General features: G+C 61.1%; 399 protein-coding genes, 7 tRNA genes and 1 pseudogene. 217 read left to right on the top strand and 190 right to left on the bottom strand.

Translation table 11 applies throughout. The features are described 5' to 3' along the window. Nucleotides 1-354 precede the first annotated feature (354 nt). Nucleotides 355-1,188 carry a 3-oxoadipate:acetyl-CoA acetyltransferase gene (locus tag KX928_RS14255; protein ID WP_219503788.1) on the top strand — a complete coding sequence of 278 codons (834 nt, stop codon included), beginning with the start codon at nucleotides 355-357 and terminating at the stop codon, nucleotides 1,186-1,188. 5 nt (nucleotides 1,189-1,193) lie between these two features. Here KX928_RS14255 and phoB read toward each other — a convergent pair whose 3' ends face one another. The 11 genes from phoB to KX928_RS14200 all read right to left on the bottom strand — a co-directional run bounded on the left by phoB (nucleotide 1,194) and on the right by KX928_RS14200 (nucleotide 11,924). Further along, nucleotides 1,194-1,883: a phosphate regulon transcriptional regulator PhoB gene (gene phoB, locus KX928_RS14250; RefSeq protein ID WP_219503786.1), complete on the bottom strand. Its 690-nt coding sequence runs from the start codon at nucleotides 1,881-1,883 to the stop codon at nucleotides 1,194-1,196. Between the two features lie 5 nt (nucleotides 1,884-1,888). Then, the gene (gene phoU, locus KX928_RS14245; protein ID WP_219503783.1) at nucleotides 1,889-2,596 is read right to left on the bottom strand and encodes a phosphate signaling complex protein PhoU; all 708 of its coding nucleotides are present in this window, start codon (nucleotides 2,594-2,596) and stop codon (nucleotides 1,889-1,891) included. A gap of 4 nt (nucleotides 2,597-2,600) precedes the next feature. Continuing rightward, complete coding sequence (gene pstB / locus KX928_RS14240) at nucleotides 2,601-3,398, bottom strand: phosphate ABC transporter ATP-binding protein PstB (protein ID WP_219503780.1); 798 nt, start codon at nucleotides 3,396-3,398, stop codon at nucleotides 2,601-2,603. 13 nt (nucleotides 3,399-3,411) lie between these two features. Continuing rightward, the gene (gene pstA / locus KX928_RS14235) at nucleotides 3,412-4,776 is read right to left on the bottom strand and encodes a phosphate ABC transporter permease PstA (protein ID WP_219503777.1); all 1,365 of its coding nucleotides are present in this window, start codon (nucleotides 4,774-4,776) and stop codon (nucleotides 3,412-3,414) included. Further along, nucleotides 4,773-6,260, bottom strand: coding sequence for a phosphate ABC transporter permease subunit PstC (pstC, locus tag KX928_RS14230; protein ID WP_219503774.1), 1,488 nt, complete (start codon nucleotides 6,258-6,260; stop codon nucleotides 4,773-4,775). Before pstC ends, pstA begins: the two co-directional genes overlap by 4 nt. Before the next feature lie 78 nt (nucleotides 6,261-6,338). Then, nucleotides 6,339-7,379, bottom strand: coding sequence for a substrate-binding domain-containing protein (locus KX928_RS14225; protein WP_219503772.1), 1,041 nt, complete (start codon nucleotides 7,377-7,379; stop codon nucleotides 6,339-6,341). Between the two features lie 216 nt (nucleotides 7,380-7,595). After that, nucleotides 7,596-8,657, bottom strand: coding sequence for an ATP-binding protein (locus KX928_RS14220; RefSeq protein WP_219503769.1), 1,062 nt, complete (start codon nucleotides 8,655-8,657; stop codon nucleotides 7,596-7,598). Between the two features lie 15 nt (nucleotides 8,658-8,672). Then, nucleotides 8,673-9,860 (bottom strand): trans-sulfuration enzyme family protein, encoded by a 1,188-nt coding sequence (locus KX928_RS14215; protein WP_219503766.1) that lies wholly within the window; start codon nucleotides 9,858-9,860, stop codon nucleotides 8,673-8,675. Between the two features lies 1 nt (nucleotide 9,861). After that, on the bottom strand, nucleotides 9,862-10,389 hold the full coding sequence (locus KX928_RS14210; RefSeq protein WP_219503764.1) for a gamma carbonic anhydrase family protein: 528 nt from the start codon (nucleotides 10,387-10,389) through the stop codon (nucleotides 9,862-9,864). Further along, entirely contained in the window at nucleotides 10,386-11,030 is a 645-nt protein-coding gene (gmk, locus tag KX928_RS14205; protein ID WP_219503761.1) for a guanylate kinase, read from the bottom strand. The genes KX928_RS14210 and gmk overlap by 4 nt, the downstream gene beginning before the upstream one ends. A gap of 3 nt (nucleotides 11,031-11,033) precedes the next feature. After that, on the bottom strand, nucleotides 11,034-11,924 hold the full coding sequence (locus KX928_RS14200; protein WP_219503871.1) for a YicC/YloC family endoribonuclease: 891 nt from the start codon (nucleotides 11,922-11,924) through the stop codon (nucleotides 11,034-11,036). 304 nt (nucleotides 11,925-12,228) lie between these two features. Here KX928_RS14200 and KX928_RS14195 point away from each other — a divergent pair, with 304 nt between their 5' ends. Then, nucleotides 12,229-12,924 carry a PAS domain-containing protein gene (locus tag KX928_RS14195; protein ID WP_257883766.1) on the top strand — a complete coding sequence of 232 codons (696 nt, stop codon included), beginning with the start codon at nucleotides 12,229-12,231 and terminating at the stop codon, nucleotides 12,922-12,924. A 118-nt stretch (nucleotides 12,925-13,042) separates the two neighbouring features. Here KX928_RS14195 and KX928_RS14190 read toward each other — a convergent pair whose 3' ends face one another. After that, nucleotides 13,043-14,413, bottom strand: a complete 1,371-nt coding sequence (locus tag KX928_RS14190; protein WP_219503755.1) for a class II 3-deoxy-7-phosphoheptulonate synthase — start codon at nucleotides 14,411-14,413, stop codon at nucleotides 13,043-13,045. 192 nt (nucleotides 14,414-14,605) lie between these two features. Between KX928_RS14190 and KX928_RS14185 the strand changes: the two genes are divergently transcribed. Continuing rightward, entirely contained in the window at nucleotides 14,606-15,610 is a 1,005-nt protein-coding gene (locus KX928_RS14185; protein ID WP_219503753.1) for a GlxA family transcriptional regulator, read from the top strand. Between the two features lie 12 nt (nucleotides 15,611-15,622). On the opposite strand, the gene KX928_RS14180 is transcribed toward KX928_RS14185, so the two are convergent. After that, nucleotides 15,623-16,708: a PQQ-dependent sugar dehydrogenase gene (locus KX928_RS14180; protein ID WP_219503751.1), complete on the bottom strand. Its 1,086-nt coding sequence runs from the start codon at nucleotides 16,706-16,708 to the stop codon at nucleotides 15,623-15,625. Nucleotides 16,709-16,875: 167 nt separating this feature from the next. Between KX928_RS14180 and KX928_RS14175 the strand changes: the two genes are divergently transcribed. From KX928_RS14175 to KX928_RS14155, 5 genes are all read left to right on the top strand, one after another. Further along, nucleotides 16,876-18,066 (top strand): ABC transporter substrate-binding protein, encoded by a 1,191-nt coding sequence (locus tag KX928_RS14175; RefSeq protein WP_219503748.1) that lies wholly within the window; start codon nucleotides 16,876-16,878, stop codon nucleotides 18,064-18,066. A 97-nt stretch (nucleotides 18,067-18,163) separates the two neighbouring features. Next, the gene (locus KX928_RS14170) at nucleotides 18,164-18,946 is read left to right on the top strand and encodes an ABC transporter ATP-binding protein (protein ID WP_219503746.1); all 783 of its coding nucleotides are present in this window, start codon (nucleotides 18,164-18,166) and stop codon (nucleotides 18,944-18,946) included. Then, nucleotides 18,943-19,767, top strand: a complete 825-nt coding sequence (locus KX928_RS14165; protein WP_219503743.1) for an ABC transporter ATP-binding protein — start codon at nucleotides 18,943-18,945, stop codon at nucleotides 19,765-19,767. Before KX928_RS14170 ends, KX928_RS14165 begins: the two co-directional genes overlap by 4 nt. Before the next feature lie 501 nt (nucleotides 19,768-20,268). Then, a complete protein-coding gene (locus KX928_RS14160; RefSeq protein WP_219503740.1) occupies nucleotides 20,269-21,279 on the top strand; it encodes a branched-chain amino acid ABC transporter permease in 1,011 nt (336 codons plus the stop codon). Continuing rightward, a complete protein-coding gene (locus tag KX928_RS14155; RefSeq protein ID WP_219503737.1) occupies nucleotides 21,276-22,580 on the top strand; it encodes a branched-chain amino acid ABC transporter permease in 1,305 nt (434 codons plus the stop codon). Before KX928_RS14160 ends, KX928_RS14155 begins: the two co-directional genes overlap by 4 nt. Nucleotides 22,581-22,637: 57 nt before the next feature. Here the strand turns inward: KX928_RS14155 and KX928_RS14150 are convergent, their stop codons facing one another. Beyond that, nucleotides 22,638-24,185: a helicase HerA-like domain-containing protein gene (locus KX928_RS14150; RefSeq protein WP_219503734.1), complete on the bottom strand. Its 1,548-nt coding sequence runs from the start codon at nucleotides 24,183-24,185 to the stop codon at nucleotides 22,638-22,640. Between the two features lie 426 nt (nucleotides 24,186-24,611). Here KX928_RS14150 and KX928_RS14145 point away from each other — a divergent pair, with 426 nt between their 5' ends. Continuing rightward, the gene (locus tag KX928_RS14145) at nucleotides 24,612-25,235 is read left to right on the top strand and encodes an invasion associated locus B family protein (RefSeq protein ID WP_257883765.1); all 624 of its coding nucleotides are present in this window, start codon (nucleotides 24,612-24,614) and stop codon (nucleotides 25,233-25,235) included. Between the two features lie 54 nt (nucleotides 25,236-25,289). On the opposite strand, the gene KX928_RS14140 is transcribed toward KX928_RS14145, so the two are convergent. The 4 genes from KX928_RS14140 to KX928_RS14125 are packed head-to-tail and all read right to left on the bottom strand — an operon-like array spanning nucleotide 25,290 to nucleotide 29,546. Next, entirely contained in the window at nucleotides 25,290-26,498 is a 1,209-nt protein-coding gene (locus KX928_RS14140) for a beta-ketoacyl-[acyl-carrier-protein] synthase family protein (RefSeq protein WP_219503729.1), read from the bottom strand. Between the two features lie 6 nt (nucleotides 26,499-26,504). Beyond that, a complete protein-coding gene (locus tag KX928_RS14135; RefSeq protein ID WP_444518280.1) occupies nucleotides 26,505-26,795 on the bottom strand; it encodes an acyl carrier protein in 291 nt (96 codons plus the stop codon). Further along, on the bottom strand, nucleotides 26,796-27,899 hold the full coding sequence (lpxD, locus tag KX928_RS14130; RefSeq protein ID WP_219503723.1) for a UDP-3-O-(3-hydroxymyristoyl)glucosamine N-acyltransferase: 1,104 nt from the start codon (nucleotides 27,897-27,899) through the stop codon (nucleotides 26,796-26,798). A gap of 33 nt (nucleotides 27,900-27,932) precedes the next feature. Then, nucleotides 27,933-29,546, bottom strand: a complete 1,614-nt coding sequence (locus KX928_RS14125; protein ID WP_219503721.1) for a L,D-transpeptidase family protein — start codon at nucleotides 29,544-29,546, stop codon at nucleotides 27,933-27,935. Between the two features lie 313 nt (nucleotides 29,547-29,859). Here KX928_RS14125 and mepK point away from each other — a divergent pair, with 313 nt between their 5' ends. Beyond that, the gene (gene mepK, locus KX928_RS14120) at nucleotides 29,860-30,429 is read left to right on the top strand and encodes a peptidoglycan L,D-endopeptidase MepK (RefSeq protein ID WP_219503718.1); all 570 of its coding nucleotides are present in this window, start codon (nucleotides 29,860-29,862) and stop codon (nucleotides 30,427-30,429) included. 222 nt (nucleotides 30,430-30,651) lie between these two features. Here mepK and KX928_RS14115 read toward each other — a convergent pair whose 3' ends face one another. From KX928_RS14115 to KX928_RS14095, 5 genes are all read right to left on the bottom strand, one after another. Then, entirely contained in the window at nucleotides 30,652-31,086 is a 435-nt protein-coding gene (locus tag KX928_RS14115) for a hypothetical protein (protein WP_219503716.1), read from the bottom strand. A 2-nt stretch (nucleotides 31,087-31,088) separates the two neighbouring features. Continuing rightward, nucleotides 31,089-33,146: a glycosyltransferase gene (locus tag KX928_RS14110; protein WP_219503714.1), complete on the bottom strand. Its 2,058-nt coding sequence runs from the start codon at nucleotides 33,144-33,146 to the stop codon at nucleotides 31,089-31,091. After that, on the bottom strand, nucleotides 33,143-34,198 hold the full coding sequence (locus KX928_RS14105) for a hypothetical protein (protein WP_219503712.1): 1,056 nt from the start codon (nucleotides 34,196-34,198) through the stop codon (nucleotides 33,143-33,145). The genes KX928_RS14110 and KX928_RS14105 overlap by 4 nt, the downstream gene beginning before the upstream one ends. A gap of 19 nt (nucleotides 34,199-34,217) precedes the next feature. Then, a complete protein-coding gene (locus tag KX928_RS14100) occupies nucleotides 34,218-34,520 on the bottom strand; it encodes a hypothetical protein (protein ID WP_219503710.1) in 303 nt (100 codons plus the stop codon). Between the two features lie 109 nt (nucleotides 34,521-34,629). Continuing rightward, complete coding sequence (locus KX928_RS14095) at nucleotides 34,630-36,312, bottom strand: hypothetical protein (protein WP_219503708.1); 1,683 nt, start codon at nucleotides 36,310-36,312, stop codon at nucleotides 34,630-34,632. A 178-nt stretch (nucleotides 36,313-36,490) separates the two neighbouring features. On the opposite strand from KX928_RS14095, the gene KX928_RS14090 reads away from it, so the two are divergent. Next, on the top strand, nucleotides 36,491-37,528 hold the full coding sequence (locus KX928_RS14090) for a radical SAM protein (protein ID WP_219503706.1): 1,038 nt from the start codon (nucleotides 36,491-36,493) through the stop codon (nucleotides 37,526-37,528). Nucleotides 37,529-37,565: 37 nt separating this feature from the next. Here KX928_RS14090 and KX928_RS14085 read toward each other — a convergent pair whose 3' ends face one another. Continuing rightward, complete coding sequence (locus tag KX928_RS14085) at nucleotides 37,566-38,537, bottom strand: UDP-glucuronic acid decarboxylase family protein (RefSeq protein ID WP_219503703.1); 972 nt, start codon at nucleotides 38,535-38,537, stop codon at nucleotides 37,566-37,568. Between the two features lie 577 nt (nucleotides 38,538-39,114). Here KX928_RS14085 and KX928_RS14080 point away from each other — a divergent pair. Next, nucleotides 39,115-40,548, top strand: a complete 1,434-nt coding sequence (locus KX928_RS14080) for a lipopolysaccharide biosynthesis protein (RefSeq protein ID WP_219503699.1) — start codon at nucleotides 39,115-39,117, stop codon at nucleotides 40,546-40,548. A gap of 51 nt (nucleotides 40,549-40,599) precedes the next feature. Here the strand turns inward: KX928_RS14080 and KX928_RS14075 are convergent, their stop codons facing one another. Continuing rightward, nucleotides 40,600-41,568: a hypothetical protein gene (locus KX928_RS14075; RefSeq protein WP_219503697.1), complete on the bottom strand. Its 969-nt coding sequence runs from the start codon at nucleotides 41,566-41,568 to the stop codon at nucleotides 40,600-40,602. 116 nt (nucleotides 41,569-41,684) lie between these two features. Here KX928_RS14075 and KX928_RS14070 point away from each other — a divergent pair, with 116 nt between their 5' ends. Next, nucleotides 41,685-42,554: a glycosyltransferase gene (locus tag KX928_RS14070; protein ID WP_219503695.1), complete on the top strand. Its 870-nt coding sequence runs from the start codon at nucleotides 41,685-41,687 to the stop codon at nucleotides 42,552-42,554. 8 nt (nucleotides 42,555-42,562) lie between these two features. On the opposite strand, the gene KX928_RS14065 is transcribed toward KX928_RS14070, so the two are convergent. Beyond that, nucleotides 42,563-43,525 carry a glycosyltransferase family 2 protein gene (locus KX928_RS14065; RefSeq protein WP_219503679.1) on the bottom strand — a complete coding sequence of 321 codons (963 nt, stop codon included), beginning with the start codon at nucleotides 43,523-43,525 and terminating at the stop codon, nucleotides 42,563-42,565. Nucleotides 43,526-43,847: 322 nt separating this feature from the next. On the opposite strand from KX928_RS14065, the gene KX928_RS14060 reads away from it, so the two are divergent. The 4 genes from KX928_RS14060 (at nucleotide 43,848) to KX928_RS14045 (ending at nucleotide 49,478) form a co-directional block, all read left to right on the top strand. Continuing rightward, entirely contained in the window at nucleotides 43,848-45,287 is a 1,440-nt protein-coding gene (locus tag KX928_RS14060) for an NAD(P)/FAD-dependent oxidoreductase (protein WP_219503676.1), read from the top strand. A gap of 30 nt (nucleotides 45,288-45,317) precedes the next feature. Beyond that, the gene (locus KX928_RS14055) at nucleotides 45,318-46,742 is read left to right on the top strand and encodes a hypothetical protein (RefSeq protein WP_219503672.1); all 1,425 of its coding nucleotides are present in this window, start codon (nucleotides 45,318-45,320) and stop codon (nucleotides 46,740-46,742) included. A gap of 96 nt (nucleotides 46,743-46,838) precedes the next feature. Next, nucleotides 46,839-48,401: an FAD-dependent oxidoreductase gene (locus KX928_RS14050; protein ID WP_219503669.1), complete on the top strand. Its 1,563-nt coding sequence runs from the start codon at nucleotides 46,839-46,841 to the stop codon at nucleotides 48,399-48,401. 66 nt (nucleotides 48,402-48,467) lie between these two features. Next, the gene (locus tag KX928_RS14045) at nucleotides 48,468-49,478 is read left to right on the top strand and encodes a hypothetical protein (protein ID WP_219503666.1); all 1,011 of its coding nucleotides are present in this window, start codon (nucleotides 48,468-48,470) and stop codon (nucleotides 49,476-49,478) included. Between the two features lie 24 nt (nucleotides 49,479-49,502). Here KX928_RS14045 and KX928_RS14040 read toward each other — a convergent pair whose 3' ends face one another. Further along, nucleotides 49,503-50,711: a hypothetical protein gene (locus tag KX928_RS14040; RefSeq protein WP_219503663.1), complete on the bottom strand. Its 1,209-nt coding sequence runs from the start codon at nucleotides 50,709-50,711 to the stop codon at nucleotides 49,503-49,505. A 56-nt stretch (nucleotides 50,712-50,767) separates the two neighbouring features. On the opposite strand from KX928_RS14040, the gene KX928_RS14035 reads away from it, so the two are divergent. Continuing rightward, entirely contained in the window at nucleotides 50,768-51,751 is a 984-nt protein-coding gene (locus KX928_RS14035) for a hypothetical protein (protein ID WP_219503661.1), read from the top strand. Here the strand turns inward: KX928_RS14035 and KX928_RS14030 are convergent. The 15 genes from KX928_RS14030 to iscR all read right to left on the bottom strand — a co-directional run bounded on the left by KX928_RS14030 (nucleotide 51,748) and on the right by iscR (nucleotide 63,295). Continuing rightward, nucleotides 51,748-52,512 carry a class I SAM-dependent methyltransferase gene (locus tag KX928_RS14030; RefSeq protein ID WP_219503659.1) on the bottom strand — a complete coding sequence of 255 codons (765 nt, stop codon included), beginning with the start codon at nucleotides 52,510-52,512 and terminating at the stop codon, nucleotides 51,748-51,750. The two genes, KX928_RS14035 and KX928_RS14030, sit on opposite strands and share 4 nt — an antisense overlap. A 181-nt stretch (nucleotides 52,513-52,693) precedes the next feature. Next, nucleotides 52,694-53,458: a formyl transferase gene (locus tag KX928_RS14025; RefSeq protein ID WP_219503656.1), complete on the bottom strand. Its 765-nt coding sequence runs from the start codon at nucleotides 53,456-53,458 to the stop codon at nucleotides 52,694-52,696. 138 nt (nucleotides 53,459-53,596) lie between these two features. Then, nucleotides 53,597-53,673 (bottom strand) — tRNA-Arg (locus KX928_RS14020). 59 nt (nucleotides 53,674-53,732) lie between these two features. Next, entirely contained in the window at nucleotides 53,733-54,212 is a 480-nt protein-coding gene (locus KX928_RS14015; protein WP_219503654.1) for a hypothetical protein, read from the bottom strand. A gap of 27 nt (nucleotides 54,213-54,239) precedes the next feature. Continuing rightward, nucleotides 54,240-55,460: a cysteine desulfurase gene (locus tag KX928_RS14010; RefSeq protein ID WP_219503651.1), complete on the bottom strand. Its 1,221-nt coding sequence runs from the start codon at nucleotides 55,458-55,460 to the stop codon at nucleotides 54,240-54,242. After that, complete coding sequence (locus KX928_RS14005) at nucleotides 55,453-56,046, bottom strand: YIP1 family protein (protein ID WP_219503649.1); 594 nt, start codon at nucleotides 56,044-56,046, stop codon at nucleotides 55,453-55,455. The genes KX928_RS14010 and KX928_RS14005 overlap by 8 nt, the downstream gene beginning before the upstream one ends. Further along, nucleotides 56,043-56,528, bottom strand: coding sequence for a YIP1 family protein (locus KX928_RS14000; protein WP_219503646.1), 486 nt, complete (start codon nucleotides 56,526-56,528; stop codon nucleotides 56,043-56,045). Before KX928_RS14000 ends, KX928_RS14005 begins: the two co-directional genes overlap by 4 nt. Further along, nucleotides 56,528-57,808: a Fe-S cluster assembly protein SufD gene (sufD, locus tag KX928_RS13995; protein WP_219503643.1), complete on the bottom strand. Its 1,281-nt coding sequence runs from the start codon at nucleotides 57,806-57,808 to the stop codon at nucleotides 56,528-56,530. The genes KX928_RS14000 and sufD overlap by 1 nt, the downstream gene beginning before the upstream one ends. Further along, nucleotides 57,808-58,563, bottom strand: coding sequence for a Fe-S cluster assembly ATPase SufC (gene sufC, locus KX928_RS13990; RefSeq protein ID WP_219503641.1), 756 nt, complete (start codon nucleotides 58,561-58,563; stop codon nucleotides 57,808-57,810). The genes sufD and sufC overlap by 1 nt, the downstream gene beginning before the upstream one ends. A gap of 68 nt (nucleotides 58,564-58,631) precedes the next feature. Then, nucleotides 58,632-58,946: a heavy metal-binding domain-containing protein gene (locus KX928_RS13985; RefSeq protein WP_219503638.1), complete on the bottom strand. Its 315-nt coding sequence runs from the start codon at nucleotides 58,944-58,946 to the stop codon at nucleotides 58,632-58,634. Then, the gene (locus tag KX928_RS13980) at nucleotides 58,943-59,785 is read right to left on the bottom strand and encodes an FkbM family methyltransferase (RefSeq protein ID WP_219503635.1); all 843 of its coding nucleotides are present in this window, start codon (nucleotides 59,783-59,785) and stop codon (nucleotides 58,943-58,945) included. The genes KX928_RS13985 and KX928_RS13980 overlap by 4 nt, the downstream gene beginning before the upstream one ends. A gap of 113 nt (nucleotides 59,786-59,898) precedes the next feature. After that, nucleotides 59,899-60,123 carry a hypothetical protein gene (locus KX928_RS13975; protein ID WP_219503632.1) on the bottom strand — a complete coding sequence of 75 codons (225 nt, stop codon included), beginning with the start codon at nucleotides 60,121-60,123 and terminating at the stop codon, nucleotides 59,899-59,901. Between the two features lie 36 nt (nucleotides 60,124-60,159). After that, a complete protein-coding gene (sufB, locus tag KX928_RS13970) occupies nucleotides 60,160-61,698 on the bottom strand; it encodes a Fe-S cluster assembly protein SufB (RefSeq protein WP_219503629.1) in 1,539 nt (512 codons plus the stop codon). Between the two features lie 15 nt (nucleotides 61,699-61,713). After that, nucleotides 61,714-62,781 carry a cysteine desulfurase family protein gene (locus KX928_RS13965; protein ID WP_219503626.1) on the bottom strand — a complete coding sequence of 356 codons (1,068 nt, stop codon included), beginning with the start codon at nucleotides 62,779-62,781 and terminating at the stop codon, nucleotides 61,714-61,716. A gap of 40 nt (nucleotides 62,782-62,821) precedes the next feature. After that, nucleotides 62,822-63,295 carry a Fe-S cluster assembly transcriptional regulator IscR gene (iscR, locus tag KX928_RS13960; RefSeq protein WP_219503624.1) on the bottom strand — a complete coding sequence of 158 codons (474 nt, stop codon included), beginning with the start codon at nucleotides 63,293-63,295 and terminating at the stop codon, nucleotides 62,822-62,824. Nucleotides 63,296-63,474: 179 nt separating this feature from the next. Between iscR and KX928_RS13955 the strand changes: the two genes are divergently transcribed. The 4 genes from KX928_RS13955 (at nucleotide 63,475) to KX928_RS13940 (ending at nucleotide 66,284) form a co-directional block, all read left to right on the top strand. Continuing rightward, entirely contained in the window at nucleotides 63,475-64,128 is a 654-nt protein-coding gene (locus KX928_RS13955) for an alpha/beta hydrolase (protein ID WP_219503621.1), read from the top strand. A gap of 4 nt (nucleotides 64,129-64,132) precedes the next feature. Then, entirely contained in the window at nucleotides 64,133-64,372 is a 240-nt protein-coding gene (locus KX928_RS13950; RefSeq protein WP_219503618.1) for a hypothetical protein, read from the top strand. After that, a complete protein-coding gene (locus tag KX928_RS13945; protein WP_219503615.1) occupies nucleotides 64,369-64,944 on the top strand; it encodes an HD domain-containing protein in 576 nt (191 codons plus the stop codon). The genes KX928_RS13950 and KX928_RS13945 overlap by 4 nt, the downstream gene beginning before the upstream one ends. 125 nt (nucleotides 64,945-65,069) lie before the next feature. Next, on the top strand, nucleotides 65,070-66,284 hold the full coding sequence (locus KX928_RS13940; RefSeq protein ID WP_219503599.1) for an NADP-dependent isocitrate dehydrogenase: 1,215 nt from the start codon (nucleotides 65,070-65,072) through the stop codon (nucleotides 66,282-66,284). 53 nt (nucleotides 66,285-66,337) lie between these two features. On the opposite strand, the gene KX928_RS13935 is transcribed toward KX928_RS13940, so the two are convergent. Both KX928_RS13935 and KX928_RS13930 read right to left on the bottom strand, forming a co-directional pair. Beyond that, nucleotides 66,338-67,135, bottom strand: a complete 798-nt coding sequence (locus tag KX928_RS13935) for a class II glutamine amidotransferase (protein ID WP_219503866.1) — start codon at nucleotides 67,133-67,135, stop codon at nucleotides 66,338-66,340. Next, a complete protein-coding gene (locus KX928_RS13930; protein ID WP_219503597.1) occupies nucleotides 67,135-67,341 on the bottom strand; it encodes a DUF6356 family protein in 207 nt (68 codons plus the stop codon). Before KX928_RS13930 ends, KX928_RS13935 begins: the two co-directional genes overlap by 1 nt. A gap of 112 nt (nucleotides 67,342-67,453) precedes the next feature. On the opposite strand from KX928_RS13930, the gene KX928_RS13925 reads away from it, so the two are divergent. The 3 genes from KX928_RS13925 (at nucleotide 67,454) to typA (ending at nucleotide 70,185) form a co-directional block, all read left to right on the top strand. Continuing rightward, a complete protein-coding gene (locus tag KX928_RS13925; protein WP_219503594.1) occupies nucleotides 67,454-67,912 on the top strand; it encodes an Lrp/AsnC family transcriptional regulator in 459 nt (152 codons plus the stop codon). A 15-nt stretch (nucleotides 67,913-67,927) separates the two neighbouring features. After that, nucleotides 67,928-68,263, top strand: coding sequence for a DMT family transporter (locus tag KX928_RS13920; RefSeq protein ID WP_308342329.1), 336 nt, complete (start codon nucleotides 67,928-67,930; stop codon nucleotides 68,261-68,263). A 104-nt stretch (nucleotides 68,264-68,367) separates the two neighbouring features. Beyond that, the gene (typA, locus tag KX928_RS13915) at nucleotides 68,368-70,185 is read left to right on the top strand and encodes a translational GTPase TypA (RefSeq protein ID WP_219503592.1); all 1,818 of its coding nucleotides are present in this window, start codon (nucleotides 68,368-68,370) and stop codon (nucleotides 70,183-70,185) included. 51 nt (nucleotides 70,186-70,236) lie between these two features. Here typA and KX928_RS13910 read toward each other — a convergent pair whose 3' ends face one another. The 6 genes from KX928_RS13910 to guaB form a co-directional block, all read right to left on the bottom strand. After that, nucleotides 70,237-70,524, bottom strand: a complete 288-nt coding sequence (locus KX928_RS13910; RefSeq protein WP_219503588.1) for a DUF1330 domain-containing protein — start codon at nucleotides 70,522-70,524, stop codon at nucleotides 70,237-70,239. Between the two features lie 5 nt (nucleotides 70,525-70,529). Next, entirely contained in the window at nucleotides 70,530-73,220 is a 2,691-nt protein-coding gene (alaS, locus tag KX928_RS13905; protein ID WP_219503584.1) for an alanine--tRNA ligase, read from the bottom strand. 143 nt (nucleotides 73,221-73,363) lie between these two features. Continuing rightward, a complete protein-coding gene (recA, locus tag KX928_RS13900) occupies nucleotides 73,364-74,443 on the bottom strand; it encodes a recombinase RecA (protein ID WP_219503582.1) in 1,080 nt (359 codons plus the stop codon). Nucleotides 74,444-74,803: 360 nt separating this feature from the next. Next, nucleotides 74,804-77,137, bottom strand: a complete 2,334-nt coding sequence (locus KX928_RS13895) for an ATP-binding protein (protein ID WP_219503580.1) — start codon at nucleotides 77,135-77,137, stop codon at nucleotides 74,804-74,806. Between the two features lie 72 nt (nucleotides 77,138-77,209). Beyond that, a complete protein-coding gene (locus KX928_RS13890; RefSeq protein ID WP_219503577.1) occupies nucleotides 77,210-78,367 on the bottom strand; it encodes an RsmB/NOP family class I SAM-dependent RNA methyltransferase in 1,158 nt (385 codons plus the stop codon). Nucleotides 78,368-78,416: 49 nt separating this feature from the next. Further along, a complete protein-coding gene (gene guaB, locus KX928_RS13885) occupies nucleotides 78,417-79,865 on the bottom strand; it encodes an IMP dehydrogenase (protein WP_219503575.1) in 1,449 nt (482 codons plus the stop codon). 159 nt (nucleotides 79,866-80,024) lie between these two features. Here guaB and speB point away from each other — a divergent pair, with 159 nt between their 5' ends. The 4 genes from speB (at nucleotide 80,025) to KX928_RS13865 (ending at nucleotide 84,129) form a co-directional block, all read left to right on the top strand. Then, complete coding sequence (speB, locus tag KX928_RS13880) at nucleotides 80,025-80,996, top strand: agmatinase (protein ID WP_219503860.1); 972 nt, start codon at nucleotides 80,025-80,027, stop codon at nucleotides 80,994-80,996. 113 nt (nucleotides 80,997-81,109) lie between these two features. Further along, nucleotides 81,110-83,161, top strand: coding sequence for an ASKHA domain-containing protein (locus KX928_RS13875; protein ID WP_219503573.1), 2,052 nt, complete (start codon nucleotides 81,110-81,112; stop codon nucleotides 83,159-83,161). Then, on the top strand, nucleotides 83,158-84,009 hold the full coding sequence (locus tag KX928_RS13870; RefSeq protein ID WP_219503571.1) for a class I SAM-dependent methyltransferase: 852 nt from the start codon (nucleotides 83,158-83,160) through the stop codon (nucleotides 84,007-84,009). Before KX928_RS13875 ends, KX928_RS13870 begins: the two co-directional genes overlap by 4 nt. A 46-nt stretch (nucleotides 84,010-84,055) precedes the next feature. Next, a tRNA-Gly gene (locus KX928_RS13865) sits at nucleotides 84,056-84,129 on the top strand. Nucleotides 84,130-84,158: 29 nt separating this feature from the next. On the opposite strand, the gene KX928_RS13860 is transcribed toward KX928_RS13865, so the two are convergent. Together KX928_RS13860 and KX928_RS13855 are read right to left on the bottom strand one after the other, a co-directional pair. Continuing rightward, nucleotides 84,159-84,602, bottom strand: a complete 444-nt coding sequence (locus tag KX928_RS13860; protein ID WP_219503569.1) for a hypothetical protein — start codon at nucleotides 84,600-84,602, stop codon at nucleotides 84,159-84,161. Nucleotides 84,603-84,720: 118 nt separating this feature from the next. Then, nucleotides 84,721-86,340 (bottom strand): long-chain-fatty-acid--CoA ligase, encoded by a 1,620-nt coding sequence (locus KX928_RS13855; protein WP_219503567.1) that lies wholly within the window; start codon nucleotides 86,338-86,340, stop codon nucleotides 84,721-84,723. Between the two features lie 124 nt (nucleotides 86,341-86,464). Between KX928_RS13855 and KX928_RS13850 the strand changes: the two genes are divergently transcribed. Then, the gene (locus tag KX928_RS13850) at nucleotides 86,465-86,947 is read left to right on the top strand and encodes an acyl-CoA thioesterase (RefSeq protein ID WP_219503563.1); all 483 of its coding nucleotides are present in this window, start codon (nucleotides 86,465-86,467) and stop codon (nucleotides 86,945-86,947) included. A gap of 67 nt (nucleotides 86,948-87,014) precedes the next feature. On the opposite strand, the gene pgi is transcribed toward KX928_RS13850, so the two are convergent. Genes pgi through zwf form a run of 3 tightly spaced genes read right to left on the bottom strand, consistent with a single transcriptional unit; the run spans nucleotide 87,015 to nucleotide 90,741 of the window. After that, nucleotides 87,015-88,607 (bottom strand): glucose-6-phosphate isomerase, encoded by a 1,593-nt coding sequence (pgi, locus tag KX928_RS13845; protein ID WP_219503561.1) that lies wholly within the window; start codon nucleotides 88,605-88,607, stop codon nucleotides 87,015-87,017. Further along, complete coding sequence (gene pgl / locus KX928_RS13840) at nucleotides 88,604-89,275, bottom strand: 6-phosphogluconolactonase (protein WP_219503559.1); 672 nt, start codon at nucleotides 89,273-89,275, stop codon at nucleotides 88,604-88,606. Before pgl ends, pgi begins: the two co-directional genes overlap by 4 nt. Next, nucleotides 89,272-90,741 (bottom strand): glucose-6-phosphate dehydrogenase, encoded by a 1,470-nt coding sequence (gene zwf / locus KX928_RS13835; RefSeq protein ID WP_219503557.1) that lies wholly within the window; start codon nucleotides 90,739-90,741, stop codon nucleotides 89,272-89,274. Before zwf ends, pgl begins: the two co-directional genes overlap by 4 nt. A gap of 174 nt (nucleotides 90,742-90,915) precedes the next feature. Here zwf and KX928_RS13830 point away from each other — a divergent pair, with 174 nt between their 5' ends. Continuing rightward, nucleotides 90,916-91,863 (top strand): radical SAM protein, encoded by a 948-nt coding sequence (locus KX928_RS13830; protein ID WP_219503555.1) that lies wholly within the window; start codon nucleotides 90,916-90,918, stop codon nucleotides 91,861-91,863. 11 nt (nucleotides 91,864-91,874) lie between these two features. On the opposite strand, the gene KX928_RS13825 is transcribed toward KX928_RS13830, so the two are convergent. Then, complete coding sequence (locus tag KX928_RS13825) at nucleotides 91,875-92,144, bottom strand: usg protein (protein ID WP_219503554.1); 270 nt, start codon at nucleotides 92,142-92,144, stop codon at nucleotides 91,875-91,877. Between the two features lie 190 nt (nucleotides 92,145-92,334). On the opposite strand from KX928_RS13825, the gene gyrA reads away from it, so the two are divergent. The 4 genes from gyrA (at nucleotide 92,335) to KX928_RS13805 (ending at nucleotide 96,930) form a co-directional block, all read left to right on the top strand. Next, the gene (gene gyrA, locus KX928_RS13820) at nucleotides 92,335-95,082 is read left to right on the top strand and encodes a DNA gyrase subunit A (RefSeq protein ID WP_219503553.1); all 2,748 of its coding nucleotides are present in this window, start codon (nucleotides 92,335-92,337) and stop codon (nucleotides 95,080-95,082) included. Between the two features lie 378 nt (nucleotides 95,083-95,460). Next, the gene (locus KX928_RS13815) at nucleotides 95,461-95,841 is read left to right on the top strand and encodes a nuclear transport factor 2 family protein (RefSeq protein ID WP_219503551.1); all 381 of its coding nucleotides are present in this window, start codon (nucleotides 95,461-95,463) and stop codon (nucleotides 95,839-95,841) included. A 120-nt stretch (nucleotides 95,842-95,961) separates the two neighbouring features. Then, nucleotides 95,962-96,120 carry a hypothetical protein gene (locus KX928_RS13810; RefSeq protein ID WP_219503549.1) on the top strand — a complete coding sequence of 53 codons (159 nt, stop codon included), beginning with the start codon at nucleotides 95,962-95,964 and terminating at the stop codon, nucleotides 96,118-96,120. Between the two features lie 255 nt (nucleotides 96,121-96,375). After that, nucleotides 96,376-96,930 carry a phytoene desaturase family protein gene (locus KX928_RS13805; protein WP_219503548.1) on the top strand — a complete coding sequence of 185 codons (555 nt, stop codon included), beginning with the start codon at nucleotides 96,376-96,378 and terminating at the stop codon, nucleotides 96,928-96,930. 262 nt (nucleotides 96,931-97,192) lie between these two features. Here the strand turns inward: KX928_RS13805 and KX928_RS13800 are convergent, their stop codons facing one another. The 6 genes from KX928_RS13800 to KX928_RS13775 form a co-directional block, all read right to left on the bottom strand. Then, a complete protein-coding gene (locus tag KX928_RS13800) occupies nucleotides 97,193-98,404 on the bottom strand; it encodes an ABC transporter permease (protein ID WP_219503546.1) in 1,212 nt (403 codons plus the stop codon). A 1-nt stretch (nucleotide 98,405) separates the two neighbouring features. Next, complete coding sequence (locus tag KX928_RS13795; protein ID WP_219503541.1) at nucleotides 98,406-99,125, bottom strand: ABC transporter ATP-binding protein; 720 nt, start codon at nucleotides 99,123-99,125, stop codon at nucleotides 98,406-98,408. Continuing rightward, on the bottom strand, nucleotides 99,118-100,359 hold the full coding sequence (locus tag KX928_RS13790) for an efflux RND transporter periplasmic adaptor subunit (protein WP_219503539.1): 1,242 nt from the start codon (nucleotides 100,357-100,359) through the stop codon (nucleotides 99,118-99,120). The genes KX928_RS13795 and KX928_RS13790 overlap by 8 nt, the downstream gene beginning before the upstream one ends. A 207-nt stretch (nucleotides 100,360-100,566) precedes the next feature. Beyond that, on the bottom strand, nucleotides 100,567-102,042 hold the full coding sequence (locus KX928_RS13785) for a carboxypeptidase M32 (RefSeq protein WP_219503536.1): 1,476 nt from the start codon (nucleotides 102,040-102,042) through the stop codon (nucleotides 100,567-100,569). Then, on the bottom strand, nucleotides 102,039-103,193 hold the full coding sequence (gene ctaA / locus KX928_RS13780) for a heme A synthase (protein WP_219503533.1): 1,155 nt from the start codon (nucleotides 103,191-103,193) through the stop codon (nucleotides 102,039-102,041). Before ctaA ends, KX928_RS13785 begins: the two co-directional genes overlap by 4 nt. Before the next feature lie 65 nt (nucleotides 103,194-103,258). Beyond that, nucleotides 103,259-104,014 carry an RNA methyltransferase gene (locus tag KX928_RS13775; RefSeq protein ID WP_219503529.1) on the bottom strand — a complete coding sequence of 252 codons (756 nt, stop codon included), beginning with the start codon at nucleotides 104,012-104,014 and terminating at the stop codon, nucleotides 103,259-103,261. A 142-nt stretch (nucleotides 104,015-104,156) separates the two neighbouring features. Here KX928_RS13775 and KX928_RS13770 point away from each other — a divergent pair, with 142 nt between their 5' ends. Next, on the top strand, nucleotides 104,157-104,777 hold the full coding sequence (locus KX928_RS13770; protein ID WP_219503527.1) for a thiamine phosphate synthase: 621 nt from the start codon (nucleotides 104,157-104,159) through the stop codon (nucleotides 104,775-104,777). Nucleotides 104,778-104,781: 4 nt separating this feature from the next. Here the strand turns inward: KX928_RS13770 and KX928_RS13765 are convergent, their stop codons facing one another. Then, nucleotides 104,782-105,915, bottom strand: a complete 1,134-nt coding sequence (locus KX928_RS13765) for a HupE/UreJ family protein (protein WP_219503525.1) — start codon at nucleotides 105,913-105,915, stop codon at nucleotides 104,782-104,784. Between the two features lie 13 nt (nucleotides 105,916-105,928). Here KX928_RS13765 and KX928_RS13760 point away from each other — a divergent pair, with 13 nt between their 5' ends. The 4 genes from KX928_RS13760 (at nucleotide 105,929) to KX928_RS13745 (ending at nucleotide 109,407) form a co-directional block, all read left to right on the top strand. Beyond that, the gene (locus KX928_RS13760; protein WP_219503522.1) at nucleotides 105,929-106,735 is read left to right on the top strand and encodes a DUF4198 domain-containing protein; all 807 of its coding nucleotides are present in this window, start codon (nucleotides 105,929-105,931) and stop codon (nucleotides 106,733-106,735) included. 51 nt (nucleotides 106,736-106,786) lie between these two features. Continuing rightward, nucleotides 106,787-107,680, top strand: coding sequence for a PfkB family carbohydrate kinase (locus tag KX928_RS13755; protein WP_219503518.1), 894 nt, complete (start codon nucleotides 106,787-106,789; stop codon nucleotides 107,678-107,680). Continuing rightward, nucleotides 107,677-108,603: a pseudouridine-5'-phosphate glycosidase gene (locus KX928_RS13750; RefSeq protein ID WP_219503514.1), complete on the top strand. Its 927-nt coding sequence runs from the start codon at nucleotides 107,677-107,679 to the stop codon at nucleotides 108,601-108,603. Before KX928_RS13755 ends, KX928_RS13750 begins: the two co-directional genes overlap by 4 nt. 81 nt (nucleotides 108,604-108,684) lie before the next feature. Further along, the gene (locus KX928_RS13745) at nucleotides 108,685-109,407 is read left to right on the top strand and encodes a DUF502 domain-containing protein (RefSeq protein ID WP_219503512.1); all 723 of its coding nucleotides are present in this window, start codon (nucleotides 108,685-108,687) and stop codon (nucleotides 109,405-109,407) included. Between the two features lie 2 nt (nucleotides 109,408-109,409). On the opposite strand, the gene KX928_RS13740 is transcribed toward KX928_RS13745, so the two are convergent. Further along, the gene (locus KX928_RS13740; protein ID WP_219503509.1) at nucleotides 109,410-110,447 is read right to left on the bottom strand and encodes a patatin-like phospholipase family protein; all 1,038 of its coding nucleotides are present in this window, start codon (nucleotides 110,445-110,447) and stop codon (nucleotides 109,410-109,412) included. A gap of 64 nt (nucleotides 110,448-110,511) precedes the next feature. Beyond that, complete coding sequence (locus KX928_RS13735; protein WP_219503857.1) at nucleotides 110,512-111,285, bottom strand: 3-hydroxybutyrate dehydrogenase; 774 nt, start codon at nucleotides 111,283-111,285, stop codon at nucleotides 110,512-110,514. 350 nt (nucleotides 111,286-111,635) lie between these two features. Here KX928_RS13735 and KX928_RS13730 point away from each other — a divergent pair, with 350 nt between their 5' ends. Both KX928_RS13730 and KX928_RS13725 read left to right on the top strand, forming a co-directional pair. Then, nucleotides 111,636-113,453: an extracellular solute-binding protein gene (locus KX928_RS13730; protein WP_219503504.1), complete on the top strand. Its 1,818-nt coding sequence runs from the start codon at nucleotides 111,636-111,638 to the stop codon at nucleotides 113,451-113,453. Nucleotides 113,454-113,504: 51 nt separating this feature from the next. Next, nucleotides 113,505-114,158, top strand: coding sequence for an aquaporin (locus KX928_RS13725; RefSeq protein WP_219503501.1), 654 nt, complete (start codon nucleotides 113,505-113,507; stop codon nucleotides 114,156-114,158). Here KX928_RS13725 and KX928_RS13720 read toward each other — a convergent pair. After that, nucleotides 114,155-114,775, bottom strand: a complete 621-nt coding sequence (locus tag KX928_RS13720) for a helix-turn-helix domain-containing protein (RefSeq protein ID WP_219503498.1) — start codon at nucleotides 114,773-114,775, stop codon at nucleotides 114,155-114,157. The two genes, KX928_RS13725 and KX928_RS13720, sit on opposite strands and share 4 nt — an antisense overlap. Nucleotides 114,776-114,839: 64 nt before the next feature. Here KX928_RS13720 and KX928_RS13715 point away from each other — a divergent pair, with 64 nt between their 5' ends. The 3 genes from KX928_RS13715 (at nucleotide 114,840) to KX928_RS13705 (ending at nucleotide 118,342) form a co-directional block, all read left to right on the top strand. After that, nucleotides 114,840-116,354 carry a class I adenylate-forming enzyme family protein gene (locus KX928_RS13715; protein ID WP_219503494.1) on the top strand — a complete coding sequence of 505 codons (1,515 nt, stop codon included), beginning with the start codon at nucleotides 114,840-114,842 and terminating at the stop codon, nucleotides 116,352-116,354. Then, nucleotides 116,351-116,992, top strand: a complete 642-nt coding sequence (locus KX928_RS13710; RefSeq protein ID WP_219503491.1) for a DsbA family oxidoreductase — start codon at nucleotides 116,351-116,353, stop codon at nucleotides 116,990-116,992. The genes KX928_RS13715 and KX928_RS13710 overlap by 4 nt, the downstream gene beginning before the upstream one ends. A gap of 156 nt (nucleotides 116,993-117,148) precedes the next feature. After that, nucleotides 117,149-118,342, top strand: a complete 1,194-nt coding sequence (locus KX928_RS13705) for a multidrug effflux MFS transporter (RefSeq protein WP_219503854.1) — start codon at nucleotides 117,149-117,151, stop codon at nucleotides 118,340-118,342. On the opposite strand, the gene mfd is transcribed toward KX928_RS13705, so the two are convergent. Together mfd and KX928_RS13695 are read right to left on the bottom strand one after the other, a co-directional pair. Next, a complete protein-coding gene (gene mfd, locus KX928_RS13700; protein ID WP_219503489.1) occupies nucleotides 118,343-121,807 on the bottom strand; it encodes a transcription-repair coupling factor in 3,465 nt (1,154 codons plus the stop codon). It lies immediately after the preceding gene. A gap of 33 nt (nucleotides 121,808-121,840) precedes the next feature. Next, nucleotides 121,841-122,332 (bottom strand): component of SufBCD complex, encoded by a 492-nt coding sequence (locus KX928_RS13695; protein WP_373274802.1) that lies wholly within the window; start codon nucleotides 122,330-122,332, stop codon nucleotides 121,841-121,843. 157 nt (nucleotides 122,333-122,489) lie between these two features. Here KX928_RS13695 and hemB point away from each other — a divergent pair, with 157 nt between their 5' ends. Further along, nucleotides 122,490-123,494, top strand: a complete 1,005-nt coding sequence (gene hemB / locus KX928_RS13690) for a porphobilinogen synthase (protein ID WP_219503485.1) — start codon at nucleotides 122,490-122,492, stop codon at nucleotides 123,492-123,494. Nucleotides 123,495-123,600: 106 nt separating this feature from the next. After that, on the top strand, nucleotides 123,601-124,167 hold the full coding sequence (locus KX928_RS13685; RefSeq protein WP_219503483.1) for a lipid-binding SYLF domain-containing protein: 567 nt from the start codon (nucleotides 123,601-123,603) through the stop codon (nucleotides 124,165-124,167). Between the two features lie 51 nt (nucleotides 124,168-124,218). Here the strand turns inward: KX928_RS13685 and KX928_RS13680 are convergent, their stop codons facing one another. Then, nucleotides 124,219-125,091: an NAD(P)-dependent oxidoreductase gene (locus KX928_RS13680; protein ID WP_219503481.1), complete on the bottom strand. Its 873-nt coding sequence runs from the start codon at nucleotides 125,089-125,091 to the stop codon at nucleotides 124,219-124,221. A 101-nt stretch (nucleotides 125,092-125,192) separates the two neighbouring features. Between KX928_RS13680 and KX928_RS13675 the strand changes: the two genes are divergently transcribed. Further along, on the top strand, nucleotides 125,193-127,658 hold the full coding sequence (locus tag KX928_RS13675; RefSeq protein WP_219503479.1) for a penicillin acylase family protein: 2,466 nt from the start codon (nucleotides 125,193-125,195) through the stop codon (nucleotides 127,656-127,658). Between the two features lie 7 nt (nucleotides 127,659-127,665). Next, nucleotides 127,666-128,229 (top strand): pseudouridine synthase, encoded by a 564-nt coding sequence (locus KX928_RS13670; protein WP_219503477.1) that lies wholly within the window; start codon nucleotides 127,666-127,668, stop codon nucleotides 128,227-128,229. Here KX928_RS13670 and hflX read toward each other — a convergent pair whose 3' ends face one another. The 4 genes from hflX to trkA form a co-directional block, all read right to left on the bottom strand. Then, entirely contained in the window at nucleotides 128,230-129,528 is a 1,299-nt protein-coding gene (hflX, locus tag KX928_RS13665; RefSeq protein WP_257883762.1) for a GTPase HflX, read from the bottom strand. After that, nucleotides 129,525-129,764 (bottom strand): RNA chaperone Hfq, encoded by a 240-nt coding sequence (hfq, locus tag KX928_RS13660; protein ID WP_007119530.1) that lies wholly within the window; start codon nucleotides 129,762-129,764, stop codon nucleotides 129,525-129,527. Before hfq ends, hflX begins: the two co-directional genes overlap by 4 nt. A 129-nt stretch (nucleotides 129,765-129,893) precedes the next feature. After that, nucleotides 129,894-131,447 (bottom strand): TrkH family potassium uptake protein, encoded by a 1,554-nt coding sequence (locus KX928_RS13655; protein WP_219503473.1) that lies wholly within the window; start codon nucleotides 131,445-131,447, stop codon nucleotides 129,894-129,896. Nucleotides 131,448-131,451: 4 nt separating this feature from the next. Continuing rightward, nucleotides 131,452-132,828 carry a Trk system potassium transporter TrkA gene (gene trkA, locus KX928_RS13650; RefSeq protein ID WP_219503470.1) on the bottom strand — a complete coding sequence of 459 codons (1,377 nt, stop codon included), beginning with the start codon at nucleotides 132,826-132,828 and terminating at the stop codon, nucleotides 131,452-131,454. A gap of 103 nt (nucleotides 132,829-132,931) precedes the next feature. On the opposite strand from trkA, the gene KX928_RS13645 reads away from it, so the two are divergent. Next, a complete protein-coding gene (locus KX928_RS13645) occupies nucleotides 132,932-133,414 on the top strand; it encodes a hypothetical protein (protein ID WP_257883761.1) in 483 nt (160 codons plus the stop codon). A gap of 53 nt (nucleotides 133,415-133,467) precedes the next feature. Further along, entirely contained in the window at nucleotides 133,468-134,493 is a 1,026-nt protein-coding gene (locus tag KX928_RS13640) for a nuclear transport factor 2 family protein (RefSeq protein WP_219503464.1), read from the top strand. A 16-nt stretch (nucleotides 134,494-134,509) separates the two neighbouring features. Here the strand turns inward: KX928_RS13640 and ntrX are convergent, their stop codons facing one another. The 5 genes from ntrX to dusB form a co-directional block, all read right to left on the bottom strand. Then, entirely contained in the window at nucleotides 134,510-135,922 is a 1,413-nt protein-coding gene (gene ntrX / locus KX928_RS13635; RefSeq protein ID WP_219503461.1) for a nitrogen assimilation response regulator NtrX, read from the bottom strand. A gap of 3 nt (nucleotides 135,923-135,925) precedes the next feature. Next, on the bottom strand, nucleotides 135,926-138,172 hold the full coding sequence (locus KX928_RS13630) for a sensor histidine kinase NtrY-like (protein ID WP_219503458.1): 2,247 nt from the start codon (nucleotides 138,170-138,172) through the stop codon (nucleotides 135,926-135,928). 100 nt (nucleotides 138,173-138,272) lie between these two features. Next, nucleotides 138,273-139,637, bottom strand: coding sequence for a response regulator (locus tag KX928_RS13625; protein WP_219503455.1), 1,365 nt, complete (start codon nucleotides 139,635-139,637; stop codon nucleotides 138,273-138,275). A 12-nt stretch (nucleotides 139,638-139,649) separates the two neighbouring features. Next, nucleotides 139,650-140,729 (bottom strand): two-component system sensor histidine kinase NtrB, encoded by a 1,080-nt coding sequence (locus tag KX928_RS13620; protein ID WP_219503452.1) that lies wholly within the window; start codon nucleotides 140,727-140,729, stop codon nucleotides 139,650-139,652. Further along, the gene (gene dusB, locus KX928_RS13615) at nucleotides 140,726-141,655 is read right to left on the bottom strand and encodes a tRNA dihydrouridine synthase DusB (protein WP_257883798.1); all 930 of its coding nucleotides are present in this window, start codon (nucleotides 141,653-141,655) and stop codon (nucleotides 140,726-140,728) included. Before dusB ends, KX928_RS13620 begins: the two co-directional genes overlap by 4 nt. Before the next feature lie 234 nt (nucleotides 141,656-141,889). Here dusB and ispD point away from each other — a divergent pair, with 234 nt between their 5' ends. Genes ispD through KX928_RS13595 form a run of 4 tightly spaced genes read left to right on the top strand, consistent with a single transcriptional unit; the run spans nucleotide 141,890 to nucleotide 143,979 of the window. Then, nucleotides 141,890-142,564: a 2-C-methyl-D-erythritol 4-phosphate cytidylyltransferase gene (gene ispD, locus KX928_RS13610; RefSeq protein WP_219503446.1), complete on the top strand. Its 675-nt coding sequence runs from the start codon at nucleotides 141,890-141,892 to the stop codon at nucleotides 142,562-142,564. Continuing rightward, on the top strand, nucleotides 142,545-143,024 hold the full coding sequence (gene ispF, locus KX928_RS13605; protein ID WP_219503444.1) for a 2-C-methyl-D-erythritol 2,4-cyclodiphosphate synthase: 480 nt from the start codon (nucleotides 142,545-142,547) through the stop codon (nucleotides 143,022-143,024). The genes ispD and ispF overlap by 20 nt, the downstream gene beginning before the upstream one ends. Further along, entirely contained in the window at nucleotides 143,021-143,518 is a 498-nt protein-coding gene (locus KX928_RS13600) for a phosphatidylglycerophosphatase A family protein (protein ID WP_219503442.1), read from the top strand. Before ispF ends, KX928_RS13600 begins: the two co-directional genes overlap by 4 nt. After that, nucleotides 143,515-143,979 carry a CinA family protein gene (locus KX928_RS13595; protein WP_219503439.1) on the top strand — a complete coding sequence of 155 codons (465 nt, stop codon included), beginning with the start codon at nucleotides 143,515-143,517 and terminating at the stop codon, nucleotides 143,977-143,979. The genes KX928_RS13600 and KX928_RS13595 overlap by 4 nt, the downstream gene beginning before the upstream one ends. Here KX928_RS13595 and KX928_RS13590 read toward each other — a convergent pair. Both KX928_RS13590 and KX928_RS13585 read right to left on the bottom strand, forming a co-directional pair. Further along, a complete protein-coding gene (locus KX928_RS13590) occupies nucleotides 143,974-145,260 on the bottom strand; it encodes an MmgE/PrpD family protein (protein WP_219503436.1) in 1,287 nt (428 codons plus the stop codon). The genes KX928_RS13595 and KX928_RS13590 overlap by 6 nt on opposite strands. 32 nt (nucleotides 145,261-145,292) lie before the next feature. Beyond that, nucleotides 145,293-145,748, bottom strand: coding sequence for a type II toxin-antitoxin system RatA family toxin (locus KX928_RS13585; protein ID WP_219503434.1), 456 nt, complete (start codon nucleotides 145,746-145,748; stop codon nucleotides 145,293-145,295). 69 nt (nucleotides 145,749-145,817) lie between these two features. Here KX928_RS13585 and hpt point away from each other — a divergent pair, with 69 nt between their 5' ends. The 3 genes from hpt (at nucleotide 145,818) to KX928_RS13570 (ending at nucleotide 147,896) form a co-directional block, all read left to right on the top strand. Then, entirely contained in the window at nucleotides 145,818-146,360 is a 543-nt protein-coding gene (gene hpt / locus KX928_RS13580; RefSeq protein ID WP_219503430.1) for a hypoxanthine phosphoribosyltransferase, read from the top strand. Between the two features lie 150 nt (nucleotides 146,361-146,510). Then, nucleotides 146,511-146,993 (top strand): c-type cytochrome, encoded by a 483-nt coding sequence (locus KX928_RS13575; RefSeq protein ID WP_219503428.1) that lies wholly within the window; start codon nucleotides 146,511-146,513, stop codon nucleotides 146,991-146,993. 12 nt (nucleotides 146,994-147,005) lie between these two features. Continuing rightward, the gene (locus tag KX928_RS13570) at nucleotides 147,006-147,896 is read left to right on the top strand and encodes a c-type cytochrome (protein WP_219503847.1); all 891 of its coding nucleotides are present in this window, start codon (nucleotides 147,006-147,008) and stop codon (nucleotides 147,894-147,896) included. 14 nt (nucleotides 147,897-147,910) lie between these two features. Here KX928_RS13570 and KX928_RS13565 read toward each other — a convergent pair whose 3' ends face one another. The 3 genes from KX928_RS13565 to KX928_RS13555 all read right to left on the bottom strand — a co-directional run bounded on the left by KX928_RS13565 (nucleotide 147,911) and on the right by KX928_RS13555 (nucleotide 150,525). Further along, the gene (locus KX928_RS13565) at nucleotides 147,911-148,096 is read right to left on the bottom strand and encodes a hypothetical protein (protein ID WP_219503426.1); all 186 of its coding nucleotides are present in this window, start codon (nucleotides 148,094-148,096) and stop codon (nucleotides 147,911-147,913) included. Nucleotides 148,097-148,206: 110 nt separating this feature from the next. Next, nucleotides 148,207-149,166 carry a lipoyl synthase gene (lipA, locus tag KX928_RS13560; protein ID WP_219503411.1) on the bottom strand — a complete coding sequence of 320 codons (960 nt, stop codon included), beginning with the start codon at nucleotides 149,164-149,166 and terminating at the stop codon, nucleotides 148,207-148,209. Nucleotides 149,167-149,364: 198 nt separating this feature from the next. Beyond that, nucleotides 149,365-150,525, bottom strand: coding sequence for a DUF6456 domain-containing protein (locus KX928_RS13555; protein WP_257883759.1), 1,161 nt, complete (start codon nucleotides 150,523-150,525; stop codon nucleotides 149,365-149,367). 369 nt (nucleotides 150,526-150,894) lie between these two features. On the opposite strand from KX928_RS13555, the gene KX928_RS13550 reads away from it, so the two are divergent. Beyond that, complete coding sequence (locus KX928_RS13550; protein WP_219503406.1) at nucleotides 150,895-151,185, top strand: DUF6477 family protein; 291 nt, start codon at nucleotides 150,895-150,897, stop codon at nucleotides 151,183-151,185. A 3-nt stretch (nucleotides 151,186-151,188) separates the two neighbouring features. Here the strand turns inward: KX928_RS13550 and KX928_RS13545 are convergent, their stop codons facing one another. Beyond that, nucleotides 151,189-152,730 (bottom strand): trimethylamine methyltransferase family protein, encoded by a 1,542-nt coding sequence (locus tag KX928_RS13545; protein ID WP_219503403.1) that lies wholly within the window; start codon nucleotides 152,728-152,730, stop codon nucleotides 151,189-151,191. A 196-nt stretch (nucleotides 152,731-152,926) separates the two neighbouring features. On the opposite strand from KX928_RS13545, the gene guaA reads away from it, so the two are divergent. The 9 genes from guaA to KX928_RS13500 all read left to right on the top strand — a co-directional run bounded on the left by guaA (nucleotide 152,927) and on the right by KX928_RS13500 (nucleotide 162,089). Then, nucleotides 152,927-154,489 carry a glutamine-hydrolyzing GMP synthase gene (gene guaA, locus KX928_RS13540; protein ID WP_219503399.1) on the top strand — a complete coding sequence of 521 codons (1,563 nt, stop codon included), beginning with the start codon at nucleotides 152,927-152,929 and terminating at the stop codon, nucleotides 154,487-154,489. 41 nt (nucleotides 154,490-154,530) lie between these two features. Continuing rightward, the gene (locus KX928_RS13535) at nucleotides 154,531-155,394 is read left to right on the top strand and encodes a DMT family transporter (RefSeq protein WP_219503396.1); all 864 of its coding nucleotides are present in this window, start codon (nucleotides 154,531-154,533) and stop codon (nucleotides 155,392-155,394) included. 134 nt (nucleotides 155,395-155,528) lie between these two features. Continuing rightward, nucleotides 155,529-156,635 (top strand): outer membrane protein transport protein, encoded by a 1,107-nt coding sequence (locus KX928_RS13530; protein ID WP_219503393.1) that lies wholly within the window; start codon nucleotides 155,529-155,531, stop codon nucleotides 156,633-156,635. Between the two features lie 108 nt (nucleotides 156,636-156,743). Next, entirely contained in the window at nucleotides 156,744-157,670 is a 927-nt protein-coding gene (locus tag KX928_RS13525; protein ID WP_219503381.1) for a DMT family transporter, read from the top strand. Nucleotides 157,671-157,732: 62 nt separating this feature from the next. Continuing rightward, a complete protein-coding gene (locus KX928_RS13520) occupies nucleotides 157,733-158,581 on the top strand; it encodes an ATPase (protein ID WP_219503379.1) in 849 nt (282 codons plus the stop codon). Between the two features lie 93 nt (nucleotides 158,582-158,674). Continuing rightward, the gene (gene metA / locus KX928_RS13515; protein ID WP_219503373.1) at nucleotides 158,675-159,592 is read left to right on the top strand and encodes a homoserine O-acetyltransferase MetA; all 918 of its coding nucleotides are present in this window, start codon (nucleotides 158,675-158,677) and stop codon (nucleotides 159,590-159,592) included. 1 nt (nucleotide 159,593) lies between these two features. Then, complete coding sequence (locus KX928_RS13510) at nucleotides 159,594-160,559, top strand: alpha/beta fold hydrolase (RefSeq protein WP_219503369.1); 966 nt, start codon at nucleotides 159,594-159,596, stop codon at nucleotides 160,557-160,559. 50 nt (nucleotides 160,560-160,609) lie between these two features. Further along, nucleotides 160,610-161,479, top strand: coding sequence for a polyphosphate kinase 2 (gene ppk2 / locus KX928_RS13505; RefSeq protein WP_219503366.1), 870 nt, complete (start codon nucleotides 160,610-160,612; stop codon nucleotides 161,477-161,479). After that, on the top strand, nucleotides 161,472-162,089 hold the full coding sequence (locus KX928_RS13500; RefSeq protein ID WP_219503364.1) for a TetR/AcrR family transcriptional regulator: 618 nt from the start codon (nucleotides 161,472-161,474) through the stop codon (nucleotides 162,087-162,089). Before ppk2 ends, KX928_RS13500 begins: the two co-directional genes overlap by 8 nt. A gap of 6 nt (nucleotides 162,090-162,095) precedes the next feature. Here KX928_RS13500 and KX928_RS13495 read toward each other — a convergent pair whose 3' ends face one another. From KX928_RS13495 to rplM, 3 genes are all read right to left on the bottom strand, one after another. Continuing rightward, a complete protein-coding gene (locus KX928_RS13495; protein WP_219503361.1) occupies nucleotides 162,096-163,127 on the bottom strand; it encodes a Hint domain-containing protein in 1,032 nt (343 codons plus the stop codon). 228 nt (nucleotides 163,128-163,355) lie between these two features. After that, nucleotides 163,356-163,844: a 30S ribosomal protein S9 gene (gene rpsI / locus KX928_RS13490; RefSeq protein WP_219503360.1), complete on the bottom strand. Its 489-nt coding sequence runs from the start codon at nucleotides 163,842-163,844 to the stop codon at nucleotides 163,356-163,358. A gap of 2 nt (nucleotides 163,845-163,846) precedes the next feature. Then, nucleotides 163,847-164,308 (bottom strand): 50S ribosomal protein L13, encoded by a 462-nt coding sequence (gene rplM, locus KX928_RS13485; RefSeq protein ID WP_219503357.1) that lies wholly within the window; start codon nucleotides 164,306-164,308, stop codon nucleotides 163,847-163,849. A gap of 208 nt (nucleotides 164,309-164,516) precedes the next feature. Here rplM and KX928_RS13480 point away from each other — a divergent pair, with 208 nt between their 5' ends. Next, a complete protein-coding gene (locus KX928_RS13480; protein WP_219503355.1) occupies nucleotides 164,517-164,882 on the top strand; it encodes a hypothetical protein in 366 nt (121 codons plus the stop codon). Then, nucleotides 164,879-165,925: a hypothetical protein gene (locus KX928_RS13475; protein ID WP_219503351.1), complete on the top strand. Its 1,047-nt coding sequence runs from the start codon at nucleotides 164,879-164,881 to the stop codon at nucleotides 165,923-165,925. The genes KX928_RS13480 and KX928_RS13475 overlap by 4 nt, the downstream gene beginning before the upstream one ends. A gap of 7 nt (nucleotides 165,926-165,932) precedes the next feature. On the opposite strand, the gene KX928_RS13470 is transcribed toward KX928_RS13475, so the two are convergent. Beyond that, entirely contained in the window at nucleotides 165,933-167,348 is a 1,416-nt protein-coding gene (locus KX928_RS13470; RefSeq protein WP_219503348.1) for an aminotransferase-like domain-containing protein, read from the bottom strand. A gap of 93 nt (nucleotides 167,349-167,441) precedes the next feature. Between KX928_RS13470 and KX928_RS13465 the strand changes: the two genes are divergently transcribed. Both KX928_RS13465 and KX928_RS13460 read left to right on the top strand, forming a co-directional pair. Further along, nucleotides 167,442-167,675, top strand: coding sequence for a YjiS-like domain-containing protein (locus tag KX928_RS13465; protein WP_219503345.1), 234 nt, complete (start codon nucleotides 167,442-167,444; stop codon nucleotides 167,673-167,675). Nucleotides 167,676-167,869: 194 nt separating this feature from the next. Continuing rightward, the gene (locus KX928_RS13460) at nucleotides 167,870-168,430 is read left to right on the top strand and encodes a putative glycolipid-binding domain-containing protein (RefSeq protein WP_219503342.1); all 561 of its coding nucleotides are present in this window, start codon (nucleotides 167,870-167,872) and stop codon (nucleotides 168,428-168,430) included. A 63-nt stretch (nucleotides 168,431-168,493) separates the two neighbouring features. Here the strand turns inward: KX928_RS13460 and KX928_RS13455 are convergent, their stop codons facing one another. Continuing rightward, nucleotides 168,494-168,916 carry a PaaI family thioesterase gene (locus KX928_RS13455; protein WP_219503339.1) on the bottom strand — a complete coding sequence of 141 codons (423 nt, stop codon included), beginning with the start codon at nucleotides 168,914-168,916 and terminating at the stop codon, nucleotides 168,494-168,496. 367 nt (nucleotides 168,917-169,283) lie between these two features. Between KX928_RS13455 and trmFO the strand changes: the two genes are divergently transcribed. Genes trmFO through gluQRS form a run of 3 tightly spaced genes read left to right on the top strand, consistent with a single transcriptional unit; the run spans nucleotide 169,284 to nucleotide 172,175 of the window. Then, nucleotides 169,284-170,639 carry a methylenetetrahydrofolate--tRNA-(uracil(54)-C(5))-methyltransferase (FADH(2)-oxidizing) TrmFO gene (gene trmFO / locus KX928_RS13450; protein ID WP_219503337.1) on the top strand — a complete coding sequence of 452 codons (1,356 nt, stop codon included), beginning with the start codon at nucleotides 169,284-169,286 and terminating at the stop codon, nucleotides 170,637-170,639. A 22-nt stretch (nucleotides 170,640-170,661) separates the two neighbouring features. Continuing rightward, the gene (locus KX928_RS13445) at nucleotides 170,662-171,276 is read left to right on the top strand and encodes a class I SAM-dependent DNA methyltransferase (protein ID WP_219503334.1); all 615 of its coding nucleotides are present in this window, start codon (nucleotides 170,662-170,664) and stop codon (nucleotides 171,274-171,276) included. Further along, nucleotides 171,273-172,175: a tRNA glutamyl-Q(34) synthetase GluQRS gene (gene gluQRS, locus KX928_RS13440; RefSeq protein ID WP_219503329.1), complete on the top strand. Its 903-nt coding sequence runs from the start codon at nucleotides 171,273-171,275 to the stop codon at nucleotides 172,173-172,175. The genes KX928_RS13445 and gluQRS overlap by 4 nt, the downstream gene beginning before the upstream one ends. Nucleotides 172,176-172,180: 5 nt before the next feature. Here the strand turns inward: gluQRS and hisI are convergent, their stop codons facing one another. Further along, a complete protein-coding gene (gene hisI, locus KX928_RS13435; protein WP_219503327.1) occupies nucleotides 172,181-172,552 on the bottom strand; it encodes a phosphoribosyl-AMP cyclohydrolase in 372 nt (123 codons plus the stop codon). Nucleotides 172,553-172,630: 78 nt separating this feature from the next. Here hisI and KX928_RS13430 point away from each other — a divergent pair, with 78 nt between their 5' ends. Both KX928_RS13430 and KX928_RS13425 read left to right on the top strand, forming a co-directional pair. After that, a complete protein-coding gene (locus tag KX928_RS13430) occupies nucleotides 172,631-173,083 on the top strand; it encodes an iron-sulfur cluster assembly scaffold protein (protein ID WP_219503324.1) in 453 nt (150 codons plus the stop codon). A 70-nt stretch (nucleotides 173,084-173,153) separates the two neighbouring features. Continuing rightward, nucleotides 173,154-174,548 carry a methyl-accepting chemotaxis protein gene (locus KX928_RS13425; protein WP_219503321.1) on the top strand — a complete coding sequence of 465 codons (1,395 nt, stop codon included), beginning with the start codon at nucleotides 173,154-173,156 and terminating at the stop codon, nucleotides 174,546-174,548. 202 nt (nucleotides 174,549-174,750) lie between these two features. Here the strand turns inward: KX928_RS13425 and KX928_RS24075 are convergent, their stop codons facing one another. The 5 genes from KX928_RS24075 to sciP all read right to left on the bottom strand — a co-directional run bounded on the left by KX928_RS24075 (nucleotide 174,751) and on the right by sciP (nucleotide 180,405). Then, nucleotides 174,751-174,879 carry a hypothetical protein gene (locus KX928_RS24075; RefSeq protein WP_257883755.1) on the bottom strand — a complete coding sequence of 43 codons (129 nt, stop codon included), beginning with the start codon at nucleotides 174,877-174,879 and terminating at the stop codon, nucleotides 174,751-174,753. 97 nt (nucleotides 174,880-174,976) lie between these two features. After that, nucleotides 174,977-177,067 (bottom strand): ATP-dependent DNA helicase RecG, encoded by a 2,091-nt coding sequence (recG, locus tag KX928_RS13420; protein WP_219503318.1) that lies wholly within the window; start codon nucleotides 177,065-177,067, stop codon nucleotides 174,977-174,979. Then, nucleotides 177,064-179,184: an NAD-dependent DNA ligase LigA gene (ligA, locus tag KX928_RS13415; protein ID WP_219503316.1), complete on the bottom strand. Its 2,121-nt coding sequence runs from the start codon at nucleotides 179,182-179,184 to the stop codon at nucleotides 177,064-177,066. The genes recG and ligA overlap by 4 nt, the downstream gene beginning before the upstream one ends. 124 nt (nucleotides 179,185-179,308) lie before the next feature. Then, complete coding sequence (gene ctrA / locus KX928_RS13410) at nucleotides 179,309-180,028, bottom strand: response regulator transcription factor CtrA (protein WP_219503313.1); 720 nt, start codon at nucleotides 180,026-180,028, stop codon at nucleotides 179,309-179,311. A gap of 98 nt (nucleotides 180,029-180,126) precedes the next feature. Beyond that, nucleotides 180,127-180,405 carry a CtrA inhibitor SciP gene (sciP, locus tag KX928_RS13405; RefSeq protein WP_219503310.1) on the bottom strand — a complete coding sequence of 93 codons (279 nt, stop codon included), beginning with the start codon at nucleotides 180,403-180,405 and terminating at the stop codon, nucleotides 180,127-180,129. Nucleotides 180,406-180,529: 124 nt separating this feature from the next. Between sciP and mnmA the strand changes: the two genes are divergently transcribed. After that, on the top strand, nucleotides 180,530-181,672 hold the full coding sequence (gene mnmA, locus KX928_RS13400) for a tRNA 2-thiouridine(34) synthase MnmA (RefSeq protein WP_219503307.1): 1,143 nt from the start codon (nucleotides 180,530-180,532) through the stop codon (nucleotides 181,670-181,672). A gap of 76 nt (nucleotides 181,673-181,748) precedes the next feature. Here mnmA and lpxB read toward each other — a convergent pair whose 3' ends face one another. From lpxB to pyrH, 13 genes are all read right to left on the bottom strand, one after another. Further along, nucleotides 181,749-182,900: a lipid-A-disaccharide synthase gene (gene lpxB, locus KX928_RS13395; RefSeq protein WP_219503302.1), complete on the bottom strand. Its 1,152-nt coding sequence runs from the start codon at nucleotides 182,898-182,900 to the stop codon at nucleotides 181,749-181,751. Beyond that, nucleotides 182,900-183,691: an LpxI family protein gene (locus KX928_RS13390; RefSeq protein ID WP_219503299.1), complete on the bottom strand. Its 792-nt coding sequence runs from the start codon at nucleotides 183,689-183,691 to the stop codon at nucleotides 182,900-182,902. The genes lpxB and KX928_RS13390 overlap by 1 nt, the downstream gene beginning before the upstream one ends. After that, nucleotides 183,691-184,473, bottom strand: coding sequence for an acyl-ACP--UDP-N-acetylglucosamine O-acyltransferase (gene lpxA, locus KX928_RS13385; RefSeq protein ID WP_219503296.1), 783 nt, complete (start codon nucleotides 184,471-184,473; stop codon nucleotides 183,691-183,693). Before lpxA ends, KX928_RS13390 begins: the two co-directional genes overlap by 1 nt. A 6-nt stretch (nucleotides 184,474-184,479) precedes the next feature. Beyond that, nucleotides 184,480-184,938, bottom strand: a complete 459-nt coding sequence (gene fabZ / locus KX928_RS13380; protein ID WP_219503291.1) for a 3-hydroxyacyl-ACP dehydratase FabZ — start codon at nucleotides 184,936-184,938, stop codon at nucleotides 184,480-184,482. 78 nt (nucleotides 184,939-185,016) lie between these two features. Further along, the gene (locus KX928_RS13375; RefSeq protein WP_308342322.1) at nucleotides 185,017-185,577 is read right to left on the bottom strand and encodes an OmpH/Skp family outer membrane protein; all 561 of its coding nucleotides are present in this window, start codon (nucleotides 185,575-185,577) and stop codon (nucleotides 185,017-185,019) included. Nucleotides 185,578-185,581: 4 nt separating this feature from the next. Then, nucleotides 185,582-187,831 carry an outer membrane protein assembly factor BamA gene (gene bamA / locus KX928_RS13370; protein ID WP_257883754.1) on the bottom strand — a complete coding sequence of 750 codons (2,250 nt, stop codon included), beginning with the start codon at nucleotides 187,829-187,831 and terminating at the stop codon, nucleotides 185,582-185,584. Between the two features lie 273 nt (nucleotides 187,832-188,104). After that, a complete protein-coding gene (locus tag KX928_RS24070) occupies nucleotides 188,105-188,236 on the bottom strand; it encodes a hypothetical protein (RefSeq protein ID WP_257883753.1) in 132 nt (43 codons plus the stop codon). 109 nt (nucleotides 188,237-188,345) lie between these two features. After that, a complete protein-coding gene (gene rseP / locus KX928_RS13365; RefSeq protein WP_219503285.1) occupies nucleotides 188,346-189,698 on the bottom strand; it encodes an RIP metalloprotease RseP in 1,353 nt (450 codons plus the stop codon). A 3-nt stretch (nucleotides 189,699-189,701) separates the two neighbouring features. Beyond that, a complete protein-coding gene (dxr, locus tag KX928_RS13360; RefSeq protein WP_219503283.1) occupies nucleotides 189,702-190,874 on the bottom strand; it encodes a 1-deoxy-D-xylulose-5-phosphate reductoisomerase in 1,173 nt (390 codons plus the stop codon). Between the two features lie 3 nt (nucleotides 190,875-190,877). Next, nucleotides 190,878-191,672 carry a phosphatidate cytidylyltransferase gene (locus KX928_RS13355; RefSeq protein WP_219503280.1) on the bottom strand — a complete coding sequence of 265 codons (795 nt, stop codon included), beginning with the start codon at nucleotides 191,670-191,672 and terminating at the stop codon, nucleotides 190,878-190,880. Between the two features lie 7 nt (nucleotides 191,673-191,679). After that, entirely contained in the window at nucleotides 191,680-192,420 is a 741-nt protein-coding gene (gene uppS, locus KX928_RS13350; RefSeq protein ID WP_219503278.1) for a polyprenyl diphosphate synthase, read from the bottom strand. A 167-nt stretch (nucleotides 192,421-192,587) separates the two neighbouring features. Continuing rightward, nucleotides 192,588-193,151 (bottom strand): ribosome recycling factor, encoded by a 564-nt coding sequence (frr, locus tag KX928_RS13345; protein WP_219503275.1) that lies wholly within the window; start codon nucleotides 193,149-193,151, stop codon nucleotides 192,588-192,590. A gap of 122 nt (nucleotides 193,152-193,273) precedes the next feature. Beyond that, nucleotides 193,274-194,002 (bottom strand): UMP kinase, encoded by a 729-nt coding sequence (gene pyrH / locus KX928_RS13340; RefSeq protein ID WP_219503273.1) that lies wholly within the window; start codon nucleotides 194,000-194,002, stop codon nucleotides 193,274-193,276. A 94-nt stretch (nucleotides 194,003-194,096) separates the two neighbouring features. Here pyrH and miaA point away from each other — a divergent pair, with 94 nt between their 5' ends. The 5 genes from miaA (at nucleotide 194,097) to KX928_RS13315 (ending at nucleotide 200,562) form a co-directional block, all read left to right on the top strand. Continuing rightward, nucleotides 194,097-194,996: a tRNA (adenosine(37)-N6)-dimethylallyltransferase MiaA gene (miaA, locus tag KX928_RS13335; RefSeq protein ID WP_219503270.1), complete on the top strand. Its 900-nt coding sequence runs from the start codon at nucleotides 194,097-194,099 to the stop codon at nucleotides 194,994-194,996. Between the two features lie 89 nt (nucleotides 194,997-195,085). Next, nucleotides 195,086-195,892 (top strand): helix-turn-helix domain-containing protein, encoded by an 807-nt coding sequence (locus KX928_RS13330; RefSeq protein WP_219503267.1) that lies wholly within the window; start codon nucleotides 195,086-195,088, stop codon nucleotides 195,890-195,892. 205 nt (nucleotides 195,893-196,097) lie between these two features. After that, nucleotides 196,098-197,141: an ABC transporter permease gene (locus tag KX928_RS13325; protein WP_219503264.1), complete on the top strand. Its 1,044-nt coding sequence runs from the start codon at nucleotides 196,098-196,100 to the stop codon at nucleotides 197,139-197,141. A gap of 13 nt (nucleotides 197,142-197,154) precedes the next feature. Beyond that, complete coding sequence (locus KX928_RS13320; protein WP_219503260.1) at nucleotides 197,155-198,372, top strand: ABC transporter permease; 1,218 nt, start codon at nucleotides 197,155-197,157, stop codon at nucleotides 198,370-198,372. Nucleotides 198,373-198,471: 99 nt separating this feature from the next. Further along, on the top strand, nucleotides 198,472-200,562 hold the full coding sequence (locus KX928_RS13315; RefSeq protein ID WP_219503257.1) for a dipeptide ABC transporter ATP-binding protein: 2,091 nt from the start codon (nucleotides 198,472-198,474) through the stop codon (nucleotides 200,560-200,562). 92 nt (nucleotides 200,563-200,654) lie between these two features. Here KX928_RS13315 and KX928_RS13310 read toward each other — a convergent pair whose 3' ends face one another. The 3 genes from KX928_RS13310 to KX928_RS13300 all read right to left on the bottom strand — a co-directional run bounded on the left by KX928_RS13310 (nucleotide 200,655) and on the right by KX928_RS13300 (nucleotide 202,569). Continuing rightward, nucleotides 200,655-201,149 (bottom strand): hypothetical protein, encoded by a 495-nt coding sequence (locus KX928_RS13310; RefSeq protein ID WP_219503254.1) that lies wholly within the window; start codon nucleotides 201,147-201,149, stop codon nucleotides 200,655-200,657. A gap of 256 nt (nucleotides 201,150-201,405) precedes the next feature. After that, a complete protein-coding gene (locus KX928_RS13305) occupies nucleotides 201,406-201,819 on the bottom strand; it encodes a hypothetical protein (RefSeq protein WP_219503251.1) in 414 nt (137 codons plus the stop codon). Nucleotides 201,820-201,969: 150 nt separating this feature from the next. After that, nucleotides 201,970-202,569, bottom strand: a complete 600-nt coding sequence (locus KX928_RS13300) for a lytic transglycosylase domain-containing protein (protein ID WP_219503247.1) — start codon at nucleotides 202,567-202,569, stop codon at nucleotides 201,970-201,972. 201 nt (nucleotides 202,570-202,770) lie between these two features. Here KX928_RS13300 and ssb point away from each other — a divergent pair, with 201 nt between their 5' ends. Then, nucleotides 202,771-203,259, top strand: a complete 489-nt coding sequence (ssb, locus tag KX928_RS13295) for a single-stranded DNA-binding protein (protein WP_219503242.1) — start codon at nucleotides 202,771-202,773, stop codon at nucleotides 203,257-203,259. Further along, on the top strand, nucleotides 203,243-203,698 hold the full coding sequence (locus KX928_RS13290; RefSeq protein ID WP_219503238.1) for a GNAT family N-acetyltransferase: 456 nt from the start codon (nucleotides 203,243-203,245) through the stop codon (nucleotides 203,696-203,698). The genes ssb and KX928_RS13290 overlap by 17 nt, the downstream gene beginning before the upstream one ends. Here the strand turns inward: KX928_RS13290 and aroB are convergent. Further along, nucleotides 203,695-204,810 (bottom strand): 3-dehydroquinate synthase, encoded by a 1,116-nt coding sequence (aroB, locus tag KX928_RS13285; protein ID WP_219503235.1) that lies wholly within the window; start codon nucleotides 204,808-204,810, stop codon nucleotides 203,695-203,697. The two genes, KX928_RS13290 and aroB, sit on opposite strands and share 4 nt — an antisense overlap. Continuing rightward, on the bottom strand, nucleotides 204,803-205,396 hold the full coding sequence (locus tag KX928_RS13280) for a shikimate kinase (RefSeq protein WP_219503232.1): 594 nt from the start codon (nucleotides 205,394-205,396) through the stop codon (nucleotides 204,803-204,805). The genes aroB and KX928_RS13280 overlap by 8 nt, the downstream gene beginning before the upstream one ends. Before the next feature lie 82 nt (nucleotides 205,397-205,478). Here KX928_RS13280 and KX928_RS13275 point away from each other — a divergent pair, with 82 nt between their 5' ends. From KX928_RS13275 to KX928_RS13265, 3 genes are all read left to right on the top strand, one after another. Then, complete coding sequence (locus KX928_RS13275; RefSeq protein ID WP_219503229.1) at nucleotides 205,479-205,628, top strand: hypothetical protein; 150 nt, start codon at nucleotides 205,479-205,481, stop codon at nucleotides 205,626-205,628. Between the two features lie 79 nt (nucleotides 205,629-205,707). Then, complete coding sequence (locus KX928_RS13270; protein WP_308342320.1) at nucleotides 205,708-207,162, top strand: hypothetical protein; 1,455 nt, start codon at nucleotides 205,708-205,710, stop codon at nucleotides 207,160-207,162. Continuing rightward, nucleotides 207,162-208,130: a site-specific tyrosine recombinase XerD gene (locus tag KX928_RS13265; protein WP_219503222.1), complete on the top strand. Its 969-nt coding sequence runs from the start codon at nucleotides 207,162-207,164 to the stop codon at nucleotides 208,128-208,130. The genes KX928_RS13270 and KX928_RS13265 overlap by 1 nt, the downstream gene beginning before the upstream one ends. Here KX928_RS13265 and KX928_RS13260 read toward each other — a convergent pair. Continuing rightward, nucleotides 208,067-208,882 (bottom strand): metallophosphoesterase family protein, encoded by an 816-nt coding sequence (locus KX928_RS13260; RefSeq protein WP_219503220.1) that lies wholly within the window; start codon nucleotides 208,880-208,882, stop codon nucleotides 208,067-208,069. The two genes, KX928_RS13265 and KX928_RS13260, sit on opposite strands and share 64 nt — an antisense overlap. A 74-nt stretch (nucleotides 208,883-208,956) precedes the next feature. Here KX928_RS13260 and KX928_RS13255 point away from each other — a divergent pair, with 74 nt between their 5' ends. Continuing rightward, a complete protein-coding gene (locus KX928_RS13255; protein ID WP_219503218.1) occupies nucleotides 208,957-210,264 on the top strand; it encodes an HlyC/CorC family transporter in 1,308 nt (435 codons plus the stop codon). Between the two features lie 106 nt (nucleotides 210,265-210,370). On the opposite strand, the gene KX928_RS13250 is transcribed toward KX928_RS13255, so the two are convergent. Together KX928_RS13250 and KX928_RS13245 are read right to left on the bottom strand one after the other, a co-directional pair. Further along, complete coding sequence (locus KX928_RS13250; protein ID WP_219503216.1) at nucleotides 210,371-211,201, bottom strand: GNAT family N-acetyltransferase; 831 nt, start codon at nucleotides 211,199-211,201, stop codon at nucleotides 210,371-210,373. Then, nucleotides 211,198-211,896, bottom strand: a complete 699-nt coding sequence (locus tag KX928_RS13245; RefSeq protein ID WP_219503211.1) for a GntR family transcriptional regulator — start codon at nucleotides 211,894-211,896, stop codon at nucleotides 211,198-211,200. Before KX928_RS13245 ends, KX928_RS13250 begins: the two co-directional genes overlap by 4 nt. Before the next feature lie 232 nt (nucleotides 211,897-212,128). On the opposite strand from KX928_RS13245, the gene KX928_RS13240 reads away from it, so the two are divergent. From KX928_RS13240 to KX928_RS13220, 5 genes are all read left to right on the top strand, one after another. Then, nucleotides 212,129-213,115: an ABC transporter ATP-binding protein gene (locus KX928_RS13240; RefSeq protein WP_219503210.1), complete on the top strand. Its 987-nt coding sequence runs from the start codon at nucleotides 212,129-212,131 to the stop codon at nucleotides 213,113-213,115. Between the two features lie 25 nt (nucleotides 213,116-213,140). Continuing rightward, nucleotides 213,141-214,400 carry an ABC transporter substrate-binding protein gene (locus KX928_RS13235; protein WP_219503206.1) on the top strand — a complete coding sequence of 420 codons (1,260 nt, stop codon included), beginning with the start codon at nucleotides 213,141-213,143 and terminating at the stop codon, nucleotides 214,398-214,400. Between the two features lie 90 nt (nucleotides 214,401-214,490). After that, nucleotides 214,491-215,312, top strand: a complete 822-nt coding sequence (locus tag KX928_RS13230) for an ABC transporter permease (RefSeq protein ID WP_257883793.1) — start codon at nucleotides 214,491-214,493, stop codon at nucleotides 215,310-215,312. Further along, nucleotides 215,313-216,152, top strand: coding sequence for an ABC transporter permease (locus KX928_RS13225; RefSeq protein WP_219503199.1), 840 nt, complete (start codon nucleotides 215,313-215,315; stop codon nucleotides 216,150-216,152). Beyond that, nucleotides 216,149-216,784 (top strand): aspartate/glutamate racemase family protein, encoded by a 636-nt coding sequence (locus KX928_RS13220; protein WP_219503196.1) that lies wholly within the window; start codon nucleotides 216,149-216,151, stop codon nucleotides 216,782-216,784. Before KX928_RS13225 ends, KX928_RS13220 begins: the two co-directional genes overlap by 4 nt. A 277-nt stretch (nucleotides 216,785-217,061) precedes the next feature. On the opposite strand, the gene KX928_RS13215 is transcribed toward KX928_RS13220, so the two are convergent. Further along, nucleotides 217,062-217,535, bottom strand: a complete 474-nt coding sequence (locus KX928_RS13215) for a GNAT family N-acetyltransferase (protein ID WP_219503194.1) — start codon at nucleotides 217,533-217,535, stop codon at nucleotides 217,062-217,064. A gap of 414 nt (nucleotides 217,536-217,949) precedes the next feature. On the opposite strand from KX928_RS13215, the gene KX928_RS13210 reads away from it, so the two are divergent. Continuing rightward, the gene (locus tag KX928_RS13210) at nucleotides 217,950-218,225 is read left to right on the top strand and encodes a hypothetical protein (RefSeq protein ID WP_219503190.1); all 276 of its coding nucleotides are present in this window, start codon (nucleotides 217,950-217,952) and stop codon (nucleotides 218,223-218,225) included. 905 nt (nucleotides 218,226-219,130) lie between these two features. On the opposite strand, the gene KX928_RS13205 is transcribed toward KX928_RS13210, so the two are convergent. Next, on the bottom strand, nucleotides 219,131-221,551 hold the full coding sequence (locus KX928_RS13205) for a GcvT family protein (RefSeq protein ID WP_219503187.1): 2,421 nt from the start codon (nucleotides 221,549-221,551) through the stop codon (nucleotides 219,131-219,133). Nucleotides 221,552-221,807: 256 nt separating this feature from the next. Between KX928_RS13205 and KX928_RS13200 the strand changes: the two genes are divergently transcribed. From KX928_RS13200 to KX928_RS13185, 4 genes are all read left to right on the top strand, one after another. Next, nucleotides 221,808-222,326 carry an RrF2 family transcriptional regulator gene (locus tag KX928_RS13200; protein ID WP_219503184.1) on the top strand — a complete coding sequence of 173 codons (519 nt, stop codon included), beginning with the start codon at nucleotides 221,808-221,810 and terminating at the stop codon, nucleotides 222,324-222,326. A gap of 13 nt (nucleotides 222,327-222,339) precedes the next feature. After that, nucleotides 222,340-222,795: a carboxymuconolactone decarboxylase family protein gene (locus tag KX928_RS13195; RefSeq protein WP_219503182.1), complete on the top strand. Its 456-nt coding sequence runs from the start codon at nucleotides 222,340-222,342 to the stop codon at nucleotides 222,793-222,795. 179 nt (nucleotides 222,796-222,974) lie between these two features. Further along, nucleotides 222,975-225,392, top strand: a complete 2,418-nt coding sequence (locus KX928_RS13190; RefSeq protein WP_219503167.1) for a GcvT family protein — start codon at nucleotides 222,975-222,977, stop codon at nucleotides 225,390-225,392. A gap of 41 nt (nucleotides 225,393-225,433) precedes the next feature. Next, nucleotides 225,434-226,054 (top strand): nucleotidyltransferase family protein, encoded by a 621-nt coding sequence (locus KX928_RS13185; RefSeq protein WP_219503164.1) that lies wholly within the window; start codon nucleotides 225,434-225,436, stop codon nucleotides 226,052-226,054. A gap of 85 nt (nucleotides 226,055-226,139) precedes the next feature. Here the strand turns inward: KX928_RS13185 and KX928_RS13180 are convergent, their stop codons facing one another. Further along, complete coding sequence (locus KX928_RS13180) at nucleotides 226,140-228,674, bottom strand: Hint domain-containing protein (RefSeq protein ID WP_219503160.1); 2,535 nt, start codon at nucleotides 228,672-228,674, stop codon at nucleotides 226,140-226,142. 630 nt (nucleotides 228,675-229,304) lie between these two features. Beyond that, nucleotides 229,305-229,388 (bottom strand) — tRNA-Leu (locus tag KX928_RS13175). 129 nt (nucleotides 229,389-229,517) lie between these two features. Between KX928_RS13175 and KX928_RS13170 the strand changes: the two genes are divergently transcribed. Together KX928_RS13170 and KX928_RS13165 are read left to right on the top strand one after the other, a co-directional pair. Continuing rightward, entirely contained in the window at nucleotides 229,518-230,096 is a 579-nt protein-coding gene (locus KX928_RS13170) for a YqaA family protein (RefSeq protein WP_219503158.1), read from the top strand. Next, a complete protein-coding gene (locus KX928_RS13165) occupies nucleotides 230,093-230,551 on the top strand; it encodes a disulfide bond formation protein B (protein ID WP_219503155.1) in 459 nt (152 codons plus the stop codon). The genes KX928_RS13170 and KX928_RS13165 overlap by 4 nt, the downstream gene beginning before the upstream one ends. Here KX928_RS13165 and KX928_RS13160 read toward each other — a convergent pair. Further along, complete coding sequence (locus KX928_RS13160; RefSeq protein ID WP_219503152.1) at nucleotides 230,548-230,973, bottom strand: Lrp/AsnC family transcriptional regulator; 426 nt, start codon at nucleotides 230,971-230,973, stop codon at nucleotides 230,548-230,550. The genes KX928_RS13165 and KX928_RS13160 overlap by 4 nt on opposite strands. Before the next feature lie 109 nt (nucleotides 230,974-231,082). Here KX928_RS13160 and rocF point away from each other — a divergent pair, with 109 nt between their 5' ends. From rocF to ocd, 3 genes are read left to right on the top strand one after another with little or no spacing between them, the layout of a single operon-like run. Continuing rightward, a complete protein-coding gene (gene rocF / locus KX928_RS13155) occupies nucleotides 231,083-232,003 on the top strand; it encodes an arginase (protein WP_219503150.1) in 921 nt (306 codons plus the stop codon). Next, nucleotides 232,003-232,926: a citrulline utilization hydrolase CtlX gene (ctlX, locus tag KX928_RS13150; RefSeq protein ID WP_219503843.1), complete on the top strand. Its 924-nt coding sequence runs from the start codon at nucleotides 232,003-232,005 to the stop codon at nucleotides 232,924-232,926. The genes rocF and ctlX overlap by 1 nt, the downstream gene beginning before the upstream one ends. A 1-nt stretch (nucleotide 232,927) precedes the next feature. Continuing rightward, the gene (gene ocd / locus KX928_RS13145) at nucleotides 232,928-233,983 is read left to right on the top strand and encodes an ornithine cyclodeaminase (protein WP_219503148.1); all 1,056 of its coding nucleotides are present in this window, start codon (nucleotides 232,928-232,930) and stop codon (nucleotides 233,981-233,983) included. Nucleotides 233,984-234,058: 75 nt separating this feature from the next. Here the strand turns inward: ocd and KX928_RS13140 are convergent, their stop codons facing one another. Together KX928_RS13140 and dksA are read right to left on the bottom strand one after the other, a co-directional pair. After that, on the bottom strand, nucleotides 234,059-235,216 hold the full coding sequence (locus KX928_RS13140; protein WP_219503145.1) for an FAD-dependent monooxygenase: 1,158 nt from the start codon (nucleotides 235,214-235,216) through the stop codon (nucleotides 234,059-234,061). A 76-nt stretch (nucleotides 235,217-235,292) separates the two neighbouring features. Continuing rightward, the gene (dksA, locus tag KX928_RS13135) at nucleotides 235,293-235,748 is read right to left on the bottom strand and encodes an RNA polymerase-binding protein DksA (RefSeq protein ID WP_219503143.1); all 456 of its coding nucleotides are present in this window, start codon (nucleotides 235,746-235,748) and stop codon (nucleotides 235,293-235,295) included. Between the two features lie 135 nt (nucleotides 235,749-235,883). On the opposite strand from dksA, the gene KX928_RS13130 reads away from it, so the two are divergent. The 6 genes from KX928_RS13130 (at nucleotide 235,884) to KX928_RS13105 (ending at nucleotide 240,845) form a co-directional block, all read left to right on the top strand. Beyond that, complete coding sequence (locus tag KX928_RS13130; RefSeq protein WP_219503140.1) at nucleotides 235,884-236,723, top strand: AAA family ATPase; 840 nt, start codon at nucleotides 235,884-235,886, stop codon at nucleotides 236,721-236,723. Between the two features lie 110 nt (nucleotides 236,724-236,833). Continuing rightward, complete coding sequence (locus tag KX928_RS13125) at nucleotides 236,834-237,289, top strand: GNAT family N-acetyltransferase (protein WP_219503138.1); 456 nt, start codon at nucleotides 236,834-236,836, stop codon at nucleotides 237,287-237,289. After that, nucleotides 237,286-238,650: a DUF2927 domain-containing protein gene (locus KX928_RS13120; protein WP_219503135.1), complete on the top strand. Its 1,365-nt coding sequence runs from the start codon at nucleotides 237,286-237,288 to the stop codon at nucleotides 238,648-238,650. Before KX928_RS13125 ends, KX928_RS13120 begins: the two co-directional genes overlap by 4 nt. Before the next feature lie 52 nt (nucleotides 238,651-238,702). Next, complete coding sequence (locus KX928_RS13115; RefSeq protein WP_219503134.1) at nucleotides 238,703-238,870, top strand: apolipoprotein acyltransferase; 168 nt, start codon at nucleotides 238,703-238,705, stop codon at nucleotides 238,868-238,870. A gap of 9 nt (nucleotides 238,871-238,879) precedes the next feature. Next, a complete protein-coding gene (locus KX928_RS13110; RefSeq protein WP_219503131.1) occupies nucleotides 238,880-240,067 on the top strand; it encodes a vWA domain-containing protein in 1,188 nt (395 codons plus the stop codon). A gap of 88 nt (nucleotides 240,068-240,155) precedes the next feature. Then, the gene (locus KX928_RS13105; RefSeq protein ID WP_219503128.1) at nucleotides 240,156-240,845 is read left to right on the top strand and encodes a M48 family metallopeptidase; all 690 of its coding nucleotides are present in this window, start codon (nucleotides 240,156-240,158) and stop codon (nucleotides 240,843-240,845) included. Between the two features lie 15 nt (nucleotides 240,846-240,860). Here the strand turns inward: KX928_RS13105 and KX928_RS13100 are convergent, their stop codons facing one another. From KX928_RS13100 to glnE, 5 genes are all read right to left on the bottom strand, one after another. Then, on the bottom strand, nucleotides 240,861-241,400 hold the full coding sequence (locus tag KX928_RS13100; RefSeq protein WP_219503125.1) for an RSP_2648 family PIN domain-containing protein: 540 nt from the start codon (nucleotides 241,398-241,400) through the stop codon (nucleotides 240,861-240,863). Between the two features lie 3 nt (nucleotides 241,401-241,403). After that, nucleotides 241,404-242,627 carry an RSP_2647 family RNA methyltransferase gene (locus KX928_RS13095; RefSeq protein ID WP_219503121.1) on the bottom strand — a complete coding sequence of 408 codons (1,224 nt, stop codon included), beginning with the start codon at nucleotides 242,625-242,627 and terminating at the stop codon, nucleotides 241,404-241,406. A gap of 39 nt (nucleotides 242,628-242,666) precedes the next feature. Then, a complete protein-coding gene (locus tag KX928_RS13090) occupies nucleotides 242,667-243,341 on the bottom strand; it encodes a DUF6778 family protein (protein ID WP_219503118.1) in 675 nt (224 codons plus the stop codon). 125 nt (nucleotides 243,342-243,466) lie between these two features. After that, on the bottom strand, nucleotides 243,467-243,736 hold the full coding sequence (locus KX928_RS13085) for a hypothetical protein (RefSeq protein WP_219503116.1): 270 nt from the start codon (nucleotides 243,734-243,736) through the stop codon (nucleotides 243,467-243,469). Then, complete coding sequence (gene glnE / locus KX928_RS13080; protein ID WP_219503112.1) at nucleotides 243,733-246,522, bottom strand: bifunctional [glutamate--ammonia ligase]-adenylyl-L-tyrosine phosphorylase/[glutamate--ammonia-ligase] adenylyltransferase; 2,790 nt, start codon at nucleotides 246,520-246,522, stop codon at nucleotides 243,733-243,735. Before glnE ends, KX928_RS13085 begins: the two co-directional genes overlap by 4 nt. A gap of 276 nt (nucleotides 246,523-246,798) precedes the next feature. On the opposite strand from glnE, the gene KX928_RS13075 reads away from it, so the two are divergent. The 3 genes from KX928_RS13075 (at nucleotide 246,799) to KX928_RS13065 (ending at nucleotide 248,604) form a co-directional block, all read left to right on the top strand. After that, complete coding sequence (locus KX928_RS13075) at nucleotides 246,799-247,215, top strand: DUF2852 domain-containing protein (RefSeq protein ID WP_219503109.1); 417 nt, start codon at nucleotides 246,799-246,801, stop codon at nucleotides 247,213-247,215. A 58-nt stretch (nucleotides 247,216-247,273) separates the two neighbouring features. Continuing rightward, entirely contained in the window at nucleotides 247,274-247,714 is a 441-nt protein-coding gene (locus tag KX928_RS13070; protein ID WP_219503106.1) for an RDD family protein, read from the top strand. A gap of 71 nt (nucleotides 247,715-247,785) precedes the next feature. After that, the gene (locus KX928_RS13065) at nucleotides 247,786-248,604 is read left to right on the top strand and encodes an arginyltransferase (RefSeq protein ID WP_219503103.1); all 819 of its coding nucleotides are present in this window, start codon (nucleotides 247,786-247,788) and stop codon (nucleotides 248,602-248,604) included. Between the two features lie 871 nt (nucleotides 248,605-249,475). Here the strand turns inward: KX928_RS13065 and KX928_RS13060 are convergent. From KX928_RS13060 to KX928_RS13050, 3 genes are all read right to left on the bottom strand, one after another. Beyond that, nucleotides 249,476-251,830: a TRAP transporter large permease gene (locus KX928_RS13060; RefSeq protein ID WP_219503100.1), complete on the bottom strand. Its 2,355-nt coding sequence runs from the start codon at nucleotides 251,828-251,830 to the stop codon at nucleotides 249,476-249,478. 42 nt (nucleotides 251,831-251,872) lie between these two features. After that, nucleotides 251,873-252,805 carry a TRAP transporter small permease subunit gene (locus KX928_RS13055; protein WP_219503097.1) on the bottom strand — a complete coding sequence of 311 codons (933 nt, stop codon included), beginning with the start codon at nucleotides 252,803-252,805 and terminating at the stop codon, nucleotides 251,873-251,875. Between the two features lie 127 nt (nucleotides 252,806-252,932). Beyond that, nucleotides 252,933-254,021, bottom strand: coding sequence for a TRAP transporter substrate-binding protein (locus tag KX928_RS13050; protein ID WP_219503094.1), 1,089 nt, complete (start codon nucleotides 254,019-254,021; stop codon nucleotides 252,933-252,935). Between the two features lie 250 nt (nucleotides 254,022-254,271). On the opposite strand from KX928_RS13050, the gene KX928_RS13045 reads away from it, so the two are divergent. The 5 genes from KX928_RS13045 to ilvN all read left to right on the top strand — a co-directional run bounded on the left by KX928_RS13045 (nucleotide 254,272) and on the right by ilvN (nucleotide 259,879). Then, nucleotides 254,272-255,699 carry a cache domain-containing protein gene (locus tag KX928_RS13045; protein ID WP_219503091.1) on the top strand — a complete coding sequence of 476 codons (1,428 nt, stop codon included), beginning with the start codon at nucleotides 254,272-254,274 and terminating at the stop codon, nucleotides 255,697-255,699. Then, nucleotides 255,696-256,343, top strand: a complete 648-nt coding sequence (locus KX928_RS13040) for a response regulator transcription factor (protein WP_219503088.1) — start codon at nucleotides 255,696-255,698, stop codon at nucleotides 256,341-256,343. The genes KX928_RS13045 and KX928_RS13040 overlap by 4 nt, the downstream gene beginning before the upstream one ends. Before the next feature lie 108 nt (nucleotides 256,344-256,451). Continuing rightward, the gene (locus tag KX928_RS24065; protein WP_257883750.1) at nucleotides 256,452-257,174 is read left to right on the top strand and encodes a methyl-accepting chemotaxis protein; all 723 of its coding nucleotides are present in this window, start codon (nucleotides 256,452-256,454) and stop codon (nucleotides 257,172-257,174) included. A gap of 325 nt (nucleotides 257,175-257,499) precedes the next feature. Further along, nucleotides 257,500-259,251 (top strand): acetolactate synthase 3 large subunit, encoded by a 1,752-nt coding sequence (locus tag KX928_RS13030; protein WP_219503085.1) that lies wholly within the window; start codon nucleotides 257,500-257,502, stop codon nucleotides 259,249-259,251. A 67-nt stretch (nucleotides 259,252-259,318) separates the two neighbouring features. After that, nucleotides 259,319-259,879 (top strand): acetolactate synthase small subunit, encoded by a 561-nt coding sequence (gene ilvN, locus KX928_RS13025; RefSeq protein WP_219503082.1) that lies wholly within the window; start codon nucleotides 259,319-259,321, stop codon nucleotides 259,877-259,879. A 5-nt stretch (nucleotides 259,880-259,884) separates the two neighbouring features. On the opposite strand, the gene KX928_RS13020 is transcribed toward ilvN, so the two are convergent. Beyond that, nucleotides 259,885-260,229: a hypothetical protein gene (locus KX928_RS13020; RefSeq protein ID WP_219503072.1), complete on the bottom strand. Its 345-nt coding sequence runs from the start codon at nucleotides 260,227-260,229 to the stop codon at nucleotides 259,885-259,887. Between the two features lie 276 nt (nucleotides 260,230-260,505). On the opposite strand from KX928_RS13020, the gene KX928_RS13015 reads away from it, so the two are divergent. The 3 genes from KX928_RS13015 (at nucleotide 260,506) to KX928_RS13005 (ending at nucleotide 262,748) form a co-directional block, all read left to right on the top strand. Beyond that, nucleotides 260,506-261,264 carry a helix-turn-helix domain-containing protein gene (locus KX928_RS13015; protein ID WP_257883749.1) on the top strand — a complete coding sequence of 253 codons (759 nt, stop codon included), beginning with the start codon at nucleotides 260,506-260,508 and terminating at the stop codon, nucleotides 261,262-261,264. Between the two features lie 108 nt (nucleotides 261,265-261,372). Next, nucleotides 261,373-262,533, top strand: a complete 1,161-nt coding sequence (locus KX928_RS13010) for an aromatic ring-hydroxylating oxygenase subunit alpha (RefSeq protein ID WP_219503068.1) — start codon at nucleotides 261,373-261,375, stop codon at nucleotides 262,531-262,533. Then, nucleotides 262,530-262,748: a hypothetical protein gene (locus KX928_RS13005; RefSeq protein WP_219503066.1), complete on the top strand. Its 219-nt coding sequence runs from the start codon at nucleotides 262,530-262,532 to the stop codon at nucleotides 262,746-262,748. Before KX928_RS13010 ends, KX928_RS13005 begins: the two co-directional genes overlap by 4 nt. Here KX928_RS13005 and KX928_RS13000 read toward each other — a convergent pair. The 6 genes from KX928_RS13000 to KX928_RS12975 form a co-directional block, all read right to left on the bottom strand. Further along, on the bottom strand, nucleotides 262,745-263,530 hold the full coding sequence (locus tag KX928_RS13000) for a DUF2189 domain-containing protein (RefSeq protein ID WP_257883748.1): 786 nt from the start codon (nucleotides 263,528-263,530) through the stop codon (nucleotides 262,745-262,747). The two genes, KX928_RS13005 and KX928_RS13000, sit on opposite strands and share 4 nt — an antisense overlap. Nucleotides 263,531-263,558: 28 nt before the next feature. Further along, nucleotides 263,559-264,968: an amidase gene (locus KX928_RS12995; RefSeq protein WP_308342313.1), complete on the bottom strand. Its 1,410-nt coding sequence runs from the start codon at nucleotides 264,966-264,968 to the stop codon at nucleotides 263,559-263,561. A gap of 92 nt (nucleotides 264,969-265,060) precedes the next feature. After that, nucleotides 265,061-266,185 carry a peptide chain release factor 2 gene (prfB, locus tag KX928_RS12990; protein WP_219503063.1) on the bottom strand — a complete coding sequence of 375 codons (1,125 nt, stop codon included), beginning with the start codon at nucleotides 266,183-266,185 and terminating at the stop codon, nucleotides 265,061-265,063. 83 nt (nucleotides 266,186-266,268) lie between these two features. After that, nucleotides 266,269-268,824 (bottom strand): penicillin-binding protein 1A, encoded by a 2,556-nt coding sequence (locus tag KX928_RS12985; RefSeq protein ID WP_219503060.1) that lies wholly within the window; start codon nucleotides 268,822-268,824, stop codon nucleotides 266,269-266,271. Between the two features lie 118 nt (nucleotides 268,825-268,942). Then, nucleotides 268,943-270,160 (bottom strand): N-acetylmuramoyl-L-alanine amidase, encoded by a 1,218-nt coding sequence (locus KX928_RS12980; protein ID WP_219503058.1) that lies wholly within the window; start codon nucleotides 270,158-270,160, stop codon nucleotides 268,943-268,945. Between the two features lie 65 nt (nucleotides 270,161-270,225). Then, the gene (locus KX928_RS12975; RefSeq protein WP_219503056.1) at nucleotides 270,226-271,368 is read right to left on the bottom strand and encodes a pyridoxal phosphate-dependent aminotransferase; all 1,143 of its coding nucleotides are present in this window, start codon (nucleotides 271,366-271,368) and stop codon (nucleotides 270,226-270,228) included. A 23-nt stretch (nucleotides 271,369-271,391) separates the two neighbouring features. Between KX928_RS12975 and KX928_RS12970 the strand changes: the two genes are divergently transcribed. Together KX928_RS12970 and KX928_RS12965 are read left to right on the top strand one after the other, a co-directional pair. Continuing rightward, nucleotides 271,392-272,723 carry a M48 family metalloprotease gene (locus tag KX928_RS12970; protein ID WP_219503053.1) on the top strand — a complete coding sequence of 444 codons (1,332 nt, stop codon included), beginning with the start codon at nucleotides 271,392-271,394 and terminating at the stop codon, nucleotides 272,721-272,723. A gap of 4 nt (nucleotides 272,724-272,727) precedes the next feature. Then, nucleotides 272,728-273,480 (top strand): DsbA family protein, encoded by a 753-nt coding sequence (locus tag KX928_RS12965; RefSeq protein WP_219503050.1) that lies wholly within the window; start codon nucleotides 272,728-272,730, stop codon nucleotides 273,478-273,480. 35 nt (nucleotides 273,481-273,515) lie between these two features. Here KX928_RS12965 and ispG read toward each other — a convergent pair whose 3' ends face one another. The 3 genes from ispG to hemA form a co-directional block, all read right to left on the bottom strand. Continuing rightward, nucleotides 273,516-274,646, bottom strand: coding sequence for a flavodoxin-dependent (E)-4-hydroxy-3-methylbut-2-enyl-diphosphate synthase (ispG, locus tag KX928_RS12960; RefSeq protein ID WP_219503048.1), 1,131 nt, complete (start codon nucleotides 274,644-274,646; stop codon nucleotides 273,516-273,518). 88 nt (nucleotides 274,647-274,734) lie between these two features. Continuing rightward, nucleotides 274,735-275,967 (bottom strand): helix-turn-helix domain-containing protein, encoded by a 1,233-nt coding sequence (locus KX928_RS12955; protein WP_219503046.1) that lies wholly within the window; start codon nucleotides 275,965-275,967, stop codon nucleotides 274,735-274,737. Nucleotides 275,968-276,100: 133 nt separating this feature from the next. After that, nucleotides 276,101-277,324, bottom strand: coding sequence for a 5-aminolevulinate synthase (hemA, locus tag KX928_RS12950; protein ID WP_308342312.1), 1,224 nt, complete (start codon nucleotides 277,322-277,324; stop codon nucleotides 276,101-276,103). A 242-nt stretch (nucleotides 277,325-277,566) separates the two neighbouring features. Here hemA and KX928_RS12945 point away from each other — a divergent pair, with 242 nt between their 5' ends. Continuing rightward, nucleotides 277,567-278,937: a M20/M25/M40 family metallo-hydrolase gene (locus tag KX928_RS12945; RefSeq protein WP_219503042.1), complete on the top strand. Its 1,371-nt coding sequence runs from the start codon at nucleotides 277,567-277,569 to the stop codon at nucleotides 278,935-278,937. Between the two features lie 24 nt (nucleotides 278,938-278,961). Beyond that, nucleotides 278,962-279,861, top strand: coding sequence for an alpha/beta fold hydrolase (locus KX928_RS12940; protein ID WP_219503028.1), 900 nt, complete (start codon nucleotides 278,962-278,964; stop codon nucleotides 279,859-279,861). Here the strand turns inward: KX928_RS12940 and KX928_RS12935 are convergent. Next, on the bottom strand, nucleotides 279,847-280,728 hold the full coding sequence (locus KX928_RS12935; RefSeq protein WP_219503025.1) for a glycosyltransferase family protein: 882 nt from the start codon (nucleotides 280,726-280,728) through the stop codon (nucleotides 279,847-279,849). The two genes, KX928_RS12940 and KX928_RS12935, sit on opposite strands and share 15 nt — an antisense overlap. A 127-nt stretch (nucleotides 280,729-280,855) precedes the next feature. Next, nucleotides 280,856-280,932, bottom strand: a tRNA-Asp gene (locus tag KX928_RS12930). A 175-nt stretch (nucleotides 280,933-281,107) separates the two neighbouring features. Here KX928_RS12930 and KX928_RS12925 point away from each other — a divergent pair. Then, nucleotides 281,108-281,395 (top strand): hypothetical protein, encoded by a 288-nt coding sequence (locus KX928_RS12925; RefSeq protein ID WP_219503023.1) that lies wholly within the window; start codon nucleotides 281,108-281,110, stop codon nucleotides 281,393-281,395. Between the two features lie 51 nt (nucleotides 281,396-281,446). On the opposite strand, the gene KX928_RS12920 is transcribed toward KX928_RS12925, so the two are convergent. The 7 genes from KX928_RS12920 to KX928_RS12890 form a co-directional block, all read right to left on the bottom strand. Continuing rightward, a tRNA-Asp gene (locus tag KX928_RS12920) sits at nucleotides 281,447-281,523 on the bottom strand. A 142-nt stretch (nucleotides 281,524-281,665) separates the two neighbouring features. After that, nucleotides 281,666-282,370, bottom strand: coding sequence for an SGNH/GDSL hydrolase family protein (locus KX928_RS12915; protein ID WP_219503021.1), 705 nt, complete (start codon nucleotides 282,368-282,370; stop codon nucleotides 281,666-281,668). Between the two features lie 34 nt (nucleotides 282,371-282,404). After that, nucleotides 282,405-283,343 (bottom strand): pirin family protein, encoded by a 939-nt coding sequence (locus tag KX928_RS12910; protein WP_219503019.1) that lies wholly within the window; start codon nucleotides 283,341-283,343, stop codon nucleotides 282,405-282,407. A 67-nt stretch (nucleotides 283,344-283,410) separates the two neighbouring features. Further along, the gene (locus tag KX928_RS12905; protein ID WP_219503017.1) at nucleotides 283,411-283,686 is read right to left on the bottom strand and encodes a hypothetical protein; all 276 of its coding nucleotides are present in this window, start codon (nucleotides 283,684-283,686) and stop codon (nucleotides 283,411-283,413) included. 282 nt (nucleotides 283,687-283,968) lie between these two features. Further along, nucleotides 283,969-284,244, bottom strand: a complete 276-nt coding sequence (locus KX928_RS12900; protein WP_219503015.1) for a hypothetical protein — start codon at nucleotides 284,242-284,244, stop codon at nucleotides 283,969-283,971. Between the two features lie 202 nt (nucleotides 284,245-284,446). Further along, a tRNA-Val gene (locus KX928_RS12895) sits at nucleotides 284,447-284,522 on the bottom strand. Nucleotides 284,523-284,557: 35 nt separating this feature from the next. Then, entirely contained in the window at nucleotides 284,558-285,136 is a 579-nt protein-coding gene (locus KX928_RS12890) for a histidine phosphatase family protein (protein ID WP_219503013.1), read from the bottom strand. 222 nt (nucleotides 285,137-285,358) lie between these two features. Here KX928_RS12890 and KX928_RS12885 point away from each other — a divergent pair, with 222 nt between their 5' ends. The 4 genes from KX928_RS12885 (at nucleotide 285,359) to KX928_RS12870 (ending at nucleotide 291,851) form a co-directional block, all read left to right on the top strand. Continuing rightward, nucleotides 285,359-285,820, top strand: coding sequence for a (2Fe-2S)-binding protein (locus tag KX928_RS12885; RefSeq protein WP_219503011.1), 462 nt, complete (start codon nucleotides 285,359-285,361; stop codon nucleotides 285,818-285,820). A gap of 3 nt (nucleotides 285,821-285,823) precedes the next feature. Next, a complete protein-coding gene (locus tag KX928_RS12880; protein WP_219503009.1) occupies nucleotides 285,824-288,001 on the top strand; it encodes a xanthine dehydrogenase family protein molybdopterin-binding subunit in 2,178 nt (725 codons plus the stop codon). A 559-nt stretch (nucleotides 288,002-288,560) separates the two neighbouring features. Continuing rightward, nucleotides 288,561-290,534 (top strand): ATP-binding protein, encoded by a 1,974-nt coding sequence (locus KX928_RS12875; RefSeq protein WP_219503007.1) that lies wholly within the window; start codon nucleotides 288,561-288,563, stop codon nucleotides 290,532-290,534. Between the two features lie 936 nt (nucleotides 290,535-291,470). Then, the gene (locus tag KX928_RS12870) at nucleotides 291,471-291,851 is read left to right on the top strand and encodes a hypothetical protein (RefSeq protein WP_219503004.1); all 381 of its coding nucleotides are present in this window, start codon (nucleotides 291,471-291,473) and stop codon (nucleotides 291,849-291,851) included. 315 nt (nucleotides 291,852-292,166) lie between these two features. Here the strand turns inward: KX928_RS12870 and KX928_RS12865 are convergent, their stop codons facing one another. From KX928_RS12865 to tgt, 7 genes are all read right to left on the bottom strand, one after another. Beyond that, nucleotides 292,167-292,802, bottom strand: coding sequence for a recombinase family protein (locus KX928_RS12865; protein WP_219503000.1), 636 nt, complete (start codon nucleotides 292,800-292,802; stop codon nucleotides 292,167-292,169). Nucleotides 292,803-293,318: 516 nt separating this feature from the next. Then, nucleotides 293,319-294,101 (bottom strand): ParB N-terminal domain-containing protein, encoded by a 783-nt coding sequence (locus tag KX928_RS12860; protein WP_219502997.1) that lies wholly within the window; start codon nucleotides 294,099-294,101, stop codon nucleotides 293,319-293,321. 324 nt (nucleotides 294,102-294,425) lie between these two features. Continuing rightward, on the bottom strand, nucleotides 294,426-296,018 hold the full coding sequence (locus tag KX928_RS12855) for a site-specific integrase (RefSeq protein ID WP_219502993.1): 1,593 nt from the start codon (nucleotides 296,016-296,018) through the stop codon (nucleotides 294,426-294,428). A 92-nt stretch (nucleotides 296,019-296,110) separates the two neighbouring features. Then, nucleotides 296,111-296,185: transfer RNA gene (locus tag KX928_RS12850), tRNA-Val, on the bottom strand. Nucleotides 296,186-296,237: 52 nt separating this feature from the next. Beyond that, nucleotides 296,238-296,684 (bottom strand): HU family DNA-binding protein, encoded by a 447-nt coding sequence (locus KX928_RS24060; protein WP_257883747.1) that lies wholly within the window; start codon nucleotides 296,682-296,684, stop codon nucleotides 296,238-296,240. Between the two features lie 280 nt (nucleotides 296,685-296,964). Continuing rightward, nucleotides 296,965-299,373, bottom strand: a complete 2,409-nt coding sequence (gene lon, locus KX928_RS12840) for an endopeptidase La (protein ID WP_219502990.1) — start codon at nucleotides 299,371-299,373, stop codon at nucleotides 296,965-296,967. 527 nt (nucleotides 299,374-299,900) lie between these two features. Further along, entirely contained in the window at nucleotides 299,901-301,028 is a 1,128-nt protein-coding gene (gene tgt / locus KX928_RS12835) for a tRNA guanosine(34) transglycosylase Tgt (protein WP_219502987.1), read from the bottom strand. A gap of 111 nt (nucleotides 301,029-301,139) precedes the next feature. Between tgt and KX928_RS12830 the strand changes: the two genes are divergently transcribed. The 3 genes from KX928_RS12830 to rimK all read left to right on the top strand — a co-directional run bounded on the left by KX928_RS12830 (nucleotide 301,140) and on the right by rimK (nucleotide 303,789). Continuing rightward, nucleotides 301,140-302,036, top strand: coding sequence for an SPFH domain-containing protein (locus tag KX928_RS12830; RefSeq protein ID WP_219502985.1), 897 nt, complete (start codon nucleotides 301,140-301,142; stop codon nucleotides 302,034-302,036). Further along, a complete protein-coding gene (locus KX928_RS12825; RefSeq protein ID WP_219502983.1) occupies nucleotides 302,033-302,308 on the top strand; it encodes an NfeD family protein in 276 nt (91 codons plus the stop codon). The genes KX928_RS12830 and KX928_RS12825 overlap by 4 nt, the downstream gene beginning before the upstream one ends. 101 nt (nucleotides 302,309-302,409) lie before the next feature. Then, nucleotides 302,410-303,789 (top strand): 30S ribosomal protein S6--L-glutamate ligase, encoded by a 1,380-nt coding sequence (gene rimK, locus KX928_RS12820; RefSeq protein WP_219502980.1) that lies wholly within the window; start codon nucleotides 302,410-302,412, stop codon nucleotides 303,787-303,789. Nucleotides 303,790-304,375: 586 nt separating this feature from the next. Here the strand turns inward: rimK and KX928_RS12815 are convergent. Beyond that, nucleotides 304,376-304,630 (bottom strand): hypothetical protein, encoded by a 255-nt coding sequence (locus KX928_RS12815; RefSeq protein WP_219502977.1) that lies wholly within the window; start codon nucleotides 304,628-304,630, stop codon nucleotides 304,376-304,378. 22 nt (nucleotides 304,631-304,652) lie between these two features. After that, the gene (locus KX928_RS12810) at nucleotides 304,653-305,765 is read right to left on the bottom strand and encodes a S24 family peptidase (RefSeq protein WP_219502974.1); all 1,113 of its coding nucleotides are present in this window, start codon (nucleotides 305,763-305,765) and stop codon (nucleotides 304,653-304,655) included. A gap of 361 nt (nucleotides 305,766-306,126) precedes the next feature. Here KX928_RS12810 and KX928_RS12805 point away from each other — a divergent pair, with 361 nt between their 5' ends. The 27 genes from KX928_RS12805 to KX928_RS12675 all read left to right on the top strand — a co-directional run bounded on the left by KX928_RS12805 (nucleotide 306,127) and on the right by KX928_RS12675 (nucleotide 319,367). Next, nucleotides 306,127-306,411, top strand: coding sequence for a hypothetical protein (locus KX928_RS12805; RefSeq protein WP_219502972.1), 285 nt, complete (start codon nucleotides 306,127-306,129; stop codon nucleotides 306,409-306,411). Beyond that, entirely contained in the window at nucleotides 306,408-306,719 is a 312-nt protein-coding gene (locus tag KX928_RS12800) for a hypothetical protein (protein ID WP_219502970.1), read from the top strand. The genes KX928_RS12805 and KX928_RS12800 overlap by 4 nt, the downstream gene beginning before the upstream one ends. Then, entirely contained in the window at nucleotides 306,719-306,952 is a 234-nt protein-coding gene (locus KX928_RS12795) for a hypothetical protein (RefSeq protein ID WP_219502968.1), read from the top strand. Before KX928_RS12800 ends, KX928_RS12795 begins: the two co-directional genes overlap by 1 nt. After that, nucleotides 306,952-307,203, top strand: coding sequence for a hypothetical protein (locus KX928_RS12790; RefSeq protein WP_219502966.1), 252 nt, complete (start codon nucleotides 306,952-306,954; stop codon nucleotides 307,201-307,203). The genes KX928_RS12795 and KX928_RS12790 overlap by 1 nt, the downstream gene beginning before the upstream one ends. Next, a complete protein-coding gene (locus tag KX928_RS12785) occupies nucleotides 307,203-308,084 on the top strand; it encodes a ParB/RepB/Spo0J family partition protein (protein WP_219502964.1) in 882 nt (293 codons plus the stop codon). The genes KX928_RS12790 and KX928_RS12785 overlap by 1 nt, the downstream gene beginning before the upstream one ends. 3 nt (nucleotides 308,085-308,087) lie before the next feature. Further along, nucleotides 308,088-310,220: a transposase domain-containing protein gene (locus KX928_RS12780; protein ID WP_219502963.1), complete on the top strand. Its 2,133-nt coding sequence runs from the start codon at nucleotides 308,088-308,090 to the stop codon at nucleotides 310,218-310,220. Between the two features lie 27 nt (nucleotides 310,221-310,247). Further along, nucleotides 310,248-311,024: an AAA family ATPase gene (locus KX928_RS12775; RefSeq protein ID WP_219502960.1), complete on the top strand. Its 777-nt coding sequence runs from the start codon at nucleotides 310,248-310,250 to the stop codon at nucleotides 311,022-311,024. Then, the gene (locus tag KX928_RS12770) at nucleotides 311,024-311,578 is read left to right on the top strand and encodes a hypothetical protein (RefSeq protein WP_219502956.1); all 555 of its coding nucleotides are present in this window, start codon (nucleotides 311,024-311,026) and stop codon (nucleotides 311,576-311,578) included. Before KX928_RS12775 ends, KX928_RS12770 begins: the two co-directional genes overlap by 1 nt. Then, nucleotides 311,575-311,961 carry a hypothetical protein gene (locus KX928_RS12765; RefSeq protein ID WP_219502953.1) on the top strand — a complete coding sequence of 129 codons (387 nt, stop codon included), beginning with the start codon at nucleotides 311,575-311,577 and terminating at the stop codon, nucleotides 311,959-311,961. The genes KX928_RS12770 and KX928_RS12765 overlap by 4 nt, the downstream gene beginning before the upstream one ends. A 4-nt stretch (nucleotides 311,962-311,965) precedes the next feature. Continuing rightward, complete coding sequence (locus KX928_RS12760) at nucleotides 311,966-312,169, top strand: hypothetical protein (protein WP_219503879.1); 204 nt, start codon at nucleotides 311,966-311,968, stop codon at nucleotides 312,167-312,169. Further along, nucleotides 312,166-312,372 carry a hypothetical protein gene (locus KX928_RS12755; protein ID WP_219502951.1) on the top strand — a complete coding sequence of 69 codons (207 nt, stop codon included), beginning with the start codon at nucleotides 312,166-312,168 and terminating at the stop codon, nucleotides 312,370-312,372. The genes KX928_RS12760 and KX928_RS12755 overlap by 4 nt, the downstream gene beginning before the upstream one ends. A 4-nt stretch (nucleotides 312,373-312,376) precedes the next feature. Further along, the gene (locus KX928_RS12750) at nucleotides 312,377-312,556 is read left to right on the top strand and encodes a hypothetical protein (protein WP_219502949.1); all 180 of its coding nucleotides are present in this window, start codon (nucleotides 312,377-312,379) and stop codon (nucleotides 312,554-312,556) included. Continuing rightward, on the top strand, nucleotides 312,549-313,400 hold the full coding sequence (locus tag KX928_RS12745) for a DUF3164 family protein (RefSeq protein ID WP_257883745.1): 852 nt from the start codon (nucleotides 312,549-312,551) through the stop codon (nucleotides 313,398-313,400). Before KX928_RS12750 ends, KX928_RS12745 begins: the two co-directional genes overlap by 8 nt. Then, on the top strand, nucleotides 313,364-313,651 hold the full coding sequence (locus tag KX928_RS12740) for a hypothetical protein (RefSeq protein ID WP_219503876.1): 288 nt from the start codon (nucleotides 313,364-313,366) through the stop codon (nucleotides 313,649-313,651). Before KX928_RS12745 ends, KX928_RS12740 begins: the two co-directional genes overlap by 37 nt. After that, nucleotides 313,645-314,070: a hypothetical protein gene (locus KX928_RS12735; protein WP_219502947.1), complete on the top strand. Its 426-nt coding sequence runs from the start codon at nucleotides 313,645-313,647 to the stop codon at nucleotides 314,068-314,070. Before KX928_RS12740 ends, KX928_RS12735 begins: the two co-directional genes overlap by 7 nt. Next, on the top strand, nucleotides 314,067-314,453 hold the full coding sequence (locus tag KX928_RS12730; protein WP_219502944.1) for a helix-turn-helix domain-containing protein: 387 nt from the start codon (nucleotides 314,067-314,069) through the stop codon (nucleotides 314,451-314,453). The genes KX928_RS12735 and KX928_RS12730 overlap by 4 nt, the downstream gene beginning before the upstream one ends. Beyond that, nucleotides 314,450-314,911, top strand: a complete 462-nt coding sequence (locus KX928_RS12725) for a regulatory protein GemA (protein ID WP_308342309.1) — start codon at nucleotides 314,450-314,452, stop codon at nucleotides 314,909-314,911. The genes KX928_RS12730 and KX928_RS12725 overlap by 4 nt, the downstream gene beginning before the upstream one ends. Continuing rightward, nucleotides 314,908-315,162 carry a hypothetical protein gene (locus tag KX928_RS12720; RefSeq protein WP_219502941.1) on the top strand — a complete coding sequence of 85 codons (255 nt, stop codon included), beginning with the start codon at nucleotides 314,908-314,910 and terminating at the stop codon, nucleotides 315,160-315,162. Before KX928_RS12725 ends, KX928_RS12720 begins: the two co-directional genes overlap by 4 nt. After that, complete coding sequence (locus KX928_RS24250; RefSeq protein WP_219502938.1) at nucleotides 315,159-315,536, top strand: ArsR family transcriptional regulator; 378 nt, start codon at nucleotides 315,159-315,161, stop codon at nucleotides 315,534-315,536. Before KX928_RS12720 ends, KX928_RS24250 begins: the two co-directional genes overlap by 4 nt. A gap of 102 nt (nucleotides 315,537-315,638) precedes the next feature. Continuing rightward, nucleotides 315,639-316,547, top strand: a complete 909-nt coding sequence (locus tag KX928_RS12710; RefSeq protein ID WP_219502936.1) for a glycoside hydrolase family protein — start codon at nucleotides 315,639-315,641, stop codon at nucleotides 316,545-316,547. Nucleotides 316,548-316,550: 3 nt separating this feature from the next. Next, a complete protein-coding gene (locus KX928_RS12705; protein ID WP_219502934.1) occupies nucleotides 316,551-316,871 on the top strand; it encodes a hypothetical protein in 321 nt (106 codons plus the stop codon). 1 nt (nucleotide 316,872) lies between these two features. Beyond that, on the top strand, nucleotides 316,873-317,385 hold the full coding sequence (locus KX928_RS12700) for a hypothetical protein (RefSeq protein ID WP_219502924.1): 513 nt from the start codon (nucleotides 316,873-316,875) through the stop codon (nucleotides 317,383-317,385). Further along, complete coding sequence (locus tag KX928_RS12695; protein ID WP_219502921.1) at nucleotides 317,385-317,789, top strand: hypothetical protein; 405 nt, start codon at nucleotides 317,385-317,387, stop codon at nucleotides 317,787-317,789. The genes KX928_RS12700 and KX928_RS12695 overlap by 1 nt, the downstream gene beginning before the upstream one ends. 1 nt (nucleotide 317,790) lies before the next feature. Then, complete coding sequence (locus KX928_RS12690) at nucleotides 317,791-318,216, top strand: hypothetical protein (RefSeq protein ID WP_219502917.1); 426 nt, start codon at nucleotides 317,791-317,793, stop codon at nucleotides 318,214-318,216. Continuing rightward, complete coding sequence (locus tag KX928_RS12685; RefSeq protein WP_219502914.1) at nucleotides 318,213-318,527, top strand: hypothetical protein; 315 nt, start codon at nucleotides 318,213-318,215, stop codon at nucleotides 318,525-318,527. The genes KX928_RS12690 and KX928_RS12685 overlap by 4 nt, the downstream gene beginning before the upstream one ends. Before the next feature lies 1 nt (nucleotide 318,528). After that, a complete protein-coding gene (locus tag KX928_RS12680) occupies nucleotides 318,529-319,083 on the top strand; it encodes a phage protein Gp27 family protein (protein ID WP_219502911.1) in 555 nt (184 codons plus the stop codon). Continuing rightward, nucleotides 319,080-319,367, top strand: a complete 288-nt coding sequence (locus KX928_RS12675; protein ID WP_219502908.1) for a ubiquitination-like system serine protease family protein — start codon at nucleotides 319,080-319,082, stop codon at nucleotides 319,365-319,367. Before KX928_RS12680 ends, KX928_RS12675 begins: the two co-directional genes overlap by 4 nt. A gap of 8 nt (nucleotides 319,368-319,375) precedes the next feature. Here KX928_RS12675 and KX928_RS12670 read toward each other — a convergent pair whose 3' ends face one another. Beyond that, nucleotides 319,376-319,867 (bottom strand): coiled-coil domain-containing protein, encoded by a 492-nt coding sequence (locus KX928_RS12670; RefSeq protein WP_219502905.1) that lies wholly within the window; start codon nucleotides 319,865-319,867, stop codon nucleotides 319,376-319,378. Nucleotides 319,868-319,947: 80 nt separating this feature from the next. Here KX928_RS12670 and KX928_RS12665 point away from each other — a divergent pair, with 80 nt between their 5' ends. The 3 genes from KX928_RS12665 (at nucleotide 319,948) to KX928_RS12655 (ending at nucleotide 323,440) form a co-directional block, all read left to right on the top strand. Continuing rightward, entirely contained in the window at nucleotides 319,948-321,660 is a 1,713-nt protein-coding gene (locus KX928_RS12665) for a terminase large subunit domain-containing protein (protein ID WP_219502902.1), read from the top strand. Further along, entirely contained in the window at nucleotides 321,660-322,544 is an 885-nt protein-coding gene (locus KX928_RS12660) for a ParB N-terminal domain-containing protein (RefSeq protein ID WP_219502900.1), read from the top strand. Before KX928_RS12665 ends, KX928_RS12660 begins: the two co-directional genes overlap by 1 nt. A 65-nt stretch (nucleotides 322,545-322,609) precedes the next feature. Next, entirely contained in the window at nucleotides 322,610-323,440 is an 831-nt protein-coding gene (locus tag KX928_RS12655; protein WP_219503823.1) for a DNA adenine methylase, read from the top strand. 28 nt (nucleotides 323,441-323,468) lie between these two features. On the opposite strand, the gene KX928_RS12650 is transcribed toward KX928_RS12655, so the two are convergent. Further along, on the bottom strand, nucleotides 323,469-323,645 hold the full coding sequence (locus KX928_RS12650; protein WP_219502897.1) for a hypothetical protein: 177 nt from the start codon (nucleotides 323,643-323,645) through the stop codon (nucleotides 323,469-323,471). Nucleotides 323,646-323,771: 126 nt separating this feature from the next. Here KX928_RS12650 and KX928_RS12645 point away from each other — a divergent pair, with 126 nt between their 5' ends. From KX928_RS12645 to tpiA, 28 genes are all read left to right on the top strand, one after another. Beyond that, nucleotides 323,772-324,029, top strand: a complete 258-nt coding sequence (locus KX928_RS12645) for an Acb2/Tad1 domain-containing protein (RefSeq protein ID WP_219502894.1) — start codon at nucleotides 323,772-323,774, stop codon at nucleotides 324,027-324,029. Between the two features lie 296 nt (nucleotides 324,030-324,325). Further along, nucleotides 324,326-325,951 carry a DUF935 domain-containing protein gene (locus KX928_RS12640; RefSeq protein WP_219502890.1) on the top strand — a complete coding sequence of 542 codons (1,626 nt, stop codon included), beginning with the start codon at nucleotides 324,326-324,328 and terminating at the stop codon, nucleotides 325,949-325,951. Continuing rightward, the gene (locus KX928_RS12635) at nucleotides 325,944-327,098 is read left to right on the top strand and encodes a phage head morphogenesis protein (protein WP_219502886.1); all 1,155 of its coding nucleotides are present in this window, start codon (nucleotides 325,944-325,946) and stop codon (nucleotides 327,096-327,098) included. The genes KX928_RS12640 and KX928_RS12635 overlap by 8 nt, the downstream gene beginning before the upstream one ends. A gap of 124 nt (nucleotides 327,099-327,222) precedes the next feature. After that, on the top strand, nucleotides 327,223-327,723 hold the full coding sequence (locus KX928_RS12630; RefSeq protein ID WP_219502883.1) for a phage virion morphogenesis protein: 501 nt from the start codon (nucleotides 327,223-327,225) through the stop codon (nucleotides 327,721-327,723). A gap of 104 nt (nucleotides 327,724-327,827) precedes the next feature. Beyond that, a complete protein-coding gene (locus tag KX928_RS12625) occupies nucleotides 327,828-328,928 on the top strand; it encodes a phage protease (protein WP_219502880.1) in 1,101 nt (366 codons plus the stop codon). Then, entirely contained in the window at nucleotides 328,929-329,366 is a 438-nt protein-coding gene (locus tag KX928_RS12620) for a hypothetical protein (protein ID WP_219502877.1), read from the top strand. A gap of 11 nt (nucleotides 329,367-329,377) precedes the next feature. Next, on the top strand, nucleotides 329,378-330,268 hold the full coding sequence (locus KX928_RS12615) for a Mu-like prophage major head subunit gpT family protein (RefSeq protein WP_219502874.1): 891 nt from the start codon (nucleotides 329,378-329,380) through the stop codon (nucleotides 330,266-330,268). A 109-nt stretch (nucleotides 330,269-330,377) separates the two neighbouring features. Beyond that, nucleotides 330,378-331,046, top strand: a complete 669-nt coding sequence (locus KX928_RS12610) for an HI1506-related protein (protein WP_219502872.1) — start codon at nucleotides 330,378-330,380, stop codon at nucleotides 331,044-331,046. Between the two features lie 57 nt (nucleotides 331,047-331,103). Further along, nucleotides 331,104-331,532: a gp436 family protein gene (locus KX928_RS12605; protein ID WP_219502869.1), complete on the top strand. Its 429-nt coding sequence runs from the start codon at nucleotides 331,104-331,106 to the stop codon at nucleotides 331,530-331,532. Continuing rightward, nucleotides 331,532-331,960: a phage tail terminator protein gene (locus tag KX928_RS12600; protein WP_219502866.1), complete on the top strand. Its 429-nt coding sequence runs from the start codon at nucleotides 331,532-331,534 to the stop codon at nucleotides 331,958-331,960. The genes KX928_RS12605 and KX928_RS12600 overlap by 1 nt, the downstream gene beginning before the upstream one ends. Next, nucleotides 331,960-332,085, top strand: coding sequence for a hypothetical protein (locus tag KX928_RS24050; RefSeq protein WP_257883744.1), 126 nt, complete (start codon nucleotides 331,960-331,962; stop codon nucleotides 332,083-332,085). Before KX928_RS12600 ends, KX928_RS24050 begins: the two co-directional genes overlap by 1 nt. Nucleotides 332,086-332,088: 3 nt before the next feature. Then, nucleotides 332,089-333,015 (top strand): phage tail tube protein, encoded by a 927-nt coding sequence (locus KX928_RS12595; RefSeq protein WP_219502863.1) that lies wholly within the window; start codon nucleotides 332,089-332,091, stop codon nucleotides 333,013-333,015. Between the two features lie 15 nt (nucleotides 333,016-333,030). Next, complete coding sequence (locus KX928_RS12590) at nucleotides 333,031-333,363, top strand: hypothetical protein (protein WP_219502860.1); 333 nt, start codon at nucleotides 333,031-333,033, stop codon at nucleotides 333,361-333,363. Between the two features lie 113 nt (nucleotides 333,364-333,476). Next, nucleotides 333,477-333,722, top strand: a complete 246-nt coding sequence (locus KX928_RS12585; protein WP_219502840.1) for a DUF1799 domain-containing protein — start codon at nucleotides 333,477-333,479, stop codon at nucleotides 333,720-333,722. Beyond that, nucleotides 333,723-335,753 (top strand): phage tail length tape measure family protein, encoded by a 2,031-nt coding sequence (locus KX928_RS12580; RefSeq protein WP_308342307.1) that lies wholly within the window; start codon nucleotides 333,723-333,725, stop codon nucleotides 335,751-335,753. It abuts the gene before it with no gap. Continuing rightward, nucleotides 335,753-336,415, top strand: coding sequence for a hypothetical protein (locus KX928_RS12575; RefSeq protein ID WP_219502839.1), 663 nt, complete (start codon nucleotides 335,753-335,755; stop codon nucleotides 336,413-336,415). The genes KX928_RS12580 and KX928_RS12575 overlap by 1 nt, the downstream gene beginning before the upstream one ends. A gap of 3 nt (nucleotides 336,416-336,418) precedes the next feature. Then, nucleotides 336,419-337,111 (top strand): DUF2163 domain-containing protein, encoded by a 693-nt coding sequence (locus KX928_RS12570; protein ID WP_219502834.1) that lies wholly within the window; start codon nucleotides 336,419-336,421, stop codon nucleotides 337,109-337,111. Beyond that, a complete protein-coding gene (locus KX928_RS12565) occupies nucleotides 337,111-337,527 on the top strand; it encodes a DUF6950 family protein (protein WP_219502831.1) in 417 nt (138 codons plus the stop codon). The genes KX928_RS12570 and KX928_RS12565 overlap by 1 nt, the downstream gene beginning before the upstream one ends. A 1-nt stretch (nucleotide 337,528) precedes the next feature. Continuing rightward, on the top strand, nucleotides 337,529-340,021 hold the full coding sequence (locus KX928_RS12560; protein WP_219502828.1) for a phage tail protein: 2,493 nt from the start codon (nucleotides 337,529-337,531) through the stop codon (nucleotides 340,019-340,021). Further along, nucleotides 340,018-340,404 (top strand): hypothetical protein, encoded by a 387-nt coding sequence (locus KX928_RS12555; protein ID WP_219502825.1) that lies wholly within the window; start codon nucleotides 340,018-340,020, stop codon nucleotides 340,402-340,404. The genes KX928_RS12560 and KX928_RS12555 overlap by 4 nt, the downstream gene beginning before the upstream one ends. Beyond that, nucleotides 340,401-340,826 carry a hypothetical protein gene (locus KX928_RS12550; RefSeq protein ID WP_219502823.1) on the top strand — a complete coding sequence of 142 codons (426 nt, stop codon included), beginning with the start codon at nucleotides 340,401-340,403 and terminating at the stop codon, nucleotides 340,824-340,826. The genes KX928_RS12555 and KX928_RS12550 overlap by 4 nt, the downstream gene beginning before the upstream one ends. Continuing rightward, the gene (locus tag KX928_RS12545) at nucleotides 340,823-341,194 is read left to right on the top strand and encodes a hypothetical protein (protein WP_219502806.1); all 372 of its coding nucleotides are present in this window, start codon (nucleotides 340,823-340,825) and stop codon (nucleotides 341,192-341,194) included. Before KX928_RS12550 ends, KX928_RS12545 begins: the two co-directional genes overlap by 4 nt. Before the next feature lie 5 nt (nucleotides 341,195-341,199). Beyond that, nucleotides 341,200-341,451, top strand: coding sequence for a hypothetical protein (locus KX928_RS12540; protein ID WP_219502805.1), 252 nt, complete (start codon nucleotides 341,200-341,202; stop codon nucleotides 341,449-341,451). Next, nucleotides 341,451-343,475: a hypothetical protein gene (locus KX928_RS12535; RefSeq protein WP_219502803.1), complete on the top strand. Its 2,025-nt coding sequence runs from the start codon at nucleotides 341,451-341,453 to the stop codon at nucleotides 343,473-343,475. The genes KX928_RS12540 and KX928_RS12535 overlap by 1 nt, the downstream gene beginning before the upstream one ends. Then, nucleotides 343,475-346,378: a hypothetical protein gene (locus KX928_RS12530; protein WP_219502799.1), complete on the top strand. Its 2,904-nt coding sequence runs from the start codon at nucleotides 343,475-343,477 to the stop codon at nucleotides 346,376-346,378. Before KX928_RS12535 ends, KX928_RS12530 begins: the two co-directional genes overlap by 1 nt. A 212-nt stretch (nucleotides 346,379-346,590) precedes the next feature. After that, nucleotides 346,591-346,953: an SUF system Fe-S cluster assembly protein gene (locus KX928_RS12525; RefSeq protein WP_219502797.1), complete on the top strand. Its 363-nt coding sequence runs from the start codon at nucleotides 346,591-346,593 to the stop codon at nucleotides 346,951-346,953. 125 nt (nucleotides 346,954-347,078) lie between these two features. Continuing rightward, nucleotides 347,079-347,423 carry a HesB/IscA family protein gene (locus KX928_RS12520; protein WP_219502794.1) on the top strand — a complete coding sequence of 115 codons (345 nt, stop codon included), beginning with the start codon at nucleotides 347,079-347,081 and terminating at the stop codon, nucleotides 347,421-347,423. 161 nt (nucleotides 347,424-347,584) lie between these two features. Next, the gene (gene tpiA / locus KX928_RS12515) at nucleotides 347,585-348,331 is read left to right on the top strand and encodes a triose-phosphate isomerase (protein WP_219502791.1); all 747 of its coding nucleotides are present in this window, start codon (nucleotides 347,585-347,587) and stop codon (nucleotides 348,329-348,331) included. Nucleotides 348,332-348,422: 91 nt separating this feature from the next. On the opposite strand, the gene KX928_RS12510 is transcribed toward tpiA, so the two are convergent. The 5 genes from KX928_RS12510 to KX928_RS12490 form a co-directional block, all read right to left on the bottom strand. After that, nucleotides 348,423-349,802, bottom strand: coding sequence for a TRAP transporter large permease (locus tag KX928_RS12510; RefSeq protein ID WP_219502788.1), 1,380 nt, complete (start codon nucleotides 349,800-349,802; stop codon nucleotides 348,423-348,425). Between the two features lie 3 nt (nucleotides 349,803-349,805). Then, on the bottom strand, nucleotides 349,806-350,486 hold the full coding sequence (locus tag KX928_RS12505) for a TRAP transporter small permease (RefSeq protein WP_219502785.1): 681 nt from the start codon (nucleotides 350,484-350,486) through the stop codon (nucleotides 349,806-349,808). Nucleotides 350,487-350,552: 66 nt separating this feature from the next. Next, complete coding sequence (locus KX928_RS12500; RefSeq protein WP_219502782.1) at nucleotides 350,553-351,554, bottom strand: DctP family TRAP transporter solute-binding subunit; 1,002 nt, start codon at nucleotides 351,552-351,554, stop codon at nucleotides 350,553-350,555. A 248-nt stretch (nucleotides 351,555-351,802) separates the two neighbouring features. After that, on the bottom strand, nucleotides 351,803-353,035 hold the full coding sequence (locus KX928_RS12495) for a sigma-54-dependent transcriptional regulator (protein WP_219502780.1): 1,233 nt from the start codon (nucleotides 353,033-353,035) through the stop codon (nucleotides 351,803-351,805). Beyond that, nucleotides 353,032-354,765: a sensor histidine kinase gene (locus KX928_RS12490; RefSeq protein WP_219502778.1), complete on the bottom strand. Its 1,734-nt coding sequence runs from the start codon at nucleotides 354,763-354,765 to the stop codon at nucleotides 353,032-353,034. Before KX928_RS12490 ends, KX928_RS12495 begins: the two co-directional genes overlap by 4 nt. A 74-nt stretch (nucleotides 354,766-354,839) precedes the next feature. Here KX928_RS12490 and KX928_RS12485 point away from each other — a divergent pair, with 74 nt between their 5' ends. Continuing rightward, on the top strand, nucleotides 354,840-356,021 hold the full coding sequence (locus KX928_RS12485) for a cytochrome P450 (RefSeq protein WP_219502775.1): 1,182 nt from the start codon (nucleotides 354,840-354,842) through the stop codon (nucleotides 356,019-356,021). Between the two features lie 88 nt (nucleotides 356,022-356,109). Here KX928_RS12485 and KX928_RS12480 read toward each other — a convergent pair whose 3' ends face one another. After that, nucleotides 356,110-356,577: an Lrp/AsnC family transcriptional regulator gene (locus KX928_RS12480; RefSeq protein WP_219502772.1), complete on the bottom strand. Its 468-nt coding sequence runs from the start codon at nucleotides 356,575-356,577 to the stop codon at nucleotides 356,110-356,112. 141 nt (nucleotides 356,578-356,718) lie between these two features. On the opposite strand from KX928_RS12480, the gene cysG reads away from it, so the two are divergent. The 6 genes from cysG to KX928_RS12450 all read left to right on the top strand — a co-directional run bounded on the left by cysG (nucleotide 356,719) and on the right by KX928_RS12450 (nucleotide 362,169). Further along, nucleotides 356,719-358,149: a siroheme synthase CysG gene (gene cysG, locus KX928_RS12475; RefSeq protein WP_219502769.1), complete on the top strand. Its 1,431-nt coding sequence runs from the start codon at nucleotides 356,719-356,721 to the stop codon at nucleotides 358,147-358,149. Further along, nucleotides 358,149-358,454, top strand: a complete 306-nt coding sequence (locus KX928_RS12470; protein WP_219502766.1) for a DUF2849 domain-containing protein — start codon at nucleotides 358,149-358,151, stop codon at nucleotides 358,452-358,454. Before cysG ends, KX928_RS12470 begins: the two co-directional genes overlap by 1 nt. Next, nucleotides 358,447-360,111: a nitrite/sulfite reductase gene (locus tag KX928_RS12465; protein WP_219502763.1), complete on the top strand. Its 1,665-nt coding sequence runs from the start codon at nucleotides 358,447-358,449 to the stop codon at nucleotides 360,109-360,111. The genes KX928_RS12470 and KX928_RS12465 overlap by 8 nt, the downstream gene beginning before the upstream one ends. After that, nucleotides 360,101-360,850 carry a phosphoadenylyl-sulfate reductase gene (locus tag KX928_RS12460; RefSeq protein ID WP_219502760.1) on the top strand — a complete coding sequence of 250 codons (750 nt, stop codon included), beginning with the start codon at nucleotides 360,101-360,103 and terminating at the stop codon, nucleotides 360,848-360,850. The genes KX928_RS12465 and KX928_RS12460 overlap by 11 nt, the downstream gene beginning before the upstream one ends. After that, a complete protein-coding gene (locus KX928_RS12455; RefSeq protein WP_219502757.1) occupies nucleotides 360,847-361,248 on the top strand; it encodes a DUF934 domain-containing protein in 402 nt (133 codons plus the stop codon). The genes KX928_RS12460 and KX928_RS12455 overlap by 4 nt, the downstream gene beginning before the upstream one ends. A 72-nt stretch (nucleotides 361,249-361,320) precedes the next feature. Next, on the top strand, nucleotides 361,321-362,169 hold the full coding sequence (locus KX928_RS12450; protein WP_219502754.1) for a ferredoxin--NADP reductase: 849 nt from the start codon (nucleotides 361,321-361,323) through the stop codon (nucleotides 362,167-362,169). A 58-nt stretch (nucleotides 362,170-362,227) separates the two neighbouring features. Here the strand turns inward: KX928_RS12450 and KX928_RS12445 are convergent, their stop codons facing one another. Next, entirely contained in the window at nucleotides 362,228-363,136 is a 909-nt protein-coding gene (locus KX928_RS12445) for a translation initiation factor 3 (protein WP_219502735.1), read from the bottom strand. 202 nt (nucleotides 363,137-363,338) lie between these two features. Here KX928_RS12445 and infC point away from each other — a divergent pair, with 202 nt between their 5' ends. The 3 genes from infC to KX928_RS24040 all read left to right on the top strand — a co-directional run bounded on the left by infC (nucleotide 363,339) and on the right by KX928_RS24040 (nucleotide 364,719). Then, nucleotides 363,339-363,887, top strand: coding sequence for a translation initiation factor IF-3 (gene infC / locus KX928_RS12440; protein WP_308342335.1), 549 nt, complete (start codon nucleotides 363,339-363,341; stop codon nucleotides 363,885-363,887). A 201-nt stretch (nucleotides 363,888-364,088) separates the two neighbouring features. Then, entirely contained in the window at nucleotides 364,089-364,367 is a 279-nt protein-coding gene (locus KX928_RS24045; protein WP_257883742.1) for a LysE family translocator, read from the top strand. Nucleotides 364,368-364,473: 106 nt separating this feature from the next. Then, nucleotides 364,474-364,719, top strand: coding sequence for a hypothetical protein (locus tag KX928_RS24040; protein ID WP_257883741.1), 246 nt, complete (start codon nucleotides 364,474-364,476; stop codon nucleotides 364,717-364,719). Between the two features lie 490 nt (nucleotides 364,720-365,209). Here the strand turns inward: KX928_RS24040 and KX928_RS12430 are convergent, their stop codons facing one another. The 5 genes from KX928_RS12430 to KX928_RS12410 form a co-directional block, all read right to left on the bottom strand. Beyond that, entirely contained in the window at nucleotides 365,210-366,001 is a 792-nt protein-coding gene (locus KX928_RS12430) for an FAD binding domain-containing protein (RefSeq protein ID WP_219502732.1), read from the bottom strand. A gap of 98 nt (nucleotides 366,002-366,099) precedes the next feature. Further along, the gene (locus tag KX928_RS12425) at nucleotides 366,100-368,460 is read right to left on the bottom strand and encodes a xanthine dehydrogenase family protein molybdopterin-binding subunit (RefSeq protein ID WP_219502729.1); all 2,361 of its coding nucleotides are present in this window, start codon (nucleotides 368,458-368,460) and stop codon (nucleotides 366,100-366,102) included. Between the two features lie 93 nt (nucleotides 368,461-368,553). Beyond that, nucleotides 368,554-369,039 (bottom strand): (2Fe-2S)-binding protein, encoded by a 486-nt coding sequence (locus KX928_RS12420; RefSeq protein WP_219502727.1) that lies wholly within the window; start codon nucleotides 369,037-369,039, stop codon nucleotides 368,554-368,556. Nucleotides 369,040-369,154: 115 nt separating this feature from the next. Beyond that, on the bottom strand, nucleotides 369,155-370,159 hold the full coding sequence (locus KX928_RS12415; RefSeq protein WP_219502725.1) for a molybdopterin-binding protein: 1,005 nt from the start codon (nucleotides 370,157-370,159) through the stop codon (nucleotides 369,155-369,157). Then, nucleotides 370,156-371,124 carry an XdhC family protein gene (locus tag KX928_RS12410; RefSeq protein WP_219502707.1) on the bottom strand — a complete coding sequence of 323 codons (969 nt, stop codon included), beginning with the start codon at nucleotides 371,122-371,124 and terminating at the stop codon, nucleotides 370,156-370,158. Before KX928_RS12410 ends, KX928_RS12415 begins: the two co-directional genes overlap by 4 nt. A 164-nt stretch (nucleotides 371,125-371,288) precedes the next feature. Between KX928_RS12410 and KX928_RS12405 the strand changes: the two genes are divergently transcribed. Beyond that, the gene (locus tag KX928_RS12405; RefSeq protein WP_219502704.1) at nucleotides 371,289-371,525 is read left to right on the top strand and encodes a BolA/IbaG family iron-sulfur metabolism protein; all 237 of its coding nucleotides are present in this window, start codon (nucleotides 371,289-371,291) and stop codon (nucleotides 371,523-371,525) included. 61 nt (nucleotides 371,526-371,586) lie between these two features. Continuing rightward, nucleotides 371,587-371,949 (top strand): Grx4 family monothiol glutaredoxin, encoded by a 363-nt coding sequence (gene grxD, locus KX928_RS12400; protein WP_219502701.1) that lies wholly within the window; start codon nucleotides 371,587-371,589, stop codon nucleotides 371,947-371,949. A gap of 341 nt (nucleotides 371,950-372,290) precedes the next feature. Here grxD and KX928_RS12395 read toward each other — a convergent pair whose 3' ends face one another. Next, entirely contained in the window at nucleotides 372,291-372,683 is a 393-nt protein-coding gene (locus KX928_RS12395; RefSeq protein ID WP_219502698.1) for a cell division protein ZapA, read from the bottom strand. Further along, nucleotides 372,683-373,168, bottom strand: coding sequence for a coiled-coil domain-containing protein (locus KX928_RS12390; protein ID WP_219502694.1), 486 nt, complete (start codon nucleotides 373,166-373,168; stop codon nucleotides 372,683-372,685). The genes KX928_RS12395 and KX928_RS12390 overlap by 1 nt, the downstream gene beginning before the upstream one ends. Before the next feature lie 279 nt (nucleotides 373,169-373,447). On the opposite strand from KX928_RS12390, the gene tkt reads away from it, so the two are divergent. After that, nucleotides 373,448-375,466: a transketolase gene (gene tkt / locus KX928_RS12385; RefSeq protein WP_219502691.1), complete on the top strand. Its 2,019-nt coding sequence runs from the start codon at nucleotides 373,448-373,450 to the stop codon at nucleotides 375,464-375,466. A gap of 295 nt (nucleotides 375,467-375,761) precedes the next feature. Next, nucleotides 375,762-375,926, top strand: coding sequence for a hypothetical protein (locus KX928_RS12380; RefSeq protein WP_219502688.1), 165 nt, complete (start codon nucleotides 375,762-375,764; stop codon nucleotides 375,924-375,926). Between the two features lie 50 nt (nucleotides 375,927-375,976). Here KX928_RS12380 and KX928_RS12375 read toward each other — a convergent pair whose 3' ends face one another. Next, complete coding sequence (locus KX928_RS12375) at nucleotides 375,977-376,954, bottom strand: DUF808 domain-containing protein (RefSeq protein ID WP_219502685.1); 978 nt, start codon at nucleotides 376,952-376,954, stop codon at nucleotides 375,977-375,979. Between the two features lie 215 nt (nucleotides 376,955-377,169). Here KX928_RS12375 and gap (KX928_RS12370) point away from each other — a divergent pair, with 215 nt between their 5' ends. The 3 genes from gap (KX928_RS12370) to gap (KX928_RS12360) all read left to right on the top strand — a co-directional run bounded on the left by gap (KX928_RS12370) (nucleotide 377,170) and on the right by gap (KX928_RS12360) (nucleotide 379,461). After that, nucleotides 377,170-378,171 carry a type I glyceraldehyde-3-phosphate dehydrogenase gene (gene gap / locus KX928_RS12370; protein ID WP_219502682.1) on the top strand — a complete coding sequence of 334 codons (1,002 nt, stop codon included), beginning with the start codon at nucleotides 377,170-377,172 and terminating at the stop codon, nucleotides 378,169-378,171. Between the two features lie 101 nt (nucleotides 378,172-378,272). Then, entirely contained in the window at nucleotides 378,273-378,416 is a 144-nt protein-coding gene (locus KX928_RS12365; RefSeq protein ID WP_219502678.1) for a hypothetical protein, read from the top strand. A 43-nt stretch (nucleotides 378,417-378,459) separates the two neighbouring features. Then, on the top strand, nucleotides 378,460-379,461 hold the full coding sequence (gene gap / locus KX928_RS12360) for a type I glyceraldehyde-3-phosphate dehydrogenase (RefSeq protein ID WP_219502675.1): 1,002 nt from the start codon (nucleotides 378,460-378,462) through the stop codon (nucleotides 379,459-379,461). A 3-nt stretch (nucleotides 379,462-379,464) separates the two neighbouring features. On the opposite strand, the gene coaD is transcribed toward gap (KX928_RS12360), so the two are convergent. The 3 genes from coaD to KX928_RS12345 form a co-directional block, all read right to left on the bottom strand. After that, on the bottom strand, nucleotides 379,465-379,962 hold the full coding sequence (gene coaD / locus KX928_RS12355; protein ID WP_219502672.1) for a pantetheine-phosphate adenylyltransferase: 498 nt from the start codon (nucleotides 379,960-379,962) through the stop codon (nucleotides 379,465-379,467). Nucleotides 379,963-380,061: 99 nt separating this feature from the next. Continuing rightward, a complete protein-coding gene (locus KX928_RS12350; RefSeq protein ID WP_219502669.1) occupies nucleotides 380,062-380,496 on the bottom strand; it encodes a CBS domain-containing protein in 435 nt (144 codons plus the stop codon). Nucleotides 380,497-380,556: 60 nt separating this feature from the next. Further along, the gene (locus tag KX928_RS12345; protein ID WP_219502667.1) at nucleotides 380,557-381,453 is read right to left on the bottom strand and encodes a LysR family transcriptional regulator; all 897 of its coding nucleotides are present in this window, start codon (nucleotides 381,451-381,453) and stop codon (nucleotides 380,557-380,559) included. A 187-nt stretch (nucleotides 381,454-381,640) separates the two neighbouring features. Here KX928_RS12345 and KX928_RS12340 point away from each other — a divergent pair, with 187 nt between their 5' ends. Then, entirely contained in the window at nucleotides 381,641-383,140 is a 1,500-nt protein-coding gene (locus tag KX928_RS12340; RefSeq protein WP_219502664.1) for a CoA-acylating methylmalonate-semialdehyde dehydrogenase, read from the top strand. A gap of 87 nt (nucleotides 383,141-383,227) precedes the next feature. On the opposite strand, the gene KX928_RS24035 is transcribed toward KX928_RS12340, so the two are convergent. After that, on the bottom strand, nucleotides 383,228-383,935 hold the full coding sequence (locus tag KX928_RS24035) for a VPLPA-CTERM sorting domain-containing protein (protein WP_257883739.1): 708 nt from the start codon (nucleotides 383,933-383,935) through the stop codon (nucleotides 383,228-383,230). Between the two features lie 387 nt (nucleotides 383,936-384,322). Here KX928_RS24035 and KX928_RS24245 point away from each other — a divergent pair. From KX928_RS24245 to KX928_RS12320, 4 genes and pseudogenes are all read left to right on the top strand, one after another. After that, a pseudogene (locus KX928_RS24245) lies at nucleotides 384,323-385,336 on the top strand (enoyl-CoA hydratase/isomerase family protein); the annotation flags it as partial. 27 nt (nucleotides 385,337-385,363) lie between these two features. Continuing rightward, a complete protein-coding gene (gene mmsB / locus KX928_RS24240) occupies nucleotides 385,364-386,248 on the top strand; it encodes a 3-hydroxyisobutyrate dehydrogenase (RefSeq protein ID WP_308342334.1) in 885 nt (294 codons plus the stop codon). Nucleotides 386,249-386,314: 66 nt separating this feature from the next. Then, nucleotides 386,315-387,670 (top strand): MmgE/PrpD family protein, encoded by a 1,356-nt coding sequence (locus KX928_RS12325; protein WP_219502657.1) that lies wholly within the window; start codon nucleotides 386,315-386,317, stop codon nucleotides 387,668-387,670. 63 nt (nucleotides 387,671-387,733) lie between these two features. Then, entirely contained in the window at nucleotides 387,734-388,075 is a 342-nt protein-coding gene (locus KX928_RS12320) for an excinuclease ABC subunit A (RefSeq protein ID WP_219502654.1), read from the top strand. Nucleotides 388,076-388,084: 9 nt separating this feature from the next. On the opposite strand, the gene uvrA is transcribed toward KX928_RS12320, so the two are convergent. The 7 genes from uvrA to KX928_RS12285 form a co-directional block, all read right to left on the bottom strand. Then, nucleotides 388,085-390,946 (bottom strand): excinuclease ABC subunit UvrA, encoded by a 2,862-nt coding sequence (gene uvrA / locus KX928_RS12315; RefSeq protein ID WP_219502651.1) that lies wholly within the window; start codon nucleotides 390,944-390,946, stop codon nucleotides 388,085-388,087. An 80-nt stretch (nucleotides 390,947-391,026) separates the two neighbouring features. Beyond that, entirely contained in the window at nucleotides 391,027-392,205 is a 1,179-nt protein-coding gene (locus tag KX928_RS12310; RefSeq protein ID WP_219502648.1) for an MFS transporter, read from the bottom strand. Between the two features lie 33 nt (nucleotides 392,206-392,238). Further along, nucleotides 392,239-393,633 (bottom strand): dihydrolipoyl dehydrogenase, encoded by a 1,395-nt coding sequence (lpdA, locus tag KX928_RS12305; RefSeq protein ID WP_219502645.1) that lies wholly within the window; start codon nucleotides 393,631-393,633, stop codon nucleotides 392,239-392,241. Nucleotides 393,634-393,757: 124 nt separating this feature from the next. Continuing rightward, nucleotides 393,758-394,342: a DUF924 family protein gene (locus tag KX928_RS12300; RefSeq protein WP_219502643.1), complete on the bottom strand. Its 585-nt coding sequence runs from the start codon at nucleotides 394,340-394,342 to the stop codon at nucleotides 393,758-393,760. A gap of 85 nt (nucleotides 394,343-394,427) precedes the next feature. After that, the gene (locus tag KX928_RS12295; RefSeq protein WP_219502640.1) at nucleotides 394,428-395,699 is read right to left on the bottom strand and encodes an MFS transporter; all 1,272 of its coding nucleotides are present in this window, start codon (nucleotides 395,697-395,699) and stop codon (nucleotides 394,428-394,430) included. A gap of 109 nt (nucleotides 395,700-395,808) precedes the next feature. Further along, nucleotides 395,809-396,858, bottom strand: a complete 1,050-nt coding sequence (queA, locus tag KX928_RS12290; protein WP_219502638.1) for a tRNA preQ1(34) S-adenosylmethionine ribosyltransferase-isomerase QueA — start codon at nucleotides 396,856-396,858, stop codon at nucleotides 395,809-395,811. 10 nt (nucleotides 396,859-396,868) lie between these two features. Continuing rightward, nucleotides 396,869-400,150 carry a YhdP family protein gene (locus KX928_RS12285; RefSeq protein ID WP_308342303.1) on the bottom strand — a complete coding sequence of 1,094 codons (3,282 nt, stop codon included), beginning with the start codon at nucleotides 400,148-400,150 and terminating at the stop codon, nucleotides 396,869-396,871. A gap of 194 nt (nucleotides 400,151-400,344) precedes the next feature. Here KX928_RS12285 and KX928_RS12280 point away from each other — a divergent pair, with 194 nt between their 5' ends. From KX928_RS12280 to KX928_RS12265, 4 genes are all read left to right on the top strand, one after another. Continuing rightward, on the top strand, nucleotides 400,345-400,806 hold the full coding sequence (locus KX928_RS12280; RefSeq protein ID WP_219502633.1) for a peroxiredoxin: 462 nt from the start codon (nucleotides 400,345-400,347) through the stop codon (nucleotides 400,804-400,806). Next, on the top strand, nucleotides 400,803-401,612 hold the full coding sequence (locus KX928_RS12275; RefSeq protein WP_219502630.1) for a ferritin-like domain-containing protein: 810 nt from the start codon (nucleotides 400,803-400,805) through the stop codon (nucleotides 401,610-401,612). The genes KX928_RS12280 and KX928_RS12275 overlap by 4 nt, the downstream gene beginning before the upstream one ends. A gap of 185 nt (nucleotides 401,613-401,797) precedes the next feature. Beyond that, nucleotides 401,798-403,129: a DUF5930 domain-containing protein gene (locus KX928_RS12270; RefSeq protein WP_219502628.1), complete on the top strand. Its 1,332-nt coding sequence runs from the start codon at nucleotides 401,798-401,800 to the stop codon at nucleotides 403,127-403,129. After that, on the top strand, nucleotides 403,119-403,616 hold the full coding sequence (locus KX928_RS12265; protein ID WP_219502625.1) for a bactofilin family protein: 498 nt from the start codon (nucleotides 403,119-403,121) through the stop codon (nucleotides 403,614-403,616). Before KX928_RS12270 ends, KX928_RS12265 begins: the two co-directional genes overlap by 11 nt. Nucleotides 403,617-403,772: 156 nt before the next feature. Here KX928_RS12265 and KX928_RS12260 read toward each other — a convergent pair whose 3' ends face one another. The 3 genes from KX928_RS12260 to KX928_RS12250 all read right to left on the bottom strand — a co-directional run bounded on the left by KX928_RS12260 (nucleotide 403,773) and on the right by KX928_RS12250 (nucleotide 406,370). Continuing rightward, nucleotides 403,773-404,528 carry an SDR family oxidoreductase gene (locus KX928_RS12260; protein ID WP_219502623.1) on the bottom strand — a complete coding sequence of 252 codons (756 nt, stop codon included), beginning with the start codon at nucleotides 404,526-404,528 and terminating at the stop codon, nucleotides 403,773-403,775. Between the two features lie 300 nt (nucleotides 404,529-404,828). Continuing rightward, on the bottom strand, nucleotides 404,829-406,034 hold the full coding sequence (locus KX928_RS12255; protein ID WP_219502621.1) for an oxidoreductase: 1,206 nt from the start codon (nucleotides 406,032-406,034) through the stop codon (nucleotides 404,829-404,831). Between the two features lie 81 nt (nucleotides 406,035-406,115). Then, entirely contained in the window at nucleotides 406,116-406,370 is a 255-nt protein-coding gene (locus KX928_RS12250) for an ArsR/SmtB family transcription factor (RefSeq protein WP_373274800.1), read from the bottom strand. Nucleotides 406,371-406,508: the final 138 nt, after the last annotated feature.

Below are 406,508 nucleotides of genomic sequence, written 5' to 3'. Positions count from 1 at the left end.
CTCCATGCAACTCTCTGTATTCGTAAAGAATTTGCACTTCGTTTGTGAATCCATCCGGCTACATTATTAAATTGTATAATCAGTATTATGTATTATTTAGGCATGGCCTATATCAAGCTGGTTTTACTTGGTATTCTCACCTTTCGGACTTGGAACCAGGATTGACTGCCCTCAGAACAAATCCCTGCGCCGGATTGGATCACTCTTCTTAAGGCATTCGGTTGAATTTGAGACGCTGTGCCGGTAGCAAGTCTTGTGAATGGCACGATGCGATCAAAAGTCTGACCCGTCCACATGGCCAACAAGACGTGTCAGGTTCACTTTCCTGCTTTGGCCGCATGAAACGGTTTACTCATGACTGATCCTTGTATTCTTTGCGTGGCAATCACCGGAAGCGTTCCGACAAAGGCTGCGAACCCGGCGGTTCCGATCAGCGTCTCGGAACAGATCGAGAGCACGCATGAGGCGTTCGAGGCTGGCGCGTCGATCTGTCATGCCCATGTCCGTAACGCGGATGAAACACCATCCTCGGATCCGGATAAATTTGCAGCCCTCAAGGAAGGGTTGGAGAAACATTGCCCCGGCATGATCATTCAGTTTTCGACCGGTGGCCGGTCCGGGGCTGGTACGGCACGGGGTGGCATGTTGCCCCTGCGGCCGGATATGGCATCGCTATCGGTGGGGTCAAACAACTTTCCGACGCGGGTGTATGAGAATCCCCCCGATTTGGTCGAGTGGTTGTCCGGCGAGATGCGCACCTATGAGGTGACACCGGAAATCGAGGCCTTCGATCTGTCCCACATTCTGCACGCGATCAAGATGCATGCGGCAGGAAAACTGCATGGACGGCTCTACGTGCAATTCGTCATGGGGGTCAAAAACGCAATGCCTGCTGACAAGGAAGTTTTTGATTTTTATGTAGAAACAATGAAATCCCGGGCGCCTGACGCCGCATGGTGTGCTGCTGGGATCGGCCCGGCCCAGATTGAGGTTAACGAATGGGCCATCGCCGCCGGCGGACATACGCGTGCCGGTCTCGAAGATAATGTGCGTCTTGACCGCGACACCCTGGCGCCATCGAATGCGGCGCTGATCCGGCGTGCCGCCGAGCTTTGTGAGAAATACGAGCGGCCCGTGGCAACTTGGCAGCAGGCGCGGGAAATCCTGAAGCTGCGACCCGCGGCCTGAGGCCCCTACCCCAGCGCGTATCCCGCACCCCGGACCGTGCGCAATGGATCGGACCCGCCGTGCTGTGTCAGGGCCTTGCGCAGACGCCCGATGTGCACGTCAACCGTGCGGGTATCCACATAGATATCGCGTCCCCAGACCCGGTCCAGAAGCTGCTCGCGCGAGAACACGCGCCCCGGCTTCTCCATGAAAGTCGACAGAAGCCTGAATTCGGTCGGGCCAAGTTTCAGTTCGCTGTCACCGCGGTTGACCCGGTGACTGGTCGCATCAAGCACGATGTCCTCATACTCCAGTCGCTCGCCTGACGCCGCAGGACGCACACGCCGCAATTGGCTGCGCACCCGTGCCATCAGTTCGATGACGGAATAGGGCTTGATCACATAGTCATCCGCGCCGGTTTCAAGGCCGCGCACCCGGTCGACCTCCTCGGACCGGGCCGACAGCATGATAATCGGGATGCTGCGCGTCTCTGACCTGATCTTGAGACGCCGACAGACCTCGATGCCGGAGAGGTTGGGCATCATCCAGTCCAGCACGATGACATCGGGGGCCGTTTCGTCGACAAGCATCAGCGCCTCTTCGCCGTTTTCGGCCCGGCTGACGGCAAAGCCTTCGGCTTCGAGATTATAGGCCAGAACCTCCCGTTGAGCAGGTTCATCTTCGACGACCAGAACACGCGGTTGATCGGCAGACATGCGACTTACCCTTCAGCTACCAATGATGTTTTGTCGGCCTTCGGACGGTCGTCTTCAGGATGCTCGCCGGTCACCAGATACACAACCTGTTCAGCGATGGAGGTGACATGATCGCCCATGCGCTCGATATTTTTTGCGATGAAATGCAGGTGCATACAGGCGGTAATGTTGCGCGGATCCTCCATCATGAAGGTCAGAAACTCGCGGAAGAGCGCATTGTACATCTGATCAACATCTCGGTCATGGTTGATGACATCCATCGCCAGTTCCGCGTCCCGCTGGACATAAGCATCCAGCGCGTCTTTCAGCATTCTCTCTACCTCACGCGCCATGCGGCGCAGCGCTCCGGTGCCGTCGTCCACCGGGGCCATATGCGACAGAACCCCCGTCCGCTTGGCCATGTTTTTTGCATAATCGCCAATACGTTCGAGGTTGGCGCTAATCTTGATGACGCTCAGGATCAGGCGCAGGTCGCGTGCTGTCGGTGCCCGCAACGCAATTACCCGCGCGGCCTCCTCGTTGATCATCTCTTCAAGCTCGTCAATGGCGCGGTCACCCTTGCGGACTTTTTCCGCCAGTTCCTCGTCGCGCGTATCGAGAGACAATGCGCCATCCCGGATAGAGGCTTCGACCAACCCCCCCATTTTCATGATCTGTGCCTGAATGGCTTCGAGGTCGCGGTCAAATGCCGAAGCAATGTGTTGATCTTGCATGATGTTATCCAATCCGACCAGTGATGTAGCTTTCCGTGCGCGGGTCCTCGGGGTTGGTGAAGATCTGCCCGGTTTCTCCGTATTCGACAAGGTTGCCGAGGTGGAAGAAGGCTGTCTTCTGGCTGACCCGGGCCGCTTGCTGCATGGAGTGCGTTACAATGACAACAGAATAGTTCTGACGCAACTCGTCGATGAGTTCTTCGACCTGCGCGGTTGCGATCGGATCCAGCGCGGAACAAGGTTCATCCATCAGCAGGACCTCGGGCTCGGTGGCGACTGCCCGGGCAATGCACAACCGTTGCTGCTGGCCACCTGACAGGCCGGTTCCAGGAGCCGCAAGGCGATCCTTGACCTCGTTCCAGATCGCCGCGCGACGCAAGGCGCGTTCCACGATGTCATCGAGGTCGGACTTGTTTTTGGCCAAGCCATGAATGCGCGGACCGTAGGCGACGTTATCAAAAATGGATTTTGGAAACGGGTTCGGCTTTTGAAACACCATGCCGACCTTGGCGCGCAATTGCACCGGGTCAACCGCCTTGTCGTAGATGTCTTCACCATCAATACGAATGTCACCTTCCACGCGGGCGACATCAATTGTATCGTTCATCCTGTTGAGACAGCGTAAAAAAGTGGACTTGCCACACCCTGACGGTCCAATGAAGGCGGTGACGGTTTTATCCTGGATATCGACATCCACATCCTTGATGGCGTGCGTGTCTCCGTAATAGACCTGAACCCCTTTCGCGGCGATTTTGATGGCGTTGGCGTCCACGTCTCTCTCCAGTATTCTCATGTCGTTCATTTGTTGTCTCCCCCTACCAGCGGCGCTCGAAACGTCGACGCAGGATCACGGCGATGGTGTTCATGGTGATCAGGAAGACCAGCAGGATGATGATGCCCCCCCAGGCCCTTTCGTAGAAGGCCGGATCCGCCCGCTTCGCCCATTCATAGATTTGCGCAGGCATGGCGGAATTCGGGTCCAGCAGACCACTGGCAATGCTGTCGGGCGGATTCGAGGCTATGAAGCCGACCATCCCGATCAACAGCAGCGGCGCCGTTTCGCCCAGAGCCTGCGCCAGACCGATGATCGTGCCGGTCAGGATGCCGGGCGCGGCCAGCGGCAGCACGTGGTGGAAAACGGATTGCATCTTCGAGGCGCCGACACCCAGCGCGGCATCGCGGATGGAAGGCGGCACGGCTTTCAGCGATGCCCGCGTTGAAATAATGATTGTCGGCAGGGTCATCAGGGTCAGCACCAGCCCCCCTACCAGCGGCGCAGAGGTCGGCAGGTGCATGTAGTTGATGAACACCGCGAGGCCAAGAATGCCGAACACGATGGACGGCACCGCCGCAAGGTTTGAGATATTGACCTCGATAATATCTGTCAGCCAGTTCTTCGGCGCGAACTCCTCCAGGTAGATCGACGCGGCCACACCGATGGGCAACGCCAGTGCCAGAACAACCAGCATCATGAAGAAGGATCCAATCATCGAAACCCCCATGCCAGCCGCCTCTGGTCGGGCATCCGAACTGTCCGCGCCAATGATGAAGGCAAGGTTGAAACGTTTTTCGATGGATCCGCCTTCGATCAGCTTATCAACAAAATCAAGTTGTTCTGCGCTGATGTTCTTGTCGTTTGCAATGCTGTCGCGGCTCACCCGCCCCTTGAGGTAGCCGTCAACGCGGCTGGAGGCGAGAAACTCAAACTGCTGCGTGGTGCCGATCATCGAAGGGTCCGCCAGTACGAAATCGCGAAGCTGTGCAGGCGCACCGGCGGACAGGATGCCGGCCATCGCCTTGGGCGAAAGCTCTGTTTCAATGCCGTTCTGCGCAATCTTGTCTTCGAATGCTGTCCGCAGGAGTGGCGCATATCCAAAGGTCGAGACTTTGCGCAGATCATTCGGATCGCGGTTGCCCTTCTTGTCGAGTTTTTCGGCCAGCAGCGGCACCTCCAGCGTAACGAAGGTCTGCTGGAAGGCGCCGGTGCCGCGGGAGATGATGTTGAAGACCAGGATGATCAGCATCAGCATGCCAATGGAAATGGCGACCACACCATAGGCTTTGAACCGTTTTTCGGCCGCATTGCGTTTGCGGGTGCGGGCGTCCTGCACCAGCAACGAGCCCTTGCCTGACAACGGTGTCATGGCAGGAACGGACGAGGGGGTGGTTGCGTCGGTCATTCGTATTGCTCCCGGTACTTGCGCACGATGTAAAGGGCGAGGACGTTCAGGCCCAGTGTCAGGACAAACAGCGTGAGGCCCAGTGCAAAGGCTACCAGCGTTTCGGGGCTGGCAAAATCGGTATCCCCGGTCAGCTGGCTCACGATGCGCGTTGTGATGGTGGTCATCGCTTCCAGCGGGTTCAGCGAGAATTTGGCGATCGCCCCGGCCCCCAGCACGACAATCATGGTTTCACCAATCGCGCGGGACGCGGCCAGCAAGACCGCCCCCACGATCCCCGGCAGGGCCGCGGGCAGGACAACCTGGCGGATGGTCTCGGATTGCGTGGCCCCGAGGCCGAAGGAACCGTCCCGCATCGCCTGTGGCACCGCGTTGATGATATCGTCGCTCAGCGATGACACGAAGGGGATCAGCATGATACCCATGACAAGCCCGGCTGTCAGAACGGCCGTGGCGCCGCTCATCCACTCAACGCCAAGCAGGCCCTGATCTCCACGTCCGAATATGCTGACCAGTGCCGGGCCCACCGTAAGCAGGGCGAACAATCCATAGACGATGGTCGGGATCCCGGCGAGGATTTCCAGCAGCGGTTTGGCGGCAGAGCGGACTTTGGGCCCGGCATATTCGGACAGGTAGATCGCCGCGAAGAGCCCGATCGGAACGGCGACGAGCAGAGCGATCACCGAAATGTACAATGTGCCCCAGAGCAGCGGCAGGATCGACAAGTCACTGTCACCGCGAAAGTTGGGTGCCCAGCTGCCGCCGAAGAAGAAATCGGTCCAGGAATGCAGGCGGAAGAAGTTTATACTCTCAAACAGCATCGACAGGACGATGCCGACAGTGGTCATAATGGCCAGCGATGCGGCAAGGATTAACAACGCCAAAGCGCCCCGTTCCACCGTGTTACGCGCTCTGAAATCGGCCTTCGACACGACAATCGACACTGCCGCGCCGATAAATGCGACGCCCAGTACAACAACAGCCATCCAGAAGGCGCCGACACTGGAAAGCGTGCGATATTCCTGCGCTGCAAAAAGAACTTCCGGTTCGACATCCGACCCGAGCGCGACGCCCACCTCTCCCAACAAGGCGCGGATATCCCGGGCTTCAGATCGTATGTTATCTGCTTCGGTGTCGGTGATCGCACCCTGCGCCACGGCGATGTCCAACCCTTCGGCCACGCGGCGCACATCGCTCATCACCAGCCCGCGCGAAGACCCTTCTTCGACGATGCGCTCGGGGATGAGTTTGAAAACTGAATTTTCGATCATCATCGGCTGTGCCAGCAGCCAGATAAGCATGATCCCCAGGGCTGGCACCGCGGTGAACATCGCGGCATTGTACCCGTAGTAGTTTGGCAGGGAGTGCAGCAGCCTGACATCGCCGTTGGCAGTTGATTTGGCCTTGCTTTTCGCTGCAAAAAACGCGGCGATGGTCAGTACCAGAACGGCAAGGACGACATATCCGGTCAAACTAAGTGCCATACGGCCCACCCCAGTTTTGTGGTCTCAGTAAAGTGTCGGGGGCAGCGAGAACTGCCCCCGGGGGCGTTTGGCACCGGCTCAGGAGTTGCCGCCCAGAACCGCTTCTTCGGAAACAAGGGATTGCGTTTCTTCGAGCTTGGGGTCTGCAACGAGACCGTATTCGGACAGCGGGCCATCCGGGCCGGCGATCTCGTCCGCCACGAAGAACTCAGCGTATTCCTTGAGGCCGGGGATGACGCCGATGTGGGCTTTCTTGATGTAGAAGAACAGCGGGCGCGACACCGGGTATTCGCCGGTTGCGATGCTCTCGGTCGAGGGCGTGATACCACCCATCGTTGCCACTTGTAGCTTGTCGGTGTTGTTTTCGTAGAACGCCAGACCAAAGACGCCGATGCCGTCCTTGTTGCTTTCGATGCGCGCCAGCGTTTCGGTATAGTCACCGTCGATATCGACCGATTTACCGTCTGTACGCAGCGCAATGCAGGCTTTCTCGGCGGCTTTCTTGTCGTCGCCGTTAGCCGCTTTCAGCACGTCAAACGCACCGGTTTCTTCGCAACCTGCAAGGATCACCTTGTCTTCGAAAACTTCGCGTGTGCCGTGCTTGGTGCCGGGCACGAACGCCTGGATCGGCTGATCGGGGAATGCGGTGTTCACCTGGTTCCAGTTTGTGTTCGGGTTGGGCACCATTTCACCGTCGACCAGGATGGTGTCGGACAGAGCAAGGAACCAGTCCGAAGGTGTGAATTCAAAAGAATTGCCCGCGATGTCCGAGGCGAAGACGATCCCGTCATAGCCGATGCGGACTTCGATGATGTCGGTTACGCCGTTTTCGGCGCAGGCTGCAACTTCTTTTTCTTTGATTCTGCGCGAGGCGTTGGCCACGTCGATGGTGTTTTCGCCGACGCCTTCGCAGAAACGTTTCAGGCCAGCGGACGAACCACCGGATTCAACAACCGGTGTTGGAAATTCAAAGTTTTCGCCAAAAGCTTCGGCGACGATCGACGCATAGGGCAGCACGGTAGAAGAGCCGGCAACTTGGACCTGATCACGCGCGGCAGCGGTGGTTGCGGACAACGCCGCAATGGCCAGCGCGGATGTTGTAAGTTTTACGAACGACATGAGATCTCCTGTCACTTTCATTTCGAATCTGATCACCTCCGTGGCGATCTTGACCGTGTGGTACGGGCCGCACACTATGCTTTTGTGACAGATTGGTAACAGTTTTATGACAGTGAGCGCGGTGATTTTACATCGTGTTCAAAGTGTTGATTAACAAGGATTAAATGACCCGCTGTCAGATGGCAGAAAACGGATGAGGTGGTTGCGACGGCAAGTCTATGACTCGGTGGTTGGAACTGCCGGACCGCTTTGTATCGGTAATACTACCGTGAATTGAGACCCCTGCCCCAACTCGCTTTCCACCCGCAGCCGACCGCGGTGGCGGTTGATGATGTGTTTGACGATCGCGAGGCCCAATCCGGTACCCCCCAGCGCCCGGCTGCGATGGCTGTCCGCGCGGTAGAAGCGTTCGGTGAGCCGGGGCAGGTGAATCGCATCAATGCCCGGACCGTAGTCGATGATCTGCACCCGGACACCCGGGGCGCGCAGTGCCGGATCGCGATCTGTTTGCGTGATGCGCACACTCAGACGTTTGCCCGAGGCCGCGTATTTGATCGCGTTTTCCACGAGGTTGGTGAAGACCTGCATCAGCTGATCGGCATCCCCGATCAGCTCAACCGGAGCGGGGCCGAATTCGGGTTCGAAGGTCATTCCGGCCTCATCTGCCAGCGGCTTCAGCGTGCGCAGGACCGACGACAGGATGTCGGTCAGGTTGACCAGATCGCGTGGGCGGACACGTTCGTCCCCCTCGACACGGCTGAGCGACAGCAGGTCACCGACAAGGCGGTTCATCCGTCCCGCTTCACCTTCCATGATGGTCAGGAACCGGTCGCGCGCCGCGGGGTCTTCGCGCGCCGGGCCGCGGAGCGTTTCGATAAACCCCATCAGCGCGGTCAGAGGCGTGCGCAGTTCATGGCTGACATTGGCCACGAAGTCGCGGCGCATTTGGCCTGCCTGTTCCAGATGGGTCACATCGATAAAGCACAAAAGGATCGCGCGCAGATCTGGCACCACCCGGGCGGTGACCTGAAAGGTGGTGTCCTGAACCCCGTCATTGGCAAGATATTGCGACACTCTCGGACGGCTGTCGCGGAGCACCGCCTCAATTGTGTCGAGCAGGGCTGGCTGCCGCAGCATCGTGACGTAGTTGCGCCCGGTGATGCCCTGCCCGATCAGGGTGCAGGCTTCGGCGTTCGCCGCAATAATCCGCTCCGCCCCGTCGATGACCAGCGCCGGAAGCGGCATGGCGGTCAGCAGATCGTCGAGCGTATTGTCCATACCGCTCTGCCCTGATCAATTGCCGGTGGCCGTGGTGACGGCCTGCTCGAACACAGTGCAGAGCGTGCCGGGATCCTCCAGTCCGACGGATACCCTGAAGAAACCTTCGGACATCCCCAGTGCCGTTCTTTTTTCAGCTGTGAGCGCCCGATGTGACGAAGAGGCGGGATGAGAAAGTGTGGTGCCGACATCGCCGAGCGTGGGCGCAAAGCTCAGCCCGTCCGCGGCGCGCGTGAAGGCATTGGCCACGGCGCGGTCGCCGTCCAGTTCAAAGCTGACCATGTTGCAGAACTGGCCCGAGAGCAGTGCGTCGGCCCGCACATGATCGGGATGGTCGGCGCGCCCGGGGTAGATGACCCGCTTCACGCCCTTAAGGGAGGCCAGATGGTCGGCCAGCCGCGCCGCGGTGGATTGCGCACGATCGAACCGCAGATCAAAGGAGAGCATGCCGCGCTCGGCCAGCCAGCAGTCAAAGGGGCTTGGGTTCATCCCCGCGGTGACCGTGAATACCCGCAATCTGTCATTGAGGGCACGGTCGCGTGCCGCCACGTATCCCAACATGACATCGGAATGGCCCGCAAGCAGTTTTGTAAGCGAGTGGATTACGACGTCCGCGCCCCATTCAAACGGTCTGAAGGCGCGGGGTGTGGTGAATGTATTGTCCACGACAAGCAATAGGCCTGCCTCCTTCGCCAAGGCGGACAGCCCCGCGACATCAGCCACCTGCAAGGTCGGGTTGGAGACTGCTTCGATCAGGATCATCCGCGTCTCGGGGCGGATCGCGGCGCGCATCGCCGCGATATCGCCTGGATCAACCATCGACGTGGTGATCCCCAGACGCGGCAAATCCTCGGTCATCATGCGCAGGGAGCGGCCATAAAGCTGGTTGCCGCCGATCACGTGATCGCCGGTCTGCGTCACCCCCAGCAATACAGCCGATACCGCGGCCATGCCCGAGGACGTGACAACGCCGGGGTTGGGTGACGCTTCCATCCGGTCGATGCGCCTGCCCACCACATCCGCATTGGGGTGGCCTTCGCGCGCGTAGGTGTACCCATGAAGGTCGCCCTGATACTGCTGGTCGAGCATATCAGGCGTCTCGGACGCGTAGACGACGGAAGCGCTCAACGGGGTAACCACCGGGCGACTGGCACTCTCAGGGAGCGCGTCGGGGCGCACCAAAGATCCTGTTTCGTTTTTCATATCAGCCTTTTACGAGTCGAAGTTCATTTCGGAAAAAGCGCATGTTATCGCGGTAATGCGCAGCAGAGGCAGCCAGTCCGGCAATGGCCTTCTCGTCCAGTTCGCGCACGACCTTGCCCGGAACACCCATGACAAGACTGCCGTCGGGGATTTCCTTGCCCTCGGTGATCAGCGCGCCTGCCCCCACCAGACAATTGTTACCGATCTTCGCACCATTGAGCACAGTGGCCCCCATGCCGATCAGGCTGTTGTTACCGATGGTGCAGCCGTGCAGCATAACCTTATGCCCGATCGTGCAATCCTGCCCGATGGTCAGCGGATAGCCTGCATCAATGTGAAACACGCAGTTTTCCTGCACGTTGGACCCGCGCCCGACCCGGATTTCCTCGTGATCGGCGCGGATTGTCGTGCCGAACCAGACAGACGCACCCTCCTCCAGCACGACTTTTCCGATCAGGTTGGCACCCGGTGCGACCCAGGTGTCGGCATGCAGTTCAGGTGTGCTGTCTCCCAAAGCATAGAGTGTCATGACAATTCCTCGAATTCGGATTGCAGATGCCGTACGTGCTCGGTCAGGCCGGGCATCTGGCTGCGGCGCAGTCGCGTTGCGGCTATGATGGTCTTCAGTTGTGCTTCGGTAGCATCAAGATCATCGTTCACCAGCACGAAATCATAAGCGCCCCAGTGACTGATCTCGTCCCAGCTTTTTTCCATCCGGCGCGCGATGGTTGCAGCATCATCCTGCCCGCGACTCTCAAGACGGTTGCGCAATTCCCGGATCGAGGGCGGCAGCAGGAAAATCGACAGCGTGTGCGCGCCGAGGGCGGAATTGGTGATTTGCTGAGATCCCTGCCAGTCGATGTCGAAGAGCACGTCGCGCCCCTGCGAGATGGCGGTCTGAACGGGCGCGCGGGGCGAGCCGTAGAAGTTCCCGAAGACATGGGCGTGCTCCAGCATACCTTCATCCGCGACCTGTGATTTGAAATCAGCCTCGCTGACAAAGTAGTACTCCCGGCCATGCTCCTCACCGGGGCGCGCCGGGCGTGTGGTGGCGGAAATGGAAAACTCGATCTCCGGATCCCAGTCGCGCAGCCGGCGGGCCAGAGTCGATTTGCCGGCGCCCGAGGGGGAACTGAGAATGATCAAAAGGCCACGGCGTGTCGCGGTCATTGCTTACTCCACATTCTGGACTTGTTCACGCATCTGGTCGATCACAGCCTTCAAGGCCAGTCCGCAGCGTGTCAATTCAGTGCTTTGGGCCTTGGCGCAGAGCGTATTGGCCTCCCGGTTGAACTCCTGCATCAGGAAATCAAGCTTGCGCCCGACCGGGCCGCCCTGCCCGATCAGATCACGCGCGGCATCCACATGGGCGCTCAGGCGGTCGATCTCTTCGGTGACGTCACTCTTGACGGCAATCAGGGCAAGCTCCTGTGCAACCCTGTCCGCGTCGGCCCCCTCGGCGTTCTCCATCACCCGTGACAGGTTGCGTTTCAGGGTCTCGGCCATTTGCGCACTTCTGGCATCCGCCAGACCGGCCGCCTGTGCCGTCAGCGCGGCCACTTCCTCCAGTTGAGAGCCCAGGACCCCTTGCAGCGCCGCGCCTTCGCTGTCGCGCATCGCATTGAAGTTCTGGATCAGTTCCCCGGCCTCGGCCAGCAGAGCCCGTGCGAGCGGGCCTGCATCATCTTCGTTGGTGCTTTGCTCCAAAACGCCGCGCAAGGCGACAATATCCGCGGATGTCGATGGCGCCAGCGACACGCCAGCATCCATAGCGCGGGCCTCGATGGTGGCCATCGCAGTCAGCACGGAGGCCAGTTGCGCCTCGTTGATCTGGGTGCCTCCCGCGTGCTCGTCGCGGGCGAGACGCAACGACAGGGTCACGTTCCCGCGCGCCACGGCAGCCGACAGCATGCGGCGCAATCCCGCTTCGAGGCCGTCGATCCAGTCCGGCACCCGCAGGCGCAGGTCCAGCCCCTTGCCGTTCACACCACGCAATTCCCAAGCCCAGGAATGCGGCGGTGCACTGCCGGTACCAGAGGCAAAGCCGGTCATGGATCGGATCATCGGCAAGGTCCCTTCAGCCATCCTGTCCTCATCAGCCTTATGGCGTTTTGACACGGCAGGGCAACCCCTCGGCAGTGAACCGCCCGAACGTGGTGGTGCGGCGCGCCGATTAACCAAATGTAAAGATATGACACCGTTTGTAGAAAATTGTTGGTATTAAAGTTTCAGTAACCAGTCTGGCACTGTTCCGAAACGACAAGTTCAGTGTCTGTGTGAAAGAGTTTATAGAGCGCGCGAGCGCGGCAAAGAGGAAAGAGGGCGGACAATGGACAACGGCGGGCAAAACACGCACAATGTATATTCAATGACGCAGCATGTTTCACATAACGGGTTCGCCCCCCTGGCGCAGGTTGAAGCCTACTGGGAAGCGCTGCGCGGCAGCCGTCTGATGCCCAACCGTGCCGAGATCGACCCGCGCGGCATTGAGCAGGCGCTGGAGTATTCCTTCATCGTGGAAAGAATCGCGCCGGGTATTGCGCGGCTGCGTATAGCCGGCAGTCATTTGAGCGACCTTATGGGCATGGAAGTACGTGGCATGCCGCTCACTTCCTTCATCACGCCCGGGTCGCGCCGCCAGCTCAGCGATATTCTGGAGGAAGTCTTCGAGACGCCCGCCACTTGTACATTGCAATTGCACTCTGAAAAGGGGGCTGGCATGCCGCCGCTTGAGGCTCGGATGATCCTGATGCCGCTGAAAAGCGATCTGGGCGATGTGAGCCGTATTCTGGGCGCGCTGATCTCGGTCGGGGACATGGGCCGCAGCCCGCGTCGTTTCGACGTCACGCAGTCCGCTTTGCGCCCGATTGTCAGCGGAAGCAGCAATACGGCCGTCATCAAGCAGGACGCCCCTGCCCCGGTTGCACAGCCAGCGGTCAAGCCCGCGCCTGCAACCAAGTCGCATCAGCTTCACGCCGGTTTCAACGAGCCGAAGGTGCCCTTCCAGAGCGAGACGCCCCGCAAGGACGCGCCCTATCTGCGCCTCGTAAAGTCCGACGACTAAAATTTTAGTATTAATTTCCTTTGATCAGGAATGCCGCCCGCACAGAACGTGCGGGCGGTTTTGTTCTTGGGTCACGGATCTGACCCCGGCGTTTTACCTCGGGTTTTTATGCCTGGGGTCAGCCAGCGGCGATGTCGCGGTGTGTGGCGCGCCGGTTGGACAATTCGTCGGCCACAAGGAAGGCCAGCTCCAGCGATTGGCTGGCATTGAGCCGCGGGTCGCAGGCGGTGTGGTAGCGATCTGACAGGTCTTCGTCGCTGACGGCCCGTACACCACCGGTGCACTCGGTCACGTCCTGCCCGGTCATCTCGAAATGCACGCCCCCCGGTACGGTCCCTTCGGCGGCGTGCACGGCAAAGAATTCCCGCACTTCCCGCAGCACGGAATCGAAAGGTCGTGTCTTGTAGCCCGATGACGACTTGATGGTGTTGCCATGCATCGCATCGCAAACCCAGGTCACGTTGGCACCTTCTTCGCGCACGGTCTTGATCAGGCGTGGCAGATGCTCGCCCACCGCGCCGGCCCCAAAACGTGCGATCAGGGTCAGACGTCCCTCTGCGTTTTCCGGGTTCAGCTTGGCCATCAGCTGTTTCAAGTCATCCGAAGTCATCGACGGACCGGCTTTGAGGCCAATCGGGTTCTGCACGCCGCGGGCAAATTCCACATGCGCGCCATCGGGCTGCCGGGTCCGGTCGCCGATCCAGATCATGTGCCCGGATCCCGCCAGCCATTTGCCGGTCGTGCTGTCCACGCGGGTCAGCGCCTCTTCATATTCCAGCAGCAGGGATTCGTGGCTGGTGTAGAATTCGACTGATTTCAGCGTATGGGCCGTATCGCCGTTCACACCCGCCGCCGTCATGAAGTCGAGCGTATCGGAAATGCGGTTGGCGATCTCGCGGTAGCGGTCGACCTTCTCGCTCTCGGTGAAGCCCAGCGTCCAGGCATGTACCTGATGCACGTCGGCATAGCCGCCTGTCGAGAAGGCGCGAATGAGGTTCAGCGTGGCCGCGGCCTGCGTGTAGGCGCGCAGCATCTTCTCCGGGTCCGGAATGCGGGCCTTTGACGTGAAGTCGAGCTCGTTGATGATGTCGCCGCGGTAGCTTGGCAGTTCCACGCCATCCACCGTCTCGGTCGGGGCAGATCGTGGCTTGGCGAATTGACCGGCCATCCGGCCCACCTTGATCACCGGCACCTTGGCGCCATGGGTCAGCACAATGGCCATCTGCAACATGACCTTGAAGGTGTCGCGGATCGCATCCGAGCTGAACTGGTCAAAGCTTTCCGCGCAATCGCCGCCCTGCAACAGGAACGCCTCGCCCCGTCCCGCCGCGGCAAGATGTTTCGTCAGGCGGCGCGCCTCACCGGCAAAAACCAAAAGCGGGAACCGGGCAAGCTGGGCTTCTACGGCTTCCAAAGCGGCCTGATCCGGATAGTCCGGCATCTGGATCCGCGGTTTGGCGCGCCAGCTTGATTTTGTCCATTCGCTCATCTTTTCAACTCCGGGTTGGGCTCGCATTCCTGCGAGCGCTCACATCACAGCGCTCTCTATACAAAAGCCTGTGCGGAGTGACCATATCACAAATTCGTCCTCTTGACGTCGCAATCGGGTCATGACCAAGTGACTTCACCCGCGTCACGCCAAGACCGCTAGCGCACAGAACGATAAGATCAAGAGTCGGCAATGCCCCAAATGCAATCAGCCACGCGGAATGACCCGCCAGCAGACAAACCCAAGCGCTTTGTCTTTGTTCTGCTCGACAACTTCACGCTGCTTTGTTTTGCGGCAGCTGTCGAAAGTCTGCGCATCGCGAACCGGATGGCAAACAAGACCCTTTACGAATGGCGGATCGTGGGTGAAGGCGGCGACATCGTTTACTGTTCGGCGGGCAGCGGTTTCAAGCTGGACGCCGATCTCGAAGATCTGAACCGCGACGACACGGTGATGATTTGTGGCGGCATTGACGTGCAGGCGGCCACCAGCAAGAAAATTCTGGGCTGGCTGCGCCGTGAAGCCCGCAAGGGATTGCTGGTCGGTGGTCTGTGTACCGCGGCGCATACCCTCGCCAAGGCGGGTCTGCTCGAAGGCAAGCGCGCCACGATCCATTGGGAAAATCAGGACAGTTTTTCAGAAGAGTTCCCCGAGGTCGACCTGACCAAATCGGTGTTCGTCGTGGATGGCAACCGCATGACAACCGCGGGGGGCACCTCCTCGATTGACCTGATGCTGAAACTGATCGCGGACCAGCAGGGCGAGGAGCTGGCGAATATGGTCGCCGACCAGCTCATCTATGCGTCCATCCGCACCGATCAGGACACGCAGCGCCTTTCGGTGCCGACACGGATCGGCGTGCGGCACCCCAAACTCAGCAAGGTCATCCAGATGATGGAGGGCAATATCGAAGAACCGATCAGCCCCTCCATTCTGGCCAAGAACGTGGGCATGAGCACCCGGCAGCTGGAGCGGCTGTTCCGGCGTTACCTCAATCGGTCACCGAAACGCTATTATATGGAACTGCGGCTGCAAAAGGCGCGCAACCTGCTGATGCAGACCGATATGAGCGTGATCAACGTGGCACTGGCCTGCGGATTTGCGTCACCAAGCCATTTTTCCAAGTGCTACCGGTCGCATTATGACACCACGCCCTACCGCGAGCGTGGCAGCCACGCGGCGCGGCTGTCGATCTGACGTAGGGCCGTTTTACGGGCGGAATATTTTATACACTGCCCCGTTGCCGACGGAGATGAACCAGATACTGCCGTCCGGCCCTTCGATGATGTCGCGCACCCGGTCCGTTTCGGATGTTTTGATCTGTGCGACTTCCTGCGCGCCCGTGCCACGCAGTTCCAGCCGCGAGATATAGTCGAACTTCAGTGAGCCCACGAACATGTCACCGCGCCATTCGGGAAACATCTCGCCGCGATAGATCAGCAACCCGGAGGGGGCAATGGAGGGGTCCCAGTAATACGCCGGCTGTTCCATACCCGCCTTGGCGGTGCCTTCACCAATCTTTGCGCCGGAGTAGTGGCGACCATAGGAGATGACGGGCCAGCCGAAGTTTGCGCCCTTGCGAATGCGGTTCACCTCGTCGCCGCCGCGCGCACCGTGTTCCGCGGTCCACAGGGTGCCCTCTTCATCCAGCCCCGCGCCCTGCGGATTGCGATGCCCGTAGGACCAGATTTCCGCCCGGACGTTCGACTGGCCGACAAAGGGGTTGCTTGCGGGGATGGACCCATCGCGGTTGATCCGCACGATGGTCCCGTTATGGGTTGATCGGTCCTGTGCTGCCGGGCGATCGCCACGGTCCCCGATGGTCAGGAACAGGGTGCCGTCCCTTGCCTCGACGATCCTGCTGCCGAAATGCCTGCCGCCCGATGATCCCGGTGCCATGACAAAGATATCCCGCAACCCTTCAAGGCGGGTGCCGTCATCGGACAGCCTGGCAGAGGCGAGGGCCGTGCCCGCGCCGCGCGACTGGCGTTTCGAGTAGCTCAGGAAAACCTTGCGGCTGGTGTTGAAGTCGCGCGGCAGCGTGATGTCCAGCAACCCGCCCTGCCCGCCGTCATCCACATCCGGCGCACCCGCAATCTCTCGTAGCGTGCCGTCTTTGAAATGCAGCAACTGACCGGCTTTTTCGGTGATCAGAAGGGACCCGTCCGGCAAGTGGGCAATGCCCCATGGCTGGTCCAAACCATTGACCACCGGCGCGATCTGCACCTGCGCTGAGGCAATTGGCGCCGCCAGAAAGGTCATGGCCAGAAAAAGAAATGTTAACGCTAAACGCATAAGTCCACCCAATTTTTTCCTGAATCTAGAGCAGCTGCCCGGGTTTTCACCATCATTTTTATGTGACCGCCAGCCGGTCGGTTGCCGATTGGGCAAAAGGGCTTTTCATTTATGACCCTGCCGCATAATCTGCCCGCGAACGTCAAGTTCCAATATGGGAGAAAACAATGAAAAAGATGCTTTTGGCCACAACCGCCGCGGCTCTTGTGGCGACCTCTGCTCTGGCGGGTGGTCACGCGAAGGAAGTTAAACTGGGTATTCTCATCGGCTTCACCGGCCCCATCGAATCGCTGACGGGTCCGATGGCGGCGGGCGCCGAACTGGCAATGTCCGAAGTCACCGAAAGCGGCAAGCTGCTGGATGCGGCCAAGGTCACCCCGATCCGGGCAGATACCGGATGCATCGACAACGGCTTGTCCACGTCGAACGGCGAGCGGCTGATTGCGGAAGGTGTGAATGGTCTGATCGGCGGCGACTGCTCCGGCGTGACCGGCGCGATCCTGCAAAACGTCGCGATCCCGAACGGCATGGTGATGATTTCGCCCTCCGCGACATCCCCGGGCCTTTCCACGGTTGAAGATAACGACCTGTTTTTCCGCACAGCGCCTTCGGACGCACGGGAAGGTCAGGTCATGGCGGAAATCCTGCAGGAGCGCGGCGTAAAATCCATCGCGCTGACCTATACCAACAACGACTATGGTAAGGGTCTAGCCGACGCGATCGAGAGCAACTTCAAGGCCGTGGGCGGCGAAGTGACGATCGTCGCGGCGCATGAGGACGGCAAGGCCGACTATTCGGCGGAAATGGGCGCGCTGGCCTCTGCCGGCGGTGATCTGCTTGTGGTTGCGGGCTACCTGGACCAGGGCGGTCTGGGCATCATCAACGCAGCCCTCGACACCGGCGCGTTTGAGACTTTCGGCCTGCCCGGCGGCATGATCGGTGACAGCCTGCCGGCCAATGTCGGCGATGCGCTCAACGGCTCTTACGGCCAGATCGCGGGATCGGGTGGTGAAGGTATCGAAAAGCTGACGGCAATGGCCGGTGATGCGTTTGATGCAACGTCCCCCTATACACCGGAAAGCTATGATGCGGCTGCGCTGTTCATGCTGGCGATGCAGGCGGCGAACAGCACCGATCCTGCAGATTACGGCTCCAAGATCCTTGAGGTCGCCAACGCACCGGGCGAGAAGATCTATCCCGGCGAGCTGGGCAAAGCGCTCGACATTCTTCGGGATGGTGGCGACGTGGACTATGTGGGCGCCTCCGCGGTTGAGCTGATCGGCCCCGGTGAATCTGCGGGCACCTACCGCATGATCGAAGTGAAAGACGGCAAGAACGAGACCATTGGGTTCAAGTAATCTGGCCTGACAAAAACCGAACAGCCCGGAGCTTCACGTTCCGGGCTGTTCCAATTATACGAGAGCGCCGGAAAGCTGCGCTGACGGGGAACAACATATGATCGTCGTGGACGACATTCATAAGCACTTCGGCGGATTCCACGCCGTAGATGGTGCCACGCTGGAGATCGACCAGGGGTCGATCACCGGCCTGATTGGCCCAAATGGCGCCGGAAAAACAACTCTTTTCAACGTGATCGCAGGCGTTCTTCAACCAACGTCCGGGCGGGTTTCGATGGCGGGTGAGGATATCACGGGCCTGCCCCCGCACGAGTTGTTTCACAAGGGGCTTCTGCGCACCTTCCAGATCGCTCATGAGTTCTCGTCGATGACCTGCCGCGAGAACCTGATGATGGTGCCAGGCGCGCAGTCGGGCGAGACGCTGTGGAACACGTGGTTCGGCCGCAAACGCATCGCTGACGAGGAACGCGCCCTCAGAGCCAAGGCGGACGAGGTGCTGGAGTTCCTCACGGTCGAGCATCTGGCAAATCACAAGGCCGGTCAGATTTCCGGCGGGCAGAAAAAGCTGCTGGAGCTTGGCCGCACGATGATGGTGGATGCCCGCATCGTGTTTCTGGACGAGGTCGGCGCTGGTGTGAACCGCACGTTGCTCAACACCATCGGGGATGCGATCATCCGGCTCAACAAGGAGCGCGGATATACCTTTGTGGTGATCGAGCACGACATGGATTTCATTGGCCGTCTGTGTGACCCGGTGATCTGCATGGCCGAGGGCAAAGTGCTGGCGCAGGGTACGCTCGACGAGATCAAGGCCAATGAACACGTGATCGAGGCCTATCTGGGCACCGGGCTGAAAAATAAAGAGAAAGTCGGGGCATGAGCAGCGATCCCTACAGCGACCGCGGCAACAAGGATCTGTCCCTGGGCAATCCCAAGGGCATGGGCACGGCGACACCGGTCAAACAGGGGGGCAAATCCTATCCCTCTGCGGGCGGGCCCTTCCTGATCGGTGAAAACATGACAGGGGGGTACGGCGCGGGGCCGGATATCCTGCACGATTGCACCATTGCGGTGGATCGCGGCGAGATCGCGGTGATTGTCGGGCCGAACGGCGCGGGCAAATCCACCGGCATGAAAGCCGTTTTCGGGATGCTGAACCTGCGCGAGGGGCATGTGAAGCTGGATGGCGAGGACATCACGCAACTTTCTCCGCAGGACCGGGTGGCCAAGGGCATGGGGTTCGTGCCGCAGACCTCGAACATCTTCACCTCGATGACCGTTGAGGAAAACCTCGAGATGGGGGCGTTTATTCGCACCGACGACATCTCAGGCACCATGGCACAGATTTACGACCTGTTCCCGATTTTGAAGGAAAAGCGGTTGCAGGCGGCGGGTGAGTTGTCCGGCGGGCAACGCCAGCAGGTCGCCGTGGGTCGGGCGCTGATGACGCAGCCCAAGGTGCTGATGTTGGACGAGCCGACCGCCGGGGTCAGCCCCATCGTGATGGATGAGCTTTTTGACCGGATCATCGAGGTGGCGCGCACGGGCATCCCGATCCTGATGGTGGAACAGAACGCACGGCAGGCGCTGGAGATCGCCGACAAGGGCTATGTGCTGGTGCAGGGGCGGAATGCCTATACGGGAACGGGCAAGGAATTGCTGGCTGACCCCGAAGTGCGCAAGTCATTTTTGGGAGGATAGGTATGTTGGGACTATTTAGGGGCGTCGGATGCATTGCGCTTATCATGGGGGTGGCCTCTTGTGCAGCCACCGGCGACCAAAGCGATGTAACCGCAGGATCTGCGCAGGGTGGCATCATCACGCATGAAACCGAACGGTGCGAACTTGGCGACGGTATCGTCGCATCCGGTGGTCGCCCCCAAACAACAGTTGATTTGGACAACGTCTCTCCCTTTATACTGACACGAATGTCGCGGCCTAACGAGCCCAATCGGTTCGGCTACGCGGTACAGGGCGGCAGCACAGTGGGAATCGGCGCAAGACAGGCTGACAAGCGTTGGGTGGTCAGTTCCTGGGCCCCGGATCCCAGGCGCGGGGGACCAAACGTGAGCCTTATGACCAAGTTTCCAGACGGGCACATTCTGGTGTCTTTTTGGACGGGTGCAGGTTCACATGTGACTTATGAGGGTTCGTGCAACGCTGTATAGCCCGGACGAACTTATCTATGATAAGGACTTTGAATTGGACCTCCTAAACGCCATCGTGGCGCTCTCGAATTTCGTGATCATCCCGGCGATGTCCTATGGCGCGCAGCTGGCGCTCGGCGCGTTGGGGGTGACGCTGATCTACGGCATCTTAAGGTTTTCCAACTTTGCCCATGGGGATACCATGGCCTTTGGCGCCATGGTCACGGTTCTGGTGACCTGGCTTTTCCAAAGCTGGGGCATTTCGCTGGGGCCCCTGCCGACTGCCCTGCTGGCCCTGCCCTTTGGCATCCTGGGCTGCATGGCGCTGCTGCTGGCCACGGACCGCGTTGTCTACCGGTTCTATCGGGCGCAGAAGGCCAAGCCGGTCATCTTCGTGATCGTGTCACTAGGGGTGACGTTCATTCTCAACGGGCTGGTGCGCTTCATCATCGGGCCGGATGACCAGCGGTTTCTGGACGGGGAACGCTTCATCATATCCGCCCGCACCTTCAAGGAGATAACGGGCCTGCGCGAAGGTCTGGCCTTCAAGACCACGCAGGGCATCACGATCCTGACAGCGGTGATCGTGGTCGCGCTGCTCTTCTGGTTCCTCAACCGCACGCGCACGGGCAAGAGCATGCGGGCCTATTCCGATAACGAGGATCTTGCGCTCTTGTCGGGGATCAACCCCGAGCGCGTGGTGAGGGTCACCTGGCTGATCGTGGCGGGGCTGGCAACCATCGCTGGCGTGCTCTACGGGCTCGACAAGAGCTTTAAGCCGTTCACCTATTTCCAGCTTCTGCTGCCGATCTTTGCCAGCGCCATCGTCGGCGGCCTGGGCAACCCGCTGGGGGCGATTGCCGGTGGCTTTGTCATCGCCTTTTCCGAGGTCACGGTGACCTATGCGTGGAAGAAGGTGGTGACCTATGTTGTGCCGGAAGATATGGCGCCCGACACATTGGTTCAGCTGCTCTCCACCGATTACAAACTGGCGGTCAGCTTCGTGATCCTGCTGATCGTGCTGCTGGTGAAACCCACCGGCCTGTTTGCGGGGAAAGCGGTATGAACTCGGCCATGAAAAACACTCTCCTGTTCGCAGCGGTCTTCGCGATGATCCCTGTGATCGCCTATTACCAGGGCTGGAACGCAGCGCTCTTCGTGCTGAACATGGGGCTGATTTCGGCCATCATGGCGCTGGGGGTCAACCTGCAATGGGGGTTCGCCGGGCTCTTCAACGTCGGCATCATGGGGTTTGTGGCTCTGGGCGGTCTGGCAGCGGTGCTGGTGGGCATGCCTGCGACGCCCGGTGCCTGGCAGGCGGGTGGGTTTGGCATTCTTGGCGCGTTGCTGATGGGGGCCGCGACCATCGTGGTGGCGATTACAACCGCCCGTCACATGCGGCGCGGCTGGCTGCGCAGTCTCGCCGTGCTGGCCATTCTGATCATCGGTTTCCTGCTCTATCGCGGTGTCTTCGATCCGTCTGTAGAGGCTGTTGAGGCCATTGAACCGGCCCTGACCGGCTATCTTGGCGGGTTGGGTCTGCCGGTCATCCTGGCCTGGCCCGTGGGCGGGCTTTTTGCTGCCGGGGCGGCGTGGATCATCGGCAAGACGGCGCTTGGGTTGCGGTCGGATTACCTGGCGATTGCGACGCTTGGCATTGCCGAGATCATCATCGCCATTCTCAAGAATGAAGACTGGCTGTCGCGTGGCGTCAAGAATGTGGTCGGCGTGCCGCGCCCGGTGCCCTACGAGATCGACCTTCAAAACAATGCCGGGTTCGTCGACCGCGCCGCAGGTTTTGGCATCGACGCCGTCACCGCCTCCACGATCTACGTGAAGCTGCTCTATTGCGGGCTCTTTGCCTTCGTACTGGTGCTGCTGTTGTGGATGGCGCAGCAGGCGCTCAACAGCCCCTGGGGCCGGATGATGCGTGCCATTCGCGACAATGAGGTCGCGGCGGAGGCCATGGGCAAGGATGTGACTGCGCGCCACCTTCAGGTGTTCATTCTGGGCTCAGCCATCTGCGGGATCGCAGGGGCGATGCTGACAACGCTGGATGGGCAGCTCACCCCCGGCACCTATCAGCCGCTGCGCTTTACCTTCCTGATCTGGGTGATGGTGATCGTCGGTGGGTCGGGCAACAACCTCGGAGCCGTGCTGGGCGGAATGCTGATCTACCTGATGTGGGACAAGGGCGAATCCATCGGGCTGGAGGTGATGGAATGGATCACCGTCGGCATGCCCGATGGCTCGGCGCTCAAGGCGCATCTGATCGAATCTGCGGCACATATGCGCCTGCTCACCATCGGCGTGCTGTTGCTGCTGGTGCTGCGGTTCAGTCCGCGCGGGCTGATCCCCGAGAAGTAGCGGCCACGGGGGGGGCACCCCGCCGGCCCGCCCGGCCCCTCGGGATCGCGGCGCGGCCTAGCGACCTTTGAACAGCCCGCCCAGAATGCCGCGCACGATGCGGCGCCCGGTTGTGCCTTGCAGTTCTTTAATGACCGCCGTGGCAACCGCCCCGCCCAGGCTCTGGTTCTGGCGTGTGCCGGTACGACGCGACGTGGACCGCGCAACGCGCCCGCCGGAATACCGGCGTGCGGCGTTGAATTCGCGGAGTTGGGCAGATCCTTCTTCCGCCGCCTCTTCGGATCTTGCGGCTTCCTCAGCGGCCGTCTGCGCCCGTTGCTTGAGGATTTCGAAGGCTGACGACCGGTCCACGGCCTTGTCGTATTTGCCTGCCATCTCGGATGCGGCCATCAACGCCGTACGTTCCTGAGTGGAAATGGGGCCCAGTTGCGAGGACGGGGGCCGGATCAGGGTCCGCTGCACGATGCCCGGCACCCCCTTGCGCTGCAGCATCGACGTGACGGCCTCGCCCACGCCTACCTCGCGGATGGCCTGTTCGGTGTCGAAGTCGGGGTTCTCCCGGTAGGTCTCGGCCGCCATGCGCAATTCCTTGCGGTCCTTGGCGGTGAAGGCCCGCAGGGCATGTTGAATCCGGTTGCCAAGCTGCCCGAGGATATCGTCGGGCACATCGGCCGGGTTCTGCGTGATAAAGTAAACCCCCACACCCTTCGACCGGATCAGGCGGGCAACCTGTTCGACCTTGTCCACCAGTGCCTTGGGGGCGTCGTCAAACAACAGATGTGCCTCGTCAAAGAAGAAAACCAGCTTGGGTTTTTCGGGGTCGCCGACCTCGGGCAATTCCTCGAAAAGCTCGGACAGGAGCCAAAGCAGGAATGTGGCATAGAGTCCCGGGGATGCCATGAGCTTGTCCGCCGCCAGAATGTTGATCGCGCCGCGCCCATCCGCTTCCGTACGCATCAGGTCCGACAGGGCCAGCGCCGGTTCGCCGAACAGCCCCGCCCCGCCCTGATTTTCCAGCACCAGCAACCGCCGCTGGATGGCGCCGATCGAGGCGGCGGAGACATTGCCGTAGCGCAGCGACAGTTCCTTTGCATGCTCGCCGATCCAAACCAGCAATGCCTGCAGGTCCTTGAGGTCCAGCAGTGGCAGGCCCTCCTCGTCGGCCAGTCGGAACGCGATGTTAAGAATGCCTTCCTGTGCCTCGGTCAGATCAAGCAAGCGCGACAGCAGCAGCGGGCCCATTTCGGACACCGTTGTGCGCACCGGATGACCCTGCTCGCCCAGAAGGTCCCAGAAGGTGACGGGGAAAGCCTCGTAGGCATAGTCGGCAAAGCCGATCTTGTCGGCCCGTTCGGTGAAAGGCCCGTGAAGCTTGTGGGTCTGCGCCCCTGCTTTCGCCAACCCGGAGAGATCGCCCTTCACGTCCGACAGGAAGACCGGCACGCCCGCTTTGGAGAAGCCTTCTGCCAGAATTTGCAGGGTGACCGTCTTGCCGGTACCGGTAGCGCCGGCCACAAGACCGTGCCGGTTGGCGTAGCCGAGGCTGAGGTGTTGCTGTGTTCCGTAATCCGGCCCGCCGCCGCCGATGAAAATATCCGTTGTCACGCTACTGCTTCCTTCATGCACAAAAACTCCGCCTGACCATACGATGTTAACCTTTGCGCGCCATAGTCAAATCGCTCGTTGGCCGGATGTGTTCTTTCCGGTCCGGGCATCCTCCCTGTCAGACTGGCCGTGCCGATTATCGGTGCGGCCTTTTTTCGGGACGCCCTTACATAAATGTGATGGCGGCGCGGTAAAACTTCGGTGTTTTTAGTTGACGCCAAGTGCGACGTTTCGTAGCTTCCCTGCAATAAGTCGGCCAGTCCGACGGGGAGAAGACAAATTGGGAAGGGGATGCTCAGCGCATCCCTTTTTCTTTTCCCGGATGGTCAAAAAAAGTCGTGCGCAGCGGGCGATTTGATCTTCTCGGGACTGACACTCCCATGTCGGCATGATACACCGCCCAAAAGCCATGAAAACGGAGCAATCATGCCCAAGCTTACTTTATCATTGATGCGCAATCTGGTGTTGGCGCTGCCTTTCGCTTTTGTGTCCGCCACCGCGTTTGCCCAGACGGATACAACCGAGGAAGAGACCCCCGAAAAGCCCGCGATCGAAAGCGAACTGAGCCTTGGCGAAGTCGAACCGGAGGGACCCAAGGTCGGCGAAACCTACGTGAGCGAGGAATTCGGCGACTGGAGCCTGCGATGCATCAAGACCGAAGATGGGGATGACCCCTGCCAGATGTATCAGCTGCTCGCCGATGGCGAAGGCACGCCGATTTCGGAATTCACCCTGTTCCGCCTGCCGGAAGGTGGCCAGGCAAAGGCCGGGGCCACGATCATCGTGCCGCTGGAGACATCGCTGGGCGAGCAGCTCTCGGTCAAGATCGATGACAAACAGTCAAAGCGATACCCTTTCGCCTTTTGCAACTCCATTGGATGTTATGCCCGGATCGGGCTGACCGAGGCGGATGTCGACAGTTTCAAGAAGGGTGTGACGGCGACTCTGACGATCGTGCCGATCCTGGCACCGGATCAGAAAGTGGATGTGACCCTGTCGCTCAAGGGGTTCACGGCCGGATATGAAAAGGTTTCCGTCATTCGCCAATGACGGAATGATCGGCTCCAGAAAACAGGCCGCGCCATCCGGGGCGGCCCTTTTTTGTCAGATGGCGCGCAGGGCGAGGACGGCGTTCATGCCACCGAAGGCAAAGGCATTTGAAATCGCCACTGTGACCTTCGCTTGCCGCGCCTCGTTTGGCACCACGTCCAGCGCACACTCCGGATCCGGTTCCTCGTATCCGATGGTCGGGGCAATGACGCCCTCACGCAATGCCATGATGCAGGCGAGCAGTTCCACAGCCCCCGTGCCGCCAATGAGATGCCCATGCATGGATTTGGTCGAACTGATCATCAGCCTGTCCGCATGCGGGCCAAAGACATCCGCTACCGCAGCACATTCGGTTTTGTCATTGGCCGCGGTCCCGGTACCGTGCGCATTGATATAGCCGACGTCTTCGCGGTTGATCCGCGCGTCGCTGAGCGCCCCGGCCATCGCGCGCGCCGCGCCGCTTTTCGACGGCATCACGATGTCGCTGGCGTCCGACGACATGGCGAACCCCGACACCTCGCACAGGATATCCGCGCCGCGCGCCTTTGCATGGGCGTATTCTTCGAAGACAAACACGCCCGCGCCTTCCCCCTGCACCATGCCATTGCGATTGGCGGAGAACGGTCTGCAGGCGTCGCGGCTCATCACGCGCAACCCTTCCCAGGCTTTCACGCCCCCAAAGCACAGCATGCTTTCTGACCCGCCGGTCACCATCGCGGGCGCCATGCCCGAGCGGACCATGCTGAAGGCCTGTGCCATCGCGTGGTTGGAGGAGGCGCAGGCGGTGGATACCGTGAAGGAAGGCCCCTTCAGGTTGTATTCCATGCTCACATGCGAGGCCGCCGCATTGTTCATCAGCTTGGGGACGACAAAGGGATGCACGCGGTTTTTTCCGTCCTCGTACACCGAGCGGTAGTTGTCATCCCAGGTGCTGACCCCGCCGCCCGCGGTGCCCAGAACGACACCTGATTTCGCCGCCAGCTCGCCGCTGAAAATGAGGCCGGATTGGTCTATGGCCTCTTTTGCGGCGGCCAGGGTGAACTGGGTGAAGCGATCATAGAGCGACATCTGCTGACGGTTGTAGCGTCCTTCGGCCTCGAAGCCGCGTACCTGACCGCCGATCTGAATGGACAGCCTCTCGACGTCACGCAAATCCAATGCGCCGATACCGCAGGTGCCCTCCGCCATGGCTGACAAGGTCGATGCCACGTCATGCCCCAGCGCGTTGATCGTGCCGGCGCCAGTGATGACCACGCGTTTCATGGGGGTCTAGCTCTGCTCTTTTTTCAACTGCTCGATACCGGCGATGATGGACGATACGCTGGAGATGTCAAAGTCCGATGCCTGTGGATCATTCGCGTTGAACGGCACGTTGATGTCGAATTCTTCCTCAATGGCAAAAATGCTTTCCACCAGCCCCAGACTGTCGATCCCAAGATCTTCGAGCGTGCTGTCCATACGGACATCGGAAGGTTCCAGCACAGCTTGATCCGCAATGATCGCGATGACCTTATCCTTGATGCTCACGCGTCTGTTCCTTTCACGCTGCCTGCTTGGGATTTAGTCGTTCGCGTCCGATTTGAAAACCGCTTTCTGCAAGGCAGCAATGTCGCGGACCAGCCGCGGCAGGCGACGCAGTATCTTGTAGGTCTCGACATGCGTGTCCATTTTGATGGCCGGGTAGCCGAGGATGGAACGCCCCGCCGGAACATTCGACAGGATCTTGCTGCCGCCGCCCGCGATCACGCCGTCACCGATAAAGAGATTGTCGCTGACACCAACCTGACCGCCCAGGATGACGAAATTGCCCACATCGACGGAGCCTGCGACCCCAACACAGCCGCATAACAGGCAATCAGTGCCGATGACGCAATTGTGGCCAATGTGCACAAGGTTGTCGATTTTTGTCCGGTCACCCACAACCGTGTCGCGGATCGTGCCGCAATCAATGACCGAGTTCATGCCGATCTCGATGTCATCGCCCAACGTGACGGCGCCCAGCGAGTGAATACGCGTCCAGGATTGCCCGGTGGTGTCCTGCGTTTCGCCGAGCGTGCTGCGGGTTTTCTCCACGGCGGATGTATCAGGGGTCACGAAGGAGAAGCCATCGCCGCCGATCCGTGCCCCTGGCTGTGCAATGAAGCGCGCCCCGATGCGCACCCGCGCGCCGATCCCGACACCTTCGCGCAGAAACGCGTCTTCGCCGATGCGAGCATTCCAGCCGATGAAGCATTGCGGGCCGATAACTGACCGTGCGCCGATCCGCGCGCCCGCGCCGATCACTGTGAAAGGCCCGACGCTCACGTCATCGCCCAGGTCGGCGGTAGGATCGATCACCGCCGTCGGATGGATGCCGGGCTCAAATCCCTGACCGGGGTCCATCAGCCTGGTGATGCCGGACATCGCATAGCGTGGACGTTTCGGAATGATCGCTGCCTTGAGCCCGAAGGCTTCCCAATCCGCACCCTGCCACAGCATTGCGACCCGCGCGTCGCCCTCTGCCAAAGTGTCGGCGTAGGACTTGCTCGTCGCCATGGCGATGTCGTCGGGGCCGGCATTTTTGGGTTCTGCCGCGCGCAGAACGCGCAGAGAGGTATCCCCGAAAGCATCGGCCTCAAGTGCCGTGGCAATTTCCTTGACGCTGAAGCCAGCCGGTGAAGTCATGATGCACGCCCCCTGAATGATCAGGGGGCTGATTTAACCCTGAACGGCGCGCATTGCTACCCCTGCCTTGGCCAGTGCCTTCCAGATCTTCGCGTCGCGGCCATAGATGTCACGGCGGAACTGGGTGCGGCCTTTGCCATCCACAAACGCGGTGCGGTAGATGATATGGACAGGAACCGGTTGCTTGAGGTTGACCTGCTGTTCCGTGCCGGTTGCCAGTTTGGCCTGAAACAGGCCTTTCGGGTCATTGGTCTGTTTGGACAGCAGCGCATAGGCAAAATCGAAGGGGTCGGCCAGACGGATGCAGCCGTGGCTGTAGGCACGAATTTCTCGCCCAAAAAGATTCTTGGCCGGCGTGTCGTGCAGATAGATGTTATGCGGGTTGGGGAACATGAACTTCACCAGACCCAGCGCGTTGCCCCGGCTCGGCGGCTGCCGCATTGCAAAAGGGAACGTGCGTTCGGTGAATTGCGTGAAATCCACCACCGAACGGTCAACCCGCCGCCCCTGACTGTCGGTGATTTCGATGTGGTTCACTGCATTGGGGTCTTTCTGCAATTCGGGCAGATATTCCTTGGTGACGATGGAGCGCGGCACGTACCAGCTGGGGTTGATCACCATGAATTCCATCACGTCCGAAAACTCCGGCGACTGGCGGTCCCGCTCCCGGTGACCGATGACCGAGCGCGTCTCGAAGGTCACCTTGCCGTTGTCGATAATCTTGGCGGTGAAATCGGCGAGGTTCACTTCCACGTGGCGGCGCCCGCGGTCCTGGTTCAACCAGCGCTCGCGCTCCATCGCCACGATCACTGACTGGAGGCGGGTCTGCACCGAGGTATTGATCTCTGTCATCGTGCCGGGGCCCGCGACGCCATCCTGTGCCAGCCCGTGCGCGCGCTGGAACTGCTGAACGGCCTTGGTCATATTCGCATCATAGGTCTTGCCCGCGTTGCGCTTGAGGTATCCCATGCGCACCAGACGGTCCCGCAGGGCCACGACGGCAGCGCCCGAGGCACCCGGTTTGAGCGTCTTTGACGGCACTGTCTGCCCCCATCCGCCCTGGGCAAGGAGCTTCTCCAGGCGCAGCTTTTCCTTCATCAGCGCGGTGTATTCGGTGGTCCTGGGGGCAAGGGCGCGAAAGAATCCCTTGGGCGAGGATTTCTCGAAATTCGTCAGGTAGGAGGTACGGTCCCGATACGGGACCTTGCGCACAATCGCCCGGTCGACACGGCCCGGGATCAGAACGCCGGTCTGGATGTCACGCGCATATTGCAGAAACACCCGGCTGATCTCCACCTCAAGCAGGCCCAGATCACGCTGTGTCCGGGCCGCTTTCATCTTGGCCTGCAACCCGTCGACGTCGTATCGCGCGGATGGCAGCCCGTGATTTCCGGCCGCCTTCAGCGCCTGGACCAGGGCTGCGCGACGGTTCCTGTCACGCCCCTTGCCTGTCCAGATGCCTTCGTACCCATTGGCCTGGTAAAAGGCCGCGATGTCCTTGTCGCGCGCAGCCGCTTCGGCGACGGCCTGTTTGAACGCCGTGCCCTGCGCGAGCGCGGGCGCGGGGATCAGAAAGGTCGAAACAACGAAAACAAAGCTCGCCAGAACGGCGAAAAAGCTGCGATTGCGCAATACCAAGGATGACATAGGTTTCCCCACACAGATTATAAAACCAAAAAGCTCTACTTTTCTGACGATCCCCCTGCCGCTTGTCCAATAACAATTCGGAAAGCGGTCAAGGAAAAATGAACGTGATGCAAGCGCGCATCGGCCCGGGGGAAGTTTAAACAGGTTGCACAGTATTGGCGGGATTTTGCCTAAAATTGCGCAAAAACAGTCGGTCTGACTTTCAGGACTTGGTTAACAATCGGGGCTATGACATACCAATGTTGCATCTGGGGAAGAGATGACACCCTCGTGTAACATCACGGGTAAAGGCAGAATACGGGGCAATGACCACATGACGATCGACAGCTCAACGGGTATGACCCGGCGTGCGCTACTTGGCGCATTTGCAGCGACGACACTCACAGCAGCACCAACTTTCGCCAAAGCCGCAGGATTTCTGCGCGGCGGTGGCGATATCCGACGCATCCGAATGTATTCCGGTCGCACCGGCGAACGCATCGACATGATCTATTGGGTCGAAGGCAAGTACATCAAGGAATCAGTCAAGGAAATCAACCACTTCATGCGCGACTGGCGCACTGATGGGGTCACGTCCATGGATCTGCGCACCATCGACATCATGTCGGCGGCGCACAACCTGCTGGATGTGAACGAACCCTATATGCTGCTGTCGGGCTATCGCAGCCCCCAGACCAACGCGATGTTGCGTTCCCGCAGCCGCGCGGTGGCAAAGAATTCGCTACATATGAAAGGTCAGGCAGCCGACCTGCGCCTGTCTGCCCGCTCGGTCGGTCAGATTGCGCGTGCGGCACAAGCCTGCAAGGGCGGCGGAGTTGGTAAATACTCGCGCTCGAACTTCGTCCACATGGATTGTGGCGTCGTGCGGACCTGGGGTCGCTGATACCGGCGCGACAAGCGATTTTTTGCAGGATGCGGCCCCCTGGGTCGCATTTTTTGTGTCCGAGTGCGTAAATTTTTAGGCACTTTGGCCACTCATCCTGCAACCGATTCCGGATTTCTGGCGGCAAATGACCCGCGCCGCCAGCGCCCCGCGGGCCACCAGCCCGAATGGGAGGCCGGGTTACAAGCGACCGGCCTTCCGCCGTAAGGATGACAGGGACCCTTATCCCAGTTTTTCAATGTCGGCGGCGTCGATGATCATCGCCATGTTCCAGAAACGCCTGAGCTGATCCTCGCAGGCTGCGCGTTCTGCATCAGTCGTCCCGGACATCTGTTCCACCCGGAACCCGAACCTTTGCATGCCACTGACCCCGATATGGCTCAGGAAAACCGGGATGATCTGCCGCTCCACCGCGATGGCTGCCAGTCTTGCGGCCAGAAAGCTTGGATTTTCCAGCCGGCGGGTGAGGCGCAACCCGATGTGGGAGGCACCATCCTCCGAGGTTTTCCACAGGGCGGTTGACGGTGGCAAGGCCGGTGCCTTGAAATCGGATGCCGGGGCGCGCTGCGGAACATCAAAGATCAGGGGATCAAGATCCAGCGGATCTTGCGTTGCGAGATCGGCCAGAAGAGACAGGTATTTCGGGTCTGATGACATGGTTATCCCCCCTGCTCTATCAGCCTGGCCGCCGCCACGTTGCCGGTGTCTGGCAAGCATTCAGCCGCGAGTGCCTTGCGTATCTCATCGGCCTTTGCGCCGTCCAGAAAGGCCGAAACCTCGCGCTCAAGTGCGAGTAACTCGGTCTCCAGCACCAGCGCCGCCAGATTGCGCTCTGCCGCGGCGCGCGCCCGTCTTTCCTGATCGTCCAGAAACGGTGCGGATTGTGGGATCAGAATGGACGGTACCTGCGCGTATAGAATTTCATGGAAAGAGTTATATCCGACCGCGGATACCGTCAGGTCGGCGGCCTGACACAGGGCGAGTGTGCGGGTCGTATAAACGACGTGACTGTTTCGCCATCCCGCCAACCCCGGCGCCACGACCGCGTTGGGCCATGCCACAATCAGATGAAGGCAATTTGTCCGTTGCTCAAGCAGCGAACACAGCATCTGCGTCTGCGCCGTGCGCTCGGAGGCGACACCGCCGCCCAGCATCGTGACGACCAGCGTGTCGATTTCCTGATCGAACTGAATACTCAGGCGGTCCCGCAGGCTTTGCACCTCTTTGGCGGACAGTTTCCCCTGTCGCACGATGGGGCCGACCTTGTCGATGTGATGTCCGGTCGAATAGTCGCTGTTCAACTCGGCAAAGGCTTCCTGTGGAACGATCACTTGTGAAAATGCCCGCTCTCTCTCCAGCGCTGTCGGGTTGATCTGACCGGGCCGCCACAATCCGCGCCTGATCCATGTGGCCGACAGCTTGAGAGCGGACACCGTGCGGTAGATGGAATCGAACACATAGCCGCCGTCGAACACCACCCGGTCCCCGGGTCTGAGCAACTGGCGCAGCCGGATGTAGTTCACAAGATCCGCCGCGAATGCATCGCCATGATCATCTGACCGCGGCACCATCGGCACGCACCCGAAGCCGCGGTTTTCCAACATGTCGATGCAACTGGGGAATGCCGCGAACCGCCGCGGTGTTTCGTCCTGCATCGCATCGGCGATCAATGCGCATCTTTGCGCGTGTCCCAGCCCATTGCCATTCGTGGGAAAGAAGACAGTTTGCGGCACCGGGTCCGGCTGCACCCGCGGGAGGTGCGTCAGCTGTACCTCCCGTTCCAGCGCCGCCGCGTCAAACTGTTTCAACCAACTGCTTTGCAGCGAACGCCGGCCGATTTCGACACGGCTGTGCATGACGACATCGTGCAGGTATCCGGATAAGGCCTCAATCCGGTCCGGGCCCCGGACCACCGGAGCGCCCGTTTCGGCAAAGCCTGCAGTCGTGGTGCAATCGATGACCACCTTCCCGCTTCCCATGGCCAGCAATGCCAGCGCGGCCATGCGCTCGCCGGGGATGTTCGAGCCGAAGAAAGCTGCAACATCAAAGTAATTCAGGAGGTTATCGGGTGGCAGCTCACCATAGCCGAAGACCGACAGGGCCGCATGTTTTGACCGTCGGATCAGGTCCTTGCCCTTGGCATTGGTCAGCACGTGTAATTCGACATTGGGGCTATAGTTGGTGATCGCCAGACCTGTCAGCGCATCGTCTTCTTCCAGCATCTCAAAGGGCATGTAGACCAGAAGCTTGCACCCTTTGCCGTCGCTCTGCTCAGGGTGGGGGGCAATACGTGTCGCAAGCGGGGCGACCAGACCTTCCAGAAGAAGTGGTTTGCTGGCCTTGCTGAGGTTCAACAGTTCAGGCTCGCGACCCATGGCAAAGGCAATCTTGTTGCGGGCGTTGATCTCATCCTGATGTGTGGCGTAATGCCCGATGGCCCAGACCGGAACATCGGCCCGAGCGTTGACGCCGCGAAGCAGGATCTGAGCGTCATCCGACATCGCCTCCGCACCGATAACGAGGATGGTCTCCGCGTTGATGTCCCCCGCGTCGGCAAGGAAAGGCGCCATCTCGTATTTCTGCTGCTTGATGGTCTCCTCGGGCATGAACCGGGCGTCTATGGCGACGGAATGACCACCACTCTCCAGTTGCGCGGCAAAAAGGAGCAGCGCATCAAAGTGCCTTGAGGAGATCTGGCCGCTGCACAGCAAGATCATCTGGGGCCTCCGGGCATCTGGCCCAGGAGTGTGTTGAATGTCGCTTCGAAGGCCGTCGAAGAGAATTTTCCCAGCTTGCCTTGTCCGGACACAACGTCCCTTTGATAGCGGACCGGGTCGGAGATATAGCGGCGCACGATGTCATTCACCTCGGAGGGGGCGGCACCGATGACCGCACCATCGAATGTCTGCGCCGTTTGTGGATCGCTGATCGCGATTTTGCCCGCCGCAATGGCTTCGGCGAGAACACGCCCGAAACTCTCGCGCCAGGTTGGGGCCGTGTAGTAGACACAGAAATCAATCTGCTCGAAATACTGCGAGACGGATAGGCCGCCAAAAGGATACAGGGTCCAATGCGCGGGGGCCGAGCCATCGCGCAGGTAACTGTCTGCGCCAAGGATCACATTTTGCTCGGCTGCTTCCGGGAAACACAGATCCATCACGTCCTGTTGCGGAAATTTTTCGAAACCCGGCCGGGAATGTCGGCCACGCCGGTCCGCAGGATGGGGCGTGGGGGCTTGCATCTCGAAGGAACAGATGTTGAACCAATCCCACGGCTGCACGGCCCAGTCATGTTTCGGAGACTGCGTTGATACCCAGCTGTCGACGGTTTGGCGGTTCCATGGTGAAATGGGGGCAATTGCGCGTTGCAGAACGGTGGAGCTGTCGCCGATGAGTTCAAGGCATTTTGCGACGTCAAATCCCTCGGCACCCCCGGGACGCAGGAAATTTTCATGGGTGACGACAATGAGTTTGTTGGCAACTATTCTGGTGGCGAGCGTGTCCTGAAACTTCAGACACGACGGGTTGTGAAAAATCACGATATCGGCCGCAATTTCGCGCGCATCCCAGATCAGCGGCAGGGTCAGCCGCGCCAAAGCGTCACCAAGTTGCGGGGCGACGGACCGACCGGAAAACATGGCGGTCGACAGCGCGTGCACCTCGACCCGGGCGAGACCGCTGACCAGATCCAGTTCAGCCGCCACGGCTGATGAGGTCCCGCCGCGAAACCGCGGGTCAAGAACATATGCGACGGTCGGGTACATGCTCACGGGGGGTATCCCTGTTGTCTCAGTAAATGACAGGATCAGGGACAGAACGCGGCGCGGTCTGGCCGGGCGCAGCATTGAAGGTAGTCAGGGCACCGCGTTTCGCATCGTCGACAAAAGTTCGAAGTTCAACTGCCAGCGGGTCATTCCCGGCCGTCAGCTTGGGGTTGGCCTGAACATAGCTGTACAATCCCCGCCAATCCTTGCCGTCGATCAGGCTTTCGATGGCCCGCAACTCATCGATTGTGACATTGTCCTGTGCATTGCCGGTTGAGCCCACCAGAATGAGCACCGTCACGATCGCGATTAGCTTGTTACCCGCCACAATTATTTCCGACCCAAAACAGAAAAACAATAAATTGTCGTGTCATGAAAACCGCTCCCCCTGCGGCATAGCGATAGTAGCATAAACGGCCACCGCAGATCAAACGAGACTACGGCTGGGCCGATCCGAGGTGCTCGCCCCGCCGCAAGCTGTTGATCAATCGGTTTTTCAGCTCCGCTTTCAGATTGGCGCGGCGCTGAGAAACAGATTGTGACGTGCGTTTCTGCTTGGCGACACCTGTGCGCGTTCCGGCCAGCCAGATTTCGATACGTCCCGAAGGAGACGAAATTCTTTCGCGGGTAAAATCCCGCGCCTTGCCGCCGACTTCGGCAGCGACTGCACGTGCGACGGTTTCATCCGCGCGGGTGTAGTACCGGACATGGGTCTTCGACACCTTGAAATTCACACGATTGGTCGAGGCGAGTGGAAATCCGGTGGTTTCCAGCACCTTGAGGCGTTCTGCCAGTTCGGTGTTCGTGACGCTGCTGGGGGCATAGGTGACAAGCGCGATGCTCTTGGCTTTGTCTCCTGAGAAGCCCAGCTTGCTCGCCAGATCGGGGACACGCAGCACTGGCCCGCTTATCGCTGGCAACGGGTTTGCCGTGGCCGGGCGCGCCAGCAGCGATACAGGCGGGAGGGCGTCGGGCGACGGTTCGATCGCTGCGAGGCGTAGCGCGGTCGATGGTGCGCTGACATCAACCGCGGCCCAGCCCTCGATCACTGCCGAGAACAACGGCACGATCACCGGGTCGTTTTCTACCTCAGACGGACGGTGTCCCGCCGCGCTTCTGAAAAGCGCCGGTATCGTCATCCGGGTGGGCTGACCGTCGGTGGCGGAGACTGCGGTCACTCTCGATTTGTCGGGGTCCGGGGAGGTCAGATCGCCCAGCGAACTGAGCAGATGAACCGGGCTGAGCTCAAAGATCACCGGCAGAGAATCCAGATCATCGCTCTGACTCACGCTCAGCATCGGCGTGATCAGGCCGCGCGTGGGGTTTTCAAATGACACCGTGATCGGCGCAATGGAGGCATCCGGTTGAAGGGCCGCCGTCACCGCCTTGCCGATCGTGTTGAGCCGCGGGCCGGGTGACAGCACCGCGCCTGGCGCCGTGTCCGGCACCGGCGCAGCGGCCAGCAAGGGCAGCGCAGGAGGCGTCGGGAGTGTCTGCCTATGCGCCAGTTGCGCCATCGACAGGGCTGCAGTGGCGGGCAGCGCCGCTGCCAACGTCAGGTCGATCTGATCAGCCACATCGGGCGCCTGCTGCGACAGAAGGCGTTGCCCGGGGTTGCCGATACGGTCGGCCACATCCGACAGCGTCACCCAACCCAGCCCCATGACCGCGCCAAGGCTCAGCACCATGCCGAATCCCAATCCGAAAAAACAGGCAAAGCCAATCGCAGCAACCCGCGACAGTGAAAGCCCCGATTTCTGGGGAACCGCTGTTCTGGCCTGAGACCCGTTGCCCTGAGGTGCGAGCAAGGCAAAGCGGGCGGATTTACGTGCCCCGGCGACATCCGGTGTGACGCTCTCGGGCGGCTGCTGCGGCGTGCCTGCCCCCTTCTGATAGACGGGCGCACCAAATCCGTCTTCGCCATCCATAAACCGGGGGCGTTTCACGATTGGTTTCTTGTCTGACTTGCCTTTTGCGGCCAATACTTTTTCGCGTTCGATCCGCGCGGCGGCAAGCCTTTCCTCCAAGTCCGATTGCAAAGTGGCCCGCTCTGCCGCTGTGGGGGCACCTTGTCTGTTCTTCGGTTCTTCGGTTTTGTCTTGCTCGGTCAATTCCGACATTCCCACAGCCCTTCCGGGTTGCTTTCCAAACTGGTGATCAAACGAATCTTTCGAAATTTAGGTTAGTTTTATATAAAATCGTCGGTTTTGCAAAGCCGGATCGGGCGTTTGTCAGCGCACGCTGCGGGCAGATTCCGATAGGGCTTGGCCGGCTTGTCGCGCCCATGTAGGCTGTCGCATGACGCGGAGGTTCCGGGTGGTATTCCCGGTGGCGCGCGGCTTTTATGATCGGAAAATCACGATGGACGGCGTCCAGCACACCACGGAACCCTATACGCGGATTGATCACAGCAACCCGCAGCATGCGCGTACCGTTCTGGTGGACTGGATGCTTGGGAATGCATGCAGCTACGCTTGCAGCTACTGTCCAAAGGCCCTGCACGACGGCACAATTCGCTGGCAGAAGACGGAAGATGTGCTCACCCTCTACCACCAGATGAAAAGCCATTACGCGCAGGAGCGGAACAAGCTGGTGTGGCTTCAGTTTACCGGCGGTGAACCCACCATGCATCCGCGGATCATCGACCTGCTCAAAGAGGCATCGGCGCTGGGGTTCCGGGTCAGCCTGATCAGCAATGCCTCTCGGACTGTTCGTTTCTGGCATAAAATCAGGGACTATCTCGATAGTGTCATCCTGACCTATCACAATGAATTCGCGACGCTGGATCATTTCATCGACGTGGGACAATTGCTGGTCGAGCAGATGAATGTCCACATTAACGTAACAATGCACCCGGAGCGGTTCGAGCGTACCTACGACGAAGCCAGGGCGTTGCGCGCGGCCTTGCCCAAGGCGACGATTACCTTGAAACCGCTGCGGGTCGGGTTTGAATCCGAGCTTTACGACTATTCGGACGCGCAACTGCGCATCCTGGGGAAAGGGGTTCCTTCCTCGGTCCGGTCCGATGGCATCACGCCCCGCTCGACGATGCAGGCGACCACCGCAACCGGGGCATGCGATACGTTACGCGCGAACGACTTCATCCTGCAGGACATCAACCGCTGGCAAGGCTACCAATGTAACATTGGGCTGGAATCCCTGCGCATCAAAGGCTCAGGCGAAGTGTTGCGCGCGGTTTGCGGCGTTGGCGGGCGGATTGGCCAGCTTGGGGGTGAAATTGCCCTGCCGACGCAGGCCATCCAGTGCACCAAACCGTCTTGCGCCTGCGTGGCCGATATTCTGACAACGAAGGCCAAGCCCGTGACCGCGGCCTGAAACACCGACGAAGGCGCATCCCGCCGACATTCCGGCGTCAGATCGCATGTTGCTCCGCAAGCTCTTTCTGGAAGTAGGCCACGGTCCGGCGCAATCCGGCATCCAGCTTGATTTTGGGCGACCAGCCCAACAGGTCCTTGGCTTTCGAGATATCAGGTTTTCGCTGCATCGGGTCGTCCTCGGGCGTTGGCTTGAACACGATCTCTGACTGGCTGCCGGTCAGTCTGAGAACCTCCTCTGCCAGTTCGCGGATCGAAAATTCGCCGGGATTGCCAAGATTGACCGGCCCGGTGATGTCGGAATCGCTCTCCATCAGCCGAATAAACCCATCTACCAGATCGTCGACATAACAGAAGGATCGGGTCTGCTGGCCCTCGCCGAAAATCGTGATCGGTGTGCCTTTGAGCGCCTGCACGATAAAGTTGGACACCACGCGCCCGTCAGACAGGTGCATCCTGGGGCCATAGGTGTTGAAGATCCGCGCGATCTTGATTTCCAGCTGATGCTGGCGGAAGTAATCCATGAACAGGGTTTCTGCCGCGCGTTTGCCTTCGTCATAGCAGGAGCGGATGCCGATGGGATTCACATTGCCCCAGTACCCTTCGACCTGAGGGTGCACAATCGGGTCGCCGTAGACCTCGCTGGTTGACGCCTGAAAGATGCGACATTTCAACCGCTTGGCGAGGCCCAGCATGTTGATCGCACCGACAACGCTCGTCTTGATCGTCTGCACCGGGTCGTGCTGATAATGGATCGGCGATGCCGGGCAGGCGAGGTTGTAAATCTCATCGACCTCGACGTAGAGCGGAAAGGTTACATCATGGCGCATGAACTCAAACCGGGGGTGACCGTTCAGGTGATCGATATTGGCCTTGGTGCCGGTGAACAGATTGTCGACACACAGGATTTCATGCCCCTGCTCGATCAGCCGGTCGATCAGATGAGAGCCCAGAAAGCCTGCGCCGCCGGTTACAAGTATTTTTTTCCGGCTGCCGTATAGTCGTGCCATTTGGATGTCCTGCTGTTTATCAGTCTAATGAAATTGGAATCTGGAAAGGTCTATTCGATTGAAATTAGCCGCATTTTGATCATCTTGAACAGGTTGATACAGAAAATACATACCACCCGGCGACATTTGTTCGACATCGATTGGGCATTTTTTTGCCGCTGGCAATCGCATACGATGGATGTTGAGGGTCTGTTGCGCTGACGACAGGATGCGTAAGGCGCCATGACGTCCAGGGCGCTGAACCCGTGACAATTGTACTTTGAAGATGACTTGGACCAGATCCTAACGTCCACCAAACAGTGAAGGCTTTTCAGGATGCTCCCTTTTCACCGCCGCAGGCGCACAGGCACCGGAAGCGCGCGCCCTCGGGTGCCGGGGTATGGGGTGCCTCACACGCGCCACATGACGTTAAGAGCAATGCCATTTCTTCCAATGCGTTGCATGCGCTCAATGGGTTTCCTCCAAACATGCACAAGCGGATGACGCTTTTTCGGTTCCCGTGGCCCCCTGCCCGCCCCGTCCGGCACCGGCGCGCCACGTCCCCACGCCTGAGCGCTGATCGGCGAGGCCGTGCTGCATGAGCCGTCAGGGGAAAAGGGACACGCTGGGACGGGGCACCATTTTTGGAACGCTGGCAGAGGCGCTGGCGCTGCCGGCAGGTCTGATCAGCGCGGCATTCCTGACCCGAAACCTCGGATTGGAGCTTTACGGCTTGATCGGGGTCGTCATGGCAGCCGTCGGACCGGTGTCCTTCATCGCGGCCAGCGTCTTTGGTATGCGGGCCGGTGTCAAAATCATGGCGGACGCGGATGATCCGAAGGCGGCGGCAAGCGCCATTTTGCGTGCAAGCCTCGTTATCGGCTTCGTCGGCATGGTGGGGTTTATCCTGGCCGCCCCGCTGATCGCAGGCATCCTCAAGCAGCCGGATATCGTGACGGGGCTGCGGATCGGGTCCGCGGAAATCCTGTTGTTAACCGTTGCGCGCACCCATAGGGACGCGCTGATCGCAACCGGTACCTTTACCTGGTCCGGCCTTGCGGCAGGCGTTTTCCACATATGCCGGATGATCCTTATCATCCTTCTCGTCGAGCTTGGGTTTGGCATTGAAACCGTGATGTGGGCGATTGCCGGCGCGCGTCTTGCAGAGATCGCCTGGTGCAGGCTGACATTGCCCATTCCCTTGCGGCAACCCTATGATCTGCTCACCCGGCACAATCGCAGCATCGTTGGACCCACGTTTCTCAACGGGCTGTGCCGCAGGATCATGAGTGGGATCGACCTGCTGATGCTGACCGCTCTGGGCGCGACCAATCCGATGATCAGCCTGTATTCGGCGGCCAAAATGCTGGCGTTGATGCCGATGGCGGCGGCACCGGTCTTTAACCCGGGCATCCTGTCCGCGCTGGCGCACGCCCATAAGGACGCGAACGGGGCGCAGGAAAGTGACCTTGTCGAAGGGGCGTGGCGCTTGATATCGGTTCTTTGTGGCTGCAGCCTTCTGGCGATGGGATGCACGAATGCCTTCATGACCGTGGTTTTCGGGGCGGCATTTGGCGACGGGGCGATCCTGCTGAGCCTGTTGTTGCTGGGCGCGGTGGGCGCTTTGTCGATTGATCTGATCTCGGCTGAAATGATCGCAAAGAACAACACCATGCGCCCGCTTTATGTTTCCGCGGGAATGCTTATGATCTCGATACCCGCCTTTTTCGTCGCAGTGCCCCGGTTCGGCGCCGTGGGTGCGGCCGCGGTAAACAGCCTCATTCTGTTCAGCATCGGCATGGGATGGGTGATCATATCAAAGAATGGATTTCTGCTGCGCGGCCAATGGCTGCTGCGCGGCATTCTGAGCGGCGCCGCCGGGGGCCTTGCGGCCTATCTGCTGCGCGATGCGGCCTTCCTGATCGTGCATCTTGTCGTCGGGACACTGGTCATGGTGATCATGTTTTTTGCAACGAAACTGATCGACAAGCCCATACTGATCCGCACGTTACAGCATCTTCGCCCCAGATGAGCCAGATGAGGAGGAGATGGTCATGAGATCTTCCGAGGTGTCGCGGGGCAGCTAGCGGGCGTAGGTTCTTTCGTCGTCCACAAGGTTGGTCCATCTGCGGTATTCCAGTAACGCGTATTTGTTGCGCTGGTCGCAATCGCCCAAGGCATACCCCAGCGCCTCGCCGACGCCGCTGCACAGGAACAGAAAAGCGGTTACGGGCAAACACGCCAGCCGACGCCGGGAAGACAACTGCGAATGCTTCATGATCGGCCATGTTCGCACGATCCGCAAAAAGACAATGGCGGGCCACGCGAGACAGAAGAACGCCCGCCTGGAGGCGGGCCATCCCGCGGACCGGCTGGCGGCAAACATCCATCCGCCGAAGAACTGCAATCTTATCGATGAACTTAGTCTGGAGAAGTTCAGATGTCGGGCGCGAACCCCGTCGGCCAGAAGAAACCGGTGTCCCTTTGCGCGCATGTCGGCCTGCATCACCCATTCGACCTCCAGCATTGCGGCCAGACCGTCGCCGTACTCCATCAGCGATGCACGTTTGTATGAAGAGTTATGTCCGGGCAGGTTCTCCTTTTCGCCGGGTGTCGCGTGGCTGAGCCACGGCCCGTATTCGACGAACAGGTTTGCCCAGCTTGTCAGCGTGTCGGGGTTGGCATTCTCCATGATCGGCCCCACGGCGGTGAAGGGGCCGTCGTGCGCCGCGATAATCCGCTCCGCCCATTGATCGCCGACGGGAAAACAGTGATCTTCGGCAAAAACAACAAGCGGCGTGGTCGCCGCCCGGATCGCATCCGTGCGGGCGCGCGCTGAGGTGCTGAAATCCGCTGGTACCACATGATAGGCGCCAAACGGGTGATCGGGAAAATCCTGCAAGTCTTCGACATATTGCGCCTGAGCGGACACGAGAACCTCCAACCGGTCCGCTGCTTTTTGTGACATCAGATGGGTAAACAGGTGGGCAACGCTCTCCCGACCCTCCGAAGCCACAATAATGACGCTAATTTCAGTTTTTGTTTCAGTCATGACAGGAAAAAGTTTCTCAAAAACTCAGAAGTCTGGCAGATACAGATTGCCCGCGCCACCGATAGCTCAATCACGGTAAGCATGACAGTGTATGTAACGATCGCCAGAGAAAAAACATGATCGCAGCCTCGATAATTGTGCCCAGCTACAACCGGCCTGAGCAATTGCGCGGGTGTCTGGAGGCCCTGGTAGGGCAGATCGGCCCGGCGTATGAAATCATAGTTGTCGATGACGGCTCCGCACAACCCCTCGCGCCGGTCTGTGATCTTTTCGGCGAAAAGCTCCGCTGCATTCGGCAAGAAAACGCCGGGCCTGCCGCAGCGCGCAATACCGGCGCTGCCGCCGCCAGGGGTCGTTTTCTGGCCTTTACAGACGACGATTGCCGCCCGCGCCCGGACTGGCTGCAAAAACTGCATCATGCGCATGGCGGCGATGCGAGTTGCCTTGTCGGCGGTCGGGTGGAAAACGGCCTGCCCGGCGATATCTACGCGTCTGTGAGCCAGGAGCTGTGCGACTATCTCTATGAGTACTTCGGCGCTGCCGAGGGCTCCATGCCGTTTTTCACATCGAACAACCTTGGATGCGACAAGGCGGAGTTCGAAAGACTGGGAGGGTTCGATCAGACTTTTCCGCTGGCGGCGGGCGAAGACCGCGATTTTGGCATGCGGTGGGGCGATACCACGGGGGCGCTCAAATACGCTCCGGATGCCGTTATCGACCATTACCACTCCATGAATTTTGGCAAGTTCTGGCGTCAGCACAGCAACTACGGCGCCGGGGCGCAGCATCTGCACAAGCTGCTTGACCGGCGTGGCATCCTGCGACCGAAACGAGAGCCGCTGAGCTTTTATCTGGGGCTGGTGCTGTGGCCCCTGCGTCAGCACGGGCTGAAGGGACTGGCCTACTCGGTGCTGATGGGGCTGACACAGGTGGCGATGATCAATGGCTACTACAGATCCTCCAGACAGGGGACCCACCCGGTCTGAGCACAGGCTCACCCGCGGTTCGGAAAAAACCTTGCGTAGGCGTACCCACATAGGGCTGCCACGTAATGCGCCGCGTGGTAGGGAATCGCACCAAACGCGAGCCTCGCGCCGCCAATCCTGTGCAATTCCGACAAAAACCTGCGATTTACCGCCAGGAAAGAAACAATCGAGGCGCCGGCGACGATCAGGGCCGACGGCCAGATAACTGCCGCCAAAATGGACACCGCGAAGACCGCGACACTGATGGCGGAGATTTTATGTGCGACAGATGTGTTAAGCTGATTGGCCGGCATGCGGCCTGCGCGAATAAGCTGGGTCCAGGGAACGGCCCGCCCCCAGAGATCGGTCCTGAACATGGAATGCATCGTCCATTCCTTCAAATGCGTGCCCTGGATGGTCGGGTCCAGCAGGATGTGACCGCCCTTCGCCTTCAGCCGCAATCCGAATTCCACGTCCTCGATGTTCTCCCAATCGGAATCAAAGCCCCCCGCCTCCAGAAAAGCCTCTTTGCGCACGGCACCGATCCCGGTCCAGAAGGTCTCCGCGTTCCGGTCAGCCTTCTGATGTACGAAGAAATGCAACAGGTTACGGTATCTGCTGACAATCGAGACATCGGGGGGCGCATCATCGTATGAGCCGATGACTGCCGTCACCGAGGGGTCAGAGAAATGCGCTGCCATCTTGTCCAGCACATCCGGTTTGACAACAACGTCCGCATCCACAAAGAAAACGACGTCAGCCTCCGTGTGTTTTACACCTTCGTTGCGTGCGCGCGCAGGCCGCAGAGCGGTCGGGTTCCGCACGATGTTCACTCCGGCTTGTGACGCAAGGGCACCCGTTTCGTCCGTTGATCCGTCATCCACGACAAGCACCTGGTCGGCCGTGACACCGGTGGACAGCACAGCGGCAAGGCACCGCGGCAGGGTTGATGCGGCCTGATGCGCCGGAATAACGAACGAAACGGAAGGCAAGAGCAAAAAAACCTTATTAACCTTTGGATGTGTGCGGTATTACTAACAGAGCACGTCAAAAATACATCAGCGAATTATCACATGATCGAACCGGAATGGACCCTATGTCAAAACGGAAACCAAATGTGACCACATGAATTGCGTTCATTCGACATCGGTGAGATTGTACGATAGGTCAGCACGCAAAATTATTGACAAACCATCTGGCTCACCATCTGTTTGCCCTATTTGACGCTTAAGTATCTGTGGCGCGGACGTATTTGACAAAGACAGCTTCCCTGCCCCTGCGCGTAGGAAAGATAATTAGTAAGAGGTTTTACACGTGGAACACGTAGTCGTTATTGGTGGTGGTCCGGCGGGACTGACAACTGCCTATGAACTGAAAAAGCTGAACAAGGACATCGAGGTTTCGGTGTTCGAAGCCGACAAGATGGTCGGGGGTATCTCGCGTACCGAGAGCTATAACGGGTTCCGCATCGATATCGGCGGTCACCGCTTTTTCACCAAGGTCGGCGAAGTCGAAGAAATGTGGCGCGACGTCTTGAGCACGGATTTTATCCGGGTGCCAAGAATGAGCCGCATCTATTACAAAAACCGGTTCTTCGACTACCCGCTGCGGATATTCAACGCCTTGTCGAACATCGGCGCTTACGAATCCGTGCGCATCCTGCTCAGCTATCTCAAGTGGCAGGCACGGCCGCACCCGCGCGAGGAGAACTTTGAACAATGGGTGATGAACCGCTTTGGCGGACGGCTCTACATGCATTTCTTTCGCAGCTACACCGAAAAGGTCTGGGGCATTCCCCCCAACCAGATCCGCGCGGACTGGGCCGCCCAGCGAATTAAGAACCTGTCCCTGTCCAAGGCGGTGTGGAACGCGATTTCGGGCGCCAATGACACCGCCAGCCTGATCGAGGAGTTCGACTATCCGCGTCTGGGCCCGGGCATGATGTGGGAACGTACGGCCGAGCTGATTGAAAAAGACGGCGGCAAGGTCACCCTGAATGCGCGTGTGGAAAAGCTGGAGCGTTCCGGCACACGCATCACCGCTGTCGAGGTATCGGGCAGCGATGGCACACATCGGGTCGAAGCGGACCAGTTCGTCAACAGCATGGGGCTGCGTGAATTGATCCAACGCATTGATCCGCCGCCCCCGCAACATGTGCTGGACGCGGCGGCTGACCTTGCCTACCGCGATTTCCTGATTGTCGCGCTGGTCCTGAACTCACCTGATCCCTTCCCGGACAACTGGATTTACGTGCACTCCGGCGACGTGAAGGTCGGTCGCATTCAAAACTTCCGCGCGTGGTCGGCGGAAATGGTGCCAAATGACACGCAAGCGTCGATCGGCATGGAATATTTCTGTCAGCAAGGCGACGAGTTCTGGGACATGAAGGACGAGGATCTGATCGCCCAGGCCTCGCTGGAACTGGAACGCATTGGATTGGCCAAGGCCGATATGGTCGTGGACGCCCACATCATCCGACAGCCCAAGGCCTATCCGGTCTACGACACCAAGTACAAGGATGCCGTAGACGTGATCTCGGAGTGGATCAACAGCCTTGAGAACCTGCAGACCGTTGGCCGCAACGGGTTGCACCGGTACAATAATCAGGACCATTCCATGCTGACGGGGATGTTGGCGGCGCGGAATATTCTGGGTGAAGACAATGATCTTTGGTCCGTGAATGTCGAGCGGTCCTACCACGAAGAATTCCAGCATGAGGAAAAGGAAGAGTTCGAAGCGTCAAAGGCGTCCTGATCTGGTGTGTCCGGTGAACGGGAAACAACCATGAAGACAAAAACGGACGCAGCGCCGCTGTTCTCGTTGGGTGGGGTTTTTGTGGCGTTCTGCGTGGCGGTGCTGTTGTGCTGGCCGAATTTTGTCACCGGCGGCATCTTCACCTTTTCCGATACCAGCAGCTATATCCGCGGTGGCGAACGGATCTGGGGTGTCCTGACGGATGCCCTTATGCCCGCTGAGAAAACCGTGGTGTCCGGTGGACAGACGCCGCAAGCCGCACCCTCGTCGCTGTCGGTCGATGCCAAGGGAGGCAGCACGGTCGGCCGGTCGTTCGTCTACTCGCTCTTCAGCTACGTGTTGCTCAAACTCTCGGGGCCGACCGGCATCGCCCTGGCGCAGGGAACGATCATTGTGGTGACCTTCTTGGCTCTGGTGGACCGTGCAGCGTTACAATCGCGCCGCATCATGCTGGCAGGTGCCGGTGTCGTTGTCGTTTTGACGACTTTGCCGTGGCATGCCGTCTACCTGATGCCGGATGTCTTTGGCAGCGTGATCATCATCTTCGGGGCAATTCTGGTTTCCACGTTCAACGATTTGTCGACGTTGCAGAAAACCGGGCTGACCGTGCTTGCCGCCGCAGCGACCGCCACGCATTACGGCAACGTGCCCCTGATGGCCGGTGTCGGCTTCAGCGGGTTGTTCTGGTTGCTCCTGACGCGGCGGTTGCGGCTTTCGGCGGTGATTGCGGTGGTCTGCGCCGTGTCCTTCTCTCCGGTGGTGAATGTTGCAGCCAGCAGCATGTTTTTGAAAACACCAAGTGCCGCCCCGATGCGCCTGCCGATCCTTCTTGCCCGGTCGCTGGCCGATGGTCCGGCCAACTGGTATCTGGAGGCGGAGTGCGAGACCTCCCATTTCGCGATGTGCGAGGCTTTTGGCGACAATGTGCCGGATTCCATCCGCGATCTTCTTTGGGCAAAGGATGGGGTGCAATCGCTGTCGCCTGAGCTTGTCAGTCGCATTCGGGCTGAAGAATTCGAACTGCTGCAGCAGGTTTTCCTGCGCTATCCGGTCGAGCAGACGGCGTCGCTGTCCAGAAACACGCTGAAACAGCTCGTGACTTTCGGGACAGGGTTGGTCTTCAGCTCTGACGGGCTTGATGCGCGCTTCCGCCCGATCAAACCATCCGACCCGTTCGGCAATGACCTGCGCCGCGCTGCCGAGCCGGTGGTGATCTTCGTTGCGGGCACGTCGTTTCTGGCGTTGCTGGCGCTGGCGCTGACCGGCAAACTGACCCGGTCGCAGCGCCGGATGTTTGTAGCGATTTGCTATGGGTTGTTCTTCAACGCGGCAGTTTTCGGAGGGCTGTCGGCCCCGGTTGATCGATACCAGGCGCGGATCATGTGGATTGTCCCCGCATTTCTGGTCGTGGTGATCGCTCATCTCAATACCGCGCGGCGGGATCAGTCTGCATGATCGAGGTTTTGGCAGTTGCGCTGGTATGTCCGGCCAGCTTCGAGACCCGCGCGCATGCGGTGGTTTTCCTGTCCACGGAACGAGCCGGTGCCCCTCATGCTGGTTGATGCACGAACTCTTTCGGAAGGTGACATCCCTTTTGCGGATGTATGCATTGTGGGCGCAGGCGCGGCTGGCCTCAGCCTTGCCACGCAACTTGCCGCCAAAAAGAGGACGGTGGTGCTGATCGAAAGTGGCGGTCTGACGCCGTCACAGGAGGCCGATACGCTCAATCAGGGCACCTCCAATCATGCCGCCTACCCTTTCACCGACTCGCGCGCCCGGATCTTTGGCGGCACCACCACGAAATGGACAGGCGCATGCGTGCCGCTGGAGCCGGAGGATTTTGAAAAACGAGCCTGGCTTCCCCACAGTGGCTGGCCCATCGGTGCTGACGAGCTGAAAGATTACTATCCGCAAGCCGCGCATCTTTTTGGCTATTCCGAAGACCTAAGCATTGGCGCGGAAGTTGACGCCTCACCCTATAACCAACCGCCGTTTCAGGCATTGCCGGTGTATTACAGCAACCCGCTGTCATTCGGGGAGATGTTCAAAAGGGACGTGGAGAAGGCTGACAACCTTCACGCGATACTAAATGCCACCGTCACCGAAATTCACCTGAAGAAAGACGCGCAATGCATTGATAAAATATCTGTTATGTTACGACCGGGCTCTGTCATCGACGTCAGGGCGCGGCATTTTGTGCTGGCTTCCGGCGGGTTGGAAAACGCGCGGCTGATGCTGGCGTCAAGTCGGCTTCCCGGCCAATCTGCGCTGAACAAATCGGACACCGTGGGGCGCTTTCACATGGAGCACCCGATGAGGACAGTGGGTGTGCTGGACTTTTCCGGCAGACCGCCTCCCTCGCGCATTTTCACCAATCCACAGCGTACGGGCTCGACAACCGCGCAGGGAACCTTTGGCCTCTCCGCCACGTGCCGTGAGCACAACAGGCTTTTGAACCTGCATATTCGTACGTACCGATATCACCCTCTGGAAGATGAGCCGACGATCATCGACGGCAAGTCACTGGTCCATTCGCGTGGCGGGCGCCTGTCCCCGTTCCTTGATTTCGCGCGCAAACACAGGATGCGGATCGGATCGCAAGCGGTGCCCTATCTCGTCTGGCATGGAATGAACAAGACCGTTCCCGCCGTCCCGATCAAAAGCCTGCGGTTCACGGCCTTTCTGGAGCAGGAACCCGACCGCGAAAATCGCCTTACCCTGTCAAACCAGAAAGACGCATTGGGTCAGGCCCTGCCCCACCTGCACTTTACCGAAAGCGCGTTCCTGCGGGACAGCGTGATGCGGTCCATGTCCTTGATGGCCAAGGCATTTTCGACCGCCGGTATCGGCAAGTTGCGCTACAGAGCGGAAGAGATCGCACATCTGGCGCATTACGACGGGTACGGATTGCATCACATGGGATCCACGCGCATGTCCGATGATACGCGCACAGGCGTCGTTGACCGGAACTCTACGGTGCACGGCATCCCGAACTTGCACATCGCGGGCAGTTCGGTGTTTCCAACCGGTGGTGCGGCGAACCCGACGCTTACGATCGTTGCCCTTTCATTGCGCCTGGGAGATCACTTGTGTAGCCTTCTGACCAGGAAATAATGATAGCGGCACCGTCTTTCGGTCTCGCTAAAAGCCCTTTTTTGACGATTAGATTGGACCACCCGTATGACCAAGTCCTGCAAAATCACCTTCGTAATGATTACCGATACCACCTACGAGGTATGCCGCCGCAGCCTGAGTTACTTGCTTGCTCAATCCGCGCTTAAGGATATTGAAGTCATCATCGCCGGGCCATCGTTGGACACGATCAACGCCGATCACGGCGAGCTGGCGCAATTCGGCGCCTATCAGGTGATAGAAGTTGGTGACTTGCGGTCAACGGGCCATGGGTTATCGGAAGCCGTCAAAGCCGCGACAACACCGCTTGTCGCCTACATCGAAGAACACGGGTTTTCGCAATCCAACCTTGCGGAAGTGCTGATCAAGGAGTTTTACACCCACAAGCGGAGGGTCATCGGATGGGGTATGAAGCCTGCCAATCCCGGGTTGGTCGCCTGGGCGCACATTTATCTGCAGTTCGGACAGGTGGTCGCACCGATGCAGGCAGGTCCCACGAAACGCATTGGTGGTCATCATGCCGCCTATGAGCGAGAGCTGCTGTTGAGCTACGGCGATGATCTGGAGGCCGCGCTGGCGGACGAATCCGCGCTCCATGGCCATTTGGTGAGCCGTGGTATTGAGATTTTCATGACCGGTGAAACGGTTTCAGGTCACGGGCAGGTTTCGGATCTGCGCAGCCTGGTTGTGCTGGAATTCTTGGGTCAAAGATCCTACGCGACAACACGCGTCAGGCTCATGGAATGGTCCATGGCCAACCGCATTGTCTACACTCTTGGCGCGCCGATCATCCCGTTCCTGCGCTGCATACGCAGTGTGCACCACATTCGCAGATCGGGACGCGGCAGGCAGCTTTTGCCGCAAGTCATCGTGCCGATGCTGATTGCCGCCTGCGCCGGGGCTTGCGGGGAGGCGGTCGGATACATCCTTGGTGCCGGTAAGGACACGCTGACGCGGCGACTGGATATCGAGCTTGATCGCTTTTCATATGTAAACCAGAAGGACCGTGACTTGGGATACGCGCAGCAAACCGCACATTCCGATCCGGAAAAATCGTAACCCGGACTTGCTACGCCGGGATGCCTAAAACGCGGTGGCACCGGATGCTTTGCCTGACGGGTCAAGCTGGTGCAGGCGCTTCTTCCGCAGCCACGCCAGAACTGCCCAGACCGCCCGACGCCACGGGTGTAAATGTGCAGTGAACACAACCTCGTACTGCGCGTGGATCGCGGCGCCGCGCAGTTTTTTGAATTCCATCGCGCCGCCACCCCAGTCCAGCAGAAGGCCCGTTTCCTCTGCAACCGCAAGATCGGTGGCGGCAACGCGCTCATACAGGCTGTGATCCGGGTGATCGGCATCGGCATCCGGTTCTTCGGCGCCGAAAGTTGACCAGTGAATGAACTTGTCATCCAGCCGCTGGAGATTAAACGCTGCAATCTGGTCTGTCGTCTCTTGTGGCCATGCTTGCCAGCGAAATTCCCCGCAGTCGAATGTCAGATCAAAGAAGGCCGGAGTATAGACGGGGTTGAGCCCGGAATGTCGTTCGATATTGCTGTGCCGGTAGAGCTGGCAAATGCGCTCAACTTGCGCGCGGGTTTCTGCGTGGGACATCAACTGCCCTGCCGTGTCGATGTAGTGGCGTCGCGCGACATTGCGGGCATAGCGCTTCTTTTTGTTCTTCGCACCCGACAGCTTATCCTGTGGGTCGATGATGTTTACCAGGCGTGTGGGTACGAAGACACCGCCCGCCGCTTTCAGCGCCGTGGCACGTTCCGCCTCGAGGCTTGGTTTGATGTCCTGCAGCACAATTGCATGGGTCGGGTAGCGTTGGCCCAGACAGGCGATCACTTCGGGCCACAAAGACGGGGGAACGTCCGGCTCGGGGGAACCGCTCATTAGCCAGTGGTTGAGCAAAACAACCCGATCCAGCTTTCCCGCTTTTAAAAACAGGCTGAGCGGCGACAGCAAGATCCGCAGCAAAAGCCCGCTAAGGTAGGCCGAGTTGCGTGAAATCTCGTCGATGGGATAGCGGATGTGGTGGGCGAAAGGAGACAGGATGGAGGCCTTGCCAGCGCCGCCGTCTGACACGAGCACAGGCAGCACCGTCTGGCCGACACGCAGGATTTCGGCGGCCACGCCTTGTGCGTTCTCAACAAAGTGGGGCGGCCCTGCTCGCGCAACTTCGGACAGGTAGCGCCTGATCCCTGCGGGAGTGTTGTCGGGCCATTGATCGGGCTGCACGGGGTCAATAACCTTGACGGGATCGGTGGTGCTGTCATTTAGATGCCCCATGCTGTCCTCCCGTCCCGTTACTGAACAAAACACCAATGAAACGCAGGGAAAAGTCAATGGCGCAACAGACTGAGCGTTCGGCTGAGCACATTTTGCCACTTTTGGCAAAGGGTGATTTCGGCCTGATCCTGACCGAGCCGGTGCATGCTCTTCTGGCGCGCATGGTGACCAGCGACGCGAATAATCGGCTGATCGCGCGGCTGGCCCGTCTGGCCACACGTCTGCGACCGGGCAAGCAGGCGGCATTGGCGCGGCTTTACGCGGCCCTTCTCGGAGGACGTGCCGCCAACATGCCTGATCCCGCGGAATACGCCACAGATCTGATCGAGGCACAGTTGCTTCAGCGGATGTTCTATGCGCGCCTCGCCAAGGATGCCACTTGGCGGCCGGAGTTCACGGTCAGGGGTGCGGAGCACGTCGCACAGGCGCGGCGCGATAACAGAGGCATCGTTTTCTGGACAATTCCACAGGAGATCACGGCGCTTTTACTGAGGATGACGTGTCACGACAGGCAATGGGATCTGCACCACCTGTCGCACCGGATGCATGGCCAATCCGTCAGCCGTTTGGGGATGGCCGTGTTCAACCGGCGCGACTGCCGGATCGAGGATCATCTTTCCAAACGGATCTGGATGACTGAAGAAACCACAAAACTGGCGCTCACACAGGCGTCCGCGGTTGTGACATCGGGCGGCTGCGTGGGCTTCAGGGGGATCGGATGGTCAAAACGGCCCATGTATTTCCCGTTTTTCGAAGGGCACATTCACCTCGCCTTTGGTGCACCGGTGCTGGCGCGACGGACGGGAGCAACGCTTTTGACAGTTGCCGCGAACAAGACCGACACTGGATTCGAGCTGATGTTCGAGCCCCTTGCTGTCGACAAGTCGCGATCCCTGAACGACGTGGGACAGGACTTCGTAGGCCGACTGGAGAAAGCTGTGGTGCAGTCGCCCGGCCTTTGGCCCGCCAAGTCGCGACAGTGGGCGGCGGGCGCACCCCCGGTACCCTTCGGAGAGCGGACAGTCCCTGCCCGTCCCTAGCTGGCTTTGGCAAGAAGTGCGGTGAAATGCCCGGTCCACCAGCGTGTCGGCAATCGGTCAAGGTGTTCGAAACCGCGCAATACCCGCAACAGCCCGCTCTCCAGCGTCGGCGAGGAGAGTTTTTCGACCATTGCGGCAACCTTGACGGCAAGCACGCGGGGACAGTGCAGGAAAGCCCTGGACGCAACCACCTCGAACCCCGCCGCTTCAACCGCCGCCGTCATTGGCGCGCGCGCCAGCGTGACCCCGCAGTGATAGGGGACAAGTCCGGCTTTCATCAGGAAGGATTCGGGCAGCGCCGCGCGCATCGCAATTTTGGGATTCTGCGGGTTATCCAGCGTGATCAGCAGGCGCCCGCCGAGGGCTGTCACCCTGCGCAACTCCTTCAGCGCGCGGTGGATATCGGCCACATCCTCGAAGTGATCGAGCGTCGATGTGGAGACGACGACGTCGAATGCGCCGTCCTCAAAAGGCATATCCCTGACGTCACAGAGGTGGGACTTCAGCGCGGGGTATTTTTTGCGTGCACCGTCTACCGTGTCCGCGGCGACATCAATGGCGTGAACGTCCGTCGAAAGTGTTTGCAGCTTCGGGTACAGCCCGTCACTGACAGCTTCGTCGAAGAGGTCGGTCTTCAATAGCGCCGTATTGCCCGCCGGTATCCAGTCTTCGATGAGCGCGCGGGTCATCAGATCGCTGTGGTGCCGCCATATCCGGTCGCGCGACTGCTCAATCCAATCCGCGCCGACATCGCTCCACATCTGCGCGTCCCGGCGGTCGGCGGATGAGGCCCCGGGTAAAGACTCGTGCGGTGATTGCGACTGATTGTTCACAGTCCCGTGCCCTTGTTAAAATAATTTGGTTAAAATCTTATCCGGGAGCATACAGGAAATCGGAGGCTGTTGTTAACCTTTTCGAAGGCGGACCCGCAGTCGCGGAATATCACCAGATCCCGCGCAGAATCCCGGCTGTGAGATACCGCCACAAGGTCGGTTCGTGACAGATTGGTGCCGGACGCCCCGCATCGGTTGTGTCGGGTGGTGCGCCTTCAAGATATTGCACGAGCGTTTGGAAAAGCATCGGCAATCCGGCCACGGTCAGAAGCGCGTTGTAGGTGGCAATATTGTCCTCTTCTGCCGGCGCGGTCTTGACCTGCGCAATGATCGGTCCGGTGTCGAGCCCGGCGTCGATCAGGTGGACGGTGGTGCCAAAACCATGCTTTCGCTCGGACAGCAACGCCCAGTAGCCCGTGTGCAGCCCGCGATACCGGGGTGTGAGGCCCGGGTGCAGGTTCACGAAGGGCGCATCTGTGACTGACAGGGTTGTCCGCGAAATCTTGCTGACGCTGAAAACAAAAACCACGTCCGGATCTTGGGCGCGCAGAATGGCTTGCGTGGCGGGGCTGTTCACATCCGGCACATATCGGATCTGGTCTTTGTCCACGGGCGTCAGTGGCAGGCCGGACTGCGTCCATATCTGATCGATGCGCCGTTGATGACGTCTTGTGAGAGAGGACAGCAACGCTCTGAAAGTGACCTGTCCGAAGGCTTTGAGAAGGCCATGACGCCGGATACGGTTGCGCAGGATCACCGAGCGCGCGGCCTTCTGCGGGATGATGAAGGTCGCGGACGGGAAGGCGGTTCTGGTCGCCCGGGCGACCTGGTTGGCCAGGTCTCCCATGCCTATGATGACAACTATTCCAGACACGCGCCCCTGCCCCTCTCACTGCTCCGGTGTAATGGCATATGTGGCGGGCAATTCCAAAGAGCGGATGTTCTGCGCGCCTCAAAGCAACCCGTGACCGCGTACGCGATGAAACGCATTTCAGCAGACAGGCAGCGGAAATGGCGGACCCTAGAGGATTCGAACCTCTGGCCTCTGCCTTCGGAGGGCAGCGCTCTATCCAGCTGAGCTAAGGGTCCACGTCATCGCGGTATAGCGGGACTGAACTACCCTCGCAACGGCAAAACTGCTTGCAGGATCAAGGACCGGTTCGTTTGTGGTAAACGTTGCTGCGGACCACACAGGTTGTCGTGGCCATGCCCATCGTCTGCGCGATGTTTTGTGGCAGATCGACTGTCAGGTCAGCTATCTGGTTAATCTCATCCGGTGCCAGTACGATGATGATGGATTTCGACACCACAGTCAGCGTGCCTACACCGGTCTGCTGGATGTCCTTGTAGATCCCTTCCCAGATATTGGTGGAGATCTTGCTCCAGGCAAAGTTGGGATCGTTGCCGCGCAACGCGACCGGATCAAAGGGTTCGGGAAAGTCGATCTTCTGATCGGCATATCCCGGTCGGGCCTGTTTCATCTGGTCGGCGACCTGCGGCGGGCAGCCGGTCTGCCCGTCATAGATAACCTGCCCCGCCCATATCCCCGACTGCGGTTGAATATCCGCGCATGCGGCATAGGCCGACCCGATCAGCGCGGCACTGAAGATGAAGATTCGATCAAACATACCGAAAGGTTAATGCCAGTATCTCGGTTAGGCAAAGAGATCATGAGCCAATTCCAGCGCATCCACCAGCACGTCAACTTCGGCCTTGGTGTTATAGAGCCCGAAGGATGCGCGGCAGCTTGCCGGTATCCCCATGTGCTCCATCAGGGGGCCGACGCAATGCTGTCCGGCCCGCACCGCGACGCCCTTCTTGTCGAGGATGGTGGAGATATCATGCGCATGTCCGGCCCCGTCCATTGTAAAGCTGAAGATGGCCGCCTTATCCGGCGTGGTGCCCTGCACCTGCAGCCAGTTCAACCCGCCCAGCCGTTGCACCGTGTAGTCGCGCAGGATGTCTTCATGCGCGGCGATGTTCTTCATCCCCAGCGACATCATGTAGTCCAGCGCAACACCCATCCCGATGGTCTGGACGATGCCGGGTGTTCCTGCTTCGAACTTCATCGGGGGATCGTTGTAGGTGACAGTTTCCTTGCTGACCTCCCGGATCATGTCGCCACCACCAATGAAGGGGCGCATTTCCGCCATACGTTCGGATTTGACATAAATCGCACCCGACCCGGATGGTCCGTAGAGTTTATGACCTGTGATGGCATAGAAATCGCAGTCGATGTCGGTGACGTCGACCGGCTGGTGCACGGCGGCCTGCGAGCCGTCGACCAGAACGGGCACACCTTGCGCATGGGCTTGCGCCGTGATGGTTTTCACGTCAACGCGCGTTCCTAACACGTTGGAAAGATGCGATATTGCGACCAGCTTGGTCTTTGGGCCAATTGCATCGATAACCGCCTGCGGGTCGAGATAGCCAGTGCTGTCGACATCGACCCACTTGAGAACAACGTCCTGCCGTTCACGCAGAAAATGCCAGGGCACGATATTGGCATGGTGCTCCATCACGCTCAGAACAATCTCGTCACCGGCTGACATGCGTGGCATGGCCCAGCCGTAAGCCACCATGTTGATGCCCTCGGTCGTCCCTGAATTCAGAACGATCTCGTCTTCGGATCCGGCGTTGAGGAAGGTCGCAACCGTGCCCCGGACGCTTTCATACTTGTCGGTGGCCAGATTAGACAGGAAATGCAGACCTCGGTGCACGTTGGCATATTCGTTGCTGTAGGCATTGGTGATGGCATCGATCACCACCTGCGGCTTTTGCGCGGACGCGCCATTGTCCAGATACACCAGAGGCTTGCCATTCACCTCCCGTTTGAGAATGGGGAAATCGCCGCGGATTTTTTCGACATCATACATTTGCAGGCACTCCGATCGCACTGACGCCGATCATTGATAGAAGCAGAGATACGCCGAGAGACAGCGCCAATGCGGCGGCGAAAACCACGAGAACCGCCTTCAGAAGTGAGTTGAGCTGCAGACCGACGCTGAGGAAGTTCAGAAAGACCCAGATTGTTGCGATGCCCACCAAAAGCACAAGAAAGCCGGTCAGGAAGGGCGTGACCAGAACGCAGATCAGGATCAGGAGCTGGGCCGTTGCGCGCAGCGCCTGCATCCACACAAGCAGCGCAAGCAGATCATTCAGGTCGCCGCTGCCACCTATCGCGCGACCCGTCCAGAAGAGCACGTTCACGGTCAGGACAAAACCGCCCGCCATCGCCAGAAACAGCATGATCGGGTTGGGAAACAGGTCGGTAAAAGGTTCCGGCAACGGCATCACGAAGTTGGTAAGCGTGGACATGATGGTACCGGCAATCGCTACGACAATGGCCGCCATCCAGAGCGCATCGCGCGGCAGCTGCCAGCTCATGATTTCTGCCGCCGCCGCCTTGGGGTCACGCAACGTGAGCAAGGTCAATTGCGGCCAGTCTACTGTTGTCGTCATGTCCGAGGTCTTTCCGCTGCCACCAACCCGCCGATCCAGAACCAGCCAAAGACCACAAACCACACAAGTCCGACAATTTGCAACTCCAGCCCCGGGCCGATGAACCCCGCGACCAATCCGTTCAGCAGCATCAGCGGCGACGATGCCAGCAGCGCCCAGAACAAGGCCAGCCGCGCGCCGTAGTGACTGCCCTGTCCGCGAAAAAGCTTGGCGATCACGTGGGAGGCCGCGGCAAGGCAATAGAGCATCAGAGGCGCGATAAAGACCCAGGCCATCAGCGACGCCCCGAGCAGCATGTTCAGTTCCTGCCCTTCCAGATGCGCCTGACGCGCCAGCTTGGGCATTTGCGCGATGAAGACGATCACGCAACCGGCCATCAGATAGGCCAGGGCACGGTCTTCACGTGGCCCCATGGCGAGAAGGCTGCGCAAAACCCGGCCCGGATTGCGGTAAGTTGCCGAAATGTTGCGCGTGACCGCCATTACCCGCGGTGCCGTTCCAGCCAGGCGGCGAGGCGCTCGTTGATTTCTTCCCGAAGGGTTTCATTTTCAATTTCGTCCACGGCCTCAGCAAGAAACGCCAGCGTCAGCAAGTCCGTTGCCGACGCTTCCGGCACGCCACGAGACCGCAGGTAGAACAGGGCATCCTCGTCGATCGCACCCGAGGTCGACCCGTGAGAGCATGCGACGTCATCGGCGTAGATCTCCAGCTCGGGCTTGGCGAGAAACTGGCTGTCATCATCCAGAAGAAGTGATTGGCTGATCTGGTAACCATCTGTTTTCTGGGCGTCTTTCTTGACGAGAATCTTCCCCTGAAACACGCCGGTCGCACCATTACGCAACACTTTCTTGAACACCTGACGGCTTTCGCATCCCACCGCGTCATGGGTGATGAAAACTGTATCATCATGGTGAAAATCACCGTCCCCGACGCAGGCACCGGCGACATGTGCGATTGCATCGTTGCCGGTCAGTTCGATGACGCATTCATTGCGCGTCATCACACCGTTTGCCGTAAGCGTGAAGGATTTAAAGGTGCTTTCCGTACCGAGGCGCGCAAAGATGTGCGTTGCGGCACGGCGCTCGTGGTCGCGTCCCTGCGCGCGGACATGGTGAAAGACGGCCCCATCGGCCACGTCGACTTCCATCACCTTGTTAAAGCGCGCCGCTGCCGGGCCGTTCTCCAACACGGTCAACTCCGCCCCTTCATCCAGGCGGATAACGTGGTGCAGCATCGCATCGGATGTCTCCGAGCGGTGGTGGTACTGTAGGCTGACGGGTTTCGACACCTTGCCGGTCACATGGATCAGCACCCCGTCCGGTGCAAACGCTGTATTCAGGGCGGCGAGCGGTCGTGCGACCGGCGACTGGCCGCTGGCCTCAAGCTTGCCATACAAGTCCCGCGCCCAGTGAATATCGGCCTGCGTTTCAGCGAGCCGTTCGATGATCAGACCTTCTCCCACCAGATCGTCAGAGGCATCGGCGTCAAAAACGCCATCCACGAATACGATCTGGATGCGCGCCATGTCTCCGAAGATCGGGCCTTCGTCATTGTCAAACAGCGCTGCCGGGACCGGATCGGCCTGGGTCAGCGTATCGGGGCGCGTGTATTTCCAGTACTCGTCCCTGCGGTCGGGCAAGCCGGTGGCGCGCAGCCGGCTCAGCGCATCTGCCCGCGCCGCGTCGGACCAGCCTCCGGTGGGTCGTTCAAGGCGGCTGAGCCGCCCGTCAAGCACGGAGATGTTCGCAGCAGGCTCCGCCATTACGCCACCTCTGCCAGAATATCGCCGTAGCCATTGTTTTCGACCTCGAGCGCCAGTTCAGGCCCCCCCGTTTTCACAATGCGGCCATCCGCCATGATATGCACCACGTCGGGTTTGATATGATCCAGCAGGCGCTGGTAGTGGGTGATCACCAAAAAACCCCGCCCTTCCGAGCGCAGGGCATTGACCCCCTCGGCCACCAGCTTCATGGCATCCACGTCAAGACCTGAATCGGTTTCATCCAGAATGCACATCTTGGGTTCCAGCATCGCCATCTGCATGATTTCATTTCGCTTTTTCTCACCGCCGGAAAATCCAACGTTGACCGGGCGTTTCAGCATCTCGGCGTCGATCTTCAATTCCTTCGCACGTGCCCGGACCGCCTTGAGAAAGTCAGAGGCCGACATCTCCGCTTCGCCACGGGCCTTGCGCTGCGCGTTCACCGCGGTGCGCAGGAAAGTCATGTTGCCCACGCCGGGAATTTCGACCGGGTACTGGAATGCGAGGAACAGGCCGGCCGCGGCGCGCTCTTCCGGCTCCATTTCCAACAGATCCGCACCTTCGAGCGCCGCCTCGCCCTGCGTCACCTCATAACCATCCTTGCCGGACAACACATAAGACAGCGTTGACTTGCCGGAGCCGTTTGGCCCCATGATCGCATGAACCTCTCCGGCGTTGATCTGCAGGTCAACACCCTTGAGGATTTGCTTGTCTTCTTCTTCCAGTTTCACGTGCAGGTTCTTGATGCTCAGCATGTCTTTGTCCTTTTTTCCTTCGGGTCCGCCTTGGCGGAAATCATGTCTCGTTCAGTTTTCGCGTTTTCTCAGGCAAGGGTTACCGCCGTGCCGGACACCGACACCATCAGCATCGAATCGCCAACCACCTCGTAATCCAGGTCGATCCCCACCACGGCGTTGGCTCCCAGCGCCGCTGCGCGTTCCTCGACCTCGCGCATGGCCTCGTCACGGGCGTCCTTGAGCTTGGATTCGTAAGCGCCCGAACGGCCGCCCACGATATCGGTCACCTGCGCAAAGAAATCCCTGACGATATTAGCGCCCATGATGGCCTCGCCCACCACGATGCCTCGATATTCCTTGATTGTCCGTCCCTCGACGGAATTGGTTGTTGTCAGGATCATTTCGCAACCACTTTCCTTGATGTCGCAGCCTTCGCTTTGGTGGTGGGAGGTTTGGGTGCGGCACCGGGTGCCACGAATTTCTTTTTCAGCGCCGCCAGCTTGGGCTTATCGACGATCAGGTGATTTTTGTTGCTCTTGTAGCGTTGATGAACATTCAGGCTGGCGTAGCCATTTTCCGCCACCCAGTCGTTGAATGCCGCCTCGTTCTCATTATCGACCTCGATCATCAGGATGGGACGGCAGCGTGCCAGCACGCCGGAAAGCCCTGCCAGCGCCTGCATCTCCATACCTTCCACGTCGATCTTGATGAAATCGGGCGTGTCATCCGCCAGCAACTCATCCGCACGGAACACGTGCAGATCGCCCTTACCCGGAAGCATCTTGGCACCGCCCAGGTTGCGCTCGCGTTTTTCCATCGCAAATCCACCGGAACTGGCGTCAGAAACGCCTACACCCAACTTGGTAAGGTCCACGACCTCGCGCAGCCCGTTCACGACCACGTTGTTGACGAGCAGGTTGTAGGCCTTGCGGTTAGGTTCGACCGGGATCACCCGTTTGGCGCCCAGAAAGATCGCGGCAAAGAGGCTGTGATTGCCCACATTCGCGCCGATGTCGGCAAAGGTTCCACCCTTGGGAAAGATCGGTATCAGCGCGCGCAGCTCATTGAGCTCATAGAATGTGCCACGACGATGGTTGCGTTGAACCGGGTCACGCTCCATGTCCACGCAGAAGGTGACGGGTGTGTCCATCACCTGCGTGTGCACAAGGGTCAGCGGGCCACTTTCCAGCACGCGGCCGAGTTTCAGTTTTTTGTAGTGACGGGTCAGTTCCGGTTGCATTTAGTAACCCGATGCTCGTGGAAGGGACAAATCGCCCATGATCGCCTCTCTCACGACGATGTCCTTGCAGGCTGTGATCGGGCGGCCTTCGACGGTTTTGATGGTCGTGGGGATCATTCGCTCTTCTCGTTCTTCGCTTCTTTGCCAACACTGTCGCGCAGCATGATCAAGGCGACCCGGATCGCAGCGAATAGCATCGCGCCGCCAATCACACCTGCCGGAACAAAGGTCGCATTTACTAACGATGCGGTCACCGCGCCGACCAGCCCTCCGACAATGGCGGTGAATGTAAGTGCAAAGGCAACGCTCCACGGTTTCCTTCGATCACTGACAATCATCTCTGCAACGTCCTTGGGCCAAATATTTCGCATGGCCTAGCCAACCGACCCCTCCAGCGAAATCGCCACCAATTGCTGCGCTTCCATCGCGAATTCCATCGGCAGGGCTTGCAGAACGTCCTTGCAGAAGCCGTTTACCACCAGTGCTACAGCCTCTTCCTCGTCCATGCCCCTTGAACGGCAGTAGAACAGCTGATCGTCATCCACCTTGGAGGTTGTGGCCTCGTGCTCCACGCGGCTGGAGTTGTTCTTCACCTCGATATACGGCACCGTATGGGCACCGCAATCGCCGCCGATCAGCAGGCTGTCGCACTGGGTGTAGTTGCGCGACTCCTTCGCCTTGGGGTGCATCGACACCAGTCCACGATAGGTGTTCTGAGCCTTGCCCGCACTGATCCCCTTGGAGACAATCCGCGATTTCGTGCGCTTGCCCAGATGCACCATCTTGGTGCCCGTATCGGCCTGCTGCATGTTGTTGGCAATCGCAATCGAGTAGAATTCCCCCTGCGTGTCGTCCCCGCGCAGAATGCAGCTTGGGTATTTCCACGTCACGGCGGAGCCGGTCTCGACCTGCGTCCACATCACCTTGGCGCGGTCGCCGCGGCAGTCGGCGCGCTTGGTCACGAAGTTGTAGATGCCGCCCTTGCCGTTCTCATCGCCCGGATACCAGTTCTGCACGGTGGAGTATTTCACCTCCGCGTCTTCCTCGACGATGATCTCGACCACCGCCGCGTGCAGCTGCGCGATATCACGTTGCGGCGCGGTGCAGCCCTCAAGGTAGGACACATAAGAGCCCTTGTCGGCGATGATCAGCGTGCGTTCAAACTGCCCGGTATTCTCCGCATTTATGCGGAAGTAGGTCGACAGCTCCATCGGGCAGCGCACGCCCGGTGGCACATAGACAAAGGAGCCATCCGAGAAGACAGCGGAATTAAGCGTCGCGTAATAATTGTCCGAAACGGGCACGACGGTGCCCAGGTATTTCTTCACCAGCTCCGGGTGTTCCTTGATGGCTTCGGAGATGGAGCAGAAGATCACGCCCGCTTTTTTCAGTTCGTCCTGAAAGGTGGTGCCCACGGAAACGCTGTCGAAAACTGCGTCCACGGCCACTTTGCGCGGCTCATCGCCCAGCTCCTCGGCACCTTCGACGCCTGCAAGGATCATCTGCTCCTTTAGAGGAATACCGAGTTTCTTGTAGGTCTCCAGCAGCTTTGGGTCGACCTCATCCAGCGACTTGGGCTTGACCTCCATCGACTTCGGCCGCGCATAATAATACTGGTCCTGAAAGTCGATCTCCGGATAATCGACCATTGCCCATTTGGGCTCTTTCTTCTGCAGCCAGCGCTCGTAAGCCGCCAGCCGCCATTCGGTCATCCATTCCGGCTCTTCGTTTTTCTCAGAGATCAGGCGCACGATGTCGGGGCTGAGACCCTTGGGCGCGTATTCCATCTCGATGTCGGTGGACCAGCCGTATTTGTACTTGCCGCCAACTTCACGGACAGCATCCACGGTTTCCTGATCGACACCTTCCTTGACTTGCACGTCGTCCGCTCTGGTCTGATCCAGTGCCACCATCTTAACCTCCAGCTCTCACGCCATGCGGGCGCGGAAATTGCGTTCTTTCGCCAGCCATGTCTCAGCAAATCGCTGCACATCCTCGGCGGTTGTCTCAAGCCCCAGCGACACGCGGATAGCGCTGCTGGCGGTCTCTTCATCGTATCCCATCGCCCGGAGCACATGGCTTTCGCGCACCTTGCCGCTGGAACAGGCCGATCCTGCACTTATGGCAAAGCCGGCAAGGTCCATCTGGATCACCTGGCTCTCGCCCTTCCAGCCTGGCATTGCAAAACAAGAAGTGTTCGGCAAACGATCAGAGTCTTTCCCGACAAAAATAGTTGTCTTTGCGCTGGCTGCAAGAGTGTTTTCTAGAATCTTTCTAAGTTCTTTCACTTCTTCCCACCGGCCGGACGCAATATCTCGTGCCGCTGCCGCGGCGGCGGCCCCAAATCCGGCGATACCGATGATGTTCTCGGTACCCGACCGCCGGCCCATTTCCTGACCCCCGCCGGGTGCCAGCGCCGTAATGTCCAGCCCCTGTCGCACCACAAGCGCGCCGACGCCCTTGGGGCCGCCGAGTTTATGCGCGGAGAGGATCGCGAAATCGGCCTTCGAGGCGGCAAAATCAACAGGGATTCGCCCGGCTGCCTGCGTGATATCCAACAGCAGCCAGTCCGCGCGCTGCGCGCCGGAACACCATTTGCCCTCCGCGCGCTGCGGCATCGCGCTGATCACCCCGGTTTCCGAATTCGCAAGGCCCATTGCGAGGGTTGCCGTAGTGGCCCCGGCCCCGACACCCCCGGCATGCGCAAGAAGCGCATCATGGGCGGTTGGGTCGACGTAAACGTGATGTTCGGGCACAGGCACTTGCAGCACCCGCGCGGCCTCGGTCGCACCGCTGGTAAAGACCACCTCCGCCGGTTCGCATCCCACCGTCTGAGCAACCTGCGCGCGCGCCTGTTCCACGATCGCTTTTGCCGCGCGGCCCTCGGCGTGAACCGACGACGGGTTCCCCACCTGATCCATTGCCGCGACCATGGCCGCGCGCGCCTCGCGGCGCAGCGGTGTCGTGGCGTTATGATCCAGGTAGACGCGTTTCATCAGGGTATCGGCACTTCGGAACTCGGGGTAAACGGTTGATCTACGAAACAGGGCTCGGGTCGTCGACCACATCGAAAAGGCTCGGCACGGCGGGACATGGCGCCAGTTCGTTTGCAACCACATCCGATAGTCGCGTCTGGTGCAGGAAAACGTAGACATGGGCGCTGAGCCCTTCCCACAGACGGTTGGTCAGCGATTGCGCGCGGCTTCCGGAGGCGCCGCCAGAAGCGCCCGCCCCCTTGTGCATCGCATTCACGGTTTCATCCACAGCCGCAAGAACATCGACAACCCGGATGTCGGAGGCGCTCTGAGCGAGGCGATACCCGCCGCCGGGACCGCGCACCGACGCGACCAGTTCCGCACGGCGCAGCTTTACGAACAATTGCTCCAGATACGGCAGCGAAATGGACTGGCGTTCGGCGATGTCGCCGAGCGAGACAAGTTGCCCGGCGGGTTGCAGCGCGATGTCAGCAAGCGCCACCATGGCATATCGGCCTTTGGTTGATAGCTTCACTTGATGCTCCTGTGATCTGCGTCAGAGCCCGCAATTGATTGACGCGGGGCGTTTAAATGCCTAAGTCGGGTTTTCGCACTCCATATGAAGATGTGCAAGTAAATTAGAACCGTTCTAAGGTGTCATGTCACGGGGTAACCCGATCATCATGCACCTGCCGACATTGTAAAAGGACGCGCATGCCTGAGGTCATTTTTCCCGGACCCGAGGGTCGCCTGGAAGGTCGCTATCACCCGCAAAAAGAGCGTGATGCCCCGATCGCAATCATCCTGCACCCGCACCCGCAGTTCGGCGGCACAATGAACCATGTGATCGTGCACCGCATGCATTACGCCTTCTACAACATGGGTTTTACGGTTCTGCGATTCAATTTCCGCGGCGTTGGTCGCAGCCAGGGTGAGTACGATCAGGGGATCGGCGAGCTGTCGGATGCCGCCTCGGCGCTGGACTACCTGCAATCGATGAACAACAATTCCAAGCATTGCTGGGTCGCAGGCTTCTCTTTCGGTGCCTGGATTGGCATGCAGCTCTTGATGCGCCGGCCTGAAATCACCGGGTTTATCTCTGTTGCACCACCGGCGAACATGTATGATTTCTCCTTCCTGGCGCCCTGCCCCGCCTCCGGTCTCATCATCAACGGGACGGCAGACCGCGTGGCTCCGCCGAGCGACACGGAGAACCTCGTGGCAAAGCTGCACGAGCAGAAGGGCATCACCATCACACATGAGCAGGTCGAGGGGGCCGGGCACTTCTTCGAAGAGCCGCATCTCGACACGCTGATTGATACCACCACGGCGTATGTGAAACGGCGCCTTACGGAAACATCACGGTAAGCTTATGGGAATCGTCGAAGACGTTGCAGACGAACTGGCGCTCGAAAGCCTGAAAATCATCAACGCCACGGGCGACGATGCGTTTGTTCAGCGTGTTGCGGACACTATCGGCGGCTCGTCCCAGACGATGGAAGAAGCCTACCTGACCGCTGTTCGCGTCCGACGCGCCGAGCAGCGGGCGCGGGAATTGCTGAAAACGCTGAAAGACGACATGGCCAAGACGCTGGCGCCGCCCGAAGAATGAGCGACCGGCTGACACGTCAGATCACGTTTCTGAGCGAAGCCGACAAACTGAAATCGGTAATGCGCGCGTCGCGTCTTCACGATGCGAGCAGGTTCGAAAACTCGGCCGAGCATTCCTGGCATGTCATGTTGTATGCCTTCGTGCTGGCAGATCAGGCTGGCCCCGAGGTGCAGATCGACCGGGTGATCAAGATGCTGCTGCTGCATGACATGGTGGAAATCGACGCGGGCGACAATCCGATCCACGGGCAGGTCGATGCGGACGCCATGGCGGCAGAGGAACAAGCGGCGGCGGATCGCATCTTTGGTCTTTTGCCAGCTGATCAGGCGCAGCATTTCAGGGCACTGTGGGATGAGTTCGAGGCTGCGGAAACACCGGATGCCATCTTTGCGAAATCCATTGACCGCGTTCAGACGCCGATCGGTAACCTTGCCAACGGGGGCGGGTCATGGACGGAGTACAACGTGACGTTCGACCAGCTCGAAGCCCGGGTCGGTACACCCGTGAAACGCGGTGCACCGGGTCTGTGGACCTGGCTTTTGCCGCAGCTGCGCCGGTTTTTTACCCTCTGACACGGCGCCTTTCAGATCATATCGCGGATGAATTCAGTATACATTCGTATACCGGCTTCCCTGCGACGGGAAACTACGCTACACCGCGCGCAATCTGACTCGAATTTCTTTAACAGGAGCGCTCCATGACCAAGATCAAGGTGGATAATCCCATCGTCGAACTCGATGGCGATGAAATGACCCGCATTATTTGGGACTTCATCAAGAAAAAACTCATTCTGCCTTACCTGGACGTGGATCTGAAATACTACGATCTTGGCATCGAAGCCCGGGACGAAACGGACGACCAGATCACTGTCGATGCAGCCCACGCCATCAAGGAACATGGCGTCGGGGTGAAATGCGCCACCATCACGCCCGACGAGGCCCGGGTCGAGGAGTTTGGCCTGAAACAGATGTGGCGCTCGCCCAACGGCACCATCCGAAACATCCTTGGCGGCGTGATCTTCCGCCAGCCGATCATCTGCAAGAACGTGCCGCGCCTTGTGCCCGGCTGGACCAAGCCCATCGTCGTGGGCCGCCACGCTTTCGGCGATCAGTACCGCGCGACCGACTTCAAATTCCCCGGCAAGGGCAAGCTGACCATCAAGTTCGTCGGCGAAGACGGCACCGAGATCGAAAAGGAAGTTTTCGACGCGCCCGGCGCCGGTGTGACGATGGCGATGTACAACCTCGACCAGTCGATCATCGACTTCGCGCGTGCGTCCATGAACTATGGCCTGTCGCTTGGCTGGCCGGTGTATCTGTCGACGAAAAACACAATCCTCAAGCAATATGACGGGCGCTTCCTGGAGCTGTTCCAGCACATCTACGAGACGGAGTTCGAAGACAAGTTCAAGGCTGCTGGTATCACCTACGAACACCGCCTGATCGACGATATGGTCGCCTGCGCGATGAAGTGGAACGGTGGCTATGTCTGGGCCTGCAAAAACTATGACGGTGACGTGCAGTCCGACACCGTGGCGCAGGGCTTTGGCTCGCTGGGCCTGATGACGTCGGTGCTGATGACACCCGATGGCCAGACCGTCGAGGCCGAAGCCGCCCACGGCACCGTCACGCGTCACTACCGCCAGCACCAGAAAGGTGAGGAGACCTCCACCAACTCCATCGCGTCGATCTACGCCTGGACCGGCGGCCTCAAGCACCGCGCGAAACTGGACGACAATGCGCCGCTGATGAACTTTGCCGAAACACTGGAAAAGGTCATCGTCGACACGGTGGAAAGCGGGTTCATGACGAAGGATCTCGCCCTGCTGGTCGGACCGGACCAAAAGTGGCTCACGACGATGGGCTTCCTGGAAAAAGTCGACGAAAACCTCAACAAGGCGCTTGCCGGCTGAGGCTTTCGCCTCCCACAGATGCAAAAGGGCCGCGGAGACGCGGCCCTTTTTTGTCATGCGGCCTGTGCCGAACCCGTTGGCGCAAAATCCGAAATCTCAACCGCGTCCTCGGTGAAGCGGCAGAAACTCCCCGCAGGGACCGCGTGCCATTCTTGCGTATCCTCTTCGTAGGGTTCGGAGACCACAGCCCAACCGCGCCGGGTTTCATGCCACTGATAGTAGAGCGATGGCGCAAGGTGATCCGAGGCGTAGCGGATTGCGTAAAGTGTCTCGCCATCCGACAGCGCCGCCGTGCAGCGGATCAGCGGCCCCTGAAAACCGTTACGCGCCGCCATCGACTGCAACTGACCGACGGCGGCTTCCAGCGCGCGACGCGGGTTCTTGTCCAGTCCGAGGCCGCAGGCGATCAGGAACAGCGCCTCGCTGTCCGTGGCGCCGCGGCGATCGGGGTAATGGGCGTCATCGATCAGCATGTCCGCGGATTTGCGGAACCGATCGAATCCGCCCACCTGCCCGTTGTGCATGAAAGACCAGCGCCCCTGTACGAACGGATGGCAGTTGTTGCGGCTGGTTGCGGTACCGGTCGAGGCGCGCACATGCGCCAGAAACAGCGGCGATTGCACCTGATCGGCCAATGCGGCAAGGTTAGGGTCCGACCAGGCCGGGTAGACATCGCGGTAAAGGCCCGGTTCAGGCCGCTTGTCGTACCATGCCAGCCCAAACCCGTCAGCATTGATCGCTGTCTTGCATTCGGTGGCCGCGCGCGATTGCTTGATCAGCGAATGGGCGGGCGCCGTCAGGATGTCAGACAGAAAGATCGGCGCCCCGAGGTAAGCAGCCCACCGGCAGATCAGTGGCCCCGGTTGTGGATGCGCGTGTAAAGCCGGGTGATGATCCGGCTCGCGGTCTTTTCAAACAGGCAGGGCACGAAGGCATGCACAAGCGCCGCACCCGCCGCGGCGATCAACGACAGCGCAAAGCCCAATGCAAAGAACATATGCTGGATGAATGTCTCATCGACGGTTGCCGGATGGGCGAGGAAAATACGCTGGAACATGAGAGCCTCCTTCTGGTTTCAATCTTTCTACCCGAACCGTCGAGGGAGGTTGTCCCAAAGTGCTACGTCAAATCGATTGACGATGAGATATCTTCCACCATAACATCAAAATATGCATACGATTGATGAAACAGATCGCCGAATCCTCTCCCATTTGCAACACGACGCTTCGATTTCGCTCGACGCCCTGGGCGAAGCTGTGCACCTGAGCCGGAATGCATGCTGGCGCCGGATCAAAGCGCTTGAGAGCGCGGGCGTGATATCCTCCCGTGTGACCCTACTGGATCCCGATAGCCTTGGCCTGGGCCTTATGGTCTTTATGATGATCCGCACCAGCGCGCATGCCCCGGACTGGCTGGAGATGTTCAAGAAGGCCACCCGCGCCATGCCCGAGGTTCTGGGGGTCTACCGCATGACAGGCGATCTTGACTACCTGATCCGCGCCCGGGTTGCCGATATGGCCGATTACGACCGCCTGTATCAGGCGCTGATCCGCCGTGTCCCGCTCTCGGATGTGTCGGCGAGTTTCGTGATGGAACAGATCAAAGACACCCACGAATTGCCGCTCTGAACAGAGGATCGCGACATGCCCATGCACTACATCTACCTTGTATTTGCGATCATCACCGAAACCATCGGGACAACTGCCTTGCAGGCAAGCGCGCAATTCAGCCGTTTCTGGCCATCGGTGCTGGTCGTGGTGGCCTACGGCATCTCCTTTTACCTTCTCGCGCTGGCGCTTCGCTTAATGCCGGTGGGTATTGTCTATGCCATCTGGTCGGGCCTTGGCATCGTTCTGATCGCCGTCATCGGCTTTGTCGTTTTTGGTCAGCGGCTGGATACACCGGCCCTGCTTGGGCTCGCGCTGATCATCCTCGGCATCGTGATCATTCACCTGTTTTCCAGCAGCGCCACACACTGACCGCCGCGTCTTTTCAGATTTCCCCTAGCTTTCCGTCAGGAGGCACGGTATGCGCCCCCAACAAATGCGCCATCGCGCGGTATCTCCCATTAAAGGCTCTCGTCATGGACCTGCGAAACATCGCAATCATCGCCCACGTTGATCACGGAAAAACCACGCTTGTGGATGAGTTGCTCAAGCAATCGGGCACGTTCCGGGAAAATCAGGCCACGGCTGAACGTGCCATGGACAGCAATGACCTGGAGCGCGAGCGCGGCATCACCATCCTCGCCAAGGCCACGTCGGTGGAATGGAAGGGCACGCGCATCAACATCGTGGACACGCCCGGCCACGCCGATTTCGGTGGTGAAGTCGAACGTATCCTGAGCATGGTCGATGGGGTTGTTCTGCTGGTGGATGCGGCCGAAGGCCCGATGCCGCAAACCAAATTCGTGACCTCAAAGGCATTGGCCCTCGGGTTGCGCCCCATCGTTGTGCTGAACAAGGTAGACAAGCCCGATGCGGAGCCTGATCGCGCGCTGGACGAATGTTTCGACCTCTTTGCCAATCTCGGCGCAGACGACGACCAGCTTGATTTCCCCGCCATGTATGCATCGGGCCGCAGCGGTTGGGCAGATATGGAACTTGACGGACCACGGGCGGATCTTTCCGCGCTGTTCGACCTGATCGTCGATCACGTGCCCGGCCCGGCACAGGTGGCGCAACGCGATGCGCCTTTCCGGATGCTGGCGACAACGCTGGGCGCCGATCCGTTCATTGGCCGTATTCTGACGGGCCGGGTTGAATCCGGCACGCTGAAGGCGGGTGAAACCGTCAAGGCTCTGTCCCGCGATGGCAGCCTCGTTGAGAACTTCCGCATCACCAAGATCCTCGCGTTTCGCGGGCTGACGCAGCAGCCGATCGATCTGGCCGAAGCGGGGGATATCGTGACCCTTGCGGGCATGTCCAAGGCGACCGTTGCCGACAGTATCGTGGCACCCCAGGTGACAGAGGCCCTGCCCGCCCAGCCCATCGATCCGCCCACCATCACGGTCACCTTCGGCATCAACGACAGCCCGCTGGCCGGTCGTGATGGCAAGAAGGTTCAGTCACGGGTGATCCGCGAACGGCTGATGAAGGAAGCGGAGAGCAACGTCGCGATCAAGATCAGCGACACCCCGGGCGGTGAGGCTTTCGAGGTCGCTGGCCGCGGCGAGTTGCAGATGGGGGTGCTGATCGAGAACATGCGCCGCGAAGGGTTCGAGCTGAGCATTTCGCGTCCGCAGGTGCTGTTTCGGGACATTGACGGGGTTCGTCATGAACCCATCGAGGAAGCCACCATCGACGTGGATGACGAATACTCCGGCGCCGTGATCGAGAAGATCACCGGTGTGCGCCGCGGTGAACTGGTCGAGATGAAGCCCGCAGGGGCCGGCAAAACCCGGATCGTGGCCCATGTGCCGTCACGCGGGCTGATCGGGTATCACGGTGAATTCCTGACCGATACGCGCGGTACGGGCGTGCTGAACCGGGTTTTCCATAACTGGGCGCCGCACAAGGGCGCGATCCCGGGGCGTCGCGCGGGCGTCCTGATTTCGATGGAAAACGGAACGTCGGTGGCCTACGCGCTGTGGAACCTTGAAGAACGCGGCAGGATGCTGATCGGTGCGCAGGCAGATGTCTACACCGGCATGATCATTGGTGAACACAGTCGTGAAAACGATCTGGAAGTGAACCCGCTCAAAGGCAAAAAACTGACCAATGTGCGGGCGTCCGGGACCGATGAGGCGGTTCGCCTGACAACCCCCATCACGTTGTCGCTCGAAGAAGCCATCGCCTATATCGACGACGATGAACTGGTCGAAGTGACGCCAAATGCGATCCGGCTGCGCAAGCGCTACCTCGATCCGCATGAGCGCAAACGCATGGCGCGCGCCAGCTAACGGATTTTAAAGAGCTGTGTGAAAGGGCCGCCCTGACAGTGCGGCGCTTGGCTATTCGGTGGTCTCGATGATCATCAACTCGCGTTCACTGGCGTCGCGCGCGTGGTTCAATGCCCGCTGGTAGGTCTCTGAACGATAGCATTTTTCAGCTGTTTCGACATCGGGAAACCGCGCCACCACGTTGCGGGGACGCGCCTGCCCCTCCAGTTGGACGAAGCGGCCACCACGGGCAATGAAAACACCGCCGTGATCGGCAATCGCCTCGGTCGCCAGCGCCGCGTATTTGCCATAAGCCTCCTCATCGGTGACGGTGACATGTGCGATCCAAAGTGCTCCCATGGGTCCTATCCTCTCAATATGCCTTCGGCGGCGGCAATCGCAGCCGCCGCGTTCTGCGCGTCCCTGGCACCGCCCTGCGCCATATCGGGACGTCCGCCCCCGCCCTTGCCGCCAAGCTCGGCGACCGCAGCCTTGACGATATCGACGGCCGAGATTTTCTCGACAAGGTCTTTCGTGACCCCGGCGGCCACCGCTGCCTTGCCATTCGCATCCGCGATCAGCAATACAGCGCCGCTGCCCATTTTCTCTTTGAACTGATCGACAAGCGCGGGCAGATCCCGCCCCGTGACACCGGAAAGAACCTGCGCCGTGAAGGCGACACCTCCCACGTCCCGGCTCTCGGGAGCAGCCGTTCCGCTGCCGCCGGACATCGCCAGTTCGCGGCGCAACTGCGCCACTTCGTTGCTCAGGCTGCGGCGTTCCTCGATCAGGCTCCGCACCCTTTCGGGCACATCCGCAGGCTGTGCTTTCAGATCCTGCGCAACTTCGGCCAGCCGCTGCTCCTGAGCACGCAGATAAGACACGGCGGCAGCCCCTGTCAGCGCTTCGATCCGGCGCACGCCGGCACTGCTTGCGCTGTCGCCCAAGGTCACGAATGCGCCGATATCGCCGGTCTGGCGCACATGCGTACCGCCACATAGCTCCAGCGAATAGGTATCGCCCTCCGGCCCCTTGCCGGAACCGCGTTTGCGGCCCATGGAGACAACACGCACTTCATCGCCGTACTTCTCACCAAAAAGCGCCTGTGCGCCCATCGCGCGCGCGTCATCGGGCGTCATGATCCGGGTCTCAACCGGTGCATTCTGACGGATGTAGTCGTTCACATCCGCCTCGATTTTGATCAGCTGCTCCGGGGTGAGCGCGTCGGTATGGCTGAAATCAAACCGGAGGCGGTCGCTGGCATTCAGTGACCCGCGCTGCGCAACATGATCGCCCAGGGCCTCGCGGAGCGCCTCGTGCAGCAAATGCGTGGCCGAGTGATTGGCGCGAATTGCCGTGCGCCGCGCGTGATCGACCTCAAGCTGCACGGCATCCCCCACGTTCAGACGGCCGGTCTCAACCGTCAGGTAGTGGGCAAAAAGGCCGCCGCCGCGCTTCTGGACGTCACTCACATGGCCGGAAAAACGCATGTGCTCTGCCTGATGTGTCCCTTCACGAATGCGAATGTACCCCTGGTCGCCAACCTGCCCGCCGGATTCGGCATAAAACGGGGTCTGGTTGAAAACCACCCAGGCCGCGCCGCCCTCTGTATCCAGAGCAGGGATTTCCCCGCCATCCGCGATGATCGCCAGCACCACGCCTTCGGCCGTTTCGGCATCGTAGCCCAGAAAATCCGTCGCCCCGTGCTGATCGGCCACGTCGAACCAGATCGTGGCGTCCGCCGCTTCGCCGGATCCGGACCACGCGGCGCGGGCCTTGGCCTTCTGTTCTGCCATGGCGGCATCAAAGCCATCGGTGTCCACGCCCCGGCCCTTTTCGCGCAGCGCATCCTGCGTAAGATCGAGGGGAAATCCGTAGGTGTCGTAAAGCTTGAACGCCGCATTGCCTGGCAGGTCTGCGCCTTCCGGCAGGCTGGCCAGTTCGTCGTCGAGCAGTTTGAGACCACGATCCAGCGTCTGGCGGAACCGCGTTTCCTCCTGAAGCAGGGTCTGCTCGATCATGGACTGGGCTTGACCCAGCTCCGGATAGGCACCGCCCATCTGTTGCACAAGGGCCGGTACCAGCCGGTGCATCACCGGGTCCTTGGCGCCCAGCAGATGCGCATGACGCATCGCGCGGCGCATGATGCGCCGCAAAACATAACCGCGCCCATCGTTCGAGGGCATAACCCCGTCTGCCATCAGGAAGGATGTGGAGCGCAGATGGTCGGCGATCACGCGGTGGTGCACGTTCTGAGCACCGTAAGGATCGACGCCGGTCGCATGGGCGGAGGCCTCGATCAGCGACTTGAACAAATCGGTGTCGTAGTTGTCATGACTGCCCTGCAGCAGCGCGCCAATACGTTCCAGGCCCATGCCGGTATCAATCGACTGCATGTCCAGATCGATCATCGAGCCATCTTCGAACTGTTCGTTCTGCATGAAAACGATGTTCCAGATCTCGATGAACCGGTCCCCGTCTTCTTCCGGGCTGCCGGGGGGCCCTCCCCAGATATGATCGCCGTGGTCGTAGAAGATCTCGGTGCAGGGCCCGCACGGACCGGTTGGGCCCATCTGCCAGAAATTGTCTGAAGTGGCGATGCGGATGATCCGCTCTTCCGGCACGCCGACTTTCTTCCAGATATCAAAGGCTTCGTCATCGGTGTGATAAACCGTGACATACAGCCTGTCCCTGGGGATGCCGAATTCACCGGTGATCAGGTTCCAGGCAAAGGGGATGGCGTCTTCCTTGAAGTAATCCCCAAAGCTGAAATTCCCCAGCATTTCAAAGAACGTATGATGCCGCGCGGTATAGCCCACGTTGTCCAGATCGTTGTGTTTGCCGCCGGCGCGTACGCATTTCTGAGCGGTTGTCGCGCGCTTGTAGTCGCGTGTTTCCACTCCCGTGAACAGGTTCTTGAACTGCACCATGCCCGAGTTCACGAACATCAGGGTCGGATCGTTGCGCGGTACCAGTGGGCTCGACGGCACAACCGCATGGCCCTGCTTGTCAAAATAGGACAGGAACGTGGAGCGGATATCGTTCAGCGTTTGCATGGGGCCGGGCCTTTGAGCGTGAAGTTCATGGTTGAGACCAAATAGCCCCCAAGCTTCCGGCTGTCCACGTCTCAAAGGGGTTTAAAATGCAATGAGGGCGCACCGTTGCGGCACGCCCTTCAAAATCGTCCAGGATGAAGCGCTTACGCTTCGAGGATGTCGTCGTCTTCCTTGCGCTCATGTTCTGGCATATCGAAGTCCAGCCCATGTGCGGCGCGGATTTTATCTTCGATCTCCAGAGCCATCTGGACATTCTCACGCAGGAAACCCTTGGCGTTTTCACGCCCCTGCCCGATCCGTTCATCGCCATAGCTGAACCAGGATCCGGATTTGTCGACAACACCGGCCGCAACGCCGAGGTCGAGGAGCTCACCCATTTTTGAGATGCCCTCACCATACATGATATCGAACTCAACCTGCTTGAAGGGCGCGGCCACCTTGTTCTTGACGACTTTCACACGCGTGTGGTTGCCCACGACCTCGTCACGGTCCTTCAGCGCGCCGATGCGGCGGATGTCGAGGCGAACGGAGGAGTAGAATTTCAGCGCGTTGCCCCCGGTGGTCGTTTCCGGAGAGCCGAACATCACGCCGATTTTCATACGGATCTGGTTGATGAAGATCACCATGCAATTGCTGCGGCTGATCGACCCGGTCAGCTTGCGCATCGCCTGGCTCATCAGGCGGGCCTGCACGCCGACCGAACTGTCGCCCATATCCCCTTCGAGTTCGGATTTGGGGGTCAGGGCGGCCACGGAATCCACGATCACCATATTCACGGCCCCGGAGCGCACCAGCGTATCGGTGATCTCCAGCGCCTGCTCACCCGTGTCAGGCTGGCTGATCAGCAATTCGTCGAGATCGACGCCGAGCTTCTTGGCATAGGTCGGGTCCAGCGCGTGTTCTGCATCCACGAAGGCACAGACGCCGCCCGCCTTTTGCTGTTCGGCAACACAGTGCAGCGTCAGCGTGGTTTTACCGGAGCTTTCCGGGCCGTAAATCTCGACAATCCGCCCCATCGGCAGACCGCCGATGCCCAGGGCAATGTCCAGACCTAGAGAGCCCGTCGAACTGGCTTTGATGTCCTGCACAGCCCCTTCCTGACCCAGCTTCATGATCGAACCCTTGCCGAACTGACGTTCAATCTGCGCCAGCGCGGAATCCAACGCTTTCTGTTTGTCTGCTGTCTTCTTGCTATCCATGCTCAATAAATCTGCCGTTGCCATTTATGTTTCCCCTTAGTGTCATACTTCGCGAAACTCGGCAATGAGTGCCGGTGTTTCGGACCTAAAATGTTCTCATTACGTTCCTTATGAGATCAAAAGGAGAACATTTCAATCAAAATTTCGCTAATTCATCATTTTACGAATCTGGTTAAGGAGTGGTTTAAATCGGCTGAGTTGTTTTCGTGACCGGGGCGGATATCAGCTATCCTGACGGTCCCGCTGCGTTTTTTTCTGATCCGCCTAAGGGAAACTGCTCGGAAGGTTATGTCCCGGTGACCCGTATCCGAGCGCCATCGGGACGGACCGGTTTCCGGCCGTGCAAAGCATTGAAAACGGGCGCGTTTTATGCGCCACCAAGGATCAGTGAAGCTGTTGGTGCACCGTGTCTGTCAGGTCGCTCAGGGAGAACGGTTTGGGCAGGAAAACCGAATTCGGTATCTTGATCTGCGTCTCGCCAAAGCTGTCTTCGGCATAGCCGGAAACGAAAACAACCCGGACGCCGGGCCGCTCTTTCAGTGCTTCGCGCACCCAGCTCGGTCCGTCCATGCCGGGCATGACGACGTCGGTCACGAATACATCGACGTTGAGCGTTGAGTCTTCGAGGGTTTTGAGGGCGGCTTCGGCGGAATCCGCTTCCAGAACGGTGTAGCCCCGCAACCGCAGCGCCCGGCTGGCAAAAGCCCGCACCGGGGCCTCGTCTTCGACAAGCAGGATCACGCCATCCCCGTGTTTGCCGGTGGGTTTAGCAGTCACCTGACGCTCTACCGGCGCAGCTGTCTCCGAGGGCTCCAGAACGGGGAAATACAGGGTGAAGCAGGTGCCCGACCCCACCGTGCTGTCAACGAAGATATATCCGCCGGTTTGCTTGATGATGCCGTAGGCGGTGGACAGGCCCAGACCGGTCCCCTCGCCCGTCCTCTTTGTTGTAAAAAAGGGCTCGAACACCTTTTGCAGCTTGTCCGACGGGATGCCGACGCCTTCATCGGAAACCTGGACGGTTACGTACCGGCCCGGTGGCACGCTGACGCGGTCACGTTCCAGCGGTTTTTCCAGATCGGTGCATTCCGTCACGATGCGAATCTGCCCACCCTGGGGCATCGCATCGCGCGCGTTCACGACCAGATTCATCAGAACCTGTTCCAGCTGGCGTTTGTCCGCCCGAATGGGTTCCAGCACCGGGTCATGGCTGAGGGTGAGCGTGATTTTCTCGCCGACAAGGCGGTTCAGCAGATGGGTCAGATCGGACAACGTGTCCCGCATGTCCAGCGTTTCGGGTCGCAATGTCTGTTTGCGCGAGAAGGCCAGCAACTGGCCGACAAGTGCTGCGGCGCGGTTCGCGTTCTGATTGATCTGGACCAGATCGCTGAAATCCGGATCTCCCTGGTCATGGCGCAGCAGCAGCAGGTCGCAGTGCCCTGAAATCGCGGTGAGCAGATTGTTGAAGTCATGCGCAACACCACCCGCCAGCTGCCCGATCGCCTGCATCTTCTGGCTCTGCACAAACTGCGCTTCGAGAGACTTGAGCTCGGTTGCGTCATTCAGCACCGCGATCAGCGCCGGTTTTCCCTCTTCCGTCACGCGATTGAGGGTCACCTGCACGAAGACTTCCTTATCCGTGCGCTTGAGCCGCAGAAACTCCGATTGCTGTGTCGCGCGGCCCGCCAGCGTCTCGGTCAGCCAATCTGTGATGGAGCGCCCCAACCCTTCCATCAGGTCGGAAAGATGCACTTCGTCTTTCAGGGAAACGCCGATCAGCCCCGCCGCCAGACGGTTGTAGGACTGGATACGCCCGTCCGGACAGACCTTGAGCAGCGGCACCGGCAGATCCTGAAACACGTTCCAGCCGTCCTTGGCCATCGTCTCTGTGCCGGGCGGCAGCAGGTAGAGCGCCCGTCGGCCCGCCCCGCCATCCACCTCACTGACCAAGGCGCGCGTTGGTCCTTCGACGCCGGTGATATCGCAGACGGTCCCGGGAATGATCGGTAGCTGCTTAAACAACCGGTCCAGGGTCTTGATGCGTCCGCCCGCCAGTTTTCGCGCAGGTTCGTTCATATACAAAACAGCGTCCGTACGGCCAATCAGGATCATCGGCAGTGTTGGGCCTTCGTTTTGTTGCGCGGCAACCGGCACGTCTTCGAGCCGCCACAAAAAGCTCTCTTCACCCGTCTGGTGGACGACCAGCCGGATATGGCCCTTCCGCGTTACCATGTCTTCGCGCGCTGCACCTTCCAGCTCTGCACGTGTTTGCAGTCGGAATATGATCCCGCTGGGGTTGGCCAGCGTATTTTTCAAAGTACCACTGATCGTGTCTTCGATGTCCTTGGCAAAACGTTTGCGCGCGGCAACATTCGATGACAGGATTTCACCTTCCTTGTCGGTGAGAAAACTGGGCGAGGAGTCCTTGCTGATGAAGTCGGACAGGAGCGAAATGGTTGCCGCGTTTTTCTTCTTGTGGCGCTGCGCCAGCGACATCAGTATGCAGCTGAGCACGATGAGGGACAGCGAAGCTGCGAACAACGCCCGGCGAGCCAGCAAGTCCGGTGAGGCCAGGGCCAGGACCCCCATCAGAACGCCCATCAAAACAAGAGTGCCCATGCGTCTTTGTGAGTTCACGGCAAAGCGGGTCAGTTTTGAGGGGGACAATGCGTTACGCGGCAAAATCAGGCTCCCAGAAGTTTCGAATCGCTTCCGCATTAACGCGCCTGATGTATTAATCTTGGCTTAACCACGTCAGGTAATGCTCGTGCAGGTTGAGTATGCCGAGCATTAAGCGCGCGTCAAGTGTGCTGTAAAGAAACCATCCCCGTTATCCGTCACGTTGAAACGGCGTTGGAAGGTGCAAATCCAGTCATCATGCCGGTCCAGAAAGGCCGCGATGCGGTCTTCGTTTTCCGATGTGAGCAGGGAGCATGTGGCGTAAACAAGCCAGCCCTTCGGCGTCACCAAGCCGATCGCCTGATCCAGAATATCGTCCTGAAGCCGGATCAGGTGCTCCAGCCTCTCAGGTGTCAAAAGCCATTTCGCCTGTGGGGCGCGCCGCCATGACCCGCTGCCCGAGCAGGGCGCATCACACAGCACAACATCGAAGGGCGCGGTGGCCTCCAAAGACGCCGTGTCGATCTGGTCGATGGTGGCCTGCGCCCGGCGCGCGCGGGCGGGTAAATCCTGCATGCGGCGGGGGTCAATATCATGCGCCGCGACCTGACGCCCCGCGGCGGCCATCGCAAGCGCCTTGCCGCCGCCGCCCGCACAATAGTCCAGACACCTGCCACCTTCGGGCAACAGCGCCACGATTTCCTGCGACGCCGCGTCCTGAAGTTCGATCAGACCGTCCTGAAAAAGACGCGAAGCCCGCACGCGGCGCGCACCATCTGCAACGGTGACGGCGGTTTTCGACAGCGGGTTCGGGTCCGCGTGGATGCCTTCGTTCGCCAACGCGGTGATTACGGCGTCCCGTGTCATCCGCCGCGTGTTGACGCGCAAGCTCACCGGCGCCCGGGACTGGAGGCTCCGTGCCGCGTCTGATGCATCCGGTCCGAGGCTGATCTCGAACGCAGGCACCAGCCACTCCGGCAGGTTCCACAGATCGGCCTTTTCAAGGGGCGGCGTACCGTGCTCCCGTTCCGCTTCGTCCAACGGTGCGGGGGCATGACCCTGGCCAGAGAAGAGGGCCGCAAGATCCGCGCCCTGCTGACGCAACAGGCCGATCATAATCGCGCGGCCGGTTTCCGCCCCCCCGAGGGCCGCGGCAGAGCGCTTGCAGCGCAGCGCGTCAAAGACGTGATCGCGTATTGCCGCACGGTCTTTCGATCCTGCAAAGCGGTTGCCCCGCGCCCATCGTGTGAGCGCCTGTTCGGCGGCGGCGCCCGCAAGAATTACGTCGAGCACGTCGATGGCGGCCGCTACCCGCGCGCCCGGCGTCATGGGTCGCGCCGCACGGCACGCAGGAGGTGGACCGGGTCAGATCGCATCTTCAGCCTGCCCGGTAATTTGGGCTCTCGCGGGTGATCTGAACGTCATGCACATGGCTTTCCTTGAGACCGGCCCCGGTGATTTTGACGAAATGGCAGTTGGTACGCATCTCATCGATGGTTGCGCAACCGGTGTATCCCATGGCCGCCCGCAAACCGCCGACCAGCTGGTGCAGGACCGCCCCGGCACTGCCTTTGTAGGCCACCTGCCCTTCGATGCCTTCGGGAACCAGCTTGTCGCTCGCGGCATCTTTCTGGAAATACCGGTCCGCAGAGCCGCTGGCCATCGCACCCAGGCTGCCCATGCCGCGATAGCTTTTGAAACTCCGGCCCTGGTAAAGGATCACCTCGCCGGGGCTTTCGTCGGTGCCTGCGATCATGCTGCCAACCATCGCGCAGGACGCACCCGCCGCAATCGCCTTGGCGAAATCGCCGGAGAATTTGATGCCGCCATCCGCGATCACCGGTATCTCCCCGGCGGCAGCCGCACAATCCATGATCGCGGTCAGTTGCGGCACGCCGACACCCGCAACCATGCGGGTCGTGCAGATCGAACCCGGCCCGATGCCGACCTTGATCGCGTCCGCGCCGGCGTCGATCAGGGCGCGTGTGGCCTCGCCGGTGGCCACGTTGCCAGCGACGATCTGCACCTCGTTGGACAGCGCCTTGGCGCGGCGCACAGCTGCCGCGACCCCTTCGGAGTGGCCATGTGCCGTGTCGATGACGATCATATCCGCGCCCGCATCCACCAGCGCCTCGGACCGTTCAAACCCGGCGTCGCCCACGGTGGTCGCCGCCGCCACCCGCAACCGACCCAGCGCATCCTTGCAGGCGGTCGGGTTCAACACGGCCTGTTCGGTGTCTTTCAGTGTCAGCAACCCGGTAAGCTTGCCAGCCTTGTCGGTGATCAGCAGTTTTTCGATCCGGCGCGCCTTCATCAGGCTGATGGCCTCTTCGCGGTCTGCAGGCTCCTGCAGGATCGCCAGGTTCTCCGAGCTCATCATCACCGAAACGGGTGTTTTGTCATCGCTGGCAAACCGCATGTCGCGATTGGTCACGATGCCGACCACACGTCCCGCATCGTCCACAACCGGGAAACCGGTCACGCGGTACCGTTCCTGAAGGGCCTTGGCATCGGCCAGAGTCTGATCGGCGCGCAGCGTGATCGGGTTGTACACGATCCCGCTCTCGAACCGCTTCACCCGGCGGACTTCACGGGCCTGCTCTTCGATGCTGAGGTTGCGGTGCACCACGCCGATGCCGCCTGCCTGCGCCATGGCAATCGCCATGCGTCCCTCGGTCACCGTATCCATGGCAGAACTGAGCAGCGGGATGTTCATCGATATCGCGCGGGTCACGCGTGTGCGGGTATCGGCCGTGGACGGCAGGACCGAGGACGCCCCCGGCACCAGCAGCACATCATCAAAGGTAAGGGCCTCACGAATCTCCATAGCAACCTCGCTTTGGGAGTGTCTCATTTGGCAGTTTCCTATTTCACGCCGGGCCAAAAATGGAAAGGGGCAAAATCAGGGCGAATCCGGGCCAAGCCCATTGCCAAGCCCGATTGCAGGTCTCAAGCTGTTGCAGCGCAGAACAACGAGGAGTTTCCGGTGAGTGGGCATGGCTATGACGCGGGCAGGCTCGATCTGCCGTTTGTGGGCATTACGACCTTTGGCAAACGTCCGTTTGTCGAGGACTGGCAGGCCATAGACGCCGATGTGGCGGTGCTGGGCGCGCCCTTCGATGCCGGCACGCAGTGGCGCGCGGGTGCGCGGTTTGGCCCGCGTGGCGTGCGCGATGCCTCGACGCTCTTCAGTTTTGGCCACGCCGGTGCCTACGATCATGAGGACGATGCAACTTACCTGCCCGCCGAGGTGCGCATCGTTGATATCGGAGACGCCGATATCGTGCATACGGATACCGAAAGAAGCCACGCCAATATCGAGCTCGGCGTGCGGGCGATCCTTGCAGCCGATGCCTTGCCCGTCGTGATCGGGGGGGATCATTCGATCAACATTCCCTGCATCCGGGCCTTCGGCGGGCCGGAACATGGCGGGGGCGATTTTCACGTCTTGCAGATCGATGCGCATCTGGACTTTGTCGATGAACGCCACGGCGTCCGCCATGGTCACGGCAACCCGATGCGCCGGGCGGCCGAGCAAGGATATGTTACCGGGCTGACCCAGGTTGGCATTCGCAACGTCAGCTCCACTGCCCGCGAAGGCTACGAAGATGCCCGCGCCATGGGGTCGCAGATCATTTCTGTCCGGCAAGCGCGCCAGATGTGTACCGCGGGCGTGCTGAGCACCCTGCCCCGCGGCGCCGACGTCTACATCACCATCGATATCGATGCTTTCTGCCCTTCCATCGCGCCGGGCACCGGCACACCCAGCCATGGTGGTTTTCTCTATTACGAGGTGCTGGAACTGCTGCAGGGCGTCGCGAAGTCTCACAAGGTTGTCGGCATCGATCTGGTCGAAGTGGCCCCCGACTATGATCCGACCGGCTCGACCTCCATTCTGGCGGCGCAACTCCTGCTGAACACTCTCGGTTTCATCCACCATGCGGGACGGCGCGACTGACACCGGGGCGCATGGATGCCGCCCGCGCTGCATTATGTGACGCGGATTGGCTTTCCCTTGGCCCCGTGACTGATATGCTGACCGCAACGCATTGATACAGGTACCTCAACTCTATGACGACTGATCCTCTCGTGGTGTTCACCCCGTCCGGAAAGCGCGGCCGTTTCGCCGTGGGCACGCCCATTCTGACAGCGGCCCGGCAACTGGGCGTGGACCTCGATTCAGTCTGCGGCGGACGCGGGATCTGCTCGAAATGTCAGATCACGCCGAGCTACGGCGAATTCTCCAAGCACGGGGTGACCGTCAAGGAAGACGCCCTGTCGGACTGGAACAAGGTCGAGCAGCGCTACAAGGACAAACGTGGTCTGAAAGAGGGGCGCCGTCTGGGCTGTCAGGCGACGGTTCAGGCGGATGTCGTCATCGACGTGCCGCCTGAAAGCCAGGTGCACAAGCAGGTCGTGCGCAAACGCGCCGAGGCGCGCGAGATCATCCTCGACCCGTCTACGAAGCTTTACTACATCGAAGTCGCCGAACCCGATATGCACGATCCGTCGGGGGATCTGGAGCGACTGCGCGATGCGCTGCACGCGCAATGGGACCTGGCCGAGATCACGGCGGACCTGCACATCCTGCAGATGATGCAGCCGATCCTGCGCAAGGGCGAATGGAAAGTGACCGTTGCCGTGCATCTGGGCGATGCCGAAAACAAACCCCGGATCATGAACATCTGGCCGGGCTATTACGACGGCACGGTTTACGGCCTTGCGGTTGATCTGGGCTCCACCACAATTGCTGCTCACCTGTGCGATCTGCAGACCGGTGAAGTGCTCGCCTCCTCCGGTGTGATGAACCCGCAAATCCGTTTTGGCGAAGACCTGATGAGCCGGGTGTCCTATTCCATGATGAACGCGAGGGGTGCGGAGGAGATGACCAGCGCCGTGCGGGAAGGCATGAACGCCCTCTTCACCCAGATCGCAACCGAGGCGCAGATCGACAAATCGCTGATCGTGGATGCGGTATTTGTCTGCAACCCGGTCATGCACCACCTGCTCTTGGGGATTGACCCCTTCGAATTGGGACAGGCGCCTTTCGCTCTGGCGACGAACAATGCGCTGCGGTTGCGGGCCGATGATCTGGGCCTGAACATTCATCCCTCCGCGCGTATCTACATGCTGCCGTGTATCGCCGGTCATGTCGGGGCCGATGCCGCCGCCGTCGCCCTGTCAGAAGCGCCGGATAAATCCGACGATCTGGTGCTGGTTGTCGATGTCGGTACAAATGCCGAGATTTTGCTGGGCAACAAGGACAAGGTGCTTGCCTGTTCATCGCCCACCGGTCCCGCCTTCGAAGGGGCGCAGATCAGTTCGGGACAGCGCGCTGCGCCGGGGGCCATTGAACGGGTCGAGATCGACCCGGCGACCAAGGCACCGCGGTTCAAGGTAATCGGCTCAGACATGTGGTCCGACGAAGACGGGTTCAACGAGATGATCGCCGCCACCGGGGTGACCGGCATCTGCGGGTCGGGCATCATCGAAATGGTGGCGGAGATGCGGCTCAACGGCATTGTCGATGCCCCCGGCCTGATCGGTTCGGCAGAACAGACCGGCTCGGACCGCTGTTTTCAGGATGGGCGCACCAATTCCTACCTTGTCTACGATGGGACGGCGTCGGGGGGCCCCCTGATCACCATCACCAACCGGGACATCCGTGAAATCCAGATGGCCAAGGCGGCGCTCTATTCCGGCGCGCGGCTGCTGATGGACAAGTTTGGCGTCGACAAGGTTGACCGCGTCGTGCTGGCCGGTGCTTTCGGGGCGCATATCTCGCCGAAACACGCGATGGTGCTGGGCATGATACCGGATGCGCCGCTGGACAAGGTCACTTCCGCCGGCAATGCGGCGGGTACAGGCGCGCGTATCGCCTTGCTGAACACCGCCTCGCGCGCCGAGATCGAAGCCACCGTGCGCGCGATCCACAAGGTCGAGACCGCAATCGAGCCCCGCTTTCAGGAACATTTCGTCAATGCCTCCGCCATTCCGAACGCGGTGGAGCCCTTCCCGATTCTGAACTCCATCGTGACGCTGCCAAACCAGACCTTCAACACGGGCGGTGGCGGCGCGGATGATGGCTCGGGTGGCGGGCGCAGAAGGAGACGCCGCGCATGACGTCGTCCAATGCAGACCAGGCCGAATTCTGGACCCGCGACGCCGGTCACAAATGGGTAGAGCAGCAGGAGATGCTGGATGCCTTCATGCAGCCGGTGTTGTCGGGCCTGCTGGCGCGGGCGGATTTGCAACCGGGAGAGCGGGTTCTCGACATCGGGTGCGGCACCGGCGCCAGCAGCCTGCAAGCGGCGGATGCGGTGGGCGCGTCAGGCTTCGTTCTGGGCGCTGATATTTCTCCGACCATGCTGGCGCAGGCGCACAAGCGGGCCGCTGGCATCGCACAGCTCACCTTCGCCTTGGCCGATGCCGCCGAGCACCCTTTTGACACCGCCACTTTCGATCACATGATTTCCAGGTTTGGCGTCATGTTCTTTTCGGATCCCGTTGCCGCATTCTCAAATATCGCCTCATCTTTAAAGCCCGGTGCCAGGGTGACTTTCGCCTCCTGGGGGCAGATCCCCAACAACCCCTGGTTCACCATTGCCGCGCAGGCCGCGAAAGCCCAGCTGGGTGCGCCACCGGCCGTGGACCCGGACGAACCTGGTCCCTTTGCGTTCCGCGATGTGGATCGGGTTTTGGCAATCCTGACGGAGGCTGGCTTTGCGGCAATCGACGCCGATGTCGTTGCGCTCCACCTCACACCCCCCGGCCCGCCGAGTCAGGTTTCTCAAATGGCCACGCGCGTCGGCCCCGCGGCACGCACGGTTGCGCATTTTGAAGCGTCGGACGAAGACGCCCGGGCCATTGCCGCGCGGGTTCAGGACGCCTTCCGGAGTTTTGAGACACCGCAGGGCGTGCGGATCCCGGCAGAGATCAATTTCTTTCAGGCGCGCGCCAAAGCCGGCTGACGGACCTTGACGCTTCCTGGGGAAGCCAATATCTCACCGGCAGAGCGCGGGTATGGTGAAAAGGTATCACGCGAGCTTCCCAAGCTTAAGTTACGAGTTCGATTCTCGTTACCCGCTCCAGAAAGTGCACCGCTCGGGCGGGGACACGGCTAGTTCAGCTCGAACGTCAGGCCAAAGGTAATCACCGCATCAACGGAATCCGCGTTTGTCGGGATCAGCTGCGTGAAAAAGTTTCTGTACCGCGCCTGAAAACCCGCCAGGGGAACGACGTCGCCGATCGCATGGCTGAACCGGTCGCCCTCGCCCGGATAGAGTGCCAGACCAGCAAAAACACCAACCTCGAATTCCGGGGCAACCTCAACATCGTAGCCGATTGAGGCCAGTACCGAAACATCTTCATAGCTGTTGTAGAAAGCGCCCACGCTGTAGTCGAAGGTTTCCTGTTCCCAGGTCAGAAAGACGCCCGGGTTGAATTCCTGAAAATCTTCGGTTGCATTGACATGCTCCGACCCGAGCAAAATCGACAGGCGATCAGGACCGGCAAGTGCCGTGGTGGGAAGAAGGGCAGCGAGGATCATCGCAGACAGTTTCATGGCGGAACTCCGACAAGGGTTTGAGGCTCTGCACGCAACAAGAGCACCGAAGGGCACGTTTGCCCCTCTGGTTGCATACTTTCCCGTCCAAGTCTGCGAGATAAGAGTTAACAGAGGTTTATTGCATCAAGATGTTCTGAAACGTGTCCCGCAAGTCACGTTTGAGGACCTTTCCGGTCGCGTTGCGCGGCAGCGCTTCGGTAAAGACAACAGTGTCGGGGATCTGCCACTTGGCGATTTTGCCGTCATAGATTTCCAATACCTTCCCGATGGACGGGGGGATGGTGCCTGCCGACACGGCAACCAGGACCGGACGCTCATCCCACTTGGGATGCTGCACCCCGATCACCGCTGCATCCGCAAGATCAGGGTGCGCGATGGCGATGTTTTCCAGCTCCACCGAACTGATCCACTCCCCGCCTGACTTGATGATATCCTTGGACCGGTCGCGAATGGTCAGATAGCCGTCGGCGTCCAGCGTGGCGACGTCGCCGGTGTTGAACCAGCCGTCCTGCAGGGTCTCTTCGCGGGTTGACCGGAAATAGGCGTCCAGAATGAAATGGCCGCGCACCAGCAGCTCCCCTTGCGTTTTGCCGTCGTGCGGCAAGAACCGGCCCTGATCATCGGCGACAGCCAGTTCAACACCCCAGGGGGGCCGCCCCTGATTTTCGCGCAGTCTGTGCAGGGCATCCAGTTCCAGGTCCAGATGTTTGGCCAGCGGCTGGTTGACGGTGCCGATGGGCGACATCTCGGTCATGCCCCATGCGTGAATGGTTTCCACGCCGTGGCGCTCCCGGAAGGCTTCGATCATCGAGGGTGGGCAGGCGGAACCACCCACCACCGTTTTTTCGAGACTTGGCAGCGTACTGCCTGCCTTGACGGCCTCGCCGAGCAGACCCAGCCAGATGGTGGGCACGCCGAGGGCGATGGTCACCTGATGACGGTCGATCAGCTCCACCAGCGACGGACCGTCCAGGCCCGGCCCGGGCAGGACGAGTCGTGCCCCGACCATCGCGCAGGCATAGGGCGACCCCCATGCATTGACGTGAAACATCGGCACGACAGGCAGAACGACATCCATTGCGGAAAATCCGATGCTGTCGGCAAGGTTGCACGCGAAACTGTGCAGCACCGTGGAGCGGTGCGAAAACAGAACGCCCTTCGGGTTGCCCGTCGTACCGGAGGTGTAACACAGGCTGGAGGCCGTCAGCTCATCAAACTGGGGCCATGCGTATTCCGGATCACCCTGTCCGATCAGATCGTCGTAGGCGATGACCTCCGGCAGCGTCTCTTGCGCGGCCCGCGCGTCCGTTTCGAGCAGCACAATGTGTTTGAGAGTAACCAGCTGATCCCGGATCGACGCGACCAGCGGAACGAATGTACTGTCGATGAACAGCACCTCGTCCCTTGCGTGGTTGATGATATAGACCAGCTGTTCGGGAAACAGGCGCGGATTGATCGTATGGCAGACATAGCCGCCGCCCGACACCCCGAAGTAGATTTCCAGATGCCGGCGGTTGTTCCACGCAATCGTGCCGCAGCGGGTTTGGGGCTCAAGTCCAAGCGCCGCAAGGGCGGAGGCCAGCCGTTTGGCGTTCCGGGACACACTGCGCCAGCTCACAGTCTCTTCGCCGCCGCCCGTGTTTACCGAATGGATGTGCGTGTCGCCATGGTACCTTGCCGCATGATCGATGAGCGAGGAAATCAACAGGGGCGCGGTCATCATCTGGCCTAGCATCGGCATCTCCAACAGGTCTTGCGATCTCGATACGCGTCAGGCGCCACCGCAGGTGCTACCGTGCCTGCTGTGGCACTTTCTGGCAAGCCTTGGCAAAAAAGCCCGCAGCGCGTAGTGCATCCGCATGACCTTGCTTTATCACACCCCGCTTTCGGCTGAGGCACAATCCGATCTGGGCATCACACCCCCTGCACCGCTCGCCATGGCCGACCGGGTGCGGTTTTCCGAACTTGACGTCCTCAACCATGTGAACAACGCCGTTTACATGCATTGGTTCGAGCGGTTGCGTATCCGGTACACACAGGACTGGGGGCTGTCGCGCTACATGGGCAGCGGCGGTGACCCCCGCATCGTTATCCGTTCGGGCGAGATTCATTACCGGCAGGAGATGGTGATGGATGAGGATTACGTCGTGACCTGTGGCTGCACGGCATTTCGGAACACATCCTTCACACTGGCCCAGACGCTCTGGTCCGGGGGCACGTTGCGCGCCACCTTTCACTGCGTGCTGGTGCTGCTGACCCATGACGGAGCGGCCCGTTTTCCGATCCCCGATCCGGTCAAGAGCCGGTTTCTCGCCGTGGACGGGGCACGGCCCGACGCCTGACGGCGGTTCACATCGTCAGGCATCTCCCGATGACGGCGCAAAGCGCGGAATCGCCCGCAACCATCACTCACGCCTGATGACGGTGAATGAAGTCGACCAGCGCCTTGGTCGATCCGTCCTTGCCGGAAGCGTCCTGCTCCCCTTCCACGATCGGTTGCAGCGATGTCGCCAGTTCCTTGCCCAGCTCAACGCCCCACTGGTCAAAGGAATTGATGCCCAGAATAACGCCTTCCACAAACACCCGGTGCTCATAGAGCGCGATGATCTGCCCGAGGGTAAAGGGATCAAGTGTCGGATAGGCCAGCGTTACCGATGGGCGGTTCCCGGCGAACACCCGGTGGCGCGCCTGTCTTTCCAACTCCTCCCCGGTAAAACCCGCCGCCTCCATTTTCGCGCGGGCCTCGTCCAGAGACCGCCCGCGCATCAGCGCTTCGGATTGCGCCAGACAGTTGGCAACCAGCAATTGGTGGTGATGCATCAGGTCCGGCTCGTGCCCGTCCGCGGCGATCATGAATTCGCAGGGCACCACCCGCGTTCCCTGATGGATCAGCTGGTAGAAGGCGTGCTGCCCGTTGGTGCCCGCCGCGCCCCAGACAATCGGCCCGCTGTCGACGTCGACCACCGCGCCCGACATCTGCACGCCCTTGCCGTTCGATTCCATTTCCAGTTGCTGAAAATAGTCCGGCAAGCGCGACAATCGTTGATCATAGGGCAGGACGGCCCGGCTGGCATAGCCACACACCTGCGCATGCCAGATGCCGACCAACGACAGCAGCATCGGCAGGTTTTCGGACACATCAGCCTGCCGGAAATGGGTATCCATCGCCTGCCCGCCCCGCAGGAACGCGTCGAAGGCAGCGGGGCCGATGGCAATCATCAGCGAGAGGCCAATCGGCCCCCACATTGAATAGCGCCCGCCGACCCAATCCTCGAAACCAAAGACGCGTTCTGCCGGAATGCCGAAGTCCCGGGTCTTGTCTTCGGCCGTGCTGAGCGCGGCAAACTGAGACGCCGCGTCTCCGCCGTGCTCCTGCATCCATGCCTTTGCCGTGCGCGCATTTGTCATGGTCTCGATTGTCGTGAAGGTTTTCGAGGCGACAATCACCAGCGTCGTCTTCGCATCCAATCCGCGCAGGGTATCGGCGATATGGGCCCCGTCGACATTGGACACAAAATGGCACCTTGGTCCGTCGTGATAGGGAGAAAGAGCTGCCACCGCCATCGCGGGACCCAGATCCGACCCGCCGATGCCGATGTTGACGACATCCGTGATCGGGCCGCTGCGGACGAGATCGGCATAAGACCGCATGCGCGCCAGGGTATCGCGCACGCCGGGCATGACATCCTGCCCGTCGACAAGGACCGGCCCGCCATCGAGATTGCGCAAGGCGGTGTGCAGTACCGCGCGCCCCTCGGTGTCATTGATCGGGGCACCGGAAAACATCGCGTCGCGCTTTGCCGCGACTTCTGCGGCCTCCACCAGTGTAAAGAGCGCTTTGCGCGTGTCAGCGTCGATATTGGTTTTGGAATAGTCAAAGAGCATATCGCCGGCCTGGGCGTTGAAGGATGTCGCCCGCCCCGGCTGATCGAAAAGCGACAGGATGGACCGGTCTTGCGTCGCCTCAAAACGCGCCCGCAGCCTGTCCCAATGTGGCGTCATGCTGCCCAATGCACCGTTCCTCCCTTGATCACCGCGCCGATGGGAGCATCAAGCGCGGGCAAGGTCATCGCGCGCTCCAGTGCAGCCCGTTTGTCATCTCCGAAAATCACCAGATGCTTGTCCATCGCACCGTCCAGTGCCTGTGCACTGAGAGAGACACGCTCTTCCGGCTGGTCCGGCGGCGAGACAGCACAGAGCAGCGGGGCATCACGCGCCATCGCTTCTTTCAAGCCCGGTGCCCGCGGGAAGAGAGAGGCGGTATGCATATCGGCTCCCATCCCCAACAACAGCACCGATATCGGCATCTCCCCGGCCAAGGCCGCCGAGACATCGGGTGCTGCCGCCTGCGCGGTCATCCCGTCGCGGTAAAAGGAGATGAAGCGGGCGTTTGCGGCATGCCCTGTCAGCAAACGGGATTTCACCAGCCCGGCGTTGGATCGCGCATGGTCTTCGGGAACCCACCGTTCATCTGTCAGCATCACGTGCACGCGCGACCAGTCGATTTCGACCGAACTCATCGCGTCGAAAACCGGGCCCGGCGTGGTGCCGCCCGGCACGGCAAAACTCGCGAACTCGTGCCGCAACAGGCACTTGCGCAAATCGCTCGTCAGCGCATGCGCCACATTCATGATCGCCATGTCGCGATCTGCGTTTTCGATGAAATTCATGGTGTGATCTCCCGCCATTCCCGGTCATCACGCCGCATCAGCTGAGTGGAGGTATCCGGCCCTGCGCCGTGGCTGTCGTAAGGCTTGGGCACATCGCCGCGCTTTGTCCAGCCTTCGATGATCGGATCGGTCCAGGCCCAGGCGGCCTCAACCTCGTCACCGCGCATGAACAGGGTCTGGTTGCCCCGGATCACATCCATGATCAGACGCTCGTAGGCATCGACATGTTCTGCACCGTCCGGCCCGAGCGCATCGGCAAAACTCATGTCCAGCGGCACGTCGATCAGACGCATCCCCCCCGGCCCCGGTTCCTTGATGGTCACGCCCAGCGTGATGCCTTCGTTGGGTTGCAAACGGATGGAGAGCACATTGCGGTGCCTCCCTGCCTCTTCGCCAAAGATCGAATGCGGCGTGTCCTTGAACACGATCGAGATTTCCGACGACCGGGCGCACAGCCGCTTGCCGGTGCGCAGATAGAACGGGGTGCCGGCCCACCGCCAGTTTGCAATATGGGTCTTCAGCGCCAGAAAGCTTTCTGTCTTGGATCTCGGGTTGTCGACCGCGGTGCGGTAGTCCGGCATGGCGTCGGGATCATCCGGGTCCGCGTCGTACTGGCCGCGGACGATGTGATGCGGTTCTACCGGATCCAGCGCACGGATGACTTTCAGTTTCTCGTCGCGCACCGCATCGGGAGAGAACCGTGCAGGCGGTTCCATCGCAATCAGGCACAAAAGCTGCATCAGGTGATTTTGCACCATGTCGCGCATCGCGCCGGACTTGTCGTAGTATTCCCCACGTCCGCCAACCCCGACGGTTTCCGCCACGGTGATCTGGATGTGGTCGACAAACTGGCTGTTCCACAGCGGCTCGAACAACATATTGCCGAACCGCACGGCCATCAGATTCTGAACCGTCTCCTTACCGAGGTAGTGGTCGATCCGGTAGATCTGTTTCTCGTCGAAATACTTTGCCAGGGTGGCGTTCAGGGCCTGCGCTGATGCGAGATCGCGCCCGAAGGGTTTTTCGACAACGATACGGGCCTTTGAGTCCGCCATGCCATGACTTTGCAACCGTTCGGCCAGGTCGCCAAAGAGCGAGGGTGCCACCGAGAAATAAAAGGCTTCGATCCGATCTTTGCCAGCCACGCGCGCCTGCAATTCGCTCCATCCCCTGTCGCCGCGCGCGTCGATGGTGACGTAGTCGAGGCACGTCAGGAACTTTTCCAGCGTTCCGTCTTCGCAGGCTTTGCCGCCGCCGAATTCCTGGATCGCCTCTGCCGCCAGGGCAGCATAATCATGGGCCTCCATATCGCTGCGTGCCGCCCCGATGATGCGCGCGTTCTCGGGCATCTGGCCGGAGCAGTAACGCCGAAACAGTCCCGGCAGGATTTTGCGGCGGGCCAGGTCGCCCGTGCCGCCGAAAATCACTAGATCGAAGGGGTCGACCGGAATAACGCGCGAAACCATGTGAGTTCATCCTGAGTTGCGATGTTTAAGCGTCGTGCGGACCTGTTAGCGCAAACAAAAACAAAATAAAAGCCGTTCACAAGAGCGTGCAAGTAGAACAAAAGATGTTTTCTTGCCTTTACCTATCCCCTAGCACACATTCACCTAAATTCGGAACAAAGGACGTCCTCGCCCATGAAAGACCTCGCACAGGCCAACGCAGGAAAGTTTCTGGACCCTGCCGTCACTGCCAAGGGCGATGCGCGGGCGACGGTAAGCCTTTCTTCCCCCAAGACCCTGTGGTTCAACACGGGCACACTGTGCAACATCGCCTGCCTCAACTGTTACATCGAAAGCAGTCCGACCAATGACCGGCTGGTGTATATCAGCGCGGATGAGGTGACGGATTATCTCAACCAGATCGACGACCGAAACTGGCCGATCTCGGAAATTGCCTTTACCGGTGGGGAGCCTTTCATGAACCCCGAGATGATTGAAATGGCGGAGCGGTCGCTGGCGCGGGGCTATGAGGTGCTGATCCTGACCAATGCCATGCGACCGATGATGCGGAGCGAGATGCAGAAAGGGTTGGTGGCGCTGAACGAAACCTACCCGGGCAAGCTGACCTTGCGGGTATCGGTTGATCATCACGACCCCCTTTTGCATGACGCGGAGCGTGGCGAAGGCGCTTTTGAGAAGACTTTGACCGGCATGAAGTGGTTGCGCGACCATGGTATCCGGATGGCCGTTGCCGGACGGTCGATCATGGCCGAAAACGACCGGGAAAGTCGGCAGGGCTACGCCGCTTTTTTCGCCAGGCACGGCTTTGACATCGATGCGCAAGATCCCGGAATGACAGTTCTTTTTCCGGAAATGGACGAGACTGTCGAGGTGCCAGAGATCACCACCGGCTGTTGGGGAATACTGAACAAATCGCCCGACGCGCTGATGTGTGCATCGTCGCGCATGGTGGTGAAACGCAAGGGCGATATCTCCCCGGTCGTGCTGGCCTGCACGCTCTTGCCCTACACACCTGAGTTCGAACTGGGCGCCACGCTTGAGCAGGCCGAAAAGGACGTCTCGCTCAACCATCCGCATTGCGCGAAGTTCTGCGTTCTGGGCGGCGCGAGCTGTTCTGCCTGACCGTTTCGCAGTCAGTGCAGGGCGAATTCGCCCCGCACGTTGCGCCATTCCCCGGGGCCAATCAGCTTGCGGTGCGTGAACCGCACGGAGTGCAGGGGCCCTTCGATTTCCGACTGCCAGAATTCAACGAATTCAAAGAGCTTGGGATGATCGGGCGCAATATCGTACTCCTGCCAGACGAAGGTGTTCAGAACATGGGTATAGTCCGGCATGTGGTAAAAGAATTCCGCTGTCGTCAGGCCGTAACCTTTCAGCATCAATTCCGTTTCTGAGTTGGGCATTTTGAACCTCTTGACTGCTTCTCACCACCAGAATGCCACGTCGAAATTACTTTTCAATGAAAACAACATACTATCACTTGAATTTGCTGGCTGCCAAATGTGTTAACTGTGAGGGATTGCACCTTATATGCACCCTCTGATATGGTCATTCCACAATATATAGACCCTGCGGCAAAAACGGGCAGACCACGTGAGCGACACACCACAACCCCCTGATAACGATGATGAAATAACACCGGAACGTCCGGAATACGACGGCCCGTCAGTCACCATCGAACACGAGATGCGCACGTCGTATCTCGATTACGCGATGTCCGTCATCGTCAGCCGCGCGATCCCGGATCTGCGTGATGGTCTGAAGCCCGTGCACCGCCGCATCCTTTTTGCGATGCATGAAACCGGCAACACCCACGACAAGGCGTATCGCAAATCCGCCCGTCCGGTGGGTGATGTGATGGGCCAGTATCACCCGCACGGAGATTCCGCGATTTACGACGCATTGGTGCGGATGGCGCAGGATTTCTCGATGTCACTGCCGCTGCTGGATGGTCAGGGCAATTTCGGCTCGATGGACGGTGATAACCCCGCCGCGATGCGCTATACCGAGGTGCGGATGGATAAGCCCGCCGCCTATCTGCTGGCGGATATCGACAAGGACACGGTCGATTTTCAGGACAATTACGATGGCAAGCAGCAGGAGCCGACCGTGCTCCCCGCCCGCTTCCCCAACATGCTGGTCAATGGCGCGGGTGGTATCGCCGTCGGGATGGCCACGAATATTCCACCACATAACCTTGGCGAAGTGGTTAACGCGACGCTCGCCCTGATCGACGAGCCGGATCTGACGTCCGAGCAGCTGATCGACTATGTCCCCGGCCCGGACTTTCCCACCGGTGGCATCATGCTGGGCCGTACCGGCGCGCGCAAAGCCTATCTGGAGGGCCGCGGCAGCGTCATCATCCGTGCGAAAACCCGTGTGGAGGAAATCCGCAAGGATCGTTGGGCCATCATCGTCGACGAGATCCCCTATCAGGTGAACAAGGCCACGATGATCGAGAAGATCGCGGAGCAGGTGCGCGAGAAGAAGATCGAAGGCATCGCCCATGTTCAGGACGAATCCGACCGCAACGGCGTGCGCGTTGTGGTCGAACTGAAACGCGATGCAACGGCAGAGGTGGTGATGAACCAGCTTTACCGGTTCACCCCGATGCAGACGTACTTCGGCTGCAACATGCTGGCGCTGAACGGTGGTCGGCCGGAACAGCTTACGCTGCGCAAATTCCTCACGTATTTCATAGACTTCCGCGAAGATGTGGTGGCGCGGCGCACGGCCTATCTGCTGCGCAAGGCGCGTGAACGCAGCCATGTGTTGTGCGGTCTGGCCGTGGCGGTTACGAATATCGACGAAATTGTCGCCAGCATTCGTGCATCGGCGGATGCGGCGGAAGCGCGCGAGAAGCTGATGACCCGCCGCTGGCCCGCGCAGGACATCCTGCCCTACATCGCGCTGATCGACGACCCCACCCACACTGCCAATGACGATGGCACCTACAACCTGAGCGAGACGCAAGCCCGTGCCATTCTGGAACTGCGCCTCCAGCGGCTCACCCAGATCGGGGTGAAGGAAGTCACTGACGAGCTCGAAGAACTGGCCGGTAAGATCAAGGAATACCTTGAAATTCTCGGCTCGCGTGAGCGGATCATGGGGATCATCGCGGATGAGTTGCGCGAGGTGCGCGATCTCTTCGCCGTGCCGCGCCGCACCGAGATTGTCGACTGGTCAGGCGACATGGAGGATGAAGACCTCATCGCGCGCGAAGACATGGTTGTGACGGTGACAAGCGGCGGCTACATCAAGCGCACGCCTCTGGCCGATTTCCGCAGCCAGCGCCGCGGTGGCAAGGGGCTGGCAGGCATGCAGACGAAAGAAGAGGACGTGGTCACGACCCTCTTTGTCGCCAACACGCATACGCAGCTGTTGTTCTTCACCACGGACGGCATGGCCTACAAGCTCAAGACATGGCGTCTGCCGCAGGGTGGGCGCACCTCCAAGGGCAAGGCGATCGTCAACATCCTGCCGATCCCCACGGGCGTCTCCATCGCGGCGATCCTGCCGATTGACCGGGACGAGAAAGACTGGTCGGAACTGCAGATCGTCTTTGCCACCTCTGCCGGAACTGTGCGCCGTAACGCCTTGAGCGACTTCACAAATGTGAAATCCAACGGCAAGATTGCGATGAAGTTCGAGGATGAACATGCACAGACCACACTGATCAACGCACGGATTGCCTCTCCCGATGATGACGTGATGCTGGTGACGGCGTCCGGTCGTGCGATCCGCTTCCCCTCGACCGATGTGCGGGTGTTCAATTCACGCAGTTCCGTAGGGGTGCGGGGCGTCCGGCTGACCGGCGAAGATAAGGTCGTGTCGATGTCGGTCATCCGCCATTTCGATGCCAGCCCGGACGAACGGGCGGCCTACCTCAAGATGCGCCGCGCGATGGCCGGTCTGGCGGATGACGCGGAGGCGGTCGAAGAAGAAGGCACCGACGCCAATGCCACCATCAGCCAACAGCGTTATGCCGAGATGTCGGCGGCGGAAAACCTGATCCTGACGCTGACGTCCAGCGGTTCCGGCAAGCTCAGCTCAAGCCACGATTACCCGGTGCGGGGACGCGGCGGCATGGGGGTTCAGGCGATGGACAAGGCGATGCGCGGCGGCGCGCTCGTCGCCTCCTTCCCTGTGGAAATGGATGATCAGATCATGCTGGCCACGTCCAAGGGCCAGTCGATCCGGGTGCCGGTCGAAGGCATTTCCTTCCGGTCCCGGTCTGCGGGCGGGGTGAAAGTCTTTGACACCGGCAAGGGCGAAGAGGTCGTGAGCGTGGCCTGGATCGCGGATCAGGGCGACGCGGAGGTGGACGCCGCCGAGACCTGAGCCGCGATATCTGGCAACGCGCGGTGGCAGCGTGGGAGCGATCCGGGCGAATCGCAGGTTAACGCCTTAAAATCAGTGCAAATCACGCGGCACCGCCCGTGCACAGCCTGTACACCACCTGTGCACCGATCCGGCACCGCGTGCCGGGTTAACGCAACGGACGGTCGGGTTTGCCAGGAACGGGTTAACGCCGGCAGGGCGATCCGAAACGCCAATCTGCCGACATGTGTCGGAGGCCAGCGCTCAGGAGATGCCAGCCGGACCCTGACCTGCGACGGCCCTCTTGCAAGTCGTTGACCCAAATCAAGGAGAGCGGCAGGCAACAGCCCTATCATCGCGTCACCATGCCTTTGATGGCGGGATCGACAAAGGGCCAAGATGACGCAAGACCACCCAAACCTCACCTTGCTGTCAAAGCTCGATGTGCGCGACGTGAGCGCCTCGGCACACCTGTTTTCGGATGATTTTGTCTGGCACTATTTCAACCCTAAACTGCCGGATGTTGCGGGAGACTACGCCGGCGTTGACGGGCTCAGAAACTTCTTCGGGATCATTGCCGCAAAAACCGGCGGCACGTTCAGGGTAGCGCCGATTTCCGCGACGCCTTTTGGTGATGAACTGGTGGTGGTTCACGCCCGCGACACCCTGACGTTCGACGGGGCGCCGATTGCCCTTGATGTCGCGGTTGTCTGGCGCATCGTCGCAGGGAAAATCACCGAAGGCTGGGACATTCCGTCAGCCTTCACAACGGCAGCCTGATGTCCTGCCGGTGAGGGGCCTCCCCGGGCCGGTCACATCCTCCGTCATCGTGGCGCGGAAAGCATCCTTTCCCGGCGGCCCGCCGGGCATGTCGGAACGCACACCGGGGAGGAGCGCGCCATGAAGGAAGGGAAATCGCGGACATGGGATGCCCTTGTCATCGGCCCCCGCATGGGGGCTGTCTATGACACCCTGCATCTCGCGGACGCGCTGCCGCTTGCGCCGTCGCGCCCCTATGAGGCGCAGGCACGCGATCTGACGGGATCGCTTTGCCGATGAGGCCGACGCGGTCAAGGCATGGGTGGCCGCACTGCGTGAGAGGCGGGACACGATGTAACGGCTGTTTCCGACCCGTGCCGCGCCTGACCTTGTCGGCCATATGATCGACTGGGGGAACCACCGCGCCATCGACAAATGGTGCGCCCGCACCACGCAGGAAGTGGTCGACGGCATCACCCGGAACCCGGAGCTTGCCGCGGCCCCTACCGCGCAATGGGGGGATCATGGCGGCCGCCCCTTAAGGCCAGCTTTGCGATGCACGCGCTGATCTGCGGCTCTTGTCTGGAAAGTGGCGCGTGGTATCGGTTGGGCGGCGGCAGGGCTTTTGCCGACCATCTGGTTCCGACGATCACGCAGGCCGGTGGCGCGGCCCGCGCCGGCGTGCGGGTTGAGCGGCTTCTGCCCAGGAACGGCAAGGTCACCGGGGTGCGCACATCGGACGGCGAAGACTTCCGGTCGGACGTCGTGACATCCAGTATCGGTGCACGCGGGACGCTCGACACCCTGTTGCCCGCGGGCTGCGCAGACTGGTTCAGGGAGATACAGGCGCTGCCTGCCTCCATTGCCCGTTTCAGCCTGTTTTTGGGGTTCGAAGGCGACGTGGAAGCCGCCGGAGGCACCCGGTCAAACCACTGGTTCTATCCGACAGGAGAGATCGACGCGATCTGGAGCGAAGCACCCGGGGTCACGCCGCCGGGCTTTTTCATCTCGTTCAGATCGCTGAAGGACCCGGCCCACGATTTGGGCCGCAAACAGAAACAGGCGGGCGAAATGGTCGTCTGGACCGATTGGAGCAGCGTCGCCCCATGAGCGGATCGACCGCCCGCGGCGCGCGGCGCGGACTACATGGCCTTCCAGCAGCAGGTGGAGGACAAGATGTTCGCCCTGTTCAGGGTGTGCTATGGGCCGGGATCCTGGCGGCGGCGCGCGTCGATCCGCGGGTTTTCAAGCAGCTCCGGGGGTAAGGTTGTTGGTGTCGAGGGCGGGGTCGGCAGCCGGGGCAGCATCTGTCGGACCGGGCGCGCGGAGTGAGCGGGCCCGTTTCCGATGCCGGTCCGGGGGGCAGGCTCATCTATTCGTGGCGCAGCGCGTCGATGGGGTTCATGCGGGCGGCGCGGCGGGCCGGGAAATAGCCGAAGATCACGCCAACCGCCGCGGAAAAGGCGAAGGCGATCAGGACCACCCCGGCGTCGGGCCGGAACGGGATCGCAAGCAGGCTGGCACCAAGATATCCCAGGCTCAGCCCCGCGGCGATTCCGATCAGCCCGCCAAACAGCGACAGGATGATCGCCTCTACGAGAAACTGCATCAGCACCTGCCGCGCCTGCGCCCCGATCGCCAGCCTGATGCCGATTTCGCGTGTGCGCTCGGTCACCGATACCAGCATGATGTTCATGATCCCGATCCCGCCCACCAACAGGCTCACGGCGGCCACGGCGGAGAGCAGACCGGTCAGCACGCCGGTGATCCCCGACAGCATCGAGGCGATCTGTTTCATGTCCATCACGGTGAAATCGTCATCCTCGCCGCGACCGATCCGCCGCAGGTCACGCAGCACGACCTCGACCTCGCGCACGGCGCGTTCGGTGGGCACGCCGTCACGCACGGCGGCGAACATCAGGTTGACGTCCGTGTTGCCCGATACGCGCCGCTGAAAGGTGCGTAACGGCATGATCACGAAATCGTCCTGATCGTTGCCGAAGGTCGACGCGCCCTTGGATTTCAGCAGACCGATCACCTCGCAGGACAGTTTGCGGATGCGGATCACCTCGCCCAGCGGATCGGCGGTGCCGAAAAGATCCTTGCGCACGGTTTCCCCGATAACGCAGACAGGTTTGCCGGATTTCAGCTCCGCCGTATCGAAGAGCCGGCCACGCGCGATCTCCCAGCCGGCGGCCGTGAAATAGCGGTTGTCGGTGCCGACGATATCCGTCCGCCGGTTTTCGTTGCCAAAGACAACACGGCCGCGCGACATGCTCATCGGGGCGGAGACGTCGATTAGTGCCAGCTGTTCTTGCAGCAAATCGTTTATGCGCAGGTCGAACATCGGTGTCGCCGTGCCGGCGGGGCCGCCCTCCATCGCGTCCTCGCCGGGCAGGATCATCAGAAGGTTGCTGCCCAGCTTTTCCACATCGGCGGTCACCTGTTCCGTCGACCCCTGCCCGACCGTCACCATGGCAATCACGGCACCCACGCCGATGACGATGCCCAGCACCGTCAGAAAGGACCGCAGCGCATTGCGAAAGATGGCCTGTATCGCCAGCCTGATGGTTTCCCACAGCATGTCAGGCCGCCTCCTCTGTCGGCGTATCGCGCTCGATCCGCCCGTCGACCATCCAGATCAGGCGCCGGGCATAGCGGGCCATCTCGGCCTCGTGGGTGACCATGACGATGGTCAGCCCGTCGGTTTCATTCAGATCCCTGAGCACCTCCATGATCTCGCGCGACAGCTTGGTGTCGAGGTTGCCGGTCGGCTCATCGGCCAGCACCACCTGCGGGTTGCCCGCCAGAGCGCGGGCGATGGCGACACGCTGCTGCTGACCGCCCGACAGCTCGGAGGGGTCATGATGCGCGCGGTGTTCCAGCCCCACCTTGGCCAGCGCCTCGATCGCGGCGGCGTGGCGTTCGGCGCGGCCCATTCCCTTGTAAATCAGCGGCAGTTCCACGTTATGCAACGCCGTGGTGCGGGCAAGCAGGTTGTAGCCCTGAAAAACGAAGCCGAGATAATGCCTCCGCAGGAGCGCCCGCAGATCCCGGCTCAGCCCTGCCACCTCAACCCCGTTGAACCGGTACTGTCCGGCGGTCGGCGCATCAAGACAGCCGATGACGTTCATCGCTGTCGATTTGCCGGACCCGCTGGGCCCCATGATCGCGACGAAATCGCCCTCGTCAATGTCCAGATCAATGCCGTCAAGCGCGCGCACCTCCGCCTCGCCGTGGCCATAGACACGCGAAATGCCGCGCAGGTGGATGAGCGGGAGGCGCCGGGTCGCCGCGTCAGTCATCGATGCGCTCCGTGATGACCAGATCACCGGGTGCGAGGTCTCCGTCGAGGATCTGCGTCCGGCGCCCGTCGGTGGCCCCGGGGCGTACCGCGATCTCGGTCGGCGCGCCATCGCGCAGCACCCAGAGCGTTCGGTTGTCGGCGCGTGCGGCCTCCTCGAAATCCTGCGGGATGAGCATGCCCAGCAGGCCGCTTCGGTCGTCCTCTTCCGCCTCCGGCTCACGCGGCGGGACATACCGCAGGGCGGCATTGGGGACGGTCAGCGCATCGGCGATCTCGGCAACGGTAATGTCGGCGGTCGCGGTCATGCCCGGGCGCAGGGCCAGGTCCGCGTTGTCGATGGTCAGGAGCGCCTTGTAGGTTACCACGCCGTCCACTGTCCTGGGCGCAAACCTGATCTCGGAAATCTCGGCGGGAAAGACCCGCTCGTCGTAAGCCTCTACCGTGAAATCAGCGCGGTTACCCACCGCCGTGCGTCCGATGTCGGCCTCGTCGATGTCGACCTGAAGCTCCATCTTGCTGAGGTCTTCGGCCACGGTGAACAGCACCGGTGCCTGCAGCGTTGCCGCCACGATCTGCCCCTCGTCGATGGCGCGGTCCAGCACGATGCCGTCGATGGGCGAACAGATGCAGGCCTTGTCGAGCTCCGTCTGATACAGATCGAGTTCTGCCTCGGCGAGGCTCTGATCCGCGAGCGCCGATTGCAGTTCGGCGGTTGCGCGGGTGAAATTCGCCTGCTGGGTCACCAGGGTCTGATGTGCGGTCACGCCCCGGGCCTCAAGTTGCTGGGCATTTTCGAATTTCTCGCGGGCGTCCTCAAGGGTGGCGCGGGCCATCGCGACCCGGGCGATGCGGCTGTCGAGGGCAGCCTTGCTGACCGCGACCTGCGCGTTGAGCTTGGCGGTATCGAGTTCCGCCAGGATGCTGCCCCTCGACACCTTGTCGTTGAAATCCACGTGCACCTTGCCCATCGTGCCCGAGAGTTCGCTTGATATCTCGACCAGGTTCGTGGGCTCTATTGTCCCGGTGGCGGTGACCGTGACGCGCAGGTCGGCGGTTGTCGCCCTGGCGGTGACGTATTGCACCGCGCCGTCTTTTCCCCCCAGCGTGGCCCATGCCAGAAGGCCACCCGCGAGCACCAGCAGGGCCGCACCGTATTTGACCCAGGCCGGCACGCGCGGACCGGCCGGTCCGAGCCCCAGGGTCTTTGCCACGTCGTCCGATGCCTCTGCCATGCCGCCGTCCACTCCGTTGCGTTTCGCAGCACAGCGTAGCGTCCTGGCGCCTTGGTGTGTTTGACCCATATCAAGGGAAGAGGTGCCAATTGGCCAGCAATGCGGCGACGCCTCGGACGATCAACACACTGCATCCGTGCTTGCGACCGGGGCCTGGGCGTGGGAGGGTCGCCTGACCGGGATTGCCGCAGGCTCGGGCAGCGGCGGTCAGAGCCCGTAGATGCCGGTGAATTTTTCCTTCAGATAGGCCAGCAGCGGGGCTTCGGAGGGTTCCGCGCCGCGGGCGCGCGCGATGACCTCGCGTGGCTCATAAAGGCCGCCGTGGGATTGCACGTTGTCGCGCAGCCAGCCGGTGGCCGCCGAAGTGTCGCCCCGGGCCAGCTGACTGTCGAGTTCCGGCAGGGCGCTGCGCATGGCTTCGTGCAGGCAGCCCGCGTAGACATTGCCAAGGCTGTAGGTCGGGAAATACCCGAACAATCCGACGGACCAGTGCACGTCCTGCAGCACGCCGTTGGACGGCTTGTCCACCGGGTAGCCGAAATCCGCCTCGAAGCGGTCGTTCCACGCGGCTTCCAGATCGGCGACCTGCAAGTCATCCGCCATGAGCGCGCGTTCCAGATCGAAGCGCAGCAGGACATGCAGGTTATACTGCAGCTCGTCGGCCTCGGTGCGGATATAGCCGTCGGAGACCCGGTTCACGCAGGCGTAGAAGGAGTCTTCATCCGCGATCCCGAAATCGCCGAAGGTGTCTTTCATCTGCCCGAAAAGCCACCCGGTGAAGGCGCGGCTGCGCCCGATCTGGTTTTCGTAGATCCGGCTCTGGCTTTCATGCACGCCCATGGACACCCCCTCACCCAGCGGGGTGAGCAGATAGTCGCGGCTGATGTTCTGTTCATAGGCAGCGTGGCCGACCTCGTGGATCGTCGAATAGAAGCAGTTGAAGGGATCATCGGGGTTGGTGCGGGTGGTGATCCGCACGTCGAGCCCGGACCCGGAGCTGAAAGGATGCACGGCCTTGTCCACGCGGCCATGGGTCATGTCGTACCCGAAGGCCCGGGCCAGCTTGCGCGTCAGTTTCATCTGCGCGGCCTCATCGAAGGTGCCTTTGAGGGTTGGCGGCGCCTTGGCGTCGCGCACGGCGGCCCTGAGCGCGGAGAGTTCGGGACGCAACGCACCGAACATCGCTTCCAGTTCGGCGCCGGTGGTGCCGGGTTCATAATCCGACAGCATGGCGTCATAGACGTCCCCGCCATTGGCCAATGCCTGCCCTTCCTCGCGTTTCAGCGCGATCACCTCTTCCAGCGTCGGGGCAAAGGCGGAAAAGTCGTCGCTGCCGCGGGCGTCGGCCCAGGTGCCCTGCGCTTGCGAGGTCACGCGGGCGATCCGGGCGGCCAGCGCGGCGGGCACCTTGCTGGCGCGCGTATGGCTGCGGCGGATGTGACGCAATTGCGCGGCGGCCGGGGCATCGAGATCGGTGCCCTCCAGCTCCGCCAGCCAGTCGGCCACGCGGGCATCGACACGACGGGCGTGCAGCACCGCCTCCATCGCCGCCATTTCCTCGCCGCGCTGGGGGGCGGCCCCGCGGGGCATCATGGTTTCCTGATCCCAGCCCAGCCGCCCGGCCACCTGCGCCAGTGCTTGTGTTTCGCGGGCATGGGCCATGAGGGCGTCGAAGGCGTTCATGCAGAATTTCCTCTTAATGATGTGGCGATGGGGTAGCCGCTCAGGAACCGGGCGCGCAGGATCAGCACCCAGAGAACAACGGCCAGAAGCTGGTGCAGCAAGGCGATATGCACCGGCGCGCCGTAGAGCACGGTGACAACGCCGATGGCGATTTGCAGGGCCGTGGCGGCGATCACGGCGTTGAAGGCGAAGCGGGTGGTCTGATGCGCGGATGTGCGACCGCGCAGCCAGACGATCACCGCGAAGCCCGCCAGGAGATAGCCGCTGACCCGGTGAATGAACTGCACCAGACCCGGGCTCTCGAAGAAATTACGCCAGGCCGGCTCCAGCACGAAGGCGCTGGCGGGAAAGACCTGACCGCCCATCAGGGGCCAGTCGGTGTAACTGCGCCCGGCATCGATGCCGGCCACCAGCGCGCCCAGAAGGATTTGCAGGAAGGTAAAGTGCAGCAGCCCCGTCGACAGGCGCCAGTGCCGGGCTTCCCTTGTGCGGCGTGCCTGCATCAGGTCGCGCGCCGTGCGCCCCAGTTCCAGGATGTACCAGGTGATGACACCGAGGATGACAAAAGCCAGCCCGAGATGGGTCGCCAGCCGGTAACTGGCCACATCCGTGATGGCCTCGCCCTGCGTCACGCCGGAAGCGACCATCCACCAGCCAATCGCCCCCTGGGCACCACCGAGAGCGCCCAGCAGAAGCAGCTTCGGCGTCCAGCCCGAGGGGATCTGACGGCGCACCGCGAACCAGACAAAGCCAAGCGCCCATACCAGCCCGACGACCCGGCCCAGTTGACGATGGCCCCACTCCCACCAGTAGATGACCTTGAAGTCATCCAACTGCATCCACTGGTTCTGTATACTAAACTCATCAATCGCCTGATACTTGGCGAATTCCATCTCCCACGCGGCCGCATTCAGCGGCGGCAGGGCGCCGGTGATCGGGCGCCATTCGGTGATGCTTAGGCCGCTGTCGGTCAGCCGCGTCAGCCCGCCGACGGCGATCATCAGGACCACCAGTGCGAACAGAGCCATGAGCCAGCGCCGGATCGCGCCGCGCGCCCCGCCATGGCCCTGATCGATCCCCCCCGGCCGGGCGGCGGGGCGCGTGGTCTCCGCGCTACCGACCTCTTCGAAGAGCTTGCGCTTGCCGCTCATCCCGTTGTCCTTGTCTTGCTTCGCGATGCATACCTATGCCGCCTGCGCCTGCAGGTCCAGCGCGTCTAGTCGTCGCGTGTTTTCCAGCGGACGATCTGGCGCATCACCCCGTGCAGCATCTGCACATCCGCCCGGGTCAGGGGCATGCGGCTCCACATGTTGCGCAGGTTGATACGCATCGAGTGCGCCTTGTGATCGGGAAAGAAGAAGCCCGCCTCCTCCAGCCGGTCCTGGTAGTGATTGGCCAGATGTTCAACCTCGACCGCCTCGGCCCAGTCGGTCCCGGCCATCTCGGTGGTCGCAGGCGTCACCGCGCCGACCGCCCGCCTCCATTCATAGCCCACCAGCAGCACGCATTGCGCAAGGTTGAGGGAGGCAAAAGCCGGGTTGACCGGTACCGAGATGATCGCATTGGCGCGCGCGATATCGTCATTCTCCAACCCCGCCCTTTCCGGCCCGAAAAGCACCGCGACGCGCTGGCCCTCTGCAATCCTGCCGGCGGCCATCCGCATCGCGGCTTCGGGGCTGACCACGGGCTTGGTCAGATCGCGCGCCCGCGCCGTGGTCGCAAAGACATAAGTGCAGTCACGAATGGCATCCGGCAGATCGGGGCTGAGGCGCGCCGCGTCCAGCAAACGCCCAGCCCCGCTGGCCATCGCGGTGGCATTCGGGTTCGGCCAGCCATCGCGCGGCGCCACAAGCCGCATCCGGTCGAGGCCGAAATTCCACATCGCGCGGGCCGCAGCCCCGATGTTCTCTCCCATCTGGGGACGCACCAGAACGAAAGCGGGGGTGCCGGGCTGTTCAACGGGGTCTGTCATACCCGCCTCTTACGTCGCGACCGGCGCCGCCGCAACACACCGCGTTTCTTCGGTTCATAAATATCCTCGCCGAAGGCATAAAAGTTTCCATTCACCGGCGCTTGCGCTACTGGTCGGGGCACTATCTTCGAAGGACCACACCATGGACACGCCAGAACAACCGCAACTCTACCTGATCACCCCGCCGGAGTTCGAGTTGAGCAGTTTCCCCGATCTTCTGGCCTCGGTTCTGGACGCCCACGCGGTGGCCTGCGTCCGGCTCAGCCTCGCCACGCGGGACGAGGACCGGCTGGCGCGCGCCGCGGATGCGCTGCGCGAGGTCACACATGCCCGCGATGTTGCCCTCGTCCTGAGCGATCACACGCTGCTGTCGGACCGGCTGGGGCTCGACGGGGTCCATCTGACGGACGCGGCCCGTTCGGTGCGCGACACCCGCAAGGCGCTGGGAGACGACGCGATCGTCGGCAGCTTCTGTGGCGCCTCGCGCCACGACGGCATGAGCGCGGGCGAAGCGGGTGCGGATTACGTCAGCTTCGGGCCCGTGCAGCCCTCCGGCCTCGGCGATGGCAGCTTTGCCGGGCTGGACCTGTTCCAGTGGTGGTCCGAAGTGATCGAGGTTCCGGTTGTCGCCGAGGGCGCGCTGGACGCCGCGATGGTTGCCACGCTCGCCCCGCATACCGATTTTTTCGGCATCGGCGAGGAGATATGGGCCACCGAGGCCCCCGGCGACGCGCTGGCCGATCTGATCGCGGCCATGGGTTAGACGGCTAGAGAAAGACCCGTTCGACGAACCAATAGGCCCCTACGGCCGCGATCGCGCAGGAAGCGGGGATCGCGATCCGGGCGCGGTACCACTGCTGGCGCGCAAACCACCCCACCAGCGCAAAGGCGATGGCGATCACTGTCAGCTGCCCCAGTTCCACCCCGATGTTGAAGCCGATCAGCGCGGGAATGAATTGCCCCTCGGGCAAGCCAAACTCCCCCAGCACGGACGCAAACCCGAGCCCGTGCAGCAGGCCGAAGAGAAAGATCACCACGGGCCGCCACGGGTTGAGGCCGGAGGTGAAGATATTTTCCACCGCGACAAAGACGATCGAGGCGGCAATCAGCGGCTCCACGATCGCCGGATTGATGCTCACCAGCCCCAGAGCGCCCAGGGCCAGCGTCACCGTGTGCGCGAGGGTGAACGCGCTGATCTGCCAGACCAGCGGGCGCAGCCGCGTGCTGAGAAAGAAAAGCCCCAGGACAAACAGGATATGATCGAGCCCCTTGGGCAGGATATGATCGAAGCCAACCGGGATATAACCGAGAAACGCCTCTGTCGCCGTCTGGGCCCCGCCCCCGCCAAGGGCAATCGGCGGGCTGGTGTCGCCCCCTGCGAGATACCCGGTGAAGGGTTCTGGCACGCCCTGCTGCCGCAACACCAGCGCGCCGGCCCCGTCCGGCCAGGTGACCGTGATCGCCGCTGCATCCTGCGGCAGTGGCGCGGAGAGCGTCAGGAGCGAAATGCGCGGCAGTTCAATGTCGATGCCGTCGGGGATGTCGACCTGTACGATGCTGAATTCCAGCGGCACCCCGGCCCCTGCAAGCGGGACCCTGTTCCATGCCGCAAGCAGCTCGGGCACCCGGGCCTGCAGGGCGTCCGCGGACAGATCACGCAAAACTGAATAGGCAACACCGGCCGCGTCATCGTCGGTGTTATCAACCGCATCGAGGTCGACGCCGGCCAGAAACGCCTCCAGATTAATGCGAAAATCCAGCGTGACGGTTGCGCCGTCCTCCACGAAGAGGTCCGCGATGGTCGGCACCAGTTCATGGGCGCGGGCGGACGGGACGGCCTGAAGGATGGAAGCGGTTGACAATGCCGCCAAAAGTAACAGCTTGGAAAGAAAGGTCGTCATCTGTGGTATCATCATGTTCTCGCGTTTTCTGATCGCTGTTCTATTGTTGTCCGGTCAGCCGGGCTTTGGCCATGAGTTCTGGATTGAACCTGAGAGCTATCAGGTGGAACCGGGGGCATCAATGACCGCCACCTTGCGGAATGGGCAGAATTTCGAAGGTATTTCTCTTGCATGGTTTGACAATCGCTTCACTCGGTTTGAATTGGCCACGGGAGAGACGCTGACGCCCGTGGAAGGTCGGATGGGCGACACACCCGCACTGCAGGCCATCGCGCCCGGCGACGGGCTGTTGATCGTGCTGCACGAGACCACCCCTTCCAACCTTACGTACAAGGAGTGGGAAAAGTTTCTGGCCTTTGCCGAGCATAAGGATTTTCCCACTGCCGCGGCCGCGCACACCGCCGCCGGTTGGCCAAAGGAAGGCTTCCGCGAAAGCTACACCCGGCATGCCAAGGCCCTGATGGCTGTCGGGGATGGGTCGGGACAAGACCGGGCGTTTGGCCTGGCGACGGAGTTTGTGGCGCTGACCAACCCCTATGATCCGCAGTTCGACGGAAACATGCGGGTGCGGGTGACTTACCAGGGCCTGCCCAGGCGGGACGCGCAGGTCGAGGTCTTTGACAAGGGTGCCGACGGGACTGTCGCGGTGTCGCTGACCCGCACGGACCAGGATGGGGTGGCGGTGGTGCCCGTGACACCCGGGCATAGCTACCTTTTTGACGCCGTTGTGTTGCGCGCAAGCCCTCAGGCAGGCAGCTCCGAGAAAGCGCCTGTCTGGGAAACGCTCTGGGCGGCGCTGACCTTTGCGGTGCCGGAATAATCCGCCGCCGGGCCTCTTGAACCCCCAGCCGTTCCCGGTCACAAGGCTGTCATGACGGCGACACCGGATATTTTATGCATTGGGTCTGTCCTCTGGGACGTGATCGGGCGCTCGGCCAGCGCGATGCGTCAGGGGTCTGACGTGCCGGGGCGGATCACGCGCCTGCCCGGCGGCGTGGCGATGAACATCGCCATGACCCTTGCGCGATTTGACCTGACGCCCGCGCTGCTGACGGCGATAGGCCGGGATGCCGAAGGTGACGAACTGATCGCGGCCTGCGCCGCGCGCGGCATGATCACCGACACAATCTACCGGTCCGATGATCTGCCGACCGACATTTACATGGCCGTTGAAGGTGCAAACGGCCTGATTGCCGCGATCGCCGATGCGCATTCGCTCGAAGCTGCCGGGTCCAAGATACTGGCGGCCCTGTCCGACGGTCGCCTTGCGACCGCCGAGGCGCCCTACAGGGGGCTGGTGGCACTGGATGGCAACCTGACACTCAACCTGCTCGGCGATATCGCGCGCAGCCCGCTGCTGGCGCAGGCCGACCTGCGCGTGGCCCCCGCCTCGCCCGGAAAGGCCGAGCGTCTGGCCCCCTTTCTGCAGGCCGGGCGCGGAACCCTCTATGTCAACCTCGAAGAGGCGGGCCTGCTGTGCCAGACGCGCTTTGACAGCTCGCGCGCCGCAGCCGAAGGTTTGCTGAAACGCGGGGCGGCGCGGGTGCTGGTCACCGATGGCGGCGCGGATGCCACCGAAGGCCGCCCAGATGGCCTGATGACCCTGACGCCCCCGCAGGTGCTGGTGACGCGGGTGACCGGTGCCGGTGATACCTTTATGGCAGCGCATATCGCCGCCGACGCCGGCGGTGCCCCCGCCGGAGAAGCCCTGAGCCGCGCCCTGCAGGCCGCCGCAACCTACGTGTCCGGAGAAACCGCCCTATGACCGCCCTGCCCCTGATCCTATCCACCGAAGTGGCCGCCGCCAAATCCTCCGGCCGGCCCGTTGTGGCGCTTGAATCCACCATCATCACCCATGGCATGCCCTATCCGCAAAACCTCGACGTCGCCCGCGAGGTCGAAAACGAACTGCGCGCGCTGGGTGTGACACCTGCCACCATCGCAGTGATCGCGGGCAGCCTGCACATCGGGCTGGAGGACGGCCAGCTTGAAAAACTTGCGCAGGCCAAATCGGTCGCCAAACTGTCGCGCGCGGATCTTGCGGCGTGCATGGCCACCGGCGGGACCGGGGCGACAACCGTCGCCGCCACCATGATCGCGGCCCATGCGGCGGGCATCCGGGTCTTTGCCACGGGCGGTATCGGCGGGGTGCACCGGGGCGCGGAGGACAGTTTCGACATTTCCGCCGACCTGATGGAGCTGGCGCAAACCCCGGTGACTGTCGTGGCTGCTGGTGCCAAGGCGATACTGGATGTCGACAAGACGCTGGAAGTGCTCGAAACACAGGGTGTGCCGGTGATCGCGGTGGGGCAGGACAGTTTCCCGGCGTTCTGGAGCGCCGCATCCCCCCTGAAGGCGCCGCTGCGGATGGACAGCGCGGGCAGCATTGCCCGGGCGCATCACATGCGCGGCCTGCTGGGCCTGCCCGGCGGCCAGCTGGTGGCCAACCCCATTCCGCAGGAAGACGAGATATCGGCAGAGACGCTTGCCCCGATCATTGCGCAGGCCCAGTCGGATGCAGATGCGCATGGTATCCGGGGAAAGGCGGTGACACCCTACTTGCTGCAACGGATCTTTGAGCTGACCGAAGGACGGTCGCTGACGGCCAATATCGCGCTGGTGCGCAACAATGCCCGGCTGGCCGCCGCGATTGCCTCTGAATTGAACGGTATGTCACGCCTTGCGTGAAGTTGAGCCCTTTGGCATCGGACGCCCATTGTGAAGCTCTCCCAAAGCGCCTAACTACAGCTAACCAGTCTGAGAAATGTTATGAATACGCCGTTTGATCCCGAGCCACCGCTCACCCGCCGAAGCCTTTTTGCCCGTTTGCGCGCGTCCTTTCTGACCGGGCTTGTCGTGATCGCGCCCGTCGGGCTGACGATCTGGCTGATCTGGTCCGTCGTCGGATGGATCGACGGGTTCGTCCTGCCGCTGGTGCCGGGCTCGTACCAGCCCGACCGGGTGCTGCAGGACTGGTTGGGCCTTGATCCGGAGATCCAGATCAACATCCGCGGCATCGGCGTGGTGATCTTCCTGGTCTTCACCGTGATCGTCGGGTGGATGGCCAAGGGCATCATCGGACGGTCCCTGATCCGCTACGGCGAAAGCCTTGTCGAGCGTACCCCCGTCGTGCGCACGATCTACTCCGGGATCAAGCAGATCTCGGAGACGGTATTTGCCCAGTCCGAGCGGTCGTTCGAGAAAGCCTGCCTGATCGAGTACCCGCGCCGCGGCATCTGGGCGATCGGCTTCATCTCGACCGGCACCAAGGGCGAAATCGCCGCCCGCGCGAACAACGCCGATCCGATGGTCAGTATCTTTGTGCCCACCACGCCAAACCCGACATCCGGATTCCTGCTGTTTTTCCCCGCGGATGACATCATCGAACTGGAGATGACGGTGGAAGACGCGGCCAAACTGGTGATCTCGGCGGGTCTTGTCTATCCCAACGGCAAGGATCCGACGCGGCCGCCAAAGGAAAATGCCGCCTGACGCTACTGGAACATCTCCACCAGATCGACCGAACTGCGGGTGTTGAGGTCTGATTTATGGTGCGTGATAAAGGCATCCGCCGCTTTCTGGCCCGCCTCCTTCAGCCGTGACAGCGTGAAGGGCGTCGGTACCAGTTTTGTGGCGACCGACAGCTCGTTCATCAACGCATCATCCGCGATCATATGCACCAGAACGCGGCTCTTCTGCTCGGTCGACAGCGCGCCCTTTGCCAGCAGCCGCTGCACGAATTCGATGGCGCGCAATTCACGCAGCAGCGAGGAATTGAAGCTGATCTCGTTGATCCGGTTCTGGATGGCCTGCGCGGTGCGCGGGATCCCGGTGCGTTCCAGCGGGTTGATGTTGATGATCAGGATGTCATCGGGCAGCGCGGGGTTGAACAGCGGAAAGAGCGCCGGATTACCGGTATAGCCGCCGTCCCAAAATGCCTCTTTCAGACCGGTCTCCGCATCCTCGACCTCGACGGCCTGAAAGATCGTCGGCAGACAGGCGGAGGCGAGAATGGCATTCGTGCTGATCTCGCTGTCCTTGAACACCCGCACCTTGCCGTTGCGCACGCGGGTGGCGCAAATGAACAGACAGGGGCCCTTGCCGCCCTCCTCATGCACGGCATCAAGATCGAACTGCTCGACGATTTCGCGCAGCGGGTTGCGATAAAACGGCCCGTAGCTATAGGGCGACACCGCGCGCGACCACGCGTCCGCGGCGATGACCGGCCATGAATACTCAAGCGCCTGGCTGAAGTCGGACAGCGAGAACGGCACCATCCATTCCGGCAGGCGCATCTCGGGCCGCGCGCCAACCTCGCGCCACAGCCAGTCCAGCCGGTCGCGCGCGCCCTGCCGTCCGCCATCGATCATGCCGGATTTGAGCGCGGCCCCGTTCAGCGTGCCGGCAGAGGTGCCGGAGATGGCGGCGATGTGGATGTCTTCTTCGCACAACAGCCGGTCCAGCACCCCCCATGTGAAGGCACCATGCGCGCCGCCGCCCTGCAGGGCCAGGTTGATCCGCTTGACCGCCATGTGATGTCCTTCCACTCACGATTTCTCTGGTTTGGAAATATCCCCGCCGGAGGCAAAGAAGTTCTTATAGCGCAGTCCAGCCGCCATCGACGCTGATGGTGGTACCGGTGATCTGGGCCGCGGCATCCGAGCACAGGAAAGTCGCGGTGCCGCCCATCTGCTCCACGGTGGCGAACTCCTTCGAGGGCTGCCGGGTCAGCATGACCTTCTCGATCACCTCTTCCCGCGACATGTCGTATTCCTTCATCGTGTCGGGGATCTGCTTTTCGACGATCGTGGTCAGCACGTATCCCGGGCAGATCGCGTTGGCGGTGATCGGCTCCTGCGCGGTTTCCAGCGCGGTTGTCTTGGTCAGCCCGACAACCCCGTGTTTGGCCGCGATATACGCCGCCTTGTAGGGCGAGGCCGTCAACCCGTGCGCGGAGGCGATGTTGATCACCCGCCCCCAGCCGGCAGCCCGCATCTTTGGCAGGGCCGCGGCTGTGGTGTGAAAGGCCGAGCTCATGTTGATGGCGATGATCGCGTCCCATTTTTCCGCCGGAAAGTCGGGGATCGGCGCCACGTGCTGGATACCGGCATTGTTCACCAGGATATCGCAGGATCCGGCGTCCTCGATGAGGCGGCGGCACTGATCGCCCCTGGACATATCGGCCTGGATGTACCTTGCGGTCACGCCCGTCTCCGCAGCCAGCTTGGCCGCCAGCGCATGATCCTCCTCACTGTCGGTGAAAGAGTTCAGCACGACATCCGCACCCGCCCGCGCCAGCTCATATGCGATGCCCAGCCCGATGCCCGAGTTCGATCCGGTGATGACGGCCGTTTTGCCTGCCAGTGAAATTTCGAATGCCATGTCGCGTCCCTTTCCCGTTGTCGCAATGCTGCGTTGCACACATAATGCCCTGCTGCGTCTGCAAAGGAAACGCCCATTTCACTCAAGGTTGTGTGTCCCGGGGGCGTACTCCACCCCACGCAGAACAGTTTGCCAAACGGACAGGCACAAAAAAAACGCCTGCACAAGGCAGGCGTTAAGTTATTGAGGCAGGTTTCATACAGGCAAGAAACCTATCGAGCAGTGACCTTGTTATAAGCAATCTCGCGCCACAGGCCAAGCTAAAAGTTTGATAAGACGTAAATACCTCGGTAGTCTCAGCCTCAAGAAAACAAGGGCAGCAGGGGATTGTCTCCAATATGGGTACTGTTTATTTCCGTGCGTCCAAGCGGATTTTTGCCATGTGGCTGGCGATTCTCTGGGCATCCACGGCCCAGGCGGAACCGTCTCACGGGATATCTATGTATGGCACGCCTGCCCTGCCACCTGATTTTGTGTCACTGCCTTACGTACGCCCCGATGCCCCCAGGGGTGGCAGTATCACCCTTGGCAATACCGGCGGGTTCAACAGTCTGAACCCCTTCGTGCGCAAGGGCACGGTTCCGTGGCAGCTGCGCTTTCTCACCCATGAAAGCCTCATGGGGCGCTCCTGGGATGAACCCTTTACGCTTTACGGGCTTCTGGCCGAATCAATCGAGGTGCCGGACGACCGGTCATGGGTGGCCTTTACCCTGCGCGAAAACGCCCGGTTCTCGGACGGCTCCCCTGTGACGGTCGAGGATGTCATCTTTTCATATGAGCTGCTCGGCACCGAGGGGCACCCGCGCTATCACGGACTGGCCCAGCAGATTGACAGCATTGAGAAAACCGGCCCGCGTTCGCTGCGCATCGCGTTCAACACGGACAACCGCGAACTGGCCCTGCTGGCCGGGATGCGCCCGATCCTCAGCCGGGCGCAGTGGGAGGGCCGCGATTTTGCCAATGCGCCGCTGGATGCTGTCCCGCTGGGCACCGGCCCTTACGTTGTGGCCGGGTACGAGGCCGGTCGCTTTGTGCAACTGACCCGCAATACCGACTACTGGGGGGCCGATGTGCCTTTCCGGCGCGGCACGCATAACTTCGACAGCATCAAGCTTGATTTTTACGGCGACGCCGCCGTTTTCTTCGAAGCCTTCAAGGGCGGCGACGTGTCGGCCCTGCGCGAGTTCAACGCGGAGAAATGGGCCACCCAGTATGATTTCCCGGCGATCACGCGTGGCGATGTCATCAAGTCGGAAATACCGCATGAAAAACCCTCCGGCATGACCGGTTTCGTGATGAACACCCGCACGGCGCCGTTTGACGACTGGCGCGTGCGCGAAGCGCTGATACAGGCGTTCAATTTCGAATTCATCAACGATACGCTGACCGGTGGCGTGCAGCCGCGGATCACCTCGTATTTTTCCAATTCCGGCCTTGCGATGCGCCCCGGTCCGGCCTCCGGCCCGGTGGCTGACCTGCTTGCGCCGTTTGCGGCGGATCATCCGCCCGGCGCGCTCGATGGTTACGCGCTGCCGGTCAGCGACGGTTCTGCGCGCAATCGCAAAGGCATCCGCAAGGCGATGGCACTGCTGGAAGAGGCCGGCTGGACCGCAGAGGGCGGCGAGATGCGCAACAGCGCCGGGGAGCCGCTGGCCTTCACCATTCTGCTTGCCCAGGACAGCAGCGAAAACCTCGCCATCGCCGATCTTTACGTGACCGGGCTGAAACGCCTGGGCATTGATGTCACAATCGAAACGACCGACAGCGCGCAATACACCGAGCGCACCAATGCCTTCGATTTCGACATGACCTATTTCCGTCGCGCATTGTCCCTGTCGCCGGGCAATGAACAGCGCTTTTACTGGGGGTCCGACGCGGCGGAGCAACCGGGCTCGCGCAACTGGATGGGGGTATCCTCGCCCGCCGTGGACAGCATGATCGACACGATGCTGACCGCCCGGGACGAGGATGAATTTGTTGCCGCCGTCCGCGCGCTGGACCGCCTGTTGACCGCCGGGCGCTACGTGATCCCGTTCTGGCAGTATACGCAGACGCAGATCGCCCATATCCGGGAAATGCGGTACCCCGAGCGCGTGCCCGTCTATGGCGACGGGCCGAATTTCATGCCGGAAGTCTGGTGGTACGATCCGTCGTGACGCGCCGGACCGGCCCGGCCCCGGGGATGACCAGACCGTGAAAGATATTCCATGATCCGAAAACTTGCTGCCGAGGCCCTGGGGACCGCCTTGTTGATCATCTCGGTGCTGGGCAGCGGCATCATGGCGGCCGATCTTGGCGCCGGGAATGTCGCCGTGATGTTGCTGGCCAATGCCATCGCCACGGGCTGCATGCTGTATTGCATCATCACGGTGCTGGGCCCGGTTTCGGGCGCGCATTTCAATCCGGCGGTGACACTGGCCTTTTTGTTGCGCAGAAAACTCCCGCCGCGACAGGCGACGCTTTATGTCGCCGCACAGATCGCGGGCGGGCTGGCGGGGGTGTGGATCACCCATGGGATGTTCGATCTGGACCTGCTGCAAACCGCCTCGACGATGCACCGCACCGGCGGGGCGCAGTGGTTCTCCGAAGTCTGTGCCACCTTCGGCTTGCTGTTCGTGATCTTCGGCGGGCTGAAGGCGCGGCCCGAGGCGGTGCCGGCGCTTGTGGCGCTCTATATTACCGGTGCCTACTGGTTCACCGCCTCAACCAGCTTTGCCAATCCGGCGGTGACCATCGCGCGCGGCTTTTCCGATACCTTCGCGGGTATCTACCCCGGCCATATTCCCGGTTTCATCATCGCGCAGGTTGTCGGTGTGGGCCTTGCGCACCTGATCCTGCCGAAACTGGTCGGGCGGCATTAGACGAGCGAAGTGACCCAGAGGATATTGGCGTCCTCTTCGCTGACCGAGACAACATTGTGCCCCATCGTGGCGTCATAATAGGCGCTGTCGCCGCGGCGCATTTCAATGGGCTCGTAGAACTCGGTATAAAGACGGATGACCCCGGTGAGCACGTAGAGGAACTCTTCACCATCGTGGCGCACCCAGCCGTCGAATTCCTCCATCCGCCGCGCGCGGACACGGGCGCGATAGGGCAGCATCTGTTTCTTGGTCAGCGTTTCCGCGAGCAGTTCATGTTCATAGGTCACCGTGGCCTGCGCGGTGCCCTGCCCGGTCTTGGTCACCGCCAGGCGCCCGTTCACCTGCCCGGCCCGGGGCGGGGTAAACAATTGCGGGATCGAAATATCCAGCCCGACCGCAAGCTTTTTGAGCGCGTCATAGGTGGGAGACATCTGACCGTTTTCGATTTTGCTGAGCGTGGAGCGCGCCAGCCCCGCCTGACCTGCCGCCTGTTCCAGCGTCCAGTCGCGGGCCTTGCGCAATTCGCGCACGCGGCGACCGAGATCAACCGGCGCGCCGTTTTCCTCGTGACCGCCCTGGCGGGCGATCTGGATCAGGGTTTTGGGGTCAGCACTCATAGAGTAGCTATAGGGCGAAGCCGCCGCGCTTGCAACGCGGGCGGCGTCGAGCTAGCACGCGCCCATGGTATCGCTTTTCGATGAGGGGGCACCCCCACCCTGCCCCGCGCCGTTCAACATGGCGGCTTACGTGCTCGCACAGGCCGACCGGCTGCCCGACAAGGAGGCCCTGCTGATCGTCGGTGCGCAGAGCGTGGAGAGGTGGACGTACAGGGAATTGCTGGACTGCGTTTTGGCCACCGGTTCGGGTCTGTTGCAGAACGGTCTGGTGCCGGGTGATCGGGTGCTGATGCGGCTGGGCAACACGGTTGATTTCCCCGTTGCCTATCTGGCCGCCCTCGCGGTCGGCCTCGTGCCCATTCCGACCTCCGCCGCGCTGACGGAGGCCGAAACAGCGGCGATTATCGCGGATATGCACCCGGCGGCGGTGTTGCACGATGCGACCGTCGCCTGCCCGACGCATCCAAACCGCATCGATCTGCCAACCCTGCGGCGGTTCCGGATGCTGCCCCCGGCGGCCTTTCTGCCCGGGGCGCCCGACCGGCCGGGATACATCATCTATACTTCCGGCACCTCGGGCATGCCGCGCGCCGTGGCGCATGCGCACCGGGCGATCTGGGCGCGGCGCATGATGTTCGACGGCTGGTATGGGCTGACGGCAGGTGACCGGGTGATGCACGCCGGGGCGTTCAACTGGACCTACACGCTGGGCACCGGGCTGATGGATCCCTGGACCGTGGGTGCGACAGCGCTGATACCGGCTTCCGACACGGCGCCCCGGGCGCTTCCGCGCCTGCTTTGCCAGCATGAGGCGACGATTTTCGCAGCAGCACCCGGCATTTACCGGCAACTGCTGAAAGATGCAGACCCGATGGATTGCCCCAGCCTCAGACACGGGTTGAGCGCGGGGGAAAAGCTGTCGCCACGTATTGCCGAGATGTGGCAGGCGGCCTCGGGCACCCCTGTTTTCGAGGCCTATGGCATGTCGGAATGTTCCACCTTCATCTCGGGTGCCCCCGGGGCACCGGCGGATCCCGGCGCGCTGGGGCGTCCGCAACCGGGCCGCCGCGTGGCGCTGCTGGATGCCGACGGCCCGGTGCCGGTCGGGCAGGAAGGCACGATCGCGGTGCACCGGGATGATCCCGGCCTGATGCTGGGCTACCTCAACGCCCCGGAAGAGACCGCCGCCAGATTTCAGGGAGACTGGTTTCTGACCGGCGATCAGGGGGTCATGTCGGAGACCGGGCAGATCACCTACCTGGGACGCAATGACGACATGATGAACGCAGGCGGATACCGGGTGTCACCCATCGAGGTGGAGAGCGTGCTGACCGCCCTGCCCGGTATTTCCGCCGTGGCGGTCACGGATGTGGAGGTAAAAGCCGATGCGCGGGTGATCGCCGCCTTCTACACCGGGCCGGAGGCTCTGGACGATCAGCTGTTGCGCACCTATGTGTCTGACAAGCTGGCGCGCTACAAACAGCCGCGTCTCTATTTTCACATGCCGGAACTGCCCCTGGGCGCGAACGGCAAAATCCTACGGCGTGCGCTGCGTGCCGCAGCCGAGGCACCTTCATGACCAACCCCATCAAGCTCGATATCATGTCAGACCCGATTTGCCCGTGGTGTTACATCGGTAAAACCCACCTGGACAAGGCGCTGGCCGAACACCCCGGTCATCCCTTCCGGATCGAGTGGCACCCCTTCCAGCTGAACCCCGACATGCCGCGCGAGGGGATGGATCGTCGCGATTATCTGGAGGGTAAATTCGGCGGCAAGGAGGGCGCGGTGCGCGCCTATGCCCCCGTGGTCGAACATGCGAAGGCCGCGGGTCTGCAGATTGACTTCGAGGGGATGAAACGCACGCCCAATACGCTGGACGCACACCGGCTGATCCACTGGGCCGGGATCGAAGGCCGCCAGACCGCCGCTGTCGCGGCGCTGTTTGACGCGTACTTCGTACAGGCGCGTGACATCGGGGATCACGACGTTCTGGCCGATATCGCCGATGGCATCGAGATGGACGCCGCCGTGGTGCGCAAACTGCTTCAGTCGGATGCCGACGAGAAAGACATCCGTGACCGCGATGCGCACAGCCGCGCGATGGGGGTGAATTCGGTGCCGACCTTCGTTGTCGCCAACAAACATGCCGTTCCGGGCGCGCAACCGCCAGAACTCTGGGCCAAGGTTATCGCGGAGCTGACAGCCGCCGCCTGAGGGCATATGCGCCCTGCGCGGATGCAGGCGGAATTGTGTGAAAATGTGACGTTGTCTGGACTACAACTCTGAGTTACACCCGTTCAGACCGGGGTCGCATATTTCGCGATTTCCGTCGGGAGTCGAATTGTGTCGCAGCCAGTATCACAGCCCGCAATGGGGCGGGTTGAATTTATCGCCTTGATGGCCATGATGTTTGCCACCATTGCGTTTTCAATTGATGCGATGCTGCCCGCGCTGCCCAACATCGCGCAGGAACTGACGCCACAGGACCCGACCCGCGCACCCCTGATCATGACCTCCTTCGTGATGGGTATGGGAATCGGCACGTTCTTTACCGGCCCCCTGTCGGATGCCTATGGACGCAAGACCGTGATGGTCAGCGGGGCGGCGCTGTATGTCATCGCCTCCGCCATTGCCTGGGCCAGTTCGACCTTCGAGGTTGTGCTGGCCGCCCGAATTCTTCAGGGCGTGGGGGCTGCCGGGCCGCGTGTCGTGTCGATCGCGGTGATCCGCGATCTGTTTTCCGGGCGTGAAATGGCCCGGATCGTCTCCATCGTGATGATGATCTTTACGCTTGTGCCCGGGGTTGCACCGACGCTGGGCTACGTCATTATCTCGACAAGCGGGTGGCGCGGCATCTTCATGGCGTTCATCGTGTTTTCCGTCATCTCCGTGCTGTGGCTTGGCTTTCGGCTGCCAGAGACGCTGCCGCGCGAAAACCGCAGGCCGCTGAAGATAAAGCTGCTGACGGGGGCTGTCCGTGAAATGTTCGCCCATCCCGTCGTGCGCCTGTCGATTGTCGTGCAGACCCTGTGCATGTCGATGCTTTTCACCGTGCTGATGCTGATCCAGCCGGTGTACGAACATATCTACAACAAGCAGGACAGCTTTCATTTCTGGTTCGGCGGCATCGCCCTGGTGTCTGCCATCGCCAGTTTCCTCAATGCCTTGCTTGTCGTTCGTCTCGGGATGCGGCGGCTTATCACGATGGCGCTGGCGGTGCAGGTGGTGTTGTCGGCAACGGTGCTGATCCACAATGAAACCTTCGGTGTCAGCTCCTTCGCCATCTTCGCGCTGTGGCAGGCCTACGTGTTCTTTCAGGCGGGTCTGACAATCGGCAACCTGAACGCCATCGCGATGGAACCCATGGGGCATATCGCAGGCATGGCCGCCAGCGTGATCGGAGCCGTTTCCACCGTGCTGGCCGCCCTTATCGCATCGCCCATCGGGTTGCTTTTCGACGGGACGATCCGGCCGCTTATCGGCGCTGTTTTCGCCATGGCGCTGCTGGCTTTTGCCCTGATGCGCTACATGGGCACTGTCGAAGAACGGCTGCCGGCAGAGTAATCAGCTGGCCCTGGCCCTTTTGGCCTTCTTCTCCGCCACGACCTTTTCAGCCAGATCGCGGGCAATCGCAAAAGCCCCCTTGATCTTATCGGCATCCACCTTCCAGTCGCGGCGCACGACAATCCTGTTGTCCCTGACCTTGGCCATGCCGCGCTGGTCCTGAATGAACTCGACAAGGCCCTTGGGCGAGGCGAATTTATCATTGTGGAACTGGATCGTCGCGCCCTTCGGCCCGCCATCCAGCTTCGCGATTCCGGCGCGCTTGCACATCGCCTTGATGCGGACCACCAGCATCAGTGTGTTGACCTCGCGTGGCAGCTTGCCGAACCGGTCAATCAACTCGGCGGCAAAGCCCTCCAACTCAACCTTGGTACTCAGAGAACTGAGCCTGCGATAGAGACCCAGCCGCACATCCAGATCGGGCACGTAGTCTTCGGGGATCAGCACCGGCACGCCGAGGTTGATCTGCGGGGCCCATTGATCGTCGGCCTCGCTGAGACCCTCCATCTCGCCGGCTCGGATCTTGGCAATCGCCTCTTCCAGCATGGACTGATAGAGTTCAAACCCCACGTCACGCATCTGGCCCGATTGCTCCTCGCCCAAGAGGTTGCCCGCACCGCGAATGTCCAGATCCTGGCTGGCGAGGGTGAACCCGGCCCCCAGCGTATCCAGACTGGAAAGCACGCGCAGGCGTTTTTCTGCCGTGGCGGTGAGCCGCGCCCGCGGTTTCGTCGTCAGATAGGCGTAGGCCCGCGTTTTCGACCGTCCGACGCGACCACGGATCTGATAAAGCTGCGCCAGTCCGAACATGTCCGCCCGGTGCACGACCATCGTGTTGGCCGTCGGGATATCCAGACCGGATTCAACAATTGTGGTGGCCAGCAGGACGTCGAATTTGCCGTCGTAAAAGGCGTTCATCCGGTCATCCAGCTCACCCGCCGCCATCTGCCCGTGCGCCACCACATAGGTCAGCTCGGGCAGTTGCGATTTCAGGAAATCCTCGATCTCCGGCAGGTCGGAAATACGCGGCACAACGTAAAACGACTGGCCGCCGCGATAGTGCTCGCGCAGCAGCGCCTCCCGCAGGGTCACGGTGTCGAATTCGCTGACATAGGTGCGGATCGCCAGGCGATCCACCGGCGGCGTGCCGATGATACTGAGATCGCGCACCCCGGTGAGGCTGAGCTGAAGGGTGCGCGGGATCGGCGTCGCCGTCAGGGTCAGCACGTGGATGTCGGTGCGCAGCTGCTTGAGGCGCTCCTTATGCGTGACGCCGAAATGCTGTTCCTCGTCGATAACGAGCAGCCCGAGGTTCTGGAAGCGGATGCCCTTGGCCAGCAGCGCATGGGTGCCGATCACGATGTCCACGGTGCCACGCGCCATGCCGTCACGCGTGGCATTGGCCTCCTTTGCGCTGACAAAGCGGCTGAGCTGGCGGACGTTGATCGGGAACCCCCGGAACCTGTCTGCAAAGCTCTTGTAATGCTGGCGCGCGAGCAAGGTCGTGGGGGCAATCACCGCCACCTGTACGCCCGACATGGCGGCCACGAAGGCCGCGCGCATCGCCACTTCGGTCTTGCCGAAGCCCACGTCGCCACAGACCAGCCGGTCCATCGGGGTGCCGGAGGTCAGATCGTCGATCACGTCGCCGATGGCGCGCAGCTGATCGTCGGTCTCCTGATACGGAAAGCGGGCGGAAAACGCGTCCCACATCCCCTCTGGCGGTTCCAGCACCGGGGCCTTTCGCAAAGCGCGCTCCGCCGCCACGCGGATAAGTTTGTCCGCCATCTCGCGTATGCGCTCTTTCAGCCGCGCCTTCTTGGCCTGCCACGCGCCGCCCCCCAAGCGGTCAAGCAGCCCCTCCTCGTGCCCGTATTTAGAGAGCAGTTCGATGTTCTCGACCGGCAGGTACAGCTTTGACCCTTCGGCATATTCCAGCAGGATACACTCATGCGCCGCACCTGCGGCGGTGACCACCTCCAGCCCCTTGTAGCGACCGATGCCGTGATCGACATGCACGATCAGGTCACCGGGGCTGAGCGATTGTGTCTCGGTCAGGAAATTTTCCGCCCGCCGCTTCTTCGCGGGTCGCCGGATCAGCCGGTCGCCCAGCACGTCCTGTTCGGAAATGACCGTCAGCCCGGGTGCTTCGAAGCCATGTTCCAGCGCCCAGACGGCCAGATGCAGCCCGCGTTTTCCGATGCGGCTGGCGTCTGGCACGGGGATCGCTTCGGCCAGCCCTTCGTCTTCGATCAGCCCCGTCAGACGTTCGCGCGCGCCTTCCGAATAGCTTGCGATCAGCACCGGGACATCCTGCATCTTTACCTTAACATGTGCTGCTAATGCACCGAAAAGGCTTAAGGATTCCTGTTGGCGCTCCGGGGCGAAGTTGCGTCCGATACGCGCGCCGGCGTCGGTAACACCGGGGCCGGTGGGTTGAGGCAGTGCCGCAAGTTGCAGAACGCGACGGTCTTTCGTCTCTGCCTGCCACGCCGCGTCATCGAGGTAGAGCGCGGCGGGTGGGCCGGGCTTGTAGACGCTGTCCATCCTGGACCGGTTGGCCATGGCCAGCCGGCGCGTCTCGTATTGATCGGCGATGCTGTCCCAGCGGGCCAGACGGCTTGGCGTGACCTGATCATCGAGGGTGATCGCCGCATCCGGCAGATAGTCAAACAGGCTTTCGAGCGTTTCGTGAAAAAACGGCAGCCAATGCTCCGCACCCTGGTGCTTGCGCCCGGCGCTGATCGCCTCGTACAGCGGGTCATCTGTCCCCGCGGCGCCGAATTCGATGCGGTAGTTCTGCCGGAACCGGGTAATCGCGCTCTCATCGAGGATGATTTCGGAGACGGGGGCCAGTTCCACCACGTCGAGCTTTTCGGTTGTGCGCTGCGTGGCCGCATCGAAGCGCCGCGCCCCGTCCAGCACATCGCCAAAAAAGTCCAGCCGGACCGGGCCCATGTCACCGGGCGGAAAGATATCGATGATGCCGCCACGGATGGCGTAATCACCCGGCTCCGTCACGGTAGGGCTTTGCACGAATCCCATCCTGACGAGGAAGGTGCGCAGGGCCGCTTCATCCACCCGGTCGCCGACGCGGGCGCTGAAGGCGGCGTCCTTCAGGGTCGCTCGTGCCGGGATGCGCTGCGTGGCGGCGTTAAGGGTCGTCAGCAGGATGAACTTATCCGGCATGCCGTGCACGAGCGCCGCAAGCGTCGCCATGCGCTGAGCCGAGATATCGGCATTGGGCGAGACGCGGTCATAGGGCAGACAATCCCACCCGGGAAACACCATGACCGGCATATCGGGGGCAAAAAACCGCAGCGCCGCCCGCAGCGCCGCAAGCCGCTTGTCATCCCGCGCCACGTGCAGCACCGGCCCGTCGTGCCGCTGCAATTCGGACAACAGGAACCGGGCGTCGAACCCCTCGGGGACGCCGGAGACGGTGATATGGGAGCGCTCAGCCATGGGCTGCTTCAATTGGGCTTCGGGCGCGCCGAGTCAACCGCCCAAAGGACCAATGTTCATGTTTTGATACATGCCCCAGAGCGCGGTCACGAAGATCGACAGCATGCCGGTGATCTGCACGTAGAGACGGTGCCGCGTCAGCCGGCGCCGCAATTGTTCGCCTTCCGCCTGCTCCTGATGGATGAGCCGCGCGGTGGACAGGGACAGCAGCCCGACGATCGACATCGGGAAGCCCAGCAGAAACAGGGCCTGGGCAATCTCGAGCTGGTAAGCAAAGCCCAGCACCGCAAGCGCCGTCAGCAAAAAGCACCCGAAGCCCAGCAGCCACAACCCGGAGACATTGGCGATGTAGAGCAATCTGTTGGTGTTGATGCGTGTCAGGTCTTCGAGGTCCTGCTCCGCCTGACCGCCATTCCTGCGCGCGCGCAGCACCATGTCATACGGCACACCAAGCACCCAGTGGCTGGCCGTTGACCACATGACGGCGAGTGCGATCCAGAACCACAGGTTCGAGAAGGACCGCATGTCGATCAGTTCGAAGACGCTTTGATAAAAACTCAAGGGATACGGCTTTTGCTACATGTTTTGATCCTCTTAGCCTTGCTGTGCGGCAATTCCTACCCTTGGCTTGCAGAAAAATCCGTGCCAAGCATGAAGTGTCTCCCAAACTGGACACCTGACCATGCGCCCCACCCAAGCTGCCTTTCCCGCCACCCGCCTGCGCCGCGCGCGTCAAAGTCCGGCCATTCGCGCGCTGACCCGGGAAAACAGCCTGAGCGCCGATGATTTCATCTGGCCGGTGTTCGTGCGGTCCGGCGATGGGATGGAGGAGCCCATTCCGTCGATGCCCGGCGTGTTCCGGCGGTCTGTCGACAGGATTGTCGAGGCTGCACGGGAGGCCGCCGATCTGGGTATTCCGGCCATTTGCATTTTTCCCTACACGGGGATCGAGGAACGTACCGAGGATTGCGCGGGCGCCTGGGACCCGGACAATCACGCCAACCGCGCGATCCGCGCCATCAAGAAGGCGGTGCCGGACATCGCGGTGATGACGGATGTGGCGCTGGACACCTACAACATCAACGGCCACGACGGCTTTGTCGAGAATGGGGAAATCGTCAATGACCGCACCATCGAGGCGCTGGTCAAGATGACGCTCGCGCAGGCCGACGCGGGCGCGGATATCATCGGGCCGTCCGACATGATGGACGGGCGTGTCGGGGCCATGCGCGCCGCTCTTGAGAACGCGGGCCATCAGAGGGTGATGATCCTGAGCTATGCCGCCAAATACGCCTCGGCCTTTTACGGGCCGTTCCGGGATGCGGTGGGCGCATCGGGCGCTTTGACGGGGGACAAGAAGACCTACCAGATGGATCCGGGCAATTCAGACGAAGCCCTGCGCCTCATCGAACGCGATCTGCGGGAAGGCGCGGACATGGTGATGGTGAAACCGGGCATGCCCTACCTCGACATCTGCCGCCGGGTGAAAGACACCTTCGGCGCGCCGACCTATGCCTACCAGGTCTCCGGCGAGTTCAGCATGATCCAGGCCGCGGCGGAACACGGCTGGATCGATGGGGAAAAGGCGATGCTGGAAAGCCTTATCGCCTTCAAACGAGCGGGCTGCGATGGCATTCTGACCTATTTCGCGCCCGCCGCCGCCCGCATCCTGAACGCCCAGCGATAAGCCGCGCAGTCACACAGCTTTTAAGTGACAGGGGCGGACAATCGGCGTATGTTCGCGCATAAGTCGGAGCAACCGGCAATCGAGCAACAAATTACAGGCGGATAGCATGAAAAATTCAGGACTCTCACGCAGAGTGTTCACTCTGGGCGCGTTGGCGGGCGTGTCCGTTACGGCAGCTTGTGGCAATGGCGTCGGATCGCGCGGGGCGGCGACCATCGACGCGCGTGTGGACGCCACCCTTGCGGAAATGTACCGCAGCTACCCCAACACCCGGAACCTTGCAGACAAGGCCAACGGAATGCTGGTGATGCCGCTGGTCACCGAGGCCGGATTCGGCCTGGGCGGCGCCTATGGGCGCGGCGCGTTGCGGGTCAATGACGTGACGGTGGATTACTATTCCACCACGCAGCTGTCCGGCGGCTTCCAGATCGGCGCACAGCAATACGCGCATGTTCTGTTCTTCATGACCGAAGAAGCCCTGACCAACTTCCGCCGCTCACCGGGCTGGGCCGTGGGCGGCGACGTCGAATACGTGATCTCTGATCAGGGCGACGGCGCGAAAGCGGAAACCACGACCGCCCTCGCACCGGTGCTGGCCGTGGTCTTCGGTCGCGCGGGGCTTCTGGTGGGGGCCACGCTGCAGGGCACCAAATATTCCCGCATCATTCCATGAAGCAGATCAGCGCCCCGGCTTTTGCCGGAGCGCACCGCACCGGGATAACCGTCAGCCGAGGGCCTGCAATCGCTTGAACAGGCTGGAGGTATCCCACCGACCGCCGCCCATTTTCTGCACGTCCTTGTAGAACTGATCGACCAGCGCCGTGACCGGCAGGCTTGCACCGGTCTCGTTGGCGGTGGACAGGCAGATGCCAAGGTCCTTGCGCATCCAGTCCGTGGCGAACCCGTGTTCGAACTGATCGTTGAGCATTGTCTCGTAGCGGTTGGTCATCTGCCAGCTGCCCGCAGCACCCTGGCTGATCACTTCGACCACCGCGCGGCCATCGAGCCCGGCCTTATCGGCGAAATGCAGTGCTTCGCTCAGCCCCTGAACGAGACCGGCAATGGCAATCTGGTTGCACATCTTGGTCATCTGGCCGGCACCGCTGTCGCCGATGCGGCGGCAGATCTTTGAGTAGATCTCCATCACCGGCAGGGCGCGGTCATAGGCGCCCGCATCGCCACCGCACATGATTGACAGGGCCGCATTCTCGGCCCCCGCCTGCCCGCCCGAGATCGGCGCGTCAATGAAACTGACCTGCCGGTCGTTGGCTGCGGCGTACAGCTCCCGCGTGACCGCCGCCGAAACGGTCGTGTGATCGACAAAAACCGTGCCGGAGGCCATGCCCGCAAAGGCCCCGTCCTCCCCCAGACAGACGGACCGCAAATCATCATCGTTGCCGACGCAGGCCATCACGAAGTCCGCCCCCGCCGCGGCCTCGCGCGGTGTTTTCGCCATCGCGCCGCCATAGGTCGTGACCCAGTCTTCCGCCTTCGTTGCGGTGCGGTTATAGACGGTTACATCGTTGCCTGCCTTCTGCAGATGCCCGGCCATGGGGCCTCCCATGACGCCCAGTCCCAAAAATGCCAGCTTGGCCATAGATTAACCTTCCCTATTACGTGTTGATTTACGCTTCTGTCCTACCTAACAGTCAAATCCCAAGGGTCAACCGAACGACCCAAATCAGACAAGGGGCGCAGATGGGTCAGGTCTTTACATGGCTGATGCGAATTGCGGGGGCATTGGTGGCGCTCGTCGTGTTGGGTGTGGGTATGGTGTATTACCTCGCGGCGCGGTCGCTGCCCGATTACGACAAGGTGCTGGAACTGCCTTACCTGACCGCGCCGGTCGAGATCGTGCGCGACAACGCCAATGTGCCGCATATCTTCGGCGAGGCCGATCTGGACGTGTTTTATGCACTGGGATACGCCCATGCGCAGGACCGTCTGTGGCAGATGACAATGCTGCGCCGCACCGCGCAGGGACGGCTGTCAGAGGTATTCGGCGCGGCCACGGTCAATATCGACAAGCTGTTGCGCCGGCTGGATATTTACGCGCGCGCGGTCGCGTCGGTTGACGTGCAGGATGAAGAAACCCTGCAAATTCTGCGCGCCTATGCGACCGGCGTGAATGCGCGGCTGGACGAGATCAACAGCTCCGCTCTGGGACGTGGTGCGCCTGAAATGTTCGTGTTCAACGCGCCGGTGTCGGCATGGCGCCCGGCAGATTCGCTGGCGATCATCAAGTTGATGGGTCTGCGACTGTCGAGCCATCTGGATGCAGAGGTGTTGCGCGCCCGGATGTCGCTGGCCCTGCCGAATGCCAACCGGCTGAAGGACATTCTGCCCGATGCGCCCGGCAGCGGCGTTGCTGCCTTGCCGGAATACGCACAACTCGTGCCCGGTGTGGCACGCTTCGCCGAAAGCCAGCCACATGAGGCGCATCGGCTGTCGCCTTTCCAGCGCAGGGCCTTTGCCGGGGCTTCCAACGTCTGGGCTGCGGCCCCGACGCGCTCGGCGTCGGGTGGCACTTTGCTGGCCAATGATCCGCATCTGGGCTTCACCGCCCCGGCGATCTGGTACCTCGCGCGTCTGGAACTGCAGTCCGGTGGCGTCATCGGGGCTACCATTCCCGGCATGCCGGTGGTGCTGAGCGGGCGCAGTGCCGATCTCGGGTGGGGTCTGACCTCCGCGGGCATGGACGATCAAGACCTCTATATCGAGGAGGTGAACCCGGAGAACCCCGAGGAATACCGCACACCCGATGGTTTCAAGGCCTTCGAGACACGCGGCTCCATCATCAACATCAAGGATGCGCCCCCCATCACGATCACCCTGCGGTGGACCGACAATGGCCCGGTGCTGCCCGGCACGCATTACAACCTGGCCAGCATCACGCCCAAGGGGCATGTCGCGTCGCTGGCCTGGACCGTCCTGAGCCCCAAGGACACCACGATGAGCGCCGCGCTGCGGCTCATGCGGTCGAACTCCGTGCGCGATGGTCTGGTGGCGATCGAAGGGTTTGTCGCCCCGGCCCAGAACCTGATGCTGGTGGATGCCAATGAGATCGCCATGAAGATGATCGGCGTGATGCCCCGCCGTGATGCGCGCCATCAGAGCCAGGGGCGCCTGCCAAGCCCGGGATGGATCGAGGCGAACCGCTGGCAGGGGCGCCTTCCCTTTGCGTCGAACCCGGAGTTCATTGCGCCCAATGGCGGGATACTGGGCAATACGAACAACAAGACGGTGGATCGACCTTTCCCCAACCACGTCTCCTTTGACTGGAGCGATACCCAGCGCATTCAGCGGTGGCAGCGGCTGATGCAGGCGCGCGAAGTCCATACCCGCGACAGTTTCATCGAGGCGCAACTCGACACCGTCAGCTTCACCGCGCGGTCACTGTTGCCGCTGATCGGGGCGGAGCTGTGGTTTACCGGCGAGGCGGCCCCCGAGGGCACCCCCCTGCGGCAGCGACAGCGCGCCTTGACGCTGCTGGCGGGATGGTCCGGAGAGATGAACGAGCATATGCCCGAGCCGCTGATCTACTCCGCATGGCTGCGCAGCCTTCAGGCCCGCATGGTGCAGGACGAACTGGGACCGCTGGCCAGCGAATTGACCCATGTCGAACCGCTGTTCATCGAACGCGCCTTTCGCAACATCGACGGGGCCGCCGTCTGGTGCGATGTCATCCAGTCAGCCCCTGTGGAGACATGCTCCGACATGGCGCGGCTGGCGCTGGACGACGCCCTGATCTGGATCGAGGAGACATGGGGCCCGGCGCTGGAATCGCTGCGCTGGGGCGATGCGCATCAGGCGACCCATGATCACCCCGTTCTGGGCGATGTCCCGATCCTGCGGTATTTCGTCAACATCCGGCAATCCACCAATGGCGGTGACAATACCCTGCAGCGCGGATTGACCGCGGGAACCGGCCCGGACCCGTTCCACAATGTGCATGGCGCGGCCTATCGCGGCGTCTATGATTTCGCCGATCCTGACAGTTCCGTCTTCATCACCTCCACCGGCCAGTCCGGGCATTTCCTGTCGCGTCACTACGACGACATGGCGCAGCTGTGGCGACGCGGCGAATACATCCCGATGTCGCTGGACGAAGATCTTGCGCGCGCGGCTTCCGTGGGTGTGACCGTGCTGAGACCGGTGCAATAGGGCCAAGATGTCGCGGGTGATCCTGTTCCACAAACCCTTTGGCGTGCTGTCACAGTTCACCGACAAGGGCACCCAGGGGTCACCGCGCCCGACGCTGTCCGGGTTCATCGACGCGCCGGGCTTCTACCCCGCCGGGCGGCTGGACAAAGACAGCGAGGGGCTGATGATGCTGACCGATGATGGCTGGTTGCAGGCGCGTATTACCGACCCCATACATAAGATGCCCAAGACCTATCTGGTTCAGGTCGAGGGGACCCCGGAGGCCTTTGCGCTGACGCAATTGCGGCGCGGGGTGACCTTGAAGGATGGGCCCACGAAGCCCGCAGAGATCGCGCAGATCGAAGCCCCCGATCCGCTGTGGCCGCGCGTCCCACCGGTGCGGTTTCGCAAGACAGTGCCCGATGCCTGGTTAAGGATCACCATACGGGAAGGTCGCAACCGTCAGGTGCGGCGCATGACGGCCCATGTGGGATTGCCCTGCCTGCGTTTGATCAGGGTGCAGGTCGGAGAGTGGAAACTCAATGATCTGGCACCGGGTGCCTGGCGTTTTGCCAGTGTGAAAGGGCCGTAGCTACAGGCGGGCGTATTGCGCTTCCTGCTGCGCGGTCCAGCGCACGGTGATCTCGAACCCGTCGTCGGTCTGGCGCTCCTGTTCGACCAGCTCGTGAGCAAAAAGCCACGCACGTTTCTTGCCGTCGGCAAACCCCAGCGACAGATCGACCAGTCTTTTACGCCCCTGAACCTTTTCCGTCACCGCCGCAAGCAGCGCCTCTATGCCTTCGCCGGTCAGGGCCGAGATGGCAAAGACATGATCGTCGCGATCTGCGCGCGCACGCGCCGCGTCGGCGGCGTCCCCCGGCATCAGGTCCAGCTTGTTCCAGACCTCGAAGCTCGGGCGGTCTTCCTCTACCCCCAGCGACGCCATAATCTCGCGCACATCCTGCGCCTGTTCCTCGGTCTCGGGATGCGAGATATCGCGCACATGGCAGATCACATCCGCCGCAAGCACTTCCTCCAGTGTGGCCCGGAAGGCCGCCACCAGTTCCGTCGGCAGATCGGAGATGAAACCAACGGTGTCCGAGAGGATGACCTCGGGGCCATCGGGCAGCTGCACGCGCCGCATCGTCGGGTCGAGCGTGGCAAAGAGCATGTCCTTGGCCATCACCTCGGCCCCGGTCAGACGGTTGAACAGCGTGGATTTTCCGGCGTTGGTGTAGCCGACAAGGGCGACAATCGGATACGGCACCTTGGCCCGGGCCGCCCGGTGCAACGCCCGGGTTTTCACAACCTTGTCGAGCTGGCGTCGCAGGCGTGTCAGCTGGTCGTCGATGGCGCGCCTGTCGGCCTCGATCTGGGTCTCCCCCGGACCGCCGACAAACCCCAGCCCGCCCCGTTGCCGCTCAAGGTGGGTCCAGGCCCGCACCAGCCGGGTGCGCTGATAGCTCAGCGCGGCCATCTCGACCTGCAACACGCCCTCCCGCGTGGCGGCGCGGTCGCTGAAGATTTCGAGGATCAGACCGGTGCGGTCCAGAAGCTTGACACCCCATGCCTTTTCCAGATTGCGCTGCTGCACCGGGGTGACCGGGCCATCTACCAGCACCAGTTCAATATGCTGATCCTCCAGCGCCTGCCCGATCTCGGCGATTTTGCCCGAGCCGAACAGCATGCCCGCCCGCACGGATTTGAGCGGCACAATCTCGCCGCCCACAAGCTCGAGCTCGGGCAAAGCCTGCGCAAGGGCCATGGCCTCGGCCAAGGCGTGATCCGCAAGGCGACGATCAGGGTCGGATTTGATGTCGGGATGCAGAACCCATGCGCGGGTCACCCGCGATGCGTTGTCATTCACAATCTGAAATGGCGCTTTGCTCAAGAAGCGTCTTCGCCCTCATAAAGGCTGATCGGCTGGCTGGGCATGATGGTCGAGATCGCATGTTTGTAGACAAGCTGGGACTGCCCGTCGCGGCGCAGCAGCACACAGAAGTTGTCAAACCATGTGATGACACCTTGCAGCTTCACCCCATTGATCAGGAAGATTGTCACAGGAACTTTTGTCTTGCGCACATGATTCAGGAACGCATCCTGAAGGTTCTGTCTGTCCGACGCCATTCTAGCACTCGCCTTTTTTCTTGCTGGAGCCCGCGGACCGAGCCCGCCCCTCGTGCCGATTATGAAGTGCACGGGCGTGAGATTCCACCCCAAAAAACAGTCCGTTACGGACCTAAAATATGCGACCCCCTAGGCCCGCCACAAATCCGGGGTCAAAAGCGCGATGATCGCGAGCGTTTCCAGCCGGCCCAGAACCATCGCCGCACAGAAAACCGCCTTTGCATAGGGGCCCAGTTGGACAAGTTCGATTGGCGTGTCGGCGGCGAATGAGATCAGCGGACCGGTCGTGGACAGCCCGGCGATGCTGAGCACCAGCGCGTCCTCGAAGGAGACCCCCAGCAAGGCCAGCGTGACCGTCACCAGCGCAAGGGTCAGTGCGAAAAGCATGAAGAATATCCACGCGATAAAGGCCCCGTTGCGTTGCAGGCGGCGGCTTTCAACACCGGCGCTGCTGACAGATGACGGGTGCACCAGCCGCTCCATCTCGCGCAGGCCGTTGAGGTAAAGTGCAAATACTCTCAAGAGCTTGACGCCCCCGGCTGTTGTGGCGACGCCGCCGCCGATCAGGGCCAGACCCATCAGGATCAGCCCCGGCGTCTCCAGCCCGGACCACGCCTGCGTCTGCGCCCAGTCGGAACTGGCGAAGCCGGTGGTGGTCAGGAAGGACATGACGGTGAACACGGAGCCCCACAGCGCGTGAGCCGCCTGCTGCAACTGGCTTTCCGCCGAGACATCCAGCGCCCCGAGCCAGTGGCGGGCAAACAGCACCAGCGGGACGCCAAGGACAAGCACTATGCCAAGCCGGAACTCCGGATCGGTGCGCAACCCGCCCTGGGTCGCGGTGACGGTATCAGAGGAAAATGTCAGCCGGGACAGGGCGAAAAACATGAAAAGCAGCATCAGGGCTTCCCCGGTAATGCCCGACCTGCTGTATTCCACACCGCCGACCGGCGAAATACCGGAGGTGGCCATGACCGACATCGCGTGGCTGAGCCCCACAAGCGAACTGTCGCCGCTGATCATCAGCAAGATCCACAGCAGCAGCGTCAGACCGATGTAAATCGGCACGAGCGTGGTTGCTACACGCAACAGCCTCTCGCGCGGGTCGGCGCGGTCGATCAGGCTGGACATGGCTTCGCGCTGACCCGGTTCCGCCTGCGCCGTGACCTCGAACCCACCCAGGTTGAGCGGCGCCAGAATGGCGGAGGCTGCGATCCACATGATCGCGCCCCCCATCCAGCCCACCTGCGCCCGCCACAGGTGCAGCGTACCATTAAGCCGCGAGGGATCATCAAAAAGCGTCGCGCCGGTGGTTGTGATGGCGCTGACCATTTCGACATAAGCATTCAGAAAGCTTGTCGTTTTGACCCCTTCGTAGAATGGAATGGCGAGAAAAGCGGGCAGGAAGACGAAGGTCGCGAACAATGACATCAACGACCCCAGCGCCCCGTAGCGCGACCGGCGGCCGGCCTGGGCAATGGCGACAAAGGCAAAGAGCGTGATGCCAAGCAGACCGCAATAGAAAAACAGGCGCGCGGTTTCAAGGTTGCGGGACGCGCCGCCATGCAGCGCCGGCACCAGCATGGACACCGACGCAACACCGAAGATCAGCAGGAACAGCGGTAAATCCAGCAACTGGCGAAAGGCACCGGACCCGTTGCGCTTATGAAGGGCGCGGGACATGGCGTTAGAAAAAGTCGATGGAGACCTGCATCAGCCGCTCCACCTCCGGCACATCCTCCGCCAGCGCGAAGATCGCGATCACATCGCCTTCGTCGATCCGGGTGCTGCCCATCGGGCGGATCACGTCGTCGCCCTTGCGGATGGCGCCCACGAGAACGCCCTCGGGGAAATCGACTTCCGACACCCGCTTGCCCGCCAGCGGCGAAGTCGAGAGCACCTCCGCCTCGATGACCTCGGCCTCCGCGTCGCCGATGGAATAGACCGCCCGCACCCGGCCATGCCGGATGTGACGCAGGATCGAGCTGACAGTTGTCGCGCGCGGGTTGATGTAGGCATCAATACCCAGGGGCGTCATCAGCGGCACCAGTGTCGGGTCGTTGATCAGCGCAATCGTATAGGGGCATCCTTCGGCCTTGGCGCGTACGCAGGCCAGCATGTTGGTCTTGTCGTCATCGGTGATGGCCAGCATCGCATCGGCGCGCGAAATGCCCGCCTCGGCCAGAAGTGCGGCATCCAGACCGTCACCGTTCAGCACGATGGTGCGCTCCAACGCTTCCGCGGCGCGTTCGGCGCATATGCGGTTTTTCTCGATCACCTTGGCGCGCACTCTCTTGGCCCGCGCCTCAAGGGTCTGCGCCACGGCCAGACCGACGTTGCCACCGCCCACCAGCACCACGCGGTCCTGCTTGGTGACTTTCTTGCCAAAGATCTCCAGCGTGCGCGGAATGTCGTCTGCATGCGTAAACACGTAGCATTCATCGCCGACAAATATCTGGTCCTTGGCTTCGGGCGCGAAAAGCGTGCCTTCCCGGCGTACCGCCACAACCGTGGCCCGCAGGGTTGAAAACAGGTCGGTCAGCTGCCGCAAGGGCGTGTTCACCACCGGGCATTCTTCCTCGATCGCGATGCCCATCAGATGGGCCTGGCCGTTCATGAAGACCTCTGTGTCAAAGGCAGCAGGTGCCGACAGCCGTTGCAAGGCGGCGGACGCCACTTCTTTCTCCGGGCTGATCACCACGTCGATCGGCATGTGATCGCGGCGATAGAGATCGGAATAGATGGCATTGAGGTAGGACTGGCTGCGCAACCGCGCGATCTTGCGGTTGATGCCAAAGACTGAATGCGCCACCTGGCAGGTGACCATGTTGACCTCGTCCGAATAAGTGGCGGCGATGATCATCTCCGCATCGCGGGCGCCGGCGCGGTCCAGCACATCGGGATAGCTCGCAAACCCGGCAATGCCCTGCACATCAAGCGTATCGGTCGCACGGCGTACCAGATCGGGATTGCTGTCGACAACGGTGACATCATTACGTTCGCCAGAAAGGTGGCGTGCAATTTGCCACCCCACCTGTCCTGCGCCACAGATAATGACTTTCATGCGGTATGCGTCCTTCGACCATTTCGCGATCTTCTGAATGGCAGATGGCCCAGAGGTGGTCAATTCAATTGTCCTTGGTGGGAAATCCGGGCAAATTAACCTTATGAGAGACCGCCACGTCGCTTTTACCCTGATCGCTGGCCTGCTGATCCTGGCAGGCTGTGCCCCCTTGACGATTTATCATCGGGAGGGGGTGGCGGTCACGCGGATGGAGACAGATGCTTTATCCTGCGAGATCAGCACTTTGCAGGCCGTTCCTGTCGCAAATCAACTGCGCCGCGATCCGCCGCGCTACATCCCGGCCCGGCGGTATTGTGACGCCAACGGACAGTGTTACACGCGCGGCGGATACTACATCCCCGGCGAGGTTTACACCGTGGATGTCAATGCCGATTTGCGCAGGCGCGCGGAAGTGCAATGCATGGCCGACAAGGGATATACCCGCGTCACAGTGCCGAATTGCCCGGCAAACATCTCCAGCAAGGTGCCTGTGGGCGCGACCGAGGTCCTGCCCCGGCTGTCACCGCGCAGCTGCGCCATCCGCAACCGGGACAAAACCTGGCAGATTGTGACCCGGGTGCGATAGTCGCGTCGCATTTGGGCTGGAAACCGGGGCGCGGGCTTTCTACTGCTGCGTTTATGAACATATCGAATCCCACCGCACCCGACCTGCAAACCGTCAAATCCACCGTTCAGGCGCATTATGCCGCCCTCTCCACCGCGACACCGGATACCGTGGGCAGGGTTCTGGGTCAAAGCCTGAGCGACGACTGTCATTGGTACGGGATGCACCCGTTTCACGAGCAGACCGGTGCAAGGGCCATCGCTGACGTTTTCTGGCGACCGTTTCTGCAGGCGTTCACGCGGGTGCAGCGGCGCGAAGACATCTTTTTTGCCGGGTTGAACGAGATTGACGGGTTCCACGGGCAATGGACCTGTTCTATGGGGCACCTCATGGGGCTTTTCGATGCACCTTTCCTCGGCATCCCGGCCACCCGGAAAATGGCGTTTCTGCGCTATGCGGAATTCAACAAGGTGGACAACGGCCGCATCACCCGGACGGCGCTCTTTGTTGATCTGCTGCACCTGATGCTTCAGGCGGGGCTGACCCCGTTGCGCGCGCCGCAGACCGGCGTGCATCTGGTGCAGCCCGGCCCGATGACGCATGACGGGCTGGTTATGACCGGTCAGGACACGGCGGAGAGCGCAAGGACGCTTGCCCTGATCAACCAGTTGATCGGGTCCATCGATCACGCCAACGCCGCCGAAAAGCCGCCAAGCCCACAGCAGGAACTGGCGAATGACTGGACAGACAACATGATCTGGTGGGGCCCTGCAGGCATTGGTGCGACATACACCATCGATCGATACATCGAACAACACCAGCAACCTTTTCGCACGGGGCTGTCCGGGCGCGCCTTCAACGGCCATTTGTGCCGGATGAGCGAGGGCACCTATGGCGGCTTCTTCGGCTGGCCCAACCTGACGCTGAGCAATGCCAACGGTTTCATGGGCGTGCCCGCCAACGATGTCCGCGCCGATATGCGGGTTGTCGATGTCTACCGCCGATCCGGCGATAAACTGGCGGAAAACTGGGTGTTCATCGATATGCTGCATTTCCTGAAAATGCAGGGGGTCGACGTGCTGGCCGAAATCGCCCGCTAGCCCCTCCGAGCGTCTTCTATTCGGCGGCGTCGGCTTCCTCGTCCACATGGGCCACGCGGGTGCCGGATTTGGCGGAGGTGACAACGCCCAGGGATTTCAGCTTGCGGTGCAGCGCAGACCGCTCCATCCCGACGAAATTGGCCGTGCGCGAGATATTGCCGCCAAAGCGGTTGATCTGGGTCAGCAGATATTCCCGCTCAAAGGCCTCCCGTGCCTCGCGCAGCGCAAGGGTCGCAAGGGCGCCGGAGAGCACGACGCGGCTCTCATCGTCACTGCCTTCCTCGACCCCCGGAAGCTCGCGCGCTTCGATCGGGCCGGTGCCATCCCCAAGGATCAGCACCCGCTCGATCAGGTTTTTCAACTGGCGCACATTGCCAGGCCAGATCATCGTCTGCATGAGCGCAATCGCATCATCGCTCAGCGCGCGCAGCGGCAGCCCCTGCACCGTGTTCATTTCCGAAATGAAGTGTTCCGCGAGGGCGGGAATATCCTCGCGCCGTTCTTCCAGCGATGGCACGGCAATCGGCACCACGTTCAGACGGTGATAGAGCTCTTCGCGGAACGTGCCCGCGGCAATCGCCTGCTCCAGATCCCGGTTGGTCGAAGAGATGACCCGCAGATCGACCCGCACCTTGTCATTGCCGCCCACGCGCTGGAACTGCTGGTCCACCAGCACCCGCAGGATCTTTGACTGCGTGCCGATTGGCATATCGGCCACCTCGTCGAAATAGATGACCCCGCCATGTGCCTCTTCCAGCAATCCCGGCTCGACCCCGCGTTCCGCCGTCTCGCGGCCAAAGAGCACTTCTTCCATGCGCTCCGGCGCGACGCCAGCGCAATTGACGGTGACGAAGGGTGCCGAGGCGCGGTTGGAGTTGGCATGGATGTAGCGCGCGGCCACTTCCTTGCCACAGCCTGCCGGTCCGGTCAGCATCACCCGGCCGTTGGATTTGGTGACCTTGTCGAGCTGGCTCACAACCCCCCGGAAGGCGGCTGACGCGCCGACCATTTCCGACGTCGTCACATCGCGGCGGCGCAGGCTCTGGTTCTCGCGGCGCAGGCGCGAGGTTTCCATCGCCCGCCGGATCACCACCAGCAACTGGTCTATGTTGAACGGCTTTTCGATGAAGTCATAGGCCCCCTGCTTGATCGCGGCGACGGCGATTTCGATGTTCCCATGCCCGGAGATGATCACCACAGGAACATCCGGATTGTCCTGTTTCACGGTTTTGAGGATGTCGATCCCATCCATCCGGCTGTCTTTCAGCCAGATATCCAGAATGATCAGCGCCGGTGCTTCCGCGTTGATCGCGGCCATCGCGTCGTCGGAGTTACCGGCCAGACGTGTGGCGAAACCTTCATCAATCAAGATATCAGAAATCAGTTCCCGGATATCTCGTTCATCATCAACAATGAGAATATCGCTCATCGATCAAGTTCCTTCCTGCAGGGGGGATGGGTCCGCGGCGCCGGGCGTAACCGGCAGTGAAATTACCGCCATGGCACCGGAATGGGTTTGGCCGTCGAATACCGGCGCGTCTTCGAGCACGAGGCTGCCGCCGTGCTCTTCAATAATCTTTTTCACGATCGGCAGGCCCAGCCCGGTGCCTTCGCTGCGCGTCGTCACATAGGGTTCAAACAGGCGGGCGCGGTCTTCGGGCAGACCGATGCCATTGTCGGCAATGGTGATGGTGGCGCGTTGGTTCGCACAGGACAACTGCACCCGGATGTGCGGCGCGTGGTCTTCCGGTGCGCCCTTTTCCTTCAGTGTATCAATGGCTTCACCTGCGTTCTTGATCAGGTTCGTCAAGGCCTGGCTGATCATTGTGCCATCCAGATCGGCCATCACAGAACCGTCCGGCAGCTCTGCCGTGATCTGGACGTCCGGTTGCCCCGCCTGCTGCAGGACAACCGCGTCGCGCACCAGTTCCGCCAGATCAAGAGAGGAGCGGTCGGGTTCCGGCATCCGCGCGAACTTGGAAAACTCGTCGACGATCCGGCGCAGATCACCGGTTTGCCGCACGATCACATCCGTCATCTGCTCAAGCGTTTCGCTGTCGTCACCAACCTTGGGTGAAAACTTGCGTTTGATGCGTTCGGCTGACAGCTGGATCGGGGTCAGCGGGTTCTTGATCTCATGGGCGATGCGGCGCGCCACGTCGCCCCAGGCGGCCATTCTCTGAGCGCTGACCAGATCGGTGACATCTTCAAAGGCGACAACGTAGCCTTCGAGGGTGCCATCCTGCGAGCGCCGCGTCGCCATACGCACCAGAAGGTTTTCCAGACGGCGCTGTCTGGAGACTTTGACCTCGCCCTGCACAACCTCATTGCGGGACTTGACGATCATATCGAAGAGCGGCCCGAACTCGGGCACGGCGACCTTGAGCGCCAGGGACTGTTGCCCGGTATGCCAGTCCAGCAGCCGTTCCGCCGACTTGTTGACAAAGGTGACCCTGCCCTGCGGGTCGAGACCTACGACGCCCGACGTCACCGAACTCAAGACGGAATCGAACAGCCTGCGGCGCCGTTCAATCTGCTGCGTGTTTTCCACCAGGGTGTCGCGCTGCGCCTTCAGCTGCCGGGTCATCTGGTTGAAGTACCGGCCCAGCATCGCAATTTCATCGTCGCCGATATCCTCGCGCACCTGAACGTCCAGATCACCGGCCCCGACCTGCTGCGCTGCCCCCGTCAGCCGACCCACCGGGCCGGACAGGCGCTCGGCAAACCACAGGCCGAGCCAGATGGCTGCAAGTATCAGAATCAGGGCAAAGGCCAGATACAGAAGGACGAAATCAAACAGCATCCGCCCGCGTTCATTTTCCAGCTGCTGGTAGAGCCGCACGGTTTCCTGCGTTTCGTCCAGCAGGGACAGGATCTCCCCGTCCACGTCCCGGCTGACAAAGAGGAAGCGGTCGACAAATGACGATAGTCGCACCAGCGCCCGGTATTCGTTGTTGCTCCAGTCCTCGATAATCACCACGTCCTGAGTGTCAGCATCGCGCATCTGCGCTTCGGTCGGCGGCTCATAATCAAACAGATATGACCGGTCGCCGCGCGCGCGGATTTCCCTTGTGCCATCGATCAGATAGGCTTCGCGCAAGCCACGTTGGATCTGACGCTGACCTTCGCTGACCAGTTCGCTGTCGGAGATCAGGACACCGGACCGGCGCGCCTCGTCGATACTCTCGGCCAGTGCTGCGGCATCTTCGGCGAGGTCCACCCGCTGCTCCGCCTCATAGGCCTGCGCCGCTGCCAGCGAACTGCCAACCACCTCGCGCACCCGGTCGGAAAACCATCCCTCAAGCCCGACATTGATGGTCAGACCGGCAAAGATCGCCACGGTGACCGTCGGAATGAGCGCCAGCAGGGCAAACACGCCGGTCAGCCGCAGGTGTAATCGGGATCCGGCGGATTTGGCGCGCCGCGCCGCGATCAGACGACCGACCTGTGCGAGCACCAGCGCGGCGACCACCAGAATGTAGACGATATCGGCCAGCAGGATCAGCCGCAAACCAAGCGTGTTGCCCGTCTGCCCGAAAGGCCCCAGAACGAGGTAGGTCGAGAGGGCAAGTACCGGCCCGAGAACGACCAACCCCAACGTCGCCGCATTGCGCACGCGCCTGATCCGGCGCAAACGCCCGAGCCGAAGCCATAGTGTCCTTTCTACACGGGGAGTCACCCGATGCCCTCACCAATGATGTGGCGCTATCGCGCCGAACCGCTTTATCTTGTGGTCCTGATCGGGGTGTCCCCCAATGGCCACGCTTTGTGTGGCGGTTTTACATCAATTTGCGGCGGCGTGTCACCTCAATATCGAGGTCAGTGATCTTCTTGCGCAGGGTATTTCGGTTAATTCCCAGCAAATCCGCGCATTTAGCCTGATTTCCACCGGTCGCTTCCAATGCAATTTCGATCAGAGGCGCTTCGACTTCCCGCAGAATCCGTGCGTAGAGACCCGCAGGCGGCAACATATTCCCGTGCAGGTCGAAATACCGGCGCAGGTGTCGTTCCACTGAGGTGCCCAGTTTTTCGGTATTGCCGGCCGCGCGCATCGGCTCCAGATCGGGTTGCGCGCCCAGAACCTGCTCCACCTCGCTTGCCGATATCTCCAGCGCACGGCTAGTCAGACCCAGACGGCGGATGGCGTTTTCCAACTGCCGGACATTGCCGGGCCAGCTGTAATTGCGGAAAATCTCGCCCGCCTGCGCGGAGAGCTGCCGATGCGCGCCGCCGGCGGCTTCGGCTTTCGCGAGGAAGTAATCCGCCAGCACGGGGATATCGTCCACCCGTTCGCGCAATGCCGGGACGGTCAGCGTTGCACCGCTCAGCCGGTAGTAAAGATCCTTGCGAACCTGTCCTGCTTCCATCGCATCGTTCAGGTCCGACTGGCTGGTTGCCAGAAACCGCGGCTGGTATTCACCGGGTGTGTCCATCATATGCACCAGCCGGGCCTGCAGCTCCGCGGGCAGATCGCCGATTTCCTCGATCAGAAGCGTGCCCCCCTTGACCCGTGCCAGCAGCCGGGCGGGCCCTTCGAGATCCTGCAGATCGGTCGATGCCGCCGTGATGAAAGGCAGGTTGCGCCGGTCGGAAAAGTCGTGGATTGCCCGTGCGATCAGCGATTTACCCGTGCCCGATTCTCCCCAGATCAACACCGGCAGATCGGTATTCATCACCCGGGCGACCACCCTGTAGAGCGATTGCATCACCGCCGTGCGCCCAACCAGCGGCAGCTCGTCCGGGCGTCCGTCCGATTCCATCACCGCGTTCCGCCCCTGGGGTCTGGTCTCCAGCGCGCGCGCCGTCCGTTTCATCAGGTCCGGCAGATCAAACGGTTTGGGCAGGTAGTCGTAGGCCTCGGCTTCCGCGGCCTGAATGGCCGTCATGATGGTGTTCTGCGCCGAGATGACGATCACCGGCAAACCCGGTCGATCTTCGGCGATCTTCGGCAGCATTTCCAGCCCGTTGCCATCCGGCATCATCACGTCAGAGATCACAACATCGCCTTTGCCCTCGCCGACCCAGCGCATCAGGGTCGTCAGGCTGGAGGTGGCATGAACCTTGCACCCCGCCCGTGTCAGGGCCTGGGTCAGAACCGTACGGATCGTTCTGTCGTCGTCAGCAACGAGTACTGTGCCATCCATGTCTGCGTTCTCCTAGGTGTCGTCTGCGCGTGCCCCTTCGGGCGCGCGTGACAATGAAATGCGAAAGACGGTTTTGCCGGGCACCGAGGTGACCGATATCCACCCGTCGTGATCGGAAATGATCTTGCTGACGAGCGCCAGCCCCAGACCGGTGCCGTTATCCTTGCCCGATACGAACGGGTCAAAGACATCGCCCTTGATGTTTTCGGGCAGGCCGGGGCCATCATCGATGATCTCGATCTGCAGGGGCAGCGATTTGCCCGATCCATCGGACCGGCGCAGGCGAAAGGAATGCTCGAAATAGCTGTGCAGACGAATGGTGCCCGCCGCCCCGCCCGAGGCTTCGGACGCGTTTTTCAGCAGGTTCAGGATGACCTGCAGCAACTGATCGGGATCGCCGAAGGCGAGCGGCAGGGAGGGGTCGTAGTCCTCCACGATCTTCATATGCGCACCGAATCCCAGCAGGGCCGAGCGGCGCGCGCGGTCCAGCACGTCGTGGATATTCACCGGCTTGAAGTCCGGCACCGACAGGTTGCCAAACTGTTCGACCTGCCCCAACAGCTTCACGATCCGGCGGCTTTCCTCGACGATCAGGTCGGTCAGTTCAAGATCATCCGCGCCCAGGTTCATGCTCAGCAACTGCGCGGCCCCGGTAATGCCGGCCAGCGGGTTCTTGATTTCGTGAGCCAGCATTTCAGCCATCCCGATCGCCGATTTCGCGGCCGATTTGACGGAGTGGTTCTGCGTCATGCGCCCCGCCAGTTCGCGCGGCGAGATCATCAGGATCATATGGCCGGGGTTGCCCACCAGCGGCGCAACCTGAAGGTCCGATTGCATGGGCGCTCTCTGGCCGCTGCCAACGTCGACATCGTTGACGAAAAGCGGCGTGTTGCTGGACCGCGCCCGCTCAAAGGCGGCTTCCAGCGGGTCATTGACGGCGATCTGGTCCCAGACCGGCGCGTCGCGCACGGATTTGGCAGAGACGTTGAGAAAGCCCTCGGCGGCTGAATTGATGTCGACAATCAGATTGTCCGGCCCGATGATCAGCGTCGGGATCGGCAGGCTGGCCCAGATCGCCTTGTCAGAGTTCATGCGGCCACCCGCGTGTCGACGTCGCAGGCCTCGCCCACCAGCGACAAGGTGGTCGTGATGTTGGGCGCGGTCAAAACCGCGCGCCGGACATCCGCGGGCGTACGGCAGGTATCCATGTACCAGCCGAGGTGTTTTCGCGCGACACGAAAGCCAAGTTCGGGGCCGTAAAACCGGATCATCGCCTCGTAATGCGCCTGCACCATTTCGGCCAGCTGCCTGCCCTGCGGGATGGTCGGCGCGTTGCGGTCAAACAGGGCGTGGGCGATCTGCGCCAGCAACCACGGCTTTCCCCGCGCGCCCCGCCCGACCATGACCCCATCGGCACCGGAGTGTTGCAAGGCACGGTGCGCGGTGGCGCTGTCAACGATATCACCATTGGCGATCACGGGGATGTTGACGGCCTCCTTGACTGCGGCAATCGCCATCCAGTCCGCCTGCCCCTTGTAAAACTGGCACCGCGTACGCCCGTGTATGGTGATCATCTGAGTGCCTGCCGCCTCGGCGCGTCGCGCAATCTCCGGTGCGTTGCGCATCTGATCATCCCAGCCCAACCGGGTTTTCAGGGTAACCGGGATATCCACGGCCTTCACCACGGCCTCGATCAACGTCAAAGCGTGGTCCGCCGTGCGCATCAGCGCAGAACCGGAGTAGCCCTGGGTCACCTTTTTTGCCGGGCATCCCATGTTGATGTCGATCACCTGCGCGCCCTGCCCCGCAACCATGCGCGCGGCTTCCGCCATCGGGGCAGCTTCGCGCCCCGCAAGCTGAACGGCGGTGCCAACGGCCCCCAGCCCCAGCTCTGCCTTTTCCCGGCTGCCGGGGCGGGCATTCAGCATATCGTGACTGGCCACCATTTCCGAAACCACAAGGCCCGCCCCAAAGCTTGCAACAAGCGTCCGGAACGGCAAATCGGTGATTCCTGCCATCGGCGCCAGCAACACGGGCGGCGTCAAATCAATTGGGAGGGCGACAGAGCTCACTTGCTTAATCCTTGTGCACTGGCTTTGGATGTACCAATTGCAGGGGATTACCTCAATATTGCAAGGCTATCGTAACGGGACCGCAGTTGTGTTTGCACAATAATTAGGCACATGTCCTGACCAATTGCCTCTGCGCCGCCAAAGCCATAGACACGTGATCATGACGGGGTGTGTGAACAGATGAAGATTGCCGCAGTGATCGTAGCAGCGGGCAGAGGGACGCGGGCGGGCGCCGGTGACCCCAAGCAGTGGCGTCCGCTGGCCGGGCGCAGCAGCGCGCAGCATGCGATGCAGGTTTTCGCAGATCATGCCCGGATCGACCGGCTTGTCCTCGTCTTGCATCCGGACGATCTTGCGGCCGGAAACTGGCCCGCGCAGCCTGCCGCCGACATCGTGTCGGGCGGCGCCACGCGGAGCGCCTCTGTGCTCGCGGGCCTGCGGGTGCTGGAAGGCGCTTGCGACCGCGTGCTGATCCATGATGCCGCCCGGCCCTGCGTGTCAGCGCAGGTTATTGACGGTGTTCTGGCCGGGTTGGAGCAGACGCCCGCCGCCGCACCCGGCGTGCCGGTGGTCGATGCGCTGTGGCGGGGCGAGAACGGTCAGGTCGCGGGCATGGTGGACCGCGACAACCTGTTTCGCGCGCAGACGCCTCAGGGGTTTCATTTCGACAGTATCCTTGCGGCGCACCGCGCCTTTCCCGACGGGGCCACCGACGACGTCGCGCTGGCACAACGCGCGAAATTGCCGGTGACCATCACGCCCGGCAGCGAGGACAACCTGAAAATTACCCTGCCCGAGGATTTTGCCCGGGCAGAAAGGATATTGAGGGAGCGCCATGGACATCAGGCTGGGTAACGGATTTGACGTGCATGCCTTCGGGCCCGGTGATCACGTCATCCTCTGTGGCGTGAAAATCCCTCATGATCAGGGGCTTGTCGGTCATTCTGATGCGGATGTGGCCTTGCACAGCGTGACCGATGCCCTTTATGGCGCGCTGGCCGAAGGCGATATCGGGCAGCATTTTCCACCCAGTGATCCACAGTGGAAGGGGGCCGCAAGCGACGTATTCCTGCGCCATGCCGTAACCCTTGCGGGCACCCGGGGGTTCAAGATATCCAACATCGATTGCACGCTGATCTGCGAATTTCCCAAGATCGGGCCGCATGCCCAGAAGATGCGCGCGGCCCTTGCCGCCATCGCGGGCCTTGCCGAGGATCGCGTATCGGTCAAGGCCACGACCTCGGAGCAGCTCGGCTTTACCGGCCGGGGTGAAGGGATTGCCTGCATTGCCACCGCCACACTGGTGACGCCATGAAACAGATCGCCACCTTGATCGGAACCGTGCTGGGCACCGGGTACATCCGCCCTGCGCCCGGGACGTGGGGGTCGCTCGTGGCCATGCCCTGGGCCTGGCTGCTGCATGTGCTGGGGGGATTTCCGCTGCTGCTTCTCGGGGCGATCGTGGCCTTTATCAAGGGCTGGTGGGCGACCGGCAAGATGACCAGAGACAGCGACAACCACGATCCGTCGGAAATTGTCGTGGACGAGTTGGTGGGTCAATGGATCGCCTTACTGCCCCTGTCCTATGCGGCGTGGTCGAAAGGGTTGAACATTCTGGAAATGTGGCCCGGCTGGATCGCCGCCTTCGTGCTCTTTCGTCTGTTCGACATTGTCAAACCCGGCCCTGTCGGATGGGCGGACCGGCGCGGTGATGCCTTGGGCGTGATGCTGGATGATGTGATCGCCGGTCTCTTCGCGGCCATCGGGGTTGTGCTGCTGGCAATCCTGTACCACGGCGTGTTGACATGAGCCTTGCCTTTCAAGTCATTGAAAAAGCAACCTCCCAGGGCAAGAGGATCGCTACCGCCGAAAGCTGTACCGGGGGGATGGTCGCTGCGGCATTGACGGATATCCCGGGCTCATCAGTGGTCGTGGATCGTGGTTTCATTACCTATTCCAACGCCGCCAAGATCGAGATGCTCGGCGTCGCCGGGCGCACGCTCGACAGCCATGGTGCCGTGTCCGAACCGGTCGCCGTTGAAATGGCCACAGGTTCGCTAGCAAGGTCGGGGGCCGATGTCGCGGTTTCCATCACCGGCATTGCAGGTCCGGGTGGATCGGAGCACAAGCCCGAAGGCCGTGTGTGTTTCGCCGTGGCCGATCAGGACGGCGTAACGGTCGAAACCATTGACTTTGGGCCCCGCGGGCGTGTGCAGGTGCGGGCTGCCGCGCGCGATCATGCGCTGAACTTGCTTCTGTCGGCGCTATGATCGCTCCAGTGCCGCGCTGAACTGCGCCAGATCTCCCTGCGCGACCGCGCTCCACAGTTGCTCGGCCGGGGCCGTGCCCAGCACCCCGGACGCCTTGTCGCGCAGTTTGCGCTCGCGGGTTGCCGGGGTAAGCGGCGCGGCAAGGTCGTGGAAGACTTCGATCGGGTGACCGCTCTGCCGCTCAAGCCGCACCCGCGCCTGCATTTCGGTCAACTCGGCGTCCTCTACTACGAAAACCCTCTGGCGCAGCGCGACCAGCCCCGGGTCAATCGCAACCTGATCGGTGAACATCTGGCTGTGGGCGGTGGAACATCCGCTCAGCGCCATGGCGGCGGTGTGCCGATAGCTGAATTTGGCCGCAAGCCCGGTGTCAGGGTCAGGCTTGTTGCAAACGCTCATCCACCGCGGATGGGTTTTGACCGTCACTCGGGAAATGTCATCGGGGGAGATATCTGCATCGCCCAAGGCTTCGAGCATCGCGTGCAACCCGTGACAGCACGCATGAAATTTATGGCTGATCGACATGATCCGCCACGGTCGCTGACCCAGGGTTTCCAGATGGTCGGTTGCGCCCGCGGCGTGATGCGTATCGCCGAACCCCAGCGATCCTGCGAGCCCATCCGCAGCCGCCGTCATCCCCGTATGCGCCCAGAGCGCGGCCTCCACCCCGCTGCGCGCAGCGAGCCCCGCGTTCAGGGGTTTTGCCGCGGTGCCGAACTGCGCCTTCACGCCGGAGGCCAGAGAGGCGCAGAGACCCAGCGCATGGCGCATTTGCAATGGCGTCAGATCGAGCAGCCGCGCGGCGGCCAGCGTCGCCCCGAACGCCCCGGCCGTTGCCGTCTGGTGAAAACCTATCTGATAATGGGCGCGGCCGAGCCAGAGGCCGACATGGATCGAGGCCTCGACACCGACCAGGGCGGCATCGAGCATTGCGTCAAAAGACAGCCCGTTCCTTTGCGACAGCGCAAGGGCTGCCGGGACTACCGCCACGGACGGGTGCCCGATATGGGCAAAATGCGTGTCGTCGAAATCCAGCGCATGGCTGAGTGTACCGTTCAGCAGGGCGGCGGATGGCGCGGGAAGCCGCCCGCCACCCAGAACCGAAGCCTCGGCCTGCCCGCCCTGCGCCAGCACGGACCGGCGGAAGGCGTCAAACCCGGGATCACCAGCCCCTCCCAGCCCGCAGACCGCCCAGTCGAACAGAGACAGGCGCATCATGTCACGCGCATCCCTGTCTGCCTCGACCGTGGCAAATGCAAGCAGCGCGTCGGTAATGGTCATCGCCACCCCTTTCTTACCGGGATGCGGGCAGATCAAGCATCGGCCGGGCCATAGAGTTCCCTCGCGCGCGTTTCGAAGGCCCGCACGATGCGGTGCATGGCTTCATTGAAAACCACCCCGATCAGCCGCTGCAGGATCATGTTCCGAAAGGCGAAATCGACAAAGAAGCTGACGTCGCATCCGCCGTCGACATCCCTGAACCCCCAGTTGGATTTCATGTAGCGGAACGGCCCGTCAAGATATTCGGTGTCGATGTTCATATCCTTGGGATGCAGAACAACGCGGCTGGTAAAGCGCTCGCGGAACACCTTGAAGCTGATCACGAGATCGGCTTCCATCACTTCGGTGTCTCCCTTCGTGGTGACGGATTTGACGCGGGCGGCAGAACACCATGGCAGGAACGCGGGGTAGCTGTCGACGTCGGCGACCAGATCGTACATTTGCTGTGCGGTATAGGGAAGTGTTCGTGTCTCGGAGTGGGTTGGCATTGATTTGTAGGCTCATGAAGGTTAGCCATCCATGTCCTATGTCCGCCCCCTAATATCAAGGTCTAACCCATGCCGACGCGTCCTTATGTCATAGACGAGATGATCTCAGCCAAGGCCATCGCGGCGCGGATCGAGGATTTATGCCGGGAAATCCAGAAAGAGTACGACGGGACGGACAAGCTGGTTGTCGTGGGTCTTCTGCGCGGCAGCTTCGTGTTCATTGCCGATCTCGTGCGCGAACTGGATTTGCCGATCGAAGTGGATTTTCTGGAAGCCTCCAGCTACGGCGATGTCATGGAGAGTTCAAGGGAAGTGCGCATTCTCAAGGACTTGCGGGGTGCTATTGAAGGCCGTGATGTTCTCGTGGTTGAGGATATCGTGGACACCGGCCACACCCTGAACCACGTCACGCACCTGTTGGAGAGCCGCCATCCCGCACGGCTCAAATCCATTGCCCTTCTCGATAAACCCAGCCGTCGCGAGGTTGATTTCAAGGCCAGTTGGACCGGCTTCGAAATCCCAGATGAATTTGTCGTGGGTTACGGGATCGATTATGCACAACGCAATCGCAACCTGCCCTATATCGGCAAAGTGCGCTTCCTCGAAGGCTGAGGGTTTTTCATACCGCCGCCGGAAATCTTATGGTTACCGATCACCTGTTCAGCCCGATAATCCCGGACAATACCACGGTATCGCATTCGTGATTCCCGACTGCGGCAGCTGCGTGCTAGCCTATCTGAAGCCACAACAGGAGAGCTGAAAATGAAGAAAATATTTGTCGTTCCGCTTGCTGCCAGTCTTGTTCTGACTGCGATTGCCGGTACTGCAATTGGCGATGGTCATGCGGACAAGGCCCTGCAAGCCGCCATTGCCGCACGTCAGGCGCAAATGAAGCTGGTCAGTTTCAACACGGCGATCCTTGGCGATATGGCAAAGGGTGTAACGCCTTATGACAGCGCCACTGCAAGCGCGGCAGCGGCGAACCTCGAAGCTGTCGCCAAGCTGGATCGCAGCATCCTGTGGCTGGAGGGTTCCGTGCAGGGCACGGTCGACGGGACCCGCGCAAAGGCGGAAATCTGGAGCGACGCCGCAGGCTTTGACAAGGCAGCAACGGCTCTCGAAACAGCTGCGGCTGCGATGGCGCAGGCTGCGGGAACCGATCAGGCCGCCTTGCAGGCCGCCATGGGCGATCTTGGCGGTACGTGCAGCACCTGCCACAAGGCCTATCGCGGCCCCAAGAACTAAGCGCCGCGGATGATGCGGTGGTTTTTGCTGTTGGGTGTGATCGGCGCTGCGCTGGCGACGTCGGCGGGGCTGATTGTCACCCGTCCTGACAGGTCAGACGTTGATTTCACGGGGACGTCCGAAGCTGATCCGGCGGCTGGCGCATTGGTTTTTGCGGCCGCCGGATGTGCCTCTTGTCACGCAGCACCGAATGCGGAGGGCGACGCACGGCTGATCCTGTCGGGTGGCCGCGCCTTTGCCAGTGATTTTGGAACGTTCTTTGCGCCCAATATCTCACCCGATCCGACGGCGGGCATTGGCGGGTGGTCCCGGCAGGAATTTACAGACGCGGTGACACGCGGCGTCTCCCCTGCGGGGCAGCATTATTACCCGGCATTCCCTTACACCGCCTATGCCAAGATGACCCCGCAGGATCTGGTGGACCTGTTTTCCTACATGCAAAGCCTGCCTGCAAGCGATGTCGCCAATCGTCCGCATGATGTGGGGCTGCCGTTTTCGATCAGGCGGGGCGTTGGCGTCTGGAAAGCGCTCTACTTCGACACCGGATACGAGGTGACCGGCCCCCTCACCCCGGCTGAAACCCGGGGCCGCTATCTTGCGGAAGGGCTTGCCCATTGCGCGGAATGCCACACGCCCAGAACCGCCCTGGGGGGTCTGGACAGGTCGCGCTGGCTTGGCGGTGCGCCGAATCCTTCGGGCAAAGGCAGGATACCCAACATCACGCCGTCCGCCCTCGCGTGGTCCGAGGAGGATATGATCGCCTATTTCACATCCGGGCTGACACCGGATTACGACAGCGCCGGGGGCGAAATGGTTGAGGTGATCGAGAACCTCGCGCAATTGCCGGAGGCCGATCGCGCGGCGCTTGCATCATACCTTAAGAAAGTCGCCCCGGTGCCCTGAAAGGGGACCGCGCTTCAGCGCTTGTTCGCATCCACCTGCCGCGTTTTCGTATCATGCAGCGGGGCGGTATCCTGAGCGTCGCGTGCAATGATCGCATAAATTGCGTCATTGATATGATAAGATGCAACGTCGTAGCGTTTCTGGTCGATGGCTTGGTTCAAATCTCTAAGGGCAAAAACAGCCCAATGGACATCCGTCATGGGAGGCAACTTTCTTTAGTGGAAATTGGGAGATGGCTACACCATCTGTTCTGCCAAATTCATGGGAATGGCAATAATGCTTTCCCCCGCTAACGTGACGTCACTGTCGCTCAGGCAATGCCCAGCTTGCGGTTGCGCGCCTCCCGAAGACGGGCAAAATCGTCGCCGGCATGGTAAGATGACCGGGTCAGAGGTGTGGCGGAGACCATCAGGAACCCCTTGCCGTAGGCGGCTTTTTCATAGGCGGCAAATTCATCGGGATGCACGAATCGATCCACGCGGTGATGTTTGGGGGTCGGCTGCAAATACTGGCCGATCGTCAGGAAATCGATATCCGCCGCCCGCATGTCTTCCATGACCTGAATAACGGATTGCCTGTCTTCGCCCAGGCCAACCATGATGCCGGACTTCGTGAACATTGCCGGATCAAGCTCCTTGACCCTTTGCAAAAGCCGCAGGGAGTGGAAATAGCGCGCGCCGGGGCGGACTTCCGGATAGAGGCCCGGCACGGTTTCAAGGTTGTGATTGAAAACATCGGGGCGCGCTTCGACCACAACTTCAAGCGCTTCGGGGCCGCATCTGATAAAATCCGGCGTCAGAATCTCGATCGTCGTGTCCGGGCTGCGGTGCCGGATCGCGCGAATCGTCTGGGCAAAGTGATCGGCGCCGCCATCCTCGACATCATCGCGGTCCACCGATGTGATCACCACGTGGTTCAGGCCCAGCTTTTCGACCGCATGCGCCACGCGACCCGGCTCGAACGCGTCCAGCGCTTCCGGGGGCTTGCCGGTGGCAATGTTGCAGAACGTGCACGCGCGGGTGCAGACTTCGCCCATGATCATCATGGTGGCATGGCCCTGCGACCAGCATTCTCCGACGTTCGGGCAGCCTGCTTCCTCGCACACCGTGACCAGATTGTTTTCACGCATGATCCGCGCGGTATCGGCATAGCCCTGCCCGCCCGGCGCTTTCACCCGAATCCATTCAGGTTTTTTCGGTTGAGGGTTATCCGGACGCCGCGCCTTTTCGGGGTGGCGCTGTTCAGGAATTTTCAGGTCGCGCGGGGCCATAGAGATTTTCCTCAACCACATGGCGCTGAACTGCGCCACACTCTCTCCATGTGTAAACGATCTGACGCGGGAGGTTCAACACCGCGCGGCGTCGCACCCTGCATAGCAGCCTTGCACGGCGCAAGGGGGCTGCGGTCACAAAAAAATCGGGAGCGCCCGATGAACGCTCCCGCAAAGACCCGATAGGATGCCGCCCTGTTATCCGATCAGCGGCCCGCCCGGCCCGATCGTTTCATCGTAATGCCTTTTGAGACGCATCAGCGCGATGCGCAGCACGATCTTGCCGGAGCGCGCTGACCAGCCGAGCTTTTTCTCGGCCGTTTCCAGCCCTTCCAGAAAACAGCAGCAGCGCAGCACAACGTCAGACAGACCCGGACCAAGATCAGCCAGCGCATCGGCGACGCGCTTGCGCGCATTGGACGGGCCATCGCCCACACCGCTGTCGGGCACGAAGCTGCCGCGCCCGCCGGCGGTCAGGAACCTGTCCCAGTTCTGCGCAACCCGCGGACCCATCTGCGCCAGTTCGAAATCTTCGCGCAGACGTTCGCCAACCGTGACAAGATCATCGCTCAGGAAGGGCTCACCGTTCTTATCGCGGCGGCGCGCGAGGGCGGTCAGCGGGCTTTCGGCCAGGTTGTAGCGCATGCGGCGCGGGCGGCCTGTATCGACATCCGGCAGGGATTTCTCACCCCATGTCCGGTGCTGTTCACCAAAATCCGCCTGAGCTTCTGCAAAACCATTGGTCGAGACACTGCCGGCACCGTCCAGCATGTCTTCCAGTGCAGCGCGGCCAGCGGGGGTAATCGCGTAACGCGTAATGCGCCCGTTGGCCTTGCCCGCAATCCATTCCTTGAGCGCCAGGGCTTCGGCGATCTTGCGTGGCACGACCCCGGTACGGGTTGCCTGCCCGCCTGCGGCGTCGCGCACGATCACCGCCTTTTCCATCTCCGCGGCAACGGCCAGAACGGCGCCCTTCTCGCACAAACGGCGCAGCACACGCGTGCTTTCGGCCATAAGTGTCGCCTCATTTGGTGTGGCATCGCCATCGTCTGACGGAGCCGATATTCGGTCTTGAAAACTCATGCGCGATAGGTCCTTTGCGTTCGATTTGGCAGCTTCGGAACGGGGAACAAAATGCGCAGCACCCAGTGTGCGCAGCGCAGCATCGACCAGCGGATCATCTCTTCGCGTTTCCACACGCCTGATCTGGCGCAGGATTGTCGAGGCGTGACAGCCCGCCGCCCGCGCAAGCGCACGAATTGGCAGACCGGCTTCGGTATGGGCCAAGTAAACCTGCGCCGCGGCGGGAACCCAATCGGGCAGCCCGGCTTCTAAGGGGTCGCAGGCACGTAGCGGCATCTCCAGCTCTTTCATAGGTCGGCACCGATGTCTAATGGTTGTGTTAAGGTTGTTCTAGCAGATGTGAACACAACCTAAAGACGAATTAGTTACCCGTTCGTTAACAGTTTCTGATTTGGCGAGTATTGTCGCTAAATTATAAACAGTATTTAAACCTCCGCGCGCCGCCGACTGCCCGGACGCAACAGAGGCGATGATCTAAGCCGGTTCCAGGTCGCGCAAAATACCTCCCGACATCAAAGTGTTAACAAGTCCCTAAACCCCATGCGCGCCGGACGCTGTGCCTGCGCAACACCGTCTGCGGATGTGTAATATCGCTATCGGCAGGGCCACGTGCCCTCTGGGGAAGACGGACAAAAGGAACGTTATATGCAAGATCTGCTTTCAATGCTGCACGCACTGCGCCGGCCACCACTGCTGATGCGCGCCGCGCGTATCGGTGCCGAAGACTACCGGCGCTCCGTGCACCTTCCACGCTTGTTGGGATATGGTGTGCTGCCGAAACACGGTGCCGCCCTGCTCCGGCTGATGGAGATCGAAGCAGAACTCAACGTCCAGCGCACCAGCGGCAATGCCAGCTACAGCCTTATTCGCCACGTGGACGTTTTGATTGCCATGCTGGGTGAAGCCCGCGTGTTGCGTGCCGCACAGGCGGCCTGAAACCTACATGAAACTGTCGGGGGCTTCCGCTTTCTTGCGGGCAATATACTCGGACAACGCCTGCGCAATGCCCGGGTCGAGTGCCGGTTGCTGGTAATCGTTCAGCATCTTCTCGACCCTGAGTGCGGCAAGGGCCTGTGTATCGCGTGCCCCCTCATCCTCCCAGGTCTCGAAAGGCTTGTAATCCAACAGGTCCGATTTCCAGAAGGCGGATTTGAAGTTCATCTGCGTATGGTCGCACCCGAGGTAATGCCCCCCGGGTCCAACCTCGCGGATGGCATCCATGGCTTGTGCATTTTCATCTATGGACACGCCTTTTGCCAGATGATGCAGCGTGCCAAGCTGATCGGCGTCCATCACGAATTTCTCGAAAGAGGAGACAAGGCCGCCTTCCAGCCAGCCGCAGGAATGCAGCATGAAATTCACCCCCGCCAGCAGGCCCATGTTTAAGCTGTTCGACGTCTCGTAAGCAGCCTGTGCATCCGGCAGTTTCGAGCCGCAGAACGATCCTGCCGAGCGGTAAGGCAGGCCCAGACGCCGCGCCAGTTGCCCCGCTCCATAGGTGATATGCGCCGCCTCCGGTGTGCCGAAGGTCGGCGCGCCTGAGTTCATGTCAATAGATGTGACAAACGCCCCCATGATCACCGGGGCACCGGGGCGGATCAGTTGGCTGTAGGCGATGCCGGCCAGAACCTCGGCCAGGACCTGTGTCAGCGTTCCGGCCACCGACACCGGTGCCATCGCGCCGCCCACGATGAAGGGAGAGATGATGCAGGCCTGATTGTTCTTCGCGTAGACTTCCAGCGCCCCCATCATCACGTCATCGAAGGTCATGGGCGAGTTGATGTTGATCAGCGAGGTCATCACCGTGTTTTCCTGAACGAAGTCCTTGCCGAACAGGATCTCGCACATCTCCACGGAATCCTGCGCGCGGCTTGGCTCCGTCACCGACCCCATGAAGGGTTTGTCGCTCAGCGTCATATGGGCATGCAGCATATCGAGGTGGCGCTTGTTGACGGCAATGTCGGTCGGCTCGCACACGGTCCCGCCCGAATGGTGCAGCCAGCGGGACATGTAGCCCAGTTTCACAAATTTGCGGAAATCTTCCATCGTCGCGTAACGCCGCCCGCCCAGGGTGTCGCGCACGAAAGGCGGGCCATAGACCGGCGCCAGCACGAGGTTCTTGCCACCGATCACAACCGTACGTTCCGGGTTGCGCGCGTGCTGGGTGTAGCTGGCGGGAGCCGTTTTGCACAGTTGACGTGCCAGGCCCCGCGGAATGCGGACACGCTCCCCGTCGATATCCGCGCCCGCCTCGCGCCATCTTTCCAGGGCGGCAGGATTCTCAACGAAATTGACGCCGATTTCTTCCAGTACCGTCTCGGCATTTGTTTCGATGATGTCGAGCGCCTCTTCGGTGAGGATTTCAAAGTTCGGAATGTTCCGTTCGATGTAACGCGCCGTTTCAAACGAGACCGCACTTCTTTCCGCACGTCTGGCCGCACCGCCGCCGCCACGTCCGCGTCTACGCTCTGCTACCGCCATCTCATGTCTCCCATGTCTCAGCTTGCGCTTGTGCTACATTACTAAATCAACCCGCCTCTGGCCCATAACGGCCTTGCAGGGAAAAAAGCGACATACGCCCCCAAGTCACCCGGTCTTTGCGGATTATTCAGCGTGCGGCGCGTCGCGCGTCAATCCCGCTCTTGCCACTTGCGGCTCCCGCGCCTAATCAGCGGTCATGAGCACACAAGACCATGACCGCCTTCTCATCATCGACTTTGGCAGCCAGGTAACGCAGCTGATTGCGCGCCGCCTGCGTGAATTGAACGTCTACTGCGAGATACACCCCTTCAACGCGGTAACGGATGCATTCCTAAAAGAGTTTGCCCCCAAGGCCGTCATCTTCTCCGGCGGCCCCTCGTCGGTGTTTGCCGATGGTGCCCCGATGCCGCCCAAGGGGGTTTTTGACCTTGGCGTGCCGATCCTTGGCATTTGTTACGGCCAGCAGGTGATGATGCACTGTCTTGGCGGCAAGGTGGAACGGGGCCATGGCACCGCCGAATTCGGGCGGGCCTACGTGACCCCCGAGGCCCGCAAACTTGCCTTGCTGGAAGGATGGTTCGAGGCGGACCGCGAGCAGGTCTGGATGAGCCATGGCGACCACGTGAGCGAAATCGCCCCGGGTTTTGAGGTGTACGGCACCTCACCCAATGCGCCATTTGCCATCACCGGTGACACCACGCGCGATTTTTATGCCGTGCAGTTCCACCCGGAGGTGCATCACACCCCCAACGGCGCCAAGCTTTACGAGAATTTCGTGCGTCTCGCCGGGTTCAGGGGGGACTGGACGATGGGTGCCTACCGCGAGGAAGCAATCCAGCGCATTCGCGATCAGGTTGGATCCGGTCGCGTCATCTGCGCCTTGTCCGGCGGCGTCGATTCCTCCGTTGCGGCAGTCCTGATTCACGAAGCGATCGGCGATCAGCTGACCTGCGTCTACGTGGATCACGGGCTGATGCGCAAAGGTGAGAGCGAGCAGGTCGTCGGCATGTTCCGCGAACATTATAACCTGCCGCTGATCCACGCGGACGAATCAGACCTGTTTCTGGGCAAGCTGGAAGGTGTCAGCGACCCTGAAACCAAGCGCAAGATCATCGGCGGCCTTTTCATCGAGGTGTTCGAGAAGCACGCAAAGGAAATCGGCGGGGCTGATTTTCTCGCGCAGGGTACGCTTTATCCCGATGTGATCGAATCGGTCAGTTTTTCCGGCGGCCCCTCGGTGACGATCAAATCGCACCACAACGTCGGTGGCTTGCCGGAACGGATGAACATGCAGCTGGTCGAGCCGCTGCGCGAGCTTTTCAAGGACGAGGTGCGGGCACTGGGGCGTGAGCTTGGCCTGCCCGACAGTTTCATCGGCCGTCACCCCTTCCCCGGTCCGGGTCTGGCCATCCGCTGCCCCGGCGAAATCACCCGCGAAAAGCTTGATATCCTGCGGGAAGCGGATGCGGTGTACATCGACCAGATTCGCAAGCACGGGCTTTACGACGAGATCTGGCAGGCGTTTGTCGCGATCCTGCCGGTGCGCACCGTGGGGGTCATGGGCGATGGCCGGACCTATGATTTTGCCTGTGCCTTGCGCGCCGTCACCTCGGTGGACGGCATGACGGCGGATTACTACCCCTTCAGCCATGATTTCCTAGGCGAAACCGCGACGCGTATCATCAACGAGGTGCCCGGCATCAACCGGGTGACCTACGACATCACGTCGAAACCGCCCGGAACAATCGAGTGGGAATAGACCTCCGGCAGCGCCGCATACCCGACAGAGAAGACCCCAAGATGAGCGCGACCTTCAAGGCGGCCTTATGGATGATCGGGTCCATCGCCTCTTTCTCGTCGATGGCGGTGGCGGGCCGCGAATTGGCCTCAGAGCTCGATACCTTCGAGATCATGATGTATCGCAGCCTTTTCGGCGTTCTGATCGTGGTCGCGCTGGCGGGCCTTTTCGGCACGTGGCGCGAAATCAATTCGCGTAACCTGCAGGTTCAGATGTTACGCAACCTTGCGCATTTCACCGGTCAGAACCTGTGGTTCTACGCGGTCACGGCGATTCCCCTTGCGCAGGTGTTTGCGCTGGAGTTCACAACGCCGCTTTGGGTGATCGTGCTGTCACCGCTGATTCTCGGCGAACGCCTGACCCCGATGCGCGCCTTTGCGGCCATCATGGGCTTTATCGGCATTCTGATCGTTGCCCGCCCGGACATGGCGGGGATCAACGCAGGCGTGATCACCGCCGCTTCCTGCGCCATATTTTTCGCCCTCACGATCATGCTGACCAAGCGACTGACCCGCACCCAATCCATCACCTGCATTCTGTTTTACCTGACGGTGACGCAGCTGGTGTTCGGTGTCATAGCGGCCGGGTATGATGGCGACATCGCCTGGCCCTCGGCCGAGGCGCTGCCACTGGTGATCCTGATCGGCGCGGCAGGGCTGATCGCGCATTACTGCCTGACAAATGCCCTGTCGATTGCGCCGGCCACCGTGGTGGTGCCCATTGATTTTGTCCGACTTCCCGCGATCGCCGTGATCGGCATGTTGCTCTATGACGAGCCGCTGGATGCCTGGGTATTTCTCGGCGCTCTGGTCATCTTTGCCGGCAACTATTTGAACATTTGGTCCGAGACCCGAACAAAAACTTGATTTTACGTCAGGTCACAACGCATTTTGCCCCTGCGTCATTAATTGACGCAGGGCATTTTCGTGATTAATTGCCCCAGCCTTTCAAAGCAAAATCGCTAAAACCAACACAGGGCAATGTTCCGGGGAGGAGCTTCATGAAATCGTATTTTACAAGTGTAACACTGTTATGTCTGGCGACAGGCGCAGCACATGCGGGCGCGTTGGACCGCACGGGACAGTCAGTCGATGTCCTGTTCGAGACCGGTCGCTATGCGGAATTCAGTTTCGCAACTGTATCACCTGACCTGTCCGGCAACACGGTATCCGCCTTGCCGAACGGGACCGGATCGGGAGACATCTCTCCTAGCTATTTCCAATTCTCCGCCGCCTATAAGGCCGACCTGAATGATACCTGGTCCTATGCCCTGATCCTGGACGAACCGTTCAAGGCGGATGTGAACTACAACCTCGGCACCGGCTATTTTGCGTCCGGGTCGCTTGCCGAATTCCAATCCTACGCGCTGACCGGACTGTTGCAATACAACATGCCCACGGGATTCAGTGTGTACGGCGGATTGCGCCTGCAATCGGTGGAAGCCTCCGCAACGATTCCCTTCGTGTCACTTTACAACGTCACGGCGGACCGCGACTATGGCGTAGGCTATGTTGCCGGGGTGGCATACGAGCGTCCCGACATCGCCTTGCGGGTCTCTCTGACCTACAACTCCGAGGTGTCACACAGCAACGATACAGTCGAGACATCGGCAGCACTGGGTGGGCCGAACAGTTCGGTCACCGAGTTTGAAACGCCGCAATCCGTCAACCTCGCCTTCCAGACCGGTATCGCCGCGGACACCCTGCTGTTCGGCGGTGTGCGCTGGGTTGACTGGTCGGATTTCGCTCTGACACCGGCAAACTATCAGGTGCTGACCTCTGGCGGTTCGCTGCTCAGCTATCAGGATGACGTCTACACCTACACACTTGGTGTGGGCCGTCGCCTGAACGATACGTGGTCCGTTGCCGCCACTCTGGGATATGAAGAAACCAACGGCAGCTTCTTTACCAATCTGGGCCCGTCCGATGGTCAGGAAAGCATCGGCCTCGCCGCCATCTACACCAAGGGCAAGATGAAGATCACCACGGGCATCCGCTATGTGCGCATCGGTGACACCGTCACACGGGTTGGCGCGATTGCCCCCGCAGCCCGCTTTGACGGCAACGATGCTGTCGCCATCGGCTTCAAGGTCGGCTACAACTTCTGATCCCCGGGATCAGACATCGGCAAACCCCCGCAAGCCATCGCGCGCGGGGGTTTTTCTTTGCGCAGGAAACGGGTGGCCCGCATCGGCCACTCCGCCTAGTTTGCAGCCATGACACCTCAAAAAACCCTCTCCGGCAAAGCGTGGAGCGCCCTGTTGCTTCTGGCGATGATCTGGGGCGCCTCATTTTTGTCGATCCGCATTGCATTGGACGAAATCGGGCCAGTGACATCGGTCGCCCATCGGACCTTCTGGGCGATGCTGGTGCTCTGGATCGTGGTCATTGCCCTGCGGCTGCCCGTGCCGAAAGAACCGCGGATCTGGATGGCCTTTCTGATCATGGGGCTGTTGAACAACGTTATTCCCTTCGGCCTGATGGCCTGGGGTCAACTGCATATCGAAACCGGGCTTACGTCGATCCTGAACGCCGCGACCGCCGTATTTGGTGTCCTGGTGGCAGCCCTCTTTTTTGCCGACGAGAAACTCACGGTCCGCAAGACGGTTGGCGTCGGATTGGGGTTCGCGGGTGTCGTCACCGCAATCGGCCTGGAGAACCTGCGCAGTTTCGATCTGAGGTCGATAGCCCAGCTGGCTGTGTTGGGCGGGACGGTTTCCTATGCCCTCGCCGGAGCATGGGCGCGCCAAACGCTCTCCGGGCTCGCGCCGCAAGTCGCCGCAGCGGGCATGTTGACCACTGCCTCCGTGATCACCGTGCCGCTGGCAATCATGCTCGAAGGCCCCATTCGCTTTGATCTTCAGCCCGTGACGATCATGGCCATCGTCTATTACGCGGTGATCGCCACTGCAGGTGCCTACCTGCTCTATTACTACGTGCTGGATCTGGCCGGCAGCGGCAACCTGTTGCTGGTGACCCTGCTGATTGCCCCTGTTGCCATCTTGCTCGGCGCGCTTGTTCGCAACGAGTCGCTCAATCCGAACGCTTATGCGGGCTTTGCCCTGCTGGCGCTCGGGCTGCTGGTGGTGGACGGGCGGGTGTGGCACATGCTCCGCAAGCGCAAAGCCATTGCCGGGGACTGATTGACCACCCCACGGTGCCTCGCTAGGACAGGGACACCCCCACAGGTCTCAGGACGCACCCCATGCTGTACACTTCCGCTGCCGACTGGCGCGCCGCGCCGCGTAAATCCGTTCTGGTCTATGGCATGTCCGGTCTTGGCAAGACCCATATGTCCAATCTGCTGCGGGCTTCGGGCAGCTGGTTCCACTATTCCATCGATTACCGGATCGGCACACGCTACATGGGCGAATTCATTGCAGACAATGCGAAGGCCGAAGCGATGAAGGTGCCCTTTCTGCGCGACCTGCTGATGAGCGACAGCATCTACATCGGCTCCAACATCACCTTCGACAATCTCGCGCCCGTCGCAACCTATCTCGGCAAACCGGGAGACCCTGAAAAGGGTGGCCTGCCCATGCAGGAATACGCGCGGCGACAAGTGCAGTTCCGGCAGGCTGAAATCTCGGCGCTCTATGACACGGCGCATTTCGCCGAACGCGCCGAGGCGCTATACGGGTATCCGCATTTCATCTGCGATTCCGGCGGGTCGATCTGCGAATGGGTGGACGCCACGGATGACAACGACGCGCTGATGTGCGATCTGGCCAAGCACTGTCTGCTGATATGGATCAAGGGAGATGACGCCCACACCCAGGAATTGATCCGCCGGTTTGATCGGGCGCCGAAACCAATGGCCTATCAGCCGGAGTTCCTTGCACGCGTGTGGCAGGAGTTTCTGAGTAAAAGCAAATACTCAGAAGATGATGTTGATCCGGATGAGTTCATTCGTTTCACCTACTCACGTGCCCTGGCGCACCGCCAGCCGCGCTACGAGGCCATGTCGCGCTGGGGCGTCACCGTGACCGCGGATCAGGTCGCCGGGCTAGGATCGCCGCAGGACTTCGAAGATCTCATCGCCAGCTGCCTCTGACCCTCTACACCGACCTGTGAAACCGCGCCCCTTGAGGCACCCTTGCCAAGAGGCTATCTCACTGCTCTGAACCCGTGTTCCGAAAGAAGACCAATGCCGATCAGAATTCCCGCCGACCTGCCTGCCTACGACGTGCTGACGCGCGAAGGGGTGATGGTGCTCGACGAAGATCACGCGGCCCGGCAGGATATTCGCCCCCTGCGGATTGGCCTTCTCAACCTGATGCCCAAGAAGATTCAGACCGAGAACCAGTTCGCGCGGCTTATCGGCGCGACACCGCTGCAGATCGAACTCAGCCTGCTGCGCATGTCCGAGCACCGGACCAAGAACACAGCCGCCGAGCACATGGAGAGCTTTTACCGCTCTTTCCAGGAGGTCAAACACGAGAAGTTTGACGGGCTGATCATCACCGGCGCGCCCATTGAGCACCTGCCTTTTCCGGATGTCACCTATTGGGATGAACTGCGCGAGGTAATGGATTGGACCCAGACAAACGTGCATTCCACGTTTGGCGTCTGCTGGGGCGGCATGGCGATGATCAACCATTTCCATGGCGTCAGGAAACACATGCTGAAGGCGAAGGCCTTTGGATGTTTCCGGCACCGTAACCTCGCGCCCTCTTCGCCCTATCTGCGCGGGTTCTCGGATGATTGCGTCATTCCCGTCTCGCGCTGGACCGAAATGCGCCAGGATGAAATCGATGCCACCGGCGGGCTGAAAACCCTTTTGGGCAGTGATCAGGTCGGGCCGTGTCTGGTGGAGGATGCCGCGCATCGCGCGCTCTATATCTTCAACCATTTCGAATATGACAGGGACACGCTCAAGCAGGAATACGATCGCGATGTTGCCGGTGGATCGCCGATCAACGTGCCGGTGAATTACTATCCCGGTGACGATCCGACCCAGGTGCCGCTCAACCGGTGGCGTAGCCATGCACACCTGCTTTACGGCAACTGGATCAACGAAATCTACCAGTCAACCCCCTTCGAGATGACGCGCATTGGAACGTAGGATGTCTGTACTGAGCCTTTTGATGGTCGTTGTGGTGATCGGGCTCGTGCAATGGCGGGCATCTGCCCGAGAGGCTTCGGCCGAGGCGCTTTATCCGCCATCGGGACAAATCATAGATGTGGACGGCACCGACATCCATGTACGCGTCGAAGGGTCCGGCCCGGATGTCGTCCTGATCCATGGTGCAAGCGGGTCCATGCGGGACTTTACCTTTGATCTGGTCGGGCGTCTGAGTGACCGCTACCGGGTGATTACACTGGACCGCCCCGGTCTGGGCTGGAGCAACAGACCGCGGCCCGGCTATGGCGGCGCTTGGAGCAACCGCGCCGAACCCCCGACCCTGCAGGCCCGTCTGATGCAGGCGGCCGCTGATGCCGTGGGCATCACCAACCCGGTTGTGGTCGGGCATTCATACGGTGGAGCCGTTGCCCTGGCCTGGGCCTTGGAGCGTCCGGAAGACACCGGGGCGCTGGTGCTGCTGGGCGCGGCCTCCAACCCCTGGCCCGGCGATCTGGGCCTGTTCTACCAGATCAATTCCTCGAAGGCGGGTGGTGCACTCGCGATCCCGCTGATCACGGCATTTGCGCCGTCTCAGGCCATTGAAAACACGGTCCGGGAGATATTCGCCCCGCAGAAAATTCCCGACGGGTATCTTGATCACATCGGTCCGGAGATGACCCTGCGCCGCACGACCCAACGCGCCAATGCGCAGCAGGTTAACAGCCTGCGGCCTTACGTTGTTGAAATGGCAAAGAAATATCCCACACTGACGACCCCTGTTGAAATTCTGCACGGAACGGCGGATACCATTGTACCGCTGCAGATTCACTCGGAACCACTGGCAAAACTGCTGCCCAATGCCAACCTGATCCGGTTGGAGGGGGTCGGGCATATGCCGCACCATGCCGAACCCGGGATGGTGTCGGATGCGATCGACCGCGCGGCCCGCAGAGCCGGTTTGCGTTAAGCCGGTTAACATCCCATATTGATACCAGATACACTCTCCAGGAGAGCCTTATGGACCTGCCCTTCGATGGCGCCATCAGCAGCTACTACAAAAACGACGTGCCCGAAGACATTCGCAATGCAATCGCCGCATCTGCAAAGAACGACATCCTGTCGGAGGACTATCCGCATGAGGCACGTATGGCGCGCAAACGCTACGAGAAGGCGCTGGCGGCCCTGCAGATCGAGCTGGTCAAACTGCAAGCCTGGGCAAAGGAAAGCGGTGCACGGATCGCGATTGTCTTCGAGGGGCGCGATGGTGCAGGAAAAGGTGGTACAATCAGCAGGTTCCGCACCAATCTTAATCCTCGGGGCGCGCGGATCGTCGCCCTGTCGAAACCCACGGAGACAGAAGCAACCCAGTGGTATTTCCAGCGCTACGTGGCGCATCTGCCCGCCGCCGGTGAAGTGGTGTTTTTCGACCGCAGTTGGTATAATCGCGGCGTCGTCGAAAAGGTTTTTGATTTCTGCACGGACGCACAACGCGAACAATTCTTCAGCCAGGTCACGCCATTTGAGGAAATGATTGCCGACGAAGGCATCCATCTGTTCAAGTTCTGGCTGAACGTCGGGCGGGCCGAGCAATTGCGGCGCCTGTTGAGCCGCGAAAGCGACCCGCTGAAACAGTGGAAGCTGAGCTGGATCGACGTGGAGGGCCTCAGACGCTGGGACGCGTACACGAATGCCATTGGCGAGACATTGGCCCGCACCCATTGCGAGACGGCCCCATGGACAATCGTGCGGTCCGACGACAAGAGACGCGCCCGCCTGAACGCCATTCGCAGCGTGCTGCACGGTCTCGATTATGCCCACAAAAACCCCGAGGCGCTGGGGCAGATCGACGTGTCGATCTGTGGTGGGCCGGACATCTGGAATGCCTAAACGCGGCTATCACCACGGCAACCTGCGTCAGGCCCTGATCGAGGCGGCCTTGCAGTTGATCGAAGCCAAGGGGCCCATGGGTTTTACCCTTTCGGAGGCCGCCAAGCAGGCCGGTGTGACCCCGGCCGCGGTTTACCGCCACTTTGAGGGCCGCGAAGACCTGATCGCCGAGGCCGCCTTGCAGGGCTACGAGATCTTTGCCGACCTGATGGAGTATGCCTACGAAAAGGGCCAACCCTCTGCGCTGGCCGCGTTTTCCGCAACCGGGCGAGCGTACCTGGCTTTCGCGCGCAAGTATCCCGGTCATTACATCGCCATGTTCGAAAGCGGGATCTCGGTCAATCGCACACCGGAACTCGCCGCCGTGGCCAATCGTGCCAGCGGCGTTCTGGAAAAAGCAGCCACCGATCTCAGCCAGCATATTCCCGAAGACAAGCGCCCGCCCGCGTCGATGTTCTCGGCACATATCTGGGCATTGAGCCATGGGGTTGTCGAGCTTTTTGCCCGCAATTCGCCCGGTCGGGCCTCGCCCTTTCCCGCAGATGATCTGCTGGAAACCGGGATCGGGATTTACCTGCGTGGGCTGGGGTTGATCGCAACCGACGAATAGGCGCGGTCAGTAAGACAAATAGGGTTTCAGCGCCGCCGCTTCGCGGGCGGTCAGCGTCATTGTCGCCGTCGTGCCAAAGTGGCGAAAACCGGCGTCTGCGGAGGCAAAGAGCGCCCGCAGTTCGGCCTGTGGCCCTGCCTCCAGCGTCCGCAGCGCATTGTCGGCCAGAAAAAAGCTTTCTGTCAGCGCACCGTTGGCCCGGACGATCTGGTGACTGCCAAACATGAAATGCGTGTAGGTCACCTGCTCTCTCGGTTGCAGGCTGACGCCCGGCAGACCGCAAAGATGTTTCGCGGCGACAAGTACTTCGGATTTCCCGAACAAGAGCTCCGCCATCGCGCTTTCCACCCAGATGCGATGCTGTTGCGAGACGGTGAGCGCGGTTTCGTTGCCGATGGCGCCCGCCTCGAAGACCACCGGCGCAAAGGCGCCATGGCCCGCCACCGCTGTGGTTCCGATCCATTGAACGGGCAACATGCCATTGTCGCGGGTCCAGATCAGCTGGCCCTTTTCGATGTCTTCCACCGCCACTTCACCGTCCGGTCCCGCGATCAGGGTACCATCGGCGAAACAGGTGACGTAATCCGTGTAGCGTGACGTGCCTGAATTCGACCCGTCGATCTTGACGTAAGACACCCCGTCCTGCAGCGGTTCGCTGGTGGCATACCCCCAGATATCATTGAAATTGCCGTTCTGAGAAAAGACATAGACCGATATCTCCGGCCCGGTTTGGTTGCCGCTGCTGTCGAGCGCGCGCAGAAACAGGATCGATTCCGATTCAACCGCTGTCCCGTTTGCCACGATGCCACCGCCGTCGGTGATCACGTGGTTGCCAGCGTTGTCGTCATTGAAGCGGCTCGCGCCCCCGCCGGTGTCGTTGAGCTCGATCTGCGTGCCGCTGGCGCTGGAATATTGAAAGACCGTGCCGTCAGGCGTGTCCGAATTGTTCACGACCGGGTTGCCGACAAGGCCACCATTTGCGCTTGACGTGACAACAAGACTGTCGTTGTCGAATGCTATGAACGTTCTCAGAACCATAATAAATCCAAGTGATCGCGGTAATTTCTGCTTCAGGTAAGGGGAAATTTGTCGACGGCGAGCCATTGCTGGCCGACAAGAGAAAACGTGCTCTCCCAAACCGCCTCGATCAGCGGCATATGGCTCATATGGGCACAAACGATACATCGCGGCGGCCAAACGCGGACCCCTGGACATGAAAAAGGCCGCTCACACGGAGCGGCCTTATCAAACAACACAGATAACAGGTTAGCGCTTGGAGAACTGGAAGCTCTTACGCGCCTTCGCCTTACCATATTTCTTACGTTCAACGACGCGGCTGTCGCGGGTCAGGAAACCTGCGGCCTTCAGGGCACCACGCAGCGAGGGATCATAAAGCTGCAACGCCTTGGATATCCCGTGTTTGACCGCGCCGGCCTGACCGGAGAGGCCGCCGCCCTTGACCGTTGCAACAACGTCAAACTGGCCTTCGGTACCGGATACAGAAAACGGTTGTGCGAGGATCATCTGCAGAACCGGGCGGGCAAAATAATCGTTTTGTGCCTTGCCGTTTACAGTCACCTTGCCGGAACCGGGCTTGATCCAGACACGGGCAATCGCATCTTTCCGTTTGCCGGTCGCATAGGAGCGGCCAAGGTCATCACGGACCGGCTCGCGCGGCGTTTCCACGACCTCGGGCGCCGTCTCGATGCCAGCAACTTCGGCCAAATCTTCGAGTGTGTTGATTTCTTCAGCCATGCTCATGCACTCCGGGTGTTTTTGCTGTTCATGGATTTCACATCCAGAACTTCGGGGCTTTGCGCCTCGTGGGGGTGATCGCCGCCTGCGTAGACGCGCAGGTTGGTCATTTGCTGGCGGGACAGACGGTTCCCGGGCAGCATACGCTTGACCGCGAGGGTCACGACGCGCTCCGGATGTGCCCCGGTCAGGATCTGCTCTTTCGTGCGGGACTTGATGCCGCCCGGGTGACCGGTGTGCCAGTAGTGGTTTTCTTCACGCTTCTTGCCGGTCAGCTGGATCTTGTCCGCGTTGATGACAATCACATTGTCGCCCATATCCATGTGCGGCGTGAAGGAAGGTTTGTGTTTACCGCGCAGACGCTGGGCAATGATCGACGCGAGACGGCCCAGAACAACGCCCTCGGCGTCGATCAGGATCCACTTCTTGTCGATATCTGCGGGAGTTGCAGAAAAGGTTTTCATGGACGGTTCCCCGTTTGAGGTGGAAGGTGTTGCCGGTTAAGGTCACACCCGAATTCGATTGGGGCGTTATAAAGCAGGTGTTGATCGCGTCAAGAGATGTGATTGGCAAAAAATATAACGAATTCATGTTGTTATAAAATAGGTATTATTTTACCCCAAAAATCACGCTTATAAATGACGGCTTGCAAATCCGAAGCGCGACGCAAAAATGGTTGGGCAGTTTCTTTCCCGGATCAAGGCCCCGATCACGCTTATGTTGTCATCTCTCGCCGGACCAGTCCTTGCCGGACTGGCGCTCTTGGTCGCCGCCACAGCGGTTGGCATTGCCCCGGTGTCAAAGCTTATCCGGGTTTACGAGGCCAGGCACGATTTGAAACAGGGCTCCGCTGGCTGGATTCGCAGCATCAGCGGGTGGTCGGTGATTGCGCTGTGGCTTCTGACAACATGGTTCCTCGCGACGATCATCGGCGATTGGGCGGCAAGCGGCGATTTGCCGGGCGCGGTTGATCGCTCCTGGTACCGGCTGCAGATTCTCATTGAAATCGCAGCGGCCATTCTGGATGCCGACCCGTGAACGAGGTCGAGGGCGTCCAAGGCCAACTGCAGTGCCATGCCTGCGGCGGCCAATGCGCCTTTTCGCCCCGGGCGCGCGCGCTGCTCTGTCGAAGCTGCGGCACACAGCATGCAGATGCCCTGCCCGATGATCCTTCGGCTGCCGACGAAACCAACTATTCCGACGACATGGCGGGCGCTGACCTGCCGACGCTGGTCGAAACCCGCGTGCACCGCTGCCAGAGTTGCGGCGGGAGCGTCGTCTTCACCGGGGCCGTCCTTTCGACACGCTGCGCCTATTGCGACGGTCCCGTTGTCCTGACCACTCAGGACAGCGGCTATGAGACGATGGCCCTCATACCGTTTCACATTGAGGAGGAAGCCGCGCTCGCGGCAGCGCGCATCTGGGTGACCGGTCGCTGGGCGCGCCCGAACGATCTGAAGGTCGTGGTCTCCAAATCGCGCGTCGCAGGACTTTACGCGCCCTTCTGGACATTCGACAGTCACGAGGCGGTACATTACTGGGCCACGTATAAAGCGCGGCGGGGCAAGACTACACGCATTCGGTCGACACGCGGCGCCCTTGGCATTTCCTTTGATGACATGCTCATGCCCGCCTCTCATCACGTCACGCCGCTGATCCGGGATGGTATCCTGCATGAATTCGACCCGGCACAGCTCAGGCCCTACGGCCCCGCCTACCTTGCCGGATTTGCCGCCGAACGCCATCACCAGAGTGTCGCGGAAGGGCTGCGCGCCAATGCCGCGGACAAGGACCTGCTGATCCGCAACCGCATCAAGACCCACGTGGGAAAACGCGTTGTCAAAGTCACGCGCTATGACGCGGAGACAACCGGCGTGCGGTACCGGCGAATTCTGTTGCCGGTGTGGATGCTGCACTATCAATACCGGGGCAAGCCCATGAAAGTTGTGGTCTGCGGCATTCACGGGCGCACCTTCGGCGAGCGCCCGTTCTCGCGCTGGAAGCTCGCCGCCTATGCCGCGGCCCTCTCCGGGGGGGCCGTGCTTGCGGGTCTGGCGTGGGGGGCCGGCGGGTTTTTGTAGGCTGGTGTCAGACGCTCAGCTGTTCGGGCGGGCTGTCCAGAAGCAGGCGCAACCGCGTCATCGCGGCTTCGAAACTCTGCAAGGACACGCCGGCATTGATCGCCATCCGCACCGCGTGCGGCGCGCGGGCCTCGCGGCAGACAAATTCTTCTGCCGTTCGTATCTGAATCCCTTCCGCCTCAGCCGCCTGACAGAATGCACCGGCCCGCCAGCCCATGGGCAGGCGCAACCACAGGAAGGGCACATCCGGGCGCCAGACCAGATCATATGCGCCAAGGATATTAACCGCACTTTGCACGTAGGCGTTGAACGCCTTGCGCGTCGCTTCTGTCAGCTGGTCAATTTGCGGATGTTGCAACAGCAAGGCACATACATCGCTCAGAGGCGTTGCAAGGCCGAAAAACCCGTGCTCGGCCGTGCGCCGCAGGGCCGACGACTTGCCCTCGGGCGCAATTGCAAAGCCGAACCGCAAGGACGGCGAGATCGTTTTCGCAATGGATGACACGTACCAGCCGCGTCCCGGCGCCAGCATCCGGTAAGATGGCGCCCGGTTCACGCCCATGCGGTAACAATCGTCCTCGACAATCTGGAAATCGTGCTTCTGGGCGAGCCTGGCGATCTCTTCGCGTCGTGCCACGGGGGTAAAGCCCCCGGTGGGATTATGCACCTCGGGAGAGGTACAAAGAACCTGCGCGTCATGCGCCCGCGCCGCTGCGTCCAACGCTTGCGGGATGATGCCATCGTCGTCCATCGCAACCGGGACGATATCCGCCCGCAACAACTCGGCCGCCCGACGAAAACCAGGATAGGCCAGCTCTTCGATCAGAACCGTGGGCCTGCCGCCGCGAAGGATGGTTTGCAGGATGAGCGAAATGCCGTTCTGGCCGCCATGGCTCAGGACGATATCGCGTTCTCTGAGCGGGCCCAGTGGCGTGCCTTCGAGCCATCTTATTACCGCCTCGCGCGCCGGACGGGCGCTGTCACGGCTCGGATAATGCATAACCCCGGAAGGCGGATCCTGCGCGACCTGGGCCATGAGGTGCCGGATCAGCTTGTCCTGGCCGACGCAGGGTAAATGGGGTGAAAACAGGCTGACATGATAGGGGTTGCCGTCTTCTTCGGCGCTGTGCGGGATCACATCGATTTCGATGGGCATGTCGGATGGATCGACAGGCAACGGCCGGGCAACAAAGGTCCCGCGGCCCACTTCGGCCTGCAGCGCGCCCTCTTCGGTCAGAATCGTATACGCCCGCGCCACGGTTCCCGGGGTGATGCTCAGTTTCCAGGCCAGTTCGCGCACAGGGGGCAGCTTGTCGCCGACCTTCAATGTGCCTGTCTCAATCCCGTTACGAATAGAGGCTACAACCGCCTTGTACTTGGGACCCTGCTCGGAATTCAGGGTCGGGTGCCAAATTGTACCCATTACAATGTTTTCCTAGCCTCTTTGTATCAAGCGGTTTATTGATACGATATAGCTAAACCGCTTTATTGTGTCAATACAATTCAGGAGATACCCATGGCACACGCACTGACACCTTCGCCCGAAACAATGGCCTATCTGAATCAGGCCAAGTCGATGCCCGCGCTGGCCATCGTCGCGGTTGAGTTTGCTGTCTGCGTGTCGAAATGGGCCACGCGGCGGCGCACGCGACGTGCGCTCAGGCAGCTGACCGTCTGGCAGCTGACCGACGTGGGACTGACACCTCGGCAGGCTCATGACGAGGCTGCCAAGGTGTTCTGGCGCGCGTAACGTTCCCCGGTACGCACCAGACCTCTTCCTCAGGGCCGGGCTTTGTCCCGGCCTTTTTTTCGCGCAGCGCTGACTGCCTCGCGCGCCTTTCCTGCTGTTGACGACGCCGGTACAGGGGTCGGAAAGCCCCCCTTTACCGCCAACCAGGTGCATCGTACCGTCTCCCAGTGTTCGTGGAATGAAGGACAGAAAGCATGACAGTTGCCCGTTGGCACGACTGGGAAGGACAAGGGTTGGAGCATTGCGTCTGCCTTGAAAACGGTGACGGATTATCGCTCGAAGGCGTTGTTGCCGGAACCCGCCACGGCACATATGGCGGGCACTACTTTGTCCGCACGGATGCCGCTTTCAGGACGCGCGAGGTCCGTCTCGAATATGTCGATGGCCCGTCGCTGCATGTAGAAGCGGATGAGCATGGAAACTGGCGGGACATCATTGGCAACCGGTCCCTTCCGACGTTGGACGGGTGTTTTGATGTCGATATCGGGATCACACCGGCCACAAACACGTTACCGATAAAACGCCTGAACCTGCGAGACGAAGAGCGCCGGGAGATAGCGGTCGCCTACGTACCCCTGCCAGACCAAGTGGCCGGAGACTTCTTACCGCAACGCGCGGAACAGCGATACACCTGCATAACCCGGGGCCATCGTTACAGGTACGAGGGTCTGTTCAGGGGATTTACAGCCGATCTTGTGATTGATGACTTCGGTTTGGTGCTGGACTACCCGGATACATTTCGACGGGTTCTTTGATGCGGACGCCAATTGCCGGTTTGCGCGCATTCCAATCAGCCGTGCGCCGTTTCGTCACGGCAGTCACGTGGCGGGAGGGATCGCATAGGTCAGGCTGGCCCGCGCCACCGGTTTGTCGAGACCCTCGGAATAGACCAGCACATCACTGACCGATAGCTGCTTGCCCAGTTTCAACAGGGTCACATGGGCGATCAGATCCACCCCCGATGCCGGTTTGCGCATAAAGTCAATCGAGCAATTGGTCGTGACCGCCAACGCCTGTGGCCCGATCATCGCCAGCGTCACGAGGTAGGCCGAGACATCGGCCAGCGCAAAGATCGACGGTCCTGAGACGGTGCCCCCCGGGCGCAGATGTTTGTCCTGGACGTTCAGCCGAACCGTCACACGATTTGGCGCAACCTCTTGCACGGTGAAATCACCTTTGACCTGTTCGAACGCCTCGTCGAGAAAGGCGCTCATGTCCGCAGCCGTCATCTTGATATCCATGGGCCCATCCTCCGCCGGAAAACCTTGTGCAGAGTTGGGCGAAACCGCCGGCAAGAGCAAGCACACAGGCGCTGTTTCGAACATTTTCGCGCGCAGCCCGGGATTGTTTCCAATTTCGGTATGAAGAGTTTCTACCTGAGGTATTTTAATTTAGGCAGGAACATGGCAACTATTGGGCAAGGCTGAAACGCCTTGATGATTTTTGGGTCGCCGCCGGCGGAAGGTCCCTCCAAGCCAGTCTCTCGCTGGTTCGACATTCCCGCAGCGGCGACCCCAAAAACGCCCCCTCCCCATCCTACCGGTCAGGCTCAAGGCTTCTTGGGCCTTTCGGTTGTGCTGATCGATCTGCTGGCTTACATGACGCGTCATGACAGAAGAACTTCATATCGTTGGCGGCGGCATGGCCGGATCGGAAGCCGCCTGGCAGGCAGCCCACATGGGGGTGCGGGTGGTGTTGCACGAGATGCGCCCCCAGGTCGGCACATTCGCGCATCAGACCGGTTTGCTGGGCGAAATGGTCTGCTCCAACTCGTTCCGCTCCGATGATGATGAGCAAAACGCGGTTGGCTTGCTGCATTGGGAGATGCGCCAGGCCAATGGCCTAATCATGCAGACCGCCGACAGGCACCGTCTGCCCGCTGGCGGTGCGCTGGCGGTGGACCGCGATCCCTTCGCACAATCGGTCACCGACGCCCTTGTGGCGCATCCCAATATCCGGGTGGCCTACGGGGAAATCACCGAATTGCCCGCCACCGGGCAGTGGATCATCGCGACGGGTCCATTGACCTCCGGCGCGCTTGGACAGGCCATTGCGGCGAAGACCGGCGCAGAGGCCCTTGCCTTTTTCGACGCGATCGCGCCCATTGTGTATTTCGACAGCATCGATATGTCCAAGGCGTGGATGCAATCGCGCTATGACAAAGGCGACACCGAAGAGGAGCGCACGGCCTACCTCAACTGTCCGATGAACAAGGAACAGTACGAGGCCTTCATCGACGCGCTGCTGGCGGCGGATAAAACCGAATTCCATGAGGGCGAGACAGCGGGTTATTTCGACGGGTGCCTGCCCATCGAGGTCATGGCGGAACGCGGCCGCGAAACGCTGCGCTTCGGCCCGATGAAACCGGTGGGTCTGACCAACCCGCATGCGCCGGACAACAAGCCCTATGCGGTGGTGCAGCTGCGCCGGGACAATAAACTCGGCACGTTGTATAACATCGTCGGCTTCCAGACAAAGATGAAGTACGGCGCTCAAACAGATGTTTTCAAACGTATTCCAGGTTTGGAGAATGCAAGCTTTGCACGTCTTGGCGGCATTCACCGCAACACCTTTCTGAATGCGCCCACCTTGCTGGACGGCCAGATGCGGTTGAAATCGCAACCCAACATCCGGTTCGCCGGTCAGATCACCGGCGTTGAAGGCTATGTGGAATCAGCGTCCATGGGATTACTTGCGGGACGACTGGCCGCCAGCGACATATTGGGCCGCTCACTGACCACACCGCCCGCAACGACCGCAACCGGGGCATTGATAACCCATATCTCCGGCGGTGCCGAGGCCAAGACCTTCCAGCCGATGAACGTGAATTTCGGCCTGTTTCCCCCTGTCGAGGGCCTGAAGGGCGGTCGTCGCGGACGAAAAGACCGGTACAAGGCCTATACGGACCGCGCCAAGGCGGACTGGCAATCGTGGTTGGGCCACGGAGCACTGGACGCCGCCTGACAGATAAAGCTATCCTTGCAGCATGTCTCAAGGATTTCTGAACAAAGCCTACAAGGCCCGCGATGCGGAACAGACACGCGCCCTCTATGATGACTGGTCTGCCAGTTACGAAGCCGAGGTGGCTGAAAACGGCTACGTCACCCCTGCCCGATGCGCCGAGGCGCTGGCCAGATATGTCCCGGATCAGTTGCGCCCGGTGCTGGATTTCGGATGCGGGACCGGGCTGTCCGGTCTGGCGCTGAAGCTGGCCGGATTTGAGACAGTGGACGGTATGGACCTGTCGGAGGAAATGCTGGCGCAGGCGCGGAAAAAACGCCTTTACCGCACCCTGACTTTGATCGAAGCGGACGCGCCCTTGCCCTGCCCGCCGGGTCACTACACGGCGATTGCCGCAATTGGCGTTATCGGCGCGGGTGCCGCCCCGATTTCAGTCTTTGACCTGTTGATGCAGGCCCTTGGAAAGGGCGGATTTCTCGTGCTGTCGCTCAATGATCACGCATTGGAAGACAAATGCAACGAAGCCCGCATCAACGAGTGGCTGGATTGTGGAGCGGCCCGTTTGCACTTTCGCGAACATGGGCCGCACCTGCCGGGCATCGGATTGGGGTCAAACGTCTACGTGCTTGAAAAGGCGTGATATTCACCACCCGGTTTGCCCCGTCGCCCACCGGGCCATTGCACCTTGGCCATGCCTATTCGGCGATGATCGCCCATGATATGGCCATGGCGCGGGGGGGCGAGTTCCTGCTGCGCATCGAGGATATCGACCAGTCCCGTGCCCGCCCGGCGTGGGAAGCCCAAATCTATGATGATCTCGCGTGGCTGGGTCTCACATGGCCGACCCCGGTCATGCGGCAATCGGACCGTTTGCCGGAATATGCGGCAGCTCTGGATGTCTTGTGGCTCAAAGGGTATTTGTACCCCTGCGATTGCAGCCGCCGGGATATCACGGAGGCGTTGAGCGCCCCACAGGAAGGTGCCCCGCTGTCGGGCCCGGATGGTCTGGTTTATCCCGGGACCTGCCGTGAAAAGGACCGGTTCCGGTATTCAGCAGACCGCGAAAGACCGGTGGGCCGCACGCTCCGCCTCGCGTCACGGGACGCGTTTACCGCGTGCCACGCACTGTCCGCGCCCAAGACGCTGCAGTTTGACGAAACGGGCCGCGGCCCGGATGGCCAGACCGGACAGATACCTGTCGTGCAGGATGAATTCGTGGAATGCGTGGGTGATTTCGTTGTTTCCCGCCGCGACATGGGCACCTCGTACCACCTCTCGGTCGTGCTGGACGATGCCGCACAGGGGATCACGGATGTGGTGCGCGGCGAAGACCTGTTCGAGGCGACCGAAATCCACGTCGTCCTGCAAGATCTGCTGGGACTGCCCACGCCACGGTATCATCACCACAGGCTGATCCGGAATGAGCGCGGCAAACGTCTCGCCAAGCGCGACGACGCCCGCGCGCTCACCACATTCAGAAACGAGGGGGCAACCCCTGACGACATTCGTCGCCTCGTGGGGTTATCAGTACCCGCGTGAGCGGGTTACTCCGGCTGCATCAATTCCACTTCGCCCCCGTTTTCAACGGCCGTGTAAAAGCAGGTGCGCCGTCCGGTGTGGCATGCGGGGCCGGTCTGGCGTACCTGCAACAGCAGGCAGTCCCGGTCGCAGTCCACCCGCAAAGACACGAGTTCCTGTATGTGGCCGCTGGTCTCCCCCTTGACCCAGAACGCTTGCCGCGACCGGCTCCAGTATGTCACCCGCCCGCTGTCCAATGTCCGGGCGATACTGTCGTGGTTCATCCACGCCATCATCAGGACCTCACCGCTCGTGATGTCCTGCGCAATGGCCGGAATAAGGCCGGCGTCGTTGAAGGTTAGCGCCGCGGGATCAAATGGAACAGCTTCGTGAGGCATTGCGAAAACCCTTTTGCATATTGCGCGCCAAGACTTATGTATGGGCTAACGCAATTTGCCTAATCCATAAGGCTCTCCATGTCCGGTGACAACGACCTGATCAAACTCTACTCCGGCCGCATTCTGGCGCTGGCCTCGGACATTCCGCGCCTGGGCCGTCTGGATAACCCGATGGCCACCGTCAAGAAACGCTCGCCGCTCTGTGGCTCCGCCGTCACCGTCGACATGAGCATCGAGGATGGCCGGGTGTCGGACTTTGCGCAGGATGTGAAAGCCTGCGCCCTGGGTCAGGCATCCGCAGCGGTTACCGGGGGTGCGATCATTGGTCGGAACCTCAGTGAACTGGAGGCCGCGCGAGATGCATTGCGGGCGATGCTGAAGGAAGACGGGCCGGTCCCCGACGCCCCGTTTGACGGCTTTGAAGTCCTCGAACCCGCGCGCAACTACAAAAACCGCCATGCATCGATCCTGCTCAGCATCGAAGCGGCATGCGAAGCGATGACACAGGCGTTGCAGGCGAATTGCGCCTGAAACGCATTGAAATTAGCAATTTTTAAGTAAATCCATGACAGTGATTTCCTGTGAAAATTCGCGGGGCCCTATGACTGTCCAACCACAGTTCACTGATAGAAAACATACGGATCGGCTGACCAAAGCGGCAGCGGCGCTGGGGTATGAAATTGTAGACATTGCCGGGTTTCTTGATCTTGTGGAGCAACACGCCCGAGAGCAGCGCAAAAGCCTGACCGTTCTGGATGAGCGCGCCGCCGACATGGGCCGGGCCAATTCCGATGTGCGCGACGCGGTTCAGACCATGGCGCAGCATACCGATGAGACCGCGCGCGACGTCGAATCCTCTGCGGCGCTGGTGCGCAAAACCGGGGAGCAGACCCGCAGTGTCGCGGGCTGGGTGCAGGACCTGTCCGAGCGTACGGAAGGGGTCAGCGACACCCTCAGCGCGGTCAAATCCAACAATCAGCAAATTGCGGGTATCGCCACACAGGTGAATACGCTGGCGATCAACGCCAAGATCGAAGCCGCCCGGGCAGGCGATGCTGGCCGCGGGTTTGCCGTTGTGGCCGATGCCATCAACGAGCTGTCGCAAAAAACCCGCGATGCTGCGGTAGAAATCTCCAATAATATAGAGCGGTTGACCGGTTGGATTTCCGAGCTGGGCAAGGAAGCCACAGAAGTTGCGACGCAAGCCAAGGATGTTCTGCAGAACGCAGGTGGTACCGATGACGCGCTCACCCGCATGGAGGCCTCTATCACCTCGGCGAACAAACAGGCGAAACGCATCTCCGAACAGGCCGAACGTGTGCAATCGGCCATGGGCGACTTTACCCCGGCTCTGGCCGGGATCGACACGGCCGTCAAAAGCACCACATCCGGCATCGAAACCACCCACGCGCGCATCCTTCGGCTGATCGACACATCGGAGATGATCGTGCAATCCACGGCGCTGCTGGGCGGCAGTTCCGTCGACAGCCCGTTCATTCAGCGCGTACAGGAGACCGCGCGCGCGGTGTCGACTGCTCTGGAAAGCGCGGTGGATCGCGGCACGATCACAATGTCCCGGCTTTTTGACCGGAACTACAGGCCGATACCGGGCAGTGACCCCGAACAGTTCCTGACGGAATACACCACCCTTATGGATGATCTGCTGCCGCCGTTGCAGGAACCGGTATTGGATATGGACCCCAAAGTGGTTTTTTGCGCCGCAGTCGATATCAACGGATATCTGCCGACCCACAACCGGGCCTTCTCCCAACGACCGGGTGACGATCCGGTATGGAACACGGCCAATTGTCGCAACAGGCGCATTTTCGACGATCGCGTAGGTCTGAAAGCCGGCCGCAGCACCGATGCGTTCCTATTGCAGGTGTATCGGCGGGACATGGGTGGTGGTGAATTCAAGATGATGAAAGATCTGTCAGCCCCCATCGTCGTGCAGGGCAAGCACTGGGGCGGATTAAGGCTTGCCTATACGTTCTGAGGCCATTCTGATGGACGCTGCCAAAAAAAACGCCGCACATCCCGAGCAGGATGGCGGCGTCAGGTAAAGCGTCTCTCACGTGGGACCCGGGGTTGCGCGGCAGGGGAGAACCCTGACGAGACGGGGAACAGGCAGTGTTCGTCTCATGTACCAGACTGGGGAAAGTACTGGCGCAAGCCCGGCGCGAGATCGCAGGCAGAAATCAGATAAAGGCCGGAAGGTGCAGCCCGACAACAAGCATGATGATCAAGGCGAGTGCACCCGCGGCGTCCTGCAGCAATGTCTGCTGTGACCGCGTTGCTATGGCTTTGATCTGCAAGAGTGTCGTCATGAAGGCCTCCCGTACTTGTTGCTTCTTTGTTCTCATTTTTTTAACCCTCTGTAAAGAACTTTTTAAGAACATTTGCGAACAAAACGGCTTTTCGTTGTTAACCAACTGAAATCAAACGGATCGCTTCTTCCTGCCGCATGAGCCACAGAAGCAATCGCGCCGCCGCGCCGCGGTCGCTGGCGAGCGTCGGATCGTCCGCCAACAGCCGCCTGGCGTCGGTTTGAGCAATCGCCATCAGCCCTGCCTGACGCTCCAGGTCCGCCACCCTGAACCGGGGAACACCGGATTGCGCCGTGCCGATCAGGTCCCCTGCCCCGCGCATCCGCAAATCCGTCTCGGCGATCGCAAACCCGTCTTCTGTTTCGCGCAGAACCTCCAGACGTTGTCGACCGCTTTCCGACAGCGGCGACTGATAGAGCAACAGACAAGTCGATTCCGCCTCGCCCCGTCCGACGCGTCCACGCATCTGGTGCAACTGCGCCAGGCCGAAGGTTTCCGCCCGCTCGATCACCATGATCGTGGCATTGGGTACATTGACGCCCACCTCGATCACCGTTGTCGCCACCAGAACCTTGCTGTCGCCCGTCTGGAAACGCGCCATCGCCGCGTCCTTTTCCGCCATCGGCATCTGGCCATGCACCATGCCCACCACCCCTTCTCCGAGGGCTGCGCGCAGGTGTTTGAAACGGTCTTCGGCGGCGGTCAGATCGACCGCCTCACTCTCTTCCACGAGAGGGCAGACCCAGTAACACTGGCGCCCCGAGGCGATAACGGCACGCAGCCTGCCGACAACCTCATCCATGCGGCCGGTGCTGATCAGCGCCGTCCTGATCGGCTTTCGTCCGGGCGGTTTCTCATCCAGGACGGAAACATCCATATCGCCGTAGCGGGCCAATGACAGCGACCGCGGTATCGGCGTCGCGGTCATCACCAACACGTCGACCGCCGTTCCCTTGCGCCCCAGTTCCAACCGTTGGCGTACGCCGAAGCGATGCTGTTCGTCCACCACCGCCAGTCTCAGGTCGGCAAACTCGACATCCGCCTGAAAGACGGCATGGGTGCCCACGAGCACATGGATATCGCCGCGCGCCAGGGCCTCAAGTTTGGCAAGACGGTCCCGCCCCTTGTCGCGGCCAGTCAAGACTTCCAGCACGACGCCGGCCTGTTCCGCAAGCGGATGCAGGCTCTCAAGATGTTGCCGGGCCAGAATCTCTGTGGGTGCCATCAAGACGCCCTGCCCACCGGCTTCAACCGCGCGCAGCAAGGCCATGAAGGCGACAAGCGTTTTTCCCGCGCCCACATCGCCTTGCAACAGGCGGTTCATCCGCACGGCGGAGGCCATATCGGCATTGATCTCCGCAATCGCCCGGGTCTGGGCGCCGGTTGGGGCGTAGGGCAAGGCCGCGACCACCGCGGCCTGCAGGTGACCATCTCCCAGGCTCATCCGGCCCTGTTTCCGACGCGCGCGCGCCCGCGCCAGCGCGAGGGTCAACTGGTGCGCCATCAACTCATCATAGGCCAGCCGCTCGCGTGCGGGCGCGGTATGTGCCAGATCCTCCTGACGCGACGGCCTGTGGGCAGCCTTCATGCTCGTGCCGAAATCAGGCCAGCCCGCCCGTGCTTTCTGCTCAGGATCGATCCATTCCGGAAAATCGGGCACCAGGGACAGGGCACTGGTGGTCGCCTTGTACATCACCTTCTGCGTGATCCCGGCGGTCAGCGGATAGACCGGTTCGAACCGGGGAATCTCGTCGCCATCATCCTCTGCCACAATGTGATCAGGATGCACCATTTGCGGCAGTCCGTCGAAAACCTCGATCTTGCCGGATACGATGCGCCTGCTGCCCTCAGGCAAGGTCTTTTGCCAGTAATCGCCGCGCGCATGGAAGAAAACCAGTTGAAACGCGGTGCGTGAATCGGTGACATCAATACGGTAAGCACCGCCTTTTGTTCGGGCCGGGCGATGGCCGCCAACCGTCACCGCAACCGTCAGCGTCGCGGGCAAAGTGGTGCCCTCGATGGTTTCCCGCCTGCGCCTGTCAATGCCAGAGTGGGGCAATGTGAACAACAGGTCACGGGGCGCGTCGACGCCAAGTGGTGCAAAATTCTGCGCCGTTTTGGGCCCGACGCCATCGAGTGACTGCAGGCTTGCAAACAGCGGGAACAAGCGTTCCGGCCGCCCTGTCATGGGCTCTCGATCAAGGCAAGCCAGGCGTCTTCATCGATCAGTTCCACCCCGAGGTCCGCTGCTTTCTTTGCCTTCGAGCCCGCGCCCGGACCGGCAATCACCAGATCGGTCTTGGCAGAGACCGACCCGGAGACTTTCGCCCCAAGTCGTTCCGCGCGCGCCTTGGCTTCTGCCCGGGTCATCTTTTCCAACGTCCCGGTAAAGACCACGGTCTTGCCGGCCACCGGACTGCCCGTGGTGTCCGGCCGGGCAACGGATTGAATGGACAGCTCCGCAACGAGGCGCTCGATCGACGCCCGCTCTGCCGGTTGCGCGAAGGCCTGCGTGAGAGAGGTCGCCATGCTCTCGCCCACGCCGTCTATGCCGATCAGGTCGTCCCATGCCGGGCCCGCCTGATCAGACGCGGATTGCATCGCCTCATCAAAACGCTCCCACGAGCCGTAATGCATCGCGATCATGTTGGAGGCAGCTTCGCCGACGTGCCGGATACCTAGCGAGAAAAGCAAGCGGGACAAGGATATGCTGCGCTTTTCGTCAATGGCATCAAAGAGATTGGACGCGGATTTTTCGCCCCACCCCTCCTTGTTCCTGAGCTGCTGAAGCCCGGACCCGAAACGCGCACTTAGGGAAAAGATATCGGCAGGTTCCCTGATCCAGCCGTCGGTGTAGAACTGTTCGACCTGTTTTGCCCCCAGCCCCTCGATGTCAAAGGCCGCGCGCGACACGAAGTGCTTGAGCTTCTCAACCGCCTGCGCGGGGCAGATGAGCCCACCGATACACCGCCGGACCGCATCGCCCGGCTCACGGATCGCATCGCTGTCGCATTCGGGACAATGATCCGGGAAAACAAAGGGTTGTGCGTCAGATGACCGTTTCGACAAATCGACATCCGCGACCTTTGGGATCACGTCGCCCGCCCGGTACACCTGCACCCAGTCGCCTACCCGAATGTCCTTGCCGTCCCGGATCGGCTGACCCTTGCTGTCCCGGCCGGCAATGTAATCCTCGTTATGCAACGTCGCGTTGGACACGACAACGCCGCCCACGGTGACGGGCGACAGCCTCGCGACCGGCGACAGTGCACCGGTACGTCCGACCTGGATGTCGATGGCCTCAAGCCGGGTCCAGGCGAGTTCGGCGGGAAACTTATGTGCAATTGCCCAGCGTGGTGTCGTCGACCTGAAGCCCAAACGGTCCTGCAGGTCAAGCGCATTCACCTTGTAGACGACACCATCGATGTCATACTCCAGCGTTGCCCGCTGTTCCTCGATCAGGCGATAGTGATCAACCATTTCACCCGGCCCATTACACAGTTTCGTCAGCGGATTGGTCGCAAAGCCCAAGGCACGCAGGCGGTCGATGGCCGCCATCTGGGTATCCGCCAGCGGTTCGGAGAGTTCCCCCCAGGCGTAGGCGAAAAACCGCAGCGGGCGGGATCTGGTTATGCTCGAATCCAACTGCCGTAGTGATCCGGCGGCCGCGTTGCGCGGATTGGCGAAGGTCTTGGCCCCGTTTTGCGACTGACGGGTGTTGAGCGCTTCGAAATCCGGATGGGACATGTAGACTTCGCCGCGCACTTCCAGAATATCGGGTGCCTCGTCGATCTGGCCGGGAATGTCGGTGATTGTTCTTGCGTTTGCGGTCACGTTTTCGCCAACCGCACCATCCCCGCGGGTTGCAGCCTGCACCAATGCCCCGCCTTCATAGCGCAGCGACAGAGACAGCCCATCGATTTTCGGCTCTGCCGTGTAGGCCAGTGCTCTGTCCTGCGCGAGCCCGAGATACTTGCGCACGCGGCCATCGAAATCGGTAATATCCGCCTCGTCAAAGGCATTTGACAAAGACAGCATCGCGACGGCGTGCGACACCTTTGAAAACCCCTCGGCGACCGGGGCCCCCACCTGATCCGACGGGCTGTCTGCCCGCTTGAGATGCGGGAAACGCGCCTCCAATGCCGCGTTGCGACGCTTCAGGCTGTCGTATTCCGCATCGGAGATTTCCGGATCGTCCTTGGTGTGATAAGCCGCGTTCGCCTGCTGGAGGATCTTCGCAAGCCTCGCCAGTTCCGCCCTGGCGGTTGCTTCGTCCAAGCCATCAATATCTGAAATAGACGCCAAAACCTGCCTCGTCTGTCCCGCATATCTCCGTAGATATGCTGTGCGTCAGGTCAGGTCCAGTTGTTATGGGCGATTATGTGATGCAGTTCGGCGCAGCCCCCTGCGCCGAACCGGCAGCTGCATCTCAGGCGCCGACGGCGAGGCGCTGTGGATCGTCGACCTGATTGGGTTCCGGGTCACGCAGTACATAGCCACGGCCCCATACAGTTTCGATATAGTTTTCACCCCCTGTGGCCGTGCTGAGCTTCTTGCGCAGCTTGCAGATGAACACATCGATGATTTTCAGTTCCGGTTCATCCATGCCGCCATAGAGGTGGTTGAGGAACATTTCCTTGGTCAGCGTCGTTCCCTTGCGCAGGGAGAGCAGTTCCAGCATCTGGTACTCCTTCCCGGTCAGGTGAACTGCCTTGTTGTCCGCGCTTACGGTCTTGGCGTCGAGGTTGACAGAAATCAGGCCGGTATCGATCACCGATTGCGAATGCCCCTTTGATCTGCGGATAATCGCGTGAATGCGGGCCACCAGCTCTTCCCGGTGGAAGGGTTTCGTCAGATAATCATCTGCGCCGAACCCGAAGCCCTTGATCTTGTTCTCGGTGTCATCGGCCCCCGACAGGATCAGGATCGGCGTTTCGATGCGCGACAACCGCAGTTGACGCAGCACCTCGTGGCCGTTCATATCCGGCAGGTCAAGATCCAGCAGAATAAGATCGTAATCGTACAGCTTAGCAAGATCGATCCCTTCCTCCCCAAGGTCCGTCGCATAGACATTCAGGTTTGCATGGGTCAGCATCAGCTCGATGCTTTTCGATGTTGTGGGGTCGTCTTCCACTAGCAGTACGCGCATGATTTTCTCCGCATCGGGTGAACGTTTATCTCGAAATTAACCGTGAACAAAAAAGGTTAATCACACGTTACCGTCTGCAAGAAACTTAGCGTAACAACTTAAGGTTGTCTATATTTTTGTAGAGCCGTCGCCTTCAAGGCATCTTCGCCATGCTCTGAAACGGCTTTTACCCACTCGTGAAATTCATCTTCGCTGATCTGGTATTTCTTCAGCGCATCGCTTTGTGAAATCAGCCCGTAGGCGACACCACGCACCACGGAAGCCTTGCGCGAAGCGACCCAACGTCTTGTATTTGCAGGCGGAAGATCGGCCTGCGTCATCACGCTGCCGTCGGCCAAGGTCACTGATCTGGGCCCATCAACTTTCTTTAGATACATCACTCATACCCGTTTTCACTTTGTTGAACACACCTTGACGTCAACGCCTTAAAGACCGATGAAGCGCGCTCTTGAGAGTAATTAGGATTTTCCTATATTTTCTCAGAACGTCCGGAGATGTCCAATGCCGCTTGACCGCACACCACCTCTGAACTCGCTCGGCTTTGCCAAGGCGCCCGCTGACACGCGGGTGGTCGTGGCCATGTCCGGCGGCGTGGACAGTTCGGTTGTGGCCGCCATGTTAGCCGAAGAGGGCTATGATGTTGTGGGTGTCACCCTTCAACTTTATGATCACGGCGCGGCCCTTGCCAAGAAAGGTGCCTGCTGCGCCGGTCTGGACATTCACGATGCACGGCGCGTGGCCGAGAAGATGGGCTTTCCGCATTACGTTCTGGATTATGAAAACATCTTCCGGGACGCGGTCATAGACGAATTTGCCGACAGCTACCTTGGTGGCGCGACACCGGTGCCCTGTATCCGGTGTAATGAACGGGTGAAGTTCAAGGACCTTCTGGAAACCGCCAAGGACCTGGAAGCCGATTGCATGGCAACCGGTCATTATATCCAGCGGAAAATGGGGGTCCGGGGAGCCGAACTGCATGCTGCTGCTGATGCCGCGCGGGATCAGAGCTATTTCTTGTTTTCAACAACCGGAGAGCAGCTTGACTTCCTGCGGTTTCCGCTGGGCCATCTCGCGTCCAAGGCCGAGACCCGGGCGCTTGCGGCCAAGTATGACCTCAGCGTGGCAGACAAGCCCGATAGTCAGGACATCTGTTTTGTCCCGAATGGCGACTATGCATCCGTGATCCGAAAGCTACGACCCGAGGCGGCCGACCCCGGCGATATCGTTCACGTCGACGGGCGTGTGTTGGGCCGTCACGGGGGTGTGATCAACTACACCATCGGGCAGCGCCGCGGCCTGGGTATCGGCGGGCTGGCTGACCCGCTTTACGTGGTGAAACTGGATCCCGGCGCCAAACAGGTGATCGTCGGACCTAAAGAGATGCTGGCCACCCGCACCGTGCCCGTGCGCGAGATCAACTGGCTGGGCGACAGCGCGCTTGCCTCACGGTCTGAATGGCATGTGGCCGTCAAGGTCCGCTCGACCCGTCCCCCGACCGAAGCCATCATCCGGCCGTTGAGCAATACCGAGGCGACGGTGGAACTGGTAACGCCCGAGGAAGGCGTTTCTCCCGGACAGGCGTGCGTGTTCTACGATCCCGACAGCAGCCGCATCTTCGGCGGCGGCTGGATTCACAAGGGATAAGCGTTCCGCGGGGGCATGACCCGACAGAGTCCCGAGGATGATGTCAGGCGAAGCCTGTCATTTGGATCACATCTCCTTAAAGGCGCGCCAGCACGGCCCGTGCGGCGCGCAGGCCCGGCGCTTCGGCACCTGCCCCCAATCGGTCCATTGTCACTTCCATGGCGGCCTGTTGCGCTTCCGGAGACGCCATGACCGCCAGCAGCGCCCGACCGATGGCGTCCGGTTTGCAGTCCGGTCCGAGAAATTCCGGCACAACGCGCGTGTCAGATACGAGGTTGACCAGCGTGACCGTATCAACAAGCGCCATGGCGCGGATCATCCGGAAGGTCAGCCAGTTCATCTTGTAGGCGATCACCATGGGCGTCCCTGCGGCCGCCAGTTCCAGCGAGACCGTGCCCGACGCGGCCAGCGCGACATTCGCCGCCCTGAAAGCCGCACGTTTCAGTGCACCCGCAGCCGCCAGCGACATGCCGCGGGGATCGAGAATGATCGGATCAATGGGCCAGTTCGCAGTCTGCGCGCGCACCAGTTCCGCCACCGGGGCCGCGGCCGGCACAACGATCCTCAGGTCGGGCACCTGCGCCACCACCGGCGCAACCGCCTGTCCGAAGACATCCGCAAGGCGCGCGACTTCCCCGCGCCGTGATCCCGGCAATACCAGCAGGATCGGGGCAGTACCAATCCCCTGCTCCATGCGAAACGCCTCGGCTTCCTCGCCCGTCGCCTTCGGCTCGGCCACAACAGGATGCCCGACAAAATCGCAGACCATGCCACCAACGGTCATCAGCGGCGGTTCAAACGGGAAGAGCGCCAGCACCTGATCGATCACTTCCGCCATTTTCCGCGCCCGACCGGGTCGCCATGCCCAGACGGTCGGGGCGACGTAATGCACGGTGCGCACAGTGCTCGCCGCCTTGACCCGCCGGGCCACCCGCAGGGAAAAATCCGGGCTGTCGATGGTGATCAGCACATCCGGTACGGTATCGATCACGCGGGCGGCCGTCTCGTTGATCCGCGCCATCAACGCGCGATACTTCGGTAAAATCTCGGCGATCCCCATCACGCTCAGCTCTTCCATCGGGAAGCGGCTGACGAGGCCCTCTGCCTGCATATCCTGCCCGCCGATGCCGTCGAACTCGATGTCATCGCGCAGCGATTTCAACCCCGCCATCAGGGCGCCGCCGAGCTTATCCCCCGAGGGTTCTCCGGCAATGATGAAAACCCGCATCAGGAGGCCGGGCGCGCCCAAAGTACGAGGCCAGCGGCATCGGCAGCCGCCCGCGTCGCCTCGGGCTCCAGAAGAATGACGCCGCCGGCCTCGACAACCAGACCGGCCAATCCGGCCCCCGCAAGGGCGGTGATTGTCGCGGGTCCGATGGTCGGCATGTCGACACGCAGGTCCTGACCTCTTTTCGGCGCCTTTACCATGATCGCGCGCGCCTTGGCCGCCTTCTCAGGCAGGCTGCGCAACATGTGATCGGTCCCGCCCAGTGTTTCGATCGCCCAGACCTGCCCGCCGCCGACGACGCAGCCCTGCCCGACATCCAGCGGTGCCAGCGCCTCCAGCACCGCCGCACCCCGATCCGCATCCGCCTGCATCTGTTCATCGGGCGGAGCCGCGCTGTGCACACCCTCAGCCACAAGGATATCCGGCGCCAGGTCATGGGCGGCGCGTATCGTGAACCCGCGCGACTCGAATATCCCGATAAAGGCCCGCAGCGCGCTGTCATCCCCGGTGGCCATTGCCTGCATCATTTCGGGCACCAGGGGCATCGTCGCGGCATCCAGAGCCGCAGGGTCAAACGCCGGGCGTTCGATGGCCCCGCAAAAACAGATGTCGGTGATGCCGTGGTCAGCGAGATCCGTCAGTAACGTGCCCAGATGTTCGAGGCGAAACCGTTTGTCCGCCTGTAAGGCGTCAGGGTCGAACCCGTCCATCACGCAGATATACGGGGGCTTTGGCTGCGAGCCTGCGATACGGGCGGGCAGTCCGCCCCGCCCTGCGATCAAGGCCAACATCAGCGGGGCGTCAGGAAGTGGCGGTCGCTGTCGGCGACGATGAATTCGACGATTTCGCGCACGTAGTCGCTGGTCGTCTCATCGCGCAGACGCCGCGCGCGGTCATGGAAGGTACCCTCCCCTTGTGCGAGCATCTGGAAGGCCGCGCGCAAGGCGGTGATGTCACCGCGCGCCACGCCGCGCCGCTTCAACCCGACGAGGTTAAGACCGTCCAGTTCGCCCCGCGGGGCCTGAACGAGGCCGTAGGGGATCACGTCATTTGTCACCATCGTCACAGCGCCGATAATCGCGCCGCGCCCGATGCGCACGAATTGGTGCACACCCGACAAACCGCCAACGATGACATCGTCTTCGAGTACGCAATGCCCTGCAATCGCTACCGAATTCACAATGATACACCGGTCACCGATGATCGCGTCATGTGCAATATGACACCCCGCCATAAACAAACCGTCATCGCCAACGCGTGTCACACCACCGCCGCCTTCGGTGCCGGAATTCATCGTCACATGTTCGCGAATGCGGTTCCGCTTGCCGATGATCAACTGCGACGCTTCACCCTTGAACTTCAAATCCTGCGGGATCTCTCCGATCACGGAGAAAGGGAAAATGACGGTATCTTCGCCGATCTGCGTGCGCCCGGTCACAACCACATGGCTTTTGAGATGAACACCCGCGGCCAGCGACACATCGGGGCCGACAATGCAGAACGGGCCGACAGTGGCACCGGGATCGATCTGCGCCCCGCTTTCGATCACGGCGCTGGGGTGAATGTTGCTCATGTGCGGTTATCCCAGATCCATCATTGCGGTGAATTCGCACTCTGCGGCCATCTCACCCTCAACCGAGGCCACGCCACCGAAACGCCAGACCTTGCCACCGGGTTTGCCGCGCAGGGTCGACACATTCATTTCCAGAACATCACCGGGGATCACCTTGCGCCGGAACTTGGCCTTGTCGATGGCCATGAAATAAACCTTCATCTCCTTATCCGCCATCTCCAGCGTGACACCCACCATGACGGCGGCTGTCTGTGCCATCGCTTCGATGATGGTGACGCCGGGCATAATCGGCATGCCGGGAAAATGGCCCTGAAAATGCGGTTCGTTCATGGTGACATTCTTGAGGCCCCGGGCAGATGTGGTGCCGTCTATATCCACAACTTTATCCACCAGCAAAAACGGGTAGCGGTGTGGCAGAATGCGTTGAATGAGCTGGATATCGGCGCTTGTTTGCGGGCTCGTCATGTCAGGTGTCCTTTTATCCTCAAGGGCTTGACCTCCTGCGTAGCAATTCACCCCTCCGGGAGCAAGCTTCCTGCGGGTCTACCTTCTCGGCGCGTCGGTGCCGTCTCCCAGAACCTCGTTCAGACGCTCGATGGCCTCACGCGTGATGTCGATCGCGTTGGCGCTGAGAAAGACCGACCGCCGCTCCATCACCACTGCAGCGCCTGCTTCGCGCATCAGTTGTTCCAGCACGGGCGCCGCCGCGTTCAGAAACACCACGCGCCGCTCCTCCAGCGCCAGATTGAGATCCCGGTTCTTGGCATCTTGCTGCCGCCTTGTGGATTGTACCTTTTCATCGAAGGCATCCGCCAGAACGCGAAAATCCTTGGGCGCCATGGTCGGACGTTTGTCCGTGAGCATCCTTTCTTCGGCGGAGAGCTCTTCTTCTATGCGCCTGTTCTCCGCTGCCAGATCAGCCCCGCGCGCCTCAAAGTCCTCGACCGTGCGCTTGCCGTAATCGCTGTCGGCAAAAAGGCGCTCGGAATCGATTGTCAGGATCGGGCTTTGAACCGGTCCCAGTCGTTGTGCATGCGCGCCGCCGGACAATCCGCACAGCCAGACGGTCGCCACGACCGCCAAGAGGCTTGCGACCCGCAGCACGGGATCAGAAGGTCGTGCTGAGCGTCAACTCAAAGGACTGATCGCGGTCGAAGTCCTCTTTCTTGATCGCGTCTGTGAAATTGAAGCGCAGCGGGCCGACCGGCGTGTTCCACAGGATCGCAAAGCCGATGACATGCCGGAACGATCCGCCCTCGCCCACGATGGTGCCGCCGGTGGTGTTCACGTCATCCAGATTCCACAGGTTGCCGACGTCATAGAAGAGCCCGCCCGTGATCCCGTACTCCTCCGGCAGGCCAATCGGGAATTCGGCTTCGAAACGCGCGGCGAGATACAGGTTTCCGCCCAAGGGGTCCTCGCCGCTTACCGACAGATCGCGCGGGCCGATGCCGCCGGGCTCAAACCCGCGAATGATATTGGTGTTCAGCAAAAAGCGGTCAACGGCGCGGTTGGTGCCGCCCTGCCATGTCAGCGCACCGCCTTCCAGGGAGGCGCGCAGGGTCACTTCCTCGTCGAATATCTTGGTTTCGCCGACAAGCCTCGCCTCGGTCTTGATGTATTCGCTGTCGCCACCGATGCCCGCGAAATCCTGCGTGAACTGAAACAGGACGCCGGCGTTGGGGTCCAGCCCGCCAAGCCGGGTGTCGTAGGTGTATTGATACCCGATGGAACTGCTGGACTGGGCGCCAACGGCGATTTCATTGGCGATCACTGCGCCGTTGGCGGGTGCATCGCGCTGCTGCATTTCGGATTCGTCAGCCGTATAGCGAATCTGCAGCCGGGTGTTTTCACCGATCGGGAAGGTCAAAGACGGCTGGAACAAAAAGCGTTCTGTGTCGTATGTCGTAAACGAACTGTCCGTCTCGGCGATGTCGAGCCGCAGGCCGAACGCGAGTTCCCGTCCCAGGAAGGCCGGTTCAATGAAGTTGATGCCGTAGCGACGGGAATCTTCCGTTGTCTGAACACTCAGGCTCAGTTTCTGGCCGCGGCCCAGAAAGTTCTCTTCGGCAAATCGTATCGCAAACCCCACACCGTCGTTGTTGGAGAAGGACGCACCGAAGCTGAAAGACCCCGTGGGCGCTTCTTCGACATCGACATCCACGACAACCTGATCGGGCGACGAGCCCTCGCGCGCGTTGACCTCGGCAGTTTCGAAATATCCCAAAGCCCGGATACGTTCAGCGGATTCGCGGATTTCCCGCGGGTTGAAGGGATCCCCCTCGACGCTTGTGAACTGGCGACGGATCACCTGATCCAGCGTGGTCGTGTTGCCCTCAATGTCAATGCGCTCGACAAAAATGCGCGGGCCCCGCGTCAGCACATATTCGATGTCCAGCGCAAGGTTGCGGTCATCCCGCGTCACCCGCGGCTCCACCCGCAGGAAATCCACGCCATCGCGCAGCGCCTGCCGTTCCATCCGCGCGATGTCGTTTTCGATTAGCGTTGGCGAATAGACAACACCGGTCTTGATTTTGGCGATGTCGAGGTAGCGGTCCGCGTCCACGCCGGGCACGTCGCTGCTGACCGTGATGTCACCGAATTCGAAGCGCTGGCCTTCCTGCACATTGAACACAAGGAAGTATCCGTCGCGTTCCTCTGTCAGCTGCGCATTGGCCGAGTTGGTCCGGAAATCAATGTATCCGCGCGACAGGTAGAAATCGCGCAAAACCTGCTTGTCAAATTCGATCCGGTCCGCGACCAGCGTATCGCGGCGCACAAGGGCGCGGAACAATCCCGCCTGTTTGCTTTCCAGCACCCGCCGCAGGCGACGATCCGAATAGGTGCGGTTACCGACAAAGCTGATGCGCTCGATCTCGATGTTATCGCCCTCGAATATCTCAAAGACGAGGTCCACCCGGTTGTCCGACCGGCGAATGATCGTTGGTGTCACCTTGGCCGCAAGACGCCCTTCATTCGCATAGGCTTCCGCAATATCGGCAGCATCCCGTTCCGCCTGCGCGGGGTTGAACACGCGGCGTTCGTTGGAATTGATCGCCGCGGCGAGCGCCTCATCATCAAGGCGCTGGTTGCCCTCGAAACTGATCCGGTTGATCGTCGGGAATTCGACGACGGTGATGCGCAGGCTGCTGCCCTGCGGATCGAAGGTGACCGTTTCGAAGAGACCTGAATCGATCAGCCGCTGGTAGGCGGCATTCAATTCGCCCGCGCTGATCGTTTGCCCCCGGGCGATTCCTGCCCGCGTCAGGATCGCGGCATCGCCGACGCGCGCATTGCCATCCACGATCACCGTGTTGAGCGTGTACTGCTGTGCGAAAACCGGGTCGGCTGGTGCCATCCAAGCTGCTGATAACAGAAGACAAAATCCAGCAGAACGCAGTGATGTTGTAAGTGTTTTGGAAAGCTCACGCTTTGACGAGCATACGCCCGAACTGCCCCGATTCATGACCTGCCCCGATCCTCAGAAAATTATGCTTATCTGAGTACCGCCATTGGCAGGTCTTGTCAAAACCATGTGGCTTAAAAACGCGGAACAACTAAATACGCGTCAGAGGCGGCTTTTTAGCTGTTTTCAATCAAAAATCGCGCGGCGCCCCCCAAGGGCGGGCAATCACCCGTAGTACGTGCCGATCCACGCACCGGCACCAAGCGCCAGAGCAATGGTGCCCAGATAGAGTGCACGGTCCCAGTTGAGATCCATCAGCAGGCTCAGACCACGGTATCCGTTATGTATCGCTTGCATTGCATTTCTCCGTTCCAGTGACCGCTGTGGTACAGGGCGAATAGGGCACCAATTTGGCCAATTGTGGCGCAATCATGGCATTTTCGTCTGAAAGCACCTGCCCGAGGGGTCACGGGCAGAACAAATCATTGCCGAGCGCGAAGACCATCAGGGTCAAAACCATCGCCAGGCCGATTGTCATCAGCACCCGCAATGCCTTGTCGCTGGGCGGTTTTCCCGAAACGGCCTCATAGGCATAAAACACCAGATGCCCGCCATCGAGCGCCGGAACCGGAAAGAGATTGAGCAAGCCGACTGCGGTGCTCAGAACAGCGATAAACCAGATGAAGGACTGTGCCCCCTGACTGGCCATCGCGCCGGACGTCTGGGCAATTCCGATCGGACCGCTGAGGTTGCAGGTGCTGATCGCACCGGTGATCATATGCCCCAGACCGGACAGCGAGCCTTCGATGATGCGGCCTGTCTGACGGACCCCACCCATCACCGCTTCTCCGAAACCCGGGGTTTCGGTTGCGGGTTCAAAGGCCAGCCCCCCCGCGATCCCGATCCGCCACTGGGTGGCGAACCCACCCTCGGGCTGCGGTTCATCCACGCGTTTGGGTGTCAGCGTCACGTCCAATTCATCTCCGCCGCGCCAGACCGTCAGGGCAAGAGACGCGCCGTTGCCCCCCTCGACCGCCGCCTTCAGCTGGTCGAAGGCAAAAATCGGCGCGCCGTCGACGGCGACGATCACGTCACCCACTTCCAGCCCTGCCCCCATTGCCGCGCTCTGCGGGCTGACGGCGGAGACGAGGGGCGGCAACAGATAAACACCGGGCACCACCCGTTCATCGCCCTCGCGGCGCACGGTGTAGTCCAGTACCGGTTCCTGAGGCAGCGCATCAATGAAGGCGGAATAGGCAACGGCATCTTCGGTGCTGGGCATCTCGCCCCCGGCAATGCCCAGCAACTCATCACCGACCTGAAGGCCGCGATCCGCGACCGGCAGCGGGCGCAATTCACCCACGGTCAGGGGATCACGTGACACGCCGCTCGACATCAACATGATCGCGAACACGATGATAGACAGGACGAAATTGAAAATCGGGCCTGCCGCAACTGTCGCCGTGCGCGCCCAGAGCGGCGCGCCGTGCATGGTGGCGCGCAATCTGGCCGGGTCGGCTTCGGCCTCTGCCATCGCCTCGTCATCCTTGCCAGAGGCGGCGTTGGCGTCGCCGGCGAATTTCACATACCCGCCAAACGGCAGGGCGGCGACCTGCCAGCGGGTGCCGCGTTTGTCCATCCGCGACCATAGCACAGGCCCGAACCCAAGGGAGAACACATCAGCCTGAATACCCGACCAGCGCCCGACAATGTAATGCCCGTATTCATGTATTGCGACGATCACGGAGAGCGCCAGCACAAAGGCAGCAATTGTCCATATCAGCCCGCCAAACTGCGGGATCAGCGCCAAAATATCCAAAATTTAACCTGCTCTGTTGAGAATGACCCGTGCGGCCTCTTGACGTGCCACATGGTCCACTTTGGCCACGTTATCAAGGGTCATGGTGGCATCAATATGGCCGGGCGTGGACGTCACGATGGTCAAAACCTCTTCGACAACCTCCGCCATATCGGTGAATCCGATCCGCCCGCCGATGAATCCGTCGAGCGCCGTTTCCTTCGCCGCGTTGAACACCGCGCCCGCCAACCCGCCGGTTTCCATCACATCTCTGGCCAGCCGCAACGCGGGCCAGCGCGTGTCGCAAGGCGCGCGAAAACTGAGCTGCGCGATCTTGGCGAGGTCCAGCCGCTCCACCGGCAGCTTACGGCGCTCCGGCCAATGCAGCGCGTAGCCAATGGCATGGCGCATGTCGGGCGGCCCCACATGCGCCATCAATGCGCCATCGGCGAACCCGACCATGGCGTGGATCATCGACTCGGGATGTATCAGGACTTCGATCTGATCTGGCCTTACGCCAAAATATTCACGTGTTTCAATGAGTTCCATGGCCTTGTTAAACATCGAAGCCGAATCGATTGTGATGCGTTGCCCCATGTCCCAGTTAGGGTGGCTTGATGCCTCATCCAGCGTTGCCTTGCCGAGGTCTTCGAGGGGCCAGTCGCGAAAAGCGCCGCCGCTTGCGGTGATGATAACCCGCTCCACCGCGGCCATGTCTTCTCCCACGAGCGCCTGGAAAACCGCGGAATGTTCGCTGTCCACCGGCAGGAGCCGCGCTTCATGCGCCTTCGCGGTCTCCAGCATCAGCTTGCCGGCGCAGACAAGCGATTCCTTATTGGCAAGCGCCAGCGTTCCGCCCTGCTGCAACGTCGTCAGCCCCGGCGCGAGCCCCGCGGCGCCGACGATCGCGGACATGGTCCAGTCTGCCGATCGCGCGGCCGCCTCGGTAATCGCGGTCACGCCCGCCGCCGCTTCGACATCAGTGCCAGCCAGCGCGTCGCGCAGATCCCCCAGCAAATGATCATGGGCGGTGATGGCAACCCGCGCCCGGAGGTTCTTGGCGTCCATCGCCAACTGCGCAATGTTCGAGGCGCCGGTCAGCGCGATCACTTCGTAGTCCTGCGGCGCCCGCGCGATCAGGTCGATCGTGTTTTGCCCGATGGATCCCGTCGCACCGAAAATGCTGACCCGCCGCATCCGTTACCTCAGCGCCAGCGGCGACCCGATCAGCGGCCCGCCGATGATCAGCAAAAAGACAGCAGCGCCAAGCATACCATCGAACCGGTCCAGTAGCCCGCCATGACCGGGGATCAGGTTGGAACTGTCCTTGACCCCGACCCGTCGCTTGATGGCGCTTTCGGCGATATCCCCCATCTGGCTGGCCATGGAGACGGCGATGGACACGCCGATCAGTTGAACACCAGCGCCGGTATTGGCCATGAAAGAAGCGCCAACCACTGCCGCGCCAAGCCAGCCGAACGCCGTGCCCGCCCATGTTTTCTTGGGGCTGACGCGCGGCCAGAACTTTGGACCGCCGATCAGCCGACCGGCGAAATATCCAACAACATCCGTGGCGACGACAACCAGTACCATCCACAGCATCCAGTTAAAGCCCAGATCGTCCCGGACAGACATCATTCCGTAACCGGCCAGCACGACCATGACCGCGAAAACCATGTAGATGACCCGGAAATCCTTAAGCTGGCCAAAACCGACCAAAGCGGTCGCCAGCAGGATCGGTAGGGCAAATCCGGGCGGCAGATAGATCGCAAGCAGCGTGGCCGCACCTGCCAGCGCGCCCAGTTGAACCGAGACTTTGCCGGATGCGCGCAGCATCGCCGACAATTCCCAGATCATCAGGCCGCAAATCAGCGCCACCATCACATGGAAAATATGTCCACCCGCCCAGACCCCCCAGAGGCCGAGCACAACCATGCCCGCGCCCGAGCCCATCCGGGTTGCCAGATCAGACCATTTTTCCGTGCCTGCACTCATGCGACCATCATTGGAGCACGCCACCGAACCGGCGCTCGCGTCCGCCATATGCTTCGCAAAGCCTGGTGAATTCATCCCGCGTGAAATCCGGCCAGAGCGTGTCGATGAACTCGTACTCCGAGTAGGCGGACTGCCACAGCAGGAAATTGGAGATGCGGGCCTCGCCGCTGGTGCGGATCACCAGATCCGGGTCCGGCAGAACATGCGTATCAAGATACCGTGGCAGGGTTTCTTCATCCACTTCCTCGGGGCGCAGATGTCCGGCCGCGACATCGGCGGCCAGCCGCTTGGTTGCCCGGGCGACTTCATCCCGCCCGCCGTAGTTCAGCGCAATGGTCAGATGCACGCGATTATTATTCTCGGTGGCGGCTTCCAGTTCGTTCATCAGGTGAATCAGCTTGTCATCCAGCTGGAGGCGGTCCCCGATGAACCGTACGCAGACGCCGGACTCGCGCAGCGCCTTGGTTTCCTTGATGATATACCTCCGAAACAGGTTCATCAGACCGGCGACCTCAACCTGGGTGCGTTTCCAGTTCTCCGTTGAAAAGGCGAATATGGTGAGGTAACCCACGCCGATTTCGGGGCAGCTTTCAACGATTTCGCGCACCCGTCGCGCACCCGCGTGGTGCCCGAACAAGCGCGGCCTGCCCCGTTGGGTCGCCCACCTGCCGTTGCCATCCATGATAATTGCAACATGGCGTGGGCATCCCGGGACCGTTTTGACTTGCGGCTGCGGCGCTCCCGCCATGGTACTCTCCTTCACCAACGCCCAGCCTCAGTACGGCGGCAACAGCGTTCAAAACCTTATAAAACCTGCCACGATCACGAGATCATGACGTTCCTAAATAAATAATAATTCCCTGTGGGAACCACGGGCCTGTTGATCACTGACATACAGCGCAGCCCATGGGCAGGTCAAACCTGCATGATCTCGCCTTGCTTGGTGTCCAGCAATTCATCGATCGATTTGATGTAGCGATCGGTGATTTCCTGAACCTCGCCCTCCCAAAGCTTCTGGTCGTCCTCCGACATCCCGTCCGCCTTGGCCTTCTTGATCTGGTCCATGCCATCGCGCCGGACATTGCGGATCGACACGCGCGCATGTTCGGCATATTGCCCCGCGACTTTTGTCAGCTCCCGGCGACGTTCCTCATTCAGTTCGGGGATCGGCAGCATGATGATGGTGCCATTGAGCTGCGGGTTGATCCCCAGCCCGCTTTCCCGAATGGCCTTTTCCACCTTGGAAACCAGGCCCTTGTCCCAGACGTTGACGGTGACCATGCGCGGCTCCGGCACGTTCACGGTACCAACCTGGTTGATGGGTGTCATGGAGCCGTAGGCATCCACCATCACCGGCTCCAGCATTGATGCAGAAGCGCGCCCGGTGCGCAGGGATGCAAATTCCGTGCGAAGATTGGCCATCGCGCCATCCATCCGCCGCTCAAGGTCGTCGGTGTCGAGCATGAAGTCGTCTGACATAGTTCTGTCCTGCCACAAGTTTCTCGGCACATCCTGCGATGCGCGTTGTTGGGAAGTGTATAAATCAGGTTTGTCACGAAAGGCCAGAAGGAGTTGTGCGCCCGCTTCTGCTGGCGGCAGGGCTAGCCCTGTACGCGGGTATAGGTGCCCTCGCCCGCCAGAATGCCGCGGAAGCCGCCCGGCTCGTCCAGGGAAAAGACAATGATCGGCAGGTTGTTGTCGCGCGCCAGCGCAATGGCCGAGGCATCCATGACGCCCAGCCGTTTGGCCAGCACATCATCATAGGTGACCGTGTCATAGCGTTTGGCGTCGGCGTGTTTGGCCGGGTCCTTATCGTACACGCCATCGACCTTGGTCCCCTTGAAGATCGCCTCGCAGGACATCTCGTTGGCGCGCAGGGTCGCTGCCGTATCCGTCGTGAAATAGGGGTTGCCGGTGCCGGCGGCAAAGATGCAGACCCGCTTTTTCTCAAGGTGGCGCACCGCGCGGCGGCGAATATACGGCTCGGCCACCTCGTTCATGGTGATGGCGGAAATGACCCGTGTGTGAATGCCCAGTCCTTCCAGCGCGGATTGCATCGCCAGCGCGTTCATCACCGTGGCCAGCATCCCCATGTAATCCGCCGTTGTCCGCTCCATCCCCTGCGCCGACCCCTGCAGCCCCCGGAAGATGTTGCCGCCCCCGATCACCATGCAGATCTCGACACCAAGCTCATGCACGGACTGCACTTCCTTCGCGATCCGTTCCACTGTCGGCGGATTGAGCCCGAACCCCTGATCCCCCATCAAAGCCTCGCCCGATATTTTCAGCATGACACGTTTGAAGGTGGCCTGAGGCTCTGAAGATGTCATGAAAGCGGCTCCTGAAGCATGGGGTTTTGTTCGCGCGCAAAATGTCCGAAAAGCAGGCGAACTTCAATGGACCCCGGAGGGGATCTTTCAGAAAATGCCGCAGGACGTCGTGACAAGCGTGAAAACTCTGATGAGCCGGATGTCTGCGGAAGCGCCCGTGTTGATCGCCGGGCCGACCGCCTCCGGCAAATCGGCGCTCGCGCTGGAAATCGCGGACCGGCAGGGGGGCGTGATCGTCAATGCCGACGCCAGCCAGGTCTACACGTGCTGGCGGGTGATCACGGCGCGGCCAAGCATCGAGGAAGAGCGCGCCGCGCCACACGCCCTTTACGGCCATATCGACGCGCAGGAAGGCTATTCGGCAGGGCATTGGTTGCGCGAGGTGACGCCGCTTTTGGCCGCTGGCATGCGCCCGATCATCGTGGGTGGCACCGGCCTTTACTTTTCGGCGCTCACTCAGGGGCTCGCGGATATTCCGCCCACACCGCCGGATGTCCGTGCCGCGGCAGACGGTTTGCCGTTACCGCAACTGCTGGCGGAGATTGACGCCACGACCCGGGATCGCATCGACCGGGCAAACCGCGCGCGTGTCCAGCGCGCGTGGGAGGTGTTGCAGGCCACCGGCCGCAGCCTCGCCGCGTGGCAGGACACCACCGGTGCGCCGGTCTTGCCGGTAGCCGAAGCGCAGCCCATTGTCTTTGATGCCCCCAAAGACTGGCTGAATGACCGCATTGCGCGCCGCTTCGACCTGATGATCGCGGCGGGCGCGCTTGACGAAGCGGCCCGTGTCTTGCCGGAATTTGACCACGGGCTGCCCGCGCATCGCGCGATCGGCGCGCCGGAGCTGATTGCCCATCTTCGCGGCCAGATCACGCTGGCGGAGGCCCGCGAACAGGCCATCGTCGCAACGCGCCAGTTCGCCAAGCGGCAACGGACATGGTTCCGCTCAAAGATGCGCGACTGGCTGGTTTATTCTTCGGCGGAAGCGCGCTGACGCTTGTCAAAACAGCACTGACATCCACCGGAAATCCCGATAAATTGAGACCAGATTGGCTTAAACGTGATACTTCGCGGAGAGGTTGCATGATGCAAAACACTCTGAAGATCCGGACTTTGGCGCAGCTGACACAGGGTCAGGACTGGCGTTTGACGCTGGCACACGACCGGCCCGATCACCTGATCATCTGGATCACGCGGGGACAGGGCCGACTGCTGCTGGACGGTCAGCGCCGCGGGGTTGGCACCCATAATGCGATCATCATCCCCGCCCGCCAGCTTTTTGCGCTGGATCTCGGCAAGCAGGGCATTGGGCAGGCGGTGATCATTCCCGATGCAACGGATGTCACGCTGCCCCAGATGCCACGGCTGTTGCGCATCCGGGATGCCGCCGCGATGAATGAACTCACCACATTGCTGGAAGCGGCCAATCGCGAGCAGGCTGCGCAACGTCCGCTGGTCGCCCAGTCAATGGATGCCTATGGCACGTTGATCTCGGTCTGGGTGCAGCGGCAACTGGGTCTGGAAGAGCATGCCCCGTCACGGCGCAATGCCGCGGCACGGTTGAGCGCCGCCTATTGCGCCCGCATCACCGCACATTTCGCCGATACGCTGACGATGGCCGATCACGCAGAATCACTGGGCGTCACGGCCACGCACCTGACCCGTGCGTGCAAGGCAGCCACCGGCAAGACCGCAGCCGACCTGCTGACCGAGCGGGTTCTTTACGAGGCGCGCAGTCTTCTGATTTCCACCAAAGTGCCCGCGCAGGACATTGCACGGCATCTTGGATTTGGCAGCGCGGCCTATTTTACGCGCTTCATGCAGCACCATACGAATGCCACACCGACGGCGCTGCGCAAGGCCTCTGTCCAGCAGTCTCAGGCCGCTTGACACCGGCAAAACCCGCGTGCCGCCCTTGGTGCGACGTCGATTTGCGACCAAAGAGATGTCGCAAACGTGCATGTTAACGGCGCTGGCTTACATTGACGCGGCCCCCAAAGTCATGCCTCATGGAGACGCAAAATAATCCGACAGCTCAAATGAGCGTTGAAATCCGGCGCGGGAAACGCGCCTTAGCCTGACAACAGGGGCACCAATGGGACTATTCATACTCAGACGGCTGGGCGTCATGATATTGACTGCGCTCTGCCTGACGTTCGTCGTCTTCTGGCTGACGAACCTTTATCCGAATCTGGAGAAACTCGCCAAGACCCAGGGTAACTTCCGCATGTCCGACGAGGCGGTGGAAAGCTATCTTGGCAAAAACGGGTACCTGCAGCCGATGCCTGTGAAATTCGGGCAATGGCTCGGTGTTCTGCCGGGTTGGACCGTGGAAAGCGAGGGCGTGACAACGGGCAAGTGCTTTGGCGCGGACACGCCCGAGGACGAGCGCCGCAGCTTTTGCGGTGTCCTGCAGGGCGATTGGGGGTTCTCGACCGTCTTCAAGGACGAAGTCGGCACCATTGTCAGCACGAGGCTGGGGCTGACAGGTAAGCTGATGTTCTTCGTGATGCTGGTCATGGTGCCGATGGCGCTCATTGTCGGGGTTCTGGCGGGAATGCGGGAGGGATCAAAGCTGGACCGCTCGCTGTCGACTTTCTCCATCGCCTCAACCGCCACGCCCGAATACGTATCAGGGGTGATCTTCATCGCCGTCTTCGCATCCTCGGCCTTCGGGTTGAAGTGGTTCAAGGGTTCGGCGACTTCGGCCATGGAGTCGGTGAGTTTTGAAAACTTCACGCTGCCTGTGGTCACCATCGCACTTTACGGGATGGGCTATATCGCGCGGATGACGCGGGCCTCGATGACAGAAGTGATGACCGCGCAATATATCCGCACGGCGCGGCTGAAGGGCGTGAAATTCTCCGACATCGTGTTGAAACACGCCCTGCGGAACGCGCTGATCGCCCCCTTCACGGTGATCATGCTGCAATTCCCCTGGCTGCTGAACGGCGTGGTGATTGTCGAGACGCTCTTCAACTACAAGGGTTTTGGCTGGCTGCTGGTGCAGGCGGCGTCCAACAATGACATCGAACTGCTGCTGGCGGTCTCGGTTGTCTCAGTGATCGTGGTGCTGGTGACCCAGCTGATATCGGATATCGGCTATGTCTACCTGAACCCACGTATCCGGATCGCGTAAGGGGGGGCTGGTCATGGAAGAACTTTCCTGGGGCGGCATTCTCGCCCGCATTTTCATACAGCTTGGTCCGGTCTGGATTTCGCTGATTGTCCTGTTCACCGTCTCGATGACCTACAAGCGGCGTCTGGGGCTTTACGGCAAGCTATTCGACAGCACCATCGGCATGATCGGCTTTGCCCTTGTGATGTTCTGGGTCTTTGTCGGCGTCTTCGGCGGCCCGCTGGATATGCTGGTGACGCATGATCCGCTGAGCCAGGTTTCAGGCATGAAAAACAAGATCCCCGGCACACCGATGCGCGGGGCCGAGGAAGGTGAATACGCGTGGTTCCTGCTGGGCGGTGACAACCTTGCGCGCGACGTCTTCAGCCGCCTGATAAAAGGGGCTTGGGTTGTGGTGCAGATCGCCCCCATCGCCACGCTCTTTGCCTTCATGGTGGGGATCACGCTGGGCCTGCCTGCGGGGTACTACGGCGGGCGTCTGGACACGGTTCTGTCATTCCTGGCGAACCTGATCCTCGCCTTCCCGGTGATCCTGCTGTTCTACCTGCTGGTCACACCGGAGATCGTGCTGACCGGTATTCCCAACTACATGGCGCTGTTCCTCTTTGTCTTCCCGCTGGTCTTTGTGTGTATCTTGCTGAATTCGCGCTACTACACGCAACCGAAGGTGCGTACGCCGCTGCTGATCGGGGTACTGGGCGGGTTGGGGTGGCTTTATCTGTCGCTGGTCTCAACCGACGGGTCGGTGGTGGCGACCCCCACCTATTCGATCCCGGGCATCCCCGCCTTCCTCGATCTCTTTGATATTGATCCAGGCATTCTGGTGGTCTTCGTCTCGGTGGTCTTCGTGAACTCACCCACGGTTTTCCGCATCGTGCGGGGCCTCGCGCTGGACATCAAGACGCGGGACTACGTGGCAGCCGCGCAGACCCGGGGCGAGGGGCCGTGGTACATCATGTTGTGGGAGATCCTGCCCAATGCCCGCGGGCCGCTGATCGTCGATTTCTGCCTGCGGATCGGTTACACCACCATCCTGCTCGGCACCCTGGGCTTTTTTGGTCTGGGTCTGGAATCGGAGAGCCCCGACTGGGGCAGCACGATCAACGCCGGACGACGGCTGTTGGCGCTTTATCCGCATGCCGCGATAGCGCCGGCGCTGGCGCTGCTGACGCTGGTGCTGGGGCTGAACCTGCTGGCCGATGGTCTGCGTGAGGAGAGCCTGCGCGATTGATGAAAGGGCACAAGGGGGGCGCTGCCCCCCTGTCCCCCCGGGATATTTCAGAACCAGAGAAGCGCCACGCGCGCGGTTCGCTCCAAAAGGAGATGCACAATGCCTAAGACTGATTACGATGGTCCCATACTGGAAATTGACAAGCTGTCGATTTCATTCTTCACCCGGCTGCGGGAAATTCCCGCCGTGATGGATTTTTCCGTCAAGGTGCGCCCTGGCGAGGCCGTCGGCCTTGTGGGGGAATCGGGGTGCGGGAAATCCACCGTGGCTCTTGGGGTGATGCAGGACCTGGGTAAGAACGGGCGCATCGTCGGCGGGTCGATCAAGTTCAAGGGACGCGATCTGGCGGAGATGAGTGCGGAGGAACTGCGGGATATTCGCGGCAGCGAGATCGCGATGATCTACCAGGAGCCGATGGCCTCGCTCAACCCGGCGATGAAGATCGGCAAGCAACTGATGGAAGTGCCGATGATCCATCAGGGTATGAACGAAAAGGATGCTTACAACCGGGCACTGCAGGTCGTCACGGATGTGAAACTGCCCGACCCCAAGCGCATTCTGGGGTCTTACCCGCATCAGCTCTCAGGCGGGCAGCAGCAGCGGATCGTGATCGCCATGGCGCTGATGTCGGAGCCCTCGCTGCTGATCCTGGATGAGCCGACAACCGCGCTTGATGTGACGGTGGAGGCGGCGGTCGTGGAACTGGTCAAGGATCTGGGTAAGAAATACGGCACCTCCATGCTGTTCATCAGCCACAACCTCGGACTGGTGCTGGAAACCTGCGACCGCATCTGCGTGATGTACTCGGGCGAGGCGGTGGAGCGCGGCTCTATCGAGGATGTCTTTGACAAGATGCAGCATCCCTACACACAGGCCCTCTTCCGCTCGATCCCCCTGCCCGGCGCGGATAAGAACGCACGGCCCCTGGTGGCGATCCCCGGCAACTTCCCCCTGCCCCACGAGCGGCCCAAGGGCTGCAACTTTGGCCCGCGTTGCGACTATTTCGAGGAAGGACGCTGCGATCAGGGCTTTATTCCGATGGCGCAGGTGGATGCGGAAGCGCGGCACGAGACCCGCTGCCTGAAATTCAAGGAAATCGACTGGGCCGCGCCGCTGGAATTGGCGGATGTAAAGACCAAGGGCGACGTCGGGGACGTCGTGCTGAAAATGGATAACCTCAAGAAATACTACGAGGTCGCGGCCAATGCGATCTTTGGCGGTGGTAGCAAGAAAGTCGTCAAGGCCAATGAAACACTCAGTTTTGAAGCGCGGGAATCCGAAACGCTGGCCATCGTCGGTGAATCCGGTTGTGGCAAGTCGACCTTTGCCAAGGTGCTGATGGGGTTGGAAACCGCGACCGAGGGTAAAATCCTGCTGGGCAACAAGGAAATTCAGGACATCCCCATCGAGGAGCGCGACACGAAAACGGTGTCGGACGTGCAGATGGTTTTCCAGAACCCGTTTGACACGCTCAACCCGTCGATGACGGTGGGGCGGCAAATCGTCAGGGCGCTGGAGATCTTCGGCATCGGCGAGGGAGATCGCGACCGCACGCAACGCATGTTGAAACTGCTTGATCTTGTCAAGCTGCCCCGGGAATTCGCCGACCGGATGCCGCGGCAGTTGTCAGGCGGACAGAAACAGCGGGTCGGCATCGCGCGGGCTTTTGCCGGTGATGCGCGCATCGTGGTGGCGGATGAACCCGTCTCGGCGCTGGACGTGTCCGTTCAGGCCGCGGTTACCGACCTATTGATGGAAATTCAGCGTGAGCATAAAACCACGCTGCTGTTCATCAGCCACGACCTGTCGATCGTGCGTTACCTGAGTGATCGGGTGATGGTCATGTATCTTGGCCACGTGGTGGAACTGGGCACAACGGATCAGGTATTCGCCCCTCCCTACCACCCCTATACCGAGGCGCTTCTGTCCGCCGTGCCGATTGCCGACACCTCCGTGAAGAAGAAGCATATCGTGCTGGAGGGCGACATTCCCTCGGCCATGAACCCGCCGTCCGGGTGCCCGTTCCAGACACGTTGTCGCTGGAAATCCGAAGTGCCCGGCGGCCTGTGCGAAAAAGAAGTGCCGCCGGTGCGCCAGCTTGCTGGCAATCACCAGATCAAGTGCCATCTGGATGATCGGAAACTGGCGGAAATGGAACCTGTCATCGAGGTCGGTGTCGCCGCAGAATAAATCCTAATGCGGCGCAGACCGGGGAAGGATCTGCGCCGCGGGCATGACGACCGCGGGGCGGCGGCCGACATGCGTTGGTCGTGCGTTTGGGGTTAGCTGTCTGCTTCCGGCAGAAGCGCCACAACCCTGTCCGCAAATGCGGTCAGCATGGCATTGTAGAAATCATCCTGACTGGGCGGCACGGCGATATAGCCGGCGGGCACGCTCGCCTCGTCGGAATATGCCGACAGGCGGATCATCTCGGCGATGTCCTTGGTGCCGCGCTGATAGCTTACGAAGCCTTCCAGCTCGTTGAACTCGGCGCTGTCGGGCAGGATGGTGTCGCCATCAAGACTCACGCGCTTGATCTTGATCGTCAGCACAGGGCCGGCCGGATCATTGCCGGTATCCACACGTTCGAGAATTTCGCGCGACAGATCATCCGCAATTGTCGGGTAGAGCTGCAAGGCGTTGCTGCCCTGCGGCGCGTCGATTGTCGCCTGAACGTCGATGTCGGTAACGACCTCTCCGGCGCTGACGCCCGAGGCGGCGATGGCGGTGAGGCTGACCGTGGCGGCCAAAGCGATTTTCTTGACATGGTTGAACATTGTGAATGCTCCTTTCCTTTTGCGAACCGGACACCGGGCTCGGGGCGCGGCGCCGTCGGGATCACAACAGGCGCGGCTGCAAAAATGTTCCAAAGAGATTTTCGATGGCTCAAAAGCGGCGGCTGTGAGCCAGGCGCAAGGAGCACATGATGCAGATTTAACCCAGCCATAACTGCATCTTACCGGGCGCTCATGGAAAAAAGCGGGTCGGCGTCAACGTGCCGACCCGCTGTTTCAAGTTCAGCTCACGCGGGTGTCACAGGGTCAGGAAGACGATCATCCCGGACAGGTAGCTGAGCGAAAAAAGGGCGAACCCGGGCTTCTTGCTGGCAACAAACACCGATGCGAGCATCAGCAGCGGGGCGAGGCCCAGCCCGCCAAGCGCCGGCAGGAACATCGTTTGGTTCAGTTCCGTGCCCGGACCCCAGGGTGAATTTTCCGATGTCAGACCCGCCAGCACGACCGCCGCGATACATCCCAGAACAGATCCGAATGCAATGGCCAGCGAATGGTCGAAGATGGCGAACCGCTTGCGTCCGCCAGACTTGGCCGCGCGGGGAATGGGCTGCGACCGCAGTGCGCGGATCGGCAGTTTCTCTCGCGCGGGCGCCAGACCCTGATGTGACTTGTTGATGCGATCAAGACGCGCTTGAAAATTGGCAGTGGCCATCAAAACATCCCCATAATTACTGATGGTGCCACTGTCGCGGCGAAATCGGGCGGCACTGTGACAGTCATGGGGAGCGTTTGTGAAATAGATCACCAATCGGTGAGAATAGTAACGTGCCAACGCGGGAGCCTGTCACCCGACCCTCAAGCTTTATTGGCCGCCGATCACTTTCACGTAGTTGCGGGTCTCGCGAAATGGCGGGACACCGCCGTATTTCCTGACCGCGCCGGGGCCCGCGTTGTAGGCAGCCAGTGCCAGCCGCCACGAGCCAAAAGCACGATACTGCTGTTTGAGGTAGCGCGCGCCGCCTTCAAGGTTTTCCGCCGGATCCAGCGGATCGACACGCAGTTTGCGTGCAGTTGCGGGCATCAGTTGCGCCAGCCCCAGGGCACCCTTGTGGGATTTGGCGACCGGGTTCCAATTGGATTCCTGCTGGACAAGACGCAGGAACAAGTCCTCCGGTATGCCGTGTTTGCGCGCTGCATCGCGCGCCATGTTCAGGAATTTCCCTTTGTATTTTCCGGTGTATCCCGGGGTCGCCCATTTGCTGGGCGTAAAGACGGTTGGCGGTTTCAGCCGTACGGAATTGTTGTACTGGCTGGCAGCCCGGGTATCCAGAATACGCGTCTGCGACGAGAAAAGCTTGTTCCGGCTTTTGCTGGACACAGTTTGCGCATAGGCGGGCGTTATGACGGCCAAAATCGCAACCGCTGCGCAGCCTCGGCTAATCAGCCGGGCCAGTCTTTGCATATTCGCACCCATCTCCGGCGGACTATATCAAATTCCCCACGGCGTTCCAGTCCTTAGCAACCGTGCACAAATGACAATTTCCGCGGCTTAACGTTGTTCTAACTTCCGTGCTGTCGGTATAGGTTTAGTAAAATTCCACCAATTCGGATTCGGCGCTGACGCAATCTGTGACGGTGGCAGGAAATCAACAAGGGGGACGCGATGGCCGGCTCAGTGAACAAAGTAATTCTCATCGGCAATCTGGGACGCGATCCCGAAGTGCGCAGTTTTCAGAACGGCGGCAAGGTATGCAACCTGCGGATCGCCACCTCCGAGACGTGGAAAGACCGTAATACCGGTGAGCGCAAGGAACGCACCGAATGGCATTCCGTTGCCATTTTCTCCGAACCGCTTGCGCGGGTGGCGGAACAGTATCTGCGCAAGGGCTCCAAGGTCTATATCGAAGGCCAGTTGGAAACCCGCAAGTGGCAGGATCAATCCGGTCAGGACCGCTACTCGACGGAAGTCGTGCTGCGCCCCTATAAATCCGAACTGACGATGCTTGATGGCCGCGACGGCGGCGGCGGCGGTGGCAACTTCGGCGGTGGTGGTGGATCCATGGGCTATGATGATCGCGGGGGCGACAGCCAGGGAGGCGGCAGCTCCAGCCCGGCACCCTCGCGTGATCTGGACGATGAAATCCCGTTCTGAGCCGGACAACGCGTTCAACGTCAGGCCGATGATCCAGCAGGATGCCAGCCGCCTGACCGAACTCTACAATGAATTGACCTTCGGGCCAAAAACGGCCCGGACCCGCCGGGTTGCGGCCGTTATGGCGCACCCCGGCACCACCATTTTCGGAGCGGAAGCGGACGGCCGGATCATCGGCATGGTCACGCTGCATATTCTGCCGAATGTCACCTACGACGGAAGCCCCTACGCGCTGATCGAGAACGTCGCAACATCGCAGGCGTACCGGATGCGCGGTGTCGGTCGTCAGGTGATGCGGGCCGCCATCGACGAGGCGTGGCGGCAGGACGTCTACAAGATCATGTTGCTGACCGGGCAGAAGCGCAGTGCGCGCGGATTTTACGAACGGGTCGGGTTCAACTGCGAAGACAAGTTCGGGATGGTGATGCGCCGGGCCTAGGCTTTGCCAGACAGCGCATCCTGCAGAACCCCGCGCACCGCGTCGCGCGGCACATCTGAGGTGATGAACGACTGCCCGATACCGCGCGCCAGAATAAACCTCAGCGTGCCCTGAACGACCTTCTTGTCCTGAGACATCAACGCCAGCAACCCGTCAGCATCCGGCAGATCACCGGGGATATCCCCAATATCCGTTTTCATCCCCATGGTCTTGAGGTGCATGCGGACGCGGCTGGGGTCTTCCTGCGCGCACAGGCCCATCCGTGAGGAAAGCTCGAACGCCAGCGCGCAGCCGATGGCCACACCTTCGCCATGCAGCAGGCGGTCTGAATAGCCTGTCGCGGCCTCCAGTGCGTGCCCGAAGGTGTGTCCGAGGTTCAAAAGCGCCCGGTCGCCCTGCTCTGTCTCGTCACGCACAACGATATCGGCTTTCATCTGCACGGACCTGCGCACGGCCTCGACGCGCGCGCCCATATCGCCTGCCGCCAATGCCGGCCCCTGTTGTTCGAGCCATTCGAAAAAGCCCGCATCACCCAAGAGACCGTATTTCACCACCTCACCATACCCGGCAAGGAAATCGCGGGGCGTGAGTGTTCCCAGCACGTCCGTATCCGCAAGCACAAGCGACGGTTGATGAAACGCGCCGATGAGGTTCTTGCCCTGCGCCGCGTTGATCCCGGTCTTGCCACCGACCGAGCTGTCAACCTGGGCCAGCAGCGAGGTCGGCATCTGTACGAACCGCACGCCGCGCCGCAGGATCGCCGCTGCAAAACCGGCCAGATCTCCGATGACGCCGCCCCCCAAGGCAACGACGATGTCACCGCGTTCGACTTTCTGGTCCAGCAACCATCCCACGGACTGTTCCAGTGGCCCCCATGATTTGGTGGCCTCTCCGGCCGGCAAGGCGAGGGCTGCCGCCTCGATACCCTCTGCCGCCAACCCCGCCTTCAGTGTCGCCAGATGCAGGGCCGCCACCGTCTCATCGGTCAGAACAGATACTTTCGGGCGTGGCAGAAGCGGCGCGATTTCACGCCCTGACTGCGCAAGAAGGCCGGTGCCGATGCGAACCTCGTAGGCCCGTCCCGGCAAATTCACCGTCACCGTTTCACGCATCCACCCTCTCCAGCACATCGGGCCGGGTCAGCAATACCTCCGCCACCCGTTTCGACATCAGATCAATCGACACCGGCGGGGCGCAGGGAACCCGCAAATCCGCCTTGCTGTATTCCGGCACACGCTGCGCAAAAAGCTCCGCCAGCGTCGCCCTGGGATCTGCCGTGCGCAACAGCGGCCGGGTGTCGCGATGCCTGACGCGGGACCAAAGCAGATCAAGATCCGCATCCAGCCAGACCGCGACACCGCGTTCGGAGATATTGGTGCGGTTGGTTTCTGACAAGAACGCCCCGCCGCCGGTGGACAGCACGCAGGCCCTGCCCTGCAACAGTCGCGAAATGACCTGTGTTTCACGCGCCCGGAAAAACGGCTCCCCGTCCCGTGCAAAGATTTCCGGCACACTCATATTCGCGGCCGCCTCGATCTCCTGATCCGAATCGAGGAACGGCACCGTGAGCAATTGCGCCAGGGCCCGCCCCACGGCGGTCTTGCCAGCGCCCATCATTCCCACCATCACAACCGTTTTGTGCAGGGCATAACGATGGTTTTGTGAGTCTTCGGCCACGGATTGCTGAAATTCGCTCATAAATCTCTGAATGACGTGATATTGCTTAAAAGGCCATATATAAGTTTCGAAAAACAGACAGGCAATCAAGGCAGTAAATCCCATGTCGCGCATCTTTAAGCTTCTGGTCTATCTCATCATTCTGGGCGCCATCGGTCTTGTGGGCTACGCCTATGTCGGGCCGTTCTTCGGGGCTGACTTTTCAGCGCCGCAATCAGAAGTTCGCGTGCCTGTGACGCTGGATGCAAACTAGGCGGGCACCATATTTGGGGGCTGTCGCGTTCTGCTGCTTCGGCGCGGCAAGGCTTTGGGCGCAGGATCAACCGCTGTCCGTGATCGACTGGGTCCAGCAGAACCCGGACCAGCCCGCGATGACATCCGTTGCCATGCCGAACTTCGGCGAGCCGCCCACCACATCCTCCGGCGGCGTACCTGACGTTGCCGTTGTCCCGCTGGATGAGGAAGCGGTGCGGATCATCGGGCTTGTGCCTGCCGCCGTCACCGGCCTGCCCCAAACCCTGTGGCGGCAGAGCGATCCGGATGCGCTGAGCCGCCAATTGACCTCCCTGCCCGACTTCAGATTGCCCGCCGCGCAGGCGTTGCTTTTCACGGCTCTTCTGGCCGAGGCACAGGGCCCCGGACAGGATGCAGCGCAGGAAGACATCTTTACCCTCGCGCGCGTCGCCGCTCTGCAAAGGTTTGGCGCGCTTGATCCCGCGTTGGCATTGATCGAGCAGGCGGATGTAACCCGCGACAAAGACCATTTCGCGGCCTACATGGATGTCGCGCTGCTCTCGGGCGAAGAGGCCCCGGCCTGTGGCACGCTCAGCGCTCAGCCACATCTGGCCCCCGCGATGGCACACCGCATTTTCTGCGCGGCCCGTCAGGGTGACTGGACAACCGCCGCATTGCTTTTTGACACCGCGCAAGCGCTGTCACTGCTGGGCAATGTCGAAGCGGCGGCGCTGGACCGGTTCCTGCATCCCGAAGTCTTTGACGGCCAGCCTCCGCTCCGCCCGCCCAGAGAGATCACGCCGTTGCTGTTCCGCCTGCACGAGGCGATCGGAGAACCCTTGCCGACGCGTCTGCTGCCGCGGGCCTATGCCGTCGCCGACCTGCGGGATATCGCCGGGTGGAAGGCGCAGCTGGAAGCCGCTGAACGACTCGCCAAAACAGGCGCTCTGCCCGACAATCGGTTGCTTGGGCTGTATTCGGACCGCGAACCAGCGGCATCGGGTGGCATCTGGGATCGCGTTGAAGCCGTGCAGCAGTTCGATACCGCCCTGCGCACGCAATCCGCAGCGGCCGTGGCCAAAACCCTGCCCCGCGCCTGGACAGCGATGCAGGATGCGGAGTTGGAAGTCGCCTTTGCCGGCCTTTTCGCCGAGGATTTGTCCAAGCTGGCGCTGACTGGACGCAGCGCGCGCCTCTCCGAAGTGCTCTCCCTCCTGTCACCCGAGTATCAGACCGCCGCACAACGGTCCGGGTCCAAACTGCTCCGCGCGGTGGCGGCGGGCGATCCGACCGGGTATCTGGCTGAGAACCCGCTGCATCAGGCGATCATCGACAGCTTTGCCCCCGATGCCGGACCCGGGGACCTCAGAGAGATGGCGCGCGCCGGGCGTCTGGGAGAGGTGATCCTGCGCGCCTTGGTCCTGTTGGAAGAAGGTGCCGCGGGCGATCCGGTTGCGCTGAAAGATGCACTGGCGACGCTGCGCGCGCTTGGTTTCGAGGATACGATGCGCCGCGCCGCGCTGCAGATTCTCCTGTTGGAGCGGTTCGGGTAGTGGCGCAGGGACACTGGATATCCGCCTTCCTGGAGGCCCAGGCGGCAGAGCTTGGGGCCGCGCGCAACACGCTTCTGGCCTATGGCCGCGATCTGCAGGATTTTGAGGGCTGGCTGGCCAGACATGATCACGCGTTTGACACTGCGACGAAGCCGGATGTGGAAAGCTATCTGGTGTCCTGCGACGCGCAGGGGCTGTCACGCGCCACCCGTGCGCGCCGCCTGTCGGCGATCAAGCAGCTTTACCGGTTCGCCTTTGAAGAAGGCTGGCGGGATGATAACCCGGCCATTCAGATATCCGGCCCCGGCCGGGACAAACGGCTGCCCAAGACCCTGTCAGAGGCCGAAGTTGACCGCTTGCTGGAAGCCGCGCGCGGGTTCGGGCGCTCCCGGCGGGACCGCACCCGCAACACATGCCTGATGGAGGTGCTCTACGCCACCGGCATGCGGGTCTCCGAACTCGTCAGCCTGCCCGTGAGCGCCGCGCGCGGTGATCCGCGTATGCTGCTGATCCTCGGTAAGGGGGGCAAGGAACGTATGGTGCCGCTCTCGCCGCCCGCGCGCGAGGCGCTGTCGGACTGGCTCGGCATCCGCGACGCGATGGAAGATGATCGGCGCGCGGAGAACAAACCGCCCTCGAAATATCTCTTTGTCTCGCACAGTTCCGCCGGCCATCTGACCCGCCACCGCTTCTACCTTCTGATCAAGGAAATTGCGGTTGCTGCGGGCGTATCACCCCAGAAGGTGACGCCACACACCCTGCGCCACGCCTTCGCCACGCATCTGCTGGCCAACGGGGCCGATCTGCGGTCCATCCAGACCCTGTTGGGGCATGCGGATGTCGCCACCACCGAAATCTACACGCATGTCCTCGAAGCGCGGCTGACCGAGCTGGTACTGAACCATCACCCGCTCGCCAGTGACGGGCCGCGCAGGGCTGCGGGCAAGACGTCTTCGGACGGCCAGTAACCGCTGAGAAGCGCCGTGTCGTAGCCCTGTGTCAGTCCCCCGGCCCTCATGGCGTCACACGCGGCTTCCGCATCATAACTCAGGCGGTGGATCTGCACCTCGCCACCATCGAGAATACCGTACCGGGTCTGCTGACGACCATCGTTGGGCGGCAGGCCGATGACCCCGGGGTTGATCCAGCTACCGCGCGGCGTGTCCCGCAGGAAGGCCAGCCCGCAATGCCCGGCCACAACGTGATCAACCGGGCCGATTTCGTCTTCGATCTCGGCCCATTCCGCCTGCAACACCGCGTCCGGGCTATTGGGCCAGATGAACCGGGCGATATCGGTCAGGCCGCCGTGAATGACGGCGTAGCGTGCGCCCTGATGCCGGAAGCTGACAATATCGGGGCAAGCGCCCATCCAGGCCCGCGCCTTGGCGTCAATCTGCCGATCCGCGAAGGGATACCAGCCGAGACTCAGCAGGTCACAGGCACTGCCCTCCTCGAATCCGCAACCGCAATCGGGCGCACGCCGGGCAAGCTGCTTTTCGCAATTGCCTGCAACCACCGTGGCGCCGCACCGCCGGATCGCGGCAACCGTTTCCCGCGGTGCGCCGCCATAGGCGACCACATCCCCGGTGCAGATCATCTGTCGCCCGGCAATTCCGAGCCGTGTTGCGACCGCCAGCAGGGCCTGCAAGGCATGGAGGTTCGAGTAAGGCCCGCCAAACAGCAACACCGGATCATTGATTATGCCCAGATCGCGGTGCATATGCGGCTCCTCCCTTGATTGACGCAAGCGCCATGCCCATACATAAACAGTCTCTCTTAAAGGTAACATTCCAAATGGAAACGGCGACCGCAACGCTTGATCAATCTTTCTGGCTCACCTGTGGGGTGATCCTCTTTCTGCTGGTGCTCTCCGGATTTTTCTCCGGTTCCGAAACGGCGCTGACCGCGGCGTCGCGCGGCAAATTGCGCGCACAGGCGGACAAGGGGTCGCGCGGGGCTCAGCGTGCGCTCAAAATCACCGAAGACAACGAGCGTCTGATCGGCTCGGTGCTTCTGGGCAACAATCTTGTGAACATCCTCGCCGCCTCGCTGGCCACCGCCATCTTTACCCGTGCCTTCGGGGAAAGCGGCGTGGCGCTGGCGACACTGGTGATGACGCTGCTTGTTCTGATCTTTGCAGAGGTGTTGCCCAAGACCTACGCCATCACCAATTCCGAGACAGCGGCAGCACTGGTGTCGCGTCCGATTTCGCTGGTGGTGACCGTCTTTTCGCCGGTCGTGGCCGCGGTGCGGGTGCTGGTGCGGGGCGTGTTGCGCATCTTCGGCGTGAAGATCGACCCGGACAGCAATATTCTGGCCGTGCGCGAAGAGATTGCCGGCGCCCTGCAACTGGGGCATTCCGAAGGGGTTGTGGAAAAGGAGGATCGCGACCGCATCCTCGGCGCGCTGGATCTGAATGACCGGGTTGTCGAAGAGATCATGTTGCACCGCTCCGGCATCGAGATGATCAACGCCGATGACAGCCCCCAGGCCATACTGGAGCAATGTCTGACCTCGAACCACACCCGCCTGCCGGTTTATCTCAACGATCCGGAAAACATCATCGGGGTGATCCACGCCAAGGATCTGCTGCGCGCCATGTACCGGATCATCGGCGGGCCGGAAGGCGATGCCGCCAAGCTGCGCGACTTCAAGATCACCGACGTGGCGATGAAACCCTACTTCGTGCCCGAAACCTCGACGCTCGACGAACAGATGCGCCAGTTCCTGCGCCGTCATACGCATTTTGCACTGGTGGTGGATGAATACGGCTCGCTGCAGGGGTTGATTACCCTCGAAGACATCCTCGAAGAGATCGTGGGCGAGATCACCGACGAGTTCGACCCCGATGCCGATCACGCGGTCAAAAGCGGCCCCGACGGGCAATTCGTTGTGGATGGCGCGATGACGATCCGCGACCTCAACCGCGCGACCGACTGGAACCTTCCCGATGAAGAGGCCAATACCGTCGCCGGACTGGTGATCCACGAAGCCCAGATGATCCCCACGTCCGGTCAGGTTTTCTCCTTCCACGGGTTCCGCTTCGAAGTGATCGCGCGGGATGGCAACAGGATCACCGAGCTCAAGATCAGACCGCTCTGACAGACGCAACGCGCAGCGCTGCTGAGCTGGTACTGGCGATCTTATGCGCGGCAGGATGACCGGCAAACACATTCGGTGAAGGGCGATGCGGGGCGTCCTGCGCCGTCTAGCCAAGCTCCATCGTTGCGATGGCCTGGAACGCCCATGGTGCGCTGGCCGGCGGGATGCCCGTGAACATTCTTGCGGTTTCGAAGACAGGCTCGAAACCATGTTGCTTCAGCAAAACCGCCAGCGCGGTGTCATGCCCGGGCACATCGACAAACAGCGGATCCGATGATGCAGCGACCGGATGGGCCCCCAAAAGCGCCAGTGCGTCCACTTCTGAAGATGCGTAAAGCGGGCCGATCTTGCATCCCAGCCCGCACTGCCGAAAGGTTGCGAAGCCCTTGATGTCTGATCCCTCGACCAGAACAACGGTCTGGCGTGTTGGCCTGTACGACAGCCATGTCGTCGAGAAGGCGGTGCGGGTCATACCGGACGCGCGTGCATCGCAGCTGACCAGATGCTGCAGTTCGCGGGTCGTGGCCAGCTGGACACGCGGGTCTGAAACCCGGTCGAGGTGCCCATTGTAGCGGACGGTGCTGCCGGTCTTCGCAAATCCTGATTTCGCATAATTCGCCTGCTGCTCCGGCACGCCATCCAACCCGATGCAACGGGAACCCGCGTGCGCGATCCCCGCGCGCCAGACCTCGATCCCATACCCCTGCCCGCGGAATTCGGGCCTGCACAGGTACAGCCCAAGAAAGGCGAAATCCGTGTCATGGTTCACGACGGAAACGGCGGCAACCGATGCATTGTCGACCTCCTTGATCAGGAAACCCGTCGGGTCGGCCGCATGAAAGGCCGCAGCATCGTCAAGACCGGGGTTCCAGCCTTCATCGGCGGCCCAGTCCAGAACCACGCGCAGATCCTCCACAGTCATTGGCCGCACGGTCATTGCGACAAGGCCTCTTTCAGCGACGGGGCACGTGCATTCCTTTCCCGCAGGTCGAGGGCGGAATGCAGGTCAACAAGATGGCTCCGCATCAGGTCTTCGGCTTGCGTAGCGTCACCCTCAGCCAAGGCGCGCACCAATGCGTGATGCGCGTGTTTTTCACACAAGGCGCTTTCCCGCCGCCAGTAGAGCGCGATGATCAGGGACGACCGCGCCACGAGGGTTTCGATGAAACCCGCAATCGTGGCCTGATCGGCGATCCGGGCAATTTCGTTGTGAAAGAGCCCCGACAGATACAGCGCCCGCCCGGGGTCGGCGGCCTCCAGCGCGGCATGTTCATCCGCAATATGACGTTCCAGCAAGGCGATATCCTCCGGCGTGGCGCGTGCCGCGGCACTGCGGGCCGTCCGGGGTTCCAACAGTTCCCGGGCTTCGAAAACCTCATGCGCTTCGGTCAGGGAGGGAGAGGCGACGCTCGCCCCCTTGTTGCGCCTGATGTCGATCAGCTTGACATGTGAAAGCCCCTGCAGCGCCGCCCGCACCACCGTCCGCGACACCCCGTAGATCTCTGCCAGTTCATCCTCACCCAGCTTCGTGCCCGGCGCGATACGATGTTCATGGATGGCCAGAGACAGCGCCCGCGCGATGCTGTCGCTGGTCGCGGGTTGGGACTGCGGTGTGACTGTGCTGCGGCTCATAATGCTTCCTCGTCATTCCCACATGGCAGAGCGGTTTGCGCGCCTCAAGCCTTTCATGCGTATCCAACGGAAACTTGTATTGTATACAATTTTGTGTTCAATTTTTAATCACAGAGAGATCAAAGCGCAAAAGATTTCAGCAGCCGCAGGCAGCGTGGGGGAAAATCGCATAGCCGAAATTGCCTTGCGGCGCGCCAGGAGACTTCACTGCATCAACCGCACCGGGGGATTTATGACAGCACAGATCAAGGAACTGGAATTGGTGTCCGTGACCAAACGCTACGGCGCGACGGTGGCGGTCGATGCCATCAGCCACAAGTTCCGGCCCGGCGGGTATGCGTGTCTGCTGGGTCCGTCGGGATGTGGCAAATCCTCGACGCTGCGCATGATCGCCGGGCATGAAATCGTCTCGGACGGGACGATCCTGCTCGGCGGGGCTGACATCTCGGAACTGCCCCCAGCCAAACGCGGCACGGCGATGATGTTTCAGAACTACGCGTTGTTTCCGCATCTCAGCGTGGCCGAGAACGTGGCATTCAGCCTGAAGATGCGTGGCGTCGACAAACGGGAGCGACTGGCGAAGGCTGGCGAGATGCTGGAACTGGTTGATCTCAGCGTCCTGAGCGACCGGCTGCCCGACCAGCTGTCCGGCGGGCAGCAACAACGGGTAGCCCTGGCCCGCGCGCTGATCACCCGGCCGCAGGTATTGCTGCTGGATGAACCGCTCTCTGCCCTTGATCCCTTTCTGCGCATCCGGATGCGGGGTGAGTTGCGCAAACTGCAACGCGAACTCGGCATCAGTTTCATTCATGTTACCCACGGGCAGGACGAGGCGCTGGCGCTCGCCGACGAGATTGTCGTGATGAACGATGCGGTGATTGAACAGGCCGGAACCGCGCGCGAGGTCTTCAACGCCCCGACCACCGCCTTCGTCGCGCAATTCATCGGCGGACATAACGTGATTGCCCTGCCCGACGGGCATTTTGCCATCCGCAGCGACGCCATCGGCATCGCGGCCCCGGATGCGGGCGCGATGCAGGGCAACATCCTCGGCGTGGAGTATCAAGGCGCGCATGTCTCGGTTTCCGCCATGATCGCGGGCGACCAGGAGGTCAGCGCATTGGTTCCCGAAGGCGATTTTTTCGACAACCCACTCAACCCAGGCGATCAGGTCGGTCTGATCTGGGATCCCGCAAATCTGCATAAGCTCACGGCCTAGACCACACCCGACAAGGAGAAGACATATGACCAAAATCTCACGACGCAACGTGCTCAAGGGCGGCGCAGCCTTCGCCGCCGGCAGCACCCTCGGCGCCCCGATGATCTGGGCGCAGAACATCAAGGATGTGACCCTGCGCCAGTTCGGCACCGGGGTGTCAAACCTCAACGAGGTCGCCCAGAAGGTGAAGGAAGACCTTGGATTCACGCTGGAAATGACGGCGCTCGACAGCGACAGCGTGACCCAGCGCGCGGCGACGCAACCCAACAGTTTCGACATCGCCGACATCGAGTACTGGATCTGCAAGAAGGTCTGGCCCACCGGCAACCTGCAGGCGATGGATACCTCCAAGATCAAGAATTACGACAAGATCGTGGGCATCTTCCGCAATGGCAAACTGACCCCCGAAAGCACCATCGCCCAGGGCACCGCGCCGCATACGGTCGGCTTTACCTCCGGTCCGGATGGTAAGGATTTCGTCGACAATGAAAGCGGCTGGATGACGCTGATCCCGACGATCTACAACGCCGACACGCTGGGCATCCGCCCCGATCTGATCGGGCGGCCGATCAACAACTGGTCCGAACTGCTGAACCCCGAGTTCAAGGGCAAGGCGTCGATCCTCGATATCTCCTCCATCGGCATCATGGACATGGCGATGGTCGTCGAGTCGATGGGCGAGTACAAATACCCCGACAAGGGCAATATGACCCGCGAAGAGATCGACCTGACCATGGCGATCTTTACAGAGGCCAAGAAGAACGGCCAGTTCCGCGCCTTCTGGAAGTCCTTCGACGAGAGCGTGAACCTGATGGCCTCCGGCGAGGTGGTGATCCAGTCGATGTGGTCACCCGCGATCACGGCGGTGAAGTCGAAGGGCGTGCCTTGCGTCTACCAGCCGCTGGAAGAAGGGTACCGATCATGGGGTGGCGGCATTGGCCTGTCCGCGGCGCTGACCGGGCTGGAGCGGGACGCGGCCTATGAATACATCAACTGGTATCTCGACGGATGGGTCGGCGGCTTCCTGATGCGTCAGGGCTACTATTCGGCCGTGCCGGAAACCTCCAAGAACTTCATGTCCGAGAACGAGTGGGGCTACTGGTTCGAAGGCAAGGAGGCCACGGATACGATCACCTCACCCTTCGGCGATCCGCTGGCGCAGGCAGGCGAAACCCGCGACGGCGGCTCCTTCCAGGACCGCATGGGGGCCGTGGCCTGCTGGAACGCGGTGATGGACGAGAACCAGTACATGGTCCGCAAGTGGAACGAGTTCATCGCGGCCTGACACCAACTGGGATGGGCGCGGATGTGCCCGTCCCACCCTGCCCCGGAAAGTCCCAACGTGCTGAAGAACAATACCTTTGTCGGATGGCTGATGGCGCTGCCCATCATGGCGGTGCTGATGTTCTTCCTTGTCCTGCCGATTATCATGATCGTGATCGTCAGTTTCTGGCAAGCCACCGAATTCTCGATTGTCCCCGCCTTCGTCTGGGAAAACTACGAATTCCTCTTCGGCTCAAACGTCACGTACCGGGTGTTCCTCAACACGTTCAAATACGCGGCGATCACATGGGCATTCACGCTTGGCATCGGCTTTACCGTCGCCTATTTCCTCGCCTTTCACGTGCGCAGCCTGACCTGGCAGATCGTGCTCTTTCTGCTGTGCACCATCCCCTTCTGGACCTCGAACATCATCCGCATGATCTCGTGGATCCCGTTTCTGGGGCGCAATGGTATCGCCAATTCCACGCTGATCTCGTGGGGCGTCATCGATGCACCGCTCGAATGGCTGCTGTTCAGCGACTTCGCGGTGATCCTCGCCTTCGTGCATCTCTACACGCTCTTTATGGTGGTGCCGATCTTCAACACAATGATGCGGATCGACAAATCGCTGATCGAGGCGGCGCGGGATGCGGGCGCGTCAGGCGCACAGATCCTGTGGAACGTGATCATTCCGCTGACCAAGCCCGGCATCATGATCGGCACCATCTTCGTGGTCACCCTCGTGATGGGCGATTTCATCACCGTCCGGTTCATGTCCGGCAGCCAGTCCGCCAACGTCGGGCGGCTCATCTCGAACGATATCGCGCTGCTGGCCTATCCCTCCGCCTCGGCCACGGCCGTGGTGCTGTTGCTGACGGTGCTGATCGTGATCGGCATCCTGCTGCGCTTCGTCGACATAAGGAAGGAGCTGTAAATGGAACCGCGTCCCAGATCCTTCTACATTCTCGCCACCTTCTTCGCGCTGTTCCTGCTGTTCCTCTACGGGCCCACGATCACCATTGCGATCCTGTCGTTCCAAGGGCCCGGCGGCGGCTTGACCTTCCCGATGCGCGGCACCTCCCTGCACTGGTTCCGGGACCTGTTCGAACAGCAGGCCGTGGGTGATATCTGGGGCAGCTTTCGCCGCAGCTTCGCGCTGGGGCTGATGGTCATGGTGACTACGGTTGTGTTTTCGGTGATGGGCGGGCTGGCCTTTCGCAAGAAGTTTCGCGGCTCCGGCCTGCTGTTCTACCTGATTATCACCTCGCTGGTGATCCCCTCGATCCTGATCTCGCTGGGTGTCGGGCTGATCTTTTCGCAATCGGGGTTTGAGGTGCACTGGTCCACATCCGGCTTTGGCGCACAACTCACCTGGACCCTGCCCTTCGGCCTTCTGATCATGTTCGCGGTCTTCAACCGCTTCGACAAGAGCTACGAGGAAGCCGCCCGGGACCTCGGCGCCTCGTCCTGGCAGACATTGCGCCACGTGGTGCTGCCGATCATCGGGCCCTCGCTGATCGGGGTGGCGCTTTTTGGCTTCACCCTCAGCTATGACGAGTTTGCACGGACCTTGCTGACCTCAGGCAGCTACAACACGTTGCCGCTCGAAATCTTCGGCATGACCACCAATGTCACGACGCCCGTGCTCTACGCCCTGGGCACCCTGACAACGGTGTTTTCGCTCCTGATGATCGGACTGTTCCTGTGCCTTGCGCTTCTCAGCGCGCGACGCAAGGCCCGCGCCGGATCGGACGCGGGCAAGGGCATGGTATGATTGTCCTGATCAATCCCAACAGCACCGCCTCGATGACCCAGGCGATGCTGCGCACCGCGCGCGACGCGGCCCCCGACGCACAGTTCGAGGGATGGACCTCTCATGACGGACCGCCCGCCATCCAGGGTGAGGCGGACGGGCGGCTGGCCGCGGCACCGCTGCTGAAGCTCGTGGCCGAAGCGTCGGATCGCGGCGCATCTGCGATCATCATCGGATGTTTTGATGACACCGCCCTCGATGCAGCCCACAAAATTGCAGATTGCCCGGTCGTCGGCATCGGTCAGGCCGCCTATCACTTTGCGGCGCTGACCGGAGAACGCTTCTCTGTTGTCACAACCCTTGATGTCTCGGTGCCCATACTGCGGGCAAACATCATCCGCTATGGTCTCGACCGGCACCTTGTGAACGTGCGTGCCAGCGGCATCCCTGTGCTGGCGCTGGAAGAGCAGTCAAAATCGGCCTCGGATCAGGTGATCGCCGAGGTTCAGACAGCGGTTCGGGAAGACAACGTGCAATCTGTTGTCCTCGGCTGCGGCGGCATGGTTGATATTGTGCAGGAGGCGGCAAGGGCCGGCCCAATCCGCCTTATCGACGGCGTGCGCGCCGCCGCATGTTTTGCAGGCCAGCTTTGACAGTGGCCTATGGGCGGCGCTGATCTTCACATCACAGTCCGGTGCGCGGATGCTTCTTGTCAACGTGGCCTGAGCCTGACGCCCGCGATGCCTTCATCACTCAACTTCGGCCCGGGACCGGCGCCTGACCCGGTGCGCGTTTCCAGTCTCGGAGCGCGATGACCACAGAACAAAAGGGCCGGACAGCCCCCGAGCGATCAACGCCAGCCCAAGGGCCTGTCGAATGCGGAGGTGGAGACAAACCGCCGATGAACGCCATTCCGGACGATTGGCACCCTCACTCGGTATCGAGGCGAAACTTCAAGAATGGCGTTCCGTCATAGTCAACTTCGCCGACGAATTTCGCTCCGAGACGATCCAGAGCGCCTAAGTTCTTTCGTGATGGCGGCAGCAGAAAGGTGACAAACGGGATGCGCGCATCCGCGACGGCAAACGCGATAGCCTTCCGCGAGATTTGTCGGCCAAGTCCAAACGCATCCGGTCTCAGCACCAAACCATAGTCCCATTCATCACCTTCCTTCTGGAACCCGCCCCACCCGACATACTGGCCATTCGACAGGAACGCCCAGTGACCAAGCCCGTCGCGGCGCCAGTTTCTTTCCTTGCCGACGACAAATTTTGCGACGGCGGCCCGGTCCCATGTGACTGTGAGGAGCGGCATATGCTCGGCAACCCGCGGATCATTCATATGGGCGATAATTTCATCCGGGCGAATCCGGGGCAGCCGGGTAAACGTGATCTCGGTTTTCATGTGGAAATCCCTCCGGACAGAAGACGGAATGCTGATGGCAGCGGCGGTTTCGGCAGGCCTGAAAACGGCGGGGTTGCGCCTTCGGAGAGCCTGCACATCTGGCTATGGCTTGAAGCCGACTTAAGGCGCAGCTGCAATAGTCATTCGACAGATCGGCTCAGGTTCATCACGACGGGCGTAACAGGTCGCGCCAGTCACGCGCATCCCCGCATAGGCGACACCTCATCTTGCGGCAACGCACCCCTTATGCGCGTTTCGGAAAGGCCACATTGCGACCTCGGCCCCGGATGCCTGTAGCACCCCGGTGCTTGCAGCGGGTGCGTGGCAAGGACCGGCAGCAAGCCGATGGTTTTCCGACCGACACGCCCCATGCGCCCATAGTCGAAAAACTCTCAAGGTAACCCTGAAACGCGCATGACGATCGCAACGACTATATTCTCGGCCCTGGCACTGACGTCAACTGCCCAAGCGGGGCTGGTCCAAGATCTCTCTTTCTTCGGCCTGACGCACCCGATCCTGACATTCCTGCCGCGTAGGGATGATGTGACGAAACCCGATCCTGAAAGCCCAATGGGCGACAGCCGACCGGTCGCCGGCTTCCATCATCAGGCTGTGCTCCATCCTGTCGTCGTCCGCCAAAACCAACGACGGCCATTTAGCATCAACCGCGATCCTCATACAGAAGCATAAATGGGACCAGGTTCAACACCCCGAACCACTATCTGAACACGCCGGAAAGCCTGGCCGCGGGCAGCCATCCCAATGATCAACCTGGCGCGACAGAAGATCTGACGATGGACGACCGGACCGGACAGGTCGTGATGATCGATGTGTCAGATCAGGTGCAGGCGAGCTCACCAGCAACGGCGGCCGCCCGCGCCCGGACACTTCCGTCTCCGGTTTCTCGTACCAATCACAGGCAACCGTTCGCGCGTCAGACATCGAGGCCGGGGTGTGGGTCGTCGCCAATCCGCGATGGTCTTCATCCGGTTCGCCGATGGCCTCAAGTCCGTCTCGCTGCGGGCTCTGTGGGGGTTGTCGGATAATCTGGTGCCCAGTGCCGCGACGCTCTCGATCTATCGGGGGTCGTGCGGCGCCTCGGCACCGCTGCAGGATTTGTGTTCGACTATGGGGCGTTCGGAGTTCTTGCAGGATATGGCGTCGGGGCCTCTTTCGCCGCTGCGTTTCTTCAAGCCCGGCTCATGTGGATCGCGCACGGTTTTTGTCTCGCAATGGATCAGGGCAAGTGGGCTCCCGGTTTGATCGCGTTTCAATGGATTGTGCTGATGAAAGCAATCGGCGGGGCCTTGTTAATGGGATACGGCGCTTGGTTGCTGTGATCGCGATGGCCCCTGTCGCGGGCGCAGATCGGCGCCCGGGCCTCGCAGGCAACTCGCTGCCGCCGTTTCCCGCCCTATGCAAGCCTCGGTTGAAGGCGTGCCCTTCATGGACTGATGAAACAAGACCGCAGATAGCACGGAGTCGTCGGTCCGGATGACCTGTGGTTACAGCAGGTGCGCGTTGATGGCCGCTCTTCATCGATGTCGCGGCACCTCGACCCTGGCCGCAAAATGGTCGCCTGACCCGCGTCGGGATCACGCCCTCAACCGCGTCCCGCGGGGGTCAAAGGGGGGCTCATGCAGGATTGTCGCCTTATGTGGCTGGCCCAGAACCATTACCTCGACTTCATCACCCGCCTCTGCGCCGGTTACAAATCCCAGCGCGAGGCTCGTACCGACCGTGTAGCCGTAAGTACCTGAGGTTACACGGCCAATTCCCCTGCCACCCCTGAAAATCGGCTCACCACCTGTCGCATCCGCGTTGGCGGCGTCGGTCTGATCCTTGTCCAAGGCCAACAAGACCAGATGTTCACGCGCCTCCTTGGCGATGGTGGTCGCCAGCGCCTCCCTGTTCAGAAAATTCTTGTCCATTTTGCACAGACGCGCGAGCCCCACTTCCTGCGGCCAGTACTCCGGGCTGTATTCCCGGCTCCATGATCCATAGCCCTTCTCCACCCGCAGGCTCATCAGTGCACGCGACCCCACCGGCCCGGCCTCAAAGGCCCGGCCCGCCTGCAGCAAGACCTCGAGAAGCCGGGCCTGATCTTCGGCAGCGCAATGCAGTTCCCATCCCAGATCGCCGGTGAAGGATACCCGCAGCGCAAGCACCCGGATGCCCGCCAGATCGATCCACTTTGACCGCATGAAGGCAAAATCTTCGGTAGCAAGCGACGCGTTGGTCAGCCGCTGCAGCATCTCGCGCGACTTCGGCCCCGCCACGTTGAACCCGCAATAGGCTTCCGTCATGCTTACAAAATCGGTGCCTTCGGGCAGCGGTACCGCTTTGAAAAACCGCTGGTGGTATCGCTCCGCCATGCCTGATCCGATGATCCAGAAGTCGTCTTCTGCAAGCCGGGTTACCGTGAAATCGCCAGCAATCCCGCCTCGCTTGCCAATAAGCGGCGTCAGGCAGGAGCGGCCCACGGTTCCGGGCATGGTGTTGGCGAACACCGCGTTCAGCCAGGCTTCGGCACCGGGACCTGTGCAGCGATACTTGGCGAAGTTGGAAATATCGATGATGCCGGCGTTGTCGCGCAGCATTCGGCATTCGCGTCCCACCGGTGCCCACCAGTTCTGACGTGTAAACCCGTCGGTGTCTTCGGTCCCGGGCGTGTCGGCATACCACAGGGGATGTTCCCATCCGTAGTTCAGGCCAAAGACCGCACCAAGGCCCTTCTGAAGGTCATAGGCCCCGCGCCTGCGCATCGGTCGGCCTGCCGCGCGTTCTTCGCCGGGAAAGTGAATTTTGAAGCGGTTGGCATATTGATCCCCGACCCGCGCTTTGGTGAAAGCCTTGTCTGCCCATGCGCCAAAGCGCGCTATGTCCCACGCGAACATGTCGTATCGGGTTTCACCGGTGACGATCCAGTCCGCCGCCAGCAGACCCATACCGCCCGATTGCGAAAAGCCGGGGATGATCCCGTTGCAGCAGAAGTAGTTCGACACCTCCGGCACCGGGCCAAAGAGCACATTTGCGTCCGGCGACCAGATCATCGGACCATTGATCACCCGCTTGATCCCGGCCTGACCCACGGCTGGCACACGGTCAATGGCGCGCATCATGTTATCTTCGATGCGTTCGAGATCATCGGCAAAGAGTTCATGACCAAAACCTTGCGGAGTGCCGTGCTCTGCCCAGAACCGCAGGTCCTTTTCATAGGCGCCCACCAGCAGGCCCTTGCCTTCCTGCCTGAGGTAGTATTCCCCGTCCCGATCCGCCACGGAGGGCAGACGCCGGTCCATCGCGGCGATCTCGGCGATTGTCTCGGTCACGAAATACTGGTGCTCGGTCGGCTGAAGCGGCAACTCGATTCCCGCCAGCGCCGCCACTTCGCGCCCCCAGAGCCCGGCGGCATTCACCACCCACTCGGTCCGGATGTCGCCCTTTGGCGTGCGCACAATCCACGTGCCGTCTGGCTGCTGTTCCGTGCCCGTCACCGGACAGAACCGAATGACCTCCGCCCCGTTCTGGCGCGCGCCCGCCGCATAGGCATTGGTCACCCCGGACGGGTCCACATTGCCGCCGTCAGGCTCCCACATGATGCAGCGGATACCATCGAAGTTCACCAGGGGATGCAGCCGCTCGGCCTCATCGCGACCGACCTCGTGAAAATTCATGCCGTATAATCTGGCTTTTGCCGCCTGTAGCCGCAGCTGATGCTCCCGCGCCTCGGTCTGCGCCAGATAGAGGGAGCCGGGTTGAAACACGCCACAGCTTTGGCCGGTTTCAGCCTCCAGGCGGTTATAGAGGTTCATCGTATAGTGCTGAATGCGGCTGATGTTGGTGCTGTCATGCAGCCCGTGAATATTGGCCGCCGCATGCCAGGTGGAGCCCGATGTCAGTTCGTCCCGCTCCAGCAACATGACATCGCGCCACCCCATCTTGGTGAGATGATAAAGGATGGAGCAGCCAATGACGCCGCCTCCGATGACAACGGCCTGGGCATGGGTACGCATGACGGGGTGATCCTGTGTGACTGTCCTGCCGGGCATACTGGCGCAGCGTGTCCCGCACGGTTTGCGCATTGGCGACATATTCCGTCGCAAGCGTACAAGAGCCGCGATCAATCGGGCGCGACCGGCGCGCAGAAATCCTAACCTGCCATCCGCACCGCGCAGCCGTAATCACGTGGTTTTCCGAGCCTGTCGGTTTGCGCTTGATCTTGTCATAATCATAGATATATTTTATCCATGATTCGAGCAGAGGCAGAATATGAAACTTGGCGATGGCGTTGAGCAGGCGATACATTGCGTGACCCTTCTGGCATCCATGCCGGAGGGTGGCCTTCTCTCTGCGGCCGCAATGGCAGAGTTTCACGGGGTCTCGGTCAGCTACCTGCTGAAACACCTGCAGGCGCTTTCCGGGGCCGGTATCGTGCAGACAGTGCCCGGACCACGCGGCGGCTATCGCCTCGCCCGCGGCGCCGATGCCATCACGCTGCTCGACATCGTGCTGGCCGTCGAAGGGCACGAACCTGCGTTTCGCTGCAAGGAGATCAGGCAAAACGGTCCTGATCCCCTCCCGGCGCGGCATTTCAGACGGCCCTGCCAGATCAACGCCGCCATGCTACGGGCGGAACGCGCCTATCGGAACGAATTGCGATCGGTCACTGTATCCGACCTGATCCAGCAACTGCTTGCCGAGGATGACGGCTCCACCGCGGCGCGCGGTTGCGCGTTCTTCGATGCGCACCTGCGCTATCCGAAACCCAAACCCAAATCCACAAATTGAAAAGGACAGGATGATGCACCAACGACTTGACTACATGAAAGCCGCACCCGATGCCGTGCAGGCGGTGTACGCGCTGGAAAAATTTGTGGCGACCAAATCCGGGATCGACCCGAGGTTGCTGCACCTTTTGAAACTGCGTGCCTCGCAGATCAACGGCTGCGCGTTTTGCGTGGACATGCATACCAAGGAAGCCCGCAACGACGGGTTGAGCGAACAATGGATCGCACTGGTCTGCGTATGGCGGGAAGCGTCGGTCTTCGACGCGCGGGAACGGGCGGTTCTGGAATGGACGGAGGCGCTCACCTCGGTCAGCGACACAGGGGCGCCCGATACGGCCTATGACGCGGTGCGCGCTCATTTCTCAGACACGGAAATCACCAATCTGAGCGTTGCGATCGGGACCATCAACATCTGGAACCGGTTGGCAGTTGGGTTTCGCACCCAACACCCCGTTGACATTGCGGCCTGAAACCGCTGCGCGGCGGTTTAACTACCGCTCGCGCCCGGTTGAAGGCTGCAAACGCCGGTCGGTGTCACGGCATCGACCGGCTGAACCATATTCATGAAACGGCAGGATGTGTCGTTTTCAAGATAGCGGCACCCGGGTCCAGCGGAGACCCTCTGACCAAAGCAAAGTCGGAGACACTCATGCAAACAACCACCCGTGTTGCCGTCATCGGCGGAGGCGTCGTTGGCGCTTCGGTTCTGTACCACCTGACCAAACTGGGATGGTCGGACGTTATGCTGCTGGAACGCTCCGAGCTGACCTCTGGCTCTACATGGCACGCCGCGGGTGGCTTTCACACGCTCAACGGCGACACCAATATGGCCGCGCTGCAGGGCTACACCATCCGGCTCTACAAGGAGCTGGAGGAGATCACAGGGCTGTCCTGCGGTCTGCACCACGTGGGCGGTGTGACGCTTGCCGACAACCAGGACCGCTTCGACATGCTGCTGGCCGAGCGCGCCAAGCACCGCTTCATGGGGATGGAGACCGAAATCGTCGGCCCCGAGGAGATCCGCAGGATCGCGCCGGTAACCAACACAGACGGAATCATCGGCGCGCTGTATGATCCGCTGGACGGGCATCTCGATCCCTCCGGCACAACCCATGCTTATGCCAAGGCGGCGCGGATGGGTGGGGCCACCATTGAAACCCATTGCATGGTGCGCGAAACGAACCAGCGTGCGGACGGCACCTGGGACGTGGTGACCGACAACGGCACCATCCACGCCGAACACGTCGTCAACGCGGGCGGCCTCTGGGCGCGCGAAGTGGGCAAGATGGCGGGCATTTATTTCCCTCTGCACCCGATGGAACACCAGTATCTGGTGACCGAAGACGTGCCGATGATTGTTGAGATGACGGCCGGGGGCAACGAGCACCCGCATGTGATGGACCCTGCTGGCGAAAGCTATCTGCGTCAGGAAGGTCGCGGCCTGTGCATCGGGTTTTACGAACAGCCCTGTCGGCCCTGGGCGGTGGACGGCACCTCGTGGGAGTTCGGACAGGACCTGTTGCCAAACGACTTTGACAAGATCGAGCAAAGCATTGATTTCGCGTATAAACGCTTTCCCGATCTGGAACGGGCGGGCGTGAAAAGCGTTATTCACGGCCCCTTCACCTTTGCCCCCGATGGCAACCCACTGGTGGGTCCGGTGCCCGGTGTGCGTAATTACTGGTCCGCCTGCGGCGTCATGGCCGGATTCTCGCAAGGCGGTGGGGTCGGCCTGATGCTGGCGCAATGGATGATCGAGGGGGAACCCGAACGGGACACGATGGCCATGGATGTCGCCCGCTTCGGTGACTGGATCAGCCCCGGCTATACGCTGCCGAAAGTGATCGAAAACTATCAAAAACGCTTCTCGGTTGCCTATCCGAACGAAGAACTCCCCGCAGCACGGCCCAACCGCACCACACCGATGTATGACATCTTTACCGGGATGGGCGCGGTCTGGGGCCAGCAGTACGGCCTGGAAGTGGCCAACTACTTCGCCAAGGGCAACGAGCCAACCTATGAAACGCCCTCCTTCCGCCGCTCCGATGCATTCGAGGCCACCGCGCGCGAAGTTCAGGCCGTACGCAACGGCGTTGGTATCAACGAGGTCCAGAACTTCGGCAAATACAGCGTCACGGGGCCCAGGGCGCGGGCGTGGCTCAACCGTATCATGGCAGGCCGCGTTCCGACGCCGGGCCGCCTCAGCCTGACGCCGATGCTGTCGCCCAAGGGGAAACTGATCGGCGATTTCACGATGTCCTGCCTGAGCGAGACGGAGTTTCAGCTGACCGCCTCCTACGGCGCGCAGGCCTTTCACTGGCGCTGGTTCCTGCAACACCTCGAAGACGGCATGCACATCGAAAACATCTCCGACAGGCGCACCGGCTTTCAGGTTGCCGGGCCGCGGGCGCGCGACGTGTTGGCAGCCTGCACGCGCGCGGATATTGGCAACATGCGGTTTCTCGACCTGCGCCGGCTGACCGTGGGGATGACGGACTGCATTGTGCAGCGCGTCAGCTATACCGGTGATCTGGGCTACGAGATATACTGCGACGCGACGGGCCAGCGCACGCTCTGGCACACGTTATGGGCTGCGGGACAACCGCTCGGGATGGTTCCCTTCGGCATGCGCGCGATGATGTCCCTGCGGCTTGACCGGTTCTTCGGCAGCTGGATGGCCGAGTTTTCACCCGATTACACCGCGGCGGAAACCGGGCTGGACCGGTTCATCAGCTTCAAGAAGAACGATGCCTTTATCGGGCGCGCCGCGGCGGAGGCGGAACGGGCGACAGGCCCGGCGCGCAGGCTTGTCAGCTTCGAGGTCGATGCCGACGACGCGGATGTTCAGGGGTATGAGCCCATCTGGCTGGACGGGGCGGTGGTGGGCTTTTGCACCTCGGGCGGCTACTCCCACCATGCGGGCAAATCCGTTGCCTTCGGGTTCCTGCCATCCGACCGCGTCGCCGAGGCACCGGATGTCGCGATCGAAATCCTGGGCCAGATGCGCCCTGCGCGCGTGATTACCCGGCCGTTGTTTGACCCGGACGGCGCGCGCATGCGCGGTTAGCGCCGCTTTTGTTGGGCTGCCAACTGCTGTATGCAGGGCACATGACCGAGCAGGCACCCTGCGATCTTCCCATTATCCTGCTTGCCGCGGGTCAGTCCAGACGTATGCGGGGCGCGGACAAGCTGCTGGAAGAGGTCGACGGGATGCCTTTGCTACGCCGACAGGCCAACATGGCCTGTGAGGTCACCGCCGGTCCCGTCCTCGTGGCCTTGCCGCCCGCGCCCCACCCCCGGTATCAGTGCCTCGATGCGTTGGGCGTCAACCGTATTCCCGTTGCCAATGCCTCTGAGGGTATGAACGCCAGTCTGCGCGCGGCGTTTGCCGCGCTTCCGCCCAAGGCGCCGGCAGCGATGCTGTTGCTTGCGGATTTACCGGAACTGACGGCGCAGGACCTCAGGACCGTCTTGCAGGCCGTTGATTTAACATCCGAAACACTGATCTGGCGCGGCGTCACGGAAGGCGGGGAACCGGGGCACCCGATTGTCTTTGCCGCAGAGCTTTTCAGCGCTTTTGCGGCGCTGACGGGCGACAGCGGCGGCCGGTCGATTGTCGAGTCCGCAGGAGACCGCATGACGCTTGTCCCCTTGCCCGGCAACCACGCGCGCTGCGATCTGGACACGCCCGAGGCATGGGCGGCCTGGCTTGCCGCACGGCCCGCATAAAAAAACGGGAGAGCAAGCCCTCCCGTTTTAAGGCTCCGCCGGAAGAAGACCGGCGAAAGCTGCATATTCCAACTGTTGAAACGGATTATGATTGGCGTGTGAGCAACTGCGCCTCGTATTTCTTCAGCGATCTGCGCGCCGCCTGAAAAGAGGCCGCGCCCGCCGGTGTTTTCAGCTCGGGGAACAGATGCTCAAGCTCCGTCCGCTGCGCATTTCCGATGCCGGCAAGACTGTAATCCCCGGGCTGGAAGCTTTCTGTCCAAGTACCATCGGACAACAGAACTTCATGCTGCGCGCACATCACGTGAATGTAGGTTGTCCACCGCACGTTGGCTGTCTCGACCCCCGGCAATCCGGTCAGGTGTTTCGCCGCAACCAGGACTTCGTTTTCCTCAAAGTACAGCGCAGTCTTGTCATTGGTCACAAGCACCCGGTGGTTCGGGCTCAGCACCATGTCCCGCAGCGGCAAGCCGCCGCCCAGAGCACCCTTGCGGATCCTGATCGGTCTATGGTGCGGATGCAGCGCCAGCTCGGCCCCGGTCATGCCACGCTGACCCTTCCAGCAGATCTCCTGGATGCCGTTGTCGCGGGTGATGACACGATCGCCGGGGCGCAGGTCTTCCACCGGCCGTTCTCCCTCCGGCGTGGCAATCAACGTGCCGGGCGTAAAGCAGATGGGTGGGGCACCCACAAGGTTTTCGATGTCCTCGAAGACCAGTTGCCCGGTGGCGTTCCCATCCGCATCAAAGTAATCGACCACCCCGTCTTCGCGGTCATCAGAGGTATAGGTCACGGTCAGGGTGCCATCGCCCGCCGACCCCGTCAGGTCCAGCGTGTCATAATCGTCGCCCCCGTCTCCGCCATCGACATCATCCCCGGCACCCAGATCGATGAACCGGTCCCTGTCATCACCTCCAGACAGGTTGTCAGCGCCCGCGCCGCCCGAAATGACATCATTCCCGGCATCGCCGAAAACCGTGTCGTCCCCGGCCTCGGCAAAGATGATGTCATCCCCGTCCCCGCCATGGATCGTGTCGCCCTGCTGCGGCACCGGGGCGTTGAAGTAGACATCGGTGAAATTTACGCCGGTATCGGCATCGCCATCCTGCGAATGGGTGATGACAATCCGTGCGACAGGCCCGTCGATGCCCACCAGCAGGGAATACCTTGCGCTGGTGTCGTTGTTGTAGCCGCCGGCGCTGTCTGCGGTATCTGCGCCCGCGGCACCGCCCGTGTCCGTCAGCGTCAGCCGGTTGCCGCCGGTCAGCGTGACCGGAATTTCCGCGCCATCGGCATCATAGGCACTGACTTTAACAATGCCGTCGCCGTCGATGTCGTTGATGCGAAAATCAACATTGGTGACGCTTGCGTTGAAAGATATCTCGTATTCAGCCGATAACCCGTCACCGCGCAGCAGGCTTTCGACCGAGCTGTTTTCGTCAACCGCGTCCCCGTCGTCCTCGATACCGGTGATGTTCTGGTCATTGTCGGCGAAGGTGGTCGCCGCATCCGCCGCATCGCGCGCGGTAAACGTGACGCGCACCGATCCGGTGTTCTGGACAAAGCCGCCTGCAAGGGAATCGCCCTCTTCAACCGGATCGTCCGCGTCGGGGCCCGGTGCCAGATCCCACCGCAGTACCTCGCGTTCCGGGTTCCCGACGGGATCGTCCGGGGGATCACCGCCAAGCGTCCGGTCACCGTAGATCAGATCGTCCCCGTCTCCGCCATCGACGAAATCGCTGCCTGCGCCGGCGTAGATGTCATCGTCACCGGCGCCCGCGCGCACGATGTCGTCGCCGGCGCGGGCATCGACAATATCGTCATCGGGCGCCTCGCCGGGCAAGATTGCATCACCCGCGTCAATCCGATCACCCTCTGGATCGCCGGTATAGCCGCTGTCGATGACGTCAGCATCATCGGTGCCGGAGACAATGCCATCCCCGAGCACGGGATTGTTGACTATGTCCCGGTCGTACACCGCGACATAGTCGATTTCGCCCTCGAAAAACTTTGCATAGTTGTCTTCACGCGTTTCACGCGCACCGAAGGTGAAGTTCTCGCCATCGTCATCCTGGGTGGTGAGCGCCAGACCCAGCGTATCGAAATCATAGCTGTCCCGCGTGCCATCGGACAGGTTCTCGACGGTCAGCGTTCCGCCCGCGCCGGCCGACCAGCCGTAGGTCACGACCACCTCGTCCCCCTCGTCGAACAGGCAATCCGCCGTGGTCAGATCAAGGCGCGCATCCCCGCAAGAGTGGGTGACCGTCACCCGCCCGTCCCCGGTAACGCCAAGGGCAAAATACCCGTCCTGAAAGCGGTCGTTGAATTCCCCCCGATTGACAAGGATCGCGGGGGATTTGTGCGGTTGATCGCCTTGCGTGAACCGCACGGCGACAGTCCCCTCGGTCAGATCAAACGGATCGTCCGGGCCGCGCGTCGAAAAATAATCCTTGTGGCCGTCCAGCGAGAGCGCACCGTCCTCGGCTTCCGCATCGCCAAATGCCTGACCGTTTTGAGCAATGCCATCGGCCAGACCTGTGTCTTCGTTTTCCTGCCCAGTGAGGAAATCCCAGAAGCCAACCAGATGGGCCGCATTCGGATCGCTGTCGCCGTCAGACATCTTCTTCCCTCTTCACCCGCCCGCGCTGATGGCACATTGCGCGGACGTACCGACCTGCCGCGGCTCAACCGGGGCACTGGCCCTTCCATGCTGTCGGGCGACTGCGGCGCAGACATCAACCTTGGTGGCCGTTATCGCGTCGCACCGCTGACACCTTGCTCGGATGCAAGTGCCGCGCCCGGATGCATCCGTCAGTGATAGTCGATCCGTCGGAACGCGAAAAAGGGAAAAATCTCAGAAAACTATCAGCGGTTGCAGCGTCACGCCGCAGCGATTCTCGCAGGAATGGCAGGGGGATCCAATGTCACACGCGGGGGTTAGGTATCGGATATTCCCGCGACCCGTGGCCGCTCCCGAAAAATAAGGGAAATTGGCTGTATATCCTCCTGAATCGCCTCTCCGCTCACTGGTTTGGCCGTTTCGCGGACGCTTGGGGCCTGCGGCGCGCAGGGCCGAAAACACGCAGTGTCACATTTTTGACATATTTTCGCCGAAATCGGAACAATATCCGGATTTGGCGGCAACTTGCGACCAAGACGGCACAGTCCGGAGCGATTGCTTTGGGAAAAGAGCGAATCAAACTCGTCCGCTGCGGCCTGATCTTTCCCGTATCGCGGGATGCGTTGCCTGTGGTACCCAAGGCCGGACTCGAACCGGCACGCCCGAAGGCGGGGGATTTTGAATCCCCTGCGTCTACCATTCCGCCACTTGGGCAACGAGAGCGGCTTACCCTGTGCCTGTCCGTCCGGCAAGAGGATTTTCCACCAAATGAGCCCCGGCTCCCTTGACCCGCATCCCGTCGCATGATCTGCCACCGACACGATAACGGTGGATCGAACACTTATGCTGCGCAAAATCTACGACTGGACGCTGGGCAAGGTCGATCATCCTCGTGCGTTATGGGTTCTCGCCTTCGTGAGCTTCATCGAGAGTTCGGTGTTTCCCATCCCCCCCGACGTCCTGATGATCCCGATGATCATTGCGCGCCCGTCGCGCGCGTGGCTGATCGCAGGTGTGGCGCTTGTCGCCTCCGTTCTTGGAGGCATGCTGGGGTACGCCATCGGGGCCTTTGCCTTCGAGGCGATCGGACGGCCGATCCTCGAAAGCCTCGGCAAGGAGGGCGCGATGACGGCGTTCAACACGCGCTTCAATGATTTCGGATTCTGGGCTGTCCTGACGGCGGGTGTCACGCCGTTTCCCTACAAGGTCATCACCATCATGTCGGGCTGGACCTCGATGCCGCTGGGGACCTTTGTCGCCACGTCGATCCTCGCCCGCGGCCTGCGATTCTTCATCGTGGCGTTTCTGCTCTGGAAATTCGGCGCGCCGATCCGTGATTTCATTGAAAAGCGGCTGGGCCTGATGTTCACTCTCTTCGTCGCCCTGCTGGTGGGCGGCTTTGCTGTCCTGAAGGTGCTATGACCCGCAACCAGACAATCACCTTGGCAGCCGCCGGTTCCGCCGCCCTGTTGATCGGGGCGTTCGCCTTCCAGTATGTTGGTGGGCTGCCACCCTGCAAGCTGTGCATCTGGCAGCGATATCCGCATGTGATCGCGGTTCTGCTGGGGCTTCTGGCTCTGCGGCTTCAGAGCGCGCTGCTGGTCGTGCTGGGGGCTGTTGCCGCCTTTGCCACCGCTGCGGTCGGCCTCTACCACGTTGGGGTTGAACAGGTCTGGTGGCAAGGGCCGACAACCTGCTCGTCCGGTCCGATCACCGGCAAGAGCGCGGACGAACTGCTGGATCAGATCCTGTCTGCGCAGCTGGTCAGATGCGACGAGATCGCGTGGGAAATGCTGGGGATCAGCATGGCAGGCTGGAACGCGCTTGTTTCCCTGGGCCTCGCGATCCTCTGGCTGACCGCATTGCGGCGCCGTTAGGTCGATTTTCGGGTGCTCAGCAGCAGACTTGTTTCGCTTGCCGTCACCCCGTCGAGCCGACGGACGCGCGCGAGGACGTTGTCGAACTGTTCAAGTGTTTTGGCACCGATCTCGACGATGACGTCCCACCGCCCGTTTGTCGAATAAACCCGCCGCAGTTCCGGCATCCCGCCCAGCTGGCGAATGATCCTGTCGGTGCCCCTGCCCTCGATTGCGATCATCATCAGACCGCGCACCGGGTCGGTCAGACCGTCCTGCTTCATCACAACTGAAAACCCAAGGATGTCTCCCCGGTCCTGAAGCTTCGCGATTCGGGTTCGGACCGTCGCACGCGTCAGCCCCAGACCTGACGCCAGTTCTGACAGGGTGGCCCGGGCATTATGTCGGAGGACGCCGATCAGGCGCCTGTCCATTTCGTCCATTTTGATCATCCGTTTCGAGTAATGAGATCACGTTACGAACAATTCGGCCACTTGTCGATATCCCGAAGCGGTCGATATCTTCATGGCATCTCACATCACGGAGCCTCAGATGACCCATCAAACCTGTATTCTTGTTGGTGCCCCTGTCGATAGCGGCAAACGCCGCCGCGGATGCCTGATGGGTCCGGATGCCTACCGCACCGCCGGACTGGCAGACGCCCTTGGCGATCTGGGTCACACCGTTGAGGACCGCGGCAATGTGCGCCCTGCTCCCTTCACGCCGCAAGCGCATGCCAAGATCCACGCGCGCGAGGAAACCATTGCCTGGACAGAGGCGCTTGCTGCCGCCGCTGAAACAAGCCTGCGAGACGGATTGCCAATCTTTCTGGGAGGGGATCATTCGCTGTCACTCGGAACCGTACTGGGGGCGATGCGTCACGCCGACGCCATCAACCGCCCATTGTTCGTGCTCTGGCTTGACGCGCACAGCGATTTTCACACGCCGGTCACAACCGACAGCGGCAACCTGCATGGCACCCCGCTGGGCTACGTGACCGGCAGATCCGACTTCGACGGGTTCCCGGCCGTTACCCGGCCACTGCCGCAGGACAACATCGCGATCATCGGTCTGCGCTCGGTGGACACTGCCGAACGGGCGGCCCTGCAGGAATCCTCCATTCAGCACGTCGACATGCGCGAGATTGACGAGAGTGGCATTGCCAAGCCGCTGACCGCATTCCTGGAGCGTGTGGCCGCCGCGAATGGCATGCTGCACGTCTCGCTGGATGTGGACTTTCTGGATCCCGCCGTCGCCCCTGCGGTGGGCACGACGGTGCCCGGAGGTGCCACGATCCGCGAAGGCCATCTCGTTATGGAAATGCTGCACGACAGCGGTCTCATGACCTCGCTCGATCTCGTGGAACTGAACCCGTTTCTGGATGAACGCGGCCGCACGGCCCGGGTCATGGTCGATCTGGCCGCCTCGGCGCTGGGGCGTCGTGTCTTTGACCGCCCCACACGCGCCTACTGATCATGCAGGTACAGGCCCCTTCCGCCGTCGTGATGATCCGCCCGCATCACTTCCACTCCAACCCCGAAACGCAAGGCGACAATGCTTTCCAGAGGGCGACATCCGGCACGCCCTGCGTGGCCGCGCGCTCCGAGTTTGACGGCGTTGTGGAACGTCTGCGCGCCCATGGCGTCACCGTGCATGATTTCGATGACACGGGCATGGAAACGCCCGACAGCGTGTTTCCCAACAACTGGTTGTCGACACATTCGGGCGGCCATATCGCGGTCTATCCGATGCATGCCGCCAACCGTCGCCGAGAACGCCGGTGGGACATTATCGATATGCTGAAAACGCAGTACCGGGTTCAGGATGTCATCGATTACTCCGGGCTGGAACAGGACGGTCTGGCGCTTGAAGGCACGGGTGCCATGGTGCTCGACCACATCGGGCGCATCGCCTATGTCGCAAGATCCCGTCGTGCCGATCCTGCCTTGCTGGAACGCTTCTGCACCCATTTCAACTTCGAACCGATCGCCTTTGACGCCCGGGATGCGCAGGGGCGACCGGTCTATCACACCAACGTTCTGATGACGATCGGCACGCGGTTTGCCATGGTCGGGCTGGAGATGATCACGCATCCACACTGTCGAGAGACCGTGGCCGAACGGCTGCGCGAAACCGGGCGCGATGTGATCGGGCTGGGCACAGACCAGATCGGCGAATTCGCCGGAAACGCGATCGAGCTTTGCGGCAAGGACGGACCCGTGCTGGCGCTGTCCCGGCGCGCCCTTGCCGCACTGGACACAGATCAGAAAAGACGCATCGAGGCGCATGCGACGCTTCTGCCCCTCTCTATCCCGACCCTTGAAACCGCCGGTGGCTCCGTGCGCTGCATGATCGCAGGTCTGCACCTTGCGCGCCGTTCCCCGACAGGAGCCTGACATGACCAACCTCTCCCCCTCCGACAAGGCGCTTGTCCCCTTCGTTTCGGTCGATCACATGATGCAGCTGATCCACCATATCGGGATCGAAGACATGCTGCGCGGCCTTGCGGATTACATCGAAACCGATTTCAGGCGCTGGCAGCTGTTTGACAAGACACCGCGCGTCGCCAGCCACTCCGCCGAAGGCGTGATCGAGCTGATGCCGACATCAGATGGCGAGGTCTACGGCTTCAAATATGTCAACGGTCACCCCAAGAACACCGCGGAGGGGTTACAGACGGTCACCGCCTTCGGTCTGCTGGCGGATGTGGGCAGCGGCTATCCGGTGCTCCTGTCGGAAATGACCATGCTGACGGCAATGCGGACGGCAGCCACCTCCGCGCTGGTGGCGCGGCTGCTGGCCCCCAAGGGTGCGACGACCATGGCAATGATCGGGAATGGCGCGCAGTCGGAATTTCAAAGCCTTGCCATGAAAGCTATTTGCGGGATCAGCGAGGTGAGGCTTTATGATGTCGACAGCGCCGCCACGCGGAAATGCGCGGCCAACCTCGCCGGGCTCGGGTTGACGGTGACGCCCTGCACCAGCGCCGAAGATGCCATCATGGGCGCGCAGATCATCACCACCTGCACGGCCGATAAGCAATATGCGACGATCCTGACCGACAATATGATCGGCGCTGGCGTGCACATTAACGCCATCGGGGGGGATTGTCCGGGCAAGACCGAACTGGCGCCGGCGATCCTGCACCGCTCCGACATCTTCGTGGAATACCCCGAGCAAACCCGGATCGAAGGCGAAATCCAGCAACTGGATGCGACCCATCCGGTCACGGAGATATGGCAGGTGCTGACCGGCCAGGCGGAGGGCCGCACATCCGACAGGCAGATCACGCTTTTCGACTCGGTAGGGTTCGCGATCGAGGATTTCAGCGCGCTGCGCTACGTGCGCGAACAGATCAGGGAGACGCAACTCTTCCATCCGCTTGACCTGCTGGCTGATCCGGATGATCCAAGGGATCTTTTCGGCATGCTGCAACGGTCGCTACAGGCCTGACCGCAGGCCACGGGCCGTTTTGGGCAGGCCCAAAACCAAACAATGGCGTGTGCGGCACCGCCGCACGCCGCTGGATCACCGTTTCCCGTCCTTGGTGACGTCGTGGCCGTATATCCAATCGAACTGGCGCATCATCAGGCCCGGCATCAGCTTGCTGCCCAGTGCCAGCCCCAGATGCGCCAGTTGCCGGACCGGCCCGTTTGGCAGATGGTATTTCCAGGCGTTGCCGCTGGCCGCCTCGATCACGCGTGCGGCGCGGGGCTTGCGCAGCGTTTGATAGCCTGTTTGCAAGCTGTCCTCCAACAGGCAGCGCGACAGCACCCAGGCGTCTTCCAGGGCAAGATTGGCCCCCTGTGCGAGAAAGGGCAGCGTTGGATGCGCGGCATCTCCCACTAAGGCCACGTTGTCACGCGCCCATGTGTCTGCCACGGGATGCCGGAACAGCCCCCAGAGGCTGACCTCCTTGACATCCGCCAGCAGCGCCTGCGCCGGGTCCCCGAAATCGGCAAAGGCCGCGCGCAGGGCCTCGGGGTCATCCTTGTGATGCCAGCCCTCGTCGGCCCAGCTGTCCCGTTCCTGCACGGCCACCAGATTGGTGAAGGCCCCGTCCCGGACCGGGTAGCTGACCAGATGCCGCCCCGGGGCCATTGTCACGCGCGCTTCGGGCGGCATATCCGCGCCCGGCACAAGGGCGCGCCATGCCACCTGACCGGTAAACACCGCCCTGGGCCCCGGCGACACGGCCTGTCGGCCGACCGAATGCAGCCCGTCCGCGCAGATCACAACTTCCGCCCGCACAGACGTGCCATCGTCGAAACGGACCTGCGGCACATCGCCGGGGACCACCGCAGAGACCTTGCGGCCCAGCTCCACGCTTACATTGGCCTGCCGCGCGGCCTGGGCAAGCAGGGCAATCAGGTCCGCGCGGTGCACAAATAGATACCGTTGACCGTGCAGCCGGGTCAGGTCCAGTCGCGCAACCTGCGCGCCGCGTTTGTAATCGGCCAGCACAACCGCCTGTGCCTGAACAGCCCCCCTGCGCGACAACCCGCCTTCAAGGCCCAGGGCGCGCAAAACCGCCAGACCGTTCGGGCTGATCTGAAGGCCGGCCCCCACTTCGGCGATTTCAGGCGCCTGTTCCAGCACTGTCACCGCCACACCTTCGCGGGCCAGCGCTGTGGCACAGGCCAGGCCGCCAACACCACCGCCAACAACAATCGCATTTTTGATCATCGGATCCTCAAAATAAAAAACGTCGAAGCCAAGGCTCCGACGTTTCTAAACTCTCATCAGCTCGATGGGAGCCTGATCAATCGTCGCGGTGCACCTTCTCGCGGCGTTCATGGCGTTCCTGTGCTTCAAGGCTCATGGTGGCAATGGGCCGTGCGTCGAGACGTTTCAGAGAAATCGGCTCACCGGTGACCGAGCAATATCCGAATTCGCCTTCTTCGATGCGGCGCAGGGCGCCGTCGATCTTGCTGACCAGCTTGCGCTGGCGGTCCCGGGTGCGCAGTTCGAGCGCGCGGTCAGTTTCTTCGGAAGCCCGATCAGCAACATCGGGAATATTGCGTGTGCCGTCCTGCAGACCTTCGATCGTGTCGCGGCTGCCCGCCAACAACTCTGAGCGCCAATTCAACAACTTACGCCGAAAATACTCTACCTGTCGTTCGTTCATGAACGGTTCGTCTTCGGCCGGACGATAATCATCCGGCAGAAACACTTCCTGTTTCATTTGCTTCCCCTCAACGTGGCTAACGTCATTCATACGCGACTTGTCCTCAGGCAAGTGCCCCCATGCGGCACGATCTACCCCACGTCTTTGCAATTGTCACTACACAAAGCTGAAGAATTCTGGCTAAAAGCGAAACAAGAATTCATCGCGCAAAGGGTTGACAGAAGAATGAAATTCCAAGGAACCGCCGATTACATCGCGACGGAGGACCTGACCGTCGCCGTAAACGCGGCTGTCACGCTGGAGCGCCCCCTTCTTGTCAAGGGCGAGCCCGGCACCGGCAAGACCGAACTGGCCAAACAGGTCAGCAGCGCGCTGGGTCTGCCGATGATCGAATGGAACATCAAATCGACGACCCGTGCGCAACAGGGTCTGTACGAATATGACGCCGTGAGCCGCCTGCGCGACAGCCAGTTGGGCGAAGAGCGCGTCCATGACGTCAGCAATTACATCCGCAAGGGCAAACTCTGGGAGGCTTTCGAGGCCGACCAGAAGGTCGTTTTGCTGATTGATGAGATCGACAAGGCGGACATCGAGTTTCCCAACGACCTGTTGCAGGAACTCGACAAGATGGAGTTCTTTGTCTACGAGACCGGCGAGACGATCAGGGCACGCCATCGCCCCGTGGTCATCATCACCTCCAACAATGAAAAGGAACTGCCAGACGCCTTTCTTCGGCGGTGTTTCTTCCACTATATCCGCTTCCCCGAGATCGAGACCCTGCGCCAGATCGTCGAAGTGCATTTTCCCGGCATCAAGGAAAGCCTTCTGACCACGGCGCTGACACAGTTCTACGAGGTCCGCGATCAGGCCGGTTTGAAGAAAAAGCCCTCCACATCCGAAGTTCTGGACTGGCTGAAACTGCTGCTTGCCGAGGATATGAGCGCTGAAGACCTCAAATCCTCGGGGGCCAATGCGCTTCCCAAACTGCACGGTGCGCTGCTCAAGAATGAACAGGACGTGCACCTGTTCGAGCGGCTGGCCTTTCTGGCCCGCAGCGGCCGATAAGTATCTGCCCAAGAATTGCCTCAATTGCCACAAACTTGCCTTAATTGGTTTCTAGACTGACGGAGATCCGCGGCGCCAAGACCGCGGGCAGAGGCTTTAGGCAGGCAAAAATGACAAAATCGACACCCGTTGTCGTGCGCCCGTTGCGCGCGTCCGACAAGGACCAGTGGGCTGTTTTATGGACAGCCTATCTGGCGTTTTACGAGACCACCCGTCCCGCGGAACTCTTTGATCTCTATTTTGATCGCCTGCTGGGCGATGATCCTCAGGATTTCAACGGGTTGGTGGCGGAAAGTGATGGCACGCTCATCGGTCTGACCCATTATCTCTTCCATCGTCATGGCTGGTCCGAGGCCAATACCTGCTATCTGCAGGACCTCTACGCTGACCCGGATGTACGCGGCCAAGGCGTCGGGCGCGCCTTGATCGAGGCAGTCTATGCCGCAGCCGACGCGGCCGGCGTGCCGAGCGTTTACTGGCTGACACAGGATTTCAACACGCAGGCCCGCAAGCTTTATGACCGCATTGGCGTCAAGACGGCTTTCATCCGGTACAATCGGGCATGAAGCGCCGGTTGATCCTGCCCGTGGTGATGATCCTGAATGCCTGCGTCCCGGTGACCCAGGGCGGCACCCCTTCGCGGGCGGTGATTGCGGAAAGCACCCTGCCCCCGATGAAATCCTTTGGCCGCGCCGCCATCAGCGCGCCTGCTGTCTCCAACACCGACCTCCTGCGCGATTTTCAGGATCTGTCCTTCCAGATGGAAAGCGGCCGCCCGCTGCCGGTTTTCACCCGCTTCGAGGGGCCGATAACGCTGCGCCTGACGGGTGCACCGCCTGCCACCCTGAAAAACGATCTTTCCGCGCTTCTGGGGCGGTTGCGCGACGAGGCGGGCATCGAAATCACCACAACCGCCTCGTCTGCCGCAAACATCACCCTTCAGGCCGTGCCCCGATCCGATATCCGACGGGTGCTGCCGCAAGCGGCTTGTTTCGTGGCCCCGAACGTCAGCTCCCTGTCCGATTACAGGACCGCCCGCCGCAAGCAGCGCACCAACTGGACCCTTCTGCAAAAACGCGAAAAACTGGCAATCTTCGTCCCCAGTGACGCCAGCCCCCAGGAAGTCCGCGATTGCCTGCACGAGGAACTGGCACAGGCGCTGGGTCCGCTCAACGACCTTTACCGCCTGCCCAATTCGGTGTTCAACGACGATAATGTGCACACGGTGCTCACGAATTTCGACATGCTGATCCTGCGCGCGACCTATGCGCCTGAACTGCGGTCCGGCATGACGCGCGAGGAAGTCGTGCATCGCCTTCCCGCCATTTTCGCCCGGATCAATCCACGCGGCAAGTCGGCCGCGCGCACCGCGCCCGACCCGACACCGCAGGAATGGAAACACGCGATCCAAACCGCGCTGGGGCCCGGGTCAGGCCGCGCCGCGCGCCGGGCCGCGACCGACGACGCCATTCGCATTGCAGTGAATCGGGGCTGGGCGGATAATCGACGTGCCTTTGCGCATTACGCCAAGGGCCGGTTGTTGCAGGGTATCAACCCGGTCGCGGCGCAGCAGCAATACATCATCGCCGACAGGTTCTACGCCAAATCAGTCGATACGCAGCTGCACCGCGCCTATGTCGCAACGCAACTTGCCGCCTATGAAATCGCCAGCGGCAACGGCAACCGGGCGCTCCGCATTCTTGACCCCAACATCGATGCCGCGCGCATGTCGCAGAACGCGGCGCTGCTGGCCACCCTGCAACTGCTGCGCGCCGAGGCGCTTGATCTGACCGGACGTGCCGCCGAGGCACGCGCCGTCAGGCTGGACAGTCTGGGGTGGGCGCGCTACGGCTTTGGCGCTGATTGGGCGGTGCGGGCGAAACTGCGGGAAATCTCCGAACTCAATCCGCAAAACGCACCGGTCTGACCGGGACACCGGGTGACGTCAGCAACCGGGCCGAAGATCAAAGAGGGTTCAGATGATCGTCATTCTTGCAGCCATTCTGGGTGCTATCATCGGCGGCGTTACCGCCGCCCGACGCAAGGGCAATTGGAAGGACATCGCCCAGTATGCGGCGGGGTATGCGATGGCATTTGTCGTGGTCGGCATGATCGTAACTGTGGTCGTACACCGCATCATGGTCTAAACCTGCCCCATGTTCCTGCCCTTTTTCGACGCTCTGCGAAAAAATGCCGTGCCTGTCTCCCTGCGGGAGTTTCTGGCCTTTCTCGAAGGCATGCAGGCAGGCCTGGCCACCTATGACGTCGAGGCATTCTACTACCTTGCGCGGGTAACGCTGGTCAAAGACGAGCGCAACATCGACAAGTTCGACCGCGCCTTTGCCGCGGCCTTTTCCGGACTCGAAAACATCTCCGTCCAGGAGGTGCTGGAAGCGGTGGACATCCCCGCCGACTGGCTTGAGAAAATGGCCGAAAAGCACCTGACAGCCGAAGAAAAGGCCGAGATCGACGCCTTGGGCGGTTTTGACAAACTCATGGAAACGCTGAAAAAACGCCTCCAAGAGCAGCAAGGGCGGCATCAGGGCGGCAACAAGTGGATCGGCACCGCGGGCACCTCGCCCTTTGGCGCCTATGGGTACAATCCCGAAGGCGTGCGCATCGGTCAGGACCGCTCGCGGCATCAGCGGGCGACAAAGGTCTGGGACAAGCGGGAGTTCAGAAATCTGGACGACACCGTCGAACTGGGAACCCGCAACATCAAAGTGGCGCTGAAACGCCTGCGCCGGTGGGCCCGCGACGGTGCGGATGAAGAACTGGACCTGAACGGCACCATCCGCGCCACCGCCGAACACGGCTATCTGGATGTCAAAACCCGGCCGGAACGGCGCAATGCGGTCAAGGTCCTGCTCTTTCTGGATGTGGGCGGCTCGATGGACCCCCACGTGAAAGTGGTTGAAGAGCTTTTTTCCGCGGCGCGGGCCGAATTCAAACACATGGAATATTACTACTTTCACAATTGCCTCTACGAAGGCGTGTGGCGCGACAACCGGCGCCGATGGGACGCCCAGATCCCGACACATGAAGTTCTGCGCACCTACGGGCCGGATTACAAATGCATCTTCGTCGGGGATGCATCGATGTCACCCTACGAGGTTGCCTACCCCGGCGGCGCATCAGAGCACTGGAACGCGGAAAGCGGCGCCACCTGGCTGACCCGGGCGCGGGAGCAATGGGCGGCAACGCTCTGGATCAACCCGGTACCGGAGAAATACTGGCCCTATACGCAATCGATCTCAATGATTCAGGAGATCATCGGACCGGGGGCAATGGTGCCGATGACACTGGAAGGTCTCTCCCGCGGCATGAAAACGCTCACCCGCTGACGCTCCGCGGGCTTCTCTGGTTTAAAAATATCCCCGCCGGAGGCTCCCCAAACTTGCCGCCGGCGCTGTCCTCCCCCATATCAAGGCCATGATCAAATTCACGCCGATCCTTCTGGCCATCCTCTACGGTCTCGCAATGTACCGGTTCTCCGCCTGGCGCACCGCCCGCGAGCTGGACGCGCGCTCCACGGAACTGGCCGACGGCAGGCTCAAATCGCTGACCGACCGGATGGCCGCCGCCCTGGAACTGCCACGCATCCGGGTGCACATCTATGAAATCGATCCGGTGAATGGACTGGCGGCACCCGACGGACGCATCTTCATCACCCGGGGTTTTTACAACAAGTTCCGGGCTGGTGATGTCTCTGACGCCGAACTCGCAAGTGTCATCGCCCACGAGATGGGCCACGTCGCCCTGGGCCATTCCCGGCGGCGGATGATCGACTTTTCCGGTCAGAATGCGCTGCGCACGGCGCTGGCGATGGTGCTGGGCCGCTTCATTCCCGGCATCGGCGTCTGGATCGCGGGCATGCTGACCACGTTGCTTGCCGCCCGGCTGTCGCGCTCGGACGAATATGAGGCCGATGCCTATGCCGCGGCCTTACTGACCAAGGCCGGTATCGGTCTCGGCCCGCAAATCAGCCTTTTTGAAAAACTCGAATCGCTGACACAGCAGAACGGCGGGTCAGCACCTGCCTGGCTGCTCAGCCACCCAAAGACGGCCGACAGGATCGCCGCGCTCAAGGCCCTCGAGGCAAAATGGGTGACGCAGGAATAACAGCGCCCCCGCGCGTCAGCCGAGCGCTTTCGCCAGACGCGGAAGACGCGCTTTTTTCATCAGTGGGCGCATCTCCCACGGTGTGCCGGAGAGCCTTGTGGCTTCGGACAATACCCTTTCCGCCACAGCTTCCACCGGCGTCGGGCTGTCCTGCCAGACACCGTAGAGGAATCCGTCAGGCTCAACCCGGTCTACCCCCTCATCACCCAGAATGTTCCTGGGAAAATCCTTCCTGTTCAAGGTCATGATGGCGTCACTTGATGTCGCGACGGCCACGGCCAACACATGAACATCGTTTGCATCCGGCAACCACAACCGCGCCTCGACATGCGGCACGGCGGGGGCTTCTGCGCCGGGCCACGCCGCGCGCATCAAGGCGATCTCGCTGCGCGCCTGCGCATCCCCGCTTGGGCCCAGTTTCACGGCCGCACGCGCCCATTCTTCCAGAATACGGGCCGACCAGACAGGGCTGAACACCCCGGTCGCGGCCACACCCAGCACCATCTCACGCATGACAGTGGGATAGAGCACGCAGGCGTCAAGGACGATTTTCATAGCTCAGATCTGACAGAAAACGGATTTGAGGTACCCCGTTTCCGCAAGTTGCGGTAACTGCGGGTGATCGGGCCCGGCAAACCCGGTGTGGATCAGCGAGGCGCGCCGCCCGGCCCGCCCGATCCCGCGCACACTGGCTGTCCGGAACGCAGCCAGATCGGCGGCGTGTGAACAGGAGCACAGGCCCAGGATACCGTTTTCTGCCACCAAGGGTGCCGCCAGCCGCGCTATGCGCTCATAGGCGCGCAATCCGGCCTCCAACGCGGGCCGGGCCGGTGCGAAGGCCGGCGGATCACATATCACCACGTCGAACTGAGCCCCCTCGGCGCGCAGTGCTGTCAGCACCTCGAAGGCATCGCCCTGCCGCGTTGTGAAACGGTCTGACACGCCCATGGCATTCGCCCCTTGAGCCGCCAGATCCAGCGCGGCTTGCGAAGCGTCCACGGCGAGGGCCGAGGCCGCGCCCCCGGCCAGAGCCGCAAGTGAAAACCCGCCGACATGGCTGAAAACATCCAGAACCCGCGCGCCCTGTGCAAGGCCAGCCACAAACGCATGATTGGGGCGCTGATCGTAAAACAACCCAGTCTTCTGACCGCCGGTGAGGTCCGCCATGTAGATCGCACCGTTCATCGGCACCTCGACGGGCCGGGCTGGCGCCGTGCCGGCAAGGACGCCAGCCGTGTCGTCCAGCCCCTCCAGCGCGCGGGTGCGGCCGCCGGCGTTCTTGAGCACGCAGGTCGCCCCCGTTACCGATTGCAGCGCAGCGCAGACGATCTCCAGATGGGTTTCCGCCCAGGCCGCGTTGGGCTGGATCACACAGGTTGCCCCAAACCGGTCAATGACCATTCCCGGGAGCCCGTCCGCCTCGGCATGCACAAGGCGGTAGTACGGTGCGTCGAATAACCGGTCCCGCAGCGCAAGCGCCCTGCGCAACCGATCCTCGAACCAGCCAAGGTCAATTTTTGCGGCCGGGTTCCGGTCGATCATCCGCGCGATGATTTTTGATCTGGGATTGACCGCGACGATACCCATTTCAGCGCGCGCATCATCCTGCAACCGCGCCAGAGTGCCTGGCGCTATGGCCCTGGTCCGGCGGTCTGTCACCAGTTCGTTGGCATAGACCCAGGGAAAGCCGTGACGAATCGCCCGGGCATTTGCCTTGGGCTTCAGACGCACGACCGGCATATCGGCGGCGGCAGGGGCGGAACTGGAAAAGGGCGCTGTCATAGCGCCCTCCTCTAGTCTGTTCTGATGGCCTGTGGAAGGTCAGAAGTTGTTTTTGCGTGCCAGCAGGCTCAGACGTCGGCCGGTATAGCCATCGGGTTCCGCAAGCTCGGTCAGGATCACCCCTGCAAGGTGGTCGGTGATCCGCACCTTCTGGGTCTGTCCCTGGCGTTCGGCGGCGATGGCGCGTTCGCCGCCAAATCCCTTGAGGTTTGCCTTGATGACCCGCGGTTCGCCCAGCAGGAGGCCGGTTTCGGCACTGCGCAGCGACAGTCCGAAGGTAATCGAATGAATGCCGCCGATCGTGTAGCGGGTTTTTTCAGTCAGGGCATGGAAGCGCATCACCTGCACATCCAGCACAACCGGGGTGCCGTCTTTCATGTCAGCGGTGCCGCGCGCCATCGCGGTGTCAAAAATCGCCTTGACCTGTTCATGGCGGTTGCCCGCCGGGTCCTCGCGCCAGACGATATCGCCCGACGGGTAATAGCTATTGGCCTCTGACACGATCAGGCTTTCGGGCACAATCACATTGATGCCGGTCACGTTGTAGGCGGGTACTGCCGCCTCAAATGTCGTGTCCAGAATGTTTTTCGGTCCGACAGCGGCATCGACAGCCGGGTTGGAATACGGCGCGTTACGGCTTGCAATATCGGTCGTCGTACAGCCGGCGATCATGGCCGAAGCGGCAAGTGTCGCGATCAGTTTAAGGGATTTCATGTTGCTCTCCACTCAGGGGGGCGACTTCTGCACGCCTCGTTTGAATTCCGAGCATCCCTAGAGTGCAACTGGGGCTGAATTATGACTAATTTTAGGTAAAACTGACGCTAATTCCGCGTAAACTGTCAGTTTCGGGGCCGCGATCGCCAGCCGCCGCGCCGCCGCGGCGTGGACATGCCGACCAACCCTTCGGTCAGAACTTCCGTCATCGGATGCTTGGGATTGTCGGCCTTGTAGGTCGCCAGCAAGGCAGTCAGGACGCGCCCGGTTTCGCGTTCCACCGGAAGGCTCAGCGCCCAGTCCAGAAAAATCGTGCGGCATTCGCTCTTGGTGATGCCGTCGATCCGGTAGGCTTCGAAGATCAGGCCCTTGGGATCATTCTCGTCGCCCTTCATTGTGCCGCGCCCTCCTGCGCATAGGGTGCAAGGGTCCGGGTGATGATAGCATCGGATTTTGCATAGCTGCTGCGCAAGCGGTGCTCCAGTTCCTCCAAGGTCTCTTCCTCCAGGGCGCGCAGCAGAAAGGACCGCCCCGCCGGACCCAATCGCGCCGCATCCAACGGTTTGTCTGACAGCAGGCGCGCCGCCAGATGCAATTGCGAATAAAACGCGTAAAATCGCGCCAAGTCCTGTCCTGATGCGTCCTCCATCAGCCCGGCAGCGACAGCCGCCCGCAAGCCGTCTTCGATCCGGCGGCTCTTCTGGCCTTGCAAAAGGCTCCCGGCCTGGGCGATCAACTCGATCTCCTGCAGACGCCCCGGCCCGATCTTTGCCTCCCAAAGGCTTGGCGGGGCTTTTGCCGCCTGAATGCGCGCGCGCATCTGCGCAACCTCTGCCGCGATGTCCGGCAACGCGCGCTGCTGCCCCAGCAGATCCTGAATGAACCCGGTCACATCGGCCGCCAGCGCCTGCGACCCGGTCACGACAGCGGCGCGGGTCAACGCCAGATGCTCCCAGACCCAGGCCTCATTTTTCTGATAACTCTGAAAGGACGCCCAGCTGGTCGCCACCGGCCCCTGGTTGCCCGACGGGCGCAGCCGCATGTCCACCTCGTAAAGGCGCCCCTGCGCCATCGGAGCGGTCAGCGCGGTGATCAATGCCTGCGTCAGCCGCGCATAATACGGGCGGGTCGACAAGGGGCGCTCGCCATCCGAGGTTTCCTGATCAAGCGGATCATAGACGATGATCAGGTCAAGGTCGGAGCCTGCATTCAGCCGCCCTGCGCCCAGCGATCCCATGCCCAGCACCACGGCACCCCGACCGGGCGGTGGCCCGTGCCGCCGGGAGAACTGCGTGATGACAACAGGCCACAGGACAGAGAGCACAGCCCGCGCCAGATCGGCGTATTGCACCGCCGCGTCCTCCGCGGTGATCAGCCCGCGCAGATGATGCACGCCAATGCGGAAATGCCATTCCTTGGTCCAGCGGCGGATCGCGTCGAGGTGCGCCTCGTAATCGCCCTCTCTCTCCAGACGCTTGGACAGCAAGGCGGTCAACCCGTCCTGCCCCGGCCAGTCTGTAAAGAAGTCTCCACCAATCACCGCGTCGAAAACCCCTGCGTTGCGCGACAGATATTGCGCAAGTTCCGTGGAGGTGCCGGTGATATCGATCAACAGATCGGTCAGCTGCGGATTGGCGTCCAGCAGGGAAAACAGCTGAACCCCGGCGGGAAGCCCGGCAAGGAACCCGTCAAACGCCAGAAGCGCCTCGTCCGGGCGTGACGATTGCGCAAGACGGGCCAGCAGATCCGGGCGCACCCGGCGAAACAGCTCTCGGCTGCGGTCGCTGCGCAACGCAGGGTAACTCAGCCAGCGGGTCAACATGTCGCCATCCAGCATGTTGACGTGCTCATCCGCCCGCTGCGAGGGGGCAAAGAAGCCTTCCGTCAATTCATGCACCGCGTTCAACCGCGACCTCAAATCGCCTTCCAGCTCCGACCGGTCGCGATCCATCAGGCATGCCAGCCGCTCGAAGCCTTCCGAAGTCTGCGGCAGGCTGTGTGTCTGCGCATCCTGAACCATCTGCAAACGGTGTTCGACCGTCCGGTGCGCCACATAGTGATCCGACAGCGTTTCCACCATGCCCTGCGGGACCCAGCCCTTGCCTGCCAGACCGTGCAGGCTTTCGACCGTGCCGCGGGTGCGCAGGTCCGGGTCGCGCCCCCCTGCGATCAGCTGCTGGGTCTGGGTGAAGAACTCGATTTCACGAATGCCGCCCCGCCCGAGTTTCATGTTGTGACCGGGCAGCGTGATTTCCCCGCCCAGGCCCTTGTGTTCCCGGATGGCCAGGCGCATGTCGTGGGCGTCCTGAATGGCGGCGAAATCGAGATGCCGCCGCCACACGAAGGGGGTCAGGCCGGTGAGGAACCTCTGCCCGGCGGCGAAATCCCCTGCGGCGACCCGGGCCTTGATGTAGGCGGCGCGTTCCCATGTCCGGCCAAGGCTTTCATAGTATCGCTCCGCCGCTTCCATCGCGATACAGACCGGCGTAACGCCCGGATCGGGGCGCAGCCGCAAATCGGTGCGAAAGACGTACCCCTGTCCGGTCATTTCGCTGAGCATCGCGGTCATGCCCCGCGTTGCGCGCACAAAACTGGCCCGCGCATCGTGGAACTCGGATGCGTCGAACCGGGTTTCGTCAAAGAGGCAGATGAGATCAATGTCCGAGGAGTAATTGAGCTCTCCGGCACCCATCTTACCCATCGCCAGCACGCACATGCCTGCAGCATCGTCAATGTCGGCCTCGGTCTTTCCGGGCAGCTTGCCGCGTTTGATCTGTTGCGCGATGCCGGCGCGCAGCGCGGCCTGGCAGGCTGCATCGGCAAAATCCGTCAGCGCGCCGGTGACCTGCGTCAACGACCATGCACCCGACAGATCGGCCAGCGCCGTCATGAGCGCAATGCGCCGCTTGGATTGCCGCAGGGCGTCTTTCAGCCCCTCTGCCGGTGCCGCGCGCGCCGCCGCGATCTCTGCCTCGACGGCCGCTTTCGGGTCGTCCAGCGCGGGCTGCAGCCATGCGGCTTCTTTCGTTACCAGGCCCGCGAGAAAGGGGCTTGATCCCGCCGCCCCTTCGATCAGGCGTGCATGCGCTGCCGTTACCTCCGGAACGGCTGCAACCGCGTCGCGGCCCCGTTCTGGATCGAACACCCGGGGGCAACGGGTCATATGGTCGGCCAAGCTCATGTCGTCAGCATTCGCGCGGCAAGGCGGTCACGTCAATGGGCGATTATTAGACTTCATGCCCGCCGTCATATGCGACTGACACGGCGCCGGAAAATCGGCCAGACCAGAATTGTCGCCGCTTAAGAACCTGATTTATATGGGTTAAGCAAAATAATGTAAAAAACATTCACATAAAGTCTTGCATACCCGCAGCCGTACCCCATCTTGATAATGTGAAAGACATTCACATCCCGGGTTCTCCCGGGCACCGTAAAACCCGCAATGAAAGGTATCCCGATGACAACCGTCACCCAAACGACACCGTTAACCAGCCGACCGGGTTGGTTTTCCCGTGCCGAACACTGGCTAGATTCCAAAGGCAAGGGCGCGTGGATCGCTGCCATGGTTTTGGGGTTTGTCTTTTTCTGGCCGGTCGGTCTTGCCCTTCTCTTCTACATGATCTGGAGCAAACGCATGTTCACATCCTGCAGCCGCAAAACAACGTCGATGCGCCACGGCATGAGCGCGATGCGCCCCAGCGGCAACAGCGCTTTCGACGCGTATAAGTCAGATACCCTGCGCCGCCTTGAAGACGAGCAGCAACAGTTCGAAGCCTTCCTCGACCGCCTGCGCGATGCCAAGGACAAGGCAGAGTTCGACCAGTTCATGAACGAACGGGCAGATAAGTCTGACAAGAGCGCAGATCAGGCCTAACATCACCAGTGCCGGGACACCGTCCCGGCAGTCTTCGTATCCGATCCCGAGAAAGACCATGACCGCAACACCCGATCCCCACGCCCAACCCGATTTTTACAAGGACGTGCCTCTGAAGCGCCTGCTGGCATGGGCCGTCGATGCGGCCGTGACCTTTGTTGGCTGCCTGGTAATTCTGCCGTTCACGGCCTTCACCGGGCTGTTCTTTTTCCCTGTTCTCTTCCTCCTCGTGGGTTTCGTCTACCGGATGATCACCCTTGCCAATAGCTCCGCCACCTGGGGCATGCGGCTTTTTGCCATTGAACTGCGCCGGGCAGATGGCTCACCGCTCGATCCCGGCAGCGCCTTTGCGCATACCCTGGGCTATACGATCAGCTGGGCCGTTGCCCCGCTTCAGCTGATTTCCATGGTGCTGATGGCCACTACGGAGCGGGGTCAGGGATTGTCCGACCACGCCCTGGGCACGGTCATGGTCAACCGTCGCGCGACCCACCGATAGGCGCCTGAAACTTCGCCTTGGCGGTCGGCGTCAGGCTTGCTATCCTGAGATGAGTAACCTGCCGGGATTTCATGCGCCACACACTGCCCATCGCTCCACAGTTCTATGTGACTGCACCGCAGCCGTGCCCCTATCTTGAAGGGCGCATGGAGCGCAAGCTGTTCACCGCGTTGCAGGGTGAAAACGCGGACAAGCTGAACGACAGCCTGTCACAGCAAGGGTTTCGCCGCTCTCAGAACGTTCTCTACCGACCGTCCTGCGCGGAGTGTTCCGCCTGCCTGAGCGCCCGCATCGACGTCAGTGAATTCCGCCCGTCGCGCAGCCAGCGGCGCACGATGAACCGTAACGAGGATCTTGATCGTCGCGCAACCTCACCCTGGGCCTCGGAGGAGCAATACGAGCTGTTTCGCACCTACCTCGACAGCCGCCATGCCGATGGTGGCATGGCCGACATGGACGTGTTCGAATTTGCCGCCATGATCGAGGAAACGCCAATCCGCAGCCGGGTTGTCGAATACGCCGATCAGAACGGCGGCGCTCTGGTCGGTGTGAGCCTGACGGACGTGCTCGCCGATGGGCTGAGCATGGTCTATTCCTTCTACGCGCCCGACAGTCCCAAACGGTCGATGGGGACGTATATGATCCTCGACCATATCAAGATCGCGCAGGAAGCCGACCTGCCCTACGTCTATCTGGGCTACTGGGTGCCAGGCAGCCAGAAGATGGGCTACAAGTCAAAGTTCTCCGGGCTGGAAGTCTACATCGGCGGCAGCTGGCAGAAGATGAAGGACCCCGGCTCTTTCAACGCTGATATGCATCCCCTGTCGACAGACCCCATTGCCGAACAGGTTGCAAACATCCACCTGCCGGACACCCGCCCGACGCGATAGAAGCACGACTGCTTTGACCGCCTAACCAGACCTGCGATGCAAGTGCGCCCACGTCCGCTGTTGATGGTTCACCTATTGGCGCGGGTCCGTGAAACGGCTGCCCAAGCGGGTGTGTTACCCCGCCGCCTGCCGCTGAATGCACGCATTGATCGACGCCGCGCCAGCAGTCGTTCCGCCCAGCCGCTTTACCGCCACTGCACGAGGCAACGCGCCCTCGGGGCTTGCAGAAGGCTGACCCGGCGAAATCGAATACGTCCCGGGCGCTTGCACCTCTTCGATGCATGCTTGTGCGAGGGCTTTTTCCTGATCAGGCGAGAATGTCGGCTTAACTGTGCAGCCTGCCAGAATGAGAATTGAGAGAAGAGTGATTTTCTGCATCGCTATAACCTATGGTTGAGTCAAATTTCGAGGACCATGTCATTGGCATTCCACCTTGTCAAACAGGCCGAATGGGATTTGAACAGACCTGCCCGCCGCAGGTAAAATCCGACGTCTTTGCAGTCGCATCATTGGTCGAATTGGGCCATGAAGTCGTCATCTGGCACAATCAGTTAGGCATCTAAGGCCCGGCATCTGTTGACCCCACCGTGGCGATGGTTCGGTTCAGGTATTTGAAAGGTCGAGGCCCGCCCCCGCGTCACCAGGTAACCTGTCACCACTTTCACGTAAGATCAGCAATTCTCCGATGTCGAGGAGTGCTGTTTGCCGGACGATCTGGCCTTTCAATTAGACGTCGACGTGTTTTTCCAACGCGGACCGTTTGGTCGATGCAAGCCCATTTGCCCCCGGAAATGGGCTTACGACTGCCCACCGCCTGAGACAGTGGTAGGCAGCCAGGGAACGGCTCTTTCCGACCCGAACAACAGGAGGGTCAGTTCGGGATCAGGTCCGGGACAATGGTCACGATGCCCGGGAAGGTCCACAATAGCGCAAGACCCGCGACCTGGATCAGCACGAAGGGAATGATCCCGCGATAGATGTGACCGGTTGTGACTTCCTTCGGCGCCACACCGCGCAGGTAGAACAGCGCAAAGCCGAAAGGCGGCGTGAGGAACGACGTTTGCAGGTTCACTGCGATCATGATGGTAACCCACTTTGGATCGAAGGTACCGCCATAGATCACCGGCCCGACGATGGGGATCACAATGTAGATGATCTCCAGGAAATCAAGCACGAAGCCCAGTATGAACAGCACCAGCATCACGATCAGGAAGACGGTGAATTCATTGTCGAAGGATTTCAGGAATTGCTGGATGTAGTGTTCGCCGCCGAAGGAGATCACCACAAGGTTCAGCAGTTGCGAACCGATCAGGATGGTGAAGACCATGCTCGTCACCTTCGCGGTTTCGCGTACGACCGGGCTCAGCACCCCGTGAGTGAACAGGATCCAGCAGGAGAACAGCAGCCCGAAGAGCGCGTAGAGATACGCGGCATAGGCCACGAAGAAGGCGAACCAGCTCTGAAACCCGACCTCTTCCTGATTGATCCTCAGGTCGAAATTGATACCGATGAGAATGCAGGCGATGATGGCCAGCGTGGACCAGATGATCACCTTGGGCGACCGGTCCTCGTCCTTCAGCTTGCGGTAGGCGGCGAGCATGATCGCCCCGCCTGCCCCAAGGGCCGCGGCGGGTGTCGGGTTGGTGATCCCGCCCAGGATGGACCCCAGCACGGCGACGATCAGCACGAGCGGCGGGAACACCACCCGGATCAACTCGTTTTGCGCGCAGATTTTCGTGGCGTGCACGACCCCGTACATCAGCGCGGCAAAGGGCAGCGCCATCAGTACGACCATCGCGCCTGACGATGTCGCGGGCGAGACCAGGATGATGTCCACGAGGATCATCAGCACCGCCCCGATACCGCCGATCAGCAGTGGCCGCGCCGGGCTGGAGGGCGACACACCGCGCGCCGTCGTCAGGAATAGGGAAGTCAGCAGAATGATGATCGCAATGCCGGTGCCGATGGGGGCCGCATTGGCAATCTTGTTCGCCCGGGCTTCGGCGAGAGCTTCTTCGGACAGCCGTTCGGATTGCTGAACGCCGCCGGCGTCGTTGATGGCCGTTTGCTGGGCGAGTGCTGCATCCCACGCGTCCTGACCGTGCAGTTCGATCATCGAGGCCTGGCATTCAGGGCCGACGTTGGTGCGCAGCGACGCGCCCTCGCCGATGTCGGAGTACCGCGATACGGTGGTCGACTGATCGCCGATGACGCCGAGGTTGCCAAGCAGGATGACACCGACAATCAGGGCAACCGGTGCGCCGAGAAACCATGTGAAGGCTTCGCCGCGGGTCACCGGTTCGGCATTGGTGCTGCCCATCGGCACGGCAGGCGCCTTTTCCGGGTTCAGCAGCGCGTAGCCGAAGGCGTAAAGCGCATAGAGCAGCGCCAGCATGATGCCGGGCAGCAGCGCCGCCTGAAACAACGTGCCCACAGACAATACCGCCGGTTCGCCCAGAAATGTCAGGGCGTCGGTGCAACCAGCCACAACCGCCCGTTTTTCCTGCGCCGCGGAATAAAGGTCTCCCGCCAGCGTGCCCAGCAGAACAATCACGATGGAGGGCGGAATGATCTGGCCCAATGTGCCTGAAGCGGCGATCACCCCGGTTGACAGTTCGGGCGAATAGCCGTTGCGCAACATGGTGGGCAACGCCAGCAGGCCCATCGTGACCACGGTGGCACCGACGATCCCGGTGGAAGCGGCCAGAAACGCACCCACAACCACGATCGACACAGCCAGGCCGCCGGGCAGCGGGCCAAATACGCGCGCCATGGTGGTCAGCAGGTCGTTGGCGATCTTGGAACGCTCCAGCGTGATGCCCATCAGAACGAACATCAGCACGGCGAGCAGCGTCTCGATGGACTGGCCCGCCAGCACCCGCTCGTTCATCCGGTTCACAACAAAGGAGACGTTCCGGTCCAGCGCCACTTCCCAGCCCTTGGGAAAGACAGCTTCTTCGATCCGGGGCAGATCGGGGTATCGGAAGACCGATATCGTATCCGCCTTGACCCCGGAATTCACGAGATCGCGATACATCGCGGAGCCGGTATCGATGGCCTGGTGGATCAACAGCCCCGCACTGTCGAGCGCCGCGATGATCCCGAAGGAGATCATCCCCGCCCCGGCAATGGCAAAGGCCACCGGAAAGCCCGAGAGGATGCCGCCGAAGAGGCAGATAAATACGATGATCAGGCCAACTTCGACGCCGTCTAGACCGAAAAACATGACAGATAGTCCCCTACTGCGCAGCGTATGCCGCCACGTCTATTAGTGTGCGCCCTCATAGGCTTCTTCACCGTCGCCAAGGCTGTCACGGTCGAGATATTTGCCCTCGCTCTCCGGGCCTTCCTTCCACTCCAGATAAGAGCGGTAGAACATCGCCATCGCCTGCAAAAAGAGCATCGCGGTAAAGGCGCAGAGCAGGATCTTGAACAGGAAGTAACCGTTGAACCCGTTGGGGCTGAAACCGATGGTCTCCACGTTCCAGCGCAGCGCACGGGATTTGTTCAGCAGACGGTCAAGCGTGTCGGAGGCCGACGGGTTCGGCACGATCAGGTGCCGCCACAGGAAGAACCAGCCATACATCCAGATCAGCACCGCAACGGGCATCATGAAGAAGATCGCCCCGAACATGTCGATGACCTTCTTGGTCCTGAATTTCACCGCGGAATACACAAGGTCAACCCGGACGTGGCCGCCCTGCACGAAGGTGTAGGCCATGCAAAGGCACACCACCAACGCGTTATAGAGTTTCAGTTCCTCGGCAAACCAGCTGATATCGAATTGCAGCGGAATCCCAAAACCCACGGAGATATCCGGCCGCGTGAAAATGCGCTGCATGAAGACGATGATGATCTGTTGCAGCACCATCAACAGGCCCGCCCAGGCAAAGAAGCGGCCCACCGTGTTGGCAAAACCCTCCAGCACGCGCACGTAACCCCACATGATGTCATTGCGCCACACGCCGATCGCAAACATGATCAGAAAGGCGGTGAACACCACAAAGAAGAACTCCACCGACCCGCCATAATAGACAAACCGCATGATCGCCTGCTTGTCCGACCAGTCCAGCCACAGCGACGGGTTTGAGATGGCGTAGAAAAAATTGTAAACGGCCAGGCCGATGTTGGTGAAAAACCACAGCACGCCATCCAAGATGACAGAGAGCGAGCCGCCTGCCGCGTCTACTTCATTTTCCATATGTCCCCCTCCCCTGATACACGCATTTTCGCGGGCCAAGGTGTCGCATGATCCCGGATATCAAAGATCTTACAGGTGCAAGGGGCCGCGACCAAGTGTGCAGCCCCTTGCGTGTGAGTAGCCGGTATCAGCCGTTGGCCAGAACGCGGTTGCGCTGTTCGACGTAGAATCCGTCCGACTTGAGCAGCCAGTCCGAGGTTGTCGCCAGGGATGCTTCGAAGCTGGTGCGGATTTTCGCGAAGAGCTCGTCGTTCATGTTCTCGTCCATCACCTTCTTGGAGGCCGCGCCGAAGGCATCCCAGACGTCATCCGGGAATTGCAGCGTTTTCACGCCCTGCGCCTGCAGGCGGGCAAGCGCCGCACCGTTGTTGGCGAGGGTCTCGGCCAGCTGGATGTGCGTGGTGGCCATGGATGCATTGGCGATGATCGCCTGATGCGCCGGCGACAGATCGTTGTAGACGTCGAGGTTGACGCCGCAGGCAAGGCCGGAACCCGGCTCGTGGAAACCCGCCGTGTAGTAGACTTTCGCCACTTCCTGGAAGCCCGCGCGTTCGTCTGCAAAGGGACCAACCCATTCCAGACCGTCGAGAGCACCGGAAGACAGCGCCTGATAAAGTTCGCCGCCGGGGATGTTCTGTACGGATGCGCCCAGCTCGCCCAGCACCTTGCCGCCCAGACCGGGCATGCGGAACTTCAGGCCGTTGAAATCGCCCGCCGAGTTGATTTCATTGCGGAACCAGCCACCGGACTGCGACCCGGAGTTACCGGCAAGGAAGGACTTCAGGTTGAAAATCTCACCCAGTTCAGTGTGCAGGTCATGGCCGCCACCGTGGTGATACCAGTTTGTCAGCTCTTGCGCCGTCGCACCGAAGGGGACAGCCGTGAAGTAGGCGTAGCCCGGGTGCTGACCGATGAAGTAGTAGTCGGCGGAGTGGTAAAGGTCGGCCTGACCGGAGGACACCGCGTCGAAGACCTCGAAGGCGCCAACCAGTTCGCCGGGGGCTTTCTTGTCGATGGTCAGCGTGCCGTCGGACATCGCGCCAACCATGTCTTCAAAATACGTCGCCGCGTCATCCAGAACCGCGAAACCGCGCGGCCAGGACGTGACCATTGTCAGAGAACGGTTGCCTTGTGCGTAGGCGGGTGCGGCCAGAGTGCCGGCTGCGGCAGCGGTGCCGCCAAGTGCAGATGTCTTCAGAAATGAACGACGATCCATTTAGATACTCCTCCCAATATGACGCCCACGCGGCAGTCGTTGCGCGCAGGTCGTTTCGAGTGTCGCCACACTAGCGACGCCTTCGCCAATTGAAATACCTACTACTGCGTAGATTGAGCCCTATCCCGCCCATTTTGGTCACTTTTTTGGCCGCTCCTGCTGCGGGATCAGGCATCCGAAAGCCCGTGCACGGGCGATTCGCCGACGCTTCGGCTTTGATTCGCTCAAAATTCGACGTAACCAGAGTGTCATGAAACGATTTGGTGCTTTCTTCCGCCCCAGCTATGCCCAGAAACTGTCGCTGGTGGCGACCGTTCCGTTGATCGTGGCGGTGGCAGCGATTGCGGTACTTGTGGCGTTTCAGTCCCGCGCGCTGGCGGAACGGGAGATCAAGGCGCTGGAGACGCAACTGCTCGAAGCCAAGAAGGCCGAGCTGCGCAACTACGTCACCCAGGCGCGCAACGGCTTCTACTTTATCTACGGCAATGCCGCGCCCGACGATCAGGCGGCCCGGGATCAGGTGGCGCAAATTCTGGCGGCGATGATCTACGGCACCGACGGGTTCTTCTTTGTCTATGACTATGACGGCACCAACCTCGTCAGCCCGCGCCAGACCGACCGGATCAATCAGAACTGGTCCGGGCTCAAAGACAGCGAGGGCACCCCCATTGTGGACGAGCTCATTCGCATTGCGCGCGCCGGTGCCGGCTATCACAGCTATCTCTGGCCGAAACCCTCCACCGGGCAAGAAGCCCGGATGATCACCTATGTCACCAGCTTCCCAAGCTGGCGGTGGGCAGTGGGCACAGGCGTTTTTATCGATGACGTGCTCGCCACTGTCGCCTCCGCCCGTGCGGACGTCGAAGCCCGCGTACAACAGACGTTCCTTTACATCGGCATCATCACGCTGGCTGCCCTGCTGGTTGTCTTCATGACTGGCATGGCGCTGAACATTCGCGAACGTCGCCTAGCCGACGTCAAACTCAAGAAACTCACTCAACGGGTTCTGGACGCGCAGGAAGAAGAACGCGGCCGGGTTGCGCGCGAATTGCACGACGGGATCAGCCAATTGCTGGTCGGGGTGCGATATGCGCTCGACACCGCACGGCGCAAACTCGACCGGCAGGATCCGACGGCGGCGGAGCCGCTTGGAAAGGGTATCGAGACGCTGGGCGAGGCGATCTCGGAAGTGCGTCGGATCAGCCGTGATCTGCGCCCCGGCGTACTGGATGATCTCGGTCTTGGCCCGGCGCTGAAAGCCCTGACGGAAGACTTCAGCGCCCGCACCGGTATGACAACGGATTTCAGGACGGTCGTGTTCAGAAACCGTCTGGATGCGGAAGCCAAGATCGCGCTTTACCGGATTGCCCAGGAAGCCCTGACCAATATTGAGCGGCACGCGCAGGCCACCCACGTCAGAATTGACCTCCGGGGCCACAAGAAAGGCGCGACGCTGTACATCGAAGACAATGGATGTGGCATCCCCGACGAGGAAACCGGCCCGATGGTTGGTCTGGGTCTTCGCAACATGCAGGAGCGCGTGGAGCAATTGGAGGGACGTTTCCGGATTGCCACGCCCCGCCGCGGCACCGGCACGATCATCGAAGTTACCGTGCCGTTGTCGCATCTTCTGCCACCCGAACCGGAAACACCGGTCTTACCAAAGGTGCCCGCATGACGTCGACACCCGTCAAGATCCTGATTGTGGACGATCACCCGATGGTCGCCGAAGGCATTCAGTCAATCCTCGAAAGCTACGATGATCTGTCGGTGGTCGGCACCTGCAATGCGGCGAAAGACGCGATCGAACGCCTGGAAGAGTTTGACCCCGACGTGATCCTGATGGATCTCAACATGCCGGAGATGGGCGGGCTGACGGCAACGGAAATCCTGCTCGAAAAACGCCCGGGCACTCGTATTCTTGTGCTGTCGATGCACGACAGCCCCGAATATATCTCCTCCGCGTTGAGCCACGGCGCGATGGGGTATGTGCTGAAAGACGTGCCCACCGATGAGATCAAGCAGGCGATTGACGCGGTGATGGCCGGGCAGCGGTATCTTTGTACCGGGGCCAAGGGGTCACTGGAGCCAAAAGACGGCGATGCGCGCGAAGCGCTGACCGGGCGCGAGCAGACGATCCTGCTGCAGCTGGCGCAGGGCAAGTCCAACAAGGACGTGGCCCTTGCGCTCGATATTTCCGTGCGCACGGTGGAGACACATCGCAAGAACATCAAGCGCAAGCTCGGCATTTCGAGCACGGCGGGCCTCACACGTTACGCGCTGGAACACGGTGTATTGCAGGGCACCGGCGCGAGTTTCTGAGCCCCCTCGATGGCCGGCGTCTCACTTTTGCATGGTGGCGGCCTGAATTTCTGATCCTTGCGCGCGCGTGTTGAAGATTTCTTAAACCGGCCCGCCTAAACCGGCCCAATGACCGCTCATAATCAGATTACCGTTCCCAATGCGGCGCAACTGGACGCCTTGCCCTACCGGGAGGCCATTGACCGCGTCGCCACCCTGCGGGCGCGTGTTGTCAGGGCGGCCCTTACCGTCAGTTTGCTGGCTGGCGAAAAATCGTCGGCTCAGCGCGCGGCGCTCTGCAAGGAGCTGAAAGGGCACGCGAAAACTATCCGCCACACCCTGACCGTCATAGAAGGTAACGCGGTGTTCAAGACCCTGCCCGAGGAACTGAGCATCTGGCTCGCGACAACCACGCAGAACCATATGTCCGAGTTGCGCGTGATCAGGCGGATGGCAGACCTCACCGATCAGCTGCAAGGGTCGGTTTGTGCCGAAACCGACGCCCCGGACCCGCTGGTGCAGGAATATATTGCCTTTGGCCAGAAAGAGTTTTTCGAAGCGGTCAGCACCCTCGTCGAGGGGTTCTGGACCAGCATCGAAAGCGGGCGCGCCCTGCAGTTGGAGCGGGCGATGAAATCCGCCGCTCGGCTGGATCAGAGCCTGAACCGGCTGGAGAGGATCGGCAAATACGTGCGCTCCATGTCGATCAACGCGTCTGTCGAGGCGAGCAGAGCAGGCGAGGCTGGCAAGGGGCTGGCAATCATCGCGCAGGAGTTCAAGGTTCTGGCCGAAGAGGTGCAGCAACTCACACTGTCCGCACGAGAAGACATCGAGAAACTCGACACAGTATGACCCGGAATTGACCGAATCGCACGGCTTGCTTGCGTAAAGTTTCGCGCAGGAACCGCTGAGCGCAAGGAAATGGCGCAAAAAGGCATCATCACGACACATATTTTGCACCTAAGGTGCTTGACGCTCCTGCCCGGCGGCCATAATGTCCCGCCAGCATCAAGGAGCCATTCGGCAATGACATCTCTAGTCGTCATCGTAGGATACACGCGCATGGGCCGGTAACGGTAGACCATAGTCTGACCCATGCGCCCCCGCCAAGAACGGGGGCTTTTTTATGCGCTAACGGTAGCAAGGGCCCAAGAGCGGCCACCACGGAGTGAATGATATGACACGGCAGATGTCCGGAGCAAAAATGATTGTCCAAGCCTTGATTGATCAGGGTGTGGACACCGTCTTTGGCTATCCCGGAGGTGCTGTGCTACCGATTTACGATGAAGTTTTTCAGCAAAACGCCATCCGGCACATTCTGGTGCGGCACGAACAGGGCGCGGTGCATGCCGCCGAAGGCTATGCGCGCTCGACGGGCAAGCCGGGCGTCGTGATCGTGACCTCCGGCCCCGGCGCCACGAATGCGGTGACCGGCCTCACGGATGCGCTGATGGATTCCATCCCCATCATCGTTCTGACCGGTCAGGTGCCGACCTTCATGATCGGATCCGACGCCTTTCAGGAAGCTGATACCGTGGGCATCACCCGCCCCTGCACCAAGCATAACTGGCTGGTGAAGGAAACGGATGCGCTCTCCGGTGTGTTGCACGAAGCCTTCCACGTGGCGACCCAGGGCCGCCCCGGCCCTGTTCTCGTGGACATCCCCAAGGATGTTCAGTTCGCCACGGGCACCTATATGCCGCCGAAACCGTCGGTGTCGCACTACCAGCCCAAGGTCAAGGGCGACATGGAGGAGATCACCGAACTGGTCGCCGCGATGGAGAAAGCCAAGAAGCCGGTTTTCTACACGGGTGGCGGCGTGATCAATTCGGGCCCCGCAGCCAGCCAGCTCCTGCGCGAACTGGTCAAGGCCACCGGCTTCCCGATCACCTCCACCCTGATGGGTCTGGGGTCCTACCCCGCGTCGGGCCAGAACTGGCTGGGCATGCTCGGCATGCACGGGCTCTACCAGGCCAATATGGCGATGCATGACTGCGATCTTCTGATCAACATCGGCGCACGGTTCGACGACCGGATCACCGGCCGGATCGATGCTTTCAGCCCGAAATCCACCAAGGCGCATATCGATATCGACCCGTCCTCGATCAACAAGGTGATCAAGACGGACATCCCCATCGTCGGCGATGTGGGCCACGTGCTCGAAGACATCCTCAAGGTGTGGAAATCCCGCGGCCGCAAGACAAATTCGGAGGCGGTTGCCAAATGGTGGCAACAGATCGAGGAATGGAAGGCAATTGACTGCCTGAAATTCACCCAGACCGGCAAGGTGATCAAACCACAGCACGCGCTTGTGCGTCTGGAGGAGCTGACCCGAAAGCACGACCGCTATATCTGCACCGAAGTGGGCCAGCACCAGATGTGGGCCGCCCAATACCTCGGGTTCGAGGATCCGAACCGCTGGATGACCTCGGGCGGCCTCGGCACCATGGGCTACGGCTTCCCGGCCTCCATCGGTGTGCAGATGGCGCACCCCGACGCGCTGGTGATCAACGTGGCCGGTGAGGCGTCCTGGCTGATGAACATGCAGGAGATGGGCACCGCGGTGCAGTACCGCCTGCCGGTGAAGCAGTTCATCCTCAACAACGAACGCCTCGGCATGGTCCGCCAGTGGCAGGAACTGCTGCACGGCGAGCGCTATTCGCAGAGCTGGTCAGAGGCCCTGCCCGATTTCGTCAAACTGGCGGAAGCCTTCGGTGCAAAGGGCATTATCTGCTCCGACCCCGATGATCTTGACGACGCGATCATGGAGATGATCACCCACGACGGTCCGGTGATCTTCGACTGCCTCGTCGAGAAGCATGAGAATTGCTTCCCGATGATCCCGTCCGGCAAGGCGCATAACGAAATGCTGCTGGGCGAAGCGCAGACCCAAGGCGTGATCGACAGCAAGGGATCGGTGCTCGTCTGAGCTCCTTGCCAAAAATGCGGTGGCGCAGGCGCGCCCCGCCCCTCCAACGACGAAGAAGGCTCAACCGATGTCCGCACTCAAAATCAAAAAAGGCGCCACCAGCCACTCCGCCTACAATCTGCGCCCCACGTTTTCCGATGTGGAGGAACGTCACACGCTGGCTGTTCTCGTCGAAAACGAGCCGGGTGTGCTGGCGCGGGTCATCGGGCTCTTCTCCGGGCGTGGCTACAACATCGACAGCCTGACCGTCGCGGAAGTGGATCATACCGGCCATCTCAGCCGTATCACCATCGTGACCTCGGGCACGCCTCAGGTGATCGAACAGATCAAGGCGCAGCTGGGGCGGATCGTGACGGTTCACGATGTTCACGATCTGACGGTCGAGGGCGCCAGCGTCGAGCGTGAGCTGGCCATGTTCAAGGTTTCGGGAACCGGTGACAAACGTGTCGAGGCCCTGCGCCTGGCGGATATCTTCCGGGCAAGGGTTGTCGACAGTACGCTTGAAAGCTTCATCTTCGAGATTACCGGTGCACCCGACAAGATTGATGCATTTGCAGACCTGATGCGCCCTCTGGGCCTATCAGATGTGGCGCGCACCGGTGTCGCCGCGCTGTCACGCGGCGAGTAGCAGCATCAGGCTTCTGAAACCCGTTGGTAAACGGTGGTTGCATCCTGCTCGCGGGGCGCAAAAGGGATGATCTGCGCGGACCGGGGCGCGTCCTCGGACGGCGACACGCCCCGCAGCAGCACATCCGGCAAGTCCGCGCCCGCACGTTCCAGCACCAGCCTTGGGTTATGTGCGCGTCGCATTGACGCATGCACCTCCATGTCGAACTGAACCACATCGCCCGCATCGAAAAATGCATCTGATTGCAAGGTGTCTCCTGCCGAGTTCAAAAACGCCAAATCGCCCTGATCTTCGCACCATATGACCGCTTTGCGGTCCGATGCGTCGCTCCAAAGAACAACGCCTATCATAGTTCATTCCAATCCTTTGCCTGCACCCTATAGGTACCAATAAGTTAACAAATCGGCACATGATAAAATCAGCACCGTACGCTTGGAATTTGTGTCGCCCTGATCTAAGGTTGACACAAATACGATCTATTGCTGATGCTAATTAGCGTCATATCGGTGGTAGAGCCCTTTAATCATTGGCGCACAAGCAGCATACTGAGTAGTATCGCGCAGCAGCGACTAGGCACGAGGACCGACATGCCTTTCTCCGCCAGAACTCCTGCGCAGCTGCGTAACATGTTTGGATCGAACCTGCGCAGCCTTGCCGCCGAACACCAGTCAGTATCCGCGCTTGCGCGGGATCTCGGGATCAACCGGACCCAGTTCAATCGATACCTGAGCGGCGAGAGCTTCCCGCGACCGGACGTACTCGCCCGTATATGTGATTTCTTCGATGTTGACGCGCGCGTTTTGCTCGAACCCGTCGACCAGATGGCGCGCGAGGCGGGGCCGATTTCAAGCGAATATCTGCGCGACTTCATGGGGCCGGCAATTCAGACCGTGCCGGAAGAAAGCCTGCCCAGCGGTTTCTATCAGTTCGCGCGCCGCAGTTTCGTGCGCGATGACCAGTTTGTGCGCGGCATCGTCCTGATCAAACGGGACGGCGCCAATACCTTCTTGCGTGGCTTCGAACCCAAGATCGCCATGGCGATGCAGGGCATTCCCACGGACGCAAGAGCGCGGGAGTACCGGGGCTTCGTGATGCAGATCGAAGATGGCGTCGCGGCCACCGTGACCCGGCGCAACGCGATGACGGCATCCTTCAACTACCTCAGCCGGGTTACCTCGTTTCAAAACAACTTCTGGGTCGGGTATGTTGCGCGTACGGTGCGGGAAACCTCCTCGAGCACCAGAATGACACGCATGGTCTACGAGTTCCTTGGCACCGAGGTGTCCAAGGCCCTGCCCTGGGCGCGCAAGGCAGGTTTCTGCCAGATCAACGACCTGATGCCGTTTCACCAACGGCTGCTGCAACCAAACGATCCTTTTCGCTGACGCTCATGCGGCGGGCGATGTCGCGCCCAGCAAACTCGGGTCGCTTTGAGCGCGGCAGACCCGCACACCCCGCTTATGATCGATGTATCGCCTTGCAGGAGAATTGCCATGGATCAGCCCGTCACCGATTTGTCGAATGTCCGTCGCCCGATAGCCGAAGCCAATGGGCTGCCCAACGCCCATTACACCGACCCTGCGGTCTTCGAAGAAGAGACACACGCCCTTCTTTACGACGGCTGGTCCGGGCTGGCGGTGGCCGCAGATGTGCCGGAGATCGGCGATGCCGTCCCGTTGACCTTCTTGGGCATGCCGCTGTTGCTGATCCGCGACCATCAGGACACTGTACGGGTTTTTCAGAATATTTGCCGTCATCGCGGCATGATCCTCGTGGCGGAGCCCCGAAAGATCGAAGGGGCCATCCGTTGCCCCTATCACAGCTGGTGCTATGCGACCGATGGCCGGTTGGTCAGCACGCCGCATGTCGGTGGCCCGGGCCAGAATCAACATGACGGGATCGACAGGTCGCTGCTGGGTCTTGTTGAAGTGCCCAGCCATCTCTGGATGGGCGTTGTCTGGATCAACGTTTCCGGCACGGCCCCGGATTTCGAAGACGCCAACGCGCAGCTGCTGGCGCGCTGGTCGGAATTCGACCAACCCCTGTGGCACGGCGGTGCAGACAGCACCTTCACGCTCGACGTCAACTGCAACTGGAAACTTGCGGTCGAAAACTACTGCGAAAGCTACCACCTGCCATGGGTCCACCCGGGCCTGAACAGCTATTCCCGTCTTGAAGACCATTATCACATCGAAGAAAAGGGGCTGTTTTCCGGTCAGGGCACCCTTGTCTATCGTCAGATTACCGGCCCCGGTGGCGAGGTGTTTCCGGATTTTGTCGGGCTATCGGACAAATGGGATACGGCGGCGGAATATATCACCGCCTTTCCCAACGTCCTTCTGGGCGTGCATCGCGACCATACCTTTGCGATCATTCTGGAGCCTCGGGGACCGGAAAAGACCACCGAACACGTGCATCTGTTCTACCCGACAGACCGGACCAACGACGCGCTGCGCCGCCGCAATGCAGAGCAGTGGAAAGAGGTTTTTGTCGAAGATATCTTCGTGGTCGAAGGCATGCAACGCGGGCGCCACGCGGTGTCGTTTGACGGCGGACGGTTTTCACCGGCCATGGATGGCCCGACGCATCTGTTTCACGACTGGGTTGCCGGACGTGTCGCTGCCCGGCGCGCAGCGGCGCAGGCGGCTGAATGACCGACCTCGACGCGCGCCTGCTTGCCGCGCATGAAGCGGGCGACCGGCGCGCGTTGATCGATCTGTACTGCGAGGCCGCACACCACGCTCAAAACGACGCGGCATCGGGGTTTTACCTGACGCACGCCTATGTGTTCGCATTGGAAGAAGGCGCTCCGGAGGCCACTGACCTGCGCCGGAAACTGATCGCCATGGGCCGGGAAACGCCGCTTTAGCCGGTCTCCACCAGCAACCTGTAGAGGTGCCAGGAGGCATGGCCCAACCATGGCAGGATGATCAGCAGGCCGAGGAAAACCGGCAGCAGCGCGACGAAGCTGAGCACCGCGATGACCAGCGCCCATCCCAGCATGACGGCGGGGGAGCTGCGCACCGCCCCGATGCTGGTGATCATTGCCGTGACGAAATCGACTTCCCGGTCCAGAAGCATCGGCAGGCCGATGACGGAAATGCCGTATATCAGCAGCGCAAATGCACCGCCGACAAGCGCACCAAATCCCAGCATGGACAGCCCGTTGAAGGTTAAGAAAACCTCGTAAGAACTTGAGATATTTGTCATTGTTGACAGACCAAGGAAGAGTGCAAAAATCATGTGGCCCAGAAAGAACCAGAACATGAAGATGACCACCATCATCGTGCACAGCGACGGGAGTTGGCGCAGTCTTTGCTGCCAGATGACGCCAAAGACCACCCCCGGGGTGATTGAGAGACCCGCTTCCAGCCTGCGCGAGACCTCGTAAAGACCGACGGCTGCGAAAGGTCCCAAGAGCGGAAAGCCGATGGCGGCGAGGATCAGCCAGAAGCTGTGACCTGTCACCAAGGTCACCGCCAGCATGGCCCAGCCTGCCAAAACGTAGAACATCGCGAAGGTCAGACCGTAGAACGGATTGGATTTGAAATCGGCCGCGCCACGGGAAAGCGCCACCTTCAGATCATCGAACCGGGCCGGGCGCAACTGCGGTGCGCCCACAGACATATCGCCCGTTGCGGATGTAGACATAGCGATTCCCTCCCTGCTGGTCGCGCAATTATACCATCGCCGGCCGGCGTTGTGGCCACATCGTGGCCTCGTGCCACCTGTGGGCGACCTGCAACAGATATCCGTCGCTGGCCGGTTTACCGATCAGTTGCAGGCCCATCGGCAGGCCCTCCTGGCCAAATCCGATCGGCACATTCACGACGGGCAGACCGATCAGGCTGGCTGGCACGACAACCTGCATCCATCGGTGGTAAGTGTCCATGCGGACACCAGCGATCTCAACCGGATGTTCAAGGGCCCCGTCGAAAGGCCAGATTTGCGCGGAGGGCAAGACGAGAACATCGTGCGCCTCAAACAGGGTTGCCGCTTGGCGATACCACGCGGTGCGGGTTTCCAGGGCGCTGTAGATATCTGCCCCCCGCAGCGCACGACCGCGCTCAATCTCCCAGATCATCGCGGGTTTCAACTGGGTGCGGGTGGCGGCGGTCTCGTATTCGGCGCGTCGCCGCATCGCGATAGAGTAGGAACGCAGGTCGGTCCAGCTTTGCCACATGTCGGGCGCGGAGAATGGCGGCGGCAAGGCCTCCACCCTCCAGCCCAGGTCGCCCATCTGCGCAAGCGCCTGTTCACACAGCGTCAGAACACCGTCCTGCATGGGCCACGCGTTTCCCCAGGCCTGCAGCCAGCCGATCCGTGGTGCAGATGCCAGTTTGTCGATGCTGTCCAGCGTCGCTGGAATCGTCAGCCCCAGCGGCACGTGCGGGTGCGGACCGGCCATGGTGTCGAGAAGCGCCGCCAGATCGCCCGGCGTCCGCGCCATGGGCCCTTCGGTGGAGAATTGCTCGAAGAACCCCTCCCCCTCAGGATGCCCCGGCACAACACCCCAGGTCGGCCGCATGCCATATACGTTATTCCAGCCCGCCGGGTTGCGCAGAGATCCCATCATGTCGGACCCTTCGGCCACCGACAGCATACCGGTGGCCAGCGCAACGGCCGCGCCACCGGAGGAACCCCCGGCGGAGCGGGACCGATCATAGGGGTTTCGCGTAGCCCCGTGCACCGGGTTGAACGTGTGGCTGCCAAGCCCGAATTCCGGCGTGTTGGTTTTGCCGATGATCAGGGCCCCGGCACGGCGCAGGCGGGCGACCATCAGGTCATCTTCGGCCGCAACCCGGTCTGCAAAAATCGGCGACCCTTTGGACGTCGGCAACCCGGCGGCATGCGCCAGATCCTTGATCGCGAATGGAATGCCCTGCAACCACCCGGTCCTCGGGCTGTTGTCCGCCTGTGCCGCTGCCGCCAGAAGCGCATCGGCGTCGCGCAGAGAGACGATCGCATTGACCGCCCCGTTGACCGCCTCGATCCGCGCTAAGGTGGCCTGCATCAGCTCGACGGCGCTGATCTCGCGCCCGGCCAATGCCGCCGACAACTCCCGTGCGGTGGTTTTCGACAGATCCACAGCGCGCCCTCCCCCTGGCTGCCACGTCGGCCCCTGACGAGCGGTCGCAGGCGCCAGGATTTTCGCGGATTACGCAGGTCGCCGGCGCGCGCCTAGCTGCCTTGTGCTTCCGCCCGGCTTTTGCCCGACACGTCCAGCGCCAGCGTTGCGGCCATCAAACCGTCCAGGTCCCCGTCCAGAACGCCCTTGGTGTCCGATGTTTCGTAGTTGGTCCGCAGGTCCTTGACCATCTGATAGGGCTGCAGAACGTAGGACCTGATCTGGTTGCCCCACCCTGCGTCTCCCTTGTTCTCATGGGCCTCGTTGATCGCGGCGTTGCGGCGGTCCAGTTCCAGTTGATAGAGCCGCGACTTGAGCGCCTTCATCGCGATGTCGCGGTTCTGGTGCTGGGATTTCTCGGAGCTTGTCACAACGATGCCCGTCGGGTGGTGGGTGATCCGAACAGCCGAATCTGTCGTGTTCACGTGCTGGCCCCCGGCCCCCGAAGACCGGTAGGTATCAATGCGGATGTCCGCGGGGTTCACCTCGATGTCGATGTTGTCGTCGACAACCGGGTAGACCCAGACCGACGTGAAGGATGTGTGGCGCTTTGCCGCGGAATCAAACGGTGAAATGCGCACCAGACGGTGCACGCCGGATTCAGACTTCAACCAGCCATAGGCATTCTGGCCGCTGATCTTATAGACAGCCGATTTGATGCCTGCCTCCTCGCCCGCGCTTTCCGCCTGCAACTCGACCTTGTAGCCCTTCTTTTCCGCCCACCGCACGTACATCCGCGCCAGCATCGCCGCCCAGTCGCAGCTTTCCGTGCCCCCGGCACCGGCGTTCACTTCGAGGAAGGTGTCATTGCCATCGGCCTCGCCATCGAGCAGGGCTTCAAGCTCTTTCTGCGCCGCCTTTTTCTCCAATGTCTTCAACGCGGCCTCGGCGTCGGAAACGACCTCTTCGTCCTCTTCCATCTCACCCAGTTCAATGAGTTCGACGTTATCCGCGAGGTCCTGACGGATGCTGTCATAGGTCGCCATGGCATCGACCAGCATCTGCCGGTCGCGCATCAGTTTCTGCGCGGCGTCGGGATTGTCCCACAGGTTGGGGTCCTCGACCCGGGCATTGAATTCTTCGAGACGAAACGGCGCGGTTTCCACATCGAGACGCTGGCCCAGAAGCTCAAGGGACTTTTCAATCTTTTCAACAGTATTCTGAGCGTCTGCGCGCATGGGGTAAGCCTCGGGCGATAAGTCTGAAGGCCGTGATAGACCAGCGCCTTGTCAGCGGCAAGAGAGCGTGGCAGCCAGTGGTGTTAATAAAGCCCGCCAGAGCTCAGCGTGCCGAAATTTGCCTTGGGGCCGACGGTCGTTGTCTCTCCCGTCGAGGTCGTGACCTCGGTTGTCTGCCCGGAGCCGACTTCCTTGAACAGCGGCAGATTGGCGCCCATGGCAAAGCCGCCATCATAGAGCAGGCCAAAGATCGGTTGTTCGCCGTCGCGGAAGTATTCGGCCACCACCGTCTCGCCGGTTGCGCTGTCATCCAGACGGGCGCCGGTGTAGCGGTCGATCTTGATGAATCGCCCCCCCGGGGGCACCTCGAAAGGACCGCCGCCGTATTTCTGGGTCGCCTGCTCCATGAAGCGCTGGAAGACCGGGCCGCACATACCGCCCCCCGACGCGCCGCGTCCGAGGCTGCGCGGCTGGTCGTAGCCGATATAGCAGCCGGCCACGATGTTGCTGGTGAACCCGACGAACCACACGTCCTTCGCATCATTCGTGGTGCCCGTCTTGCCGGCAGTCGGCACCGGCAGGTTGACCGTCCGGCTCGCCGTACCGCGATCCACCACGCCCCGCATCATCGAGGTCAGCTGATAGGCGGTGACCGGGTCCATGACCTGTTCGCGGTTGGAAATGATCTTGGGCGGGATACCGGGGTCGAGACTGGCCAGTTCGCAGTCATAGCAGAGCCTGTCGTCATGACGGTAGATCGTCTTGCCGTAGCGGTCCTGCACGCGGTCGACGAGCGTTGGTTGCACCCGCTCCCCCCCGTTTGCGAACATCGCGTAGGCCGCCACCATGCGGTAGAGCGTGGTCTCTTCCGACCCCAATGCGTTGGCCAGAAACGTGCCCATATTGTCATAGACGCCGAAGCGCTCCGCGTAATCGGCCACGACGTCCATGCCGACCTCCTGGGCCAGGCGAATGGTCATCAGGTTGCGCGACCGTTCGATCCCTGTGCGCAACGGCGTGGGGCCGTAGAATTCATTCGAAGCATTGCGCGGCCGCCACAGACCCTGCGGCGTGTTGATCTCGATCGGGGCGTCGACCACGATCGTTGCGGGCGAATAGCCGCTGTCGAGCGCTGAGGCATAGACGAAGGGTTTGAAACTGGACCCCGGCTGGCGCTTGGCCTGCGTCGCGCGGTTGAACACGCTGGACTGGTAGGAAAAACCCCCCTGCATCGCAAGCACCCGCCCGGTGTTGACGTCCATTGCCACGAAACCGCCCTGAACGCGCGGCACCTGTCTCAGCGACCAGCGCACGAAGGTGCCATCCTCATCCTTGGTGATGGCGCGCACATGCACCACGTCGCCCACCTCCAGCAGGTCACCGGCGGTCTTGGCCTTGGGTTGCAGCTTGCCGTCGGTCGGTTTCTTGCGCGCCCATGTGACATCATTGGCGGTGATGAAATGGCCGTCTTCGTCTTCTGTCACGCCTTCGATACCGATGCGCGCGTCTTTGGCACCCACAGACAGGACAACGGCCGGATACCACGGGCCATCGAGATCTATGTCGCGTGCGATCTTGGTCTCTGACAGCGCGGCACGCCACAGGGCTTCATCCTCAAGCTGTTCGGGGGCGATCTTGATGCTGGCTTCCCGCCAGATGCCCTGCGCGCGGTCATAATCTTCGAGCGCCCGGCGCAGCGATGCGGCGGCGACCGGTTGCAATTCCTGATCAATCGTCGCCCTGACCGTCAAACCGCCGGTAAAAAACTCGCCTTCCCCGAAATCATCGGTCAACTGGCGGCGAATTTCATCGGTGAAGTAATCACGCGGCGGCAGCTCCGCCTTGAAGCTTTCGAAATCGCCGTTTTGCACCGATTTCACCGGGGCTGCGACTTCGACCTCGTAGGTCGCGCGGTCGAGATAGCCGTTCTCAATCATTTCTTTGAGCACGAAGTCGCGGCGGGCCTTCAGACGGTCTTTCTGACGCACCGGATGGTAATCACTGGGCGCTTTGGGCAGGGAGGCCAGAAACGCCGCTTCATGCGGTGCCAGATCGCTGAGCGGTTTGTTGAAATACGTCTGCGAGGCCGCGGCGACGCCATAGGAATTCTGGCCCAGGAAAATCTCATTCAGGTAGAGCTCTAGGATCTGCTCCTTGCTGAGCGTCTCTTCCAGCCGGGCGGCAAGGATGATCTCCTTAATCTTGCGCTCCGCCTGCCGGTCCCCCGACAACAGGAAGTTTTTCATGACCTGCTGAGTGATCGTTGATGCGCCGCGCACGTCGCGCCCGCGCGAGCGCACGGCATCAATGGCCGCCGCGCCGATGCCCCGCAAATCATAACCGTCGTGCACGTAGAAATTCTTGTCCTCGGCAGAGATGAACGCTTGTTTGACCAGATCGGGAATCGTATCGGCGGGCGCGAACAACCGGCGCTCCTTGGCGAATTCGTCAATGATCTGGCCCTGACCGGAGTAGATCCGGCTGATCGTCGGCGGTGAGTATTGCGCCAGAGATTCGTGGCTGGGCAGGTCGCGGCCATACATCCAGAACACCGCCCCAACCGTCAGGGCGACCATGCCAATGGCCATCGTGATCGTCGTGAAGATGCCCCCGAAAAAGGACAGGATGAATCGTAACAATTGGATACTCGCTTCTCTGCTCAAGGCTTGGCCTACATATAGGGAGTGCCAGACCAATGGTCAAAACACGAAAGCTGACAGCGACGGCCGGATATTGCCGGTTGTCACCGCTGGTCGGCTATTGCCGCACAAGGGGCCGCTGTGCCGCGTCCGCGTCCCGCCATGCCAAAATCGCTTGCACCATACCGCTGACCATCTTCGACCGCCAGGTCGGGTCCCTCAGGTTGTTGAGATCTCGCTCGCTGGACAAAAACCCCACTTCGACCAGCACCGAAGGAATATCGGCGGATTTCAGAACCGAGAATCCGGCCTTGCGCAAAGGGCGCCGGTTCATCGGCCCGCCGGCATCGGTCAGGCCCTGCACCAGCTGCCGCGCAAGTGCCTTGGAGCGCGGTTCGGTTTCCTGCCGCGCAAGGTCAAGCAAAACGCTTGCAATCTGATCATCCGATCCGGTCAAATCGGTTCCGGCAATGATATCCGCCCGGTTGTGACGGGCCGCAAGATGGGCCGTGGCGGTATCGCTTGCCTCATCAGACAGCGTGTAGACCGTGGCGCCATGCGCACCGCCCTGGCTCAGCGCATCCGCATGCAATGACAGGAACACATCCGCACCGGCCCTGTGGGCAATCGCCACGCGCCCCTCCAGCGACACGAACATATCCGCATCGCGGGTCAGCACAACATCCGCCTGCCCCGATCGCAGCAAGGCTTCGCGCAGTTCAACCGCGATCTGCAGCATCAGGTCCTTCTCGGTGACGTCTTCCCGCTCCGCCCCGGGATCAACGCCGCCATGGCCGGGGTCTATGGCAACAACAAAGCGGTCGTCGGTCACAGGCGCCATGATCTCCGGCACTGGCGGATTGGGCCACAGCGCGTTCTCCGGTGCACCGGCCTGCGCGGCGAACGCCTCATCAGAGGCGGACTTCAGCGAAATCTCAAGGGTCGCGGCCCCCGTCGCGCTGTCAATGCTCATGCCGATGCTGTCGGGCACCAGCGGTTTCACCATATCGGCCACCATGCGTGACCATCCCGGCTGGAAATTGCCAAATCGCAAATCCCGGATCGCCCCGTCCGGTGTCAGAAAGTCGCGCGCCCGGGCGCCGGTCCAGTCAACTTCGCGAAAATCGACCACCAGACGCGGCGGATCGGTCAAGGTGAACACCCGGTACGGCACACCCTGGCTCAATTCCAGTGTGATCTGCGCCCCCCCGAACCAGCTGTCTTCGATCTGGCTGGCCTCGGCGTCAACGCGCGCGATTGCCGTCAGGTTCTGTGCCCTGACAGGCAGCGCGCAGATCAGCGCGCAACAGGCCCACACTATGCATTTACGGATCATCGACTGCTCTGCCCGTGATTATTGCGCATACCCTAACGCAGCTCTGCGGCGCGGGGAAACCCCGATTAAGCGCGCCGCATGAATTCCTTCAGCCGCGACAACCCTTCGACAATATCCGCCGTGCTGCGCGCGTAGGAAAACCGCAGCGTCCTGTGGCCGCGCAGCGGGTCGAAATCCAGACCGGGCGTGACCGCCACACCCGCCTCCTGCAGGATTTCAGCGGCAAATGCCCGGCTGTCCTGCGTCAGGTCCGATACATCCGCATAAACGTAAAATGCCCCGTCCGGAGGGGCAATTCTGGTAAACCCCGCCTCCGGCAACCCTTGCAGCATCAGCGCGCGGTTGGCGCGGTAGACATCGAGGTTGCCCTGCAGTTCATCCTCAGCCTCCATCGCGGCCAGCGCGGCGATCTGGCTGGCATGCGGCGCGCAAATAAACATGTTCTGCGCTATCCGCTCAACCACGCGCACATGATCCTCCGGCACCACCATCCAGCCCACACGCCATCCGGTCATGGAGAAATACTTTGAAAACGAATTGATCACATAGACGTCGTTAGTGATCTGCAGCGCGGTCACCGCTTTGGCCTCATATTCGATGCCGTGATAGATCTCGTCCGAGATAAAGGCGGCCCCCTGTGCTTGTGAGGCAGCGATCAGCGCGCGCATCGCGGTCTCGTCCAGCATCGTCCCCGTCGGATTGGCCGGGGATGCAACCATCAAGCCCGCCAGATCCAGATGCGCAAAATCCGCCGGAACCGGCTGGTACCGGTTTTCCGGTGCCGTGGGAAGGTCCACGGGCGCCAGATCCAGCGCCCGCAATATCTGACGATAACTCGGATAGCCCGGCGCGCCGATGCCCACGCGGTCCCCGGTATCGAAAAGCGCGGTAAAGGCGAGCAGAAATCCGCCGGACGACCCGGGGGTGATCACCACCCGCTCGGGATCAAGATCAACATCATACCAATCCCGGTACATGCGGGCGATCCGCGCCCGCAGCGCCGGCAGGCCCAGGGCAACCGTATACCCCAGCGGAGCAGTCTCCATCGCCCGCGCAAGGGCCTTTGCGGACGCCTGTGGCGCCCCGGTGCCGGGCTGGCCGACTTCCATGTGAATGACCCTGCGCCCGGTGACTTCCAGACGGCGTGCAGCCTCCATCACATCCATCACAATGAAGGGATCGACGGCGGACCGCCTTGAACTACGCATGAAATCACTCCAGTTTCTAAGCCATGTTCTTTCACCTGTTCTTTCGACTGACGTCAATCCCGGTGATCCTGCTCTGGTTGGCGGCCACGCCGGTGCAGGCGCAAAGCCTGCTACGCGATGCGGATCTGGAATACGGACTGAGACAGATCGCAACGCCGGTGCTGAGCGCCGCGGGCCTGAGCCCCTCACGGGTCAAGGTGCTGGTGGTGAACGACAGTTCGCTGAATGCTTTCGTGGTCAGCAACGATGCGATATTCGTGCATTACGGGCTGATCAACCGCATGGAGTCGGCGGCCATGCTGCAGGCGGTTATCGCCCATGAGGCCGCCCATATCGTGAACGGCCACCTGACCCGGCGTCTGACCAATCTCTCCGCCGCCCGCACGGCGTCGGGCCTCGGTCTTGCCCTGGCGGCCGTGGCTGCAGCAACCGGAAATGGCCGGGCTGCCTCCGGTCTGGCACTGGGAACGCAAAGTTCCGCGCAGGCCCGCTTCTTCAAACACACACGGGCCGAAGAGGCCTCGGCGGATCAATCGGGTATCCGCTTTCTGAAATCCGCTGGTGTGGACCCTTCGGGGATGTCCGATGTTCTGGATCTTTTTCGCGGACAGGAGGTTTTGTCCGAGACCCGGCAGGACCCGTATTTGCGCAGCCATCCGTTGTCGCGTGATCGTCTGCGCGCGGTGGAGGGCTTCGTGGCCGCCTATGGCAACACCGGCAAGGAGGACCCTACCGCCGCCTATTGGTTCGAGCGCGTCAAGGGCAAGCTGAGCGCCTATACCCGCAACCCGAAATGGACCCTGCGCCGCCTGAAGGAGACGCCCTACAAGGATGTGCGCCTGCTGCGCGAGGCGGTCGCAGAACACCGGCAGTCCCGCACGAAACAGGCCTTGCGCGCAATAGATTCCGCGATCGCGATGCGTCCCTCGGACCCGTTTTACCACGACCAGCGCGGGCAGATTCTGATTGAGACGCGTAATTTCGACGCTTCCGCGGCCGCTTATGGCCGTGCGGTGCAGCTTTCCCCCAATGACGCCTTGTTGTTGTCCGGTTATGGCCGTGCGCTGCTGGCAGCCGGGAAAGTAACGCAAGCCAAAGGCGTGCTTGAAAAGGCACGTACAATCGACTTTCGCGATGGGTCGATGCTGCGCGATCTGTCGGTCGCCTATGCCAAGAGCGGGCAAACTGGCATGGCCGCCCTCGTCACCGCCGAACGATACGCGCTCGCCGGGCGGCTGAGTGATGCCGGTATCCACGCAAAACGCGCCGTGGGCCTGCTGCCGACCGGCTCCGGCCCTTGGCAACGGGCGCAGGATGTGTTGATTGCGTCTGAACGCGCCGCAAAACGGAGATGATCCCATGCTCAAAAACCTAATCCTGTCAGGCGTCATCGGTGCCTTTGCCTTTGCTGGCCCCACCCGGGCGCTTGACCTTGAAACCATGTCCGATGAAGAGCGCGCCATTTTCCGCGCGGAAGTCCGGGCCTATCTTCTCGACAATCCCGAAGTGATCATGGAGGCCGTGCGCAGGCTGGAGGAACGACAGGCCGCGGCGCAGGAACAGGCCGATTTCACGCTGGTGGCGGACAACGCCGAGGCGATCTTCAACGATGGCTTCTCTTTTGTCGGGGGCAACCCGGACGGTGATATCACGCTGGTTGAATTCATGGACTACCGCTGCGGTTTTTGTAAGCGCGCCTATGGCGAGGTCGAGAAGCTGCTGGAATCAGACGGAAATATTCGGTTCGTCGTCAAGGAATTCCCAATTCTGGGCGAGCAATCCACCTTGGCGTCACGCTATGTGATCGCCGCCAAACAAGTGGCGGGTGATGAAGCTTACAAGGCATTGCATGACGCGTTGATGGTTTTTAACGGCGACATCACCCTGCCCGCGTTGCGCCGGCTCGCAACCACCTATGGGCTGGATTCTCAGGCCATCGAAAACGTGATGGATGACGAGTCCGTCACGCAGGAGATCGCGGCCACCAGAGCACTTGCCCAGAAGCTGCAAATTACCGGGACACCAACCTTTGTCCTGCATGATGAAATGTTGCGCGGGTTTTTGCCCTATGACCAGATGCGCGCCATCCTCGAAGAGAAACGCGACCTTTGAGAGACACTTTAAGGTAGCCGTTTAAATTACTGATATCATTCGGCGGCGTCTGTCAGTTTGCTCTCGGCATCCAGTTGCATGGCGCGCTCTTCAACTTGCGCGACGATATGATCGATCATCTGGTCATTATCGAGTTTATGGCTTTGCTTGCCAGCGAGGTAGACCATGCCTGATCCTGCCCCTCCGCCGGTGAACCCGACATCGGTCATCAGGGCCTCGCCCGGGCCGTTGACCACGCAGCCGATAATGCTCAGGCTCATCGGCGTTTTGATATGTTCCAGCCGTTTTTCGAGCTTTTCAACGGTTTTGATCACGTCAAAGCCCTGACGCGCGCAACTGGGACAGCTGATGATGTTCACGCCCCTATGGCGCAGCCCCAAAGACTTCAGAATTTCATAGCCTACCTTGACCTCTTCCACGGGGTCTGCCGACAGGCTTACGCGGATCGTGTCGCCGATCCCCATCCACAGAAGATTTCCAAGGCCGATCGCCGATTTGATTGTACCGGACGTCAAGCCACCGGCTTCGGTAATACCCAGGTGAATGGGTGCATCTGTGGCGTCAGCCAGCTGCTGATAAGCCGCCGCGGCCATGAACACGTCGGATGCCTTGCAGCTGATCTTGAATTCGTGAAAATCGTTGTCCTGCAGGATCTTGATGTGATCCAGACCGGATTCCACCATCGCGTCGGGACAGGGCTCGCCATATTTGTCCAACAGGTGTCTTTCGAGGCTCCCGGCGTTCACGCCGATCCGCATGGAACAATTGTGATCCCGCGCGGCCTTGATGACCTCCTTGACGCGTTTTTCATCCCCGATATTGCCGGGATTGATCCGCAGGCAGGCTGCCCCGGCCTCTGCCGCTTCGATTCCGCGCTTGTAGTGAAAGTGGATATCCGCGACGACCGGCACCGAAACCTCCGGCACGATGTCCCGCAGGGCCTTGGACGATGCCTCATCCGGGATGGAAATGCGCACGATGTCGGCGCCTGCCTCTGCGGCCGCCTGCACCTGCGCAATTGTCGCTTTGACATCCGTTGTCAGCGTGTTGGTCATGGTCTGGACGGTGATCGGGGCGTCGCCGCCGACGGGGACGTCGCCAACCATGATCTGACGCGACGCGCGCCGGTAGATGTTACGCCAGGGGCGTACGTGGTTCAGCGACATCGGGCTGTCCTTTGCAAAGCGCTTCTGACGAGCAAAATAGACAGTCGCGCCGAAGCCCGCAATGCCCGCGTTGACAATCCTGTGTGGGTTATTCCGTCGCGGCGGCGAGCGGGGTCTGCAATTCCACCACGGTGGTGGCCAGCGCCTCGTCTGCGGCAAGATCTGCAACCGTGTAGCGCGTCTTCAGGCTGTCCACGTCCAGCGGCAGGTTTGAGGTCACGACACCAGTATTACCAACGGGGCCGTAGTATTCACCGCTGAGTGCGAAATAGATCGCGCCACTTTCGCCTGTGCGCAACACCGGTGGCTCTTCACTCTCCGGCGCATCCCAGGTTTCACCCGGTTCCATGATCGTCTCGTAAATCACGGTGCCATCGGCGGCGCTGACACGCACCCATGACGGGCGCACGGCAACCATGCGCAGGGCTGGCCCACGTTCCACCACTACCTGTGGCACGGGTTTTTCGGCTGCCATACCGGCAGCGACAATGGAATCCATCGCACCGGCAAACGAAACCGGTACCTCCTCCGGCGTATCGACGACACTTGCGAAGATACCGATCGTATTCGGATCTATTGTCGAAATTGGCGCATCGCGGGCAACCAGAACAGGCACATCCAGCGCCTGAGGCCGATACAGACGTTCAAGGGCGGCAGCCTGCGGCGCGTCGGTGACGCCGGCTTCGGAACTCGTGGTATCCGGGGCTGCCGACAGAACACCATCCAGCGGGTCAAGGTCGGACAGTACGATCGGGGTCTGCTCGACCGGAGCCACCTGTACGCGCTGAACCTCCTGCAAGACGGAGTATCCGCCGAAGCCAATCGCCGAAATCAGCGCGATCAGCACCAGTGACGACCCGATGGCGGAGGGTTCAATACCTGAGAAAAACCCATCCCCCGCGGGCACGAAAGGTGTGCCGGGGCGTTTGAACATATCTGCGTCCGACGGCAGACCCACCCGCTCCTCGCGGCTGGATTTCTTGATGACGGAGGCTTTTGAGGACATGCCGTGCGCAACAGCGAAACCACTTTCCTGACAGAAGTTTTCAAATGCCTCGTCAGGGTTCATCCCGAGGTAACGCGCATAGGATCGCACGTAACCGGCGATAAAGCCCGGTGTGTCGAAGGCATCGGGATCACAGTTTTCGATGGCGGCAATATAGGCGGCCTTGATACGCAGTTCCCGCTGCACATCGAGGAGTGATTTGCCCATCGTGGCTCGCTCACCGCGCATCACATCCCCCAGCCGCAATTCGAAATCATCGAACGCCTTGCGTTCGACTTTTTCCTCAACACTCTGTGAGTGTTTGCGACCGATCATAATGCCTCTGCCCCGTCTTCCCGTGCCTGCCTAACGACATCGTCAGACTTTGGAATCGTCCCCACGATTCGTAGCTGACCTCTTGTTTATGTTAGGTTAACACAAGGCAACACGAATTTCATCTAGGTGTATACTAACCTACATCTTCGGCACGATTTAGCGCACAATGTGACCATAATCCGTCCATTGCGTGAACCAGGGCATCCATCTCGTGCGGGCCATGCACCGGCGACGGCGTGAAACGCAGACGCTCCGTGCCGCGCGGCACTGTCGGGAAGTTGATAGGCTGAACGTAAATTCCGTATTCGTCCAGCAGCATGTCGCTGAGCATCTTGGTATGGACCGGATCGCCTACCATGACCGGCACGATATGGCTGCCGTAATCGATGATCGGCAGCCCCAATCCCTTCAACCGCAGCTTGAGAATCCTGGCCTGGGTCTGATGCTGGGCACGCAATTCCGGCGCGCGTTTCAGATAGGCAACCGAGGCTGCCGCCCCCGCTGCAATCGCTGGCGGCAGCGACGTCGTAAAGATGAAGCCCGGCGCATAAGACCTTATCGCATCACACATTTTATGCGACGCAGCAATATAGCCACCCATCACGCCGAAGGCTTTGGCGAGCGTGCCGTTGATGATGTCAATCCGATGCATCAGGCGTTCCTGCTCGGCCACACCCGCGCCGCGCGGACCATACATGCCCACCGCATGAACCTCATCGATATAGGTCAGAGCCCCGAACTCGTCGGCAAGATCGCAGATTTCCTTGATCGGGCCGAAATCACCATCCATCGAATAGATCGATTCAAAGGCAATAATCTTCGGCGCGGCAGCATCGTCAGCCGCCATCAACTCACGCAAATGTGCGACATCGTTATGCCGAAAAATACGTTTTGCGCCGCCATTCCGGCGCACCCCTTCGATCATCGAGGCATGATTCAAGGCATCCGAATAGATGATCAGCCCCGGAAAAAGCTTGGGCAGCGTCGAAAGCGTGGCGTCATTCGCGATGTAGGCGGAGGTGAACAGAAGTGCTGATTCTTTGCCGTGAAGATCGGCAAGCTCCGCTTCGAGGCGCTTGTGATACACGGTCGTGCCGGAGATATTGCGGGTCCCGCCCGACCCCGCGCCAGTGGCGTCAATCGCTTCATGCATGGCCTGCAGAACAACGGGATTTTGGCCCATACCCAGGTAATCGTTGCCGCACCAGACCGTTATGTCTTGCGTCGATCCATCCTCGCGTGTCCGGGTGGCATGCGGGAACTGGCCGTTGTGACGCTCAATATCGATGAAGGTTCTATAGCGGCCTTCCTCGTGCAGGCGCGCAATCGCCTGATCAAGCTGATCGTTGTATGTCACCCGGTGTCTCCTCATTCGTTCCCGGCACAGAGCACCTTTGGAATCTATCTAACATTTTGAATATATGCCCGATCGTTTATGTTCAATAACCTTTGCCTGCGCACCATGTCGCAGCCTTGACATGGATCAAACCCACTTTCCTTTTTGCCATCGCCGGGACCAGACAGGACATGGCTGCTTCTGCGGCTGGACACTGCAGCCGGCGCTGATACGGTCTGCACAAATCAAAGGAGCCTCTCATCATGTCGCTAGACGCCGTTTTGTCCCGCATTGATTCCGACCTGCCCGCGGCCATGGACCGCCTGATGGAATTGCTGCGCATCCCCTCCATTTCTACCGATCCCGCCTTTGCCGACGCCTGTGACCGTGCCGCCGACTGGCTGGTGGCTGATCTGTCCAGCCTGGGAGTGAAGGCTGAAAAACGCCCGACGCCCGGGCATCCGATGGTTGTCGGGCACCTCGACGGCGATGGCCCGCACCTGTTGTTTTACGGCCATTACGACGTCCAGCCGGTAGATCCGCTGGACCTGTGGCACCGCGACCCGTTTGATCCGCAGATCGAGGATACAAACAAGGGACAGGTCATCCGGGGGCGTGGCGCGTCCGACGACAAGGGGCAGCTGATGACCTTCATCGAGGCCTGCCGCGCGTGGAAAGCGGTGCACGGCAGCCTGCCCTGCAAGCTTACATTCTTTCTGGAAGGTGAAGAGGAAAGCGGCTCCCCGTCGCTGGTGCCCTTCATGAAGGAAAATGCCGACGAACTGAGATCCGACCTTGCGCTGATCTGCGACACCGGGCTGTTCGAAAGCAAGACGCCGGCGATCGTGACCATGTTGCGCGGCCTGCTGGGCGAGGAGATCACGATCACCGGTCCTGACATGGATTTGCACTCCGGCATGTACGGCGGTGTGGCGATTAATCCTATCCGGGTGTTGTCGCGCGTCATCGCGTCGTTGCATGACGACGCAGGGCGGATCACCATCCCCGGGTTCTATGAGGGGGTGCCGGAGCTGTCCGACGAACTGGAAGCGCAATGGCAGGGGCTGGCCTTTGACCACGCCACATTTCTGGGCGACGTGGGCCTGTCACGCCCTGCCGGTGAGCAGGACCGCACGCCGCTGGAGATGATCTGGTCGCGCCCCACCTGCGAGGTCAACGGGATCTGGGGCGGCTACACCGGGGACGGCTTCAAAACCGTCCTGCCCGCCAAGGCGCAGGCAAAGATCAGCTTTCGGCTGGTGGGCGATCAGGATCCTCTGGCGATCCGTGAAAATTTCCGCCAGCTCGTGCGGGACATGCTGCCCGAAGACTGCGAGGTCAGCTTCGCGGGGCACGGGGCCAGCAAGGCATCCATGACGCAAACCGATGCACCCAGCTTTGACGCGGCGCGCAAGGCGCTCAGCGACGAATGGCAGGTACCGGCGGCATATGTCGGATGCGGCGGGTCCATCCCGATTGCCGGTTTCTTCCAGAACATCCTGGAAACCACGCCGATGCTGGTGGGCTTTGGCAAGGACGATGACGCCATTCATTCGCCAAATGAAAAATACGATGTCGAAAGCTTTCACAAGGGCATTCGCAGCTGGGCGCGGATTTTGGCGGCGCTGACCTGAGGCAACGGCGGGAGGAGCGACCGGATGCAGGGGTTCGAGACCGAGATGGTGCGCGTTAACGGACAGCACATCTGTTTCGCGCGGGCAGGTACGGGTCCTGCGGTCCTTCTGTTGCACGGGTTTCCGCAGACCCGCGCGATGTGGCATGATGTTGGTCTGCGGCTGAGCACGGATTTCACCGTGATCGCGCCGGACCTGCGGGGGTATGGCGCCAGTGCCAAACCTCAGGGGACCAGAAATTATACCTTTCGCCATATGGCGCAGGATCAGCTGGCCCTGATGGAGCACCTTGGCTTTTCGACCTTCCACTTGGTCGGGCATGATCGTGGTGGCCGCGTAGCCCACCGGCTGGTGCTGGATGCGCAACAGCCCGTGCAAAGCCTCACGCTGATGGATATCGTACCCACGCATCTGCTGCTTGACCAGCTGTCGCGTCAGGTCGCAACGGCCTATTATCATTGGTTTTTCCTTGCCCAACCCGCCCCTTTTCCCGAAAACATGATCACCCACGACCCCGACACCTATTTTGAAAGCTGCCTGCTGGGCTGGGGGGCGGCAAAACTATCCGACTTCGCGCCCGACGCTTTGGCGGCGTACCGCGAAGCGTGGCGTCAGCCCGACACCATTCGCGGGATGTGTGCGGACTACCGCGCCGCCCTGCATCATGATTTCGACCTCGACGCCGCTGATCTGGCGCGCAAGGTGACCTGCCCAGCCCTGGTGCTTTACGGAGCGGATGGCGCGATGGCGCAGGCCTTCGATGTTCCCGAAACCTGGCGCAACCGGCTCGCCGACATGCGGGCAGCGGCTATTCCCGGTGGGCACTTCTTCGTTGATCAGTCGCCCGGGCCAACGTACGACGCGCTTGTGAATTTTCTGAAACAGGTCCCCGGCGGAACGCTCGCGCCGTCAGATTACCCCTGAGAACCGCTCTGGCAGCACATATTGGGTGCTGTAGTCGGGTCGCTTGAAGTGATAGTAGCCCTGAACACCCCGCTCGTCGCGCGGAGCCCAAGTGCGATGCATCCGCCGACGCAGCGGTTTCATGTTAAAGCCGTCGATCATTTCGAGCTCTGCAAAGGCTTCAAAAATTGCCCGGTCCTCACCACGCGTCTCCGCGAACCAGTGGCGTCCGATTGCCGCCTTCTTCGGATCCGCCTTCACTTGCGCGGTCATTGCATTGCGTTGGTTCATCACCTGCGTGAAGGTCCCAAAATCGCAATACTTCAGATGTAACAGATACAGCGGCTCCGGCGCATGCAGTTCGCCGTATTGCGCATAGTGACCGCCACGCGACAGGCGCGCCGGTGCCGAGACAATGCAGGGTTTGGAATAGTGCGGCGCAGGGCGCACGTGTCGCCGCGGCCCCAGTATCCTATCCGTGATCGGCTCCATCTCAAGATCAATGCGGTGGATCACCTCCAGCCCAAGCGGCGTCAGCACGCGCCCGGTCGGTGTCTTGTCCAGGAATTCGGGAAGATTGAGCCCCGTCTCCGGGTCAACGATCACCAGTTCATCGACATCGCCCACGACGACGTGGTCATAATAGCGCCTGAGCCCGTCCAGCAACCCGTTCAGAAGCCCCCAGCGCTTCATATCGAAGTTTTTGTGCGGATCGCCCGGTATGCCGATCACGTTGCAGCCAGCGGCCAGTTCCGCGACCTCGGGGCCGTGACCGTGGTTGACGATGGTGCAGTTTTCACGGCCCAGCATTTCGCCATAGTGACGCAGCCACGCACGCAAAAAGAACAGATCGTCGCGGACCATCGTAACAGCGGCGACTTTTTTCACAGTTCCAACAGCACGCGGTGCCTCCTCAACCCTTACAACCCTTCTACCCGACTGTTTTGTCGAACAAAACACATATTCATCCCGGGCTGCGGAGCGCCGGGCGAAGACCATGGAACGGGGGGGATGATGGCGCGGTTGACGGGGCTCGAACCCGCGACCCCCGGCGTGACAGGCCGGTACTCTAACCATCTGAGCTACAACCGCGCGATGTCGGGCGGGATAGGCCAAGTGCTTTCTGGCGTCAATAGCGCGGCGGCGGGAACGGTCTTCAGACGTGGATGTTCTGCCGTGTGAGATGAAAGTCTCACACATAACAGGATTTGTGTTAACCTTTTGCGAGGCGCCACATAAGGCGTCTGTTCTGGGAGGGACAAAAACGATGTTTGTACGCGTGACACATTACAAGATGAAACCGGAGTCGGTGCCGGTGATGACAGAAAAGCTCAATGAACTGAAACCGCAGATCATGGCCCTGCCGGGGATTCATCAGTTTATCAACACGCTGAACGAAGACGGCAGCGGATGCGTGGTGTCTGTTGTCGAAAGCCGGGAAATTTCGGATGCGAATGCAAGCGCGGTGGCTGCTCTGTGGGCGAATTTTCAGGATCACCTGACAGCGCCACCCAACGCAGGAGGCTATGACGTTATCGTCAACTGGTCCGCCTGAGGCGCCGCAAAAACGCAAAAAGGGACCCGCAGGTCCCTTTTCATGCAGCGGTGGCGCGGTTGACGGGGCTCGAACCCGCGACCCCCGGCGTGACAGGCCGGTACTCTAACCATCTGAGCTACAACCGCCCACTGCACGTGCACCCCATGGTGCGCGTTGGGACGTCTTATGGCGCAGCCGAAGGCACGTCAAGCACGTTGCGCGCCCGTCGCGAATTTTTTTGGCATCCTGCCACCCCTTCATTGTCTCCGCAGGTCAGCGGTCGTTGCGTCAACTCGCAGGTTCGCGCAAATCGCTGAGGATATGGCGCGCCATCTCCGCCCCCCACCGTTGATAGAGAGCGGGCCCGGGATGAAACCCGTCAGAGGCCATCACGTCAGGATCAAGCCCCCAATCGGGCTGAACAACCCGGGCCGTTGTGCGTTCGGTCTGTGCCCTGGACAGCGCGGATGAGAGCACGGCTGCGTGCCTCCCGAGGAAGCCGGCCAGAGGGTCGGGCAGCGCCGGAAACGCTTGTAGCGGCGGCACTGCCGTCACGTAGATCTGGCTGACACCGAAGTGGGATCGCAAAAGTTCGTGCAGTGCCCTTGTCTGCGCCACCCATCGGTCTGCCGGGGTCAGGCGGGTCACGTCGTTGACCCCCAGGGCCGTCACCGCGATGTCGAAGCTGCCACCGGGTTCCGCCGCCAGCCGTTCCGTCAGTTTGCGTGTCGTCAGACCGGTTTGCGCGATCAGCCGCCATGACACACAGAACTCTGCCGCCAGAGGCGCGACAAGCTGGCCTGACAGCGCATCCTCCTGCTGGTCCGCGCCTACCCCTGCAGCCGAGGAATCGCCGACGATCAAAAGCCGCAATGGACGACCCTGCCCGGCCTCGCCTGTGCGGTGCCCTTCGGGTTCCGGTAATCTCGGCGTTCTGGCGATCACGTAGAGGGCCTGCGCGACAAGAACCGGCGCGCTCAGAAGGCGCTTCACGATGCTCCGGCGCCCGCCCTGTTTGGTCGTGCGATCACCGGTCCGGCAGGGGGATGAATTCGGCATCATCCCCGGGTGGTAACTGAAAGCGCCCGTGCGACCAGTCACCGGCGCGCCAGGCCTCCTTGGCCGCGTCAATCCGATCCTTGGACGAGGCCACGAAGTTCCACCAGATGTGCCGTGGTCCGTTCAGCGTCGCACCACCCAGCAGCATCAGCCGTGCGCCCTCATCCCCCGCGGTGACGGATATCCGGTCACCCGGACGAAAAACGAGCATCTGGCCTGCATCGAAATCATCCCCCGCCACCGTCACCGAACCGGATACGACATAAACGCCGCGGTCCTCGTGATCATCCGGCAGCGGAAGCCGCGTGTGCGGCTCAAGCAACGCGTCTGCGTAAAATGTCTCCGAAAAGGTTTTCACCGGCGCTGTCTCACCATAGGCGGTGCCGAGGATCAGCCGTACCCGTTTGCCCTCGCCCTCCAGCATCGGCAGCGTGTCTTTTGCCGCATGTTCGAACGCGGCGGGGTCGTCTTCGGCCGCTTCCGGCAAAGCCACCCAGGTCTGGAGGCCAAACAGATCATGCGGTTTCTTGCGAATGTCACCGTCCGTCCGTTCGGAATGGGTGATGCCATGTCCGGCCACCATCCAGTTCACGGCCCCCGGTTCGATCCACTGGTCGGTTCCCAGGCTGTCGCGGTGATGGATCTTGCCCTTGTAGAGATATGTGACCGTTGCAAGACCGATATGCGGATGTGGCCGTACGTCGATCCCCTTGCCGGTCAGGAATTCGGCCGGACCCATCTGGTCAAAGAAGATGAAGGGGCCGACCATCTGCCGCTTGGGCGCGGGCAGCGCGCGCCGCACCTCAAAGCCCCCCAGGTCACGGGCACGGGGCACAATCACGGTTTCGATCGCATCGACGGCGTCGCCAATCGGGCAATCAGGATCAAGTGCAGGGTTCCAGCTCATCACATTGCCTCCTTGCTTTCCTTTTCACAGGATAGCGCAGCGGGCGCGCAACTCAATCCGGCGCACGTCAGATTTTGCGCTGTCCCCGCCCGGGGCGTATCGGCACGGCACTATCGTCGATCCGGCGCGCGGCCTGGTCCAGCCGGGCGGCCATGTGGATGATTTCCGACACGTCGCCAGCCGATTGCTCCAGCGCCATTTCATAGGCGGCATATTCGAGAAACTGCGCGGCCAGCTGCATGGCCTTGCGCACCCGTTCACCGTTTGGCAACACATCCAAAGCAGCCAAAGCCGATGAAAGGTCCACAACCTCGATGGAATTTTCGTCCGTCGGAGCGGTCATATCGGGTCCGCCTTCAACCACGTTTGTCCTGTTGCGACCAGATCGTCCGGGCCTTCAGGACTTAAACAGTTTTACAATCTCATTCTGGCCGGTTTGCCAGAATGATCACATGTGTCGCGTCACAATTGACCTATTGTTTACTTATTCGACTTTGAATTGAAGTCGAGCTTTCAAAACAATTTAGGCAAATTAACTTTTTTCGATAAAGATACAATTGTCAACTCAAGGTAGTTTCATCGCGCGGAATAAACACGCATAGCGGTAAAAATGCCCCGAACCTGCTTATTGCACGCGCCGCAGTGCCCCCACCGGCGGCTCCCGGAAGATTTCGAAAACCTCGGCTGATGATCTGTCAAGCTTTGCCGCGCAATTGATGAGATCGGCCACGTAGGTGGCGGTATGTGTACCGGCCAGTTCAAAGGCCGAGAACTCGACCAGCCGCGCGGCGATGCGCAGGGCCTGCCGCGTACGTTCGGAATGCGGCAGAGCTTTAAGCTGTTCAATAAGCGGATCAGCACCAGCATCCGCGGAGCTGGCATCGATCTCCTGCGAATCCATGACGTGTTCCTTACCGTTCCGCATCGCGGATCTCCTATATTTGACCTGCGGGGCGTCACTCCGCTGCGCTGCAACAATTGGCACAGGTCGCATGTGTTGGCGAGAGTGTGAAATGCTGTTTTGTATCAATCCGGTACGTCGGCAGGTTTATGCCGGAATCGGAGATGCGGCTGGCCATCTGCATTCAGGGAATTTTGGCGAATGGTGGGTCGTGAGAGGCTCGAACTCCCGACATCTTCGGTGTAAACGAAGCGCTCTACCAACTGAGCTAACGACCCGATGACGCGCGGTTTAGCCAAAGTCGCGAAAGGCTTCAAGCCCCTATCGACAAGCGGTTCATTTCTCCATCCTCCAGATGGTAAACAACGCCCTGCCCGCCCGGCAGCATGCCGATTTCCGAGATGTCCTTGCCCAGAATAATCAGGCGCAGCATCCGCGAGGTGATCCCGTGGGTCACCAATACCGACGGGCGCCGAAGATCGGCCAGAAACTCGGCGCAGCGCGCGTGCAGGGCGGCAAAGCCTTCGCCGCCCGGCGCCCGTTCATAAAGATCCAGGGCGCTTTCTTCACTTTCATCCATCGGCTGATCCGCACCCAGCGCGTTGCGGCGCAGACCTTCCCACTCGCCAACCGCGATTTCTGACAACCGCCGGTCCGTGTGAATGGCGCGCGCAAGCCCTTCCAGAGCGATGGACGCTGTATGAAATGCCCGTCCCTGCGGGCTGCAGATGACCTGAAAATCACGGAGGTCGCGGGCGCTCAGGATCTCGCGCTGCTGCTGCGCCTGCGCGCGCCCCAGCCGGGTCAACGGCGAATCAAGCCGCCCCTGGATGCGGTGCTGCGCATTCCATTCAGTCTGACCATGCCGCAGGACATAAACGGGTGGTGTCATCTTTCGAACGCTCCTCGGTGTCGTGCGAAACCGATGTCACCGACTCTGCGCCGACGCAATGGTGAATGTGAGCCATCGGGCCCTCCACTTGCGCCGGCAAGCGGCTCGATCCAGCGCATTCGGCGCAAGGCGCATGTAGATTGGCGCCTTTCGCAAGTACACAAACGGCTCCGGGCCACTATTTTTACGGGAATACGTCACAAGGCGCACAGGGAGCTTAGCATGACAATCGAATTGAAACTGAATGGGAAGACGCATCAGGTAGATGCCGATCCCGGAACCCCATTGCTGTGGGTCATCCGCGACGACCTGAAGCTGACGGGCACGAAGTTTGGCTGCGGCGTTGCCGCTTGCGGGGCCTGCACCGTGCATGTCGACGGCGAACCGGTCAGATCCTGCCAAACCTATGTTGAAGACCTAGAAGGGTCAGAAATCACCACCATCGAAGGCCTCGACTCCAAAGCGGGACAGGCCGTCCAGACCGCATGGGCTGAACTGGACGTGGTGCAGTGTGGCTATTGCCAGTCCGGGCAGATCATGTCGGCCGTCGGCCTGTTGAGCGAAAATGCGTCTCCGACCGTGCCGGAGATCGACGACTACATGAACGGCAATGCCTGCCGTTGCGCCACCTACCAACGCATCCGCGCCGCGATCCTGCGCGCCTCAGAACTGATGGAGGCCTGAGCCATGACCATGACCACAACCCGACGCACATTCCTCGCCTCCGCCGCCGCGGCAACCGGCCTCCTGGCGATTGGCGTCTCGCCCAAGGGCGCTCTGGCCAAGGCCACCGGCGGCGCCTTGAACCCCTTCGTCACCGTTGCCTCCGACGGGACTGTCACCGCGATCATAAAACACTTTGAAATGGGTCAGGGCACCGCAACCGGCCTTTCGAGCCTGATCGCGGAAGAGATGAACATGCCGCTCGACGCCATCGCCTTCGAATTCGCGCCGTCAGACCCCAACGTCTACAACAATCTGGCCTTCGGTCCCTTCCAGGGTACGGGCGGCTCCACCGCCATTGCGAACTCCTACCTGCAATATCGCTCCGCCGGCGCGGCCGCCCGCGAAATGCTGATCACCGCGGCTGCGAACCGCTGGTCCGTGGATGCCGCGACACTGTCCCTGAAAGACGGTGTGATCTCCGGCGCGGGACAGCAGGGCCCGATCGGCGATTTCGTGGCGGATGCAGCGGCGCTGGATGTGCCCGCCGAGCCCGCGCTGAAAGACCCGGGCGACTTCCGGATCATCGGGGATGAAACCGTCCACCGCAAGGATCAGGCCGGCAAGATAAACGGCACCGCGATCTTTGCAATGGACCTGCAACTGGACAATCAAATGGTCGTGGTCATCAAGCGATCACCGCGCATGGGGGGCGTTGTTACCTCTTTCGACGCCTCCGGGGCAGAAGACATCCGGGGGTTCATTCAGGCGCTGGCCTTGCCGAATGGCGCCGGTGTCGCGATCTACGCCGACAAGACATGGGCGGCGTTTCAGGCGCGCGATGCAGTCGACGTCACGTGGGATTTCTCTGCAGCGGAGAGCCGGGGCTCGGAAGAGATCAAGCAAGAGCTCTTCGCCGCCCTCGACAGCCCCTCCGAATACGATGCCTCATCAGACACCGACCTGTCGGACACACTCGCCGCCATCGAAGGCGCCGCACAGGTGGTGGAGGAAACCTTCTATTTTCCATTGCTCGCACACGCCCCGATGGAGCCTCTGGGGGCCACGATCGAACCGATGGCGGACGGCAGCGTGGTGATCCACGATGGCGCTCAATTCCCGACGAGCGACCATAACACCCTGGCGAGCATACTTGAGCTGCCGATGGAGAAAGTGAAGGTGAACACGATCCTAGCCGGTGGATCATTCGGGCGCCGCGCGACGCCCACGGCAGATTACCAGGTCGAAATCGCCCTCGCCTTCGCGATGACCGACCGGACCCGTCCGGTCAAGCTGGTCTGGTCGCGCGAAGATGACATTACCGGCGGTTACTATCGCCCGGCATTCGCCCACAAGGTGCGCGTCGGACTGGATGAGAATGGCACAATTGTCGGCTGGGATCACCGCATTGCCGGCCAGTCCATTTTCAAGGGAACTTTCTTTGAAAGTGTCATCGTGCGGGACGGGATTGATCACGCATCGGTCGAAGGGGCGGCGGATACCCCCTACGCGATCCCGGGCATGCACTTCGGCCTGACGGACAACAAGCCTGCGACCACCCTGCTCTGGTGGCGCTCGGTGGGGCACAGCCATACCGCCTACGTCATGGAAAGCATGATGGATATCGCGGCCAGGGCCGCGGGGCAGGATGCGGTTGCGTTCCGGCTGGCGTATCTGTCCGGTGACACGCCGGACCAGCAACGCAAGGCTGCTGTGCTGAAACTGGCCGCTGAAAAGGCTGGCTGGGGCAAGGCGGCAGCCGGTCGTAGCCAGGGCGTGGCGGTTCACAAATCCTTTGGCTCCTACGTGGCGGAAGTGGCCGAGATATCCCGCAATGCAGAGGGCGCGGTGAAAATCGAAAGAGTCACCGCCGCGGTTGATTGCGGTCTGGCCATCAACCCCGATGTCATCAAGGCACAGATCGAGGGCGGTATCGGCTACGGCATCGGTCACGTAATGCGCAACGAGATCACGCTGACAGATGGTGAGACGGATCAGTACAATTTTCCGGACTACGAGCCGCTGCGCATCCACGACATCGCGGCAATCGAGACGCATATCATCGCGTCTGCAGAGGCGCCGACCGGCATTGGTGAGCCCGGCACGCCGCCTGCAGGGCCCGCCCTGGCCAATGCCATCGCCGTGGACGGCCCCCGTGTCACGTCCCTGCCAATGATCAACGAAGGTGTCGAATTCGTTTAAGAAGGTGCTTTAAAGCCTTCTTATGAAACAAAAAACCCGCTGCAAGATGTCCCTGCAGCGGGTTTTTTGGCTGTTCACCGGAAAATCTGGTGGGTGATAAGAGATTTGAACTCTGCCCCCTCCCCTTTACCAGACTGATAACAAGGGATAATATGCCAACGCTTACGTCTCTTGTGTACTAGCGCAGTGTACTTGAAGTCAACTACAATTCCTCAGGGAACCAGACGTCAACAATCGTTTGACGACCTCAATATTTCACCATACGGGTCAGATGACCTCGGACAGCCACTGTATTCTATTGATGCGCAATGCAGCATCCTTACTGATGGACGGAAGGTAGACTTTAGCTGCGCCCCGGCACCAACAGCAGCCATGCGCAGGAAGCGGACATAGCAAAATTGCAAAGTCCGGTCTTCGTCAGGCACACGCATCTTGAGCGCCCCACTCCAAACACTGAAGAACTCTCTGGTTCCTTCAATGAAAGGGTGGCATATCGTAAGGTAGATTTTGGGAGTTACTTTATTGTAGACGCATATCTTTAGGCTCGGAGAAACAACCAATGACCGCATCAAGAAAAGAAGTAACCTGGGACCCGCTAGAAGCGGCAGGAAACATCGATGCGAACGTCCTCGCCGCGGCAAAGAAGCGTGAAATCAAAAACATTCTGAAGTCGTATGTCAGCAACTACGATCCATTTTCGGAGCTCATTCAAAATGCGATGGATGCCGTTGAAAGGCGTTTCGGCTCCGAAGAAAAGGACGGAGCAAAACTGAAAATCTATATTGATCTTGCCGAGAATTCTGTAGAGGTGATCGATAATGGCTGTGGCTTTGAAGAAGCTGAGTTCAAAGCATTTCTTGCTCCCAGCATTTCCTTCAAATCTGGTGGTGAGACACGCGGCAACAAGGGTGTTGGCGTGACCTATATCGCGTATGGCTTTAACGAATTAACCATTAGAACCAAAAATGACTTCTTTGAATATGAGGGGGTTATGCGTCGGGGTCGCGAATGGATCGAGAATCAGGCTGGGACGGTATCACGCCCGATGATTGAACCAGCAAAGGTCGGTAGCTCGAAGTTTGAAGAGCTGGACCAGGGCACTAGCTTCAAAATTTCATTTTCGGGAAACCATGTTCGTCCAAGCAGTTTGGGTTGGTACCAGGCAAAGACTGCAGAGCAATGGCTGTACCTGTTGCTCGTCAAGACTCCTCTTGGTGCCATCAATCTTCCCGACTGTTCAGCAACCAGGATTCAATTCGACCTCGAGGTGGTGGACAAGGAAGGTAAGACTACCCGGGTCAATAGCTTTGCGCCAAAGTACAAATATCCTCATCTAGAAATCAAAGCAAGTCAACAGCTTAGGAAGATAGTCGAGATTCAACAAAAGGCGCTTAGTAGAGGCAAGGATCCATCAAAAGCCATCGACAAATTCCGTAAGTCTAACGGTATTTGGGAATCCTACTCGTGCGATGAAGCTCTGGAGCTAGCGAAGCTTTCTCCGAACGAAATTCAGCTTGCAAAGGATCACCAGCTAACCGCCGACGGCTACTTCGTTTACTCAACCGAGGTCTGGGATCAGGTAAATGACAAAAAAGCAAAGCTTCGAAAAGGACTTCGTGTCATACGAGGTGGTTTGCAGATAGCAAGTAATGGCATGCCTCAGGGTGAACTCATCACCATTCCATTGACAAAAAGCATTGGCCACCAGAATCAAAGTCACATCATCGTACACCTGGAAGGCGCCGAGCCCGACTTGGGCCGAAAAGGCTTTCAGCCAGAGCTTAAAGACTTAGCGGAAAAAATAGCTGTGGGGATCGTAAGGCAGCTCAGTGCGAGGAGAGAAGACATCCTCAAGTCTGATAGCGGCGCACAAGCAGATATCGAAAAAGAGATTAAGGTTCACGAATGGCTCAAAAACCAAGAAAGGCATGAGTCTGAGCATCCACTAATCCTAAAGAATGACAAATTCTTCTTACCTACCAAGAAAATCTCTGTGATGTGTGTTCCTCAAAGCGAACAAGACGTTATTGTGCTTTTTAACCAGCTTATTGCTGGCGGTGTTATTCGTGGATTGAAGCTTTTGGCCACATCGCAGTCTTCGCAATATGATGGCGTATTCAGGTTCTCAGCCGAAGACCCGCTGGTTGATTACACCTACGACAAGAATGATAATCCGCTTGGCGTTTTTGAGGAGCAGCTCACCAAGCGGTATATCACCCAACCAAAGGTTTTGGAGTACAAGTACTGCCTGGACGGATTGATTAGAGAATTTGAAGGTGGAGACAAACATGAAAATGACGTTGACCTAGCAATTTTTTGGGAGATGGGAAAGGAGTTTGACAAGGAGTACTCTGTCGTTTCCTACCTTGATGAGGAACAAACGCATCACCGCACTCACCACGGCTTAACACACCGCTTGAACTCCGCAAATTCTCATATCGAAGTAATATGCCTCAAAGAACTCTTCCAACTTCTGAACGATCCAAGTGAGGCTCAATCCTATCAGCAGTCAGAGTACGGTGACGACATCTAGTGTCTTACCCGAGAGTTCAGATAAGCGGCTCAACGCCTTTGTAGCCCATGCTTCGCTTTCGCCAATGTCCGTTCCTGTCCTGGCATTCGCATATGTTCATGGTGCAGCAAAGGTCAGCTCCCTGCCCATCCTTCGAGAAGAATGGGTCTCAAGATGTCGTTTGATCGTGTCCGCTTTGGGCTGGCGTCTGTCATCCGAGCAAGCTGTTGCCAAGATTTGCATCGAGCTCACTTTGACTAGTGCTGCACTCAGTACAAAGGCACATTGATCTAACCAAGCTCTGGGCCATTGAGTATGATTAAGAAGAAGAAGAACATAACAGCAATTCCAACCGCCATTTGATACAGCAAGAACAGCGCTATACGGACGTACTTTTTGTATTTTGTTCGTACGGTAGATAGTTTTTTTGTGAACTTGTCGACCTGCGTCCAACTGTAATAGATAGTTACCCTTTGAAAAAGGTAGAAACCAGCAAGGAAGAAGCCAGGCGATAACAAATGTAAAAACGGTGTGAACGCCGGATCGACGGCCTCTGTAGGAGACTGGCTTAGAATGATCCCTTGAACCCCGACGTACATAAGGGATCCAGAGACACCTAGACCAGCGCACATATCAATGAACCATTTGGGGTCCTTTGGACGTCTGATCCGCATAACTCAGTCTCGCCGTTGTTAACCTCATTCTAGGCCGGATTTGTACCAAACCCAAGGCTCGGCCCACGCTAATGTTAAAGAAAGTTGAGCAATAAAAGAATGACAGGTTTGTCTGCTCCACTTGCCTTAGGACCGCTTGAACCAAGGTCCGCTTCGGGCTGGCTGTGGTCATCTGACCAAAACCTTCAGATGTCGGCTGCGAGCCCAAGTTGTACATAGAAAAGTCTTCGTGTTGACGGTACGAAGTCAGTTTAGCAGCGCCTGATTTGAGGAGAGACTTGTCGTGTTCTTGGCGAACGAAATCGGTAAGATGTACTCTGAAATTGAAAGCTACAACGGCGACTTTGGAGACCCAATTGTCGATACGTTTTCGTTTGATCCGTGGACCTACCTTGAACGCAATGACTTGTCTGAATTTGAGCGCAGAGGAGTGATGGTCGCGCTACTTGTTATACTCATGACGGCAATTGACAATTCGACTTATGAGGACGCTTTAATGTCAGACTGGGGTATTCGCGCGTTGGCGCTTATGGGGAGCGAAACGGTCAAAGTGTACCCACTCTTTACGGACGCCCTCAAAGCCTTCGATCAATCGGAAGACGAATTTCTTTCTGCGTTGAGAACGATTTATTCAGAGTGGGTGCAGCCAGTAACAAAGGGATAATGCAGGTCGGAACTTACGGCGTAGCAACGTACCGTTTTTCAACGTCCGCTTAGTCCGCTGACCCGTCATAGGACGCCAAAATCCAAGGTCTGCTTAGGGCTGACAACGGTCTTTGGACGCGATCCGCATGGGCTGCAGCAGTGGGCCGTACTCGCTTTTTGGCACGAGCTTGCCAATACTCCAGAACCCGGTTGTCCGCAGAAACGCCTAGATACCGGATACGGCGCAGCTATTGGTTCCATGGTTACGTATCCTCGTTCACAGAGCATAGCTTGGACAAATGGGAACAGTCACGCGCACAACAAACTTGCAAACTCATATCCCCCACTTTCCTAGAGCAGCCTCAGCCGCTACCGGGTCCGCTTTGATCCTTAGAACTGTCTGTCTACTGACGCCAGCAGCTTTTGCTATGGCTGTAGTTCCCGCCCCTTCTGCTGCCATTGTTTGCACCAGTTCGAGAGCGTCGCGGCTATAGCTCGGCTTCTTCCCTCGGTACTTCACCGGGTTGCTCTTGTTGGCCTCTATCCCGGCTCTCTGGGCCTCTTTGGACGCCTCAGCTTGTGCCTGTGCCGTCGCAGCCATGAAGGCGATGAGAGCGTCTCTCACGGCCTCCTGCATGGGGTCAGTCGTTGCGCCATCGAATGTCATTCCATTGATCACAGTGCGGACTATGACGCCCTGTCGCATGAACGTCCTGATCGTGTCCGTGACGTCTTGGTAGTTCCGCCCTAGGCGATCCACCCAGCGTACCACCAACACGTCCCCGCGCCGCAGTCGGTCAAATAGCCGCTTGCCTTGCGGACGCTCACTCAGCTTCGTCGACACACCAGACACACCCTCATCGGCGATCACCTCGTCAATCTTGAAGCCTGCCGCTTCGGCTTGGGTCAATTGGTGGCTGGCGTCTTGTTCTTGAGTGCTGACGCGAGCGTATAGGATGGTCTGTGTCATGCTGTCTCCATATGTTCATAAGGGTACTGTCCGTAGACATGGGTGACCGTAAATAATAGTCAACCCTTACGGACAGAAAAACACGCGCTCATCCATGTGTACGCAAGCCCATACCCTACTGGACACTCCAGTGATCGAGGCGACCGGGGTTGCACTGAGGTACGTCCGTAGGTACTTGTAAAGGCAGCGGTATCTATGCGTTGTCGCTTAGATGTTCGTCCGTTGCGCTGATTAAACAGACAAGGAGACGACCATGAAAGAACTCATCGACATCCGCATCCCTTTCTTAGGAAGAATCTACCTCCAGTGGGACACTGTCACCTGCTCCCAATACTCGTGGGAGATCGTCCCCAGCGAAACAGTGAGAGAGTTGTACCTGTGCGCAGGTCCCTTCAGGCTCTACCTGACACCTGTTCCTTGTCGGGTTCGCTGAGCAGGCCACACCACCAGCCCGACCGGCATGGGGGAAGTTCGGGATCGCCGACGTATATGGTAGGGCGCTCAGAAATTTGCCCCTCAAAACGGCTCCTCCTCCATGCCCATATCCTCCTCCAAGACGTATCCGTACTCTGCTGCGTGCTCTTCAAACAGGTGGCGCATTCCTTGGCTCCCCAATCTTGCAACCACCACCAAACAAGCTGCCTGAGGCCGACGATGCGCCATGTCACCGAGTGGTTTACCTATGATGTCGTCCAAGGCGTCAGCTTCAGCTATGATCCATTCGTCCCAATCCTCAGCTGAAAAACTCCGGTCATCCTGCGATTTGAGTTCGCGCTGGGCTTGATGCCAGCTTGTTGGCAGTTCGCCCGCGTCGGGTGCATTCAGCAACTGCCTGCGCGTGCGTCGCATTGTGGCGATGGTTCCATCTGACATACCGGACGCTTTCACGGTTTGTTGCCGCGAATACGTCTCGCCCAAACAAACGAGCTTCCACGCCACGTCGGCACGCTCGCCGTTGGTCAGTGGCAATCGTATCTTGGTGTTCTCAGCCAGTGCAAGAAGGCGGGCTTCATCAAGCGTGCAGCGGTGGACAACAGCCGGGACGTTCTTCGCCCACTTCTGCTGCCGGTATGCCTCAAGCCTATGGTGACCATCGACAAGCACCAGTTCACCCGTTTCCGCGTCCTCCCAAAGTGTGAGCTCGTCGAGCTTTCCGGTGTTCTTCAAGACCTTGATCAGCTCCCCTACGTGGTGCTCGTATGTGTCGCTGTGCCGGAACTGGAACGCATCTGGTCGGGTTTCGATTGATTGCAGGCTGACGCTACGCCTTGTGGGGCGTTTAAGGCTCTGATCTTTCATGAATTCTCTCACATGTTCTGTTGTGGCTTGTGGGGTCAGTTGGCTGGTAAAACCTGTGCAATATGCACACCCCTGTAGCTGCACACCCCAGCTGTTCCCTACAGCTACTCTGTGCTGCTTGACTGGGGCTATCTCTACAGTTTCACCGAAGCGTCTTACACCGTCCTCCAAGGACCCAGACAAGCTGAAGCCAAGCCTGAGCGATCAGTGTGGCTAGCTCGCGCTATGACGCCCTAGTGACAGGCTCAGGAGGAGCTCACGGTTCGGTGGGGGGCTATGGTGGGACTTAATTCCAGTATGCCGCCTTGGCTTCTACCATGGGCCCTAGTCAAGGTAAGAGGGGAACTTCTGCATTTCCAATGCCAGCCCCGGCAGCATTGCCTCGCTCTTTCCGTAACCCGCATCAGACCCGCTTGTTGAGCGTCCGCTTATGTATAGCTTTGCTGCGTGCGCCATTCCTGATCCCATAGCTCTGTCCTCAAACAGATGTCGCCAACCATGGTTCGGCATCAGTCCGCTACGGGTTATCGCCAAATCATCCCTGATCCAGTCACGGACGTTTGATGCGGTACGTTTCGGGAAGAGGCGATGATCGCCTTTTGCGTCCGCGTTCTGCACAAATTCAATCAATCCTTGCTCTAGCAGGTCTGCGTGCACTGGAACGCGCCGCTCGCTGTGTTGGTTCTTCAAGCTTTTGCCTCCCATAGTGGTCACTCGAATGAACCACAAACCTTCAACCTGATAGAATGAACTCTGCGTCAGCTGCGCCATCTCATTTACGCGTGCTCCGGTGTAGGCACACATCCAAGGTATCCACCTCAGGTAGGGTTTTGCTTGGGCGCTAGCAGCCCTCAGCACTGTGCGTGCCTCGTCTAGCGTGAATGCTCGCTCCTCCGACGGTGTTTCCAAGTATTCAGGACGCTTGACATGATCCAGCGGGTTTCCTGACGGGAATAGCTCCCCAAAGTGTTGCTCCCTAGCCCACTCGATCACAGTTCGCACGTTCTGGAGACGCTGTCCTATAGTCTTATTCGAAAGCCTACCTTCCTTCAGCATTGATCGCTTCCACCCGTCTGCCTCCCTAGCTGTGATGCTCGCCAAGTCCTCGCTGCCTCTGTACTTTGCAAACTCACTCGCCGCCGCACGATACTTCCTGACCGTGGACACTGGCATCACCTTGGCATCACGCCCACTGCCTTTCTCGCTCACTCTTGTGTCAACAGTGGTATTGAAGGTCAGTACGCTGGCTTGACCGTGGGAATTGCTGTCGGTCGCGGCGTCGGGGCTGAGCACTTCTAGCGGAGCAGGGTATTTGTTTGTTTGGCCTGTATCGGAATAGTCGCCTCCAGCTTTCCGAGAACTCACCTCCGCCATTTCAGACATTGCAGATGCGACGTGCTCCACTAACCGGCTTCGGGAGCCTGCTTCAACAAGCAGCCCCTTCTTTCTGAGAAAAGCATCCGTGATAGCCCCATAGCGGGCCTCTAGTGCCTCCATTTTAGTTTTGGCAGTGGATACAGCCAGCGGGTGCAATGCGCCTTCAGCGGCTTGCTTGTCAGCGTCTATCATGCGCTCCCAAAACTCAGGAGAGCCGGGTTCGTCGTCAAAGATGCTGATCCACAGTTGTCGTATCTCTCCCGCAATAGCGAGGGAAGCCTTATGTGTCAGCGGTTGCGGGCCTTTGCGAACAGTCTCCCAGAAAGCTTCAACTGAAGCTAACGCTCTTACAAACCGCTGTTTTGCTTCCTGCGCTTCCTTGGTTTGGAGAGATACCTTGACCGTGTCACGGATAGCGACAGTTTTGGTGGCATTGGCTATTGGAATGGCTATCGTTCTGCCATTCATCTTTGCAGTTATGTCCGAAGGCACACGCACCCTCAGGTAATAGGTCTCCCCAATCTTAATCGGGCTCGGCATCGGTATCCTCATTGTGTACCACCCCTGTGTACCAGTTGGGGCGCTGCATTATCCTGAAACTACAAGAGCTTATTGAAATCAATGAGGTAGTGTGGTGGGTGATAAGAGATTTGAACTCCTGACATCTTCGATGTGAACGAAGCGCTCTACCACTGAGCTAATCACCCTCAACCGATGACGTACCCAACGATGGCGATGCGTGCAAGGGGGATGTTGAGGTCAGGCGCTGCCGGTTTCGGGTTTCGGCGCGGGAACGGCCTTCAGCGGGGCATCGTTCTGGCGCAGTTTGACCACCATGACCCGACCATTAGCGAGTTTCTTTTCCCGGTTGATGCGAAGCCGTCCCAGCGGTGGCAGGATCAGGGAACGCCCCGATGCCAAGGTTTCTCCCAACTCAGCGAGCATCGCTTCAATAACGGGTTTAGCGTCTTTTTTCTTGATCCCGGCACGTGCCACGACGTTGTCGATCAATTCTTTCTTACGCATCGCAGTGGTTTGATCAGGTGCGGTATCGCCCGCCGTCGCCGCCTTCGTGGCACCCACCGTTTTTGCAGCAGTGGCCTTCGGGGCTGTTTTCGCCGCAGTTTTCGGCGGTGTTACCGCTTTGCGCACGGTCGCCTTTGCACGCGGCGCGGGTTTACGGGTGGTGGTTTTCGCTGTGCTCATGTCGCCTCTCTGACCGCTTTTGCGGTGCTCTATTGCAACGAACGCGCGCATGCGCTGTTTCGTTATTGGCAACAGTCTAGGCACAAATCGCCGCCAAAATCCACTTATTCGGATGAAATCCCAACGTGACGGGAGTTTGTGTCTTCATTAAGACACTCGGGGGTGCGCGACGGCAGGCGTTACCGGGCCGCTGATTTCCGATAAATCTTCCGACAGATCAAACAAAAAAAGCGCGGCTGTGTGAGCCGCGCTTTTCTGATCTTGTGTTTCCGGATCGAGGCTAATGCGCCGTGGCCGCATCGGAGTTGTCGGATTTCGCCGCAAGCGCGGCGGCCGCCGCCTCCTCCGCTTCCTGATCCCACTCGATCGCTTCCGGTGTCTGCACCAGTGCATGTTTCAGCACCTCGGAGACATGACCGACCGGGATGATTTCCAGACCTGCTTTCACATTGTCCGGTATCTCCGGCAGGTCCTTGGCGTTCTCTTCCGGGATCAGAACCGTGGTGATCCCACCGCGCAGGGCGGCCAGCAGTTTTTCCTTGAGCCCACCGATCGGCATCGCGTTACCACGCAGCGATACCTCGCCCGTCATCGCAATGTCCTTGCGCACCGGAATCTGCGTGAGCACGGAGACGATCGACGTTACCATCGCGAGGCCCGCGCTTGGCCCATCCTTCGGCGTTGCCCCGTCAGGCACGTGCACGTGAATGTCGATCTTGTCGAACTGCGGTGGCTTCACACCGATTTTCGGGCTGATCGAACGCACGTAAGAGGACGCTGCATCGATGGACTCCTTCATCACATCGCCGAGCTTGCCGGTGGTCTTCATCCGGCCCTTGCCCGGCAGACGCAGCGCTTCGATGCTCAAAAGCTCCCCGCCGACAGAGGTATAGGCCAGCCCGGTAACGACACCAATCTGATCCTCTTTTTCCGCAAGCCCGTAGCGGAACTTTTTCACACCGAGAAAATCATCGATGTTTTCATCCGTGACGGTGACCGCCTCCGCTTCCTTCTTGATGATCTTGGTCAGTGCCTTGCGGGCCACTTTCGCAATCTCACGTTCAAGGTTCCGCACACCGGCCTCGCGCGTGTAGGTGCGGATCATCTCGGTGATCGCGGATTCCTGCAGATCGAATTCCTTGGCTTTCAGCCCGTGGTTCTTGATCTGCTTCGGCACAAGGTGCTGTTTTGCGATCTCGCGCTTCTCGTCCTCGGTGTAGCCCGCCAGCGGAATGATTTCCATCCGGTCGAGCAGCGGCCCCGGCATGTTATAGCTGTTGGAGGTGGTCAGGAACATCACGTTCGAGAGGTCATATTCGACCTCAAGATAGTGATCCACGAAGGTGGAATTCTGTTCCGGATCAAGCACTTCCAGCATGGCGGAGGCTGGGTCGCCCCGGAAATCCTGGCCCATCTTGTCGATTTCATCAAGCAGGATCAGCGGGTTTGTCGTCTTGGCCTTTTTCAGCGCCTGGATGATCTTGCCGGGCATCGAGCCGATATAGGTGCGCCGGTGCCCACGGATCTCACTCTCATCGCGCACGCCGCCGAGCGAGATGCGGATGAACTCACGCCCTGTGGCCTTCGCAACGGATTTGCCCAACGAGGTTTTACCCACGCCCGGCGGGCCGACAAGACACATGATCGGGCCTTTCAGCTTGGAGGAGCGCTGCTGCACCGCGAGATACTCGACAATCCGCTCTTTCACCTTCTCAAGGCCGTAGTGGTCGTCATCCAGCACCTTCTGAGCCCGGCCCAGATCCTTTTTCACACGGGATTTCACGCCCCAGGGAATCGACAGCATCCAGTCGAGGTAGTTGCGCACCACGGTCGCCTCGGCGGACATCGGGCTCATGTTCTTGAGCTTCTTGATCTCCGCATCCGCCTTTTCGCGCGCTTCCTTGCTCAGCTTGGTCTCGGCGATCTTGGCTTCCAGTTCGGCCACTTCGTTCTTGCCGTCCTCGCCATCGCCCAGCTCCTGCTGGATCGCCTTCATCTGTTCGTTGAGATAGTATTCGCGCTGGGTGCGTTCCATCTGGGATTTGACGCGGGTCTTGATCTTCTTTTCGACCTGCAGCACAGACATTTCGCCCTGCATCAGGCCGTAAACCTTCTCCAGCCGCTCGCTCACGCTCAGCGTCTCCAAAAGGTCCTGCTTCTGATGCACTTCGATGCCCAGATGGCCGGCGACCAGATCGGCCAGCTTGGCTGGTTCGGTACTTTCACCGACGGCTGCAAGCGCTTCTTCCGGAACGTTTTTCTTAACTTTCGCGTAGCGTTCGAACTCGTCCGAAACGGTCCGCAACAAGGCCTCTGTCGTGGCCAGATCGCCGGGCATCTCGGTCAGGTATTCGGCACGTGCCTCAAAGAAATTGTCGTTCTCAAGGTATTCGGTGATGCGCACGCGCGCCTGCCCCTCGACCAGCACCTTGACGGTGCCATCGGGCAGTTTCAGCAGTTGCAGCACATTGGCCAGCACGCCCGCCTTGTAAATGCCATCGCTTTCAGGGTCGTCCACGCCGGGATCAATCTGGCTGGACAGGAGAATCTGCTTGTCGTCCGCCATCACTTCTTCCAGCGCGCGAACAGATTTATCGCGCCCGACGAAAAGCGGTACGATCATATGAGGGAACACCACGATATCGCGCAATGGCAATACAGGGTATGAGGCGTTCAGGGGCTCTTGCATGCTCTTTCCTTGTTTTTGGCAAGACGGCGCTGGTCCCGCATGTGCAGCAACACTTGGCCATCTCCGGGTTCGGAAGACAAAGGTGGGGCGCTCCCGGCCTGAAATCAACCTTACCGTTGTTATTGTTCTCGCCAGCATGGCCACAGATATCGGGAATCACAAGCCTCCAAATCTGGCCACGAGCGACGGAAATGGCGATTATGTCATCTTCAACCGGTCCTTTCGCAATGCCGGTGCCGCGCGGGCCCGGGGTCGGGAGCTCAGCGCCGCGCCGATGCCGACCCTGCCCCGATTTTTCGCCATCATGGATGGCTCACGACGCTGGCGGATATGTCATCGGCTCCATCACATTTAACGCGCCCAAAAGACGTCACCCTTTCACCGGGCGGATGGTATTGACGATCAATGGCAGGGGCGTGGTGGGCATATTGGCAAGTTCGCAGTGGGGTCTCGTCTGTGTAAGCCGCACCGGGTTAAGCTTGTGTTAATCATAAATCTGAAATCGGCGAATGCGCCGCGCCTCAGGGTCACAACGGCGGAATATCGCCCTCTTCCCGCGCCGCATGAAACGCATCCTGCCAGTCAGCAAAGGTACCCTGCGCTATCGCCGCGCGCATGGCGCTCATCAGATCCTGATAGTAGGTGAGATTGTGCCATGTCATCAGCATCGAGGAAATGATCTCCTGACTGCGGAACACGTGGTGCAGATAGGCGCGGCTGTAATCGCGACAGGCAGGACAGCGGCAGGCCGCGTCCAAAGGGCGCGGATCGTCCGCGTGCCGCGCGTTCTTGATGTTGACCACACCATGCCGGGTGAACGCCTGCCCGGTGCGGCCGGATCGGCTGGGCAGCACGCAATCCATCATGTCGATGCCGCGCGCCACGGCGCCGACGATGTCATCCGGTTTGCCGACGCCCATCAGGTACCGCGGCTTGTCCTGCGGCAGTTGATCCGGTGCGAAATCCAGAACGCGAAACATCGCTGCCTGCCCTTCACCGACGGCAAGACCACCCACCGCGTAGCCATCGAACCCGATATCTTGCAGCGCCGCGGCACTCTGCGCACGCAGGTCTTCCTCCAACCCGCCCTGCTGAATGCCGAAAAGCGCATACCCGGGGCGATCGCCGAACGCATCGCGTGACCGGGCGGCCCATCGCATGGACAATTGCATGCTGTCCGAAATGGTCTTGCGATCCGCGGGCAAGGCCGGGCATTCGTCGAAACACATCACGATGTCGGACCCCAGCAACTTCTGGATCTCCATTGACCTTTCCGGCGTGATCTCATGCTTGGAGCCGTCGATATGGCTTTTGAACGTCACCCCGCGTTCGGTCAGTTTGCGCAACGCCGCAAGGCTCATGACCTGAAAACCGCCCGAGTCCGTCAGAATCGGCCGCTCCCAGTTCATGAATTTGTGCAGGCCGCCCAACCGGTCGATCCGTTCGGCGGTGGGGCGCAGCATCAGGTGATAGGTGTTGCCCAACAGGATATCCGCCCCGGTTTCGCGCACCGAGGCGGGCATCATCGCCTTGACCGTCGCCGCCGTGCCCACCGGCATGAAGGCCGGCGTCCGAATGTCGCCTCGCGGCGTCGAGATCACCCCGGTACGGGCCTTCCCGTCCGTCGCGGTTCTGGCAAAGCTGAACCTCTGCATGAAAACACCTCTTGACTGATGGACGGGGCGATAACCGGAAGTCACTCAACTTGCAATCTCTGGCGCAACCGGCCACTTTCACGGCGAAGGTACTTAACGAGGACAGGTAATTTGGACTTCGAAGAACTCATAGTGTCGCTGATCGAAAGCAGTCTGGTCTTTCTTCTGCTGGCCGCGCTTTTCATCGTTTTGGTCGTCAAGGCCGTCAAGATCGTTCCGCAATCCGAGAAATACGTGATCGAGCGGTTCGGGCGGCTGCGGTCGGTTCTCGGGCCCGGTATCAACCTGATCGTGCCTTTCATCGACCGCGTGGCGCATGAAATCTCCATTCTGGAACGGCAACTGCCCAACGCCAGCCAGGACGCGATCACCAAGGACAACGTGCTGGTTCAGGTCGAAACCTCCGTGTTCTACCGTATCACCGAGCCCGAGCGTACCGTCTACCGCATCCGCGACGTGGACGCCGCCATCGCCACGACCGTGGCCGGCATCGTGCGGGCGGAAATCGGCAAGATGGACCTCGACGATGTGCAGGCCAATCGCGCGCAGCTGATTTCCACCATCAAGGCCTCGGTCGAGGATGCGGTGGACGACTGGGGCATCGAGGTGACGCGCGCCGAAATTCTGGACGTCAATCTCGATCAGGCGACCCGCGATGCGATGCTGCAACAGCTCAATGCCGAACGCGCCCGCCGGGCGCAGGTCACCGAGGCCGAAGGGTCGAAACGAGCTGTGGAACTGGCGGCGGATGCCGAGCTTTACGCCTCAGAGCAGACCGCCAAGGCACGCCGCATCCTCGCCGACGCTGAAGCCTACGCAACACAGGTGGTGGCGCAGGCGATCAATGAAAACGGGCTGGAAGCCGCGCAGTATCAAATTGCCCTGAAACAGGTGGACGCCCTGAACGCGCTTGGTGCGGGTGATGGCAAGCAGACCATCGTGGTGCCGGCTCAGGCCATCGAAGCCTTTGGTGATGCCTTCAAACTGCTCAAAGGGCGCGGGTCATGACCGGGCTGCTTGATCTGTGGTGGGTCTGGATGGCCGCAGCGCTTGCGCTGGCGGTGATCGAGGTTCTCGTGCCGGGGTTCATATTCCTGGGTTTTGCGCTCGGCGCGCTGGTCATGGTGGCCGTCGTCCTGGCGGCTCCCGGGCTGAGCGCTGCCGCGCTGCTGGCGCTTTTTTCCGGTCTGTCGCTTCTGGCATGGATCGGATTGCGGATCGCCTTCAAAAAGCAATCCAGCGGTGCCCGCGTCGTGCACCGGGACATCAACGACAACTGAGACATGCCCGCGGCGCCGCCGCGCTGCCTTGCCGGATCACGATGGTTGAGATCGCGGGGGGCACCTGTTACCCCCGGTGAAATGCAAAACGGAAAGCTGACATGGACAAGCTGACATTTGGTTGGGAGGAATGGGTGGCATTGCCCGACCTCGGTCTGCCCGCGATCAGGGCCAAGGTCGATACGGGCGCGCGCACCTCTGCCCTGCATGCCCATGATATCGAGGTTTTCGGTCCCGCCGCGAAACCCAAGGTGCGGTTCAACGTGCATCCGATTTCAGGTCGTCAGGACGTCTCGATAACCTGCTCGGCACCGCTCGTGGACCGCCGCGAGGTGACATCCTCCAACGGCGAGACCGAGCAGCGGTTTGTCATCGCCTCAACGCTGAGCGTGGGGGAACAGGAATGGCCGATCGAGATCACGCTGACCAACCGCGCGACAATGTCGTCGCGCATGCTGCTCGGGCGTCAGGCGCTGAGCGATCACATTTCCATCTCGCCCACCGAAAAGCGGCTGCAGCCGGATCTGAGCTACGATGTCTATCACACCGCGGCCCTGAAGCGCCGCGCGCCCAAACGCGCGCTGCGCATTGCCGTGCTCAGCCGCGAGGATAATTACTCGACCCGGCGGCTGGTCGAGGTCGGCGACGCCCGCGGTCACACCGTCGAGGTCATCAATACGACCCGGTGTTACATGGCGATCAACACCATGGCCCCCGAAGTGCACTATGATGGCAAGCGACTGCCCCGCTATGACGCCGTCATCCCGCGCATCGGCGCGTCGATCACCCCTTATGGCACCGCCGTGATCCGCCAGTTCGAGACGATCGGCACCTATTGCGTGAACGGTTCGGCGGGCATCACCGCATCACGGGATAAACTGCACGCACATCAGGTGCTGGCCTCCAAGAAGATCGGCATGCCGGTCACTGCCTTTGCCGCCTCGCCCAAGGATACATCCAACCTGATGGGTCTCGTGGGCACCGCGCCGCTGATCGTGAAGCTGCTGGAAAGCACGCAAGGCAAGGGTGTGGTGCTGGCGGAGACCAAGAAGGCCGCCGAATCCGTGATTGATGCTTTTCGCGGTCTCAAGGCCAATTTCCTCGTTCAGGATTTCGTCAAGGAAGCGGCGGGCGAAGATATCCGCTGCCTCGTTATTGCGGGCAAGGTTGTCGCCGCAATGAAACGCACTGGCGCTGAGGGTGATTTCCGCTCCAACCTGCACCGGGGCGGCTCAGCGACGGTTGTCCGCATCACCAGGGAGGAGCGCGACACCGCGGTGCGGGCCGCTCGCGCCTTCGGTCTCGGCAAGGCCGGAGTGGACCTGTTGCGCTCCACCGATGGGCCGAAGGTACTGGAGGTCAACTCGTCCCCCGGTTTCGAGGGCATCGAAAAAGCCACTGGCAAGGACATTGTCGGAAAGCTTTACGACGAAATTGAAGCACGGGTGAAACCGCAACCTTCGCGCCGGCGCAAGGCCTAAGGCACCCGTCCGCAGTTGCGATGGCGCCCAGCGTTAAAAGCGCGGTGCCAGTGCAACCGGGTCGGGGTCGGACACGCGCGAGACTTGACTCTGCCCTGACCGCCGCCACCTTGTGACAAGCTACCCCGTGTATCTGCGACTATCACGGCAAGTATCCATGTCACTGTAGAGGGACACTAAGTATTGCAGTAACCGGAAGACCCCCGATGAAGCCGGAAGAAGGCGGATGCAGCCCACAAAAAAAAGGGCTTTCAGCCAGCGGGACAGAAAATTTTCCGTTTGCATTGATGTCCTTCAGCACCGCCCAAAAACGGCCCTGAGGGCCTATAAACGTCATTATGTGACATAAATAACTGCAAACCCCATGATCCGGCGTAAATCTCTTATAATAAAGGGTTTTCGCCCGATCCTAGCAAGCATGACGGCGGACTATCTAGCAGATTTCGGTATGCGAACTGGGAAATGGGCTTCCCGGTTCATTTCGGATTTCCCAGAAAGGGAAATTGCGCGCCAATTCAGCGTCTTAGCCAAATCATAACCAGAAATCAGCCTTGCGGAAGTGGGAAACGATTTGGCCGCTAATTCGCTACAGGCAGAGATAGAGATGTTCGGTATATGCAGCGCTCGGAGCAATTATCGACGACGCGTGTTCAGCCCGTTTTCCATTGGTTCCACATACCCTCACCGCTTCACCGACCACACCCGGATCGGATGGATCAGGGACGGTATAGAAAGTGCTTTGGCGGACTTTAACGCTCGAACCGTTGTACTCAACAACTGACGGCGGCAATTCGGCACAGGCCGTGAGCGCGAGTGCGCCAAACAATAATGATTTTTTCACAACGACTTCCTTTCAAAACACTTTATAAATGATGACCTGACCAGACAACCCGGCCAATGACCTCTACGTCCCCTGCCCTTCCCGACGGCAGAACCGAGCTTTTCGCCGCCGGACTGTCGCCCCGAATGATCAATGTCCCGTCCGGTAGTGCTTCGAGCCGACGCAACAAGACTTCTTTGTTTCGCCGAATTGCGTAGATCGAATTTGCTTCGATACGTGTCAGCGCCTTGTTAATGAGACCGATGGACCGGGTGGAGAACGTCGGCTCCATTTCCTGATCCTTAACCGCGACGAGTGCCGCATTCTCTGGCAGCAATCCGATGGATCGCAGCCACTTTTCATGAAACCCAAGGGTGCCAGGAATACCCGCCTGTCGCCCGGCCACGAGGCTTTCCATCATGACTTCAACCAGTACGATCCCGTCGTGGCGCGGTAACTCAGGCGCGCGTGGATCGGGAATGAAGAGTGGTTCGCGTTTCTCGTTACCGGGCCTGCCGCGATAGACGGCGACTACCGGAAACAGCTCCTTGACCATCTTCAGAGGCCGCTCTTCCAGGAACTCTTTTTGTCGTTCGTCGCGGATGGGTTGCCATCCGCGCAGTTTTGCCGTGCGCCCGTCCATGTCCAGCAACCGTTTGATTGCGACCTTTCCCACAACGTCCTTGATGAACACCCTGTCGCCGAGGTGCGGCTGGCGGGCCGGTGAGACAAGGCAGTAGTCGCCAGAAATTATCCCTTCACGTTCCATCGACTGACCGGTGGCCATGATCCAGAATGCCTTGTCATCCTCGATCCAGGCCGGGCGCGGCAGCGGATCCCGATCGCGATAGTCATCCGCCCATCCGTCGATGCTACACTTAGCCATCCCGAGATGTGGCAGCAACTGATCGGCCCATTTGTGGCTGATGAAAGTGTCCCGGGCGTCTCCACTTGGATCGATCTCCAGATATTCAAACAGCGCCTTGACGCGATCATAGCTGGGTATCCGCCCCGCCCGAATGTCCCTGATCAATCCATCGTGCCCAACAACGTCAAGCGATGCTTTTCGAGCCGAAACACCTTTTTTTTCGAGCGCCGCATTCACGGCGTCAGCTAAGGATCGGCTAATCGCCTTTGATTTGTGGGTCGTTAACATGAGCAATCAATATAGTTTGAATAAAGATAAATAAATCTTGTCTTACAGGTAAGGCAGATAAATCTTGACTTGGCAAGATTTATCCGTCTTATGCTGGCAGTATGGAGCAGTTACTTAAAAACCAGATACAAAGGCTTTCGGAAGCTTACCGGCAACACAAAGGCCTCTCACTCTCTCGCGTTTCATTCTTGGTGCGCGGCGACGGGCAGTTTCTGAAGAACCTGAAGTTACCCAAAAAAACATTCACCATCCGGACGTACGATGCATGCATCGTTTGGTTTATGAGCAACTGGCCCGAAGACCTCGAGTGGCCAGAAGATATCCCCCGCCCCAACGTTGACGAGACCAAACGGAGGGCATCATGACCCTCCGCCGCCCCGACACTGCTGCCGAGACTGTCCCTGTCATCATGGACCTGCCGGTCTCGGCCACCTGCGCGGGTGAGGCTTCCCAACACCCCTCGCCCGCGCCTTTTCAGCAACACACCCTGGATCAGATCGACAGCGCCTTTGACCTGCCGGAACGGAAGGGCATGGGCGATCTGCCCTGGACCTCGTTTCGCGAATTCGCAGGCGATGTGATCGGCGCGGCCTGCGTTTTCCTGATCCCCATCGCATTCTACTTCATAGGAGCCTTGCTGCAATGACCCTTCCGATCAATCCGGACGTCGAAGTCCTGCAGAACCCGCTCACTCCCGGAGAGCGCATTGCGGCCTTCGAGAACGCCATCGCGCACTATGCCCTGACGCGAGCCACCCTGCGCGATGTTTCAATCGAGATTTCCGGTGCCGGGTCGCCCCCGCCGGAGGCCTTGCGCACCCGCCTGATCGAGGCGGCGCAGGAAGACGAAAAGGCGAAGTGCACCATTGTCGCGCAGGCCCTGATCCTGATGGCCAGCGGTGTTCTGGAGCGCGCCGCCGAGGCGTTTTACGATCAGTCCGCAGGGCGTCTGTGATGAACAACGCGAGCCTCGGCAAAAGCGATCGCCTGCAGCGCACGCTGAAAGTCCTACAGGACACCAGGGGCCGCATCAGCACACGGTCTCTCATGCGCAAGGCGAACATCTGCGCGGTCAATTCCGTCATTGCCGAACTGCGCGAGAACGGAGCGGACATTCTGTGTGAGCAGGAAGTCAAAAACGGCGAGCGCCGCTTTTACTACACCCTATTGAAATCACCGGAGGCCTGATGAAATCCATTGCGCAACAAGTGACATTTTTGGTCGGAGACCGGAGCGAATTCAACGGCTTTCTACATGAGAAAGTTGCCGTCGGAACGGTGGGCGAGGGAGCCGAGGAAAAGAGCTTTGACGTTATCCGGTCCGTGTCCAACTTCCGCATGCAAGTGCGTGTGGACGGTGTTGTCGCCGATCTGAATTTGCATGACATCATCCTTTTTGCGGCGGACATCGCGCGACGGGCTTCCGAGGGGGACCTGTGATGCGCGACGCGAAGCTGCTCAACACCCTGGAAATCGACATTGATGCCATCCGGACCGATGGCAGGTTGCGTCCCTTCTCCGAGACCGCCGTTACCAGCCTGATCGCCTCTATCAAGGAGATCGGCCTGCAATCGGAGATCCATGTGCGCAAGGTGGCCCATCAGGATGGCATTCTGCGCCTGATCGCCGGAGGGCACCGTATCGAGGCCTTCCGCCGCATGAAGCGCCAGAAGATACCCTGCAAGGTCTGGGACTGCACCGATGACTGGGCAATGCTGGCGGAGATCGATGACAACCTTGCCCACACCGACCTGAACCCGCTGGATCTGGCCGTGTTTCTGGCCGAGCGCAAGGCAGTCTACGAGCGGATGTACCCGGAGACCAGGGCAGTTTCAGGTGCGGCCCTCGCAGCCAAAAGATGGGATGCGACGGACAACATGGCCGTCGCATCATTTGTTACCTCGACAGCGGACAAAATGAACCAGTCTGAACGGACGATCCGACGGCTGGTGTCGGCAGGACAAGCGCTCGACCCTGAAGCTATTTCGATGCTTCGATCAGCCCCGCATCGTGTCACGCTGGCTGATCTTCAGGCTCTCGCAAAATGCGCGCCCGACGACCGGCCCGTCATCTGCCGCGAATTGTCCCTCGGGAAAGCCAAGTCCGCAAAGGAAGTGCTGGACCGCCGCAAACAGCCCGGCACAGCGGCGGTCGATCCCGTCGATAAGGCGCACAGGAAGCTATATGAAGCCTACGCCCGCGCGCCAAAGGACGCGCGGCGACGCTTTGTGCGCGACTTCAGCGAGGAGCTGCAGTCATTTCTCGCCGAGCGCGTCGAGGCGGCGGGCGCGGTCCCCTTTAAGGCCCGGGGGCGCAAGTAGATCATGGCCCGCCTTGAACCCGCACAACTCTGGTGGACTGCCGACGAGCTGGCCGCGTCCGGCCTGCCGCTGATGCCCGGCACGAAGCGGGCCATAAATGCCATGGCCGACCGGCTGAACTGGCGCAGCATCCCGGATTGCGCAAGACGCAAGGCCGGACGTGGCGGTGGTTGGCAATACCACTGGTCAGTGCTGCCGTCCGAGACCCGCAAGGCGCTGCTGACACAGAAGCTCGAGGCGGAGGATGCGCGCCCAGACCGGGGTCAGGCCTGGACCGATTTCGAGGGGCTGAAGGACAGCGCCAAGGCCAAGGCCCGGATGCGTCTGGAGGCCATTCGTCTCATCGAGGCGCTGCACGGGGCGGGCAACAGCCATGTTGCGGCGACCGATGCGGTAGCAAGGAAGTACGGGGTGTCATCGCGCACGATCTACAACTGGCTTTCGATGATCGAGGGTGTAGCGGAGGAGGACCGGCTCGCCTATCTCGTCCCACGGCAGAGCCTGACCGCGCGTACCAAGAGTGTGTCTCAGGATGTGAGAGCCTTCATGGGTTACCTGCAAAGCGTCTACCTGCGCGTTGAACAGCCGACGTTCCGCGAAAGCTACAGGGACGCTCTGGCGGAGGCCAGGAAGCACGGTTGGGCAACCCTGAAGCCCCGTACCGCGCAGCGGCGTCTGGAGCGCGACGTGCCGCGCGTGACGCGGGTCTTCGCCCGCGAGGGTGTGAAGGGGCTGGAGAGATGCTTCCCCTCACAGATCCGCGACCGCAGCGGCATGACCGCGCTGGAAGGCGTCAACGCCGACTGCCACAAGATCGACATCTTCGTGCGCTGGCCCGACGGTACCGTGAACCGCCCCCAGATCGTGGCCTTCCAGGATCTCTACAGCAACAAGATCCTGAGCTGGCGGGTCGATCATGACCCCAACAAGGTGATGGTGATGTCGGCTTTCGGCGAGCTGGTCGAGCGCTGGGGTATTCCGCGCCACTGCCTTTTCGACAACGGGCGCGAATTTGCCAACAAGTGGATGACCGCCGGTACCGCCACGCGCTTCCGCTTCAAGGTCCGTGAGGATGACCCCATAGGCGTTCTGCCCCTGATGGGCATTCAGGTGCACTGGGCCACGCCCGCGCGCGGCCAGTCGAAGCCCATCGAGCGTGCTTTCCGGGATCTGGCCAGCGATCTGGCAAAGGATCCCCGTTTTCACGGGGCCTATGTCGGCAACCGGCCAGATGCGAAGCCGGAAAACTACGGCAGCCGGGCCGTTGCGGCGGAGAAGTTCCTCGCCGTGGTCGCCGAGAAGATCGACGAGCACAATGCCCGCGACGGCAGGCTCACCCCCAGCGCGAATGGCCGGTCCTTTGATGCCACGTTCGAGGAGAGTTATGCCACGGCACCCATCAGGCGCGCCACGGAAGAGCAGCGCCGCCTGTGGCTCATGGGGCAGCACGTCGGCAAGCTGAACCGCGACAACGGCAGCCTGAAGGCTTACGGCAACGTCTACCACTCCGCATGGATGTCACAGCACCCTTCCTTGCGGGTCGTGGCGCGGTTTGACCCGGAGGATTTGCACGCGGGCATCTACATCTACGATGCCGACGGGGCCTTTCTGGGCCATGCGGAATGCCAGCAGGAGGTGGGTTTCTTCGACCTGACCGAGGCCCGCGAACTGGCGGCTCAAAAAGCGCGGATCAAGCGCGCCGAGAAGGCCCTTGTGGACGCCCACAAGCCGCATTCGGTTACAGAGGTCGCGGAGCGCAGGGATGCACGTGCCCCAGCCCCGTCAGAGCCGCTGGAGGCCAAGGTTGTCGCACCCGTGTTCGGAACCCGGCGCGCTGCCATGCCAAACAGACCGCCAGCCTACGAAGCGCCGGAAGATCCCGCGATCGAGACAGAGCGCGAAGCGCTGGTCCTGCAGATGCATGGGCCGGGCAAGCGCGCTGCCACCCCGTCCAACAGCCTCGGCGAGACGCCCGAGGAGAGGTTCCGCTGGGCGCGGTCGGTTCTGGCCCGGTCAGAGGCCGGGGAACCCATCGGCACCGAGGAGGCGCGCAAGGTTCAGCAATACGTCAAATCCAGCGAGTACACGAGCCTGCTGGATCTCTTCAACACATTCGGTGCGGACGGCGTCGGATAAGGAAAACCGCCACCCGGATGGCCCCGGATGACGGTCGTTAAAGTAGCTAGCAATGGAGGCAAAATGGCACAGGGTATGAATTTAGGCAACAGGGTGAAGCCGCTGCGCAACGTGGCGGCGCTGAGCCGGTTGATCAGGCGGGTGAATGACCGCCCGTTTGGCCTGACCGGCATGGCGGCGTTTTCCGGCCCGCCGGGGTTCGGCAAGAGCTTTGGCTGCATCCATTGCACGGTCGCTTATGACGCGATCCACATCAGCGTGCAGGAGCTCTGGACCAAGAAGACATTGCTGACCGAGATCCTGCGCGAACTGTCGGTCCAGCCGCACCGGTCGCTGGCGGAGATGATGAAACAGGTCAATGAGGGACTGGCTCTCGCAAACCGGCCCCTGATCATTGACGAGGTCGATTATGCGATCGACCGGGGCATGATCAAGATGATCCGCGACATGCACGACGGCTCCGGCGTGCCGGTGATCCTGGTTGGCATGGAAGAGATGCCGATGAAACTTCAAAAGTGGCAATTGGTTAAAAGCCGCATCATTGAAGTCGCTTATGCTGAACCGTTGGACCTGCGCGACACCCGACTGCTGGCTGAAAACTATGCCGAGGGCATCGAGATCGACGACAGCATGCTCGAGTTCATCCGCGCAGCCAACAAAGGCAACGCCCGCGAGATCAGTAACGAGCTGGCGTATGTGGTCGAGGTCTGCCGCACGGAAGGCCACAAGCAGATGACCCGTGAGATGTGGGGCAACAGCCCGCTCTTTGATGCAGGCTTTAAAGCCCCACGGAGGGGCCTCTGATGAACACATTCGAGGCGGATTTCGAAGCAGAAAAAAAGATCATGATGGACTTCATGCAACGACATGAGGCCTACACGCAGGCGGAGATCCTCGCCACCGTGGGCGGCCCGACAGTCAGGCGCAAGCACTTCCTCGTCGGCTTGAAAAAACGCGGTGAGCTGCGCGTGGTCAAACGCGAAAACAACCAGATTTTCTATTCCCTGATGGACGCCGAGGCACGGCAGGAACGTGCCTCGCAGAAACGCGCGACACCTGCCGGGGCCATGTGGACGGCGATCCGGGTGCTGCGCCAGTTCACGTCTCAGGACATCGTGGCATCGCTGGCGGCAACAGACGGTCCGGTGTCGGACGCAGAAGCGCAAAAGTTCTGTTCTGCACTGCTGTCCGCACAATACCTGAAAGTCATCCAGAAGGCGCGCCCCTCACAGGCACGTCCCGCGCGGTACCTGCTGATCCGCGACAGCGGCCCGCTGCCCCCGAACATCAGGCGCATGCAGGTTGTGGTGGATACCAACGAGGACCGCGTCGTTCATGTTCAGGGGGCGCGGCTGTGAGTGACCGTATGGAAATCGCGCGCGCCGCATGGGGCGACATACCCGATTGGATTGAAGCCCTGGTCGCGGCCTGCGATGCCGCAGGCTCGTCACAAAGCAAGGTTGCCAAGCAGATCGGGCGCTCGCCCGGTGTCATCAGCTCCGCGCTGCGCAACGAATATGCGGGCAACATGGCTGTCCTGGAAGAGCGTGTCCGCGCTGTGATCTGCGCCGAGCAGGTCAAGTGCCCGGCGCTCGACTGGATCAGTTCCGCCGATTGCCTGTTCTGGCGCGATTATGCGGCCAAGCTCACCTCGGCGGCGTATGAGCGCGTGCTGATGTTTCGCGCCTGTCGCAACTGCGACCGTTTCACCAGGGGAGGTTCCCGTGCCGTCAACGACTGAACCAATGACCGTCCAGCAGATGACGCGCCTTGCGGCCAGCGGCGTGGCCAAGGTGGACCTGATGGGACCGCGTGGCACAACGCTCTGCACGATGGACGAAATCGAGGCCATGGCGCTGGTGATCGCCGCAAGCGGCGTACTGCCAGGCCGACCCGGCGATCCCGAACGCCTCCCCCTCTTCCTCCAACTCGAAAAGGACAAAACATGACGAGACCCATTCTCGACGGTGCCTATTACGCCACCGGCAGCTTCGTGTTCCAGCGTGCCCTCGCACGGCGTGAAAACGGACAGGAAACCGTGATCTCCCATCAGCGCACCGTCTGCGAGGTGCCCAAAGGTGCCGGAAATCCGGCGGGTACAGCCCAGCAGATCGCCAGCGCACTGAATGCGCAGCACCGTGCGGAGGGCTGATCTGATGGGTTCAAAAACCATTCATGACGCCAAATGCCAGATCCAGCTGGCGGAAACGTACATCAAGGACGGCGCGTTCTGGACGGCCTGCAGTCGTCTGCGCGACGCGATCGAGGCACTCGAGGAAATCGCCGCCGAAGAGGAAACTCAACTCAACTCGGAAAAGGATGCTTCTCATGACTGATCCAACCTGTGGCCCCTATTACGCCGAAGACGGAGCCGTTTTTCGGCGCGGTAAGGCGAAGGTCGATGCCAGCGGAAAGCAAAGCTTTTCCTTCGGCTTCCTCGTCTGTGAAATCAATGATGATCTGCCGGATCCGCAGGCAGCGGCGCAACAGGTAGCCGACGCGCTGAACCTGTCGCCGCAGGGCGGGACCACAAGCAGTTTCACCCCCGCACCGATCCCGACCGGCAAGGTCGAGACCAACGGCAAGACCTACATGAACGACGCCAAGGGCGGGTTGGTACCGCTGGATATGGTCAAGGCCCAGCACCAGCTTGAGGACGAGACGGTGCGCAAGATCATCGGCTACTGGATCGCGCTCAGCGAGCAGGTCTCCCGCCAGAAAGCCCATGTGATCGATGACATCGACGGCTTCGAGGAAATCCTCGCGCAGGAATACGGGCTGACCGTCGGTGGCCGGAAAGGCAACAAGAGCCTGATGTCCTATGACGGCCTCTACAAGGTCGAGGTTCGGATCAACGACTTCATCGATTTCGGACCGGAATTGCAGATCGCCAAGGAACTGGTCGACGCCTGCCTGAACGAATGGTCAGAGGATGCGCGCCCGGAGATCCGCGCGGTCATCACCAACGCGTTCCACACCGACAAGGCCGGGATGGTCAACCGGGCGGAGATCATCAAGCTGACGCGCCTGCCGATCGAGGACGCCCGCTGGAAGCGCGCCATGGACGCGATCCGCGACGCGCAGCGCGTTGTCGGCTCCAAAACCTACATCCGGTGTTACCGTCGCGACCGTTTTGACGCGACATGGAAGTCGGTCACCATCGACATGGCGAAGGCGTGAGCAGCATGAGACGGATGCCAGCTCAACCCCGGTCAGAAAAGGAGGCGCGCGCGCGCACGGTTCGAAAGTTAAAGGCGCTGAAGAAAAGCAACTCCAGATACCTCAACGATATTGCAGGCTATTGGGATGAAGGCCCGATAAGCGGTGCAATTGACGGCCTGTTTTCGGATTTGGATGCGGCGATCGATGGCGTGCTTGAAGCGGTCGATGAAGAGATCAGGCGGTGGGCTGAGGAACCAGAGTTGTGGTAGCCTACAGCTTCAAGAAACGCTTCAGCCCGCGCATCGAGGACGGCACCAAGTTCGGCACCATCCGGGGGGAACGCAAACGCCATGCACGCGTCGGAGAGCCAGTCCAGCTCTATGAGGCGATGCGCACCAAATACTGCCGCAAGATCATCCCCGATCCGATCTGCACGCGGGTCGAGCCGATCCGGATCCATGTCGAGGAGGATAAAATCGCCTTTGTGCACGCCGGACCCTTCGTGCTTGACCCGCAATGCCAGCATCACAACTCGCATCTCAACAGATTTGCCCGCGCAGATGGATTTGACGACATGGCCGACTTCCACACCTTCTGGTTCCGAGAGTATGGGATTGGAGTGTTTCGAGGCGTGTGGATCCTGTGGGGCTATTCTGCAGAGCAGGAAATTCTGGAGCTTGCGGCATGAACCACATCGCAATCAGCGACATCAGATCGGCCACAGCGCGGCATTTCGGTGTACCGGAGGCCGTCCTCACCGGGCCGAGCCACCGCAAGGACTTTGCGCGCATGCGCTATGTGGCCTTTGCACTTTGCAAGTCCCTCACCGACGCCTCGACGGTCACAATCGGACGCGAATTTGGAGACCGCGATCACACGACTGTGCTTGGCGGCCTGAAGCGTCTGGAAGAAATCCGGGATCTGGAGATCGAGATGGCGCTCAAGATCATAACGGAACGGGTCAAGGAAAACGTCGCCCACGCCCCCCGGTTCGTACACGCATGGCCCTTCAAATCACGTCGCACCCGGCTTGCGCCGACCCCGCAGTTTATTCGGAGGCACACGTCGTGAGTGCCTCCCTGCGCAAGATGAAGCTGATCCACGTGGCCTGCCGCGAACTGGCGCTGGATCAGGATGACCGGCGCGCGCTGCAGCTTGAGGTCTGCGGCAAGGCCAGCATGTCAGAGATGACCGAGCAGGACATGGACGCGGTTCTTGATCGCCTGAAGAAAGACGGCTTCAATCCCAATTCGAAGCCGGGAAAAACCCACCGCGCAGCGCCTCGGTCGGACCTGCGCCTGATCCATGTCCTCTGGCGCAAGCTGGGGGACGCGGGAGTGCTCGATCGACCCGATCGGGCGGGCCTCAACGCCTTCGTGCGCAGCCGGTTCGGCGATCACTGGCAATCCGTCCCGGCAGACATCGACATGCTGCGCGAGAAGGATCAGATCGACGCAGTGATCCGCGCCCTGAAGGCATGGGGAAAACGCGCCGGTATTGATTTCGACTTTGGGCGCACAGGCCGATGACAGACAAGCGGGATATCGTGACCGACCATGCGGTTCTGTGCTATCTCGAGCGGGTTTATGGCGTGGACGTCAAGTCGCTCAAGAGGCGCATTGCCAATGCCACCGTAGAAGGCCGGAAGGCCGGGGCCGACAGTCAGATCAGCGACGGCGTGAAGTACCGGTTGAGCAAGACGGGCCGGGTCACCACAGTGCACGGGATCCTGCAACCCCTCTCCAACCGCGCCCGGCGCTGGCGGAGACGCCGCAAGTGACGAGATCGCGCCTCCCAAAGCCCCCTGCGAACATCGCCACCTATGTCCGCATCCTCGGTGTCGACGGGGCTGTGGACTTCCTGCTCGAGTTCGGCGGTGCGGAGGTTTACTTCCCGGCCAACCCGCAGGGCAAATCGGCGCTAGAGAAATCCATCGGCACCGAAAAGATGCGTGCCCTGGTCGAAGCCGCACCCCACATGAAGGCCCGCATTCCCAACGCCAAACCGTGGCTCTCCGCAGCGCTGAAATCAAAAGGCTTGTCCGTTGCTGAAATTGCCCGCAAACTGCACATCAATGACAGCACCGTGCGAAGGCACCTTGACGGCTTGCGCGACACGCCCACCCCCTCCCCCGATCAACCCTCACTGTTCTGACGCATCCGCGCAATTGCGCGGATGTTCTGGACACGCCCGACCGGCCATTCTGGACCGGTAACGCGGGCGCGCCGGGCCTCGCGAAATCTCCGGGGTCAGATCATGCACACAAGCGCCGAAGGCATTGCATTTCTCGAGCGCCACGAAGGTGTCGTTCTGAAGGCTTACCGTGATCCGGTGGGCATCTGGACCATCGGCGCGGGCCTGACCAAGGCCTCAGGCGTCGTCACCCCCAAGGCAGGCATGAAGATCACCCGCCCAGAGGCCAGCGCAATGCTGTCCCGCGCGCTGAGAAACAATTACGAACCGCGCGTTCTGGTGGCGATGCCCCGCGCCAACCAGTTCGAGTTCGACGGCGGTGTCAGCTTTGACTGGAACACCGGCGCGATCCATCGCGCCTCCTGGGTGGCGGCATGGCGCGCAGGCAAATGGGGCGAGGTCGCCTCGAAAATCCGGCTCTGGCGCAAGGGCGGCGGCAGGGTGCTGCCCGGTCTTGTCCGTCGCCGCGAGGAAGAGTTTTTGCTGATCCGTGACGGCAATTACGGCAGTCAGCCTGTGCCTCAACGGGATACCCGCTTCGCGCGGATCGTCGTTAGCCTGACCGAAGCGGAGCTGGCCGAGATCCACAGCGCCCTCGCGCTCCTTGGATACGATCCCAGCGCTGACAGGCGCGGTATCAGCGCAGCCGCCGTCGTCAGTTTTCAGGCCGATCACGATCTGACCGTCGACGGCATCATCGGTCGCGCCACGCTCTCGACCCTGCAGCGGCGACTGGACGCCCGCAGCAAGGTCAAAACGACCACCAACACGACCGCGACCGGCGCGGCTGTGTCCGGCGGTGCCGGTGCCGCCGAGGCAGTGCCGCTGGATATCGCGGTTGGGATCATCACGGTTGCGTTGATCGCAGGCATTCTTGCAGCCCTCTACCTCGCGTGGACCTACCGCGACGCGGTGGCCGTCAAGGTGCAGACCCGTTTCCCAAAACTCGCCCAAAAACTGAGAGGAATTTAACCCATGAAATCGCTTTTGAACCTTCTGTTGCTGCTGCCCCTGTTGGCCGTTCTGTCTTTCGCCGCCGCGCCTGCCTCGGCTGGATGCGCCCCGCTGGAACTCGCCCAGAAAAAACTGGCCGACGAGTACGGCGAAGAGACAATCTGGGTCGGGATCCAGCCCAACGAACACCAATTGATCATCATGGGAGAGCCGGGGGGGGGCACGTTCACTGTCATCCTGCTCAGACCCGACGGAATTGCCTGCGGCATTGCCGTGGGGACCAGTTGGGCCACCCTGGAGGTTCCTGCACCCGAACCGCCTGTTCCGGGCGAGGAGGGTTGACATGAGTGCCGCCCTGATCGCGCTGGCCACTGAAATCGGCGCGCCCATCATCCGCAAGATCCTGTCCGACAGGATCGGACCAGGCAATGCGCGGCTGGCGGAGAGCGTGGCCGAGGCCGTGGCCGAACGGGCGGGGATCCGGCCCGCAGACATCGATGACTGGATCCGCGCCTCGCCAGACGTGATGCGCGAGGCGGTGCTGGAAGTTGAGGCCAGGACACCGGAAATGATCGCGCTCTATGTGGCCGAGACAGAGGCCCGGCAGGCGATCCTGCTGGCGGAGACAGCCAAGGGCGGCTGGCAGGCCGCGTGGCGACCCGCAGGCATGTATCTGATGGGCTTCCTCTGGCTCTGGAACATCGTTCTGCTGCATGTGGCGAATGCCATCTGGAAGATCGCCCTGCCCCCCGTTGACTTCAGCATCCTGCTGCAGCTCAGCGCTGCCTACATGGGCCTCTACATGGGCGGGCATACCGTCAAGGAGACGGTCAGGAACTGGAAGGGTGCGCGCTGATGGACATGGGACTGAACGCCTACACCGTCGCCAGCCACCTGACGATGATTGCAATACTTACGGTGCTTGCCTTCCGCGTGCTGGCAGCACCCCATGGCGCGCTGATGCAGAGCGCGATCGATCTGGGCTTCAAGGCCACGGTGGCCATCGGTGCTGTCGCGCTGATCATCGAGCGGACCTATTACGTGATCGCGCGCTTTCTCAAATCCCAGGGGATCAACCTCTGGGAAATGCACCCGGCCCCGGAGGCGCTGTCGCTTGTGGTCGCCTTTGGTCTCTACAGCGTGATGATCCCGCTCATTCTGGCGGCTGCGCGCACCCGGAAGTTCGGGCTGTGCAGGATCGCTCTCGAAATCTCCGTCGCCTGCACGTTCTGGGCGATGATTGCGTGGGTGCTCTACTGACATGATCGAGCTGCTCCAAAATGTGAATGTCGTCATCGGCGTTATCATCGGTGCCTTTACCGTCCTGTCGGGTGTGATCTTCTGGGTTGAAAGACGGCAGAAGTCCTTTGCCAAGAGCGCGGTCAGGGAGGCGTCGAAAGCCTCCGATGGCCTCGCGGTCAAGGTGGATCATCTGGAAGAAGACGTAGGTGCGGTGGCCAAGGATGTCGTGGCGGTCAAGCGGGATCTGACCGCGCTGTCCAGCCGGGTGCACGGGGTCGAGAAATCGATGGAAACCGTTGCGCGGCAGAGCGCGCTCGCAGACCTCAAGACCGAGGTTGCCCATCTGGGCGGCAGCGTCACGGCAGAGCTGCGGGTGCTCTCGGGCCTCATGCACAGTTTTCGCGAAAGCGCCTACCGGGCCGCAGAAAAAAGGACAGGCAAATGACTAACTGGCGGTTGGAGATGAAAGAGGTCGAAACCGAAAAACGCCGCTGGTCGGTGCTGTCTCACCTGGAGGCAAGCAAGCCGACACGGTCGCTCAGCTCCGACATCCTGATCATGGGGTGCCGTGCTTCCGGGGTGCCCACCACAGCCGAGCAGATGCACGACGTGCTGCAATGGCTGCAGGAACGCCAGTTCATCACCGTCGAGAGCCTTGGCCCGATGGAGGTGGCATCGATCACCAAGGAAGGCCGCGAGGTCGCGCAGCGCCTGCGCACCGTGAAGGGTGTTCTGCCCTTCGGACTGGACGGCTGACATGCCGCCGCCCAGAAAACTCGACCTTGTCCCGGAGGAGCTGGTTGCGCGCCTGAAGCAGATGCTCAGCGATCGTGGTTTCAGTGACATCGTTGAGGTTACCGAAGAGTTCAACACGATGCTCGAGGTGGACGGGATCCAGATCCGCGTCGGCAAGACCGCCGTCGGCGAATTCTCCAAGATGCTGAAGGATCAGCGCGAGGCCTTCTCCATGGCCGAGACGCTGCTTTCGGACATGGACATCGAGGCGGAGAGCGACATCCACCGCACGCTGATGAACATGATCGCGGTGTCCGCCATGCAGATGATGCGCTCCGTGCGCGAGCAGGACGGCCACCTCGACCCCGCCTCGCTGATGAACCTTGGCCGCATGCTCAAGGATCTGATGGGATCGGCCGGGCTGCGCGAGAAGTTGCTGGCGGATGAACGGGTCCGGGTGGCCCGCGAGGCGACGGTGAAGGCCGCAGAAGCCGGGGCCAAGGCCGCGCGTCAGGCGGGCATGTCCGAGGAGCTGGAAAACCAGATCAAGGCTGAAATTCTGGGGATCGAGACATGATCCGGGCCATTCACTTTTCAGATCGCGACACCTGGCTAAAGGCCGAGGTGCCGGGAAGTTTCTCGCTGAGCGGTAACGGCGGCGGAAAGTATGGCTTCTGGTACTACTGTCCCTGCGGCTGCGGGATCCGCGCTCGCATCCTGGTTGGCGATGGCTTCAAACCGCCGAAAGGCACCTCGTGGAACTGGAACGGTTCACTTTCAGAACCAACGCTGAACCCTTCCATCAATCACGTCGGTCACTGGCATGGCTGGCTGCGCGACGGCTATTGGGAGGTGTGCTGATGCGCGGTTCACATCGAGCTCTCTGGATTGTCCCAATTCACGCAAAGGCCGCACTTGTTGCAGGCAAGTTGATAACCAGCATAACCACCAGGCTGAAGCGGCATGAAGAGCGCGTCAGTGAGGTAACAGTTTGGACAAACATATTCTGGGATTATGTCAATCCGCTCTTCCTTGTTGCAAACAAGAACCGTGCCGCCAGCTTTGAATTTCTTGAGGTGGTATCGCGCACGCATCTCTACTGCGGCGTCGGCCTCCTCGACTTCTCGCTTAAGCTCAAGCAGCTTGTTTCGCGCATCCCAAAGTGCCTCGCGATATTCAACGTTTTCATCTCGAAGATCAGATATGAGCTGCTTCAGTTCTTCAATATCAACTTCAGCGCCATCCTTCTTATTCCTAAGAAGTTGTTTTATCGCCTCAATGGTGCCAGCCCCACTTTTGACGGTTTTGAGGCCGCTGTCGGCGGCTGCCAGAGCGTCGATAATCGTGTCAATGTCAATCATCGGGAATCACCTTTTAGGTACGGATTGGCGAGCCTAGCGAACTGTGTCGGGAAGCCAATACCTCCACAAGAGTACGCCTCATGACCGCCCCGATTTCCAAAGCCGAATGGGAACGCCAGCGCCGAGAGACGATGAATGGCATGGACGATCTTGTCGACAAGGTCCCAAAGGATAAGAACGGTCTGCCCAAGGTTCTGCTCGGATATCAGGCGAAAACCGTGGGCCTGCTCGACACGGTCTCCACCAAGGTCCTCTTCATCGAGAAATCCCGCCGGATCGGGCTGACCTGGGCGCTGGCGGCCTATGCCGTCCTGCGCGCCTCGCGGCCCAAATCCCGGCGCGGCATGGACGCGATGTATATCTCCTATTCTCAGGAGATGACCCGCGAGTTCGTCGATGCCTGCGCGATGTGGGCGCGCGCCTTCAACATTGCCGCCTCGGAGATCGAGGACGGGTTGTTCGAGGAGGGCGACATCGACGGCGACAAGTCCATCCAGACCTTCCGCATCCGCTTCGCCTCCGGCTACCAGATCAAGGCACTCAGCTCCGCGCCACGCGGGTTGCGCGGCAAGGAGGGCGTGATCATCATCGACGAGGCGGCCTTCGTCGACGATCTGGGTGAGCTGATCAAGGCGGCAATGGCCTTCCTGATCTGGGGCGGTCAGGTGATCGTCTGCTCGACACATGACGGGGCCGACAATGCCTTCAACGAACAGGTGCAGGACATCCTCGGCGGACGCCTACCCTACAACCACCTCAAGATCGATCTGGATGACGCGCTGCTCGACGGGCTCTATGCGCGCATCTGCCTGGTCGGTGGCAATGAATGGTCGCCGGAAGGCGAGGCGCGGTGGCGGCAGGATCTGATCGACTTCTATGGCGACGGAGCTGACGAGGAACTGTTCTGTATCCCGTCCCTGTCGTCGGGGTCGTGGATCCCCGCCCCTCTCATCGAGGCGCGTATGACGGCCGAGGCGCCGGTGCTGCGCCTGGAACTGCCCGGTGACTACCTGCATCTCGACAAGCTGGCGCAGAAAAGCCTGATGGCACCTTTCCTCGAGGAACTGGAGGAAGTCCTTGGAAGTCTCGACCTGGACTTCCGCTACGCTGCCGGCTTCGACTTTGCACGCGTAGCGGATCTGTCAGTGCTGCCGGTGCTGGCGATCGAGCCGAACCTCAAGCGCACCGAGGCCTTCTCGATCGAGATGCGCAATGTGCCCGGCGATGAGCAGAAACTGGTGGTGGGCATGGTGCTTGAGCACCTGAAGGAACGCTTGCTGGGCGCGGCCTTCGACGCTACCGGCATGGGCTGGACCGTGGCCGAGGACATGGGGCGGCGCTTCGGACTGCGCGAGGACGAGGACGGCCCCGGTCTGATCTGGGCGATCAAGTTTACCCAGGACTGGTACCGCATCCACATGCCGCCCCTGAAGACCGCCTTCGAAGACGACATGATCGCCATCGGTCCGGATGAAAACCACCTGGGCGACATGCGCGCCGTCAAGGTCGTGCGCGGCATACCGAGAGTGCCGGAGATCCGCACCAACGAGAAGGGCGAGGCCAAGGACAAGAAGGGCAAAAAACGCCACGGCGACTATGCGATCGGACTGGCGCTCGCGCATTTCGCGAGCCGGATGCGCTGGGTCGAATACGGTTACCGCGCCGCCAGCACCTTCAAGCGCCACCAGCGCGCAGAGGCGCGCATGTCCATGACACCTCGCCGGGACCGCGATATGGCCGTCAGGGATCCCTTTGCAGGCCCACTGGGCGCTCGGATCAGGGGGGACGTGTGATGCAATACTTGGAACCCATCGATCTAAAAGGATTTAGGCCGGCTACTTTGAGGGATCAGCCCCAGCCCTCCCTGAAAATGGTAGCAATTGCAGAACTGGGCATCGACACGCTCTATCAGAGGCAGATGACGGCCACAGGTCGGCGGGCCGTTCAGCGAATTGCCGACGAGTTCGACTGGACAAAGTTCCAGCCCATCCTGGTTGCGCCTACTGAGTTGGGTAAGTTCGCCATCGTGGATGGTCAGCACCGGGCCTCTGCAGCCGCGCTTGTCGGCTTGACAGCCATCCCCGCAATGGTTGTGCCGATGACACTCGCACAACAGGCGCTAGGGTTTGCGGCTGTAAATCGTGACCGCATCAAGATCGATGGCCTCGGCATCTATCGAGCCGAACTCGCCGCCGGTTCTCAATGGGCGATCGACTGTCAGGCAGCGGTCGAGGCAGGCGCTTGCCAACTGGCGACGTCCAACGCCTCGAGCAAATCGAAGAAGCCCGGTGCAATATTCGCCATCGGCCTGATCAGAAAGATGGTGGCATGTGGTGAGGCGGAAGCTGTCAGCCTTGGCCTTCAGGCGGTGCGACGTTCGATCTGCGGAACCGATCCTTATTACTACACCGGCCCCGTTCTCAGCGTCTGGCTGGGCGCGATCGCCCGCAACCAAAGGTACCTCCGCCTCCATCTGTCTCGGGTGTTCGACGCAATCGATATCGGGTTCATCCTGGACGATGCCCGTTCCCGTTCCCGTGTGTTGGGAAAGACAAGCAAGGAGATCGCGCTTGCGCACGTTGAACGAGAATTGCGTTCGAGACTAAAGGCGAAAGCTTTATGCGAAGGGCCAACGGCTGTCTCACCAGCCGCTGACACGGGGAGCAAAGGCACATGACCCCCGCCGACCAAGTGACAGATATGGCCGCCTTCAGACGGCTGCGTATCGAAAGCCTCTTAAACATGAGTGAACGAAAACCGGCTTCGGCCAAACCCATCGCCCCTTACGTTGGCGGCAAACGCAATCTCGCCAAGCGGCTGTGCCGTGTGATCGACGCGCATGAGCATACCACCTACGCGGAACCCTTTGTCGGCATGGGCGGGATATTCCTGCGCCGGTCAAAGCCCGCACGGTCCGAGTTCATCAACGACCGCAGCCGCGACGTCTACAACCTCTTCCGGATCCTTCAGGAACACTACGTGGCCTTTCTGGATCTGCTGCGGTTTCAGATCACGACGCAGGCGGGGTTTGAACGGCTGACCTCGGTGGACCCCGAAACCCTCACGGACCTGCAGCGCGCAGCGCGGTTTCTTTTCCTGCAGCGTGTGGCCTTTGGCGGGCGTGTCGATGGGCGGACCTTTGGGGTCTCACCTGACCGCCCTGCCCGGTTCAACCTGACCACGCTGGAGCCTGACCTCGAGGCGCTGCATGAACGCCTGAGCGGCGTCACGGTCATGAACCTGGACTATCTTTACTTCATCCAGCGGATTGATCGGCCCGGCGCGCTCTTCTACCTCGACCCGCCCTATCACGGCTGTGAGGATGATTATGGCAAAGAGCTGTTCTCGGAGGAGGACTTTGACGTCATCGCCGCCCAGCTTCGAGCGCTGAAAGGCGACTTCATCCTGTCGATCAACGATGTACCCCAGATCCGCGCGCTGTTCGACTGGGCGCAGATCGTGCCGGTTCAAACCACCTATTCACTGGCGTCCAAGACGATAACGCAGGCACCTGAGCTGGTGATCACGTCGCTGGATGCGCGGTGGGTGACTGACCATATGGAGGGGCGATGAACACGGGCTCTCGCAGCATCGGGACGGCTCACCAAGCGGTGACTTCCTCCTCCGGTTCCGGGGGGACGGAAATCTCGGCCCCGTGCCGGTCAGCCCAGTCGACAAATGCCGTCCATGCATCCGCGTGGTTCAAACCGGTGCGGCGCCGTTCCATGTCTTCCAGCTCATTGCGGACGCTCTGCGGGATGGTTCGGGGGATTTTCATCGGCAAGTCCTTTCGCATCGCGAACGGGATCATGCGGGCAATATCGCGTCCCATCAACTGGAAAGACGCCGCGTGAGACGGATTTCAGAATGGCAAGCCCGCCGCAACGAGACACAGGAGGCCAGAATGGCAGACAGGATCGACAGCACATCCGACGCTCGGACGCATAACAACTCGACCATGCGGCAGTATCGCAAGCTGACTGACCTGGAAAAACGTCAAGTGGATCAGATCAAGGCGCAGGGGCACAGCCTTTTGATGACGCTGCATGCCGTGGGCGGCACCGATCCAACCGGCGAGCGCATGGCGAGCCGCGATCTGAGCCTTGCCATGACCCATATTGAGGATGCCGTGATGCGCGCCGTCCGGCATGTGACGAAGTGAGGAACCTGATGTCGCCGTCACCTGCTGAAGTTGCGAACGACATGGCAGCGCGTGCCAGCTATTGGCAAAAGCGTGATCGTAAGGTTGAGCAACTCTGCTTGGACGCTTGCACCCTTATTCGCACGATGCTTGAGGGGCAACGGCCTGACGGGCGTCGGTTTCATGGTGTGTGGCGTCGTCTGTTGGACCGAGAGCGTGAATACTACAATTCCAAGGTGCGCGGTTTCCCAAATTTCGGTCGCGCTCGCTCGTGCATCGAACTGTTGAAATCAGACCTGGTGCAAAGGAGCCGCTAAATGGCCAATAAACCCGTAATCTACGACCGCTTCGGCAATCCTATGCGCCGGGGCGAGCTGAAGAAGGAGGTCGCCGCCCCGACGCTGGGTGGCGTGCGATCGCCTATCACCAGCTACCCCGGTGAAGGGCTGAACCCGGTGCGGCTGGCGGAGATCCTGCGCGCGGCGGATCGCGGTGATCCGGTCCGGTACCTGGAGCTGGCTGAGACGATCGAGGAGCGCAATCCGCACTACCTCGGCGTGCTGGGCACCCGCCGCCGGTCCGTGAGCCAGCTCGACATCACCGTCGAACCCGCAACCGACAGCGCGGAGGACGAGCGGATCGCTGAGAGCATTCGGAAGTGGCTGACCCGCAAGGAGCTGGCACTGGAGCTTTTCGATATTTTGGACGCGATCGGCAAGGGCTACAGCTTTACCGAGGTCATCTGGGAAACCTCCATGAGCCAGTGGCGTCCCGCGCGGCTTGAATGGCGCGACCCGCGCTGGTTCCGGTTTGACCGGTCCGATCTGGCCACGCCGATGATGCTGGACGAGAACGGGCAGGAACTTCCGCTGCCCGCCTTCAAGTTCATCTTCGCCCAGATGAAAGCCAAATCGGGGCTGGCACTGCGCTCCGGACTGGCGCGCGTCGCGATGTTCAACTGGATGTTCAAAGCCTACACCGAGCGTGACTGGGCGATATTCACACAAACCTATGGCCAACCCCTGCGCGTCGGCAAATGGGGCGCGGGCGCGTCGGAGGCGGACAAGGACACGCTTTTCCGGGCCGTGTCTGAGATTGCGGGCGATTGCGCCGCCATCATTCCCGACAGCATGATGATCGAGTTCATCGAAAGCTCGAACGTCGGGGCCAGCACGGACCACTACGAACGCCGCGCTGACTGGCTCGACAAGCAGATCTCCAAGGCGGTGCTGGGACAGACGGCCACAACGGACGCCGAAACCGGCGGGCTTGGCTCCGGCAAGGAGCATCGCGAGGTGCAGGAAGACATCGAGAAGGCGGACGCCTGCGCGCTCTCGGCCATCATCAACCGCGATCTGGTACGTCCCTTCGTGGATCTCGAGTATGGCCCGCAGCAGGATTACCCGGTCCTCTCGATTGCTCGACCTGAGCCTGAAGACATCCAGGCGCTGACCAGCGCGCTGGTCAAGGTCGTGCCGCTCGGCCTGCGCGTCGGAACCAAGGGTCTCTACAAGCGCCTGAACATCGAGGAGCCAGACGAAAAAGAGGAAATTCTGACCGTTTCCCCCGAGAAACCAGCAGATGCAAATCCGGGTGATGGATTTAAACGCCGCAGGCCAATTCTTAAACGGGTAGAAAAGCCGCTGGACGATCTCTCGGGCAACGAGGCGCTACAGGCTTCAACGGCGCTGAGAGGGGCGCTCAGGCGCACGAGCCTTGACGACGAACTGGCCGATCTTCTCGATGAGGACGCCGCCCCCATCATGCAGGCAATGGTCGAGCAACTGGAGCTGATGATGTCGCAGGCCGGGTCGCTCGCCGAGGTGCGTGAAATGTGGCTCGCCGCCTACCCCGAACTCGATGCTTCGGCCTTCGGCGAAGTGCTGGCCGACGCGATGATCGCCGCTGAGGCCGGAGGCCGCGCGCAGGTCGGCGATGGCTGAGCCGATCAGCGCGGTTTTCCGGCAACCCTTCAAGGAGCAGGTTGCGGCCTTCAGGCTGCGCCTCGGGGATCTGGTGCCCACGTCGCGCTGGGACGACATCAGCCGCGCCCAGCATGACCGCGCCTTCATGGTGGCCGGGGCGACCAAGGCCGACCTGCTCGCCGATCTGGGAGCCGCCGTCGACAAGGCAATCTCTGAGGGCACCTCGCTGGAGGAGTTCCGGCGCGACTTCCGCCAGATCGTGGAGACACGCGGCTGGCACGGCTGGACCGGCGAAGGCACGGCCAGGGGCGAGGCATGGCGCACCAAGGTCATCTATCGCACCAATCTGGCGACCACCCGTGCGGCAGGCCGCTACGCCCAGCACTTCAGCGGGGCATTCAGGTACCTCGTCTACCGCCACTCAGGCGCGGAGAACTACCGGCCTGAGCATCTGGGCTGGGACGGGCTGATCCTGCCGGTGGATCACCCCTTCTGGAAGACCCACTACCCGATCAATGGCTGGGGCTGCGCCTGTTTCGTGCGTGGTGCCCGCACCCTTGCCGGGGCGATCCGGGTGGGTGGCAAGCCCGACGTGACCTTGCCGCCGGACTGGGCGACGCGGGATCCGCGCACAGGTGCTCCCGTTGGGATCGACAAGGGCTGGGACTACGCGCCGGGGGCGACGGTGGATGATACGATCCGCGCGCTGAAGCCCAAAGTCGATCAGCTCCCGTCCCGACCCGCGATCGATCTTATCCAGGACTGGCTGCAGGGCCGCGCCTTTGAGAGCTGGTTTGCCAACCCCGTCGGCAAGTGGCCGGTTGCCCGGATCGCCAGGGCCGACGCCGAGGCCCTGAAGGTCCGGACCCGAACCGCTGTGTTGTCGCCTGACACGGTGGCAAAGCAACTCCGCAATCACCCCGATCTGACGGTGGCGGATTACAAGCTGATCCAGCGTGCCGTCGACAAGGCCACCCGGAAACTGTCTCAGGGCTCCAACCGCCGCGTCTTCATCCATGAGGATCCTGAAGGCGGTGGCCAGATCCTCGTCGTCAAGGCGGTGGTCGAGCAGGACGAGCTCTTTGTGCTGAGTTACCTGAAGCTCTCGCGGAAAGATCGTGACCGGGACCGCAAGGTGCGCCAGTTCATCAACAAGTCCGAGTGAAGGATGCAGACGGCGGGGCCTGCCAGCCGGTTTCCCGGAAACCCCGCAAAACGCTCAGACCCGTGGATCAGGCTACGGCAGGCAGAATATCACCGTGTCACGTCTGCAGGAAAGGATCATAGAGATGGTTGACGTCAAATTCAATGATGCCGAGGTCGAAGCCGCTCTCTCAGAGCTGAGCGCCCGTCTGTCAGATATGACGCCGGTCTTCGAAGTGCTGGGGGATCTGCTGGAGGACAGCACCGAGAAGCGGTTTGACGAGGGCGTGTCTCCGGAAGGCATTCCCTGGGCACCGAAATCGCAGGCCACGATCGACAACTACATCCGGCAGGGGTTGTCCGTGGATCCCAGGCCGTTGCACGGGCCTAACCTGGACACCCTGCCCCTGCGCCGGAGCTTCTTTCATGACGCAGGACGCGATCAGCTGGTGATCGGGACCAACAAGATACAGGCTGCCGTCATGCACTTCGGTGCGGCCAAGGGTGCCTTTGGCACGACATCGCGCGGCAGTCCGATCCCATGGGGGAGAATTCCGGCCCGACCGTTCGTCGGGATATCGAGCAGTGATCGCGCCGCGATCGTCGCAACGGTCGAGGAATGGCTGGAAGAAGCGGCGGAGGATTGACCCCGCCTGCGGACACCGCCTAACGTGCACCCGAGATCGTTGCCCCTGGCATCCGCGCAATTGCGCGGATGTTTTGCGATCGGCCAATCCGGCAGAAATGCGGCATGACACTTGCCGATCACCTCACAGCCCTGATGAGTGCGCAATCCCTGCCGGACACGGTAGCGGAAAATGCGGCTCCTGAATGGATCCACCTGCTTCCGGCGGGTGAGGCTGGTGTGATCGGAACGTCCGATGCGCGAGGTCCCTACCATGTAACGAACCCGGACCAGATCATCGCTGCAAGTTTTGCAGTCGATGACAGGCTGCCCATTGACGAAAACCACGCCACCGATCTTGCGGCCCCAAGCGGCCAGCCTGCTCCGGCGCGCGGCTGGATTGTCGCGATGGAAGCCCGCCCCGACGGGATTTGGGGTCAGGTGGAGTGGACAACGCAGGGCGCTGAACTGGTCACCTCGCGTGCCTATCGCGGGATCAGCCCGGTCATCGTGCATCCGAAGAATGGCCCGAAAACCATTCAAGCGATCCTGCGCGCCAGCCTTGTGAACAAACCAAACCTGCGGGGCATGACCTCGCTTCACCAACAGGAGACCGGGATGAACTTCCGCGAAAAACTGATCGAGATGCTCAGCATCGATGCCGCGTCATCGGATGATGACATCATGAAAGCCCTTTCGGCCAAGATGAAGGGCAAGGGCAGCGATGCCGCAATGCAGTCCGCGCTTGGCGAGGTGGGCGTTGCCCTGGGCCTTGAGGCCGACGCCAAGCCCGATGCGATTGTCGCCGCCGCCCAGGCCGCGACGAAGAGCGACGACAAAACCATCGCAGCCCTTCAGGCCAGCAACGCCGCGCTGACCTCGACCGTGACCGAGCTGAGCGCGACCGTCACATCGCTGCAGGAAGGTCAGTCCGACGCCGCCTCCGAGAGCTTCTTTCAGACCGCGCTGGCCGAGCGCCGCGCGGGCGTCAACGAGGCCTCCAAGGACAAGTGGATTGCCCTGCATCAGGCAGATCCCGAAAACGCCGCCGCTCTGATTGCCGCGTTGCCCAAGCTGGGCAAAACGGCCACCACCCTCGAGCCGCCCGCGCCGAAGGATGGCGAGGTCTCGCTCAATGCCGATCAGCGCCTTATCGCCAGCCAGCTTGGCCTCACCGAAGAGGCCTATGCGAAATCCCTGCAATCCGAAAACAAGGAGGCTTCCTAAATGGTGGCTCTGACCAAAGGGCGTACGACCCCCCGCATCGAAGGTGACCTGCGCCAGGGCGCTGTTGCCGCAACCGCTGTCCTCTTCGTCGGCGCATTGCTCATGCGCAACGCTGCGGGCTTCATCACCAACGGCCAGACCGCCACCGGACTGGTAGGTGTCGGTGTTGGTCATGCGGATGTGAGCAACGCTGGCGGTGCCGATGGCGATGTGAACATCGAATACCGCACTGGTTGCTACTCTTTCGCAAATTCGGCGGGCGCGGATGAAATCACCGCCGCCGACATCGGCGCGGTGGCCTATGCGGTCGATGACCAGACGGTCGCCAAGACCGATGCCACGGCCACCCGGTCCCCCGCTGGCGTGATCGAAGGCCTCGACGCACGTGGCGTCTGGGTCCGCCTCGACGAAGCCCTCACCAAAGCCGCAGCGGCGTAAGGAGCAACTCCATGCTAGTCACAAGAGAAACACTTCAAGGCCTCCGCACCGGCTTCAGTGCGCTCTATCAGGCGGGTCTGTCACAGGTCGAAAGCCAGTACGCCGCGATTGCCACTGTGGTTCCTTCGACCACCAGCGAAAACACCTACGGATGGCTCGGCAGCCTGCCCAACATGCGCGAGTGGATCGGCCCCCGCCAGCTCCAGGCGCTGATGGAACATGAGTACACGGTCAAGAACAAGGATTTCGAACTGACCGTCCGCGTCCAGCGAAATCACATCAAGGACGACAATCTCGGGATCTACAATCCACTCTTTACCGAGATGGGACGGGCCACGGGCGCGCATCCTGACCAGCAGTGCTTTGGTGCCCTGGCGGGCGGCTTTGATCAGCGCTGCTATGATGGCCAGTATTTCTTCGACACCGATCACCCGGTAATTGCCGACGATGGCAGCATCATCACGGTTTCGAACACCGGCGGCGGCACCGGTCCCGCGTGGTTCCTGATGGACGACAGCCGGGCAATCAAGCCAGTCATCTACCAGGACCGCGAAGCTCCGCAGTTTGTGGCAGTGGATAACGTCAATGACCCGTCTGTTTTCCACAACAAGGAATTCCTCTACGGCGTCGATGGTCGCAACAACACGGGCTATGGCTTCTGGCAGATGGCCTATGGCTCACAGCAGCCACTGACCCCCGAGAACTATGAGGCCGCGCGTGTCGCGATCGGCACGATGACGGGCGATCATGGCCGCAAGCTGGGCCTGCGCGGCAAGCTGCTGGTTGTGCCGCAGCAGCTCGAGGGTGCAGCGATTGAGTTGCTGAACTCCGAGCGGCAGGCGAACGGCGCTACCAACAAGTGGAAGGGCACCGCCAAGCTGATGCTGGCCGACTGGCTCTAAAGACACCGCAGCGGGGTGGAGCAGAGCTAGCTCGTCAGGCTTATAACCTGAAGGTCGCGGGTTCGATCCCCGCCCCCGCCACCAGACACCAACCCCCGGAGGGCCGTTCATGGCACCGCGCAAGAAAACCACCAATACCAAGGGCAAGGAGCCCGAGCAGGCGTCGACCGAAGATCAGCGACAGGCTGACACTGTGACGCAAAAGGAGGCGGGTGACACACCCGCCTCCGCACCCCACAACGCCAAGGACGCGAAACCCGCGCCCGAGGCCAAGACCCCCGCGCCTGAAAAGGCAACGGATCAGGACGCAGGACCGGCAGGATCGGCATCGTCCGGACCTGCGTCCGACAACCATTCTCCCGTGCAGAGCGACGCGGGGGCGGCGGAACGGATCGCCGCCCTCGAGAACCAGGTCGATGCGCTGCAAGACGCCCATGTCGCGCTCGTGGAACGGCACGGCGCGCTGCTCGAACTTGTCGAGGCGCTTTCGAACCGGCTTGAAACGGCATTCGAAAAGCCCGGTCAGGCCGTGATCTGGGATGGTCTTGGCGAGACACGTGACCCGATGCCCGACCCGCTCGACCAGCCCGGCCCGGATGACCTCGAGGTCACTGTGACCGGCCCGGAGAAAGGCTTCTGGCGCGCCGGGCGCAAGTTCGACGCAACTCCCGTTGTCATTCCAGCCAATGAGCTGACCCAGCGCCAGCTTGCCGCCCTGGAAGCGGAGCCGTCACTGGCCGTGAAGGTCGACGTCCGGAAAGCGCAAAGCACCAACTGATCAACCGATGGGCGGTACGCCGCCCGTCACCACCCCTGCCCCAAGGATGCCGATCCCGTGACCTACACCACCCTTGCAGATCTGACAGACCGCTTTGGTGAAAACCTGCTGGTGCAGCTCACCGATCGCGGCGACGTGGCCACGGACACGATCGACACAGGCGTGATCGACCGGGCGCTGGCGGACACGGACGCGCTGATCGATGGCTACGTCGCCAAGCGCTACGCACTGCCCATGGCCGCGACCCCGGCGCTGATCCGGACGCTGGCGATCGACATCACGATCTACAAGCTGCACACCTACGAGCCGGATCCCAAGATCGAGGCCGACTACAAGGCCGCGATGAAATCTCTCGAGGCGATCTCGAGCGGCTCCGTCACGCTGCCGATCGACGGCGTCGAAGCGCCCGGTTCCGGCAGTTCCGGCGCACGGCTCACCGACCGCGAACGCCCGCTGACCGAGCAGACGCTGAAAGGCTTCATCTGATGATCGATGCGGTCATCACCCGTCTGTCGGATCAGATCGCCGAGTTGAATGGCCGCGTCGAGGGCGCGGGCGATCTGGCGGAGCTGACCCGCGCCAAGCGCCTGCCGCAGGTCACCCCGGCAGCCCACGTGCTGCCAAGCGGCATTCAGGGCGGCAGTGCCGATGCGGCGACGGGGGCCTACACGCAGGAAATCTCCGAAGGCGTGAGCGTCGTTCTGACCATCCGGGATCACAACCCCGCTGCCAGACGTGTGCTGGCGGATCTGCGCGGCTTTCTGTTTCGGATCATCGAGGCCATCGCCGGGTGGCTGCCGCCCGGGGGCATGGGTGTCTTCAAGTTCATCCGTGCCGAGCTGGTCAGCTCGTCCACCGGCACCTTCATTTACCAGATCGATTTCGCGATCTCCGATCAGTTGAGGATCTTCTGATGACCCAACCTCTTCCGCAACAGGGCGGCAGCTACACCCGCGACAAGGACGGCGAGCTGGTCAAGGCCAAGCCCGCAAAACCCACGCCAAAACCCATGGGCAAGACGCCCGCGAAAGGAGCCTGATCCATGGCCGAATTTTGGGAAGACAAGATCCTCGCCGCAGCGATCGAGGGCACATACGGTGTTGACGCCGTTCCGACCGGGTCACAGGCAATCTATGCCAAGGAAGTCAGCCTGACACCGATGGAAGGCAACGACCTGGACCGGGAACTGGAGCTGCCCTACTTCGGGTCGCAGGGCACAATTCCGGTCGAGCTGCATTCCACGCTGAGTTTCAAGGTCGAGCTTGCACCGTCGGGCACGGCGGGAACACCCCCGCCATGGGGGCCGTTGCTGCGCGGCTGCGGTGTGGCGGAAACCGTCGTGCCAGGCACCTCGGTGACCTACAATCCGATCACCCGCGACCCGGAGAGCCTGACCATCCACTTTTTCATCGGCGACACGCTGCACGCTCTGCTGGGCGCGCGCGGCAACGCCAAGTTCGAACTGAACGCGCAGAACATCCCGCACATCATGTTCGAGTTCACCGGCTTGTTCGCGCTGCCCGCAGCGGCGGTGAGGCCCACGCCTGATTTCTCGACATGGCAGAAACCGCAGCAGGTCAGCAAGGCCTTCACGGATCTGACCCTGGGTGGCACAACGCTGGTGACCCGCAGCTTCATGATGGACCTTGGTAACGCGGTCGAGAACCGGTTTCTGATCGGACCGGAGGAAGTTCTGATCACGGGCAAGTCCGAGCAGATCGAATGTACGATCCAGGCGGTTCCGCTGGCCACCTTCGATCCTTATTCGGCAGCCTTCAACGCGAATGACGTCGCCATCAACCTCCAACACGGTGTTGGCGCGGGCAAGGTCGCGACAATCGCGGTGCCTCTGGCGCAGATGCAACGCCCCCAAGGGCTGGAGAAGCCCCAGAATATCACCGAATGGCCCCTGCGCCTCGTCCCCCGCACCAACGCTGGCAATGACCAGTGGACCCTTACCCTGACCTGAGAAGGAACACTGCCGATGTTCAAGATTGAGAAAGAGCCGAAATTCTGGGCTGAAGTGAAAGTGCTGACCCCCATCGATGACGGGCACCGAGAGGACAGCTTCCGCGCGCGGTTCAAGGTGCAGCCTGCCGAGACCGTCGAGCAGTTCGATCTTGGCATGAACGGTGAGGATATGGCCGAGTTCCTGCGCACCACCGTGGTCGACCTGAGCGACATTCAGGATGACGACGGCAAGGCCCTGCCCTTTAGCCCTGAGCTGCTCAACACGATGATCGGCAACTACGGCGCGCGACTGGCGATGATCAACACATATGCCGCCGCCGTCGCCAAGGCCCGCGCGGGAAACTGAAATGGGCCGGGCGCGCCTCCGTCCTCGGCACGCTCTCGGAGAGGCCCGCCGATCAGCCTGCGGACAATGCCCGGACCGACGCGGAGAAATGGGGGATCGTCCTGCCCCCGCAGATGCTGGAGCGCGAAGACGCGGGTGTCTGGCCGGAGAACGTGGACGCGGTGATGGCCTACCTCGCGGTCTGCACGCAGTGGCGCATCGTGGCGCGGGCGGACGGCCCGATGCACGCGGTGGGCCTCGACTACGCCGGCGTGCGGGACGGGTTGAAACTGGCACGGATCAAACCATCGCCCGCGCTCTGGTCTGATCTGCAGATGATCGAAATCGGCGCGCGCGCCGCAATGAACGGAGAGAGTTGAGTGGCTATCAAGCTGTCCATGGTGCTGACCGCCAACGCCAAGCAGGCGCTCTCGGAGTTTGCCGGGCTGCGTAATGAAATTCAGGTCACGAAAACCGCCGCCTTCACCATCGGTGATGCGTGGAAGGCCAGCGGCGCGCAACTGAAAACATTCTCCGGACAGGCCGATCTGGCTGCGGCCAAGATGACCAAGCTGAAAACCGCCAAGCTCGGGGCCTCGCTCGAGGCGCGCAGGCTGGCGACGTCCAACCAGCTCGCGGCGGGCAGCGTCGGCAACCTCTTTGCCCAGTACAACGACCTTGGCGTCATGATGGCGGCGGGGCAGAACCCCATCCAGCTCGCCCTCCAGCAGGGTACGCAGATTTCGCAGGTACTCGGCCCGCTGGGGGCACGCGGTGCTGTCAAGGCGCTGAAGGCGGCCTTCGTGTCACTTGTCAGCCCGATCAACCTGATCACCATCGGTACCATCGCGGCGGGAGCGGCCCTTTTTCAGTATGCCACCTCGGCACGCGGTGCGGAAAAGGACGTTGACAGCCTGAAGGACGCGCTGGCCGAGCTGGAAAGCCAGACAGTCGACAGCCAGCAGAAACTGGCCTTGCTTCAGACCGGAATTGCCAGCACGGAACGGCTGACGATCCAGCGTGAAATCAACCGGCTCGAGCGCGAGAGGCTGGAAGTCCAGCAGCTTGCCGCCATTGTGCCCCTGCGCGAGAATGAGGCTCAGGGTGCAACCGTCCAACAGCTGGACAAGCAAATCGATGCGTGGCGCGAAAAGCTGGCAACGCTGGACAGAGCGGAAGCAAGTCTTGCAAAGGAGCAGGCCCGACTGAACCGGATCAGCAATGCCTACAGGTTCTACGTCCGGTCCCGCGTCGAGGGCGAGGAGATCATCGCCCGCAAGCTGGACAACCAGAACAGCCTCTATGTCCGGTCCCGATCCGAGGCGGAAGCGCTGAGCCGTCAGCTGCTCGAGGCCTACCGGGCGGGCGGGGATTTCTCCGGGGTGGAGATGTCCGGCGGTGTCGAGGCGGCGGCAGCGGCGGCAGCTGCGCTCGCACAGGATCTCGGCGTAAGCCTGCGCGTGGCGCAGGGCATGGTGGCGCTGTCCGATCTGGCCGCTCCAGGCGGTCCGGATCAGGCCCGCGCCAAAGTCCGGGAGCGCACGAATTTCGGTCAGGTTGGCGAAAACGGTGTGATTGCGATCAATCGCCGCACGGCAAAAAAGCCAGACACCGGCGGTGCCGAGCGTCAACGCGAGGCAGTCAAGAACCTGACCCAAAGCCTGCGCGACGAGCTGGCGATCCTGCGCGAGACCGATCCGATCCAGCGCGAGATCATCCGCAACCGCGAGACCCTGGCATCGGCCACGGAAGCAGAACGCGCGACGATCGAGGGGCTGATCCGCGAGCACGACGCCGAGACGCTGGCCGTCGAGCGCAAACAGGCCGCCTGGGATCTGATGGGCCGCAGCGCCACCGGCGTGCTCGATGACATCTTCGACAAGAGCAAGAGCCTGACGGATGTGGTGCGCAACCTTGGCACCACCATTCTGGACGCCGCCATTCAGGGCCAGCTGCTCGGCACCGGCCCCTTCGGCGGCGGTGGCGGTGGTTTGATCGGCGCGATCTTCCCCTCCCTGATCCCGGCGCGGGCCGAGGGTGGCCCTGTGTTTGGGCCGGGTGGTCCCAAGGATGACCGGGTGCTGATGTGGGGGTCCAACGGCGAGTTCATGATGAACGCGGCCGCCACGGCGCGCTACCGCCCAATTCTGGAGATTATGAACGCCGGAGGCCCGATCGGAGCCTTCGCAAATGGCGGTCCCGTGGGGGGCAATGTCTCCCGTCTGCTGCAATCGGCAAATGACAGCCGACCACCGCTGCAGGTGGCGATCGATGTGTCCGGCGCGCGCGGCGATCGAGAGATCGAGGAGGCCGCGTACCGGGGCATGCAGGCTGCCATCGAGGAGTATGACCGCGAGACCCTGCCGGGTCGCGTTGGCCAGATCAACGAGAACCCAAGGAGGCGCGGATAATGCCGGTGTCCTTCCCCATGAGCATCGCGGAGTTTCTGGACGCCCTGCCGGTCAAATCGGTTGAGTTTGACCTGCCGGAGGCCGTTCAGACGAGCCGCACTGCTGGCGGCGAAATCCTGCCCGAGGATATCGGCACACGGCTTTGGCAGGGCGAGGTCATGCTGGGCAGGCTGTTGCCTTATGAGGCGCTCGATGCACAGGCGCTGATCGACCTGATGCGCGGGGCCGGAGCCTCGTTTCTCGCGTACCACACGCGGTTTCCCCATCCCCGCCAGGATCCCACCGGATCGATCATCGCCGGTGCCAGCCCGCAGATCGCGGCGCTCGACGGCGGCGACGCGCGGCTGATCAGCCTCAAGGGGCTGACGCCGGGCTACGCGCTCACCCGGGGCGATTATCTTTCCTTCACCTATGGCAGCAACCCGCTGCGCTACGGGCTGCACCGCGTCCAGGAGACGCAGGTGCTGGCAGATGGCGCTGGCACAACACCGCTCTTCGAAGTGATCCCGCCGCTGGAGCCGGGTGCCGTTATTGACGCTGCCGTGACGCTTGGACGCGCCCATTGCAAGGCGGTGATCGTGCCTGACAGCGTCCAGACCGGGCGCCAGTCGAAATTCCTACGTGACGGCATGAGCTTCAAGTTCATGCAGACCTTGAGGTGAGACATGCGTGATCTGCCTTCAGCCCTTTTGACCCACCTTTCGGAACGTGGCGCGGGACATGCCCGACTGCTCGTCTGGATCACCGCCCGCGAGAAGGCCACGGGCACGGCGGTATCGATCGGCTTCTGGACCGGCGCGGATCACCGCGTCTTTTCGATCGGGGGCGAGGACCGCACCTACTACGGGGCCGGATCGCTGATCAGGATCGCCCCATTGGTCAGCGCGCCCGGCCTCAACGTGCGCACAACCCGGCTGACCTTCTCGCCGATCTCGGAGGAGTTCCGGGTCGCCGTGGGCCTCTACGACACCAATGACGCGCCGCTGCAGATCCATGTGGCCAATTTCGATCCGCTGACCCGCGCACCCATCGCAGAGCCGGTGCGCCGCTTCAAGGGCTTTGCCAAGGGCCTTACCTCGACCCGTGCGGCGATGGGGGGTGACGCCCGCGCCGAGCTGGCCGTGCAGAGCGCCGCCCATGTGCTGACCCGCACCCTGCCCCTGAAGAAGTCCGACGCCGCGCTGCAGGCGCGCCACCCCGGCGATTTGCTCCGCCAGTACACCGATATCAGCGGTTCGGTCGAGACCGCCTGGGGCGAGGCGCGCGGATCCGCGCCTGCCGGTGCCGCCCCGCCCTCTGCCCAGCCCGGCGGATGGGTGAACCCGACCGCGCGGCCCGACTGGGGGAGTTCGAGATAATGGCGGATATCAACCAGCGACGCCCAGACTGGCGCAACCGGCTGATCATCTACCTGCACGCAGCGGCGCGTAGGCCCTTTGTGGCAGGTGAGCACGACTGCGCGTTGTTTCTGGCAGGCGGTGTCGAGGCGATGACCGGCGTGGACTATGCGGAACGTTATCGGGGTGCCTACAGCTCGACGAAGGCAGGCCTGAGGCTGCTACAGATTGACGGCTTCACGGACCATGTTGATCTGGCGCTGTGTTGCCTCCCGTCGAAACCCGTTTCAATGGCCTTCGAAGGTGACGGCGCGGTGATCCGCGAAGGCCGCGTGCTCTCGCTTGGCATCGTGCAGGGGGCCTCGATCTACGTGCTGCGCGCCAGCGGCCTGGGCACCGTGCCGCTGACCGCCGCCGCCGAAGCTTTGGGGGTCTGAGATGGGGAAAGTCGTCAAAGCCGTCGGTGCAATCGCTGCAGGGTTTGCAACAGGCGGGTTGGGCTTTGCTGTTGGTGGCATCGGTTCATTTCTGACCACCACTTTTGTTGGCCGTCTGCTCACCACGGTCGCCTTCTCCGCCCTGCGCGCGGCCCTGACCCGAAAAAGCGGCGGCTCCGCCGGTCCGCAACCGGGGATCCGCACCGCGCAGACCCAGACCGGCGGCACCAATCCCGCCTCCTTCATTCTGGGCACCTATGCGACGGAGGGCACGCTTGCCTGCCCGCCCATGAGCCACGGCACCGCAGGCGGCGTGCCCAACGCCTACCTCACCTACGTGATCGAGCTGGGCGACGTGCCGGGCCAGACGCTCGAAGGCATGATCGTGGACGGGGAGACGGTCAGCCTTGGCGCCACCCCGCATGCCGATTACGGCCTGCCCTTCGAAGGCCGTTTCGCAGGGCACGGCTGGGTCAGGTTCTACGATGGCAGCCAGACCGTGGCCGACCCGATGCTGCTGGCCAAATATGGCACCCACCCCGACCGGCCCTGGACCGCCGCGATGGTGGGGCGCGGGATCAACTATGCGATCGTGACCTTCCGCTACAACCGCACCATCTATTCGAGTTTCCCCAAGGTGCGCTTCGTTCTGGGGGGCATCCCGCTTTACGACCCGCGCCTCGATGACACCGTCGGTGGCGTGGGCGCGCATCGCTACGATGATCGCAGCACCTGGGCGCAGACCGACAATGCCGCTGTCCTGATCTACAACATCAAGCGCGGCATCGACATCGGTGGCGGCTACATCTGGGGCGGTGGATCGGAGGCCGCGGATCTGCCGCTGGCCAACTGGTGGGCGCAGATGAACAACGCCGATCTGGCCATGGCGCTCGATGCGGGTGGCACCGAACCCCAATACCGCGCCGCCTATGAGGTCTTTGTCGATGACGAACCCGCCTCCGTCATCGAGGAGGTCCTGAACGCCTGCTCGGGTGAGCTGGCCGAGAACGGCGGGATCTGGAAGCTGCGGCTCGGCGGGCCGGGCTTGCCGGTCTATTTCTTCACCGATGACGACGTGATTGTGACCGAGAGCGAAGAGCACACGCCCTATGCAATCGAGCAGGAACCCTTCAACGGCGTCTCCGTGGTCTACCCCGATCCGGCGGCGCTGTGGGAGCCACGGGACGCCCCGGCCCGCTACAACGCCGAGTATGCCCTGGCCGACCCGTCCCAGCGCCGTGTCGCCGATCTGACGCTCAGCGCGGCACCCTATCCCAACCAGGTGCAGCGCATCATGCGGGCCTATGTCGAGGAAGAGCGCCGGGTCATCCGCCACGTGCTGACCCTGCCGCAGGATGCGCTGGTGCTGGAACCGCTTGACGTGGTCTCCTGGACTTCCGACCGGCACGGTTATGCGGCCAAGGCCTTCGAGGTCGATACAATGATCGATCCGCTGCTCACAGGCACGCCGCGCCTTACGCTGAAGGAGCGGGATCCCGACGATGCGGCGTGGCTGCCGGCATACGAGTTGCCGACCCCCAACCTGCCGACGTCCGTGACCGATCTGCCACCGCAGACGGTTGACGGCTTCGCGGTAACGGCGGTTGCGATCGAGGACGAGAACGACGCCCCCGCCCGGCCCGCAATCCGGATCGTCTGGACCGGCGATCAGGAGGACGTGCGCGGCGTCCAGTTCGAGATCGAGGCCGCCGACGGCACCTCGATCGTGAAGGCCTCGGCGCTGGATGTCGCGGGGGGCGCGCATGTTGTTGCCGAGGGCATCCTGCCGAACAAGGACTACCGGGTGCGCGCCCGGTTCGTCGTGTTCCGTCCCACGGTCTGGACCGCGTGGGAGCCGGTGACCACGCTCGATTTGCGGCTCCGGCCCGAGGATCTGGATGCGCCCGCATTTCAGGTCAACGGCATGGCGATCTTTGGCGGGGTCCTGCAGTCGGACAACTTCGTTTCAGGGGTCTCAGGCTGGCAGATCAACCGCAACGGCTCGATGGAGCTGCAGGATCTGGTGGCCCGCGAGTGGATCCAGATCGGCGCGGTGACGGACTTTAATGAGATCGTGCTGCCGGGTGCCGCATACCGTTACAACGCGGTACATGCGGAGTTTTTCTTTGGCCCTTCCGGAAATGGCCAGGTCTCCCATGTGAACGCGTCATTTCAGGTGCATCGCGCGGGTCTCTACCAGTTCGTTCAGCAGACCGGCGATGGCCCGCAGACGATCACCCGGGTTGTGCCCTCTCAGGCCTTTCTGCAAATCCGCTACCTCAACGGCGGGGTCTGGAGTGGTTTTGGGAACGTTCTGATCAGCCCGGTCGCCGCAGGGGGCTGGATTGCCCAGAGCACGATCTTTCACGTGCAGGGTCCTTTTGATAGCGCCCATCTGCGCCTCTACATCGGGATCACCACCTCGGACGTGCCGACATCGCCGGAGAACAACGTGCAGGCGGTCACGCTGGGTGCGCAGGTGACGACGCGATGATCTACTGGTTTTTCACCAACCCTGACGGCACGATCTGGCAGGCAGGCAGATCGCCAACCCTGCCAACAGGTGCCACGCAATCGCCCTCCCAAATTTCGCCTGCCGAGCTGGTCAAATACTACCTGGACGGGGGTGGCGCGCTGACCCTGCGCCCGCCGTCGCCAGGCATCGTGAGCAACGGCACCGAACACACGATCGCCGATTGCCCCCCAGGTACCGTCATCAACATCGAGGACAACATCTCGGGCGAGCAGCTCGGATCGATCACGACGGATCAGGATCCGCAGACCGAGGTGATCAACTTGCCGGATCCCGGTACCTACATCATTACCGTGACCGGCCCGTCGCCCATGCTGCCGACCGAGAAGCAGGTGGTGACATGATCACCTTGAACCGAACATCAGACAGCATTGCATTGGAATTGGCCACCCAGCAGGCCAGCGCGATCGTCGCGATCAACGAGGCAGCCGGTGCGGTGCGTGCCCAGTACATCACCATCATACCGGGGCAGGAAATGCTCTATCCGGAAAAGCGCGACGAAGCACGGGCCTATGTCGCGGAACCCACACCGCCGACCGATCTGTCAGACTACGAGCTGCTCGAGGCCGAGATCGGGATCACCGCGCCCACCATCGCCGAAGTCGCTCAGGTAATCCTCAATCTCTACGCGCTCTGGAAGGGTATTGCGGCCCCATTGGAGACGTTTCGCCTCGGCGCGATCAACTCTGTCGAGGCCGCAACCAGCCAAGCCGAGATCGATGCCGCCGTTGCCACCTTCATGTCTCAACTGGAGCCGCCCGGATGACCCTTTTTGATCCTGAAACCTTTTCGGATGATCCCTATGTCGCTGGCCTCAATCAGGGCGCTCATATGATCGCAGGTGCCGCCCTGCTGGTTGGTCTGCTGCCGCTCTGGCCTCTGGACGTTGTCCTCGGCGTGACGCTGGCCCTGATACTGGCCTTTGAGCTTTGGCAGTACATCGAGCGCGAAGCAGCCCTCTGGGACGTGGGCCTTGACCTTTTGTTCTGGGGGTTGGGCGCATTCGCCTGGTACCGCGCGATCGACACCGGCGACGTGACAGGCTCCACCATCCTATACCCGCTCTGGCTGACCCTGATCATGGGCGGTGTCATGGCGGTTTTCACCCTCTTTAAACACGCTTCAAAGGAGTAGCGAACATGGCAACCAGAAACGTAGACATGGATGCAGACAACGGCTGGCTGCACGTGGCCACCGGCCCGCAGAATGCGACCTTCGGCTTCAAGACCGGCGTCGGGGAATACGCAACCGAGCTGAATGCCGACGTGCCGCCCGCCGACGGCGTCTGGTCCGGACTGGCCCCGACCTCGCTGGCGCTCGTCGCAAACGAAAAGCTCTACATCCAGGGACAGGGCCGGTTGGTCCTGATCGCTGACACGCCGGAAATCTGATGCGACTGCTGGCGGGACATAATCTGGCGCAATGGGGCGGTCTGCTGGTCGGGCACGCGCTGAGCGCACAACAGGTGCTTGAGGTCATCAGCGTGGCCGTGGGCGGCGTCACGCCCGCCAGTTCCGCGCTTGTCGTGGGGCAAGCGCTGCAGGATACCACCGGCTGGGTCCAGTTCCTCGATCCGGGCAACTACGAAAGCGCCGATCCTGCGGACGTCGGCGAGCTGCCGGACGTTGTGCCGAATTTCATCGGTGACACGCCCGATGCCATCACCCCCTTCACGGTGGGCCAGACCAACCGCTTCAGCATCACCGTGTCCTGGCCGACCAGCGGCAACAGCCGCACCTTTACCGTGGCACCGCGTACCGTGCTTGATGCCGCACCCGTCCTGACCGCGCCCGCCTCGGCCAGCGGCACCCCGATCATCGGCGGCAATCTTACCGGCGTTGTTGCAACCTTTGACGGCACCAATGTCACCGTTACAAGCCGCTGGGAGATCAGCGCCAGCGGCACCTCCGGCTGGTCCTCGACCGGCGATACCGACACCACCAGCCCGGCGCTGTTGGACGGCATGTACTACCGCTTTGCCAGCACCGGCGAGAACGCCGCCGATGCCGTCACCAGCTACTCGGCCGTCATTGGCCCGGTCGTCGCCTCGGAGATCACCGTGGCAGGGGGCGGTGTGACGCCGCAGGACCAGCTGACCTACAGCACACAGCTCATTTCCGAGATCGCGGACCATGCGTCGATCGCGTCGCTGGCCAACTTCATCAGCAACGCCGGGACAATTGCCTCGGTTGGCTTTCAGACGCAGGCAGGCGGGACGGGGCCATGGACAACGCGCGCCAGCAACTATGCCCTTCTGGCAGCCCAGAGAGTGCGCGTGCGGGTGGCTGACGATCAGGGCAACGAGGCGTTTTTCGAGCTGACCACAGCCGTCATTCAGGCCTTCACCCACAGTCAGGTTCCGGCTGAGGCGAAGATCGTGATCAGCGTCGAGGACATCGTCGCGGATGCCAAAACCACGCAGGTGACCCTCTCCGGCATCGCAGCACCGAACGATTATCTCAACGGCACCTACAGCATCTCAGCGGCTCAGGTCCGGACGGCGGCGACCGTTGGTCCGGTGTACATCGGCAACGCGGGCATCCTGCCCGACGGGCCAGTGGCCAATCTGACGACGGGATCGGTTCTGAGCGCGCTCACCGGCTTCTGGATCGGCGCCTATACCTTCACCTACCAATGGCTGCGCGACGGCGCTGACATCACGGGGGCGACCTCGGCCACCTATGCGCTGACCTCCGATGATCTCGGCACGTTGATCAGTTGCCGTCTGTCCAACGACGACGGCACCAATCCGGCAACCGATCTGGAGCTCTCGGGTATCCCGGTGCCACCGGCCAGTGCAGGCGCATCGATCACGACACTCTATGACAGTGCCTATATCGCAACCCACGCAGCCCTGATCAGCCAGACCGGCATCGACATCACCGCCATTCCTGCCGGTTACGTGCTGGTCATGCAGACATCTGCGGTCGACAATAACGCGGGCCGTACGCTGAACACGGTAACAGCGAACGGCTCCGATATCGGGGTCGCCGATGTTGCCCAGACCGGGGGCAGGGTCATTGCCTACCAGCACTCATTTGTCCGGCCAGCGGGCGATACGCTGGACCTCGCACTGACCTTCAGCGCCAGCATGGATCGCGGCGGTCGCACGACGATCTTTGCGATCCCGCCGTCCACCCTGATTGCAACGAACACCGGCAATGCCAGTGGCACCAACCAAAGCATCCTCGATCTGGCCGTGCTGACCAATGACATGGTGTTCATGTGCGGGGCCGCCGAAAGCGCGATAACCGTCTTCTCGGGCGTCACGCCACTGGGGGCAGTCGCCGATCCCGATGGCCGCGAACAGAACGTCGGGGCGGTCATTGCCGGGTCGGATGAAACGCGCGCCCTGCGCTTTGCCGGGACGACCAGTCAGAACAGTTGTCTTTCATCAGTCTGGAGGCTTGTCTAGTGGCGCTCGACAGCACGGAAATCGGCCTGCCGCAAGGCGTCGCCGTTCAATACAACGCAGACGGAACGGTGCTCGATCTCCCGAGCTACGCGAATGTGACCACATCGCAGCTGGACACTGTCACGAGCCTGCGCAGCCAGCATATCACGGTGCCGGGGGCGACCACGCTGGCGGTTCAGACACAGCCCGCCCATGGACGCATTAGCGTTCGATCGGACGGTCGGCTGGTTGTTGACCTGACCAAGATCATCACCGTGCCGGGAGACGAAATCGCCTTCGATCTGCTGGTCGACGGCCTTGTGCAGTCCTTCACCTGCCCGGTCTCCCAGGGCCTTCAACTCAAGGGCTGGGCACCGGGCTGGCACTTCATGCCGCCCCGCGATCCCGACGGGTCCGTCAGGTTCTCGACAGCGGTCAACCACACCGTCACCCACATCGACGCGGAGGGCGGCTTTACCAAGGCCCAGATCGAGGCGCGCGAGGGCATCTCGAACGCCAACCAGAGCTGGCTGAAGAACAATCCGGCTAGCGTTGGCCCGGACGTTCCTGAAGCCGACGGCGTTCTGCGCTATGGCGAGATCCCGGAGCTGGCCGTTGACAGTGATCGCGGCAACCAGATCTGGGGCTACAAGAAGAGCACAGGCCCCGGGTGTCACTGGCTGCTGTTCAAGCGGGGCACCACGGTGCCCTCCGGGGCCTTCGGCTCGGTGGAAGGCTTCAACGGCCTGAACTGCGCGCGCATCGGGGCCTATGGTACCGGCGCAAAGCCGATCATTCAGTTTGCCCTGAATGGCGGCAGCTTCTGTGTCATTGAAGGCCTGCGGTTCGCGGAAAAGCAGAACGTCGACGGCCAACGCTTCTGCATGTACTATGACTGCGAGGCGGACCACTCAACGAACATCAGGGGCAGCGTCCGGATCACCGAATATTGCACCTATTACAAGGTGAAGGGCTGGGATTTTTACTATCGATCCGCGCCGACGTCGGGCTTCTGGCTCGTCAAGGCGACCCGCGAACAGGGCGTATACCTGAACAACTACGATGGCGTGGCGATTGTCGACTGCTATCTCGGTCAGGCCGGTTGGCAGTATTTCTATCGCTTCGACGGTTCCTATCTCGGGCCACAGCCGCCCACGCAATACAGCCACGTCGTCTACTCTTCCGGCGATGGTGAGAACCTCTACATCTACAACTCCGTGTTCGAACAGGGGTCTTTGACAGGCGTGCAGGCAAGGCCGGGCGTAACCATGCGCGACAGCACCTTCCTGTGCAACAACCTCGGCATCCTGCTGGGCGGTGGGCCGGACAGTGAGGATCAGGAACAGTCGGCGGGTCTTGATATCAGCGTGCCAATTCCCGGCGCGCAGCTCGGCAACTTTTCCTATGCGGAGAACCCGATGTTCCTCGGCGCGGGGCAGAAGGAGCAGGATCGCGCCTCCTTCGAGACAGCACGCGCGATCAATCTCAGCGGCAACAAGGTTGGCATCCGCGGCATGATCGTGGCCGACGCAACAGAGGGCAATGACGGGGTGCGCGCGCATGGCGTGGCCACCGAGGGCGAGGACATCGTGATCAACGCGCTGGCCAGCCTTGAGAGCAATGACAGCGAGATTGCCGTCGTGAACTGGCTGAATGTGCCGGACAAGAACGTCAGCGTTTCGCAGGCCATCAAGGATGGCACGACGCTGGACGCCTATGCGCAGCTTGTGCTGTCGGACGGAACAGCAGATCGCTTTGACCTCTTTGATTATCTCCGTGCGGCGGATAATCCGGTTGCCGAGGTTGCGCTGATGCGCGACTGGGTGCGCACGCGCCTGAACAAGCCATTGCCGACCTCTCCGGCGCGCACCTGCCTGTTCTCACCACCCAACGAACTGGACACGCCCGGGATCAACTGGGGTGTTGCCAACGACTGGTCCGGAGGCATTCTGCCCGGCAAGGTGGCAGGCGACAGCGTTGATCTCGATAACCACAGGGTGTCGAGTTCCGAAACGCCCGAGAACCCGATTGAAACCGTGGACATCGGCACGGATGGAGATTTCACCCAGTTCGGCGGGCAGCTCGAGGTCAACCAGAACATCCTCGGCGGCGGCTTCTTCAGGGTCGGCAACTTCCGTGGCGGCGCAGCAGAGGTGGTTCAGCACGGCGGATCGTTTGATCCTGATCTGGAGGTCTATGCCGGTCGCTTCCGGAACGACGGGGCGCTGACCTTTGGCGGCAACGTGACAGTCTTTGACCGGGGCGAGCTGCTGCTGGGCGTGGACACCTCGTCCGCTGCGCTGGCGACTGGCCGCAAGTTCGAGGTGCATGGCTTCGAAAGCAGGGTCGGCTTCGATGGAGCCGCTGGCGGCATCGCCAGCCTGACACTTGCGCCGGGTTCAACCACGGCCTTCAGATCGACCTGCGTGGTGGCGATCAACGGCATGGGCGTGAAGACGGCGGGCCAGTTCAAATACGGTGAGGTCGTGACCGGCGAGACCTCGGGTTTCACGGGCATCGTGGCGCGCGATGTGTTCACGGCAAACCAGGCCTGCACGCTCTACCTCAGAGACGTGACCGGGATCCCGATCGATAATGAGAACGTCATCGGCGTCGCACGCCTTGGCCGCGCAACCACAGACCCCATCATAATCGGGCAGATCAATGGCACCGCAACCTTCGGCATGGGCACAGTGGGCGAGATGCGCTCAGGCCTCTTTGAAGCTGATCCGAACGTGGACAGCAGGGTGACCCTTGGCGGCGCGCTGGAGATCGACGCTCTGGGCCTTGAGGCTGGACCCTACACCCTGTTCTCCGTCGACCTGCTGGCTGGTAGCTACGACAGCGTTTCGATTGTCAACGGGCTGGGCAATGATACGGTGGCACAGGTAGGCAACGATCTGCGTCTGACACTGGCCGCTTGAAGGGATCCTTCAAATGGTCTTTAAACCGGGATGAAAGTCCGTCTTTAAAAATCGTTTGCTGCAATTATCTCTGTCATTCACTGAAAAAATCCGTGTCACGCTACAGTCACGCGGCTACACGGGACGACAAAAACAGCAAGATGACGTCGGCCCCTTTACCCTCTCGCCCGCTAACCTTATATAAACGGTAAGGATAATTTCTGAGGCCGCAGATGACCAATGCCCCCGAACAGCTTGAAGGCGCGCCGCTGATTGCGCCATCGACCACCGACCATCCGCTGTATGAGCAGATAGTCGAGGCGTGCCGAACCGTCTATGACCCGGAAATCCCGGTCAATATCTACGAGCTTGGGCTTATTTACACCATTGATATCAATGATGAAAACGAAGTGGCTATCAAGATGTCGCTGACCGCCCCGGGCTGCCCCGTCGCGGGGGAAATGCCGGGGTGGGTCGCGGATGCGGTCGAGCCGATTGCCGGTGTGAAACATGTCACTGTCGACCTCGTGTGGGAACCGCCCTGGGGCATGGACATGATGTCGGACGAAGCGCGCCTGGAACTGGGCTTCATGTAAGATGAGCCTCACCTGTGCGCCGGGGCGGGGTGCAGCGGGTGCTCAGAAGACCGGCCCTGAAATCGGGCGTCTCGCGCTTGTTACGCGGCGCGCCACTGCCTAAGTTAGGGGAAAGGAGACGTTTCATGTTTGGCATTCCGGGCAAACAAGCCGTGACACTGACGCCCAAGGCGGCGGCGCAGGTATCGAGACTGATGCAGTCGGCCGGGCATGCCGGGCTGCGCATCGGTGTCAAGAAAGGCGGCTGCGCGGGCATGGAATACACCATGGAATACGTCACGGATCCTGATCCCAATGATGAAGTTGTGGAACAGGATGGCGCGCGCGTGCTGATCGCACCGATGGCGCAGATGTTCCTCTTCGGTACGGAAATTGACTATGAAACCTCGCTGCTGGAAAGCGGCTTCAAGTTTCGCAATCCCAATGTGACCGAAGCCTGTGGCTGTGGCGAGTCGATCAAGTTCGGGTGACCCTCAGGCAGGGCTCTGTCTCACCAACATGTCAAAGGATGCTACGGGACGGTCGCGGCACGATCTTTCCTGACAGGACGCCTGGCCGTTCGCGCCCTCGTTGATTGCCGCCGTTGCATCCGCCTGCTACCAACAACCGCAACCTATTGATGGAGGATCATATGCGGCGGAAACTGGCGGCTGGCAACTGGAAGATGAACGGCACACAGGCAAGCCTCGCGATGCTGGAAAAGCTGGCGTCCGATCATCGTGACAGCCCTTGCGACATTGCGGTTTGCGTGCCCTCCTATCTTCTGATCCCCGCTGCCGCGACAACCGCGACTGGCCCGGTCCGCATCGGCGCACAGGATTGTCATGCCGCGCCCAAGGGTGCGTATACCGGTGACATCGCGGCGGGCATGATTGCCGATGCTGCGGCCTCCTATGTCATTGTCGGTCACTCCGAACGCCGGGACGCATATGGCGAGACCGACGCGCTGGTGCGTGCCAAGGCCGAAGCCGCACAGGCGGCGCAGCTGACAGCCATCGTGTGCATCGGCGAAAGCCTCGCCCAACGCGAGGCCGGTGAGGCGCTGCCGATCATCGGCTCGCAGCTTGCCGGCTCGGTTCCCGACGACAGCACAGGCGACAACCTCGTGGTTGCCTACGAACCGATCTGGGCGATCGGAACCGGCAAGATCCCGACGCTGGAGCAAATCGCCGAGGTCCACAGCGCGCTGCGGGAGGCATTGGTCGCCCGGTTCGGCGCGGCCGGAAATGACATTCGCCTGCTGTACGGTGGGTCTGTCAAACCGGAGAATGCGGCGGATATCTTTGCGACGTCAGACGTGGACGGTGCGCTGGTCGGCGGGGCGAGTCTGAAAGCCGAAGACTTCTCCCCGATCATCACCGCCCTCGCCAACAGCTGACTTGCGCCGGATCGGCCGCGACGACCCGGTGCCGCACAGACGCAGGCAGAACCGGCAGGGCGCGAGGGCCGTGCCAAGGGTCGCAGGCTTGCTACTTCACGATGATCTCCGGCCCCATCACAAGCGTGGGCAGCCAGGTGCTGATGATCGGAATGTAGGTGACCATGATCAGGAAGACGAAGAGCACGGCAGTGAAGGGCAGCGCCGCCTTCACCACGCTCATCATCGGCATATTCGCCACGCCGGAGGTGACAAAGAGGTTGAGACCCACGGGCGGCGTGATCATCCCGATCTCCATGTTCACGACCATGATGATGCCCAGATGAATGGGATCAATGCCCAGCTCAATGGCAATCGGGAACACCAGCGGCGCCACGATCACCAGCAGGCCCGAGGGCTCCATGAACTGGCCCCCGATCAGCAGGATAACGTTCACGATCACCAGAAAGACGATGGGTCCGAACCCGGCGTCCAGCATGGCGCTCGCGATCTGCTGCGGGATCTGTTCGTCGGTCAGCACGTGCTTGAGGATCAGCGCGTTGGCAATGATGAACATCAGGGTGACGGTCAGCTTGCCCGCCTCGAACAGCGTATTCTTGGTGTCCCGGTGAAAAAAGGCCGTGATCAGGGCAAGCGGTTTGCGCATCAGCGTCAGGTTCTGCGTGTCATCGCCTTTGACATGCAGCGGCCCCATATCGCGATAGACGAAGCTGGCGATGAAGAAAGCGTAGACCGCCGCCACCGCCGCCGCCTCGGTCGGCGTGAAGATACCGCCGTAGATGCCGCCCAGGATGATCACGATCAGAAACAGGCCCCAGCCTGCTTCGCGACCGGAGTCGAACACCTCGCCCCACCCGCGCCATTCGCCCCTCGGCAGGTCGCGCAGCTTTGCAATGATGTAGATCGTGAACATCAGCATGGAGCCGGCAAGCAGCCCCGGAATCACCCCCGCCAGAAACATCCGCCCGACAGAGACGTCGGTGGCGGAGGCGTAGACCACCATGACGATCGAGGGCGGGATCAGGATGCCCAGCGTCCCGGCGTTTGCGATCACCCCGGCGGCGAAATCCTTGGTATAGCCGACTTGCCGCATGCCCGCGATCACGATGGAGCCGATGGCGACCACCGTCGCCGGAGAGGAGCCTGAAAGCGCGGCAAAGAGCATACAGGCAAAGACGCCTGCAATTGCAAGGCCGCCGGGTAGATGGCCGACCAGAGCGATGGAAAAGCGAATGATCCGCTTGGCCACACCACCGGTGGACATGAAGCTTGAGGCCAGAATGAAGAAGGGGATGGCCAGCAGCGTGTAATGCCCCGCCATCGCCTGAAACAGCGTCTGCGCGATAGAGGCGAGCGAGGTATCGCTCAGCACCAGCAGGAACACGATGGAGGACATGCCAAGGCTCACCGCGATCGGCACACCGATCAGCATCAGGCCAACGACCATGGTAAATAATACTGCGACTTCCATGGGTCAGTTCCCCGCGTTCATATGTTTGACGGCTTCGACTTCGTCTTCGGCCTCATGGCTGACGATCAGACTGGTGGCCTGCCCCTTCAGCAGCCGGATGGTTGCCTGAACGAACCGGAACAGCAGCAACGCCATGCCAAAGGGCAGCATCGCATAGGGAATGAAACGGGGTATTTTCTCGTATTCTTCGCCTTCGTTGAAGATCGGTTCGATCCAGCGCAGCCACTCGGGCATGGGCATGTCGACGACCTCATACCATGCCTGATCGCGACTGTTCTCGAACCCTGTTGGAAACCAGCGCCCACTGGTCGCATCGAAGCCGGCAAAGGGGGCCCAGTAGTCCCACGCGCCCTTGAAGACAAGGAAGGCGTAGCTGATGCAGACCGCCGCCGCGACCAGCGCGAATGCGCGGCGCACCGGGGGAGAAAAGAGGTTTATCAGCGCATCGACACCCAGATGTGCCGTGACCTTCACCGCGTAGCTCACGCCGAACAGCACCAGCCAGGCAAACAGGAAAGTGACCGCTTCGAGCCCCCAGATAATGCCGGTATTGAACCCGTAGCGCAACACCACGTTGATAAAGGTCAGGATGGTCATCAGGCCAAGGATCAGAGCAATCGCCGTTTCCTCGATTTCATTGACGATCCGGCCCAGTAGCGTGTCCGCTTCGTAGGAATGCGACATGCGCGCCCCCTCCCCCAAAGTAAAATCCGCCCGGCCATCCGGGCCGGGCGGAATAGTCAGATTGACTTAGAACCCGGCGTTGATCGCCTGAGCTGCGTCGATATTTTCCTGACCGACGTCATCCTTGAACTGGTCCCAGACCGGTTTCATCACGCTGACCCATTCGGCGCGGGTCGCATCATCCAACTGGCGCACGACACCGCCGGCCTCGATGATCGCGGCCTTGGCCTGTTCGTTGACAGCGGTGGATTCCGCGTTGCGGGCCTCGGTCACTTCCGAGATGATCGTGGCCAGCTGGTCGCGCACATCAGCGTCCAGCGCATCCCACCAGTCGGTGGAGGTCACGAGCATATAGTCGATGATGCCATGGTTGGTTTCGGTAATGCCGTCCTGAACTTCAAAGAACTTCTGGCCGTAGATGTTGGACCATGTATTCTCCTGCCCGTCCACAACGCCGGTCTGCAGCGCGCCGTAGACTTCGGAGAAGGCCATCGGCTGCGGAGAGCCGCCCAAAGCTGCCATCTGCGCCTTCAGCACATCCGAGTTCTGGACGCGGAATTTCAGGCCGCTGGCGTCCGAGGGGCTGTTCAGCGCCTTGTTGGCAGACATCTGTTTCATGCCGTTGTGCCAGAACGCCAGTCCCAGCAGGCCGCGGCGCGTCATCGATTCCTTCATCGCCTGACCCGTTTCGGAGTTCTGGAAGGCATCGACCGCGTCGATGTTCTTGAACATGAACGGCAGATCGAAGATGCGGAACACCTTGGTGAACTGCTCGAACTTGGACAGCGACGGCGCGGCAAGCTGCACATCGCCCTGCAGCAGCGCTTCGAGCACCTGGTCGTCGTTATAGAGGGTCGAGTTGGGGAAGACTTCCATACAAGCCTTACCGTTCATTTCCTCGTTCACCCGTGTTTGCAGCAGCGAGGCGGCAATACCCTTGGGGTGGCGGTCGGTGTTGGTGACGTGACTGAACTTGATCACGATCTCGCCGTCATCGCAGGCTGCCGCCACGGCAGATGCACTCACGGAAAGGGTCAAAGCTGTCAGGGCAGCGGTCAGTATTCTCATGTGGTTTCCTCCCAGGAACTGTTGATTACGATCCTTAAACGGGCACCGCGAAGCGATGCGCTGTGCCTTATCAAATAGCCTGACAGGTCACAGGGCAAGAGATATAAAAAACATACCGTGTCGCCCCCGTTACAGCATTAATTTCAACGCGCTAGCGGGCATAGTTGCCGCAGGATGCCAGGCCGCTTCGCAAAACCCTGTGCGAAGAACCGCACGGCGCAGGCGCAGGTTGTGCGAAAATCCGCACATTACTCCAGGCGGTAATTTTCCGCCCGAATCCCGTAACGTGCCAGCTTGTCATAGAAGGTTTTGCGCGGCAGCTTCAGCGCCTGCGCTGCCACGGTGGCCTTGCCTTCCGCCCGTCTGAGCGCCTGTTCAAGAAGGCTCTGCTCCACCTGCGCCATTTGCTCGGCCAGCCCGAGGGCTGTATCCGGCGCCACATCCTCTGCCAGTCCAAGCGAAAATCGCATGGCCTCCGACATCAGGGCACGGGCGTTTCCCGGCCAGTCGCGCGCCATCAGACCGGCCACGACCTGCGGCGTGATATCGGGCGCGCTCAGGCCCGCCTGCTCGCTGGCTTGCGCGACATAATGGCGGAATAGCGTGGGAATATCCTCCGGCCGTTCGGAGAGGGGTGGAATGCGCACCGGCGTCACCTCCAACCTGTAGTAGAGTTCGGAATTCAATTGACCGGCCTCCACACAGGCCGCCAGATCCCGGTTCGACCCGGCAATGATCCGTGTCTCGGCACCGGTTTCCAGCGCTTCCATCAACACCAGCTGTGCCTGTGCCGGCATCTGCGTGATCTCGTCTATGAACAGGCTGCCTGTCCGTCCTGCGGCCAGCGCCGCGTTCAGAGCCCCCGCGTCGAGGCCCGCCGCGGCGCGTTTGACAAAGGGTGCCTTGGACCGCGGTGAGCACAAGTGAATAACCTCCGCGACTTTCGATATTCCCGTACCCGGTGCCCCGGTCACCAGCACCTCCGTATCGGTCACCGCGACGCGGCGCACCCGTGCACGCAATCCCTCTGCCAGCTGCGACGCCCCAAACAGCATCCGCGCCGCCGGATCCCCGGTCGCAATCAAGGTTCTCAGCCTGCGATTGTCGAGCACGAGGCCGCGCGTCTTCAGCGCCCGTTCCAGCACGGCCAGTAAATCTGCCGGGGCACAGGGCTTTTCCAGAAAGTCGAACGCGCCCTGTCCCACCGCCTTCATCGCGGTCGGAATATCGCCCTCGCCGGTCAGCAGGATAACGGGCAAGTCTTCATCCTGTGACCGGGTGAATGACAAAAGATGGAAACCGTCGCGTCCGGGCATCCTGAGATCGGACAGGATGACACCGTCGAATTCCGGCGTGATGAAATCCTTGGCGGCAACGAAGGAATTCGCGGTCACCGGCTCCAGATCGGCCAATTCGAGCGTTTGGGACACGGCGTCACGAACCGCCGCATCGTCATCCACCAGAAGGACTTTCCTGCTCATGCGGCCTCGCGTGCCTCCCATGGCTGAATTTCCACCGAAAACACCGCGCCGGGGTGGGTATTGCGCACCCGGATTTCACCCCCGAAACTCTGCATGATGCCGTAGGAGATCGAGAGACCAAGCCCCATTCCCTCAGAGGCGCCCACCTCTTTTGTCGAGTAAAAGGGATCAAAGACCTTCGCCGGATCCGCCACACCCGGCCCGGTGTCGCAGACGTCCACCACAAGCGTTTCGCCCTGCGTCACCCGAAGGGTCAGAACACCGGCGTCACTGCCGTTCATCGCATCAAGCGCATTGGTCATCAGGTTCACGAACACCTGTCCCAGCCGCACCTCACCGCCCTGCACCCAGATCGGATGCGGGACACGCTTGTAGTCCAGCACGATACCCATGGTCCGCGCCCGGGCGCTGATCATCTCTACCGCGCTGTCCAGAACTGCGACCAGATCGACTCGGGTAACAGGCTCGGTCTGCTGGGTTGAAAAGGCGCGCAGGTTCTTGATGATCCGCCCCATGCGCCGGGCCATATCCGATATCCGGCCCAGATTTTCCGCCGCCCGCTCCGGTTTGCCGCGCTCCAGAAACAGTGCTGCGTTCTCGGCAAACGACCGGATCGCCATCAGAGGCTGATTGAGCTCGTGACTGATGCCCGCGCTCATCTTGCCCAAGGCGCTCAGCTTGCCGGCCTGCACCAGATCCGCCTGCGCCCGGGCGAGCGCTGTTTCGGCGTCCTTGCGCTCCGACACTTCCTGGCGCAATGCCATGTTGATCTCGGACAAGGCAGTTGTGCGGCGCGCGACGCGCTCCTCAAGATCCGCATTGGCGCGCGCCAGCGTGCGCCGCCGTTCAGTCGCCAGAAACAGCAGGGCACCGAATGCAAGGCAAAGCGCGGCAACCACCGTCGCCTGCAGCTTGGCCAGCTGTCGCGCCGGTGCGACGTCCATCAGGACCTCGCCCGTCAGACCGATGACCGGCAAAGGCCGCACTAGATGCAGCGCGTTTTGCGGCAGATACGGACCCCAACCCAACTGCCAGATTTCGTGTCCGCCGGTTTCGTAGCTGGCAAACGGCGGCACATCGCCCTCGGGCGGTGCCAGTCCCGGCCCGCCTGCAGCGCGCTGCCAGAGCACCAGTTCCGACCGGTTCGTCACAAAGACCTGACCACGCGCGTCGGTAAAGAAGACGGCCCTCAGCCCACCGCGCCAGGCGTCTTCGATACCGTCCATACCCGCCGCGACAACAACCGCGCCGTTGACTTTGCCGCTTGCGCCGAAAGACGGTGCTGCATAGTAAAAAGCGCGCTGCGCCAGAGGCTTGGAGATACCATGCCCCCAGCCCAAGGCACCCTTCTGCGCCCGTTTCACGTAATCCGTGTCGCTCAGGTCTCCGCCAACGGGTCCGCGCGCCGACGCCTGAACCCGTCCGGCGACGTCGACAAAGAGAACGTCCAGCGCATCGGTTTTGTCCGCCACATCCAGATAGAGCAGCCGCGCCGCCTCGCTCCCTCGCCCTTCGGCAAGTTCGGCGCTCTGCGGGTGATCCGCCAGAATCACGGCCAGTTCGCCGAAACGTCTCAGCTGGCCAACCAGCCGGTCGCTTGCCAGCGCAAGATCACCCTGCCCCTGCCGCGCCAGCTGGTCGAGCGCCTGTAGGTATCCGTAACGCCACACACCTGCCGACGCCGCGGCAACGGCACCGAGGAAAATCAGAATGATCAATGCGCGTTGCATCACCGGACCGGACATTGCGGCAGTTTACAAACAGCCTCTTGCCTTGACCAGTGGCCTGCGGGTTAAAGGGCGGCATGAAAACACTTATTCAGTCTCCGCTCGATCCGTCCTTCGTTCAGAACCCCTATGCGCTTTACGACCGCGTTCTCGCGGATGACCCCATCCGGTTCTGGCAGGACTACGGGATGATGGCCGCTTTTGATGCCAACACCGTGCACGCCCTTCTGCGTGATCGCCGGTTGGGCCGCGCTGTCCCGGACGCACAGAAAACCGAAACGCCGACGCATCTGGCCGCCTTTGAGGCCGTCGAGCGGTATTCGATGCTGGACATGGAGCCGCCGACCCACACCCGCCTGCGCGGGCTGGTTCTGCGCGCCTTCACATCCCGCCGGATCAAGGCCCTGTCGCCGGATATCAATGCGATCTGCGACACCCTGCTCGACGCTTTTCCCACCACACCGTTTGATCTCATTCCAGCCTATTGCACGGCCCTGCCGGTGCGCATCATCGCCCGCCTGCTGGGGGTGCCCGAGGCGATGTCGGACGATTTGCTGAAATGGTCCAACACGATGGTCGCCATGTACCAGGCGGGCCGGGATCGCACGACCGAGGAGGCTGCAAACACGGCTGCGCGGGAGTTCGCAGCTTTCCTCTCAGACTACATCGAAAAGCGCCGTACCGACCCGACGGACGATCTGATTACCCACCTGATTGCAGCAGAAGAAGACGGTGAGAAGCTGACGCGAGACGAGATGATCGGCACCTGTATCCTGCTGCTGAACGCCGGGCACGAGGCCACGGTTCACACCATGGGCAACGCGGTCAAGGCCCTGCTGGAAAATGATACGCCGCCCCGGGCGCTGAGGCCGGACAATATCGCCGCGACGGTGGAGGAGGTCTTGCGGTTTGACCCGCCGCTGCACATGTTCACCCGCTACGCCTATCAGGACATCGAGGTCGGAGGGCACGTGCTGGAGAAAGGGCAACAAGTGGCGCTCATGCTCGGGTCCGCCGGCCGAGACCCGGCGCGTGTCACCGACCCGCACCGGTTCGACCCTTTCCGACCGCCCGCCGCACATGCGGCCTTCGGCGGCGGTCTGCATTTCTGTGTCGGCGCCCCCCTCGCTCGGCTGGAGCTGCAAATCGGCTTGCAGCGGCTCTTTGACTACGCCCCTGCCATGAAACTGGTCACCCCGCCGGTCTATGCAAACACCTATCATTTCCATGGCCTGCGGGCGCTGCAAGTCGCGCTGTAACCCGATATCCATACCGATGGTCTGATCATTGGGGGCTCACATTGAAGCCGCGCCAAGACTGTCGTGCGGCGTCAGCCGCGCCGCCGGATCACGCCTGCAGCGGCAGCATCGTGGTGGATTTGATCTCCTCCATCGACAGCAGGGCCGTCACGTTATGCACCCGCACTTCTGAGATCAGCGCCTGATAAAAGGCATCGTAAGCGCGCGCGTTCTTCACCCGAACTTTAAGAATGTAATCGATATCTCCGGCCAGCCTGTGGGCTTCCTGCACCTCGGGTCTGTCACGCAAAGCTTTCAGAAAGGCGGCCTGCCATTCCGCTTCATGCTCCGACGTGCGGATCAACACAAAGAAACAGGCCTCGAAACCGAGCGCCTCGGCATCCAGGACAACCGTCTGCTGCCCGATCACCCCGGCATCGCGCATTTTGCGAATCCGGTTCCACACCGGCGTCTTGGAAGAGCCCACCCGGGCCGCAATTTCGTCCAGAGACTGGCTCGCATCCCGCTGAAGCTCACCGAGAATTTTCCTGTCTGTGTCGTCTATGCGAACGCTCATTCCAGCCTCTTCCTGCAAATCGGTCAATTGTTCTCTCCTGCATCTAAAACAGAACAAACGTCCTTATCAACACCGAAACCTAGCGAATATGTGGGAATATTTCCTATATTGGACCCAAGAATTACCGAAAGGCGATGCCTCATGGACCATTTCCCGATCTTCCTGCGCGTCCATGGGCGTCGCATCGTGCTGTCCGGCGGTGGCGAGGCTGCGCTGGCCAAGCTGCGCCTTCTGATGAAGACCGCCGGTCGCATCACCGTGTTCACGCCAAATCCCGCGCCAGAAATCGAGAACTGGGCAGCCGAGGGCAAACTGGCGCTGGTGCGCCGCGCCATGGCCCCCGGTGATACGATGTGCGCAGCGCTGTTTTACGCCGCAGATGAAGACGCGGTGGAAGACGCTCGCACAGCCGCCATTGCCCGCGCCGACGGTGCCCTGGTCAACGTCGTGGACAACCTTGAAGACAGCCAGTTCATCACGCCAGCGATTGTGGATCGTGACCCGGTGACCATTGCCATCGGGACCGAAGGCGCTGCTCCTGTGCTGGCCCGCGCCATCAAGGCGGATCTCGAAGAACGCCTGCCTGCGGCGTTGGGACCGCTTGCCCGTATCGGCAAGCGGTTCCGCAAGGCGGCCGAAGCGCTCCCCTTCGGCCGCGCGCGGCGGGATTTCTGGCGGGAATACTATTTCAAATCCGGCCCGGCAGCGATGACGGCGGGCGAAAAGGGCGTAAACGGCGCGCTCGACAAACTGCTCGCGGAACATCTGACCCGCAAGGCGCGCCCCGGTCACGTGCATTTCGTGGGGGGCGGTCCGGGCGATCCCGACCTGTTGACGATGAAGGCCCGCCGGGTGCTCGATGAAGCGGATGTGGTGATCTACGACCGCCTGATCAGCAAACCCATTCTCGAACTGGCCCGCCGCGAAGCCATCATGATCGATGCCGGCAAGGAGGGTTTTGGCCCCTCGATGAAGCAGGAAGAGATCAACGACCTGATTGTTCAGCACGGGCTGAGCGGCGCGCAGGTCGTCCGCCTTAAATCCGGCGATGCCACCGTTTTCGGACGTCTGGACGAAGAGATCGACGCGGTGGACGCGCATCAGATCGCGTGGAGCATCGTGCCGGGGATCACCTCCGCCTCTGCCGCCGTGGCCGAGATCGGCCAGAGCCTGACCAGACGCGGGCGCAATTCCTCGGTGCGCTTCCTGACGGGCCACGATATGAAGGGCTTTGCCGATCACGACTGGGCAACCCTTGCCCGACCCGGCGAAGTGGCCGCGATCTACATGGGCAAGAAATCAGCGCGCTTCATCCAGGGCCGCCTGATCATGCATGGCGCGGATCGCCACACGCCCGTGACCGTGATCGAAAACGCCTCGCGTCCTGATCAGCGCATTCTGGAGACCACCCTTGATGCGCTGCCGCACGCTCTGGCAGCCGCAGAGATGACAGGCCCGGCCCTGATGTTCTACGGGCTGGCCCCGCGCGAGGCGGCCGCCGCCCGGTTGCGCCGCGCAGATACCGAACACGCTCTTTACACCTACCCAATCCAGGCACAGGAGGCCCTCTGATGGCACGAGAATTCAAGCCGAAAGTTGTCACTGCAAACGCCTTGCTTGAAGGCGACGTCATCTATCAAACCGCGAGCGGGTGGACACGCGATCTGTCGCAAGCCGAAGTCCTGACCGATGAGGCCGATGCCGATCTGCGCCTGATCGACGCCTCGCAACAGACCGATTTGGTTGTGGGTGCGTATCTCGCGGATGTCGATGCCTCAGGCGCGACGCCAAAGCCTACGCATTTCCGCGAAGATTTCCGCGCCCGCGGACCGTCCAATTATGCCCATGGTAAACAAGAGGCACTGAGCAATGTATAACTACACCGATTTCGACAGCGCCTTCATCAAGGAGCGCAACGCGCAGTTCCGCGCGCAGGTGGAACGCCGCATCGACGGCGCGCTGACCGAGGATGAATTCAAACCGCTGCGGCTGATGAACGGGCTTTACCTGCAACTGCACGCCTATATGTTGCGGGTTGCCATTCCCTACGGCACGCTCAACAGCCGCCAGATGCATGTGCTCGCTGACATCGCGGATAATTGGGACAAGGGATATGGCCATTTCACCACGCGCCAGAACATCCAGTACAACTGGCCGGAGCTGCGCGATGTGCCCGATATGCTCGACGCGCTGGCAGAAGTGCAGATGCATGCGATCCAGACCTCTGGCAACACCATCCGCAACGTGACTGCGGACCATTTTGCCGGGGCCGCGGCCGATGAGATTGCTGACCCACGCCCCGTGGCCGAGCTGATCCGCCAATGGTCCACCGACCATCCGGAATTCCAGTTCCTGCCGCGCAAGTTCAAGGTGGCGGTGACCGGATCGCCAAACGACCGCGCGGTGACACGCGCCCATGACATCGGGTTGCGCATGATCGAGCGGGACGGCCTGGCCGGTTTCGAGGTCATCGTCGGCGGCGGGCTTGGCCGCACCCCGATGATCGGCAAGGTGCTGAAAGACTTCCTGCCGCGCGAAGACCTGCTGCCCTATCTCGAAGCGATTGTCAGCGTCTACAACCTGCTGGGCCGTCGCGACAACAAGTATAAGGCGCGCATCAAGATCACCGTGCATGAAAACGGGCTGGATGACTTCAAGGCCCGCGTCGAAGAGCGCTATGCGCTGATCCGCCCGCAGTTCAGCGGTGTGGACCAGCAGATGCTGGCAGCGATTGAGGCCGATTTCGCCCTGCCCACCTTCCGCAAGGAAGCGGTGCGGGACTATCACGACGCCCGCCAGCACTATCCGGCGTTCCGCAGCTGGGCCGATACCAATCTCGCCGAGCACCGCGAACCGGATTATGCGATTGTCACGATCAGCCTCAAGGCGCATGGCGCCACACCGGGCGATGCCACCTCCGGACAGATGCGCCTGATGGCGGACCTTGCCAAGCGCTACGGTCACGACGAGCTGCGCATCAGCCACGAACAGAACGTGATCCTGCCGCATGTGCACAAGAACGACCTGCCGTCGGTTTACTCCGCGCTGCGGGCGGCGGGACTGGGCACTGCGAACGTCGGGCTGATTTCCGACATCATCGCCTGCCCCGGCATGGACTACTGCGCCCTGGCCACCGCCCGGTCGATCCCGATCGCGCAGGAGATCGCCACGCGGTTTGACGAGCTGAAACTGGAGCACGACGTGGGCCCGCTGAAAATCAAGATCTCCGGCTGCATCAACGCCTGTGGTCACCACCACGTGGGTCACATCGGTATTCTGGGGCTCGACCGCGCCGGCGTGGAGAACTACCAGATCACGCTGGGTGGCGACGGCACACAGGACGCGAGCATCGGCGAACGCGCTGGCCCCGGGTTCTCCGCCGAAGAGATCATCCCGGCGGTGGAACGTCTGGTCATGGCCTATCTTGACCTGCGCTCCGAGCCTGCGGAGACCTTCCTGCAGACCTACCGTCGCCTGGGTCTTGCACCCTTCAAAGCTGCCCTCTACCCCGAGGCACAGGCTAATGCCGCTTGATCTTCCAGCCCCCCAGGCAATTGATCCGGCATTGAGCACTAAGGTGGCGCAGCTGAATGCCCGGCTGCACCACCATAGTGCGACCGATGTGCTGCGGGTGGCGGTCGACGCGGTGCCGGAACTGGCGCTGGTCTCCAGCTTCGGCGCGGAATCCGTCGCACTCCTGCACCTGACGGCAATGGTGAACCGCGACGTGCCGGTGATCTTCATCGACACCGAAATGCTCTTTGCCGAGACACTGGTCTATCAGCAGGAGGTGGCGGAACGTCTGGGTCTGCGCAGCCTGAAGATCATCCGCAGCGCGGAGGTGCCCGTCGAAGACCCCGACGGCAGATTGCATCTGACGGACACGGACGCCTGTTGCGCCCTGCGGAAAACCCGGCCCCTGCGACGCGCGCTTGAAGCGCACGGCGGCTGGATCACCGGTCGCAAGCGTTTCCAGTCGGGCCAGCGGGCGGCGCTGCCGTTCTTCGAGGTCGAAGGCGGCACCGGGCGCATCAAGGTCAATCCGCTCGCCTATTGGCAGCCCGGCGACGTGGCCGATTATATCGCCGAAAACCGTTTGCCCCGGCATCCGCTGGTGGCGCGCGGCTACCCTTCCATCGGATGTGCGCCCTGCACCTCCCCCGTCTCAGCTGGCGAAGACCCCCGCGCGGGCCGCTGGCGCGATACCGAAAAGGACGAATGTGGCATCCACTTCGTCAATGGCAAAATGGTCCGCACAGGAGCCCCGATATGAGCACTCTCGTCAATGATAGCGGTTTTACCAGCGACGACTGGTCCGAGCCCTTCATCACCCTTGATGCGGCCAATGACGCCAGCGCGCTGGACGTGCCTTCGGACGCAAACCCGGCGGATATTCCGCTGTGCGACGGGCTGCGGATGATCCGGGTCGATTTTCCCTCTTCCGCCGATGGTCGCGGCTTTACGATCGCAAGGCAACTGCGGTTGCGCGGCTTCACGGGGCGACTGCGTGCGAGAGGGCACGTGCTGGCGGATCAATACGCAATGGCGCGCCGATCCGGATTCGACGAGGTCGAAATCTCGGACGAACTGGCCGCGCGCCAACCCGAGGATCAATGGCAGTTCCGCGCCAACTGGCAGGATAACAACTATCAGGCGCGGCTGCGCGGCTGATTGACACCTTTCCCCCATCCACTCTTCTTTCTAAAAGGGACGCGCAGGTGGTAGGCCTGCGTCGATATCATTATGACCGAGCAAACACCCGTGACCGAAGCATCCGCCGTCAAAGTGCCCACGCTGCCAGATGCGCAGACCGTGACTTCCGTTCAACACTGGACGGATCGCCTGTTTTCCTTCCGGGTCACCCGCCCCGCCTCGTTGCGGTTCCGGTCGGGCGAGTTTGTGATGATCGGCCTGATGGGCGATCCTGACCCGAAAACCGGCCGTCAAAAGCCGCTGCTGCGGGCCTATTCCATTGCCTCGCCGTCCTGGGACGAGGAGTTGGAGTTCTATTCGATCAAGGTACAGGATGGCCCGCTGACCTCCAGATTGCAGCATATCCAGCCGGGGGATGAGATCATCCTGCGCCCCAAACCCGTGGGCACGCTGGTGCATGACGCGCTGCTGCCCGGCAAACGTCTGTGGTTTTTTGCCACCGGGACCGGCTTTGCGCCCTTTGCCTCGCTGCTGCGTGACCCGCAGACCTATGAGGATTATGATCAGGTCATCGTCACCCATACCTGCCGCGATGTGGCGGAGCTTGAATACGGGCGCCAGTTGATCGAAAACCTGCGGTCGGACGAACTGATGCTGGAGCTACTGGGCGAGGAGAACCTGCGGAAGCTGACGTATTATCCGACGACGACCCGCGAAACTTCTCCGAAGATGGGGCGCGTGACCAATCTGCTGACCGATGGCACTCTTTTTGCCGATCTGGGCATCGAGGGCATCTCGCCCGACACCGACCGCGCGATGGTTTGCGGATCCATGGGTCTGAACACCGACCTCAAGGAGATTCTGGAAGGATTCGGTCTGGAGGAAGGTGCCAATTCTGACCCGAAACACTACGTGGTGGAAAAAGCCTTCGTAGGCTGACGCCGCGCGAAGCCGCTGGCGTAAAGCCGCCCGGTGTCGCCCCCGGGCGGCTTTGTCATTATTGCATGCCCAATGCGTCACGCAGCTGGGTCAGTGCCGCCTTCAGCAGCTCCGGATTGTCCTGTGCCCGCTTGACGGTGTTGGTCAGAACCAGCTTCTGGGAGGTGCCGAGGTCGGAGTTTTCGATCATCTCGCTGACCTTGGCAAAGTCAAACCCGTCGACGGTCAGTGCCTCGGGGGCCTTCGCAGTATCGACCGCGGCAAGGGAATCGCTCGTGGCCACGTCAGTCGCGCCAGTCGCGTCGGTCGCCGTTTCCGCGGCAGTTGCCGTTTCTTCGGTCGCCGCCTCGGCTGCTTCATCTACCGCATCGACACCTTCGGCAACGGCATCCGAACCGGTTTCTGCCGCTTCAGCAGCCGTCTCCGTGGCCGCCGCTGTTTCCTCGGTCGCCGCCTCTGCTGCGTCGGTTACCGCATCGACACCTTCCGCAACCGCGTCGGTTCCGGCATCAACGGCTTCGGTGCCTTCCGTCAATGCGTCCTGCGCGGTGTCGGTCACCGTATCGGCAAGCTCGCTGGCGCTGTCCTGAACGGCCTCGCCCAGGTCACTGGCCGCGTCCCCGGCCTGCTCTGTGACGCCGGTCGCCGTATCCACCAGGTCTGACGCCGCATCCGTGGCGGCTGCTGCCGTATCATCGACCAGCGCTGCTGCCCCTTCCGCCGCGTCGGTCGCCATGTCGGTAACGGCTTCAGCGGCGTCCGAGGCCGTGTCTGCGACAGTTCCCGCGGCTTCCGTTACGGCATCGGTGGTCGCGTCCAGCGCTTCTTCCGCAGTCTCAAGCGGTTCAGCTTCGCTGATGGCCTCCGTGGCATCCTGCGCCACGTCCCTGGGTGTCTGCCCGATGTACAGCATATAGCCACCCCCGATGACAACAGCGGCCAGAATGATCCAGACCAGATTTTTCATGTCAAGTGCTCCCTCTGTAGCTGCCCGGGGCACAGGCCGCGGACGATATTGAGTTGTGTGATGGCAGTTGCGCCTCCGGGAGGAAACCTTCAAGGGGGAAAACTGTTCCAATCGGCCCATTCCAGCCTAATTTGCGGCTTGAAGTAGCGCTGTCCCGCGGTTAGTTTGCACTTCCAGATTTAGGAACAATTCAAGGACGACCATCATCGCTCGCAGACCCCATAACGCGCCGCCCCAAAGAGAAACCGGCCCGCGCGTCAACGAAAAGATCAGAAGCCCGGAAATTCGCCTCATTGGCGCAGATGGAGAGAACGTAGGCGTCGTTACTCCCGACCGCGCCATGGACATGGCAGATGAAGCGGGCCTTGATCTTGTGGAGATTTCGCCAAACGCCAACCCGCCCGTGTGCAAGATCATGGATTTTGGCAAGTTCAAATATGAACAGCAAAAGCGCGAGAGCGAAGCCCGCAAAAAGCAGAAGATCATTGAGATCAAAGAGGTCAAGTTCCGCCCGAACACGGACACCAATGACTACGATGTCAAAATGCGTAACGTGTTCAAGTTTCTGGAGAATGGCGACAAGGTGAAAATCACCCTGCGGTTCCGGGGGCGCGAGATGGCGCACCAGAACCTCGGTCGCGAACTGCTGGAACGGGTTGCCGAAGACACCAAGGACGCTGGCCGCGTAGAGAACTTCCCCAAGATGGAAGGCCGCCAGATGGTGATGCTGATCGGACCGCTGCCGAAATAGCACCGCGCGCAGGTGATGCCACAGGAACGCCCCGACCGAAAGGCCAGGGCGTTTTTTTATGTGCGGGCACAAACCCTGCAACTGGTGCGATACACAACTATCGGTCTGCTGCAAAAATGGCCGGAAACACCAGCTCTGTTGCACATTCCTTGATGGTGAACCCATCCCGGCACCGTCTTCACGCAAACGAATGGGCTCAGCATGGACCAGTCCTATCCCTACCTGCCGGGGATCTTATTGGCTTACTTTGCATTTCTTCTGGGCATTTGCAGTCCCGGTCCGAACGTTCTGGCCGCGATCGGCACCGCGATAGGGGTTGGCCGCAGATCCGGCATCGCGCTGGCCTTCGGGGCCACCACCGGGTCCTTCACCTGGGCAATGCTGACAGCCCTGGGCCTCTCGGCCGTTCTGGTGACTTATGCCGCGGCCATCACGCTGATCGGGATGATCGGCGGGCTCTACCTGTTCTGGCTGGCATAAAAGGCGTTCAAATCCGCCGCCTCCGCGTATGATATCGAGACGCGCAGGCTGGACAGCTACACAGGGTTCACCGCTTGGCTACGCACTGAGGGGATATTTCATCCAGATGACCAACCCAAAGGCAGCGCTGGCCTGGGTTGCCATCATCGCGCTGGGGCGCCAGCCCGGTGCACCGCTGTCGGTGGCCGCGGTGATCGCCGGGGGCCCCTTTTTGCTGTCGATCGTGATCCATGTGCTTTACGCGGTCACATTTTCGACGCCCATCATGGTGACACTCTGCGACAGGGCGCGCAGGTATATATACAAGCACCCCTTGGCGCGTTTTTCACCTTCGCCAGCCTCAAGCTGCTGACCAGTCGCGGATAAGCGACACGCGCACCATAGCGGTTCGGGTTCAGACGAGGCAGGGGCCACCAACCGTCGCGGCTTTACCACGATTCCCACCGCGGCAGACCGAAAACTGAACAGTAAGATCGTGCCGTTGTCGGCTGCGCTCCTGTGGGGCATCAAAGCCGCAGCGGGCCAAGCTCTAACCTGAAGAAACCCAAGGAGGTAATTGGCAGGACCACCCGCACGCCACTGACCGGCACCGTCTTTTTCGAGCCGCCAGAATCAAGAGCGGCAAGACATGCAGCGTTACCTCGGCCTCACCGCAGTCACTCATCCCTCGTGCATCCCGTTTACGGCACAATGTCACGCCCCGGAAACACCCGATGCCCCAAACGCGCACCGGCATGCGGGACCGGCATGATGCCGTCGCAGCAGGCGCGGCTGCATCCGATCCACATTAACAAGCCCCGCCACACCGGGCAGGGCTTTCCAAATAATATTATACTGTTGCGTCAACCGGCTGCGGCAACCGCGCGTTTGGTCATCACCCCCACCAGATGCGCCCGATACGCTCCGGTGCCATGCAGGTCGCTGATCATATCGTCACCCGAAACCGTCAGACCATCAACGGCACCCGCCGAGAAATCAGATCCCAGCGCCGTTTCCGCCTCGGTCCAGCGAAAAACCCCGTCGTTGGAAGCACCGGTCACCGCAACCCGCACCCCGTCGGCAAACTTCGCCACGAACACACCGACAAGTGCGAACCGCGACGCGGGTTGCAGGAACTTCTGATAGTTCGCGGCCTGGGGGATCGGGAAGCGGACTTCGGTAATGATCTCTCCCTCGTCGAGCGCGGTGGTGAACATGCCCTGAAAAAAGTCGTCAGCCGCAATCGACCGGGCGTTGGTGACAATCGTCGCGCCCGACCCGAGGGCCGCTGCCGGATAGCAGGCGGAGGGATCGTTATTGGCGAGGCTGCCCCCGATGGTGCCCCGGTTGCGGACCGCCGGATCACCGATATGGCTCGCCAATTCCGCAAGCCCCGCAAAATGGGCCGCCGCGTCCTTGGCAACAACAGCATGGGATGTCGCCCCCCCGACACAGAGCTGGCCATCCTCGCCTATGCAGACGCCCTTCATCTCGGCAATGCCGTTGAGGCTGACCAGAACCGAAGGGCTGGCAAGCCGTTGTTTCAGCGTCGGGATCAGTGTTTGCCCCCCACCCAGAGCCTGCGCATCTTCCTGGCTCAGGGCCGCGACAGCCTCCGCGACACTCGTCGGCATTTCCACATCAAAATCATACATCTTTCAGTCCTCTCCAAAACCAGCCTGCCCTATCTGGCCTCTCTGGTTCAAAAATATCCCGGGGGTGCGGGGGCTGGCCCCCGCCCTACCCGTTTGGCTCATTGCATCGCCGCCCAGACGCGTGCCGGTGTCAGCGGCATGTCGATATGGGTCACGTCCTTGCCGCCCGACTGCAACGCATCCACAACAGCGTTGACGACAGAGGGCGGGGATCCGATCGCGCCGGCCTCGCCGCATCCCTTCACCCCCAGCGGGTTGTGTGTGCAGGGCGTCTGGCAGGAATGATCAACCCCGAACATCGGCAGATCATCCGCCCGCGGCATCGCGTAATCCATGTAGGAAGCGCTCAGCAACTGGCCGTTTTCATCATAGGCGCAGTTCTCCAGCAATGCCTGCCCGATCCCCTGCGCCAGGCCGCCATGGACCTGGCCGGTGACGATCATCGGGTTGACCACATTGCCGAAATCGTCGACGGCGGTGAACCGTTCGATGGTCACCTTGCCGGTGTCCGGATCAACCTCGACCTCGCAGGCATAAGCCCCGGCTGGATAGGTGAAGTTGCTGGGGTCGTAAAAGGCGGTTTCCTCCAGCCCCGGTTCGATCTCTTCCAGCGGGTAGTTGTGCGGCACGTAAGCTGCCAGGGTCACGTCGCCCCAGGCCACCGACTTATCCGTCCCCGCCACGCTGAACGCACCGTCCTTGAGCTCGATATCGCCTTCCGACGCCTCCAGCAGATGGCTGGCGATCTTCTTGGCCTTGGCGATGATCTTCTCCGTGGCGCGCACCATGGCGGACCCGCCCACGGCCAGTGACCGGGACCCGTAAGTGCCCATACCCATCGGCGCGTTCGCGGTGTCACCATGCACGATCTCGACCATGTTCTCATCGATGCCGATCATGTCGGCCACCACCTGCGCAAAGGAGGTCTCATGCCCCTGCCCGTGGCTGTGACTGCCGGTCATCACGACCAGCCCGCCCGTGGCATTGACCCGCACTGTGGCGCTTTCATAAAGCCCCGCCCGGGCTCCAAGCTGACCAACAAGATTGCTGGGTGCAATGCCGCAGGCCTCGATATAACAGTTCACGCCAAGCCCGCGCCATTTGCCCTTGGCCTCCGAAGCCTGACGCCTCGCGTCAAAGCCCGACAGGTCCGCCATCTCTTCCAGCTTGTCCATCGTGGCCACATAGTCGCCGGTGTCATATTCGACGGCCACCGGCGTGGCATAGGGAAACTCGGTGACGAAGTTCTGCCGCCGGAGCGCAATCGGGTCGACACCCAGCTCGCGCGCGGCCTTGTCGATGACCCGTTCCAGCTGGAAGGTGGCCTCCGGGCGGCCCGCGCCACGATAGGCATCGACGGGCACCGTATTGGTGAACACGGCCTTGACGTTCACATAGATCAGGGGGGTTTTATAGTTGCCCGCCATCAACGTGCCGTGCAGCCATGTCGGGACACTGGGCGCGAACGTGCTGAGATACGCGCCCATATTGGCATAGGTCTCGGTCCGCAGCGCGGTGAAGTTGTTGTCCCCGTCAAGCGCCAGTTCGATCCTTGTCACATGATCCCGGCCATGGGCATCCGACATGAAGGCCTCGGTCCGGCTGGAGGTCCATTTCACCGGCCGGTTGCAGGCCTTGGCGGCGAAGGTGCAGAAAGCCTCTTCCTGGTAATGGAAGATCTTGGTGCCAAAACCGCCACCCACATCCGGGGCCACGACCCGCAGCTTGTGTTCTGGGATGCCCAGCACGAAGGCGCCCATCAGAAGGCGGATCACATGCGGGTTCTGCGAAGTGGTGTAGAGTGTCGAATCGTCCGTGCCGCGCGCGTAATCGCCCACTGCCACGCGTGGTTCCATCGGGTTGGCCACAAGCCGGTTGTTCACCAGCTCCAGCGTGGTCACATGCGACGCCTTGGCAAAAGCCTCCTCCGTGGCAGCCTTGTTTTCCTCGACAAAACCCCAATCATAACAAAGGTTTGACGTCAGATCCTCATGCACTTTCGGCGCGTCAGCGGAAACTGCCGCTTTCATATCGATGACCGCCGGCAATTCGGCAATGTCCAGCTCGATCGCCTCGGCAGCATCTCGCGCCTGTTCCAGTGTCTCCGCAACAACCGCGGCGATCGGTTCGCCGACGTGGCGCACCTTGCCATGGGCAAGGATCGGGTGGCGCGGTTCCTGCATCGGCTGACCGTGCCTGTCGGTCACCTGCCAGCCACACGGCATGCCCCCCACGGCTTCGAAATCAACCCCCGTGAACACCTTGACCACACCGGGCATCGCTTCGGCCGCCGAGGTGTTGATGGATGTGATGGTTCCATGGGCGATATCCGAACGCAGGAAGTACACATGCGCCTGCCCCCGGATGTTGATGTCATCTGTATAATTTCCGGCGCCGGTCAGAAACCGGACGTCTTCGCGGCGCTTTGAGCTTGCGCCAATGCCTCCGTCTTTTGGCATGTTATTCCTCCCTGAAATTCGGTGCGTATTCCTTCTGCGAACGGTAGACCCGGCCCGGCGTGAGGCTCACGCCGGCGTCACCGGTCGCCTGAGTTATTCCGCCGCAATGCTGCTGACGTCCTGGCCGGATGCGGCCATGATCGCCTTGACGATGTTGTGATAGCCCGTGCAACGACAGATGTTGCCTTCGAGATATTCGCGTATCTCGGTCTCTGTCGGCGTTGGATTGTCCTTCAGCAAAGCTGCCGCGCTCATCACCATGCCCGGGGTGCAAAACCCGCACTGCAACCCGTGATGATCCTGAAACGCCTGCTGAATGGTGCTGAGCGAGCCATCCGCGTTGGCCATCGCCTCGATGGTGGTGACCTCCGCCCCGGCAGCCTCGGCGGCCAGCATGGTGCAGGCTTTCACTGCTTCTCCGTTGACATGCACCACGCAGGCCCCGCACTGGCTGGTGTCACAGCCGACATGAGTCCCTGTCAGTTCCAGCGTGTCGCGCAGGAAAGACGACAACAGTGTCCGCCCCTCCACATCCCCGGACGCGGCTTTCCCGTTCACGGTCATTGAGACCTGAGCCATGGTTTCCTCCCTTAAGCATTGTTGTTGCGGCGAGTTAAGCACGCCCCTTCACGGTTGAGAACCCAAAACTTCAGCAACCTGCTGAAGGTGCATCATAATGCGCCGGAAATCGGGATCAGCCTTGGCGTTTCCCGGCCCGGGGCTGCGGCCGCGTGGGAATTTCCTTGAGCAATCCGCCCACCCCCATCGCCGCGATGTCCTCGTCGGTCACGTCGATGCCACAGATCACACGCGCCAGCACCCAATCCGCCCCGTTCAGCGCCGGGGAGCGCGCGCACCCCGGCAGGCCAATGACCGGATGATCCGACAGATCGCCGATGAAAAGCAGGTTGCCCGGGTCCACCGGCATCCCGAAACGGGTAACCCGCCCCCCGGCCATGCGCACCGCAGCTGGCGCCACGTCATCGACATCGGACGTGGCCGATCCGGTCAGGATCATCGTCAGGTCGCTGGGGCTGTCGATCAGCGCGCGTGACAGGGCTGTTTCCTGATGCGGCACGACAAGCGGCGGGTCCAGCGTCAGCCCAAAGGCCGTCACCCTGTCGGCAATGGCCTTTTGCCCCTTGCTGCCTGCGCCGCCCGCGATCTCGGTAATGATCAGCCCCACGGTCTGCACCACCGGCGGGGCCAGCCGGATGGCCGCGCGGGCCAGCGCGCAGGCCTGTTGCAGCGCGATGTCCGGAACCGCGTAAGAGATGATCTTGATCGTGGCCAGCATTCCGCCGTCCGCCATCTGCTGAAAGGGGGGCACTGTTGCGACGGTGATCATCGGATGCACGCGATTGACCGCCTCGATCGCGGCAACATCCAGAACGGCCACCCCGGGGCCGGTTCCAAAGAGGTTGACGCGGCCGGTAAAGGGGTCAGTCAGGCGCACGTGCTGCACATCGGGATCGGGCACCAGGGCTGCGGCCAGCGCGCGGGCCGCCTCGTTTTCAAAGATATCGCCTGCTTCAAGGCGCGCCACCGTCACGGTTTCTATTCCCGCCCCGGCCAGCGCCGCGATGTCATCGGCGTCCAGAACTCGCCCCTTGCGCAACCGGCGACGCCCGCCAAGCGAGACCGAATGCGCCAGCACCGTGCCTTCCGCCGAGCCGATGGCAACAGCGCCGAATTTCACGCGCCGCGCCTCAGCGTCCGGGTCATCTCCGCCAGGATGGCGACCGCAATCTCCGGCGGGCTGGCAGCACCGATATCCAAGCCGACAGGGCCGTTGATGCGCGCAATGTCCGCGCTGTCGAACCCATCCTGCTGCAAGCGGTCCACGCGCTTGGCATGGGTGCGTTTCGAGCCCAGTGCGCCGATGTAAAAGGCCCTTGATTTCAGGGCCACATGCAAGGCCGGATCGTCGAGTTTCGGATCATGGGTCAGCAGCACAACGGCGGTCCGGCTGTCCACGCCGATCTCTTCCAGTGCCTCGTCCGGCCAGTCAGGCACCAGCTTTTCCCCCGGGAACCGCGCCTCGGAGCCAAAAGCCGCGCGGGGATCGACCACGAAGGGATCATAGCCCGCGATCCGGGCCATCGGCACCAGCGCCTGCGCAATATGCACCGCGCCAACGACAACCAGCCTCAGCGGCGGATTGTGAATACCCACAAAGACCGCGCCGTCCTGTTCGAACCCCGACCGGTCCATCGCGAACCTGTCCGCGTAGGTATCAGACACCAGACGCCTTGCCCCGCTGTCGAGGTTGGCTTCGTAGGCCACGGGTTCACGGGCGGCGCGCGCCTCCATCAGGCGGCGCAGCACCTCGACCGGCATTACCGCCCCGATCGGTTCGACCAGAACGCGGATCGTGCCACCGCAGGCCAATCCCACGGCGAAGGCATCGCTGTCACTGACGCCATATTCCAATATGCGCTGTTCACCTTTCTCCAGAGCGTCCGTCGCTTCGAGCACCACCGCGCCCTCCACGCATCCGCCGGAGACGGACCCCTGCATTTCTCCGTCGCCAGAGATCACCAGTTGCGCCCCCACCCGTCGCGGCGCGGACCCCCAGGTTTCAATCACGGTCGCCAGAACCGCGCCACGCCCCGCTTCGTGCCACGCCAGCGCCTGTTCCGGCGCATTTTCGAAAATCTCCATCGTGTCTCTCCTCGTTCCGGACTATTCCCGATGTTGCCGGAAATGTCTGCCCGAAATCTGCTCACAGCGCAGTGCGCCTTCTGCGCAGGACCGCACAAATTGACATCTTGTCCCCGCCTGCCCTGCCCCTTACATCTAGGCCAAGTTCAACATGGAGGCTCCATATGCCAATGCAAGCCCGCGAAATCGAAGACCTGCTGCGCGCCAGCTTCCCGGATGCCGAGATCAAGGTCGAAGGGGACGACGGCGTACATATGGCGGCGCTGGTCATCGACGAAAGCTTTCGCGGCAAGAACCGGGTACAGCAGCAACGCGCTGTTTATGCGGCACTCAAGGGCAAGATGGATGGCTCCAACGGCGCGCTTCACGCGCTCGCCCTGACAACCAAAGCCCCGGACTGAACCGGACCTCTTTCCGCCTGCCGCGGGCAGCGCGATACCCATAATCCCGAAGGGAAACGACATGACCGACACAAACGCACAAATCAAAGACACCATTTCCAGCAACGACGTTGTCCTGTTCATGAAGGGCACCAAGGAAATGCCGCAATGCGGATTCTCCAGCCGCGTGGCCGGGGTGCTGAACTACATGGGCGTGGACTTTTCCGATGTGAACGTGCTGGCCGACGAAGGCATCCGGCAGGGCATCAAGGATTTCTCCGACTGGCCGACGATCCCTCAGCTTTATGTCAAGGGCGAGTTCGTCGGCGGTTGCGACATCATTACCGAGATGACGCTGTCAGGCGAGCTGGATACGCTGCTGGAGGAAAACGGTGTGACATTCGACAAGGATGCCGCTGACAAGATCCGCGAAGCAAACGGCTGACGGGTCTAGGGCGCGGCAACGCCGCCTGCACCTTGCACGAACCGTCGCGTTCGCTTTTTGGCATCCGCAGGGACAGTGGTGAGGCTCGCCGCGTCCCCTTGGACCACCAGACATAAGCCATCTGCCCGGTCGGCTGCGCAATTCATGCCCGAGCGGCGGCTGGGATGACCGCCGGGGTGATGAGCTCTTGCTGCGCCTTCAGCACCACGGCAGCAGGATCGCCCGGCAGCTACCGCGCCGCCATATGTTGGCCACCGATACAATCGCATCGCTGATCATCGTGCCAGCCAAAAGTGGGCTCCGGGCGGACAGCCTGACGACAGGTCTCGCCAGCCGGCGCGTCAGGCCTTGGCTTTCTCTTCCACCGAGACGGCAAGCGCCTCAGCGCGCGCGGCCAGTTCCGCCAGCGTGTCCGTTACCGACTGCGGCACCACGGGCACCTCCACCCGCTCGGGCTGGGACTGGGCCTCGCGCAATCCCGCTAATTCGGCTTCCCGCTCGGTGAGCCGGGCCTGAACTTCGGAAACACGATCCTCGATATTGGCGGTTTTGTCGGCCAGCATCAGACCGGCCATCAGCAACATGCGTGCTTCGGGCATACGCCCCACCTGATCCGAGAGAACCTGCGCTTCGTCATCCAGCATCTTTGCGGCGGTATGCAGGTAGTGTTCTTCTCCGGCCTGACAGGCCACATCGAACTGGCGGCCACCGATGGTGATTGTGACTTCGGGCATCAGGCGGTCTCCTCTGATTGTGCGCCGCTGGCTTCAAGCAGCGGGGTCAGTGCGGCGATGATCTCATCCGCCTCGGCGATTTCCGCCGCCCGCGCGGCCCGCAGGGCTTCCAGTTCCGCCATCATCGCCTTGTTGATCAGATGCGGCTCACCCACCCCTTCGGCATTCGCGGCGCGCAATGCTTCACAGGCCTCGCTGAGCTGGGCGTTTGCCCGCCGAAGGCGCTGCAGATCCGTGTCGAGCTTGCTCATACGCTCCGCCGTCTCCGTCGCCTTTGCTTCGAGAGAGGCCAGCGCCTTTTCCTGCCGCTCCCCCAGAACCCGAACCCGTTCGGTCAGCTGCGCGTTGACGGTTTTCTCTTCGTCCAGCTCCTGCTTGAGCGCCTCGACATCCGCGTTCTCGGCCGCGCCAAGGCCGTCGACGCCCTGCGCCACCCGGTCCATCGCCGCCATTATACGACTGTTTAGTTCCTCGATTTCACTCATGCCCACCTCGTGCGTCCCATTGTCCGGGATCAGCTGCCCAACTGCCTTGGGCGCGAATCGCTGCCCCATTTCATTAAGGTAACTCTAATCGAGCAGCGCAACAAATATACCCTGCTTAGGGATCAAGCGCTTGGCGGACGCTGTTGAAGTCATTGGCAGGTAAAGGCACCTGCCTGCCCTTGATCTTTGCGGGGTGACTGATATTGAGCGCAGCGAGCTTGGCCGTCAGGCTGCACAGCCCTGTTTCGGGCCGCTTAAACCGACAAAGGATACTGCCCCGTGGATCTCAAAGCCCTCGCTGCCGCCAACCCCGATCACTGGTCTAAAGCCACTGCCATCCGCACCCTGACGCTGGACGCGGTGGCGGCCGCGAAGTCGGGACACTCCGGCATGCCGATGGGAATGGCCGACGTGGCTACCGTGCTCTTCGAAAAACACCTGCGGTTCGATCCGACACAACCCCACTGGCCGGACCGCGATCGCTTCATCCTGTCTGCGGGTCATGGCTCCATGCTGCTCTATTCGCTGCTGCACCTGACAGGCTATGCCGACATGACCCTTGAGCAGATCAAGAACTTCCGCCAATGGGGGTCGATCACTGCCGGGCACCCGGAATATGGCCACGCGACGGGCATCGAGACCACCACCGGCCCGCTGGGTCAGGGGATCGCAAACTCGGTCGGCTTCGCCATGGCCGAGGAAATCCAGCGCGCGCAATATGGCAAGAAGGTTGTCGATCACTATACCTATGTGATCGCGGGCGACGGCTGCCTGATGGAGGGCGTGAGCCAGGAGGCGATTACGCTGGCCGGACGGCACCAGCTGAGCAAACTAATCGTCCTTTGGGACAACAACAACATCACCATCGACGGGCCGGTAAGCCTGTCAGACCGTACCGATCAGATCGGGCGGTTCAAATCCGCCGGCTGGGCGGTGCTGGAAGTGAACGGTCACGATCCGGCGGCCATCGACGCTGCGCTGACGCAGGCCAAGAAAGGCAACAAGCCGACCATGATCGCCTGCAAGACCCATATCGCCCTGGGCCATGCGGCGCAGGACACCTCCAAGGGTCACGGCGCCCTGACGGATGCCGATCAGCTGGCGGCGGCCAAGGAAGCTTACGGGTGGAAGACCGGCCCCTTCGAAGTGCCCGCGGATGTCAAAGCCGCATGGGAAGCGATCGGTGCCCGCGGGGCAGAAACCCGCCGCGCCTGGGAAGAGCGTTTCGACACCCTGCCCCGCGCCAAGCGCGAGACCTTCAACCGGGCCTACGCGCTGGACGTGCCCAAGAAGCTGAGCGCCACGATCAAGGCGTTCAAAAAGCAGATGTCCGAAGGTGCCCCCAAACTCGCCACGCGCGCGAGTTCTGAAAAAGTGCTCGAAGTCATCAACCCGGTCGTGCCGGAGACCGTCGGCGGTTCTGCCGACCTTACCGGGTCGAATAACACGAAAACTGGGGATCTGGGCGTTTTTGACGTCGACAGCCGCGCGGGCCGCTACGTTTACTGGGGCATCCGCGAACATGGGATGGCCGCGGCGATGAACGGTATGGCACTGCATGGCGGCATCCGCCCCTACGGCGGCACCTTCATGTGTTTCACCGATTACGCGCGCCCCGCCATGCGCCTCGCCGCGCTGATGAAAATCCCGACCGTTTTCGTTATGACCCATGACAGTATCGGGCTGGGCGAAGATGGCCCGACACACCAGCCGGTCGAACATCTGGCGATCAGCCGTGCGACACCAAACACCCATGTGTTCCGCCCCGCCGATACGATCGAGACCGCAGAAGCCTGGGAATTGGCCCTGACGTCCAGGAAGATCCCCTCCGTGCTGTCCCTCACACGCCAGGGGTTGCCCACGGTACGGACAGAGCACAAAACCAAGAACCTTACCGCGCAGGGGGCCTATGTTCTGGCGGATGCGGAGGGCAAGCGTCAGGCCATCCTGCTGGCCACCGGCTCCGAAGTTGAAATCGCGCTGGCGGCCCGGGACCTGCTGCAGGCAGAGGGGATCGGCACGCGCGTTGTTTCAATGCCCTGTTGGGAGCTTTTCGAAGAGCAGGACGAAAGCTATCGCAAACGCGTTCTGCCCGGCGGCCCGGTGCGTGTCGCGGTTGAGGCGGGCATCCGCTTTGGCTGGGACCGCTGGCTGTTCGGCGAGCGGGGCAAACGTGAAAAAGCCGGCTTCGTCGGCATGCATGATTTTGGTGCCTCCGCGCCCGCTGCCACCCTTTACAAGGAATTCGGGATCACTGCGCAAGCCGTCGCTGACAAGGCCAAATCACTCATCAAGTGAGATATTGATCGTCCCAACCGGACGAAGGCGCGCGAAAAATCGCGTGCGGCTCGGAGGAAAACCGCGCCGCACGTGCAAAATCCGATGATTTGCCGGTAAAGGTCGGCGAATTTCGGTGGATTTTTGCCTAAATCCGACTGCTGACATCTCATCGCTGGCTCGATGCCGCCGATTGACTCATACAAAGCATGTCACGCAGAAAAATCTGACCCAGACAGATTCGCGTGCGGTCGAGCAGTCCGTGGGAGGCATGAAGATGGGAATTGCATATAGCCTGTTGGCCGGATGTATAGGTATGTGCGTCGCTCTAATTACCCTGGCTACCGGCGAAGGCGTTACGCAGGCGCTTGTGAATTACTGGTCTTTTGGCACGGTATCCGTGCTCGCATTGATCGTGATCCATATGGGCGGCTCGAAGCTGATGTCGCTCTGCATGAACTTCGGTGCCAAAACGCACTAGCTGAACCCGCCAGCCGCCATTCCTGCTGAGGCAATGGTCGCGCGGCCCGGTCAGGTCCCCTTGCGCGCGAAGGTCTTTTGCCAAAACGGCGTCACGAATTTTTCCGCGACCGGAATAAGTACCAGCCCCAGCATCAGGCCGAAGACTCCGTCCAGAACCGCCTTGGTTGTCCATTCACCGAATGCAAGCATGGCGGGCGGCAAGGCGTGTCCCACGGCGTAGGCGATGTCGTGGATCGTATGCCCAAGCCATCCGAGCCCCAGCACTTCCAGCCCGTGGATCACGATGCTGCCACCCACCCAGAGCATCGCGGCCGTCCCGATCACCGTCAGCGCCCACATCACACCAGGCATCGCCTTGACGATTCCCCGCCCCAGCGCACGCGTCAGTCCCAGACGTCCCTCTTTCGCCATCGCGAGCCCCACATCATCCGCCTTGACGATCAGCGCGACCGAGCCATAAACGGCAACCGTTATCATGATGGCAACCGCCGCCAGCGTGGCTGCCTCCATCCAGAAGTTGCTCGGCGGGATCGCGGCCAGCGAGATGGTCATGATCTCCGCGGACAGGATGAAATCGGTCTTGATGGCCCCCGCCGCCTTTTCCTCCTCCAGATGGGCCGGGTCGTCATATGATTGCCCGTCAGCCTCCTGCGCCTCATGCCCGTGTCCGCCGTAGCCGAGCGCATGGGCAACCTTCTCCGCGCCTTCAAAACACAGGTAACACCCGCCCAGCATGAGCAGCGGCGTGATGAGCCAGGGGGCGAAATTCGCCAGCAGCAGCCCGACAGGCAGCAGGTAGACCAGCTTGTTGATGAAGGAACCCTTGGCGATGCGCCAGATGATCGGCAACTCGCGGTCGGCTGAAAAACCCTGCACATATTTCGGTGTCACCGCCGCATCGTCGATCACCGCGCCCGCGGCCTTGGCACCGGCCTTGGCCGCCTGACCAATGACATCGTCCACGGAGGCCGCAGCCACCTTGGCGATACTCGCAACATCATCCAACAGGGCCAGCAATCCGCTCATCGTGCGTTCCTTTACCAAACAATCGTCTTTCCCTCAAAGACCTAGAGCGATGCAGTGAGCTTGGCAATGCATGCGCAGAATGCAACTTGGGCGGGCAGGCAACAGACTGTTGCCAAAGTTTAACGCTAACACTCGGAAAACACGTCGCTTTCGGCATTCCGCCACAGCGGGAATGCGGTTATAGAGCGCGCAAATGTTCCGTGTGGAGAGTATTCATGACCATCAAAGTCGGTATCAACGGTTTCGGTCGCATCGGCAGATGCACATTGTCTCATATCGCCACGTCGGGGCGCAATGACATAGATGTCGTCGCGATCAACGCCACCGGGCCGCTGGAAACTGCCGCCCATCTGATCAAATACGACTCCGTGCACGGCCGTTTCCCCGGCAATGTGGTCGTTGGCGCGAACTCTCTGGATCTGGGGCGCGGCCCCATCCGCATGATGTCGACCTATGACATGAACGCATTGGACTGGACCGGCGTTGACGTGGTTCTGGAGTGCACAGGCAAATTCAACGATGGCGACAAGGCGCGCACCCATATTGAACGTGGTGCCAAGCGCGTTCTGATATCGGCCCCGGCGAAAAAGGTGGACAGGACGATTGTCTATGGCGTGAACCATCGCGACCTGCTGCCCTCTGACGCGGTGATCTCCAACGGGTCCTGCACGACCAACTGTCTCGCCCCGCTGGCCAAGGTGATGGACGAGGCGATCGGCATCGAGCGCGGTATCATGACGACAATCCACTCCTATACCGGGGATCAGCCGACCCTCGACCGCCGCCACGATGATCTCTACCGCGCCCGCGCGGCCGCGATGGCCATCATTCCGACGTCAACCGGGGCGGCGAAGGCGCTTGGCGAGGTCTTGCCCAAGCTTGCCGGGAAACTCGACGGAACCGCGATGCGCGTGCCGACACCCAACGTGTCCGCCGTGGACCTGACGTTCGAAGCGCCGCGCGATGTTACGGTCGAAGAGGTGAACGCCGCGCTGGAAGCCGCCGCCATGGGCCCGATGTCCCGGGTCATGGGCTATGATGCCGAAGCCAAGGTTTCCATCGACTTCAACCACACCGAACAAAGCTGCATCGTCGCGCCGGAACAGACCAAGGTCGTGGCAGGCCGCACCGTGCGGGTGCTGGCATGGTATGACAATGAATGGGCGTTCTCTGCGCGGATGGCCGATGTCGCCGTCAGCATGGGTCACCTTGGCTGAGCAACGGGGTGCTTGCGGGCGCCCGGACAGACTGGCATACCCTGCCCCACGTTTGTGCCCGCGCATGCAAGCGGCACCGCGCCAGCAGGGAAAGGCATTGTATGACCAACGGCATCGCACTTGTGCTCGGGCTGATCATTGTCGCGCTCGTGGCCGTGGACATCATGATCTACGGCACGGAACATGTTGTCTTTCTGGGGAAAAAGCTGTTTGAACTGATCGAGTGGCTCGCCTTCTGGCGATAATGCCCGAGTGATCGCGCCGCGCGCACCACGGAAAGTACACAAGATGACAGTCAGATTGGCCATTAATGGGTTCGGTCGTATAGGGCGCACGGTTCTGCGCGCGCTTCTTGCGTCCGGGCAGACCGATATGCAGGTGGTTGCACTCAACGATCCCGCCCCTGCCGACACATTGGCGCATCTCCTTGAATTCGACAGCCTGCACGGGCGGCTTCCGTTGCCGGTAAAGCTGGACGGTGCAAACCTGATGCTTGGCAACGCAGCTCTCCGCATCACTGCGCATGAGGACCCCGCTGACCTGCAGTGGGCAGATGTCGATATCGCGCTGGAATGCAGTGGCAAGTTCCTTGCACCGGCTGCATCGCGCCGCCATCTGGAGAATGGCACAAGGCGCGTTCTGCTCTCGGCCCCGGCCAAGGGGGCGGGCAAGACGATCGTCTTTGGTGTGAATGACGCGCGGATCACAGCGGAGGACGTGATTTTATCCAACGGGTCCTGCACGACGAACTGTCTGGTGCCGGTCGCGCATGTGTTGCACGAGGCGCTGCAGATCAAACGGGGGATGATGACCACCGTGCACAGCTATACCAGCACGCAACCTACCCACGATTCGCCGCATGCCGATCTCTACCGCGCCCGGGCGGCGGCCCTCTCGATGATCCCGACATCCACGGGCGCCGCCAGCACCCTGGGTCAGGTCATTCCCGCGCTTGAGGGGCGCATCACCGGTCAGGCTATCCGTGTGCCCGCGCCCAATGTTTCCTGCATCGACCTGACGGTGGAGGTTGCGCGCAGCGTGTCGGTCGATGCGGTCAACGCCATCTTCCGCGAGGCCTCTGCTACCGCGTTCAAAGACATCATCGCCACCACGGACCGCAAGCTCGTTTCATCCGACTTCCGGCAGGATCCGCACAGCGCCATCCTTGCAGTGGATCAGACCCGGGTTCAGGACGGCAACCTTGTGCGCATCCTGGCATGGTATGACAACGAATGGGGGTTTTCGAACCGCATGCTGGACACCGCAAGACGCATGGGGCGCCTGCTCTGACGCTCAGCGGTTACCCATGCGCTGCACCAGTTCCGCGTTAACGCGCGGCGTCACGAATTTGCTGACATCCCCGCCAAGCCGGGCGATTTCCTTCACGAGTTTGCTCGCGATGGCCTGATGCTGGGCTTCGGCCATCAGAAAGACGGTTTCGATCCCGTCGTCCAGTTGCCGGTTCATGCCCACCATCTGGTATTCATACTCGAAATCCGCGACCGCGCGCAGACCCCGCACGATGATCTGCGCCCCGACGTCGCGGGCGCAATCGATCAGCAGGTTCTCGAACGGATGCACAAGGATTTCGATCCCGGTCTGAGCGGCCAGTTCCACGCATTCTGCCTCGATCAGCGCAACGCGTTCTTCCAGAGGGAACAGCGGCCCCTTGTCGCGATTGATCGCAACCCCGATGACCAGCCGGTCCAGCAGAACCGCTGCCCGGCGAATAATGTCAATGTGGCCCAGTGTGATCGGGTCGAAGGTACCGGGATAGAGGCCAACGCGCATGTGGGCTCTCCTGTCGTGGATGTTCGGGCAACCCGACCATTTAAGGCCCGGAATTGCAAGCAGTTATCCTGTCTGTGCAAGGATCGGAAAACGGCCGTATCAGTGGCCCATGATCATCCCTTCGAGGGCATCTTTCTCCATCGCCAGTTCCATCAGCTTGGCCTTGACCACATCGCCAAGCGAAATCACGCCAATCAGCGAGTCGCCATCCAGCACCGGCATGTGGCGAAACCGTCCATCGGTCATTTTCTGCAGCACCGAATCCGCTGCGTCCTGCGGCCCGCAGGTGACCAGCTTCGTCGTCATCAGCGTGTCAACCGGATTGGTCAGGCAGCCTGCACCGCGCACACCGATATCCCGCACGATGTCCCGTTCCGACAAAATTCCATCTGCAGATTTGCCGTCACGCGACACCACAACGGTACCAATCCGCTTTTCGGACAAAATCTTGGCTGCTTCTGCGACCGACAGGGTTGGGGAAACCGTTACAACATCTTGCAAAGCTTTGGTTTTTAGAATCTGGGACACCAACATGTCGGACCTCCTTGGAACGTGTTGAAACCTGTCTCAGCGTCACCGCAAAGCCATTTCAAGTCAAGCCAGCGCTTCAAGTCTTGCAACTTCTGCGCGCAGACCTGTGCTCAGCGCCTCTGCAAACCGGCTGAGACGGGTGTTGCGTTGATCATCGGCGTGACGGATCAGGTAGAAAGCCCGGGTCAGACTGATCTGATCCGTCAGAATACGCCGCACGCCGCGCATCGCGGGAACGGAGAAATCATGCGCGATTCCGATGCCGCCGCCCTGGCGAATCCAGTTGATCTGAACCGAAACCGAATTAGACGCCAGCGACACGCGGGAAATCCCAAGATCGCTCAGATAGTCCAACTCCCGGTCGAAAATCATGTCTGGGATGTAGCCGACAATCCGGTGCTGGCGCAGGTCAGCCGTGCTGATAATTGCCGGATGTGCCGCGAGATAGGTGTCGGAGGCCGCGAGATGAAGGTGGTAGTCGGTGATTTTCTGCACCACCAGCCGACCCGCCGTGGGCGCGCTGACAGCAATCGCCATGTCCGCTTCGCGCCGCGACAGATTAAAAACCCGCGGCAGCGCCACGATCTGGATATCGAGATCAGGATTGTCATCGGAAATCGCCGCACAGACCTGGGGCAGCAGGTAATTGGCACTGCCATCCGGGGCACCGATACGGATCTGCCCGCTCAGTTGATCGGTCTGCGCCGGTAAATCCGCAACCACTCCGCGCATGGCCCGCTCTGCCGTTTCCGCACGCGCCAACAGGGATACGCCCGCCTCCGTCAGCGCGTAGCCCTGTGGCGATTTGGCGAACAGATTGGCCTGCAACGTGGCCTCCAGCCGCTGCATGCGACGCCCCAGAGTGGCCGGGTCAAGCCGCAGGATTTTGCCCGCGCCCGACAGGCTCTCTTCGCGGGCGACTGCCAGAAACAGGCGCAGGTCATCCCAGTTCGTTTGCACTGGCTCATTCTCCCTTGCCCGCAAGCACCCATTTTGCAAAATTGCAAAACAACTTTGCCACCTTGCCCCTTTCCCGTCGGTTTTTGCAAGACTATGCTGCCGGTCAACCGCAGCCGGGCCCGAGGCTCTGTCTGCGTGGATCACATAGCGACACGACCGTGCGTCGCTCATCACCCCGGAGGATCAGATGCAAGAACTCACCCATTACCTCAACGGACAGCATGTCAAAGGCACATCGGGCCGGTTTGCGGATGTCATGAACCCGGCCACCGGCGAGGTGCAGGCAAAATGCCCGCTGGCCTCCACGGCCGAGGTCGATCAGGCCGTCGCCTATGCCGCCGAGGCACAGCGCGGCTGGGCTGCGGTCAATCCGCAGCGTCGCGCCCGGGTGCTGATGAAGTTCGTCGACCTTCTGAACCGCGACATGGAGAAGCTGGCCGAAGCGCTGAGCCGCGAACACGGCAAGACCCTGCCCGACGCCGCCGGTGACGTGCAGCGCGGGTTGGAGGTTGTAGAATACTGTATCGGCGCGCCGCAGCTGCTGAAGGGTGAGTATACCGACAGCGCCGGTCCCGGCATCGACATGTATTCGATGCGGCAGGCGTTGGGTGTCACGGCGGGCATCACGCCCTTCAACTTCCCCGCAATGATCCCGATGTGGATGTTTGCGCCCGCCATCGCCTGCGGCAACGCCTTCATCCTCAAACCCTCCGAACGCGACCCTTCGGTGCCCCTGATGCTGGCCGAACTGATGGAAGAAGCCGGTCTGCCGAAAGGCGTTCTGCAGGTTGTGAACGGGGATAAGGAAGCCGTGGACGCCATCCTGCACAACGACGTGATCCAGTCGATCGGCTTCGTCGGCTCCACACCGATTGCCGAATACATCTATTCAACCGGCTGCGCGAACGGCAAGCGGGTGCAATGCTTTGGCGGCGCCAAGAACCATATGATCGTCATGCCGGATGCGGATATGGATCAGGCGGCAGACGCGCTTGTCGGCGCCGGATACGGTGCTGCCGGCGAACGCTGCATGGCAATTTCCGTCGCCGTGCCAGTGGGGGACGACACAGCCGACCGGCTGATTGAAAAGCTGGTGCCCCGCATCGAAAAGCTGAAAGTCGGCCCCTACACCGCAGGCAAGGACGTGGATTACGGCCCCGTGGTAACTGCCGCGGCCAAGGCGAACATCGAACGGCTGGTGCAAACCGGCATCGATCAGGGTGCGAAGCTTGTGGTGGACGGTCGTGATTTCAACCTTCAGGGCTACGAAGATGGGTTCTTTGTCGGGCCACATCTTTTTGACAATGTCACCAAGGATATGGACATCTACAAGCACGAGATTTTTGGCCCCGTGCTGTCCACCGTGCGCGCGCAATCCTACGAGGAAGCGCTTGGTCTCGCGATGGACCATGAATACGGCAACGGCACCGCGATCTTCACCCGCGACGGCGATGCTGCGCGCGACTTTGCCAACCGCGTCAACGTGGGCATGATCGGTGTGAACGTGCCGATCCCGGTGCCGCTGGCCTACCACACCTTCGGCGGCTGGAAGAAATCCGTCTTTGGCGACCTGAACCAGCACGGGCCGGATGCCTTCAAGTTCTACACACGCACGAAGACGGTCACATCGCGCTGGCCATCGGGCATCAAGGAAGGCGGCGAATTCTCCATTCCCGTGATGGAGTGACCGGATGCCCATCGGCGCACTCTGACCAAGGCATAAAAAAAGCGGCTCCGGGTGGAGCCGCTTTTTCTACTTTTGCTGTCTGAAGGCTCAGGCTGCTTTCTTGCGACGGCTCAGGCCGGCCAGACCGCCGACACCCGCCAGAAGCATCCATGCCGCCGCCGGCAGTGGAACAACTTCCACATGCGCGTAGACTTTCAGGGAACTCCATGTGTCTTCTGCGTTTTCCCAGTTGTTGCCGGTCAACGTCCCGCCCCAGGCCTTATAGGAGAAGCCTGTCAGCTTGATACCTTTGCCCAGCGACACCGGAAGATCCAGATTGTAGTCGTCGAAAGACCACCCCAGAATGGAGTCGGCAGACGGATCGCCCGAGTTTGCGGTCGACGTGATGTCGAACCCGACCCAGTCGTAGGCCGTTGGCAAATCCTTAGGGGTATCAAGGTTGAAACGCAGCACCGCTTTCGCGGTGAACTCCGGATCATACCGCGTCGAAGACGCGTTCCACCAGTCGAAGCGGCCAACTTTGATCTTGTTCTTCCCCTTGTTCAGGTGCTGATCAAAGCTGTAGTCGCGGATTTTCAGGTAGCTTGTGTCACCTGTAAACCAGTCGGTATCTTCCCAGAATGGCGTCCAGCCCCAATGCAGGCTTTTGCCACCGCTGTTGATACCGGTGTAGGTGCCGCTGGCACCGTTTTCCTTGTAAAAGTAGCCGGATGTGCTGCCGGAGAAGGTCGCGGCGGATGCCACCCCTGCACTCAGCGCCAAAACGGCCACCGATGAGATCAAATTTCTTTTCATGAGAATCCCTTCAAATCTCTACATTTACACCACCAGAGCCCGCGCTGATTTTTTTTGCCGGGCTCCCTTCACGTACCGAACCGTACCATAGGCAAATTTTCGCCGCAAATTTTTTAATTAGTTTTTCTTTAACCTCTAAAGAATTTTGTATAAAATACATAGTGTTACGCTGATTAACCATTTTTACTTTTTCAGATAGCCCATCCCGATGCCGTAATTTTTACGCCGGACATCAGCGGTTTCTCGCTTAGGTTGCAGCTTCCGCCGGGCGTTTGTCGCCGCCATTCTCTCATACCGCGAACAATGACAATTGAAACACGCCATTTGCGCCCGATTGGACACGTCGATCCGGTTGCTGCCCTCTGACAACTGCCGTATCAGATTCGCATGAAAGACCTCTCCATATCTGTTCGCGGCACGACAGGGCGTATCACCCTGCAACGGCCCGATGCTCTCAACGCAATGACGTATGACATGTGCCTTGCGATCGAAGCGGCGTTTGATGCCTGGCGCACGGACCCTGCCGTGACCCGGATCGTTCTGGACGCGATGGGCGAACGCGCCTTCTGCGCGGGTGGTGACATTGCCGAACTGTACCAGACCGGCCTTCAGGGAAACTATGCATACGGCCAGAAATTCTGGGCGGATGAGTATCGCCTGAATGCGAAAATCTTTGAATATCCCAAGCCCGTCATCTCGTTCCTGCACGGTTTTACCATGGGTGGCGGCGTTGGTATCGGATGCCATGGTTCGCACCGTGTTGTCGGCGAAACCAGCCAAATTGCGATGCCGGAATGCGGGATCGGCCTTGTGCCCGATGTTGGCGGCTCGCTGATCCTCGCCCTCGCGCCGGGTCGGCTGGGTGAATATCTTGGCACCACGGGCACACGGATGACCGCCGCAGATGCCATTCTGGCCGGGTTTGCCGATCTCTTCATCCCTCAGGCGGATTGGCCCTCGCTGATTGCAGCACTGGAGGCCGGTGCGGATACCGATGTTCTGGATCAGGCGGCAAAGCCACCTCCGGCGGGGCACCTTGCTGGCGATCTTGATACGATAAATCAGCATTTCGGCGGGGAAACGCTTGGCGATATCCTGAACTCGCTGCGCCATTCCGGCGGGGAATTCGCTTCTGCAACACTGGACAGAATGGCGCGCAACAGCCCGCTGTCGATGGCCTGCTGTGTTGAACTGCTGCACCGGCTGCGCGGCCCGTCCCTGACCATGGCCAAGGCGCTCGACCTGGAGTACCGCTTTACCTACCGGGCGATGGAGCACGGCGATTTTCTGGAAGGTATACGCGCGGCGATCATTGACAAGGACCGCGCGCCCCGGTGGCAATTCGCCGATCAGGCCGTCCCGTCGGCCAGCGTCAGCAAAATGCTGATGCCACTGGGAAAAGAGGCACTGAAACTGGGAGAGACGCAGATGACAACGCGCAATATCGGCTTTGTGGGCCTGGGTAACATGGGCGCGCCCATGGCCATCAATCTCGCCAAGGCAGGTCACAAGGTCGCAGGCTTTGACACGGCGGATATCACCGCAGAGGGCGTGCACATGGTGGCCTCGGCAGCGGAGGCCGCGCAGGATGCCGACGTGGTGATTTCGATGCTGCCAAACGGTGACATCCTGCGCAAGGTCGCATCCGAGGTTCTGCCCGCAATGCAACCGGGCGCCCTGTTTCTGGATTGCTCGACCGTGGATGTCGAAAGCGCGCGCGCCGTTGCCGAAAAGGCCACCGCGCGTGGCCTGCTCTTCGTGGATGCACCGGTTTCAGGCGGGATCGGCGGTGCGGCGGGCGGAACGCTCACATTCATGGCGGGTGGCACGGCAGAAGGCTTCGAAAAGGCCCGGCCGCTCTTTGACATCATGGGGCAAAAGGCCGTGCATTGCGGTGACGCCGGGGCGGGTCAGGCCGCAAAAATCTGCAACAACATGATTCTTGGCGCCACGATGATCGCCACCTGCGAGGCTTTTGCCCTGGCCGATAAATTGGGTCTCGACCGGCAGAAGATGTTCGATGTCGTCAGCACCTCATCAGGCTATAGCTGGTCAATGAATGCCTACTGCCCTGCCCCCGGCGTTGGCCCTGAAAGCCCGGCTGACAATGATTACCTTCCTGGGTTCGCGGCGGAACTGATGTTGAAGGACCTCGGTCTGTCGCAACAGGCGGCAGAGGCAGTCGATGCCGACACCCCCATGGGTGCGCTGGCGCAGGCGCTGTACGCCCAGTTCGTGCAGCAAGAAGACGGCCGGGGCAAGGATTTCTCGGCCATGCTGCCCCGGTTTGCCGGACGCGGACGGCAGACATAGGTCGCGAACAGGCATTCCCGACGGATTTTGCAGCGTAAGCTTCCGGCAGACCACAGTGAGTATTGCATGCCCCCGGCCTTTCACGACTTCGCTGCCGCGCTGACATATGATGACCTGCCCGAAGCGGTGCTGGCGGTGCTGCGCCGGTCCTTTCTCGACACAATGGGTGTTGCGGCGGCAGCCAGTACCACGCCTATGTCCGACATTGCGCGCAACTGCGCGATGGCGCTTTTTGGAACAGGACAGGCCGGCGGATCACGTATCCTGATGAACGGGGCGACCGTCAGCCCGGCGGGCGCGGCCATGGCCGGGGCATTCACGGTCGACAGTATCGACGCGCATGACGGGTCGTCGCCCTGCAAAGGACATGCAGGGGCTGCGGTTTTCCCCGCCATGCTGGCGCTCTCTGACATCAGGGGAGAGATGAAAGGGTCTGATTTTGCAGTTCTTTTGGCCATCGCCTACGAGGTCAGCTACCGCGCCGGGCTGGCGCAACATGCCACCTGCGCAGAGTATCACACATCCGGTGCCTGGACTGCGGTGGGCGTCGCCACGGCGGCGGCACGGGCGTTGGACTGCACGGCGGACCAGATCCGTCATGCGGCGGGTATTGGCGAGTACCACGGGCCACGCAGTCAGATGATGCGTTGTATCGATCACCCCACAATGCTGCGCGACGGCGTCGGATGGGGAGCGCCTTCGGGGGTGACAGCGGCCTACCTTGCGCAAATGGGATTCACCGGTGCGCCTGCCCTGACCTGTGAACAGGCGCCAGAGTACTGGCATGATCTTGGGAAGGCGTGGCGACTGGTAGAAGACACCCATTACAAGCCCTACCCCTGTTGCCGGTGGGCGCATCCGGCCATGGATGCCGCCGGCGACCTGATGCGAGACCACGGGCTGACTCACCGTCAGATTGCCCGCGTCGACATCAAGACGTTTCACAATGCAACGCGGCTTGCCGGTCACCGCCCCGCGACCGCAGATGAATTTGCCTATGCCATTGCCTTTCCGGTGGCCGCGATGATCGTCCGGGGACAGGTTGGCGCGAGGGAACTGACCCCATCGACACTGCGTGACCCCGAGATCCTCCGCGTGAGCAATGCGACGCAACTGATTGATGACCCGCACTTTACAAGTATGAGTGACGGTAAGAGATGGGCGCAGGTCACGTTGACGCTGACCGATGGCACCGAGATCACGTCGTCGCCACGCACCCCGCGTGGGGATACCGATCTGCCCCTGTCAGATGCCGAGATTTCAGAAAAGTTTCACCTCTTCGCCGACCCTGTTCTGGGCCGTGCGCGTGCGCGGGAAATCGAAACGCTCTGCCGCCATTTCGACAGCCTCGCGGAAAACGATTTCGCGCGGCTTCGCGATCTGTGCCTCACACCGGTCGATCGGCATGTTCCCGCCATCTGATCGATCGGGGGAACCATCTTGCCGACGGGCCCGTTATACAGCCGACTGGACAGGAGACCTCTGATGCGCAGGATGATGATTTTGCCGGCACTGGTGCTTGGCATGACGATGGCGGAGGATGCGCAGGCAGCCCCCAAGAATTGTCCCCCCGGCCTTGCCAAGAAGGCGACGCCCTGCGTGCCGCCGGGACAGGCGAAGAAAGCCTATGGCGACACTGATGGTGGCGCGCCCTATCGTCGGGGCGATATCGTTCTGGGTGACTATGTGATCATCCGTGACCCGGGTCGGTATGGTCTGAACCCAAATGGCACATATTACCGCGTCGATGATTACGTGCTGCGCGTGGACCGTGAAACGCGCGAGGTGCTGGATCTGATCGGCGCCGTTGCCGCCATTCTCGATTAGTCTCCGGCTTTACTCCGCCGCAACCTTGCCGCGCGACTGAAGCAACGGTTTGAGGTATTTGCCCGTATAGCTTTCCGCAACGTTCGCAACATCCTCCGGTGTGCCGGTGGCGACGATACGCCCACCGCCATCGCCCCCTTCGGGACCGATGTCGATGATATGGTCGGCGGTTTTCACGACGTCGAGATTATGTTCAATCACGATCACGGAATTGCCCTGATCCACCAATTCATGCAACACTTCCAAAAGCTTGCGCACGTCTTCGAAATGCAGCCCGGTCGTCGGCTCGTCAAGGATGTAGAGCGTCCGGCCGGTCGAGCGTTTCGACAGTTCCTTTGACAGCTTCACCCGCTGCGCCTCGCCCCCCGAAAGGGTCGTCGCCTGCTGGCCTACCTTGATGTAGCCCAGACCGACCCGCATCAGCGCATCCATCTTTTCCCGGATCGACGGCACCGCCTGAAAAAATGCCTGTGCGTCCTCGACGGTCATGTTCAGCACGTCGGCGATGCTCTTGCCCTTGAACTTGATCTCCAGCGTCTCGCGATTGTAGCGCGCACCCTTGCAGGTTTCGCATTCCACGTAGACGTCCGGCAGGAAGTGCATCTCGATCTTGATCACGCCGTCGCCCTGACAGGCCTCGCAGCGCCCGCCCTTGACATTGAAGCTGAAGCGCCCGGGTTTGTAGCCCCGCGCCTTGGCCTCGGGCAGCCCGGCGAACCAGTCCCGGATCGGCGTGAAGGCACCGGTGTAGGTGGCGGGGTTTGAGCGGGGCGTACGACCGATGGGCCGCTGGTCGATGTCGATGACCTTGTCGAGATGTTCCAGCCCCTTGATCGTCTCACAGGGCGCGGGTGTCTGTCGGGCACCGTTCAGACGCATGGAGGCCGTCTTGAACAGCGTCTCGATGGTCAGGGTAGATTTGCCGCCACCCGATACACCGGTCACGCAGACGAATTTGCCCAGCGGGAAGTCCACCGTGACCCCCTGAAGGTTGTTCCCGGTTGCTTTGACGACCTGAACCTTTTTCTTGTTCCCCGTCCGGCGTGTTGCCGGTATCGGAATTTCCCGCGTGCCTGTCAGGTACTGGCCGGTGATGGAGTTCGGATCGCCTGCGATCACGTCAGGCGTGCCATGGCTGACCACCTGCCCGCCGTGCACACCCGCCCCGGGACCGATGTCGAAAACATAGTCCGCCTCCCGGATCGCTTCTTCGTCATGTTCGACGACGATCACCGTGTTGCCCTGATCGCGCAGGTTCTTGAGCGTGCCGAGAAGCCTGTCGTTGTCGCGCTGGTGCAATCCGATGGAGGGCTCGTCCAACACGTAAAGCACTCCGGTCAACCCGGAACCGATCTGGCTGGCCAGCCGGATGCGCTGGCTTTCGCCACCCGACAGCGTGCCCGAATTACGACTGAGCGTCAGATATTCCAGTCCGACGTTGTTCAGAAACCCGAGCCGCTCGCGGATTTCCTTGAGAATTGCGCGGGCGATCTCGTTTTTCTGATCGGTCAGATGGTCAGGCACTGTCTGGCACCAGTCAAAGGCCTCGCGGATCGACATCTGAACCACCTCACCGACGTGCAGACCGGCGATCTTGACCGCGAGCGCTTCCTCGCGCAGTCGGAAGCCGCCGCAGGTTCCGCAGGAGCGATTGTTCTGGTAGCGCTCGAATTCTTCTCGGATCCAGTTGCTGTCCGTCTCGCGATACCGGCGTTCCATGTTCGGGATCACGCCCTCGAACACGCGGGTGACCTGGTACACACGGCCGCCTTCATCGTAGCGAAAGGCAATCTCTTCCTCGCCGGAGCCATAAAGGAAAACCTGCTGCACCTTCTTGGGCAGGTCTTTCCACTTGTCCGTCTGCTTGAAATCGTAGTGTTTTGCGATCGCTTCAATGGTTTGCAGGAAGTAGGGCGATTTTCCCTTGCGCCAGGGTGCCAGCGCGCCATCGGCGATCTTCAGGTTCTGGTCGGGCACCACGAGACGTTCATCAAAGAACAATTCCACGCCGAGGCCGTCGCATTCCGGGCAGGCCCCGAAGGGCGCGTTGAAAGAGAACAGGCGCGGCTCGATCTCCGGGATCGTGAAGCCGGAAACCGGACAGGCGAATTTTTCGGAGAATGTGGTGCGTTCCGGGTCGCCTTCGGCCGGAGCCGTCTCAAGGATCGCGATGCCGTCGGCAAGATCGAGCGCGGTGCGCAAGGAATCCGCCAGCCGCGTCTCCAACCCCTCGCGGACGACGATCCGGTCGACCACGACGTCGATGTCGTGACGGAATTTCTTGTCGAGCGTCGGCGGCTCATCAAGCTCGTAGAACTCTCCGTCCACCTTGACCCTCTGGAACCCCTGCTTGCGCAGTTCAAGGAACTCCTTGCGGTACTCGCCCTTGCGGTCGCGGATGATCGGCGCGAGCAGATAGGCGCGGGTCCCCTCCTTCATCGCCATGATGCGGTCAACCATGTCCTGCACCTGCTGCGCCTCGATCGGCTTGCCGGTCGCCGGTGAATAGGGCGTGCCGACACGGGCGAAAAGTAGCCGCATGTAGTCGTAGATTTCGGTCACCGTGCCTACCGTCGAACGCGGGTTCTTGGAGGTGGTCTTCTGCTCGATCGAAATGGCCGGGCTGAGACCGGTAATGTGATCCACGTCCGGCTTCTGCATCATGTCGAGGAACTGGCGCGCATAGGCGGAGAGCGATTCGACATAGCGGCGCTGGCCTTCCGCATAGATCGTATCAAAGGCCAGCGAGGATTTGCCGGAGCCCGAAAGCCCAGTGATCACAACCAGTTGGTCGCGCGGAATATCCACGTCGATGCTCTTGAGATTGTGTTCACGCGCGCCGCGCACTTCGATATTCTTCAACTCGGCCATCAAGCACCCCCAATTATCGAGTTAGACATAGGCGTGTTCGGCGGATTCTCCAATGAAAAAATGAGAACAAAAGGTAAACTTCAGGCATGCCTCCGCTGGCGCGCCAAGACCAGGTGCACACAAGCGCCAAGCACGAAGGCGCACCCGGCCAGCACGGGCAGCCCGCCGTAGCCAAGTGCCGTGGCTGTCACGGCCATGACCGGCGTGCCCAGCGTGTTGCCGACGTTGCCCATCTGGGCCAGCGCGCCGTTCGCCTGCGCCTGCGTGTCCGGTGTCCTGTTCAGCTGCGGAACCGCGGCGAAGCTTGCCCCCTGCACAAGCCCCATGGCTCCGGCGAGGACCAGACAGGCCACCGGATCACCCGGGGCCACCCATAGCCAGACCATAGTCAGTGCGCTGCCGACAAAGCCGAGGACGATAACACTCACCGCCGTCATGACCCGCAGCAGCGCCACCCCAAGGATCATCGAAACGGCAATGCTTGTCAGCGGCATCGCCCCCATGACGAAGGCCCGGCTTGGCTCCGCGATGAAGGGAGGCAGGACGGTCAGGATGGAGACAAAACAGAAGGTGTAGAACAGCCATCCGAAGGCTGGCGCGGATATCGACGGGGACCGGTAGATGGTCAGGTGATCCCGCAGAAGTTGCCGCATCGAAAACGGCGGTACAACCGGGTCAATCTCCAGTGCCTGCAGCCGCCGGCCAAGGTAGATCGCAAAGATCACCAGATACAGCGCATGTGCCGCCAGAAGCGCCGGAATGCCAAGCCATGCGACCAGCGGCAACCCGGCCCAGGCCAGCACGGTAAAGGCCACGCCAAAGAAGGTACCCCAGAGGGTCAGTGCCACGCCGCGATCCCGTGGCGCGCAGATCTGGGCGATCAGCGTGGGCGCCGCGACAACCACCGCCAGATGCGACAGGCCTTCGAGGGCACGGCTGGCCAGCATCCAAGACAGGGGCGGCAGAAAAGCCTGAAAGGCGGATATCGCCGCACCGATCCACAGCGCCCACAGCAGCGCCCGGCGGTAGCGAACGCGGGCGACGATCAGCCCGGCCGCAACACCGAAAAAGATGCCCAGCAGCCCCACCACGGACACGACGAACCCAAGGGCCGCACCGGCCTGCGGGTAGACCTGCGGCAGCTGATCGAAGATCGCGCTGAACTTGCCATATTGCGCAGCGGCCCCAAGCCCGGCGCCCCACAGGGCCAGAACCAGACCCCACGGGGTTTTCTCAATCTTATCAGGCGTCTTCTGCATCCGGGGTTCCCAACCGGAGACCCCACGGACCGGCTACATGTGAATCACGCGGTCATAGGCATCCAGCACACTTTCATGCATCATTTCAGAAAGCGTGGGGTGCGGGAAGACCGTATTCATCAGGTCCTCTTCGGTGGTCTCCAACTGACGCCCGACCACATAGCCCTGGATCAGTTCGGTGACTTCCGCCCCCACCATATGCGCCCCCAGCAACTCGCCCGTCTTCGCGTCGAACACGGTTTTGATCATGCCTTCGGGTTCGCCCAGAGCAATCGCCTTGCCGTTGCCAATGAAGGGGAAGCGACCGACCTTGACCTCGTAGCCCAGTTCCTTCGCCTTCGCTTCCGAGTAGCCGACCGACGCGACCTGCGGATGGCAATAGGTACAGCCCGCGATGCTTTCGGGTTTGACAGGATGCGCATGTTTTCCAGCGATCAGATCGGCGACCATCACACCCTCGTGGCTGGCCTTATGCGCCAGCCAGGGCGCACCGGCGATATCGCCGATCGCGTAAAGGCCATCAACACCGGTGCGGCAGAATTCATCGGTGACCACATGGGTACGGTCCACCTTCACACCCAGATCTTCCAGGCCCAGCCCTTCGGTGTTGCCAACAATCCCGACAGCGGAGATCACCGTATCAAAGTCGTGCTTCTCGACCTTGCCGCCCACCTCGATATGCGCGGTCACTTTCCCCTTGGCGCGATCAAGCTGTTTGACCATGGCTTTCTGCATGATCTTCATGCCCTGTTTTTCGAACGCCTTCTTAGCGAAGGCGGAGATCTCCGCGTCTTCGACCGGCAGAACACGGTCCATCACTTCAACCACGGTCGTATCGGCCCCGAGCGTGTTGTAGAAACTGGCAAATTCGATGCCGATGGCGCCGGAGCCGATGACCAGCAGCTTCTTCGGCATGTGCTTGGGTTCCAGCGCGTGTTTATAGGTCCAGACCAGATCGCCGTCCGCCTCCAGCCCGGGCAGTTCACGCGCCCGCGCGCCGGTGGCGAGCACGATGTTTTTCGCGGTCAGCTCTTCTGAACCCTTATCGGTTTTGACGCTCACCTTGCCCTTTGCCGGGATCTTGGCTTCGCCCATGAAAACGGTGACCTTGTTCTTTTTCATCAGGTGCCCGATGCCACCCGACAACTGCCCGGCCACCTGCCGGGAGCGTTTGACCACCGCGTTCAGATCATAGCCGACATTATCAGCCTTGAGGCCGAACTCCTTGGCCCGGTGCATAAGGTGGAAAACCTCCGATGACCGCAACATCGCCTTCGTGGGAATACAGCCCCAGTTCAGGCAGATGCCCCCCAGATGCTCACGTTCCACGATGGCCACGGACATCCCCAGTTGCGCGCCGCGAATGGCCGCAACATAGCCACCCGGCCCTGCACCAATCACAATGAGATCGAAGGATTTTGCAGCCATGTCATGTCCTCGCAGATGGGAGTGTGGAAATATAGTTTACCGTTAAACTATATTACTCCCAGCGGCAACATGCTGCGCGACGCGACAAATGCGCGCCGCCGATCCGGCTGAACTCCTGTCCGCCTCAGGCCGCTTTCGCGGCCTGCAAGCTGCGGATCATCTCGCCGTAGCCACCACGGGCAAGGAATTCACGCTCTACCGTGGTGTGCACACGGCCCAGCGTTTCATTGCGTGTCGGGAAACGCCCGAATTGACGGATCACCGCCCGGTGCGCCTGCGCATGGATAAGATTCTCGGCGCCGCATTTCGGCATCCGCTCACAAATCAGACGCACACAGCGGTCCTGATCACAAAGATTTTCCGAGTGCATCAACGGCAGGTAGAAAAACTGCCGCGCGGGTTCATCAATCCGCATGTCCCAGCCCTTGTCGATGGCCGATTTCGCGGCTGCAAGTGCCGCGCGATCGCTGGCGAAAGCCTGCTCCGTGTCCCGGAACATGTTGCGGGAAAACTGATCCATCAGGATGATATAAGCGAGGGCTCCGTTGGGATACGTCAGCCAGAGTGAAAAGCGCCCTTCACAAGCCCCTTTCCACGTTTTTTCAAACCTTGTCCGGATCGCGGAGTCCAGCGCGTCGGACTGTTTGTACCAGCTTTCGGGGCCTGTTTCATCCAACCAAAAGCTTAAGATTTCTTGCGGACCAACCATTACTACAGTCTCCTAACAAACATACCACATGGTCATGCTACGGTGTGTTTAAGTCAATTTCCTAGTCACGATTTGCATCATAACGTCACATTCTGTCTGGGGTTGTGGCGTTTTCGTCGCTTAACTCCGTTTCGATGGCGTACTCCTGCGCATATTCAAGTGCAACCGAGGTATACGAAGGCGCTACGGCCACGTATGCACCGGTTTCGTCCACCGGGATCGATTTGCGGACCGTTGAGCGATATCCCGCGTAGGCAACCAGTGCGCCGAAGAGCGCGCCGGTGAACAGGTAAAAGCCGCCCGGGCCCACGTAATCCATCATGTAGCCGGTGATGATCGGGCCAAGGATCGCGCCCAGTCCGTTGATAAAGATCAGCCCGCCGGAGGCAGCCGCCATGTCTTCGTGCTCAAGAAAGTCGTTGGTGTGCGCGATCAGCAGCGAGTAAAGCGGGTTCGACATCCCGCCCACCACGAAAGCCGAGGCAAGCAGGAACGTGAACTGTGCGCCCAGCAAAAGGCCAAGCATCGAACCTGCAACGCCCACGGCGGATACGATCAGGATCAGGAAGCGCCGGTCCATCCGGTCGGATATCCAGCCGATTGGATATTGCAGTAAAACCGCACCCACGAAGAACATCGCCACGAAGGTCGAAATCTGCGCAACCGAAAGCCCGGCCTTGGCCCCGAAGACGGAGGCCATACCGAACTGAGCGGAGAAGACGCCGCCAAGCAGGAACATCCCGACGCAGCCCAGCGGGGAGTACCCGGCCAGTTGTTTTAGGCTCATCGGCTTGGTGGCTTCAAACGCCGGTGTCGGACTGATCGACAACAGGATCGGCGTCACCGCGATCGACACCAGAACGGACGGAATGACAAAAAGCACGTAGCCCGACGGGTCCGCTGTCAGCAGCAGCGCCTGGCTGACGACGATGCCGGCCGTTTGCACGATCATGTAGAGCGACAGGGCCTGCCCGCGGTTGTCGTTGGTTGCCGCATTGTTCAGCCAGCTTTCCGCGGTCACGTAGACGGCCGAGAAACAGAACCCGATCAGCACGCGCCCCAGCGTCCAGACCCAGACCTCCGTCAGCGTGGGATAGATGATCATCACCGCTGAAATCAGCGACGCGAGCGCGGCAAAAACCCGCACATGTCCGACACGGCGGATCATGCCCGGCGCCATGCGCGAGCCGCCCAGAAACCCGGCGAAATAGGCGGACATCACGATGGACATCTCCAGCGTGGAAAACCCCTCGATCTCCCCCCGGATGCCGAGCAGCGTGCCCTGCATGCCGTTACCCACCATCAACAGGCTCATACCCAGCAAGAGCGCCCATGCGCTTGATAACACCTGCAGCATCTGGATCTCCGTTCGGTCGTGGGAGGGACGACGCCCCCAAATAGACCGGGGCAAATCACCCGGTCCGGCTCATGTGCGACTTTACAGGTCGCTTTGCGCACTTAAGGCGTTATTTTGGAAACAGCAAAGACGCGTCTCCATAGGAAAAGAAACGATACTCCCGCGTTATGGCGTGATCGTAAATCTCGCGTACGGTATCCTGTCCGACAAGCGCCGAGACCAGCATCATCAGCGTCGATTTCGGCAGATGGAAATTGGTCATGAGCGCATCGGTGACCTGAAAGTCAAACCCGGGATAGATGAAAATATCGGTGTCCCCTTCCCAGGTGGTGATCTTGCCGCCACGCGCGGCGGTCTCGATCAGCCGCAAGGCAGTGGTGCCAACCGGAATGACCCGCCCGCCCGCGGCTTTCGTGGCCGCGATTTCGGCCGCAGCCTGCGCACTGACCTGTCCCCATTCCGAATGCATCTTATGCGTGGTCACATCGTCGACCTTCACCGGCAGAAACGTGCCAGCCCCCACATGCAGGGTGACATGGCTGAACATCACGCCCATGTCAGACAGGGCAGACAGCAGGGCCCTGTCGAAATGCAGCGACGCGGTGGGGGCGGCAACGGCGCCCTTGTTGCGGGCAAAGACGGTCTGATAGTCCTCTTTGTCCTGCGCATCCGCCGGGCGTTTGGCCGCAATGTAGGGCGGCAATGGCATCGCGCCCGCTGCATTGAGGGCAGCGTCGAAATCATCCCCCCGCAGATTGAAAAGCAGATGGCCCTGCCCGTCTTCGGTTTTTTGCAATGTGGCGCGCAGATCGTCACTGAAGATCACCTCTTCGCCCGGCTTCAGTTTCTTCAGCGGTTTGATCAGCGCCGCCCATGTCCCGTCGCTACCGGGTTCCAGCAGCGTGACCTCAATGCGGGCCTGCGTGGCACCCTGCGCGCTGACGCGGTGACGCAGCCCGCTCAAACGCGCCGGGATGACTTTTGTATCGTTCAGCACCAGCCGGTCGCCCGGGCGCAGGAAGTGCGGCAGATCCCCCACGGTTGCATCGGTGATCCGCGTGCCCTGCGCCACCAGCAGACGCGCAGAGGTACGCGGCACCGCAGGACGGGTCGCGATCAGCGCGTCGGGCAGATCGAAATCAAAATCGCTCAGTTTCATGCCGCCCCGTTTAACGATCTTCTCCGCGAGTGAAAGTGCGCGGTTCTGATGGCGGGGGCGGTGGTGGCGGAGTTTCGCCCTCGACCAGCGGGACATCGGGCTTTGGCGCACGGAAAAGATCCCGTATCCCGCCGGGCGTCAGCGCGGTGAGCGGATTCACGAAGACATCCGGATCCTTTGTTGTGCCGGTAATCGAATAGTTGAAGGCAAAAAGCCCTTCTCCCTTGCGGGTGAAGATGCTGCCGATGCCGTTCAGAAGGTAGACCGGGGTGATGACGCCCTGCATCTGCAACTGCCCGGTGTCGGTCGCCAGCACGCCATCCATCGAGATACCCATCGAAGAACCGACAGCGCTGCCTTCGCGTAGCGTGATACGGGCGGGAGATAATCGGAAATCCGCGTTCACCTCGGTGAAATAGAGGCTGTCGCCGCCCTCGACATTGAACAGCCCGACGATGCTGACCGCGTTCAGCAGCGCGGCCATTGCCGGCGCGTCGACGATACTGGTGTCGAGCACCCGCAGCGTGCCGTCGAACGCGCCGCCCGTCCCCACCGGGAGCAACACCAGTTCAAGCTTCCCGCCGCGCCCCTGCTGCATGACGCCAGCCGATGAAAAAACGGCGCCGGCGTCATTTGCCGTCAACCGGATGGCGCTGCGCGCGCCCTGCGGTATGACACGGCCCGTAACCGGCGCACCGCCGTTGATCCGGCCGCTGAAGGTGCCGTCCAATCCGGCGCCCGTGGTAAACTCGCCGCGCAGACCGGTGATCGCGACGGTGTCGGTGACCTGCAAACTGTCGAGGCTGACAGACAGCGGCGCCGGTTCCGCACCGGCAACACTGCCGGCCGGAAGATCGGCGCGGCGAAGGTCGAAACGCCCGCCGCGCACGACTATTCCCAGCGGCCTGCCCGCCCCACGCCCGACCAGATCAACCGGCGCGTCGAGCCAGCTTGCGATCTGCACCCGCGTCAGGCTGACCCGATCCAGCTTGCCATTCTCGGTCAGCAGAACCGCCCCCTTGGCGTTGAGCCCCGGCGCCTCCAGCGATACCCCCTCGACCGTCGGCACCTCGCTCAACTGGGCGCGGACCAGCAGCTTCCCCGGCGTTGCCGGTGCCTTTGACCATCCCAGCGGGGCAATCGACAGGCCGATGCCGCGCAGATCAGACCGCAATTGCAGGTCCGGCGGTGTATCCTTGATCAGTTCAATGTCGATGTCCGCGGTGCCGCGCCCGGTGACGTATCCGTCAGGCAGCGCGACCTTGAAGACATCCAGTGCTTCGGGCGTCAGTTCAACCTGCCCGGTGACATGGCCCGGCGTGCCCGGCACCCCCAAAGGCTGCGCCCACACGATATCAAAGGGCACACCGCTCAGATCGCCTTGTCCTTCGAGGCTGACTGCGCTTTCAGATGCCGCCAGCGTCAACGTGGGAGCATTCAGCACGTAGTTCTTGACCAGCACGTCGCTGCGCACGCCGTCGATGCGGCCCGAGACATCGAATTCGACCTCGTCGACCTTTGTCTTCTTCTTCAACGGCAGGGCCAGCGTACCCGCCAGCGACGCCCAGCCCTCGGCAATCGACACCGGCAGGGCCGCTTTCGTCATCACCTTCAGGGGCGGTTGATCCAGCATCGACAGGGCGGCTGTCACCGTGGAGCTTGTGAGCAGCCGCACAACCGCCGGCGTGCCCTCCTTGGCGGTAACGTCCGGAATGATGAACGAGGACCCGGTGACCGTGACCGCGCCGCCTTCAGGGGCCTGTACCTTGCCTTCATCCACGACCAACACAAACCGGTCGCGCAGCAGGGAGGCATGACCCTTGCCGCCCTTGATCAGCGGCATCTCCTTGAGAAAACGTACGTCCGCGCCCACGAAATCGAACCCAAGATAGGTGTCCGGTGCCTGCCCGGCGGTCCAGCGCAGTGCGGCCGTCGCATCCCGCATCTGACCGGCGAACACGTTCTCGGACAGCCACGTTCTGGTCTTCGGTTTGAGCGCCTGCGGCCACAGCGCCATCAGCCGCTCCGTCTCAAGCGCATCCATCTCCGCGTCCAGTGCGATGTCCCATCCGTTGGCATCCGCCCCAAGACGCCCCTGGGCTGTGAGCCGTTTGCCCTGATCGATGACCTGCAGGCGTCCAACCTCCAGCAGGAACGGGCGCAGGGACAGGCGAAAATCCAGCTCCGCCTCCGCGACGGACACGGGTTCTTCATAAAAATCGGCCGGATTGATTTGCAGGTTGGACAGCCGGAATTGCCCCACAAGGTCCACGAGCCTCTGGGTGCCGCCCCCCTTGAGCACGGCACTGCCCTCCAGCCGCCCGCTGACCCATTTGCTCTGCACTGACAGCTCGTTAAAGCGCATCAGCTTGTCGGAAGGCTGGTAGCTGAAGTAACTGCGCGCGCTGTCAATCGGGATAGGCCGTGAGTTATCCGTCGGCTGGATGACGCCCGCGCCGATCTGCATCGTGGCGTTCAGCGGTCGGATGCTGCTGTCTTCGTTCACCCCGCCGCGCAGCGATCCGGATATGGGTGCATCCAGAACCTCCAGCCACGCGAATGCCTGCCCCTGTACGGCGATGTCACCGGCAGGGACATGTGCAAAGGTAACGCCGAATTCCGACGCTGTCTGACCGATGCGCCCGGCATAGTTCGCCGCGACAGTCGCCACCTGATCGCCGCCGCCCAACACCGCCAGATCAACCGACATCTGGACGTCAGCGCCCTCCCTGTTCACCGTGATGCGCCCGCCGTCAATCGTCCAGGCGCGGTCGGCGCGGTCGTCCTCATATTGCAGGGTAAGCCCCTGCAGCGTAGCCCGTGTCAGGCGCGCGAGCATCGGGCGCAACAGGAAATCGTCCATCTCCGCGATCAGCTGCGCAAGATTGGGCGCTTCGCGGGCAACCGAAGCGGTCCCGATGCCCCCCTGCAACGCAATGCGACCCTCGGGGCTGCGTCTTAGGGTGACGAACACGCCGTTCAGATCGAGCGATTTGAGCTGCAGCCGCTGCTCCATCAAGCCGCTCAGCGACATGCTGGCGCGCAGTTCGGAAAAACTCACAATCTCCACGCCTTCAGGCGATACGGCCCTGACGTCCCGCACCCGGGCGCGTGGCCGCCATCCCTCGTCCATGATCAGCACCATTTCGCCAAAGGTCACCCTTGCTTCGGGAATGGCATCTGCAATCCGCGTCTCGACGATGGCGCGCGCCCAGTCCGGCAGGACAATCGTCCGGTCCTTGATCCAGAAAACGCCCGCGGTCAGACCGGCCGCAACCAGCAGCACGCACACCACAAGCCCCCACGCAAATTGGCGGCGGCGTCGGCGTGGTTTCACGGGTTTATCGGGTTCGGTTTCCAAAACGCGGCGGGGTTTCTGAGGCTGGGTGGGTTCTGTGGGTTCAATTCGGATGGCAGGCCTTCCCTCTGGCCTGCACTGCTCTACTATGTCACTGCGTCACAAACCATAAATGCCAAGAGAGTATCATGCCAGAGATTTCAAAGCCGGCCCCGGATTTCACCCTGCCCAGCACAGATGGGTCCGATGTCACGCTGTCGGGCCTGAAAGGTCAGCCAGTTGTCCTGTTTTTCTATCCGCGCGATAACACGCCGGGCTGCACCAAGGAAAGCGTCGGATTTTCCGAAAACCGCGATGCCTTCGCGCAGGCGGGCGCGCTGGTCTTCGGCATCTCCAAGGACAGTATGGCGAGCCATGAAAAGTTCGTCGCCAAGAAAGATCTGACCGTGCCGCTGTTGTCTGATGAACATGGCTCCGCCTGCGAAGGCTTCGGCGTCTGGAAGGAGAAGAGCATGTACGGCAAGAAATTCATGGGGATTGAGCGCACGACGTTCCTGATTGCCGCTGATGGCACTATCGCCCGTATCTGGCCGAAAGTGAAAGTTCCCGGGCACGTCGATGAGGTTCTGGACGCGGTGCGCGCCCTGTGATCCCACTGGCCCAGATGGCCGACGCGGTGCTGCGCACGGCGGACGGTCGTGAGAAGACCGCCCTGTCGCGCCGCCTGGCTGCTGAGTGGCAGGCCGCGCGCGACCGGGGGGATACGCCGGAAATCGGCATGGCCACTCCGCCGCTGCATCCCGCGCGCCCTGCCGCGCCCGAGTTGCTCAGCCCACGCGATGTCCCGCGTCGCCGGCCCGGTACCCCAGAGGGGCGGATCGCACTTTTGCATGCGGTGGCGCATATCGAGCTGAACGCCGTGGACCTGCACTGGGACATCATCGCGCGCTTTGCCCAGGTGCCGATGCCTATGGGGTTCTACAATGACTGGGTGAAGGCAGCCGACGAAGAATCCAAGCATTTCAACCTGATGTGCGACTGTCTTGAAGAGATGGGCAGCCATTACGGCGCCCTGCCCGCCCATGCCGGCATGTGGCGCGCCGCAGAGGACACGGTGGATGATTTCATGGGGCGTCTCGCCGTTGTCCCGATGGTGCTGGAGGCGCGCGGGCTGGATGTCACACCCGGAATGATCGAGGTATTTCGCAAAGCAAAGGCCACCTCGGCTGTCGCCGCGCTCGAAACGATCTACGCCGAGGAAGTCGCCCATGTCGCCTATGGATCGAAATGGTTCCATTTCCTCTGCGGGCGCCATGAAGAAGACCCAAAGGAGCGTTTTCACACGCTCGTCCGCACCTATTTCCACGGTGCCCTCAAGCCGCCATTCAACGAGGAAAAACGGGCCGAAGCAGGCATTCCGCCGGACTTTTACTGGCCGCTGACCGAGACGCTCTGATCGTAAAAACCCTGCGTAAACAAGCGGCTTTTTGCCGATTTGCAACAATTCAACGTCAAGTAGTCGTCCGAATGGTAAACGGGCTTGCCCCGTTAACGCTGTCTCATTAAGCACGCGGTGGGGAGAGCGAAACAGGCATCTGAAAACCTGCTCTCCCTGGCAAAGGCGAGCAGAGAGGCAGATTTGTGCGGACGCGACTGGCAATCAAAATTCACGGTCTGCTAGAACAGCAATTCCCTGAACGCCGGGTCTTTTTGAAGTCCGATACGGACACGCGGTTTATCCGCCTCCGCTCCGAAACCCAGCTGATCGCCTTTGCAGGTGCCGCCGTTCTGGTCGCCTGGACAATTATTGCAACGGCCGTTTTGCTGATGGACAGCATTGGCGCGGGCAATTTCAGAGAGCAGGCGAAACGTGATCAGGTGACGTATCAGGCGCGCCTGAACGAGTTATCCGGCCAGCGCGACCTGCGCGCCACCGAAGCGCTCGCCGCACAGGAGCGTTTCAACGCGGCGCTTGACCAGATTTCGGTGATGCAGTCGCAGCTGCTGGCCTCCGAAACCCGCCGCCATGAACTCGAAACCGGTATCGAAGTGATCCAGACGACCCTGCGCGGCACGATGAAGGAGCGCGAGGCGGCACGCCAGGCGCTGGCCGCGCTGCAAAGCGAAGCCTCCGGGGATGCTGCGGACAGGCTGATCGCGGCGAAGGAGGCAGGTGCCCCGGTAGATTTTCTGGCAGATGCGCTGGCCCGCACGGCAGCAGAAAGGGATCAGGTTGTCGCCGATGCGCAGCAAGCCCTGCTCCATGCGGATGAACTGGCGCTTGAAATCGCCCTGATGAAGGAAAACAACGACCAGATTTTCCGTCAGCTTGAAGAGGCCATGACCGTCTCTGTCGAGCCGCTGGACAAGATGTTTCGCTCTGCGGGGATGCCGCCCCAGCGTATTCTCGATCAGGTGCGGCGCGGGTACTCCGGTCAGGGCGGGCCACTGACCCCGCTGTCGTTCTCCAGCCGGGGCGAGGAGCTTTCACCGGACTTTATCAGGGCCAACCGCATCCTTGAGCAGATGGACACACTGAACCTCTACCGCATTGCGGCTGAAAAAGCGCCTTTTGCGATGCCGGTCAAGGGCGCCTTCCGTTTCACCAGCGATTACGGCTTCCGGCGTGACCCGAAAACCGGCGGACGGCGCATGCACAAGGGCGTCGATTTTGCCGCCCCTTCCGGCACCGATCTCTTTGCCACTGCGGATGGTGTCGTGATCCACGCGGGCTGGCAATCGGGCTACGGGCGGCTTGTCAAAATTCAGCATGACTTCGGCATTGAGACTCGTTTCGCTCATCTGTCAAAAATTCGCGTTAAAGTTGGGCAAAGGGTCTCGCGCGGGGATCACATCGGTGATATGGGTGCATCCGGACGGGTGACCGGCGTGCATCTGCACTACGAAGTGCGTGTCGGTGGGAAAGCTGTGAACCCAATGATCTATATCAAGGCTGCAAAAGATGTTTTCTAAGAGCAAAATCAACGAACCCGGCACCAAGCAGGCCGAATCTGACACCCCGGCGCCAGCGTCTTCCGCACCGGCAGCACCGAAGCAAACGGAATACAAGGCCAGCACGCCACCCAAGGCCAAGCCGCCGGCATCCGTGCTGTCGTCTGACCTGCACGTGACGGGCAACATGAAAACCACGGGCGACATCCAGGTCGAAGGCACTGTCGAAGGCGACATCCGCGCGCATCTGCTGACCATCGGTGAAACCGCGACCATCAAGGGCGAAGTTGTCGCCGACGACGTGGTTGTCAACGGTCGCATCGTCGGTCGCGTGCGGGGCCTCAAAGTGCGCCTGACATCAACGGCGCGGGTCGAGGGCGACATCATCCACAAGACGATCGCCATCGAATCCGGTGCCCACTTCGAAGGCTCCGTGCAACGTCAGGACGACCCGTTGAACCCGGGCGCGAAATCGACACCTGCCGCAAAACCAAATCCCGCGTCCTGAGCCAGGCGGCAAGAGGACTGCCGGAATTCGGCAGGGAAGAGAGATCAGACAAATGCGCCCTGTGGGGCGCATTTTGCGTCCTGATACCCTACCGGGATCGACGACTGGCAGGCGCAGGACGTTGCCGTTGACCGGATTGCGACCAATGACCATGCCTCAGAGCAGCCGAACCGCCATGCCGCCATCTACCGCCATGGGAGACCCGGTGACGAAGCTGGACCGGTCTGACAGCAGGAACATCGCTGCCTGGGCAATTTCCCGCGGATCTGCCATTCGTTTGAGCGGATGCATACCCGCAATGAAGTCGTGGGAGGTCGGATCATCCCCCGCCATGGCCGTTTTGGTACCGCCGGGCAAAACAGCGTTGATCCGAATGCCCTCTGGCGCATGGTCGGAGGCCAGTGACTGCACCAGCCCGATCAGCCCTGCCTTGGACGCCGCATATGCGCCCATGCCAGGCATGCCCCCGTTGCTGAAACCAACAAACGAACTGGTAAACACCAAGGACCCGCCGCCGCGCTTGCTGAGCGCGGGAAGCTGGGCCTTGGCCGCGAAGAAGGCACTGGTGAGGTTAGTTGCGAGAACCGACTGCCAGTTGTCGGTTTCCATGGCGGGGACTGGCCCCATGTCGCCCATCATCCCCGCGTTGTTGAGCGCACCGTCAAGGCCGCCGAAACGCTGCTCCGCCATGTTGACAAGGGCATTGGCACATGTTTCGTCTGTCACATCCCCGGCAAGGCAAACCGCTTTTCCACTGTTTTGAGTGATCTCCTCAACGAGCTGCTGCAATTCGCTTTGGCGGCGGGCGCTGAGAACAACATTAGCCCCCTCTGCCGCAAACAGCCGGGCCGCTGCCGCGCCGATCCCGCTGCTCGCCCCGGTCACAATTATCGTTTTATCCTTGAGTTCCATTGTCATGTCCTTCGGTTGTTATCTGTCGGATATCTAGAGGCTGAGAAGACAGTGTAGCGACCCGTTTCATGCGCCCGACGCACGCGCTGTTTCGAAAGCGCAGGAAACGGATCAGAAGGATACGTCTGCCCGGTTGCCGGCGGTCGCAGGTGACCGTTTGCTAGGCTGTCGGCGAGCAGACCGAGATCTGCTGGCGTCCCGCCCATGCTCTTATTTTCGGGCCGCGACGCTTGCGGCCTCAGATATCTCCAGAGCTCTGCCGAACGATTCGATCTGACAGGGCCACAGTATCGCAGAAAGCTACGGGAAGCGTTTCAGCCACCGGTCGCACCGCTCCGCATCCCGCGCGTCATAGGCGTCCAGTGCTGCGGCGGGGCTTGGGCGGAACTGGGTCTCCCTGTCCTCTGCAAGCGCTGTCAGCCGCATCGAGTACCACGCCGTGACACCACCACGCGGTGGGGCCTCGAACTCCGGGAATTCGGGATCGCCGCCTGATCCGCGCAGCCAGTCGTCTGCAATGGACGGGTTCAGCACCATCGCCCGCGCAAGACCGATGGCATCCGCGGCACCGCTTTGCACGGCAGCCACGGCCTGAGCGCTGGTTCCGAACCCGCCTGTCAGCATGATCGGGATCGACGTGACTGCCTTGGCGCGTTTGGCAAACTCAAGAAAATATGGCCCGGACGCAGACGCACCCTCTGAACTGGAGGTTGCGCCCGGGAAGTAAGTGCCACCGCTTACGTCGATCAGGTCAACGGATGTCCTGTCAAGCAACCGGACGACCTGAACCGCTTCCGCTTCGGTCAAACCGCCATTCAGTTTATCCGTTGCGTTGATCTTGATGCCGAGCGGGAAAGCGGCTCCCACCGCCTGTCGCACCGCGCTTATTGTCTCGCCAATCACACGGAAACGCGCCGCGACCGATCCGCCGTAAGCATCCGTTCGGTGATTGAAAAGCGGCGACAGGAACTGGCTGAACAGGAAGCCATGACCTGCGTGAAGCTGAACGCCGCCAAAGCCGGCAGCCTTTGCCAATGCCGCCGACCGCGCGTAGGCAGATGGCAACGCTGCGATGTCTGCAAGTGTCATCCCCGCGCACTGAAGGCCTTCGACATTCAGAGCAGAGGGCCCCTTGGGCTGGCTGATCGGACCGTGCGAGAGCGCCCCTGCGTGACCCAGCTGCGGCCAGATATGCGCGCCGTTCACCGATCCCCGCGCAGCAAGGGCTTTCAGCGCGGCCAAATCAATGCCCTGGGTAAGGACCAGATTTCCAGGCTTCTCAGGGTATCGGGGGCTCGTCTGGACCTCGCCGATCAAGGCAAGCGCAGCCCCGCCCTCTGCCCAGCGTTCATAAAGCCGCCCTTGCGCCGATGTCGGGCTCCCTTCCCCGTCACCAAGGCTGTCGGACATCGCCGCTTTGACCAGCCGGTTCTTGAGGCGAGCGCCGCAGGGCAGCTCCAGTGGCCGCCCGAGAACCGTTCCGACATCCGGCCGGTTCTGGTTCATGCTGACCATCCATCGCAATATTTCGATATCCCGGTGATGTTGCTCACGGTCATTTCCCCTGCGGCATCATTCATGACTGGCTTACGGCTTGAGAAGTTCGTCCTGCATGGCCGCGAGGAATGTCTGAATGTTCTCTTCATTGCGACGATAGAATGTCCATTGACCGTGACGCTCCGCGATCACGAAGCCAGCCCGTTTCAGAAGCCCCATGTAGGTCGAGATTGTGGATTGTGACAGCTTGGCCTTTTCCTGGATGTAGGCAACGCAGACCCCTTCAAGCCCAGCATGCTCTGGCAAGGCAGGCGGGAAATTGGAGCGGTCTTTGAGCCATTCCAATATTCTCCGGCGCATCGGATTATTTAAAGCTGAAAGTGCGTTATCTACGTCCATATATCGAGATATCTCGATTTTATCACACTCTGTCAACACATGTGATCTCCAAGCGTCCGCGCATAGGCGTTGCGGAGAGACTTG

This window comes from Roseobacter insulae (assembly GCF_019375555.1).
Taxonomy (GTDB): Bacteria; Pseudomonadota; Alphaproteobacteria; order Rhodobacterales; family Rhodobacteraceae; genus Roseobacter; species Roseobacter insulae.
Note: the sequence above shows the minus strand (reverse complement) of the source record. Positions and strands in the feature narration are given on the sequence as shown.

Excerpts from the sequence above, each read along its gene's own strand:
- KX928_RS14255 (WP_219503788.1), top strand. The coding sequence starts at position 355 with ATGACTGATCCTTGTATTCTTTGCGTGGCAATCACCGGAAGCGTTCCG.
- phoB (WP_219503786.1), bottom strand. The coding sequence starts at position 1,883 with ATGTCTGCCGATCAACCGCGTGTTCTGGTCGTCGAAGATGAACCTGCT.
- phoU (WP_219503783.1), bottom strand. The coding sequence starts at position 2,596 with ATGCAAGATCAACACATTGCTTCGGCATTTGACCGCGACCTCGAAGCC.
- pstB (WP_219503780.1), bottom strand. The coding sequence starts at position 3,398 with ATGAACGACATGAGAATACTGGAGAGAGACGTGGACGCCAACGCCATC.
- pstA (WP_219503777.1), bottom strand. The coding sequence starts at position 4,776 with ATGACCGACGCAACCACCCCCTCGTCCGTTCCTGCCATGACACCGTTG.
- pstC (WP_219503774.1), bottom strand. The coding sequence starts at position 6,260 with ATGGCACTTAGTTTGACCGGATATGTCGTCCTTGCCGTTCTGGTACTG.
- KX928_RS14225 (WP_219503772.1), bottom strand. The coding sequence starts at position 7,379 with ATGTCGTTCGTAAAACTTACAACATCCGCGCTGGCCATTGCGGCGTTG.
- KX928_RS14220 (WP_219503769.1), bottom strand. The coding sequence starts at position 8,657 with ATGGACAATACGCTCGACGATCTGCTGACCGCCATGCCGCTTCCGGCG.
- KX928_RS14215 (WP_219503766.1), bottom strand. The coding sequence starts at position 9,860 with ATGAAAAACGAAACAGGATCTTTGGTGCGCCCCGACGCGCTCCCTGAG.
- KX928_RS14210 (WP_219503764.1), bottom strand. The coding sequence starts at position 10,389 with ATGACACTCTATGCTTTGGGAGACAGCACACCTGAACTGCATGCCGAC.
- gmk (WP_219503761.1), bottom strand. The coding sequence starts at position 11,030 with ATGACCGCGACACGCCGTGGCCTTTTGATCATTCTCAGTTCCCCCTCG.
- KX928_RS14200 (WP_219503871.1), bottom strand. The coding sequence starts at position 11,924 with ATGATCCGATCCATGACCGGCTTTGCCTCTGGTACCGGCAGTGCACCG.
- KX928_RS14195 (WP_257883766.1), top strand. The coding sequence starts at position 12,229 with ATGACGCAGCATGTTTCACATAACGGGTTCGCCCCCCTGGCGCAGGTT.
- KX928_RS14190 (WP_219503755.1), bottom strand. The coding sequence starts at position 14,413 with ATGAGCGAATGGACAAAATCAAGCTGGCGCGCCAAACCGCGGATCCAG.
- KX928_RS14185 (WP_219503753.1), top strand. The coding sequence starts at position 14,606 with ATGCCCCAAATGCAATCAGCCACGCGGAATGACCCGCCAGCAGACAAA.
- KX928_RS14180 (WP_219503751.1), bottom strand. The coding sequence starts at position 16,708 with ATGCGTTTAGCGTTAACATTTCTTTTTCTGGCCATGACCTTTCTGGCG.
- KX928_RS14175 (WP_219503748.1), top strand. The coding sequence starts at position 16,876 with ATGAAAAAGATGCTTTTGGCCACAACCGCCGCGGCTCTTGTGGCGACC.
- KX928_RS14170 (WP_219503746.1), top strand. The coding sequence starts at position 18,164 with ATGATCGTCGTGGACGACATTCATAAGCACTTCGGCGGATTCCACGCC.
- KX928_RS14165 (WP_219503743.1), top strand. The coding sequence starts at position 18,943 with ATGAGCAGCGATCCCTACAGCGACCGCGGCAACAAGGATCTGTCCCTG.
- KX928_RS14155 (WP_219503737.1), top strand. The coding sequence starts at position 21,276 with ATGAACTCGGCCATGAAAAACACTCTCCTGTTCGCAGCGGTCTTCGCG.
- KX928_RS14145 (WP_257883765.1), top strand. The coding sequence starts at position 24,612 with ATGCCCAAGCTTACTTTATCATTGATGCGCAATCTGGTGTTGGCGCTG.
- KX928_RS14140 (WP_219503729.1), bottom strand. The coding sequence starts at position 26,498 with ATGAAACGCGTGGTCATCACTGGCGCCGGCACGATCAACGCGCTGGGG.
- lpxD (WP_219503723.1), bottom strand. The coding sequence starts at position 27,899 with ATGACTTCACCGGCTGGCTTCAGCGTCAAGGAAATTGCCACGGCACTT.
- KX928_RS14125 (WP_219503721.1), bottom strand. The coding sequence starts at position 29,546 with ATGTCATCCTTGGTATTGCGCAATCGCAGCTTTTTCGCCGTTCTGGCG.
- mepK (WP_219503718.1), top strand. The coding sequence starts at position 29,860 with ATGACGATCGACAGCTCAACGGGTATGACCCGGCGTGCGCTACTTGGC.
- KX928_RS14115 (WP_219503716.1), bottom strand. The coding sequence starts at position 31,086 with ATGTCATCAGACCCGAAATACCTGTCTCTTCTGGCCGATCTCGCAACG.
- KX928_RS14110 (WP_219503714.1), bottom strand. The coding sequence starts at position 33,146 with ATGATCTTGCTGTGCAGCGGCCAGATCTCCTCAAGGCACTTTGATGCG.
- KX928_RS14095 (WP_219503708.1), bottom strand. The coding sequence starts at position 36,312 with ATGTCGGAATTGACCGAGCAAGACAAAACCGAAGAACCGAAGAACAGA.
- KX928_RS14090 (WP_219503706.1), top strand. The coding sequence starts at position 36,491 with ATGACGCGGAGGTTCCGGGTGGTATTCCCGGTGGCGCGCGGCTTTTAT.
- KX928_RS14085 (WP_219503703.1), bottom strand. The coding sequence starts at position 38,537 with ATGGCACGACTATACGGCAGCCGGAAAAAAATACTTGTAACCGGCGGC.
- KX928_RS14080 (WP_219503699.1), top strand. The coding sequence starts at position 39,115 with ATGAGCCGTCAGGGGAAAAGGGACACGCTGGGACGGGGCACCATTTTT.
- KX928_RS14075 (WP_219503697.1), bottom strand. The coding sequence starts at position 41,568 with ATGACTGAAACAAAAACTGAAATTAGCGTCATTATTGTGGCTTCGGAG.
- KX928_RS14070 (WP_219503695.1), top strand. The coding sequence starts at position 41,685 with ATGATCGCAGCCTCGATAATTGTGCCCAGCTACAACCGGCCTGAGCAA.
- KX928_RS14055 (WP_219503672.1), top strand. The coding sequence starts at position 45,318 with ATGAAGACAAAAACGGACGCAGCGCCGCTGTTCTCGTTGGGTGGGGTT.
- KX928_RS14050 (WP_219503669.1), top strand. The coding sequence starts at position 46,839 with ATGCTGGTTGATGCACGAACTCTTTCGGAAGGTGACATCCCTTTTGCG.
- KX928_RS14045 (WP_219503666.1), top strand. The coding sequence starts at position 48,468 with ATGACCAAGTCCTGCAAAATCACCTTCGTAATGATTACCGATACCACC.
- KX928_RS14040 (WP_219503663.1), bottom strand. The coding sequence starts at position 50,711 with ATGGGGCATCTAAATGACAGCACCACCGATCCCGTCAAGGTTATTGAC.
- KX928_RS14035 (WP_219503661.1), top strand. The coding sequence starts at position 50,768 with ATGGCGCAACAGACTGAGCGTTCGGCTGAGCACATTTTGCCACTTTTG.
- KX928_RS14030 (WP_219503659.1), bottom strand. The coding sequence starts at position 52,512 with ATGTGGAGCGATGTCGGCGCGGATTGGATTGAGCAGTCGCGCGACCGG.
- KX928_RS14015 (WP_219503654.1), bottom strand. The coding sequence starts at position 54,212 with ATGTTTGATCGAATCTTCATCTTCAGTGCCGCGCTGATCGGGTCGGCC.
- KX928_RS14010 (WP_219503651.1), bottom strand. The coding sequence starts at position 55,460 with ATGTATGATGTCGAAAAAATCCGCGGCGATTTCCCCATTCTCAAACGG.
- KX928_RS14005 (WP_219503649.1), bottom strand. The coding sequence starts at position 56,046 with ATGACGACAACAGTAGACTGGCCGCAATTGACCTTGCTCACGTTGCGT.
- KX928_RS14000 (WP_219503646.1), bottom strand. The coding sequence starts at position 56,528 with ATGGCGGTCACGCGCAACATTTCGGCAACTTACCGCAATCCGGGCCGG.
- sufD (WP_219503643.1), bottom strand. The coding sequence starts at position 57,808 with ATGGCGGAGCCTGCTGCGAACATCTCCGTGCTTGACGGGCGGCTCAGC.
- sufC (WP_219503641.1), bottom strand. The coding sequence starts at position 58,563 with ATGCTGAGCATCAAGAACCTGCACGTGAAACTGGAAGAAGAAGACAAG.
- KX928_RS13985 (WP_219503638.1), bottom strand. The coding sequence starts at position 58,946 with ATGATCCTGACAACAACCAATTCCGTCGAGGGACGGACAATCAAGGAA.
- KX928_RS13980 (WP_219503635.1), bottom strand. The coding sequence starts at position 59,785 with ATGCAACCGGAACTGACCCGTCACTACAAAAAACTGAAACTCGGCCGC.
- KX928_RS13975 (WP_219503632.1), bottom strand. The coding sequence starts at position 60,123 with ATGATTGTCAGTGATCGAAGGAAACCGTGGAGCGTTGCCTTTGCACTT.
- sufB (WP_219503629.1), bottom strand. The coding sequence starts at position 61,698 with ATGGTGGCACTGGATCAGACCAGAGCGGACGACGTGCAAGTCAAGGAA.
- KX928_RS13965 (WP_219503626.1), bottom strand. The coding sequence starts at position 62,781 with ATGAAACGCGTCTACCTGGATCATAACGCCACGACACCGCTGCGCCGC.
- KX928_RS13955 (WP_219503621.1), top strand. The coding sequence starts at position 63,475 with ATGCCTGAGGTCATTTTTCCCGGACCCGAGGGTCGCCTGGAAGGTCGC.
- KX928_RS13950 (WP_219503618.1), top strand. The coding sequence starts at position 64,133 with ATGGGAATCGTCGAAGACGTTGCAGACGAACTGGCGCTCGAAAGCCTG.
- KX928_RS13945 (WP_219503615.1), top strand. The coding sequence starts at position 64,369 with ATGAGCGACCGGCTGACACGTCAGATCACGTTTCTGAGCGAAGCCGAC.
- KX928_RS13940 (WP_219503599.1), top strand. The coding sequence starts at position 65,070 with ATGACCAAGATCAAGGTGGATAATCCCATCGTCGAACTCGATGGCGAT.
- KX928_RS13930 (WP_219503597.1), bottom strand. The coding sequence starts at position 67,341 with ATGTTCCAGCGTATTTTCCTCGCCCATCCGGCAACCGTCGATGAGACA.
- KX928_RS13925 (WP_219503594.1), top strand. The coding sequence starts at position 67,454 with ATGCATACGATTGATGAAACAGATCGCCGAATCCTCTCCCATTTGCAA.
- KX928_RS13920 (WP_308342329.1), top strand. The coding sequence starts at position 67,928 with ATGCCCATGCACTACATCTACCTTGTATTTGCGATCATCACCGAAACC.
- typA (WP_219503592.1), top strand. The coding sequence starts at position 68,368 with ATGGACCTGCGAAACATCGCAATCATCGCCCACGTTGATCACGGAAAA.
- KX928_RS13910 (WP_219503588.1), bottom strand. The coding sequence starts at position 70,524 with ATGGGAGCACTTTGGATCGCACATGTCACCGTCACCGATGAGGAGGCT.
- alaS (WP_219503584.1), bottom strand. The coding sequence starts at position 73,220 with ATGCAAACGCTGAACGATATCCGCTCCACGTTCCTGTCCTATTTTGAC.
- recA (WP_219503582.1), bottom strand. The coding sequence starts at position 74,443 with ATGGCAACGGCAGATTTATTGAGCATGGATAGCAAGAAGACAGCAGAC.
- KX928_RS13895 (WP_219503580.1), bottom strand. The coding sequence starts at position 77,137 with ATGCGGAAGCGATTCGAAACTTCTGGGAGCCTGATTTTGCCGCGTAAC.
- KX928_RS13890 (WP_219503577.1), bottom strand. The coding sequence starts at position 78,367 with ATGACGCCGGGCGCGCGGGTAGCGGCCGCCATCGACGTGCTCGACGTA.
- guaB (WP_219503575.1), bottom strand. The coding sequence starts at position 79,865 with ATGGAGATTCGTGAGGCCCTTACCTTTGATGATGTGCTGCTGGTGCCG.
- KX928_RS13875 (WP_219503573.1), top strand. The coding sequence starts at position 81,110 with ATGACGACTGATCCTCTCGTGGTGTTCACCCCGTCCGGAAAGCGCGGC.
- KX928_RS13870 (WP_219503571.1), top strand. The coding sequence starts at position 83,158 with ATGACGTCGTCCAATGCAGACCAGGCCGAATTCTGGACCCGCGACGCC.
- KX928_RS13860 (WP_219503569.1), bottom strand. The coding sequence starts at position 84,602 with ATGAAACTGTCTGCGATGATCCTCGCTGCCCTTCTTCCCACCACGGCA.
- KX928_RS13855 (WP_219503567.1), bottom strand. The coding sequence starts at position 86,340 with ATGCTAGGCCAGATGATGACCGCGCCCCTGTTGATTTCCTCGCTCATC.
- KX928_RS13850 (WP_219503563.1), top strand. The coding sequence starts at position 86,465 with ATGACCTTGCTTTATCACACCCCGCTTTCGGCTGAGGCACAATCCGAT.
- pgi (WP_219503561.1), bottom strand. The coding sequence starts at position 88,607 with ATGACGCCACATTGGGACAGGCTGCGGGCGCGTTTTGAGGCGACGCAA.
- pgl (WP_219503559.1), bottom strand. The coding sequence starts at position 89,275 with ATGAATTTCATCGAAAACGCAGATCGCGACATGGCGATCATGAATGTG.
- zwf (WP_219503557.1), bottom strand. The coding sequence starts at position 90,741 with ATGGTTTCGCGCGTTATTCCGGTCGACCCCTTCGATCTAGTGATTTTC.
- KX928_RS13830 (WP_219503555.1), top strand. The coding sequence starts at position 90,916 with ATGAAAGACCTCGCACAGGCCAACGCAGGAAAGTTTCTGGACCCTGCC.
- KX928_RS13825 (WP_219503554.1), bottom strand. The coding sequence starts at position 92,144 with ATGCCCAACTCAGAAACGGAATTGATGCTGAAAGGTTACGGCCTGACG.
- KX928_RS13815 (WP_219503551.1), top strand. The coding sequence starts at position 95,461 with ATGACGCAAGACCACCCAAACCTCACCTTGCTGTCAAAGCTCGATGTG.
- KX928_RS13810 (WP_219503549.1), top strand. The coding sequence starts at position 95,962 with ATGAAGGAAGGGAAATCGCGGACATGGGATGCCCTTGTCATCGGCCCC.
- KX928_RS13805 (WP_219503548.1), top strand. The coding sequence starts at position 96,376 with ATGCACGCGCTGATCTGCGGCTCTTGTCTGGAAAGTGGCGCGTGGTAT.
- KX928_RS13800 (WP_219503546.1), bottom strand. The coding sequence starts at position 98,404 with ATGCTGTGGGAAACCATCAGGCTGGCGATACAGGCCATCTTTCGCAAT.
- KX928_RS13795 (WP_219503541.1), bottom strand. The coding sequence starts at position 99,125 with ATGACTGACGCGGCGACCCGGCGCCTCCCGCTCATCCACCTGCGCGGC.
- KX928_RS13790 (WP_219503539.1), bottom strand. The coding sequence starts at position 100,359 with ATGGCAGAGGCATCGGACGACGTGGCAAAGACCCTGGGGCTCGGACCG.
- KX928_RS13785 (WP_219503536.1), bottom strand. The coding sequence starts at position 102,042 with ATGAACGCCTTCGACGCCCTCATGGCCCATGCCCGCGAAACACAAGCA.
- ctaA (WP_219503533.1), bottom strand. The coding sequence starts at position 103,193 with ATGAGCGGCAAGCGCAAGCTCTTCGAAGAGGTCGGTAGCGCGGAGACC.
- KX928_RS13775 (WP_219503529.1), bottom strand. The coding sequence starts at position 104,014 with ATGACAGACCCCGTTGAACAGCCCGGCACCCCCGCTTTCGTTCTGGTG.
- KX928_RS13770 (WP_219503527.1), top strand. The coding sequence starts at position 104,157 with ATGGACACGCCAGAACAACCGCAACTCTACCTGATCACCCCGCCGGAG.
- KX928_RS13765 (WP_219503525.1), bottom strand. The coding sequence starts at position 105,915 with ATGACGACCTTTCTTTCCAAGCTGTTACTTTTGGCGGCATTGTCAACC.
- KX928_RS13760 (WP_219503522.1), top strand. The coding sequence starts at position 105,929 with ATGTTCTCGCGTTTTCTGATCGCTGTTCTATTGTTGTCCGGTCAGCCG.
- KX928_RS13755 (WP_219503518.1), top strand. The coding sequence starts at position 106,787 with ATGACGGCGACACCGGATATTTTATGCATTGGGTCTGTCCTCTGGGAC.
- KX928_RS13750 (WP_219503514.1), top strand. The coding sequence starts at position 107,677 with ATGACCGCCCTGCCCCTGATCCTATCCACCGAAGTGGCCGCCGCCAAA.
- KX928_RS13745 (WP_219503512.1), top strand. The coding sequence starts at position 108,685 with ATGAATACGCCGTTTGATCCCGAGCCACCGCTCACCCGCCGAAGCCTT.
- KX928_RS13740 (WP_219503509.1), bottom strand. The coding sequence starts at position 110,447 with ATGGCGGTCAAGCGGATCAACCTGGCCCTGCAGGGCGGCGGCGCGCAT.
- KX928_RS13730 (WP_219503504.1), top strand. The coding sequence starts at position 111,636 with ATGGGTACTGTTTATTTCCGTGCGTCCAAGCGGATTTTTGCCATGTGG.
- KX928_RS13725 (WP_219503501.1), top strand. The coding sequence starts at position 113,505 with ATGATCCGAAAACTTGCTGCCGAGGCCCTGGGGACCGCCTTGTTGATC.
- KX928_RS13720 (WP_219503498.1), bottom strand. The coding sequence starts at position 114,775 with ATGAGTGCTGACCCCAAAACCCTGATCCAGATCGCCCGCCAGGGCGGT.
- KX928_RS13715 (WP_219503494.1), top strand. The coding sequence starts at position 114,840 with ATGGTATCGCTTTTCGATGAGGGGGCACCCCCACCCTGCCCCGCGCCG.
- KX928_RS13710 (WP_219503491.1), top strand. The coding sequence starts at position 116,351 with ATGACCAACCCCATCAAGCTCGATATCATGTCAGACCCGATTTGCCCG.
- KX928_RS13705 (WP_219503854.1), top strand. The coding sequence starts at position 117,149 with ATGGGGCGGGTTGAATTTATCGCCTTGATGGCCATGATGTTTGCCACC.
- mfd (WP_219503489.1), bottom strand. The coding sequence starts at position 121,807 with ATGGCTGAGCGCTCCCATATCACCGTCTCCGGCGTCCCCGAGGGGTTC.
- KX928_RS13695 (WP_373274802.1), bottom strand. The coding sequence starts at position 122,332 with ATGCGGTCCTTCTCGAACCTGTGGTTCTGGATCGCACTCGCCGTCATG.
- hemB (WP_219503485.1), top strand. The coding sequence starts at position 122,490 with ATGCGCCCCACCCAAGCTGCCTTTCCCGCCACCCGCCTGCGCCGCGCG.
- KX928_RS13685 (WP_219503483.1), top strand. The coding sequence starts at position 123,601 with ATGAAAAATTCAGGACTCTCACGCAGAGTGTTCACTCTGGGCGCGTTG.
- KX928_RS13680 (WP_219503481.1), bottom strand. The coding sequence starts at position 125,091 with ATGGCCAAGCTGGCATTTTTGGGACTGGGCGTCATGGGAGGCCCCATG.
- KX928_RS13675 (WP_219503479.1), top strand. The coding sequence starts at position 125,193 with ATGGGTCAGGTCTTTACATGGCTGATGCGAATTGCGGGGGCATTGGTG.
- KX928_RS13670 (WP_219503477.1), top strand. The coding sequence starts at position 127,666 with ATGTCGCGGGTGATCCTGTTCCACAAACCCTTTGGCGTGCTGTCACAG.
- hfq (WP_007119530.1), bottom strand. The coding sequence starts at position 129,764 with ATGGCGTCGGACAGACAGAACCTTCAGGATGCGTTCCTGAATCATGTG.
- KX928_RS13655 (WP_219503473.1), bottom strand. The coding sequence starts at position 131,447 with ATGTCCCGCGCCCTTCATAAGCGCAACGGGTCCGGTGCCTTTCGCCAG.
- trkA (WP_219503470.1), bottom strand. The coding sequence starts at position 132,828 with ATGAAAGTCATTATCTGTGGCGCAGGACAGGTGGGGTGGCAAATTGCA.
- KX928_RS13645 (WP_257883761.1), top strand. The coding sequence starts at position 132,932 with ATGAGAGACCGCCACGTCGCTTTTACCCTGATCGCTGGCCTGCTGATC.
- KX928_RS13640 (WP_219503464.1), top strand. The coding sequence starts at position 133,468 with ATGAACATATCGAATCCCACCGCACCCGACCTGCAAACCGTCAAATCC.
- ntrX (WP_219503461.1), bottom strand. The coding sequence starts at position 135,922 with ATGAGCGATATTCTCATTGTTGATGATGAACGAGATATCCGGGAACTG.
- KX928_RS13625 (WP_219503455.1), bottom strand. The coding sequence starts at position 139,637 with ATGGATGGCACAGTACTCGTTGCTGACGACGACAGAACGATCCGTACG.
- KX928_RS13620 (WP_219503452.1), bottom strand. The coding sequence starts at position 140,729 with ATGAACTCTGACAAGGCGATCTGGGCCAGCCTGCCGATCCCGACGCTG.
- dusB (WP_257883798.1), bottom strand. The coding sequence starts at position 141,655 with ATGGCAGGAATCACCGATTTGCCGTTCCGGACGCTTGTTGCAAGCTTT.
- ispD (WP_219503446.1), top strand. The coding sequence starts at position 141,890 with ATGAAGATTGCCGCAGTGATCGTAGCAGCGGGCAGAGGGACGCGGGCG.
- ispF (WP_219503444.1), top strand. The coding sequence starts at position 142,545 with ATGGACATCAGGCTGGGTAACGGATTTGACGTGCATGCCTTCGGGCCC.
- KX928_RS13600 (WP_219503442.1), top strand. The coding sequence starts at position 143,021 with ATGAAACAGATCGCCACCTTGATCGGAACCGTGCTGGGCACCGGGTAC.
- KX928_RS13595 (WP_219503439.1), top strand. The coding sequence starts at position 143,515 with ATGAGCCTTGCCTTTCAAGTCATTGAAAAAGCAACCTCCCAGGGCAAG.
- KX928_RS13590 (WP_219503436.1), bottom strand. The coding sequence starts at position 145,260 with ATGACCATTACCGACGCGCTGCTTGCATTTGCCACGGTCGAGGCAGAC.
- KX928_RS13585 (WP_219503434.1), bottom strand. The coding sequence starts at position 145,748 with ATGCCAACCCACTCCGAGACACGAACACTTCCCTATACCGCACAGCAA.
- hpt (WP_219503430.1), top strand. The coding sequence starts at position 145,818 with ATGCCGACGCGTCCTTATGTCATAGACGAGATGATCTCAGCCAAGGCC.
- KX928_RS13575 (WP_219503428.1), top strand. The coding sequence starts at position 146,511 with ATGAAGAAAATATTTGTCGTTCCGCTTGCTGCCAGTCTTGTTCTGACT.
- KX928_RS13570 (WP_219503847.1), top strand. The coding sequence starts at position 147,006 with ATGCGGTGGTTTTTGCTGTTGGGTGTGATCGGCGCTGCGCTGGCGACG.
- KX928_RS13565 (WP_219503426.1), bottom strand. The coding sequence starts at position 148,096 with ATGACGGATGTCCATTGGGCTGTTTTTGCCCTTAGAGATTTGAACCAA.
- lipA (WP_219503411.1), bottom strand. The coding sequence starts at position 149,166 with ATGGCCCCGCGCGACCTGAAAATTCCTGAACAGCGCCACCCCGAAAAG.
- KX928_RS13555 (WP_257883759.1), bottom strand. The coding sequence starts at position 150,525 with ATGCCGCTACGTGCCTGCGACCCCTTAGAAGCCGGGCTGCCCGATTGG.
- KX928_RS13550 (WP_219503406.1), top strand. The coding sequence starts at position 150,895 with ATGCAAGATCTGCTTTCAATGCTGCACGCACTGCGCCGGCCACCACTG.
- KX928_RS13545 (WP_219503403.1), bottom strand. The coding sequence starts at position 152,730 with ATGGCGGTAGCAGAGCGTAGACGCGGACGTGGCGGCGGCGGTGCGGCC.
- guaA (WP_219503399.1), top strand. The coding sequence starts at position 152,927 with ATGAGCACACAAGACCATGACCGCCTTCTCATCATCGACTTTGGCAGC.
- KX928_RS13535 (WP_219503396.1), top strand. The coding sequence starts at position 154,531 with ATGAGCGCGACCTTCAAGGCGGCCTTATGGATGATCGGGTCCATCGCC.
- KX928_RS13530 (WP_219503393.1), top strand. The coding sequence starts at position 155,529 with ATGAAATCGTATTTTACAAGTGTAACACTGTTATGTCTGGCGACAGGC.
- KX928_RS13525 (WP_219503381.1), top strand. The coding sequence starts at position 156,744 with ATGACACCTCAAAAAACCCTCTCCGGCAAAGCGTGGAGCGCCCTGTTG.
- KX928_RS13520 (WP_219503379.1), top strand. The coding sequence starts at position 157,733 with ATGCTGTACACTTCCGCTGCCGACTGGCGCGCCGCGCCGCGTAAATCC.
- metA (WP_219503373.1), top strand. The coding sequence starts at position 158,675 with ATGCCGATCAGAATTCCCGCCGACCTGCCTGCCTACGACGTGCTGACG.
- KX928_RS13510 (WP_219503369.1), top strand. The coding sequence starts at position 159,594 with ATGTCTGTACTGAGCCTTTTGATGGTCGTTGTGGTGATCGGGCTCGTG.
- ppk2 (WP_219503366.1), top strand. The coding sequence starts at position 160,610 with ATGGACCTGCCCTTCGATGGCGCCATCAGCAGCTACTACAAAAACGAC.
- KX928_RS13500 (WP_219503364.1), top strand. The coding sequence starts at position 161,472 with ATGCCTAAACGCGGCTATCACCACGGCAACCTGCGTCAGGCCCTGATC.
- KX928_RS13495 (WP_219503361.1), bottom strand. The coding sequence starts at position 163,127 with ATGGTTCTGAGAACGTTCATAGCATTCGACAACGACAGTCTTGTTGTC.
- rpsI (WP_219503360.1), bottom strand. The coding sequence starts at position 163,844 with ATGGCTGAAGAAATCAACACACTCGAAGATTTGGCCGAAGTTGCTGGC.
- rplM (WP_219503357.1), bottom strand. The coding sequence starts at position 164,308 with ATGAAAACCTTTTCTGCAACTCCCGCAGATATCGACAAGAAGTGGATC.
- KX928_RS13480 (WP_219503355.1), top strand. The coding sequence starts at position 164,517 with ATGGTTGGGCAGTTTCTTTCCCGGATCAAGGCCCCGATCACGCTTATG.
- KX928_RS13470 (WP_219503348.1), bottom strand. The coding sequence starts at position 167,348 with ATGGGTACAATTTGGCACCCGACCCTGAATTCCGAGCAGGGTCCCAAG.
- KX928_RS13465 (WP_219503345.1), top strand. The coding sequence starts at position 167,442 with ATGGCACACGCACTGACACCTTCGCCCGAAACAATGGCCTATCTGAAT.
- KX928_RS13460 (WP_219503342.1), top strand. The coding sequence starts at position 167,870 with ATGACAGTTGCCCGTTGGCACGACTGGGAAGGACAAGGGTTGGAGCAT.
- KX928_RS13455 (WP_219503339.1), bottom strand. The coding sequence starts at position 168,916 with ATGGATATCAAGATGACGGCTGCGGACATGAGCGCCTTTCTCGACGAG.
- trmFO (WP_219503337.1), top strand. The coding sequence starts at position 169,284 with ATGACAGAAGAACTTCATATCGTTGGCGGCGGCATGGCCGGATCGGAA.
- KX928_RS13445 (WP_219503334.1), top strand. The coding sequence starts at position 170,662 with ATGTCTCAAGGATTTCTGAACAAAGCCTACAAGGCCCGCGATGCGGAA.
- hisI (WP_219503327.1), bottom strand. The coding sequence starts at position 172,552 with ATGCCTCACGAAGCTGTTCCATTTGATCCCGCGGCGCTAACCTTCAAC.
- KX928_RS13430 (WP_219503324.1), top strand. The coding sequence starts at position 172,631 with ATGTCCGGTGACAACGACCTGATCAAACTCTACTCCGGCCGCATTCTG.
- KX928_RS13425 (WP_219503321.1), top strand. The coding sequence starts at position 173,154 with ATGACTGTCCAACCACAGTTCACTGATAGAAAACATACGGATCGGCTG.
- KX928_RS24075 (WP_257883755.1), bottom strand. The coding sequence starts at position 174,879 with ATGACGACACTCTTGCAGATCAAAGCCATAGCAACGCGGTCACAGCAG.
- recG (WP_219503318.1), bottom strand. The coding sequence starts at position 177,067 with ATGACAGGGCGGCCGGAACGCTTGTTCCCGCTGTTTGCAAGCCTGCAG.
- ctrA (WP_219503313.1), bottom strand. The coding sequence starts at position 180,028 with ATGCGCGTACTGCTAGTGGAAGACGACCCCACAACATCGAAAAGCATC.
- sciP (WP_219503310.1), bottom strand. The coding sequence starts at position 180,405 with ATGTATCTAAAGAAAGTTGATGGGCCCAGATCAGTGACCTTGGCCGAC.
- mnmA (WP_219503307.1), top strand. The coding sequence starts at position 180,530 with ATGCCGCTTGACCGCACACCACCTCTGAACTCGCTCGGCTTTGCCAAG.
- lpxB (WP_219503302.1), bottom strand. The coding sequence starts at position 182,900 with ATGCGGGTTTTCATCATTGCCGGAGAACCCTCGGGGGATAAGCTCGGC.
- KX928_RS13390 (WP_219503299.1), bottom strand. The coding sequence starts at position 183,691 with ATGTTGGCCTTGATCGCAGGGCGGGGCGGACTGCCCGCCCGTATCGCA.
- lpxA (WP_219503296.1), bottom strand. The coding sequence starts at position 184,473 with ATGAGCAACATTCACCCCAGCGCCGTGATCGAAAGCGGGGCGCAGATC.
- fabZ (WP_219503291.1), bottom strand. The coding sequence starts at position 184,938 with ATGACGAGCCCGCAAACAAGCGCCGATATCCAGCTCATTCAACGCATT.
- bamA (WP_257883754.1), bottom strand. The coding sequence starts at position 187,831 with ATGGCACCAGCCGACCCGGTTTTCGCACAGCAGTACACGCTCAACACG.
- KX928_RS24070 (WP_257883753.1), bottom strand. The coding sequence starts at position 188,236 with ATGCAAGCGATACATAACGGATACCGTGGTCTGAGCCTGCTGATGGAT.
- dxr (WP_219503283.1), bottom strand. The coding sequence starts at position 190,874 with ATGCGGCGGGTCAGCATTTTCGGTGCGACGGGATCCATCGGGCAAAAC.
- KX928_RS13355 (WP_219503280.1), bottom strand. The coding sequence starts at position 191,672 with ATGAGTGCAGGCACGGAAAAATGGTCTGATCTGGCAACCCGGATGGGC.
- uppS (WP_219503278.1), bottom strand. The coding sequence starts at position 192,420 with ATGGCGGGAGCGCCGCAGCCGCAAGTCAAAACGGTCCCGGGATGCCCA.
- frr (WP_219503275.1), bottom strand. The coding sequence starts at position 193,151 with ATGTCAGACGACTTCATGCTCGACACCGACGACCTTGAGCGGCGGATG.
- pyrH (WP_219503273.1), bottom strand. The coding sequence starts at position 194,002 with ATGACATCTTCAGAGCCTCAGGCCACCTTCAAACGTGTCATGCTGAAA.
- miaA (WP_219503270.1), top strand. The coding sequence starts at position 194,097 with ATGCCGCAGGACGTCGTGACAAGCGTGAAAACTCTGATGAGCCGGATG.
- KX928_RS13330 (WP_219503267.1), top strand. The coding sequence starts at position 195,086 with ATGATGCAAAACACTCTGAAGATCCGGACTTTGGCGCAGCTGACACAG.
- KX928_RS13325 (WP_219503264.1), top strand. The coding sequence starts at position 196,098 with ATGGGACTATTCATACTCAGACGGCTGGGCGTCATGATATTGACTGCG.
- KX928_RS13320 (WP_219503260.1), top strand. The coding sequence starts at position 197,155 with ATGGAAGAACTTTCCTGGGGCGGCATTCTCGCCCGCATTTTCATACAG.
- KX928_RS13315 (WP_219503257.1), top strand. The coding sequence starts at position 198,472 with ATGCCTAAGACTGATTACGATGGTCCCATACTGGAAATTGACAAGCTG.
- KX928_RS13310 (WP_219503254.1), bottom strand. The coding sequence starts at position 201,149 with ATGTTCAACCATGTCAAGAAAATCGCTTTGGCCGCCACGGTCAGCCTC.
- KX928_RS13305 (WP_219503251.1), bottom strand. The coding sequence starts at position 201,819 with ATGGCCACTGCCAATTTTCAAGCGCGTCTTGATCGCATCAACAAGTCA.
- KX928_RS13300 (WP_219503247.1), bottom strand. The coding sequence starts at position 202,569 with ATGCAAAGACTGGCCCGGCTGATTAGCCGAGGCTGCGCAGCGGTTGCG.
- ssb (WP_219503242.1), top strand. The coding sequence starts at position 202,771 with ATGGCCGGCTCAGTGAACAAAGTAATTCTCATCGGCAATCTGGGACGC.
- KX928_RS13290 (WP_219503238.1), top strand. The coding sequence starts at position 203,243 with ATGAAATCCCGTTCTGAGCCGGACAACGCGTTCAACGTCAGGCCGATG.
- aroB (WP_219503235.1), bottom strand. The coding sequence starts at position 204,810 with ATGCGTGAAACGGTGACGGTGAATTTGCCGGGACGGGCCTACGAGGTT.
- KX928_RS13280 (WP_219503232.1), bottom strand. The coding sequence starts at position 205,396 with ATGAGCGAATTTCAGCAATCCGTGGCCGAAGACTCACAAAACCATCGT.
- KX928_RS13275 (WP_219503229.1), top strand. The coding sequence starts at position 205,479 with ATGTCGCGCATCTTTAAGCTTCTGGTCTATCTCATCATTCTGGGCGCC.
- KX928_RS13260 (WP_219503220.1), bottom strand. The coding sequence starts at position 208,882 with ATGCACCGCGATCTGGGCATAATCAATGATCCGGTGTTGCTGTTTGGC.
- KX928_RS13255 (WP_219503218.1), top strand. The coding sequence starts at position 208,957 with ATGGAAACGGCGACCGCAACGCTTGATCAATCTTTCTGGCTCACCTGT.
- KX928_RS13250 (WP_219503216.1), bottom strand. The coding sequence starts at position 211,201 with ATGACCGTGCGGCCAATGACTGTGGAGGATCTGCGCGTGGTTCTGGAC.
- KX928_RS13245 (WP_219503211.1), bottom strand. The coding sequence starts at position 211,896 with ATGAGCCGCAGCACAGTCACACCGCAGTCCCAACCCGCGACCAGCGAC.
- KX928_RS13240 (WP_219503210.1), top strand. The coding sequence starts at position 212,129 with ATGACAGCACAGATCAAGGAACTGGAATTGGTGTCCGTGACCAAACGC.
- KX928_RS13235 (WP_219503206.1), top strand. The coding sequence starts at position 213,141 with ATGACCAAAATCTCACGACGCAACGTGCTCAAGGGCGGCGCAGCCTTC.
- KX928_RS13230 (WP_257883793.1), top strand. The coding sequence starts at position 214,491 with ATGGCGCTGCCCATCATGGCGGTGCTGATGTTCTTCCTTGTCCTGCCG.
- KX928_RS13225 (WP_219503199.1), top strand. The coding sequence starts at position 215,313 with ATGGAACCGCGTCCCAGATCCTTCTACATTCTCGCCACCTTCTTCGCG.
- KX928_RS13220 (WP_219503196.1), top strand. The coding sequence starts at position 216,149 with ATGATTGTCCTGATCAATCCCAACAGCACCGCCTCGATGACCCAGGCG.
- KX928_RS13215 (WP_219503194.1), bottom strand. The coding sequence starts at position 217,535 with ATGAAAACCGAGATCACGTTTACCCGGCTGCCCCGGATTCGCCCGGAT.
- KX928_RS13210 (WP_219503190.1), top strand. The coding sequence starts at position 217,950 with ATGACGATCGCAACGACTATATTCTCGGCCCTGGCACTGACGTCAACT.
- KX928_RS13205 (WP_219503187.1), bottom strand. The coding sequence starts at position 221,551 with ATGCGTACCCATGCCCAGGCCGTTGTCATCGGAGGCGGCGTCATTGGC.
- KX928_RS13200 (WP_219503184.1), top strand. The coding sequence starts at position 221,808 with ATGAAACTTGGCGATGGCGTTGAGCAGGCGATACATTGCGTGACCCTT.
- KX928_RS13195 (WP_219503182.1), top strand. The coding sequence starts at position 222,340 with ATGCACCAACGACTTGACTACATGAAAGCCGCACCCGATGCCGTGCAG.
- KX928_RS13190 (WP_219503167.1), top strand. The coding sequence starts at position 222,975 with ATGCAAACAACCACCCGTGTTGCCGTCATCGGCGGAGGCGTCGTTGGC.
- KX928_RS13185 (WP_219503164.1), top strand. The coding sequence starts at position 225,434 with ATGACCGAGCAGGCACCCTGCGATCTTCCCATTATCCTGCTTGCCGCG.
- KX928_RS13180 (WP_219503160.1), bottom strand. The coding sequence starts at position 228,674 with ATGTCTGACGGCGACAGCGATCCGAATGCGGCCCATCTGGTTGGCTTC.
- KX928_RS13170 (WP_219503158.1), top strand. The coding sequence starts at position 229,518 with ATGCTGCGCAAAATCTACGACTGGACGCTGGGCAAGGTCGATCATCCT.
- KX928_RS13165 (WP_219503155.1), top strand. The coding sequence starts at position 230,093 with ATGACCCGCAACCAGACAATCACCTTGGCAGCCGCCGGTTCCGCCGCC.
- KX928_RS13160 (WP_219503152.1), bottom strand. The coding sequence starts at position 230,973 with ATGGACGAAATGGACAGGCGCCTGATCGGCGTCCTCCGACATAATGCC.
- rocF (WP_219503150.1), top strand. The coding sequence starts at position 231,083 with ATGACCCATCAAACCTGTATTCTTGTTGGTGCCCCTGTCGATAGCGGC.
- ocd (WP_219503148.1), top strand. The coding sequence starts at position 232,928 with ATGACCAACCTCTCCCCCTCCGACAAGGCGCTTGTCCCCTTCGTTTCG.
- KX928_RS13140 (WP_219503145.1), bottom strand. The coding sequence starts at position 235,216 with ATGATCAAAAATGCGATTGTTGTTGGCGGTGGTGTTGGCGGCCTGGCC.
- dksA (WP_219503143.1), bottom strand. The coding sequence starts at position 235,748 with ATGAATGACGTTAGCCACGTTGAGGGGAAGCAAATGAAACAGGAAGTG.
- KX928_RS13130 (WP_219503140.1), top strand. The coding sequence starts at position 235,884 with ATGAAATTCCAAGGAACCGCCGATTACATCGCGACGGAGGACCTGACC.
- KX928_RS13125 (WP_219503138.1), top strand. The coding sequence starts at position 236,834 with ATGACAAAATCGACACCCGTTGTCGTGCGCCCGTTGCGCGCGTCCGAC.
- KX928_RS13120 (WP_219503135.1), top strand. The coding sequence starts at position 237,286 with ATGAAGCGCCGGTTGATCCTGCCCGTGGTGATGATCCTGAATGCCTGC.
- KX928_RS13115 (WP_219503134.1), top strand. The coding sequence starts at position 238,703 with ATGATCGTCATTCTTGCAGCCATTCTGGGTGCTATCATCGGCGGCGTT.
- KX928_RS13110 (WP_219503131.1), top strand. The coding sequence starts at position 238,880 with ATGTTCCTGCCCTTTTTCGACGCTCTGCGAAAAAATGCCGTGCCTGTC.
- KX928_RS13105 (WP_219503128.1), top strand. The coding sequence starts at position 240,156 with ATGATCAAATTCACGCCGATCCTTCTGGCCATCCTCTACGGTCTCGCA.
- KX928_RS13100 (WP_219503125.1), bottom strand. The coding sequence starts at position 241,400 with ATGAAAATCGTCCTTGACGCCTGCGTGCTCTATCCCACTGTCATGCGT.
- KX928_RS13095 (WP_219503121.1), bottom strand. The coding sequence starts at position 242,627 with ATGACAGCGCCCTTTTCCAGTTCCGCCCCTGCCGCCGCCGATATGCCG.
- KX928_RS13090 (WP_219503118.1), bottom strand. The coding sequence starts at position 243,341 with ATGAAATCCCTTAAACTGATCGCGACACTTGCCGCTTCGGCCATGATC.
- KX928_RS13085 (WP_219503116.1), bottom strand. The coding sequence starts at position 243,736 with ATGAAGGGCGACGAGAATGATCCCAAGGGCCTGATCTTCGAAGCCTAC.
- glnE (WP_219503112.1), bottom strand. The coding sequence starts at position 246,522 with ATGAGCTTGGCCGACCATATGACCCGTTGCCCCCGGGTGTTCGATCCA.
- KX928_RS13075 (WP_219503109.1), top strand. The coding sequence starts at position 246,799 with ATGACAACCGTCACCCAAACGACACCGTTAACCAGCCGACCGGGTTGG.
- KX928_RS13070 (WP_219503106.1), top strand. The coding sequence starts at position 247,274 with ATGACCGCAACACCCGATCCCCACGCCCAACCCGATTTTTACAAGGAC.
- KX928_RS13065 (WP_219503103.1), top strand. The coding sequence starts at position 247,786 with ATGCGCCACACACTGCCCATCGCTCCACAGTTCTATGTGACTGCACCG.
- KX928_RS13060 (WP_219503100.1), bottom strand. The coding sequence starts at position 251,830 with ATGTTTTTCGGTCTAGACGGCGTCGAAGTTGGCCTGATCATCGTATTT.
- KX928_RS13055 (WP_219503097.1), bottom strand. The coding sequence starts at position 252,805 with ATGGAAAATGAAGTAGACGCGGCAGGCGGCTCGCTCTCTGTCATCTTG.
- KX928_RS13050 (WP_219503094.1), bottom strand. The coding sequence starts at position 254,021 with ATGGATCGTCGTTCATTTCTGAAGACATCTGCACTTGGCGGCACCGCT.
- KX928_RS13045 (WP_219503091.1), top strand. The coding sequence starts at position 254,272 with ATGAAACGATTTGGTGCTTTCTTCCGCCCCAGCTATGCCCAGAAACTG.
- KX928_RS13040 (WP_219503088.1), top strand. The coding sequence starts at position 255,696 with ATGACGTCGACACCCGTCAAGATCCTGATTGTGGACGATCACCCGATG.
- KX928_RS24065 (WP_257883750.1), top strand. The coding sequence starts at position 256,452 with ATGACCGCTCATAATCAGATTACCGTTCCCAATGCGGCGCAACTGGAC.
- KX928_RS13030 (WP_219503085.1), top strand. The coding sequence starts at position 257,500 with ATGACACGGCAGATGTCCGGAGCAAAAATGATTGTCCAAGCCTTGATT.
- ilvN (WP_219503082.1), top strand. The coding sequence starts at position 259,319 with ATGTCCGCACTCAAAATCAAAAAAGGCGCCACCAGCCACTCCGCCTAC.
- KX928_RS13020 (WP_219503072.1), bottom strand. The coding sequence starts at position 260,229 with ATGATAGGCGTTGTTCTTTGGAGCGACGCATCGGACCGCAAAGCGGTC.
- KX928_RS13015 (WP_257883749.1), top strand. The coding sequence starts at position 260,506 with ATGTTTGGATCGAACCTGCGCAGCCTTGCCGCCGAACACCAGTCAGTA.
- KX928_RS13010 (WP_219503068.1), top strand. The coding sequence starts at position 261,373 with ATGGATCAGCCCGTCACCGATTTGTCGAATGTCCGTCGCCCGATAGCC.
- KX928_RS13005 (WP_219503066.1), top strand. The coding sequence starts at position 262,530 with ATGACCGACCTCGACGCGCGCCTGCTTGCCGCGCATGAAGCGGGCGAC.
- KX928_RS13000 (WP_257883748.1), bottom strand. The coding sequence starts at position 263,530 with ATGTCTACATCCGCAACGGGCGATATGTCTGTGGGCGCACCGCAGTTG.
- prfB (WP_219503063.1), bottom strand. The coding sequence starts at position 266,185 with ATGCGCGCAGACGCTCAGAATACTGTTGAAAAGATTGAAAAGTCCCTT.
- KX928_RS12980 (WP_219503058.1), bottom strand. The coding sequence starts at position 270,160 with ATGATCCGTAAATGCATAGTGTGGGCCTGTTGCGCGCTGATCTGCGCG.
- KX928_RS12975 (WP_219503056.1), bottom strand. The coding sequence starts at position 271,368 with ATGCGTAGTTCAAGGCGGTCCGCCGTCGATCCCTTCATTGTGATGGAT.
- KX928_RS12970 (WP_219503053.1), top strand. The coding sequence starts at position 271,392 with ATGTTCTTTCACCTGTTCTTTCGACTGACGTCAATCCCGGTGATCCTG.
- KX928_RS12965 (WP_219503050.1), top strand. The coding sequence starts at position 272,728 with ATGCTCAAAAACCTAATCCTGTCAGGCGTCATCGGTGCCTTTGCCTTT.
- ispG (WP_219503048.1), bottom strand. The coding sequence starts at position 274,646 with ATGTCGCTGAACCACGTACGCCCCTGGCGTAACATCTACCGGCGCGCG.
- KX928_RS12955 (WP_219503046.1), bottom strand. The coding sequence starts at position 275,967 with ATGATCGGTCGCAAACACTCACAGAGTGTTGAGGAAAAAGTCGAACGC.
- KX928_RS12945 (WP_219503042.1), top strand. The coding sequence starts at position 277,567 with ATGTCGCTAGACGCCGTTTTGTCCCGCATTGATTCCGACCTGCCCGCG.
- KX928_RS12940 (WP_219503028.1), top strand. The coding sequence starts at position 278,962 with ATGCAGGGGTTCGAGACCGAGATGGTGCGCGTTAACGGACAGCACATC.
- KX928_RS12925 (WP_219503023.1), top strand. The coding sequence starts at position 281,108 with ATGTTTGTACGCGTGACACATTACAAGATGAAACCGGAGTCGGTGCCG.
- KX928_RS12910 (WP_219503019.1), bottom strand. The coding sequence starts at position 283,343 with ATGAGCTGGAACCCTGCACTTGATCCTGATTGCCCGATTGGCGACGCC.
- KX928_RS12905 (WP_219503017.1), bottom strand. The coding sequence starts at position 283,686 with ATGACCGCTCCGACGGACGAAAATTCCATCGAGGTTGTGGACCTTTCA.
- KX928_RS12900 (WP_219503015.1), bottom strand. The coding sequence starts at position 284,244 with ATGGATTCGCAGGAGATCGATGCCAGCTCCGCGGATGCTGGTGCTGAT.
- KX928_RS12890 (WP_219503013.1), bottom strand. The coding sequence starts at position 285,136 with ATGACACCACCCGTTTATGTCCTGCGGCATGGTCAGACTGAATGGAAT.
- KX928_RS12885 (WP_219503011.1), top strand. The coding sequence starts at position 285,359 with ATGACAATCGAATTGAAACTGAATGGGAAGACGCATCAGGTAGATGCC.
- KX928_RS12880 (WP_219503009.1), top strand. The coding sequence starts at position 285,824 with ATGACCATGACCACAACCCGACGCACATTCCTCGCCTCCGCCGCCGCG.
- KX928_RS12875 (WP_219503007.1), top strand. The coding sequence starts at position 288,561 with ATGACCGCATCAAGAAAAGAAGTAACCTGGGACCCGCTAGAAGCGGCA.
- KX928_RS12865 (WP_219503000.1), bottom strand. The coding sequence starts at position 292,802 with ATGACACAGACCATCCTATACGCTCGCGTCAGCACTCAAGAACAAGAC.
- KX928_RS12860 (WP_219502997.1), bottom strand. The coding sequence starts at position 294,101 with ATGAAAGATCAGAGCCTTAAACGCCCCACAAGGCGTAGCGTCAGCCTG.
- KX928_RS12855 (WP_219502993.1), bottom strand. The coding sequence starts at position 296,018 with ATGCCGAGCCCGATTAAGATTGGGGAGACCTATTACCTGAGGGTGCGT.
- KX928_RS24060 (WP_257883747.1), bottom strand. The coding sequence starts at position 296,684 with ATGAGCACAGCGAAAACCACCACCCGTAAACCCGCGCCGCGTGCAAAG.
- lon (WP_219502990.1), bottom strand. The coding sequence starts at position 299,373 with ATGCAAGAGCCCCTGAACGCCTCATACCCTGTATTGCCATTGCGCGAT.
- tgt (WP_219502987.1), bottom strand. The coding sequence starts at position 301,028 with ATGCAGAGGTTCAGCTTTGCCAGAACCGCGACGGACGGGAAGGCCCGT.
- KX928_RS12825 (WP_219502983.1), top strand. The coding sequence starts at position 302,033 with ATGACCGGGCTGCTTGATCTGTGGTGGGTCTGGATGGCCGCAGCGCTT.
- rimK (WP_219502980.1), top strand. The coding sequence starts at position 302,410 with ATGGACAAGCTGACATTTGGTTGGGAGGAATGGGTGGCATTGCCCGAC.
- KX928_RS12810 (WP_219502974.1), bottom strand. The coding sequence starts at position 305,765 with ATGTTAACGACCCACAAATCAAAGGCGATTAGCCGATCCTTAGCTGAC.
- KX928_RS12805 (WP_219502972.1), top strand. The coding sequence starts at position 306,127 with ATGACCCTCCGCCGCCCCGACACTGCTGCCGAGACTGTCCCTGTCATC.
- KX928_RS12800 (WP_219502970.1), top strand. The coding sequence starts at position 306,408 with ATGACCCTTCCGATCAATCCGGACGTCGAAGTCCTGCAGAACCCGCTC.
- KX928_RS12795 (WP_219502968.1), top strand. The coding sequence starts at position 306,719 with ATGAACAACGCGAGCCTCGGCAAAAGCGATCGCCTGCAGCGCACGCTG.
- KX928_RS12790 (WP_219502966.1), top strand. The coding sequence starts at position 306,952 with ATGAAATCCATTGCGCAACAAGTGACATTTTTGGTCGGAGACCGGAGC.
- KX928_RS12785 (WP_219502964.1), top strand. The coding sequence starts at position 307,203 with ATGCGCGACGCGAAGCTGCTCAACACCCTGGAAATCGACATTGATGCC.
- KX928_RS12780 (WP_219502963.1), top strand. The coding sequence starts at position 308,088 with ATGGCCCGCCTTGAACCCGCACAACTCTGGTGGACTGCCGACGAGCTG.
- KX928_RS12775 (WP_219502960.1), top strand. The coding sequence starts at position 310,248 with ATGACGGTCGTTAAAGTAGCTAGCAATGGAGGCAAAATGGCACAGGGT.
- KX928_RS12770 (WP_219502956.1), top strand. The coding sequence starts at position 311,024 with ATGAACACATTCGAGGCGGATTTCGAAGCAGAAAAAAAGATCATGATG.
- KX928_RS12760 (WP_219503879.1), top strand. The coding sequence starts at position 311,966 with ATGACCGTCCAGCAGATGACGCGCCTTGCGGCCAGCGGCGTGGCCAAG.
- KX928_RS12755 (WP_219502951.1), top strand. The coding sequence starts at position 312,166 with ATGACGAGACCCATTCTCGACGGTGCCTATTACGCCACCGGCAGCTTC.
- KX928_RS12750 (WP_219502949.1), top strand. The coding sequence starts at position 312,377 with ATGGGTTCAAAAACCATTCATGACGCCAAATGCCAGATCCAGCTGGCG.
- KX928_RS12745 (WP_257883745.1), top strand. The coding sequence starts at position 312,549 with ATGACTGATCCAACCTGTGGCCCCTATTACGCCGAAGACGGAGCCGTT.
- KX928_RS12740 (WP_219503876.1), top strand. The coding sequence starts at position 313,364 with ATGGAAGTCGGTCACCATCGACATGGCGAAGGCGTGAGCAGCATGAGA.
- KX928_RS12730 (WP_219502944.1), top strand. The coding sequence starts at position 314,067 with ATGAACCACATCGCAATCAGCGACATCAGATCGGCCACAGCGCGGCAT.
- KX928_RS12720 (WP_219502941.1), top strand. The coding sequence starts at position 314,908 with ATGACAGACAAGCGGGATATCGTGACCGACCATGCGGTTCTGTGCTAT.
- KX928_RS12710 (WP_219502936.1), top strand. The coding sequence starts at position 315,639 with ATGCACACAAGCGCCGAAGGCATTGCATTTCTCGAGCGCCACGAAGGT.
- KX928_RS12705 (WP_219502934.1), top strand. The coding sequence starts at position 316,551 with ATGAAATCGCTTTTGAACCTTCTGTTGCTGCTGCCCCTGTTGGCCGTT.
- KX928_RS12700 (WP_219502924.1), top strand. The coding sequence starts at position 316,873 with ATGAGTGCCGCCCTGATCGCGCTGGCCACTGAAATCGGCGCGCCCATC.
- KX928_RS12695 (WP_219502921.1), top strand. The coding sequence starts at position 317,385 with ATGGACATGGGACTGAACGCCTACACCGTCGCCAGCCACCTGACGATG.
- KX928_RS12690 (WP_219502917.1), top strand. The coding sequence starts at position 317,791 with ATGATCGAGCTGCTCCAAAATGTGAATGTCGTCATCGGCGTTATCATC.
- KX928_RS12685 (WP_219502914.1), top strand. The coding sequence starts at position 318,213 with ATGACTAACTGGCGGTTGGAGATGAAAGAGGTCGAAACCGAAAAACGC.
- KX928_RS12680 (WP_219502911.1), top strand. The coding sequence starts at position 318,529 with ATGCCGCCGCCCAGAAAACTCGACCTTGTCCCGGAGGAGCTGGTTGCG.
- KX928_RS12675 (WP_219502908.1), top strand. The coding sequence starts at position 319,080 with ATGATCCGGGCCATTCACTTTTCAGATCGCGACACCTGGCTAAAGGCC.
- KX928_RS12670 (WP_219502905.1), bottom strand. The coding sequence starts at position 319,867 with ATGATTGACATTGACACGATTATCGACGCTCTGGCAGCCGCCGACAGC.
- KX928_RS12665 (WP_219502902.1), top strand. The coding sequence starts at position 319,948 with ATGACCGCCCCGATTTCCAAAGCCGAATGGGAACGCCAGCGCCGAGAG.
- KX928_RS12660 (WP_219502900.1), top strand. The coding sequence starts at position 321,660 with ATGCAATACTTGGAACCCATCGATCTAAAAGGATTTAGGCCGGCTACT.
- KX928_RS12655 (WP_219503823.1), top strand. The coding sequence starts at position 322,610 with ATGAGTGAACGAAAACCGGCTTCGGCCAAACCCATCGCCCCTTACGTT.
- KX928_RS12650 (WP_219502897.1), bottom strand. The coding sequence starts at position 323,645 with ATGAAAATCCCCCGAACCATCCCGCAGAGCGTCCGCAATGAGCTGGAA.
- KX928_RS12645 (WP_219502894.1), top strand. The coding sequence starts at position 323,772 with ATGGCAGACAGGATCGACAGCACATCCGACGCTCGGACGCATAACAAC.
- KX928_RS12640 (WP_219502890.1), top strand. The coding sequence starts at position 324,326 with ATGGCCAATAAACCCGTAATCTACGACCGCTTCGGCAATCCTATGCGC.
- KX928_RS12635 (WP_219502886.1), top strand. The coding sequence starts at position 325,944 with ATGGCTGAGCCGATCAGCGCGGTTTTCCGGCAACCCTTCAAGGAGCAG.
- KX928_RS12630 (WP_219502883.1), top strand. The coding sequence starts at position 327,223 with ATGGTTGACGTCAAATTCAATGATGCCGAGGTCGAAGCCGCTCTCTCA.
- KX928_RS12625 (WP_219502880.1), top strand. The coding sequence starts at position 327,828 with ATGACACTTGCCGATCACCTCACAGCCCTGATGAGTGCGCAATCCCTG.
- KX928_RS12620 (WP_219502877.1), top strand. The coding sequence starts at position 328,929 with ATGGTGGCTCTGACCAAAGGGCGTACGACCCCCCGCATCGAAGGTGAC.
- KX928_RS12615 (WP_219502874.1), top strand. The coding sequence starts at position 329,378 with ATGCTAGTCACAAGAGAAACACTTCAAGGCCTCCGCACCGGCTTCAGT.
- KX928_RS12610 (WP_219502872.1), top strand. The coding sequence starts at position 330,378 with ATGGCACCGCGCAAGAAAACCACCAATACCAAGGGCAAGGAGCCCGAG.
- KX928_RS12600 (WP_219502866.1), top strand. The coding sequence starts at position 331,532 with ATGATCGATGCGGTCATCACCCGTCTGTCGGATCAGATCGCCGAGTTG.
- KX928_RS24050 (WP_257883744.1), top strand. The coding sequence starts at position 331,960 with ATGACCCAACCTCTTCCGCAACAGGGCGGCAGCTACACCCGCGACAAG.
- KX928_RS12595 (WP_219502863.1), top strand. The coding sequence starts at position 332,089 with ATGGCCGAATTTTGGGAAGACAAGATCCTCGCCGCAGCGATCGAGGGC.
- KX928_RS12590 (WP_219502860.1), top strand. The coding sequence starts at position 333,031 with ATGTTCAAGATTGAGAAAGAGCCGAAATTCTGGGCTGAAGTGAAAGTG.
- KX928_RS12585 (WP_219502840.1), top strand. The coding sequence starts at position 333,477 with ATGCTGGAGCGCGAAGACGCGGGTGTCTGGCCGGAGAACGTGGACGCG.
- KX928_RS12575 (WP_219502839.1), top strand. The coding sequence starts at position 335,753 with ATGCCGGTGTCCTTCCCCATGAGCATCGCGGAGTTTCTGGACGCCCTG.
- KX928_RS12570 (WP_219502834.1), top strand. The coding sequence starts at position 336,419 with ATGCGTGATCTGCCTTCAGCCCTTTTGACCCACCTTTCGGAACGTGGC.
- KX928_RS12565 (WP_219502831.1), top strand. The coding sequence starts at position 337,111 with ATGGCGGATATCAACCAGCGACGCCCAGACTGGCGCAACCGGCTGATC.
- KX928_RS12560 (WP_219502828.1), top strand. The coding sequence starts at position 337,529 with ATGGGGAAAGTCGTCAAAGCCGTCGGTGCAATCGCTGCAGGGTTTGCA.
- KX928_RS12555 (WP_219502825.1), top strand. The coding sequence starts at position 340,018 with ATGATCTACTGGTTTTTCACCAACCCTGACGGCACGATCTGGCAGGCA.
- KX928_RS12550 (WP_219502823.1), top strand. The coding sequence starts at position 340,401 with ATGATCACCTTGAACCGAACATCAGACAGCATTGCATTGGAATTGGCC.
- KX928_RS12545 (WP_219502806.1), top strand. The coding sequence starts at position 340,823 with ATGACCCTTTTTGATCCTGAAACCTTTTCGGATGATCCCTATGTCGCT.
- KX928_RS12540 (WP_219502805.1), top strand. The coding sequence starts at position 341,200 with ATGGCAACCAGAAACGTAGACATGGATGCAGACAACGGCTGGCTGCAC.
- KX928_RS12535 (WP_219502803.1), top strand. The coding sequence starts at position 341,451 with ATGCGACTGCTGGCGGGACATAATCTGGCGCAATGGGGCGGTCTGCTG.
- KX928_RS12525 (WP_219502797.1), top strand. The coding sequence starts at position 346,591 with ATGACCAATGCCCCCGAACAGCTTGAAGGCGCGCCGCTGATTGCGCCA.
- KX928_RS12520 (WP_219502794.1), top strand. The coding sequence starts at position 347,079 with ATGTTTGGCATTCCGGGCAAACAAGCCGTGACACTGACGCCCAAGGCG.
- tpiA (WP_219502791.1), top strand. The coding sequence starts at position 347,585 with ATGCGGCGGAAACTGGCGGCTGGCAACTGGAAGATGAACGGCACACAG.
- KX928_RS12510 (WP_219502788.1), bottom strand. The coding sequence starts at position 349,802 with ATGGAAGTCGCAGTATTATTTACCATGGTCGTTGGCCTGATGCTGATC.
- KX928_RS12505 (WP_219502785.1), bottom strand. The coding sequence starts at position 350,486 with ATGTCGCATTCCTACGAAGCGGACACGCTACTGGGCCGGATCGTCAAT.
- KX928_RS12500 (WP_219502782.1), bottom strand. The coding sequence starts at position 351,554 with ATGAGAATACTGACCGCTGCCCTGACAGCTTTGACCCTTTCCGTGAGT.
- KX928_RS12495 (WP_219502780.1), bottom strand. The coding sequence starts at position 353,035 with ATGAGCAGGAAAGTCCTTCTGGTGGATGACGATGCGGCGGTTCGTGAC.
- KX928_RS12490 (WP_219502778.1), bottom strand. The coding sequence starts at position 354,765 with ATGCAACGCGCATTGATCATTCTGATTTTCCTCGGTGCCGTTGCCGCG.
- KX928_RS12485 (WP_219502775.1), top strand. The coding sequence starts at position 354,840 with ATGAAAACACTTATTCAGTCTCCGCTCGATCCGTCCTTCGTTCAGAAC.
- KX928_RS12480 (WP_219502772.1), bottom strand. The coding sequence starts at position 356,577 with ATGAGCGTTCGCATAGACGACACAGACAGGAAAATTCTCGGTGAGCTT.
- cysG (WP_219502769.1), top strand. The coding sequence starts at position 356,719 with ATGGACCATTTCCCGATCTTCCTGCGCGTCCATGGGCGTCGCATCGTG.
- KX928_RS12470 (WP_219502766.1), top strand. The coding sequence starts at position 358,149 with ATGGCACGAGAATTCAAGCCGAAAGTTGTCACTGCAAACGCCTTGCTT.
- KX928_RS12465 (WP_219502763.1), top strand. The coding sequence starts at position 358,447 with ATGTATAACTACACCGATTTCGACAGCGCCTTCATCAAGGAGCGCAAC.
- KX928_RS12460 (WP_219502760.1), top strand. The coding sequence starts at position 360,101 with ATGCCGCTTGATCTTCCAGCCCCCCAGGCAATTGATCCGGCATTGAGC.
- KX928_RS12455 (WP_219502757.1), top strand. The coding sequence starts at position 360,847 with ATGAGCACTCTCGTCAATGATAGCGGTTTTACCAGCGACGACTGGTCC.
- KX928_RS12450 (WP_219502754.1), top strand. The coding sequence starts at position 361,321 with ATGACCGAGCAAACACCCGTGACCGAAGCATCCGCCGTCAAAGTGCCC.
- KX928_RS12445 (WP_219502735.1), bottom strand. The coding sequence starts at position 363,136 with ATGAAAAATCTGGTCTGGATCATTCTGGCCGCTGTTGTCATCGGGGGT.
- KX928_RS24045 (WP_257883742.1), top strand. The coding sequence starts at position 364,089 with ATGGACCAGTCCTATCCCTACCTGCCGGGGATCTTATTGGCTTACTTT.
- KX928_RS24040 (WP_257883741.1), top strand. The coding sequence starts at position 364,474 with ATGACCAACCCAAAGGCAGCGCTGGCCTGGGTTGCCATCATCGCGCTG.
- KX928_RS12430 (WP_219502732.1), bottom strand. The coding sequence starts at position 366,001 with ATGTATGATTTTGATGTGGAAATGCCGACGAGTGTCGCGGAGGCTGTC.
- KX928_RS12425 (WP_219502729.1), bottom strand. The coding sequence starts at position 368,460 with ATGCCAAAAGACGGAGGCATTGGCGCAAGCTCAAAGCGCCGCGAAGAC.
- KX928_RS12420 (WP_219502727.1), bottom strand. The coding sequence starts at position 369,039 with ATGGCTCAGGTCTCAATGACCGTGAACGGGAAAGCCGCGTCCGGGGAT.
- KX928_RS12410 (WP_219502707.1), bottom strand. The coding sequence starts at position 371,124 with ATGGAGATTTTCGAAAATGCGCCGGAACAGGCGCTGGCGTGGCACGAA.
- KX928_RS12405 (WP_219502704.1), top strand. The coding sequence starts at position 371,289 with ATGCCAATGCAAGCCCGCGAAATCGAAGACCTGCTGCGCGCCAGCTTC.
- grxD (WP_219502701.1), top strand. The coding sequence starts at position 371,587 with ATGACCGACACAAACGCACAAATCAAAGACACCATTTCCAGCAACGAC.
- KX928_RS12395 (WP_219502698.1), bottom strand. The coding sequence starts at position 372,683 with ATGCCCGAAGTCACAATCACCATCGGTGGCCGCCAGTTCGATGTGGCC.
- KX928_RS12390 (WP_219502694.1), bottom strand. The coding sequence starts at position 373,168 with ATGAGTGAAATCGAGGAACTAAACAGTCGTATAATGGCGGCGATGGAC.
- KX928_RS12380 (WP_219502688.1), top strand. The coding sequence starts at position 375,762 with ATGTGCGTCGCTCTAATTACCCTGGCTACCGGCGAAGGCGTTACGCAG.
- KX928_RS12375 (WP_219502685.1), bottom strand. The coding sequence starts at position 376,954 with ATGAGCGGATTGCTGGCCCTGTTGGATGATGTTGCGAGTATCGCCAAG.
- gap (WP_219502682.1), top strand. The coding sequence starts at position 377,170 with ATGACCATCAAAGTCGGTATCAACGGTTTCGGTCGCATCGGCAGATGC.
- KX928_RS12365 (WP_219502678.1), top strand. The coding sequence starts at position 378,273 with ATGACCAACGGCATCGCACTTGTGCTCGGGCTGATCATTGTCGCGCTC.
- gap (WP_219502675.1), top strand. The coding sequence starts at position 378,460 with ATGACAGTCAGATTGGCCATTAATGGGTTCGGTCGTATAGGGCGCACG.
- coaD (WP_219502672.1), bottom strand. The coding sequence starts at position 379,962 with ATGCGCGTTGGCCTCTATCCCGGTACCTTCGACCCGATCACACTGGGC.
- KX928_RS12350 (WP_219502669.1), bottom strand. The coding sequence starts at position 380,496 with ATGTTGGTGTCCCAGATTCTAAAAACCAAAGCTTTGCAAGATGTTGTA.
- KX928_RS12340 (WP_219502664.1), top strand. The coding sequence starts at position 381,641 with ATGCAAGAACTCACCCATTACCTCAACGGACAGCATGTCAAAGGCACA.
- KX928_RS24035 (WP_257883739.1), bottom strand. The coding sequence starts at position 383,935 with ATGAAAAGAAATTTGATCTCATCGGTGGCCGTTTTGGCGCTGAGTGCA.
- mmsB (WP_308342334.1), top strand. The coding sequence starts at position 385,364 with ATGACAACGCGCAATATCGGCTTTGTGGGCCTGGGTAACATGGGCGCG.
- KX928_RS12325 (WP_219502657.1), top strand. The coding sequence starts at position 386,315 with ATGCCCCCGGCCTTTCACGACTTCGCTGCCGCGCTGACATATGATGAC.
- KX928_RS12320 (WP_219502654.1), top strand. The coding sequence starts at position 387,734 with ATGCGCAGGATGATGATTTTGCCGGCACTGGTGCTTGGCATGACGATG.
- uvrA (WP_219502651.1), bottom strand. The coding sequence starts at position 390,946 with ATGGCCGAGTTGAAGAATATCGAAGTGCGCGGCGCGCGTGAACACAAT.
- KX928_RS12310 (WP_219502648.1), bottom strand. The coding sequence starts at position 392,205 with ATGCAGAAGACGCCTGATAAGATTGAGAAAACCCCGTGGGGTCTGGTT.
- lpdA (WP_219502645.1), bottom strand. The coding sequence starts at position 393,633 with ATGGCTGCAAAATCCTTCGATCTCATTGTGATTGGTGCAGGGCCGGGT.
- KX928_RS12300 (WP_219502643.1), bottom strand. The coding sequence starts at position 394,342 with ATGGTTGGTCCGCAAGAAATCTTAAGCTTTTGGTTGGATGAAACAGGC.
- KX928_RS12295 (WP_219502640.1), bottom strand. The coding sequence starts at position 395,699 with ATGCTGCAGGTGTTATCAAGCGCATGGGCGCTCTTGCTGGGTATGAGC.
- queA (WP_219502638.1), bottom strand. The coding sequence starts at position 396,858 with ATGAAACTGAGCGATTTTGATTTCGATCTGCCCGACGCGCTGATCGCG.
- KX928_RS12280 (WP_219502633.1), top strand. The coding sequence starts at position 400,345 with ATGCCAGAGATTTCAAAGCCGGCCCCGGATTTCACCCTGCCCAGCACA.
- KX928_RS12265 (WP_219502625.1), top strand. The coding sequence starts at position 403,119 with ATGTTTTCTAAGAGCAAAATCAACGAACCCGGCACCAAGCAGGCCGAA.
- KX928_RS12260 (WP_219502623.1), bottom strand. The coding sequence starts at position 404,528 with ATGGAACTCAAGGATAAAACGATAATTGTGACCGGGGCGAGCAGCGGG.
- KX928_RS12255 (WP_219502621.1), bottom strand. The coding sequence starts at position 406,034 with ATGAACCAGAACCGGCCGGATGTCGGAACGGTTCTCGGGCGGCCACTG.